Annotated in this window: 390 protein-coding genes, 2 tRNA genes, 1 other RNA gene, 2 pseudogenes and 3 riboswitches (2 of these 398 only partly in view); of the genes and pseudogenes, 231 read left to right on the top strand and 164 right to left on the bottom strand. The window is 39.5% G+C overall.

The window, feature by feature from the left end; all coding sequences use genetic code 11:
• The 9 genes from KZP23_RS12885 to KZP23_RS12845 form a co-directional block, all read right to left on the bottom strand.
• On the bottom strand, nucleotides 1-275 hold the 5' portion of the coding sequence (locus tag KZP23_RS12885) for an efflux RND transporter permease subunit (protein ID WP_226332128.1). Its footprint begins 2,821 nt before the window's first position; 275 of the gene's 3,096 nt are visible here — the first part of the coding sequence; it begins with the start codon at nucleotides 273-275; its stop codon lies beyond the left edge, outside the window.
• Between the two features lie 5 nt (nucleotides 276-280).
• Complete coding sequence (locus tag KZP23_RS12880; RefSeq protein WP_226332127.1) at nucleotides 281-1,399, bottom strand: efflux RND transporter periplasmic adaptor subunit; 1,119 nt, start codon at nucleotides 1,397-1,399, stop codon at nucleotides 281-283.
• Nucleotides 1,400-1,413: 14 nt separating this feature from the next.
• A complete protein-coding gene (locus KZP23_RS12875; RefSeq protein ID WP_226332126.1) occupies nucleotides 1,414-2,703 on the bottom strand; it encodes a TolC family protein in 1,290 nt (429 codons plus the stop codon).
• 108 nt (nucleotides 2,704-2,811) lie between these two features.
• On the bottom strand, nucleotides 2,812-4,176 hold the full coding sequence (locus KZP23_RS12870; protein WP_226332125.1) for a HAMP domain-containing sensor histidine kinase: 1,365 nt from the start codon (nucleotides 4,174-4,176) through the stop codon (nucleotides 2,812-2,814).
• 1 nt (nucleotide 4,177) lies between these two features.
• Nucleotides 4,178-4,870: a response regulator transcription factor gene (locus KZP23_RS12865; RefSeq protein WP_226332124.1), complete on the bottom strand. Its 693-nt coding sequence runs from the start codon at nucleotides 4,868-4,870 to the stop codon at nucleotides 4,178-4,180.
• Nucleotides 4,871-5,527: 657 nt separating this feature from the next.
• Nucleotides 5,528-5,791, bottom strand: coding sequence for a helix-turn-helix domain-containing protein (locus KZP23_RS12860; RefSeq protein WP_226332123.1), 264 nt, complete (start codon nucleotides 5,789-5,791; stop codon nucleotides 5,528-5,530).
• Between the two features lie 135 nt (nucleotides 5,792-5,926).
• Complete coding sequence (locus tag KZP23_RS12855) at nucleotides 5,927-7,195, bottom strand: site-specific integrase (protein ID WP_226332122.1); 1,269 nt, start codon at nucleotides 7,193-7,195, stop codon at nucleotides 5,927-5,929.
• A gap of 284 nt (nucleotides 7,196-7,479) precedes the next feature.
• Nucleotides 7,480-7,553: transfer RNA gene (locus KZP23_RS12850), tRNA-Pro, on the bottom strand.
• Nucleotides 7,554-7,780: 227 nt separating this feature from the next.
• On the bottom strand, nucleotides 7,781-8,737 hold the full coding sequence (locus KZP23_RS12845; protein ID WP_226332121.1) for an aldo/keto reductase: 957 nt from the start codon (nucleotides 8,735-8,737) through the stop codon (nucleotides 7,781-7,783).
• Nucleotides 8,738-9,024: 287 nt separating this feature from the next.
• Nucleotides 9,025-9,221: riboswitch (cobalamin riboswitch) on the top strand.
• Nucleotides 9,222-9,417: 196 nt separating this feature from the next.
• Here KZP23_RS12845 and metE point away from each other — a divergent pair.
• The 3 genes from metE (at nucleotide 9,418) to KZP23_RS12830 (ending at nucleotide 12,774) form a co-directional block, all read left to right on the top strand.
• Nucleotides 9,418-11,772 (top strand): 5-methyltetrahydropteroyltriglutamate--homocysteine S-methyltransferase, encoded by a 2,355-nt coding sequence (gene metE, locus KZP23_RS12840; RefSeq protein WP_226332120.1) that lies wholly within the window; start codon nucleotides 9,418-9,420, stop codon nucleotides 11,770-11,772.
• Nucleotides 11,773-11,890: 118 nt separating this feature from the next.
• Nucleotides 11,891-12,382, top strand: coding sequence for a PAS domain-containing protein (locus KZP23_RS12835; RefSeq protein ID WP_226332119.1), 492 nt, complete (start codon nucleotides 11,891-11,893; stop codon nucleotides 12,380-12,382).
• Nucleotides 12,379-12,774 carry an acyl-CoA thioesterase gene (locus KZP23_RS12830; RefSeq protein WP_226332118.1) on the top strand — a complete coding sequence of 132 codons (396 nt, stop codon included), beginning with the start codon at nucleotides 12,379-12,381 and terminating at the stop codon, nucleotides 12,772-12,774. Before KZP23_RS12835 ends, KZP23_RS12830 begins: the two co-directional genes overlap by 4 nt.
• A gap of 39 nt (nucleotides 12,775-12,813) precedes the next feature.
• Here KZP23_RS12830 and KZP23_RS12825 read toward each other — a convergent pair whose 3' ends face one another.
• Nucleotides 12,814-14,226: an alkaline phosphatase PhoX gene (locus KZP23_RS12825; protein ID WP_226332117.1), complete on the bottom strand. Its 1,413-nt coding sequence runs from the start codon at nucleotides 14,224-14,226 to the stop codon at nucleotides 12,814-12,816.
• A gap of 710 nt (nucleotides 14,227-14,936) precedes the next feature.
• On the opposite strand from KZP23_RS12825, the gene KZP23_RS12820 reads away from it, so the two are divergent.
• Complete coding sequence (locus KZP23_RS12820) at nucleotides 14,937-15,968, top strand: patatin-like phospholipase family protein (protein ID WP_226332116.1); 1,032 nt, start codon at nucleotides 14,937-14,939, stop codon at nucleotides 15,966-15,968.
• 104 nt (nucleotides 15,969-16,072) lie between these two features.
• On the opposite strand, the gene KZP23_RS12815 is transcribed toward KZP23_RS12820, so the two are convergent.
• A complete protein-coding gene (locus KZP23_RS12815; RefSeq protein WP_226332115.1) occupies nucleotides 16,073-16,870 on the bottom strand; it encodes a hypothetical protein in 798 nt (265 codons plus the stop codon).
• A gap of 279 nt (nucleotides 16,871-17,149) precedes the next feature.
• Entirely contained in the window at nucleotides 17,150-18,526 is a 1,377-nt protein-coding gene (locus tag KZP23_RS12810) for an exonuclease domain-containing protein (RefSeq protein ID WP_226332114.1), read from the bottom strand.
• Nucleotides 18,527-18,677: 151 nt separating this feature from the next.
• On the opposite strand from KZP23_RS12810, the gene KZP23_RS12805 reads away from it, so the two are divergent.
• Together KZP23_RS12805 and bioB are read left to right on the top strand one after the other, a co-directional pair.
• Nucleotides 18,678-19,232 (top strand): DinB family protein, encoded by a 555-nt coding sequence (locus KZP23_RS12805; protein ID WP_226332113.1) that lies wholly within the window; start codon nucleotides 18,678-18,680, stop codon nucleotides 19,230-19,232.
• A gap of 143 nt (nucleotides 19,233-19,375) precedes the next feature.
• Entirely contained in the window at nucleotides 19,376-20,353 is a 978-nt protein-coding gene (gene bioB / locus KZP23_RS12800) for a biotin synthase BioB (RefSeq protein WP_226332112.1), read from the top strand.
• A 38-nt stretch (nucleotides 20,354-20,391) separates the two neighbouring features.
• Here bioB and KZP23_RS12795 read toward each other — a convergent pair whose 3' ends face one another.
• Nucleotides 20,392-22,071, bottom strand: a complete 1,680-nt coding sequence (locus KZP23_RS12795; RefSeq protein ID WP_226332111.1) for an AMP-binding protein — start codon at nucleotides 22,069-22,071, stop codon at nucleotides 20,392-20,394.
• A gap of 206 nt (nucleotides 22,072-22,277) precedes the next feature.
• Nucleotides 22,278-22,412: an acyl-CoA dehydrogenase family protein gene (locus KZP23_RS12790; RefSeq protein ID WP_226332110.1), complete on the bottom strand. Its 135-nt coding sequence runs from the start codon at nucleotides 22,410-22,412 to the stop codon at nucleotides 22,278-22,280.
• Between the two features lie 172 nt (nucleotides 22,413-22,584).
• Here KZP23_RS12790 and KZP23_RS12785 point away from each other — a divergent pair, with 172 nt between their 5' ends.
• Nucleotides 22,585-23,793: a hypothetical protein gene (locus KZP23_RS12785; RefSeq protein ID WP_226332109.1), complete on the top strand. Its 1,209-nt coding sequence runs from the start codon at nucleotides 22,585-22,587 to the stop codon at nucleotides 23,791-23,793.
• Nucleotides 23,794-23,883: 90 nt separating this feature from the next.
• Here the strand turns inward: KZP23_RS12785 and KZP23_RS12780 are convergent, their stop codons facing one another.
• Together KZP23_RS12780 and KZP23_RS12775 are read right to left on the bottom strand one after the other, a co-directional pair.
• The gene (locus tag KZP23_RS12780; RefSeq protein ID WP_226332108.1) at nucleotides 23,884-24,399 is read right to left on the bottom strand and encodes an acyl-CoA thioesterase; all 516 of its coding nucleotides are present in this window, start codon (nucleotides 24,397-24,399) and stop codon (nucleotides 23,884-23,886) included.
• Nucleotides 24,400-24,423: 24 nt separating this feature from the next.
• Complete coding sequence (locus KZP23_RS12775) at nucleotides 24,424-24,942, bottom strand: DinB family protein (RefSeq protein ID WP_226332107.1); 519 nt, start codon at nucleotides 24,940-24,942, stop codon at nucleotides 24,424-24,426.
• A 69-nt stretch (nucleotides 24,943-25,011) separates the two neighbouring features.
• Here KZP23_RS12775 and KZP23_RS12770 point away from each other — a divergent pair, with 69 nt between their 5' ends.
• From KZP23_RS12770 to KZP23_RS12760, 3 genes are all read left to right on the top strand, one after another.
• Nucleotides 25,012-26,358 (top strand): M20/M25/M40 family metallo-hydrolase, encoded by a 1,347-nt coding sequence (locus tag KZP23_RS12770; RefSeq protein ID WP_226332106.1) that lies wholly within the window; start codon nucleotides 25,012-25,014, stop codon nucleotides 26,356-26,358.
• Between the two features lie 307 nt (nucleotides 26,359-26,665).
• Nucleotides 26,666-28,693, top strand: a complete 2,028-nt coding sequence (locus KZP23_RS12765; RefSeq protein ID WP_226332105.1) for a M3 family metallopeptidase — start codon at nucleotides 26,666-26,668, stop codon at nucleotides 28,691-28,693.
• 873 nt (nucleotides 28,694-29,566) lie between these two features.
• Nucleotides 29,567-32,359: a hypothetical protein gene (locus KZP23_RS12760; protein WP_226332104.1), complete on the top strand. Its 2,793-nt coding sequence runs from the start codon at nucleotides 29,567-29,569 to the stop codon at nucleotides 32,357-32,359.
• A gap of 384 nt (nucleotides 32,360-32,743) precedes the next feature.
• Here the strand turns inward: KZP23_RS12760 and KZP23_RS12755 are convergent, their stop codons facing one another.
• From KZP23_RS12755 to arsC, 4 genes are all read right to left on the bottom strand, one after another.
• Nucleotides 32,744-33,556 carry a DUF4249 domain-containing protein gene (locus tag KZP23_RS12755; protein WP_226332103.1) on the bottom strand — a complete coding sequence of 271 codons (813 nt, stop codon included), beginning with the start codon at nucleotides 33,554-33,556 and terminating at the stop codon, nucleotides 32,744-32,746.
• Nucleotide 33,557: 1 nt separating this feature from the next.
• Nucleotides 33,558-35,921 carry a TonB-dependent receptor gene (locus KZP23_RS12750; protein ID WP_317197991.1) on the bottom strand — a complete coding sequence of 788 codons (2,364 nt, stop codon included), beginning with the start codon at nucleotides 35,919-35,921 and terminating at the stop codon, nucleotides 33,558-33,560.
• A gap of 807 nt (nucleotides 35,922-36,728) precedes the next feature.
• On the bottom strand, nucleotides 36,729-37,727 hold the full coding sequence (locus KZP23_RS12745) for a cation diffusion facilitator family transporter (RefSeq protein WP_226332102.1): 999 nt from the start codon (nucleotides 37,725-37,727) through the stop codon (nucleotides 36,729-36,731).
• Between the two features lie 34 nt (nucleotides 37,728-37,761).
• The gene (gene arsC, locus KZP23_RS12740) at nucleotides 37,762-38,115 is read right to left on the bottom strand and encodes an arsenate reductase (glutaredoxin) (protein WP_226332101.1); all 354 of its coding nucleotides are present in this window, start codon (nucleotides 38,113-38,115) and stop codon (nucleotides 37,762-37,764) included.
• A gap of 374 nt (nucleotides 38,116-38,489) precedes the next feature.
• On the opposite strand from arsC, the gene KZP23_RS12735 reads away from it, so the two are divergent.
• Nucleotides 38,490-39,359 (top strand): tetratricopeptide repeat protein, encoded by an 870-nt coding sequence (locus KZP23_RS12735; protein ID WP_226332100.1) that lies wholly within the window; start codon nucleotides 38,490-38,492, stop codon nucleotides 39,357-39,359.
• Here KZP23_RS12735 and KZP23_RS12730 read toward each other — a convergent pair.
• The 4 genes from KZP23_RS12730 to KZP23_RS12715 form a co-directional block, all read right to left on the bottom strand.
• Complete coding sequence (locus tag KZP23_RS12730) at nucleotides 39,347-41,254, bottom strand: ATP-binding protein (protein ID WP_226332099.1); 1,908 nt, start codon at nucleotides 41,252-41,254, stop codon at nucleotides 39,347-39,349. The genes KZP23_RS12735 and KZP23_RS12730 overlap by 13 nt on opposite strands.
• A 350-nt stretch (nucleotides 41,255-41,604) precedes the next feature.
• Nucleotides 41,605-43,869 (bottom strand): aconitate hydratase, encoded by a 2,265-nt coding sequence (locus KZP23_RS12725; protein ID WP_226332098.1) that lies wholly within the window; start codon nucleotides 43,867-43,869, stop codon nucleotides 41,605-41,607.
• A 167-nt stretch (nucleotides 43,870-44,036) separates the two neighbouring features.
• The gene (locus tag KZP23_RS12720) at nucleotides 44,037-45,338 is read right to left on the bottom strand and encodes a TIGR00366 family protein (RefSeq protein ID WP_226332097.1); all 1,302 of its coding nucleotides are present in this window, start codon (nucleotides 45,336-45,338) and stop codon (nucleotides 44,037-44,039) included.
• A 104-nt stretch (nucleotides 45,339-45,442) separates the two neighbouring features.
• On the bottom strand, nucleotides 45,443-46,456 hold the full coding sequence (locus KZP23_RS12715) for an acyl-CoA reductase (RefSeq protein WP_226332096.1): 1,014 nt from the start codon (nucleotides 46,454-46,456) through the stop codon (nucleotides 45,443-45,445).
• 171 nt (nucleotides 46,457-46,627) lie between these two features.
• Between KZP23_RS12715 and KZP23_RS12710 the strand changes: the two genes are divergently transcribed.
• The 5 genes from KZP23_RS12710 to cas6 all read left to right on the top strand — a co-directional run bounded on the left by KZP23_RS12710 (nucleotide 46,628) and on the right by cas6 (nucleotide 50,810).
• Nucleotides 46,628-46,975 carry a 4Fe-4S binding protein gene (locus KZP23_RS12710; RefSeq protein WP_226332095.1) on the top strand — a complete coding sequence of 116 codons (348 nt, stop codon included), beginning with the start codon at nucleotides 46,628-46,630 and terminating at the stop codon, nucleotides 46,973-46,975.
• A 196-nt stretch (nucleotides 46,976-47,171) separates the two neighbouring features.
• Nucleotides 47,172-47,510 (top strand): DUF3276 family protein, encoded by a 339-nt coding sequence (locus KZP23_RS12705; RefSeq protein ID WP_226332094.1) that lies wholly within the window; start codon nucleotides 47,172-47,174, stop codon nucleotides 47,508-47,510.
• A 127-nt stretch (nucleotides 47,511-47,637) separates the two neighbouring features.
• Nucleotides 47,638-48,720 (top strand): AI-2E family transporter, encoded by a 1,083-nt coding sequence (locus tag KZP23_RS12700; protein WP_226332093.1) that lies wholly within the window; start codon nucleotides 47,638-47,640, stop codon nucleotides 48,718-48,720.
• Nucleotides 48,721-48,734: 14 nt separating this feature from the next.
• On the top strand, nucleotides 48,735-49,832 hold the full coding sequence (gene ychF / locus KZP23_RS12695; RefSeq protein ID WP_226332092.1) for a redox-regulated ATPase YchF: 1,098 nt from the start codon (nucleotides 48,735-48,737) through the stop codon (nucleotides 49,830-49,832).
• A gap of 111 nt (nucleotides 49,833-49,943) precedes the next feature.
• Nucleotides 49,944-50,810 carry a CRISPR-associated endoribonuclease Cas6 gene (cas6, locus tag KZP23_RS12690; protein WP_226332091.1) on the top strand — a complete coding sequence of 289 codons (867 nt, stop codon included), beginning with the start codon at nucleotides 49,944-49,946 and terminating at the stop codon, nucleotides 50,808-50,810.
• Nucleotides 50,811-50,905: 95 nt separating this feature from the next.
• Here cas6 and KZP23_RS12685 read toward each other — a convergent pair whose 3' ends face one another.
• Nucleotides 50,906-52,165 (bottom strand): type IX secretion system plug protein, encoded by a 1,260-nt coding sequence (locus KZP23_RS12685; protein WP_226332090.1) that lies wholly within the window; start codon nucleotides 52,163-52,165, stop codon nucleotides 50,906-50,908.
• 106 nt (nucleotides 52,166-52,271) lie between these two features.
• A complete protein-coding gene (locus KZP23_RS12680) occupies nucleotides 52,272-54,197 on the bottom strand; it encodes an ABC-F family ATP-binding cassette domain-containing protein (RefSeq protein ID WP_226332089.1) in 1,926 nt (641 codons plus the stop codon).
• A 100-nt stretch (nucleotides 54,198-54,297) separates the two neighbouring features.
• Between KZP23_RS12680 and KZP23_RS12675 the strand changes: the two genes are divergently transcribed.
• The gene (locus KZP23_RS12675; protein WP_226332088.1) at nucleotides 54,298-55,482 is read left to right on the top strand and encodes a PQQ-dependent sugar dehydrogenase; all 1,185 of its coding nucleotides are present in this window, start codon (nucleotides 54,298-54,300) and stop codon (nucleotides 55,480-55,482) included.
• Nucleotides 55,483-55,543: 61 nt separating this feature from the next.
• Here the strand turns inward: KZP23_RS12675 and KZP23_RS12670 are convergent, their stop codons facing one another.
• Together KZP23_RS12670 and KZP23_RS12665 are read right to left on the bottom strand one after the other, a co-directional pair.
• The gene (locus KZP23_RS12670) at nucleotides 55,544-56,863 is read right to left on the bottom strand and encodes an ABC1 kinase family protein (protein WP_226332087.1); all 1,320 of its coding nucleotides are present in this window, start codon (nucleotides 56,861-56,863) and stop codon (nucleotides 55,544-55,546) included.
• Nucleotides 56,864-56,866: 3 nt separating this feature from the next.
• Nucleotides 56,867-57,532 (bottom strand): TetR family transcriptional regulator C-terminal domain-containing protein, encoded by a 666-nt coding sequence (locus KZP23_RS12665; protein ID WP_226332086.1) that lies wholly within the window; start codon nucleotides 57,530-57,532, stop codon nucleotides 56,867-56,869.
• A 154-nt stretch (nucleotides 57,533-57,686) separates the two neighbouring features.
• On the opposite strand from KZP23_RS12665, the gene KZP23_RS12660 reads away from it, so the two are divergent.
• On the top strand, nucleotides 57,687-59,018 hold the full coding sequence (locus KZP23_RS12660; RefSeq protein ID WP_226332085.1) for a S41 family peptidase: 1,332 nt from the start codon (nucleotides 57,687-57,689) through the stop codon (nucleotides 59,016-59,018).
• Nucleotides 59,019-59,288: 270 nt separating this feature from the next.
• Here KZP23_RS12660 and hisIE read toward each other — a convergent pair whose 3' ends face one another.
• The 14 genes from hisIE to KZP23_RS12590 form a co-directional block, all read right to left on the bottom strand.
• A complete protein-coding gene (hisIE, locus tag KZP23_RS12655) occupies nucleotides 59,289-59,894 on the bottom strand; it encodes a bifunctional phosphoribosyl-AMP cyclohydrolase/phosphoribosyl-ATP diphosphatase HisIE (RefSeq protein ID WP_215222796.1) in 606 nt (201 codons plus the stop codon).
• Nucleotides 59,895-59,943: 49 nt separating this feature from the next.
• On the bottom strand, nucleotides 59,944-60,699 hold the full coding sequence (gene hisF, locus KZP23_RS12650) for an imidazole glycerol phosphate synthase subunit HisF (RefSeq protein ID WP_226332084.1): 756 nt from the start codon (nucleotides 60,697-60,699) through the stop codon (nucleotides 59,944-59,946).
• 7 nt (nucleotides 60,700-60,706) lie between these two features.
• A complete protein-coding gene (gene hisA, locus KZP23_RS12645) occupies nucleotides 60,707-61,426 on the bottom strand; it encodes a 1-(5-phosphoribosyl)-5-[(5-phosphoribosylamino)methylideneamino]imidazole-4-carboxamide isomerase (RefSeq protein WP_226332083.1) in 720 nt (239 codons plus the stop codon).
• 2 nt (nucleotides 61,427-61,428) lie between these two features.
• A complete protein-coding gene (gene hisH / locus KZP23_RS12640; protein WP_226332082.1) occupies nucleotides 61,429-62,013 on the bottom strand; it encodes an imidazole glycerol phosphate synthase subunit HisH in 585 nt (194 codons plus the stop codon).
• Nucleotides 62,014-62,255: 242 nt separating this feature from the next.
• A complete protein-coding gene (locus KZP23_RS12635) occupies nucleotides 62,256-63,038 on the bottom strand; it encodes a phenylalanine 4-monooxygenase (protein WP_226332081.1) in 783 nt (260 codons plus the stop codon).
• Between the two features lie 239 nt (nucleotides 63,039-63,277).
• Nucleotides 63,278-64,297 carry a bifunctional 3-deoxy-7-phosphoheptulonate synthase/chorismate mutase gene (locus KZP23_RS12630; RefSeq protein ID WP_226332080.1) on the bottom strand — a complete coding sequence of 340 codons (1,020 nt, stop codon included), beginning with the start codon at nucleotides 64,295-64,297 and terminating at the stop codon, nucleotides 63,278-63,280.
• A 3-nt stretch (nucleotides 64,298-64,300) separates the two neighbouring features.
• Entirely contained in the window at nucleotides 64,301-65,077 is a 777-nt protein-coding gene (gene trpA, locus KZP23_RS12625; RefSeq protein WP_226332079.1) for a tryptophan synthase subunit alpha, read from the bottom strand.
• A gap of 110 nt (nucleotides 65,078-65,187) precedes the next feature.
• On the bottom strand, nucleotides 65,188-66,366 hold the full coding sequence (trpB, locus tag KZP23_RS12620) for a tryptophan synthase subunit beta (RefSeq protein ID WP_226332078.1): 1,179 nt from the start codon (nucleotides 66,364-66,366) through the stop codon (nucleotides 65,188-65,190).
• Between the two features lie 43 nt (nucleotides 66,367-66,409).
• On the bottom strand, nucleotides 66,410-67,036 hold the full coding sequence (locus KZP23_RS12615) for a phosphoribosylanthranilate isomerase (protein WP_226332077.1): 627 nt from the start codon (nucleotides 67,034-67,036) through the stop codon (nucleotides 66,410-66,412).
• 4 nt (nucleotides 67,037-67,040) lie between these two features.
• Nucleotides 67,041-67,859, bottom strand: a complete 819-nt coding sequence (gene trpC, locus KZP23_RS12610; RefSeq protein WP_226332076.1) for an indole-3-glycerol phosphate synthase TrpC — start codon at nucleotides 67,857-67,859, stop codon at nucleotides 67,041-67,043.
• Nucleotides 67,860-67,868: 9 nt separating this feature from the next.
• On the bottom strand, nucleotides 67,869-68,879 hold the full coding sequence (trpD, locus tag KZP23_RS12605) for an anthranilate phosphoribosyltransferase (protein WP_226332075.1): 1,011 nt from the start codon (nucleotides 68,877-68,879) through the stop codon (nucleotides 67,869-67,871).
• 84 nt (nucleotides 68,880-68,963) lie between these two features.
• On the bottom strand, nucleotides 68,964-69,533 hold the full coding sequence (locus KZP23_RS12600; RefSeq protein WP_226332074.1) for an anthranilate synthase component II: 570 nt from the start codon (nucleotides 69,531-69,533) through the stop codon (nucleotides 68,964-68,966).
• Between the two features lie 54 nt (nucleotides 69,534-69,587).
• Nucleotides 69,588-69,983, bottom strand: coding sequence for a four helix bundle protein (locus tag KZP23_RS12595; RefSeq protein WP_226332073.1), 396 nt, complete (start codon nucleotides 69,981-69,983; stop codon nucleotides 69,588-69,590).
• 47 nt (nucleotides 69,984-70,030) lie between these two features.
• Nucleotides 70,031-71,443 (bottom strand): anthranilate synthase component I family protein, encoded by a 1,413-nt coding sequence (locus KZP23_RS12590; protein WP_226332072.1) that lies wholly within the window; start codon nucleotides 71,441-71,443, stop codon nucleotides 70,031-70,033.
• Nucleotides 71,444-71,798: 355 nt separating this feature from the next.
• On the opposite strand from KZP23_RS12590, the gene KZP23_RS12585 reads away from it, so the two are divergent.
• Complete coding sequence (locus KZP23_RS12585) at nucleotides 71,799-72,026, top strand: hypothetical protein (RefSeq protein ID WP_226332071.1); 228 nt, start codon at nucleotides 71,799-71,801, stop codon at nucleotides 72,024-72,026.
• Between the two features lie 11 nt (nucleotides 72,027-72,037).
• On the opposite strand, the gene KZP23_RS12580 is transcribed toward KZP23_RS12585, so the two are convergent.
• A complete protein-coding gene (locus tag KZP23_RS12580; protein ID WP_226332070.1) occupies nucleotides 72,038-72,331 on the bottom strand; it encodes a hypothetical protein in 294 nt (97 codons plus the stop codon).
• Between the two features lie 138 nt (nucleotides 72,332-72,469).
• Between KZP23_RS12580 and ffs the strand changes: the two genes are divergently transcribed.
• The 4 genes from ffs (at nucleotide 72,470) to KZP23_RS12560 (ending at nucleotide 74,544) form a co-directional block, all read left to right on the top strand.
• An RNA gene (gene ffs / locus KZP23_RS12575) (signal recognition particle sRNA small type) lies at nucleotides 72,470-72,560 on the top strand.
• 110 nt (nucleotides 72,561-72,670) lie between these two features.
• Nucleotides 72,671-73,330 carry a fructose-6-phosphate aldolase gene (gene fsa / locus KZP23_RS12570; RefSeq protein WP_215222811.1) on the top strand — a complete coding sequence of 220 codons (660 nt, stop codon included), beginning with the start codon at nucleotides 72,671-72,673 and terminating at the stop codon, nucleotides 73,328-73,330.
• Between the two features lie 290 nt (nucleotides 73,331-73,620).
• Complete coding sequence (locus KZP23_RS12565; protein ID WP_186756464.1) at nucleotides 73,621-73,824, top strand: fructose-6-phosphate aldolase; 204 nt, start codon at nucleotides 73,621-73,623, stop codon at nucleotides 73,822-73,824.
• A 9-nt stretch (nucleotides 73,825-73,833) separates the two neighbouring features.
• Complete coding sequence (locus tag KZP23_RS12560) at nucleotides 73,834-74,544, top strand: cell division ATP-binding protein FtsE (protein WP_226332069.1); 711 nt, start codon at nucleotides 73,834-73,836, stop codon at nucleotides 74,542-74,544.
• A gap of 1 nt (nucleotide 74,545) precedes the next feature.
• On the opposite strand, the gene KZP23_RS12555 is transcribed toward KZP23_RS12560, so the two are convergent.
• Nucleotides 74,546-75,439: a flavin reductase family protein gene (locus tag KZP23_RS12555; protein WP_226332068.1), complete on the bottom strand. Its 894-nt coding sequence runs from the start codon at nucleotides 75,437-75,439 to the stop codon at nucleotides 74,546-74,548.
• 158 nt (nucleotides 75,440-75,597) lie between these two features.
• Between KZP23_RS12555 and KZP23_RS12550 the strand changes: the two genes are divergently transcribed.
• From KZP23_RS12550 to KZP23_RS12505, 10 genes are all read left to right on the top strand, one after another.
• Nucleotides 75,598-77,481, top strand: a complete 1,884-nt coding sequence (locus KZP23_RS12550; RefSeq protein WP_226332067.1) for a 7TM diverse intracellular signaling domain-containing protein — start codon at nucleotides 75,598-75,600, stop codon at nucleotides 77,479-77,481.
• A 269-nt stretch (nucleotides 77,482-77,750) separates the two neighbouring features.
• Entirely contained in the window at nucleotides 77,751-80,834 is a 3,084-nt protein-coding gene (locus KZP23_RS12545) for a SusC/RagA family TonB-linked outer membrane protein (protein WP_226332066.1), read from the top strand.
• Nucleotides 80,835-80,856: 22 nt separating this feature from the next.
• Complete coding sequence (locus KZP23_RS12540) at nucleotides 80,857-82,398, top strand: RagB/SusD family nutrient uptake outer membrane protein (RefSeq protein WP_226332065.1); 1,542 nt, start codon at nucleotides 80,857-80,859, stop codon at nucleotides 82,396-82,398.
• A 28-nt stretch (nucleotides 82,399-82,426) separates the two neighbouring features.
• Nucleotides 82,427-83,518 carry a LamG domain-containing protein gene (locus KZP23_RS12535; protein WP_226332064.1) on the top strand — a complete coding sequence of 364 codons (1,092 nt, stop codon included), beginning with the start codon at nucleotides 82,427-82,429 and terminating at the stop codon, nucleotides 83,516-83,518.
• A gap of 145 nt (nucleotides 83,519-83,663) precedes the next feature.
• The gene (locus tag KZP23_RS12530; RefSeq protein ID WP_226332063.1) at nucleotides 83,664-85,616 is read left to right on the top strand and encodes a glucoamylase family protein; all 1,953 of its coding nucleotides are present in this window, start codon (nucleotides 83,664-83,666) and stop codon (nucleotides 85,614-85,616) included.
• Nucleotides 85,617-85,687: 71 nt separating this feature from the next.
• Complete coding sequence (gene bglX, locus KZP23_RS12525) at nucleotides 85,688-87,982, top strand: beta-glucosidase BglX (RefSeq protein WP_226332062.1); 2,295 nt, start codon at nucleotides 85,688-85,690, stop codon at nucleotides 87,980-87,982.
• 50 nt (nucleotides 87,983-88,032) lie between these two features.
• On the top strand, nucleotides 88,033-88,839 hold the full coding sequence (locus KZP23_RS12520; protein ID WP_226332061.1) for a carboxylesterase family protein: 807 nt from the start codon (nucleotides 88,033-88,035) through the stop codon (nucleotides 88,837-88,839).
• 12 nt (nucleotides 88,840-88,851) lie between these two features.
• The gene (locus KZP23_RS12515; protein WP_226332060.1) at nucleotides 88,852-90,441 is read left to right on the top strand and encodes a glucoamylase family protein; all 1,590 of its coding nucleotides are present in this window, start codon (nucleotides 88,852-88,854) and stop codon (nucleotides 90,439-90,441) included.
• A 157-nt stretch (nucleotides 90,442-90,598) separates the two neighbouring features.
• Complete coding sequence (locus KZP23_RS12510; protein ID WP_226332059.1) at nucleotides 90,599-92,404, top strand: family 43 glycosylhydrolase; 1,806 nt, start codon at nucleotides 90,599-90,601, stop codon at nucleotides 92,402-92,404.
• A gap of 46 nt (nucleotides 92,405-92,450) precedes the next feature.
• Nucleotides 92,451-94,088 carry a sulfatase family protein gene (locus KZP23_RS12505; RefSeq protein ID WP_226332058.1) on the top strand — a complete coding sequence of 546 codons (1,638 nt, stop codon included), beginning with the start codon at nucleotides 92,451-92,453 and terminating at the stop codon, nucleotides 94,086-94,088.
• 148 nt (nucleotides 94,089-94,236) lie between these two features.
• Here KZP23_RS12505 and fahA read toward each other — a convergent pair whose 3' ends face one another.
• Nucleotides 94,237-95,505: a fumarylacetoacetase gene (fahA, locus tag KZP23_RS12500; protein ID WP_226336524.1), complete on the bottom strand. Its 1,269-nt coding sequence runs from the start codon at nucleotides 95,503-95,505 to the stop codon at nucleotides 94,237-94,239.
• A 327-nt stretch (nucleotides 95,506-95,832) separates the two neighbouring features.
• On the opposite strand from fahA, the gene KZP23_RS12495 reads away from it, so the two are divergent.
• Entirely contained in the window at nucleotides 95,833-98,466 is a 2,634-nt protein-coding gene (locus tag KZP23_RS12495; protein WP_226332057.1) for a valine--tRNA ligase, read from the top strand.
• 67 nt (nucleotides 98,467-98,533) lie between these two features.
• Here KZP23_RS12495 and KZP23_RS12490 read toward each other — a convergent pair whose 3' ends face one another.
• Nucleotides 98,534-99,196: a hypothetical protein gene (locus KZP23_RS12490; protein ID WP_226332056.1), complete on the bottom strand. Its 663-nt coding sequence runs from the start codon at nucleotides 99,194-99,196 to the stop codon at nucleotides 98,534-98,536.
• 287 nt (nucleotides 99,197-99,483) lie between these two features.
• Here KZP23_RS12490 and proC point away from each other — a divergent pair, with 287 nt between their 5' ends.
• Nucleotides 99,484-100,281, top strand: a complete 798-nt coding sequence (gene proC / locus KZP23_RS12485; RefSeq protein ID WP_226332055.1) for a pyrroline-5-carboxylate reductase — start codon at nucleotides 99,484-99,486, stop codon at nucleotides 100,279-100,281.
• Nucleotides 100,282-100,383: 102 nt separating this feature from the next.
• Here the strand turns inward: proC and ilvD are convergent, their stop codons facing one another.
• Nucleotides 100,384-102,075 (bottom strand): dihydroxy-acid dehydratase, encoded by a 1,692-nt coding sequence (gene ilvD / locus KZP23_RS12480; protein WP_226332054.1) that lies wholly within the window; start codon nucleotides 102,073-102,075, stop codon nucleotides 100,384-100,386.
• A 317-nt stretch (nucleotides 102,076-102,392) separates the two neighbouring features.
• On the bottom strand, nucleotides 102,393-102,665 hold the full coding sequence (locus KZP23_RS12475) for a hypothetical protein (RefSeq protein ID WP_226332053.1): 273 nt from the start codon (nucleotides 102,663-102,665) through the stop codon (nucleotides 102,393-102,395).
• A gap of 150 nt (nucleotides 102,666-102,815) precedes the next feature.
• On the opposite strand from KZP23_RS12475, the gene KZP23_RS12470 reads away from it, so the two are divergent.
• Together KZP23_RS12470 and KZP23_RS12465 are read left to right on the top strand one after the other, a co-directional pair.
• On the top strand, nucleotides 102,816-103,850 hold the full coding sequence (locus KZP23_RS12470; RefSeq protein ID WP_226332052.1) for an alpha/beta hydrolase: 1,035 nt from the start codon (nucleotides 102,816-102,818) through the stop codon (nucleotides 103,848-103,850).
• 14 nt (nucleotides 103,851-103,864) lie between these two features.
• Nucleotides 103,865-104,977, top strand: a complete 1,113-nt coding sequence (locus tag KZP23_RS12465) for an alanine racemase (RefSeq protein ID WP_226332051.1) — start codon at nucleotides 103,865-103,867, stop codon at nucleotides 104,975-104,977.
• Nucleotides 104,978-105,045: 68 nt separating this feature from the next.
• Here the strand turns inward: KZP23_RS12465 and KZP23_RS12460 are convergent, their stop codons facing one another.
• The 5 genes from KZP23_RS12460 to KZP23_RS12440 form a co-directional block, all read right to left on the bottom strand.
• The gene (locus tag KZP23_RS12460) at nucleotides 105,046-106,599 is read right to left on the bottom strand and encodes a RagB/SusD family nutrient uptake outer membrane protein (RefSeq protein ID WP_394370928.1); all 1,554 of its coding nucleotides are present in this window, start codon (nucleotides 106,597-106,599) and stop codon (nucleotides 105,046-105,048) included.
• Nucleotides 106,600-106,642: 43 nt separating this feature from the next.
• On the bottom strand, nucleotides 106,643-110,092 hold the full coding sequence (locus tag KZP23_RS12455) for a SusC/RagA family TonB-linked outer membrane protein (RefSeq protein WP_226332049.1): 3,450 nt from the start codon (nucleotides 110,090-110,092) through the stop codon (nucleotides 106,643-106,645).
• Between the two features lie 161 nt (nucleotides 110,093-110,253).
• Nucleotides 110,254-111,291, bottom strand: coding sequence for a FecR family protein (locus KZP23_RS12450; protein WP_226332048.1), 1,038 nt, complete (start codon nucleotides 111,289-111,291; stop codon nucleotides 110,254-110,256).
• Nucleotides 111,292-111,435: 144 nt separating this feature from the next.
• Nucleotides 111,436-112,065: an RNA polymerase sigma factor gene (locus KZP23_RS12445; RefSeq protein ID WP_226332047.1), complete on the bottom strand. Its 630-nt coding sequence runs from the start codon at nucleotides 112,063-112,065 to the stop codon at nucleotides 111,436-111,438.
• A 701-nt stretch (nucleotides 112,066-112,766) separates the two neighbouring features.
• The gene (locus KZP23_RS12440; protein ID WP_226332046.1) at nucleotides 112,767-114,158 is read right to left on the bottom strand and encodes an arginine decarboxylase; all 1,392 of its coding nucleotides are present in this window, start codon (nucleotides 114,156-114,158) and stop codon (nucleotides 112,767-112,769) included.
• Nucleotides 114,159-114,803: 645 nt separating this feature from the next.
• Here KZP23_RS12440 and KZP23_RS12435 point away from each other — a divergent pair.
• Genes KZP23_RS12435 through KZP23_RS12425 form a run of 3 tightly spaced genes read left to right on the top strand, consistent with a single transcriptional unit; the run spans nucleotide 114,804 to nucleotide 120,664 of the window.
• Entirely contained in the window at nucleotides 114,804-115,958 is a 1,155-nt protein-coding gene (locus KZP23_RS12435; RefSeq protein WP_226332045.1) for an efflux RND transporter periplasmic adaptor subunit, read from the top strand.
• A 48-nt stretch (nucleotides 115,959-116,006) separates the two neighbouring features.
• Entirely contained in the window at nucleotides 116,007-119,165 is a 3,159-nt protein-coding gene (locus KZP23_RS12430; RefSeq protein ID WP_226332044.1) for an efflux RND transporter permease subunit, read from the top strand.
• A 2-nt stretch (nucleotides 119,166-119,167) separates the two neighbouring features.
• A complete protein-coding gene (locus KZP23_RS12425) occupies nucleotides 119,168-120,664 on the top strand; it encodes an efflux transporter outer membrane subunit (RefSeq protein ID WP_226332043.1) in 1,497 nt (498 codons plus the stop codon).
• Nucleotides 120,665-121,285: 621 nt separating this feature from the next.
• Here KZP23_RS12425 and KZP23_RS12420 read toward each other — a convergent pair.
• A complete protein-coding gene (locus KZP23_RS12420; protein ID WP_226332042.1) occupies nucleotides 121,286-121,777 on the bottom strand; it encodes a hypothetical protein in 492 nt (163 codons plus the stop codon).
• 126 nt (nucleotides 121,778-121,903) lie between these two features.
• A riboswitch (SAM riboswitch) is annotated at nucleotides 121,904-122,035 on the bottom strand.
• 450 nt (nucleotides 122,036-122,485) lie between these two features.
• On the opposite strand from KZP23_RS12420, the gene rocF reads away from it, so the two are divergent.
• The 11 genes from rocF to hisB all read left to right on the top strand — a co-directional run bounded on the left by rocF (nucleotide 122,486) and on the right by hisB (nucleotide 134,382).
• Nucleotides 122,486-123,436, top strand: coding sequence for an arginase (rocF, locus tag KZP23_RS12415; RefSeq protein WP_226332041.1), 951 nt, complete (start codon nucleotides 122,486-122,488; stop codon nucleotides 123,434-123,436).
• Between the two features lie 19 nt (nucleotides 123,437-123,455).
• On the top strand, nucleotides 123,456-125,246 hold the full coding sequence (gene argS / locus KZP23_RS12410) for an arginine--tRNA ligase (protein WP_226332040.1): 1,791 nt from the start codon (nucleotides 123,456-123,458) through the stop codon (nucleotides 125,244-125,246).
• A gap of 2 nt (nucleotides 125,247-125,248) precedes the next feature.
• Complete coding sequence (locus KZP23_RS12405; protein WP_226332039.1) at nucleotides 125,249-125,836, top strand: glutathione peroxidase; 588 nt, start codon at nucleotides 125,249-125,251, stop codon at nucleotides 125,834-125,836.
• A gap of 64 nt (nucleotides 125,837-125,900) precedes the next feature.
• Nucleotides 125,901-126,815 carry a 1,4-dihydroxy-2-naphthoate polyprenyltransferase gene (locus KZP23_RS12400; RefSeq protein WP_226332038.1) on the top strand — a complete coding sequence of 305 codons (915 nt, stop codon included), beginning with the start codon at nucleotides 125,901-125,903 and terminating at the stop codon, nucleotides 126,813-126,815.
• Between the two features lie 117 nt (nucleotides 126,816-126,932).
• Nucleotides 126,933-127,781 carry a universal stress protein gene (locus KZP23_RS12395; protein ID WP_226332037.1) on the top strand — a complete coding sequence of 283 codons (849 nt, stop codon included), beginning with the start codon at nucleotides 126,933-126,935 and terminating at the stop codon, nucleotides 127,779-127,781.
• Between the two features lie 6 nt (nucleotides 127,782-127,787).
• Nucleotides 127,788-128,144, top strand: coding sequence for a translation initiation factor (locus KZP23_RS12390; protein WP_226332036.1), 357 nt, complete (start codon nucleotides 127,788-127,790; stop codon nucleotides 128,142-128,144).
• A gap of 319 nt (nucleotides 128,145-128,463) precedes the next feature.
• Complete coding sequence (gene hemA / locus KZP23_RS12385) at nucleotides 128,464-129,705, top strand: glutamyl-tRNA reductase (RefSeq protein WP_226332035.1); 1,242 nt, start codon at nucleotides 128,464-128,466, stop codon at nucleotides 129,703-129,705.
• A 278-nt stretch (nucleotides 129,706-129,983) separates the two neighbouring features.
• The gene (hisG, locus tag KZP23_RS12380) at nucleotides 129,984-130,844 is read left to right on the top strand and encodes an ATP phosphoribosyltransferase (protein WP_226332034.1); all 861 of its coding nucleotides are present in this window, start codon (nucleotides 129,984-129,986) and stop codon (nucleotides 130,842-130,844) included.
• 27 nt (nucleotides 130,845-130,871) lie between these two features.
• On the top strand, nucleotides 130,872-132,164 hold the full coding sequence (gene hisD, locus KZP23_RS12375) for a histidinol dehydrogenase (protein WP_226332033.1): 1,293 nt from the start codon (nucleotides 130,872-130,874) through the stop codon (nucleotides 132,162-132,164).
• 2 nt (nucleotides 132,165-132,166) lie between these two features.
• Nucleotides 132,167-133,234 (top strand): histidinol-phosphate transaminase, encoded by a 1,068-nt coding sequence (hisC, locus tag KZP23_RS12370; protein ID WP_226332032.1) that lies wholly within the window; start codon nucleotides 132,167-132,169, stop codon nucleotides 133,232-133,234.
• A 50-nt stretch (nucleotides 133,235-133,284) separates the two neighbouring features.
• The gene (gene hisB, locus KZP23_RS12365) at nucleotides 133,285-134,382 is read left to right on the top strand and encodes a bifunctional histidinol-phosphatase/imidazoleglycerol-phosphate dehydratase HisB (protein WP_226332031.1); all 1,098 of its coding nucleotides are present in this window, start codon (nucleotides 133,285-133,287) and stop codon (nucleotides 134,380-134,382) included.
• A gap of 76 nt (nucleotides 134,383-134,458) precedes the next feature.
• On the opposite strand, the gene KZP23_RS12360 is transcribed toward hisB, so the two are convergent.
• Nucleotides 134,459-135,523: a globin family protein gene (locus KZP23_RS12360; protein WP_226332030.1), complete on the bottom strand. Its 1,065-nt coding sequence runs from the start codon at nucleotides 135,521-135,523 to the stop codon at nucleotides 134,459-134,461.
• A 27-nt stretch (nucleotides 135,524-135,550) separates the two neighbouring features.
• Complete coding sequence (locus tag KZP23_RS12355; RefSeq protein ID WP_226332029.1) at nucleotides 135,551-135,973, bottom strand: heavy-metal-associated domain-containing protein; 423 nt, start codon at nucleotides 135,971-135,973, stop codon at nucleotides 135,551-135,553.
• Between the two features lie 139 nt (nucleotides 135,974-136,112).
• On the opposite strand from KZP23_RS12355, the gene KZP23_RS12350 reads away from it, so the two are divergent.
• Nucleotides 136,113-136,898: a tetratricopeptide repeat protein gene (locus KZP23_RS12350; RefSeq protein ID WP_226332028.1), complete on the top strand. Its 786-nt coding sequence runs from the start codon at nucleotides 136,113-136,115 to the stop codon at nucleotides 136,896-136,898.
• Nucleotides 136,899-136,973: 75 nt separating this feature from the next.
• Entirely contained in the window at nucleotides 136,974-137,735 is a 762-nt protein-coding gene (locus tag KZP23_RS12345; RefSeq protein ID WP_226332027.1) for a polyprenol monophosphomannose synthase, read from the top strand.
• On the opposite strand, the gene KZP23_RS12340 is transcribed toward KZP23_RS12345, so the two are convergent.
• Nucleotides 137,713-138,933, bottom strand: a complete 1,221-nt coding sequence (locus KZP23_RS12340) for an ABC transporter permease (RefSeq protein ID WP_226332026.1) — start codon at nucleotides 138,931-138,933, stop codon at nucleotides 137,713-137,715. The two genes, KZP23_RS12345 and KZP23_RS12340, sit on opposite strands and share 23 nt — an antisense overlap.
• Before the next feature lie 40 nt (nucleotides 138,934-138,973).
• Between KZP23_RS12340 and KZP23_RS12335 the strand changes: the two genes are divergently transcribed.
• The 6 genes from KZP23_RS12335 to KZP23_RS12310 all read left to right on the top strand — a co-directional run bounded on the left by KZP23_RS12335 (nucleotide 138,974) and on the right by KZP23_RS12310 (nucleotide 145,518).
• Nucleotides 138,974-140,185, top strand: a complete 1,212-nt coding sequence (locus tag KZP23_RS12335) for an exo-beta-N-acetylmuramidase NamZ family protein (RefSeq protein ID WP_226332025.1) — start codon at nucleotides 138,974-138,976, stop codon at nucleotides 140,183-140,185.
• A gap of 19 nt (nucleotides 140,186-140,204) precedes the next feature.
• Entirely contained in the window at nucleotides 140,205-141,125 is a 921-nt protein-coding gene (gene fmt / locus KZP23_RS12330) for a methionyl-tRNA formyltransferase (RefSeq protein ID WP_226332024.1), read from the top strand.
• A 206-nt stretch (nucleotides 141,126-141,331) separates the two neighbouring features.
• Nucleotides 141,332-142,258: a hypothetical protein gene (locus tag KZP23_RS12325; RefSeq protein WP_226332023.1), complete on the top strand. Its 927-nt coding sequence runs from the start codon at nucleotides 141,332-141,334 to the stop codon at nucleotides 142,256-142,258.
• 86 nt (nucleotides 142,259-142,344) lie between these two features.
• Nucleotides 142,345-142,863 (top strand): dihydrofolate reductase, encoded by a 519-nt coding sequence (locus tag KZP23_RS12320; RefSeq protein ID WP_226332022.1) that lies wholly within the window; start codon nucleotides 142,345-142,347, stop codon nucleotides 142,861-142,863.
• Nucleotides 142,864-142,881: 18 nt separating this feature from the next.
• Entirely contained in the window at nucleotides 142,882-144,138 is a 1,257-nt protein-coding gene (locus KZP23_RS12315) for a competence/damage-inducible protein A (protein WP_226332021.1), read from the top strand.
• Between the two features lie 84 nt (nucleotides 144,139-144,222).
• Nucleotides 144,223-145,518: a dihydrolipoamide acetyltransferase family protein gene (locus KZP23_RS12310; protein ID WP_226332020.1), complete on the top strand. Its 1,296-nt coding sequence runs from the start codon at nucleotides 144,223-144,225 to the stop codon at nucleotides 145,516-145,518.
• A 52-nt stretch (nucleotides 145,519-145,570) separates the two neighbouring features.
• On the opposite strand, the gene KZP23_RS12305 is transcribed toward KZP23_RS12310, so the two are convergent.
• The 5 genes from KZP23_RS12305 to KZP23_RS12285 all read right to left on the bottom strand — a co-directional run bounded on the left by KZP23_RS12305 (nucleotide 145,571) and on the right by KZP23_RS12285 (nucleotide 153,584).
• Complete coding sequence (locus tag KZP23_RS12305) at nucleotides 145,571-148,387, bottom strand: PAS domain-containing hybrid sensor histidine kinase/response regulator (protein ID WP_226332019.1); 2,817 nt, start codon at nucleotides 148,385-148,387, stop codon at nucleotides 145,571-145,573.
• 61 nt (nucleotides 148,388-148,448) lie between these two features.
• Entirely contained in the window at nucleotides 148,449-149,459 is a 1,011-nt protein-coding gene (locus KZP23_RS12300; protein WP_226332018.1) for a cache domain-containing protein, read from the bottom strand.
• A gap of 26 nt (nucleotides 149,460-149,485) precedes the next feature.
• The gene (locus tag KZP23_RS12295) at nucleotides 149,486-149,725 is read right to left on the bottom strand and encodes a hypothetical protein (RefSeq protein ID WP_226332017.1); all 240 of its coding nucleotides are present in this window, start codon (nucleotides 149,723-149,725) and stop codon (nucleotides 149,486-149,488) included.
• Nucleotides 149,722-150,135, bottom strand: a complete 414-nt coding sequence (locus tag KZP23_RS12290; RefSeq protein WP_226332016.1) for an OsmC family protein — start codon at nucleotides 150,133-150,135, stop codon at nucleotides 149,722-149,724. The genes KZP23_RS12295 and KZP23_RS12290 overlap by 4 nt, the downstream gene beginning before the upstream one ends.
• 68 nt (nucleotides 150,136-150,203) lie before the next feature.
• The gene (locus KZP23_RS12285; protein WP_226332015.1) at nucleotides 150,204-153,584 is read right to left on the bottom strand and encodes a methylmalonyl-CoA mutase family protein; all 3,381 of its coding nucleotides are present in this window, start codon (nucleotides 153,582-153,584) and stop codon (nucleotides 150,204-150,206) included.
• Between the two features lie 341 nt (nucleotides 153,585-153,925).
• Between KZP23_RS12285 and KZP23_RS12280 the strand changes: the two genes are divergently transcribed.
• Entirely contained in the window at nucleotides 153,926-155,221 is a 1,296-nt protein-coding gene (locus tag KZP23_RS12280) for an acetyl-CoA hydrolase/transferase family protein (RefSeq protein ID WP_226332014.1), read from the top strand.
• A gap of 4 nt (nucleotides 155,222-155,225) precedes the next feature.
• On the opposite strand, the gene KZP23_RS12275 is transcribed toward KZP23_RS12280, so the two are convergent.
• The 6 genes and pseudogenes from KZP23_RS12275 to KZP23_RS12250 all read right to left on the bottom strand — a co-directional run bounded on the left by KZP23_RS12275 (nucleotide 155,226) and on the right by KZP23_RS12250 (nucleotide 165,317).
• The gene (locus KZP23_RS12275) at nucleotides 155,226-157,247 is read right to left on the bottom strand and encodes a heavy metal translocating P-type ATPase (RefSeq protein ID WP_226332013.1); all 2,022 of its coding nucleotides are present in this window, start codon (nucleotides 157,245-157,247) and stop codon (nucleotides 155,226-155,228) included.
• Nucleotides 157,248-157,284: 37 nt separating this feature from the next.
• The gene (locus KZP23_RS12270; protein WP_226332012.1) at nucleotides 157,285-157,830 is read right to left on the bottom strand and encodes a DUF3347 domain-containing protein; all 546 of its coding nucleotides are present in this window, start codon (nucleotides 157,828-157,830) and stop codon (nucleotides 157,285-157,287) included.
• A 42-nt stretch (nucleotides 157,831-157,872) separates the two neighbouring features.
• Nucleotides 157,873-159,582 (bottom strand): efflux RND transporter periplasmic adaptor subunit, encoded by a 1,710-nt coding sequence (locus KZP23_RS12265; protein WP_226332011.1) that lies wholly within the window; start codon nucleotides 159,580-159,582, stop codon nucleotides 157,873-157,875.
• 13 nt (nucleotides 159,583-159,595) lie between these two features.
• Nucleotides 159,596-160,897 carry a TolC family protein gene (locus tag KZP23_RS12260; protein ID WP_226332010.1) on the bottom strand — a complete coding sequence of 434 codons (1,302 nt, stop codon included), beginning with the start codon at nucleotides 160,895-160,897 and terminating at the stop codon, nucleotides 159,596-159,598.
• A 14-nt stretch (nucleotides 160,898-160,911) separates the two neighbouring features.
• Nucleotides 160,912-164,692 (bottom strand): annotated as a pseudogene (locus tag KZP23_RS12255) (efflux RND transporter permease subunit).
• Nucleotides 164,693-164,798: 106 nt separating this feature from the next.
• Nucleotides 164,799-165,317 (bottom strand): HYC_CC_PP family protein, encoded by a 519-nt coding sequence (locus KZP23_RS12250; protein ID WP_226336576.1) that lies wholly within the window; start codon nucleotides 165,315-165,317, stop codon nucleotides 164,799-164,801.
• On the opposite strand from KZP23_RS12250, the gene KZP23_RS23140 reads away from it, so the two are divergent.
• Entirely contained in the window at nucleotides 165,268-165,456 is a 189-nt protein-coding gene (locus KZP23_RS23140) for a CPXCG motif-containing cysteine-rich protein (RefSeq protein WP_226332009.1), read from the top strand. The two genes, KZP23_RS12250 and KZP23_RS23140, sit on opposite strands and share 50 nt — an antisense overlap.
• Before the next feature lie 89 nt (nucleotides 165,457-165,545).
• A complete protein-coding gene (locus KZP23_RS12240) occupies nucleotides 165,546-166,067 on the top strand; it encodes a hypothetical protein (RefSeq protein WP_226332008.1) in 522 nt (173 codons plus the stop codon).
• A gap of 1 nt (nucleotide 166,068) precedes the next feature.
• Here the strand turns inward: KZP23_RS12240 and KZP23_RS12235 are convergent, their stop codons facing one another.
• The 3 genes from KZP23_RS12235 to KZP23_RS12225 form a co-directional block, all read right to left on the bottom strand.
• Complete coding sequence (locus tag KZP23_RS12235; protein WP_226332007.1) at nucleotides 166,069-166,941, bottom strand: SDR family oxidoreductase; 873 nt, start codon at nucleotides 166,939-166,941, stop codon at nucleotides 166,069-166,071.
• A gap of 139 nt (nucleotides 166,942-167,080) precedes the next feature.
• A complete protein-coding gene (ahcY, locus tag KZP23_RS12230; RefSeq protein WP_226332006.1) occupies nucleotides 167,081-168,397 on the bottom strand; it encodes an adenosylhomocysteinase in 1,317 nt (438 codons plus the stop codon).
• A gap of 72 nt (nucleotides 168,398-168,469) precedes the next feature.
• Complete coding sequence (locus tag KZP23_RS12225; RefSeq protein ID WP_226332005.1) at nucleotides 168,470-169,228, bottom strand: biotin--[acetyl-CoA-carboxylase] ligase; 759 nt, start codon at nucleotides 169,226-169,228, stop codon at nucleotides 168,470-168,472.
• An 88-nt stretch (nucleotides 169,229-169,316) separates the two neighbouring features.
• Between KZP23_RS12225 and rsfS the strand changes: the two genes are divergently transcribed.
• From rsfS to KZP23_RS12200, 5 genes are all read left to right on the top strand, one after another.
• Nucleotides 169,317-169,664, top strand: coding sequence for a ribosome silencing factor (gene rsfS, locus KZP23_RS12220; RefSeq protein ID WP_226332004.1), 348 nt, complete (start codon nucleotides 169,317-169,319; stop codon nucleotides 169,662-169,664).
• Nucleotides 169,665-169,729: 65 nt separating this feature from the next.
• Nucleotides 169,730-171,775 (top strand): ATP-dependent zinc metalloprotease FtsH, encoded by a 2,046-nt coding sequence (gene ftsH / locus KZP23_RS12215; RefSeq protein ID WP_226332003.1) that lies wholly within the window; start codon nucleotides 169,730-169,732, stop codon nucleotides 171,773-171,775.
• Between the two features lie 225 nt (nucleotides 171,776-172,000).
• A complete protein-coding gene (locus KZP23_RS12210) occupies nucleotides 172,001-172,765 on the top strand; it encodes a UDP-2,3-diacylglucosamine diphosphatase (RefSeq protein ID WP_226332002.1) in 765 nt (254 codons plus the stop codon).
• Between the two features lie 62 nt (nucleotides 172,766-172,827).
• Nucleotides 172,828-173,577 (top strand): hypothetical protein, encoded by a 750-nt coding sequence (locus KZP23_RS12205; RefSeq protein ID WP_226332001.1) that lies wholly within the window; start codon nucleotides 172,828-172,830, stop codon nucleotides 173,575-173,577.
• A gap of 207 nt (nucleotides 173,578-173,784) precedes the next feature.
• Nucleotides 173,785-174,252, top strand: a complete 468-nt coding sequence (locus KZP23_RS12200) for a hypothetical protein (protein ID WP_226332000.1) — start codon at nucleotides 173,785-173,787, stop codon at nucleotides 174,250-174,252.
• A 52-nt stretch (nucleotides 174,253-174,304) separates the two neighbouring features.
• Here KZP23_RS12200 and KZP23_RS12195 read toward each other — a convergent pair whose 3' ends face one another.
• Entirely contained in the window at nucleotides 174,305-174,733 is a 429-nt protein-coding gene (locus KZP23_RS12195) for an FKBP-type peptidyl-prolyl cis-trans isomerase (protein WP_215222877.1), read from the bottom strand.
• Nucleotides 174,734-174,956: 223 nt separating this feature from the next.
• Here KZP23_RS12195 and KZP23_RS12190 point away from each other — a divergent pair, with 223 nt between their 5' ends.
• The 7 genes from KZP23_RS12190 to KZP23_RS12160 all read left to right on the top strand — a co-directional run bounded on the left by KZP23_RS12190 (nucleotide 174,957) and on the right by KZP23_RS12160 (nucleotide 184,032).
• A complete protein-coding gene (locus tag KZP23_RS12190) occupies nucleotides 174,957-176,339 on the top strand; it encodes a sigma-54-dependent transcriptional regulator (protein WP_226331999.1) in 1,383 nt (460 codons plus the stop codon).
• The gene (locus tag KZP23_RS12185) at nucleotides 176,329-177,672 is read left to right on the top strand and encodes a sensor histidine kinase (protein WP_226331998.1); all 1,344 of its coding nucleotides are present in this window, start codon (nucleotides 176,329-176,331) and stop codon (nucleotides 177,670-177,672) included. Before KZP23_RS12190 ends, KZP23_RS12185 begins: the two co-directional genes overlap by 11 nt.
• A 551-nt stretch (nucleotides 177,673-178,223) precedes the next feature.
• Nucleotides 178,224-178,403 (top strand): hypothetical protein, encoded by a 180-nt coding sequence (locus KZP23_RS12180; protein WP_226331997.1) that lies wholly within the window; start codon nucleotides 178,224-178,226, stop codon nucleotides 178,401-178,403.
• Nucleotides 178,404-178,604: 201 nt separating this feature from the next.
• The gene (locus tag KZP23_RS12175) at nucleotides 178,605-179,465 is read left to right on the top strand and encodes a UDP-2,3-diacylglucosamine diphosphatase (RefSeq protein WP_226331996.1); all 861 of its coding nucleotides are present in this window, start codon (nucleotides 178,605-178,607) and stop codon (nucleotides 179,463-179,465) included.
• The gene (locus KZP23_RS12170; protein WP_226331995.1) at nucleotides 179,462-180,559 is read left to right on the top strand and encodes a glycosyltransferase family protein; all 1,098 of its coding nucleotides are present in this window, start codon (nucleotides 179,462-179,464) and stop codon (nucleotides 180,557-180,559) included. The genes KZP23_RS12175 and KZP23_RS12170 overlap by 4 nt, the downstream gene beginning before the upstream one ends.
• Nucleotides 180,560-180,785: 226 nt before the next feature.
• Nucleotides 180,786-183,458, top strand: a complete 2,673-nt coding sequence (locus KZP23_RS12165) for an MGH1-like glycoside hydrolase domain-containing protein (protein ID WP_226331994.1) — start codon at nucleotides 180,786-180,788, stop codon at nucleotides 183,456-183,458.
• A complete protein-coding gene (locus KZP23_RS12160) occupies nucleotides 183,430-184,032 on the top strand; it encodes a ribonuclease HII (protein ID WP_226331993.1) in 603 nt (200 codons plus the stop codon). The genes KZP23_RS12165 and KZP23_RS12160 overlap by 29 nt, the downstream gene beginning before the upstream one ends.
• 52 nt (nucleotides 184,033-184,084) lie before the next feature.
• On the opposite strand, the gene KZP23_RS12155 is transcribed toward KZP23_RS12160, so the two are convergent.
• From KZP23_RS12155 to KZP23_RS12105, 11 genes are all read right to left on the bottom strand, one after another.
• The gene (locus KZP23_RS12155; protein WP_226331992.1) at nucleotides 184,085-186,346 is read right to left on the bottom strand and encodes a GH92 family glycosyl hydrolase; all 2,262 of its coding nucleotides are present in this window, start codon (nucleotides 186,344-186,346) and stop codon (nucleotides 184,085-184,087) included.
• A gap of 42 nt (nucleotides 186,347-186,388) precedes the next feature.
• The gene (locus tag KZP23_RS12150; protein WP_226331991.1) at nucleotides 186,389-188,254 is read right to left on the bottom strand and encodes a beta-galactosidase; all 1,866 of its coding nucleotides are present in this window, start codon (nucleotides 188,252-188,254) and stop codon (nucleotides 186,389-186,391) included.
• A gap of 8 nt (nucleotides 188,255-188,262) precedes the next feature.
• Complete coding sequence (locus KZP23_RS12145) at nucleotides 188,263-190,563, bottom strand: family 20 glycosylhydrolase (RefSeq protein ID WP_226331990.1); 2,301 nt, start codon at nucleotides 190,561-190,563, stop codon at nucleotides 188,263-188,265.
• A gap of 70 nt (nucleotides 190,564-190,633) precedes the next feature.
• Nucleotides 190,634-192,211 (bottom strand): RagB/SusD family nutrient uptake outer membrane protein, encoded by a 1,578-nt coding sequence (locus KZP23_RS12140; RefSeq protein WP_226331989.1) that lies wholly within the window; start codon nucleotides 192,209-192,211, stop codon nucleotides 190,634-190,636.
• 8 nt (nucleotides 192,212-192,219) lie between these two features.
• Nucleotides 192,220-195,549, bottom strand: a complete 3,330-nt coding sequence (locus tag KZP23_RS12135; protein ID WP_226331988.1) for a TonB-dependent receptor — start codon at nucleotides 195,547-195,549, stop codon at nucleotides 192,220-192,222.
• 156 nt (nucleotides 195,550-195,705) lie between these two features.
• Nucleotides 195,706-196,797: a FecR family protein gene (locus KZP23_RS12130; RefSeq protein WP_226331987.1), complete on the bottom strand. Its 1,092-nt coding sequence runs from the start codon at nucleotides 196,795-196,797 to the stop codon at nucleotides 195,706-195,708.
• A 127-nt stretch (nucleotides 196,798-196,924) separates the two neighbouring features.
• Nucleotides 196,925-197,548 carry an RNA polymerase sigma factor gene (locus tag KZP23_RS12125; protein WP_226331986.1) on the bottom strand — a complete coding sequence of 208 codons (624 nt, stop codon included), beginning with the start codon at nucleotides 197,546-197,548 and terminating at the stop codon, nucleotides 196,925-196,927.
• A gap of 21 nt (nucleotides 197,549-197,569) precedes the next feature.
• Nucleotides 197,570-199,966, bottom strand: a complete 2,397-nt coding sequence (locus KZP23_RS12120; protein ID WP_226331985.1) for a glycoside hydrolase family 3 N-terminal domain-containing protein — start codon at nucleotides 199,964-199,966, stop codon at nucleotides 197,570-197,572.
• Between the two features lie 1,139 nt (nucleotides 199,967-201,105).
• Nucleotides 201,106-201,188, bottom strand: a tRNA-Leu gene (locus tag KZP23_RS12115).
• Between the two features lie 116 nt (nucleotides 201,189-201,304).
• Entirely contained in the window at nucleotides 201,305-201,757 is a 453-nt protein-coding gene (locus KZP23_RS12110; RefSeq protein ID WP_226331984.1) for a GNAT family N-acetyltransferase, read from the bottom strand.
• Entirely contained in the window at nucleotides 201,757-202,218 is a 462-nt protein-coding gene (locus KZP23_RS12105; protein WP_226331983.1) for a GNAT family N-acetyltransferase, read from the bottom strand. Before KZP23_RS12105 ends, KZP23_RS12110 begins: the two co-directional genes overlap by 1 nt.
• Nucleotides 202,219-202,402: 184 nt before the next feature.
• Here KZP23_RS12105 and dinB point away from each other — a divergent pair, with 184 nt between their 5' ends.
• The 3 genes from dinB (at nucleotide 202,403) to KZP23_RS12090 (ending at nucleotide 205,313) form a co-directional block, all read left to right on the top strand.
• Nucleotides 202,403-203,599: a DNA polymerase IV gene (dinB, locus tag KZP23_RS12100; RefSeq protein WP_226331982.1), complete on the top strand. Its 1,197-nt coding sequence runs from the start codon at nucleotides 202,403-202,405 to the stop codon at nucleotides 203,597-203,599.
• 125 nt (nucleotides 203,600-203,724) lie between these two features.
• Nucleotides 203,725-204,510 (top strand): DUF3050 domain-containing protein, encoded by a 786-nt coding sequence (locus tag KZP23_RS12095; RefSeq protein ID WP_226331981.1) that lies wholly within the window; start codon nucleotides 203,725-203,727, stop codon nucleotides 204,508-204,510.
• A 104-nt stretch (nucleotides 204,511-204,614) separates the two neighbouring features.
• Nucleotides 204,615-205,313 carry a DUF2490 domain-containing protein gene (locus KZP23_RS12090; RefSeq protein ID WP_226331980.1) on the top strand — a complete coding sequence of 233 codons (699 nt, stop codon included), beginning with the start codon at nucleotides 204,615-204,617 and terminating at the stop codon, nucleotides 205,311-205,313.
• Nucleotides 205,314-205,396: 83 nt separating this feature from the next.
• Here KZP23_RS12090 and KZP23_RS12085 read toward each other — a convergent pair whose 3' ends face one another.
• Nucleotides 205,397-206,548 (bottom strand): MraY family glycosyltransferase, encoded by a 1,152-nt coding sequence (locus KZP23_RS12085; protein WP_226331979.1) that lies wholly within the window; start codon nucleotides 206,546-206,548, stop codon nucleotides 205,397-205,399.
• A 465-nt stretch (nucleotides 206,549-207,013) separates the two neighbouring features.
• On the opposite strand from KZP23_RS12085, the gene KZP23_RS12080 reads away from it, so the two are divergent.
• Nucleotides 207,014-208,429 carry a S41 family peptidase gene (locus tag KZP23_RS12080; RefSeq protein WP_226331978.1) on the top strand — a complete coding sequence of 472 codons (1,416 nt, stop codon included), beginning with the start codon at nucleotides 207,014-207,016 and terminating at the stop codon, nucleotides 208,427-208,429.
• Nucleotides 208,430-208,604: 175 nt separating this feature from the next.
• Here KZP23_RS12080 and KZP23_RS12075 read toward each other — a convergent pair whose 3' ends face one another.
• From KZP23_RS12075 to KZP23_RS12065, 3 genes are read right to left on the bottom strand one after another with little or no spacing between them, the layout of a single operon-like run.
• Complete coding sequence (locus KZP23_RS12075; RefSeq protein WP_226331977.1) at nucleotides 208,605-209,321, bottom strand: tetratricopeptide repeat protein; 717 nt, start codon at nucleotides 209,319-209,321, stop codon at nucleotides 208,605-208,607.
• A gap of 7 nt (nucleotides 209,322-209,328) precedes the next feature.
• Nucleotides 209,329-210,750: a CCA tRNA nucleotidyltransferase gene (locus KZP23_RS12070; RefSeq protein ID WP_226331976.1), complete on the bottom strand. Its 1,422-nt coding sequence runs from the start codon at nucleotides 210,748-210,750 to the stop codon at nucleotides 209,329-209,331.
• Nucleotides 210,750-211,217 carry a hypothetical protein gene (locus KZP23_RS12065; protein WP_226331975.1) on the bottom strand — a complete coding sequence of 156 codons (468 nt, stop codon included), beginning with the start codon at nucleotides 211,215-211,217 and terminating at the stop codon, nucleotides 210,750-210,752. The genes KZP23_RS12070 and KZP23_RS12065 overlap by 1 nt, the downstream gene beginning before the upstream one ends.
• 193 nt (nucleotides 211,218-211,410) lie before the next feature.
• Here KZP23_RS12065 and KZP23_RS12060 point away from each other — a divergent pair, with 193 nt between their 5' ends.
• From KZP23_RS12060 to lepB, 8 genes are all read left to right on the top strand, one after another.
• On the top strand, nucleotides 211,411-211,554 hold the full coding sequence (locus KZP23_RS12060) for a hypothetical protein (RefSeq protein WP_168196248.1): 144 nt from the start codon (nucleotides 211,411-211,413) through the stop codon (nucleotides 211,552-211,554).
• A 247-nt stretch (nucleotides 211,555-211,801) separates the two neighbouring features.
• Complete coding sequence (locus KZP23_RS12055; protein ID WP_226331974.1) at nucleotides 211,802-213,424, top strand: CTP synthase; 1,623 nt, start codon at nucleotides 211,802-211,804, stop codon at nucleotides 213,422-213,424.
• A gap of 57 nt (nucleotides 213,425-213,481) precedes the next feature.
• Entirely contained in the window at nucleotides 213,482-215,278 is a 1,797-nt protein-coding gene (yidC, locus tag KZP23_RS12050; RefSeq protein ID WP_226331973.1) for a membrane protein insertase YidC, read from the top strand.
• A gap of 483 nt (nucleotides 215,279-215,761) precedes the next feature.
• A complete protein-coding gene (locus tag KZP23_RS12045; RefSeq protein WP_226331972.1) occupies nucleotides 215,762-216,541 on the top strand; it encodes a ParA family protein in 780 nt (259 codons plus the stop codon).
• Nucleotides 216,542-216,555: 14 nt separating this feature from the next.
• Nucleotides 216,556-217,482 carry a ParB/RepB/Spo0J family partition protein gene (locus KZP23_RS12040; RefSeq protein WP_226331971.1) on the top strand — a complete coding sequence of 309 codons (927 nt, stop codon included), beginning with the start codon at nucleotides 216,556-216,558 and terminating at the stop codon, nucleotides 217,480-217,482.
• 113 nt (nucleotides 217,483-217,595) lie between these two features.
• Complete coding sequence (locus KZP23_RS12035) at nucleotides 217,596-218,111, top strand: DUF5683 domain-containing protein (protein WP_226331970.1); 516 nt, start codon at nucleotides 217,596-217,598, stop codon at nucleotides 218,109-218,111.
• A gap of 8 nt (nucleotides 218,112-218,119) precedes the next feature.
• Complete coding sequence (dapB, locus tag KZP23_RS12030; protein WP_226331969.1) at nucleotides 218,120-218,842, top strand: 4-hydroxy-tetrahydrodipicolinate reductase; 723 nt, start codon at nucleotides 218,120-218,122, stop codon at nucleotides 218,840-218,842.
• A gap of 16 nt (nucleotides 218,843-218,858) precedes the next feature.
• Nucleotides 218,859-219,929 carry a signal peptidase I gene (gene lepB, locus KZP23_RS12025; RefSeq protein WP_226331968.1) on the top strand — a complete coding sequence of 357 codons (1,071 nt, stop codon included), beginning with the start codon at nucleotides 218,859-218,861 and terminating at the stop codon, nucleotides 219,927-219,929.
• Nucleotides 219,930-219,995: 66 nt separating this feature from the next.
• Here lepB and ung read toward each other — a convergent pair whose 3' ends face one another.
• Nucleotides 219,996-220,658 (bottom strand): uracil-DNA glycosylase, encoded by a 663-nt coding sequence (gene ung, locus KZP23_RS12020; RefSeq protein WP_226331967.1) that lies wholly within the window; start codon nucleotides 220,656-220,658, stop codon nucleotides 219,996-219,998.
• Between the two features lie 73 nt (nucleotides 220,659-220,731).
• Here ung and apaG point away from each other — a divergent pair, with 73 nt between their 5' ends.
• Nucleotides 220,732-221,118, top strand: coding sequence for a Co2+/Mg2+ efflux protein ApaG (apaG, locus tag KZP23_RS12015; RefSeq protein ID WP_226331966.1), 387 nt, complete (start codon nucleotides 220,732-220,734; stop codon nucleotides 221,116-221,118).
• A 3-nt stretch (nucleotides 221,119-221,121) separates the two neighbouring features.
• Complete coding sequence (locus tag KZP23_RS12010) at nucleotides 221,122-221,901, top strand: O-methyltransferase (protein ID WP_226331965.1); 780 nt, start codon at nucleotides 221,122-221,124, stop codon at nucleotides 221,899-221,901.
• Here KZP23_RS12010 and KZP23_RS12005 read toward each other — a convergent pair.
• Nucleotides 221,898-222,491: a TPMT family class I SAM-dependent methyltransferase gene (locus KZP23_RS12005; protein ID WP_226331964.1), complete on the bottom strand. Its 594-nt coding sequence runs from the start codon at nucleotides 222,489-222,491 to the stop codon at nucleotides 221,898-221,900. The two genes, KZP23_RS12010 and KZP23_RS12005, sit on opposite strands and share 4 nt — an antisense overlap.
• A 32-nt stretch (nucleotides 222,492-222,523) precedes the next feature.
• Between KZP23_RS12005 and KZP23_RS12000 the strand changes: the two genes are divergently transcribed.
• The 4 genes from KZP23_RS12000 to rplI all read left to right on the top strand — a co-directional run bounded on the left by KZP23_RS12000 (nucleotide 222,524) and on the right by rplI (nucleotide 224,763).
• The gene (locus tag KZP23_RS12000; RefSeq protein WP_226331963.1) at nucleotides 222,524-223,444 is read left to right on the top strand and encodes a coiled-coil domain-containing protein; all 921 of its coding nucleotides are present in this window, start codon (nucleotides 222,524-222,526) and stop codon (nucleotides 223,442-223,444) included.
• Nucleotides 223,445-223,655: 211 nt separating this feature from the next.
• Nucleotides 223,656-224,027, top strand: a complete 372-nt coding sequence (gene rpsF, locus KZP23_RS11995; RefSeq protein ID WP_226331962.1) for a 30S ribosomal protein S6 — start codon at nucleotides 223,656-223,658, stop codon at nucleotides 224,025-224,027.
• Nucleotides 224,024-224,275, top strand: a complete 252-nt coding sequence (rpsR, locus tag KZP23_RS11990) for a 30S ribosomal protein S18 (protein WP_186756360.1) — start codon at nucleotides 224,024-224,026, stop codon at nucleotides 224,273-224,275. The genes rpsF and rpsR overlap by 4 nt, the downstream gene beginning before the upstream one ends.
• A 44-nt stretch (nucleotides 224,276-224,319) precedes the next feature.
• Complete coding sequence (gene rplI / locus KZP23_RS11985; RefSeq protein ID WP_200976221.1) at nucleotides 224,320-224,763, top strand: 50S ribosomal protein L9; 444 nt, start codon at nucleotides 224,320-224,322, stop codon at nucleotides 224,761-224,763.
• Between the two features lie 83 nt (nucleotides 224,764-224,846).
• On the opposite strand, the gene KZP23_RS11980 is transcribed toward rplI, so the two are convergent.
• Nucleotides 224,847-225,095, bottom strand: a complete 249-nt coding sequence (locus KZP23_RS11980; RefSeq protein ID WP_226331961.1) for a hypothetical protein — start codon at nucleotides 225,093-225,095, stop codon at nucleotides 224,847-224,849.
• A 195-nt stretch (nucleotides 225,096-225,290) separates the two neighbouring features.
• Between KZP23_RS11980 and KZP23_RS11975 the strand changes: the two genes are divergently transcribed.
• From KZP23_RS11975 to pfkA (KZP23_RS11955), 5 genes are all read left to right on the top strand, one after another.
• The gene (locus KZP23_RS11975; protein ID WP_226331960.1) at nucleotides 225,291-226,271 is read left to right on the top strand and encodes a GSCFA domain-containing protein; all 981 of its coding nucleotides are present in this window, start codon (nucleotides 225,291-225,293) and stop codon (nucleotides 226,269-226,271) included.
• Between the two features lie 15 nt (nucleotides 226,272-226,286).
• The gene (locus KZP23_RS11970; RefSeq protein ID WP_226331959.1) at nucleotides 226,287-228,323 is read left to right on the top strand and encodes a thioredoxin domain-containing protein; all 2,037 of its coding nucleotides are present in this window, start codon (nucleotides 226,287-226,289) and stop codon (nucleotides 228,321-228,323) included.
• A gap of 6 nt (nucleotides 228,324-228,329) precedes the next feature.
• The gene (gene priA / locus KZP23_RS11965) at nucleotides 228,330-230,855 is read left to right on the top strand and encodes a replication restart helicase PriA (protein WP_226331958.1); all 2,526 of its coding nucleotides are present in this window, start codon (nucleotides 228,330-228,332) and stop codon (nucleotides 230,853-230,855) included.
• Nucleotides 230,856-231,006: 151 nt separating this feature from the next.
• A complete protein-coding gene (locus KZP23_RS11960) occupies nucleotides 231,007-231,393 on the top strand; it encodes a methylglyoxal synthase (protein WP_186756354.1) in 387 nt (128 codons plus the stop codon).
• Complete coding sequence (gene pfkA, locus KZP23_RS11955) at nucleotides 231,383-232,369, top strand: 6-phosphofructokinase (RefSeq protein WP_226331957.1); 987 nt, start codon at nucleotides 231,383-231,385, stop codon at nucleotides 232,367-232,369. Before KZP23_RS11960 ends, pfkA (KZP23_RS11955) begins: the two co-directional genes overlap by 11 nt.
• A 69-nt stretch (nucleotides 232,370-232,438) precedes the next feature.
• On the opposite strand, the gene tamL is transcribed toward pfkA (KZP23_RS11955), so the two are convergent.
• From tamL to KZP23_RS11935, 3 genes are all read right to left on the bottom strand, one after another.
• Nucleotides 232,439-234,739, bottom strand: a complete 2,301-nt coding sequence (tamL, locus tag KZP23_RS11950) for a translocation and assembly module lipoprotein TamL (protein ID WP_226331956.1) — start codon at nucleotides 234,737-234,739, stop codon at nucleotides 232,439-232,441.
• An 8-nt stretch (nucleotides 234,740-234,747) separates the two neighbouring features.
• The gene (locus KZP23_RS11945) at nucleotides 234,748-239,763 is read right to left on the bottom strand and encodes a translocation/assembly module TamB domain-containing protein (RefSeq protein WP_226331955.1); all 5,016 of its coding nucleotides are present in this window, start codon (nucleotides 239,761-239,763) and stop codon (nucleotides 234,748-234,750) included.
• 259 nt (nucleotides 239,764-240,022) lie between these two features.
• Nucleotides 240,023-240,184, bottom strand: a complete 162-nt coding sequence (locus KZP23_RS11935; RefSeq protein ID WP_226336523.1) for a catalase — start codon at nucleotides 240,182-240,184, stop codon at nucleotides 240,023-240,025.
• A gap of 209 nt (nucleotides 240,185-240,393) precedes the next feature.
• On the opposite strand from KZP23_RS11935, the gene miaB reads away from it, so the two are divergent.
• The 6 genes from miaB (at nucleotide 240,394) to KZP23_RS11905 (ending at nucleotide 246,135) form a co-directional block, all read left to right on the top strand.
• Complete coding sequence (miaB, locus tag KZP23_RS11930; RefSeq protein WP_226331953.1) at nucleotides 240,394-241,854, top strand: tRNA (N6-isopentenyl adenosine(37)-C2)-methylthiotransferase MiaB; 1,461 nt, start codon at nucleotides 240,394-240,396, stop codon at nucleotides 241,852-241,854.
• Between the two features lie 22 nt (nucleotides 241,855-241,876).
• Nucleotides 241,877-243,166: a sigma-54 interaction domain-containing protein gene (locus tag KZP23_RS11925; RefSeq protein ID WP_226331952.1), complete on the top strand. Its 1,290-nt coding sequence runs from the start codon at nucleotides 241,877-241,879 to the stop codon at nucleotides 243,164-243,166.
• On the top strand, nucleotides 243,159-243,695 hold the full coding sequence (locus tag KZP23_RS11920) for an LptE family protein (protein ID WP_226336454.1): 537 nt from the start codon (nucleotides 243,159-243,161) through the stop codon (nucleotides 243,693-243,695). Before KZP23_RS11925 ends, KZP23_RS11920 begins: the two co-directional genes overlap by 8 nt.
• Nucleotides 243,696-243,734: 39 nt before the next feature.
• Nucleotides 243,735-244,616: a hypothetical protein gene (locus KZP23_RS11915; protein ID WP_226336453.1), complete on the top strand. Its 882-nt coding sequence runs from the start codon at nucleotides 243,735-243,737 to the stop codon at nucleotides 244,614-244,616.
• A 12-nt stretch (nucleotides 244,617-244,628) separates the two neighbouring features.
• On the top strand, nucleotides 244,629-244,988 hold the full coding sequence (secG, locus tag KZP23_RS11910) for a preprotein translocase subunit SecG (RefSeq protein ID WP_226336452.1): 360 nt from the start codon (nucleotides 244,629-244,631) through the stop codon (nucleotides 244,986-244,988).
• A 169-nt stretch (nucleotides 244,989-245,157) separates the two neighbouring features.
• Complete coding sequence (locus KZP23_RS11905; protein ID WP_226336451.1) at nucleotides 245,158-246,135, top strand: sterol desaturase family protein; 978 nt, start codon at nucleotides 245,158-245,160, stop codon at nucleotides 246,133-246,135.
• Nucleotides 246,136-246,170: 35 nt separating this feature from the next.
• Here KZP23_RS11905 and KZP23_RS11900 read toward each other — a convergent pair whose 3' ends face one another.
• Entirely contained in the window at nucleotides 246,171-246,878 is a 708-nt protein-coding gene (locus KZP23_RS11900) for a hypothetical protein (protein WP_226336450.1), read from the bottom strand.
• A gap of 220 nt (nucleotides 246,879-247,098) precedes the next feature.
• Here KZP23_RS11900 and KZP23_RS11895 point away from each other — a divergent pair, with 220 nt between their 5' ends.
• The 3 genes from KZP23_RS11895 (at nucleotide 247,099) to KZP23_RS11885 (ending at nucleotide 249,645) form a co-directional block, all read left to right on the top strand.
• The gene (locus KZP23_RS11895) at nucleotides 247,099-247,377 is read left to right on the top strand and encodes a co-chaperone GroES (protein WP_186756343.1); all 279 of its coding nucleotides are present in this window, start codon (nucleotides 247,099-247,101) and stop codon (nucleotides 247,375-247,377) included.
• Between the two features lie 49 nt (nucleotides 247,378-247,426).
• Nucleotides 247,427-249,055: a chaperonin GroEL gene (groL, locus tag KZP23_RS11890; protein ID WP_215222927.1), complete on the top strand. Its 1,629-nt coding sequence runs from the start codon at nucleotides 247,427-247,429 to the stop codon at nucleotides 249,053-249,055.
• 194 nt (nucleotides 249,056-249,249) lie between these two features.
• Nucleotides 249,250-249,645 carry a response regulator gene (locus KZP23_RS11885; RefSeq protein ID WP_226336449.1) on the top strand — a complete coding sequence of 132 codons (396 nt, stop codon included), beginning with the start codon at nucleotides 249,250-249,252 and terminating at the stop codon, nucleotides 249,643-249,645.
• Nucleotides 249,646-249,670: 25 nt separating this feature from the next.
• Here KZP23_RS11885 and gloA2 read toward each other — a convergent pair whose 3' ends face one another.
• Entirely contained in the window at nucleotides 249,671-250,054 is a 384-nt protein-coding gene (gloA2, locus tag KZP23_RS11880) for an SMU1112c/YaeR family gloxylase I-like metalloprotein (RefSeq protein WP_226336448.1), read from the bottom strand.
• Nucleotides 250,055-250,234: 180 nt separating this feature from the next.
• Between gloA2 and KZP23_RS11875 the strand changes: the two genes are divergently transcribed.
• Nucleotides 250,235-250,957, top strand: coding sequence for a DUF6089 family protein (locus tag KZP23_RS11875; RefSeq protein ID WP_226336447.1), 723 nt, complete (start codon nucleotides 250,235-250,237; stop codon nucleotides 250,955-250,957).
• 8 nt (nucleotides 250,958-250,965) lie between these two features.
• On the opposite strand, the gene rfbA is transcribed toward KZP23_RS11875, so the two are convergent.
• Together rfbA and KZP23_RS11865 are read right to left on the bottom strand one after the other, a co-directional pair.
• Nucleotides 250,966-251,823, bottom strand: a complete 858-nt coding sequence (rfbA, locus tag KZP23_RS11870) for a glucose-1-phosphate thymidylyltransferase RfbA (RefSeq protein ID WP_226336446.1) — start codon at nucleotides 251,821-251,823, stop codon at nucleotides 250,966-250,968.
• Nucleotides 251,824-251,981: 158 nt separating this feature from the next.
• Nucleotides 251,982-253,436, bottom strand: coding sequence for an alpha-L-fucosidase (locus KZP23_RS11865; RefSeq protein WP_317198064.1), 1,455 nt, complete (start codon nucleotides 253,434-253,436; stop codon nucleotides 251,982-251,984).
• A 286-nt stretch (nucleotides 253,437-253,722) separates the two neighbouring features.
• Between KZP23_RS11865 and KZP23_RS11860 the strand changes: the two genes are divergently transcribed.
• Nucleotides 253,723-254,484: a creatininase family protein gene (locus tag KZP23_RS11860; protein ID WP_226336445.1), complete on the top strand. Its 762-nt coding sequence runs from the start codon at nucleotides 253,723-253,725 to the stop codon at nucleotides 254,482-254,484.
• Nucleotides 254,485-254,533: 49 nt separating this feature from the next.
• Here the strand turns inward: KZP23_RS11860 and KZP23_RS11855 are convergent, their stop codons facing one another.
• Nucleotides 254,534-256,696 carry a glutamine synthetase III family protein gene (locus KZP23_RS11855; RefSeq protein ID WP_226336444.1) on the bottom strand — a complete coding sequence of 721 codons (2,163 nt, stop codon included), beginning with the start codon at nucleotides 256,694-256,696 and terminating at the stop codon, nucleotides 254,534-254,536.
• Between the two features lie 238 nt (nucleotides 256,697-256,934).
• Between KZP23_RS11855 and mtaB the strand changes: the two genes are divergently transcribed.
• Together mtaB and KZP23_RS11845 are read left to right on the top strand one after the other, a co-directional pair.
• Nucleotides 256,935-258,254, top strand: a complete 1,320-nt coding sequence (gene mtaB / locus KZP23_RS11850; RefSeq protein ID WP_226336443.1) for a tRNA (N(6)-L-threonylcarbamoyladenosine(37)-C(2))-methylthiotransferase MtaB — start codon at nucleotides 256,935-256,937, stop codon at nucleotides 258,252-258,254.
• Between the two features lie 116 nt (nucleotides 258,255-258,370).
• Nucleotides 258,371-258,724, top strand: coding sequence for a DUF805 domain-containing protein (locus KZP23_RS11845; protein WP_226336442.1), 354 nt, complete (start codon nucleotides 258,371-258,373; stop codon nucleotides 258,722-258,724).
• Nucleotides 258,725-258,727: 3 nt separating this feature from the next.
• On the opposite strand, the gene KZP23_RS11840 is transcribed toward KZP23_RS11845, so the two are convergent.
• From KZP23_RS11840 to lpxK, 4 genes are all read right to left on the bottom strand, one after another.
• The gene (locus KZP23_RS11840) at nucleotides 258,728-259,972 is read right to left on the bottom strand and encodes an ABC transporter permease (RefSeq protein WP_226336521.1); all 1,245 of its coding nucleotides are present in this window, start codon (nucleotides 259,970-259,972) and stop codon (nucleotides 258,728-258,730) included.
• 107 nt (nucleotides 259,973-260,079) lie between these two features.
• On the bottom strand, nucleotides 260,080-260,691 hold the full coding sequence (gene miaE / locus KZP23_RS11835; RefSeq protein ID WP_226336441.1) for a tRNA-(ms[2]io[6]A)-hydroxylase: 612 nt from the start codon (nucleotides 260,689-260,691) through the stop codon (nucleotides 260,080-260,082).
• Between the two features lie 5 nt (nucleotides 260,692-260,696).
• The gene (locus tag KZP23_RS11830) at nucleotides 260,697-262,580 is read right to left on the bottom strand and encodes a putative porin (RefSeq protein WP_226336440.1); all 1,884 of its coding nucleotides are present in this window, start codon (nucleotides 262,578-262,580) and stop codon (nucleotides 260,697-260,699) included.
• Nucleotides 262,581-262,605: 25 nt separating this feature from the next.
• Complete coding sequence (lpxK, locus tag KZP23_RS11825) at nucleotides 262,606-263,673, bottom strand: tetraacyldisaccharide 4'-kinase (RefSeq protein ID WP_226336439.1); 1,068 nt, start codon at nucleotides 263,671-263,673, stop codon at nucleotides 262,606-262,608.
• 45 nt (nucleotides 263,674-263,718) lie between these two features.
• Between lpxK and KZP23_RS11820 the strand changes: the two genes are divergently transcribed.
• The 3 genes from KZP23_RS11820 to KZP23_RS11810 all read left to right on the top strand — a co-directional run bounded on the left by KZP23_RS11820 (nucleotide 263,719) and on the right by KZP23_RS11810 (nucleotide 266,174).
• Nucleotides 263,719-264,819 (top strand): Nif3-like dinuclear metal center hexameric protein, encoded by a 1,101-nt coding sequence (locus tag KZP23_RS11820; protein ID WP_226336438.1) that lies wholly within the window; start codon nucleotides 263,719-263,721, stop codon nucleotides 264,817-264,819.
• A gap of 3 nt (nucleotides 264,820-264,822) precedes the next feature.
• Nucleotides 264,823-265,605: a zinc ribbon domain-containing protein gene (locus KZP23_RS11815; RefSeq protein ID WP_226336437.1), complete on the top strand. Its 783-nt coding sequence runs from the start codon at nucleotides 264,823-264,825 to the stop codon at nucleotides 265,603-265,605.
• A gap of 158 nt (nucleotides 265,606-265,763) precedes the next feature.
• The gene (locus KZP23_RS11810; RefSeq protein ID WP_226336436.1) at nucleotides 265,764-266,174 is read left to right on the top strand and encodes a hypothetical protein; all 411 of its coding nucleotides are present in this window, start codon (nucleotides 265,764-265,766) and stop codon (nucleotides 266,172-266,174) included.
• Here KZP23_RS11810 and KZP23_RS11805 read toward each other — a convergent pair.
• Nucleotides 266,158-266,787 carry a histidine phosphatase family protein gene (locus KZP23_RS11805; protein ID WP_226336435.1) on the bottom strand — a complete coding sequence of 210 codons (630 nt, stop codon included), beginning with the start codon at nucleotides 266,785-266,787 and terminating at the stop codon, nucleotides 266,158-266,160. The two genes, KZP23_RS11810 and KZP23_RS11805, sit on opposite strands and share 17 nt — an antisense overlap.
• Before the next feature lie 54 nt (nucleotides 266,788-266,841).
• Here KZP23_RS11805 and KZP23_RS11800 point away from each other — a divergent pair, with 54 nt between their 5' ends.
• Genes KZP23_RS11800 through menD form a run of 3 tightly spaced genes read left to right on the top strand, consistent with a single transcriptional unit; the run spans nucleotide 266,842 to nucleotide 270,149 of the window.
• Entirely contained in the window at nucleotides 266,842-267,264 is a 423-nt protein-coding gene (locus KZP23_RS11800; RefSeq protein WP_226336434.1) for a hotdog fold thioesterase, read from the top strand.
• A 2-nt stretch (nucleotides 267,265-267,266) separates the two neighbouring features.
• On the top strand, nucleotides 267,267-268,472 hold the full coding sequence (locus KZP23_RS11795) for a chorismate-binding protein (protein WP_226336433.1): 1,206 nt from the start codon (nucleotides 267,267-267,269) through the stop codon (nucleotides 268,470-268,472).
• Nucleotides 268,473-268,481: 9 nt separating this feature from the next.
• Nucleotides 268,482-270,149 (top strand): 2-succinyl-5-enolpyruvyl-6-hydroxy-3-cyclohexene-1-carboxylic-acid synthase, encoded by a 1,668-nt coding sequence (gene menD / locus KZP23_RS11790; protein ID WP_226336432.1) that lies wholly within the window; start codon nucleotides 268,482-268,484, stop codon nucleotides 270,147-270,149.
• 62 nt (nucleotides 270,150-270,211) lie between these two features.
• Here the strand turns inward: menD and KZP23_RS11785 are convergent, their stop codons facing one another.
• Entirely contained in the window at nucleotides 270,212-271,045 is an 834-nt protein-coding gene (locus KZP23_RS11785; RefSeq protein WP_226336431.1) for a 1,4-dihydroxy-2-naphthoyl-CoA synthase, read from the bottom strand.
• Nucleotides 271,046-271,217: 172 nt separating this feature from the next.
• On the opposite strand from KZP23_RS11785, the gene KZP23_RS11780 reads away from it, so the two are divergent.
• From KZP23_RS11780 to KZP23_RS11760, 5 genes are all read left to right on the top strand, one after another.
• Nucleotides 271,218-272,303, top strand: coding sequence for an AMP-binding protein (locus KZP23_RS11780; RefSeq protein WP_226336430.1), 1,086 nt, complete (start codon nucleotides 271,218-271,220; stop codon nucleotides 272,301-272,303).
• A 119-nt stretch (nucleotides 272,304-272,422) separates the two neighbouring features.
• A complete protein-coding gene (locus KZP23_RS11775) occupies nucleotides 272,423-273,748 on the top strand; it encodes a cytochrome ubiquinol oxidase subunit I (protein ID WP_226336429.1) in 1,326 nt (441 codons plus the stop codon).
• A 3-nt stretch (nucleotides 273,749-273,751) separates the two neighbouring features.
• Entirely contained in the window at nucleotides 273,752-274,771 is a 1,020-nt protein-coding gene (locus tag KZP23_RS11770) for a cytochrome d ubiquinol oxidase subunit II (protein WP_226336428.1), read from the top strand.
• 258 nt (nucleotides 274,772-275,029) lie between these two features.
• Nucleotides 275,030-276,466, top strand: coding sequence for a hypothetical protein (locus KZP23_RS11765; protein WP_226336427.1), 1,437 nt, complete (start codon nucleotides 275,030-275,032; stop codon nucleotides 276,464-276,466).
• 115 nt (nucleotides 276,467-276,581) lie between these two features.
• Nucleotides 276,582-277,727, top strand: a complete 1,146-nt coding sequence (locus KZP23_RS11760) for a hypothetical protein (RefSeq protein ID WP_226336426.1) — start codon at nucleotides 276,582-276,584, stop codon at nucleotides 277,725-277,727.
• 1 nt (nucleotide 277,728) lies between these two features.
• Here the strand turns inward: KZP23_RS11760 and KZP23_RS11755 are convergent, their stop codons facing one another.
• Nucleotides 277,729-278,244, bottom strand: a complete 516-nt coding sequence (locus KZP23_RS11755) for a gamma carbonic anhydrase family protein (protein WP_226336425.1) — start codon at nucleotides 278,242-278,244, stop codon at nucleotides 277,729-277,731.
• Nucleotides 278,245-278,388: 144 nt separating this feature from the next.
• Here KZP23_RS11755 and KZP23_RS11750 point away from each other — a divergent pair, with 144 nt between their 5' ends.
• Nucleotides 278,389-279,111 (top strand): YceI family protein, encoded by a 723-nt coding sequence (locus KZP23_RS11750; protein WP_226336424.1) that lies wholly within the window; start codon nucleotides 278,389-278,391, stop codon nucleotides 279,109-279,111.
• A gap of 80 nt (nucleotides 279,112-279,191) precedes the next feature.
• A complete protein-coding gene (locus KZP23_RS11745; protein ID WP_226336423.1) occupies nucleotides 279,192-280,445 on the top strand; it encodes an anthranilate synthase component I family protein in 1,254 nt (417 codons plus the stop codon).
• A gap of 19 nt (nucleotides 280,446-280,464) precedes the next feature.
• Here KZP23_RS11745 and KZP23_RS11740 read toward each other — a convergent pair whose 3' ends face one another.
• The 6 genes from KZP23_RS11740 to KZP23_RS11715 form a co-directional block, all read right to left on the bottom strand.
• Nucleotides 280,465-282,915 (bottom strand): GumC family protein, encoded by a 2,451-nt coding sequence (locus KZP23_RS11740; protein WP_226336422.1) that lies wholly within the window; start codon nucleotides 282,913-282,915, stop codon nucleotides 280,465-280,467.
• Nucleotides 282,916-282,917: 2 nt separating this feature from the next.
• The gene (locus KZP23_RS11735) at nucleotides 282,918-283,715 is read right to left on the bottom strand and encodes a polysaccharide biosynthesis/export family protein (protein WP_226336421.1); all 798 of its coding nucleotides are present in this window, start codon (nucleotides 283,713-283,715) and stop codon (nucleotides 282,918-282,920) included.
• Nucleotides 283,716-283,901: 186 nt separating this feature from the next.
• Nucleotides 283,902-284,951, bottom strand: coding sequence for a dTDP-glucose 4,6-dehydratase (gene rfbB, locus KZP23_RS11730; protein ID WP_226336420.1), 1,050 nt, complete (start codon nucleotides 284,949-284,951; stop codon nucleotides 283,902-283,904).
• A 103-nt stretch (nucleotides 284,952-285,054) separates the two neighbouring features.
• Nucleotides 285,055-286,095 carry an NAD-dependent epimerase gene (locus tag KZP23_RS11725; RefSeq protein ID WP_226336419.1) on the bottom strand — a complete coding sequence of 347 codons (1,041 nt, stop codon included), beginning with the start codon at nucleotides 286,093-286,095 and terminating at the stop codon, nucleotides 285,055-285,057.
• Nucleotides 286,096-286,316: 221 nt separating this feature from the next.
• Entirely contained in the window at nucleotides 286,317-287,264 is a 948-nt protein-coding gene (locus KZP23_RS11720) for a PorP/SprF family type IX secretion system membrane protein (protein WP_226336418.1), read from the bottom strand.
• Nucleotides 287,265-287,290: 26 nt separating this feature from the next.
• Entirely contained in the window at nucleotides 287,291-290,377 is a 3,087-nt protein-coding gene (locus KZP23_RS11715) for a T9SS type B sorting domain-containing protein (RefSeq protein WP_226336417.1), read from the bottom strand.
• Nucleotides 290,378-291,395: 1,018 nt separating this feature from the next.
• On the opposite strand from KZP23_RS11715, the gene pfkA (KZP23_RS11710) reads away from it, so the two are divergent.
• Together pfkA (KZP23_RS11710) and KZP23_RS11705 are read left to right on the top strand one after the other, a co-directional pair.
• Nucleotides 291,396-292,367 carry a 6-phosphofructokinase gene (gene pfkA, locus KZP23_RS11710; RefSeq protein WP_226336416.1) on the top strand — a complete coding sequence of 324 codons (972 nt, stop codon included), beginning with the start codon at nucleotides 291,396-291,398 and terminating at the stop codon, nucleotides 292,365-292,367.
• Between the two features lie 2 nt (nucleotides 292,368-292,369).
• Entirely contained in the window at nucleotides 292,370-292,702 is a 333-nt protein-coding gene (locus KZP23_RS11705; protein ID WP_226336415.1) for a hypothetical protein, read from the top strand.
• On the opposite strand, the gene miaA is transcribed toward KZP23_RS11705, so the two are convergent.
• Nucleotides 292,690-293,604, bottom strand: a complete 915-nt coding sequence (gene miaA / locus KZP23_RS11700) for a tRNA (adenosine(37)-N6)-dimethylallyltransferase MiaA (RefSeq protein ID WP_226336414.1) — start codon at nucleotides 293,602-293,604, stop codon at nucleotides 292,690-292,692. The two genes, KZP23_RS11705 and miaA, sit on opposite strands and share 13 nt — an antisense overlap.
• A gap of 53 nt (nucleotides 293,605-293,657) precedes the next feature.
• Between miaA and KZP23_RS11695 the strand changes: the two genes are divergently transcribed.
• From KZP23_RS11695 to KZP23_RS11675, 5 genes are read left to right on the top strand one after another with little or no spacing between them, the layout of a single operon-like run.
• On the top strand, nucleotides 293,658-294,407 hold the full coding sequence (locus KZP23_RS11695) for a response regulator (protein WP_226336413.1): 750 nt from the start codon (nucleotides 293,658-293,660) through the stop codon (nucleotides 294,405-294,407).
• A gap of 2 nt (nucleotides 294,408-294,409) precedes the next feature.
• Nucleotides 294,410-294,790 (top strand): response regulator, encoded by a 381-nt coding sequence (locus tag KZP23_RS11690; protein ID WP_226336412.1) that lies wholly within the window; start codon nucleotides 294,410-294,412, stop codon nucleotides 294,788-294,790.
• A gap of 20 nt (nucleotides 294,791-294,810) precedes the next feature.
• Nucleotides 294,811-295,089, top strand: coding sequence for a hypothetical protein (locus KZP23_RS11685; RefSeq protein ID WP_226336411.1), 279 nt, complete (start codon nucleotides 294,811-294,813; stop codon nucleotides 295,087-295,089).
• Nucleotides 295,086-295,850, top strand: coding sequence for an MBL fold metallo-hydrolase (locus KZP23_RS11680; RefSeq protein ID WP_226336410.1), 765 nt, complete (start codon nucleotides 295,086-295,088; stop codon nucleotides 295,848-295,850). The genes KZP23_RS11685 and KZP23_RS11680 overlap by 4 nt, the downstream gene beginning before the upstream one ends.
• Entirely contained in the window at nucleotides 295,850-297,406 is a 1,557-nt protein-coding gene (locus KZP23_RS11675; protein WP_226336409.1) for an NFACT RNA binding domain-containing protein, read from the top strand. Before KZP23_RS11680 ends, KZP23_RS11675 begins: the two co-directional genes overlap by 1 nt.
• 46 nt (nucleotides 297,407-297,452) lie before the next feature.
• Here KZP23_RS11675 and pyk read toward each other — a convergent pair whose 3' ends face one another.
• Both pyk and KZP23_RS11665 read right to left on the bottom strand, forming a co-directional pair.
• The gene (gene pyk, locus KZP23_RS11670; protein WP_226336408.1) at nucleotides 297,453-298,889 is read right to left on the bottom strand and encodes a pyruvate kinase; all 1,437 of its coding nucleotides are present in this window, start codon (nucleotides 298,887-298,889) and stop codon (nucleotides 297,453-297,455) included.
• A gap of 19 nt (nucleotides 298,890-298,908) precedes the next feature.
• Nucleotides 298,909-299,337, bottom strand: a complete 429-nt coding sequence (locus tag KZP23_RS11665; protein ID WP_226336407.1) for an IPExxxVDY family protein — start codon at nucleotides 299,335-299,337, stop codon at nucleotides 298,909-298,911.
• Between the two features lie 150 nt (nucleotides 299,338-299,487).
• On the opposite strand from KZP23_RS11665, the gene KZP23_RS11660 reads away from it, so the two are divergent.
• From KZP23_RS11660 to KZP23_RS11640, 5 genes are all read left to right on the top strand, one after another.
• Entirely contained in the window at nucleotides 299,488-299,724 is a 237-nt protein-coding gene (locus tag KZP23_RS11660; protein ID WP_010855324.1) for an acyl carrier protein, read from the top strand.
• 22 nt (nucleotides 299,725-299,746) lie between these two features.
• A complete protein-coding gene (gene fabF / locus KZP23_RS11655; protein ID WP_226336406.1) occupies nucleotides 299,747-301,000 on the top strand; it encodes a beta-ketoacyl-ACP synthase II in 1,254 nt (417 codons plus the stop codon).
• Nucleotides 301,001-301,006: 6 nt separating this feature from the next.
• Nucleotides 301,007-301,750, top strand: coding sequence for a ribonuclease III (rnc, locus tag KZP23_RS11650; protein WP_226336405.1), 744 nt, complete (start codon nucleotides 301,007-301,009; stop codon nucleotides 301,748-301,750).
• A gap of 111 nt (nucleotides 301,751-301,861) precedes the next feature.
• Nucleotides 301,862-303,718 (top strand): NAD(+) synthase, encoded by a 1,857-nt coding sequence (nadE, locus tag KZP23_RS11645; protein WP_226336404.1) that lies wholly within the window; start codon nucleotides 301,862-301,864, stop codon nucleotides 303,716-303,718.
• A gap of 32 nt (nucleotides 303,719-303,750) precedes the next feature.
• A complete protein-coding gene (locus KZP23_RS11640; protein WP_226336403.1) occupies nucleotides 303,751-304,854 on the top strand; it encodes a prolipoprotein diacylglyceryl transferase in 1,104 nt (367 codons plus the stop codon).
• Here KZP23_RS11640 and yidD read toward each other — a convergent pair.
• Nucleotides 304,851-305,072: a membrane protein insertion efficiency factor YidD gene (gene yidD, locus KZP23_RS11635; RefSeq protein ID WP_226336402.1), complete on the bottom strand. Its 222-nt coding sequence runs from the start codon at nucleotides 305,070-305,072 to the stop codon at nucleotides 304,851-304,853. The genes KZP23_RS11640 and yidD overlap by 4 nt on opposite strands.
• Before the next feature lie 109 nt (nucleotides 305,073-305,181).
• Between yidD and KZP23_RS11630 the strand changes: the two genes are divergently transcribed.
• The 3 genes from KZP23_RS11630 to KZP23_RS11620 all read left to right on the top strand — a co-directional run bounded on the left by KZP23_RS11630 (nucleotide 305,182) and on the right by KZP23_RS11620 (nucleotide 309,615).
• The gene (locus tag KZP23_RS11630; RefSeq protein WP_226336401.1) at nucleotides 305,182-306,612 is read left to right on the top strand and encodes a BamA/TamA family outer membrane protein; all 1,431 of its coding nucleotides are present in this window, start codon (nucleotides 305,182-305,184) and stop codon (nucleotides 306,610-306,612) included.
• Nucleotides 306,613-306,679: 67 nt separating this feature from the next.
• A complete protein-coding gene (locus KZP23_RS11625; protein ID WP_226336400.1) occupies nucleotides 306,680-307,507 on the top strand; it encodes a PorV/PorQ family protein in 828 nt (275 codons plus the stop codon).
• Nucleotides 307,504-309,615 (top strand): ComEA family DNA-binding protein, encoded by a 2,112-nt coding sequence (locus KZP23_RS11620; RefSeq protein WP_226336399.1) that lies wholly within the window; start codon nucleotides 307,504-307,506, stop codon nucleotides 309,613-309,615. The genes KZP23_RS11625 and KZP23_RS11620 overlap by 4 nt, the downstream gene beginning before the upstream one ends.
• A gap of 17 nt (nucleotides 309,616-309,632) precedes the next feature.
• Here KZP23_RS11620 and mscL read toward each other — a convergent pair whose 3' ends face one another.
• A complete protein-coding gene (mscL, locus tag KZP23_RS11615; protein ID WP_226336398.1) occupies nucleotides 309,633-310,049 on the bottom strand; it encodes a large-conductance mechanosensitive channel protein MscL in 417 nt (138 codons plus the stop codon).
• 195 nt (nucleotides 310,050-310,244) lie between these two features.
• Between mscL and KZP23_RS11610 the strand changes: the two genes are divergently transcribed.
• Nucleotides 310,245-312,296, top strand: a complete 2,052-nt coding sequence (locus KZP23_RS11610) for a S9 family peptidase (RefSeq protein ID WP_226336397.1) — start codon at nucleotides 310,245-310,247, stop codon at nucleotides 312,294-312,296.
• Between the two features lie 637 nt (nucleotides 312,297-312,933).
• A complete protein-coding gene (locus KZP23_RS11605; RefSeq protein WP_226336396.1) occupies nucleotides 312,934-313,680 on the top strand; it encodes a 4'-phosphopantetheinyl transferase family protein in 747 nt (248 codons plus the stop codon).
• 77 nt (nucleotides 313,681-313,757) lie between these two features.
• Here KZP23_RS11605 and KZP23_RS11600 read toward each other — a convergent pair whose 3' ends face one another.
• From KZP23_RS11600 to KZP23_RS11570, 7 genes are all read right to left on the bottom strand, one after another.
• On the bottom strand, nucleotides 313,758-313,982 hold the full coding sequence (locus KZP23_RS11600) for a hypothetical protein (RefSeq protein ID WP_226336395.1): 225 nt from the start codon (nucleotides 313,980-313,982) through the stop codon (nucleotides 313,758-313,760).
• A 190-nt stretch (nucleotides 313,983-314,172) separates the two neighbouring features.
• Nucleotides 314,173-316,233 carry a methionine--tRNA ligase gene (metG, locus tag KZP23_RS11595; protein ID WP_226336394.1) on the bottom strand — a complete coding sequence of 687 codons (2,061 nt, stop codon included), beginning with the start codon at nucleotides 316,231-316,233 and terminating at the stop codon, nucleotides 314,173-314,175.
• Between the two features lie 102 nt (nucleotides 316,234-316,335).
• Nucleotides 316,336-317,520, bottom strand: coding sequence for an MFS transporter (locus KZP23_RS11590; protein ID WP_226336393.1), 1,185 nt, complete (start codon nucleotides 317,518-317,520; stop codon nucleotides 316,336-316,338).
• Between the two features lie 321 nt (nucleotides 317,521-317,841).
• Complete coding sequence (locus tag KZP23_RS11585) at nucleotides 317,842-318,333, bottom strand: DUF6691 family protein (RefSeq protein WP_226336392.1); 492 nt, start codon at nucleotides 318,331-318,333, stop codon at nucleotides 317,842-317,844.
• 13 nt (nucleotides 318,334-318,346) lie between these two features.
• Entirely contained in the window at nucleotides 318,347-318,928 is a 582-nt protein-coding gene (locus tag KZP23_RS11580) for a YeeE/YedE family protein (RefSeq protein ID WP_226336391.1), read from the bottom strand.
• A gap of 70 nt (nucleotides 318,929-318,998) precedes the next feature.
• Nucleotides 318,999-320,420, bottom strand: coding sequence for an MBL fold metallo-hydrolase (locus KZP23_RS11575; RefSeq protein ID WP_226336390.1), 1,422 nt, complete (start codon nucleotides 320,418-320,420; stop codon nucleotides 318,999-319,001).
• A 162-nt stretch (nucleotides 320,421-320,582) separates the two neighbouring features.
• The gene (locus tag KZP23_RS11570) at nucleotides 320,583-321,386 is read right to left on the bottom strand and encodes a sulfite exporter TauE/SafE family protein (protein ID WP_226336389.1); all 804 of its coding nucleotides are present in this window, start codon (nucleotides 321,384-321,386) and stop codon (nucleotides 320,583-320,585) included.
• 211 nt (nucleotides 321,387-321,597) lie between these two features.
• Between KZP23_RS11570 and KZP23_RS11565 the strand changes: the two genes are divergently transcribed.
• On the top strand, nucleotides 321,598-322,416 hold the full coding sequence (locus KZP23_RS11565) for a universal stress protein (protein ID WP_226336388.1): 819 nt from the start codon (nucleotides 321,598-321,600) through the stop codon (nucleotides 322,414-322,416).
• A gap of 17 nt (nucleotides 322,417-322,433) precedes the next feature.
• On the opposite strand, the gene KZP23_RS11560 is transcribed toward KZP23_RS11565, so the two are convergent.
• Both KZP23_RS11560 and KZP23_RS11555 read right to left on the bottom strand, forming a co-directional pair.
• Nucleotides 322,434-323,099: a Crp/Fnr family transcriptional regulator gene (locus KZP23_RS11560; protein WP_226336387.1), complete on the bottom strand. Its 666-nt coding sequence runs from the start codon at nucleotides 323,097-323,099 to the stop codon at nucleotides 322,434-322,436.
• A 5-nt stretch (nucleotides 323,100-323,104) separates the two neighbouring features.
• Entirely contained in the window at nucleotides 323,105-323,689 is a 585-nt protein-coding gene (locus KZP23_RS11555; protein WP_226336386.1) for an acetyltransferase, read from the bottom strand.
• Between the two features lie 299 nt (nucleotides 323,690-323,988).
• On the opposite strand from KZP23_RS11555, the gene KZP23_RS11550 reads away from it, so the two are divergent.
• Both KZP23_RS11550 and KZP23_RS11545 read left to right on the top strand, forming a co-directional pair.
• Complete coding sequence (locus KZP23_RS11550; RefSeq protein ID WP_226336385.1) at nucleotides 323,989-325,200, top strand: Gfo/Idh/MocA family protein; 1,212 nt, start codon at nucleotides 323,989-323,991, stop codon at nucleotides 325,198-325,200.
• A gap of 701 nt (nucleotides 325,201-325,901) precedes the next feature.
• Complete coding sequence (locus tag KZP23_RS11545; protein ID WP_226336384.1) at nucleotides 325,902-326,693, top strand: DUF5995 family protein; 792 nt, start codon at nucleotides 325,902-325,904, stop codon at nucleotides 326,691-326,693.
• On the opposite strand, the gene KZP23_RS11540 is transcribed toward KZP23_RS11545, so the two are convergent.
• Nucleotides 326,694-327,854 carry a DUF4407 domain-containing protein gene (locus KZP23_RS11540; protein ID WP_226336383.1) on the bottom strand — a complete coding sequence of 387 codons (1,161 nt, stop codon included), beginning with the start codon at nucleotides 327,852-327,854 and terminating at the stop codon, nucleotides 326,694-326,696.
• A gap of 328 nt (nucleotides 327,855-328,182) precedes the next feature.
• Here KZP23_RS11540 and KZP23_RS11535 point away from each other — a divergent pair, with 328 nt between their 5' ends.
• The 3 genes from KZP23_RS11535 to KZP23_RS11525 all read left to right on the top strand — a co-directional run bounded on the left by KZP23_RS11535 (nucleotide 328,183) and on the right by KZP23_RS11525 (nucleotide 331,725).
• Nucleotides 328,183-328,860: an SGNH/GDSL hydrolase family protein gene (locus KZP23_RS11535; protein ID WP_226336382.1), complete on the top strand. Its 678-nt coding sequence runs from the start codon at nucleotides 328,183-328,185 to the stop codon at nucleotides 328,858-328,860.
• An 87-nt stretch (nucleotides 328,861-328,947) separates the two neighbouring features.
• Nucleotides 328,948-329,054: riboswitch (SAM riboswitch) on the top strand.
• A gap of 137 nt (nucleotides 329,055-329,191) precedes the next feature.
• Nucleotides 329,192-330,367: a trans-sulfuration enzyme family protein gene (locus KZP23_RS11530; RefSeq protein ID WP_226336381.1), complete on the top strand. Its 1,176-nt coding sequence runs from the start codon at nucleotides 329,192-329,194 to the stop codon at nucleotides 330,365-330,367.
• A 113-nt stretch (nucleotides 330,368-330,480) separates the two neighbouring features.
• Nucleotides 330,481-331,725, top strand: coding sequence for a serpin family protein (locus KZP23_RS11525; RefSeq protein WP_226336380.1), 1,245 nt, complete (start codon nucleotides 330,481-330,483; stop codon nucleotides 331,723-331,725).
• Nucleotides 331,726-331,772: 47 nt separating this feature from the next.
• On the opposite strand, the gene KZP23_RS11520 is transcribed toward KZP23_RS11525, so the two are convergent.
• On the bottom strand, nucleotides 331,773-333,311 hold the full coding sequence (locus KZP23_RS11520; protein WP_226336379.1) for a beta-N-acetylhexosaminidase: 1,539 nt from the start codon (nucleotides 333,309-333,311) through the stop codon (nucleotides 331,773-331,775).
• 306 nt (nucleotides 333,312-333,617) lie between these two features.
• Between KZP23_RS11520 and KZP23_RS11515 the strand changes: the two genes are divergently transcribed.
• Nucleotides 333,618-335,081 (top strand): Gfo/Idh/MocA family oxidoreductase, encoded by a 1,464-nt coding sequence (locus tag KZP23_RS11515; protein ID WP_226336378.1) that lies wholly within the window; start codon nucleotides 333,618-333,620, stop codon nucleotides 335,079-335,081.
• Nucleotides 335,082-335,200: 119 nt separating this feature from the next.
• Nucleotides 335,201-335,653 (top strand): DinB family protein, encoded by a 453-nt coding sequence (locus KZP23_RS11510; RefSeq protein WP_226336377.1) that lies wholly within the window; start codon nucleotides 335,201-335,203, stop codon nucleotides 335,651-335,653.
• 6 nt (nucleotides 335,654-335,659) lie between these two features.
• Here the strand turns inward: KZP23_RS11510 and KZP23_RS11505 are convergent, their stop codons facing one another.
• The 3 genes from KZP23_RS11505 to KZP23_RS11495 form a co-directional block, all read right to left on the bottom strand.
• Entirely contained in the window at nucleotides 335,660-336,535 is an 876-nt protein-coding gene (locus KZP23_RS11505) for a diacylglycerol/lipid kinase family protein (protein WP_226336376.1), read from the bottom strand.
• A gap of 5 nt (nucleotides 336,536-336,540) precedes the next feature.
• Nucleotides 336,541-337,587 carry an App1 family protein gene (locus KZP23_RS11500; RefSeq protein ID WP_226336375.1) on the bottom strand — a complete coding sequence of 349 codons (1,047 nt, stop codon included), beginning with the start codon at nucleotides 337,585-337,587 and terminating at the stop codon, nucleotides 336,541-336,543.
• Between the two features lie 476 nt (nucleotides 337,588-338,063).
• Complete coding sequence (locus KZP23_RS11495; protein ID WP_226336374.1) at nucleotides 338,064-338,438, bottom strand: DUF983 domain-containing protein; 375 nt, start codon at nucleotides 338,436-338,438, stop codon at nucleotides 338,064-338,066.
• A gap of 171 nt (nucleotides 338,439-338,609) precedes the next feature.
• On the opposite strand from KZP23_RS11495, the gene KZP23_RS11490 reads away from it, so the two are divergent.
• Entirely contained in the window at nucleotides 338,610-341,573 is a 2,964-nt protein-coding gene (locus KZP23_RS11490) for a DNA polymerase III subunit alpha (RefSeq protein WP_226336373.1), read from the top strand.
• A gap of 10 nt (nucleotides 341,574-341,583) precedes the next feature.
• Here the strand turns inward: KZP23_RS11490 and KZP23_RS11485 are convergent, their stop codons facing one another.
• Both KZP23_RS11485 and KZP23_RS11480 read right to left on the bottom strand, forming a co-directional pair.
• Complete coding sequence (locus KZP23_RS11485) at nucleotides 341,584-342,729, bottom strand: 1-acyl-sn-glycerol-3-phosphate acyltransferase (RefSeq protein ID WP_226336372.1); 1,146 nt, start codon at nucleotides 342,727-342,729, stop codon at nucleotides 341,584-341,586.
• 133 nt (nucleotides 342,730-342,862) lie between these two features.
• Nucleotides 342,863-343,402, bottom strand: a complete 540-nt coding sequence (locus KZP23_RS11480; protein ID WP_226336371.1) for an inorganic diphosphatase — start codon at nucleotides 343,400-343,402, stop codon at nucleotides 342,863-342,865.
• A 164-nt stretch (nucleotides 343,403-343,566) separates the two neighbouring features.
• Here KZP23_RS11480 and KZP23_RS11475 point away from each other — a divergent pair, with 164 nt between their 5' ends.
• Nucleotides 343,567-344,283 carry an SIMPL domain-containing protein gene (locus KZP23_RS11475; protein WP_226336370.1) on the top strand — a complete coding sequence of 239 codons (717 nt, stop codon included), beginning with the start codon at nucleotides 343,567-343,569 and terminating at the stop codon, nucleotides 344,281-344,283.
• Between the two features lie 62 nt (nucleotides 344,284-344,345).
• Here KZP23_RS11475 and KZP23_RS11470 read toward each other — a convergent pair whose 3' ends face one another.
• The 4 genes from KZP23_RS11470 to KZP23_RS11455 are packed head-to-tail and all read right to left on the bottom strand — an operon-like array spanning nucleotide 344,346 to nucleotide 350,511.
• Nucleotides 344,346-345,428: a hybrid sensor histidine kinase/response regulator gene (locus KZP23_RS11470; RefSeq protein WP_226336369.1), complete on the bottom strand. Its 1,083-nt coding sequence runs from the start codon at nucleotides 345,426-345,428 to the stop codon at nucleotides 344,346-344,348.
• Entirely contained in the window at nucleotides 345,418-347,544 is a 2,127-nt protein-coding gene (locus KZP23_RS11465) for a sensor histidine kinase (RefSeq protein WP_226336368.1), read from the bottom strand. The genes KZP23_RS11470 and KZP23_RS11465 overlap by 11 nt, the downstream gene beginning before the upstream one ends.
• Before the next feature lie 11 nt (nucleotides 347,545-347,555).
• Complete coding sequence (locus KZP23_RS11460; RefSeq protein ID WP_226336367.1) at nucleotides 347,556-348,239, bottom strand: hypothetical protein; 684 nt, start codon at nucleotides 348,237-348,239, stop codon at nucleotides 347,556-347,558.
• Between the two features lies 1 nt (nucleotide 348,240).
• Complete coding sequence (locus KZP23_RS11455; RefSeq protein ID WP_226336366.1) at nucleotides 348,241-350,511, bottom strand: Rv1355c family protein; 2,271 nt, start codon at nucleotides 350,509-350,511, stop codon at nucleotides 348,241-348,243.
• 245 nt (nucleotides 350,512-350,756) lie between these two features.
• Here KZP23_RS11455 and KZP23_RS11450 point away from each other — a divergent pair, with 245 nt between their 5' ends.
• Complete coding sequence (locus tag KZP23_RS11450; protein ID WP_226336365.1) at nucleotides 350,757-351,230, top strand: response regulator; 474 nt, start codon at nucleotides 350,757-350,759, stop codon at nucleotides 351,228-351,230.
• On the opposite strand, the gene KZP23_RS11445 is transcribed toward KZP23_RS11450, so the two are convergent.
• Genes KZP23_RS11445 through porX form a run of 3 tightly spaced genes read right to left on the bottom strand, consistent with a single transcriptional unit; the run spans nucleotide 351,227 to nucleotide 354,439 of the window.
• Nucleotides 351,227-352,444 carry an alanine dehydrogenase gene (locus KZP23_RS11445; RefSeq protein ID WP_226336364.1) on the bottom strand — a complete coding sequence of 406 codons (1,218 nt, stop codon included), beginning with the start codon at nucleotides 352,442-352,444 and terminating at the stop codon, nucleotides 351,227-351,229. The two genes, KZP23_RS11450 and KZP23_RS11445, sit on opposite strands and share 4 nt — an antisense overlap.
• On the bottom strand, nucleotides 352,434-352,868 hold the full coding sequence (gene tsaE / locus KZP23_RS11440) for a tRNA (adenosine(37)-N6)-threonylcarbamoyltransferase complex ATPase subunit type 1 TsaE (RefSeq protein WP_226336363.1): 435 nt from the start codon (nucleotides 352,866-352,868) through the stop codon (nucleotides 352,434-352,436). The genes KZP23_RS11445 and tsaE overlap by 11 nt, the downstream gene beginning before the upstream one ends.
• A gap of 8 nt (nucleotides 352,869-352,876) precedes the next feature.
• The gene (gene porX, locus KZP23_RS11435; protein ID WP_226336362.1) at nucleotides 352,877-354,439 is read right to left on the bottom strand and encodes a T9SS response regulator signal transducer PorX; all 1,563 of its coding nucleotides are present in this window, start codon (nucleotides 354,437-354,439) and stop codon (nucleotides 352,877-352,879) included.
• Nucleotides 354,440-354,505: 66 nt separating this feature from the next.
• Here porX and KZP23_RS11430 point away from each other — a divergent pair, with 66 nt between their 5' ends.
• The 7 genes from KZP23_RS11430 to KZP23_RS11400 are packed head-to-tail and all read left to right on the top strand — an operon-like array spanning nucleotide 354,506 to nucleotide 360,593.
• Nucleotides 354,506-355,735, top strand: coding sequence for an HD domain-containing protein (locus tag KZP23_RS11430; protein WP_226336361.1), 1,230 nt, complete (start codon nucleotides 354,506-354,508; stop codon nucleotides 355,733-355,735).
• A 15-nt stretch (nucleotides 355,736-355,750) separates the two neighbouring features.
• The gene (gene lpxD, locus KZP23_RS11425) at nucleotides 355,751-356,773 is read left to right on the top strand and encodes a UDP-3-O-(3-hydroxymyristoyl)glucosamine N-acyltransferase (protein ID WP_226336360.1); all 1,023 of its coding nucleotides are present in this window, start codon (nucleotides 355,751-355,753) and stop codon (nucleotides 356,771-356,773) included.
• A gap of 42 nt (nucleotides 356,774-356,815) precedes the next feature.
• Entirely contained in the window at nucleotides 356,816-358,210 is a 1,395-nt protein-coding gene (locus tag KZP23_RS11420) for a bifunctional UDP-3-O-[3-hydroxymyristoyl] N-acetylglucosamine deacetylase/3-hydroxyacyl-ACP dehydratase (RefSeq protein WP_226336359.1), read from the top strand.
• The gene (gene lpxA, locus KZP23_RS11415) at nucleotides 358,207-358,986 is read left to right on the top strand and encodes an acyl-ACP--UDP-N-acetylglucosamine O-acyltransferase (RefSeq protein WP_226336358.1); all 780 of its coding nucleotides are present in this window, start codon (nucleotides 358,207-358,209) and stop codon (nucleotides 358,984-358,986) included. The genes KZP23_RS11420 and lpxA overlap by 4 nt, the downstream gene beginning before the upstream one ends.
• A gap of 3 nt (nucleotides 358,987-358,989) precedes the next feature.
• On the top strand, nucleotides 358,990-359,625 hold the full coding sequence (locus KZP23_RS11410) for an ABC transporter ATP-binding protein (protein ID WP_226336357.1): 636 nt from the start codon (nucleotides 358,990-358,992) through the stop codon (nucleotides 359,623-359,625).
• A gap of 48 nt (nucleotides 359,626-359,673) precedes the next feature.
• On the top strand, nucleotides 359,674-360,147 hold the full coding sequence (locus KZP23_RS11405) for a hypothetical protein (protein WP_226336356.1): 474 nt from the start codon (nucleotides 359,674-359,676) through the stop codon (nucleotides 360,145-360,147).
• Between the two features lie 8 nt (nucleotides 360,148-360,155).
• Nucleotides 360,156-360,593, top strand: a complete 438-nt coding sequence (locus KZP23_RS11400) for a nuclear transport factor 2 family protein (protein ID WP_226336355.1) — start codon at nucleotides 360,156-360,158, stop codon at nucleotides 360,591-360,593.
• A 5-nt stretch (nucleotides 360,594-360,598) separates the two neighbouring features.
• Here KZP23_RS11400 and KZP23_RS11395 read toward each other — a convergent pair whose 3' ends face one another.
• The gene (locus KZP23_RS11395; RefSeq protein WP_226336354.1) at nucleotides 360,599-362,989 is read right to left on the bottom strand and encodes an endonuclease MutS2; all 2,391 of its coding nucleotides are present in this window, start codon (nucleotides 362,987-362,989) and stop codon (nucleotides 360,599-360,601) included.
• Nucleotides 362,990-362,992: 3 nt separating this feature from the next.
• Nucleotides 362,993-363,328, bottom strand: a complete 336-nt coding sequence (locus KZP23_RS11390; RefSeq protein ID WP_226336353.1) for a DUF4296 domain-containing protein — start codon at nucleotides 363,326-363,328, stop codon at nucleotides 362,993-362,995.
• 108 nt (nucleotides 363,329-363,436) lie between these two features.
• Between KZP23_RS11390 and KZP23_RS11385 the strand changes: the two genes are divergently transcribed.
• The 27 genes and pseudogenes from KZP23_RS11385 (at nucleotide 363,437) to KZP23_RS11255 (ending at nucleotide 388,603) form a co-directional block, all read left to right on the top strand.
• Nucleotides 363,437-364,315 (top strand): DUF58 domain-containing protein, encoded by an 879-nt coding sequence (locus KZP23_RS11385; protein ID WP_226336352.1) that lies wholly within the window; start codon nucleotides 363,437-363,439, stop codon nucleotides 364,313-364,315.
• A complete protein-coding gene (locus tag KZP23_RS11380; RefSeq protein ID WP_226336351.1) occupies nucleotides 364,308-365,207 on the top strand; it encodes a hypothetical protein in 900 nt (299 codons plus the stop codon). The genes KZP23_RS11385 and KZP23_RS11380 overlap by 8 nt, the downstream gene beginning before the upstream one ends.
• Entirely contained in the window at nucleotides 365,194-366,240 is a 1,047-nt protein-coding gene (locus KZP23_RS11375) for a vWA domain-containing protein (RefSeq protein ID WP_226336350.1), read from the top strand. Before KZP23_RS11380 ends, KZP23_RS11375 begins: the two co-directional genes overlap by 14 nt.
• A gap of 216 nt (nucleotides 366,241-366,456) precedes the next feature.
• Complete coding sequence (locus KZP23_RS11370) at nucleotides 366,457-367,131, top strand: YggS family pyridoxal phosphate-dependent enzyme (RefSeq protein WP_226336349.1); 675 nt, start codon at nucleotides 366,457-366,459, stop codon at nucleotides 367,129-367,131.
• Between the two features lies 1 nt (nucleotide 367,132).
• Nucleotides 367,133-367,519 carry a DUF423 domain-containing protein gene (locus KZP23_RS11365; RefSeq protein ID WP_226336348.1) on the top strand — a complete coding sequence of 129 codons (387 nt, stop codon included), beginning with the start codon at nucleotides 367,133-367,135 and terminating at the stop codon, nucleotides 367,517-367,519.
• Nucleotides 367,520-367,560: 41 nt separating this feature from the next.
• On the top strand, nucleotides 367,561-368,856 hold the full coding sequence (locus KZP23_RS11360; RefSeq protein ID WP_226336347.1) for a D-alanyl-D-alanine carboxypeptidase/D-alanyl-D-alanine-endopeptidase: 1,296 nt from the start codon (nucleotides 367,561-367,563) through the stop codon (nucleotides 368,854-368,856).
• 530 nt (nucleotides 368,857-369,386) lie between these two features.
• Complete coding sequence (locus KZP23_RS11355) at nucleotides 369,387-370,442, top strand: S66 peptidase family protein (protein ID WP_226336346.1); 1,056 nt, start codon at nucleotides 369,387-369,389, stop codon at nucleotides 370,440-370,442.
• 700 nt (nucleotides 370,443-371,142) lie between these two features.
• Complete coding sequence (locus KZP23_RS11350) at nucleotides 371,143-371,760, top strand: SGNH/GDSL hydrolase family protein (protein WP_226336345.1); 618 nt, start codon at nucleotides 371,143-371,145, stop codon at nucleotides 371,758-371,760.
• A gap of 244 nt (nucleotides 371,761-372,004) precedes the next feature.
• Nucleotides 372,005-372,367: a DUF4180 domain-containing protein gene (locus KZP23_RS11345; protein WP_226336344.1), complete on the top strand. Its 363-nt coding sequence runs from the start codon at nucleotides 372,005-372,007 to the stop codon at nucleotides 372,365-372,367.
• Nucleotides 372,364-372,561 carry a hypothetical protein gene (locus KZP23_RS11340; protein WP_226336343.1) on the top strand — a complete coding sequence of 66 codons (198 nt, stop codon included), beginning with the start codon at nucleotides 372,364-372,366 and terminating at the stop codon, nucleotides 372,559-372,561. The genes KZP23_RS11345 and KZP23_RS11340 overlap by 4 nt, the downstream gene beginning before the upstream one ends.
• A gap of 15 nt (nucleotides 372,562-372,576) precedes the next feature.
• Nucleotides 372,577-373,056, top strand: a pseudogene (locus tag KZP23_RS11335) (formylglycine-generating enzyme family protein); the annotation flags it as partial.
• Nucleotides 373,057-373,206: 150 nt separating this feature from the next.
• On the top strand, nucleotides 373,207-375,777 hold the full coding sequence (locus KZP23_RS11330) for an SIR2 family protein (RefSeq protein ID WP_226336342.1): 2,571 nt from the start codon (nucleotides 373,207-373,209) through the stop codon (nucleotides 375,775-375,777).
• A 74-nt stretch (nucleotides 375,778-375,851) separates the two neighbouring features.
• Nucleotides 375,852-376,208, top strand: coding sequence for a hypothetical protein (locus KZP23_RS11325; RefSeq protein ID WP_226336341.1), 357 nt, complete (start codon nucleotides 375,852-375,854; stop codon nucleotides 376,206-376,208).
• Between the two features lies 1 nt (nucleotide 376,209).
• Nucleotides 376,210-377,097, top strand: coding sequence for a hypothetical protein (locus tag KZP23_RS11320; RefSeq protein ID WP_226336340.1), 888 nt, complete (start codon nucleotides 376,210-376,212; stop codon nucleotides 377,095-377,097).
• A gap of 36 nt (nucleotides 377,098-377,133) precedes the next feature.
• Nucleotides 377,134-377,901 (top strand): PD-(D/E)XK nuclease domain-containing protein, encoded by a 768-nt coding sequence (locus KZP23_RS11315; RefSeq protein WP_226336339.1) that lies wholly within the window; start codon nucleotides 377,134-377,136, stop codon nucleotides 377,899-377,901.
• Between the two features lie 182 nt (nucleotides 377,902-378,083).
• Nucleotides 378,084-379,055, top strand: coding sequence for a COG2958 family protein (locus KZP23_RS11310; RefSeq protein ID WP_226336338.1), 972 nt, complete (start codon nucleotides 378,084-378,086; stop codon nucleotides 379,053-379,055).
• Between the two features lie 402 nt (nucleotides 379,056-379,457).
• Nucleotides 379,458-380,822 (top strand): IS110 family RNA-guided transposase, encoded by a 1,365-nt coding sequence (locus KZP23_RS11305; RefSeq protein ID WP_226333329.1) that lies wholly within the window; start codon nucleotides 379,458-379,460, stop codon nucleotides 380,820-380,822.
• A 94-nt stretch (nucleotides 380,823-380,916) separates the two neighbouring features.
• Entirely contained in the window at nucleotides 380,917-381,621 is a 705-nt protein-coding gene (locus KZP23_RS11300) for a helix-turn-helix domain-containing protein (protein WP_226336337.1), read from the top strand.
• Between the two features lie 71 nt (nucleotides 381,622-381,692).
• The gene (locus KZP23_RS11295) at nucleotides 381,693-382,085 is read left to right on the top strand and encodes a cupin domain-containing protein (RefSeq protein ID WP_226336336.1); all 393 of its coding nucleotides are present in this window, start codon (nucleotides 381,693-381,695) and stop codon (nucleotides 382,083-382,085) included.
• Nucleotides 382,086-382,117: 32 nt separating this feature from the next.
• Nucleotides 382,118-382,327, top strand: a complete 210-nt coding sequence (locus KZP23_RS11290) for a hypothetical protein (protein ID WP_226336335.1) — start codon at nucleotides 382,118-382,120, stop codon at nucleotides 382,325-382,327.
• Nucleotides 382,328-382,622: 295 nt separating this feature from the next.
• A complete protein-coding gene (locus tag KZP23_RS11285) occupies nucleotides 382,623-382,925 on the top strand; it encodes a hypothetical protein (protein WP_226336334.1) in 303 nt (100 codons plus the stop codon).
• Nucleotides 382,926-382,977: 52 nt separating this feature from the next.
• A complete protein-coding gene (locus tag KZP23_RS11280; RefSeq protein ID WP_226336333.1) occupies nucleotides 382,978-384,669 on the top strand; it encodes a DUF262 domain-containing protein in 1,692 nt (563 codons plus the stop codon).
• Nucleotides 384,670-384,855: 186 nt separating this feature from the next.
• A complete protein-coding gene (locus KZP23_RS11275) occupies nucleotides 384,856-385,869 on the top strand; it encodes a zinc-binding alcohol dehydrogenase family protein (RefSeq protein ID WP_226336332.1) in 1,014 nt (337 codons plus the stop codon).
• Nucleotides 385,870-386,054: 185 nt separating this feature from the next.
• Nucleotides 386,055-386,894, top strand: a complete 840-nt coding sequence (locus tag KZP23_RS11270; protein ID WP_226336331.1) for a helix-turn-helix domain-containing protein — start codon at nucleotides 386,055-386,057, stop codon at nucleotides 386,892-386,894.
• Between the two features lie 132 nt (nucleotides 386,895-387,026).
• Nucleotides 387,027-387,425, top strand: coding sequence for a GlcG/HbpS family heme-binding protein (locus tag KZP23_RS11265; protein WP_226336330.1), 399 nt, complete (start codon nucleotides 387,027-387,029; stop codon nucleotides 387,423-387,425).
• Nucleotides 387,426-388,133: 708 nt separating this feature from the next.
• A complete protein-coding gene (locus KZP23_RS11260; RefSeq protein ID WP_226336329.1) occupies nucleotides 388,134-388,376 on the top strand; it encodes a hypothetical protein in 243 nt (80 codons plus the stop codon).
• A complete protein-coding gene (locus KZP23_RS11255; RefSeq protein WP_226336328.1) occupies nucleotides 388,358-388,603 on the top strand; it encodes a hypothetical protein in 246 nt (81 codons plus the stop codon). Before KZP23_RS11260 ends, KZP23_RS11255 begins: the two co-directional genes overlap by 19 nt.
• 32 nt (nucleotides 388,604-388,635) lie before the next feature.
• Here KZP23_RS11255 and istB read toward each other — a convergent pair whose 3' ends face one another.
• Nucleotides 388,636-389,361, bottom strand: coding sequence for an IS21-like element helper ATPase IstB (gene istB / locus KZP23_RS11250; RefSeq protein WP_226332542.1), 726 nt, complete (start codon nucleotides 389,359-389,361; stop codon nucleotides 388,636-388,638).
• Nucleotides 389,362-389,390: 29 nt separating this feature from the next.
• Nucleotides 389,391-390,938 (bottom strand): IS21 family transposase, encoded by a 1,548-nt coding sequence (gene istA, locus KZP23_RS11245; protein ID WP_226332541.1) that lies wholly within the window; start codon nucleotides 390,936-390,938, stop codon nucleotides 389,391-389,393.
• A 307-nt stretch (nucleotides 390,939-391,245) separates the two neighbouring features.
• Here istA and KZP23_RS11240 point away from each other — a divergent pair, with 307 nt between their 5' ends.
• From KZP23_RS11240 to KZP23_RS11170, 15 genes are all read left to right on the top strand, one after another.
• Nucleotides 391,246-391,437: a hypothetical protein gene (locus tag KZP23_RS11240; RefSeq protein WP_226336327.1), complete on the top strand. Its 192-nt coding sequence runs from the start codon at nucleotides 391,246-391,248 to the stop codon at nucleotides 391,435-391,437.
• 152 nt (nucleotides 391,438-391,589) lie between these two features.
• Nucleotides 391,590-392,099, top strand: a complete 510-nt coding sequence (locus KZP23_RS11235) for a MepB family protein (RefSeq protein ID WP_226336326.1) — start codon at nucleotides 391,590-391,592, stop codon at nucleotides 392,097-392,099.
• Nucleotides 392,100-392,254: 155 nt separating this feature from the next.
• Entirely contained in the window at nucleotides 392,255-393,001 is a 747-nt protein-coding gene (locus KZP23_RS11230) for a hypothetical protein (protein ID WP_226336325.1), read from the top strand.
• On the top strand, nucleotides 392,994-393,632 hold the full coding sequence (locus tag KZP23_RS11225; RefSeq protein ID WP_226336324.1) for a ribonuclease H1 domain-containing protein: 639 nt from the start codon (nucleotides 392,994-392,996) through the stop codon (nucleotides 393,630-393,632). The genes KZP23_RS11230 and KZP23_RS11225 overlap by 8 nt, the downstream gene beginning before the upstream one ends.
• 3 nt (nucleotides 393,633-393,635) lie before the next feature.
• Nucleotides 393,636-395,789, top strand: coding sequence for a UvrD-helicase domain-containing protein (locus tag KZP23_RS11220; protein ID WP_226336323.1), 2,154 nt, complete (start codon nucleotides 393,636-393,638; stop codon nucleotides 395,787-395,789).
• A gap of 392 nt (nucleotides 395,790-396,181) precedes the next feature.
• Complete coding sequence (locus tag KZP23_RS11215) at nucleotides 396,182-397,210, top strand: serine hydrolase domain-containing protein (RefSeq protein ID WP_226336322.1); 1,029 nt, start codon at nucleotides 396,182-396,184, stop codon at nucleotides 397,208-397,210.
• Nucleotides 397,211-397,948, top strand: coding sequence for an NAD(P)-dependent oxidoreductase (locus KZP23_RS11210; RefSeq protein WP_226336321.1), 738 nt, complete (start codon nucleotides 397,211-397,213; stop codon nucleotides 397,946-397,948).
• Nucleotides 397,949-398,853: 905 nt separating this feature from the next.
• Nucleotides 398,854-400,671 carry a sensor histidine kinase gene (locus KZP23_RS11205; RefSeq protein ID WP_226336320.1) on the top strand — a complete coding sequence of 606 codons (1,818 nt, stop codon included), beginning with the start codon at nucleotides 398,854-398,856 and terminating at the stop codon, nucleotides 400,669-400,671.
• Nucleotides 400,668-401,438, top strand: a complete 771-nt coding sequence (locus tag KZP23_RS11200) for a LytR/AlgR family response regulator transcription factor (RefSeq protein WP_226336319.1) — start codon at nucleotides 400,668-400,670, stop codon at nucleotides 401,436-401,438. Before KZP23_RS11205 ends, KZP23_RS11200 begins: the two co-directional genes overlap by 4 nt.
• A gap of 383 nt (nucleotides 401,439-401,821) precedes the next feature.
• Nucleotides 401,822-402,160, top strand: coding sequence for a YciI family protein (locus KZP23_RS11195; protein WP_226336318.1), 339 nt, complete (start codon nucleotides 401,822-401,824; stop codon nucleotides 402,158-402,160).
• Between the two features lie 18 nt (nucleotides 402,161-402,178).
• Complete coding sequence (locus tag KZP23_RS11190) at nucleotides 402,179-402,487, top strand: hypothetical protein (RefSeq protein ID WP_226336317.1); 309 nt, start codon at nucleotides 402,179-402,181, stop codon at nucleotides 402,485-402,487.
• Between the two features lie 2 nt (nucleotides 402,488-402,489).
• Complete coding sequence (locus tag KZP23_RS11185) at nucleotides 402,490-403,728, top strand: RNA polymerase sigma factor (RefSeq protein WP_226336316.1); 1,239 nt, start codon at nucleotides 402,490-402,492, stop codon at nucleotides 403,726-403,728.
• 200 nt (nucleotides 403,729-403,928) lie between these two features.
• Nucleotides 403,929-404,558 (top strand): cation transporter, encoded by a 630-nt coding sequence (locus KZP23_RS11180; protein ID WP_226336315.1) that lies wholly within the window; start codon nucleotides 403,929-403,931, stop codon nucleotides 404,556-404,558.
• Nucleotides 404,559-404,720: 162 nt separating this feature from the next.
• The gene (locus KZP23_RS11175; RefSeq protein WP_226336314.1) at nucleotides 404,721-405,170 is read left to right on the top strand and encodes an SRPBCC family protein; all 450 of its coding nucleotides are present in this window, start codon (nucleotides 404,721-404,723) and stop codon (nucleotides 405,168-405,170) included.
• A 424-nt stretch (nucleotides 405,171-405,594) separates the two neighbouring features.
• Entirely contained in the window at nucleotides 405,595-406,557 is a 963-nt protein-coding gene (locus KZP23_RS11170) for an amidohydrolase family protein (protein ID WP_226336313.1), read from the top strand.
• A 272-nt stretch (nucleotides 406,558-406,829) separates the two neighbouring features.
• Here KZP23_RS11170 and KZP23_RS11165 read toward each other — a convergent pair whose 3' ends face one another.
• Nucleotides 406,830-407,492 (bottom strand): HAD family hydrolase, encoded by a 663-nt coding sequence (locus tag KZP23_RS11165; protein WP_226336312.1) that lies wholly within the window; start codon nucleotides 407,490-407,492, stop codon nucleotides 406,830-406,832.
• A 219-nt stretch (nucleotides 407,493-407,711) separates the two neighbouring features.
• Between KZP23_RS11165 and KZP23_RS11160 the strand changes: the two genes are divergently transcribed.
• The 3 genes from KZP23_RS11160 (at nucleotide 407,712) to KZP23_RS11150 (ending at nucleotide 411,072) form a co-directional block, all read left to right on the top strand.
• Nucleotides 407,712-409,601, top strand: coding sequence for a DUF294 nucleotidyltransferase-like domain-containing protein (locus KZP23_RS11160; RefSeq protein WP_226336311.1), 1,890 nt, complete (start codon nucleotides 407,712-407,714; stop codon nucleotides 409,599-409,601).
• Between the two features lie 269 nt (nucleotides 409,602-409,870).
• On the top strand, nucleotides 409,871-410,782 hold the full coding sequence (locus tag KZP23_RS11155; protein ID WP_226336310.1) for a DnaJ C-terminal domain-containing protein: 912 nt from the start codon (nucleotides 409,871-409,873) through the stop codon (nucleotides 410,780-410,782).
• The gene (locus tag KZP23_RS11150; RefSeq protein WP_226336309.1) at nucleotides 410,779-411,072 is read left to right on the top strand and encodes a chaperone modulator CbpM; all 294 of its coding nucleotides are present in this window, start codon (nucleotides 410,779-410,781) and stop codon (nucleotides 411,070-411,072) included. The genes KZP23_RS11155 and KZP23_RS11150 overlap by 4 nt, the downstream gene beginning before the upstream one ends.
• A gap of 91 nt (nucleotides 411,073-411,163) precedes the next feature.
• Here the strand turns inward: KZP23_RS11150 and KZP23_RS11145 are convergent, their stop codons facing one another.
• Both KZP23_RS11145 and KZP23_RS11140 read right to left on the bottom strand, forming a co-directional pair.
• A complete protein-coding gene (locus KZP23_RS11145) occupies nucleotides 411,164-411,580 on the bottom strand; it encodes a DUF1573 domain-containing protein (RefSeq protein WP_226336519.1) in 417 nt (138 codons plus the stop codon).
• A 169-nt stretch (nucleotides 411,581-411,749) separates the two neighbouring features.
• Nucleotides 411,750-413,177 (bottom strand): ATP-dependent DNA helicase, encoded by a 1,428-nt coding sequence (locus tag KZP23_RS11140; protein ID WP_226336308.1) that lies wholly within the window; start codon nucleotides 413,175-413,177, stop codon nucleotides 411,750-411,752.
• 22 nt (nucleotides 413,178-413,199) lie between these two features.
• On the opposite strand from KZP23_RS11140, the gene KZP23_RS11135 reads away from it, so the two are divergent.
• The 4 genes from KZP23_RS11135 to coaD are packed head-to-tail and all read left to right on the top strand — an operon-like array spanning nucleotide 413,200 to nucleotide 415,646.
• A complete protein-coding gene (locus KZP23_RS11135; RefSeq protein WP_226336307.1) occupies nucleotides 413,200-413,703 on the top strand; it encodes an NUDIX domain-containing protein in 504 nt (167 codons plus the stop codon).
• 53 nt (nucleotides 413,704-413,756) lie between these two features.
• Nucleotides 413,757-414,344, top strand: coding sequence for a hypothetical protein (locus KZP23_RS11130; protein ID WP_226336306.1), 588 nt, complete (start codon nucleotides 413,757-413,759; stop codon nucleotides 414,342-414,344).
• 2 nt (nucleotides 414,345-414,346) lie between these two features.
• Nucleotides 414,347-415,180, top strand: a complete 834-nt coding sequence (locus KZP23_RS11125; protein ID WP_226336305.1) for a DUF3822 family protein — start codon at nucleotides 414,347-414,349, stop codon at nucleotides 415,178-415,180.
• A gap of 10 nt (nucleotides 415,181-415,190) precedes the next feature.
• Nucleotides 415,191-415,646, top strand: a complete 456-nt coding sequence (gene coaD, locus KZP23_RS11120) for a pantetheine-phosphate adenylyltransferase (protein ID WP_226336304.1) — start codon at nucleotides 415,191-415,193, stop codon at nucleotides 415,644-415,646.
• On the opposite strand, the gene KZP23_RS11115 is transcribed toward coaD, so the two are convergent.
• Nucleotides 415,634-416,320, bottom strand: a complete 687-nt coding sequence (locus KZP23_RS11115; protein ID WP_226336303.1) for an NUDIX hydrolase — start codon at nucleotides 416,318-416,320, stop codon at nucleotides 415,634-415,636. The two genes, coaD and KZP23_RS11115, sit on opposite strands and share 13 nt — an antisense overlap.
• Before the next feature lie 83 nt (nucleotides 416,321-416,403).
• Here KZP23_RS11115 and pyrE point away from each other — a divergent pair, with 83 nt between their 5' ends.
• Together pyrE and KZP23_RS11105 are read left to right on the top strand one after the other, a co-directional pair.
• Nucleotides 416,404-417,048 (top strand): orotate phosphoribosyltransferase, encoded by a 645-nt coding sequence (gene pyrE, locus KZP23_RS11110; protein WP_317198063.1) that lies wholly within the window; start codon nucleotides 416,404-416,406, stop codon nucleotides 417,046-417,048.
• 350 nt (nucleotides 417,049-417,398) lie between these two features.
• Nucleotides 417,399-421,178 (top strand): TIM-barrel domain-containing protein, encoded by a 3,780-nt coding sequence (locus KZP23_RS11105; RefSeq protein ID WP_226336302.1) that lies wholly within the window; start codon nucleotides 417,399-417,401, stop codon nucleotides 421,176-421,178.
• A 35-nt stretch (nucleotides 421,179-421,213) separates the two neighbouring features.
• On the opposite strand, the gene KZP23_RS11100 is transcribed toward KZP23_RS11105, so the two are convergent.
• The 3 genes from KZP23_RS11100 to KZP23_RS11090 form a co-directional block, all read right to left on the bottom strand.
• Entirely contained in the window at nucleotides 421,214-421,978 is a 765-nt protein-coding gene (locus tag KZP23_RS11100; protein ID WP_226336301.1) for a TIGR02757 family protein, read from the bottom strand.
• A 7-nt stretch (nucleotides 421,979-421,985) separates the two neighbouring features.
• Nucleotides 421,986-422,540 carry a hypothetical protein gene (locus KZP23_RS11095; RefSeq protein WP_226336300.1) on the bottom strand — a complete coding sequence of 185 codons (555 nt, stop codon included), beginning with the start codon at nucleotides 422,538-422,540 and terminating at the stop codon, nucleotides 421,986-421,988.
• Between the two features lie 132 nt (nucleotides 422,541-422,672).
• Nucleotides 422,673-423,896 (bottom strand): LysM peptidoglycan-binding domain-containing protein, encoded by a 1,224-nt coding sequence (locus KZP23_RS11090; protein ID WP_226336299.1) that lies wholly within the window; start codon nucleotides 423,894-423,896, stop codon nucleotides 422,673-422,675.
• A 330-nt stretch (nucleotides 423,897-424,226) separates the two neighbouring features.
• Here KZP23_RS11090 and KZP23_RS11085 point away from each other — a divergent pair, with 330 nt between their 5' ends.
• The 11 genes from KZP23_RS11085 (at nucleotide 424,227) to KZP23_RS11035 (ending at nucleotide 435,571) form a co-directional block, all read left to right on the top strand.
• Complete coding sequence (locus tag KZP23_RS11085) at nucleotides 424,227-425,531, top strand: NfeD family protein (protein ID WP_226336517.1); 1,305 nt, start codon at nucleotides 424,227-424,229, stop codon at nucleotides 425,529-425,531.
• Nucleotides 425,532-425,605: 74 nt separating this feature from the next.
• The gene (locus KZP23_RS11080) at nucleotides 425,606-425,980 is read left to right on the top strand and encodes a globin domain-containing protein (protein WP_226336298.1); all 375 of its coding nucleotides are present in this window, start codon (nucleotides 425,606-425,608) and stop codon (nucleotides 425,978-425,980) included.
• A 3-nt stretch (nucleotides 425,981-425,983) separates the two neighbouring features.
• Nucleotides 425,984-426,772: a lysophospholipid acyltransferase family protein gene (locus tag KZP23_RS11075; RefSeq protein WP_226336297.1), complete on the top strand. Its 789-nt coding sequence runs from the start codon at nucleotides 425,984-425,986 to the stop codon at nucleotides 426,770-426,772.
• On the top strand, nucleotides 426,762-427,049 hold the full coding sequence (gene gatC / locus KZP23_RS11070; protein WP_226336296.1) for an Asp-tRNA(Asn)/Glu-tRNA(Gln) amidotransferase subunit GatC: 288 nt from the start codon (nucleotides 426,762-426,764) through the stop codon (nucleotides 427,047-427,049). The genes KZP23_RS11075 and gatC overlap by 11 nt, the downstream gene beginning before the upstream one ends.
• Entirely contained in the window at nucleotides 427,049-429,853 is a 2,805-nt protein-coding gene (locus KZP23_RS11065; RefSeq protein WP_226336295.1) for a tetratricopeptide repeat protein, read from the top strand. Before gatC ends, KZP23_RS11065 begins: the two co-directional genes overlap by 1 nt.
• Nucleotides 429,854-429,940: 87 nt before the next feature.
• Nucleotides 429,941-430,663: an ABC transporter ATP-binding protein gene (locus KZP23_RS11060; protein WP_317198062.1), complete on the top strand. Its 723-nt coding sequence runs from the start codon at nucleotides 429,941-429,943 to the stop codon at nucleotides 430,661-430,663.
• 138 nt (nucleotides 430,664-430,801) lie between these two features.
• Nucleotides 430,802-431,350 (top strand): cob(I)yrinic acid a,c-diamide adenosyltransferase, encoded by a 549-nt coding sequence (locus KZP23_RS11055; protein WP_226336294.1) that lies wholly within the window; start codon nucleotides 430,802-430,804, stop codon nucleotides 431,348-431,350.
• A 4-nt stretch (nucleotides 431,351-431,354) separates the two neighbouring features.
• Nucleotides 431,355-432,422, top strand: coding sequence for a branched-chain amino acid aminotransferase (locus KZP23_RS11050; RefSeq protein WP_226336293.1), 1,068 nt, complete (start codon nucleotides 431,355-431,357; stop codon nucleotides 432,420-432,422).
• Nucleotides 432,423-432,535: 113 nt separating this feature from the next.
• Nucleotides 432,536-433,078 (top strand): hypothetical protein, encoded by a 543-nt coding sequence (locus tag KZP23_RS11045; RefSeq protein WP_226336292.1) that lies wholly within the window; start codon nucleotides 432,536-432,538, stop codon nucleotides 433,076-433,078.
• A 122-nt stretch (nucleotides 433,079-433,200) separates the two neighbouring features.
• Nucleotides 433,201-434,302 (top strand): peptide chain release factor 2 gene (gene prfB / locus KZP23_RS11040; RefSeq protein WP_226336291.1). Its coding sequence is split into 2 segments (ribosomal slippage): nucleotides 433,201-433,260 and nucleotides 433,262-434,302, totalling 1,101 coding nucleotides; the frame shifts between segments, so codons are not numbered across the junction.
• 78 nt (nucleotides 434,303-434,380) lie between these two features.
• Nucleotides 434,381-435,571 carry an MFS transporter gene (locus tag KZP23_RS11035; protein ID WP_226336515.1) on the top strand — a complete coding sequence of 397 codons (1,191 nt, stop codon included), beginning with the start codon at nucleotides 434,381-434,383 and terminating at the stop codon, nucleotides 435,569-435,571.
• On the opposite strand, the gene KZP23_RS11030 is transcribed toward KZP23_RS11035, so the two are convergent.
• The 5 genes from KZP23_RS11030 to KZP23_RS11010 all read right to left on the bottom strand — a co-directional run bounded on the left by KZP23_RS11030 (nucleotide 435,546) and on the right by KZP23_RS11010 (nucleotide 440,161).
• Nucleotides 435,546-436,118, bottom strand: a complete 573-nt coding sequence (locus KZP23_RS11030) for an acyl-CoA thioesterase (protein WP_226336290.1) — start codon at nucleotides 436,116-436,118, stop codon at nucleotides 435,546-435,548. The two genes, KZP23_RS11035 and KZP23_RS11030, sit on opposite strands and share 26 nt — an antisense overlap.
• 117 nt (nucleotides 436,119-436,235) lie before the next feature.
• Nucleotides 436,236-437,606 carry an MATE family efflux transporter gene (locus KZP23_RS11025; protein ID WP_226336289.1) on the bottom strand — a complete coding sequence of 457 codons (1,371 nt, stop codon included), beginning with the start codon at nucleotides 437,604-437,606 and terminating at the stop codon, nucleotides 436,236-436,238.
• Between the two features lie 54 nt (nucleotides 437,607-437,660).
• Nucleotides 437,661-438,203, bottom strand: a complete 543-nt coding sequence (locus KZP23_RS11020; RefSeq protein WP_226336288.1) for an NUDIX domain-containing protein — start codon at nucleotides 438,201-438,203, stop codon at nucleotides 437,661-437,663.
• Between the two features lie 70 nt (nucleotides 438,204-438,273).
• Nucleotides 438,274-438,756 carry an Lrp/AsnC family transcriptional regulator gene (locus KZP23_RS11015; protein ID WP_226336287.1) on the bottom strand — a complete coding sequence of 161 codons (483 nt, stop codon included), beginning with the start codon at nucleotides 438,754-438,756 and terminating at the stop codon, nucleotides 438,274-438,276.
• Between the two features lie 211 nt (nucleotides 438,757-438,967).
• Complete coding sequence (locus tag KZP23_RS11010) at nucleotides 438,968-440,161, bottom strand: tetratricopeptide repeat protein (protein WP_226336286.1); 1,194 nt, start codon at nucleotides 440,159-440,161, stop codon at nucleotides 438,968-438,970.
• A gap of 501 nt (nucleotides 440,162-440,662) precedes the next feature.
• Here KZP23_RS11010 and KZP23_RS11005 point away from each other — a divergent pair.
• Nucleotides 440,663-441,280, top strand: a complete 618-nt coding sequence (locus KZP23_RS11005; RefSeq protein ID WP_226336285.1) for a hypothetical protein — start codon at nucleotides 440,663-440,665, stop codon at nucleotides 441,278-441,280.
• Nucleotides 441,281-441,410: 130 nt separating this feature from the next.
• Complete coding sequence (locus KZP23_RS11000; RefSeq protein ID WP_226336284.1) at nucleotides 441,411-444,392, top strand: glycosyltransferase family 117 protein; 2,982 nt, start codon at nucleotides 441,411-441,413, stop codon at nucleotides 444,390-444,392.
• Nucleotides 444,393-444,505: 113 nt separating this feature from the next.
• On the opposite strand, the gene KZP23_RS10995 is transcribed toward KZP23_RS11000, so the two are convergent.
• Nucleotides 444,506-444,961, bottom strand: coding sequence for a GNAT family N-acetyltransferase (locus tag KZP23_RS10995; RefSeq protein WP_226336283.1), 456 nt, complete (start codon nucleotides 444,959-444,961; stop codon nucleotides 444,506-444,508).
• A 12-nt stretch (nucleotides 444,962-444,973) separates the two neighbouring features.
• Nucleotides 444,974-445,753: a class I SAM-dependent methyltransferase gene (locus KZP23_RS10990; protein ID WP_226336282.1), complete on the bottom strand. Its 780-nt coding sequence runs from the start codon at nucleotides 445,751-445,753 to the stop codon at nucleotides 444,974-444,976.
• A 49-nt stretch (nucleotides 445,754-445,802) separates the two neighbouring features.
• Here KZP23_RS10990 and KZP23_RS10985 point away from each other — a divergent pair, with 49 nt between their 5' ends.
• Together KZP23_RS10985 and rlmB are read left to right on the top strand one after the other, a co-directional pair.
• Nucleotides 445,803-447,050 (top strand): GWxTD domain-containing protein, encoded by a 1,248-nt coding sequence (locus KZP23_RS10985; protein ID WP_317198061.1) that lies wholly within the window; start codon nucleotides 445,803-445,805, stop codon nucleotides 447,048-447,050.
• Nucleotides 447,023-447,805, top strand: coding sequence for a 23S rRNA (guanosine(2251)-2'-O)-methyltransferase RlmB (gene rlmB / locus KZP23_RS10980; protein ID WP_226336281.1), 783 nt, complete (start codon nucleotides 447,023-447,025; stop codon nucleotides 447,803-447,805). Before KZP23_RS10985 ends, rlmB begins: the two co-directional genes overlap by 28 nt.
• A 41-nt stretch (nucleotides 447,806-447,846) precedes the next feature.
• On the opposite strand, the gene KZP23_RS10975 is transcribed toward rlmB, so the two are convergent.
• Both KZP23_RS10975 and KZP23_RS10970 read right to left on the bottom strand, forming a co-directional pair.
• Nucleotides 447,847-448,263 carry a DUF2141 domain-containing protein gene (locus KZP23_RS10975; RefSeq protein ID WP_226336280.1) on the bottom strand — a complete coding sequence of 139 codons (417 nt, stop codon included), beginning with the start codon at nucleotides 448,261-448,263 and terminating at the stop codon, nucleotides 447,847-447,849.
• A gap of 33 nt (nucleotides 448,264-448,296) precedes the next feature.
• Nucleotides 448,297-449,535, bottom strand: a complete 1,239-nt coding sequence (locus tag KZP23_RS10970) for a hypothetical protein (protein ID WP_226336279.1) — start codon at nucleotides 449,533-449,535, stop codon at nucleotides 448,297-448,299.
• Nucleotides 449,536-449,991: 456 nt separating this feature from the next.
• Here KZP23_RS10970 and KZP23_RS10965 point away from each other — a divergent pair, with 456 nt between their 5' ends.
• Both KZP23_RS10965 and KZP23_RS10960 read left to right on the top strand, forming a co-directional pair.
• Nucleotides 449,992-451,266 carry a DUF4270 family protein gene (locus KZP23_RS10965; RefSeq protein ID WP_226336278.1) on the top strand — a complete coding sequence of 425 codons (1,275 nt, stop codon included), beginning with the start codon at nucleotides 449,992-449,994 and terminating at the stop codon, nucleotides 451,264-451,266.
• A 6-nt stretch (nucleotides 451,267-451,272) separates the two neighbouring features.
• Nucleotides 451,273-452,265 (top strand): Kelch repeat-containing protein, encoded by a 993-nt coding sequence (locus tag KZP23_RS10960; protein ID WP_226336277.1) that lies wholly within the window; start codon nucleotides 451,273-451,275, stop codon nucleotides 452,263-452,265.
• A 77-nt stretch (nucleotides 452,266-452,342) separates the two neighbouring features.
• Here the strand turns inward: KZP23_RS10960 and KZP23_RS10955 are convergent, their stop codons facing one another.
• Nucleotides 452,343-452,495 (bottom strand): hypothetical protein, encoded by a 153-nt coding sequence (locus KZP23_RS10955; protein WP_226336276.1) that lies wholly within the window; start codon nucleotides 452,493-452,495, stop codon nucleotides 452,343-452,345.
• Between the two features lie 24 nt (nucleotides 452,496-452,519).
• Here KZP23_RS10955 and KZP23_RS10950 point away from each other — a divergent pair, with 24 nt between their 5' ends.
• Together KZP23_RS10950 and KZP23_RS10945 are read left to right on the top strand one after the other, a co-directional pair.
• Nucleotides 452,520-453,326 carry a sensor histidine kinase gene (locus KZP23_RS10950; RefSeq protein WP_226336275.1) on the top strand — a complete coding sequence of 269 codons (807 nt, stop codon included), beginning with the start codon at nucleotides 452,520-452,522 and terminating at the stop codon, nucleotides 453,324-453,326.
• A complete protein-coding gene (locus KZP23_RS10945; RefSeq protein ID WP_226336274.1) occupies nucleotides 453,323-454,063 on the top strand; it encodes a LytR/AlgR family response regulator transcription factor in 741 nt (246 codons plus the stop codon). The genes KZP23_RS10950 and KZP23_RS10945 overlap by 4 nt, the downstream gene beginning before the upstream one ends.
• Nucleotides 454,064-454,139: 76 nt before the next feature.
• On the opposite strand, the gene KZP23_RS10940 is transcribed toward KZP23_RS10945, so the two are convergent.
• Nucleotides 454,140-454,451 (bottom strand): hypothetical protein, encoded by a 312-nt coding sequence (locus KZP23_RS10940; RefSeq protein ID WP_226336273.1) that lies wholly within the window; start codon nucleotides 454,449-454,451, stop codon nucleotides 454,140-454,142.
• Between the two features lie 22 nt (nucleotides 454,452-454,473).
• Entirely contained in the window at nucleotides 454,474-454,857 is a 384-nt protein-coding gene (locus tag KZP23_RS10935; protein ID WP_226336272.1) for a hypothetical protein, read from the bottom strand.
• 678 nt (nucleotides 454,858-455,535) lie between these two features.
• On the opposite strand from KZP23_RS10935, the gene KZP23_RS10930 reads away from it, so the two are divergent.
• The 3 genes from KZP23_RS10930 (at nucleotide 455,536) to KZP23_RS10920 (ending at nucleotide 457,420) form a co-directional block, all read left to right on the top strand.
• Nucleotides 455,536-456,015 carry a hypothetical protein gene (locus KZP23_RS10930; protein WP_226336271.1) on the top strand — a complete coding sequence of 160 codons (480 nt, stop codon included), beginning with the start codon at nucleotides 455,536-455,538 and terminating at the stop codon, nucleotides 456,013-456,015.
• A 181-nt stretch (nucleotides 456,016-456,196) separates the two neighbouring features.
• On the top strand, nucleotides 456,197-456,562 hold the full coding sequence (locus tag KZP23_RS10925; protein ID WP_226336270.1) for a glycoside hydrolase family protein: 366 nt from the start codon (nucleotides 456,197-456,199) through the stop codon (nucleotides 456,560-456,562).
• 24 nt (nucleotides 456,563-456,586) lie between these two features.
• Entirely contained in the window at nucleotides 456,587-457,420 is an 834-nt protein-coding gene (locus tag KZP23_RS10920) for a glycoside hydrolase family protein (RefSeq protein WP_226336269.1), read from the top strand.
• Nucleotides 457,421-458,069: 649 nt separating this feature from the next.
• Here the strand turns inward: KZP23_RS10920 and KZP23_RS10915 are convergent.
• Both KZP23_RS10915 and KZP23_RS10910 read right to left on the bottom strand, forming a co-directional pair.
• Nucleotides 458,070-459,704 (bottom strand): RagB/SusD family nutrient uptake outer membrane protein, encoded by a 1,635-nt coding sequence (locus tag KZP23_RS10915; protein WP_226336268.1) that lies wholly within the window; start codon nucleotides 459,702-459,704, stop codon nucleotides 458,070-458,072.
• A 24-nt stretch (nucleotides 459,705-459,728) separates the two neighbouring features.
• On the bottom strand, nucleotides 459,729-461,373 hold the final stretch of the coding sequence (locus KZP23_RS10910) for a TonB-dependent receptor (RefSeq protein ID WP_226336267.1). Its footprint extends 1,859 nt past the window's final position; only the last 1,645 of its 3,504 coding nucleotides appear in the window; its start codon lies beyond the right edge, outside the window; the stop codon is at nucleotides 459,729-459,731.

Raw genomic sequence — 461,373 nt, 5'->3', positions numbered from 1 at the left:
CCAAATAAAGAAATGGACCTTACCGAAGTCTTCTTTGGCACCGTATTCATCACCTTTGAAATGGGCAGGGTGATAAACTTCTCGACCTCTTCAGCACTCCTTCCTGGCCACTGGGTAATGATCCGTGCCCGCGTATTAGTCACATCTGGAAAAGCCTCTATCGGGGTTTTGGTATAGGAAACGATTCCTGCTACTACCAACAGTAGAATGGCAAAGAAGACCAGTACGGTATTTCTAAGGGAAAAAGCAACAATTTGCTGGACCAGTTTATGCATATCGATTAGTGGTTAGGCTGGTTTTTTAGCTGTTCATAGATCAAGAGCTGGTTAGCGGCCACTACTTGTTCGCCTTCCTCTAAGCCACTTTTAACGTACGCTATTCCCTCGTTCATCAATAGCAATTGGATGTTCTTGACGCGGAGGTCACAATCATCCTTATAGATGACTGCGTAGTAGGTGCTGTTATCGAAAACAAGGGCATTGGAAGGAATGCTGATGGCCGTCTCGTCCCGTTCATTGGCCACAGTAACATCCACTACCATTCCTGGTTTCAGCCGGTGGTTTTGATTGTCCAGCACTACCCTTCCTTTCAGCACCTTTTCTTGATTTTGGAATATTTCCGAGAGGTGATCAATCTGTCCTGAAAAAACATCATCCGGATAAGACAAGGACGAAACGGCTGCTGGCATCCCTTGGTGGATCTGGGAAAGGTTGCCTGCATAAATATTGACCATGGCCCATACCGCATCCAAGTCTGCCAAAGTGAATAATGGGGTATCATCGGCTACAATCTGCATTCCAGCGGTGATATTCTTAGCCGTAACCACACCAGCCGAAGGAGCGAAGACCTGAAAGACACTCCGTTCGGGACTGGCGCGGTATAGGGATAGATTAGCATTGACTTTCTCCAACTCAGCCTCCAGTGAAAGCTGGAGGCTCTCTGCCTCCATGAAGTCACTCTCTGAGGCAAGTCTGTCCTCATACATTGACTTTTTGGCTTCTAGTTGTCGTTTTGCTACCCTGATTTCACTTTCCAACCGCTTTTTGTCTGCTTGAAGGGCGCTAAGCTCTGGGCTGACAATGTCCATCAACAACTGGCCTGCTGCTACTTGTTCTCCCAAGGAAAAATAAGTTTTGGTCACTACCCCGCTTACAAGGCTTGTAAAGTGGATCACCCTATCGGGATCAGGCTCTATTTTCCCCGTCAGGGGCAGGGATTCTTTGATTTTCACCTTCTCCGCCCTGACCAGACGCGTTCCTTCCTTGAGCTTTCCTTCCAGGCATAGCCTTGGGCTTTGGACATCTGGTTTAGTCATTTCCCGAGGACCACAAGCAACTAGCGTGGACAACAACAAAACGGCCAAAAACCGATAATTTTTTATATTTCTGTACACTTCCATCTTATTTGAATCTTTTAAATATCCCCGTGAATGGTTGATTGCAATGTTTCGATTTTGTCTTTAATAGACCTTTTGGTATCCAGAAGGATTTCCTTGTTTTCGAGATAGGCCTCCAAAAAATCCAAATACTCCAGCAGGCTGATATTCCTTTCACTGAAATTTCTGGTGTAATTATCCAACAGCCCATCCAGCTCCTCGTCATATTGTCCGTCTATGTCTTGATAGAACTCAATCTCCTTCATCAGGGAAAGGTATGCCGTGCGCACTTCAGCCAAAACAGTGGCTTGCTTATGTTGGGACCGAAACACAGCCTGCTGTTGGTTGAGCTGTGCCCGCTTGATATTACCCTGGTTACGGTCAAAAAATGGCAGATCGATACTTGCCCCAAATCCAATAAAATCGAGCATAAAATTTCCTCCTCTATCGTACCCAACCTTGAGGTTCAGGTCTGGAACCCGCTGTGACTTTTCATAGGCCAACTGCTTTTCTTGCATCGTTTCCTCCAGCAAGGCTCCCCTAAGATCCGGTCTGTTTTGCAATGCTCTGTTCTCCAATTCGCCAAGCGTTACTAGGACTATTTTTTCAAGCTCTGGAAAGCCCTCTTCCAACTCCAATTCCAGTATGGTTCCTGAGGGAAGGTTCATGAGTAGGGTAAGTTCTTGCTGTAAGGAAATAAGGTCTTCCTCTGTTTCAAATAAGGCCTTCTTCAGTTCCAATTGGGCAGCCATCAACCGTACATACTCCGCTTTACCGGTATTTCCAAGGGTTACTTGCTTGCCCATGGCGGCTTTTAACTGGGAAAGGGATTCATATTGTCCAGACAAAAGGGCCTTGTTCCTTTCCAAGTACTCCCATTGGTTAAGCAGTTCCCTAAAGGACTGCTTGAGTTCTCTGAGAAAATCCTTGAAATAGGCCTCTGATTGCTCAACAGCAACCTCCTCCACCGCGATAAGTTTTCTGCGCTTCCCTGCCGTTTGAACGAGTTGCTCAAGCGCCATGGACATTTGAAGGTTTTTGCCAAATCCTCCAACCAGAGGGGGTAATTCCTCCCCAAAATACCCCAGCTGCGCAGGCGATGCCCAAAGGTTTACTTCATCGATTCCCAAACTAGGATTGGGCCACAATTGGGCCTGCCATTTTTGGGCGAGTGCTTTTTCAATCTCCAGCTTTTCGGCCAAAATCATGACGCTATTTTGGAGAAGATAAGCCTCACAGGAAACCCTGTCCATCCTGAGGGTATCAGCCTGGGCCTGATTTGACAGCGATTGGCCCCGAAGACTTGGGACACCAACCGCTATCATCATGACTAGGAATAATAGGTGATAAATGTGTTTGTTGCGCATCTTTGCCTGTTCTTATACAGGTCAAAGGACAACAAAACAACCTTAAAAAAGCCTTAATGGAAATAAAGATTACCTTAAAGGCAACCGCAAGGTGAATTTATTGGTGTTCTTTTCTGGGATGGAATAGGTTATATCTCCTTCATAAACCTCCATGATCTTTTTGACCAAGGCCAGTCCAAGACCATTGCCCAAAATGCCCTTACTGTTGACACCTCTAAAATAGGGCTTGAACAGGGACCTCACTTCTTTTTTGGAAAGGGTTTCTCCTTTGTTGGTGAATTCGATGGACAAGGTCTCTTGCCTTACCGCCACCAGAATATTGGCCATGCCGCTGTGCCCATATCTAATGCAGTTGGTAAGAAGGTTTGACAATGCCGCACGGATCAATGATTCACTTCCTGAAAACACCAATGTTTCAGGGTCTTCGATACTGCTTCCAAAATCTATTGAAAACATAAAGTCCGGATAAATGACCGACAATTCTTCGCACAGGTCAAAAAGCAACTCATCCACCCTTAACCTTTTTTCTTCCAGCCCAGTGCCAGTATCTTTTTTTGATATCTCCAGCAAGACATTGATCACCTCGGAGATTCCCATGGTCATGTATTTCTGCTTTGTCAGCAAGTCTTTCAGCTCACGATCATCCTCCATTTGTTCCATTTTCTCGAAATTGGACACCAGTACCGCCAGTGGTGTTTTGAGTTCATGGGAAATATGATGCGTGGCATTTTTCTGGAACATCAACGCCAGGTCTATGCGATCCAGCAGCTCATTGAACTTGTTAATGAGCACTTCTACCTCTCTGGAACCACCCTTCATGTCCAATCTAAAGCTTTTGGCTCCGATTTTATATTGTTGAATGGCCATGGCCACCTGGTGGATGGGAGCAGCTATATGCTTGGAAAGCAAGAATGTCATGACAAACAACAAGACGGAAATGGCAATAAAGGTACCTAAGAGGATATTTCTTAAAAAATACAATTTCGTATACCCAAATTCGTCATAGGCTTTGTAAATTCCATAATAGGATTTACCTACCGATTCAAAATACATCCCGAGCACTTCATAGTCCCCTTCCCTGAGGCTGATTTGGGTGGTATTTGGAGACAATCTACCCAATATCATGTCCACGGAACCAATTTGGGTATCATCCAATGACCTATAAACAAGCGACTTGCCCGCATCAAAAATGAGTAACTTTTCATTCAGCATGGAATCGATCACAGTCCTGTTAAAGCTCTTCAGCATTTCAGAATCCATCTCGGTGAAAGCTGACAAATATGCCAACGTGGAAGTGATTTTTTCTTGTTGTCTTTGGCGAAATTCCTCTTGCCGATACCCATCAAAGACCAGATAAACCATTAAAAGGCAAACGCCCAATAGAGGAATGATGCTGATGGAAAAGTAACGTAATATTTTGTTTCGAATGGTCATCTTAATCTTTGTAATAATAGCCAAAGCCTACCTTAGTTCTAATGGATTGCTTTCCAAAGGGCTTGTCCAGTTTATTCCTTAAAAAATTGATGTATACTTCAATGGTATTGGTAGAGGAAGAAATATCCATAGAAGTTCCCCAGATCTTTTTCACCAAGGTTGATTTGCTTACTGGGCTGCCATTTGCATCCAACAAGGCCTCCAGGATTTGGAACTCACGGGGCGTTAGGTCGACCCTGACGTCCTTGTGAAACACTTCCTTATTTTTGCGATCAAGCCTCAACGCTCCCGCTACAACGATCTCATCCAATGCCTTTCCCTCTTTGATAAACTGTCCTCTTTTCAGCAGCACCTGGACTTTCATCAACAACTCCTTCATGTAAAACGGCTTAGTCAGGTAATCATCCGCTCCGGCTTCGTATCCCATCACCTTATCTTCCAGTTCGTTGAAAGCGGTCAACACCAATATGGGAGTGTGCTGGTCAAATTTCCTAAAATACTTACAGAGTTCGAACCCGTTCCACCCTGGAAGGTTAATGTCCATCAGTACACAATTATACGATTCACGTCGCATCAACCTAGAGGCAAGCAGCCCATCGAACACCGGAACAACCTCAAACCCTTCAACAGTAAGGGCATCAGCAATATTTTTGCTCAGTTCAGCATCATCCTCAACAATTAGTATTTTTTTCATCAAATTAGTATATAATAATGCTATATAAGCATCCCTTTATGTAGGTCTCTCCCATGCAATTTGTAGATGGAAACGGATAATATAAATGGACGGTTGCCCTAAAAAAGAGACTTTTCTATTATAAGGATAATACCTAGCTTAAATTTGGATTTGAAAAATTAATCAAAAACAGGACGATTAGTCCTAGAAAATACGAATTTCAGTTAGTTACCTATAAATTAACTAAGGTCAGTAGTGATCTTCTACTTTTAAAATTTGGTTCAGAACAGTCCCTTAAAGCAGTTTACTACCCCCACCATTTACGAATAAATTCGAAAAACACTCGTTTTTATTTATATTGGTTTTGCTTTTCATGTCAAAATAAATTCAGGAGTGGCTAGAAACTAAAATCCAAAAAGAAAAAGTACAACCCATACCTAAATAGTAGTAAAGCTATCAATTAGAAAAACATATTCTTCTCAATGATTAATTACCCCAGGGCCCCTTCATTTTTTTACTTTCAGTAAAGCAGTCAAATATTTTTAATAATCCCTCCAAATCTTCCACAAACTGGTTCGAGAAAAGTACCGAGTGGTTGCCCACTCGGTACAAGAAAACCAATAATTTCCCAATTCCGCTTACTATATCCATAAACTTCTCCTATGTGGTCAAACCTCATCATTTCCCACTTTCCATCAATTTCCTCACATCCTCAAAGTCATAAAACATCAAGCCTCCTACTTTAGTAAATGGTAATGTTCCATTAATCCTTAGATTCTGTAAAGTACCAGGCGAGATTCCTAATAATTCGCGGACTTCATAAGATTTTAGCCATCTTTTTGTGGGAGTACCAGATTGATTCTTCATAAAAGATTCCAATTCTTTAAAAAATTCATCCTTGAAATCCATCAAATCCTGTTTTGTTATAAAATCAATATTCATATTTTCTAGCATTGTTCAATACCGCCAAACTAAAATCCACAAACATTATAAATTCACCAGTAGCACCCAACTCATGTGTTTTTCCTAGTTCACCCGTTACTAAAACCAGCAATCACCTTCTACTGAGAATAATCCTTAATGTGGAACATTTGAAATTCTTTCATCCTTCTGCTCTTGTTCTTTGCTTGACAAAATCGCACTTAATTTACCCATATCATCTCCGACCTTGGACTCTACTACTTTCGCATAAATTTGGGTTGTAGTAATTTTAGTGTGCCCCAAAACCTTACTCACCGTTTCTATTGGCACCCCATTGAGTAAAGTAATGGTTGTTGCAAATGTATGCCTGGCCAAGTGAAAGGTCAGGTACTTATTCAGTCCACATGCTGCTGCAATATCTTTCAAGTTTTTATTGAGCTTTTGATTGCTGGCATATGGAAAAACCGTTCCTCTATCCAATGCCCTACGATCCTGCTTATATTTTTCAACTATCCTTTCAGCAAATGGTAATATTGGAATTTTGACTTTTACGCCAGTTTTTTGCCTAGTGGTATAAATCCATTTCCCGCCATCTATTCCGCGGATAAAATGTATCTGCTTTAAATTCATAATATCCACATAAGATAATCCCGTATAGCAACTAAATACAAAAAGGTCTTTTGCCAGCTTGAGTCTTGGAAGTTCAAAATCAGTATTTTCAATAAGCGTTAGTTCATCCTGATCCAAAAAGCCTCTCTCAACTTTATCAAATTTAATCTGATACTTAGCGAAAGGATCTTTTTCCAACCACTCCAATCTTTCCCCAAATGAGGATAACTTTTTAAGCCTTACAAGATGCTTCATGATCCCATTATTGCTCAGCCCTTTATTTCCTTCCTTTGGAAAAGTCTTTCTGAGGAAAAACTCAAAATCGGATAAAAAGCGATAGTTTATTTCACTTAAAAAAACATCCGACACTCTTAGCCAATCTTTAAAATACTTCTTTAGGTATTTTTCCGTAGTCCTATAATTTTTCAAACTTCCTTTTGAAAGTGTATTGGCAAAAGTAAGATTATGATATTCCATCAACCGCAACAATGTATACTCTTCCTCCCCACCCCTTAAATAATAGTTCTTAAGATCATCAATATGAAATGACCGCCTCTTATTGGCCAATTCATGATAAGCATCATAAATCTGGCCCCTAACCTCCTCTAGAAAGAAATTGGTTTCAGAGGCATTTCGACGAGTCCCTCTTAACTTCCCCTTATTTCTGTCCCATTTGCTCTCTTTAACATACTTTTTAAGGGAAATTTCTCTTCTTGATCCATTGAGACTAATTCTTACATAAATTTGGCACATACCGGCCTTGCTTCTAGATTTCCTAACAATAAAGTGAATTCCAAATGTGTTACAAACTTTCATTTTATTTCATTCTGTACCTTTTTGACTAATAATTTCAATTTACGCGCCTCATAAGGCCACAAATGAAATCAAAAGGAATCAAAACAAATTAAGAAAACAACCATCAACCAACTGTTAAACAGCTACTTAACTCAATTATAACAAAATAAAATCAATAAAACGTGTTCACCTAATAGCTCTCATATATCTTGATATATTATGGTATATATTGATGTATATAAAAACAAAAAACCCTGTAAACCATATGATTTACAGGGTTTTATAATCGAAAGGTTTCGAAAGAGTCGGAGTGGCGGGATTCGAACCCACGACCCCTTGCACCCCATGCAAGTACGCTACCGGGCTGCGCTACACTCCGATTATTTTGTCTTTACTTAATGGAAAAAAGACACTCCTTGTTATTATATTTTTCGGACTCATGCCCTTCATCTTCACTATCCACATCCAAGCCTACACACATCCTATCGCTTTCAAAAAGAGAATTTACCTTCTTTCCTTGCCTTCCAGCATATACCTGCTGAATGCTAGCTTCTAAAGCTGCTGCAAATAAAATAGTTTTTTAATAATTATAAAACCAAATTATAATTAATTCCACTCAAGTTGACTTCTTTCCTCCCAATAATCCGAAACATCCACCGCCATGGATTGTAGTTGATGTAGATCATCACCTTTAAGTTCAAATGTATGGGCCTTCAAATTCTCTCTCAACTGTTCTATATTTCCAGCGCCACTAAGCACATAATCAGGTTCAACTAAATCCATACAAAAACGCAAAGCTAAGGCATCTATCCCTACTTGAAACTTCTTGGACATAGCTATTAATTCCTGATATCTATCCTGATAATGTTCAAAATGCTTATTCGGAAATACTCTTCCATTGGCCATCCCTTCTTTGATGATTAGCAACTTCCCCTTGTCTTTTGCCTTTTTGAGCACGGAAAGGGTGCTTTGCTCTAGCAGGTTGAAAGTAACCTGAAAACTATCAAAAAGTTCCTCCCCATCTACTTCAATCCTCATTGCTGCCTCCAAAATCTCAGTCTGTGCTTTTCCGCTACTGGTCAAGCCAATTATCAAACCATAATCCTTTTTTAGACTCATCAGTTCCCGCTGTACTTCCTTATTTTCAAGAACCCCAGAATCAAAAGTAGCCGAATGAATCTGGTATATTTTCAATGCCGACAATAGCTGCTTGGAATATTTCCATTGCTCTCTAAGCTTACTCAAAGAATGCTCTTTCACTTCGTGCGGACCATTATAGCCCAACTCCCAATTGGCCTTATAGGTATACCCCCATTTGGTACCTAAAACCACATCTTTATATCCCCTACTTCGATGCCAATCCAGCAAAAACTCCTCTCCCCTTCCATATGAAGGAGCTGTATCGAAATATCGAACCCCATTTTTATAGGCCTCATCCAGCACAGACTTGGTCTTTGACCTGAAGGCCTCAGCAGACTTGTCTATATTTTGATGGGGACGAATATTAATATATTCCGGTCTTCCCAATGATGCCAAACCTAATCCGATCTTTGTTTTTGTCATTTAAACTAATATTTGAACAAAACATGCCCTCTTTTTCATACTTTACAAATTTATAAGTTTAAATAGGGATACCATTTTATTTTTACAAACCTAAACCCTAGCCAACAACAAAAAACATAAACCATTTAAAATCAATCAATTGAAACCATAATCTTAACCTATTATTTTTTCTAACCCACCCCCTTTCCAATCAATATTTTTCCTTATTTAAAACTTCACAGATTAATTTATATACTCAATTCGGTTTGCATTCCCTATATTTGCCGATCAAAGTTCTTTACATAATTTCTTCATTTACCATTATAGGTCATCGGCTAAGGTCGATGATAATAGGGAACCGTGTGAAAATCACGGGCTGTCGCGCAACTGTAAGTAACGTGAAAGTTTTTGCCCATTGGATGTCCACTGTCCCGATAGCTATCGGGGTGGGAAGGACGGCAAAAATGTTACAAGCCAGGAGACCTGCCTATTTTGAACTGTCCATTATGGAGGACAGAAATGACAATGCTTTCGCGGTTTGAAGCACCTGTCAAGTACGACTCCTTTTCCTTTCTTCTCCTGGGATAAATGTGCCCAAGGGAAAGGTACGTCTTATTTTTCAGTTTCCCTTCCCATCGCAGCATTGCGAAGTTTAGCTAAAGGCTTTTGACAATTATTTATCACGTTAAAAGTTTATCATTATGCTAACGCACAATCTTGGCTATCCGCGAATAGGTAGCCGAAGACAACTCAAAAAGGCCTGTGAAGCCTATTGGAAAGAAAAAATTTCACTTCATGATCTTTTAAAGGCTGGAGCTGACATCCGTCTACAAAACTGGAAATTACAGCAGGAAGCTGGAATAGACATGATCCCTTCCAATGACTTCTCCTTTTACGACCAGGTACTGGACATGTCATTAACAGTAGGAGCCATTCCTGAACGATACCATGATATTGTTACAGACCAAAAAAGACCGGAACTGGACCTTTATTTTGCCATGGCCAGAGGCTATCAAAACAATGGTCTGGATATCATCGCCATGGAAATGACCAAATGGTTTGACACCAACTATCACTACATTGTCCCGGAATTTAAAAAAGATCAAAAATTCAAATTATTCTCTTCCAAAATACTGGATGAATTCAAAGAAGCCAAGAGACTGGGCATACAGACCAAACCAGTCATCATTGGTCCTATCTCCTATTTACTTTTAGGAAAGGAAAAGGAGACAGGCTTTCATAGAATTTCCTTGCTGCAAAATCTCCTACCTGTCTATCTGGAAATACTGAAAAAGCTAGAAAATTCAGGTGCTACGTGGGTACAAATAGACGAGCCCTATCTGGCCATGGATCTCTCCAAGGAAGAAAAAGAGGCATTTTTATCGACTTATAAGGAAATAAAAAGAGCCTGCCCAAATATCAAAATCTTGCTTGCCAGCTATTTTGGCAATCTGGGAGATAATCTTCCCATTGCAAGTGCCTTGCCGGTATGCGCATTACATATAGATCTTGTACGAGCTCCTGAGCAATTGGAGGAAGTGCTACAGTCTATCCCGAAAAACATGAGCTTGTCATTAGGCTTGGTAGATGGCAGGAATATTTGGAAAAATGATTTTGAAGGCTCCTTGGCATTGCTCGAAAAAGCCCAAAAGGCCAAAGAGACCGAAAGGCTTTTGATCGGTCCTAGCTGCTCCTTATTACACAGTCCCTGTGATTTGGAGGAAGAATCTAACGAGACCGCTTTGACTCCGGAGATCAAAAACTGGTTAGCTTTTGCAAAACAGAAAGTAGAGGAGATAAGCAACTTAAGAAAGCTTGCGATAGACCAAGAAAACAAAGCCAATTTGGACATCCTTTCGGAAAACAAAGCAGCCATCCAAAGTAAAGCAGAGGCCCAAATCATTCACAAAGCCAAAGTTAAGCTGGCTGTAGAGCTGCTTAGTCCAGAACATAGCCAAAGAAAAAACATATTTAGCGAGCGCCAAAAACTGCAAGAAGAAAACCTAAAGCTACCTTTATTTCCCACGACCACCATTGGTTCCTTTCCACAAACCAAAGAAGTTCGACAATGGCGTGCCAACCTAAAAAAAGGAGTATTGACTCAAAATCAATATAATGAACTTATTAAGAAGGAAACCAAAGCAGCCATCGAGTGGCAGGAAGCTATTGGCTTAGATGTACTGGTGCATGGTGAGTTTGAGAGGAATGATATGGTGGAATATTTCGGTGAAAAACTGGAGGGCTTTGTCTTCACCCAAAATGGATGGGTACAAAGCTATGGATCCAGGTGTGTCAAACCTCCTATCATCTATGGAGATGTTTCAAGACCTCGTGCCATGACCAAATATTGGACATCTTTTGCGCAATCCCTGACCAACAAAAACGTAAAAGGAATGCTAACAGGTCCAGTCACTATCCTTCAATGGTCATTTGTAAGAAACGACCAAGCACGTTCGGTTACATGTCAGCAAATAGCATTGGCTATTCGCGAAGAAGTCAATGACCTGGAAAGTGCAGGAATCAAAATCATTCAAATCGATGAACCTGCTCTTAGAGAAGGCCTTCCGCTTAGACTTTCACATTGGGACGCATACCTAAAGTGGGCTGTAGATTGCTTCCGCATTGCTTCATCCGGTGTAAAAGACGAAACACAGATCCACACCCATATGTGCTATTCTGAATTTAATGATATCATCCAACACATAGCTGCCATGGATGCGGATGTCATCACCATCGAATGCTCCCGTTCTCAAATGGAATTGTTGGATGCTTTTGCTGAATTCCAATATCCAAATGAAATTGGTCCCGGTGTCTACGATATTCACTCCCCAAGAATCCCCACAGAGGATGAAATGGTCCAACTTATGAATAAAGCCAAAGCAGTTATCAAGGACAGACAACTATGGGTAAACCCTGATTGCGGTCTAAAAACCAGAGGTTGGGAGGAAACAAAAGAAGCCCTCATAAGAATGGTAAAAGCAGCTCAATCCTTAAGGGATAATGCCACTTTGAATACCTCAAGTTTTAGTACCAAAGTCCTCAACAACCTGGGCTAGCACCTTAAAAAACAGTTATTTTACCGAAATCAATCAACTTGGTAAAATGATTAATATTAAACAATCACTATTCCGAACAAGTTAAATACCTGTTCGGAATAGTTTTATTTCTCTCGATATGATTTCAAAGAAGGATAGCAAAAATCCATTCATTAAGACACCTTTAAAATGTTGGGATATCTATATACAAAGTGTATTCTCCAATAAAATTCCAGGATCGATCGAACAAGACAAAGCCACGCTGGAATACTTTAAAGATCGCTTTAAATGGGACACCCAATGGGATATACTGGAAGAAAATTACGATGCCTTGGTCCTTACCGACCTCAACAAACACATCATTTGGGTAAACCAAGGTTTTAAAAAAATGACCGGATACAGTCCCCATTTTGCCATTGGCAAAAAACCTTCTTTTCTGCAAGGAGAATGCACCTCTACTTTGGCACTTAAAGAATTCAAAAGAAAATTATCCCTCGATCTCCCTTTCCAAAGTAAACTAATCAACTATAAACTTGACCACTCCACCTATCTTTGTCAAATTCACATTTTTCCATTAAAAAATATATCAGGAAACACTTCCCACTTTCTTGCACTAGAAACAGAAATATGACAGCACTAGAACTAAAGATCAAAAAAGCAGAGACCAGAATCTTCAAAGCAGTTTTCCCCAATACAATCAACCACTATGACACCTTATTCGGAGGTACTGCCATGCATTTAATGGACGAAGTAGCTTTTATCACTGCCACGAGGTTCAGTCGCCAAAAAATGGTTACTGTCAGCAGTGACAAAATAGATTTTACCGTGCCTATCCCTGCTGGTACCATAATTGAACTTGTAGGATCCATCATACATATTGGGAACACCAGTCTCAAAATTCAGGTTGATATTTTTATTGAGCAGATGTATGAAGAAGGAAGGGAAAAGGCGATTAGCGGCACCTTTACCTTAGTAGCCATTGATGAGGATAAAAAACCTACCCCTATCATAAAAGAACATTAAAAAAGGGCTTGCAAGCCCTTTTCAATATCTATTCTTGGTTTAAGTTTTTTGATCCCAAGGACCTTCTATGGCAATGGTCAAACCAGCCCCCTGTATATTAACAAAATAGGTTTTTCCATCTGGAGAAAACACCCCGCCTGCAAATTCACTTTCATAACCAATATTCTCAGCCAGCTTATAAAAGTTTCCTTCTGGGGTAATCCCTACTACAAAAGGATGTGACCTGTCTTCACATAATAATAAATCACCCCAAGGGGCAATTGCTACATTATCACAGCTTTTAAGAATCTCTGTGTCATTAGGCTCAGCGAACAGTTCCAATTTCCCTGGTGCTGATATCTCATTAGCTTTACCTTCATTTTTCCCAGGGGTGTATTTAAAGACTTGGCCGGCAGAAATCTCTCCTCCATTGGTACAGGCGAAATACAGCTCCCCCTGTCCAAACCAAATTCCTTCTCCCCTGGCAAAACATGCCGCTCCCTGTTCTGTCCCCCTATACCTCAAGTCATCATCAGGTGCCTCTACATCGTCTATATCGAGCCATTCCACATCAAAAGCCTTATTTTTGGGCATCCTTTCTGTCTCTAAGTCCTCCCAATTTCGGGTATCAAAAGAAGGCTTACCTACTATGGCCAAAGCTTGTAGTTTCCCTCCTGAGTGAAGCTCTCCGGGCACATCAGGTATAAATCGATAAAACAAGCCGTCTCCGCGATCCTCTGTCAAATAAACAATACTTGTTCTCGGATCCACCGCAACAGCCTCGTGATTAAACCTTCCCATTTCCTTAATTGGTTTAGCGGTATAGAGCATAGGATCCTCTGATGCAGGGACCTCGAAGACATAACCATGATCTTCCTCCAACTTACCATCATAGTCTCCTTTCCTGACGGTTGATTCCTCACAAGTCAACCAAGAACCCCATGGCGTCACCCCTCCAGCACAGTTCCTGACTGTACCTCCCAAACTAAGGAACTGCTTTTCAACTTTCTTGGTTGCTGGATTATAAACCAGTGTAGTAGTGCCTCCCAAACCAGGCAGGCTACCCATTCCATTTTCATACAATTCTCCTGCATACTTTGATGAGTAATTTTCATTATGCTCTCCAAAAGCCCCTTCCTCAAAATCATCCGGGCTGTTTTCATGATTTCTAACAATAATGATCTTCCCTTCTTTTCCAGGGAAAGTCCCCATTCCATCCGGCCTGCCCGGTACAATCAGGCCATCATCCATTAGCTCCCCAGAGCGAGAAATAATGGTATAACTGAACCCCTTAGGCAAATTCAGAATTTTATCAGGGTCCTCTTCTAGTAGCCCATAGCCAATCTTCTCACTCGAAGATCCGTTTTTTGAAGAAGGTTGTATGCATTGAAACAGGCCCATAAAGCCCATGGTCACCATACCTGATTGTTTGATGAATGCTCTTCTGTCGGTATTACTATTGCCAGTACTCATAGATATAACGGTTTTTTATTAATGTCAAAACAAACTTTCTTTTCGTTCAAATAATCGAGATTCCCCTAAGTATATTTAGCTGCTATGATATCTGTATCCTTAAATGCTTTGCGCTGGGGCCCAAAATCCTGAAGGCCAAAGCCCCTGACATTGTAATCAAAACGATCTTTTCGATTGCCTTATCATTTACTGCTGCAATTGGTGGTATACCTATTATTTAAAACACACCTATCAGAATACAAGGTAGGGAAGAGATGCTATTTCGAGATTGTCCTAATTTTATTAATACATTATTAAACAGCAGTCTTTAGCCACTCTAAAAAAGAACGAATTAACCCTTCTTCAGCACAAAACACAACATCAAACACTCATTTCACTCCCCACCAACCATCAAAACTCAGCAAATCAACAATTTACAGGTAAATATTCTACCAAATTTAGATTTTTAAATTATTTTTATATGTAACTTAAAAGGAATAACCTTTTAAAATAACCAAAATTAAACAACTGACTGCTAAACAATTACAACAAAAAACAGTACAATATCAATTTTAGTTAACAATAGATTAACAAAGGATAAAAACCCTTTATACGCTCTTGATTCCACCTAGTCCCGTAGCACAATATAACATGATCCAGACTAGTCGGAAAGTATCCCCCATACAGTGAATTTATTGATCAAGGTAGAGTTTCAATAAAATAAAAGACAAATGAAAAAAGTGAAAATTATTTCTATTGATGGCGGGGGTGTAAGGGGAGTTATACCCGCCTTGATCCTTCAAGCACTAGAGGAAAAAATCCAGCTAAGAACTAAAAACAAACATTCCAGGCTGGTAGATTTTGTTGACTTTTTTGCGGGAACAGGTTCAGGAGGGGTTATCACCTGTGCTTTGTTAAACCCCGATGACAAGCTCAAAGCCAAGGCTAAATTCAGCACAGAAGAAGTGAATAATTTTTTCCATGAGTTTTGTCTTAAGGCCTATTCAAAATCTCACCTCCATAAAATACAAACATTAGGTGGGTTACTTAACGACAAATACACTGATAAAGCACTAAATACTCTTTTTACGGAACAATTTGCTGACAATAAATTTAGCCAATTGATCAAGCCCTGTATTATCGCAGCTTATGATCTTGATCACAGGCGCGCCCATTTTTTCAATCAACATAATGCAATGATCACCAAGGCAAAAGATTTTCATATAAAAGATGTCGCAAGAGTTGCTACTGCTACCCCCACTTATTTCCAAGCAGTCAATATTAAATCCGAACTAGGTATCAGCTATCCCTTGATTGATGGAGCTGTTTTTGCCAATAACCCCGGCATGTGCGCTTATGCAGAAACCCGTAAAATGTACTTTGAAAACATCAAAAATCCCATCAGTAAAGACATGTATTTGTTGTCTTTAGGGACCGGCCTCCCAGAGAGACAATATACCTTTCATGAAGCAAAGAACTTTGCCCCTGGCCAATGGACAAAACCTTTACTTTCTATTGTGAGGTCTGGAAATGCTGAAACAGTCACCCATCAGCTAAAATGGCTCTTTGATGCAGAAAAAAACAAAAATGGATTTCTACGAATTAATCCAGATCTTAAAAATGCTTCCAACAAGTTTGATGCAGCATCCAAATCTAATCTAAAAGCATTAAAAGAGGCTGTCGACGATTATATTTCTAAAAATGAAAGCCTCCTAAATGAAATCGTTCAAAATTTAGTACCCATAGAAAAAGCCCTAGAATAATAGATTCCAGAGCTCTTTTTTGATTTTTTCGACATGATTAGCAATAGGCATACTTACAGAAAAACTTACCAAAAGAAAATCATCCTTTATTCATGCCTACCTGCTTACCTAATGGCTTTGAGCAATGTAGCCATATACACCCATTTTTGGTCTCTAGAACTTAAGCCCTCTTCCATGGCCGTTAATTGCTCTTCTGAAGCTTCCATATCTTCATATTCCATAGAATTAAAGAACTGCAAATAATCGTTGTAAAAATTCAACGTCATATGTGTATAATCGGCAGCACTTCCCATAGGTACCGCTGTTCTTAAAAACATCCATCGTTCCATCATACCCGCAGCAATCTTTTTTTGATGGAATGGCAGGTATAGATCAGTCTCCACATGTTCATATTCATTGAACCTTCCTTCTGCCGCTTTCATCAAATCAAAAGAGGCCAAGACACCTGGCTTCATTTCAAAATCATCTTTTGTATGGGCCACCATTACCATATAGGCTCTCATCGCCAGATCACGATTAGCCACGGCATTTTCCACATTCATTTCTATTTGCTGATCAGACATTTCAGAAGAAAATGCCCTTTTTGCATAATTCACAAAATTATTATCCGTCATTCCATTCATCATCTTTACAGGATCATCATAATAGGTGATAGTCACATACTGAAAATCCCCCTGATCGGGGCCTGACTGTAGTGACCATAGATCCCATCCCTCCACATCACCTTGCTTGATGGCTTCAGAATAAATCTTCTCCATAAAACTCTTATTCTCAGAATAATCTACCATTTGTGTAGACGCTACCTTGATAAATTCAATTACCATATATTTATGGTCTCCTTGCGCAAATGCACCTTGGCAGACAATGAACAAAACTGTGGCGAAATAAAACAACTTTTTCATATCGTAGAAATTATGGGTTTATAAATCACTCTAAAACACTACTCTAATCAATATAAACAATTATTTGGTATATTTAAAAAACAATAAAACTTAATAAACATTTTTAAACAAAAAACACAACTATAAGGAAATATATTCTGTTTCTTTAAAAACCATAGACATTCATTACATTTACTAAAAAATATCTTTCGATTGATTGAACAAAAATCATTCGTTAAAATCATTTTTATAACCACTCGCCTGCACCACAAAACACATAAAAAACTGACTACCTATCACTTACACCTCATCTAACATAATAACATTAGAAGAAAAGTTTTTAGCCAAATATTGCTCCAATATATAGGTTGTTTCCGAAACAGGCTTAACAGGATCTAAAAAGTCCAAAAAACCTGTGTCTGCCACCACATCATCTTCTCTGTTCACAAAACCATAAGCCTTTAACACCCCATCTTCAAACAAAATAGCGGCATCTTCCCCCGCTCCTCTTCCCTTTTCCTTTATCAATAGTCTAGCACGTTCCTTTTTCATCTGCTGTAGCCAATCCCCCACCCTTTGATTATAAGAGGCAGCATCCTCCTGCCCACAACAAGCCCCCTCACATTTCCCTAATTTATAATCATAGCACTCTGCAGCTGTCTTTTGGATACCGCACAACTTTGGACACAAGTTATAATGTGCCACTTTCTCTAACAAATAAGACCAAGCATCATGGTGACTTTTAAAACTCAACAGTGGCTTGGTAAATCGGCTGATCTTAGCGACTTGAAAACGCTCAAACCCCGCTCCATCCTGGTAACGATACAATCCCCATGATGTCCCCTTCACCTTTTGTGCCCTATTGAATTTCGGCCAATGCTTCTTGATTTCCAATGCCTCCACTAAAAGTGCCAGAAATTCGCTCCCCGTCAATTGGCAACTAACGCTATGAATCTCGGACTTCATAGCCTGTTTCCCTTTGACTGCCCCAGAAAAATGCCCCTTAAACCTACTTCTGATATTAAGCGCTTTCCCTACATAAATCACCTTACCATTAATATCATGAAAATAATAAACACCTACCTTTTCCGGCAATGCCATAAACTGCTCCTTGCTGATATTGGGAGGCAAAAAGGCTTCACCGGAATTTCTTTTTAAAAGTGACGCTATTACCCCCTGATCATCAGCATCCACGAGCATCCCGAACAGCTCCGCAGTGGCCTCTGCATCTCCATAAGCCCTATGACGGTCTGTGATGGAAATGGACTTGGACTCACATATACTTCCCAAACTATAAGACCTTAAGCCCGGAAATATCTTTCTACTCAGTCTTACCGTACATAATTTCGGCAGGTCAAATTCCCTACCAACACGATCAAACTCTGCTTTAATAAACTGATAATCAAAGTTCACATTATGGGCAACAAAGACTTTCCCCTGTAAAAAGTCGTATAGCTCATCAGCAATCTCTCTAAACACAGGGGCTCCCTCGACCATTTGCTGATCAATTCCTGTAAGTCCTGTAATATAATGCGGAATCTCACATTCAGGATTGAGCAAGGTCTGATAACTGTCCAGCACCTGCTCTCCATCATGTAAAAATGCGGCAATTTCAGTAATACGGTGCCTTTTACCATAGCCCCCGGTAGTTTCAATATCTACAATAGCATATATCATAACTGGATGCTACTTGATTGTTTTAATTATTTGCGGTTCAATTTGGCGAATTTGTCATTCATAATAACGATTTTTGACCCTAATTGTCCCAATAAATAGAATTGGGAGCCAATATAAACAGATATTTATCCATAAGCACCTCTCAATAACCATGGAAAGCAAGATCAAAGACTGGCAAAAACAAATCAAAGAAAACACTCAGGTGTTTTTATCTAGCTTTGGCGAGCTTAGCCCTGAGCAATTGACTTTCAAACCCCATCCTGACACCTGGAGCATCGAAGAGAATATTCAGCACTTGATGGTCATTAACCAAAGTTATTTTCCAATTTTCAAACAGTTGGAAGAGGGTACTTATGAAAAACCCTTTATAGGTAATTTTGGTTTCCTGACCAAAATTCTGGGTAATACCATCTTGAAATCAGTATCTCCAGAGCAGCCAAAAAAGCTAAAAACCATTCCTATATGGGCACCTGATAAATTCCAAGGAGAAGACACCTCGAACCTCTTAAAGGAATTTGAGGGCCATCAAAATGAATTATCCCAATGGGTTGGAAAATTAGCGCCCTTCTTGGAAAAAGGACAGATCATCCATTCCCCTGCCAATAAGTTGATCGCCTACCCACTTTCTACTGCTGTGGAAATCATCATCACCCATGAAAAAAGACATTTTAGCCAGTCAAAAAACATTTTGACCCAGCTTAAATAAATTACTCAAAAATAAGAACTTACCATACCTCCAAAGTATTTACGCTTTAAGGCTAACCACCAGAAAAACCAGCAAAAAGATTACATCCTGATGAAAATTCAATAATTTTAGGGCTTGTAAAAGAACATTCAAATCAAATTTTGATGACTGATATTAGAAACAATTGGACCAGAGAAGAAATCAAAGCAATTTTTGATTTACCCATTCTAGACCTTATTTATAAAGCAGGCACAGTTCACCGTGAATTTCATGACGCTCAGGAAGTACAAGTATGTACCTTACTCTCTGTAAAAACCGGAGGGTGCCCTGAAGACTGCGCTTATTGCCCCCAAGCCGCCCGATACCACACAGATGTTAAAGTCCATAAATTACTCGAAGTAGAAGAAGTATTGCAAAAGGCTGCTGATGCAAAATCAGCAGGCAGTACCCGCTTTTGTATGGGAGCAGCATGGAGAGAAGTTAGAGACAACAGAGACTTTGACAAAGTACTTGAAATGGTAAAAGGAGTAAACACCATGGGAATGGAAGTTTGCTGTACCTTGGGAATGTTATCTGAAGAACAAGCTGCCAAATTAAAGGATGCAGGGCTCTACGCCTACAACCACAATTTGGACACCAGCGAGGAGCATTATAATGAAATCATCACTACAAGAAACTATGATGATAGATTAGATACATTGGAAAATGTCAGAAAAGCGGACATTTCTGTCTGCTCCGGCGGAATCATTGGATTGGGAGAAAATCTGGAAGATAGAGTGGGCATGCTCCACACCCTGGCGACTTTGCCTTCACACCCAGAATCCGTTCCTGTAAATGCCTTGGTACCAGTGGAAGGCACTCCGCTAGAAGAGCAGGAAAAAGTTTCTGTATGGGAAATGGTAAGAATGATAGCCACGGCAAGGATCATCATGCCAAAAGCCATGGTAAGACTTTCTGCAGGAAGAGTAAGAATGAATACAGAGGAACAAGCATTGTGTTTTATGGCAGGAGCAAACTCTATCTTTGCCGGGGATAAATTACTAACCACCCCTAACCCTGAAGAAGATATGGACAAACAATTGTTCCAGACATTGAACCTGAAGCCTAGAAAGGCTTTCAAGGATCAAGAAGTAAGCATATAAAAAGACAAAAAGCTCTCCGTAACGGGAGAGCTTTTTTGCTATACTGATTGTTTCATGTGATTTTCTTTAATAATTCTCCGAAGGATTTTCCCCACATTGGATTTGGGAAGCTCTTTCACAAAATAAACTTCTTTCGGCACCTTATAGTTGGTAAGACTTTTCCTGCAAAAACTGATCAATTCATCGGAAGTCAAACTCTCATCATTGGCCACAACATAAGCCACCACCCTTTCTGTCGAATTCTCATCAGGCATACCTATCACCCCCACCTCATCTACTTTTTCATGTCCCGCTATAACATCTTCTACTTCATTGGGATAAACATTAAACCCTGAAACTAGGATCATTTCCTTCTTCCTATCCACTATTTTCAAGAAACCATCCTTATCCTGCACAGCGATATCCCCGGTTTTCAACCAGTCGCCAAGCATGGTATCAGCAGTTTCCTGAGGACGCTTCCAATAGCCTTTCATCACTTGTGGTCCCTTAATGCAAAGCTCGCCCTTTTCTCCCAGAGGAACTTCATTGCCCTCATCATCCACAATTTTCACTTCTGTATTGGGCAAAGGCAAACCTATAGTCCCAATGCGTTCCGTTCCATCAATAGGATTACAACAAGCCACAGGAGAGGTTTCCGTCAAGCCATAACCTTCAGCCAAAGGCACGCCTGTGACCTGGTGCCAACGATCAGCCACATATTTTTGCACAGCCATTCCTCCCCCAACGGCTACTTTCAAGCTGCTAAAATCCAAATTCCTGAAAGATTCTTGGTTTAACAGACCGTTAAACAAAGTATTCACCCCAGTAAGGACACTGAATTTATTCTTTCTAAGTTCCTTACAAAATGCCTTCATATCCCTTGGATTGGTAATGAGTAGATTATGGGCCCCGATTTTTAACATGGCCAAACAATTTACCGTAAGGGCAAAAATATGATAAAGCGGCAATGCAGTGATCACCGTCTCTTCATGCTCCTTTAATTTAGGTTTCATCCATGCAGAAATCTGCTGCATATTCGCAACGATATTTCCATGGGTCAATTCGGCCCCTTTGGACACCCCTGTAGTACCACCTGTGTATTGAAGATAAGCGATATCCCCTAAATCAATTTTAACTGGATCAAGGCCTCTTTGGGCACCATAGGCCATCGCTGTTTTGAAACTTATCGCATTAGGAACATGGTATTCAGGAACCATCTTCTTGACATATTTCACCACAAAATTCACTATACCACCTTTCAGACCACCCAAAAGGTCACCAATACCTGTGATGATGATATGCTTTACTTTTAACGTTGGCAAAATGGCTTCCAAATTATGGGCAAAATTGGAAACTATCACCAATGCAGAAATATCCGCATCCTCGAATTGATGTTTCATCTCATGGGCTGTATATAAAGGATTGGTATTGACCACTATCAATCCTGCCCTCAAAGCCCCAAACATGGCTACAGGATATTGCAGCAAATTGGGCATTTGAATGGCTATTCTTTCTCCTTTCTTGAGTTTCAAATCCTGCTGTAAGTATGCAGCAAAATCCCGGGACAATTTTTCTAACTCAATAAAACTGATTGTTTTGCCCATACATTCATAGGCTACTGCCTCGCCGTATTTTTGGACACTCTCTTTAAAAAGACCGATTATACTTTCATATGCCTCCGCATCTACTTCTTTTGGCACTGATTCGGGGTAGTATTCAAACCATGGAAAATCTTGCATCTATTTATTATTTTGGGTAATCAAACAATGGCCTCTTTCGTGAATTTAATTTAACAAATTAAATCAATTATGATGTTAATATAAGACAAAACCTACCACCTAATTATTAAGAACTGATTATTAATCCTTTATTTCAATGCTTTTCTGGCTATTAATTCTTTCATGATCCACTGGTACCGGCAGATATTTTACTCCCTGTCATCCACTTATGCCCGTACTACGAGGCACTGCCACATATAACCATAACCTCCATACAGCTGTGCACATTCATCTGCTACTTCACACTGTAGTTCGGTCATGCGATATTTGGCGGTCAAAGTCTTAATTAAATAATTCCCCATGGATGCTAGCATCATTTTAAATCAATGCCCCCGTTCATCCACATTTTACATGGCTTTAAGTAATACCTGAATCCGAAATTGAATTTTAGAAAAGAGTTTTATTTCATCAATAAAATATTGATTATACATTTATGGCACAAATTTCGTATAGCATTTGGAAATTTAATTTTCTATGAAAACTAAACTTTACTTACTCACAATCACCTTCTTATCCTTCAGTTACTTTGCTTCAGGGCAGACAGACACGACAACCACCTCATTGGAACAGTCACTCAAAAACAGTTTACTGAAAAATATTCAGGTAAAAACTGATTCCTTGGACAATGAATTGGGGACAAAACTTCACGACTTGGACAAAAAAATCCAAATGCTCGATGAATCACTGAACCAAACCAACAGTGAAGCTCAGAAAATTGAAAAGCTGATTGAAAGGGTCAAATTAATCGAAGATTTCCAACAAGCCGAAAAAGATGCTGAACTGAATATCTACCAAGGGAATTACCAGTCAGCTATCATTAACTTGGTTTCTATGGAAAGAGAACTTCGGCCTTTAATCCTTTTTGGTGCCACCAGGGATTTCTTCCAGACCTTGAATGCTGTGGGCAACCCCACCACTTACCCAGGTTTCAATGATTGGTACAAAGGATTCCAAAGTTTTATCGACAAAAACAAAAAAGAAAGTCCTACCCTATCTGTTGTCTCCAACCTGATCAGTCTTACAGGTGATCTTTCTGCAGGCACTCCTATTTTCGGGACCTTCAGCCAAGCCCTCTTCACAGGAATGTCCAGCTATGTAGAAAGTATTGGTACTGGGCGCAGAGACCAAAAGCTAAGAGAACAAAGTCAAGAAATGTTTGAGTTGGTAACGGAACTGGGGCAGTTCACCAATGACAAAAACTTGATTGAAACTGAATGGGAAGCCATTGATACGGAATTAGAGGAACTTAAAAAACTATACGAAGAAAACCTGATCAAAAACCTCCAAGTCTTGGGCATTGATAAAAAGGTGTTTGAAAGAAGTTATAGCATGGAAAATGATGCCAATCGTAGGTATGAATACCTCAATGAATTGACCAACATCATTGCAAACAGGGTAAGACATGAAAAGGAAACAAATCCTAAAAACTGGAAGAACACCTTTTACAACGAAATGGCGGAAATCCAGTCCCTTAAAATTCGTTTTGGAAGTATCACATTTAGAATTAGTGAAAACATCAATAAGTACAATTCTCTGATCGAGAAATATAAAACAGCCAAACATATCGGCCCAAAAATCAATGACCTAGAAGCGAAACTTAATAATTTAAAAAGTGCCTTTGACAAAGCCTTCAACCCATTGGAATATATCAATGCTGCCAATAAAATGTATAAGGTGGATTGATACTGAAGTAAAAATTGACCATGGGAATTTTTAAGTTTGTCATAAAAAAACACGCTAGCAACCTAGCGTGTTTTTTTATTCAATGAGATGTCACTCCTCTGCCAACTTTACTTTTAGCTGCTTGACCCTTTCGGCAATATTGCTTTTGCGGATATCAAATTCATCCGTTGTCGCTTTTAGAAAATCTACAATTTCTCCTCTATGCGGTTTGACCTTTCCGTCCTTTAACCCCACATATTTAAGCGTAGTCCAAAGCAGATTTTTCAATTCCTTTTTGGAATCATCCATCATGTAATACTCTATTAGCACAGTATTTTCATTATGCCAAAGTATACGGCTCCTGATCCGTATCCACTCACCCACCATAGCTGGCCTGACATAAGAGATATTATGATTATAAACTACCCAAGCAGCTTGGTATTTCTTGATAAGATCATACATTTCCACTCCATATAATTTAGGGACTTGGTCTTCCCGAGCATTGAAATAATAATCAAAATACTTCGCATTGTTAAGGTGCTGCAGGGGATCACAATCCTGAAAACGGATGACTGCCCTGCTTTCCGTTTCCTTGGGATAATGCTTATCTGGGTTATACTCAAACATAGAATTTAAATATTTGGGATGATTTTAGGTATACCGCTCATGTAGGATTTGCATATGATGCTTAAAATGCCCCGGTATGATATTGAGCAATGCCCTCACACTGAGTTCAGATCCATTGGCAATTCCCACTCTGGTAAACGCCTCTTCTGGAAGTCCATTCATAAATGAGCGAATAATATATCTTGTAAGCTCAAATTCTTCCAAAAGGTTCACCAAAGGCACTTCATTAAAATTGGCCGCCTTCACATAATCTTCCTGTTCCATCCCTGGCAATTCTTGATCATCATTTCTTGCAAAACACAAGGCCCTGAACAACATCACCTTTTCTGTGTCATTGATATGTCCTATTACCTCCTTAAGGCTCCACTTACCATCCTCATAACTGTAAGTCGCCTTATCCTCTGACATGCCCTGGAAATATGCTCTTAATTCCTCCACTTGAGAAATCAACAGTTCTGTAATGTCTTCACCTCTAACTTTAGAAATATAGGTCTCATAAAAAGCTCCATATTCACCTTCTTTGGGAACTAATAACTCACTCATGTAATTCTCTTTTTATTTACTTCAAGTATACTATAAATTTAAGGGAATGAAATCCTAAACCATGATCCAATGAAAAGAATTTTAACAATATTGATCCTCATCATCCCCTTACAAACTTTCTCACAAATAACCACTATAAATAGAAATGAGACCATTGAGGAAATGGTTCATGAAATATCTCCTGACCAACTCAAAATCTACATTGAAGGATTGGTCAGCTTTGGCACCCGACATTCACTGAGTGAGGACCAGAAAGAGCATGGCATTGAAGCTGCGAGACAATACGTACTTTCCAAATTCAAATCATTTGAGGCTAATTCTGGAGGACGACTGAGTTCAAAAATCGATTACTACACCATTGAAGCAGATGGAAGAAGAATCCCCGAAGATGTAAGGATGGGCAATGTTATGGCCACCTTAAAAGGGACTGACCCCGCGGATGACAGAATATTTGTGGTCAGTGGACACCTAGACAGCAGAGTTTCTGATATCATGAATGCCAAAGATGATGCTCCTGGCGCCAATGATGATGGATCAGGAGTGGCTGCACTTATTGAAATGGCAAGAATAATGAGCAAAAGGGCATTTCCTGCCACCATAATTTTCGTTGCGGTTTCGGGGGAGGAACAAGGACTAAAAGGAGCCGCACATATGGCTAAAATGGCCAAGGAAGAAAACTGGAACTTAGCAGCCATGATAAATAATGATATGATTGGCAACTCTGCCTCAAGCGGCACAATGCTAAGAGACAATACCAAAGTCAGAGTATTCAGCGAAGGCGTACCCCTATACGAGACTGAAGAAATGGAAAGGCTTAGAAAATATACCAATGGAGAAAATGACAGTAAATCACGTCAGCTAGCAAGATATATTAAAGAAACCGGAGAAAGATATATTGACCAGCTGGAAGTGAAACTGGTTTACAGAAATGACCGATTCTTAAGAGGCGGAGATCATACACCCTTTTCCCAACAAGGGTTTACGGCAGTAAGAATTTGTGAACACAATGAAAACTACGAACAGCAGCATCAAGATTTAAGAACTGAAAATGACATAAAATACGGAGATCTACCTGAACATATCGACTATGAATTCTTAAGAAAAAACACAGGTATAAACCTTGCGGTTTTGGCCAGTTTGGCTACTGCCCCTTCTGTCCCACAAGAAGTTGGTATTGACGTGAGCCAATTGAGTAATTCGACCACTTTAAAATGGAAAACTCCTGCTGTAGGAAAAACTAGTGGATATTATGTACTAATGCGAGAAACCAGCTCGCCAGTTTGGGAAAAGAAATTTTTCACTGAGGACACCTCCATTACCTTGTCCTATTCCAAAGACAATTACTTCTTTGCAGTACAAGCAGTCGGCCCTGAAGACACTGAAAGCATGGCCGTATTCCCAAAACCAGTAAGATAACAAGTAAATATTCAGCCAATTATGCCTCTTACCCTTCTAAATTTTAATTCAGTGGGGTAAGAGACACTTTACATTATCGATTGTAGTGAGATCTCGCCCCGTCTTGAAAATGCAAGAAAATCAGTCTTGATCAAAGCGAAAGAAAAGCTACTGATTTTAAAGTATTTTCAGGCTGTAATTGATATGCTAATGCATATTTCTGGTTGAATTATAAGCCAAGAGCTCAAAGTTACTCAATCAAAAATCATTAACTTTAAGTCGATAATATCGTAAACACCTTGAATCAAAATCAATAAGAAATCAATATATGAATCCATTATTGGAAAAATTCACCACGCCTTTCGAAACGGCACCGTTTGACAAAATCAAAAACGAACATTTTTTACCTGCAATCAAAGAAGCCATCAAGGAGGCCAAAGCTGAAATTGAGATCATCAAATCAACTGATCAGCCTAACTTCAATAGTATCATTGAAGCATTGGACAAGTCCGGAAAAAAGTTGAACATCATTTCAAGCATATTTTTCAACCTAAATGCTGCTGATACCAATGATGAGATCCAGAAGTTAGCAAGGGATATTTCTCCTTTATTGACCGCTCACAGCAATGACATCCTTCTGGACAATGCACTCTTCAAATTGGTCAATGGGGTTTACCAGTCCAAAGACCGCTTAAACTTGAACGAGGAACAAGTCACCCTCTTGGACAAGACCTATAAGTCATTCATCAGAAATGGCGCCAATCTATCAGATGAGGACAAGGAAAAGCTTCGTGAAATTGACAAAGAACTATCCCAAAAAGGACTCGCCTTTGGAGAAAATGTATTGGCTGAAACCAATAAATATGAATTGGTCATCGACAATAAGGAAGATTTAGCCGGACTCCCGGATGCAGTGGTGGAAGCAGCAGCCCAAACCGCCAGTGAAAAGGGCAAAGAAGGCAAATGGGTATTTACGCTCGCCTTCCCCAGCTATGTCCCTTTCATGACTTATGCCGCAAACAGGGACCTTAGAAAAGAAATCTTTACTGCTTACAATACAAAATCCTGTAAAGGTGACGAATTGGACAACCAACAAATCGTCAAAGAGATCCTTCAGCTGAAAAATCAAAGGGCCAACCTTCTTGGCTATCCAAGGTATGCAGACTTTGTACTTGAAGAAAGAATGGCCAAAAGCGCCTCAGAAGTGAGTGGTTTCCTAAAAGACCTATTGGAAAAAGCCAAACCCAAGGCGGAAGAAGAACTCAAGGAATTAACTGAATTTGCCCAAGGAATTGGCGGACCTGAAACCCTTCAAAAATGGGACTTTGGTTATTACTCAGAAAAGCTCAAAAAGGAAAAATTCGACATTGATGATGAATTGACCAAGCCATATTTTGAGTTAGAGAACACCATACAGGGTGTATTCCTCACTGCGGGAAAACTATATGATTTGGAATTTGTCAAAAACGAAAATATACCAGTTTATCATCCGGATGTGACTGCCTATGAAGTTAAAGACAAATCAGGCAAACACCTTTCAGTATTTTACGCCGACTTTTTCCCAAGAGCAGGAAAAAGAAACGGTGCCTGGATGACCATTTACAGAGGCCAGTCCAAGGAAGATGGAATCGATCACCGACCTCACGTCTCCATAGTCTGCAATTTCACTAAACCAACCAAGAGCACTCCTTCCCTACTGACCTTTAATGAAGTCACTACCTTATTCCATGAATTTGGGCATGCTTTGCACGGAATGCTTGCCAATGGCACTTATGAATCCCTTTCTGGAACCAGTGTTTACTGGGATTTTGTTGAATTACCTTCCCAGATTTTTGAAAACTGGTGTTATGAGAAAGAATGTCTTGATCTGTTTGCTAAGCACTACAAAACAGGTGAAAAAATCCCTGAAGAGTTAATCGAAAGAATCAAAAAGGCAGCAAATTTCCATCAAGGCTACCAAACCTTGAGACAAGTAAGCTTTGGTTTACTGGATATGGCCTATTATAGTACTGAGCCTGCTGAAGTGAATTCTTTATTTGAATTTGAGAAAAAAGCGATGGAGCCTACTGAACTTTTGCCCGCAGTGGAAGGCACATTGATGTCCACAAGTTTCTCTCATATTTTCCAAGGCGGATATGCTGCTGGTTATTACAGTTACAAATGGGCAGAAGTACTTGACGCTGATGCATTTGAACTGTTCTTGGAGAATGGGATTTTCGATCCTGTTACAGCCAATGCCTTTAAAGAACACGTGCTATCCTCGGGAGGAAAAGTACATCCTTCTATCCTCTACAAACGTTTCAGAGGTAGAGAACCAAAGCCTGAAGCCCTGCTCAAAAGAGCTGGCTTACTCTAAAAACATTAAGGACCACACCTGTTGGTCCTTTTTTATTACCTAAAAATCAAGTTCAAAAACCGCGTATAAACAAAACCGTTAATTACAGATACAACACCAAACAATGGTATAAATTAAAAAATCACTAATATTTCAATTTATTTATTGAATTATTTTGAATTTAAAAACCAGTATATTACCTTTGTATCATAAGGAAGAGATAAAAGGTCTTTTCATCTATACTGTAGGGTGTTGAAATTGGCAGACAAGCCCTCCTGTCTCGGGGGTGGAGAAGCTGGGATAAAGCAAATAGCGAGCTCGTATTTTGCCTAACTACTCCGTGGAGGTTCGAGTCCTTCTCCTACAGCAGGTTATTTTGGGTTTATTGTTAATTGACTAAAGCTATGAGATATTGTTTCATAGCTTTTTGTGTTTTATAAGACATAATACATGAGTACACCACTGCCATAATCCCAAGTCAATGGTTCATTAAATAAAATTGCAATCGTTTTCTATCTATATAAAACATATTTTCTATTTATTTTATATAGATAATTGATTTTTTTCAAAAAGTTTTATTAATTTTGTATCACACAAAAAGCAAAAAGCTTTTTATACTGTAAGAAGACAACGTTTAAAACTAAACTTATTCTACAGGAAGAGTTGAAAACTCAATACAGCAACTCTGGAGGTTCGAGTCCTTCTCTTACAGCAGGTTATTTTGGGTTTATTGTTAATTGACTAAAGCTATGAGATATTGTTTCATAGCTTTTTTTATCTCCTGTCTTAACCATCCATCTAAGGATATCCAAAGCTCAAAAACTAATTTTTTCATTATCAAATTAAATCATTTATTTTTAAGCTTTTCCAAAACTATACCTATCTCATTGTTTGATGAATAAGTTTAAATCTATTAAACGTTCCCTTTTTCAGGCCCTCCTATATTTTATCTTGGCATGTCTTTTTTCCACGGCACCTTTGAAGGCCCAGCATCTTAAAATCCAGTCACTTTCAGCCTTGTCAGAGAAAATATACCTACAACTGGACAGAAAAACCTACACCACAGACGAGACTATTTGGATCAAAGGTATCGTCACAGAAGGACTACATCATGCTCCGAGCCAACTAAGCAGTATATTATATGTTCAGCTGATAGGCCCAGATGAAAAAGTTAAAGACGAAAAAGTCATGAAACTTTCAAATGGTCTTGGGGATAATTTTTTCGATCTATCCCCAAAATACCCCGAAGGAAAATACCTGATCAGAGCGTACACCCAATGGAACAATAATTTTGGCGACCGTTTTGTTTTTGAAGAGTATATAGATATTTTCCCTGCACTGGACCAGAAACAAGACTCGCCTATCAACAATGTATTTCTATCAGAAAGATCTCCCGGAGAATTTTGGTTAAATGCCCGTTTTTTGCCAAAAATAATTGATAGCCTGCACCAGAAAAAACTAGATATTTACCTTGACATAAACCAAAAAAGAGATACTCTTAAGCTAAAAGCTGAGGCTAATGACCTTTATACCTTGGCATATCCGGTAGATGTAGAAAGTAACTTGGCCACCCTGAGCATATCTACAGAAAATGGCCAAAGATTTACCAAGACCTTTTCTTTAGGCCAAGACAATATCGACCTACAGTTTTTTCCTGAAGGAGGCGATATGATTCACGGTCAAATAAGCAAAATAGGATTCAAAGCCGTGGACCAAAAGGGAAAGGGCATCACAGTAAAAGGGAATATTGTAAATAACGAAGGAGAAATCATCACGGATTTTGAAGGCAACCATCTCGGCATGGGCACCCTATTTTTATTGCCAGATAGCACAAAACAATATTTTGCAAGTATCTCTTCCCTAAAGGACACTTCACTGAGTTTCCAATACCCATTGCCACAAGCAAAGCCACAAGGACAAAGCTTTTCTATCATTCGGGGAGAAAACAAAATCAGATTAGTCTCAGTCAATTCCAAGCCAATTAACGATAGTGTATTTATCCAAATCAAATGTAGGGGCATAGAATATTACATGATGAAAGGCCGCCTCAGAAAAGGAGAAATGATGGTGCCTCTGTCCAAAAGCAACCTACCTGAAGGAGTCCTTTCCTTTACACTACTGGACAAAAACCGCCAGCCTGTAGCCGAAAGACTTTATTTCAATGAAAGACCTGAAAACAGGCTTAAAGTCCAAGCAAAAACAGATACCTCTACCTACCTTCAAAGAAAAAAAACAGCCATTGACATAAGGGTATTGGATCCAGAAGACAAGCCAGAAAAAGTAAATTTATCAGTCTTGGTCATTAATAGTGACCTGATAGGAGAAAGCCAACAAAACCGACAAAATATCCTCTCCCAGCTCTTGCTTAATGCTGACTTAAAAGGGGAAATTGAAAACCCAGGCTATTATTTTGATACCCATAACGACCAACGGCATCAAGACATGGAAGCGCTAATGCTCACGCAGGGTTGGAGAAGGTACAACTATACCCAAGAACTTGATTCCATCATTTACCAACCTGAAACTTCTTTACATGTTTCTGGGACAGTAGGTGGAGTACTTTCACCCAAAAAGAAAAAGGAAGGTGCGGCATTAACCTTAATGACCTTTGGGGACAAACCATATTTTCAAGCCCAAAACACGGATAGTTTGGGTCGTTTTCACTTCCCCATACCGGATGCCTTTGGCCACAAACTCAATATTCTCATCCAAAGCGCCAACAAATCAGGAAAGAATAAAAACTATACCATCACCCTGGATAAGTCCCCCTTCCCTCCCTTCGATTTTGACCACAGAAAGTCCATCGAAGACCTGGACAGTACCCAATTTGCTTTGATCACCCAACAACAGGAGAAAAACAAGGTAGATCGCGCATTCAGGCTATCAAATGATGCATTTGAACTAGAAGAAGTCATCGTGGAAGATTATCTTATGACCTCAGAAAGGGAAAAGGTCACAAAGCGCTTTGGCAAGCCTGACAAGGTCATTGGGGGAGAGGAAATCCAAGAAAAAGAAGAAAAATGGTCTTATGGACTGTACAGCGTACTTTTGTTCAACTATCCTGAAATCAGAATTGAACGAATGGAAGCAACTTATGGAGAAGATAGCCTAGGAGGTCCAGAAGGAAGTTATCTAAAAGCAACTATTCCAGGTGGTGAAGAAACACTGGTGGTAATCGATGGCATCCCTGTGATCAACTATAATTATGACCTTATCCCCAACATTCCTCCTTCTGAAGTAAAAAGTGTAGAATTGATTCGCTTTGCTAACCGCTTCAGTGAATTATATATGGAGGTATATCCCCAAGCCAACCCTTTAGAAATTCCCATGACTGGAAATGTAATTGCTATCTATACCCTCGCTGGAAAAGGGATTTTCAGTGTCCAGCAGCCCCCAGGAATCCTCAAAGCAGCCATCCCGCTTTATTCACCCTCTAAGGAATTTTACACCCCAAAATATCAACATATCAGTTCAGAAGACTGGGTTAAACCAGATCTAAGGACACTGGTTCACTGGCAGCCACAGGTCATAACCGACGAAAATGGAAAAGCTACCGTCAGCTTTTATAACGGGGATATTACCGGAAATATCATGATTGTCATTGAGGCCATCTCAGAAAATGGCAATATAGGCTATCAGGAATTGGTCTATAAGGTGACCAAAAGTGAAATAACAATATCCAATTGATAGGATTAGTAACCATTAAACCCGAAATATGCATTAGCTTATCTATTACGGACTGAAAATTCTTTAAAATCAGTCGCTTTGCTGCTGTTTTCGACTTCACCATAGCGGTGCTATGCCTCAGTCTCCAAACAGCCTGATTTTCTTGCATTTTCAGCCCTCACTACGATTGCTAATGCATAATCCGGGTTAAAAAAGCTACTTATAAATTGAGGCTAAGCTTTCTGCAACCCTTTTTCTTGTCCTCTTACAAACAAAAAACTCCTCCCATGACTTTAAGTGGGAGGAGTTTTCATTACTAATTAATTTGTAAGGTTAGTTTCCAAACTACATTGTCAAGAAATCACCAACCGTAACCCCATTGAAAGCACATAAAAACTGGGCCTATCACTCTACCTCCCCCTCTATATCCGTAACCGAATAAGCTGCAAAATAGCCTAAAGCAGTATCACCAAAATTAGACAATGGATTAGATGGTGCCACTCCTCCTCCATCGATCACTTCCACCAAAGTCCTATAATAATCATAAGTGGACCAATTAAGATGCCTCAACATTACATACAACTCATCTCCTTCTTTTAAGGTATGCGGAAAATCATAATCCTGCACATTGCCATCAGTAAACTTATCATCCCAAAGCCAAAAATTATCGTCTTCTATCATTTCCCCATCATTATCGAACACATATACCTCACCATTGACATAAACATTAAAACTATAATAATTTCCCAGACCGGGAGGGTCTTCAAAATAAGCCTTTAAGTAATAACCTTCTTTATAAAACAAAGACTCCTCTTCATAACGAATAGCCAGAGAATCAATCATAACTTGTTTCTCCTGCATTTTACTCTCCGCCGTATAGGTATTTCCCTCCACCTCTACCTTAATGGAATAATTTACTCCTCTTTGTCCTTGCAGTTCGGTCGTCTGGTACTTGCCCTCTCCTAAATCCTCCAAGACATCTACATTTCCCAAATCATCGGAAATTTCCACATAAGCGCCTTCCACTCCTGGAAATTCATTGTCTTCATAAAACCCTACCGATTTGCTGATGCTAACGGTGTAGGGACCGGGCTGATCCGTCACAATCCCTTCTATCACAATCCTGGGCTCAACTTCTTCTAAACTGATATCAATAACCTCCTCACAGGAAAACAAGGAAATCACAGCAAAAAGGGCTAAATATAAATTCGACTTCATTTTATTTAAATCTAAAGTTATAAGTAATAGAAGGTAGAATACTGAAAAGGGAGAACTTCACCGCTTCTGTTTTGCTAGGATCCTCCCTACTTTCTCTAAAATTCACCAAAAAAGCATTCTTTCTTGCATAAGCATTATAAATCGAAAAGTTCAAATCAGACTCAAAACGCTCAGTATTTTTCAACTTCATCGTGGCTCCCAAATCCAATCGATGATAATCAGGCAAGCGACTATTATTCCTTTTGTCATATAGATTGATGACCTCGCCTTTGGATTCATATTTACCCACTGGATAGGTTACTGCATCACCAGATCTATAAACGAATGAAGCAGATAAATTCCACTTTTTATTCAACTGATACATACCCACTATGGAAAAATCATGTGGCCGGTCCCAACTTGCTGGGTAAACCTCGCCATAATCTACCCCTTCAAACTTTCTTTGGGTCTTAGACAATGTATAACTGATCCAACCCGTTAAGTCCCCCTTATTTTTTCTCAGGAAAAACTCCGCCCCATAAGACCAGCCCTTTCCAAACAATAACTGAGACTCTACATTTTCATTAAAGACTAATTCTGCACCTGTCTTATAATCCACTTGGTTTTGCATGTCTTTATAGTAAACCTCCACAGATCCTTCATAGGCATTACCTTCAAAATTTCTGAAATAGCCCAAAGCAATCTGATCAGCTATTTGAGGTTTTACATTGTTACTGGATGGAATCCATAAGTCTATAGGTGTGCCGGCATTGGAATTGGAAACCAAATGCAAGTATTGCCTGTTCCTGCCATAAGATGCTTTGATCGAAGTGGTTTCATTCAACAAATAGGTTATCCCCAAGCGAGGCTCTAGACCACCATAAGTCTTGATTATCTCACCACTCTTATAGTCTTTTGAATCTACAATATCTCCATCCTCATCATAGGTGTATATTTCACCTGGCCCTATCTGTGCAAACCATGAATACCTTAAACCAGCATTAACATTTAAACTTGGAGAAATATTTAAATCTTCAGAAACATAAGCAGCAGTTTCCCAAGCATACTTCTTTTGCAATTCTTGGGCATTGATATAAGAATCACCCTGAGGGACAATTTCCCCTGGAAGGAAATTATGACGTATCCCACTTACTCCAAACCTTAAAGTGTTTTCGGGACTAATATAATATTCAAAATCTTCCTTTAAACTAATATCCTGGATGGCCGACATCACCTTAAAACCATTCATTTCACCGTCTTCCTCTTCAGCCATAATTTCCACATCATAATTATAATCACTGAAAACAGCTGTGGTATTTAGAAAAAGCCGATCATTGAAAAGGTGATTCCATCTGGCAGTGGCAGTAGCATTCCCCCAATCAAAACCAAACTGATCATTAAAACCAAAATTATCCCTTCCAAAGTACCCGGATACGAATACCCTATCCTTTTCTCCTAACCGATAGTTTGCTTTGGCATTAAGGTCATAAAAGTAAAGAGTAGAATTGCTCAGATCTTCATTATTGGAAAGTTTAAGGAACATATCCACATAAGTCCTCCTTCCTGAAATCACAAATGAGCCCTTATCCTTAACAATTGGCGCTTCAATGGTTGCCCTGGAGGAAATCAAGCCTATACCGCCCTGAGCTGCAAACTGCTTATTATTGCCCTCCTTCATTTTGATATCCAACACGGAAGAGGCCCTGCCACCATACTCTGCAGGAATATGTCCTTTATAAATGGTCAAATCCTTAATGGCATCAGAATTAAAAACCGAAAAGAAACCCAATAAATGCGAGGCGTTATAAACGGGGGCTTCATCCAATAAAATAAGGTTTTGGTCTGCACTCCCTCCTCGAACAAAGAATCCACCTCCCCCTTCACTGGATTTAATCCCCGGAAGTAATTGAATAGTTTTCACAATATCCTTTTCTCCAAAAATCACTGGAATGGCTGACACCTCCCGCATATCCAATTTGTTCACGCTCATTTGTGTTGAGCGGACATTAGAATCTTCAGGATCAGCGATCACTACCACCTCCTCTAATTGGGCTGAAGCAGGCTCTAGCTCCACATTAATACTTTGATCTTTTTCCAAATCGATCGTTTTGTTAACGGCTTCATAGCCCACAAAACTATACACCAATGTATAGGCTCCTTTAGGGACTGTCAATGAATAAAAGCCATATACATTACTAGTTGCACCGGTAGCCAATTCCTTTACAAACACCGTAGCTCCAATCAAGCCTTCACCACTACTGGCATCTTCTATAGTCCCACTGATGGTAACTTTCTCTTGTGCCAAAAGTGGATAAGTAGAACAGGCAATCATAAAAAACAGCAACAATAATTTAAGCTGTAAACAGGACAAACTTTTCACCTTCATTTTATTATTATTTTCAAAAGCTCAAAACTAAAAGAAAATTAAATCTCCACATAATTAAATAGTGCTTTACAAGCTACTCAAAAGAAGCATTGAGATAGGCGCCTCCCTATTTAATTCGCCTAAATAATGTGTTTAGTGTTTTATTGGTCACTTCGGGGATATTCGGGACATGTAAAAGTCCCTGTAATTAGAAGACACCATAGAAAATAAAAACCCTTAGTGCATTTATTTTTTTTATCAACAACTCTCCAATGACAAACACTTCAATGATAATTCTCCCCGTTTCAAACATAACAAAGCAGGACTAAGTTAAGTCTATTATATATCAAGCAGTCATACAGAAGGTTTATTAATAATTAAAGGACAAAGTAAGTTACAACAGGTCGTTATAATAATACTTTAAAAAAATCAAGTTGTGATGTAAAATAAAAAACTCTGACAAACAGAAAACGGGATGATCAAAACCATCCCGTTTTCCTTAACTAAAAAAATCAAATCCATTTAAAAAGTATTCTTCTGCATGGTACACAGAAACGATATTTGCTAACTTTCTCTGCTGACTACATTACAATAATCAAAACAACTATTGCCAACCAAACAATGGCAGACGCAGCCAGAAACATCTTAAATTTGTCGTCGCTCATCATCCTTTTTGTTTTAATATACAAAAAGGAGAAGACAATAACAATAAAAAACACTTCGCAAAACACTGATTTACAACAAAATACACATGAACCCTTATATAAAACACAGATATTCCTTGACTAAAACATACCTTTTGATAGCAGAATTCTTACATTAAATAACTTATATGCTTTCAGTGAATTCATGATAATGTTTTTGATTCTTTGATACATTATCCACCGTCCAACTGATCTTCTTTGACTTGGGATATTTTCTAACTGGACAATTAGACACCTGGCAATAATTGCAACACTTTTCAGGAATACAAGGATCTGCATGTACAAATACCTCTACATGCCCCTTGAGGTTTTCTTCTAAAACAGCCTCTACCTTTTCCACCTCATCATGCACCTTTTTTAGTTCAAAATAATAAGGCAAGGTCAAATGTAGGTCAATATGCTTATCCGCTCCATACTGCTGAACCCGCATATTATGAATATCTATCCAGTTATTCTTCCTGTATTTGTTGAGCAACTTCACTACCGTAATTACCGAACTAGGATTTCTTTCATCCATTAAACCGGCTACAGACCTTCTCACAAGCCCATAGCCATTATAGACGATATACAAGGCAAACAGCAATGAAAACACACCATCAAGAACCCCATAACCTGTAAAATAAATAACTGCTACACCTAAAATCAGCACGAAACTACTTATGGCATCTGTAAAGATATGTCTACCATCAGCCTCAAGGGTAATACTGTCTAGCTCCTTTCCTTTGGAGAGCAACATATAGCCCATCAAGCCATTAGCGAAACCAGATATGCCTACCAAAGCCATCCCCAAGGGAAGCTCCCTTAGTTCGGCAGGAAAAAAGAAACTATAAATAGATTGATAGATAATAAATATCCCCGCAAGGATTATCAATACCCCCTCGATACCTGCACTGAAAAACTCAATTTTACCATGCCCATAAGGGTGGTTTTGGTCCCTCGGCATCGAACTCAAGTGAATGCTATAAAAGGCAAAACCGGAAGCCACCACATTCACTATACTCTCTAGTGCATCAGTTAATATTGCATTGGATTTAGTGATATAATATGAATAAAACTTCATTATGAGCAGCAACACGCTCACCACAAATGAAGCTATGATCCAATGCTTACGGGGATTTTTCACAGACAGTATTGGTTAGACATTGATCAGGAAGGCACTACAAAATTCCCAGTACATTTTCGGGAGGTCTTCCTATTACAGCTTTATTTCCTTTCACTACTATTGGTCGTTCTATCAATATGGGATTTTCCACCATTATTTCTACCAATTCATCCTCAGAAAATGACTTTCCCTTATAACTTTCCTTCCAGACCTGCTCATTTTCCCGAATTAACTCTTCTGCCTTGATCCCCAATTTGCCCAAAATTGACTTTAATTCAGCTCTACTTGGAGGTGTCTCCAGGTATTTAATAATTTCCACTTCGTCTTCTGGAATCTGCTCTTGAACCAGCTTCAAGCTATTTCGGCTTTTTCCGCACCTAGGATTATGATATACTTTAACCTTGCTCATCTTTCATTTATTTATATCAAAAGTAGCTATTCAACTTATAAAATAAAATCTTGCTTTCGCCCGTAACCTTAACAAGCTAATCTAAAAAACATAATTTTATTGTGATAATAAAATTTACAGAGAATACACTACTTATCGACTGGCAGCCAGTCCAAATCTCTCCTATGCCAATAATTGATTTTCAGAAGCTATTTTTAGGGTAATTTTGTTAAAACCTTTCACTAAATTTGTCCTGACATTCAAAGGATAGAAATTTCATCTCCTTCCATCATTCAACATCAGCAAGCTTAATTACTCGTATGCAGTTTACTACTCGAATTTCCTTAATTTGCCTTCTATCACTTTTTAGCATCTTAGCCATTTCCTGTGACTCCTTGGAAGATAAAAAAGGCAGGTTCCTCCTGAAAGGCAATAATAAATTAATGGAAAGTGATTACCAAAGTGCCATAGAATATTATAATGAGGCCCTGCAATTGGACCCAGACTTTGAAAACGCATACTATAATCGGGGATTGGCTTATAGTTCCATAGCTAAATATAATACAGCCATACAAGACTTTTCCAAAGCTATTGAATTAAATCCGTCATACCAGGATGCCTATTACCAAAGGAGTATTACCTATCTGGACAATGGCGAAAACTACAAAAGCCTTGCTGATGCAGAAAGCCTCATTAAACTAGCTCCTGATGACTATAGAGGCTATTTTGTAAAAGGACTGGTGATGGAACAATTAAACCGCTTCGAGGAATCCTTGGCGTCCTTTTCAAAAGCAATAGAAATGAACAGCAGCATAGCGGACCTATATGTCAACAGGGCTACTATCAATTATTACCTTGAAGATTTTGAAACTGCTCTAACTGACTTGGAAAAAGCCATACAAATCAATCCCAAAGAAGCCAATATTTACAATTTAAAATCCTTAATTGCTTTTGAAAAAGACGATTTATCAACAGCTATCAGCTGGGTTGAGAAAGCCATTGAACTCAACCCTTCTCAAGCTTATTATTATAACAACAGAGGCCTTTACCTTCTTTTTACAGGAAAGCTGGAAAAGGGACTTGAAGACATCAATTTAAGTCTTAAACAAAACAGCAAGAATCTATTCGCCTTAAGAAACAAAGGGATTTATTACTATTTCAAAGGGGACAAAGCTCTTTCTATTAAATACCTGAGTGATGTACACAAAAAAAATCCTGAAATGAAACTGACTAAAAAGTATTTGGATCTGGCTCAGGAAATGTAATGCTGAATCAAATTCTCTATACTCTTCTGTAAAACTATGGCGTTGATGGGTTTGGAAACAAAGTCATCGATATTACTTTGCTTCAATCCTTCTGCCACCTCCCGTCTAGATGCTGCCGTCAATGCAATAATAGGAATATCAAACCGCTCCTTGATAATTTTAGACGCCTCCAAACCGTCGATGACGGGCATTTGTATATCCATCAAGATGATATCGTATGTCTTATCAAAGACTGAGGCTATCGCTTCTTCACCATTGGAAACCCGATCACATGCATAGCCCCATCCTTTTAGTATCTTCATCACCACCATGGCATTCACCTGATTATCCTCTGCCAAAAGCACCTGAATATTTTGCCTGAAAGCCTTATTATTTAAAAATGTGTTACCACTTCTTGGCAATTCATCCAATTCAAATGAAAGGTGCTGTTTTGAAGTACCAAATTTCTCGAAGTTGATTTCAAAAGAAAAGGTACTGCCTATCCCTACTTCAGACGCCAAATTGATTTCACTCCCCATATTTTCAAGCAATCTCTTTGTAATAGGCATCCCTAGTCCAGTCCCCCCATATTTGGCATCAAATGACTCATTTACCTGGTCAAATTCGTTGAAAACCTTACCGAAGTCCTTTTTATCAATTCCCACCCCATTATCCTTCACTTCAAAATAAACCTTCGCCGAATTGTAACTGTGATCAATCATGGTCACAGTCACATCTACCCTACCCTCATGTGTGAATTTAAGCGCATTGGTGATCAGGTTATTCAATATTTGAGAGAGCCTGACCTTGTCCCCTAGCACAGTGAAATCTACTTTATCCGAAATGATTAGGTTCAGGTCGTTTTTGGATTCCAAAGCTTGAAATCTCAAACTATTGACCACCTGTTCCATCAACTGCTTTAGATTGAATGGCTTTGATTCCAAAACAATCTTTCCCGCTTCTATTTTCTGAAAATCCAAGAGATCATTGATCATGATGATCAAATTGTCCACTGCAAAACTGATAGTATTTAACAAGGGTTCCTGCGAACTATAATGATCCTCTCCCAACAAGCTGAATACCGATCCTGAAATAGTATTCAAAGGCGTCCTGATGTCATGGGTAATCATAGAGATAAAATCTGACTTAACCTTACTGGCATTCAGGGCCAAATTCTTATGGTTTTCAAGTTCTAATTCCCGTTCCTTAAAACCAGAAATATCCAATAAACAACCATACCAATTCATGTCACCAGTAGGCCCTTCCTCAGGTCTGGCCATACCTTGTACCCAAACCAACTCATCTTTCCCCTCCAATTTAAGTCGAAAAGTACAATTCCACATAGATAGTAACCGAGTTGAATGCACCAAAGACTGCAAGACTTTCCCTACATCCTGCGAAAAAACCATACCCAACAAATAATCAATACCTTTAACCTCCCCATTTGAGGATGGGGATTCGTTTAAAATATTCATTCCACCATCGCTGAAATATTTGAAATTCATCTTCCCCTCCTCGGTCATATTCATTTGAAAAAGCGTATTGGGAATTTTATCTATCAGATTTTTGTAAAAACTGGAACATTTTTCCTTTGTACTGGTCGAGGCATTTCCCTTGGAGCTTTCCATCGTATCCAATTCCACCAAACTGCCATTTTGAAAAATAAAATAATTGCTATCTTCCTCTCCAACTATAAAAGAATAATATGCATTGTGATACTTGATCGTAACCTGATCACCAGTAGATAGATTACTTCTATCCAAGCCAAAATCAGAAAGACTTTTTCTCCTCAAATCCATTCCCAGTGCCTCGCGAAAAGAACGATTCTCAAAAACCACACGGTAAGGTGGATTTTTCTCTACCAAAAATACCATTTCTGGAGATTGATCAAGTATCTTCCTAAAAACACTGGTCATTATAATATTCTTTCAGCTATAGAAATTTAAAATAGGCGAATCTTTCTGCTAAATCAAAAGGTTTTTTTTACTTATATAAATAATTTATAACTAAATACATGGTTAAGTTAACAAATCCCCTCGCTTAAAAAAACAAATCAACACAAAATTCTGATTTTAAATCCTATAAGTTCAAAAGTAGTTTTAACATAAACATCCAATCAATAACAATTAAGCTCTGTAACTTTGCTCTCGACACCTTCCACGTAATATACTATCTCGCTAAAGCATAAGCCCAAACAATCCAAAAACAAAGGGGCTATTGATTCTCATCAATAAGCCCCTTATATACTTTTCTATATTTAGATCAATTAAGCTTGCTGTGCCTTGATCAAGTTAAGTGCAGACCCCGCTTTAAACCATCCGATTTGAGCATCATTATAGCTATGATTAGCAACAATAATATCCTTAGATCCATCAGCATGAACGAACTCCAAGTTAAGTGGCTTATCAGGAGCAAATTGATCCAAATCAAGGAAGTTGATAGTATCATCTTCTTGGATTTTGTCATAATCAGCTTCATTGGCAAAAGTCAATGCCAACATACCTTGCTTTTTCAAGTTGGTTTCGTGAATTCTTGCGAAAGACTTCACCAAAACAGCTTTCACCCCAAGATGCCTAGGTTCCATGGCTGCATGTTCTCTAGAAGATCCTTCACCATAGTTATGGTCACCCACCACGATTGTAGGAATACCAGCTGCCTTATAGGCTCTTTGAGTAGCTGGAACAGCGCCATACTCACCTGTCAACTGGCTCTTCACAGAATTGGTTTCTTCATTGAAAGCATTAACCGCACCGATCAAACAGTTGTCAGAGATATTGTCCAAGTGGCCTCTGAATCTCAACCAAGGACCTGCCATTGAAATATGATCTGTAGTACACTTACCGAAAGCCTTAATCAAAAGCTTAGCTCCAGTGATGTTTTTACCGTCCCATGCTGCAAATGGCTCCAATAATTGAAGACGCTTAGAGTCTGGATTCACCACTACTTCTACGCCACTTCCATCTTCTGCAGGAGCTTGGTATCCGTTATCTTCTACAGCAAATCCTTTTTCTGGAAGTTCATCTCCTTTTGGCGGATCCAATTTCACCTCTTCGCCATCAGCATTCACCAACTTATCAGTAAGTGGGTTGAAACCTAGGTCACCAGAGATAGCGATAGCAGCTACCATTTCAGGAGAAGTTACAAATGCGTGGGTATTTGGGTTACCATCCGCACGCTTAGAGAAGTTTCTATTGAAAGAATGAACAATAGTATTTTTCTCTTGCTTATCAGCGCCAGTCCTAGCCCACTGCCCTATACAAGGTCCACAAGCATTGGTAAAGATCGTAGCATCCAAATCTTCAAAGATCTTCAACAAACCATCTCTATCTGCAGTAAATCTTACCTGTTCAGAACCTGGGTTGATACCAAATTCAGCTTTGGTTTTTAATTTCTTATCTACGGCCTGCTGTGCAATAGAAGAAGCCCTTGACAAATCTTCATAAGAAGAGTTGGTACAAGAACCGATCAATCCCCACTCCACTTTTGTAGGCCAACCATTTTTCTCAGCTTCTGCTCTGATCTGAGATACAGGAGTAGCTCTATCTGGCGTGAATGGACCATTAATATGTGGCTCAAGAGTAGAAAGATCTATTTCAATTACTTGATCAAAATATTGCTCAGGATTAACATAAACCTCATCATCACCTGTCAAATGCTCTTTAACGCCATTGGCCAATTCAGCTACATCCGCTCTATCAGTTGCTTTCAAATAACGCTCCATAGATTCGTCATAACCGAAAGTAGAAGTAGTCGCCCCGATTTCAGCCCCCATATTACAAATGGTACCTTTGCCAGTAGCAGAAAGTGATTGAGCACCTTCGCCGAAGTATTCAACGATGCAACCAGTACCACCTTTAACAGTAAGAATACCAGCAACTTTCAAGATTACATCTTTGGCAGAAGTCCAACCGTTCATTTTACCAGTCAACTTCACTCCTATCAATTTAGGAAACTTCAATTCCCAAGCCATACCTGCCATTACGTCCACAGCATCTGCACCACCTACACCGATGGCTACCATACCTAGACCACCAGCATTTACAGTATGCGAATCGGTACCGATCATCATCCCTCCTGGAAAAGCATAGTTTTCAAGAACTACTTGGTGAATAATACCTGCACCTGGCTTCCAGAAACCAATTCCGTATTTATTAGAAACTGACTCCAAAAAGTTAAACACTTCACCACTTGCGGTAAGGGAACTCTTCAAATCGTCTTTTGCACCATTTTGGGCCAAGATCAGGTGATCACAGTGGGCAGTAGAAGGAACTGCCACTTTATCTTTACCTGCCTGCATAAACTGCAAAAGCGCCATCTGCGCAGTTGCATCCTGCATGGCAACCCTATCTGGAGCAAAGTCCACATAAGATTTTCCTCTCTCAAAGCTCTCTGTAGCATCTCCTTCCCAAAGGTGAGCGTAAAGTATTTTCTCTGCTAAAGTAAGTGGTTTACCCACCACCTTCCTGGCAGCTGCGATACGCTCAGGATATTTCGCATACACTGCCTTGATCATTTCTATATCAAATGCCATTTGAAATGAATTATTTTAGTGATAACTTGATTTCATTTAAATCGTTGGCAAAGATACAGTTTTAGGCGAAAAAGAGAAGTAAAACCTAAGTATTGTTACTTATTTATAAGGGTTTAAAATAACCCCTTATTAGTTTCTAAACAGGTATTTATCCCATTAGCAGTAATTCAAAAGCCCCATTTTATCGCTAAAAGCAAAACACATAGACCAAGCAGAAAAAAACAAAGCGTATACCTCAACAAATCCTTGGGAGCCACCCCTGTTATCGCCAGTAATGGCAAAGCCCAAAAGGGCTGCAACATATTGGTCAACTGATCGCCATATGCCATGACCATGACCATTTTAGGAACCGAAAGTCCCATTTGTGAAGCAGCTTCTACAATGACCGGCCCCTGAACGGCCCACTGTCCTCCACCTGAAGGAACGAAAAAATTAATCAAGGTAGCACTGAAAAAAGTCAACACCGGAAAACTCTCCGGAGTAGATATCTCCACAAAAAAACCAGCTATCATAACAAGCAAACCTGATGATCTAAAAACACCTAATATGCCTGCATAAAAAGGAAACTGTAAAACAATCCCAGTAGCTCCCTTCATGGCCAGCTCAATGGCTCCAACATAATTTTTGATGCTTCGATGAAGCATTAAGCCCAAGCCCAAAAGGGAAAAATTGACATAATTGAGACTGATAAAATCAAAACTCAACTTGGCACTAAACCAAAACTCACCGATCGCTAAAACACATATGACAGCCCCTACGACCAAACCCAACATATCTTCCCCTCGAAATTCAGCTTTCTTTTCCTTCAACTCTCCCATTGGCTTATAAACATACTTTTTCTTTGACAAAAACCACAACCCAACCAGAAGCGCTAATATCAACCAAAAGTTAACCTGAAAATTAAAAGCACTTAGAATCGTCTCTGACACCGGTATCACCCCTATTTCTCCTTCCAAAAAATGTCCTTTTTCAGCTACCTTTAGGGGAGCAGAACCAGAAAACCCTCCATGCCAAACTAGCATACCCAAGTAACCTGATGCAGCTACTAGCGGATAATTGATTTTCAACTGCTTGAGAGCAGCCTGTTCACCAATTCTTCTGGCCAAAATCGCCCCCAATATCAACCCAAATCCCCAATTCAAATACCCTGCTAATAAAGTCGAAGTACCGGTAATCATCACCGCATGGGTATTGCTTTTTACACCAGTAGCAATTTGATCAAGCACACCTGAAACAGGTTTGGATATCGCCAGAGCATGACCGAAAACCAATATCAAAACCATCTGAAGCGTAAACTCCAAAAGCCCCCAAAAACCATCTTTCCAATAGACCAAAACCTGCCATAAATAACTCAAAAAACGATCATCACCGGGCTTGGTAAGGACCACCGCCCACACAATACTGATGATAGAAAGCACTAGTGCCAGGTCAAATGGTGTCGGAAACGAAAATCCCTTCTGATTTTTCAACAATGCATTCGGGTTTATTTTTATAAAAGTTTATGATACTTAATATAATGGCTTTGGCCAAGAATTGCATCATTCAACACTATAAAACCCAAAAGGGATTGAAATTATAACTCCATCAAAAAAGCAACCGTATCCACATGATCTGCATAATCTCCCACTGATGGTTTCTGAGCTTGGCCAAATTCAAAACTTGAAGGATACCAGCCCCCTTTGCTTACAATACACTGAATTTTTTCCTTTCGGGCTTCTATTTTTTGATCCAACTCTCCCTTATCCTTATAAACCTCATAATAAAGCACAGCAATTGGAGAAACCAACTCCTCACTTTGCTTACAAAGCAAAAAACCATTATCCAAATGAGGCTCACCGTTCACCAAATAAATGGACTTATTATAATCGTAATTGTTAAGATACTTATGATGGCTCAACATAAAGTGATAGCCCTCAATCGCCTCCAGAAATCCTTGTAGCTGCTGCTCCTCTGGCAGAAAAATCTTTGAGACATTCCTGCATCCCAATCCATAATACTGAAAAATATCCTTGGCCAGCTCCCTATAATCAAGGATGGACTCAGTACCGTCAAGGACAGCCACCGAGCTTCTGTTTTTCCTTATGACACTTGGATACTTACCAAAGTAGTATTCAAAATACCTGGCAGAGTTATCACTTCCAGTGGCAATATATGCCTCCATACCTTTGAGCATCTCCTCAAAAACCACTTTAGCGGCTAGTTCTGGCGCTAGTTCAGACAATTCCTTTACCAACCACTTCATCAGCACTTGATCAGAAGAGCTCAATTTGACATGAGCAACATGCCCTGTAAGCAGGACCACCATCAAATCATGAAAACCAACAGCAGGAATATTACCTGCCATCATCACACCTACTTTCTTGGACTGAACCTGGTCAGCTATCTCATATTTTCCCATCCACTCATTCAGCACCTTTTCATCCAACATCTCTACCAAAGCCTGCAATGCCAGCTTTACCTGATCAGGAGTAAACCAATTATTATTGTTTTCAGCTCTGAATGCCAATTCATCCAGCTCATATTTTGGCAATTCAGCTATTCTCTTTCCTAAAGCAACAAAGGCATTGATTCTCTCTTGGAGGGTCATTTCATTCTGATTTTTGTCTGAGGGCACAAAGATATTTATTTTGAAATTAAAAAGTGAATAATGCAATAATAAGCTAGATTCATTATAAATTATTTAGCAGTGTATTTTTTATATTGGTATATTGTCATATGCTTCTTAATTTTGAACTAGAATTTAAAAAAGGAGATTATAATGGCAATAATGATAACCGACGAATGCATCAACTGTGGTGCATGTGAACCTGAATGCCCTAACACTGCTATCTATGAAGGAGGCATTGAGTGGACTTGGGGCGGGGGTACCGAACTCAGCGAGGTAAAATTAGAAGACGGATCTGTAGTGGATGCAAACGAACCTCAAGAACCTGTATCTGATGAGTTCTACTATATCGTAACTGGAAAATGTACAGAATGTACCGGATTCCATGAAGAACCACAATGTGCAGCTGTATGCCCTGTGGACTGCTGCGTGGATGATCCTGATCATCCAGAATCCGAGGAGGAGCTGCTAGCCAAAAAGCAATACCTGCACGCAGAATAAAATTTAAGAGTGGTTTAGCCCACTCTTTTTTTTTACCTATTCTTCAAAAAAAAAGATTGATTATTAACCTTTTAGAGAAAAAACAACCCTTAATTCAAAAAAAAACCTCCCAAGCCCTTGAATTTAAATTGTTAATTGATTTAACTTGTCATCTGTATTATAAATCCTTGAAATAAGTAATTAAAAATTTTGGAAAGTGGAAGAGAATAAAGGACACGACAGAGAGGAGATTTTCTCAAGAAAAGTAAAAGCAGGTAAAAGAACTTACTTTTTCGACGTAAAGTCAACCAGGTCTAATGATTATTACCTTACTATTACAGAAAGCAAAAGAAAGGTAAGAGATGACAATTTCGTTTACGAAAAGCACAAAATCTTCTTGTATAAAGAAGACTTTACGAAATTTGTTGACGCGCTACAGGATACTGTTGACCACGTTAAAACTGAATTAATGCCAGATTTCGATTTCTCTCAATACGAAGTAGAAGCTGAAACAAGTACGGAAGATAATTTCGGTGATGATTTGAAATGGGATTAATCCCTTCAAAAAAACTAAAGAGACTGTAACAATTCATCGGCCTGCTCTGCACAGGCAAAACTTATATGAGTCAAAAATTATTTGATTCTTTGTGGAATTGGTACAGTCTCTTTCCTATTTTTACTATATGCAGAAATTAGTTATTTGGCTATTGGCGATCATATTGACCATCCTTACCCTAGGTTGGTATTTCTCCAATATAGCCTTTTACTTTATCATCTCCTTGGTTATAGCTGCGGCCCTACGCCCTTTAACTAACAGGATCAACAGCGTCCATCTTTTAGGCCAACACTTGCCGCGCTGGTTGGCGATCATTTGTTCCTTCGCTACGATCGGCTTGGTCTTATTCTTGATTTCACTACTTTTTGTTCCATTAGTCGCTGTGCAAATTGAAACCATTCAAAATATAGACGTACAGTTTCTCTACGAACAAATTCAAGAGCCAATTGACAAAGTGGAAGCTTTCTTAATCAAACTAAACCTAATGGCTGACAACCCTGGCTTTCTTTTTCAGCAGTTTAAAAACACCATGTTCTCCAGTTTGAGGGAAGTGAATTTCCAGGGTTTTCTAAATGGTATTATCAATACCACCAGCTCTTTATTGATCACATTGATGGCTGTCGTATTTATTTCTTTTTTTTTACTGTTAGAAAACGGCTTGCTTAGAAGAAACATTATTAACCAGGTTCCCAACAAATATTTTGAGCTATCAGTAGCGACATTCCATAAAGTAGAAAGACTGCTATCCAATTATCTTTTGGGCTTATTGATCCAGATGACCTCCATTTTCACGGTGGCCTCTGTCGGATTGTCCTTGGCCAATGTCAAATATGCACTGACCATTGGGATTTTTGCTGCTGTGGCTAACCTGATCCCATATGCTGGCCCACTTTTGGGCGCCACATTTGGTGTTTTGGTAGGCCTTTCCACAGGTGACTTTGTTGGCACATCAGAGATGACCTTCTTTATTATTAAGATCTTAAGTGTATTTTTGGTAGTTCAACTGACTGATAACATCATTTTGCAACCCTTAATTTTCTCTAAATCAGTAAAAGCACACCCACTTGAAATTTTTGTTATTATCTTTGCGGGAGCAAAAGTCGGCGGTATCATGGGAATGATATTTGCAATCCCCGTTTACACCATCTTTCGAGTTTCATTTCAGGAATTCTACAAGGGGTATAAACAATACCGCATATTTAGGAATTAACAGATAAAAAATAAATGGCATTACAGTGTGGTATCGTTGGTTTGCCCAACGTAGGAAAATCAACTTTATTCAATGCACTTTCCAGTGCAAAGGCAGAAGCAGCCAACTTTCCGTTTTGTACTATTGAGCCTAATGTCGGGGTAGTTACTGTCCCTGATGAAAGACTACAGATTTTGGAAGCTTTGGTAAATCCTCAAAGGGTACTACCAACGGTTATTGAATTTGTAGATATTGCGGGTTTGGTAAAGGGAGCAAGTAAAGGCGAAGGTCTTGGTAACAAATTCCTCGCAAATATCCGAGAGGTAGACGCTATCGTTCACGTGATCCGTTGCTTCAATGATGATAATGTAGTCCACGTAGCAGGTAATGTTGATCCAATATTTGACAAAGAAGTCATCGATACGGAATTGCAGCTTAAAGACCTCGAATCAGTAGAAAAGAAGATTCAAAGACTGGAAAAAATAGCCAAGTCAGGAGACGCAAAAGCGAAAAAACACCTTGAGATATTAAATATCTTCAAAATAGGACTGCAGGAAGGAAAAAACGCCCGTGCCATTGAGGTCGAAAAAGAAGACTTGGAGGCCATACAGGACATTCACTTACTGACCATTAAACCGGTACTTTATGTAGCCAATGTAGACGAGGCCAGTATCCTTACTGGCAATGAACATGTGGAAAATTTAAAGGAAAATGTAAAAGATGAAAATGCGGAAGTCATCACCCTTTGTGCAGCCATTGAATCCCAAATAGCTGAGTTTGATGATCCTGAAGAAAAGGAAATGTTCCTAGGTGAATATGGACTTGAGGAAAGCGGACTTAACAAACTTATTAGGGGCGCCTACTCCCTACTCAACCTGATCACCTACTTCACTGCTGGTGTTCAAGAAGTTAGGGCATGGACCATCCAAAAAGGATGGAAAGCACCAGCTGCCGCAGGTGTAATTCACACTGATTTTGAAAGAGGATTTATCAAATCCGAAGTTATCAAATTAGCCGATTACGAGAAATTCAAATCTGAAGCAGCTTGTCGTGAAAACGGAAAAATTGCCATAGAAGGTAAGGATTACGTGGTTCAAGACGGTGATATCATGCATTTTAGATTCAATGTTTAACATTATTCAGAATTTTATTGTAGTTTTGCCAACATATGGATTACTACCGCGTTGGTATATATATAGTAATCTTAAACATTAAATATTGTTTAACTTTTCATTTTTAATGCCGTGAGAATAAGATTAATATTTTCCTTAAAAAACAAAGGCGCTTATTTACCCTTTCACCATCAGTACATTTTGGCCCAATTCCTTAAAGGTCTAATTGTAAAAGGAGGACGTGAAGAGTTTTTCAACTACAATTACTTCAATTTCTCTGGTCTAAAAGGACAGACCAAAGTAAGTAGAAGTGGCTTACATTATTACTCAAGCTTAGTTACCCTAGTGCTTTCATCACCCAATGAAGACTTCCTTGACTATTTGCTAGAGCAAGTGTTTAAAACGCCAAAAATTGAGTTAGGAAATCTCATCATCTCGCCTGAGTACACCGAAAAGGAAGCGGAACCAGAATTGGAGCCTTCAAACAAGTTCGTTTGTATCTCTCCATTGGTACTGTTAACACCTACTTTCAATGACGATTCAGGTAAGCGATTCATCAATCCAGATACGGATGAATTCTCTGATTTGCTTTATGAATCTACCTTGACAAGAATGGAACGTTCAGGATGGTACACGCAAGAACAAATGGAATCTTTCTACAAGTTCCAAGTGGTTCCTGACATGAATTATGTAAATAAGCTGAAGGAACAGCAAAAGAAATTTGCTAGGATTTACTCAGTGTACGACATGGATGTCAAATATGAGGTAAGAGGTTACACCCTGCCATTTACTTTATATGCAGCCCATGAAGTTCAGGACTTCGTATTCAAGTGCGGACTGGGAGCATTTACCCATAAGGGCTTTGGCATGTTAGACCTTGCCAATAATTCCCCTAGTCAGCGTACTGAAGCCTACAAGTTCAAGAGAGAGGGATTTATCCCTTATAAATCTAAACAGCAGGATGCCTCATCACAGGATGAGGAAGAAAGCGAAGACTAAAAAATAAAAAAGCCCTGGTTTCATCAGGGCTTTTTTATTGATCAAGCCTTATTAGATGCACAATACAAGAAGGCTACATCCTAACCAATATATTTTTAAAATCTCTTTTTGTTGGCATTAACAGAGATATAGCCCAAAAGCTCATCATACCTTGAACCAAAATCCCTATAATAAACCAAGACATCATATTCGTTTTCGGTCTGAAAATGGCTTCCTTCTATGGACAAGGTATCCCATTGGTCTCCATTTTTTATTGCCAAAAGGAAATCATACCACCCCTGTTTAAGCAAAAAACTACTTTGGTACATCCCCTCTTGGATATCATAGCTCATTTTCGCGGCTTCTGCTCTACCCCAGTCGCTCATAGCTCCGAAAATATAAGGTTCCCCTTCTATATTTTCCATTTGTGCCTTAAAGTTTACCAAGACATATTCACTTTCCAGTTTCGGATTACCCCGTTCCATATTCTCAATGATATATTGACCGTTCAGGTCCAAATACTCTAAATAACTTGTTTGCTCCCTCGGGCTAACCACTGCAGTTTCTGCATAAACCACATCATCTTCCATCCTCACTGAGGCCACATTTCTCCCATTAGTCCGTACATACCTCAAGTCCACAAATCGAAATTCATTCCCTGCATCGAAAATATTCTCTCCATTGAAAAACTGGTATTCCAAAACACTTCGATCATCTCTAATAAATGTTGGCTTGGAACCTATCTTGACATTATCCCAGCGCCTGTTTTGACGCACTATCACCTTTACAGTCCTAGCAGGATCAACCAACTCCCTGCCAGCATAATTGACCTTAATATCTATCTGCTGGCCAGTCCTCCGCTCTGCAGTTTGATTGGGAGGCATGAGGACCGCACCGACTTTCACCTGATCATCATAAACCATAAAGCGCTTGGTCAATATCACTTCATCCTTGTTCCTATTTCGATAAACCTTCAATAAATAATTCCCTGATTTGGTCACCAATGGAACATCAAAAGTAAAATGAATATAAGGCACCCTGGTGTTTATGGAGTACTCGTAAATATTCACATTAAACTCATTATACTGCCTAATATAATCTGCAGACTTTAAACCAGAGGAAGTCCAATCCGAGTCACAATGAATCAAAGTAGCAGAATACCTGTCAGGCTCAAAAGCCAAATCATCGAATTCCAAAACAAGACCTGCACTTCCCAACGGTATCACCGGAGCATTCATTTGTGCTCCTATGCCAGCCCCCTTTTTATAAAGCTGAACTGACTTAATATTAGCCTCATAAACCTTGTCCTCTAAAACCTCCTGTGCTTTGATGCAAAATGGAAACAGAAAAAACAAGATGAACAATCTTTTATACATACCAAGCTTAAACTTATTTATATTCAAAAACCACATAGCAATATAAAAAATAATGCCAAGTCTTTTGGAGAGACTTGGCATATACTTAAATCCATTGGCATTTAACTTACGAAAGAACACCTTGGAGATTTTCTATTTCCGCCGCTAATCTTTCCCAGCTTTTATTCAATTTACTTTCCTTCTTTCTTAAAGCTTCATACGCAGCATTGATATCCTTTAATTTCCCCTCATCTTGAAAGACCTCTGGATCAGCCAGTTTCACCTCCAAATCTGCTTTCTTTTCCTCAAGTCTCATGATATCAGCCTCCACATCTTCCAGTTCGCGCTCTTTCTTTTTAATATCTTTCTTTACTTGGTTTAACTCATTGTCATTCCTAACCACCTTTGGCTTGGCTGTTTTTTCCTTTTTCGTATTTTGGACGGGAGCGGTATTGGCTTCCTGCTGTGAACGCCAATAAGTATACTCATCATAAGTCCCCAAATACTCCCTTATCTGATGGTCCTCGATATACCAAATTTTGTTGGCCACCCCCTTGATAAAATGTCTGTCGTGAGAAACCGTAATAAAGGTTCCTTCAAACTGCTGCAATGCCTGTATCAGAATGTTTACCGATTGCATATCCAGGTGGTTGGTAGGTTCATCCAATAGAAGAAAATTAGACTCGGAAATTAAGGTCTTCGCCAAAGCAACCCTTGACTTTTCACCTCCCGATAGTACTTTTATCTTTTTGAACACATCATCATTTGTAAACAAAAAGCAGCCCAATACATTCCTCAACTCAGTCTCTGACTTATCACTGCCAGCTTGCAGCATTTCCTGCAAAATCTCATTATTAACATTCAAAGCCTCCAACTGGTGTTGGGCAAAGAACGATTTGATCACATTATACCCCTCACTTCTCTTCCCTTCTATGGGTTCCGTTCCATCGATTATACGCAATAAAGTTGACTTTCCCTTACCATTGGCACCTATCAAGGCAATCTTATCTCCTCTTTCAATTCTCGCAGTAGAATTTTCAAGAATTCTTACATCTCCATAAGCCTTTGAGACATGTTCCAAGGTGATCACGTCTCTACCAGATTGCTTTGAAAATTTAAACTTGAAATTCACCGCAATCTCATCACTGATTACTTCATTGACCTTTTCCAATCTTTCCAAAGCCTTCACCCTAGACTGAACCTGATTGGATTTAGAAGCCTTTGCCCGGAAACGTTCGATAAACTTTTCCGTATCCTTTATCATTTTTTGCTGATTCTCATAGGCATTCTGCTGAATCTCTTCTCTTTCTACTTTTTCTTTTTTATAGAAAGAATAATTACCGGCATAAGGCGTCAAACTTTGACGTGAAACCTCCACTGTAGTCTCAATACAATTATCCAAAAATGTTTGATCGTGAGACACTACAATTACCGCTCCTTCATATGTTTTTAGATAATTTTCCACCCATTGTATGGATGGAAGATCCAAGTGGTTAGTAGGCTCATCCAACATCAGCAGCGAAGGCTTTTCCAAAAGTAATTTGGCCAACATCACACGCATCCTCCACCCTCCAGAAAAAGTCTTCAGAGGTCTTTGCAGGTCTTCAGTGGAAAAACCAATCCCCTCCAATACTTCTTCGGCTTTTGCTTTAATGCTATAACCTTCATTGGCCTCAAAACGCTCTTGCAAATGGGCCAATTTATTGATGATCTCTTCCGAGTAATCTGTCTCCATCTGCTTCAGTACAGCATCGATTTCATCCTGAAGCTTCAATGTCTCCTTAAAAGCCTCCAAGGCAACATCCAAGATACTGTCTTCAGACTGATAGGAAAGCAAATCCTGATTCAAAAAACCAATGGTACAATCCTTAGCTTTTTGAATTTCTCCTTTACTTGGCTGATAATCACCATTGATAATTTTCAGTAAGGTGGATTTACCTGTACCGTTTAGCCCCACGAGGCCCATTTTATCCTTTGGTTTAATATGCAGAGATGCATTTTCATACAAAGCCCTGCCGCCGATATAATACGATAAATTATTGATGGATAACATGCTGCAAAAATAAGCATTCTCCCGCTTATATATCAATCTCAGGAAAAATTTCAGCAATTTGTTAACTTGTAGTATTATTGGACAAATAGCATACTAACTTATGATCTATCAAAAATCCATTTTAGGGGCTTTGGCCCTTGGTTTATTGTTTTCCTGCTCTGCTGATGAAAACAAACTTCAACCTATTGAAGCCGTGGATAGTGCTAATAGGACTGACATTTCAAAAGACTCTGCTGAAGTAAAACTGGAAACTATACAGTTACCTGAAAACTTTTCCATTGAGGTTTGGGCGGAAAATGTCCCAAATGCCAGGTCTATGGCGATAAGTGAGGAAGGAATTGTCTTTGTAGGTAATCGTCAGGAAAAACAGGTATATGCCTTAATCGATGAGGATGGAGATGGCAAAGCCAATTACCGATATACACTTGCTGAAGACTTAAACTCTCCAAACGGAGTAGCTTATAAGGATGGAGACCTCTATGTAGCTGAGATCAGTAGGATCCTAAAATTTCCAGACGTCAAAAACAACCTTGCCAATCCAAGCTTTGAAGTGGTCTATGATGGCTATCCTACCGAAGGGCATCATGGGTGGAAATTTATTGACTTTGGCCCTGATGGAAAATTATATGTACCTGTAGGGGCTCCGTGTAATATATGCGACCCTGAGGAAGACATTTTTGCGACCATCACCAGAATCGATGTAAATGCTACTTCTATAGAACCGGAAATTGTAGCACACGGGGTGAGAAATTCAGTAGGTTTTGATTTCCATCCGGACACCAAAAACCTTTGGTTTACAGACAATGGCCGTGACCAAATGGGAGATAATATTCCTGAATGTGAATTAAATGAGATCACTGAAACTGGGCAGCATTTTGGTTATCCTTATTGGCATGCAGGAGATGTTAAAGACCCTGAATTTGGGGATGCAGGAGAAGCACAATCCGCTTATGAGGCTCCGAAAGCCAAACTAGGCCCTCATGTAGCACCACTGGGCATGCGTTTTTATAAAGGAGATTTATTTCCAGCATCATATAGCAAATCTATTTTCATAGCCAAACATGGTTCTTGGAACCGAAGCAAAAAATCAGGCTATGTGGTGAGCAATGTACAACTCGATGGAAATGAAGTAAGTGGAGAAACTGACTTTGCTTCAGGTTGGCTTGATGATGAAAGCCAAGAAGTTTGGGGCAGGCCTGTAGATGTTCAAGAACTACCTGATGGAAGCTTGCTAATCTCTGACGATATGGCTGGCTGTATCTATAGAGTAACCTATAAACAGTAGTTTCTTTTCAATAAATAAAGGCCAGCAAATAATAAATTTACTGGCCTTTTCATTTTTAACGCTATAATAACCAATCCGGCTTAGTTGTATTAACTTTTGCACCCAATTGGTTCAATAAGCTATACAAGCCAAAATAAGTTCTATTCACATATAAACCATGTCTGGAGCCCCTGGCTTGTCTGGATTTTTTAAACATTTTATCATTGGAAACTCTATCGCTCAATTCATAAATCTGATCAAAGTAATTATTGTCAGCAAAATCAAAGCGCTCTTCATGAAATGGCTTACCAATCAATGAAATCATCTCCTTGAAAATCGATTTAAAGAATCTTTTCTCTTCCTCCGTATCTTGGTCAGAAATAAATTCAAGGCTAAAAAAAATCTTATCCAATTCTTCTTGATTGGCGACCAATTCTTTCTTTATGAGACTAAAATAACCTTGATAAAAGTCCACTGGTATAACCTTTACGCATCCGAAGTCAATTATCCCAAGCTTTCCATTTTCCAGAATGATAAAATTACCTGGATGAGGATCTGCATGCACCTGCTTCAACTCATGTACTTGATGATGGTAGAAATCCCATAATGCCTGACCTATTGTATTTCTATCATCTTGACTAGGATTGTTTTGGAGCCATTCTTTGATATGATTTCCTGCCAACCAATCCATGGTAATCACTCTTTCACAACTTAACTCCTCATAGTATTGAGGAAAGGCCAAATTGGGAATATGGGCACATTCAGCAGAAATTTCTTTTGATCTTTTTACTTCCAACTCATAATCAGTCTCCTCCACTAACCTTTCCTCTACTTCCCCCAAATAATGGCTCAATTCCTTATCACTGATATTCAATAAACGTAAGGCAAAAGGCCTTACCAATTTCAAATCAGAACTTATACTGTCCGCAACACCAGGATACTGGATTTTCACTGCCAACTTCTTGTCTTTTAATACAGCCTGATGCACCTGACCTATAGAGGCCGCATTGACAGCTGACCTGGTAAATTGGTCAAATAAAACATCTGGAGTTTTACCAAAGTACCTTTGAAAGGTCTTCACCACCAAAGGATATGATAATGGAGGAGCGCTATATTGGGCCATAGAAAACCTTTCCTGATATGCCCTAGGAAGCATATTCCTATCCATGGACATCATTTGAGCCACCTTGAGTGCACTTCCCTTAAGTTGGCTCAAAGAATCATAAATATCGGTGGCGTTGTCATTGTCCAATTCCTCTCTGGAAAGTTTCGGATCTGCTATTTTTTTGGCATAGTGTTTAACATAGTTCCCACCAACCTTAGCGCCCGTGCTGATAAATTTTGCGGCACGTTGGACCTTTCCGACAGGTATCTGTCTTTGCTCTTTCCCTTTTTCTCTCATTATTTATCTGGACTGGTGAAGAAACTTGGCAAAATCAATAAAGGTATCCAAGGCACTTTTGCCCATCAAATCAAAAGCTAGGTTGACTGATTTCTCTATAGCCTCATCGGTTTTTTCAAAACCTTCAGAATGATCCTTGATCCAAAATCTAAATATAAAAAGCACCTGTAACCAAAGTGCCTCATCATACTTTTCACTGATATATGGTCTAGATGCTATTTCCTCCGTTTCTTCTCCAGCCTGAAGAATCTCATTTATATATTCTTTAAAATCCTGTCTAAAGCCTCCCAACTCTTGTGGCAAACTGCTTTTAGGAAACTTATCTGTACCATATAAGGTCAGCAAATAACTTCTATTGTTCTTCAGCTCCTCTATCCAAGTGTAAAAAAATGCCAAAAGCTTTTCTCGACCGCTATACTCTTGATAAACCTCCTGGTTATTTAGAATGGTGATCGTTTCTTTAAAAAAAGTCTGCCAAATCGCTCTTTTTATTCCTGTAAAGCTCGAGAAGAAAGCATAAAAATCCACCTCCTTCATTTTCAAGGACTGGGTAAATTTAAAAACAGAAACGGGCTCTTTTCCATTTTCCAGCACATGATTTTTAAACTGTTCAATGAGCTTGGCTCTTTTGTCCACCTTGGTCGTTTTCTTGGCTGCTGTTTTTTCCATAATCGTTTTTGCTTAGCTCTATTATTAACACCGAAAGGTCTAATGTGGTTTTAACTTTTGTATATTATTCTAAAATTTAACAATCCTTTATCTTAGGGGTTTAATTAAACCAAGCAATAAGAACATTACGTTTATACTAGCATAGTCCATAGTTATGAAAAGAGTTCTCTATAAGTCGATCAAGTTTTTTTCGCTAGCAATGGTGTTATTTTATGCACTGTCATCCTGTAATGAGATTGATGACCCAGTATATATTGAAGACACCGCAAAAACAGCCATTTTTGCCAGCATGCATGAATGGTATTTTTGGAACAAAGAACTTCCTGAGCAATTTTCCCTTGACCGTTCAGAGTCTTTACAAGGCTATTTGGAAAGGTTAAAATACAAGCCTCTCGACCGATGGTCCTATATTACAACTCCTGAAGATTTTGACAGAGCCTTTACTGGCCAAAATAGCGGTCATGGCTTTGGATGGGCACTTGACGCGGAAGAAAACCTATATTTGGCATTTGTGTATAATGAATCCCCAGCAGGAATGGATGGCTGGCAAAGAGGCTGGAAAGTATTAGAAATAAATGGAAAACCAGTTCCAAGTTACAAAGTCGGAAATGGTTATGACTTCCAACTTGGCCCAGGGGAAAGTGGCGTGAGCAATAGTTTCACCTTTGAGCTTCCAGATGGAAGTATCACGACACGGACCATCACCAAAGAAGCCTATCAAGCCAATTCTGTACTCTATCAAAACATCTATGAAAATGCTGGAAAAAGAATCGGCTATTGGGTGTACAACAGTTTTAAAGCCACAGCTGGCCAATCCCCCATCAAAAGTCTTGAGGTAGAAGAGACCCTGGCTTATTTTGAGGAACAAAACATCGATGAATTGATCATTGATCTTAGATATAATGGCGGTGGATCGGTCGATGTGGCTGAGCAAATAATGAATAGTCTTGTTCCCAATAGTGCTGATGGGATGACCATGTATACCAATCAGCATAATCACAATAAGACCAAATATGACAATGCCACGAATTTCAAAAAGTCAGGTGGCATTAGCTTGGACAGGATTTACTTCATCACCTCGGGAGGCTCAGCCTCTGCGAGTGAATTGACCATTAATTGCCTCACCCCTTATATGGATGTTTATTTGATAGGTAGCAATACTTATGGTAAACCAGTAGGTGCTTTCCCCGTTTCAGACTTCAACAAAATGCTCAAAAAACACAATATTGAACTTGTACCCATAACTTTCTCCACTGCCAATGCAGACGGCAAAGCGGAATATTTTGAGGGTTTTCCGGTAGATTTTCAGGCCACAGATGAAGTCAGCAAAAACTGGGGAGATCTTGAAGACCCTAGGCTAAATGCTGCCATTTACCATATCAGCAATGGTACTTTCCCTCCTGCTGACCGAAGATTGGTAAAACAACCTAGCTGGTTGATGATCGATGATTTTGAGGGACTTAAAAAGGAGTTTCCTGCTTATTGATTTTAATCTCAGATAAATAGGATAAACACAGATGGTATTTCATTCACCTGTACCAATGGGTATTAGTCTAAAAATAAGCTATTTAGATACTATTAGAGCATTCTATACCTACCTCATTAAAAGTCTCTAATACTGCAAAAAGTTTATAAAATAATCAAGTCAAAAAAACAAACCACAGATTTACTGGATAAACAAAAACTAATCATCTGTGTCCATACGTGTAAATCTGTGGTTTGACAGGTTCAATAATATATAATATAGATCAGTTCACTATTTCTGATGTCTTTTGATCAACACATCCATCACCTCATCCAGCTCATATCCTTTGGCCTCCAATAGCACCAAATAATGGAAGAGTAAATCAGCCGCTTCTCCCATAAAAAGATCCTTATTATCGTCCTTGGCTTCAATAACAATTTCCACCGCTTCCTCGCCTACTTTTTGGGCAACTTTATTGATTCCCTTGGCAAAAAGTGAAGCAGTATAGGATTGATCACTTGGATTGTTTTTCCTATCCTTGATGATGCCTCGTAGGTGGTCTATAAAAGCAGTTTTAGAGGAATTTTTCTCATCAAAGCAGGTATCTGCTCCAGTATGGCAAACTGGCCCAACAGGATCCACAAAAATCAATAAGGTATCATTGTCACAATCCACCTTGATATCTTTTACATTCAAGAAATTACCAGAGGTTTCACCCTTGGTCCAAAGTCTTTGTTTTGTACGGCTAAAAAAAGTCACCTTTCCACTTTCTTGGGTATGCTTTAAGGCCTCCTCATTCATATAGCCCAGCATCAACACCTTATTGGTGTTGGCATCTTGAATAACTGCTGGCACCAATCCGTTTACCTTTTCAAAATCGATTTTTAAATTCTCCATTATATATTGAGCTCTGATAAAAAGCCCCGCGTTTTATTTTCTGTTTTATTTAAAGTCTGGTACTTACCCCTTCTCCAGAGAGATAGGATTTCAGATCAGGAATAGCTATTTCTTTAAAGTGGAAAATACTGGCTGCTAAGGCTGCTTCAGCTTTCCCTGCAGTATATACATCTTTGAAATGCTCCATATTTCCTGCCCCACCCGAGGCAATCACCGGGATACTCAAAGCAGAAGAAATCTCACTAGTAAGATCAATGGCGAATCCAGCTTTGGTGCCATCATGATCCATACTGGTCAATAATATCTCCCCAGCCCCTCTATCGGCCACTTCTTTTGCCCATTCTTGGGTTTTCAAGATGGTTGGCTTCCTTCCTCCATGGGTATGGACAAAATCAATTCCATCAATATTTCGAGTATCTATGGCCACGACAATACATTGACTCCCAAATTCAGCCGCCATCTCATTGATAACCTCAGGCCTTTTAACCGCTGCCGAATTAATACTGATTTTATCCGCTCCTGCATTCAAAAGGACTTTCACATCCTCCACAGTAGAAATACCTCCTCCTACAGTAAAGGGAATATTGATTGCTTTGGCCACTCTTGTCACCAATTCCACCAAAGTCTTCCGCTTGTCCACCGTCGCCGTAATATCCAAAAAAACCAGCTCATCAGCTCCCTCATCAGAATAAACCTTGGCCAATTCCACAGGATCACCGGCATCCCTAAGATCAACAAAGTTAACCCCTTTTACAGTTCTACCCTCCTTAATATCCAAACAGGGAATGATTCTTTTTGTAAGCATATTTTTCTTATTTAACGAATGAGGCCAATTGTTCCAGTGAAATTCTACCTTCATAAAAAGCCTTCCCCACTATTGTCCCATAAACGCCTATTTTCTCCAATTCTTCCAAGTCTTTCATCTCTGCCACACCGCCGCTGGCAATCAACTGAATACCTGGAATCTCCTGAAGAATCTCCTTGTACAAATCCACAGAGGGTCCTTGAAGCAAACCATCTTTGGCGACATCGGTACAGATCACATACTTGACTCCTTTGGCATGATAGTCTTTGATAAAATCCACCAAATCAGCCTCAGTAGTTTCTTCCCAACCACTGATGGCTATTTTTCTATCCTTCGCATCTGCCCCCAAAATAATTTTCTCTGAACCATGGGTTTTAATCCAGCCTTCGAACAATTCAGGATTCTTAACAGCAATACTTCCACCAGTCACCTGGCTTGCTCCAGCATCAAATGCCATTTGAATGGTTTCATCAGACTGAACACCACCTCCAAAATCCACTTTCAATTGGGTATTGCTGGTAATATTTTCAAGTACAGCCCTATTGACGATGGTCTTGGCTTTGGCTCCGTCCAAATCCACCAAATGTAAGCGTCGGATTCCTGCTTGTTCAAACCTCTGCGCTACCTCTAATGGGTTGCTCGCATATTCTTTTTTCTGTCCATAATCTCCCTGGGTCAAACGGACACATTTGCCCCCGATAATATCTATAGCTGGAATGATTTCCATGATTACAAATTCAAGAAGTTAGTTAATATTTTCTCTCCGGAAAGACTACTCTTTTCGGGATGTGCCTGCATGGCATAAAAATTATCTTTATGTAAAAGAGCACTGAAATCATTAAGATAGTGCGTAGTAGCAATGGTATATTCAGGATGAACCTCTGCAAAATAACTATGCACATAATACACATAATCACTATCATCAAGTCCCTTTAACAAGGGGCTTTTGAGGTTTTCAAGATTGTTCCAGCCTACATGCGGCACCTTATCCAAAGGAGGAAACTTTTTTACCTTAATGGGAAAGACCCCCAAGCAGTTTGTATCATTTTCCTCTGAATATTCGCATAGTAACTGCTGCCCCAAGCAAATACCAAAAAAGGGCTGCTTCAAATCTTTGATCAACTGATCCAGGTTCCTTTCTTTTAGGTACTTCATGGCAGAACTGGCTTCTCCCTGACCGGGAAAAATCACCTTGTCTGCTTTCTTTATTTCTTCAGGATTATCAGTCAGTGAAGCCTTCACCCCTAATCTTTCCATGGCGTACAAAACAGACTGTATATTCCCGGAATTGTATTTAATAATGGCTACATCCATTTATTTCAATCTACTTTAAAGCTAAATAGACCTCAAACTCCCAAAGGGATCTGTTGAGGTCTATACTTTAGGTTTTTAATATTTCAAATTGCTTTTCACAGCTAATTCGCTCCATTTTTTTAGAACATCAAAATTAAACAATATTCCCTATAAATGAAGGTATTCTTGACTTGATTTGGCTGTTTTATCCTTTTCCGGAACATTTCTTGAAACTTATATCAAACCGCCATTTCTTACTCCTATTAATCAACAGATGAATTTTCCAATTCTTCCAATAACACCCGTTCAATCTCTGGCAGGGAATTGTACAGTTGCTCATAACTGTCAATCACAAAGTACTTATCTTGGAATTTATCTTTCCAGTAAGCCGTCTGCATAATTCTCCTTACATCATAATCGATATGTGCAGGCTCATCGGAAAGGCTAAACTTGGTTTCTCCTGCCGAGCTAAGGATACCCGCTCCATAAATTCTCAAAGCCCCATTTTCACGGATCAGACCAAACTCAATGGTAAACCAGTAAATTCTGGAAAGCAATTCCACTGCCCATTTATTTTCAATATGATTCAAGGCTATCCCCCCCAGATTCTCCAAAAAATCCACATAGGATTGGTTGGTCAGCATGGGCATATGAGCAAAGGCATCATGGAACATATCAGGTTCTTCCAAATAATCCAATTGTTCCATTTTTCTCAACCATGTTGAAGAAGGAAACCGCTTGTTTTTCAAGAGCCCAAAGAACAAATCATCATCAATCAAACCCGGAACAACCTGTACGCCCCAACCTGTTGAATCTCCAAGAATCTGATTGACCTCCTTAAAATTGGCTATGCGGTCAGGACCAAAATTAATTGCTTTCACCCCATCCAAATAGGCCTGAGAAGCGGCATTGGGAAGGTTGACAATTTGCCTTTCATAAAGGATTCTCCACACCTCAAAATCCTCAGGGGTGTATGCAGCATAATCTTGCTCCATTTTTTTTAATCGTGGATCTTGAAAGACCCAATCCACTGATTTTTCAGTCATATTATATTTGGGTTAGTTCCTACTAAATTTACGTTATTTCTCTAGTCGTGTTTAAAACAAAAAAGCCTAATCCAAATGGATTAGGCTTACAAATTTATTCCTCAAAGTAAAGCATACAGCCCTACACCTAATCCCAGCTGGAGAAGAAGTGATAATAATGGCTATAATATTTTACTGCTTGATTTTCGAACATGATGCTCAAAGGTAGCTTTTCATTTTAATAAAACAAAATCAAAGACTTACAACAAGTCAAATGTTTTTCTCATGGCAAATATTTTCCTGATTTGATCCGTCAACTGTGCACTTTGGGCAAAGTTCAAAGTCTGTTGCCCATCGGAATAGGCTTTTTCTGGCACCTCATGGGTCTCATAAATGATTCCGTCAGCGCCAGCCATTACACCTGCCAGCGCCATTTGATGTACAAACTTACGAATACCAATACCGTGTGATGGGTCAACTACTACAGGCAAGTGCGACTTATCCTTCAAAATCGGAACAGCATTCAGATCCAAGGTATTTCTACTTGCCTTTTCATAAGTCCTGATTCCACGTTCACACAATATCAATTTCTCGTTCCCTCCTGAAAACACATATTCAGCAGATTGCAAGAGTTCTTCTATGGTGCCAGAAATCCCTCGCTTGATCATCACAGGCTTATCCACTTTGCCCAATTCGTCCAACAAATTAAAGTTCTGGGTATTTCTTGCTCCTACTTGGAACACATCCACATAATCCAACATTTCTTCAATTTGGGAAACCTGCATCACCTCAGTAATGATTTTTATCCCTGCTTCGCTGGCTAATTTATGCCATAATTTGAGACCATCAATTCCCAAACCTCTAAAGGCATAAGGGCTGCTCCTTGGCTTGTAAACCCCACCACGCATGATCTTGATATCATTGGCTTTAAGGTGGTCAATTACTTTGACAATTTGGTCCTCGGTTTCTATGGAACAAGGTCCTGCCATGATGGCCATATCTCCTTCTTTGATAAATACGCCATCACCAAGATCAATGGAAGTTGGTTTTACCTTCCACTTTCTGGACACCAATTTATAGGCATCAGAAACGATATGAATATCCTGGATCCCCTCATGATGGCCAAACCTTCTAATATCAAAATCAGAACTACCTATCCCTACTAAATAGGTACCTTCCTGAGTTTTAACTTCAGTGATTTTATAACCTATCTGACCTATTTCATTGATAAGACTTTCGGTTTGACTTTCAGAAATATCAGGTTTTAATTGAATAATCATGGCTTATCCGTTTTTAACTGCTTGAATGTAATTTTTAATATCCTGCTGAAGGTTTTCCGCATTCTGAAGAACTTTAATAAATGCTGAACCAATTATTGCCCCATTGCTAAAGGAAGAAGCCGTGCTATAGGTTGCATGATCTGAAATACCAAATCCTATCAATCGTGGATTTTTTAATTCCATAGCTTTCACTCGGTCAAAGTATGCTACCTGCTCTTCGCTGATTCCTGATTTTGCTCCGGTAATACTATGTGAAGAAACCATATAGATAAAGCCGTCAGATTTTTGATCGATCTCTCTAATTCGCTCTTCACTGGTTTGTGGGGAAACCAAGAAAGTATTTCTCAAATCATACTGATCAAACAATTCCTTATACTCATCCAAATACTGCTGCATCGGTAGATCAGGAAGAATCAAACCATCAACGCCAACTTCTTGGCATTTCTTACAGAAAGCCTCCATTCCATATTGCATGATAGGATTCAGGTACCCCATTAAAACCACAGGAAGAGCAACAGTTTTACGCATATCTTTCAACTGCTCAAAAAGCTTCTTCATGCTCATGCCATTATCCAAGGCCACCTTATTGCTTTCTTGGATGGTAGGACCATCTGCTACAGGATCAGAGTAAGGCATTCCTATCTCAATGATATCCGCACCAGCAGCCTCTAGAGCCTCCATAATAGACAAAGTATCCTCCAATTGGGGAAAGCCTGCGGTAAAGTAAATGGAAAGGACTCCTTCCGTTTTTGTTTTAAATAATTGATCTATTCGGTTCATTTTGTTTAGTTATTGGTTAGTGGTGATTTTTGTTGAACTGTCACTATTAGCTAATTCTTACTCGCTTCAGTCATCAGACTTCCAACCTCGTACTTCTTACTTCTAACTTCCTAATAGCCTCCCCATTTGATATAGGTATCCAAATCTTTGTCTCCTCTACCAGATAAATTGACCACAATAATATCTGAAGCATCAAATTTGATTTGTTTCAATGCAGAAAGTGCGTGAGCTGATTCTATAGCTGGAATAATCCCTTCCAATCTGCTAAGCTCAATACCTGCTTTCATGGCATCTTCATCATCCACTGCATAAAACTCCCCTCTTCCAGAATCAAATAAATGGGCATGAACCGGCCCAATGCCAGGGTAATCCAAACCTGCTGAAATGGAATGTGGCTCTATCACTTGTCCATCCTCAGTCTGCATCAATAGCGTTTTACTGCCATGAAGTACCCCTGGGGTCCCCAATGCTGTAGTAGCTGCTGACTTCCCAGAATTAACACCAAGACCTCCAGCCTCAACGGCCGCCAGTCTCACCTCCGGAGTATTATAATAATGATAAAAAGCACCGGCAGCATTACTTCCCCCACCTACACAGGCAATTACCAAGTCAGGATTTTCCCTACCTTCTTTTTCCTTTAACTGGTATTTGATTTCTTCGCTGATCACTGACTGGAACCTGGCTACCATCTCTGGATAGGGATGTGGACCTACCACAGAACCAATAATATAATGAGTATCCACCGGATTGCTGATCCATTGCCTCAAAGCCTCATTGGTAGCATCTTTTAAGGTTTTACTCCCGGAAGTAGCGGGCACTACCTTTGCACCTAAAATCCTCATACGCTCCACATTAGGCTTTTGTCGCTCCATATCAATCTCACCCATATAGACCGTACAGTCCATCCCCATAAGAGCACAAACAGTCGCAGTAGCTACACCATGCTGACCAGCACCAGTCTCGGCTATAATTCTCTTTTTTCCCAGTTTTTTGGCAAGGATAATCTGTCCAATGGTATTATTCACCTTATGGGCCCCTGTATGGCACAGATCTTCTCTTTTCAGATAAATCTTTGCGCCATATTGATTGGAAAGTCGCTCCGCAAAGTACAGTGGAGTAGGTCTTCCAACATAATCCTTGAGCAGGCTGTGAAATTCCTTCTTGAAGTCATCCGACTCCATGATTCGCTCATAATTATTCTTGAGTTCCTCAACATTTGGGTAAAGCATTTCTGGAATATATGCCCCTCCAAATTTGCCATAGAACCCTTTTTCATCAACTTTTATCATAACGCTATTTCTAATGCCGTTTTGGCAAGCTTTATTTACTAAACTAATTACTTCTCAAAGCCTCGACAAATGCCTTGATCTTATCAACATCCTTAAGGGCTGCTTCGATTTCAAACTTTGAATTAATATCCACTCCGGCCAACTGAGGCACTTTCAATGCTAATTCCTTAATTTTCCTAACATTATTTCCATCAATGCCTCCACTCAGCAAAAATGTTTTTTCTAAAGGATAATCCTCCAATATGGACCAGTCAAACTTTTTACCTGAACCACCATACTGTTTTGTCTGAGTATCAAAAAGAAAATACTTCACAAAGGGTTCAAGTGCTTTCAGTTCCTCCCAATCAATACTTTCTTCTACCCTGAAAACCTTAATGATCTCTGCTGAGGTAAGCCCCTTCAATTCCTGCACGTAATCAAGCCCTTCATCTCCATGAAGCTGGACATAAGATAGATTAAACTGATCAACGATCTCCTTTACTTCTGCCAGTGGCCTGTTCACAAAAACCCCCACTTTGGCCACGTCGGCAACTTCCAGCTCAGGACTTGAAAGCCCCACATAACGGGAAGATTTTGGAAAAAAGATCATTCCCATTAAATCAGGAGAAACCTTATCCAACAATTCTGACACATTGCCAGGCTCGCGCATCCCGCAAACTTTCACCAACATAATATTATGCTTTCTGACTATGGAAATCAGGACTTAAGTCCTTGAATTTATTCATGAAATTTAATGCCGCCTGATGTGGTCTAATGGATTTCATAAAGTTCTCGCCAATCAAGAAACCATTAAATCCCGCGGCAGCCAAATCAACCAAAGTCTGAGGATCAGAAATACCACTTTCAGAAATTTTCACAAACTCATCAGGGATTTTATCCACCAGGCCATATGAGGTATCCAATGAAACATCAAAGGTCTTCAGACTTCTGTTATTAACACCTACCAAATCCAAATCAGGATTGACAGATCGCTCCAGTTCCTCACCATCATGCACTTCCATTAGCACTTCCAGTCCAAGGGATTTGGCAAACTTAGCCAACTCAGCCAATCTTTGTGGTTCCAAAGCCGCTGCAATCAATAGTATACAATCAGCTCCAATAGATTTGGCTTCTACCAATTGGTATTCATCGACAATAAAATCTTTTCTTAGAATCGGGCAGAAGTTAAACTTCCTTGCCGTAACAAGGTCTTCGTTTTTTCCGCCAAAAAACTCCTGATCAGTTAAAATAGACAAAGCGGAAGCCCCTGCCTGCATATATCCTATGCTGGTTTTTTCAACTGTGGCTGTCCCGTTGATCAAGCCTTTCGAAGGCGATTTACGCTTAAATTCAGCAATAATTCCTGTCTTATCCTCACGAAGAATATATTTCTTCATCGAAACAACCTGATTATCGAAAAATATACTTCTTTCCAACAATTTAGTAGGCACCAAGCTTTTCCTCTCGGCAACCTCTTCTTTTTTGTGGGCTATTATTTTATCTAAAATGTTCATGTTCTTTACTTAAGCTAATGAAATAGATGTTTTCGGATTCACTAGAGCATTGAATTTTTTCAAAGCAGCACCACCTTTTAAGGATGCTTCTGCTCTCTCAATTGCATCTTCAAAACTGAGTTTTTGGTCAGCAGTATAAAGTGCGGCCGCAGAATTGGCAATAACTACAGCATTTTGCTCCTTACTGCCTTTTCCTTTGAGAATATCTATAAAGATTTTAGCCGATTCTTCAATGGTCTCTCCTCCTTTTATACTTTCCGCCGAAATTTTAGGCAGTCCAATGTTTTCAGGGTCAAATAATTTTTCTCCCCTGTTTGAAATCATTTTAAAATCACCTGTCAATGAAATCTCATCATAACCATCCAAAGCATGGAGAATACTGAATTTTACATCGTTATTCTGATAGAGGTATCCATATAGCCTGGCTAGCTCCAAACTGAAAACCCCTACAAGCTGTTTTTTCGGAAAACTAGGGTTTACCATTGGACCAAGCATATTAAAAAAGGTTTTTACACCTAATTCTTTTCTGATAGGCCCTACATTTTTCATCGCTGGGTGAAATAATGGGGCATGTAAAAAGCAAATGCCTGCTTCATCCAAGTTTTTACGAATCACATCTATATCATTGGTAAACTGATAACCGAAGTTAGCCAATAAGTTGGAGGAACCACAGATAGAAGAAACACCATTATTACCATGCTTAGCTACATTTTGGCCTGCTCCTGCTACCACAAATGAAGATAGGGTAGAAATATTAAATGTATCTTTCCCATCTCCTCCTGTACCACATAAATCCATGGCATCATACTCCTCTATTTCGACCGGAACACACTGCTCTAGCATGGCCTCTCGAAAACCACCAAGTTCTTCAACGGTAATACTACGCATCATAAAAACTGTAAGGAAAGCGGCTATTTGACTTTGATTATATTGCCCAGAAGTGATATTTTTCAAGACCTCTTTAGCTTCTTCCTTTCCAAGGGTTTGGTGCTCAATTAGGTGATTTAATATTTCTTTCATGATAATATTTCTTTGGAACAGTGTTCCTTTATTTTAGGTGGTTGTTTTTCAATTTATTCTTAATAAACGATAACTGGCATAAAATCATCCCTCAATCCAATTCAGAATCATTTGCTTGCCATGTTCTGTAAGTATGCTTTCAGGGTGAAACTGTAAGCCCCGGACCTTATAATCTCTATGTCTCATGGCCATTATTTGGCCATCAGGCGTTTTAGCCGTTACTTCCAGTTCATCGGACAAAGTACTTTCATCGATCACCCAACTATGATACCGCCCAATTTTAAACTTCTCTGGAACTCCCTTAAAAATCATATCTTCTTTGATGACCTTCACTTCAGAAGCTACACCGTGAACTACCTCTGTAAGATTATTCAACCCTGACCCAAAAGCCTCACCAATGGCCTGATGTCCAAGGCAAACACCCAAAATATCCTTATTGTTGGCATATTTCTTTAATAATTCAGGCATAATCCCTGCATCAGCTGGAACTCCGGGCCCCGGAGAAAGCAGAATTTTATCATACTCATCCACAGCTTCCAAGGATATCTTATCGTTCCTGTATATATCCATTTGATTCCCAAAACCCAATTCACGTACTATGTACACAAGGTTGTAGGTAAAAGAATCGTAATTATCGAGTACTAATATTTTCATGTTAATTATTATTGTAAGATTGGAATATTGTAAAATTGAAAGATTAACCTTCATTCAATCCCCTACCTTCTTGTTTTTATTTTTTTCAAACTCCCTTAAGTAAATGACAAACCCTTTAATTTCCTTTGAAATCTGAACAAGGCTCTCTCTGAGAGAAATATAATCTTCATCCGAGATCCGAGCAGCCTTATTCAACACATAAGCCTGGCTTCGCACTTCTCCAGCTGAACCTTTGGCATAAATGAGAAACCTTACAAAATCCTTGTTGCTATTATACTCAAAGCCCTCGGCTATGTTATTTGAAATAGAAATTGCAGCTGAAATTAACTGATCTCTTGATTTATAATCTTTAGAAAGTGGGGTGTTATCAGCTATTCGATAGATATCAATCCCTATCTGAGCTGCGTGCTTCCAAACATCCAACTCTTCAAAACAGCTGATCTTTACCATAATCTTCCAATCTTGAAATTTTTCAATCTTTTGATTTTAGTCATACATCACACCTCCTCAGCTGCCTTTAGCGCAACCCTCAAGGCTTCCAGTTTATTAGCAACTTCCTGAAGCTCGCTCTCAATAGAAGACTTGGCGACCACACCAGCCCCAGCTTGGAAACGTAGTTTATTGTTTTCAGAAACAAAGGACCTAATCAAAATCGCGTGGTTAAAGTCCCCGTTAAATCCAAGGAAGCCAATCGCTCCACCATAAAACCTCCTACTTGTCCCTTCCAATTCATCGATTAATTCCATAGCCCTGTACTTTGGTGCTCCCGAAAGAGTCCCCGCAGGAAATGTATCTGCCACCAACTGTAAAGGGTTGGCTTCCTCCGGCAATACTCCAGTAACTTTAGATACCAAATGGATGACATGGGAATAATATTGGATTTCCTTAAAAACTTCCACATCTACTTTTTCTGATGATCTGCTAAGATCATTCCTGGCCAAATCCACCAACATGACATGCTCAGAGTTTTCCTTTGGATCATCATAAAGCTTGGTCGCCAGTTCAGCATCAGCCAAATCATTACCTGTCCTTTTAAATGTCCCGGCTATTGGATAAATAGTAGCCTTTCTGCCCTTTACTACAATTTGCGCTTCTGGTGAACTTCCAAAAACTTTGTAGGAGCCATAATCAAAATAAAACAAATAGGGTGATGGATTTACAGACCTCAATGCCCTGTAAACATTGAATTCATCCCCTTTGAAACCAGTGGTAAAAGACCTGGAAAGCACTATCTGAAATACATCGCCCCTAAAGCAATGCTCCCTGCCTTGACGCAAGATGTCCAAAAATTCATTGTCGGTATAATTGGACACCTCAGGTCCATCAAGCTGAAAAGAATAGCTAGGTATGTTTTTATTATTCAGCAGAGTTTCAATTTTTGAGATACTATCTTCACCTTCACCATTGATGTGATGGTCAAAGATGTGCAGTTCATTTTTGAAATGATCCACCACTATCACATTCTTATACACCGCATAATAAGCTTGTGGAATTTCTGACGCTTGGGTGTTATTTAAATGTATGTCCTCAAAACTGGAGACGGTATCATATTGCATGTAACCAAAAAGTCCATTTGAGATAAATTTGAAATTATTTTCTTCCTCCTTAAACTTACTGGAAAAGCTTCTCAAATTATCCACCAGCTTTTCTCCTTCTTCAAGCTTATAAAGCAACTTTTCACCTGAGGGTAAGGTTTCTTTGACTTTCAGACCATCGAAAGAAAAAGTAGCCATTGGATTAAAACATATATATGAATAACTATTATCCTGTCCATGATAATCAGAACTTTCAAGGAGAATGGGATTTTTGAATTTATCCCTTACCTGAAGATAAATACTCACTGGCGTGATAGTATCAGCCAGCAACTTCTTATAGCGAGTTTTGATCTTAAAATTTTGCGTTTTGCTCATGGTTAACATTGAAATAAAATAAAAAAGGCTTACTGGGAATTCCAGCAAGCCTCATTATATGTGGTTCTACTACGCTCTAATTTTAGGCAATAGCATGCTGTTCTTCCGCTTTCAGAAGTTGAGTATGCCACCACCAATATTGAGTATGTTTTTGTTTCATAATTTTTACGATAGGCAAATATATAAAGGCATTTTATATTAAAAAAAATATTTATCCCAAAAAATTCAGGCAAATACAATAATTAGTAGAAAACCGTGTCCATACTTTGAACAATCCCATAGAATTAAAGGAAATTCAGTTTAATCTTAATTACTAAAATTAGCTTAACTTTGTACTCTTATCAACTCGTTTTCCATGACTAATTTGGCAAGATACTTCAAAAGAACTTTTGATGATTATAAGGTATTAGTGCAAGTCAATCCTCAGGACTTTACAGGAATAGAACTGATTATCCACCCAGATGGGAAAATAGAAAAGACCACCATGGAATTCGACGAAGAAATCTATGATGATCTTGAGGTAGACGAATTCGAAACCTGCAGCCCTTTGGAGTTTAATTTGTACTTAAAAGGATTGGGCTGATCATTCCCATCTTACTGGGCCTCTATATTGTTTTGACCGGGAGGGACTTGCCAAGCTTTTGGTAATTCCTTCTCTTCTAGCTTGATCAGTTTCCCGTTTTCAAAAGTAAACAACACATAAAAATGTTCGTCCCTAACTAGCCTGTAGGTTCGTTGACCATCTTCTAATTTACTAAGGACGGCCTCATCATGTTTCTTCACAAAATCCCTCTCCTCCATTCCTAACTCATACTTTGGCTGTTTATTGAAGACTGTACATCCTCCTAAAATCAAGCCCATGCAAACTATAGTAATTACCTTTTTCATTGTTGTACTGTTTGATTCTGTTATTGTCAAATCAATAATATTGCCATTTTTTTCTTTTGATTCATAAGCCCTTAGCCGCTTGTTAGAGATATTTATTACCGAGATTTTGCAAAGGTAAGTTTTTGACGTACCTTTGTATTCAAGCGGCACGACCAGCTCCTGTCAACTCCCCCAGGTCCGGAAGGAAGCAAGGGTAGACGGTTGTAGCGGTGCGATGCCGCTTCTTTTTTGTTTTAACAATTAAGTGTCATAAAAACATTTAAATATTTTTTGCCCGACTTTCAAAATATTAGGCTAACTTTGCAAGCCAAATTCATACATAACCAAAACCGTTTACAAATGAAATTCTTTATTGACACTGCCAATCTTGCTGAAATCAAAGAAGCCTATGATTTAGGCGTATTGGATGGGGTGACTACCAATCCTTCATTGATGGCCAAAGAAGGCATCACAGGAGATGAAAACGTAAAGGCTCACTATAAAGCTATTTGCGATATTGTGGATGATAAAGTTAGTGCAGAAGTAATTTCTACCGACTTTGAGGGAATGATCAAAGAAGGAAAAGAACTAGCTAAAATTGATGACAAAATCGTAGTTAAAGTACCTATGATCAAAGATGGTGTAAAAGCCATCAAATATTTCAGCAACGAAGGCATTAGAACCAACTGTACCTTGGTATTTTCTCCAGGTCAGGCCATCCTCGCTGCCAAAGCTGGAGCTACCTATCTTTCTCCATTTATCGGAAGATTGGATGACATTGCTTTTGACGGTTTAGAGTTGATCGAACAAATCGTTCATATCTACCAAAATTATGGTTACGACACTCAGGTATTGGCCGCTTCAGTAAGACACACCATGCACTTGATCAAATGTGCTGAAATCGGTGCCGATGTGGTTACTTGTCCTTTGAATGTGATCACAGGCCTATTGAACCACCCACTTACTGATGCAGGATTGGCCAAATTCTTGGCTGACCATGCTAAAGCAGCAGGTAAATAATCATTATATTTTTCCACCAACCATGCGCCAGTGTCCATTGGACAAAAGTGGTGAGGGTTGGTGGTTTTTAGACGCAAAAAATAAGGTATGATTTTTATCATGCCTTATTTTTTTTTACCAGGGGCATTAGTAAATTAATAAACAAGTACTTAAACCCACCCAATCGATTATTGAGAAAGATTTTGTAAAATAGGGCCAAATCATTTTCATCTTTATTTTGACAGAATATTTTTATCTGAACTCCTTATCATTTAAATTTCGTTTTCTAAAAATTGATTCAATATCCATCTATGTATATCATCAAGGTAAAAGGCAAGGCAAAAATCCCTGACTATATTCAGATCAGAGATGAAAACTTTGTTCTGGTAGCCTACTTCAGGGCCGACCGTCCGCTCAAAAACCTAGAAAAGTTTGGCTTGGAAGGCAAAGAAGAAGAAATGGGGAAATTGATCAAAGAGCTTCCTTTTGGCAAATTGCAAAAGTTAGAATTGTAAATTTAAATTATGGTATTTTCCAGCGAGCCCGTAGTCCGATTAAACAAAGCCTGTATATTTCAGGGCATAACAGCCATTTTACAGGATGTTACTTTTGAAATTGATAAGGATGAATTTGTATTTCTAATAGGCCGGACAGGCAGCGGAAAAAGCTCCCTATTGAAAACCCTATATTCTGACCTGCCCCTAAAGATGGGAGAAGGCCACATTGCCGGTTATAACCTCAAGGAAATCAAATCCAAAGACATCCCTTACCTTCGTAGGAAACTAGGCATCGTATTCCAAGATTTCCAGCTGTTCAATGACCGGACCGTAGCGGAAAATCTTTATTTCGTTATGCGTGCCACTGGCTGGAAAGAAAAGTCCAAGATGAAAACCAGGATGGTGGAAGTACTGATGCGAGTTGGACTTGGTGGCTCCGCTACCAAAATGCCACATCAACTATCCGGAGGTGAACAGCAACGTGTGGTAATTGCAAGGGCACTGCTGAACGAACCTTCCATTTTATTGGCAGATGAACCCACTGGAAATTTGGATCCTGAAGTTGCTGATGGAATTTTCAAACTTTTTCAAGAAATCAACAAACAAGGCACTGCCGTACTGATGGCCACACATAATCATGAACTGCTAAAAAAATATCCATATAGAATCCTTAAATGCGAAAAAGGCTTCTTACTGGATTCCAAAACTTCTGACATATTCGAAAAGGATCAGATATAGATCAATAATATTGAAGCAGTACAAGCCAAGCTTCCATAATTTTTTTCTCTTGGATCAGCTCTTGTGCATATTGATGCAAATGAAATATCAGACTCTCCTCATCGTTTTGAAAACGAATTTTCATTTCTTCTATTTCAGGTTTATTACCATATAAAAATACTTCTTCTTCACTCGGCAACTCTTCAACATTACCTAAGCACCCAAGGTCATTACCCGTTAAGACCGAACTCATTCGTATCCTTTCGGGGATTTGGTCCACTCCTATCCCTAGTGTCTTGATCGGTTTTTCCACCTCAAAAAGCGCTGCTCCACTTGCCCTGCAATACCAATTACCGCCCATCCGCGCCACCGCATCCAATTTATGAGGATCTATCTTCCCATCCACTCCCAAAATATGCTCATCAATATGTGCCAACAAAATTTCACAAATCACCAAATTTGCCGCCCCCCCTTCTTGGCCAATTTCCTTTACTTCCAGCACCTTGCACTCAAAACTTACCGGAGATTCCTTCACCCTAGGTGGACCTACCAAATCAGAAGCGACTGGTGTAAGACCTGATTTTACAAATTCATTTACCCCCTTCCTATATTCGGTGCTACTTAGTGACATCTGCTGTACCATATTATAGTCTACTATACTGATAACCACTTCTTGGACTTCCATTACATTTTCCAAACTGTGTTTTGTGGTGTTGTCCCTCACTCTTCTCGCAGGAGAAAAAATCAAAATGGGCGGATTGGAACCAAAGGCATTAAAAAAACTAAAAGGGCTAAGATTTACCTGACCATTGGCATCAATAGTGCTTGCAAAGGCTATGGGCCTTGGAACTATTGCTCCCAACATATAACTATGAAAGTCTGCTACTGAAATATCTTTGGGATTTATTGTCTTCATTTTTTGACTCATCAAACATCGCTTTTGCAGGATAAAACAAGTAGATTCCAAAAGCAATTTATAAATATTTACCTTTGCTTTATAAAGCAATCGATAATTGATTGTATTTTATCCTAAAATCACTTTCTGTTCAACATCCATATAACCTGGGGTAAATTGTGAGAAAACTTATTTATATCATCTTCCTATCTGCCTTTATATCCACTCATCAGCTATCTGCCCAAAGGATCTCTGGAAGTTCTACACTTAAAATTGATGACAACCTTCAGGAAAGGATTTTTTCCATATCACAATTGGAGTTCTTCGAAGACAGCAGTAATCTCCTTACTTTCCATCAGATCATCCAACCGAGGTTTCAGGACAATTTCAAAATCAGACCTTCATTCAATAAGAACAAGTTCGATATCAACCATACCTATTGGGTAAAACTTTCTATTGACAAAACCCCTGAAAGCAGCAAAAAATGGTTGATGGAGTTTTATGATCAAACCATGGACCTGGTAGAAATATATGCTCCTCAAGATAATGGTAATTATAAAAAAATCGTCCTAGGTGATGCCGTTCCTTTTGGCATACGTAATTTCAGACATAAAAACTTTGAAATAATCATAGAAAATGCTTCTGAAGGGATTTCTAACTATTATGTTAAAATCCGCTCCAGTCAAAAAGCGGATATTCGCATTGCCATCCGCTCCTTAAACCGCTTCATTTTCTATGCATTGAATGAATACTTTGTCTACGGCATCTTTTATGGAATGATCGCCATCATAGGGCTTTACAACCTTTTAGTGTATGCGGCAGTTCGTGAAATCAAATACCTCTATTATTCCTTCTATTTGGTCAGCGTGGGTATTTATGCCATGTGCGTAGACGGAATAGCCTTTCAGTATCTTTGGCCCAACTACCCTGAATGGAACCAAATAGCCAATGGAGTTTTCAATTACTCCATTGTGCTGTGGGCGATTATGTTTTCCATCAAATTTCTCAACACCAAATACCGTACGCCCAAACTCCATTATTCCCTGTTGGCCATTTTGGGAATAAAGTCTTTGCTCTTTCTTATCGGACTGTTTTTTGACCAAAAACTGTTTGAGATCAAATATTACGACATTATTCCCTTCTTTTTCATTTTCACGGCTAGTATTTACATTTGGTACCAAGGCTATAAAGTTGCTCGCTTCTTTGTATTTGCATATGGTGTATTATTCGTTGGAGTGGTGATAAAAGTCTTGGTAAATGCCGCTATTATCCCTCATATGACCATGGTTTATTATAGCCTACACATCGCTTTCCTTTTAGAGATGCTACTTTTGACATTTGCTCTGGGGGACAGGATCAGAATATTAAAAGATAACAGGGACAGGGCCTTGAAAAGAACCATAAAACAAATAGAAGTAAATTATGCCCTAAAGGAAAAAGTAAACCGGGAGTTGGAACTCAAAGTCCAAGAAAGGACCCAAGAGCTGGAACAAAAAAACAGTTTGCTGGAAGAATATAACCATCAACTCATGGAAAAAGATGAAGAAATCAAACGGATAAATTCCCTTTTGGATAAAGATAACTGGAGGCTAAAAAGCAGTATCAAGGCTTCTTTTCAGGCCAGATTAACGAACCAGTTGCTCTCCTATGACGAATTTCAACGTATCTTCCCAGACCAATCCGCTTGTTTAAGGCACCTAGAAGAATTCAAATGGGGCAATGGCTTCATATGCAGAAACTGCAAATACACCAAAAGCTCCAAAGGGCCAAAACTCTTCACCCGCAGATGTAGCCGTTGCGGCCATATTGACTCGGTAACCGCAGGCACTATCTTTCATGGAGTAAAATTCCCCTTGGAAAAGGCCTTTTATATCGCTTACGATATTATTGCCAATACTGAAAAACAAACCTTAGAACAGCTATCAGAACTTTTGGATATTCGTAAAAATACAGTTTGGAACTTCAGAAAGAAAACCAAGCAAAACATTGAAGCCTTACAGTTGGAATCTCCTCACTGGTATGACATCTTGATGATGGAGGAAGAGAAAGAAAAGTCGAAGTAAGCCTTATAATCCTCCATTAAATCCCCTAATAGTATTATAGCGTGACGCTAAACTGTAAAAATGCTTAAAAAGCTAAAATAAGCCATTTTCACATGGTATTAAACCGCTAATTACAGTCTAATTTATCCGCCCTAACCCCTAGTCAAACAGCCAAGATTTTACATTTTTTAACGTAGTTTTTTCTTCTTTCCTCTACCTTTTCAGTCTCAAACGAGCAAAAATGCAAACGTTTGAAATATTATCCATTTTAAACCCAAAACCAAACACTTATGATTAAGTCTTTACGCATAAGTAAGGAATCATGGAAACCCAAAATCCCTCAACTAGGAAAACTATCCATGGTGTTGCTATTAGTCTTTGCGGTCACCCTCAGTACAGCTGCCGCTCAGGACACCAATGTTACAGGAACAGTACTTGATCAAGGAGGTGAACCCATACCTGGGGTAAACATTCTAGAACAGGGTACCACAAATGGAACCGTCACTGATTTAGACGGTAAGTATTCGATTACAGTCAGCTCTCCAGATGCGACATTAAACTTTTCTTTTATTGGTTTTGAATCAAGGCTCGTTGAGCTAAATGGAAGGACTCAGCTTGACATCACCCTTCAAGAAGAACTAACTGGACTCGATGAAGTAGTTGTCATCGGTTATGGTGCGCAAAAAGAAAAGGAAATGACCTCTGCGATTACCACCTTGAAAACAGAGGACCTGGTCAAAACGCCGAGCTCGAACGCCATGCAATCTCTCCAAGGGAAGGTAGCCGGGGTACAAATCGTCAGTAAAGGCGCACCAGGAGCCTCTCCCACAGTAAGAGTAAGGGGTATAGGTTCCTTTGAAGGAGGTGGAGCCCCTTTATACGTCGTGGACGGTATGTTCTTTGACAATATTGACTTCCTCAACTCCAATGATATCAAGACCCTTTCTGTACTAAAAGATGCTTCTGCATCTGCTATCTATGGTGCAAGGGCTTCCAATGGCGTCGTACTGATAGAGACCAACTCAGGTGAATATGAACAAGAAGCTGAAATTGTCTATGATGGATACTACGGGGTACAAAACCCACAAAACGTCCTCAAAATGGCCAATAGCCAGCAATTTGTGCAATACATCAATGAAACAGGGTCAGCACCAGACATGGAATTCATTGACAATGCCATGCAGGCCTATGGAAGGAGCCGTATAGATCCAAGTATTCCTGCCGTAAACACGGACTGGTACGATGAGATCATGAGCCCTGCTGCTATCCAAAACCATACCTTGACGTTCTCTGGTGGTAGTACCAAAACACGCTATTCCATTGGAGGCAGTTATTTCAAACAGGATGGACTGCTTAACGAGACCAGAAACGAATATGAAAGGGTAAACATCCGCGCCAATATCGACTCTAAAGTCAAAGAATGGATCACTGTGGGCGGTAATTTCACCTTCAGTACAGCCAAACAATATGTAGGATCAGATGCGGCTTGGTTTAACGCCTACTTTGCGGTACCTATTCTTCCTAAATACGATGAAGATTTTGGCACATCACCGGTAGCATTGTCCAATGCTCAAAGACTGGGCTATAGGGGAAGACAAAACCCTTTCTACCCACTTCTCTATAATGACAGCAGAAATAAAGTCAATAAAATCAACGGGAATCTCCATGCCGAGCTGACTTTTATCCCTGATAAATTGACCTTTAGGTCTGCTTATAACTATAAGTTAGATTTAATCAATGCCAGAAATGTCAATTTCGCCTATAATGACGGTGTCCTTAATCCTCTTTCTAGCCTTTCTAGATCTAGCAGCTTGTATTTTGACCAGATTGTGGACAATTATCTTACGTATAAGGAATTCTTTGGTGACCACGGTATAACTGCCACACTGGGACAATCCTTCAGAAGTGAGACCTTTGAACAGCTCAGTGGAAACAGAAATGATTTGGACCCTAATCCTACATTTGGTAATGAAGAGCTATGGTATCTGAACAATGGACAGGCCAATGATATCAATACGGTCTCAGATGCCGGTAGTCGCATATTTTACCTCTCTTTCTTTGGCAGGTTAGCCTATAACTACAAAGAAAAATACTTGCTTTATGCTACCTACCGTCAGGACAATTATAACAAGTTCCAAGTGGATAGTGAAGATTTCTTTACCCTTGGAGCAGGCTGGGTAGCGACCGAAGAGGATTTCTTTGATGTGAAAGGCATCGATTTTCTTAAGTTAAGAGCGTCATGGGGACAGCTTGGTAATGATGGTATCAGCCCATCTGTGGGTCAGCCCACCCTACAGGGAACCAACCACGCCATCAATGATGTGCGAATTCCAGGCTTTAGGCTGGACCCCACTTATGACCTAATCGATAAAATCGAGACTACGGAAGAAACCAACTTTGGTCTGACGGCCAAGTTCTTTCAAAACAGACTGTCCCTAGAAGCTGATTACTATATAAGGAACACACAAAGTCTGGCTGTAACCGTTCTGCAACCCCTGTTCAGAGGTGCGGTGAGAAGAAGCGTTGGTGAGATCAGAAACCAAGGCTTGGAGCTGTCCCTCAATTGGGAAAACCAAGTTACTGATGACTTTTCCTACTATATTGGCGGCAACTTCGCTACCCTAAAAAATACGGTCAGAGGACTTGGAGGGCCTGAATACCTCAATGCCGGTCAGGCAGAATTCCGTCAGCGTTCCATAGTGGGACAGCCCTACCAGGCTTTCTATGGTTACGAAGTTCAAGGCGTATTTCAAACCGAAGCCGATATCACCAATAGTGGTTATTCAGAGCAATTCTTAACTGAAAACGACCTTGCTCCAGGAGATTTGATGTTTAAAGACCAAAATGAAGATGGAGTCATCGATGATTTGGACAGGGTAGTATTGGGTTCTTATTTACCAGAACTCACCTATGGTGGCAATCTTGGTTTTAGGTACAAAAACCTTGACTTTTCGGTACTGATCCAAGGTCAATCAGGCCACAGCATCCTGAATAGAAAAAGAGGGGAAATGATTTTCACTAATGACACCAATATTGACGCAGACTTGGCCACTAATCTATGGAGAGGTGAAGGCACCTCTAACAAATATCCTTCTGCTGCCGGACTGCGTAAAGGATGGAACCAAAATTTCAGTGATTATTTCGTGGAAGACGGTTCTTTCTTTAGGGTTCAAAATGTGCGCATGTCTTATTCACTTCTTGACAAAGAAGTGATGGGAGTAATCATGCCAGAAACGCGTATCACTTTGACAGCAGAACGGCCATTGACCATTTTCAACTATAATGGTTTCAACCCAGAAGTGGATAATGGCATTGACCGACAGACTTATCCTATCCCTGCTGTATATACTGTGGGATTAAATGTCAAGTTCTAAAATCAATAACCCAAGAACAGTCATGAAAATATTTGAATATAAACTGATTAAATTGGTCACAGCATTAAGCTTAGTGACTACCTTTTCCTGTAGCGAATACCTGGATGCATCCTTAGAAGATCAAATCCTGGCCCAGGAAACTGATTATTCCCAATCCCAAAACATGATATTATTGCTTAATGGATCTTATGCAGAGCTTTATGGGTTTCAGTGGGAAACCTTTCCGTTAATTTCTGTCAGAGGCGATGATGCTAACCCTGCGGGGGACCAAGAACCCCTTTTCAAAACAGATACTTATGACTATGACAGGAGCTTCTGGATTTATAATTCCACATGGCTAAATATGTATTCCGATATCATTTATTGGAATGGAGCCATCGAAGAGATCCAAAAATACCAAGAAGCTGGTGCAAGTGCAGCAAATGCCAGTCAATACATCGCGGAAATCAATGTCATGAGAGGATACAACCTTCTTCAGCTGGCCAGATTGTGGAATAACATCCTAATTCCCGTGAGCTCTGATCCCAATGCACTATACGAAGTAGAGCTCACTCCATTTAATGAAACCATGCAGTATATCTCTGATTTGATGGATCAGGCCATGCCCAGTCTACCCAATGTCCACCCTAACCAACGCTCGGACATCAGAGGAGGCGTCACACGATACACTGCATTAGCCATTAAAGCATTGGCCAACCTGGAAATGGAAAACTACCAAGGTGTAGTTGATGCCACTGGAGAGATCATCAGCAGCGGAGAATTCATGCTAGAAACTGATTACTATCAGTTATTTAAAATCCCAGGAAAGCTAAACAATGAAAATATTCTTGAATTCCAATATTCAGATTACGGCGCTGAAAGTGGTACTTCAGACAGATTCCCTTGGCAAGTATATGGCCCTCAAGCCGTAGGCTGGCAACCCGCCGTGCCTGGATCAAGTGGCGGATGGGGCTTCTGGGAACCTACAGAAAAATACATCAAGTTTATGCTTGACCGGAATGATCGAAAGCGTCTCGAAACAACCGTACTATTTACGCCTGATGGAATCAGTGATATTGAATCAGATCCAAACTATGCCAATTTACCTAACTGGATTACCAATATCACCCCTGATGGGGACGGTTTTGGCAATGCCCCCAGGTATAGGTTCCTCAGTGGAAAACATTATCTGCCTACTACCCAGTTGACCCCTGGAAGGTTTAATTATGGCGAGAATAAAAACATGATCGCCATCCGGTACGCAGAAATCCTATTGATACATGCAGAGGCACTGGTAAGCGGCGCCTCCAGCAATGTCATGTCAGCAGATGAAGCAGTCAATGCTGTAAGATCCAGGGCTAATCTAGGCATGCTAAGTGGGGTGACTTTGGACGAAGTGTTGGATGAAAAATTTGCCGAATTCGGTATGGAATGGGGTGTTCGTTTCTTTGACTTGGTAAGGCATGACCGCACAAGTGAACTTAACTATGGAAGCAGAAATTTCAATGAAGGTGATAGGTTCCTGCCTTATCCACTTGACCAACAAGACATCCTTCCTCAACTAAAAGAGGCAAGTAATCAATAAGTTTCGGTAAAACACAAACCCAAAAGACATGAAATTAACTTCTAAAATATTTATTGCAGGTTTGATGGCAACAAGTTTTGCCTGTAAAGACGGTTATATAGACGACATCAGTCAAGTTCCACCAGCCTCAGATGAAACTGCTCCCATGGTCAACATCAACTTCCCTGAGGAAGGCCCACTTACCTGGGTTCCTCAAGATGTGATGTCTATCAATATTGATTTTGAAGTAGAAGATGATGTAGAAATTCAGGACATCACTGTGGCCTTGGATGGCAGTGAAATCGGCAGCTATTCGGATTTCAAAGATTACAGAAGAACAGCTGTCAAACTGCCCTATGACAATATCACGAATGGTGAACATACTTTAACTGTAACCGCCAATGACCTATCTGGAAAAACAACAACAAGCACAGTAGCCTTTTCCAAGCCAGAGTTCTATGTACCTCAATACGATGGAGAGATTTTCTATATGCCATTTGATAACGAGTATTTGGAACTGGTCAGTGTAAGTGAAGCCAGTGTGGTAGGGGATCCTGGTTTTGCAGGTGAAAGTGCTTCTGGTGCCAATGCCTACGCAGGTGCAACGGATTCCTATTTGACCTTCCCTACAGCTGATTTAATCAATGATGCATTCAGTGCTTCCCTATGGTACAAGGTCGATGCAGATCCTAACAGAGCGGGTATATTGGTCATGGGACCGCCTGATGAAGCCAATCCTGAGGCCCAAAACAAGCGTACTGCTGGCTTTAGACTCTTTAGAGAGGCTGCTGGAAGTAACCAACGTATAAAACTAAATGTGGGGAATGGCAGTGGTGAAAACTGGTTTGACGGTGGTAGTGCGGCTGATATCAACCCGAACAGCAATGAATGGGTACATATAGCTTTTACGATTTCCGGAACAGAATGTACCGTTTATATCAATGGAACAGTGGTGAGTCAAGGTACTTATCCGGGTATTTCCTGGGAGGGCTGTGACATCCTGTCTATTGGCTCCGGAGCGCCTAGATTCACTGGATGGGGACACCTTTCTGACAATAGCTATATTGATGAACTCCGCATCTTTAACAGAGCGCTTTCCTCATCTGAAGTGCAGACAATCATGGATAATGAACAGCCGTAATATTTTATAAATCCAAGGAGGGCTTCTTATATAAGCCCTCCTACTTAGATTTATCGAATTTCAAAACCTTGGCTTTTTATTAAACTGCAAACCATCAAATAAATCAAGCACAATCTATAAAAGCGGCTGCCCCGTTATGCCCAAAATGATGAAGCACTCAGTTTTTCTGGTATTTTTTATCCTTTTCCTCTCCTGCAAAGAAGAGGGTTCCATTACACCTTTGCAGCTGATTGACGCCAAAGTGGGTGATAAAACACTTAACTCACAAGGTCCCAGTAATAATATTCCTATAGATAGAACGATCAGCTTAACCTTTTCTCAGGCTATCCAAAGAGAAAGTATATCTGCTGCCATTTCTTTATCCTCCGAAGGCATTCCGGTCAAGTTTAACACCAACCTTATTAGCAACACAACTATCATTATCAGCCCTGTTGGCACCTTAGCAACCAGTAGTAACTATACTTTGTCTATATCTTCGGCCCTAACCGCCTCCAACGGAGCTCATTTTACAGAAACCACCATAGAGTTCACTACGATATTGGGCTCAGTTGAAATTACCAGTGTGCAATTATCAGGTGGTGATACCACTAGAACAGGCCGAATCCAAAATGTCCCTGTAAACTTTAGCACGGAATTGACCTTCAACAAACCACTGGATCCATCTTCTCTACAAGCCGCCTTTTCCATTACTGGTCCTGATAACCCCAACCTACAGTATGAGCTGATGGATAACAACCAAAAATTAACACTTTCAGTCTCAACTCCTTTACAGTACCTATCCAAATATTCCCTAAAAATCAATCAGCAACTTAAAGGCATCAACGGAGAAAACTATGCAGGCCTTAATAGTACTTTCTATACCCAAATAGATGAAACGCCTAAGTTCCCATTGCTTTCCGAAGATGCATTACTCACAAAAATACAGTCCCAAACATTCCGTTATTTTTGGGATTTTGCCCATCCGACGAGTGGATTGGCGAGAGAAAGAAACAGTTCAGGCAACACCGTCACCATAGGCGGTTCAGGATTTGGTGTAATGTCTCTCATAGTAGGAGTGGAAAGAGGTTTTATTACCAGGCAACAGGCTATTGAACGATGGACAAAAATACTGGATTTCCTGACTTCCGCTGATCGTTTTCATGGAGTATGGCCTCACTGGATGAATGGCGAAACAGGTAAAACCATCCCATTCAGTTCAAAAGATAACGGAGGGGATTTGGTAGAAACAGCCTTTATGATCCAAGGTATACTCACTGTGAGGGCCTATCTCGATGCCAACAAACCTGAAGAAAAAGAGCTCATAGATAAAATCACCCATCTTTGGGAAACGGTGGAATGGGACTGGTATACCCAAAACGACAGCAATGTACTTTACTGGCACTGGTCTCCCGATTATGAATGGGAAATAAACCTCCCTATTCGTGGCTATAATGAATCGTTGATTGTCTATGTGCTTGCCGCATCATCCCCTACACATCCTATTGACAAGGCTGTTTATGATGCAGGTTGGGCCAGAAATGGCAGTATAAAAAACGGCAACTCATTCTATGGACATGAGCTACCATTGGGCAATGATCTTGGAGGCCCTTTGTTCTTTGCACACTATTCCTTCTTAGGGCTTGATCCCAGAAACCTTTCCGATCAGTACGCCAACTATTGGGACCAGAATCAAGCCCACAGCCTGATCAACCAAGCATATTGCATCCAAAACCCAAAAGGTTTTGTTGGTTATACCGAAACTGCTTGGGGACTGACAGCCAGTGATAGCCCTAGTGGCTACAGCGCGCACTCCCCTTCCAATGATCTTGGTGTCATCACACCTACTGCTGCTATTTCATCTTTGCCTTATACCCCTGAGGCTTCTATGAAAGCCATGAAATATTTCTACTACCAGCTGGGAGATAAAATCTGGGGAGAGTATGGCTTTTATGATGCCTACAATATCACTGAAAACTGGTATGCAGACAGTTATTTGGCCATTGATCAAGGCCCTATAATTCTAATGATTGAAAATTATCGGACTGGATTGCTTTGGAACCTATTCATGACAAATGAAGAAGTCCAATCTGGTCTGGACAAACTGGAATTCACTTATTGAATAGATAAACTATAAATATGGCAAAATATTGCCTGTAAGATAAAGATATGGAAGTAAAGAAACCTATAACCATGAAAAACCTTATTCTCCTCGCATTGGTAGTTGGAGGCATGACAATGGCCTGTTCTCCATCCCAAGATTCTCACGGTCCGCAGAACATCCATCTTCACCGAGCAGATTCCGTTTTGGCATTAATGACCTTGGAAGAAAAAATCGGTCAGCTCAACCTCCCCGCTGCTGGTGACTTTACTACTGGCCAAGCTGCCAGTTCCAATATTGCCGAGAAAATTAAAGCAGGAAAAGTCGGCGGTCTTTTTAACATCAAAACAGTAGAAAAGATCAAAGATGTGCAGCAAGTGGCTGTTGAAGAAAGTCGACTGGGCATCCCCTTGTTATTTGGCATGGATGTAATCCATGGTTACGAAACTGTTTTTCCCATTCCACTTGGACTTTCCTGCAGCTGGGACATGGACTTGATCAAACGCTCGGCTCAAATTGCCGCCAAGGAAGCCAGTGCTGATGGCATCAATTGGACCTTTTCTCCCATGACAGACATCAGCCGGGATCCTCGCTGGGGTCGTGTATCTGAGGGAAGCGGAGAAGACCCCTATTTGGGTGCCCAGATTGCCAAAGCCATGGTTAAGGGTTACCAAGGGGATGATCTCAGTAAAAACAATACCATCATGGCTTGTGTAAAGCATTTTGCCCTTTATGGTGCTCCAGAGGCAGGAAGAGACTATAATACTGTGGACATGAGTCGCCAAAGGATGTACAATGAATATTTCCAACCCTACCAAGCAGCCATCGAAGCGGGTGTCGGCACCGTCATGACTTCTTTCAATGAAGTGGAAGGCATACCGGCCAGTGCTAACAAATGGCTGATGACGGATGTCTTGCGCAAGCAATGGGGTTTTGATGGCTTTGTGGTGACCGATTATACCGCCATCAATGAAATGATTGACCATGGCATGGGCGATCTGAAAGCCGTGTCAGCATTGGCTTTAAAAGCTGGTGTGGAAATGGATATGGTAGGCGAAGGTTTTCTCACCACCTTGGAAAGTTCCCTAGAAGATGGTAACATCACAGAAGATCAAATTGATAATGCTTGTCGTTTGATCCTTGCGAAAAAATTTGAGCTTGGTCTTTTCGATGATCCCTACAAATACTGTGACACCGAACGAGCTAAAAATGAAATCTTCAATACAGAAAACAGACAAATTGCCCGTGAGATTGCTGCACAGTCTTTTGTCTTGCTAAAAAATGACGATCAAACGCTTCCATTAAAGAAAACAGGCACCATTGCCCTGATAGGCCCTATGGCGGACAATGCTGAAAACATGACCGGCACTTGGAGTGTAGCTGGCAGGTTCAAAGAATCCGTTTCCCTCATGCAAGGCATCAAAAATGCCGTCGGTGAACAAGTCAATATTGTACACGCCAGAGGCGCGAATATTGTGACTGATTCTTTGCTCGAATCAAGGGTAAGTGTGTTTGGAAAACCTACTTACAGAGATAATAGATCAGAAGAAGCGTTGATCAAAGAAGCCCTAGAAACAGCTAAAAATTCAGATATCATCATCGCTGCTATGGGTGAATCAGCTGAAATGAGCGGAGAATCATCCAGTAGAAGTAATATAGAATTACCTGCCAACCAAAGAAGACTGCTCCAAGAACTGGTAAAAACTGGTAAACCCGTCATCATGGTAATGTTTACAGGAAGACCCTTGGCGATTAAGTGGGAAGCTGACAACCTCCACGCAATCTTAAATGTATGGTTTGGAGGAAGTGAGGCAGGAGACGCCATAGCGGACGTACTTTTTGGAGATGTCAATCCCTCCGGAAAGCTTACTGCCACATTCCCCCAAAACACCGGTCAAATCCCTATATACTACAACCATAAGAATACTGGACGACCACTTCCTGAGGGGCAGTGGTTCCAGAAATTCCGCTCCAATTACCTAGATGTATCCAATGAACCGCTCTACCCATTTGGCTACGGCTTAAGTTATACGACTTTCGAATATGGCGACCTTAATATCAGCAACAAGGAACTTTCGGGCAACGAATCCCTAACTGCCAGCATCCAACTTACCAATAGTGGTCAATATGATGGTGCGGAAGTCGTACAACTTTATGTACGCGATATGGTGGGCACCATAACTCGGCCAGTAAAAGAATTGAAAGGCTTTCAAAAAGTCTTTTTGAAAGCCGGGGAAAGCAAAGAAATCAAATTCGAGCTAAGGAAAGAAGATCTTAAATTTTATAACCATGACCTCGACTTTGTTTTTGAGCCTGGGGAATTTGAAATCATGGTGGGCTGCAATTCTGAAGAATTGAGTAAGGCAAAAATCAATTGGTCAGAGTAGTTGAAGAAATGTACCATAAGGATCAAACCACAAAAGAAAAATAATTGACCATGAATAAAACCAGCATATACCTTTTATTATTTGTACTTATCCTGAACGCTTTGGGAGCGGGATTGCTACAGGCCCAGGATAAGTCCCTTTTTAAAAACCAGGTATTTCTAAACAAAAAAGGTGATTCACTATTGTACCGCATACTTTATCCCCCAAATTATGATCGTGGAAAAGAGTATCCTCTAGTACTTTTTCTGCACGGAGCAGGAGAAAGAGGCCATGACAACGAAAAGCAACTCACCCATGGAGCTGATCTATTTCTCGATCAAGAAAACAGAGAGAAGTTTCCTTCCATCGTGGTCTTTCCTCAATGCCCAGAAGACAAATACTGGATTGATGTCAGCATTCGAAAAGAGTTGTTTGGCAAGGGAGATCCTAACTTTAGCCAATCCATTGAGCAGCCATCAGAACAGCTTGACCTGGTCAACGAACTGATGCAAAAACTATTCAAAGCTGAAAAAGTTGACAAAGACCGACTTTACATCATGGGACTTTCCATGGGTGGGTTTGGCACCTTTGAAACCCTCGGAAGGTGGCCAAAAAAATATGCGGCTGCTGTAGCCATCTGTGGAGGAGGCAACTTATCACTTGCAAAAAAATATGCTCCACACACAGCTATATGGATCACTCATGGAGGCAAAGATGATATTGTTCCTCCTATACTTTCCAAAAGAGTATATGAAGTATTAAAAGAAGAAGGAGCTGAGGTCAAGTACACACTCTATCCAGAAGCCAACCATAATTCCTGGGATCCCACATTTGCGGAGCCAGAACTATTGCCATGGCTTTTTTCAAAACATCATTAATTCCTCAATCTCATGAAGAAAAAAAGACTTTCATTTTACCTAATGCTAATGCTTGGATTTTCGCTATGGGGATGTTCTTCTGGGGACAAAACCATTGACAGTCCAGTTCAAGCAAATGGCTATGACCGACACGTTGAACTCCACTGGCCCAAACAAAGTGGAATATCCCAATATGAAATATGGGTCAGTACAGAAAACAATAGTTTCAGCAAAAGAGCGACGGTACAAGACACCATATACATGGATTTCGTCAATGACCTGGGCAATAATCTCACTTTAAAATATAAAGTCGTAGGCCTGCAGGATGCCGGTAAAAACACTGAAGTAGGTTTGGCAATGGCCACTACCAAAGACTTCACTGATGAAGAATTATTGGACATGGTCGAATTTTATACCTTCCGCTATTTTTGGGAAGGGGCAGAACCCATATCTGGAATGGGACCCGAAAGAATCCACATAGATGGCGACTATCCCCAAAATGATCAATCGGTAGTTACTACAGGAGGTACAGGATTTGGCATCTTTGGCATCATTGCGGCCATTGATCGTGGTTGGATAAATAGAGAAGAGGGGCTCAACAGATTCAATAAAATGGTCACCTTTTTGGAAAATGCTGATCGCTTCCATGGGGTTTGGCCTCATTGGATTTATGGAGAAACAGGTAAAGCGAGATCATTTAGCGACAAGGATAATGGAGGAGATTTAGTCGAATCCGCATTCCTAATGCAAGGGCTATTGGCGGTCAGAGAGTATTTCAAAAATGGCAATGATGCTGAAAAATCACTGGCCAACCGAATAGATACGCTTTGGAAAGAAATGGAATGGGACTGGTATACCCAAGGAGGTCATGACGTCCTCTATTGGCACTGGTCCCCTACGCACGAGTGGGAAATGAACTTCCCCCTAGAAGGTTATAATGAATGTTTGATCACCTATGTTTTGGCAGCCTCCTCTCCTACTCACGGAATACCTGCCTCGGCTTACCATAAGGGCTGGGCGCGCAGTGGTGGCATCAATACCAATGTGGAAGCCTATGACCATCCCTTACGGCTAAAACACAATGGCGCTGAAAAAATGGGCGGTCCTTTGTTCTGGGCTCACTACTCTTATTTGGGTCTCAATCCCAAAGGCTTATCAGACCAGTATGCCAATTATTGGGAAGAAAACAAAAACCATACGCTCATTAACCGTGCATGGTGTGTGGACAATCCCAATAAATTTAAAGGCTATGGAGAGGATCTTTGGGGGCTGACGGCCAGTTATTCTGTAAAGGGCTATTCAGCCCATCGTCCAGGAGCCGATCTCGGTGTGATTTCTCCAACAGCGGCTCTTTCTTCCATTCCCTATACTCCTGAGGAATCTCTAAAGGTCATCAAAAACCTTTATTATAACTATGGAGAAAAGGTCTTTGGCCGATATGGCTTTTATGATGCATTAAGTCCTGAAAACAACTATTATCCAAAACGTTACTTGGCTATTGACCAAGGACCGATAGTTGCCATGATTGAAAACTACCGCTCTGGACTAGGATGGAAGCTATTTATGGGAGCACCAGAAATCCAAGACGGACTGAAAAAACTGGGCTTTGAAAGCAACCCTTGATATCTAAAGCGCTAATTCCTCTTGCTATCCCCATATTTTGGGATAGTCGAAAAGGGAGAGACTTATTCAAATGACTTCCAACACTTTCTCCTAATAAAGTGGAGGAAATCATATCAAAAACCGCTCACTATTATGCCAAATGGATAAAACAAACGACATGAAAAAGTTATACTTTATCATTGCATTCGTACTATTTCTCCTGACGAACAACATCCGGGCCCAGGAAATAGTACCACAAACTTACTGTAACCCACTGGATATAGATTACACCTATATGGTCTATAATTCTGCCAGAAATATATCTTACCGCTCGGGAGCAGATCCGGCTGTGATTGAGTTTCGCGGTGAATATTACATGTTTGTTACCCGTTCCTTTGGCTATTGGCATTCCACTGATCTGGTCAATTGGAATTTCATCAAACCCCAGCAATGGTTTTTTGAAGGGAGCAATGCCCCTACTGCCTTTAATTATAAAGATTCCTTGGTGTACTTTGCCGGGGATCCTGCAGGTTATGGCAGTATTCTTTATACAGATGATCCCAAAAGCGGTAAATGGACGCCAACAGCTTCAATTTCCAATAATATCCAGGATTCAGAATTATTTATCGATGATGATGGTAAAACTTATTTGTACTGGGGTTCATCCAATGTACATCCCATACGAGTCAAAATGCTGAACAAAGATGACCGGTTCCTAGAAACCGGTATAAAAAAAGATTTGATTAACCTTGTCGAGGAAGAACATGGCTGGGAACGGTTTGGTGAGAACAACTTCCACCCTACTTTAAAAGAAGGTTATATGGAAGGGGCTTCCATGACCAAGCACAATGGCAAATACTATTTGCAATATGCCGCTCCTGGCACCCAATTCAATGTTTACGGAGATGGGGTTTATATGAGTGATTCTCCACTAGGCCCCTTCACTTATATGAAAAACAATCCTATGAGTTTTAAACCAGGAGGCTTCACCAATGGTGCAGGACACGGCATTACCGTAAAACAGACCAACGGGCAATATTGGCATTTTGGCACCATGGCCTTAGCCTCCAATTCCCATTGGGAACGCAGACTATGCATGTTTCCCACCTACTTTGATGATGAAGGCTTGATGCACTCTAACACCCATTATGGTGATTATCCGCGCTATGCTCCCAACCACCCCACAAAAGCCGGCGAGCACTGTGGATGGATGTTGCTTTCCTACAGGGGAAAAACCACTGTTTCCTCTTCAAAACAGCAAATTAGAAAAAGCACTTCTACAGATGATGAAGTGGAAATAACCGAAATGCCTTTGGAAAAAAGTGAAGACGGGAAAATCCTATCAAAAGTACTGACCGATGAAAGTCCAAAATCATTCTGGGTTGCTGAAGCCAATGATGATCAACAATGGGTGGAAATAGAAATGCTAAATCATGGAAAGATATATGCTTTTCAATTGAACTTTCATGACCATGAATCAGGGATCTATACTCGGACAGAGGGCTTGAGACACCGCTTTACAATAGAAGTTTCAACTGATGGGAAAAATTGGGAAACTGTAGTGGACAGAAGCAAAAGTTATCAGGACAGCCCTAATGCTTATATTGTTCTCAACCAACCAATTGAAGGTAAATATATTCGCTATAATAATATCGAAGTACCAGGAAACAATTTTGCCCTGTCAGAAATCAGGGTATTTGGATTAGGTTTTGGAAAAGTTCCCCATTCAGTAAAAGACTTCTCCTTGAAAAGGGAAGAAGACCGCAGAGATGTCTCTTTATCCTGGAAACCTGTAAAAAGTGCTCAAGGTTATAATATCAGATGGGGAATTGCTCCTGATAAACTTTATCAGTCTTGGCTGGTCTATGACACCACTGAGCATTTTATGCGGTGTCTGGATAAAGATACTGTATATTACTTCTCCATCGAATCCTTTAATGAGAACGGGATTTCCGAAAAAACAGCCATTACAAAACTCAATTAAAAATGAGTCCATTTCAGTTTGATAACATGTATAAACAGTTTGAAAAATGGATAAGTCTAGCTTTCACCAAGGAATTTTAATCCCTACTGCCTTAGCCTTATTGCTCATCACTTCCTGTCAGGAAAGGACAATTGAGCAAAAACGTCCCAATATTGTCTTTATCATGAGTGATGATCATGCATACCAAGCGATCAGTGCCTATGATAATACATTGATCAATACCCCCAACATAGACCGCATTGCCAAGGAAGGCATGTTGTTCACCAATGCATCAGTGACCAACTCCATTTGTGCTCCCTCCCGTGCAACGATATTGACAGGAAAACACACGCATATCCATGGAAAAGTCGACAATATTTTTCCGTTTGACACGACCAATGTGACCTTCCCACAGTTACTTCATGATGCTGGCTACCAAACTGCCATGTTCGGTAAACTACATTTTGGGAACAAGCCCAAAGGCTTTGATGAGTTCAAAATCCTTCCTGACCAAGGTGATTATTATAATCCAGAATTTATCACCAATAAAGGAGATACAACCGTCATGGGTTACGTAACGGATATTATTACTGATCTCACGCTTGACTGGTTTGATCATCGTAGAGAAGCGGACAAGCCTTTTATGTTGTTTTATCTTCATAAGGCTCCCCACCGGGAATGGTTGCCTGCCCCGCGTCATTATAAGGAATTTACCAAACGTACTTTCCCTGAACCAGCTACTCTCTTCGATGATTATGAAGGAAGGGGAACGGCTGCTCGTGAAGCAGAAATGAATATCAGAGAACATATGACTGTTTCGGCAGATAATAAAATCTATCCCGAAATTGCCAAGGAACTAGGCATTAAAGAGCCTTCCGAATGGGGGTATAATGTCTTCAAAAGCAAATATGGTAGATTTACCGCAGCACAAAAAGCTGAATGGGATGCGATATATGGACCAATAAACGAGGAGTTTAAAAGGCAATACCCTTCTATGAGTGAAGAAGATTTCATGAGATGGAAATACCAAAGGTACATGCAGGATTATCTAGGCACAATAGCCGCAGTAGATGAAAATGTGGGCCGTCTTATGGATTACCTCGATGAAAATGGGTTAAGCGAAAACACCATTGTGGTATATACTTCAGACCAAGGTTTTTATTTGGGTGAGCATGGCTGGTTTGATAAGCGTTTTATTTATGATGAATCCTTCAAAACACCCTTATTGATAAAGTGGCCAGAAAAAATTGAGGCTGGGAGCAAAAGTAATGTTATGGTACAAAACCTTGACTTTGCGCAAACATTTCTTGAAGCTGCCGATGTGAAAGCACCAGCCGATATGCAAGGAGAAAGCCTGATGCCGCTATTAAAAGGACAGCCCGAAAAATGGACCCGAGAGGGTGTTTATTATCATTATTATGAATATCCAGGTTTCCATATGGTCAAGCGGCACTACGGCATTGTAAATGAAGACTTTAAGTTGGCGCATTTTTACTATGATATTGATGAGTGGGAATTATATGACCGCAAAAAAGACCCCTTGGAAATGAACAATGTTTATGATGATCCTGCTTATGAAAATGTAGTTAAGGAGCTTAAAGAAAAGCTCAAAGAACTAAGAGTCAAGTACAAAGATTCTGAAGCATTGGATCAGCATTTTATCCAAAAATATATAGATAGAGGCATCATCAAAAACGAACGATAAAATGATGTACCACTTAGCTTCCTATTAAAAATCATTGTTTTTAAATACCTATTACACCTTTTAATAGAGGGACTTTTTAATAAGAAAGCCCCTCTATTTCTTTCTAAGCCGATCAAATTGCTCCATTAATTCTGGAACGGGAATTCAATTAATTAGCTGGATTTACTTGAGTACTCACTTCTCCAAAACCAATCCGTATCCCTTTTTTTTCTGCATATCCTCTCATTTTCACCGTATCACCATCCTCAATAAATTTTCGCTCAGTACCGTCCTTCAGCCGGATGGGTTTTGTTCCCTTCCAGGCCAACTCCAGCATGGACCCATAGCTGTTTTCATTAGGCCCTGAAATGGTTCCTGAAGCATATACATCCCCAATATTGATATTACAGCCATTGATTGTTTGGTGGGCCACTTGCTGCACTATATTCCAATAGAGATATTTAAAATTGGACTGACAGACTAGATTTTCGTCACCATTTTCTGGCTGTATATACACTTCCAGATTTAAGTCAAAAGCATGGTCTCCTTTATACTGCAGATAAGGTAATAATTCCTCCTCCGGTGCTGGAGATGCTGTCCTGAATGGTTCCAGTGCTTCTATGACCACCACCCATGGAGAAATACTAGAGGCAAAACTTTTTCCCAAGAACGGCCCTAAAGGCACATATTCCCAAGCTTGAACATCTCTTGCCGACCAGTCATTGAACAACACAAAACCAAAAATATAGTCCTCTGCCTCTTCTGTCGAAACTCTTTCACCCATTTTTGTTGGTTTCCCTGTAATAAAAGCCATTTCCAGTTCAAAATCCAATCGTCTTGTTGGTCCAAAAGCTGGCCGATCCATATCGGGATCTTTGTATTGACCTTTGGGCCGAATAATCGCTGTTCCTGACGGTATAATAGAAGAAGCCCGACCATGGTAGCCCACAGGCAAATGCTTCCAATTTGGTAATAAGGCATTTTCGGGATCTCTAAACATTGCTCCTACATTGCTCGCATGTTCCTTACTGCTATAAAAATCTGTGTAATCACCAACTTTCACTGGTAGTAACATCTGCGCTTCTTTCCTGTTGATCATCACCTTTCCTCTTATCCTATGGTCTTTTAGTTCTGGATTATCTTCTATTAATAATTCCTGCACCCTCTCCCGTACTTTGCGGGTAATCGACTTGCCCAAAGCAATGAAATCATTGAGTTTGTCGTTTAAAAAAATCCCATCAGGTAGATCAAATTCCATAAAAAATCCATTTTCATGTAAAACTGATAGATCAACTATTTTATCCCCTATAGCTATCCCTATCCGAGGAGATAATCGTTTATTTTTAAAAACTCCATAAGGTAAGTTATATATGGTAAAATCGGACTTTTTTGGAACCTGCACCCAACTTGTCAAAACGGTAAAATCCTCTTTTTTCATATTCATAAAAATAGCGCTATTATAAAATTAAAATTCTCGAAGTGGGATAAAATTGATTCCTCTTCTCGGATCTACCAAACTTTATCCCCAATCCAATTCTCCTTAATTTACAAACACTTCGACAAAAACCCTACCTCTTTCCCCCTCCCTACCAAATCAGTAACCATGAACCCAAAAGTCAATGTTATCCATTTTTAAAGAAAAGGGGGTAAAATAAACAAGATAAGTACCTTATTGGGGGATTTTTAATGCCTTCAAAGATATTTATATTATTTTTGCACACTGGGAAATATTTCCATTTCTACAATACAAATCCTAAAAGCAATTATGTCGCTATCTACAAAATATAATCCAGCCGAAGCCGAATCGAAATGGTACGAATTCTGGATGGAAAATAAATTGTTCAGTTCCAAAGTAGATTATAATAAAGAACCTTATTCTATTTCCATGCCCCCTCCTAATGTGACCGGGGTATTGCATATGGGCCATATGCTGAACAACACCATTCAGGATGTGCTGATCAGAAAAGCCAGAATGGAGGGCAAAAATGCTTGTTGGGTTCCTGGAACAGACCATGCTTCCATTGCGACAGAGGCCAAAGTAGTGGCTATGCTTAAGGAAAGAGGAATAGATAAAAAATCCATTGACAGGGAAGAGTTCCTGCAATATGCCTGGGAATGGAAAGAAAAATACGGTGGTATCATCCTGGACCAGCTAAAGAAATTGGGGGCTTCCTGTGACTGGGACAGAACCAAATTCACCATGGATGCGGACCTAAGTGATGCTGTTATCAGCGTGTTCGTTGACTTGCACAATAAGGGAAAAATCTATCGAGGCATCCGAATGGTCAACTGGGATCCACAAGGAAAAACGGCCCTTTCAGATGATGAGGTGATCTTCAAGGAGGTCAATTCCAAACTTTATTATATCAATTATAAAATTGAAGGCAGTGAGAATGAACACCTGACCATTGCCACTACACGGCCAGAAACCATCATGGCCGATGTGGCTATCTGTATCAATCCCAATGATACCCGCTTTGAGCATTTAAAAGGCAAAAAAGCCTTAATTCCTTTGATCAACCGTGCCATCCCTATTGTAGAGGACGACTATGTGGACATGGAATTTGGAACAGGCTGCTTGAAGGTAACCCCTGCCCATGACGTAAATGACTATGAAATCGGTCTAAGACATAAACTTGAGGTGATAGACATCATTAATGATGATGGAACCTTAAATGAAAAGGCACAAATCTTAGTTGGTGAGGATCGTTTTATAGCAAGAAAGAAAATTGCTAAAATGCTGAAAGAGGCTGATCAACTTTCTAAAGAGGAAGACTACACTTCCAATGTAGGCCATTCAGAAAGAACAGATGCTGTCATCGAACCCAAACTATCCCTGCAATGGTTCTTGACCATGGAAGACATCACCAAACCTGCACTAAAAGCAGTAATGGATGACATCATTAAACTTTATCCGCCCAAGTTCAAAAACATGTACCGCAGCTGGATGGAAAATGTCAGGGACTGGTGTATCTCCCGCCAGCTTTGGTGGGGCCATCAGATTCCAGCCTACTATCTTCCTAATGGGGAATATGTAGTCGCCAAAACCGCTGAGGAAGCCCTTAAAATTGCCAATGAAAAATATCAAGAGAATTACAGCCTTGAGGACCTGAAGCAGGATGAAGATGTGTTGGACACTTGGTTCTCTTCTTGGTTATGGCCGATCTCAGTATTCGACACCGATGTCTTCACTACTGGTGAGAAAAACGAAGATTTAAAATACTATTACCCTACTAATGACTTGGTAACTGCTCCGGAGATCCTATTCTTTTGGGTAGCCAGAATGATCATCGCCGGATATGAATATATGGGCGAAAAACCTTTCAAAAATGTTTATCTAACGGGTATAGTAAGAGATAAGCAAGGTAGAAAAATGTCCAAATCCCTGGGCAATTCACCTGATCCATTGCTGCTGATCAAAGATTTCGGTGCGGATGGTGTACGTACTGGAATGCTTTTCAGTTCGCCAGCTGGTAATGACCTTCCTTTTGATGAAAAACTGGTAGAACAAGGCAGAAACTTCTCCAATAAGATCTGGAATGCCTTCCGATTGATCCAAGGATGGGAAGTGGATTCCAATATTTTGGAGCACCAAAACCACACAGCTATCAACTGGTTTGAAAACCGTTTCAACCAGGCCTTGGCTGAAATCGAAGACCACTTCAGTAAGTTCAGGATTTCTGATGCTTTGATGAGTACTTATAAATTGGTTTGGGATGATTTCTGCTCTTGGTACCTTGAAATGATCAAGCCAGAATACCAAAAGCCAATTGACCTAGAAACCTATGAAAAGACCATTGGTTTCTTTGAGTCTATCTTGAAGGTATTACATCCTTTTATGCCTTTTATCACTGAAGAGCTTTGGCATCAGGTAAAAACCAGAGAGGTAAAAGAAGCCTTGATTGTTTCCTCTTGGCCAAAGCTGGGTGAGTACGATGAAAAACTGATCAATGACGCTGCCCAAGTATTCGAGGTGGTTTCACAAATCAGAAATATCAGGGCTTCCAAAGGGATCTCACCAAAAGAAGCTTTTGAGCTTAGTATCAATACACAAAACCAAGAACTTTACCTGTCTTTTGAGGCTATCTTGAAAAAATTGGCTAACCTAAGCCAACTTGGATTTGCTGAAAAAGTGGATGGAGCCTTGAGCTTTGTGGTGAAGTCTGATGAACTGTTTATTCCACTCAACGAGCAAATCGATGTGGAAGCAGAAAAAGAAAACCTGACCAAAGAATTGGAATACACCAAAGGCTTCTTGAATTCGGTAATGAAAAAGCTTAGCAATGAACGATTTGTCAGCGGTGCCCCTGCTCAGGTCGTGGAAAATGAAAAGAAAAAGCAGGCAGATGCAGAAGCAAAAATCAAAGCCTTGGAGGAAAGCTTAGCCAAATTGACTTAAACTCCCATTCACTTCAAAGCTATATAAAAGCCAGTCTCTTTAAAATAGACTGGCTTTTTTGTGATTTTCAAAAGCTATAGGTAAGTGGAACTGCTAAACCATAAAAGGTAAAACTCGCATTATCCCCACCCGAAAAAACAGCATTTAAATTCGGGTTAATCCCCAATCTCCCGAATTTGACATAAAACCCAATGGAGCTCAATCCCCCCAATCCAAAAGAAGTCCTCCTATCATTAACATCCATATAGGGTTCTTCTATACTATTAAAAATCGCAAAAACCTCTTTATAACTGAACACCCCTATCGCAAACTCAGATGTTAGACCAAAATGCTTCCCTTTTAACTTTGGACTAACACCTGCATACACGCCTCCACCATTTAGCTTATAATCGTAAGAATTAGTCCTCTGAGGACTCCAATTTGTACTTCCGTAACTTGATGAAGCTCCCTCTATTAATGAGCCAAAAATAATATCCAAATACGGCAACCTAGTTGGAAGTGTAAATTTTAAATTCACCCCTTGGAGAATTTCATTATCTGGACCTGTTGAGCTTCTTTTGAAATTATAATAGTTATCCTCATTCATACTGTTGGAATGCAGAAAGGGGCCAAATGAAACTTCTATTCCATCCTTGGATGCTTGGGCATATGCATTGTTATAGGATATCAAAGTGCCCACAGCCAATAAGACGAATAAATAAAATGAGGAATTCTTTATTGGATTAACCATAATAAACATTTAATATATCAAACAATCAGACCATAAGAGTAAAGCAGGTCTGTTTTCCTAGAAAGGCCAAAGCTAAAACAAATTCGCCAAAAAAAACCAAAATCAGCCATTCAAGTTTTCCTCCATAATCCTGAAATCTTCATTCTCCAATTGGTTTCTTTATTCTATAAATACTGGGAAAAACACATCATGGATAATTCTTTTTCCTAACAGGTTAATTAACATTCAAAGTATTGGATTATTTTTACAGCCACAAAAGCATCATTTACTATTCCAGCTTTAGCCAGATGAAAAATTTAAAAATAGCCATTATTGGATGTGGAAACCTAGGCCTTTCCATTGTGAATGGTTTATTAGAAACTGAAGGCTTCAATGCCAACAACCTGTATGTCACCAAACGGCATCCAGAAAGTCTCTTTTATTTAAAACCACAAGGCATTGAAGTTACTTCAGACAACAAATATGCAGCACAGGAGGCTGACATGGTGATATTAGGAGTCAAACCATATAATATCCCCCATATTCTCAAGGAGATCGCCCCTGTATTAAGCCCTGAAAAACAAACCATCATTTCTTTGGCTACCGGAGTTACCCTTGAAGACATGTACCAACATCTTCCTAATGAAATAGGTGTCTTTAGGGCCATGCCAAACATTGCTGCCGATATCAAAGAGTCCATTACCTGTATTTGTGGTAAAAACGGCTCGACTGAAACAGAAAACCACATTAAAGCACTCTTTAATAGTATCGGTATATCCATTGTAATCGAAGAACATTTGATGGAAGCAGCAACCGTTTTGGGCGCATGTGGTATAGCTTATGTACTCAGATTTATGCGGGCCATGACCCAAGGAGGCATACAGATTGGTTTTGATGCTCAAACGGCCAATGCCATCGTGAACCAAACGGTCAAAGGCGCTGCAGAGTTGATCATCAAAAAAGGCATCCATCCTGAAGCTGCGATTGATAAGGTTACTACTCCAAAAGGCTGCACCATAGTGGGACTAAATGAAATGGAACACCATGGTTTTAGTGCTGCAATGGTCAAAGGGGTTTTGGCCTCCTATGAAAAAATCGAAAAATAATCAGGTTCTCTACAAGTCTTGGCGAACTAATACCTAAAAAAGAGCCCATTCCTTTTATGAGGAATGGGCTCTTTCTATTGCTAATACAAAAGCTTATTTAACTTAAAACAAGTCAGTTTTTAGGATGGCACCATTGCTTGCATTAGTTACCAAAGCACGGTACTGACCCAACCATCTTGAAGTCAAAGGCTTTTTGACTGGCACAAATTCCGCTCTTCTTTTGGCAATTTCCTCATCGCTCAAATTCACCGATAAGATATAATTATCCACGTCGATATGAATTTCGTCTCCATCCTTGAGCAGTCCAATCATCCCACCTTCAGCAGCCTCTGGAGAAACGTGTCCAATAGAAGCTCCCCTGGTAGCCCCACTGAATCTCCCATCAGTGATCAAGGCTACCGAACTGCCAAGGCCCATCCCCATGATCAAACTGGTAGGACTTAACATTTCCTGCATACCTGGACCGCCTTTTGGCCCCTCATAACGGATCACCACTACATCGCCCGCCTTCACTTTTCCTCCTCTGATACCTTCGATGGCTTCTGGCTGTCCATTAAAGCAAACTGCTTTTCCTGTAAAGACCCTTTCTCCTGTAATTCCAGCCGTTTTGATTACAGCACCTTCTTCAGCTAAGTTACCGTAAAGAATGGCCAAGCCACCTACTTTACTGTAAGGATTGTCGATGGTATGGATAATTTTGGTATCCTTGATATAGGCATCTGCTATTTTTTCCAAGAGCATTTCACCACCGATGGTCAAATTATCAATAAGTACATCGTCGCCTCGCTTGGTCATCTCCTTCATCACAGCATTTACACCACCTGCCCTGTTGATGTCCTCCATATGGACTGTACCAAGGCTAGGAGATATTTTGGCGATATGGGAAACCCTTTGGGAGATCTTATTGATATCTTTCAACTGAAAATCCACACCGGCTTCTTGGGCAATCGCCAACATGTGCAAGACGGTATTGGTACTTCCACCCATGGCCATATCCACTGCAAAGGCATTCTTCACGGCATTTTCATTCAAGATATTTTTCAGCTTGAACTTCTCCCTTGCCGCTTCGTCTTTTGCAATTTCACAAATTCTTCTGGCCGCCTTTCTGTAAAGTTCTTCACGCTCTTTAGTCAATGCCAAAATGGTTCCATTTCCAGGCAATGCTATTCCCATAGCCTCCATCAAAGTATTCATGGAATTAGCTGTAAACATGCCCGAACAACTTCCCCCACTTGGGCAAGCATTACATTCAATATCCTTCAGTTCTTCATCACTCATCTTGCCTGCCTCATGCTTTCCTACAGCTTCAAAAGCAGTGGCCAAGTCAATAGGTGTTCCATCTTTGGTATGTCCTTTGGTCATAGGGCCTCCACTGACGAATATAGTTGGTACGTCTACCCTAAGTGCTCCCATGATCATTCCAGGAACGATCTTATCACAGTTAGGAATGGCTATCATGGCATCCAGCTTATGTGCATTCATCACCGTCTCCACTGAACTGGCAATAAGCTCCCTGCTTGGCAAAGAAAATAACATCCCGTCATGTCCCATTGCAATACCATCATCGACCCCTATGGTGTTGAATTCAAAAGGAACACAGCCATTGGCCTTAATTTCTTCTTTTATAATTTGACCAACCTTATTTAGGAAAAAGTGGCCGGGAATAATCTCTACAAATGAATTGGCCACCCCAATGAATGGCTTATCAAAATCATCATCTTTCAATCCCGTTGCTCTGAACAGGGATCTATGAGGCGTTCTTGAATGCCCTTTTTTTACTTCATCACTTCTCATGAAAAACTTTATTTCTAATTTGTGTGATACTACTTTTGCGGCCCAAAGATAGTTAATCTTCTGCTTCTAAACTGCTTTGCTCCCTGCTAGTTTTCTGTTTGACCCCAGCTCCCAAAATAAATATCCTCAAGTAATATCCCTGCAAAACGCATCCACAATCATTTTTAGGTCTTTATCCAAATTTTCGCAGGTATAAAAAGTAATTTTATGCAAAAAATTCTACTCCCCTGACTACGGGCTTTTTCTTAACACATGTCGTTTTTTTCCAAAGTTTACTCAACCATATCATTTTAAGATCACAAAAGACAAACGATCCATTATACTTCTGCGGTCCTGGCCAACATTTTCCAAACCGCCGTCCATCTCAGTAGCCTATTATCCACAAAGCGCTGAAGGCTAATATATAGATCACTGCATATTTTCATAATGGACAATCTCCCCATAAATTCATCTGAAGACAATGTCACAATATGTTCTTCAAATATACTGGCGCTAATAGCAGCCTTTGTACTATTGTTTTTAGAGTTCGGCCCGCAAGCCACCAAAACTACAAAGACCATCAAAGCACACAGGAGACTTAAGTTTTTCATATCCATGTATTTGGTAGATTTGTTTCAATCACAAAACAGTAAATAAAATGCAATTAATTTCCTTTCCAAAATTCAGGACCACCATTTGATTTTATAGGATAATCTTAAAAAACAGTTTAGTTTTAACTTTTAATTTTAGACTGACCAGTAATGATGAAAAAACTACTTCCCATATTATTATCCACCTGTGTTATCCTTGTGATTGTCTATATGTTGGGACCAAAGGAATCATACTCAAAACTAGAAGGTGAATACCCTACTGTGCCCAAGGACCTTCAGGAGCTGGAAGCATTTATCAGCAAAAAGGAAGATACGGTCAAGGGACTTAAAGCGAATAATCAGGCAAGGATAGTTTGGGCAGACAGCTTGAAGCATCAAAAGACTCCTTATTCCATTGTGTACATACACGGATTTGGTGCCAGTCAGATGGAAGGGGCTCCAGTGCACCTAAAAATCGCGGAGCATTTTGGGGCAAACCTCTATTTGGCCAGGCTGCCAGAGCATGGCATCAAAAGAGACAATGCCTTTGAATATTTAACTGCTGAAAAGCTTGCTGATGGTGCCCGAGAAGCCTTTATGATAGGCAAAAGCCTTGGAAACAAGGTGATTATTATTGGCACCTCCATGGGAGGAGCGCTGACTAGTCTTCTGGCTTCCGAAAGAGATGACATTCATTCCATTTTACTTTATTCTCCTTGTTTCCGGGATTACGGCAATCAATTGGAAGCCTTTTTCAGTCCCTGGCAGGGCTGGTTGTTCGAGCAATTCGGCACCAATGAAAACAAAGTAGTCTTGAACCCAAGAGAAGGTGAAAAGGCCAAATATTGGGCAGAGGAATATCATATCAATGCTTATAAAAGTTTGGCAAAGCTGATTTATAGTAAAATGGATTCCAAAACCTTTGATAAAATCGAAGAACCGTTATTTCTAGGTTATTACTATAAAGATGAAGAAAATCAGGACAGAGTAGTGTCGGTACCTGCGATGTTGGAGATGTTTAAGGAAGTAAAAACTACAGAAGACTTAAAAGTTAAACAGGCCTTTCCTGAAGCAGGAGATCACGTGATTGCTTCTTCTATCACCTCTAAACAGTGGGAAGATGTACTTAAATCAAGCATTGATTTTCTTGAAAACATCCTAGAAGTCCCTGTGTCCAAAACCAATGAAATGGAGGTTCAGCCCTAATCCAAATCCAAGCCATGACTTTTCTATCCATCAAACAGCCTATTCTTGTACTAAACGAAACCATCTGTAGGAAAAACCTTTCCAAAATGGCAGAAAAGGCCAAGAAACACCAGTTAAATCTCGTCCCTCATTTTAAAACCCACCAATCACTAAAAGTCGGGGAATGGTGCCGTGATTTTGGAGTAAAGGAGATCACTGTTTCTTCACTTAAAATGGCGCAGTATTTTTCGCAACAAGCTTGGGACAATATCCATATAGCTTTTCCCTTTAACCCTCTCCTGACTGCTGAGCTTAATCAATTGGCCCAATCTCAGTCAATTTCCATTCAGCTCGTCAATGAAGAAGTTTGCCTGATTTTAGCTGCGGCTATTGATCATCCAATAGGCTACTTTATAGAAATTGATGCTGGATATGGCCGTACAGGAGTAGAAGTAAGTGATTTTGGCTTAATAGAAAAAATCATGCGTGTAGCCAGTAAAAATAAGAATATGTTTTTTAAGGGCTTTTATATTCACGCAGGACATAGTTATCATGCTGATTTGGATGGTATAAAACATATCCACGAGCAAACTAGGGCTGCACTAAAAATGCTGAAGGACAAATATCATAGTGAATTCCCCCATCTGCTTACTCGATCCGGGGATACTCCCTGCTGTTCCATCATGGATAATTTTGAAGGAATAGACGAAATAGGACCGGGGAACTTTGTTTTTTACGATCTCACCCAAGCCAAAATAGGAAGTTGTTTGAAAGAGGATATTGCAGTGGCCCTAGCTGTCCCAGTGGTAGATATTCATTGGGACAAAAAAGAGGTTTTGGTGCATGGAGGAGGGGTACATTTGGCCAAAGATGAGCTTATAAATGCTGATGGATCAAAAAACTACGGAGAAGTTGTCCTTTTCAAGGACCGACACTGGCAGCTTCAGGGCCATCCTTCCTATATTAAGAGTATTTCCCAGGAACATGGGATTATCAAAGCTTCAGATCAACTGATCAGGAACATAAAAATCGGTGATGTCATCGGCATTTTACCTGTTCATAGTTGTATGACCGCAGATTGTATGGGCTCATATATAAGTACTGAAGGGGAAATCATCGATCACTTAGAAGGACATTCAAAAAAATAAGCCTCTCAAAAAGTCAAGAAAACTTTATAGAGAGGCCTAAAATCAACATTCAATCCAACTATTTTTTCTTAATTGCTTCCTGCAGGACCAGGATACCCTGGGTTTTGGGGTGTTAGATTGGGATTGTTTTGCATTTCAGGAATTGGAAGTGGAAACAAATAATGTTTTTCCTGTAGTGGCTGATCCGAACTCAGGTTAACATGCCCTACAAAATTATCAAAACCTTTGGTCGTTTCATTAAAGACTTTCCGTAGACGTACCATGTCAAACCAAGTGATTCCCTCATAACAGAACTCATACCAACGCTCTCTCCAAACAGCTTCCCGGAAGCTTGCTTGGTCAAATGTACCCATTGCCGGAGTGATCAGTTCTGCCCTATCCCTAATGCCTTTTAGAGCATTATAAGCATCCATATTAGGACCACTTCCCACTTCATTTTGGGCTTCTGCATAAATTAACAATACTTCTGCATAACGTAGCATAGGAACATTAAGATTATCCTTGGCAGTTCCAGCTACACCAGGACTACCATTCGCGGTGATATTGAAGTGCTTGAAGATATAAGGTGCCCCCAGATCAAAGGGCTCTCCATTGCCATTGGTATAGTAACTTGTGTAGAAATAGCCTTCCTGATCCACCGTTCTCTTGTCGCCATCTTCATAGGAATTATAGAATGAAAGTGTTGGTACGGTGGAACCTGTACCTGATGGTCCACGATATGAAACTGGCTTAAAGTTGGGAAACATATTTCCCATGGGATTTCCAGCAACTAGGTCATTGTACTGAATACTGAATAGATGTTCTTTCATATTCCCCAAGCTCTCATCATGTACCTCATAGTAAGTATCAAATAGCCCAATTTCCCCTGGATTATCGATAATTTCCTTTGCTTTACTGGCGGCCATTTGATAATATTCACTTCCTTTGTTTAGTGGATAACCTGCCATGGTAAGGTAAACTTTTGCCAATAAGCCTTTGGCAGCTGAAGTGGAAATTCGACCGCTCGTATTCAACCAACCCAAATCGGCGCTTTCCGCAAATTTCAAATCCTCAATAATTTGGGCATAAACATTCTCCTGAGTTTCTCTAATGGGAAAGAAGTTTTCTGAATTAGCTGTTTGTGGATTAAGCACTAAAGGCACATCCCCCCAAAGTCTTACTGCATAGAAATATGCCCAAGCCCTAAAAAACCTAGCTTCCCCCAAAATTTTGTTTTTTTGTGCTTCATCCATTGGAGAAATCCCTGGGACTTTATCCAATACTAAATTTGTCTGAGCGATCAACCTATAAATCCCTCTCCACCAGTTTTTGATATGCCCTGTATTACCATCCCAAGTCAGGGAGTACAGGTTATTCAAATCAGAATTTTGAGCAGTTTCTGTGGTAGAAGTTCCGGTGGGGGCTTCCAATAACTGCCAGTTGGAGGAGAAGATGCCTGCTCCATCTCCATAAAACCTGGAATTATCGTAAACAGCAGCTATAGCTGCTTCTGCATGATCAGGTATTGTATAGAAACTCTCAGGAGTCAAATTGGAAGGATCTTCTTCATCCAAAAAGCCCGAACAGCCACTCCCCATTACAAACAAACTGCCTAGAAGAACTGTATTTATATATTTTTTCATGGAAATTTTCATGGTGATTATTTTTATTATGTTATTAATAAAATTAAAGCTGAATTTGTAGCCCCATTAAAAACACAGTAGGCTTAGGATATTCATGCCATTTCATCCCTTGCGAGAAAACATTATTGCTGTCATTTCCTCTAATAGGGGTGATTTCAGGATCACCGATCACTTCATCATCAACTATCAAGAAAAAGTTTTGGGTTGAAGCATATAACCTTAGATTACTTAGACGCAATCTATTGACAAGTGATTTTTGGAAATTATATCCCACCACCAGGTTCCTTCCACGAATAAAAGACCCATCTTGGACCCAGTGAGTATCCACATTCGTCACATAACCTGCCCTGGTATCTCTCACTTGTGCAATCATCGTATTTTGATTCTCTGGTGTCCAGGCATTCAATACGGTCGTGTAGCTATTTGCCAAGGATTGACGGTCTTCGCTAGAGTGTAGGTTCATATCCATAATGTCATTACCATACATAAATTGAAGATCGACGGTCAAGTCAAAATTCCCAAACCTAAAATTATTGATAAATGAACCCCAACCATCAGGGCTACCATTACCAATGATTTTTCTATCAGCATCTGTAATGGCCTTGTCTCCATTTACATCTTCATATTTGATATCACCGGGAAGAATCGTCAAACCATTTCGGTAACTCGTATACTCTGCAGCCTCAGCAGCTTCATCTGTTCCCCAAACTCCTAATCTGGTCAAGCCCCAAAATGCACCTGCAGGTTCACCAACCCTGATAATGCTAGTTTCATTGGTAATTCCAGGTCCGCCTACTCCAAATATATCTGCAGGAGTGGCCAAAGAGAGCACTTTATTTCTATTAAATGAAATATTGAAACTGGTACTCCAGGTGAAATTTGGTTTGTCAATATTGATTGTATTAAGAGAAAGTTCCAGTCCTTTATTTTCCATTGATCCCACATTTCGCCTGATGGTTGCATAGCCGCTAGATTGTGGCACTGGAGCATCCAATAACATATCAGTGGTTTTTCTATAATAAATATCAGCTTCAAAAGAAACCCTTCCTTTATACAGTTCCAGTTCCAATCCGAAATCATATTGGCTGGTTTTTTCCCATTTCAAATCAGGATTTGCCAAACGGTTAATACCGGTTCCCCCTACTCTTGAATCATTGAGAATTGCAGCATAACCTGATCCCAGTAAAGAAAGTGAAGAATATGGTGGGATTTCAGAGTTACCTGTAAGGCCGTAACTGGTTCTAAGTTTAAGGTTGGAAATAACATCACTGTCCTTCAGGAAATCTTCATCGGACATTCGCCATGCCAAAGCAGCAGAGGGGAAAAATGCATATTTATTATTGTCTCCAAACTTGGAAGAGCCATCCATTCTACCTGTGAACGTGAAAAGATATTTGTTCATCAAGGTATAGTTGAACCTTCCAAAATAGGAGTTCAATGCTTCTCTTGTAGCATTTGAGCCTACTCCCAAGTTATTACTTCCCGCACCAATATTATTGTACTGAAAGTAATCGGTAGCAAAAGTACGCGCTTCCATACTCATGTTAAAATCATTGGACTCCTGCCATGAAATACCCAACATACCTGTGAAAGAGTGAATTTCTGAAAACGTCTTCTTGTAAGTCAGGTAGTTTTCGAAAGACCAAAAGGTTTCTCTTGAATTGTCAAGCCAAGCTCTTCCTTGAGAACCAATTTGAATGGTTCTACCCTCATATCTATCCGTTTCTCGGGTAATTACATTAGAACCCAGGACGGTCCTGAATTCCAAATCCTTAGCGAGATTGATATTAGCATAGACACTTCCCAATAGGGTTTGGGTATTCAAAATAAATTGTCTTTCCATTAAATTATGAACCGAACTCATTGTTCCCTCTGCATATGGATAGTCCCTGTTGTCTGCATAGGTTCCATCCTCATAATACACAGGTAAAAAAGGAAAATCCTCCACCATCCTTCTCGGCACCTGATCACTATAGTCTACAATATTTTCAGATTGATAGTTATAGCTAATTGAAGTTCCTAAAGTCAACCATTCTTTAACCTTTGAATCGACGGTCAATCTACCGGAATATCTGGTCAAGAAAGAGTTTTTGTACAATCCTTCATCATTTCGATAGCCTAGAGAGAGAGAATAAGTGGTACGGTCACTTCCTCCGCTAAAGTTCAATTGATGATTTTGGGATAGTTTGCTTTGGGTAGACTCTTTGATCCAGTCAGTATCATAATAAGGGTTACCATTACTATCAAACAACCTAGGATCTGTTCTTTTTAATGCAGGATTAAGGTAAGCCCATTTTCCAGCAGCCCATCCCTCTGGATCAAATTTCGCCATATTTTCCCATGCAAGTTGCTCAACTTCCATATACTGCTGGGTATTTAACACTTCTGGCTTATTTGGACCATATGTATTGGTGCTAAACTCAGCGTTATAAGTAATTTTCCCTTCTCCGGATTTACCTTTCTTGGTGGTGATCAAAATCACACCGTTTGCACCTCTGGCACCATATATAGCGGTAGATGATGCATCCTTAAGGACTTCCACCGACACGATATCACTCGGGTTAATGAAATCAATAGCATTACTTCTCTGTGCTTGATTGCCCACGGGCAGCTGCACCCCATCTACTACAAACAGTGGATTGTTTGAGGAGTTGATAGAACTAAACCCCCTCACCCTGATATTTGTTTTTCCACCTGGTCGGCCTGAATTCACATTTACCTGCACACCAGGTATCCTTCCGGCAATAGATTGATTGATAGAAGTGGCCGGCCTTTGCATCAGTTCATCACCTGACACAGAACCCACAGAACCTGTCAAATCAGATCTTTTTTGGGTACCATAGCCCACAACAACCACCTCATCAAGGTCTGAAAGGTTTTCTTTCAAAACCACATTGAGCGTCCTTTGATTTCCGACCTCCACGACTTGATCCTCATAGCCTATAAATGAAAACACCAATACACCACCATCTGGAACATCAAGTGAAAAATTACCGTCTAAATCCGTGACCGTTCCCACAGTGGTCCCTTGGATAACCACTGTCACACCTGGTAAAGGATCTCCCTTTTGATCCACCACTACTCCTGTAACCTCTGCAAGGACTTTTGTTTCACTCTCCAGAGGAAGCATATCTTCTAACTGAACATCAATGCTATTATTGACTTGTCTAAACCTCAGCTGCGATTGCTGGGACACCTGTACCAACAGGCTTTCCACAGAACCGGATTTTGGTTGGAGCACAAGCTTTGTCTTTGCATCTATTTCTCTCCTATCATATAAAAAATTATAGGCAGTCTGACTTTCGATAGCCTTAAAAAATTGGTCTAGCGTAACCGCTTCTTTATCAATTTTCACCCAAACCTCGTCTATAGGTTTATATTGGCCTTTCACGGTAGTTGCTGAGACCAGATTAATGACCAATAGTTGGATAATAAATATATACAAGAAGTACCTTGACAACATATATATTGTCTTTTGTAAGTTTAATTTCATATTTTTGAAGGGTTTATTGAAACTTTCATTAAACATTAGGTCTTTAAGGGGCATCCTATTCCCCAATAGATTTATCCCCCTTTCAGACCGCTAACAAGTGCCAACTGATTTAATCAGTTGGCTTTTTTTAAGAGTCATTGATGTAATTCATATTTTGATGGTTAAAATTTTAGGACTACGGTTTTATTCTTAAACTGATATGTAAAATCTTCTATATTGGACATACTTTTCAGAACACTTTCAAGGGTCTGGTTTTCAAATTCCCCTTTTAATTGCCAATCTTCCTTGGGTCCTCCGACAATTTCAAAATCCACCCCATACCATTTCTGAAGCTTTCTAGTCACTTGTTTAAATGAGGCATTATCAAAAATAAGTTTTCCAGACTTCCATCCCAGTTCTATATCATGATCAAATGTCCTGATTTTGGCTTGTTGAAACTCTTTTTCAAAGTCAAGGGCCAACCCTGGCTTCAAAAAATAAGTTAGGCTATCATTTCGGGCCTGAATAGAAACTTTCCCCGTAAGCAAGGCCACTTTCACTTTCCCTGGAATTATATTATTAACATTAAAGGATGTTCCTAAGGCGGTAGTCAAAAGTCCATCTGATGAAACCTGAAATGGTTTTTCTGGATTTTCTGCCACTTCAAAAAAAGCTTCTCCGTCCAGCTCCACCCATCTTACTGTCGAGTCAAAACGCTCTGGGTACCTTAAACTACTTCCAGAATTTAGCCACACGATTGTTTGATCAGGAAGCTTAAAACTTAGCTTTTCTCCAGCATTTACAGATTTCGTCAACCATTTTGTCTCGGAAATGGATTCATTGTCCAATTGACCAGAGTCTAACCCTGTATAAAGAACAGCGAGTACCATGCCCATCGTCACTATTACCGCTATTTTTAACCATTGTTGCTTATTGAACCATTCATATCTATATCCTTCCTTTTCACCTGATTTTTTTTTGTTCTCATACTCCCCTTTCTCCCTGAGCAGTCCAGCCAGCACTTCCTCTTCAAGCTCATGAGAAGGGAGTTTAGCCGGAAATTGAAGCCCCAATATTATCTCTCTGGCAAGCATTAACTCCTTAATTTTATCGGGATTAGCTTCCATCCATTTATTCCAAAAAGCATCCCGTTCTTTACTGGGATATTTTACCCATTTGATAAATTCCAAATCTTCTAAAAGCTCAGATGCTTTGCTCATTGGTATGATGGTTCTTTATTAAGTAATGGCGACAAAGAGCAAAACAACGCCAAAAAAAATTACTTATTTTACGAAACAATAAAATTATAAAACTAAATAAATCAAAAAACACAGAATAAAACTTAAACAAAAAGAAACAATTACTTAATAAAAAACTGACTGCACACCTACCGAATCCCTAAGACATCTTAAAGCTTTATATATTAAATCCCTTGCTGATTTGGCATCACAAAGCTCCATCAATTCGGATACCTGTTGATAGGACATTCCTTCGTAAAAAATATAATAAATGGCCTCCCTCTTCCTTGGACTAAGTTTCCCTATGGCCTTATTTATCCGCTTTGACTTTTCTAGGTCGATTTGTTTATTGATTAGCCTTTGCTCATGTGAGAAAGTAATCGAAAAACTATCAGGTATGACCAATTCCTCTCGCTGACCTTCCCATTCCTTAAACTCTTTGAATATCTTCCGTTTAAGACACTTAAACAAATAAAACTTTATACAGTCAGTATCACTTAGTGACTGACAATTCTTTTTTAATTCAAAAAAAACATCTTGGATGGCATCTTTTACTAAATCCTCATTGTCTTTTATCCTGATTCCATAACTGAACAAGCTTTTAAAATATTTTTTATAAATGCTTAAAAACGCCTCATTACTTCCATTTTTAAAAGCTTTCCATAAATCCAAGTCGTTTTGATGCGTCATTTGCATACTATTGGGGGAAACACTTCCCTCTTTAGCTGAAAGAATATTAGTTAGGTGACTTTTCATTTAGGGTTTGGGTCTATTGCTAATTAAATAAAAGAATATTTCCTTTTATTTAAAACTCCAAACCTTTAAATAAAGGCTATTTTTTAATAGTAAAATATTATTCCATCAGCTAAATCCATTTAGAACATGTTCACAGCTCAAAAAAATAGCATTATGAAAATTCAATTTAACCACAATAAAAACAAATATAACCACATTAAAAACACGAATAATCATAGTAAAACCTATCTTATTTAAAAACGTTTCCACTTAACTTCATCATAATATATATAGGATAATTCAGAAAAAAATAGGCAAAAAAAAACTATGAAATAGTATTCCATAGCTTTAGTCAATTAACAATAAACCCAAAATAACCTGCTGTAGGAGAAGGACTCGAACCTCCACGGAGTAGTTAGGCAAAACACGAGCTCGATATTTGCTTTATCCCTGATTCTCCACCCTCGAGACAGGAGGGCTTGTCTGCCAATTTCAACATCCTACAGTGTATAGAGACCTTTTATCTCTTCCTTATGATACAAAGGTAATTCAAGAAGGTATTAATTCAAAATATATCAACAAATAAATTAAAAATTTACGTAAGAAACATAAAAACAATCAATTCATTACCGAATTAACAATTCAGTAATTTATTCTAACAGCTATATTGATAAAACTTTAATTAGTTATCTAACTAAAAAAGGCCGCTTTCGCGGCCTTTTTTATTCATAACCTAAGGTTTTCATCATATTTTCACTTGTCTGCTCTTCTGCAAAAAGTCGATGACTTATGCTTCCATCTGTATTCCTATCAATCAGGACATGCTTCGGTGCAGGAATCAAGCAATGCTGTATTCCTCCATAACCACCGAGAGATTCCTGATAGGCTCCTGTATGGAAGAATCCAATATATTGAGGTTTTTTATCTGCTTTCTTAGGTAAATAAATATTGTATTGATGTGCCTCTGAATTATAATAATCCATGCTATCACAGGTCAATCCACCTAAATTGATGTTATGGTACTCTTCATTCCAATTGTTTACCGCAAGCATGATATACTTTTGGTTTAGCCCCCAACTATCCGGTAGCTGGGTGATAAAAGAGCCATCGATCATATACCATAGCTCTTTATCATTTTGAAGCTTTTCTTCCAAAATAGAATACAAAACGGCTCCACTCTCCCCTACTGTGTAGCTTCCAAATTCCGTAAAGATATTAGGCTCGACCGTATTGTTTTTGGCGCACATCCATTTGATGTTTTTGATGATCTGATCAGCCATATATTGGTAATCATAATCAAAAAACACATTGGTCTTGATTGGCCAGCCTCCCCCGATATCCATAGTATCCAATTCAGGACAAATTGCCTTCAAGTCGACATATTTCTGAATGAACCTTGTCAGCTCAGACCAATAATAAGCCGTATCCCTGATTCCTGAATTGATAAAGAAATGGAGCATTTTCAAACTCACATTGGGATTATCTTTAATCTTATTTTCATAAAGATCAATGATATCCTTATACCTAACTCCCAGCCTAGACGTATAAAATCCGAATTTAGGCTCCTCATCGGCAGCGATCCTTATACCAACTTTAAAAGGCACTTTCACATGTTCCAAGTAATAGTCTATCTCCGAAAGGTTATCCAGTACAGGAATGCAATTGACAAAACCATCATTGAGCAGTCCTGCAATGTACTCCTTGTAAAGCTCCCTTTTGAAACCATTGCAAACAATATGGGTTTCTTTGGTAATCTTTCCCCTTTCGTAAAGGTTCCTCACCAAAGGAATATCAAATGTCGACGAAGTTTCAATATGAATATCGTTTTTCAGTGCCTCATCCAAGACAAAACTAAAGTGGGAAGATTTGGTACAATAACAGTAAGTATACTTGCCATGATAATCATGGGCCTGCATGGCATTGCTAAAATATGTCTTAGCATTTTGAATGCTCTCACTAATCTTAGGAAGATAGGTCAATTTCAAGGGGGTTCCATAGGTCTCAATTATTTCCATAAGATCCACTCCATTGAATAAAAGTTGATTGTCCTCTACCTTAAATTCCTTAGTAGGGAAATCAAATGTCTGCTGAATTAAATCAATGTATTTGTTCATTGAGCATTAATATAGTTAATGACTTATAGACCCGAAAATTGCATTAATAAAAATTTAAATCAAATCGATTTTTTTTAATAGGCTGAAATACAGCCTGCTAAAACAACAACCTGTATCTGCACCTCCAAAAATCACCTAAACCACTGATCAACAAGCAATAAAAGTAAAAACTAAAAACATAGAAGAAAACACACTTAATAAACTGATCTTAAATTCCCCAAAATGTAGAGAGTAGGTACACAGTTTCAAACCTATAGCAGACGTGTATTTAAGTTCAGAATAATGCAATTATTTTACAAAATAGCACCATTGAGAACAATTATGATCAAAAAGTAAAAGAGTGGAACCATAATTGTAAAATTTTAAAATAAAACCCAACCCCGAGTAAAAGGATAACCTGACGAAACTTAATTATGGATCTTTTTTTCATATGGACATAACAATCCAATCCTAATCAGGGACAAAATAACCAAAATGTAACGTAAAAATGGGATAAAGTGTAGAGAGATTCCACACTTTTTGACCTGCAACATGCCGTTTTTCACCTAAACAAGTGAAAAGCAACAGTTGGAATCAATATTGTAAATAGAATCAACATCAGAATAAAAGAAATTTATCAAATATCGAAAATATCATTCATTTACTATGAATTGTAGCATACTTAAAACATTAAAGACCTGGGCAATCCTGCCTGTGATCGCCTTGACTTCGGGAATTTGCATCTCTTGCAATACAGAGGGAAAAGAGATAGAAGAAGAACTACTTTCGCTCTCTGTTCTACCATTAGAAAAAGACACGGCAGTGATCAACTTCGAATATTTGGGTTCAATTGAAGGCAAGGTAAATGTGGAAATCCGCCCACAAGTTGAAGGTCTACTGGATCAAATCCATGTGGATGAAGGTGACTATGTGGAAAAAGGCCAACTGCTTTTTACGGTAAATGCAAGCCCATACATGGAAAACCTTAAAAATGCCCATGCAGCAGTAGAGGTAGAAGAAGCCAAATTAGAGAATGCGAAAATCGAGCTGGAAAGATTAAAACCACTGGTAGACCATGATGTCATCTCTGAAGTCCAGTTGAGGACTGCCCAGTCGGACCTTGAAGTAGCCAAGGCTTCTTTGGCCCAATCAAAAGCGTTGGAAGCTACCTCCAGACTAAACGTAGGCTTCACTAAAATAAAGGCTCCTGTAAGCGGTTATATTGGCAGAATACCTAAAAGAGTGGGAAACTTGGTCACCAAAAATGACCCTCAACCCGTCACTAACCTTTCGGATATTAGCGAGGTATATGTATATTTCTCCATGAGTGAATCCAACTACCTGAAGTACAAAAGAATGCGTGCAGATAGCACTGCTGACTATTACATGAAACCAGAGGTTAAGTTGATTTTGGCAGATGGAAGCACCTATGAACACAAAGGCCAAATAGATGCTGACGGAGGAGAAATAGACCCTTCCACAGGTACCATCACCATGCGTGCCAGCTTCAAAAACCCAGAAAAACTGGTCAGAAGTGGTAATACAGGAAAGATTATCCTTGAGCAAATACATTCAGATGTGTTCTTGATCCCACAAAAAGCCACCTACCAGGTACAAAACAAAACATTTGTGTACCTACTTCAAGATGATAACACAGTAAAAATGAAGGAAATATCCCCAGAAGGAAAATCCGGAAAAAACTTTATTGTCAAAGGAAGTGGCCTTAATGAAGACCAAACCATTGTGCTATCAGGCATCAGCAAAATCAGTAACGGAATGAAGATCCTACCTGAACACGATAAGAGACTCGCCAAAAAATAATTTCCTCAGGCAGCAAACATCTCTTTTATTAACTAAGAAACTAGCTAAATGATAAAATTTATCATCGACAGGCCGATTTTTGCCTCAGTAATTTCAATATTGATCGTCTTAACGGGGATAATTGGCCTTTTAAGACTACCTGTAGCCCGATTCCCAGATATTGCCCCTCCCAGTGTAAGGGTGGGTGTATATTACCCAGGCAGTAATGCAGAGACCTTGGCGACTTCGGTCATGACACCATTGGAGGAAGCCATCAACGGCGTGGAAAACATGACCTATATCCGTTCCAAATCAACCAACTCTGGACGGGGAAGCATCAATATTTATTTCAAACCAGGAACTGATCCTGATATGGCCACTGTAAACGTCCAGAACAGGGTCTCTGCAGTTACCGGTGATCTACCTCCTGAAGTGGTCAAAGAAGGCTTGTCTGTATTGAAAAGACTTACAGGTAATATCATGACCATCAATATTTTTACAGAGGATGAAGACAGCCCCTATGACGAAACCTTTATCCAGGGATTCTCCAGAATTGATGTTAAGAGAGAACTTTTAAGGGTTGAAGGTGTGGCACAAGCCTCTTTTGTAGGGAGAAGAAACTATTCCATGAGGATTTGGCTAAACCCTGAAAAGCTCGCGCTTTACGGTTTGGTACCACAAGATGTAGTCAGTCAGATCAATGACCAGAACTTTGAAGCAGCTCCTGGAAAATTTGGAGAAACTTCAGAGGAAGTCTTTGAAACAGTCATCAAGCATAAAGGCAGGTTCAATACTCCAGAGCAGTATGAAAATATTGTCATCAAATCCAGAAAAGACGGTTCCATCCTTTACCTAAGGGATATTGCCAGAATCGAATTGGGTGCCACCAACCTGGCCAGTGACAACACCGTAGATGGCAGGCCTGCAGCCACCATCAATATCACGCAAACCAACGATTCGAATGCCAAAGAAATAGATGAAGAGATCAGGAAGGTCATGGAACGCATCTCCAAAAACTTTCCTGAAGGCATCACTTATAATATTTCTTATTCGGTAAGAAATCAGATTGACGAATCAATGGACCAGGTAATTCACACCATTGTGGAAGCCTTTATTCTGGTGTTTATTGTGGTGTTTATCTTCTTGCAGGACTTCAGATCTACAATCATTCCGGCCATAGCCATACCGGTTTCACTTATCGGTACCTTCTTCTTCTTACAGTTATTGGGATTCTCCATCAATGTATTGACCATGTTTGCCATGGTGTTGGCGATCGGTATAGTGGTGGATGATGCCATCGTGGTGGTAGAAGCTGTCCACCACAAATTGACGCACGATCGATTGCCTCCGAAAAAGGCTACTATTTCAGCCATGAAGGAAATTTCCTCTGCGATCATTTCCATCACCATCGTTATGGCAGCAGTATTTGTTCCTGTAGGCTTTTTGGAAGGTCCCGTTGGAATGTTCTATAGACAATTTGCCTTCACTTTAATATTTGCCATATTAATTTCAGCAGTCAATGCACTTACGCTAAGTCCTGTGCTTTGTGCGCTTATTCTAAAGCCTGAAAAAGAAGTCGAGGATAAGGATCTCCCAAAAGTAAAAAGAGTCCAAAAGAGGCTCTTCACTGCTTTTGAAACAGGTTTCGAATCTTTCACTCACCGGTATGTAAAAATCGTAAAGTGGTTTTTGGAAAAGAGGACCGTGGCTATTTCGGGGCTGGTTTTGATATTGGCCTTGACGGTTTTCTTATTCAAAAACACTCCAAGCGCCTTTATTCCTTCTGAAGACGACAGTTTCTTGACATATTCACTGGTAATGCCCCCAGGTTCTTCCCTGCACAGGACCAGGCAGCCACTACAGGAAGCCGATTCGATACTTAGAAATCATCCAGCGGTTTTGACCGTGAACAGTGTATCAGGCTTTAATGTCATTGAAAATGCGCGAAGCCCATCCTTTGCAATGGGGTATATTTCCTTAAAACCCAAATCTGAGCGTGGAGAGGTGAAGGATCTAGATGCCCTTAAGCTGGATTTAATGAACAGGATGAAAGACATCGATGAAGCAAAAATCAATGTCTTCTCCAGACCAACTGTTCAAGGTTTTGGTGAGTTCAATGGACTTGAGATGGTTATTCAAGACAGGGTTGGTGAAAGCTTCACTGAATTCAGTGCTACAGCTGACGCCTTTATCCAAAAGCTTATGGAAGCTCCTGAAATAGAAGACGCTTTTACCAGCTTCAATGCCAATTACCCACAATATGAGGTAGAAATCGATTATGTAAAGGCAAAGAGCATGGGCGTAGAAGTGCAGGACATGATGCGTTCCATCCAAAGTTATTTTGGGAGGGTGCAATCTGGAGACTTCAATAAGTTTGGAAGGCAATACAGGGTTTATATGCAAGCGGATGTAGCTTACCGTGAGGATCTTCAATCCATGGATGCCATTTTCGTCAGGAACAACAAAGGTGAAATGGTTCCGGTCAACACGCTTATCACACTAAAAAGGGTCTATGGTCCGGAAATCGTGAACCGATACAACCTGTTCAATTCCATTACGATCAATGCTACACCGGCTGAAGGCTATAGTTCCGGAGATGCCATGAACGCCATTGAAAAATTGGCAGAAACCGAACTCTCTAATAATTATAGCTATGAGTGGACAGGAATGAGTTTGGAAGAAAAAAGCTCTGGAGTACAAACCGCGGTAATTTTCATACTCAGCTTGGTATTTGTCTACTTCCTGCTCGCTGCACAGTATGAGAGTTATTTCCTCCCATTTGCGGTATTGTTTTCTTTACCATGTGGGCTTCTGGGTGTTTTTATCGCCATCAACCTGGCCGGTATCAACAATAATATATACGTACAGGTGAGTTTGATCATGCTCATCGGACTATTGGCAAAAAACGCCATATTGATTGTTGAGTTTGCCAATCAAAAGCGAAAAGAAGGTTTTTCCATATTTGATGCAGCCGTAGAAGCGGCAAGATTAAGGATCAGACCGATCATTATGACTTCTTTTGCTTTCATCGCTGGATTGATTCCTCTGATGTGGACAGAAGGTGCCTCAGCTGTTGGAAACGAGTCTGTCAGCGTAGGTGCAGCAGGAGGCATGTTCGCCGGAATGATTTTGGGGATTTTCATCATCCCAAGTTTATACATGATCTTCCAAATCATCCATGAAAAAGTAAGTGGAAAAGTAAAGCAGCTTGAACCAGCTACAGCTTAATTATGAGAAACAAATTAGATAGATATAAATCGAGTCCTGTTTCGTCTCTATTGATCATTATCCTGGGCATTGTGATTTTGACGGGATGTAAAGCAGGTAAAAACTATGTGAAACCCGACTTGAATTTACCTGCTACTTTTCGGCATGTAGACTCTGACTCTGTTCAGGTAGATTCCACAGCTAAAACAGCTGCTATAAGGAATATTGCTGAATTGACTTGGGAAGAGTTCTTTGAAGACAGTATCTTGGTCAAGCTGATCAATAAGGGAATGCAAAACAACCCTGGCTTACAGCAAGCAAATGGTCAAATGAAAATAGCTGAGGAATATCTTAAAAAATCCAAAGCCAATTTCTTTCCTGAAATTGCAGTGGGTCCGAGCTATGAGTCCCGAAGGTTTTCTGATCAATCCTATGCACGCCCCAATAACAAACATTATGAGGGTGTAGAAAATCCTCCATCGCAATGGTTTTTGGAGCGGTCAAGAAATATGTTTTCCATGCAGTCCAACTGGGAGATAGATCTATGGGGAAAATTCAGGAGAGAAAAGGAGTCTAGCCTCGCCAAATTGATGCAGCAGGAATCCTTCCAAAAAGCAGTAAAGACGGATCTTACCGCACAAATTGCCACTGCATATTATAAACTGATGATGCTCAAGGAACAGCTGGATGTAGCAGAATTTAACCTCAGGCTAAATGACTCCACGTTAAGTATAGTGGAACTCCAATATGCCTCAGGCATGGTTTCTTCATTGGCCATCACACAGACGGAATCTCAGAAACTGATTTCCGCTTCACTAGTTCCACAAATCGAGAAACAAATCGCCATTCAGGAAAACAACCTAAGTCAGCTTTTGGGAGAATATCCAGGCGAAAAATTCCTGGTAAAAAGGGATTTGGCAGACATCCAGCTGCTAAGTGAAATTGCAGTAGGCGTACCCATGGAATTAGTCAGAAATCGACCGGATGTGATTGCCTCAGAAATGAACCTTATCTCGGCCAATGCTGATGTGGGCATTGCCCAAGCCATGCGCTACCCGTCATTGAAAATCGGGGCTGATATAGGCTTTGACGCCTTGAACGCCGGTGACATTTTTAGCCCTACAGCCTTATTCGGCAGATTTGTTGGTTCATTGACCCAGCCTGTCTTCCAAAACAGAAAGTTAAAAACTAATTATAAAGTATCACTGATAGAAAGGGACAATGCTGAATTGGCCTTTCGAGAAAAAGTCATCGGAGCTGTCACAGAAATCTCCAACAAACTCATCAGTATTCAAAAGGCCGAAGAGGAATACAATATTGCCAAAGAAAGGCTAAAAAATTCCAGAAGAGCAGTAAGAGACTCCTATTTATTATTTAGTAGTGGTTATGCCAATTATCTAGAAGTGATCAATGCCCAAAGCAATGCCCTGGACACTGAACTCTATATGGTAGATGTAAAAATGCAATTACTTATCGCCAATATAGAGTTGTACAGAAGTTTGGGTGGCGGCTGGAAATGATAACACAGACTCATCTCCAACAAAAACATACCCTAAACCAACTAAACGCCCTAAGGTCAAATCTGGCCTTGGGGCTTTTTGCTTCAACTAAAAAATACAAACAGTCCGTATCCAGGACCAAGCTGAAAAGATGGGGGAAAACAATCTATTTTAGCTTTGATATGCGCTATTTATTAAATGCCGTTTATTTATGGGGCCAGATTGCAAATCTGGACCAGAAAGGAAGCTTTTGAACAAAAAAGAGGGCTAAACCCAGCTTTACCCCAGCTTTGATACAGCTTTGCCCCAGCTTTGGTATTACTTTGGGACAAGGTTGGACCAAGCCGAAAAGCCAGGGAAAAACAATCTATTTTAGCTATGCGCTATTTATTAACCACAGATGGATAAAGATGAACACGGATATTTATTTATAATTCATCTGAGTTCATACTTTTACTCAATTGACTAGCTAGACAGGTCTGTGACTTCAACTACGTCTAATCCAATAAGGATTGGACAAAATTTAAGCTTGAAATTATTCACCCCAGAAATATTGATTGACCCCGCAGCCAACAACAAAACGCCCCACTTAAATAAAGTGGGGCGTTCAGTATGGTTATTATTAATGGTCTATTATTTATTCTATAAGCTCAACTCATTGAGCAACAATTTTTCTTCAAGTCGGTGTTTTTCTTGATTTACAAGCACTTTTTTCAACACTTTCTTGAACCTGATTTCTTCATTCACAATTCTAAATACCTTTTCAAGATATTCTTTGGCTACTGACTCGTTGTTTTTGTAAAACTTCAAAGAAAAACTTCTTTTCTCATGAACATTCTCCAAAAACACTTCCTTAGGCTGACCAGCCAAAACAATTCCTCTGAACAATGCATAGTGATCAGCCAATTCAGCATCTAAGCTGAAATAGACTACCTGAAAGCTTTTATTGGAATTTTTAAAATTGGCGAAGTCAAAAGCCCCCTTTCCTTCTACTTTAACTGCATCATGCTGCTGTAACCAATCAAACACATTGATATTGGATTGATCCTGTACATTATTTCTGATTACAGATTTAAAGCTAAAGGTATTTTGATTAATTACTGAAGTATTATAGTTAGAAGCTGTAGCTGTCATGGTATGTCTTTTTTAAATTGTTATTAGTTGTTAGAATTTTGGCTGCGTTGAGATCTTTCAACAACAGCAGCGTTTTGAGCCATTCAATAAGTAGTCCTGCATTCGCTGTGTTCCCATCTTCCTTTTCATTTATAGATCCTTTAATTGTTTTAGGCAGGATTTAGCACCTTTTCTCCCCGCCATCCAATAAGAAGGTTCGAGAGGGATAGGTTGCTATAGGTTCACTGAGCCTGTTCTCTCCCCTATTCTTTATAAATTAGCTACTTACCTCAGCGGCTTTTCACTAATAACTTCTTCAAAGGTAAAACATTTTTTCTAATTTACTAATATCCCTATAGATTTTGTAGGGTTTTATTTTCATCATTGTGATTGCCCCATTAATATTCAGACAATCAAAACCTAATCCACATTCAATCAGACCACATTTTTCCAAGGCCAAATGAGTTAAAATTATTTTTCTTCCGTAAAAAATATTCTATCAATCCCTTCTTCATTACGCAAAAGCAGATCATATTTTAGAAAGCCTTTAGATCAAACCACCCTATATGACCTACACCATAGTCATCCAAGGCTTACATATGAATATTTGGAAGAGTCATTTTAAAGCCGCTTCCTATTTATGCACATTTTTAACTACTTTTGTGGGGATCATTTTACATCCATGGTTGATGTATACCACAACCCAAATAAACCGAAGAGAAAAAGGTCATGAGAAACATTGAACTGGTAGAAGTAAGGTCAGAATTGGCAGCAGGCACCAGAGGCGCAAGTTTAGGAATAGATGCGCTAAAAATCGCCAGCCTGGACAAAAAGTCAAACTTTTTCACCAAGTTTGACCCGATCAGTGTACCCGATGCCAATAATTATCTATGGAAAGACAATATCTATCCAAACGCAAAATACATTGACGGGGTATATGAAGTCATCAATAATGTCCATGATACCATCAAGGCCCTAAGATTGGAAAAAAAGTTTCCAATCATTCTAGCAGGAGATCATTCTACTGCTGCAGGAAGTATCATGGGGATAAAATCTGCAGCCCCTGACAAAAGGTTGGGCGTGATCTGGATCGACGCACATGCAGATATCCACAGTCCCTATACCAGTCCTTCAGGAAATATGCATGGAATGCCATTAGGCATGTGTCTCCAGGAAGACAATCTAGAAAACAGGGTCAAGTCGCCATCAGAAGAAGAAATTCAGTATTGGGAGAAACTCAAAAAAATAGGGGGTGATTTTCCAAAGATCAAAGCGGAGGATATCGTTTATATTTCTGTAAGGGACACTGAGGAACCTGAAAATGCATTGATTAAAAAGCATGGTATTAAAAACTTCACTACCAAAGAAGTGAGAACAAAAGGAATATCAGAAGTTGCCCAGGAGGCCTTGGCCCTATTAAAAGACTGCGATCAAATTTACATTTCCTTTGATGTGGATAGTATGGATAGCAATATTTCCAAAGGAACTGGTACTCCGGTACCGGATGGTTTAAGCGTAGATGAAGCCATCCATTTAAATGAAGAATTGATAAAAGATAAAAGAGTTTGCTGTTGGGAAATTGTAGAGGTTAACCCAACCTTGGACTCGGAAAATGTCATGGCTGAAAATGCCTTTGATGTTCTGGAATCCATGACCCATTCATTGGTAAGCAACTTTTAAGTATAAATTTAAAATAAGAATGACCATTCAGAAACAAATTCTCCAAGCCATCAGCCAAGCATTTGCGGCCACTTTCGATCATCAGGTGGATGCTGAATCAATTGCACTACAGCCAACCCGTAAAGAATTTGAAGGAAATTACACCTTTGTGATGTTTCCCTTCTTGAAATTCACCAAGATGAAACCTGAGGACAGTGGTGAAAAAATCGGGCAATATTTGGTGGAGAACTGTGAAGTAGTTAGTGCCTATAATGTGGTAAAAGGTTTTTTGAATATTTCTGTTGACGAGCAATCATGGCTTGAGGTATTTCAGAAATTATATAAAAATAAAAACCTCGGACAGCTTCCTGCAAAGGGCGAAAAGGTCATGGTGGAATTTAGCTCTCCCAATACCAATAAACCTCTCCACCTTGGTCATTTGAGGAACAATTTCTTAGGCTTTTCAATTTCTGAAATTCTTTCTGCAAACGGTTATGAAGTTATCAAAGCCAACTTGGTCAATGACCGGGGTATCCACATCTGTAAATCCATGGTGGCTTACCTACACTTTGGTGATGGCGAAACCCCTGAGACTGTAGGATTGAAAGGAGACCATCTTGCCGGAAAGTATTATGTACTTTTTGACAAAGCCTATAAGAAAGAAATTCAAGCGCTCATGGAAAAGGGCCAGACAGAAGAAGAAGCTAAAAAACAGGCTCCTTTAATGCTTGAAGCCCAAGAAATGCTCAGAAAATGGGAAGCAGGAGATGAAGCTACAGTTGAGCTATGGAAAACCATGAACAGTTGGGTTTATGAAGGCTTTGATGCTACCTACAAAAAAATGGGGGTTAGTTTTGATCAATATTATTATGAATCCGACACTTACCTCTTAGGAAAAAACATTGTGGAAGAAGGGCTTGAAAAAGGTGTTTTCTTCAAAAAAGAAAACGATTCTGTATGGGCAGACCTTACTGATGAGGGATTGGACGAAAAACTGGTCCTGAGAGGTGATGGCACTTCTGTTTACATCACCCAAGATATGGGAACCGCAGACCTGAAATACCAGGATCACAAAATCAATAAATCAGTTTATGTGGTAGGCAATGAGCAGGACTACCACTTTGACGTGCTCTTTAAGATCATGAAAAAACTGGGCAGACCTTATGGTGAGGGACTTTATCACCTTTCCTATGGAATGGTTGATCTCCCGACAGGTAAGATGAAATCCCGAGAGGGCACCGTTGTAGATGCTGATGATTTGATCCAAGAAATGATCGACACTGCAGCCAGTCACACCAAAGAATTGGGGAAAATAGAAGGCTTTACAGAAGAGCAGGCTACTGAGCTGTATGAAATGTTGGGGCTTGGGGCTTTGAAATACTTCCTGCTTAAAGTGGATCCTAAGAAGCGTATGCTTTTCAACCCTCAGGAATCCATTGAGTTCCAAGGTAACACTGGGCCATTTATCCAATATTCACATGCCCGGATTGCCGCCATCCTCAGAAAGGCAGACCAAATTGAACTTTCTTACCAATCTGAAGCTTTTGAAGGTTTAGGACAGGTGGAAAAAGCAGAAAAGGAATTGATTATCCTGCTCAATGATTTTGAGAAGAAAATCAGCCAGGCAGGTGAGGAATACTCTCCTTCCATTTTAGCTCAGTACTTATTTGATTTAGCCAAGGAATACAATCGCTTTTATGCAGAACTTCCTATCTTTAGTGAATCGGATCAAAAAGTACGCAGCTTTAGGGTAGCCCTAAGTGCCCAAGTTGCGAAAACTTTGAAGACCGGAATGAAGTTATTAGGTATAAAAGTCCCAGAAAGAATGTAATTATGAAGAACTTAATGTTGGTTATTGCTGTAGTAGCCTTATTTGCCTGCAGTGCCAAATCAGAAAACACCGAATCGGCTGAAGCTTTGACAGAAAACAAAGAACAGTCAACGGAAAAATCCTTTTATGATTTCTCCATGACCACCCTGGATGGCGAAAAAATAGACTTCAGCCAATACAAAGGCAAAAAGGTGCTGATCGTCAATGTAGCCTCCAAATGCGGTTATACACCTCAATACGAAGATCTTCAAAAGTTAAATGAAGCCTATGGAGATAAAGTGGTTATCCTTGGATTTCCCGCCAATAACTTTGGGGGACAGGAGCCAGGAACCAATGAAGACATTAAGAAATTCTGTACCTCCAATTATGGAGTAACCTTTCCTATGTTCGAGAAAATCTCAGTTAAGGGAGTGGACAAGCACCCTCTTTACAGATGGCTCACCGACAAGTCACTCAATGGCTGGAATGACCAAGAACCAACTTGGAATTTCTGCAAATATTTCATCAATGAAAAAGGAGAACTGAAACAATTCTTCCAATCCAAAGTCACTCCTATGGATGATGAAATCATTAAACTTATCGAAGCTTAATCAAATCCATTTTTCAGGTGCTTCATGTTTAATGAAGCACCTGCTTTAATTCCGCCCTTTCACCGTGGACAATAATCTATCCAGTAAAAAGCAAGCATGGCTCCATGCCATCAGATTAAGAACCTTACCGCTGGCCTTGGCCAGTATTTTAATGGCCAGCTTTATTGCTTGGTCCCATGAATTGTTCAAATGGGATGTTTTTCTCCTGGCAGCACTGACCACCACCCTGCTCCAAATCCTATCGAATCTGGCCAATGACTATGGGGATAGCATTCATGGTGCGGACAGTGATGATCGAGAAGGCCCTATTCGGGCAGTCCAGTCTGGCATTATCCAAGCCAAAGAAATGAAAAAAGCCATGATCCTTTTTGGAGTATTGAGCTTTATATGTGGCTTGGCTTTACTTTATGTTTCCCTTGACAGCTGGTTGATTTTCTTTACATTTATTGGCATAGGCTTACTTTCTATTTTTGCTGCAGTCAATTACACTTCTGGCGCCAACCCTTACGGGTATATGGGGCTTGGTGACATTTCTGTATTTTTATTTTTTGGCCTTGTAGGAGTCCTGGGAACCTATTTTCTCCACACCATGACCTTCTCAAAGGCACTATTACTCCCCGCTATTTCACTTGGTTTTTTTAGCACCTCAGTGTTAAACATCAATAATATCAGAGATATTACCTCGGATCAATTGGCAGGAAAAAAATCCATCCCAGTGAGAATCGGTCGAAAAGCAGCTGTAAGATATAATTGGACATTAATCATTTTAGGCAATCTTTCCCTGATACTATTTTCAATCTTAGAACAAAACTATGGAGGTTTATTAGCGCTTATAGTCAGTCCATTGATGATCAATATTGCCTATAATGTCGGAAAAAAGACCCAATCCAAAGACTTGGATCCTTATCTGAAAAAAATGGCCATTTCTACCTTATTTTGGGTCTTGGCATTTGGTATCGGCCTGGTGATCATCCAATAATCCAGCTCCTTATTCTGTATTAAAAATCATGGAACAATATTGGCTTACAAATACAATATTATCTACTAAATTTTTGTATTTTATTGTTTTAAAGCCAATAACCATAAAAAATTCACCATGAAAACCATTTTAGTTCCATTTGATTTTTCAGAAGAAGCAGAAAATGCCTTTGCCTTTGCCAAAGAATTAGCAACCATCACCCAAGCCCATTTGAAACTGCTTCATGTCATTGAAATCCCCACAGCCCAAAATTTCAATACCATGGGTGAGGTAGGACTTGGAGGCGATGATATCAATAATATCTTTGTCATCGAATTGGTAGAAAAAAGGAAAAAGCAAATCAAAGCGATTGAAGAAGAAAACAAGGACAAAGCCTATACCTTTTCTACAAAAATAATCTTTGGCAATCCATATGCCGGCATTTCGAATGAAGTAGCAGAAATAAAAGCCGAGCTGATCGTCATGGGGTCTAAGGGTTCCAGTGGATTAGAGGAATTGCTGATAGGATCGAATACAGAAAAAGTGGTACGCCATGCCAGCTGTCCGGTCATTACCATCAAAGGAGAAATTAGTCCTAATGATATCAAAAGTATTATTTTTGCCAGTGACTTTACTGAAGAAAACGAGGCCGTCATACCTCACCTAAAAAAAATCCAAGCCAATGTCAATGCACAATTGCATTTAGTAAAAATCAATACGCCCAATTCCTTTGAAAGCAGCAGGGAAAGTCTTAAAAAAATCAACAGTTTTATCAACAAACATCAATTGGATGATGTCAAGATCGAAATTTACAATAGTGATTCAGAGGAGGATGGCATCATCCAATATGCAGAGGACAATAATATAGATATGATAGCGATGGCTACGCACGGCAGAACAGGCTTTATGCACCTGCTCAGTGGCAGTATCGCAGAAGATGTCGTCAACCACTCCAAAAGACCGGTTTGGACGATGAAAATCAAATGACAAATTATGGGGAGAAAGAAAAACAACGATTGGAAAAAAAGAGATGGGGTAGTATACTCCACCAGTGATGATTTCGAATACAGTGATCTAGAGCAAGATGACGAAACTACCCTCCCACCGCAGCAACAAAACCTCAAGGTGATGCTGGACAAAAAGGCCCGAGGCGGTAAGCAAGTAACCCTTGTTGCTGGTTTTATAGGAACAGATGAGGACCTTAAAGACCTCGGCAAGCTGCTCAAAAACAAATGTGGTGTGGGCGGCAGTGCCAAAGATGGTGAAATACTTATTCAAGGAGATCACAGGGACAAGGTGGTGGAAATACTCAAACAGAACGATTATAAAGCCAAAAAATCAGGCGGCTAAAAAGAAAAAGGAGTGGTTCACCAAACCACTCCTTTACTTTAGATTAAAAAATGAACCACAAACTAAATTCAAAACACTTTTTAATATGCTGAATCAATTATCTTGATGCGTTTAACCCACTTACGAATAATCAACAGCTTTTGGATTTCAGCTAAAAACTTTTTCTCATTCCTTTTTTATTATTTATAAAGATTTTAAATAAAAAGATATTTAATCCCTCATAAATCCAAACCAAAAACACCCTGCGTACATAATGCCAGAACCAAAAAACATTTGAAAAGGAATCTATACTGGATTCTGATCAAAACAACCAGGCACTATGATTCAATTCAGACTTTTAAGCTTATCCCATCAAAAAACTGATATCACGATCAGGGAAAGGTTTGCCTTGAATACCACTGACATCAAGGAGCTATTGACGCTTTTCAAATCAAATTCAAAAACCACTGAGTGTTGTATTCTTTCCACCTGTAACAGAACAGAAATACTTTATGTGGCTAAAGAAGACTGTAATCATGAAATCTTGTCCAGTTTGTGCAAAATCAAAAACCAAGACTTGACCTTGGCTAAAGAGTTTTTTACCTCACTGTCAAATGAGGAAATGGTGCTTAGTTATCTTTTTAGGGTTTCAAGTGGTCTTGAATCTCAAATATTAGGGGATGCACAAATAATCTCCCAATTCAAATCAGCCTATGAATTGGCAAAGGAAGCCGAAACAGCAGGAACTTATATTCATAGATTAATGCATGTAATTTTTGCTGCCAATAAAAAAATCACCAGTCAGACAGGCTTTAGATCAGGCATCAGTTCTGCTCCCTACGCTGCGGTCGACATGATTTCAGAATACCAGAACATGCTTAAATCTCCAAAAATCGCGATAATAGGCTTTGGTGATATGGGGCAGAACGTTTGTCGTCATTTAATTTCTCAAGGCTGTACTGACCTGACGGTCATTAACCGTTCTCAAGAAAAACTGGAGCTTTTCAATCAAAAGAACAAAACCCATATTCAATATATCCCTATCGAAGAAATCAATAAATCCGTTGATAAATACGACATCATCATTTCTACCCCAAGCGTTCAAACCCCTATCTTGCATAGCTGTCACTTTAAAAATGGAACTAATTTATTCAAGGTAATGGTCGATATTTCCATACCTAGAAGTATAGCTCCGGAAGTTGGGAAAATCCCTGGAATAGTACTTTATGATATGAATGACATCAGCCAGGTAACCAAAAAGACCCTTGCACAAAAAAAAGAGTGTATTGGTGCAGTAGAAGAAATATTAAACGATCATCTCGCTGAATTTCTCCATTGGAAGCAAGACAATAAAAACCTGCAAGTCATCCGAAATATGAAAACAGCACTCCAAACAATGAAACTGGAGGAGTTGGATCGATTTCAGAAACAAGGCCAATTAGAAGACGCAGGAAATTATGAGCAAATCATGGATGCCATGATTCAAAAAATAATCAAGAAAACAGTAGTAACCATGAAATCCTTAAAAGATGACAAAGAAAAACATCTTTACAATTCTATGATAACACAGACATTTCTTTAAGGATTTGTTAATTTTCATCAAAAAACATTTCGTTTTTTTGGATAACAACGATAGCTGTTTAATTTTGTAACCAAATCATGAACAGCATCAACAAACATATCTCCATCCGCTCACTTTTTGCAGTACAACATACTGTTACTGTTCATCATTTCCATCATTCCTCCTAAGGAGGAATACTATATACATATCGCCCCAGTGGCTGTGCGATAACTGTTTGTGCGGCCCGATTGATTCAGAGAATTTCTAAAAAGAACTATTCATATTCGTATCTTTATTTCATGGAAAATATTATTCGCATAGCCGTACAAAAAAGCGGTCGATTAAGTGAAGACTCCCTACGCCTCATTAAAGAATGTGGCATCAAATTTTATAATGGCACTGGTAAGTTAAAATCCACTTCAACCAACTTCCCAATTGAATTCCTTTATTTAAGGGATGATGATATCCCAGGTTATGTCGCTGATGGCGTTGCTGATTTAGGTATCGTTGGAGAAAATGAGTTGGTGGAAAAGGACAAAAGTGTAGATGTGCTTAAAAAACTTGGTTTTTCTAAGTGCAGATTATCATTGGCCATCCCTAAAAGCCAAGAATATCCAGGGCTTTCCTATTTTGAGGGAAAAAACATCGCCACCTCTTATACTAAAATCCTTGGTGATTATTTAAAGAAAAATAATGTCAATGCTGAAATCCATGAAATCAGCGGTTCAGTAGAGATAGCTCCTAGCATCGGACTGGCTGAAGGCATCTGTGACATTGTCAGCTCAGGTTCTACCTTGATGATGAACGGCCTGAAAGAAGTGGAAGAAATCTTTAAATCCGAGGCCGTATTGATCAGCCACAAAGGACTGAATGAGGAAAAAATGGCCATTGTGGAAAAACTTCTTTTCCGAATCAATGCTGTTCAAACTGGAAAGAGCAATAAGTATGTGCTGCTGAATGCGCCGAACAAATCTTTGGACAAGATCATCTCACTGATCCCCGGCATGAGAAGCCCAACCATCTTGCCATTGGCTGAGGAAGGTTGGTCATCCGTACACTCTGTATTGAGCGAAGACCTTTTCTGGGAAAACATAGAAGAGTTGAGAGCAGCCGGTGCCGAAGGCATATTAGTTGTGCCTATCGAAAAGATGGTACTTTAATTCGAATCATTCTCAAAAAAAACACTGATGAGAGTTATAACTAACCCAAGCAAAAGCGAATGGAAAAAAGAACTGGCAAGACCAGTTCAAAAAATGAAGGAAATTCAAAAAATTGTCAAACCTATCATGCGAAAAGTGAAGCGACAGGGAGACAAGGCTTTGAAAAAATTCGCTTTGGAATACGATCATGTAGAAATCAAAAACCTTTTGGTAAGTCGTGAGGAAATCAAGGCGGCTTATGATTTGGTGGATCAAGATCTTAAAGATGCCATATTATTGGCCAAAGATAATATTGAGAAATTCCATAAAGCACAGGCCACTCCTGACCTTAGTATGGAAGTAATGGAAGGAGTAACCTGTATGCGCAGAAGTGTTCCAATCCAAAAAGTGGGCTTGTACATCCCTGGAGGAACCGCTCCATTATTCTCTACGGTATTGATGCTTGGGGTACCGGCAAATATTGCTGGATGTGAAGAAATTGTACTTTGTACCCCTCCTAATAAAGAAGGGAAAATCCATCCTGCCATATTATATACGGCTGACCTCATCGGTATAGACAAAATCGTCAAAGTAGGCGGTGCCCAAGCTATAGCAGCCATGACCTATGGAACTGAAAGCGTTCCACAAGTTGCCAAAATATTTGGTCCGGGCAATCAATATGTCACAGCTGCCAAACAGTTAGCTACCAAGAAAGGTATCGCTATAGATATGCCTGCAGGACCTTCGGAAGTTTTGGTATATGCTGATGAAACTGCCGTTCCTTCATTTGTAGCTTCAGACCTGTTGTCTCAAGCTGAACATGGGATTGACAGTCAGGTTGTGCTTGTAGCTAGCGCTACCAAGGTAGCAGAAAAGGCCCTAAAAGAGATTGAAAAGCAATTGGAGAAACTTCCTCGAAAGGCAATTGCAAAAAAATCCCTTGAAAACAGTGTAGCAGTGATCATGGGCAATCAGGACAAGGCCATTGCATTGATCAACGAATATGCGCCCGAACACCTGATCATCAATATTGAAAATGAAGATGAGGTAGTATCTCAAATCATCAATGCAGGATCTGTTTTCATAGGAAACTTCACTCCTGAATCTGCGGGGGATTATGCCTCAGGCACCAACCACACACTGCCTACCTATGGCTTTGCCAAAAATTACAGTGGTGTATCCCTTGACAGTTTTGTCAAAAAGATTACCTATCAAAAAATCACCGAAAAAGGTATTCAAAACCTAGGCCCAACCATTGAGGTATTGGCAGGCAACGAATTACTGGATGCTCACAAAAATGCGGTTTCAGTAAGATTAAAATACCTTAAAGAGAATAAATAATCATGGCTTTTGACCTGAATAAAATCTTAAGACCACATATCGCCCAGCTGAAACCTTATTCTTCAGCTAGGGATGAATACTCTGGTAAAGAAGGAGTCTTTCTAGATGCCAACGAAAATCCTTTTGGCTCTATCACCGCTGATGACTTCAATAGATACCCTGATCCTTATCAGTTTGCCCTAAAGACAAAGATCAGTGCCATCAAAGATGTTCCTGTAGATCAAATCTTTTTGGGAAATGGAAGTGATGAGGCGATTGATCTATTAATGCGGGCATTTTGTAGACCAGGATTGGATAATATCATTATCCTCCCTCCTACTTACGGCATGTACGAGGTAAGTGCTGAAGTGAATGATATTGCCATCAAAAAGGTAAATCTCACAAAGGACTTTCAGCTAAGGACTGATGCCATTTTGGAAGCAGTGGATGAAAACACCAAAATAATTTTCATTTGCTCTCCCAACAACCCAAGTGGAAACAAAGTAGATCGAGAAGATATACTAAAAGTAATCAAGGCTTTTGATGGATTGGTAGTGGTTGATGAAGCCTATATTGATTTCAGTGATGAGCCCAGCTTTACAACAGAGCTCAAAAATCATTCAAACCTCTTGGTCATGCAAACCTTCTCCAAAGCTTGGGGGCTGGCATCTTTGAGGCTGGGAATGGCTTTTGCCTCCTTGGAAATCACCAGGATCATCAATAAGATCAAACCTCCTTACAATATTAGTGGTCTGACCCAAGAGACTGTTTTAGCAGCTATTGATGACACTGATAAGATGAAGAAAATGGTCGCTGAGATCATGGAGGAAAGAGATTTCCTTCAGCAGGCTTTTGAAAAGATGGATTTGATCAAAAAAATCTATCCAAGTCATGCCAATTTCCTTTTGGTAGAAGTACCTGCTGCCAAAAAGACCTATGACTACTTAATTGAAAATCAAATCATCGTTAGAGACAGGTCAAAAGTGGTCCTTTGCAATGAATGCCTAAGGATTTCTGTTGGAACCAGAGCAGAAAATGAGCGACTGCTGGAGGCTTTGGAGCAATGCCCTGCAGAATTAGCCACTGCATAAACAAATAAGTATTCCAATTGGCCATGAGTCAATAATAACCATAAATGAAAATGAAAAAAGTATTATTTATAGATAGAGACGGCACCATCATCAAGGAACCGCCTGTAGATTTTCAAGTAGATAGCCTTGAAAAACTAGAATTCTATCCAAAAGCCATTTCCAACCTAAGAAAAATAGCCGAAGAAACCGATTATGAATTGGTCATGGTAACCAATCAGGATGGCTTGGGAACAGATTCCTTTCCTGAGGACACCTTTTGGCCAGCTCAGTTCAAGATGTTAAAAACCTTGGAAGAGGAAGGGGTAATTTTTTCCGATATCCATATTGACAAAACTTTTGAGCATGAGAATGCTCCTACCAGAAAGCCAAGAACTGGTTTATTGACCAAATACATGGAAGGTGAATATGACTTGGCCAATTCCTATGTGATCGGGGATAGAAAAACGGATATTCAATTAGCCCAGAATTTAGGTACGCAGGCGATCTTTATTGGAGAAGAAGCTGCTGAAGGTGCCGCTTTGTCCACTGGCTCTTGGGATGAAATCTATGAATTCTTGAGACTTCCTGCACGACAGGCCTCAGTTGAAAGAAGCACTTCTGAAACGCAAATCAGCATTAGTGTAAACCTGGATGGATCGGGAAAATGTGATATTGACACTGGCCTGCCATTCTTTGACCATATGCTGGAGCAACTGGGCAAGCATGGAGGAACAGACTTGACCATCAAAGTAAAGGGAGACCTTCATATCGATGAACACCACACCATTGAAGACACCGCTTTGGCATTAGGTGAAGCCTATCTTAAGGCCCTAGGGGACAAAAAGGGCATTTACCGATATGGTTTCCTTTTACCAATGGATGATGTGCTTGCACAGGTGGCCATTGACTTTGGAGGAAGGCCCTGGATGATGTGGGAGGCGGAATTTAGCCGTGAAAAAATCGGCGATATGCCTACTGAAATGTTCTATCACTTCTTCAAGTCGTTCAGCGACACTTCCAAGTGCAACTTGAATATCAAAGCAGAAGGAAATAACGAGCACCATAAAATCGAAGCTATTTTCAAAGGCTTGGCAAGGGCCATTAAGATGGCCGTTAAAAGAGATATTGCTGCCTTGAACCAACTGCCCAGTACCAAGGGAGTATTATAAAAAGCACTTATTAATTCACATAAAAAAGGCTTTCCAAATGGAAAGCCTTTTTTGGTATATCTCCTGGAAATAAAAATCAGGAACCTTGAACAATCGCCCCTTTCAATCCTTCATCAGTCAATAATGCACCAAACTCTCCTATCACTGATTCTGGAACACCTAGCTCTGTTGCTGCTTTCACCACCGCTCCAATGAATAAGTCATAATCGGCTGAAGTAATTTTACCAGTCATTCTAGGGTTAACATCAGGATTATGGGCATCAGCCATACTCATTCCTGAATAAGTATAATTGGTAGATCCAATAGACTGGGCAAGTAAATCACTAAAGTTTTCCACCAATGCGGTATATCCAGAAAAGTCATTTGCTCCAACTTCAGCCAATAAAACCGGGAAATATGGTTTTAATTCTGCAAATTCAGGATCACTAGCTATTATCATCACTGTCTTGTCTACCACAAGTTTCAATGGCGCATAGCCTGCTTCAACCATACTCTCTGAGTTTAACGGATCTGTCACCATCACAGTACCTCCAAGACGCGTATAAAGATCGATCATGGTTCCATCTTCACGCTGAACGATATCCGCTTTGGTGGAACCTAAAAGATCTCCTACTGGACCCAAAATTTCCGAACTACCAAATCCAGCTTCCGTAGCAGCCTGAACCACCGCCTCTACAAACAGATCAAAATCATCGCTATCGATCAAACCATTCATACGATCATTTTTCGTAGGATCATGGGCATCAGCCATGCTCATACCAGAATAGGTAAAATTCTCTGCACCGGTGGATTCCGCCAAAAGGTCTGTAAAATCTTTCACCAAAGCATTGAAACCAGAATAGTCACTTGCCCCTACTTCAGCTAAAAGCACATTAAAATAAGGGCGAATACTGGCATATTTATCATCAGAAGCAATCGTTAAAACAGTACCAGTTACTACCGTCCTCAAATTCAAATAACCTTTTTCTATCATCTGCCCTTCATTATCCGGGTCAGCAACCATTTCCTCACCGCCCAGTTTGGTAGCGTAGAAAGAATCGTCTACCTCTGGTGGCATCACATCGTCATCATCCTTACAGGATGAAAATACTACCAAGGTCATCAGTAGCATAAAAGCCATCAATTGATTTAGTTTTTTCATTTTTCTTAAGGTTTATGTAATAAAATATTAGTTAGTAAATAGGTTCTCGAAATAGCTCCCCACCATATAGGTCAGCGATTTCTTGTCAATTGCAGGACAACTTGCCGCCAACTGTTCTTCGCTAGGCTGAAAAAGTGTAGATTGAAGCTGATAGTTTTTGTTCACACCATCCACCAAATCATGAGGACTATGTTTCTTGCGATCATAAAGGACTATCAAATAATCCGAGGTCCTATTGACCCTAACATCCCTCATACCATCTATTTCCAAAAGATCAGTTTTGATCTCTTCCATTCTCATTGAGTCCAAATCCTCATTAAAGTCAATCTGACTCATCGTCCAGTTAGGGCCTTTTGGACGATCATTGGTCACCAAGTAAATATGTACGGCCAATGTGATTACCAAAATGGCCATCAATGCCGCTGCCCCGATTAAAATTCTCTTGATCATGGTTCTTTTGTTTAGCAGTTAATACAAAAATCATATACGACCTGTCTATTGCAGCTGGATTGCCGAGGTTCAAAAAAACTTTTAATTGCTATTGACTAAAAACACCTATTTTATTAGTTTTATAACTAAACTGTTAACTATGAAAAATTTAGCCACATTTTTACTGCTTCTACTTTTCACATCATGTCAGGGGAATTTTGAGAAAGCCAATCAGTATTATTCCAATCAACAATTCGAAGATGCCATATCAGAGTTGAACTGGTTATTGTTTATGAAGATGTCCGACACCCAAGCCATTCAGCTCAGGGCCATGAGTCACGAAGCCTTGGAAGAATATGAAAAGGCATTGACAGACTACAAACGAATCTTACAATTGTCACCACATGATCCGCAGGCATTGTCAGGAATGGGTAAAGTCTATTGGGAACTGGAAGAATATAAACAGGCCGAAAAACATTTCTTATTAGCAGCAAAGGAAGACCCTAAAAATGTAGAACTACTAATTATGCTCGGTAGGGCTATGATCAAGAACGAAAATTATAAGTCTGCCGAGGATTTTCTTTTTGAAGCGAAGGAATTGGACCCGAAAAATGCTTCCATTTATTTCTATAGAGGAATAGTTCAAGCCCACCTTGGGGATGCCTGGACAGCTGCTTCCCAGTTCAATATGTATATCATGTACTCGGGCGACAACATGACCGCCTATTATAATAGAGGGTTGGCCTATATGAGAATGGGGATGACAGACTGGGCAACAGAGGACTTTGACAGGGTATTAAAAAGCCAACCCAAACATTATAATGCCCTGGCCCGAAGGGCTATATGTCAAATGGAAATCAATCCCAGTCAGTCCTGCCACGACCTAAGGCTCGCCGCAAAACATGGGAGTGAATATGCCAAAGAAAATTTGAACAAATGTTTCTAATTTCTACTCATTGCGGATTTTTTACGTTTAACTATGTAATTAATCGCTTTAAGTCCTATTTTTGGGACTTGCAATATGAATCACAAGAAGTTAGTCATCATACCTACCTTTAACGAAAAGGAAAATATCCAGGACATCATCATGGCTGTCATGGACTTAGCTGGGCATTTTGAGGTTTTGATCATTGATGACAATTCCCCTGATGGTACTGCCGGTATTGTTAAAAACCTCCAGCAATCCTTTGAAAGTAGGATTCACCTTATAGAAAGAAAGGGGAAACTAGGCTTGGGAACAGCCTATATCACGGGTTTCAAATATGCCCTTGAGAAGGATTATGATTATATCTTTGAGATGGATGCTGATTTTTCCCATAATCCCAAAGACCTGATCAGGTTGTATGAGTCCTGCGCTATAGATGGCTTTGACCTGACCATTGGATCGAGATATATTAAGGGAGTGAATGTGGTCAACTGGCCTATGGGAAGGGTTTTGATGTCCTATTTCGCCAGTGTATATGTGCAGTTCATTACAGGTTTGCCCATTAAAGATACCACAGCTGGATTTAAATGCTATCACAGGAGTGTCTTGGAAGGGATCAAGCTGGATAAAATCAAATTTGTAGGCTATGCCTTCCAGATCGAAATGAAATTCACCGCTTGGAAGTTGGGCTACAAAATCACCGAAATTCCGATCATCTTCACTGATAGGACCAAGGGAACTTCCAAAATGTCCACTCATATTTTTAAGGAAGCCGTACTAGGGGTAATCTATATGAAATTCAAAAGCCTGTTCAGCCCTTATAAACGGGCAAAAGTTAGTCAAAGCGAATTGCTTTAATAGGCTGAACATTACTGATAACCATGGCCGGTATAAACAATACCAAGCTAGTGATTACCAACACCAAAATATTGATCCCCACAATTACCGGCCAATTCCATTGGATAGGCACAAAACTCATATAATAATTCTCAGGGTCAAGGCCAATAAACCTGGTCACATACTGTATCCAAGCAAAGCCCAATCCGATCAGATTACCTATTAGCATACCCCTACCAATTATCCTTATCCCATTCCAAACAAAAATCCTTCTTATATGTCTATTGGCACTTCCCAGAGCCTTTAACATCCCTATCATCTGAGTCCGCTCCATGATAAGGATAAAGAGAATAGCAATCATATTAAAGGAAGCCACAAAAAGGATTAGGCCTAAAAAGACATAAACATTATTGTTCAGCAATTTAAGCCAGTCAAAAATCTGTATAAACTTATCCGTTACCTTATCCACCTTCAGATCATAATCAATCATCTCATACAGGGCTTCGCTTTTCTCATCTATCTCTTTGGGATCATCCAAAAAGACCTCGAAGCCACCCACCATATCATCTTCCCATCCATTGAGGTTTCGAATATTCTGAATATCTCCTATGATCATTTTATCATCAAAGTCTTCCAGATAGGTCTCATATATCCCCACTACCTCTAATCTCCTATATCTCGGCGGATCCTGTACAAAATACATGGTCACCTTATCCCCTATTCCAAGCAATAACTTATCCGCGATTTTTTTACTGAGCAGCACTTCATAGGAAGTTTCACCGTCTTTCTTAAAATCAATAAACCTTCCTTCTATAATGGAAGGGGCAAAAGCGGCTTTATTGAAATTTTCACTTACCCCTTTTAGCAAAACACCCTGTACTTCCTCATCACCCTTAAGCAAACCGGGCTTAAAAGCATAGTCCTGCACATGTTTGATAAAGTCATAATCTTTATAATTACTATAAAACTGGCTGTTTTTACTGGAAGGATATTCTTCGAAAGCATTGTTCGAAGTAAACTTATGAACCTGATAATGACCTGTAAAGGAAAAAACCTTCTCAGAAACCACCTGTTGAAAACCGCCCAAGATCAAAAATGAAATTAAAAGTATAGAAAGGCCAATGGCAATACTCGCTACTGCAATGCGATGGATGGTTCCGGTAAATCCACCTGTTCTTTTAAAGCTAATTCTTTTAGCAATGAAGTAGGAAAGGTTCAATGAAGTGTTTTATTTTGTTTAGATACTAATGCAAATTAATATGAAGCAGTTAAAATTAATACTTCTATTGACTTTTTTAGTTGGTAGCCTCGCATATTGTAAAAACCAAACGAATGAGAAGGAGAAAATTCAGTCCGAACCTGCAAAGGAAAAAGCGGTCATTCTACCTGCTGCAGACCAACCTGAGGCCTACCTGCCCTTGCTAAAGGGGAAACGTGTTGGCTTAGTGGCCAACCAGACCAGTGTATTGACCCAAAAGGACAACCAACACTTGGTAGACTTTCTATTGTCCCAAGATATTAAGATTCAAAAGATATTTGCACCAGAACATGGCTTCCGCGGAAAAGCAGATGCTGGAGAACATATCAAAAATGACATTGATGAGGAAACGGGGATCCCTGTAATCTCACTTTATGGAAACAATAAAAAGCCATCCCCTGAGGTTTTGAATGATGTGGACATTCTTATATTTGACTTCCAAGATGTAGGTCTGAGATTCTACACCTATATCAGTACGATGCATTATGTCATGGAAGCATGCGCCGAACAGAACAAACCACTGATCATCATGGACCGCCCCAACCCTAACGGTGATTATATTGACGGCCCAGTTTTGGACCCAAAATTCAAAAGCTTTGTAGGCATGCACCCAATACCCGTTGTGCATGGCCTGAGCATGGGAGAGCTTGCGCAAATGATTAATGGGGAAGGCTGGTTAAAAGGGGGGCTAAAAGCGGACATTACAGTTGTTCCTGTGGCGAACTGGGAACACAGCATGCACTATTCATTGCCTATCAAGCCATCCCCAAATCTTCCAAATGATGTTTCTATCAGGCTTTATCCTTCCTTATGCTTTTTTGAGGGAACAGATATTAGTGTGGGAAGAGGAACGTATTTCCCCTTCCAAGTTTATGGTGCGCCCGATCCAAAATATGGAGATTTCACCTTTACTCCTGTTAGCATAGATGGTATGAGCAAGCATCCACCTCATGAGAATAAAAAATGCTATGGCACTGATTTGAGGGACACTCCTCTCTCCCATCAGTTTACTTTAAAGTACCTTTTGGAGATGTACCAAAAATCAGGCTTGAAAGTCAAATTCTTTAATAATTTTTTTGACAAACTGGCCGGAACGGACAAATTGAAAGCAGACATCCTTGCCGGCAAATCCGAAGACGAAATCAAGGCCAGCTGGCAGCCAAGCTTAGAAGCCTATAAAGCCAAAAGAGAAAAATATCTACTGTATAAATAAGCAGGAAAAGTAAAACATAATGAACAAAGATCTTCGCATCATCTATATGGGTACACCGGATTTCGCTGTACCATCCCTAGAAATTTTAGTAGAAAACGGTTGGAATGTAGTGGCAGTGATTACAGCACCTGACAAACCAAAAGGCCGGGGACAAAAGCTTATCCCTTCCCCTGTTAAGGAAGCTGCTTTAAAGCATAACCTCCCTGTTCTACAACCTACCAATTTAAAAAGCCCGGATTTTCTGGAAGAGCTAAAAAGCTACCAAGCCGATATACAAGTAGTCGTTGCCTTTAGAATGCTGCCTGAATCAGTTTGGAGCATGCCTCCTCGAGGAACCTTTAACCTCCATGCATCCTTGCTTCCCAATTACCGCGGGGCAGCTCCCATCAACTGGGCTATTATCAATGGAGAAAAGGAAACCGGTGTCACCACCTTCTTCTTAAAGCATGAGATAGACACTGGCAGTATCATTTATCAGGAAAAGGAAGCCATTCTTCCAGAAGATAATATCGGCACTCTTTATGAAAAACTCATGAAAAGAGGGAGCAAATTGGTACTAAAGACCATTGAAGAAGTCAGCAAGGGAGAAGTAGTGACTATGCCACAGGATGAAAGTAAGGCCCTACACCACGCCCCAAAAATCTTCAAGGAAACTTGTGAAATCAATTGGAATCAAAAAGCAGAAGATATCCATAATTTAATCCGTGGGCTCTCTCCCTATCCTGCTGCCTGGACTACAATTGAAGACAAAACCTGTAAAATATACTCTAGCGAAGTAGTGAAAGACTTAACAGGCAAATCCATAGGAGAAATGGAAACTGACAATAAAAAACACTTACGCTTTCAAACTGCCCAAGGTGCCCTTGAGATCAAAGAAATTCAGATGCAAGGTAAAAAAAGAATGCCCATTGAAGATTTCTTAAGAGGTCATAAATTCTAAAAGAAGAGCTTTTTGAAAGAAGCAAAAACATCATTAAAGGGCTAGAATTCAAATTAGGAAATCTAGCCCTTTTCTTTGATCCTAATCCAAAACCCTTCCTTACTCAACCAATTGTCCAACCCACTATTTGAAACAGACTACCGAGACTCATTCCTAGATACTTAAGAAAAAATTGGGTATTTTTAATATAGCCAAAATATAAAACCATGAAAGCTTATCTACGTTCACTTGTCCTAATCATCAGTCTTTTGGCCAGTCCTTCACTGGTACATGCCCAATTTATCAAAAAATTAAAAAAAGCTGTCCAAGAAGGCGCTGAAAATGCAGTGGAAAGACGTGTAAGCAAAGAAGTAGAAAATGCTTCAGAGCGAAAAATGGAGGAACTTATGGAAGGAGTATTCGGTGAAAGCTCTGACTATGAAGGGTCCGGTATAGATTATGGAGAAATGATGGGCAGCATGAACTTTGATGTGGATACGGAGGATCAATACCAATTCAAAGGGTACACAGACATGGAAGTCACAGGAACTGATGAAAAAGGCAAAGCGATAGATCCATCAACAATTAGATTCCTTCACAGTAATAATCAAGACCATTGGGCAATGAAGATGGACAACCCTGAAAAAAAAGAGGGGCAAGTCTCTATGGTTTTTGATCACAAAAACCATGCAACCATTCTATTTATGGAAAATGAAAAAAATGAGAAAAGTAGTATGGCCTATGGAATGGATTGGAATAAAATGATTGAAAACAGCTCAAAGAATAATATGGAAAAAATGGAAGAGGAGGAATTCAATTTTGACAAAACAGGTAATACAAAAAACATCCTAGGTCATGAATGCGAAGAATACCGGGGAGAAAATGAAGATGGTACTTTTACTTTTTGGGCAAGCAAAGAAGCTATTCCTGGATTCACCTCTTTTTTTTCCAATTCCAATTTCTTCAATAGTCAAGCTATGAGAAACAAATATCCAAAAGTATATAATAAACTCCCTGAAGGGAATATTTTAGAGACAAGCTACTCCTCAAAAATCGACAAAAGTACTTCAATCATGAAAACACTGGAAATCAACAACTCTGAAGACTTTGATTTTAAAATGGCGGAATACCCCAATGTCATGCAAGCTCAATAACCCAAAAATTGACAACAAATATCATCTATTTAATCGCAAATTTTTTGAGAGGCATTTTTTAAAGCTTCAAAAAACCTTGGTATCTTGTGCAATCCAAAAAATCAAAGGTTTTGACAGTTTCTATTATTGTAGCCAAAGCTAAAAACAATGTTATCGGAAAGGACAACCAATTAATCTGGAAGCTTTCCGCTGATCTTAAGCATTTTAAAAAACACACGACCGGTCATTTTATCATTATGGGCAGGAAAACCTACGAATCTATGGGTAAGCCCCTTCCCAATAGGACCTCCATCGTGATCACCAGAAATTCGGAATATTCTATTCCCGAGGGCCATTATATTGTACATGATCTTCAAGATGCCCTTGAGCTGACAAAAAAGAACCATCAAGAAAAAGTATTTATCATCGGTGGTGGAGAGATTTATAAGCAGGCCTTAGCCTTTACTGATGAACTGCTCATTACCGAGGTGGATTGTCATCCAGAGGGAGACACCTATTTCCCCAGTATCGATCCTGAGGACTGGAAGATCGTCCAAAAAGAAACTCATCAAAAAGATGAGAAAAATGAATATGACTTTAGTTTCATCACGTACAAACGTGCCTAAAGTGCTTGATAACATCCTATGAAAGAAATAACCGCAGAAATTATAGCTATTGGAGACGAGTTGCTTTATGGGCAGATCATGGACACCAATAGTCACTGGATCAGCAAGGAATTGGACAAAATTGGAGTAAGAGTTGTTCGCAAAACAACTGTTGGGGATAATGAAAAAGACATCCTACATGCCTTCTCCAGTGCTGAAGCCAGAGCTGATATCGTACTGATCACAGGAGGTTTGGGGCCTACCAAAGATGACCTTACCAAGCCCCTATTGGCCAAATATTTCCAATGCGACATTATTCCTGTGAAAAATGCCATTGAGGACGTCAGAGATTTTTTCACTAAAAGGGGGCGAGAACTTACTCGGTTAAATGAACTCCAGGGACATCTTCCAAGCAAATGTCAATATATCAAAAATGAGAGGGGAACGGCTCCAGGAATGTGGTTTGAAGAAAATGGCACTGTATGGATGTCCATGCCAGGCGTACCACATGAGATGAAGCATTTGATGGAAAGCTTTGTGCTACCAAAGGTCCAAGATATTTTTCCCTTGCCAGTCATTTACCACAAAGTCATCAAAACAGTTGGTATTGGAGAAAGTTGGTTAGCTGACTTAATCCATAAGTGGGAGGATGATTTACCCGAGCATATCAAATTGGCTTATCTGCCTTCTCTGGGTCAGGTCAAACTTAGACTCACAGCCTTTGGTACAGCCCTTGACCAACTGGAAAAGGACGTACAAATCCAAATAGATAAAGTCACTCCATTTATACAATCCTATATATACGGATATGATCAGGATGAACTGCAAAATGCCATAGGGAGACTTTTGAAGACCAAAGGCAAAACGGTAGCTTTGGCAGAGAGCTGTACAGGAGGTTATATTTCCCATTTGATTACAAGTGTGGCGGGCAGCAGTGAATACTTCAATGGCGCTATTATTCCTTACCATAACCAGTTCAAAGCTGATTTATTAGGCGTAAAAAACAGCACATTGGAAGCCCATGGAGCTGTCAGTGAAGAAACAGTAATAGAGATGTCAGAAATGGTCAGAAAAAAATTCAAATCGGACTATGGACTTGCCAGTAGCGGAATTGCAGGACCAGGAGGAGGCAGCCCAGAAAAACCCGTGGGCACAGTTTGGATAGCCTGCGCCAGTGAAAGTGGCACTGTCACCCAAAAATTACAATTGGCCCATAATAGAGCATTGAATATTCAATATTCTGCAATTGCAGTATTAAGTTTATTGAGAAAGGTAATTTCCAAAGAAAACAATTGAAAGTTTTGACACAACTATTTTGGAAACACATCATTAAAATATAATTTTAAATTTAGATAAATAGCCCAATTAAATAAATATAGCATGGCAACTGTAGAAATGGTAATGCCCAAAATGGGTGAAAGTATTATTGAAGGCACCATCCTTACTTGGCTAAAAAGCGAGGGAGATTCCATTGAACAGGATGAATCAGTTTTGGAAGTAGCTACAGACAAGGTGGATACCGAAGTTCCCTCATCACACGCAGGAGTATTGAAAAAAATCCTCGTTAATGAAGGTGATGTAGTTGCTGTGGGAGCTCCTATTGCTATCATTGAAGTGAAAGGAGAGGTAGAAGAAAATGAACAAATACCTGAAGTCAGCATTACAGAGCCCAAAGAAACAGAAGAAAAAGAGGAAATTTTGGCTGTTGCCCCTGCACAAACTTCTACCATCATGGGCAGTGCTGCCAAAGTAAGCAACACAAATGATGACAGGTTTTATTCTCCATTGGTGCAAAGTATTGCAAAGGAAGAAAACATAAGCAAGGAGGAGCTTTCTACTGTACCAGGCACCGGAAAAGACGGTAGAGTTACCAAAAACGATATACTGAGCTACCTGAAAAACCGAAAAGCCAGTGTTCAGCAAACAGACCAATTGATATCCGGAACTCCCGCTCCAAGTATCAGTGCCGGAGACGAAATCATTGAAATGGATAGAATGAGGAAAATGATTTCAGAAAGAATGCTGGAATCCAAAAGAATATCTCCTCATGTAACGTCATTTGTAGAAGCTGATGTTACCAATATTGTGCTATGGAGAAACAAGGTCAAAGATGAATACAAAAAGAAAGAGGGCGAACCAATTACTTTCACCCCATTCTTTGTCCATGCCTTAGCCAAGGCCATACAGGACTTCCCAATGATCAACATATCCGTTGATGGAACTAAAATCATAAAGAAAAAGGACATCAATATTGGTATTGCAGTGGCCTTGCCCAGTGGCAACTTGATTGTGCCTGTCATCAAAAAAGCCAATGAATTAAACTTGGTGGGACTTTCTAAAAAGATCAATGATCTGGCCAATCGCGCCAGAAACAACAAATTGGGAGCGGATGATTTATCTGGGGGAACTTATACCCTTTCCAACGTGGGGTCATTTGGAAATGTGATGGGCACGCCGATCATAGTGCAGCCACAAGTAGCCATCATGGCTGTAGGAGCCATCACTAAAAAACCAGCTGTGATAGAAACGCCCACTGGCGATGTGATTGCTATCAGGCACAAAATGTTCCTTTCTCATTCTTATGACCACAGGGTGGTGGATGGATCATTGGGAGGTATGTTTGTGAAGCGTGTAGCCGAATACTTAGAGTCATTCGATATAGAGACTAAACTATAATTGAAAATATAACAGCTAAAAAAACCGAAGCATGAGTACTTCGGTTTTTTTTTTATGAAATAATTTCAAAAGAAGTCTTTATCTTATTTACCAATTCTTGGATTTTTATGGGTTTGGTCAAGTAGTCGTCCATACCTGACATCAAAGCCTTCTCAATATCCTCTTTAAACACATTGGCAGAAAGCCCTATAATCCGAACATTCTTGCCTTTTTTCAGAGCCTTTATGGCTTTTGAAGCTTGCAACCCATTCATAAAAGGCATTTGGTAATCCATGAAGATCAAATCATAATCCCTTTTCTCTACTGCGGCAATGGCCTCCTCTCCGTTGCTCGCAGTATCCACTTCATACCCCAACTGCTTCATCAAAAGCACCATAAACTTGAGGTTGATTTCATTATCCTCCACTAATAATATAGACAATGGATACCTTTCTGAAATCTTATTGATAACACCCTCATTTTTAGCATCTTCAATACTCGAGAAAGTATCTCCAGCTTTCGGTATAGCTACCCTGCCAAATACTGAAAAAGAAAATTCGGAACCGTTGCCTGGCTCACTTTCAATATCCAAGCTTCCTCCCATCAACTCTATTAATTTATTGGCGATAGCCAACCCAAGTCCAGAGCCATTTTTTTCACCAGCGTTTCCATGTCCCACCTGAGTAAAAGGATGGATAAGCTTCTCGATTTTATCCTTGGGAATACCTATGCCTGAATCTTTGATCAAAAAAGAAATCATATAGTTTTTGTCCATGACTGACTCCCCCTTCACACTGAGATTGATCTCACCTCCTGCAGGCGTGAACTTAATGGCATTACCAAGGATATTGAACAGTATCTGTTTGAGTTTTTCCTTATCCAAAGTCATCCACCTTGGCAAATCATCGTCGATATGCAAACCAAATTTCAGCGCTTTTGCAGACATCAAACCAGAAAAGATATTGGTCACTTTATATATTTCCTCAACGATATTAAAGTCTACCAGGTCTAGCTCTAACCTACCCTCTTCAATTTTAGAATAATCCAGGATATCCTTGATGATCACCAAAAGTGATTCGCCCGAATCCTTGATCACCTTTACATACTGCTCCTGCTCTTCATTTAGCTTTGTCCCTTCTAAAAGTCCTATCATACCCAAAAGTCCATTCATAGGCGTCCTTATTTCATGACTCATGCTGGCCAAAAATTCCGATTTTGCTCTATTGGCACCCTCTGCCATCTCTTTGGCTTCCTTCAAACCATTTTCCCATAGTTTCTGCTCTGTGATATCACGCGCAACAGAAATCACCCTTTTATCATCTAGTTTGAAAAATCTGGCCTGAAAAAACTTCCTTCCACTCTTTAGATTTATATCCATTTCTTCTGTCTGGACCCGCCCTGTTTCCAAGACCCTGTTAAAAGCGGCTACCAATTTTTCATTCAAGGGATATGGCATCACATCTCCCAGATATTTCCCCATTGCTTCTTCTGGAGGAACGAACAGCAATTCCATTGATTGCACATAATAATCCGTAAATATGCCTTCATTATTATAAATAAAAATAATATCAGGTAAACTGTTCAATACGGCCCTAAGCCTATTTTCACTTTTGATCAGCTCTTGTTCTGCAAGATATTTCTCATGTATATCAGTGCTGATCCCTACACTATTTGTAAAATTGCCCTCATCATCATAAAACAACCTTTCGAAACATTTAACCCTAATCACGGAGCCATCCTTTTTGATATTGTTCAGCTCAAATTCCAAATATTCATCCTTATTCTCAATGGCCTTATCCACTTCGGACCTAAGTTTTGTGAATTCCTCAGGAATCAAATAATTCCTATTCTGATTATTAAGAAACTCCTCTTTTTCATAACCCAATACATCGATAAGATTATCACTGACATTGGTAATCTTCCCATTTGCATCATGAAAATAAACGAATCCTTTGGTCCCTTGCAACAATAGGGTCTGCTGATCAAAAAGTCTATTTATCTCCCCCGATTTTTTCTGAAGTTTATAATTATTGCTATTAATGCTGCGGAAGTGTTTGATCATAAAATAGATAATAAACAACAGCAAAATGAAAAGGCCCACCAGAAGCAACATGTAGGTATTGAAAATCCTGGCTACCACGACTTCCCTGTCACGTGCAAACACAAAGGCATAATTGGACCTAAGTGGGTGCAAGTTAAAAGGATATTGTGCAATGATGGCATTGATCCGTTTGGCACCTGATGTATTCCAAATCAACTCTCCATCATAGACTCCTTTAAGTCCACCTTTTATTTCATTGTCAATTTCTCGCTTTAGGCCCGGATAAAAGGAAATAACTTCTCCTTCTGATAAGTCCGGACTAATCACCCTGGCCTTATCTTCTTGAAAGTAAAATTTAAATCCTCCTTCCCCTAGGTAATGGTTGGACGCAAAATCCGCTAAAAATGCTCCAACATTTAAAGAAACAACCACTTTAAATATCCGGTCATGACTTTTTATGATCAGGTACCTGTCCCTGCCTGCAAATTCCTTAGTTGTAGAAACCTCAATTTCCTCAAAATAATTATTTCCTTTGACCAAGTAACCTTTGGTACTTCCTTGCTTAGCGATAAACAAAGTATCCACTAAAGTCCCATATGAACTTAAAAGTCTCCTAATTCTTCCCTCCAGCACCTGCTTCTTATTATCCGACTCCAAATCATCATAACTTTCCAAGTTTTTGGTAAAAAAACTAAGGTCCTCAAACAAATTATTGAATTTCCGTTGGGATTCGTTGGAAGCGATTTCCACTTGTTTACTTAAAAACTGTTGACTGTAGCCAATTAGGTTTTTCGAAAGGGCATTGTAAAAAAAATAAGCCAAAAAAAGGATAATAACAATGGACCCCATGGACATCCATGTAAATAATTGGAATTTATGTTGTTTTGTTTTCCCTAACATCTTCTGAGCACTACCCTTCTATATCGATCAAATACCATTCAATTAAATCCATTGGTCTGCATAAGGCCTTGTATTTTTTAGAATCATACTCCCCGTCCAATATAAATTTATTGTCCTTTTCAAGGATAAATTTGGAAACCATTTTCCTTACTTCCTTACTTTTTGACTTAAATAAATTATAGTCTTCCCTCCGAAAATTATTTGAATTGATGGTTTCCACATAGGTGTGGTTCCGCAATGGCGGCAATTTCAAAATTTCTATTGCATCAGAAGTGCCGGCTACCACATTCCCTGAATCATCCACCAAAACCAACTTCTTATCTTTATAACTTAAAAATTCGCTAATTAGATCATTTACCGTAATATCCAACCCCATCACTCCCTGCAGCTCTTGATTATGATAAACCGGATGAATTAATGACAATATCCATCCTCTCCCTGCAGGATCTATATATATATCCTTAAGCCATTTCCGCTTCTTTTCAGGGTTCCTGACCTCATCAGCCATAAAATAAAAATTGAATTTGGTAAGGTCCAGGTCATCTTCAAACACACTCAGCACGTCCAATTGAGGATATATCCGGCACATTTGAAATCTAGTATTAAAGTATACCTGACTAATTAATGGCTGATCCGCCAAAACATGGGTAAAAGCAGAATCCAAAGCTTCTGTATAATACACCTGATGAATTGCTTCGGTCCTGTCTGGGGTAATAACACTAACAAATACACTGCTGACATCTTCCTTAGCGCTTTCCCGATAAATCACACCCTGTTCCGTATTTTTATACTGCTCTTTCTTCGCTTTGAGTGCATACTGATCTTTATGCGCAAATAAATACGCTGCATAAGCAGACAGCTCATCTATATCCTTTTCCAAAGGATATAATTTAGATTCTATTCTATAAACAATGGAATCTAACAATTCAAATTCCTCAGGATGAAGCTCACTTTTTTCTTCAGAACATCCGCAAAAAAAAGCTAATATGCACCAGATCAATAAAAAAAATCTATATTTCATCTTTAAATATTTAAACTATTCCGAATTTAAATATTTTCAATTTGATTTCTAAGTGTTTGATGCATCTCGTCAAATCTTTTTTGGACATTTTCCAAAAATTCCGATGTAAAAAAGGCATCCAAATCACTCTCTTCCAGAATATCCATCTCATTAACCTTAAAGGTTTGTTCAATCATCCCCTGTTCATATTTAATGAGATACTTGTTATTCCAGGAAAAAATGGAGATCCGGATGTCTTTTTCAGTAAATTCTTTTATTACCCTCATGGTCGCTTCACCTCAGAGCTATAGCTAATTTCTGCACTCAAAGACGCGGAAACAGAGCAATATTTATCTACAGCTAATTTAACCACCTTGGCAAATTCTTCTTCCGTTGCATCTGGAGATGTAAGCACAAAATTCATATGGATGGTCTTATAGAATGCAGGTACACCATCATTTCTATCTCCTTCAGTCTCCACTTTAAAATTTTCTACTGTCTTCCTTTTTTTCTTCATCATCAACACGGCATCGACAGAGGCACAACTGGCCACAGCAGACAATACCAAGTCCATTGGAGATTGGTGTTGCTTCTTTTCTGGATCATACATATCGATGAGCACTTTATTTCCTTGGGGATTCACCGCTTCATACTCATAGTCAGCTTTCATCGTAACGGTTACATTTCTTTTCGCCATATTATTATTTATTTACTAAAACGCGTTATTGGTTATTACTTAAACTCTTCTTATCCAATCTGAGTTCATCACATGTTTCTTCGGTATTGACCGCCGACTTCATATAAAGCCTGTGTAATCTGTCCCAATGAACAATGCTTGCCTGCTTCCATCAGTTTTTCAAAGATATTTTCATTTCTCAAAGCAGCACTTTTAAGCTCTCTGATTAATTCAGTCGACAAAGATCGGTATTTTAAATGAAGATTTCGAAGTTCTTTTATCTGACTTTCTTTTTCTTCCTTATCAGCCCTGATCACCTCACCAGGTCTAACTGTCGGTGAACCTTGAGAAGACAAAAAAGTATTCACCCCGATGATTGGGTATTCACCTGTATGCTTAAGGGTTTCATAGTACATACTTTCCTCTTGGATTTTCCCTCTTTGGTACATGGTCTCCATGGCCCCCAAGACACCTCCACGCTCAGAAATCCTCTCAAACTCTACATAAACAGCTTCTTCTACAAGATCTGTCAGCTCTTCTATAATAAAAGCTCCTTGTATCGGGTTTTCATTTTTGGTCAAGCCCAACTCCTTATTAATGATCAATTGAATGGCCATGGCCCTTCTTACCGATGATTCTGTCGGAGTGGTAATCGCCTCATCATAAGCATTCGTATGTAAAGAATTACAATTATCATAAATAGCATACAGAGCCTGAAGTGTCGTCCTGATATCATTAAAATCAATTTCCTGCGCATGCAAAGACCGCCCTGAGGTCTGTATATGGTATTTTAACATCTGAGACCTTTGATTGGCACCATATTTCATTTTCATGGCCTTAGCCCAAATCCGCCTGGCCACCCTTCCAATCACCGCATACTCTGGATCGATCCCATTGGAAAAAAAGAAAGAAAGATTGGGAGCAAATTTATTGATATCCATCCCCCTCGAGACATAATATTCCACATAGGTAAACCCATTGGATAAGGTCAATGCCAATTGAGTAATAGGGTTAGCACCAGCCTCGGCAATATGATAGCCAGAGATAGATACTGAATAAAAATTCCTCACTCCTTGATCAATAAAATACTGCTGAACATCTCCCATCAGCCTTAAGGAAAATTCGGTCGAAAAAATACAGGTATTTTGTGCCTGATCCTCTTTGAGAATATCCGCCTGAACAGTCCCCCTTACTTTTGTCAATGTGCTGGATTTGATTTCCTCATATACCTCTATAGGCAGCACCTGATCTCCTGTCACTCCTAATAGCATTAATCCCAGCCCATCATGCCCTTCTGGTAGGTTTCCATTATAAATAGGTCGCTCTATACCTTTCTCTTGATATAGCTCATCAATCTTTTTATTGACCTCTTCTTCCAGTCCATTCTCCTTGATATAAAACTCACACTGTTGGTCAATGGCCGCGTTCATAAAAAATGCTGTCATTGTAGCAGCGGGGCCATTAATAGTCATCGATACTGAAGTCTGGGGACTAGCCAGATCAAAACCTGAATACAGCTTTTTCATATCATCAAGACAACAAATATTTACGCCAGAATTACCTATTTTCCCATAAATATCGGGACGGTAATCCGGGTCCTCCCCATACAAGGTCACCGAATCAAAAGCCGTGGACAGCCGCTTTGCGGGCATGTCCTTAGACACATAATGAAAGCGTTTATTGGTTCTTTCTGGTCCACCCACACCTGCAAACATTCTGGTTGGATCCTCTCCTTCTCTTTTAAAAGGAAAGACTCCTGCCGTAAACGGAAAAGCGCCGGGAACATTTTCTGTCAAGCCCCATTTCAATATATCTCCCCACGCTTCATATTTAGGTAAGGAGATCTTTGGTATTTTAGTCCCCGATAAAGAGCGGGAAGAAGTCTTGATATTTATCTCTTTATCTCTAACCTTAAAAGTAAAAAGGTCGGCTTCGTATTTCTTTTTTGTCTCTGGCCATAAGGACAACCATTGCTTATTTTTGGGATCCAATTCCAGTTCTACTTTCTCATAAGCCTGTTTCAATCCCGATTCCACCTGGTTTTTTTCTTCTATTCCTATATGCTCCAGTGCTTCTAGGGATTTTTTAATACCATATAATCGCTGGGCTATTTCTTGCTGCTGTTCCACCCATCGATCGTATGCCCTATTATTTTCAACGATCTCAGCCAAATACCTACTTCTTGAAGGAGGTATAATAAATTGCTTTTCAGTCCCTCCTTTGGCTACTTCACTTTCCACTGCAAATGGGGCTTTACACTTATTGCTAAGTTCGGCCATGAGCTCATAATACAATCGGTTCATTCCCGGATCATTAAACTGGGAAGCGATGGTACCATATACTGGAAGCGCTTCTTCCTTTGCCTCCCAAAGTTCATGATTCCTTTGATACTGCTTCTTCACATCCCTCAATGCATCCATTGCGCCTTTTTTATCGAATTTGTTCAAGGCAATCAAATCAGCAAAGTCAAGCATATCAATCTTTTCCAGCTGGGTAGCTGCCCCATATTCAGGTGTCATTACATACAAGGAAAGATCAGCATGTTCCGTGATTTCTGTATCCGACTGCCCAATCCCCGAAGTCTCTAAAATCACCAGATCAAAACCTGCAAGTTTGGCCATATCCACAGCGTCTTTCACATGCTTTGATAGGGCCAAGTTGGCTTGGCGCGTGGCCAATGAGCGCATATAAACTCTAGGATGATGGATCGCATTCATTCTGATCCTGTCTCCTAACAACGCTCCTCCTGTCTTTCTTTTAGATGGATCCACTGAAATGATCGCCAAATATTTATCATCAAAATCCCTTAAGAACCTTCTCGCCAATTCATCTACCAATGAAGATTTTCCAGCCCCTCCTGTACCTGTTATACCTAACACTGGCACTGACAGTCCCTTAACTGCTTTCCTCATGGCTGCCAAAACCCCAGCATTCTCTTCAGGAAAATTCTCAGCAGCAGAGATCACTTTGGCCAAGTTTAGCGGACACTTTTTGTCCAACTTTATATCCTTAATCATATCATGCCCTAAGGGAAAATCACATTGCTCGACCAAATCATTGATCATTCCCTGAAGGCCCATTTCCCTCCCATCATCTGGAGAATAAATTCTACAAATGCCATAATCATGAAGTTCTTTTATTTCCTCTGGAAGAATCGTCCCCCCTCCACCGCCAAAAACCTTAATATGTCCTGCTCCTTTTTCTTTGAGTAAATCAAACATGTACTTAAAGAATTCCAAATGTCCACCTTGGTAAGAAGTGATGGCTATCGCCTGAACATCTTCTTGAATAGCACAATCAACGATTTCCTGAACGGAACGGTTATGACCAAGATGGATCACCTCACAGCCAACGGACTGAATTATCCTTCTCATGATATTGATGGCCGCATCATGGCCATCAAACAAAGAAGCTGCTGTGACAATTCTAATATGGTTTTTGGGCTTATATTTTTTTATTTCAGAAAGCATGAATTTTGGGTTAATTATAAACTTATAAAGGCTCCTTAATTATAATTGCATTTCATTTATCGGCCTTGAACTTCTATGCGAATATAACAAAATCATATCAGTAAAATCCTGAGAAACCACTGCACTATTCCAAATAATATTTCAAACATTCTAAATCAAACTCCATAAATATTTGAAATCACTAATCCAATTCCCATATTAATTGACCTTTGTTAAACATCAGGCCATAAGCTGACAAAAGTCAAACTTTTTTCCCCATTAATCTCCTTCCTTTGCAAGGAGATCAAGATAAAAGCTTAAATTTAAAACCATTAGATCATTGATTCATAAACACTTACAATATGAATTATCCCTATACCACCCCAGAAGAAGCAGTCAAAGTTGTTAAAAGTCACGATCGCATTTTCGTTCATGGCAGCGCCGCTACTCCAGCTACCCTTTTAAAAGCCCTGGCTAAGAGGCATAAAGAATTATCAGATGTGGAAGTGGTTTCCATTACCACATTAGGGGAAATGCCATTAACTGAGGCGCCATACAATGAAAGCTTCTTCATCAATTCACTTTTTGTCTCTGCCAATGTCAGAACAGCTGTCAACTCTAGCCGCGGTGGATACGTCCCTATTTTCCTGAGTGAAATTGGTATTTTATTCAGAAGAAATATTCTCCCAATAGATGTGGCGATTGTGAATGTTTCTCCACCTGATGCACATGGATATTGTTCCTTGGGGGTTTCTGTGGATGTGGCCAAACCAGCATTGGAAGTAAGTAAGGTTGCCATAGCCCAAATCAATAAAAACATGCCCAGATCCCACGGAGATGGTCTGGTACACATTAGCAGTTTTGAACATATCATAGAGGCCAATGATCCACTTCCGGAAGTAGATTATGGAGCAAAAATCGGAGAAAAAGAAAAAAATATCGGCCATTTTTGCGCTGATTTGATTGAAGATGGTTCCACTTTGCAAATGGGCATTGGCGCTATCCCTGACGCCGTCCTGGATGCACTTCACCAACATAAGGACTTAGGCATACATACAGAAATGTTTTCCAATGGTGTATTGGGACTTATGAAAAGCGGGGCACTGACCAATAAATTCAAGGCAAAACACCCTGGCAAAATAGTCTCCTCATTTGCTGTTGGTAACAGGAAACTATATGACTTTATCGATGACAATCCTGTCGTTTCTTTCCATGAAGCTGCCTATGTCAACGACACGGCTGTTATACGTAGAAACCCCAAAGTAATTTCCATTAATTCATGCATTGAAATGGACCTTACTGGCCAAGTCTGTGCTGACTCGATTGGTAGCTATCATTTTTCAGGAGTGGGCGGACAAATGGACTTTATGAGAGGAGCAGCACTGGCTGAAGGTGGCAAACCCATTATGGCCATGACTTCCAAAACCAATAAAGGTGTTTCCAAAATAGTTCCTTTCCTCAAGGAAGGAGCTGGAGTAGTTACCACCAGGGCCCACATGCACTATGTGGTCACCGAATATGGAACTGCTTATCTTTATGGAAAGAACCTGCGCCAAAGGGCCTTGGAACTAATGAAAATAGCCGCTCCAGAACACCGGGATATGCTGGAAGAATCCATCATCAAACGGTTTGGTTCCAATAGTTACAGGACTTCTTAAGTATTCATTTTGCTCTTTTCAGGGTCTTTTTAAGCAACTGGGCATTCAATGCAACAACAACGGTACTTAGGCTCATCAAAACAGCTCCCAAGGCAGGACTGATCACCAAACTGGGCACGAAACCCGTAGCCAATGGAAGGGCAATGGCATTGTATGCTGTTGCCCAAAAAAGGTTTTGGACCATTTTATTATAGGTAGCCTTTCCAAAATCAATGATTGCAGCAATATCCCTGGGATTGCTATTTACCAAAACGATATCAGCAGTTTCTGCAGCCACATCAGTTCCTGATCCAATGGCTACCCCAATATCTGCTTGTGCCAATGCCGGGGCATCGTTCACGCCATCACCTGTCATCAAAACCACTTCTCCCTCTTTCTGGAATTTCTGGATGATATCCTTCTTATCCTCGGGTAATACTTCAGCATAATAGCCATCAAGACCAAGCTGATCACTGACAGACTTGGCTGCTGATTCATCATCACCAGTGGCCATTAAAACCTTTATATCTTGTTGCTTTAGGTAATTAACTGCCTGACTCGATGATTCCCTGACTTGATCGGAAAGGGTCAAATAACCTATCAAATTCGATTCTGTCACAACATATACCCTAGTTTCATCACCTCCACTATTATCAACTTGGGGAATATCAATATTAAGCTTCTTCAAAAGCCCAGGACCTCCAATCATCAGCTCTTCTCTGTTTACAACACCTTTAACTCCCTCCCCGGTTATATTTTCAAAAGAAGTTAATTCATGAATTTTCACTCCTTCTTCCTTCACCTTTTTCATGATTCCATTTGCAATGGGATGCTCTGATTCACTTTCAATGGCTCCTGCCAATTTTAAAATATCTTCTTCATTATAATCTTCACTTAAAGCTTTTACTTCCCTTACAGCAAAATCTCCTTCCGTCAAAGTCCCCGTCTTATCAAAGATCACAGTGCTCACTTTTCTGGATTTTTCAAAGGCAGTTCTATTCCTGATCAACAACCCCTGCTTGGCTGATGCAGAGGTAGAAATTGCCGATACCAAAGGAATGGCCAACCCTAAAGCATGAGGACAGGCTATAATCATCACTGTTACCATTCTTTCCAATGCAAAATCAAAGTCTTTCCCCATCAGTAGCCAAATGACAATGGTAATCAAACCAGCTCCCAAGGAAATATAAAACAACCAACCAGCGGCCTTGTCCGCCAAGTTCTGTGTTTTTGACTTGGTTTCCTGTGCTGACTTGACCATTCCTATCACCCTGGACAAATAAGCCTCTTCTCCTACACCTTTTACCTCCACCTTTAAAGAACCTTGTTCATTAATCCCCCCTCCGACAACCTCATCACCCTTTTCTTTCTTCACTGGTTTAGACTCCCCTGTAAGCATGGCTTCGTTTACATAACTGCTTCCATCCACCACCTTTCCATCAGCTGGAATCTTCTCCCCTGGCTTAATCAATACCAAATCCCCAACTTTCAAATCGGTAATTTTAACCTCCTTGGTTTCTCCATTATCATGGAGTAGATGAGCTTCGGAAGGCATTAACTTGGCCAACTCGTCCAAGGCTCCTGAGGCTCCCATCACAGACTTCATCTCTATCCAATGTCCCAGTAACATCAGGTCTATCAATGTAGCCAACTCCCAAAAGAACCCCTTACCCTCCAGTCCATAAACAGTAGCTGAACTATAGCCATAGGCAACAGTTATGGCTAAGGAAATCAAAGTCATCATAGCTGGTTTCCCTTTTCTAAGTTCACTTACCAAGCCTTTTAGAAAGGGCCAGCCGCCGTAGAAATACACTATTGAGGACAAAACAAACAACACATATTTATCCCCTTGATAACCAAAATCTATCCCCAACCACCCTTGTATCATCTTAGAATGAAAAAGTATGGGAATAGTGAGTACTATAGACACCCAAAATCTCTTCTTAAAATCCTCAAGCATATGCTCATGATGGTTATGATGACCACCTTCCTCATGCTGTTTGTCATGATTTGAATGATCATGACCTTTATGATGTTGATGTTCCATTACTTCTTCATTTTAGTATTTATAAAAAAAGGGAGGCTTATAGCGCTCCCATTTCTTTCTCTACTCTTCCACATTTTAGCATTTTATCACCAAAATAAGGATTTCGAATTTCCTTTACATCGGACAACCAATACCCTCCCTTATTATTAAAAGCCATTGGACAATACTGTTTATACACTTTTCCAGAACTAACATGCCCCACTATCACTCCTTCAACAGCAGCTGACAGCTTTTCAAAAGCCTCTCTCTGCTGCTCAAGATCAGCTGATCCACTAATTATTTTAGCTGATGCAACCAAATCTGAATGACCTTCACTGACTGCTGACAACTCCTGCGCATGTTTACTGGCTGCTTTGACATCTCCTTCCACCAAGGCCGTCTTTACTTTAATATAGGCATCAAAAGTCTCTGCCAAACCTTCTTTATCAAATGAGGCTTTTACCACAGCAGGCTGATGATGATCCATCTCCATACTTTCAGCATGTTCATGTCCGTGATCTTCCGTTTTTTTACCCTCACTACAGCTCACTGCCAATATCATGGATATGGCCAAACTTAATCCTAATACTGATTTCTTTTTCATGACTAATCGTTTATGATGATGTTATTATAATAAATGCTTCTGTTAATTATTTGATTTTCGATATTCTCCTTTTACTTCCCCACAGCTCAACATCGCTGAGCCAAAGTAAGGGTTTTTAATGGATGCTACTTCACTTAACCAAAATGCACCTTGATCATTTTTTGCCATAGGACAATAACTTTTATAGATTACATCTCGTGTAGTCCCAAAATCTTCCAAAACAGCAATAAAAGCTTCCGAGAGGTGAATAAACCCATCTCTTTCAGCTCCAATTTCATTGGCAGCAATGATTTGATCAAGGGCAACCTGTATTTCCTTCTTTTCACTTGTCCATCTATCAAGGACTTCAGGCGGAACATTACCTTCTCCAACTCTCTCAATCTCTTGCTTTAATCTCAGCGCTTCTTGTTTGGCAGACTTATCCAAAACCAACTTATTCTTCAATATAAAATATACATCAATGGCATCTTCAAGCTTCTCAGCAAATTCTGGTGAAACCTCCACTTTTCGGGATGCCTTTTGGTTCATCATGCTGTATTTCCCACTCAACTGGGCAGCTCCATCCACTGCAAAGACACCATTGGTTACAACTTTATCCCCAATATTTAGACCATCTTTCACCAATTGCATCTCTCCCGATGTAGCGCCAAGACTTACTTCTACCATCTCAAATGCAGGACTGTCCTCATTCCCAACCTCCCGATAAACCACAGATCTTTTACCCGTCCAAAGCACTGCGGTACTGGGGATCATAAGTCCTGCGGAAGACTGGGGAGCTGTGACCTTTATTTTTGAAGTCACAAACATCCCCGGCTTTAATTCCCCGTGGGTATTATTCACCTCTGCTCGCACCTTAATACTCCGAGTATTGGCATTTAGATTAGGATCGATAAAAGTAACCTTTGCATTATATTCTTTATCCGGTCTTGAATTAGCACTAAAACTCAATTGATCTCCGAGTTGGATATTATTGATATTGCGTTCATAAGCGTCTAAAATAACCCATACCTTGCTTAGGTTGGTGATTTCAAACAATACCGTCCCTTTTTCCACATAATCCCCAACAGATACATTTCTCTTATCTACCACCCCAGCGGTATTGGCATAAATATCAAAATGTACCTGATAATCCACCTGATGCTCCATCTTATTGATTTGTTCATCTGTCAACTCCCACTGTTTCAGTTTTTGCTTTGCAGCCTCATATAACGCTGGACTGATATCTTGAGATTTCTTGGCCTCTATCAACTCTCTGTGGGCAGCAATTAATTCTGGAGAATAAATTCTGGCGAGCTTTTGTCCTTTTTTTACTTCTTGTCCAGTAAAAGCCACATAAAGTTCATCCACACGCCCTGAAAAGTTGGCCGAAACTGAAGCTACCTTTCTTTCATCAGCATCAATTTTCCCGCTTAACTCTAGGGTATAACCATCGCTACCTGCCTTCACCCTACTTGTAGATATATTGGCCAGCGCTACCGCTTCTGGACTCATTTTAAGTACTGTTGGCTGTGATATCGATTCTCCGTTTCCCTCTAGAGCAGATAAAGGAATTAATTCCATACCGCAAATCGGACAATCCCCCGGTTCATCCTGTCTAATCTGCGGATGCATAGAGCAAGTATATATACTTCCTGTCTCATGAGCGTGTTCCTTCTCTTGGTTTTTCCCACCTCCTGAGTTGGCCCACCATCCCATCAAAGCACCAACGATAAGACTGATAACTACAATGATATATATGTTTTTGTTCTTCATGATTTCTTTGATTTTAAAGGGATTCTGCCATCAAACTTTCCAATTGAGCAATGGCTAGCTGCTTATTTACAGAGGCTTCAGATATTTTCATTTCGAAATCCAGAAGTTCCTGCTGCACAGTCAGTAGCTCTTCGAAACTCCCTTGCCCCGAACTGTACTCCGCCAACATCAAATCCAAGCTTCGCTTAAGTAAGCTCACCTGCTCATTATATAATTCTAGGTTTCTTTCTGCCTCCTTGATAGCTTTTAGGCCTTGTTCCATTTGTAATTCCAAGTAATTTTCCACTTCCTCTTTTTGATAATGAGCCAATTCTCTCAAGCTCTGCGCTTCTCTTGCAGCAGCTTTATATTTCTTTCTATAAATCGGTAGGGACAGCGAAACCATTGGCATCACCATATTATGTCCCATTCCTCCTGGGATATACCCCATATCACTCCCTATTTCTCCTTTGGGGGATCTGGGGCTGTTCACCATATAATCTACACCAATCCCTATACTGGGCAAACCAGACTTATTGGCCACCTCAGATCTCTTTTGATAAGCATCCCCCATTACTTCCAGTTTTTTGAGATCTGGATTTCTATTGCGCACACTATCCATGATAATTGCTCGCTGCCATATTAATTCTTGATCCAAATCACTATAATCAATATTCACCTCTTGATCTGTGGGCCTGTTAAGCAATTGGTTAAACGCCACACGCTCCAAATCCTGTTTATCTCTATAGTCCTCGATCAGGGCACTAATGGCCTTGGTCTTCGATTGAACTCTTAGGACATCCGTCATTTTTCCCTTCACCCCAGGGACTCCTCCCTTAAACCTATTCAACGCCAATCTTTCCATCCGCTGCAGTATTTCTAGATTTTTCTCTGCCACCATCTGGTGATGCTCCCATAAATACAGCTGATAGTACGATTGCTTTACTTGATTATACAGGTCATACTTGGCTCGTTCAAATTCAAGGAAATTGGCCTGCGCCAACAAACTGGCTTCATCCCTTCGACTCTGCAGTGTTCCAAACCATGGAAACCGTTGCTTTATAGAAACATTCATCTGTTGATCTCCCATCAAAGTGGCCATATCCTTAAGGAAAAAACCAAAACTTAATTCTGGATCAGGCAACTGCCCCAGTTGCGGCACTTTCTCCAAACTAGCCATGTATAATGCATACTTGGCCTGTAAGCCGGGATTGTTTTCCCCTGCTTCTACCAGATAATCTTCAAGGTGCTGGGCAAAACCAGTATTCACCAGCCAAACCATCATCAAGCAAAATCCCAGTTTTCTATATGCGTTCAAGTATTTCGTGATTTTCATTACAAGCCCTTTCATCATTGCTCTTTTTTAAAATTGAGTTTACTCCATTTTAATTCTTCCCACCAACTATAAAGCACAGGCACTATAAACAGGGATATCAAAGCCACCATCATCCCCCCGAATGATGGAATAGCCATAGGAATCATAATATCAGCACCTCTACCCGTTGAAGTGAGAACAGGCAATAAAGCCAACAGAGTGGTGGCTGAGGTCATCAAACAAGGTCTTACTCTTCTTATTCCTGCTGAGATGACTGCTGTCCGGATTTCTGCTATGGATTCGGTTTCCCTTTTTTCAAAACTTTGCTTTAAATAGGTGGCCATCACCACTCCGTCATCCGTAGCAATACCGAACAATGCTATAAAACCTACCCAGACAGCCACACTTAAATTGAACTCCCGAACCTGAAAGAGTTCCCGCATGGAAGTTCCCAACACATTAAAATCCAAGAACCAAGCTTGTCCGTAAAACCATAGCATAATAAAACCACCTGAAAATGCCATGGCAATGGCCGAAAAGATAAAGCTGGTCACTGCCACGGAACGAAACTGAAAATACAGGATCAGAAATATCACGATAAGACAAATAGGGATCACCAAGGACAACCTCTTTTCTGCCCTTACTTGGTTTTCGTATGAACCAGAGAATTTATAGCTCACACCTGTAGGAACCTTCAATTCTCCTCTTTCAATCTTATTTTTAAGATAATCCTGGGCATTTTCAACTACAGTCACCTCCGCCACTCCAGGTTCCTTATCCAGTAAGACGTATCCTACCAAAAATGAATCCTCACTTTTGATCATCTTTGGTCCAGGTCTGTATTGCAGTTTGGCCATCTCTCCAATAGGAATCTGCTGTCCATCAGAAGTGCTTACCAAGAGCTGCTCAATTGCATCAGGATTATTTCTAAACTCTCTAGCATATCTGGCCCGAATATCAAAACGTTCCCGCCCCTCTACGGTAGAACTTAATTTCACACCTCCCAATGCTGCTTTAATGGTTTCCTGAACATCCTCTACATTCAAACCATACCTAGCAATGGCCTGTCTGTCCAAATCCAGTTCCAAATAAGGCTTTCCTAATGTCCTGTCTGCAAAAACCGAAGCTGGTTTTACTCCAGGCACTTCTTTTAGGTATTGTTCTATCTCCAGACTAAATTCCTCAATAGTCTTTAAATCCGGCCCATAAACTTTTAAACCGATAGGCGCCCTCATTCCTGTTTGGAGCATTAAAAGCCTGGTTTCTATAGGCTGTAGCTTGGGAGCAGATGTTACCCCTGGGAGATTGGCCACAGATGAAATTTCTTTCCATATATCATCAGGAGATTGGATATGCTCCCTCCACTGACGGAAATACTCACCGTTTTTATCCTCAATAAGCCCACCTTGCTCATTTCTTCTAAATTCGCCCTTATCGTTAACTGCATATCTTATTTTCCGACCATTTTCATCTGATTTAAACTCAGGTTTGTATAAAATAATATTTTCGAACATGGACATAGGCGCCGGATCTAAAGGAGTATCTGCCCGGCCTGCTTTCCCTACTACTGAAGCTACTTCTGGAATACTATTGACCAGCAAATCAAGCTGCTGAACAATCTTCTGGTTCGCCTCTACACCAGAATGGGGCATGGAAGTAGGCATTAGCAAAAAAGCTCCCTCATCCAATGCCGGCATAAACTCCTCACCCATTCCAGGAAAGGCATGGACCATCTTGCTATAAAAAGAGGTGGTTCGAATATTCCATCCCAATCGATCAAAGCCCTCGGCAATTCCACCAAAAATGCTGGAAAAGCCCAACCAAATATTGAGTCCAAAGAACATCATCAAAAGTGGAAGAACTAGAAATTTCAGTTTATTGGCCAAGCACCAAGAAAGAAGGTTTTCATAATACCTTATAAACAGTGAAAACAAACCCAATACCAACCCTATGCTCAAGAGCACAAAAATAAAATTGGCAAAGGTACTCACCGAAGCACCCAGAGGCACCCAGGTACTTGCCAGTAACCATGAAACTGCCAATACTGCCATGACCACCAAAATAGGGGTGTGAAATTTAATGTATTGATCTTGCTTGGCGTATAAAAGGTAATTATTGACTCCTATACCAATCAGCACCAATGCAGGTAGAGTAAACCAGTACAAAGTGATAAGCCCTATCAGGATCATTCCTATATTTCCCCATTTTTTCCAAAATATCCCTCCATTTTTGATCCCAAACACCCAATGAGCAAATGCTGGCATGATCAAAAGGGTAAATAATAATGCCGACACCAACGCAAAAGTTTTGGTGTAGGCCAATGGTCCGAACAATTTCCCTTCTGCAGCCTGCAAAGTAAAAACAGGGAAGAAACTGACAATGGTGGTGGATACTGCCGTAATGATCGCTGTAGCCACTTCCGTGGTCCCTTCATAAACGGTCTTTAATAGGCTTTGTCCTTTGGGAGCTTCATCAATATGTTTAAGGATATTTTCATTTAAAATGATCCCTAAATCCACCATGGTCCCAATAGCAATGGCAATACCAGAAAGTGCTACTATATTCGCATCTATCCCTACATATTTCATGAATATAAAACAGGTCAATACCGCCAAAGGCAAAATGGCAGATATCAGCAAGGATGCCCGAAGATTATAAACCATTACCATAATCACCACGATGGTCATCAGTATCTGTAGTATAATGGCATCATTGAGCGTACCCAAAGTTTCCATAATAAGGTTGGAACGATCATAAAAGGGAACAATGGTGACTTTGGAAAGCCTGCCATCTTCCAGTTCCTTCTCAGGAAGCCCCGCACTAAGTTCTTCTATTTTTGATTTGACATTTTCTATCACTGCCATGGGATTGTCTCCGTACCTGGCCACGACAACTCCTCCTACAGCTTCTGCCCCTGCCTTGTCCAAAATACCTTTCATAGACCGATCCGCCGGACCAATATTGACCCGGGCGATGTCCTGGATTCTAAGCGGAACATTATCATTCACTTTCACAACTGTCTCTTCTATATCTGAAATATCCTTCACATACCCCAGTCCCCGAACATAATACTCCACTTGATTGATTTCAAGGGTATTTGCACCCATATCTTGGTTGGTCTTCTTAAGTGCCTCCCTAACTTCCATCATTGAAACACCATAAGCCTTCATGGCATTTGGATCGAGGTCCACTTGATATTCCTTTTCCATCCCTCCGACAGATGCTACTTCTGCCACCCCTTCCACACCTGCCAGCCCATAGCGCACGTAAAAATCCTGTATGGATCTTAATTCCTGTAAGTCCCATCCACCAGCTGGCCTACCTTGTTGATCTCTCCCCTCTAGGGTGTACCAGTACACCTGTCCCAAAGCGGTAGCATCAGGCCCTAACTTTGGTTGGACATTATCAGGGAGCAAATTGGAGGGTAAAGAATTTAATTTTTCCAATATCCTAGACCTACTCCAATAATAATCTACTTCATCTTGAAATATGATATAGATACTGGAAATCCCAAACATGGAAGAGGATCTAATCGACTTCACTCCTGGCAAGCCAAGCAATGAAGTGGTCAAAGGGTAGGTGATTTGATCTTCCACATCCTGCGGAGATTGTCCCATCCACTCTGTGAAAACTATCTGTTGATTTTCTCCTATGTCCGGGATAGCGTCAACAGGGACTGGATCACTGGGTAAAAAACCCGTATCCCATTTAAAAGGGATAACCACCAAGCCCCAAGCCCCAAGCCACTAATAACAGTAATAAAAGTACCGTTACCAGTTTGTTCTCTAGAAAGAATTTAATGATAGCATTAAGCATAGCCTTAATTTTAATGCTTGTAATATTTTTATAAATTATGTGGTAACAGCCACCGTAAGGATGACCTTGAGATTTCGGTAAGGAAAAAACACCCTCACCAATAAGGCTAAATCAAAAAAATCTCGTTTTCTATATATAAAGGTAAATCTCTAGGCGGTGCATTATCCATTGGAAAAGCTACCGCTTCTTCTTCTTGACTCCAAGAAATACACGCAATAATATCTGCCAATAAATGAGGATAAGGCAGGAATACCGAAGTAATAAATTGTAAATTGACGGTTTTTAGTGTGTTTTGCTCAGCATTCTGCAATGCTGTCTTGGGCACATCATCGCAACATCCAGGCATTTCCTCTCCATCTGCACAACAATTCTTCTCCTCTGCAAAAAAATTAATGGCTTCCAACTGCTCTCCACAATAGTGCATAGAATAACTCAAACCTGCATTGAAGCAGCAATAAATTATTAATAGCGATATTTGAAACAGCTTTCGCATGGTTGTAGATAACAAATATAGAAAAGCTTTATCAGTTAAAGTTATATAATTTTTGTAGATTTTAAACAAATCCCGCTCATCTATGCTAACTAAAGAACAATTTTTCATTTGCCCCCATTGCTTTTCCCGCATTTCAATATTGCTTGATTTGAGTATAAGTTCTCAAAAATACATTGAGGATTGTGAAGTATGCTGTCAGCCCATTGAAGTGAGTTTTACAATAGAAAAGGGAGAAATTACAAATTTCACAACAAACCCTATTGAACAATAAATATCATCAACTAAAAATTACTTATTATTACAGATATTGCATTTATAATCTTTGTGTTTTACTTTTACAAACCACAAGCTATCTAACTCATGATCAAAGCATTAACCACTACAATCATTATTTGCTTGTTTGTTAATATTTCAATAGCACAATCCCCTTCTGGGATTCAGCAAGCCGCAGAAAAATATGCTCAAGCAAATTTAGATGAAGACTTTGAAAGCTTGGCCGGCTATACCTACCCTGTAATTCTTAAAAAATCCGGAGGAAAAGAAGCCATAATCCACGCTTTGGAAGTTGCCTCTGATCTATTAAAAATTAGAAACATGAAGGTAGAAAGCTATGAGATAGGAAAAATCGAAAAGTTCACTCATTGTTCGGGAGAAACGCATGCACTGGTTCCTGTAACCACCAAAATCAAGGTCCCAGGCGGTGAAATCATTAATCACATTACGCTCATTGCTGTATCCAAGGTATCCAGTGACCAATGGTACTTTATAGAAACTTCCAGTCTTGAACCCAATACCATTCATAACTATCTGCCCACATGGAATTATACCTTAGGCTTAAAATTTGATGAGTCACACGAATTTATCGGGCTCAAATCAGAATAGCTCATCCTTTTTTCTTGCGCATATCTGACAGCTGTTCCCATAATTCATCAGGAACTTGCTCTAAATGGTTAAATTCCCCAGCTCCCTTTAACCATTCTCCTCCGTCAATGGTGATCACCTCGCCATTGACATATGCTGAAAAATCTGAAACGAGGTAAGCAGCTAAATTGGCCAGCTCTTGATGCTCTCCAACTCTTTTTAAGGGTATCTTTTTTGCAGGGTCAAACTTATTGGCCAAATCAGCTGGCAAAAGCCGACTCCAAGCCCCTTCAGTAGGAAATGGTCCCTGAGCAATTGCATTGGAGCGGATATTATATTTTGCCCATTCCACCGCTAGAGACCTGGTCATCGCCAATACCCCTGCTTTTGCTGTAGCACTGGGAACCACATAGGCAGAACCCGTCCATGCATAGGTGGTAACAATATTTAAAAATACGCCTGGCTGATTCGTTGTTATCCATTGTTTCCCTGCTGTCATGGTCATATTGACGCTACCCTTTAAAACAATATCAATTATCGTATGAAAAGCATTGGATGACAACTTTTCTGTTGGACTGATAAAATTTCCTGCTGCATTATTGACTACCGCATCCACTGCCCCAAACTCAGCTACTGCCTGTTCAAACATCATCTCTACCTGCTCCGCATCCCGCACATCACAGGCTAATGGCAATACTTTCCCTTCTTTATTTTGCTGAAGTTGCTGTGCAGTATCCTTTAGGACTTCCAATCTTCTACTACTGATCACCAGATTTGCCCCCAGCTCCAAAAAATATTCCGCCATGGATCTCCCAAGCCCCGTCCCTCCTCCAGTAATCAAAATGGTTTTACCTTTTAAAGCATCTTGCCTAAGCATTCCCTGCGTGTATTTCATGGTTATTTTGATTTTAAGGATTTATCCAATATACCTAAAAAAACCTTTGTTATCTGAAATTCAGAAATTCATCAAGAAAACATGGGTACAAAAAAAGCCGCTAATCAGCGGCTTTTTAATATTTGTCCCAATCCCAAGATTAGTATCTATAATAATCAGGCTTAAATGGACCAGCCACTTCTACACCGATATATTTAGCTTGCTCTTCAGTCAATGTTTCCAATTCCACACCTAATTTACTCAAGTGAAGCTCAGCAACTTTTTCATCCAAGTGCTTAGGCAATACATATACTTTATTTTCATAATGGTCTGTATTGGTCCATAACTCCAACTGAGCCAAGGTTTGGTTGGTAAAGGAATTTGACATCACAAATGAAGGGTGTCCAGTAGCGCAGCCTAGGTTCACCAATCTACCTTCTGCTAGAAGGATGATATCATTCCCATCAACATTATAAAGATCTACCTGAGGCTTGATTTCATCCTTGGTATGACCATAATTGGTATTTAACCATGCCACATCGATTTCATTGTCAAAGTGACCGATATTACAAACGATGGTTTTGTCCTTCATCACTTTAAAATGCTCACCGGTGATGATGTCTTTGTTACCTGTAGCAGTAACTACGATATCAGCTTCAGCAGCAGCATCGATCATTTTCTTCACTTCAAAGCCATCCATTGAAGCCTGAAGCGCACAGATAGGATCAATTTCAGTAACGATCACTCTGGCTCCAGCACCTCGAAGAGAAGCCGCAGATCCTTTTCCAACATCACCATATCCACCTACTACAGCTACTTTACCAGCCAACATCACATCGGTAGCTCTTCTGATGGCATCTACCAAAGATTCTTTACAACCATATTTATTGTCAAACTTAGACTTGGTTACAGAGTCATTTACGTTGATAGCAGGCATCGGAAGCGTTCCATTCTTCATTCTTTCATAAAGCCTGTGAACACCTGTGGTAGTTTCTTCTGATAATCCCTTGATGTCAGCCACCAATTCAGGGTATTTATCCAATACCATATTGGTCAAGTCACCACCATCATCAAGAATCATATTCAATGGCTTTTGCTCTTCACCAAAGAACAATGTTTGCGCTATACACCAGTCAAATTCTTCTTCAGAAAGGCCTTTCCATGCATAAACAGATATTCCTGCAGCGGCAATAGCGGCAGCGGCATGGTCTTGGGTGGAGAATATATTACAAGAAGACCAAGTCACCTCAGCACCTAATTCAACCAAGGTTTCAATCAAAACGGCTGTTTGAATGGTCATGTGAAGACAACCTGCAATTCTAGCTCCTTTTAGGGGCTTTGATGCGCCATACTCAGCTCTTAAAGCCATCAATCCTGGCATTTCGGCCTCAGCCAATTTAATTTCTTTTCGGCCCCATTCAGCCAAAGAGATGTCTTTTACTTTATACTTGACGTATTTTGATTTAGTTTCTGACATGAATTTATCGTTTTGATATTAATTTCGGATCACAAATTTACTCAATCCCCTAGACATTACATAATAAGCTACTTAGATGAATTTAACTTCTTTGAAGACATAATGGTTTAAATCCCTATTGTTTTTCTCTATGAGCAATTTTCCTTCATCGCTCACCCCTACTATTCTGCCAGTGAATCGCCCATCTATATCCTCATATCTCGACCAAACATCTTTCAAATAAAGGTTGTTCAAATAATCTGAATGTAATTGCTTCAAATCATTCTTTTTCAACTGAAGGTATCTTTTCTCTATTGCTGACAAAATACGCCCCATTATTTCCCACTTATCATAAATCTGGCCACTTAACTTTGCCAATGATGTAGGACCGGGGAACGGAAAATCCAGTTGGTTAATATTCAAGCCTATACCCACAATGGAGGACTCTATATTGTTTCTGCTGATACTATTTTCTATTAAAATCCCGCCTAACTTCCCTTCTTTTTCGTGTACTATATCATTGGGCCATTTCACTTTGATCCCATCAGCCAACGCACTAAAAACTTCCAAAACCGCTAAAGAAACCACCCTGTTCAGCTCAAAATGAGACCTGGCATTCAGAAAAAGGGGGGATAAAACCAGGGAAAAAGTCAGGTTTACTTCTGGCTCACTAAACCACCTATTGCCCCGCTGCCCCCTTCCCTTGGTTTGCTTGTCAGTAATAATAATACTACCTTCTTTGGCGGCACCATCTTTGATTTTCTGTGCGGCTATGTCATTGGTAGAGTGACACTCTGTCAGATAAATAATATCTTTCCCCAGAAAAACAGTATTGGCAAGGATTTTATGCATCAATTTATTAGTTATTTTGTCGCACAATAAAGATATTTATCCTTTTATTGTGGCGTTAATTATGATATTGTAAAATTACAACAAAAGTATGACAGCAGAAGAGCTGAGTAAATTAATCGTGAAAGGGATGGAAGAAAAAAAAGCTTCCGATATCGTGGTGATGGATTTGAGGGATATCAATAATTCTGTTTCCGATTTTTTTGTGATTTGTTCCGGCCAATCAGACACTCAAGTAGAAGCCATTTCTGATTCAATCGAAGAAGAAGTTTTCAAATCCAACGAAGAAAAGCCGTGGAGAAGTGAAGGAAAAAATAATCTACAATGGATTTTGGTAGATTATGTTGATGTGGTAGCCCATGTTTTCCTGAAAGATAAAAGAGAGTTTTATGGACTTGAAGATTTGTGGGGCGATGCAAAAGTCACCCATATAAATTAAGTCTTTGTAAACTTTCATTTTTTAAATCCGTTTTACCTAAAGTTTATTGAATTAATATTTAAACGATGAGTGATAAAAACAAAAATAAAAAATTCATTCCCAAACCGCCCCAAAAGCCCAATTTCCAGCTTTGGCTAATCGTCACTGCGGTCATTGTGCTGATCGGCATCACTTGGTTCAACCAAAGGAGCGCGGTCATTGACATTACGATGAAGCGGTTTGAGGACATGGTCCTGAGCAATGATGTGAAGAAGGTAGTGGTGGTCTACAACCAAAATTATGTGGAAGTCACCCTGAAAGAGGAAGCTCTGGAAAACCAGCGCTATAAAGACGAACTAGAATCCCAAAATCCTTTCTTTAATCCAACTGGTCCTCACTACAAGATTACTGTAGCCTCTGTTGATAAATTTGAAGAAGATTTTGACAAACTGGAAGCTAAACTCCCTGAAGATCAAAGAATAGGTACTTCAGCCAAAAAAGAAGAAAGTTGGGGCAACTGGTTTGGTAGCTTTGGCTTCTTGATCTTGGTATTCTTCCTTTTCTGGATCATGATGAGAAGAATGGCTGGACCAAGCGGACCAGGTGGACAGATCTTTAACGTAGGCAAATCCAAAGCTCAGCTGTTTGATGCAGAGAACAAGGTCAAAATCACTTTTGATAATGTAGCCGGACTGGATGAGGCAAAAGAGGAAGTACAAGAAATTGTTGAATTCCTTAAGAACCCTTCCAAATTCACCAAACTTGGTGGTAAAATCCCTAAGGGAGCATTATTGGTAGGACCTCCAGGTACTGGTAAGACCTTGTTGGCCAAAGCAGTGGCTGGTGAAGCGGGTGTTCCATTCTTTACACTTTCAGGTTCTGACTTTGTCGAAATGTTTGTGGGTGTAGGGGCCGCCAGGGTACGTGACCTCTTCAAGCAAGCCAAAGAAAAAGCACCTTGTATCATCTTTATTGATGAGATAGATGCCATTGGACGTTCAAGGGGTAAAGGCCAAATGCCCGGATCAAATGACGAGCGTGAAAACACACTGAACTCCCTATTGGTAGAAATGGATGGTTTCGGTACGGACACTGGTGTCATTGTATTGGCTGCCACTAACCGACCTGATGTATTGGATAGCGCCCTATTGAGAGCAGGTAGATTTGACCGTCAGATCAGTATTGACAAGCCTGACATTTTGGGTAGAGAAGCCATTTTCAAGGTTCACCTAAAACCTATTAAGACCAGCTCTGATATTGATCCTAAAAAACTGGCTGCGCAAACTCCAGGCTTTGCTGGTGCTGAAATTGCCAATGTTTGTAATGAAGCGGCCCTTATTGCCGCAAGAAGAAATAAAGCAGCTGTTGATATGCAGGATTTCCAAGATGCCGTTGATAGGGTGATTGGTGGTCTTGAGAAGAAAAACAAAATCATCTCCCCGGAAGAGAAAAAGATTGTTGCCTATCATGAGGCTGGCCATGCCGTGGCAGGCTGGTTCCTGGAGCATGCTGATCCTTTGGTAAAGGTAAGTATTGTACCAAGGGGAATTGCTGCATTAGGTTACGCGCAATATTTGCCGAAAGAACAATTCCTTTATCAAACAGAGCAATTGATTGACGAAATGTGCATGACACTTGGTGGCCGTGCTGCTGAAGAAATTGTCTTTGGCAAGATTTCAACAGGCGCACTTAGTGATCTGGAAAGAGTGACCAAAATGGCTTATTCTATCGTTTCGGTCTATGGTATGAATGATAAAATTGGCAATGTTTCTTTCTATGATAGCAAAGGAAATGATTACAAATTCAGCAAGCCCTACTCTGAGTCCACTGCGGAAACAATTGATGAGGAAGTTAGAAAGCTAATCAATTTTGCCTACGAAAGAACCAAAGACCTTTTGAGTCATCGAAAACCAGAATTGGAGACCTTGGCCCAAGAACTATTGGAAAAAGAGATAATCTTCCAATCTGACCTAGAAAAACTTATTGGTAAACGACCTTTTGACAGTGAAACCACCTATGAAGCATTTACCAGAAAAGTTGACGAAAAAGAACTGGAAGAAAAAAAGGCTGCCGCTAAAAAAGGAGATAGCTCTTCAGACATAGAAGAAAGCCTAAGCGAGAAAAAGGACTGAATAGTCTAATCAGAATATTTTCAAAAAAGCTTTCCTAACAGTTAGGAAAGCTTTTTTATTTAACAGCCCCTTCATTATAGTCCTTATCTTTCCAATAATCAAAAGATTGCTAACTTTGAGCACCAAATGGATCAAAAAAGATTGATCAACTATAGTACCCTTACTATGATCCACTGTTAGTCAGGCTCTTTTGCTAAAAATTCAACTTACTCTTTTACATCATACATGAACATCAACCTTAAGGAAAACCAAAAAATATTTTTCGCTTCTGATTTTCACTTGGGTTCACCCGACCATAAAACCAGTAGAAAAAGGGAAGATAAAATCATCAAATGGCTGAAGAGCATAGAAGACGAAGCAGCTGCAATTTTTTTGGTTGGTGACCTCTTTGATTTTTGGTTTGAGTTTGACACCGTAATTCCCAAGGGCTTTATCAGGTTTATGGGAAAGATAGCCCAACTGAGAGACAAGGGAATCCCCATATTCTTTTTCACGGGGAATCATGATCTATGGATGAAAGACTACTTCACCAAAGAACTCAACATCCCCGTATATCATAATCCCATAAACCTTGAAATCAACCATAAGAGATTTCTGATCGGGCATGGAGATGGCTTGGGGCCCGGTGATAACCAATACAAAATCCTGAAAAAGTTCTTCACTAGTAAAACCTGTCAGTTTATTTTCAAATGGCTTCATCCTGATATTGGCCTGGCTATTGCTCACAAATGGTCCAGTCACAGCAGGAGCAGCAATATGGCAAAAAACGAGGATAAGTTTCTGGGCAATGATGAATGGCTATGGGAGTATTGCAAAAATGTAGAAAACAAAATGCACTTTGATTACTATATCTTTGGCCATAGGCATTTGCCACTGGAACTTCCTGTGGGCAAAAACTCCAAATACATTAATCTTGGCGAATGGATAAGTCAAAATACTTATGCAGAGTTTGACGGAGAAGAATTAAAATTAAAGACCTTTGAAAAATGAAATATTGGCTGATCATTTTCCTTTTTTTTAGCTTGAATTGCTTCTCGGCTTTCGGGCAAGAAATGAAATGGAAGCCAATTTTTAACCTAAAAGAAAAAGAGATCAGCCTGGTTGACTGTGACAATAATGGCAAAATCCTAATCGCAGATTCTAGGGGAAACCTGGACCAATACAATCTCTTGGGAGACTCAGTCAATCATTATTCACCAGCCTTACAAGGCACCCTAGTTCAACTTGAGTCAGAAAGAACCCTAAATATATTTACCTTTTCATACGATCTCCAGCGTTTTGAGATACTGGACCGATTTATGAGTCCCCTTTTCTCCGGTAGAGTGAACAATTTGGAATTGGGAAATATTCGGGCAGCATCCCTGGGCAACAATCAAAAAATATGGCTCTATGACGAAACCAATTTTTCATTAATACAATATGACTATCGAAGAAATATAATTCTGCAGGAACAGTCACTTAACCTTATTTTCGAAGACGCTTTTTTTACAATACTTGAAATCACTGAATACCAAAACACCCTTTTCATGAATGTAAAAGACAAAGGTATTTACCTCTTTGACAATCAAGCGAACTATATCGGCAAGCTTGATTTGATCACGGAACAAAAATTATCTTTTTCAGGGAACAATATTTTCACTAACCTTGGAGCCCATTTAATTAAAACAGACTATTTATCAGGTAAAACAACGAGCTTTACCTCCCCTGCTCCCCACATGAAAGTGGCCACTCACCATGACCTCTTTATTTTCTATAATTCCCGGTCACTACAAGTTTTTGAAGGAAAACTCTTCCAAAAGTAATGTTTACTTAAAAAACATTAGAGAATAAAAAAAGTAATATTTTACGACAAGCTACATTATTTGTGAGCTTAGTATCAATTTTAATTATTTAAATATTAGTTATCAATCTTCAATGGTATGAGTGTAAAAATTAATTATTGGAATATTTCTTACAATTATTTAAAAAACATTCGATTTATGGTTTGATTTTTGCAATTTTGCGATCAAATGACAAAACGATTACCACGAAAAATTCAGTACTTCATTTTTATATTTGCTTTCCTGTTTATTGGATCAGGAATAGTGACTAAAAACCGTGCCCAGAATTTCCTGAAAAAATCAGAAACCAATCTTACTTTCCCCAAAAACCTTAACCAGCCTGACGTTGATTTTGACCTAAAATCAACAGGACAAAAAAAGTTCAAAATAGTTTTGGAGGAAAAAATCCCAACAAAAACCACTGTAAAGGTATTTGACATTATTGGTAATTTAATATTAGAAGACGCCTTGATGCCCGAAGATGGCCTGCAAAAAAGCTACGATTTCTCATATGTAAGCAGTCAACTCTTTGTGGTGGAAGTGGGCAACTCAAAATATAATAAGACCAAGAGCATTTACGCGAATCCCCAAGGAAAAAAAAAAGTGGATGAGCAACAAGCAAGCATTGAAGAAGACCAAGAAGCAAAAAATGAATAAAAAAACCGGCTAAAGCCGGTTTTTTTATTCATGATATGAAACGCTTAAGCAATTAAGCTATCTCAACCAATTTTATATCGAATATCAAATCTTCACCAGCAAGCGGGTGATTTGCATCCAAAACGATTTTTTCCGCGTCTACCTGAACCACTTTAACAGGAACTGGTTGACCTTGTTGATTTTGTATAGACAGATCCATACCCACTTCAGGCTTGATATCTGCAGGAACTTGTTCGATTGGCACATCAATCATCATATCATCTCTCTTGGCACCATAAGCCTCATCAGAAGGGATAGTTACGCTTTTATCCTGTCCTACCTCCATACCATCTACAGCTTGATCGAAACCTTTAATCATATTTCCATCACCAACTGTAAATTGAAGAGGCTCTCTGTTTTCTGAAGAATCGAAAACAGTACCGTCCTTTAACTTCCCTGTGTAGTGTACTTTTACTGTACTTCCTTTAGTTGCTACAGACATTTAATTAATTATTTTTGTGAATAATGATAAAGGTAATACTTTTTAAAAGGGATAAAAAAGAATCCCCTATTTGATTTAAAAAGCGTTCAAATTCGTTCTTTTTTTGTTCAATTACGAACATATCTATATAAAAAACCCTGTTTTTATGGCTAATTTGCCTATATTCATTTATGGCATTATTTAAGCAATTGTTCGCTTACAACATTCGTAAATCAAAATAAAGATGGAAGAAAATAGTCTCGGAAAAATACTTATTGTAGATGATAATGAAGACCTGCTTTTTGCTGCCAAAATGCTGCTGAAAAAGCACGCCAAAGAAGTAACCATAGAAAAAGACCCCAGACGAATTCCATTTTTGGTCAATAATAACAGTTATGATGTTATTTTATTGGATATGAACTTCACCGAAGACACCACTTCGGGCAAGGAAGGCTTTCACTGGCTAAAACAAATCAAAGAAATTGACCCTAAAGCTGTTGTTATCCTTATCACTGCATTTGGAGATGTCGAAATGGCGGTACAAGCACTGAAAGAAGGAGCTACAGACTTTATCCTAAAGCCTTGGCAAAATGAAAAACTTTTGGCCACTTTGACCTCTGCCAGCCGACTAAAGGAAAGCTACAATCAGGTAGATTCCATTTCCAAAAAGTCCAAGCAGCTCCAAGCTGATCTCAAAAAACCTTTTTCAGAAATCATTGGGCAAAGTGCTGCCATGAAAAACATTTTTTCGATCATTGACAAGGTAGCCCAAACCGATGCCAATGTACTCATACTAGGGGAAAACGGCACAGGAAAAGAACTTATTGCCAGAGCCATCCATGATCGGTCCTTGAGGTATGATGAGATATTTGTAGGTGTAGATATGGGGGCCATCACTGAGACTTTATTTGAAAGTGAACTTTTTGGACATAAAAGAGGCGCTTTCACAGATGCAAAAGAGGACAGAGCAGGAAGGTTTGAAGTAGCAGACAAAGGTACTCTCTTCTTGGACGAAATAGGTAATCTGAGCATGCCATTGCAGTCAAAACTGTTGACAGCCTTGCAGAAAAGGGAAGTAACAAGGATCGGCACCAACAAGTCCATTCCCGTAGATATCCGACTGATCAGTGCTACCAATATGAAAGTACATGATATGGTCATGGACAATACCTTCAGACAGGATCTATTGTACAGGATCAATACCGTGGAGATATTCCTACCGCCCTTGCGTGATAGGCAAGATGATATTCCTTTATTGGCCAATCACTTCCTAAAAGCATATGCCAAAAAATACAGAAAAGAATTCAATGGCTTTAAACCAGCCGCCATCCAGCTCTTGCAGCATTACAGCTGGCCTGGAAATATCAGAGAGCTTCAACATGCCATAGAAAGGGCTATCATTATGGCTGAAGGTGATGAATTGGACAGCAGGGATTTCTTCTTCCTCTCTTCAAAACCGGTAGCTGAAAAAGTCAGCAATAATACCAGTCTCAATCTTGATGAAGTAGAAAAAAATGTGATCCAAAAAGCCATCGACAAGAATGGCGGGAACATCTCAAAAGCGGCAAAAGAGTTGGGCTTAACCCGCGCCTCTTTGTACAGAAGATTAGAAAAATATGGACTATAAAGTCGGGCTACTAGGAAGAGTGGTCCTGCTTTCCATGACCCTCTTTATACTTTCCTATGCAATACTCAACGAAGCGGGTGTTTTCATCACTTCCTTGTTTATTATTTTGGTCATTGCCCAATTGATTTTTCTGGTCAACTATGCGGAAAGCAGTTTCAAAAAGGTCCGTCAGTTTTTGGACAATATCAAGCAAAACAATTATGCCACCGTTTACCCTGTAAAATTTGATGGGACAGAAACAGATGACCTGCACATTGAATTTAATGCCATTTTGGCAAAGCTAAAGGAAGACCAAGCCGAAAAAGAGGCCAACTTCCAATACTTCAGGTCAGTATTCCAACACCTGAGCATTGGTCTGATTACCTTCGAAGAAGATGGTCAGGTTCAGATCCTTAATACGGCAGCCAAAAGAATGTTAAATATAGAACAACTTGGACACATTGAAGAAATTGAAGATGTCAATAAGGAACTCCACTTTGCGATCAAAAACCTAAGAACAGGAGGAAGCGAACTGATCAAAATAGCCCACCCAGATGGCATTATGCAGCTCTCCGTTTATGTGATTGAATTGGTCCTCAGAAATGTAAAGTTCAAGCTTGTTTCCCTGCAGAATATCCAAAGTGAGCTAGAAGAAAAAGAAATGGAAGCTTGGCAAAATCTGGTAAGGGTTTTGACCCATGAAATCATGAACAGCATTGCCCCTATTTCCTCATTGGCCTCCACCATTAAGGGGGATATTCAATCACAACTGGACAAAGGAGGAGACATACCTGTCCATGATGTTGAAGATTATTTGATGGGGATAGCCACCATAGAAAAGCGCAGTGAGGGATTGATCGATTTTGTCAGTGACTTCAGGAGTTTGGCCCATATCCCTGTACCTAAATTTTCGGCCATTAAGATTCATGAACTTTTCGGGCAGCTAGCGACACTTTTCAGTCATCAAATAGATGAACTGAGCATCAAATGCGAGAAAAAAATTGAGCCTGAAAACCTACTATTATTCGCTGATAGTTCTTTGATCGAGCAAGTCTTAATAAACATTATCCAAAATGCCATTCATGCCGTGGAGGATTCTGATGAGAAAAAGATCTCTCTAAGGGCCTTTATTGATGAAGCGGGAAAAATCATCATTGAAATCAGTGATACAGGTAGAGGGATCGAGGAAGAGGCCCTCAACAAGATTTTTATCCCTTTCTTTACTACCAAACAAAAAGGGTCCGGAATTGGTCTAAGCCTTTCCAAACAAATCATGAGAAGACATAAAGGCAATATTCAAGTAAAATCAAGCATCGGAATGGGCACTACCTTCAAACTGATCTTCAACGCTTAGTCAAAATGGACACAATATTTCTCAGGAAATAGCTAAAACCATCTCTCTTTAGGTCCTGAGCATTTGGAACCTGCGCTTTCATTTGTTAACAAGTATACGGCCCCTTTCTTGATGATTCACTGAAAATCGTTTTCTGTACATCCGCTGTGCCACCTGTGTATTTTAGGCTTCAAAACATGCTGACAAATACAACACTGATCTCACAAAAATGATTCCTGGGATCTGTCTACCACTAGCCAGATCCCAGGAATCCCCGACGCGGACAGGACAGGCTGTGAACAATCAGATGACTGGTGTGAAAACGGCCCAATTTTATTGAATTTAACATTTTTAACGTTTCTGCTTTAACCCGTGTTTAATCCCTAGTTAAGCCGTGTTTATCCCGTGTTTTAGCCGTGTTTATCTCATCAGAAACTTAAGCTTGCCTTAGGGTTATCCCCACCTTAAGTCCTAGAAAAGCTAGGGAACATACGTTTCAATATTTTGACTATAAGAAGCCCAAGCACTCCTCTTTACCTCGCTATAAACCAACCATAAAGGAGCACAAAGAAATGAGATTTTATTCCGTGCAAACCTGTCTTCCACCAGGTAGATCTGTGGAATCTCCCGATAAAACGGGACAGGCTGTGAGAAACATGTTTACTGGTGTGATAACGGATAACCATAAAGAATATAAGGATTCGTTCCACTTCCATCACAGTACCTTCCAATATTCCCAAAAAGCATTGTAATACCAGGCTATAAAAAATCGAATAGAATAATTTCAAAATATTTTCAAGTATTTCAAACCATAATTAACGCACTTTATGTTTGTCTTTAATATTTAGGAAATTTTAAAGCCAAAAGCCCAAGAATCCATCTCAATATCATAATATCCACTTCACAATCAGTTAATTATTGCTTTTTATATTGGAATAAAAATAGGAAAAGCTTTGAAAACACATTTTAAGACCATCGTCGTTTCTGACCTACACTTGGGCACAAAGGGATCCAAAGCAAAAGAAGTAGTTAGATTTCTAAAAAACTACCACTGCGAAAACCTCATCCTCAACGGTGACATTATTGATGGATGGCAATTAAAAAAATCTGGATCATGGAAAAAGAAGCACACCCGTTTTTTTAACAGAATCCTAAAAATGATTGATAATGATAATACTAAAGTATATTATCTGAGAGGAAACCATGACGATTTTTTAGACCAAATCCTCCCTTTGGAAATCGGGAACCTGTCGATTCAAAAGGACATGATCTACCAATCACACGGCAAGAAATACTTGGTCCTTCATGGTGATATTTTTGATAGTATCACTACTAATCTCAGATGGATTGCCTATTTAGGAGATATCGGATATACATTTCTTTTATGGTTAAATCGCCTGGTAAACCATTATAGAAGAAAAAGAGGCTTAAGGTATTTTTCCCTCTCCCAATACATAAAAAACAAGGTGAAATCGGCTGTATCCTATATTGACAAATACGAGGAAGAACTTGCCAAAATGGCCAAAGCCAAAGGATGTGACGGGATTATCTGCGGCCATATTCATAAAGCTGAATCCAGGATGATAGACGGGATTGCTTATCACAATTCCGGTGATTGGGTGGAAACCATGAGTGCCTTGGCGGAGGATTATGATGGCAACTGGCAATTGATCTATTATAACGAGCTGGATTTTGCGAGGTCAGTGAATGATGATAAAGTAATCCCCCTAAACACTCCCCAAAGATATACTGAAGTTTCCTTTTTTGGCTCAAACGAAAACATCATTATTCCTCCTTCTTCGTTTGAATCATGAAATTCATCTTTATCGTCCAAGGCGAAGGACGTGGCCATATGACCCAAGCCATAGCCTTGTCTACCATATTAGCAGAGCAAGGGCACGAAGTGAGCCATGTCCTTATAGGGAAAAGCAAGAGAAGACAATTGCCCGAATTTGTTCGCAAAAACCTAAAGGCACCCATCACCCAATTTGAAAGCCCCAATTTTCATACTGACAACAAGGGAAAATCAATCAACCTGTTCAAAACAATCACCAAAAATATCTTAAGATCACAAAAATTCATCCATAGTTTTCAGATCATCGATAGGGTCATTAAAGCTGATCAACCCAATATTATCATCAACTTTTATGATATGCTGGCTGGACTTTACAATTTCACATTTAGGCCAAAAGCTGCTTTCTGGACCATCGGCCACCAATATCTCATATACCATTCATCCTTTCCCTTTGCTCCCAATAGTTTGATTCAAAAAAAAATGTTTCAGTTCAACACGGCGATCACGGCACTTGGTGCAGACAAACTATTGGCCCTTTCCTTCAGAGACTATCCCAAAAGTGCTCAAAAAAAATTGATTGTGATACCTCCTGTATTAAGATCAGAAATTCATAACCTAACCACCACTGAAGGAGACTATATCCTTAGCTATATCGTTAACCCAGGCTATGCAGAGGAAATTATTTCTTTTGGGAAAGAAAATCCAGAAATCAAAATAGAGGCATTTTGGGATCAAAAAGATAGTGAAAAAGTCTATCACCCCCATTCCAACATTACCTTTCACCAAATTGATGACCACAAATTCCTTGAAAAAATGGCCAATTGCAAAGGATTAATATGCACAGCAGGCTTTGAATCTGTCTGCGAGGCCATGTATCTGGGCAAACAGGTAATGATGGTTCCTGTCAGTGGGCAGTATGAACAAGCCTGCAATGCCATTGATGCTCAAAATGCCCAAGCCGGCCTTGCACATCATAGCTTTGATTTTAAGCTGTTTTCAGATTATCTGAACAGCTGCACAAAAAACGACCAATCCTTCATAAAGTGGCAACAGCAATTGCCCAAAATGATCGAAAAAATCATTGAATATCCCAATTCATCATCCTTCCAATAAGGGCCAAAACACTACCCACCTACACAATTTACTGAATGAACCGGTGATCAAAACCATTAGTTTAAAGTGTTTTAGAAAAAAACTGAATTGAAAAAAGAGCGTTTCCAATGAGTGCAATCGTTTTCGGTAAAAAAATCAGGTAATTTTTTAAAAATGCTCCCCGCCAAGCAAATTAGTTTTCTAAAAATACTTGTAAATTCAAGATTTAAGACCTGAAAATATTTCCATGAATATAGAGAGACTAAGACTTAAAGAAGATCAGGATAGGGTCAAACATTGGAAAAAATGGGGACCTTATTTAACTGAGCGACAATGGGGTACAGTAAGAGAGGATTATAGTGCGGATGGTTCGGCCTGGGAGAATGTTACTCATGAGGATGCAAGAAGCAAAGCTTATAGATGGGGAGAGGAAGGCTTAGGTGGCTTTAGTGATCATAAGCAAAAACTTTGCTTAGCTTGGGCTTTCTGGAATGGCAAAGACCCTATGATCAAAGAAAGATTATTTGGTCTGACAGGCAATCAAGGAAATCATGGGGAAGATGTAAAGGAACTGTACTATTACTTGGACAGTACGCCTACCCATAGTTATATGAAAATGCTCTATAAATATCCGCAGCATGAATTCCCTTATAAAGACCTGGAAGATGAAAATTCAAGAAGAGGAAAACTGGATCCTGAATACGAGCTCATCGATACGGGAATTTTTGATAAAGACGAATACTTTGACATTTTCATTGAATATGCCAAAGAGGACTTTGAGGATATCGTTTCAAGAGCTACGATTCATAATAGGAGCAATCAAGATGCAACTATTTGGGTAATGCCCACCATTTGGTTCAGGAAAACCTGGTTTACAGGGCATGAGCCATTTCTGCCCAAGCTTTCCAAGAAATCGGACAATCAAATCCAAGCCTTTTCGCCCAAATCAGGAAATTTTCATTTTTACTTTGATGGTAATCCTGAGCTCTTATTCTGCGATAACGAAACCAATAGGGAGAAGCTTTATGATATAGGGAATCAAAAAAAGTTTCTAAAAGATGCCATCAATGACTATGTCGTAGAAGGCAAGACAAAACACCTCAATCCCGACAATTTTGGCACCAAAGCTGCCGGTCTGTATAAAATCGTTATTCCAGCAGGTAAATCAGAAGTGGTTACTTTCCGTATGAAGCGAAAAGATAGCCTTGTTAACATGGAAGAATGTGATGAAATCATCAAAAACAGGATCCATGATGCAGATGAATTTTACCTGGATCTTCAGGGTCATGTTACCGATGAAGAACTTCGAAACATTCAAAGGCAGGCCTATGCCGGCATGATGTGGGGAAAGCAGTTTTACTATTATAATGTGGAACGTTGGCTAGAAGGTGATCCGGGGCGTTATGTACCACCAGTGGAGAGAAAAAAAGGCAGAAATCATAATTGGCGACATCTACAGAACTATGATATTATCTCCATGCCTGACAAATGGGAATATCCTTGGTATGCTGCTTGGGACTTGGCTTTCCACTGTATTCCCATTGCCCGAATGGACCCTAAATTCGCCAAAGACCAGTTATTGGTCCTACTGAGCGAATGGTATATGCACCCTAATGGCCAAATACCGGCCTATGAGTGGAATTTTAACGATGTGAACCCGCCTATTCATGCATATGCGATCCAAAGGGTCTTCCAAATAGACAGAAAAATGAATGGTGGTATGGGAGATTTTGAATTCCTTGAGCGGGCCTTACATAAACTTATGCTCAACTTTACCTGGTGGGTAAACCAAAAGGACAGCGATGGACAAAATATCTTTGAAGGAGGTTTCTTGGGGTTGGATAATGTCAGCCTTTTTGACCGTTCGCATGTAGACCAGTTTGGTGCCAAACTGGAGCAAGCAGACGCCACATCCTGGATGGCCATGTTTAGTCTAAACATGCTGAGGATTTCCTTGGATCTCTGTGAAAAGAACAAGGTGTACCAGTATACCGCTACCAAGTTCCTGGAGCATTTTCTCTATATCGCCGGTGCCATGAACAACATCTCCGGACAAAATATCAGTTTGTGGGATGATGAGGACAATTTCTTCTATGACGTCCTCCATATCGATGACAAGGCACCTAAAAGAATGAAAGTAAGGTCCATCGTTGGGCTAATCCCCTTATTTGCGGTAGAGCCCATCAAAGAAGAAATGTATGAAAACCTTACTGAATTCAAACAGCGATTGGATTTCTTCCTTAAAGAAAAGCCCAAACTGGCCTCTCTGGTTTCTAACTGGATAGAACCTGGAAAGGATAAAAGGCACTTGTTTTCACTCTTGCGAGGTCACAGAATGAAAAGCCTATTGAACAAACTTTTGGATCCTGAGGAATTTCTTTCTGACTATGGCATCCGGTCTGTCTCCAAATACCATAAAGACCATCCATACTCCATGAAGCTAAACGGAGAGAAACATACTGTCAAATATACTCCAGGAGAATCAGATACTCGGATGTTTGGTGGTAACTCCAACTGGCGCGGCCCGATCTGGTTCCCCATTAACTGGTTGATCATGGAATCCCTGAAGAAGTTCAACTATTATTACGGAGGAGATTTTCCTATTGAATACCCAACAGGTTCTGGCAAATTCATCACCTTGGACATCATTGCCAAAGAATTGTCCCTGAGAAATATCGATATATTCAAACGAAACCAAGAGGGGAAAAGACCGGTATTTGGAGATAATGAAAAAATGCAGAATGACCCACATTTCAGGGACTATATTCTCTTTTTTGAGTATTTTCATGGTGATAATGGTAAGGGATTGGGATCTTCCCACCAGACAGGCTGGACAGGGCTGGTTGCCGAAATGATCCATAAATATTTCCCCAGAGAAGAAAAAGTAGAAGATGAAGTTGTTACCTTATTTAGAAGCTAACAGGTTAGAAGCAGGATGTGATGAAGTGGGCAGAGGCTGTCTATGCGGGCCTGTGGTAGCTGCTGCAGTGATCCTTCCAGAGAACTTTGCCAATGAAATCATCAATGACTCCAAAAAACTGAGCAAGGGATACAGGGAAAGCCTGATCACAGAAATAAAGGGAAAAGCCATCGCTTGGGCTGTCGCAGAAGCTTCAGTAGAAGAAATTGATCAAATCAATATACTGAATGCCTCATTTCTCGCCATGAGCAGAGCGGTAGAATCCTTGGACACAGCCCCAGACCATCTTTTAATCGACGGAAACCGGTTTAAGAGTAAGCTTGAGATACCTTATGACTGTATAATAAAAGGTGACGGAAAATATGCCAGTATCGCAGCAGCCTCTATTTTGGCAAAAGTTTATAGGGATAATCTAATGGCCGAATACGCCAAAGAATACCCTGGATATGGCTGGGAGAAAAATGCTGGCTATCCTACTAAACAACACAGACAAGGCATACTGGAATTGGGTTCTACTCCAATTCACCGTAGATCCTTTAAGCTATTACCAGACCAGTTAGCTTTAGATCTTTAGACTAAAAGAAATCCCAAGGCGCTCACCTTGGGATTTCTTATCAATTTCTAAATCACTCACATTCTTTTGGGCTAGCCCCCATCTCAATGACCAAATGCCCTCCTTTTACCAAATCCTCATGCATCAGAAACTGACTGCTGTAAGGCTCACCATTGTATGTCACACTTTGAATATAAATATTTTCCGAAGAATTATTATTCACGCTAAGCTCCAAGGTCTTGCCATTATCCATCCTAATGACTGCATTATCCACTGTTGGACTTCCCCAAACATATTGACCACCTGCCGGATTAACCGGATAAAAGCCTAGGGAAGAAAGTACCAACCAAGCGGACATTTGCCCCACATCCTCATTGCCACTTAAGCCATCAGGCTTATTGGCATAAAGCTCTTTTAAAATGTACCTTACTTTTTCCGCAGTCTTATATTGCTGATCCACATATCCATACATATAAGTAACATGATGACTCGGTTCATTTCCATGGGCATATTGGCCGATCAAACCGGTAATATCATTGGAGGCTTCCTCTCCCATATCGCCTTCTACAAGGAACAAGGAATCCAACTTGGAGATAAATGCCTCTTTTCCACCCAACAATTTAACCAAACCTTCCACGTCCTGGGGCACCAAGAAAGTATATTGCCATGAATTACCTTCTGTAAAATCACCCTTCATATGGACTGAAGTAAATGGACTAAATGGCTCCCTCCATTCTGTATCGGAAACTTTGCCTCTCATAAAACCTACCTCAGGGTCGAAGTAATTTTTATAGTATTGTCCCCTTTTGGAGAAGTATTCGTAATCCTCTTCCTTGCCCATAGCCTTGGCCATTTGAGCAATACTCCAGTCAGAAAGCGCATATTCCAAACCCTTGGAAACATTCTCCACTTCATCATTTGCAGGTATATATCCAAGCTCTTTTACCTTATCCAGGCCAAACTCATCCCTCATTGCGGTGGTTTTCACTGCCTCAAATGCCAATTCAGCATCCATTGGAATCCCTTTCAAATAGGCATCAACAATGATAGGAACAGCACTATAACCAGGCATGGTATTGGTCTCATTGCCCATCAGGTGCCATACAGGTAATTTTCCTTGTTGCTCATAAATCTTCAACATGGACGCAACCATATCCACCATTCTGTCCTGTTGGGTAATGGTATAAAGTGGACTGCATCCTCTGTAGATATCCCATAAGGAGAAGGTAGTCAAATTGGTAAATGCTTGATCATTTCTAACCTCACCATCGGCACCTCTATAGTCTCCATTTACATCATTAAATACTGAAGGAGCAATCATAGTATGATATAATGCTGTATAAAACTTCACCAACTCATCCTTCTCCTTCATTTCCACTTGAAGCTTATTAAGCTCCTGATTCCAAGCCTCATCTGCATCTGCTACCACCTTATCAAAATCCCAGTGGGGCAATTCCTCCTGAAGGTTCAATAAGGCATTTTCTTCACTGACAGGAGAAATCGCCACTTTCATCTCCACTACCTCATCCTTCTCCGTCTCAAATCCCAACAGGGCCTTTACAGCCTTGGCTGTATGTTCCTTACCGGCAACTGGCTCATTTATGTCAAACAGCTCAATGGATTGAATAGGCTTGGACAAAACTGCTGTAAAAAACAATTTTTGATCTGCCGCCCATCCTTTTGAATGACGATAACCTGAAATGGTTGTATCATTTACTATTCGAATATGGGTATTCGTGGGGCTGTCCCAACCAATTCCTTGTTTCAAATTGATAAGGATCTTGGCCTCCTTGCTTTCGGGAAATGTATAACGATGAAAACCAACCCTTTCTGTAGCCGTCATTTCTGCCAAAACATCATACCTGTCTACCTTAACGGAATAATATCCCGGCTTCACCACCTCTTCATCATGGGAGAAATAAGAAAAATACCCTGAATCAGGCTGCTCTGGATCGCCTTTATAAACTTTTGTTTCCCCCACTATTGGCATGACCAAAACATCCCCCAAATCACCTATACCCGTTCCACTCAAATGCGTATGGGCAAATCCGATCAAGGTCGAATCCGATATGTGGTAACCAGAGCACCAATCCCAACCTTCAGTTAAATTCACAGGACCTAGCTGCACCCCGCCAAATGGCAGATTTGCTCCTACGAAAACATGTCCATGGCCTCCAGAACCAATGTACTGATTGACATATTGAGTTAAATTAACTTCTTTGGACAGTTCAGTCTGTTTAGTCCCCTCCCTCTGTCCACAACTTAACAGTAGCACCAATAAAAGAGGTGCTGTCCAAATCCAATTCTTTCTCCTATGCCAATTATATGTTTTCATATATACCTAAATTATTTTATATGATATTTACCTTACTACCAATCAGTCCAAACTTAATTTTTCCAACACAGGCTGTTCTATAGTTTCCAGCACTTCTGGTACACCTTGGTTGAGTTGTTCAAAAACACAAATTTGGTTTTCACCTTCTATTAACCACGCTCCTGGAACATAAAGGGTCTGCTGTGGCCCTATAGACCAGTACCTGCCTAAATTATGACCATTGACGAAGACAATTCCCTTGCCCCATTTTTCCATGTTGAGAAAGATATCCCCCACATTTTCCAAATCGAATTTACCAAAATAAAGTGTAGGTTTTGTATCAGAAGAGCCACTATTGTCCACTTTAGGCATCTTATCCATAGGAAAACCATAGTGTTTCCAGTTTCCAGTAATCTCATACTCATTGATTTTTATTCCTGAAATGATCCCTTTCGTATTTTGAACAATTTGAGCCCCATAATTTATTCTCCCCATATTTTCGACCAACAACTCCAATCTACCATTAAAAGGAATATTAATATCCAGCTCATATTCATTATTGACACGATTTAAACTTCCCACATAGTTTCCATTCACGTATACTGTGGCAAAGTCCCTGAGTCCTGTTACTTTTAATTTCCCATTGATTGGCTGATTAAATAGCTTGCTGTACAAAACATAACCATGCCCCTGTCCCAGTTCTTCGAAGGTCATTGGTTCATCATTGACCACTGGTTTGATTCCTTCTTTCAAATCAAACAAGGATACAGCCTTATCCATTTTCACACCTTCTTCTAAAGTAATAACAGGAATTTGCTCTGGGATCGCAGGAATCTCATAGGGTGCAAACGCTTTCATCAGTTCACGAATTCCCATAAATTTATCCGTTGCCCATCCTGCTTCACTTATTGGAGCATCATAGTCATAACTGGTAATGTCCGGCTGTATATCGTGTTCATCATTATAATTGGCACCAGAAGTAAACCCAAAATTTGTTCCTCCAATAACCATATAAAAATTGAAGTTAACACCATTTTCAAGGTACTTTCTCGTTTGCTCGACGATTTGGCCTTTTCCTATGCGCACAAACTCTTCCCCCCAGTGGTCCAACCAACCTGGATAAAACTCTGCCACCATATAGGGGCCTTTTCCTCCATGATATTTGTCTACTGCCTTCTTCAGATTCCCCACATTCCCCTCACCATTTGCTGTCGGCAATACCCCGGGCAAGGCACCTCCCTCAAACAACCAGGTGCCATCGGAAGTAAAAAAAGGCACCTCAAAACCTACATCTTTTAAAGATTGATGAATCGCTTCGTAATACGCTTGATGCTCTTCTTGAGGAATATCAGACCTTTGTGCCACATAGGAGCCAAATTCGTTCTCCACCTGCACCATGATAATAGGACCTCCTTTGGTCACCTGCAAATCTTTTACTTCATCGGCCAAGTGTTTTATATAAACATTGGCTGAATCTAAAAATGCTTGATTATTTGATCTCACCTCGAGGGTAGGTTCATTTTGCAACCACCATGGATAGCCGCCAAATTCCCACTCTGCACAGGCATAGGGACCGGGACGAAGAATTACAAACATCCCTTCCTCCTCTGCAGCCTTAATAAATGCCCTTAAATCCTTATTGCCGGATTTGAAGTCCCAAACTCCAGGTGCTGTATTATGGTAATTCCAAAAAACATATGTTGCCACCGTGTTGAGTCCCATTGCCTTCATCATCTTTAGCCGGTGAGTCCAATATGCTTTGGGGATTCTTGCATAATGCATCTCCCCAGAATATATCGGCACTGCTTCTCCATTGTACAGAAATTCACCGTCACTAATCTCAAATGATGACTTTTGCCCATAGGCATTTACCCCCAGTAAAAAGAGCATCGCTCCACTAAGGAAAACTTTTAATATATTATTTTGCATTAGTTCTTTTACTTTTCTCTAACTAGCCAGTCAGCAGGAACTGGTTTCCTTTCACCAGTCTCGTCGATATATTCTAAAATAAGCGTGTGTCCTCCCCCCGCTTCAATAAAATCCAGCTCAAAGGGATGTAGGCCAGCATTCAAGGCTACCTGTCCACTGACCTCTTTGGCAGGGTGAAAACCATCATTATCAATAACTTCCCGGCCTCCTATATACAGTTTACTACCATCATCACTGGTCAATATAAAGTCATATATTCTCTTTGCCGGCACATGGATATACCCTCTAAATTCAGCTCCAAAAGCACCTTTGGCCAAATCTGCAGGAATACTTAATTCCTCCATTAACCTTACTTCATCAGCCTGATGGCCATCCATAAGCGCTGTTTGCTTGAATGTTCCCTTATGGAAATGCATATTGAGTCCTTTTTGTCCTGAAACCTCTTTGGGATTTATTGCCTTTAAATAGGTTGTTTTTCTGTAAGGCACCTCATACACATCCCCCCTATTCCCTGAAGGACCAAAAGCAGCTATTTTAAAATCTGTATCTGACTTTACCTTTAAAGGCTTTTCCAAAACGCTATCATCCATTTCTGGATCAGAACCATCCTTTGTGTACCTTATCGTTAAAAAATCAACTGGGGTACTTACTTCCAACTTACCTTTTCCCACAAACATGTTCATATCCGCAATGCCATTCAAATCAGGAAGACGATAGTTGATTCCTTCATGCTGCATCCAAGCAAAATGATTGTCCAATCTTTCTTGGAAACCTTCAAAATCCTTAGGATCTGACCATAACCTTTCTGCCAAAGCGGTCATCCTAGGCATATACATATAGTCTGCTCTCGCTTCCGAAGGGATATATTCAGTCCAGATATTGGCTTGACCACCAATTACTTTATTAGCTTGCTCAGCAGTAAAACCTTCTGGAACTATGCTCACCGTGTATACTTTTCTCAAAGAGCTCTTATCTGGTGCGTAATCAAAATAAAGTCCTCCTCCTACAGGTGACATGATCACCTCATTGCCATTTTCTATTGCCTTCAATGGCGCATCCTTCACCCAGCTTCTCCAGTACATCACATGCGCAGTCGGGCTGATTCCCCCGGCCAACGCATCATCCCATACAATAAGTTGCTTCCCTTTCGATTGCACATAAGCCTCCATATGATTCACAAAGAAACTTTGCAGTTTATCCACATCCTCGATCCCATTTGTCTTCATCCATTCCTCACACATGGATGTTTCCCAAAACTTCCTTTCCACTTCATCGGCCCCTATATGAACATATTTACTGGGAAACAAAGCCATGATCTCATCCAACACTTTTTCAGTGAAGGTATAAGTACTTTCCTGACAAGGACTCAATGGACTTGAAAAAACCTCTCCCCATTCCGTTTCCTGATCACCGGTCAAATAAGGATAAGCCCTGATCGCTGCGGTCATGTGTCCGGGCATATCTATCTCGGGAACCACCTCTATATGATGTTTGACTGCATAGGCAATTATCTCCTTGATATCCTCTTGAGTATAAAAACCACCATAAACTTCCTTCCCGTTTACTTCTTTGATATTCCACGGGTCGATAATATAATCTGGGTTGGTTGCTGCCCGCTCCATACATACACTATCTTGCTTATTATAAGTCCTCCAAGCTCCTACTTCAGTGAGCTTAGGAAATTGTTTGATTTCAATCCGCCAACCTTGGTCATCTGTCAAATGCAAATGGAGTTTGTTAAACTGGTATCTGGCAAGTCTATCTATAAATTTTTTAATGTATTCTTTGGTAAAAAAATGCCTTGCAACATCGATGTGCATACCTCTCCAGTCATATTTGGGGGCATCATTGATTTTTACAGCAGGAAGTTCTACTTCACTCCACTTCTCTCCAGAAAGATTCACCGGCAATAATTGTCCAAAAGCTTGGATACCTCTAAAAAAACCAGTTTGGGTACTGGCCTTAATCACCACTTCTTCGCTTGAAATAGCTAAAATATATCCCTCTTCTGCTTGAACCTCATTGGAAAATGTCAATTGTATCCTGCCGTCTGTGGACCTACCGGCCTGATCAAAATTATATGAAGACAGCATTTCTCTCAAAAAAGTAACCTCATTGCTCAAATCCAGTTCTCCGGCTTCCAATTCAATATTTGTTGCAGCAGATAGCTTAAAAGTCCCATCTTGGGCGATCAACTCAGCAGGATAGGGAATTAAAGGATATCTCTCAGAAAGATGCTCCTTATTCTGAGCCAACACCGCCACACACAGCAGCATTGCACTTAAACAAAGGGTGATTTTCCTCATCATGATTTTATTAAATTACTAAATAAAAAAAGGGTTTGATGGCTAACATGCCCATCAAACCCTTTTCAGTTAATTACCAATTAGGATTTTGCTCCAAATTTGGATTAATGGAAACTTCATTAACAGGAATGGCCCATAGGTAATCCCGGTTAGGATTAAACTGGCGCTCTTCTACTCTTACAAAATCACCATAATCTCCTCTACTTTCATCAAAATTATTATAAATCCCCATGGCTACTCCCGACATCACGTCTTCTGCAATCTCCCATCTTCTAATATCAAACAAGCGATGCTCTTCCAATGCAAACTCTACTCTTCTTTCCCTCATGATCACTTCCATTAAAGCGTCTTGAGAAGCAGCCTCTGCAGAAGTGATTGCCGGCATTTCCACACCTGCTCTGCTCCGCACTTCATTAATCGCATCATATACACTTTGGTCGATTTCACCGGCCTGAATCTTTGCTTCAGCATAAATCAGCAACACCTCTGCATACCGGATCAATACCTCATCATTATAGGAATTGCTGTCCCAACTTCCTTCAATGTCAGCTGGCACTCCCTTCTTATAATAATAACCAGAATAGGACGCATTGTTTTGCCCCAAACGATCAATTGAGTTAGGATTGGTAATATCTATGGTAATCCCATTCACCTCAGTCCCAGGAACGATCACCGTCAACTCCAATCTAGGATCCCTGTTTTCAAAAGGGTTCTCAGGATCATATAATGGAGATTCCTCAATGGTCAATCCATCAGTACACTCATAAGTATCCACCAGACTTTTTAGTGGAATTACCTGTCCCCACCCACCTAGCGAAGGTGCTCCTAACCAAGTAGCGCTTGCCGTAGGATATGTATTTTTAATGTACTGGGCTGCCAAAATGATCTCTGAACTATTTTTATTGGTGCCATCAAACAAGCTTAAATAATCGCTGTCGATACTATAATTTAGATTCATTACTTCACTGGCCACATCTGCTGCTGCTGACCACCTTTCATCATACAAAAGAATTCTAGCTTCCAAAGCCAATGCTGCCCCTCTGGTCACCCTGCCTTGGTCTGCGGCCCCATAGCTTTCCGGCAAAATATCAGCAGCTTCTTCTAAATCCTGAACGATAAAATCAACGACTTCCGCCTTTGGGCTTCTAGACACATTGAATTCATCTGTGCTTTGGATGGCAGTAATCAAAGGTACATCCCCATACATCCCTACAAGCTGTTGGTAAGCATAAGCCCTGATTACCTTGGCTTCAGCTTTCAATCTATTTCTCAGTTCCTCATCCATAGACGGAACCTGATCGATATTGTCCAATACATTATTGGCCGCTGCAATGGTATTATAGTGCTGAGACCAGAAATGGCTGAAATAACCTAAACTACTGGTCGCACTGCCGTTTCCGGCAAACTGCACATCTGCCGGCCAGTTACTCCAAGAATAACTATCATCTGTAGCGGCAGAAAGGAAAATCCTGTACCAACTATCCCCAAGATATCTATAGCAGTTATTGACTGCATTGACCGCATCAGAAGAAGTCGCCCAATAATTCCCACTGGAAACTTCATCCAAAGGTTGTCTATCCAAGAAGTCTTCACTACAAGATACGGTCAGTAGCAAAGCTGCGAGTATTGTTAAAATATTTATTTTCATCATTTTTCTGCTTAAAATTCAACACTTAACCCTACTGTATATGTCTTCACCTGAGGATAATATCTATTATCGTTCGGTGCTTCTGGATCAATATCATTTTCCAGACCTGACAGCGTAAACAGGTTTTGACCTGTTACAAATACCCTAGCTCTCGTGATTTTGGCAGGTTCCAAAAGGCTTTTTGGAAGATTATAATTCAATTGTAAAGTCTTCAATCTCACATATGCTCCACTTTCCACCCAGTAGCTTGATGACTGATAGTTCCTTTCGGCAGTTGTCAACCTAGGGAAAGAAGCTGCTGTATTTTCAGGTGTCCAACTATCCAAATGAATCGACCTAAAGTTACCATCTGTACTTGTAGGAGCCCGCTTCAACACCAATGTGTTGATATCTGCCTTGGCTACCCCCTGGAAGAATGCAGTCAAACTAAAACCCTTATAAGCGGCATTCAAGTTAAGACCATAGGTATAGCGAGGAATATTACTTCCCAAATAAACCCTGTCTTCTGTATTAACCTGGCCATCACCATTCACATCTCGATAAATCAAGTCTCCTGCGGAAGGAGAACCTGGCTGGGTAGGATGCTGGGCCACTTCATCAGCTGATTGGAAAATCCCATCAGAAATGTACCCAAAGAAAGCCCCAATCGGATAACCTACTTGATAGGCAGTGGTAATATCGTTATTGTCCGTGCTAAGGTAATCAGCCCCTCCAAAATCTGTGATCTGATTTTTTACATCCGAGAAGTTAGCTCCTATGTCATAGGTAAAATCACTTCCTGCCCTACCGTGGTAATTGGCAGAAAATTCCCATCCCTTATTCTCTACACTACCTACATTTTGGTAAGGAGCAGAAAGTCCCACGGTAGATGGAATAGGAAGCTGTAAGAGAATATCATCCGTATTTTTTACATAATAGTCAAAGGTAAAATCCATCTTTCCTTCAAGGATCACCAAGTCAAAACCAACATCGGTCATTTTAGTAGTTTCCCAACTAAGTTGGCTGTTAGGATAGGCACTTAGACCTGCAGCAGGATTAAGCGTTCCTCCGAATGGGTAATCATTAAAGCCATAACTTGTCTGGTAGGGATAGTTACCTATGGCGTCATTACCTAACATCCCCCAAGAACCTCTCAATTTCAAATCATCGATGAAACTTAAATCTTGCATAAAGGACTCATCCGAAATCCTCCATCCCAGAGAGAAAGAAGGAAACACGCCCCATTTCTGACCATCGGCAAATCTGCTGGAACCATCTCTACGGATATTGGCTTCTACCAAATACCGGTCCTTAAAAGCATAATTCACTCGACCAAAGAAAGACAATAACGCATATTCATTTGCTGTACCATTTGCCTCTTGTCCGTCAGAAGCCCCCGCATCGATTTCAGAAAGATTCCCATTTGGAAGATTGGTCCTATATCCTGTCAATGACTCATTTGTTTGTAGCAAGCTGGAAATACCTGCCAAAACATGTAGGCTGTGATCTTCTCCAAAGCTCTTATTATAATTGGCCAATCCCTGGAAATTCTTGAACCAATAATCCAAAGATTGCTTGGTTACTTCATTTCTTCCAAGCACCACTGAAGATGATTCTGGTACATTATAGATCAATTGCTTTTCATGAAGACTGGTATAATCAGATTGATAATTGATGGAGGCTTTACCTGTCAATGTCAAGTCTTTGATGACTTCGTAATCTGCTTGAAAATTACCTGTAAATAAATTTTGCTTATAACTATAAATTCCTCCTTCATCTTGTAATCTCAAAGGGTTCTGTCCTCCTCTTACTACGGCATACGCTCCATTGGAATAATACGCTGGGGTCAAAGGATTGATAATGGCAGCCTGACCAAATTGGTACCATGCCGAACCAGAAACCCCTTGGGGCTCTTGGCGGTTAGAGATATTCGCGGCGATATCCGCATTGAACTTCACCTTCTCAGAAACTTTGATATCAGTATTTACCCGAAGGGTAAAACGGTCAAAATCCATGTTTTTGATCAGTCCTTTCTGATCAAAATAGTTTGTAGAAACACGGTAAGTAACATTTTCCTGACCACCAGAAATAGCAAGACTGTGGCTTTGTTGAAAGCCTGAACCTGTTAGTACTTTGTCTAACCAATAGTTATCAGGATAAGCCACTGGATCACGGTTAGGATCATCATAGGCTGCAATTTGATCATCTGCATAAATGGCACCCGCTCCAGAATTGGTGTACATAGTATTCACCAATTGCATAAAATCCTTGGCACCGACAAATTCTGTCATCCTGGTAGGTTCCTGCACCCCAAAGTAGTTGTTATAGCTTACTTTTGGCTTACCGCCTTTACCTCTTTTGGTTGTAATCAACACCACGCCATTGGCCGCTCTAACGCCATAAATTGATGCGGCAGCAGCATCCTTTAACACAGAAATGGATTCTATATCATTGGCATCAATATCATTGATATCATATTGAACCCCATCGACCAACACAAGCGGCTCATTACTGTTTAATGTACCAATACCTCTAATTCTCAATGTCCCCTGATCAGCTCCAGGTTGGCCACTCCTTTGGGTTACTGTAAGTCCAGAAGCGACCCCTTGCAAGGCGGAAGAGACCTGGCCTACAGGTTTTCTGGACACCTCTTCATTGCCTACAGCAGATACTGCACCGGTGAGGTTGATCTTCTTCTGGGTTCCATAACCGACAACGACTACCTCATCCAAAGCAGTCTCGTCAGCAGACATAGTCACATCGATGATGCTTTGACCTGTATAGCTAACCTCTTGGGAAGAAAAGCCCACAAATGAAAAAACAATGACATCTCCTTGATTGACATTGATCTCATATTGCCCCTCAAGATTGGTCACTGTGCCATTGGTGGTCCCTTTCACCAATACTGTAGCCCCCGGAAGTGGATAACCTGTATCATCAAGAACAGTACCCGTCACCTTTTCTTCACGAATGACTTCTACCGGCTCTGCCTGATTTGGAATGGATTTCTTTACGCTTATCCTATTGTTTACTTGCTTGAAAGAAAGCCCATTTTGAGCAGCCAATTGGTACAAAGCTGATTCCAATGTTTGATTCTTTACAGACAGGGAAACTTTGCCAGCCTGCTTTTCTGTCTGATCATCAAAAACAAACACAAAGTCAGACTGACGCTCGATTTCATGCAAAACATCAGACAAATCCCCCTCTGCCAAATCAAGGTTGATATAGACCTTTTGCATGTCCAAAGAGCCTTGAGCTTTTGTAGGCATCGCATGCAGCAAATTCAAAAACAGCAGCTGCAGGACAAATCCATACAAATAGTATTTTCCGATCATAATAAGACCATGTAATATATTTTTCATAAATTGAATTGTTTTAGGTAGGTGAATAGTTTGCTTAAAACGTTCAGGAACGATAGTTGTCGGCCAAAACACTGTCATTCCCTTATAAGCCAATGAAGCCCACCTTCATTGGCTTTTTTCTTAAGAAAAAGATTTTGTCATAGATTATCTTTATGGTTAGTCAAAACTGATAGTAACATTTTTTTGCGCAATCTCGTGAGAGAACCTTAAGCTATATCCAATGCTTTTCAGCACATTATCCAAATGATCGTTATCAAACCTCCCTGACACCAATGGGAGTTTTCCGACAGGCTTGTTCTTCAGTATGATCTCCACGCCATACCAACGTTCTAGGATTTCGACCACATCTGAAAAAGGCTTTTCATCAAAAAACAACACGCCATCCTTCCACAGAAACGCACTTTCTAGATCAAACTTGCGCTTTCCTATTTTAGTACCAGCTGTCAAAAAAGCTTCCTCTCCAGGAATCAATCGCATCAAGGTTTCTTCTTTCTCCTCTCCATCCTGCTCAATCTCTACTATTCCAGTTGCCAATTTCACCGAAGTGTTTTCGTTTTCGTATGCACTAATATTAAATGAGGTTCCCAATGCTTTGGTTGTAATTTCCCCACTCCTGACAATAAACGACATACTCGTATCCCTGGCCACCTGAAAAAAAGCCTCTCCTTTTAAGCTCAGATTTCTATGATGCTTCCCAAAATCGGATAAATAACGGATTTCACTCGAAGAATTGAGTGTTACCTGACTTCCATCAGGCAGATGAACGATGGATTTCTGTCCTTTTTGGTTGGACTTAATGACCATGGCTACTTCAGGTGCCGGTAATGCTGCCTCTCTCCTATTTACTTCATGCCAGCCCACTATTCCAGCCCCCACTAACACCAACGAAACCACTGCTGCTATCACCCAAGAAAACCGATGGCTTGAATACTGATTCCTGTGATAGGTATAATAATCTCTCTTTACTGTTCGATCTACAGTCCTAAAACCAAGTCGCTTCTCTATTCCTTCTTTTACTTTATCTTTGCCTTGCTTATCCCATGCCTTCTTTTCTTCGTGCAGCTCCCACAAAATCTCTCCGGCCACTTTTATCTCCTCAGTCAACTCTGGATGATTTTCTGCATAGTCCTCCCAAGCCCTTCTATAAGAGCTCTCCTTATTTAGAACCCAATCGCAGAAGGTCTTATCCTCTAAAAAATCCTCAATTGTGCTATAATTCTTCCCCAAAACTTTTAACGCTTTATTCATATAGAGGGAAGAAAAATCATCATCTCACCATTTTTTAAGAAAAAAAATAATATTTATTTAACATGATGAGAGATGATAGATCCTGATTATGCTACTGACATCACCTTACCCTAGACGATGGAGTCAATTAAAACGACTTTATGATCAGGACTATAAAAATTGTACGAATGGTATTTAGAATACCGGTAGAAACAAAATGTGACTTTAGCGATTTCAGCCCTTTCAAAACAAGATTATATAAATAAGGCACCTTCACATCCATCATTTCTGAAATCTCTTCATAACTCAAGCCTTCCAAGTACTTAAGGTAAATAACCTCCCTTTGCCTATTGGTAAGGATTTTCATGGCTTCCCGCACATGCTTTCCCGAATCCATGGTCATCTGCCTTTGGATCAACACCTCTTGGATAGAGGCTTCCCAATAGGATTCTTCATGAAATTTTCCGAGCTCTTCACGATGCCCCCTATCACCTTGGAGCCTCGTCAACATTTCCCTTCTGAAAGTCGTAAAAAGGTAGAATTTGATAGAATGACTAATATCCAAGCGATCTCGCTTTTCCCATATAATGACAAACACATCCTGAATCACATCCTCTATGAGCGATTTTTCACTGGAAAACTTATAACCATAACTAAATAAAGCATCGGAAGTTGTTTCGTATAGAAAAGAAAAAGCATACTGATTCCCACCAGCAATTTCTTTCCAAAGCTGACGATCCGAGAGCCCTCCAAAATCTATCCGTCCTTCCATCAAATCATTTTATCGTTATGATTAGTCAATTTCAAAATCCCCTTCTAAACGGATATCACTGGAAGACCTGCCAACCAGAATTTTAAACATCCCAGGCTCTACAAGTTGATTCATTTGACTATCTAAAACCTGTAAATCTTCTGAGGTCAACTCAAATTGGATAGCTTCCCGCTTACCTGCTGGAATATTAACCTTATCAAAGCGTTTCAACTCCATCAATGGCCTGACAGTGCTGCTGACCAAATCTTTTATATATAGCTGCACAACTTCTTCTCCATCAACTTCACTTGTATTTGATACGCTGAAACTCACGATTACCTTGGCATCTTGCGCATTTCCCTCTGTTGCTATATTGAGGTCAGCATACTCAAACTCTGAATAACTTAAGCCATGTCCAAAAGCATAAAGAGGTGCTGCACTACCCTCTACATAATCATGCCTTTTAGGGTTTTTATAATTATAATAAACAGGTAGTTGCCCAACTGAACGCGGAACAGAGATCGAAAGTCTACCCGCAGGATTATAATCGCCAAATAATACATCAGCAATGGCATTACCTCCTTCTTGGCCTGGGTACCAAGCATCCAAAATCGCTGGAATATTTTCATCCGCCCAATTCAAATTCAATGGACGTCCCTTGATCGTCACCAAAACCACTGGTGTACCCGTTGCATGAATGGCTTTCAATAGTTTCATCTGATCCCCTAACATCTCCAAGGTCATCCGATCAAAACCTTCACCACTTTCCATATCACTGACCAACTCCCCTTCTGCGGTCTCACTGACTTTAGCTGCAGCAGTTTCTTCATACTCGGTATCAAAATCCCTGGCACTACTACCCCCCAATACCACCACCGCAACATCTGCCTTGGCTGCTAAGGCTGCAGCTTCCTCAATTTGGCTTTGCGTGGTATCCCGTATTGCACAACCTTTGATATAATCGACCTGAACATGCTCTCCTACTTTATTTTGTATTCCTTCTAGAACAGTCACCACATTACTATTGGCTTGAGGAGCCGTATAATCCCCCAATTGATTGTATATATTATCGGCATTGGGGCCGATGACAGCTATTTTATCCAACTTCTTGCTTAGTGGTAAAGTGGCATTTTCATTTTTCAACAATACTACGGACTCTTTTGCCACCCTTCTTGCCAAAGCAATATGCGTTGCTGACCTCACTTTTTGGGCTGCCAATTCAGGGTCAACATAAGGGTTCTCAAACAATCCCATTTCAAATTTCAATCTTAAAACCCTAGCTACGGCCTGGTCCAAAATATCCAAGTCCACTTTTCCACTTTGTATAGCAGCAAAAAGGTTTTTATCAAATCCATAACCTCCCAAATCTGAATCCACACCAGCATTGATGGCCAGTTGGGCCGCATCTTCCAAAGTCGCTGCCACATGGTGACTTCCCTTCAAGCCACTGATACTTCCTAGGTCAGAAACCACAAATCCATCAAATCCCCAGTCATCCCTCAAAACATTATTGAGTAAATATCCATTGGAAGTACACGGAATTCCATCGATGGAATTATAGGCGGTCATTACCGATAGCGCACCCGCCTGAACAGCGTCTTTAAATGGAGGCAAATAGCTTTGGTGGAGTTCACGGTCTCCCACACTCACACTGGTTCCATTATGCCCTCCTTCTGGAACACCATAAGCGGTAAAATGCTTTAAGGTAGAAATCACATTAACACCTGAAGCGATAGACTCACCTTGAAATCCTTTTACCATGGCTATCCCCATCTGTCCGTTCAAATAAGGATCTTCGCCATAGGTTTCCTCTACCCTTGACCATCTTGGTTCCCTAGCCAAATCCAGCACTGGACCATAACCGATATGTCCTCCCTGCAATCTCGCTTCCAGTGCAATGACAGAAGCCATCTTCTGGATCAACTCTGGATTCCAAGTACTTGCCTGACCGATAGAGGTAGGAAAGACGGTCGTTCCAATGGCCATATGTCCATGCGGACATTCCTCTGCCAAAAGCAAGGGAATACCCAAACGGGTATTTTCCATCACATATCGCTGCATGGCATTGGTAGCTATGGCTGCTTGCTTGGGCTGCAATCCGGTTTCCAATGTCTTTTGAGTCCAAGGATCGGCCCTCAATGTTGCCCATAGCATCCCTATATTTCTTTCCTGTATGGCTTCCTTAAAAGCTTCACTGGCTTCAGCCCCATCACCGGTTTTCTCATACATTTCCCAACCCAACAGTGTGGAAAGCTGACCAACTTTTTCTTCCAAAGTCATCCTGTTCAGGAGATCAGTCACCCTGGCTGTCACTGGCAAATCTTGTTGCTTATAAGCTACCTGATTTTTTTGTCCAAACGCACTAATACTGAAGACCATAAGAAAGCCTCCCACTATTGCATTTTTAAACATACCTAGGGGGGAAATATTTTTGAACATGCGAACTAGAGATTTTTGATTTTTAAGGGCGATAGGTGCCACAAACGGAAAGCTATTTAATTATTTTTTTAGTAAAGTAAAAAGAGAATATTAAAAATATCCCATCAACAATTCTACTTTACATAAAAAGAAATAAAATGAAAGAAAACCAAAACCATTCAACAAGTGCCCATTTCAGCACTCCCGTCAAAATTCCATTTTCAATCATACTAAACCGATTATGCTTTTCAGTAATATTCAGTAATATCCACAACCAAAGTTCATAAAAAATAATTCGCCCCAAGGAATAAAAACTTGCTGTTCCGCATTTGCAATGCGGAACAAAGAATAAAAGGAATTTGTAATTCCCTTATTGAGGTAAGATTAAGTATTCCCAAATCCCTTTCAAAAATCATTCTTAAGTTCCTGCTTGATGCCAATTATAAAAAAGTTGAGAACCACAGATGGAGGGGATGAACACAGATGAATTTTAGAAAACCCTGAATCTAATCTAAATCAGCCACATATTTTTACTTTACTATACAAACCTAAAGGCCTTGGCGGATTGCGATAATGCAGCCTTCTCTTTATTCTTTCTTCGTTATTCTTTTCTCCCCTTTGCTACTTGATACTCCGTTTTGACACCAGTAACCTTATTTCTCACGGATTCCACAGATTTACACTGATTTAATTCTTCCGTTGGCTGAGCAGCTGACCGACCTAAAGGAGCACCTTAGTCCCAAAAAAATCATCCGTGTTTATCTGTATCCATCTGTGGACCATCCCATACCATTGATACGAACAATGGTAAAGAGTAACGATGACTTACACCTCTTTCTTCTTTTCTCTCCGTTGTTCCGCGGCTGTGCCGCGGAACGCCCTAACCCTGAGTCTCCGACTCAATCCTTTCTCATCCCCCAAAAAACAACTGTCCTAACCAACCCCATTCATCCCCCCAGTTTAGCTCATGACTAATTCGTCACGAGAGCTTGCGAAGCGATCTCACACCCTATTACGTCATCGCCACGCCCTCCCTCAGTCGGTCTCGCGATGACGCAGCCTGCTCTTTATTATTTCTTCTTTTCTCCCTTTACTACTTGCTATCAACTACCACTTCTAAAACACAAAAAGCCTTCCGGAAATACCGAAAGGCCTTTTTGTGCGCACGAGAGGATTCGAACCTCCACGCCCATAGAGCACCACCCCCTCAAGATGGCGTGTCTACCAGTTTCACCACGTGCGCAGGATTAGGTCTGCAAAAGTAGAAAGATATCCTTTTTGCTCCAAACGTTCACCAAATATTTATGGGCAAAACAACCTACTTATTTCATTTATAATCTGATTTCAAGCATATTAAAATTAGATTTTTTTCTCTAAAATAACCCTATGCTCTTCCACCGTAGCTCTTTTGATCAGATCTGTAATCATAAAACCCCGCTTCAAGGCAAAGCGGATCATATCTTTATGCATATTTCTTGTTTTAAAAACCAATTTCACATAGCCTGATTGCTTGGCCCAATCAGCCTGCACATCTGCCAAAATCCCAGCAACACCACTCCGTCGAAATGCGGGAAGCACTCCTCCCATCCATGAATAAAATTGTTCATCATCCATAGCATAGCCCACCTTAAAACCAACCAACTTGCCACCATATTCCGCCACCAAAATCAAATGAGGTCTGCCTTTGAGCCTATCAACATAGACATCGTCTCCATAAGGATCACTAAACTCCGGTATAGCCACACTTAAGGAGAGCACCTCTGCGATACTCCCTTCACGAATGATGATTTCTGGTTTTCCTGATTCAATCATTAAAGCTCCACTTCCATTTTAATATCACACCTGCTGTATTTCCCTGCTTCGGGAACCACTTCCTTAAATCCCAGCTTTCGATACATATTGATCGCTGGCACTAATTTCCGGCTACTATACAATACCACCTTCTCTGCATCCATTGTTTTGGCCTTTTCCAAAATAGCCTTGGCCAAGCTCCAGCCCACTTTCTTCCCCTGTGCAGCTGGAACGACGCCCATCTTGGTCATTTCATATACCCCCTCCTCATGATACTTCAGGGCCACCGTCCCCACTATTTCCCCTTCTAATTCTGCAAAAATTATCACTCCCCCCTGATCAATGATATTTTTCTGAGGCTTTTCCAAAACAGCCACATCTATGGGTTCCAAGGTAAAATGCTCCATGATCCAAGCCTTATTGATAGACTCAAAATAAGGCTGTAAATCTGCGCTGTAATCTATAATCCTGATGCTTTCCATGTTTTATGCTGCACTATATTATAAATAAATACTCGTTTTCCCCAAACATTTAAAAAGACCAAGAAGTTGCCCTCCTCTCCTATTTTTTATCGAGACACATACTGTCCAACTTTCCACCAACCTAGCCTAACAATATTACGTTAGTTTATATTATAAACATTTTAATGTTTACTAAATTTACATCATGAACACAGATAACACTAGAACCATCGTCCATATGGACCTGGATTCTTTCTTTGTTTCGGTCGAGCGGCTATTTGATCGACGTCTTAAAGGAATGCCCATACTTATAGGTGGTACTGGGGATCGTGGTGTAGTGGCATCTTGCAGTTATGAAGCCCGTATATTTGGCATACACTCCGCCATGCCCATGCGTACCGCCCGTCAGCTTTGCCCGGAAGCTTTGATCATACGGGGAGACAGCGAAAGATACAGTCAAAAATCCCATGAAATCACTGAAATCATTAGAGAATCGGTACCTCTTTTTGAAAAATCATCCATTGACGAATTCTATATCGACTATTCTGGAATGGACAAGTTTTTTGGCTGTTTCAAAATGGCCCATGAACTTCGTCAAAAAATCATCAAAGAAAGCGGACTACCGATTTCTCTCGGACTTTCGGAAAACAAAACCGTCTCCAAGATAGCCACAGGTGAGGCCAAACCCAATAATGAAAAAGAAATTCCATTGGGAACGGAAAGACCTTTTTTGGCCCCCTTATCTGTCAGGAAGATCCCGATGATTGGAGAAAAAACCGCCCAAAGCCTCTATGGCATGGGGGTAAAGAAAATCCAAACCCTACAAACCATGCCTGCCGAATTACTGGAAAGTGCATTTGGTAAAAATGGTCGCATACTCTGGAACAAAGCCAACGGGATAGACAAAAGCCCTGTCGTACCTTACACAGAAGCCAAATCCATTTCTACCGAAAACACCTTCAGCCAAGACACCATCGATGTCAGAATGCTGGAAGCCACTTTGGTAGCCATGACAGAACAACTGGCCACCAAGCTCAGGAAAAACCAACAACTTACCTGCTGTGTAAGTATCAAAATACGTTATTCTGATTTTGACACCCACACCATGCAACAACGCATCCCCTACTCCTCGGCAGACCATAGCCTGATTCCTGTGGTCAAAGAACTGTTTAGAAAACTGTATAACCGTCGCCTACTTATACGTTTAATAGGGGTTCGCTTCAGCGCCTTGGTTCATGGGCAATACCAAATCAACCTCTTTGAAGACACTGAGGAAAACATCCGTTTATATCAGGCCTTGGACAAAATCAACATAAAGTATGGAGACAAGACCGTCTGCCGTGCAATCGGAATGAATGTGGGAAGGCGTAATTTCAACCCTTTCAACGGTTTGGCCACTTGACCAAACTAACTCGATTCAAAACTATTATTCAACGGGCATTTTATGTAATTTCGCATTTGGTTTTATACAAACATTATCCTGGCTAAATCGTTACACTTAGTCATCCTATCAAAAAAGCCAATAACATGCAGGAAATTCAGCGTATTGAAGCAAAAATAAAACCTTTAAAAAACCAACTTTCCCAACATCCTCTTTATGAAAATCTTTCTAGCATAGAGGACATCAAAGTATTCATGGAACTGCACGTTTATGCAGTCTGGGATTTTATGTCCTTACTTAAAGCACTGCAGAGAGACCTTACGGGAATTGCTTTGCCCTGGACACCTGCGAGTAACCCAAGCCTAAGCCGGTTTATCAATGAAATCGTTCACGGCGAAGAAAGCGATATCAATGAACTAGGCGAAGCAAAAAGCCACTATGAGATGTACATAGATGCCATGGAACAAGCAGGGGCAGACACCAAAGAAATATCCCAATTTATCGGACTGATCAACGAAAAACATACTGTCAAAGATGCCCTCGGCATGGTCAATGCCGACCCCGCCATCAAAGACTTTGTCAACTTCACCTTTGAGGTGATTGCAACAGGCAAGTCTCACCTTATCGCATCAGCTTTTACCTTTGGTCGCGAAGACCTGATCCCTGACATGTTCATGGAAATCATCCAAAAAGCAGAACAAGAAAAGCAGCATTCCTACAGCAAATTAAGATATTACCTACAAAGACACATAGAACTCGATGGGGATGAACATGGACCTTTGTCCATACAAATGATCACTAAACTCTGTGGCAATGATCGCAACAAATGGGATGAAACGGAAAAGATCGCGGAACAGTCCCTATATCAGAGAATAGAACTGTGGAATCATATCAACAACAAAATCGCATCAAAAACACTATTTAAGGCCTAAATTAACACTAAACCCTTTTTTCATAAATGATAATTACTTCATCCATAAGAATTATCCTTCTACGCCCTTTCGACTCTTCCCTCTTGAAAATAGGCTTTGTTTTAATGCTGTTCATACTCCTATCTCCTAAGAAAGGCCATGCCCAGGAAAAAGAGATCATTCGCAGCAACCAACAATGGTTTCGATACTGGAATAAAACCCAATTCGATAAAAACTGGAGCCTAAAATCCGATTTTGGCATCAGGTACCAAGAACGGTTCAGTAAAAAAAACAAATATATCGCCAGAACCAGGTTGATATACAGTTGGAAAGAAAACCTAGAGCTATCTGCGGGCTTTGCTCATCTTGGCTCCTATCAAGGAAAGGAAATAGCCATTATAGAATCAAGACCTTTTCAAGAAATCTCCCACTCTCATCAAACCGGAATTGCCAAACTAAAACAAAGGTTATCAATAGAAGAACGATCCTTTAAAATCAAGAATACCGACAATAGTTATAGGACTCCATTAAGCTTTCGATTCCGATACCGTTTTATGGTAAACATCCCATTACTCAGCTTTCCTTCAAACAACCAAGCACTTTCTCTTCAAGCAGGCGACGAGATTTTCATCAAAAGCACTCCTGAAACTTCCTCCACTCCATTTGATCAAAACAGGTTGATACTTGGCCCCTCCCTTCAGGTAAACGATAATGTAAAACTGGACTTTATTTATATGTACCAGTATGCCTCTACTCCCATTGAAAACATCTATAAACAATCCAATATTTTCAGAATGAGCATCAAACATTATATTAACCTATGATCAATTGATCTCCTATGGGTTTAAATCAACAAGGCCACAATATACAAAACTTACGGCCTTCTTGGTTATACCCTTCCCTATCATCAGACAGGCTCTTTCTCCATGTTTTTTTCTCTACGTGCTCTCTCTTCCATACCTAGGTCCCGAGAGGTACCAAGGTCCAAAATCCTCGGTGAAGACTTGGCTATTTTCTTCACTTTTTTCAATGTCACCGCATCCAAAAACAAACATAGCCCCACTACACTCCCAATAACCAATGGAAGTAACAAATTGTCCGAATAAGAGGCAAAGCTGATCACCAGGCACAAAAAGCCAAGTTTAATTAAACCTAAAACAATTGCTACCTGATCATGCCTCATGTTCATTCTCATCAGAAAATGATGGACATGCGATTTATCAGCGGCCATGGGAGGTTTTCCATTTCTTATTCTTTTAATAAAAACCCGCAGTGTATCTATACAAGAAACCAACACCAAGGCTAAACCGGCAGTTATTGGTGCTTGGAATTTAAAATAGTGGCCTTCATTCAACATTGCCCCATTGGCTTCCACAAAAAATATGGCTAAAATAGCCATCAAAAATCCGATGGTCAATGAACCTGTGTCTCCCATAAATATTTTTGCAGGATGCCAGTTATACACCATAAAAGCCAAAATCCCTCCAGATACGGACATCGCCAAAACAGCATACACATTAAATCCAGTCAACAGAAACCAGCCTCCTAAAAACAAAAACGTGATCAAACTCAAGGTCCCAGCCAGTCCATCCAAGCCATCCACCAGATTAAATGCATTGGTCAAGCCTACTACAGTAAAAATGGTCAATGAGTAGCTCAACCACAACGGAAGCACGCCCACACCCAAAAAACCATAAAAACTGCTCACCCTGATATCTCCCAAAACCACTACAATAGATATGGCAAACAATTGCCCAAGCAGTTTTTGTAAAGGTGTCAATTCCACTAAATCATCCTGAAATCCCAATAAGAACATCACCCCACTTCCTAACAACAAAAACCGGATCTGGCTTAATTCTTCAAAATTTAAAGCCACAGCCAATCCTGCGAGCATTGCCAAAAATATACCTATTCCACCCATGGAAGGAATCGCCTCTTTATGAATTTTCCTGCCCCCAGGCTTATCCAAAAGATTCTTTTTCTTGATAATCCTAATAATGATTGGGATAACCAATATTCCAACAAAAAATGAAAATAGGCATATAAATAATTGAATCATAACAAAAAACTTAAGCAGTTAAATAAGACAAATTATACTTTTTTATATTCAAACAATTTGAATGCCACCGAAGTATGTTTGGTGGCTTTCCATCTTTAGGGCGATTCAGAACATAATCACAAGACTTCACCTGTAGAAACACCTACCCAACTTTACACAAAGGGTAGAAAACCACACTGTTTTGAGCACATTATCCATCAAGTCTCAATATATCTTCAAAACTAATGAGTCTAGGACTTTATTCATATACCCCAAAAAAGGTATTTTTGCTCCGACTTTGTCTCATGGAAAATTCTACCCTCACTTTCATTTCACCCAAACCATTGCATATAATCCTACATTTTTTCATCTATCCGGTACATTTATTTCGTTAATAACCTTAAATTGACATTTAACTATTGTAATCCCTAGTAAGTCGATTCAGGTAAATTCTTGAATATTATTTTCATTTAAGATCCCATGCTTATGATCCCCGTAAGAAATTTTCGTGTTTTAACATTCCTTATTTTATTCATATCCTTTTTTATAACTTCTTGCAAGGATACGGAAGACCCTTCTGATCCTAATGATGATGATAATGTAGAAAACCCTAATGTCAGTATCAACAATTGGATTCAGGCAAATATGGATTATTGGTATTACTGGCATGCCAGCATGAACACCCCTACCTCGGAAGAGGCTGATCCTGAAGTTTATTTCGATCATCTTTTGGTCTCCCAAGACCGGTTTTCTATCATCTACCCTAACTATCAAGAATTATTAAGTGCTTTGGAAGGAACCAGTAAAGAAGCGGGCTATGAATTCACGCTTTTTAGAGAAAGTGAGTCCAATAACAACGTTTTGGCTGTAGTGCTGTATGTAAAAAAAGGTAGTCCAGCAGAAGCCGCAGGAATTCAAAGAGATGATGTAATCGTTGGCATAAATAATACCCAAATCACCTTAAATAATTACCAAGAATTATTGGGAGCCGTTGAAGAAGCTCATTCACTCAATATTTACAGATATGACAATGATGCTGAAACCTACTTGCCAATGGAAACCCCATTGGAAGTAAGCACTACCATGTTTTCAGAAAACCCACTCTTCATGGACTCTGTTTACACCATTGCAGATAAAAAAATAGGCTATCTAGTATATAACTTCTTTGCTCCAGGAGACAATACCGAGTACAATCAGGAACTGGATGAAGTATTTGCAGATTTTAAAGCCAAAGGCATCAATGAGTTCATCTTAGATTTGAGATATAATGGTGGCGGTTATGTTAGCAGTGCTGTAAATCTAGCCAGTCTAATTGCTCCGAACACCACAGAAAACGATGTCTTTTCCAAGACCGAATACAACAGCAATGTTCAGCCAGACTATATAGAGCTTTATGGAGAAGCCTCACTTTCTAACCGCTTCAAAAATAAAAGCCAAAATATCGGAAGTATACTAAGCGCTAATACGATATATGTGATTGCCACTGGAAGCACCGCTTCCTCAAGCGAACTGATCATCAACGGCCTAAAACCATTCATGAATGTGGTTATTGTCGGTGAAACTACTTATGGCAAAAATGTAGGTTCTATCCCGATTGAAGACGAAGAAAATGAAGACAATGACTATGGCATGCTTCCCATTGTATCTAAAAGCTTTAACAGTCAGGGGCAGTCTGATTACGGTGAAGGCTTTACCCCTAATATTCCCATAAATGAATTTGCCTTTAGGCTTTTGCCCTTTGGCGACACCAATGAAGTCTTACTTAAAGGCGCCATAGAACAAATCACAGGCATTAGCAGTGGCGACAGGTTAAAAACTTTTGATAGAAAAGTACTGGACAATAGCCTGGTAAGAAAGCCCAGATTTGGTAAAATGATCGAAAGACCAATAAGGCCTCAATAATTCTAAAATAAATCAGCCATCAAACCATTTCCACCTAGCTCCGGAGTTCTTTTCTTCTGGAGCTTTTTTCTTTTTGATCTATTTCCCGAAAAAAATACACTTACAAAATCTAGACAATAAAAAACCACTCCCAAAAGGAGTGGCTCTATCATCGCATATCTTAATCAATCCTGAATCAATTCAACTCTTTCAAATTATCCTGTACAATTTCAAACTCTGGAGCATTTGCCAATGCCGCTTCAAAAGCAGCTTTAGCCTCTGAAGTACTCCCCTGTTCTTTATAGATCAGACCTTTCAAGTTCAGTGCTGCAGCTTTCATGCTTACATCTTGAGTACTGTTGTCCTTTTTAGGAAAAGTCAACTTTTCCTCTTCGGATTTACTGTTTTTGATCAACATATCTACTGAATTCAATGCCTCATCGTACTTCTTCAATGAATATTGTAGATAGGAAGTTTTGTACAAGCTAAACAGGTCTCCTGACAAAAGATGTAAAGACTCAAAATGCGGCAAAGCCCTATCCAAAGCCCCCAACTGCTCCAAGGAATAAGCAGCAATTTCCAATGCAGGTATATTTTCATCATCAGCCTTCAAAACATCCATTGCTACCAATGCCGCAGAACTATATTGTTCAAGCTCAAAATACAATTTTGATAATCTCTCAGCATAAAACAGGTTACCGGGATATTTCTCAATCAACTCGTACAATTTACTTTTGGCCACTGCCGGATCATTATACCTCAGCGCCATTTGATAAATCTTTATTGCCGCTTGGTCGGCAGCCTTTTGACTGCTATCCACTTTTGCAGGTTGGCTACTTGAATTCTCTTCCTGAGCCATCACCCCACAGCTGATCATAAATAACGCTAACGCGGTAATTTTAAACTTATTCATACAATAATTAATTTTCCTTTTTGCTAATCCCCTTTGCTTCGGCCAACTTAAACATTAACTGGATAGCCTGTTCTTTATTGTTCTCAATTTGGCCTTCTAATATAGCTTCTTTTATTTCTTCTTTTATTTCCCCCACTGTTTTTGATGGTGGAAGACCAAATATTTTCATTATTTCCTCTCCAGACACTGGCGGCTGGAAGTTTCTTACCTGGTCTTTCTCTTCTACCTCCTGGATTTTTTGTTCGACTTTATCAAAATTGGCCAAAAAACGCTTCACCCTGTTTGGATTCTTGGAAGTCACGTCCGCACGGCACAAATTCATCAAGTCCTCCACATCGTCTCCAGCCTCATAAACCAACCTCCTTACCGCAGAGTCTGTGACCTTATCGTTGACTAGTGCGATTGGCCGTAAATGCAATCTTACTAATTTCTGCACATATTTCATGCGCTCATCCATCGGTAATTTGAGTTTTCTGAAAATTTTGGGAGTCATTCTAGCCCCCTTATCCTCATGTCCATGAAAAGTCCACCCTGCTTTTTTATTAAATCGCTTGGTGACAGGCTTCGCTATATCATGCATGATAGCAGCCCATCGAAGCCATAAATCATCAGTAAACTCGCAAATATTGTCCAACACTTGCAAAGTATGGTAAAAATTGTCCTTATGGGATTTATCACCCACTGAATCCACTCCTTGTAAATCCACCATTTCAGGAAAGAACTGATGCAACAATTTACTCACAAAAAGCAACTTAAAGCCATAACTAGGAGTATCAGAAAGGATTATCTTGTTCAACTCATCGACAATACGCTCTCCTGATATAATTTCAAGCCTAGAAGCATTACGCAATAAACCATCAAAAGTATCAGGCTCTATATCGAACTTTAACTGAGTGGCAAAACGGACAGCACGCATCATCCGCAGTGGATCATCCGAAAATGTCGTATCAGGATCCAAAGGTGTTTTGATAATCTTCCGCTTAAGGTCTCGCACTCCATCAAATGGATCTACCAGCTCCCCAAAAGTGGCCTGATTGATAGATATAGCCAAAGCATTGATGGTAAAATCCCTGCGTTCCTGATCCTCCTTAAGTGTTCCGTCTTCAACTATGGGCTTTCGGGAATCCTGTCTGTAGGACTCTTTTCTCGCCCCAACAAATTCCAATTCCCAATCTTCCAACTTAATCATGGCCGTACCAAAGTTCTTGAAAACAGACAATGGCACATGATGATCAAACGAATCAGCTACTTTTTTTGCCAGTGCTATACCACTTCCCACACAGACAAAATCTATATCCTTGCTTGGTCTTTTTAGCAATAAGTCCCTTACAAATCCACCTACCACATAAGCCTCAAGTCCCAATTTATCAGCACAAGCCCCTACCCTCTTGATTACTTCAATATCTGCTATTTCCTTCGATAAATTCATTAGTTGCCTATTTTGACATCACCTTCTGGACTTAAAAACAGTCGCTTTACATCCGGTCTGAATAACGGGAATTTCTCTTTAATTGTCCCTGCTTCCTCTTGCTCAAAAACCTCTTTGTACAATAATGGCCTGCTGAAACTAAAAACCACCTTATTCCAGAAGCCCTGTTTCAAAATACCAAATTTAACCTTCCCATCCTTCACCGGTCCCTTTGACAATAAAGGACTAGCAAATGAAGTGTAAATAGTTGGCTTGGTAGCATATTCCACAATATCCAAGGCAATTTCAGAAAACTGCCCTGCCAAAGCACGGATTTGGAACAAATCAGTCAGTAGATATATAGCCGATTGGTCATTCCCTTCATCATATTGATCAGGATCGATCAATTCAATTTTTCTCCCGGCACCTTCCTGAAGACAAACCCGGCCATTTTCTCGTAGTAAACGGACAATGTTATTTATTTCCATTTGCTAATTTTATTTATTTTAAACGGCAAAATTAAAATAGTTTGTGAAGTAGCCGCTATTTTTTTGAGATTAACTACAATTCACATTATCACAGCCTTACTCAAACTTATTTTTCAAACACATCTTGATGAATATACAAATATTTTACCTACCTTTGCCCTTCGTTTGGAATAGAACTAAAACTCGAATAGATATGGCAGTTACTACATTAAAGAGAAAAGCTAGAAGAAACAGGCAAAGACAAGTTACGCGTGTAATCAAGATCAAGCAATTGAATGCTAAGCCTGTAATCAAAAACGTGGACGTAGAGGAACTTAAAAAAGAGTTCTCTAAATAATATTAGCCACTTGTGCATATCAAAAGAGGCCATCCGCCACCGCGGATGGCCTCTTTTGATTTTTTTTCATTAATCCCTTAACTATCAAGCACAAAACTGATTCAAGTTCCAATCTAGCAACAAAACATTCCTATGGGCCCTTTTGAAAGGAGAAACAAAATTTTAATTGATTCCTCCTCCCTCAAGTCAATAATTTTATTTAATTTTGAACCCCATAGGAATTCAAACAAAACATTATAATATTCTTATGGCATCACCCACCAAATATATCTTTATTACAGGGGGAGTAACTTCTTCATTAGGTAAAGGAATCATTGCAGCCTCCTTGGCAAAACTGCTACAATCCCGAGGTTTCAAAGTTACCATCCAAAAATTCGACCCTTATCTTAACATCGATCCAGGAACACTTAATCCTTATGAGCATGGCGAATGCTATGTCACTGAGGATGGTGCGGAAACTGATCTTGACCTCGGTCACTACGAAAGATTCCTGAACACCAATACTTCCCAAGACAACAATGTAACTACTGGAAGAATATACAATAATGTCATTACCAAAGAACGTAAAGGGGAGTTCTTGGGAAAAACCGTACAGGTCATCCCACATATTACAGATGAAATCAAAAACAGTTTCTATAGATTAGGAGAAGAAGGCAATTTCGATGTGGTCATCACCGAAATCGGTGGATGCGTGGGTGACATCGAATCCCTTCCATTTATAGAAGCCGTAAGACAGGCTCGTTGGGATCTTGGACCAAACAACTTCTTAGTCGTTCACCTTACTTTGATCCCTTATCTTTCTGCTGCGAAAGAACTAAAAACCAAGCCTACTCAGCACTCTGTGAAGCAATTGCTGGAAGCTGGTATTCAGCCAGACATTTTAGTTTGCCGTACAGAACATCACCTGCCTGCTGATGTTAAGAAAAAATTAGCCCTCTTCTGCAATGTTCAATTAAACTGTGTGATCGAAGCCATGGACGCCGAAACCATCTATGATGTTCCTTTGCACATGAAAAAAGAGAAATTGGACGAAAGGGTCATGTCTAAGCTAAAACTACCTTCCAAATCAGATACAAAGCTGGAACATTGGAAAGAATTCTTGGGCAAACTAAAAAACCCTACTTCAGAAGTAAACATCGGACTGGTAGGAAAATACGTCTCCCTGCCAGATGCCTATAAATCCATCATTGAAGCCTTTACCCATGCTGGTGCGGCTTGTGAAACAAAAGTCAACCTAAGCCTTATCTCCTCCGAAGAGATCAATGCAGATAATGTCACCAAAAAACTCAGTGAACTGGACGGGATATTGGTGGCTCCCGGATTTGGAGAGAGAGGTCTTGAAGGAAAGCTGGAAACGGTTAAATTTGCACGTACCCAAAACATTCCATTCTTTGGTATTTGCTTGGGCATGCAAGTAGCCGTAATTGAATTTGCCAGAAATGTCATCGGATTAAAGGATGCCAATTCTATAGAAATGAATCCTGAAACCGACAACCCTGTGATTTCCTTGATGGAAGAACAGAAAAACATCGAACAAATGGGAGGCACCATGCGTTTGGGATCTTACCCTTGTGACCTGAAGAAAGGCACCAAGGTAAGCGCCGCCTATGGCAAAGCCAAAATTCAGGAAAGACACCGTCACCGTTATGAATTTAACAATAGCTACCTGAAACAATACAAGGAAAATGGCATGATAGCTACAGGGATCAATCCCGAAAGTGGATTGGTGGAAATTGTCGAACTGGAAAACCACCCTTGGTTTGTTGGCACCCAATTCCACCCAGAATATAAAAGTACCGTATTGGAGCCGCATCCTTTATTTGTAAGGTTCATTAAGGCGACTCTGGATAATAAAAAGAACAATAACTAAAATAATTTCTGAAGGGGCTATGATGGCCCCTTTACGAATTTTCAGAAATCTAATATTATGGACAGAAATCAAGCGACAGGACTTATCCTTTTCGCAGCTGTGCTCCTGGTTTACACCTTCTTTTTTAGTGAACCGCAGCCAGTAACAGATGAGCAAAGTACCACTACTACAGAAGCCCTAGACGAGGAAGCTACCCCAAAAACAACAGAAACAACTCCAGTCTCCTTACCTGATAGCCTTCAAAATCTCCAAAACCAACAGCAGTATGGAGAATTTGCAGCCTTGGTGACAGGTAATGAAGAACAAGTTGTTTTGGAAAACGATTTGGTAAAGATCATTTTCTCTTCCAAAGGTGGAGAAATCAAAAGCGTAGAACTTAAGGATTTCAAAACTTGGTCAAAAGAGCCCCTTATCCTTATCGATGAGGAAAGTGCTGCCATTGATTACCAACTCCAAACCAGCAAAGGTCCTATCAGCCTTAATGAATTTTATTTCAACTCAAGCATTGAAAGTACCACAGTTGAAGAAAATCCCGCACAGAAGCTGATATTTACCGCTAATACTGGTTCTGGCAGCATCAAAAGGACCTACACCTTACCAGAGAACAAGTACACCCTGGCCCAGAGCATTTCAGCCAATGGCATCAACAGCTTGACCGATCAACGCATTGCCATCAGTTGGGACAATAAACTGAAAAAACAAGAAGCCGATATCAGCGAATCCAGAAGAAAGACCCATATCAACTATTTCACCCTAGAAGGTGATTTTGATAATTTGAGCGCTTCTTCAGACGAGGACAGTGAACAGCTAGCGACACCTGTAAAATGGGTAGCATTCAAACAGCGTTTCTTTAGTGCCGGTTTGATCGCTGACGATCAGTTCTCCGATGTCAACCTTGTCCAAGCCACTCCTGCTGACACCATGTCTGTTAAGGACATGACAGCTCACCTTTCCTTGAACATGGTGAATGGCCAAGCCAATAACAGTTACTTCTTTGGCCCTAACAACTACAAACTCTTGAAAAAGGTAAGTCCTGAATTTGAGAGAAACGTAGACATGGGTTACTTCTTTGTGAGCTGGGTCAATAAATATATCATCGTTAACCTCTTCCATGTATTGGAAAAAGTCTTTTCCAACTATGGTATTATCATCATTTTGATTGTATTTATCATCAAGGCGGCCCTGTTTCCACTGACCTACAAGTCATATATAGGAATGGCCAAAATGAGGGTAATCAAGCCAGAGATTGATGAACTAAAGGAGAAATACGGTGACGACCCCACAAAAATGCAACAGGAGCAAATGAAGCTCTTCGGACAACTTGGTGTAAGCCCTATCAGTGGTTGCTTACCAATGTTGTTACAGATGCCGTTCCTATTTGCCATGTTCTTCTTCTTCCCTAATTCAATTGAATTAAGACAAGAACCTTTCTTGTGGGCGCATGATCTATCAACTTACGATTCCATCATTAACCTGCCATTTACTATCCCTTTTTATGGAAATCACGTGAGTCTTTTCACTTTGTTGATGACAGTATCACAAATCGTATATACACGCTTCAATAACCAGTTGACGGCTGCGCAAGGACCGATGAAAAACCTGGGATATATCATGCCAGTAACCTTCATGTTTGTCCTTAATTCTTATCCTGCAGCATTGAGTTTCTACTATTTTGTTTCCAATATGGTGACATTTGGCCAACAAGCCTTGATCAAGCGTTTTGTAGATGACAAAAAAATCCGCCAAAAAATAGAAGACAACAAAAAGAAAAATGCCAACAAGAAAAAGTCTAAGTTCCAATCCAGATTGGAAGAAGCCATGAAAGCTGCTGAAGCTGGAAAAAAGAAAAAATAATCCAATGACTAAATCCTGGATAGGTTAAAAAGGAGGGGCGGTAAAACCGCCCCTCCTTTTTAATTTCACCAATGAGCCCACTTTTTGTCCTGCTATCTGATCTTTCCATTATTTCTTGCTCCAAATTATTTTCAAGGTCCAACAATGTTTTTTCGATAGATTTTGAACTAAAATAAGCTACACAGAAAATTAAGAATCAACCAGTTATTAAGTATCCACAAGGCTATGTGGAAAACAAACTGTTTCATGTAAAAATTAAACTTATATCTTTGTGTAGCGTGAAATTGGCATTTTGGCAGAATTGTATTGATTGGAACCCAATTGATTCAATTATTATTAAATTCTAGTGAATTTTAAGTAATTTGCGGGATGATTTTACCCGGAAGCTTAGAATGCTAAAGGATTAATAAAACATGAACAACGCTGCTTTAGAAATGTCAAAGCTTTGTACCAAAACTAACATGACCATTTGACACCAATACAATGGGAAAAATAGTAGCTATTGCCAACCAAAAAGGCGGTGTGGGTAAAACAACCACAGCCATGAATTTAGCAGCCAGTTTGGCTGTACTGGAGTTTAAAACTCTAGTGATTGATGCTGACCCACAGGCCAACACTACTTCAGGGCTGGGACAAGATCCCAAAGAAATAGACAACAGCATCTATGAATGCATGGTAGATGGTGTGGATATCAGCTCCATCATCTACCATACAGATATTGAACACTTGGACTTGGTACCTTCGCATATTGACCTTGTAGGTGCTGAAGTAGAGATGATCAATTTGGACAACAGAGAGGAAAAAATGCGTGAGGTGATCGGTAAGATCCAGGATCAATATGATTTCATCATCATTGATTGCTCTCCTTCATTGGGTCTAATCACCATCAATGCGCTCACCGCTGCTAATTCTGTCATCATCCCTGTACAGTGTGAATACTTTGCTTTGGAAGGGCTTGGAAAACTATTGAACACCATTAAAATCATCCAGACCAGACTTAACCCTGACCTGGAGATTGAAGGCATATTATTGACCATGTATGATGTAAGACTGAGACTTTCCAACCAAGTGGTGGAAGAAGTTAGGCTACACTTTAAAAACATGGTTTTTGACACCATCATTCCGCGTAATGTAAAACTAGGAGAATCTCCTAGTTTTGGACTGCCTGCCATCGCCTTCGACGCTGAAGGTAAAGGGGCATTATCCTACTTGAATTTGGCCAATGAAATCGCGGAACGCAATGGCTTAGTAAAAATGAATTAATCTAATTACACATCATGGCTGATAATCAAAAACCCATAAAAAGGAAAAAGGCACTGGGAAGAGGATTGGGTGCTTTATTAGAAGATTCTTCTAAAAATGAGCATAAAAAGGAAGAAAGGGAAGTAGAAATTCCAGCTGCGGGAATCCACGAAGTTCCATTAGCGGAAATTCAGGTAAATCCTTATCAGCCAAGAACCCATTTCGACAAAGATGCCCTGCAAGAACTTGCAGACTCCATCATTGTCCAAGGCATCATTCAGCCTATCACCGTTCGTAAACTCGCGGACAATGAATACCAATTGATTTCTGGAGAAAGAAGATTCCAGGCATCCAAAATCGCCGGATTGGAATCCGTACCTGCCTATGTCAGAACAGCCAATGACCAACAAATGTTGGAAATGGCCCTGATAGAAAATATCCAAAGGGAAAACCTCAATGCCCTGGAAATAGCGCATTCCTATCAAAGGTTATTGGCAGAATGTGACCTGAAGCAAGAACAGTTGGGTGACCGCGTTGGAAAAAACAGGACTACGGTCAACAACTACCTTAGATTACTCAAACTCCCGCCAGATATTCAGGCCGGCATTAGGGACAAAAAAATTTCCATGGGCCATGCCCGGGCATTGATCAATATTGAAGAAGTTGACAAACAACTTGCTATTTACCGAAAAACCATAGAGGAAGAACTAAGTGTCCGAAAAGTGGAAGCTTTGGTAAAAGCACTGCACAATGGTCCTGAAGAAGAAACCGTCACTACTGAAAAGCCCGACTTGGATCCTGTTAAAAAATATGAATTGAGTAAACTCCAACAGAGATTGGCTTCTCACTTGGGCAGCAGGGTAAGCCTAAAAATGGATCATAGGGACAAAGGAGAAATCAAAATCCCATTTGGTTCTGCTGACGACCTGAACAGAATACTGGAAATACTAGAAATCATTTAAAAGTGCGTCGTTCTTATCTCAAATGTTTTATTGAGGAAATAAAAAAAGCAATAGTTAACTATCCAAAAACTGTTGCTGTTTTTGTTTTATTACCTCTATTCCAAATCCAATGTTTGGGACAAGAAATCCGGCAAATAGAGGCTGATACTACCAATCAACAGGAGATCATCCTAAAAAAGGAATCAAAAAATCCCAAAAAAGCAGCATGGTTATCTGCTATTTTGCCGGGAGCGGGACAAGTTTACAATGAAAAACCATGGAAAGTACCGATTATTTATGGTGGAATCATAACTAATCTTTACTTTGTAGACTTCAATAACAGAAGGTACCAACTCTTTAAGGAAGCTTTGATCATTTACCGCGATGACGATGCCGAAACGGAAAACCTTTTCCCTAACCTTAATGAAGACGGACTGATCAGAAATGTAGATTATTGGAGAAGAAACAGAGATGCCACTTATTTGATTTTTGGGGCTATTTACGCACTGAATATCGTGGACGCCATTGTGGACGCCCACCTTTCTGGTTTTGATGTTTCTGACGACCTGACTTTAAAAGTTCAACCCTCTGTAGAATCCCTTTATGCCAGTGGAAATTCAGTGGGAATATCAATAAAATTAAAATTTTAAAATACTAGATGAATATTTTAATACTTGGGTATGGTAAAATGGGAAAAATCATTTCCCAAATTGCAGAAGAAAGAGGCCATACCATTGCGGGAAAGATTGACGAGTCCAATGTACATACATTGGATCAGCTTGACACCCAATCAATAGACGTAGCCATAGAATTCAGTCAGCCAGATGCAGCCTACAAAAACCTGACTTGGGCCATCAATAACCAAATCCCTATAGTCAGTGGAACGACAGGTTGGCTGGACAAAAAAGGAGAAATCGAACAACTAACTTTAGATAAAGACGGCGCATTTTTCTATGCTTCCAACTATAGTATTGGGGTAAATATATTCTTCAAAGTCAACAGCTTTTTGGCCAAAATCATGAATGATCAATCTGATTATTCAGTAAAAATGGAAGAAATCCACCACACCGAAAAGAAAGATGCTCCAAGTGGCACTGCCATTACATTAGCAGAAGGAATCATCAACAATTTGGACAGAGTGAACCGTTGGAATTTGGACACAGATATGAACGGTTGCGAACAATCTATTCCCATTACCGCTAAGAGAATTGACCCTGCCCCAGGGACCCATATCATCAATTATTCGTCTGAAATAGACGATATTGAAATCAAGCACACAGCCCATAGCAGAAAAGGCTTTGCCCTTGGCGCAGTTTTGGTAGCTGAGTGGATCAAAGACAAAAAGGGAGTATTGTCAATGGACGATTTCCTTACTTTCTAATTAATCATTGTATAAAATGAGTTCAGAAAAAAAGAAAAAAGGCCCAGTTAGAGAATGGCTGGATGCCTTGGTTTTTGCGGTTATTGCCGCCAGTTTGATCAGGTGGTTATTTTTGGAACCCTTTACTATCCCCACTGCTTCAATGGAAAAGTCCCTGTTAGTGGGTGACTTCTTATTTGTCAGTAAAATGCATTACGGGACACGTACCCCGCAAACTTTGCTACAGGTCCCCTTGACCCATCAAAAAATATGGGGAACAGATATCCCCTCTTATTCTGATGCCATTCAGCTGCCTTATTATCGCCTTCCTGGCTTTAGTTCTGTGAAGAGAAATGATGTAGTGGTATTTAACTATCCTGATGAATTTGAATATCCGGTAGATCTAAAAACCAACTATATCAAAAGAGCAGTGGCCATTCCTGGTGATGTAGTCAAAATCGACCAGGCCCAACTCATCATCAACGACCAAGTTGCAGAAAACCCAGAGGAGATGCAATTTTCATATGATGTAGTTCCCAACAGAATGCTCAATGCGGAATTCTTTGACGAATATGATATCAATAAGGATTCTTACCATCCCTTTAATGGCATGTATGTGGTCTTCACCACCCCTGCCATAGCAAAGCGATTGGAAAAATCTCCTGTAATCAAAGAAGTTAAAATCCGAATTTACGAAAAGGACAATGGTGATCCTGACATCCATCCTGACGGTTCCTATTATGGTTGGAACAGAGACAACTTCGGGCCACTTAAAGTCCCTGCAAAAGGCTGGACCATAGATTTAACAGAAGACAATGTCCGTAAATATGCCTTCACCATCAAAAATTACGAAGGAATTGAGGATTTAAGGATTGAAGCCAATCAAGTTTTTATCAATGGAGAAAAACAAGACAGTTATACCTTTACCCAAGACTATTATTTTATGATGGGTGATAACAGGCACGATTCCTTGGACTCTAGATTTTGGGGTTTTGTTCCTGAAGATCACATTGTAGGAAAAGCATGGTTCCTGTGGTTATCATTGGACAAACATAAGAGTATGTTCAGTAAAATAAGGTGGAACAGATTCTTTAAAAGCATCCATTAACCTGAAAAAAACAATTCCCCTATTGAATAAAAAAGGCGGCAAGAAAGATTCTTGCCGCCTTTTTTATCACCATACAATTTCATTTTCTCCCTTTGATTTTAAATAGTCATTGGCCTTACTGAAATGTTTGCAGCCTAAAAAACCTCTATGAGCAGACAAAGGACTTGGATGCGGGGCATTTAATTTCAAATGTTTCTCATCTGATATAAAAGCAGCCTTTTTTTGTGCATAAGCACCCCATAGCATAAAAACCAACCCTTCTTTTTCTTCAGCCAACTTTCTGATCACTGCATCAGTAAATTCTTCCCAGCCCTTTTTCTGATGAGATCCTGCCTTATGAGCCTCTACAGTCAATGTTGCATTCAGCAACAAAACACCTTGTTCTGCCCATCTTTCTAAATTTCCATGCGATGGAACAGAAACATCTAAATCATCCTTGAGCTCCTTAAATATATTCATCAAAGAAGGCGGAAAAGGAATTCCCTCCCTAACAGAAAAAGACAAGCCATGGGCTTGCCCAGGACCATGATAGGGGTCTTGCCCCAGAATCACCACTTTCACTTTTTCGAACGGGCATTTTTCAAAAGCATTAAAAATTTCACTGCCCTGAGGGAATATCTTCTTTTCTCCATATTCCCTTTTCACAAAAGAAACCAACGTTTCAAAATAGGGTTTTTCAAATTCTTCACCCAACTTTTCCTTCCAAGTCGCGTTTATCTTAACATTCATTTATTTTAATTCTCTTGAGATTTATGAATAAACCCTTAATTTCGAACAAAAATCCTGATAGACAAAGTTTTTAATGGTTACGGCAATTACCCAAGGCATCAAGGTCAGCGTGGAAGCGACCTATCAAGCGGAATACTCCAGCCCGCACCAGCATCACTATGTCTTTACCTATAAAGTCTCCATTGAAAACAACAGTGCCCATACCTTACAACTGCTAAGAAGAAAATGGGAAGTTTTTGACGCAGGCCTATCCACGAAAATAATCGAAGGTGACGGTGTAGTGGGGCAACAACCAGTTCTCGAACCAGGGAAATCCCACCATTATGTATCCGGCTGTAATCTCCGCTCAGGCTTAGGAAAAATGAAGGGAGAATATTACATGGAACGCCTCCAGGATGGTAAAGTGCTAGCAATTGAAATCCCAGAATTCCAACTAATTGCTGACATCTTCGACAATTAAACTGTGCTAAAAAAGTTATTTCCATTTTTCTCTTACATCAATTATTTCCTTCTTAAGGAGGACCGCCATTCTCTTCAGGCTCCTTTTGCCTATGAGGTATATGAAGGCTTACGCTCCTTTTCCAAGGGACAGAAAGATATTGAATTGATACAGCTCAAAAACAAATTACTCACCAATCACCAAGAAATTTTCATAGAAGACTTTGGGGCTGGATCAATTCATCTAAAAAAGAAGAAATTGAGAAAAGTGGCTGATATCACCAGACACAGTAGTTCTTCTGACAAATATTCCCGACTTTACCAATATTTTTGCGCTTTGACACCTGCCAAAACCGTTATCGAACTGGGCACCTGTGTAGGAATTAATACATGTTATTTATCCAAAGCCACCCTAGGTCAACTTTATACCTTTGAAGGATCAGCATCATTATCTTATGTGGCTCAAAACACATTTTCTTCCTTTGACAACATCAAGTTAATAGAAGGAAAGATACAAGAAAGCCTTCCTCCTTTTTTAGAAGATATTGCTGAGTTGGACTTTGTGTTAATTGATGCCCATCATACCTATCAAGCGACTTTACACTTCTTTGAACTGATCAAGACTAAATTACACACCAATAGCATTGTCGCCATCGGGGATATCCATTGGTCTCCTGAAATGCAAAAAGCCTGGGAACAAATCAAAACACAGGAAGAAGTCTCCATGAGCATGGATTTTTATGAATGTGGCATCCTGTTTTTTAAGAAAGGGATCAATAAAAAACATTATACCCTTAATTATTAAGCCTTTACAGCCTTAAAAAACAGCTCTATCCCTGCCCTTTCTCTGATACTATTATAACATCTTTCCATCTTAACCACCTTCAGTTCAGGCTCAAAACATTTTAGATATTCCACTTTATTCCCTCCAAAAGGCGGTCCAGGTTTTCCAAAATCCACATCAAACAATACTCCTCCCAATTCCCCAGTAGGCTTTAACAACTGTGTCATTTTTTTCACATAATCCTTTCTGAGTGAAGGATTCAAGGCACAAAAGAAAGTTTGTTCAATAATAAGGTCATACTCCCCCTTATGTTCAAAGAAATTTTCATGAAGTAGTTGTCCTGAAGGAAAGTCCGGGTGGTTGGCGGCAAATTTATCCAAAGGCAATAATGAAATATCCAAAATATTTACATTTTTAAAACCTATATTATAGGCATATGCTGCTTCATAAGCATTTCCTGCACCTGGAATTAGAATCTTTATCTCTTTATTGGCAATTTGGTCTAAATATTGCTTTAAGGGATTTGTAGCTTCACCTACATCCCAACCAGTTTGGTTTAGGTGATACCTGGAAGTCCAGTAGTTTTCATCAAAAAGTTCTGAAATAGTCATTATAGTGCAAATAAGGCCTAACATTCTACATTATGAGTACTAATTTACCCGAAGAAAAATCATCCCGAAACGAAAAGGGAAAAAACATTTTAATCATCATTTTACTTATACTGGTAGTAATCAGTGGAGTAAAACTCTATTTGGACAGTGTAGACAAATCCCAAAAGACTGAAGAAATTCTCATATTATCGGAAGACAATAATAATTTGAACTTGCGCATAGACTCCATGGCATATCAATTAGACCTGAGAATCAACGAAATACAAAAATTAGGAGGAAATGTAGACTCTTTGGTGATGCTAAAAGAACAGTTAATTCAGGAACGCAATACCGAACGAAATAGGTCTGCATCTGAAATCGCAGCTTTGAACAAAAAAATTGACAGTTTCTCTACCGTCCTTACAGACAAAGACCAAGAAATCACCAGACTTAAACAGGTCAACGAAGAACTTTTTACAGAGAATCAAGACCTTAAGACTTCTAAAGCAGAAATAGAAGATAGCATTGTACAGCTCAACTTAAAACAAGAAGTACTTGAAGAAAAAGTAAATATAGCCCAAAAGCTGTATGCTGAGAACATTGTTATTGCCGCTGTCAATTCAAGGGGAAGGGAAAGGGAAGGTTCTTTCAGAAACAGACACCTAGAAAAACTCAAAATATCATTCGATATTGCGGAAAACAAAGTGGCTGAACCAGGCACAAAGGACATTTTTGTACAAGTAGTTGCTCCTAACAATCAAGTAATTTTCGACATTGCCAAGGGCTCCGGCACCTTTACAATCGATGGCAGAGAAGAATTCTATACAGCTAAACAGGATATTTTATTTGACAATACCCAAAAGAAGTTGATTTATCTCTATCAGAAAGAAACTGATTACCCAGAAGGTATTTATGAAGTAAAAATCTATTCTGAGGGATTCAATATTGGAAACAAGAAGTTTGAAATCAAGTAATTGACTTCTCAGATTTGGCATATTTACTTTTAGTATAATAAAGCACCTGTAGGTAAATTCCGCAGGTGCTTTATTATTACTCTCCACTTTAGTCTGTGCAGGGGAATCACTATCAATTGGCCTTTCAAAAACCCATACACTTCTTTGATAAATTAAAATAAAGCACTAATTTTGCGATCTGTTTAAATATTTATAGCTAAACAATTATCAAATGTTCCAAAGAAATTATGAAACGGTATTCATTTTAACTCCCGTTTTGTCTGATGTTCAGATGAAGGATACCGTAGACAAGTTCATCAACTTGTTAAAAGAAGAGGGAGCAGACATTATCAATGTTGAAAATTGGGGTCTTAAGAAACTTGCTTACCCAATCGAGAAAAAAAGCACTGGTTTCTATGTACTTGTAGAATTCAAAAGCGTTCCTACTTTGATCAAGAAGTTTGAACTTGAAATGAGAAGAGACGAGAAAGTAATGCGTTTCTTGACTACAGCTCTAGACAAGCACGCTATTGCTTACGGAGAAAGAAGAAGAAAAGGTGAATTCAACAAAAAATCTGAAGTAAAAGAGGAGGCTGCAAAATGACACTTAAGAACGAACCAATCAACAGAGAGCAGAATAAAAAGAAGTACTGCCGATTCAGAAAATTAGGCATCAAGTACATCGATTATAAAGATCCTAACTTCTTATTGAAGTTTGTCAATGAGCAAGGTAAAATCCTTCCTAGAAGACTTACTGGAAACTCTGCTAAATACCAGAGAAAAGTGGCCAACGCCATCAAAAAAGCTAGACATTTGGCCTTGTTACCTTATGTAACTGACGGACTGAAATAATCCGGCCCTGTTCTATTCAATACTTATTAAATTAGACAACTACAATGGACGTTATCTTAAAAACAGACATAAAAGGACTTGGCTATAAAAACGACTTAGTTGCTGTAAAACCTGGATATGGAAGAAATTACCTTATCCCTCAAGGTTTTGCTGTATTGGCCACTGCTTCCAACAAGAGAATTCTTGAAGAAAATATCAAACAAGCAGCTCACAAAGCTGAGAAAATCAAAACCGAAGCTGAAGAACTAGCTGCTAAAATCGAAGGTATTTCCCTTGAGATCAAAGCTAAAATCGGTGATTCAGGTAAAATCTTTGGTAAAGTAACTACCCTTCAGATTTCTGATGCACTTGCAGCCAAAGGTGTTGAGGTTGATAGAAAGAAAATCGCTATCAGCACTCCTGTTACTGGTGCAGGTGAATACCAAGCAGAAGTTGATCTTCACAGAGAAGTGAAAACTGAGGTTAAATTTGTAGTGGTAGCTGAATAATCTCAGCACTTGCAAATCAAACATAATTTTAAAGGCTATCCGCTACAGCAGATAGCCTTTTCTCTTTTTGTCCCTGAAAAGAATTAAGCTATCGCTACTTTTTCCAGATCATCCAATAATTTCTTGGACACTGCCCTGCTGTTTTTCTCCTTAACTGCCTTTAAGGTAGTAAGTGCCACTCCGCTCTTTTCGATCAAGCCTGACGGATTACTATCATACCTGTAACTACCCAGACACCATTCCAGCTCTGCTATCAATTGATCTTCGACCTTTAACTTTTGTAATTTCTCGACTGTTGCCTCTACTGTTTTCTCTAAAGCGACTGTTTTCATAATGCTAATGGTTTGTTTATGTTTTGTATTACATGAATGGCACTAAAAATAGATCATACCAACCAAACATTCAACAAGTTACGACAACTTTTAACACAAAAACATCAAAAAGACCATATTATTAACGAATCTTTAATTCTACATCAATTTATGACTTAAAACTGAACATTGCCCCAATTTATTTAATTTAGCCTTATGCTACTTCAAACTAAAATTCAAATTCCCCACTTTGAAAACCAACTCAACTATGACCAGGAAATCCTGACTATCGGCTCTTGTTTTTCAGCGGTGATTGGACGAAAACTATTGGAAAGAAAATTCAACACTTTAAACAATCCATTTGGAACAATTTTCAACCCACTTTCAATCATAAAACTTCTGCAACACGCATTGAATGGAGATGCTTTTCCTGAAGACCATATCATCCACCATCAAGGAAGATATCTCCATTATGATTTCCATTCTGATATTTCCGGAAATTCACCTTTGGAATTAGAGAATAACATAAAGCTAAGTGCCAAAACAGCAGGTCAAAGCTTAAAAAAGGTCTCTACCCTAATCATCACCTTTGGCACCGCTCATATCTACGAACTCCTACATACAAAGACTATAGTAGCTAACTGCCATAAACAAGATAGTCAGTTATTCCAAAAAAGATTGCTAAACATTGACGAAATACTCGATGCCTTTGAGCCATTTCACAATAAGCTCATTCAAATCAATCCTCGAGTCCAAATCCTGCTTACTGTAAGCCCTGTACGTCACATCAAAGATGGAATAGCTGAAAACCAGCTTAGTAAATCCTTGTTAAGGGTAGTCTGTCAAGAACTGTGCACAAGAAATAAGCAGATTAACTATTTCCCAAGCTATGAAATCATGATGGACGAGCTCCGGGATTATAGGTTTTACAAAGAGGACATGATTCATCCCACAGCTCAAGCAGAGGATTATATCTGGGAAAAGTTTTCTCAATCTTTTTTCACTGAAGACACCAAAAAAAAGATCCTCCAAATTGAAACCATACTAAAAGCCCTCTCCCACAAGGCTTTCAATCCCAATGGAGAGGCCCATCAAAAGTTTTTGTCAAATCTCTTATTGAAAATGGAACAATTGACACCTGAATTTGATTTTTCAAATGAAATCAATCAAGTCGTAGACCTAATTCAAACCAAATAATCAAGTCCCAATCCCATGAGCAAAAAGGCCAATCAACTCATAAAAAGCCAAAGTCCTTATCTTTTACAACATGCCTACAATCCAGTAAACTGGCACCCTTGGGGCCCCGAGGCATTGGAAAAAGCCAAAAGGGAAAACAAACCTATCTTAGTATCCATTGGTTACTCTGCCTGCCACTGGTGCCATGTGATGGAGCATGAAAGTTTTGAAGATGAAGCCACAGCGGCCATCATGAACGAGCATTTTGTCTCCATAAAGATTGACAGGGAGGAACGCCCTGATCTGGACAATATTTACATGGATGCCATTCAAGCCATGGGATTACAGGGAGGTTGGCCACTCAATGTGTTCTTGATGCCCAATCAAAAGCCCTTTTATGGAGGGACTTATTTCCCCAATGCCAACTGGAAAGGGCTGCTTCAAAATATTGCCGATGCTTATGAAAAACATTATGATGACCTGGCCAAAAGTGCTGAGGGCTTCGGAAACAGCATTAAGTTAAAAGAAAGAGAAAAATACGGGTTATCCGCCAATGAAAATGAGCTTTCAGCGGGTGAGCTTCAGCATATTTCCCAAAAACTCACTGGACAAATGGATGACAAATGGGGTGGGATGAACAGGTCTCCAAAATTCCCCATGCCTTCTATCTGGAATTTTTTAATGGATTATGCCAATCTCAAACAGGATCAGGAAGTCAAAAATAAAGTCCTTTTTACCCTTAAGAAAATGGGGATGGGAGGCATCTATGACCACTTAGGAGGTGGATTTGCCAGATATTCTGTGGACAGCGAGTGGTTTGCTCCCCATTTTGAAAAAATGCTCTATGACAATGGTCAGCTCTTATCATTATTTGCAAAGGCCTACCAAGTCAGTGGTGAGGACTTCTTCAAGGAAAAAGTAAATGAAACCATTGCCTGGATCAACAAAGAAATGCTACAGGAAGAAGGCGGTTTTTATGCAGCTTTGGATGCAGATAGTGAAGGAGAAGAGGGGAAATTCTATACTTGGACCTTCGAAGAACTTAAAAGCCTACTTGGAGAAGAGGACGCATGGTTTTATGAGCTTTATAATATCTCAGAAAAAGGCAACTGGGAAAATGGTGTCAATATTCTTTTCCAAACCTCATCTTATAAGGATTTAGCTACTAAACTTGGCATTTCTGATCAGGAATTAAAAGATAATATAAAAAGCACAAAGGAAAAGCTCTATCAAATCAGAACTAAAAGAATCAAGCCAGGTCTGGATGATAAAATCCTCTCAGGCTGGAATGGACTCTGCATCTCGGGCTTGGTACAAGCCTATTGGGCAACAGAAAACCCGCTTGCTAAGGAAATGGCCGTACAAAACGGCGAGTTTCTATTAAAAAAGATGATTGAAGGAGATAAGCTGTTTAGGTCTTACAAAAATGGCCAGGCCTATACCCCTGCATTTCTGGAAGATTATGCTGGCATCATACAAGCTTTTATCAAATTGTACCAACTGACCTTTGACGAAAAATGGCTAAACAAAGCCAGAGAACTTACAGATTTTTGCTTGCGCCATTTCTATGACCAAGATGACCATCTGTTTTATTTTAACAACCCAGATGCCGAGGAATTGATCGCCAATAAGAAAGAAATCTTTGACAATGTCATTCCCTCTTCCAATGCCCTCATGGCGGAAAACCTCCATCACTTAGGCCTTTACTTCTATGAAGACTATTATAGTCATCTTTCCGATAAGCTTTTAGGTCTTATGAGGTCCATACTGGTAAAGGAACCTGGCTATTTGACCCAATGGGCAAGTGTTTACTTATCCAAAAAGGTCTCTACTCCGGAAATTGCTATCATTGGCAAAGGAGCAAAGGAATTAGCCCTTTCTATTCATCAAAACTACACAGGACCTAAGGTACTGGCTGCTAGTGAAACTATCGATGCTACGCTGCCCCTTTTACAACATAAGGTGGCAGATTCGAGTGGAAATGCTTTAATTTACGTTTGTTTTGACAAGGCATGCCAACAACCCCTTGCTGATGTCAAAGCCGCCATAAAACAATTTCCGGACCTAGCTTAAGCATACTTGGAAAACCTATTTGGAGAAACTTTTGAAACTGACCGTGACAAGCAGGCAGCCGCAATATTTGCGGACATAATACTTCCTGTGCCTATCCCAAAAATGTTCACTTATCGAATCCCTCGAAACCTGGAAAACAATATTGGGATTGGTTATCGGGTGATTGTACAGTTTGGCAAAAAAAAGGTATTAACGGGAATTATAGGAAAGGTGCATCAAAAACCACCAGAGGCCTATGATGCCAAACCTATCTTGGAATTATTGGATGAAAATCCTGTAGTAAATCCACTACAAATCAAATTCTGGTTTTGGATGGCCGAATACTATTGCTGCCATATAGGGGAAGTCATGAATGCGGCCCTTCCCACTGGACTAAAACTCAGCAGTGAGAGCAAAATCCAACTCAACCCATCCTTTGATATTGAGAACTGTAACTTCCCAATTGATGATAGGGAAAAGGTCATCCTGGATGTTCTCACAGAAAAGGATGAACTGTCTTATGAAGATTGTGGAAAGCTACTAGGCATCAAATCCTCCTATGCCATCATCAAAAGTCTGGTGGCCAAAGAGGCGGTATTGGTATTTGAACAGGTTAGAGAAAAATACAGTCCGAAGGTAGAAACAAGAATAAGGTTAAAAGAGACCTATACACAATCCAAAGAGGCACTTGAAAGCTTATTCAAACAAATAAGCAACAAATCCAAACAGGAAGAGGTACTTTTAAAATACCTTCAGGAAGTACCTGTGCATCAAAACCCTGAGCTAAACGAACAAGGTTTAGATAAAAAGGTAATCATAGATGCCGGTTTATCGGCAAGTTCTTTAAAAACATTGGTAAAAAATGACATCCTTGAAGAGTTTAAGGTTATCGTCAGTAGGTTTGACCAATTAAAAGGCTCAGAAGAAGAAATTAAGCTTGCCGACTTCCAAGAAGCCGCCCTATCCAGTATAAAGGAGCAATTCACCCAGAAGAACGCAATTCTCTTACACGGAATTACAGGAAGTGGAAAGACTGAGATATATATCCACCTGATACAAGAAGCTTTGGACAGCGGATCTCAGGTTTTACTATTATTACCTGAAATCGCCTTGACTACCCAAATTGTAGGCCGACTCCAGAAAGTTTTCGGCAGCAAAATGGGCATTTACCACTCCAAATTCTCAGACAATGAACGGGTAGAAGTTTGGCAAGGAGTACTTAGCGGTAAGTTCTCCTTTGTGGTTGGTGTGAGATCATCCATCTTTCTGCCTTTCGACAGCCTAGGCTTGGTAATTGTGGATGAGGAACATGAGCCGTCATTTAAGCAGTATGATCCCGCTCCCCGCTTTCAGGCCAGAGACGCCTCCATTATGCTTTCTTGGCTGCACCAGGCAAAAACCCTTTTGGGAAGTGCCACACCATCTTTTGAATCATTCTTTAATGCCAGAATGGAAAAATATGGCTATGTAGAACTTAACAAACGTTTTGGCGAAGCCCAACTTCCTGACTACCATATTGCAGATATACTTTCTGATAAAAAGAAAAACCTCCTCAAATTGGATTTCACCAGGATCATGAGAGAAAAGATCCAAGAAGCACTCAATAACCAAGAGCAAGTGTTGATATTTCAAAACAGAAGAGGCTATGCTCCTTATATGTCCTGTGAAGAATGTGGTTGGATCCCTGAATGTGAACATTGCGATGTCAGTTTAACTTACCATCAATACAGTGAAGAGATGCGCTGTCACTATTGTGGCTTTAAGGAAAAAGTCCCCAGGTCATGTCCTGCTTGCGGAAGCCATGAACTGACCACAGTAGGCATAGGTACAGAACGGATTGCAGAAAGTTTGTCATTACTGTTCCCTGAAGCCAGGATTGGTAGAATGGACCTGGATACCACCAGAAGTAAATTTGCCTATCAAAAAATATTGGAAGAATTTGGCATGGGCAATTTAGACATTTTAGTGGGCACTCAAATGATCACCAAAGGTCTGGACTTTGATAATGTCACAGTAGTGGGCATAGTCGATGCCGACCGTATCCTATATTTTCCCGATTTTAGGGCTGGAGAAAGGGCCTTTCAGCAAATCACCCAAGTAGCAGGAAGAGCAGGAAGAAGAAATAAAAAAGGAAACGTGATCATACAGACCAGAAAGCCTGACCATGAAATTTTCAAGCAAGTAATAAAGGGGGAATATCAACAATTTTATGTCAACGAAATGGGAGAAAGACAACAATTTTTCTACCCTCCACTGGTCAAGAACATCAAAATCACTACCAAGCATAAAGAGTTCAAAATTGCTGAGCGGGCGGCCAACCATTTAAGCAACTTACTTAAAGATATAAAGGTCAAAAAAATAGTTTTGGGACCAGAAAAAGCCCTCATAGGTAAGATCAAAAATCAATATCTATTTGACTTGCTGATCAAGTTGGACAAATCAGGTCAATCCCCGGCTGTGTTTAAACACGAATTGAACGCGGTAATTGAAGAACTAAAAAGTAAAAAAGAATTTAAATCGGTGCGGTTTGTAATTGATGTAGATCCATATTAAGCGGTTAAAGCAGGTATTTTAACACATAAAATGTATTTTACCACGATTAACACAATAGTATTATATATTTCGGGATTATAGCCTGACAAAGCTTGAACATAATATCTAAATTTTCATAACTTTAGGCCTTCAACCTATTAAACCAAAAAGAATGGAAATTGCTTTAATCGCTCACGATGGAAAAAAGGCTGACATGGTTCATTTCCTAAGTGGTTTTAAGGACAAGCTGTTGGGTAAAAACATCCAACTTTTTGCCACAGGCACTACTGGATCACATATAGAAAGATCAGGCTTTCAGGTAAAAAAATTAATGTCAGGCCCTTACGGTGGGGATGCTCAGATAGCGGCCATGGCAGCTCAGAAAGAACTTGATTTGGTAGTGTTTTTTAGAGACCCTTTGGACAAACACCCCCATGAACCAGATGTACAGATGTTGATGAGAATTTGTGATGTTCATAATATTCCTTTGGCTACCAATCTGGCCTCAGCTGAATTAATGTTCAAACAACTAACGAGCGAAATTGAAGATGGAAAATAATGCAATCACAAAGATAGGTGTGTTGACTTCAGGGGGAGATGCCCCCGGAATGAATGCCGCTATCAGGGCCGTCGTAAGGAGTGCTTTTTATTATAATTTAGAAGTTTACGGCATTTATAGAGGTTATGAAGGGATGATCCAAAACGATATCAAGCAGCTGGACAGCTCAGATATTGCCTATATCCTGGAGAGGGGAGGAACTTTCCTGAAATCAGCCCGAAGCATGGAGTTCCGCACTCCTGAAGGCAGAAAAAAAGCCTATGAAAACCTTCAAAAACATGGTATCAATGCCTTGGTAGTAATTGGAGGAGACGGTTCTCTTACAGGAGCACATCTTTTTTATAAAGAATATGGCATTCCTGCTATTGGCTTACCTGGTACCATTGACAATGACCTTTCGGGCACGGATAATACCATTGGTTTTGACACAGCTTGTAACACGGCTATTGAAGCAATTGATAAAATCAGAGACACAGCGACTTCCCATGACAGATTGTTCTTTGTAGAAGTAATGGGGAGGGATTCGGGATTTATTGCCATCAATGCGGGAATTGGCAGTGCCGCCGCCGCAACCTTAATTCCCGAGAAGAAAATGCCTGTGGAAGCACTTATTGACAGATTGGAAACCCGTGCCAAGGCAAAAAAACAAGCCAATGTGGTCATTGTGGCTGAAGGTGGAAAAAGTGGTGGAGCATTAGAAATCTCCAAAAAAGTCAAGAAACACCTTCCAAATTATGACATCAAAGTCACCATTCTAGGTCACCTGCAAAGGGGCGGTTCTCCTACTTCTTATGACCGAGTATTGGCCAGTAAGCTAGGTGTGGCCGCTGTGGAAGGACTGATTCAAGGAAAATGTGATGTCATGGCCGGAGTGATTAACAACAAAGTGGTATTCACTCCTATCAAAAGGGCCATTGTAGATGATAAAGAAGTGGATGAAGAGGATTTCAGAGTAGCAAAGATCCTTTCTACCTGATTCAATATTTATTTTATTACAGAAAAATCCGGACAGTTTTTGCCCGGATTTTTTTGTTTACAAAACCTGTCAGAATGGATAGCCAATAGCAAAATTCAGAATCAGATTTTCCCTTCTCCAATCCCTTTCAAAAGGCTTAAATTCAAATTGCCACCTATCTCCTTCCTTCTCATAAGGCTTTCTGATAGGACTTGCCAAATCAAAACGAATGACAAAAAAGTCAATATCTATCCTCAAGCCTAAACCTGCCCCAATGCCCAATTCCCTTAACCATGAATCGCTAAATTTCCCACCAGGTAAAGCTTCATTTTCATTCATCAGCCAAACATTCCCCGCATCCATAAAAAGCGCTCCTTTCAAGAAAGAAACTATAGGAAACCTATATTCAATATTCCCCTCAATTCTGATATCCCCTGTCTGCTCAAAATAGGATTGATTGTTTACCGAATCGGGCTTATATGTCCCCGGCCCCAGCGACCTAATTCTAAAAGCCCTTACACTATTTGGTCCACCTGCAAAATACTGCTTAACATAGGGCAAGGACACCGAATTACCGTAAGGAAGTCCCACCCCTCCAAACAACCTTGCGGCCAGCACTTGGTCTTTTCCTATCTCTAGATGATACCTTAAGTCAACATCTCCTCTCACATACTGGGCATACTCCATTCCGAAAACCTTGCCGGGATCCTCCTGAGAGTTTTTACCATCAATTAGGCCAATCAGATTACCCGCCATGTCCAACTGTGTACCTACATAAAATTGACTTTGTCTAAATTCATCGCCCAGCTGACTATAATTGAAATTATAAATCAATCCTGGAATAAACTGCTGCTCAAAACTTCTTCTTAAAAAGGGATTAGCATTCAAAATCTCTTCAAATTCAGGTGAAGTATCTGATAGGTTTACAATACTCAAACTAACAGGAGTAATCTCATGGTACACGTACCGGCTGGAGTTCCAATAAAGCCCATAACTAGTAGAAGCAGAATTTAATCTATAAAGTCCTATGCGATTGAGAGATTCCCCTCCCAGACTCACTTTAGTTTTGGGCACAGAATAGACAAATCTATCTTCTATTAATTTAGGAAAAAGAACCCTTGGAAAAATCATTTCTGTATTCAAGCCAATATCATAGGTGCTCAATCCTGTCCGGTCGCCTCCGGCTATTTGCACTTCATACCCAAAATTCCCTGAGATATTAAAGGTCTCTCCACCGAAAAATAAATTTCGATTTCTAAAGGTTATTTCTACCGCAGGCCCAATGAAGTTATTACTTTTTGATAAGCCTTGCAGCTCTGCCCTGATCGACCGTTTCTTCAACGGTGACAAATAAATATCCGCATCCAGCCTTCTTTCTTCCACTTTTGCCGAAGCAGAGTCCTTCTCTGTATATCGTAAGTTGACATACCTATAGTTGCCTATAGAAGACAACCTATTGGTCGTAAGCCTGGAAAGATTAGCGTTATATTTCTGGGACTCTTTGATCAATATATATTTTTCTAATAATTCCGGTTTGAACGTCAATTCATCTTGAATATAATCTATACCTTCGAGATTGGTCGTGTCTTGATTTTTAGTTTCTTCTTCTATGGAATAATTGGGATAGACCTTAATCTGATCCACTTTATAAGGAACAATGGACCTTTCTGGAACATCCATTTTCAACCGCATAAAAAGATCATATTTTCTCTCTTCGTAATTATTGGTATCCGCTTCAAAAATTAAAAAATCGGCATTAAAATTATAATATCCTCTGAGTCTTAATGCTTCATTTATTCTATTGCGTTCCTTTTTGAAGGCTTCAAGCTCAAATCTTGACCCCTTGGTCAATGTCGTTTCCTTTAAAATCTCCGATATTTCATTATGGATTCCGAGTGAATCTCCCAAAAGCTCCAGTTTTTCCATCACGTAGGGCTTGGTTACCGCTACTTCGTAATGCATGCCTAAATATTTCCCTTTCCCAGTCCTTTGAGAACTGGCTTGGGCATAAAAAAAACCATTGTTCTCCAGCCTGTTGAGCAATAGGTTCTCCGTCTTATTAGGGTTAACTGAACTGAAATAGACAGGCTCCTCACCAATTTTCTTTTTCAAAAACCTATTAATAAAACCAGGTTTCTCCTTGCTTCCTTTATAATATGCCCACAAGCCCATTCGCATTCCTAAAAATTGACCATTTTCTTCAGGTTGTAACAGCTCCTCCATTCTAGTTTGAATCTTCTTCAATGCCTTTTTAGAAACCGTTTTATCATCTGATCTTACTTCTAGTGTTGCTCCTGTATACAATTGCTCACCTTCAGGAATAAACTTTCCTACCCCACATGAAGACAGGAAAAATAAGAAGATCAGAATTACAAAAATATTTTTCATCATTTGAATCACTATTCACTTTTTCCAGATGGGGTAGACGTATTTTCTTCTGAACTTTTCTGATCAGGTTTTTCTATTTGAGAACTTTCTTTTTCTCCTTTCCAAAATTCATAAAACTTATTGAACTCTCTGTTAAGAATAAATGCTATCCCAGTCACAATCAATTGACCGTCTATTACACTTTCATATTCATTTTTTCTGAATCCTCTCACCCTATACCTGCCATTTTCAGTAAGTAGGTATTCAAGGTTTACATTGCCAAACATGGCCGAATTTCCATTTTGTGAACTTTGGCTAGTACCCTCCAAGTCCATCTGACTACCTACCTGCACAATCAACCTATCATCGAAAAGCCGTTTTCTCGCACTGACACTTAATTGAGTCCTATCACCTTCATATCCTGAGTAACTGTCCAAATCAAAATCAAGCTCGAACCCAGAGTTTCCTAAAACATTACTTGAGAGCGAATTTAATTGACTGGACAGCATCTGACTAACACTTGACCTGGCCAAACCGGCTGTCATACCCCCAGAGCCATCTCCTCCAGTATTGGGCATAAACTTCTTAAATACCAACAAAGAAAATACCTGCCTGTTTAATTCTCCTTCATCTTCATTCACTTGCTGCAGTGCCTCAAAGACATTGCCCCCCATGGCTCCTTGCTCATCCTCCGGCATATCCAAACCAAAGAAAATTTCTGGCCTCAGCAATTCCCCCTCAACATTTAAATAAACCAAGAAGTCCAACCTTTCCCGGTATTGATTTGCTACATCTGTACTTACCCCAGAAATCTGTGAAGCCATCAACTCACTGGAAGATGTCCGTACTTCATAAGAGGCCATAATGTCCAAATCAGCATCCATAGGATCTCCCTTCCAGGTAATAGTACTCCCTTTGACAATATTGAATTTCCTGCTGACCAAACTATATAGACTCATCTCATAATGGCCCTTTTCCAACTCATAAACTCCGCTCATATTCATACGACCGTTTTGGTCTATGGCGAAATTTATGTCCGCACGACCTGCTATCAACAGATTATCTCCTGAACGCTCATCAACCACCACTTTAAACTCAGCCGCTGGATCTACCTTAAAAATCGCATCTAGCTCCATACCGGTATAAGAGGAACCCATCCGTTCTCCTTCTGTTTTGGTCAATATATCATTGGGGTCATCTCTATCCACTATCAATACCACCCCTTCCCTTTCCACCACTTCTAATTCTGTTTCGGGAATAACAAAAGTCAAACTTGTACCTTCATTAACTTTCAAATCTGCCTTGATAATAGGCAAATTCATATCGCCGCTTATCTGAACATCTGCATCTACATTGGCTTTACCATAAAAGAGTTCATTGTTTTCTCGGTCTGAATCCAAAAGCTGAAAATTATCGGCCTTTAAATTCAAATCAAAAACCACATTGGTCATATCCGAGGTATTGACCTTGCCATTCAAGCTAAAGTCATTCCCCTCTGCGTCTTTAAAAGTGTAACTATCAAAATAGAGTCCATCCTGATCCATCCTTAAAACCTGCTCTGGCAAGGAAAACTTAGAATTGAGGCTTTTGACATTTAGACCAGCATTATTAAAGGAAAAATTACCTTTATATTGTGGAGACTTCGTATTTCCATTTACGACCAACTCCCCCCTCAAGCTACCCGTTGCTTCGCTAATCTGCTCATCCAAAAGACCTTGAAGCACTTCTAATTTTAGCTCATTTAAACTCAGGTCTAAATCTAAATCTGCCCCCGCCTCGTTTGCTATATAATCTCCTATTAAATCCAAATCAATTCCTTGATCCTTCAATGCAAGATTGAAATCATAATTCCCCCTATTTTTTGAGCTTGCCGCAAGTTTTAAATTACCCAAATTTGTTCCCACAGCCATTAAATCATCGATTGTCAAATCTGCTAATAATCCAATGGCCCCAAAAGGATTTTCAACTATAAAATCTCCATTGACCTTACCGCCAACTAACAGTTCATCAGGATTCAACAAACTCACTAGAGTTGCCAAGCGAAAATTGGAAAAAGACACGCCAATTTGTGGCTCCTCACTATTATTTAATTCATTACTGAAGCCAATCTGTTGTTGATTATTGGAGAAAGAAAAACTCTTAAAGCCGATTGATTTCCCAGACATCAAAACCTGGTTGTTCGAGGGCACATCCCATTGGTTTCGGTTCAGTACCAATTTCTCTGGAATTACATGAAAGGTCAAGGAATCTCCTATCGATTTCAATTCCGAATCCATGTAATACAACTGCTCCTCCCCATCATAAGAAACAAAATTTAATCGTAACAATTTATTGTCCAATTCTCCTGTCAAATTGGTTTTACCAATAGACAATGGTGAAGCTTCTATCGACCTAATTCCAAGCCCAAAATCCAAGTTATTACCATCTCCATTTGCTTCAACCGACAAACTATCGATGACAATATCGTTATAGTTCATGCGAGGCAGACTTATTTGGGCAAGCAGCTTTTTTTCCAGTTCATTAAAGTCAAGATGAATTTTCAATGAATCCATTTGATCCAAACCTCCCAAAACAACTTGATCTAAAACCGGAGCGGAGTTAAAAGCCAAATCTGCATCCAAAACCACCCCATTATCATTAATTCGAAGCGAATCAAACTGCCTACTATCTCTGGCAATGCTATCCATCAAATACCCTTGAAAATGATACTGGAGGCTTCTTGCAATCTGTTCTGGAGAGGAATTTGATCGAGCATGTCCATTTAACATCAAACTCTTTATATCCATACTAGTACTATCCGGCCGGACAAAGGTATCTAATTCAAAATCCCCCATGGGATAGCTCCTTTCATCATAAACCACTATACCTTCCCCCACTGTAGTTTTAAGCTCAAAAGTATCTAGGCTTCCTCTAAAATCTGCCTTCAGTTTCATTTTAGCCCTTATATCCTTCTGGCTCAAGCCTAATGCCATTAGATTTACACCCCGTAAATCCAAAACAGCACCATACTGAGCATTGGTAGAATCCAATTTAAGAGCTAAATCAAGGTCCAAATCAACATATTCATCTATTATCGACATTTTAAGTCCCCCCTCACCATCTTTCAATTTCCCACGGAGCGATAGCCCAGAATAAGTGTATCCATTGAAGCCTAATTGATCAAACTCTGACTCAAAATTGGCCGTTAAGTTTTCCAAACTATTCCCTTGGCCAGAACTGGACATGGAAAAGCTTAAGGTATCCAGCTTCCCCCCTGGTAACAACCGCCCCAGAAGCAAGTGCTGTACGTTAAGATCAAGATCATATTTAACCAATTCTTTATCCCTGAAACTTCCAGCCAATTCAATATCCCCCTCTGGCATCATCACACTTACCTTGGCCATAACTTCTTTCATTCCCCCTTTCACTTCACTATTCAGGTCTATTTTCTCTGGGAATTTCACTCCATAATCCCCTTCATCAATAAACTTGCTAATATCATTTCTATTGGTAGAAAAATTTAGTTTGTTCAAATCCAACATAACTTTATCTACATCCATGGGATCCAAGATGTTCCCATTTGCCACGAGCTTGGTATGCTCCCCCCAATTAAAATCAAATGAGGAAAGAGTTATCTTGTTTAAGCTTCCATTGGACTTAATCTCACCCTCCACCCCCTGCTCAGCAAGTGCCTTTATGTAAGGGTCCTCTTTAAGCTCAGGAGCAAAGGGAAAAATTTCTTTAATAGACAAATTTATCTGCGGAATATCCAAATTGAACCCTGTTCTTTCTGGTTGAGAGATCAACTCGCTTATAGAAGAATAATCAAGATGCATTGCCCCACTTATATTGCTGTTTAGGGTCGCCAATTGAAGTCCCTGAAGCTTCAACTCATTTTGGTCCATATCAAGCTGAAAAGCAAATTCCTTCAGAGTAAAGCCACTGTTTTCATTGAAATCAAAGCGATCAAGAGAAAGTCCCAACCCAGATCGATTGAAATACAATTGGGAGGCCATGAAATTAACATCCCTAATATCCATCGCTTCGGAGTTAAACACTCCCTTTTTGGGTGCTTGTGCTCCCAAAGCATATGCAATTTCATTATTTGACAAATCAATTGATCCGATATCTATGGTCCAGTCTGGCCATTCAAATTCTTCCTCTACCAACTCTTCCTCATCAGGTAGTTTACTTGTGGATGTAGCTGGCAAGTTCACTTTCACTTTAGACTGGGACAGGGATAATTTTCTCAAGTCAATTTTTTGTCCCACCAAATCTGCTTCGGGTAATTGGACCAATAATTCCCCCAAATCAAGCTGCGCACTAATTTGATCAGGAATAGATTCATAAAAGGCCTTCACCTTTGCTACTTGAAAATTATCTATAATGACAAGCGGTAGGACAGCTGATGCAGTATCATCCTCTGATGGTGGAAATGGCTTACTTTGTTCATAAAAAACTTCGGAATCCCTAAATTGAAAATCACTAATATAAAAACCCATATTTTTCAGGTCAAGCTGCTCAATTTTGACATCCAAGCTACCCAAAGCTAACCTACTTTTTATCCCCAATACTTCATCTTCATACTTCAGTTTAAAATCGCTAAGATCAATCGGGCCAATGCCTATTTCAGGAAATATCCCCTCTCCTTGTTTATCCGTGCTGGCTGCAATGCTGTCATTTCCTGCCTGTCCAACAAACGCTTCTATTAAAAAATCGAAATTAAAAACACCTTCATCTCCTCTAAAAACATTAGCCCTCAAACCTGACCATTCAACCTTACTGATATGAATGCCATCATTCTTGATCAGTGGCATCAACTTGACTCCTGTCTCCAATTTTTTGGAGTATATCAAGGTATCTCCTTTCGCGTCCTCTAAGTACAGTCCTTCCAAATAAAGGTTTCCCGAAAACGTAAAATAGAGCCTATCGATATCAATTTTAGTGCTCGTTTTTTCAGCCGCATAATTGACCACCTTTTGCACTATAAAGTCCTGTCCCCAAGGGCTTCGCACAAAAAGAAACAACAAAAAAACAAACAATAAAAGCCCCAGAAGTATTTTTAACAATACCTTAAAAATTTTAAATAATATCTGTTTTACTTTATTCAAATCAATTTTTTCAACATTTAATCAAAGATAAATAAGTAAAAGTCATACAAAAAGAAATTGTTTCAAAGTCCTCCAAAAACCTTTATTCATATATCAATATTCGGATATTTAATGCATGCCGTTCATAGAGGTCATTACAGTTTCCACATCTACCCCCAGTCCCTCGGCTACTTTTGCCCCGAACTCCTCGTCCATTCGGAACCAGTGACAAAACTGTCTATAAATGATCTCCTGTTTTTTCGGTCCAGAGCCGCCGCTCATCGCGGATACTATATTTTATGGTATTTTCCTGCTCATCTTGGCTCATCAAATCTCTTTGGGCAAAGTCCATGTCTTTGGTCTTCATCTCCGAAGCTTCTTCATCATTGAAGTTTTTGATGCCTTGGAATGTCTTAAAATGGAACTTTACCCATACCTTTTATTGCTTACTGTTAATCATAGAGTAAGCTCCATCTTTCGGCCATTTGACTTGCTGGAAATGACAATGATAACCCATCCTAAAATTCGGCGTAAACTTAAACAGATAAAAATCTGTCATTTTGTCGGTATTTTATTAATTTCGCAACTCAATTAGATAGAATGAGCGATATGGAAAACATTATCAAAGACATTGATATAATTCCTGCAGAAGAGGCGCAGGCATGTGATTACAAAATCACGGAAGAGGAGAATACAGGAAAACAGAAAAAACTGTATATAGAGAGCTATGGATGTCAGATGAATTTCTCTGACAGTGAGATCGTTGCTTCCATAATGAAAGAGAATGGATTTGACACCACTGCCAATTTCGAGCAAGCTGATGTGATTTTCTTAAACACCTGTTCTATCCGGGAAAAAGCCGAACTTACCGTAAGAAAAAGGCTGACCCAATTTAAAAGTATCAAAAAGGAAAAACCCGAACTCACCATAGGTGTTCTGGGCTGCATGGCAGAAAGACTAAAGGACAAATTGCTGGAGGAAGAGAAGTTGGTAGATGTGGTAGTGGGACCAGATGCCTACAGAGACCTCCCTAACTTGGTCAAAGTAGCTGAAGAGGGAGATAAAGGTGTCAACACCTTCCTTTCAAGAGAAGAAACCTATGCAGACATTTCCCCAGTAAGACTAAACTCAGACGGAGTTAGTGCTTTTATTTCCATTATGAGAGGTTGTGACAACATGTGTTCTTTCTGTGTTGTGCCCTTTACCCGTGGGAGAGAAAGAAGTAGAGATCCACACTCTATAGTAAAAGAGGCCCAAGAACTTTTTGCCCAAGGATACAGGGAAGTCACCTTATTGGGCCAAAATGTAGACAGCTTTAAATGGTCTCCTGAAGAAAACAACAAAGCTAGATTGAACAAGCAGGAAGATGCTGTAAGTAAAGTAATCAACTTTGCCAATTTATTGGAAATGGTCGCAAAGGTTGATCCTCTGCTGAGGGTAAGATTCTCCACTTCCCATCCTAAGGACATTACAGACGAAGTACTTTACACCATGAAAAAGTATGATAATATCTGTAAGTATATCCACTTACCTGTTCAAAGTGGCAATAGCAGGGTACTCGACTTAATGAACCGTACCTATGACAGAGAATGGTACCTAGAAAGAGTAGCTAAAATAAGGGAAATCCTTGGTCAAGAATGTGGAATTTCATCGGATATGATTGCAGGTTTCTGTTCAGAAACAGAGGAAGAACATCAAGAAACGCTTAGTTTGATGGACATCGTCAAATATGACTTCTCCTATATGTTCTATTATTCAGAAAGACCTGGCACCCTTGCTGCCAAAAAATACAAAGACGACATTGCTTTGGACGTCAAAAAAAGGCGTCTGCAGGAAATCATCAACAAACAATCCCAACACTCATTAGAAAGAAACCAGCTAGATGTCGGACAAGAACAATTGGTATTGGTGGAAGGCACTTCAAAAAGGTCTGAGGAGCAGCTAAAAGGAAGAAATTCCGCCAACAAAGTGGTGATTTTCAATAAAGGAGACTATAAGAAAGGAGATTATGTCCGTGTTAAAATAACTGATTGCACTGCTGCAACCTTATTCGGAGAAGTAGTTTCATAAATTAAAAAAGGATATAGAATTTATGATCTCAGACGCAGAAGTATTATCCATTAAGCAACGCTTTGGCATAATCGGTAACAGCCCATTATTAAACCATGCCATCAGAGTGGCTATGCAGGCCGCTCCTACTGATATGACTGTCTTGATCACTGGGGAAAGTGGAAGTGGTAAAGAATCTTTTTCCAAAATCATCCATTCTATCAGCAAGCGCAAACATGGCAAATTCATTGCCATCAACTGTGGAGCTATTCCAGAAGGGACCATTGATTCCGAATTGTTCGGGCATGAAAAAGGCTCCTTTACAGGTGCTCATGAAGCTAGAAAGGGCTATTTTGAAGTTACTGATGGTGGTTCTATTTTCTTGGATGAAATTGGAGAAATGCCCTTGGGAACCCAAGCCAGGCTCCTTAGAATTCTTGAAAATGGAGAATTCATCAAAGTAGGTTCATCTAAGGTCCTGAAAACCGATGTCAGAGTAATAGCGGCTACCAATGTCAACCTGATCAAGGCTGTAGAAAAAGGCAAATTCAGAGAAGACCTTTATTATAGGCTGAACACAGTCCCCATATACGTCCCACCGTTACGGGAAAGAGGGACAGATATTATCTTACTTTTCAGAAAATTCACCACTGATTTTTCTGAAAAATACAATGTAACCCCTATCTCCCTGGACAGTGAAGCCAAAGAATTATTGCTTAAGTTCCCTTTCAAAGGAAATATCCGGCAATTAAAAAATTTGGCAGAACAAATATCCTTACTGGAAGAAGACAGGGAAGTAAATGCTATCACCATGGCCAAATACCTCCCTACCACTGAATCCAACTTGCCTGCTCCATATGCCCACGGAAGCGGAAAAGAAGGTGACAAATCAAATGATTTTTCAGAAAGGGAAATCCTTTATAAGGTCTTATTCGACATGAAAAAGGATATGACCGACCTGAAAAAACTGGTTCTAGAAACCTACCAATCTGGGGAGATCAATTCCAATATCATCAAAAAGCACCACTCGCTGTTTGAAGACATGGAGACCTCAGTTCCATTTGAAGAAAGTAATGAAAAACCCCAATCTTCATTGCCGATTATTTTAGAATCCGGCTCTTCTTCAAAAAATGAAGACTATGATGATGAAGGCATTGAAGATATTATGCACGAGGAAGATGACAATTCACTTTCTATAGAAAAAAAAGAAAAAGAATTGATCATTAAAGCACTGCGAAAACACAATAATAAACGAAAATACGCTGCGCAGGACTTGGGAATATCAGAAAGAACCTTATATCGTAAAATCAAACAATATGATATCAATGAGTAGGTTTAAACTCATCATTGGCTACTTGCTTTGCCCTTTCTTACTGCTAACAGCCTGCAAGGTAGAGTACAGTTTTACGGGAACTACCTTGGATTATAATGTCACCAAGTCATTTTCTGTAGCCAACTTCTTTAATGATTCTGGGGGAGGCCCTGCCAATATGGGACAGAACTTTACCGAGTCCCTGAAGGATTATTTCCAAAGAAATACCCAATTAGAACTGGTCCAAAACAATGGAGATCTCCAGTTTGAAGGAGCGATCACAAGGTACAGTATCACTCCACAGGCCACTGTTTCCAGCACTGATCCTAACCAGCCAGATAGGGCTGGACAGATGAGGCTAACCATAGCGGTGGAAGTAAACTATATGAACCTATCCAATGAGGAGGAAGACACGAAGAAGACCTTTTCCTTTTATCAGGATTATGACCCAAGAAGCACATCTTTGCTAACTGTAGAAACGGAGTTGATCGACACTATCTTCGAAAACATCATTCAGGATATTTTCACTTCAACTGTGGCTAATTGGTAATTTTCTTTAAATTAGATAATTAAACAAACGGACAAACCTGTGAATGCAGCTGAACTTTTAAGTATCATAAAAAAAGGCAATAATCTTGAAAAGGAAGACTTCAAAGCTTTGATTAAGCTTCATGAAACCTTCCCCTATTTCTTGGTACCAAAGGTTCTTGCAGCCAAATACGAGCTAAATGTATCTGAAGGAGAGTCCAAAGAATTATTGCACTGGGCGGCTGTACAAAGCCCGGACAGATCCTGGCTCAAAACCTTAATCGAACAGGATTTACCTTTTTTGGCGGAGCAGCAAACGATAGATGAGCCCCAAATTGTCAAAGATGAAGAGCCTGTCATATCAGACGACAGGTCTGATCCTACAGAAAGGGAGAAAGAAGGTGAAATTGAAGAAAATCCTAAGCCAAGCCCTGTTAGCAGTAGTCGTGCTGAGGTCTTGAAAAAACTGGAAGAAAATCTCTCCAAGCTTAGAAACCAAGAAGCGGAAAAAACTACAATTCCTAAGGAAAGCAAAAAAGAACCACCAAAGTCCAGTACTGCTGAAAAGCCAAAAGAAAAATCATCAAAAACAGCAAAGAGAAGGCAAAAAACCGGAGATGACCTAATAGAGACTATCAAAAAAAAGGAGAAAAAGGTCATCAAGGACGTACGCAAAAAAGAACAAATAGACATCATTAAAGCCTTTAGTAAAAAGGAAATCAAGATGGCTACGATCAAGGAAAATGAAGACAGCAATAAGCTTCAGGACCTATCGGTAAAAAGCACCCAACTTAGTGACAAGCTACTATCTGAGTCTTATGCCAAGTTATTGACCAAACAAGGCAAAAAAGATAAGGCAAAAGAAATTTATGAGAAATTAATTTTGAAATTTCCGAAGAAAAAGGCTTATTTTGCGGACTTAATAAAAGAGTTAAAAGATTAAATTCAATATTATATGTTTACTTTAATAATCAGTGTCATCATCGTTTTGGCCGTATTATTGGTACTAGTGATTTTGGGCCAAAACTCAAAAGGCGGTGTTGGTGCTGCATTTGGAGGAAGTGCTTCACAAATCATGGGGGTTACCAAAACTGGAAATATTCTTGAAAAATCCACTTGGGTTTTGGCTATCGCCATCCTAGTGCTTTCCCTAATTTCCTCCGCGTTTATTAACGAAACTGCTTCTGTGGGAGACGAGTATAATTCTCCCAATATAGAAAACGCTAAAGAGCAAGGGATAACACCAGCTTTTGGCGAAAGCGAAAGCATACTTCCTAGTGAACAAGAAGCCACTTCTACTGATAGTGCAGAATAAGCATATAAATTAAGAGATTTCAAATAGCCCGTTTATCAAACGGGCTATTTTTGTTTTAGGATTATTATTTTTCTAAATATTTGTTAATAAACCCGTTTAATTTTGGCACTATCTCGATTTAGTAGTACCTTTTAATTTATGCTAAACCAAAACAGTTAAATTATATTTTATGTTTGAAAACTATCAAAGCCTTGAAGATATAGGAGCAAATGACTGGCCTAATATCATCTTATGGGCTGCACCTGTAATGTTCGCATTGGTATTTGCAGAATGGGGATTAAGTATTTACAAAAACAGAGATTCATACGATGGCAAAGATTTCTTAGCGGCATCGTCAATTGGCCTGATCAACGTGGGCATAAGCGCGTTAATCAAGGTAGCGCTATTCTCCGCTGTTTTGTTCTTTTGGAATATCGTTCCATGGAAAATTCCACCAACTTGGTGGTCCTTTATTCCATGTTTTATAGCCATTGATTTTGCGAGATACTGGGCACACAGAGTCGCTCATGAACAGCGGTTTTGGTGGGCTACCCATGTCACTCATCACAATTCCAGCAAATATAATTTCTCTGTCTCATTTAGACTGAGCTGGACCCAGCATATCAAATTCATATTTTTTATCCCGGTGGTGATGATAGGTTTTGATCCTTTTGTATTCTTTATCTGCCATCAAATTGCAGTATTGTACCAGTTTTGGATTCATACCGAATATATCCAAAAACTGCCAGCGCCTATTGAATATATTTTCACCACTCCTTCCCACCATAGGGTACATCATGCCAGTGACGAGCATTATCTGGATAAAAACTATGGTTCCACCTTTATCATATGGGACAGGATGTTCGGAACCTTCATGGCGGAAGGAGAAAGACCTAATTATGGCATCACTAAACCAGTAACCTCTTATAACCCTGTTTATCTAGTTTTTCACGAGTGGTATGATATTGTAAAAGATTTAAAACAAGCCGAAAATTCAAAAGAAGCTTATAAAATCCTATTTGGAAAACCAGGTGACGAGGTAATAAAAAACAGAGAAACCCGAAGACAGAAATTAAAAGAGGCACAAGCAGAACTAACAGAAACAAAATCTGGACCTGCCCCCATTCTGAATGAAAAAGAACCTTCTTTACTCCAAAAGAAAGAATAAATAAAATTAAAAGCGCCTATAAATGGGCGCTTTTTTTATGCAATCTTTTTCATCAAAGCCTTCTTGCTAATAGGAACGACCGTTTCTAACAAGGGCACCTGCTTTTTGCTATGGACTCTCCAAGTCGCTGGATTGGGCAAATCTCTATTAGTCTTGACCAATTCTAGCTTGATCTGTTCAAAGCTGTGAGCCAGTGAATTTTTCTGTTTATCCAAATAACTAAAAGCGATCCCCCTTAATTTTTCAAAGCTATTTTCAAAAAGCTTAACTTTATATCGGTAGATGAATATCTCAGATGAGTGATCAAATGAAAAAAACACATAACCTTCCTTTTGATAGATAGGACTCAAACCAATCGGTTCTATCTCAAGATTACTTTCAATCAATTCATAGATGGTTTTACCTTGCTCTATCTGTTCTTTGATCTTTGGTATAGAATAAGCCATTATCTCTTCCAGTTCTCTCATCATTTCATCATCGGGCATATCCATGGTCTTTTTCAGCTCCGCCTTTTTATAGTCTACACCTGTCAATCTCTTGGGGAAGGCTTGTTTGAGCATCTCTTTCTTATTAGAAAAGCCCATCAGGGTCTCATAATGCCTTACCAAATCAGCAAGAGGAGGATATAACTTGGCCTTACTGAAATGCCTGTCCACTTGCTTCAAATAAGCCAGAAGCAAATATTTCTTATACTCAAAATCAATCCAGCCTTCTACAATCCAGTTATCTGACAATGTTTTCATAGAGGATATAGTTTTATAAAATTTAATAAAAAACTGACATAGAAGCGAATTTCAAAAAAGCAAAATTGACAGAAAGATCAACTTCAAAGCGTCAAACCTGACACCCCTCTCCATTATTTTCCGACTTTCTGTCATGTAATTGATGGATTTTTCACTTGGCACAAGAAATGTAATAGAGGCATTCAGAACATAGAACTAACCTAAAAAAAACAATAAGATTATGTCAAAAGTGAACATCCAACCGCTTGCAGATAGAGTTCTAGTTGAGCCTGCTGCAGCTGAAGAGAAAACAGCATCTGGACTTTATATTCCTGACACTGCCAAAGAAAAACCACAGAAAGGCACTGTAGTAGCTGTTGGAAACGGTAAAAAGGACGAACCACTTACCGTAAAAGTAGGTGACACTGTACTTTATGGCAAATATGCCGGTACTGAGTTATCCGTTGAAGGTGCTGACTATTTGATCATGAGAGAATCAGACATTTTTGCTATTCTCTAACCCCCCACTTTAAAAGTTTAATCAAACAAAACATTAAAAGTAAATTAAAATGGCAAAGGAATTATTTTTCGATACAGATGCAAGAGACAAACTAAAAAAAGGAGTTGACGCTCTTGCTGAGGCAGTTAAAGTAACATTAGGCCCAAAAGGCAGAAATGTAATTATTGACAAAAAATTTGGTGCACCTACGATCACTAAAGATGGTGTTTCTGTAGCCAAAGAAATTGAATTGGAAGAACCTATCGAAAACATGGGTGCTCAACTAGTGAAAGAAGTAGCTTCCAAAACTGCTGACAATGCAGGTGACGGTACTACTACAGCTACTGTATTGACACAAGCCATCTTCAACGTAGGTATCAAAAACGTAGCAGCCGGTGCTAACCCAATGGACCTTAAAAGAGGTATTGACAAGGCTGTAGCAGCGGTTGTAGCTGAACTGAAAGCTACTTCTAAAGAAATCTCTACGTCTAAAGAAATCGCTCAGGTAGGTACTATCTCTGCTAACAATGACGAGGAAATCGGCAATATGATAGCTGATGCCATGGACAAAGTGGGTAAAGATGGCGTTATCACTGTAGAAGAAGCTAAAGGTACTGAAACTGAAGTTAGAACTGTAGAAGGTATGCAGTTTGACAGAGGTTACCTTTCTCCATACTTCACTACCAACACTGAAAAAATGGAAGCTGAACTGGAGAATCCTTATATCTTGATCTATGACAAGAAGATTTCTTCCATGAAAGAATTACTTCCTGTTTTGGAGCCAGTTGCTCAGTCAGGCAAGCCACTTTTGATCATTGCTGAAGATGTAGACGGTGAAGCTCTAGCTACCTTGGTAGTTAACAAAATCAGAGGAGCCCTGAAAGTAGCAGCTGTCAAAGCCCCTGGTTTTGGCGACAGAAGAAAAGCTATGTTGGAAGACATCGCTATCCTTACTGGTGGAACTGTTATCTCTGAAGAAAGAGGTTATAAACTAGAAAATGCTACTGTTGAGTACTTGGGTACTGCTGAAAAAGTAAATATCGATAAAGATAACACTACTATCGTTAACGGTGCTGGTGAAAAGTCTGCTATCGAAGCTAGAATTGCTGAAATCAAATCTCAAATTGAAAAAACCACTTCAGACTACGACAGAGAAAAGCTTCAAGAAAGATTGGCCAAACTTTCCGGTGGTGTAGCCATTCTTTATATTGGTGCCGCTACTGAAGTAGAAATGAAAGAAAAGAAAGACCGTGTTGATGATGCACTTCACGCAACAAGAGCTGCCGTTCAAGAAGGTGTTGTTGTCGGTGGTGGTGTAGCTTTGATCAGAGCTTCCTCTGCCCTTGACGGATTGAAAGGCGACAATGATGATCAGGACACTGGTATTAACATTATCAAGCAAGCTATTGAATCTCCTCTAAGATCAATCGTAGCTAACGCAGGTGCTGAAGGATCTGTAGTAATCAATAAGATCAAAGAAGGAACTGGTAACTTTGGTTATAATGCCCGTACTGACAAGTTTGAAGACTTGTTTGAATCAGGTGTAATTGACCCAACTAAAGTAACTAGATTGGCCCTTGAGAACGCTGCTTCTATCGCTGCATTACTATTGACTACCGAATGTGTAGTAGCAGATGTTAAAGAAGAAGCTCCAGCAGCTCCTCCAATGGGTGGTGGAGGAATGGGTGGCATGATGTAATCATCCTCCATACACTGGAAAACATATATTTTAAGGGGACTGATAATCAGTTCCCTTATTTTTTTGTCTGGATATCTAAGGAACAACATTAAAAAAGTACAAATCAGCGATCCAATAATTTTTCAAAACTTAAAATATAATTGTATCTTACCTTGAATTGGCATAGTAAACCATGAAATTATAAGGCACGATTGATGTATTCATTTGATTCAATTGTTTTAATAGATGACGACCCTATCAATAATCTCATCAACAAAAGATTAATCGGTAAAACGAATCTAAGCGCTAATGTCGATGAGTTTCTTGAAGCAGAAGTTGCGCTGGAAAAAATCATCAAGCTTGGAACAGAAAAAAAGTTACTCATACTCTTGGACATCAACATGCCCGTAATGAACGGTTGGGATTTTTTGGACCAATATGAAATAAAATGCCGGGAAAGAAATGATATTATTTTAATGCTCTCCAGTTCTATTGATTTTCAGGACAGAAAAAAATCCCAAGAATATACATGTGTAAAAGGCTTCATTGAAAAACCTTTAACCAACGAAAAGCTTTTCGAAATCATACCTGAGCACGTCAAAGACAGGTGAACTTTCTGCCCCTCTACAATATTTCCTACATTTCATAAAATTCGATAGGCAAACCGTCTGGATCAGAAAAAAAGACAAATCTTTTCCCTGTCCATTCATCAATCCTGATTTCTTCTGTATCCACTCCCTTTTTGTCCAATAAATCAACTGTCTTATCCAAATCCTTCACAGAAAAAGCCAAATGACGTAATCCACAAGCCTCGGGTCTTGATAACCTTTTAGGCGGGTCAGGAAAGGAGAACAACTCTATCACATATTTACCATTCAAAGATAAATCGAGCTTGTAGGATTGTCTCTCTCTCCTAAACACCTCCCGTTCTACCTTCAAGCCTAAAACCTCAGTATAAAACCATTTTGACTGTGGATAATCTGAACAAATTATGGCAATATGATGAATTCCATTAAGCATATTCTCGGCATTAAAATGAAATAGAAAAGGTATTAAACAAAAACTATACTTAACACTAAAATTAGCACATAAAACAAAGTTATTTATTCCAACACCAAAAAATGGTACAATGCTTGCTAATGTTTTTATTATCCTAACATTACACCTAATCTATTGTAAACCAAGCCATAAAATCCAGAAATGATCAGCAAGAAATTATTGTCCCTCAGTTTTATTTTTTTTCTGATATCAAGCCAATTTTCTGGTGCCCAAAACTTCTATATCGAAAAAACACCCCGAAAGTATTCTGCCCACTTAGGAATAGGGCCCGCATCAATATATGCAGATAATGGAGGTCCATACAGAAATTTTGAATTCCCAATTTTCCCAGCCTTCAGCCTTGGTCTAGCATCCAAAATATCAAGAAGAACCAACTTAAGAGGCACGTTTGGTTTTCAGCCTGTTTCCAGTAACCTGGATTATATCCCTGATCTGGCCATACAATGGGGTGAAGAAAACAAAGCCTATGCTTTTTCGGGAAACGCTTACACCCTTGATTTAATGCCCGAATTTTACCTCTCTGTTTATGATTCACACATCGAAAGACCAAAATACAACTTCTATGGAGGACTTGGATTGGGAATAATTATGGTCTTTAGAGAACAAGCAATTGCCAAAACAAACGAAGTACAGATTCAAGACGCTACCTCTACCTCAATCTATATCCCGATTAGAATTGGGGCCAGCATGGGTATCAGCCCCCATTGGGACCTGGGATTTGAAGGTACACTTTTAAGCACTTTTTCTGATTATCTCGATGGGAATGAAGGCTCAAACACTACGAACGACATGCTTATTCAAGGTCAGTTCTTCGTAAAAAGGTATCTTTCTCCTTTCCCCTTCTGGAAAAAAAGACCTAATTAAATCATTATTTAAACCAACCTTTTCAAATAAACACCATAACCACTTTTACCCAACTCACTGGCCAATTTTAACAACTGCTCCTTATTGATAAAACCTTTCCTATAAGCCACCTCTTCCACACAGCCAATTTTAAGTCCTTGCCGCTCTTCAATTACTTCCACAAATTGAGCCGCTTGCAATAAGGACTGATGGGTACCCGTATCCAACCAAGCAGTCCCACGGCTCAATATCCCAACACTTAACTTCTCCTCTTTAAGATAAACATTATTGACATCCGTAATCTCCAACTCACCACGAGAACTGGGCTTAATATTTTTTGCGATCTCTACCACCCTATTATCATAAAAATAAAGACCAGGAACAGCATAATTAGACTTTGGCTTTTCCGGTTTTTCCTCAATACTAATCGCCTTTTGCTCCTCATCAAATTGCACGACACCATAACGTTGTGGGTCGTTAACATGATAAGCAAAAACTACCCCTCCTTCCGGATTTGTATGCTTCATTAAGGTCTCCTGTAATCCTGAGCCATAGAATATATTATCACCCAATATGAGAGCCACCTTGTCATCACCAATGAATTCCTCACCAATCACAAAAGCCTGAGCAAGCCCTTCTGGTTTGGGCTGTATAGCAAATGAAAATTTACATCCCAGATGAGATCCATCCCCCAACAGTTTTTGAAAGGCTTCAGAATCCTCTGGAGTCGTGATAATCAATATCTCGTTTATTCCGGCCATCATCAAGACAGACAAAGGATAATAAATCATCGGCTTATCATACACTGGCATTAATTGCTTACTTACAGCAATAGTTAATGGATAAAGACGTGTTCCGGATCCCCCGGCAAGAATAATCCCCTTCATATTAAAAATCTTTCTTCTAATCGCTAAGATAAGGCTTGTTTACCAAATATTAAATTTGGACTTCAATAATCAAACAATAAGCCAACTCACCATAGTAGTCAAAAAAAAGCCCGAAGGGAATCCTTCCCCCCAGGCTTTGACCCTAATAAATATTTTTATTAATTCTCAAATTCAAAAACCAAGGCTTCTTGTTGCTTTATTCTATGTTTTACTGAATTTGATATTTTCACTTGTAATTCATCTTGATCTTTTTTGACACTTAATCTCTTACCACCATCCAATAAGGTAACCTTATTTCCTTTAACAGGCTGCTCGGAAGACCAAGTAATCAAATCAGGAATTTCTTCTCCTTCTCCGATCAACTTAATAGCATATCTTTTCCCGGTATCTACATTTTGAGTAAAATAAACATCCACATCCTGATAGAAGTCTACCGTTCTAGTTCCATAAATCGCTTTACCATTTACATCAAGCCAGTCGCCTATTCCCTTCAATCGCTTCACATCCTCATCCGGTATCAACCCCTCTGGAGTTGGGCCCACTCCTAATAATAAACTTCCACCCTTCGCAACCACTTCAACTAATGTATGTACAACCTTCGTTACCGATTTATACTTTTGGTTGGGTACATAACCCCAAGCATGGCCTAAGGTCATACAGGACTCCCAAGGATTATCAATTTTACTTTCTGGAACACTTTGTTCAGGCGTCTGATAGTTCTCATAAGCTCCATGGACAGTCCTATCTACCATGATTAAACCCGGTTGAGCCTCCCTTGCCATCTCAGCAATTTTTGGCATATTAATATCCTGGCTCCACTCTGGTATCCTTGCTCCCCAAGCCCTCACTTCATCATTCACCGTTTCCAAAGGCCTTACCCATCCACCATCTAACCAAAGAATATCTATATCGCCATATCCATGCATCAACTCACTGATCTGATTGAAGGTGAATTCCTTAAACTTATTCCACCTCCAAGGATGCTTCCTAATATCGTAATTATTATTGCGGTCTGGTGTTGCATATCGTGACCACCAGTAATACTGGGAATGCCAGTCAGGCTTAGAAAAATAAGCCCCGATCATAAAGTCTTTTTTCCTGAAAGCCTCAAACACATATTTGGCTACGTCAGATTTTGGATTGTTTTTGAAAGGCCCATCTGAGATCTTATAGTCAGTTTGTTGGGTATCAAACATATTAAAACCGTCATGATGCTTGGTTGTAAAAACCAAATATTTCATTCCGGCAGCTTCGGCTGCATCTGCCCATTGGTCAGGGTCAAAATCAACTGGATTAAATTGATCCTTCAAGCCCCAGTACCAATCCTTAAATCCATTATAAGTAAAAGTACTATCTCTATTGATCCAGTCTTCAGAACAAAGTGCCCATGATTCTATCATACCAGGAACCGCATACAATCCCCAATGAATGATCATCCCAAACTTCAAATCTTGCCATTCTTCTAGCTTCTCTACCACCAAAGGATCTTTTGGAGCCTCATACACAGAAGATTGGCGATGCAAGTTATCTTGTTGAGCCAATACTGTTTGTCCCAACAGGCAAATACCTGCAAATAGTGATGATAAAGTAATTATTCTTTTTCTGATACTCATTGGTCTCGCTAATTCAGGGCAATTATTCAAGAAAATAAATCTACAACTTTTATTTGATAATTAAAATTTTTATAAAAGATTTATTAAATACGTAAACATTTACCATAAAAAGAAAAATAGGGCTAAGAATCCAAAATCCCCTCTTGGCATTAAAAATTTGAACAATAAATTATTATATTATGAAAATGGATTGGTGATCGATCCATATTTCTCCTTTTTAAATATAAACAGAACCAAAAATACATTCTTTAAAATAAATCCATCTCAAAAACCATCAAAATTGCCTATGAGACCATACATGCTTGCTGAAGCAAACTGGAAAGATTTAAAAGATGCCATGATAGATTTGGCCATACTACCATGGGGCGCGACAGAAGCTCACAACTACCACCTACCTTACGGAACAGATATCTATGAGGCCGATGCCATTGCTGAAGAAGCAGGGAGAATCGCCTACGAAAGAGGAGCCAAAATAATGATTCTCCCCACGATTCCATATGGGGTAAATACAGGACAGGCAGACATATTCCTTGACATGAACTTCAATCCAAGTACCCAACTGGCCATTATCAATGATTTGGCAGAAGTTCTCCATAGACAAAAAGTCAGAAAACTACTCATCTTAAACAGTCATGGTGGAAATGATTTTAAAACTATCTTAAGGGAATTGGGACTCAAATATCCAGACATGTTTTTCTCAAGCTGCAATTGGTTTAAAGCCCTGGATAAATCAGAATACTTTGAGCATGAAGGAGACCATGCAGACGAAATGGAAACAAGCTTAATCATGCACTTACATCCCAATTTGGTCCGTCCACTGGATGAGGCCGGGCTAGGTGAAGAAAGAAAATCATTGGTAAAAGGAATCCGTGAAGGATGGGCTTGGTCAGAAAGAAAATGGAGCCGAGTAACCAAGGACACTGGAATCGGTAACCCAAAACTTTCCTCAAAAGAAAAAGGTGAAAAATACTTCAAAGATGTAACCGAAAAAGTATCCGAACTATTTATAGAATTGGCTGAGCTCAACCAATACGATCCATACGAATGAAAAAAGCCGGGCAAAACCCGGCTTTCTTATTATCTATTCTGACATCACCTTATTTCAAGAATAACATCTCTCTGTATTTAGCCAATGGCCAGTACTCATCATCAACAAACAATTCAAGCTTATCAGCAGAATATCTGATTTTGTCGAAGTAAGCATCTTTCACTTCTGTGCTATAACCTTTAGCTCTCTTAGCAATATCCTCCTCTTTGTTTAATGTTCTTCTAGCATCGATCATCGCTAGAACATTATCTTTCAATGAAGAAATATGCTTACTGATTTCACTGATGGTCTCCACAACAGCTTTGGCATCTAAACCAAGACCTTTAAGACCGTTAGCGTTTTCGATCAACTTGTTTTGGTACTGAATAGCAGTTGGAATGATATGGTTCAATGCCAAGTCCCCCATAACACGAGATTCAATCTGAACCTTCATGATATAGTTCTCCAATCTGATCTCATGCCTTGCATGAAGTTCAGTTTCATTCAATACACTATGTCTTTCGTAAAGATCAGCAGTTTCTTTTCTCAAAAGAACGTCCAAAGCGAATGGAGTGCTCTTCAAGTTAGAAAGACCTCTTTTCTCAGCTTCTTTCTCCCACTCTTCAGAGTAACCGTCTCCTTCGAAACGTACTTTCTTACTGTCTTTGATGTATTGCCTCAATACATTAACGATAGCGATTTTCTTCTCGTTACCTTTATCGATTTCTGCCTGAATGTCTTTGGCCATCTGACGAAGAGTATCCGCCACGATCACGTTAAGAGCAGTCATTGGACCAGCAACGTTTGAAGAAGAACCTACAGCTCTGAATTCAAACTTGTTACCAGTGAAGGCAAATGGAGATGTTCTGTTTCTATCGGTGTTGTCCAATATGATTTCAGGAATCTTGTTGATACCTAATTTCATATACATGTTATCACCTTTCTCAATCTTGATGTTACCGTTTTTCTCAAGTTCGTCCAATACTTCTGTCAAGGTAGAACCCAAGAATACAGAAATAATCGCTGGAGGAGCTTCGTTAGCACCAAGTCTAAAGTCGTTACCTGCAGAAGCAATACTTGCTCTTAACAAATCAGCGTGGTCATAAACAGACTTGATAGTAGCTATCAAGAAAGTCAAGAACTGAAGATTCTCTCTAGCAGAATTGCTTGGCTGGAACAAGTTCACACCTGAATCAGTGATCAAAGACCAGTTGTTGTGCTTACCACTACCGTTAAGTCCGGCAAACGGCTTCTCATGGAACAAGACTTTCAAGTCATGCTGATCAGCAACCTTGTCCATCATGTCCATCAATAATTGGTTATGATCAGTAGCCTTATTCATTTCTTCAAATACTGGAGCTACCTCAAACTGACCTGGAGCTACTTCATTGTGACGAGTAGAAACAGGGATACCCAATTTCCAAGCCTCAATCTCAAAGTGCTTCATGAATGCTTTCACCCTACTTGGGATAGAACCAAAGTAGTGATCATCCAATTGTTGACCCCTAGCAGGGTTGTGGCCAAATACAGTTCTACCAGACATCACCAAATCAGGTCTTGCAGCGTAAAGTGCTTTGTCAATAACAAAGTACTCTTGCTCAACACCCAAAGAAGGCGTTACCTTCTTCACATTTCTATCAAACAATTGACAAATCTGAGCAGCTGCAGAGCTCACTGCATCTACTGACTTCAATAAAGGAGTCTTATAATCAAGCGCTTCACCTGTATAAGAAACAAAAATCGTTGGGATGCAAAGGGTGTTCTCAAAGATGAACATTGGAGAACTAGGATCCCATGCAGTATAACCTCTGGCTTCAAATGTAGTTCTGATACCACCATTTGGGAAAGAAGAGGCATCTGGCTCCTGCTGAACTAAAGCTGAACCTTTAAATTTCTCAATCCCACCGTGTGCATCAAAGAAAGTATCATGCTTCTCTGCAGTAGAACCAGTCAATGGCTGGAACCAGTGAGTGTAATGAGTTACCCCTTTTGATAAAGCCCAAGCTTTAACAGCGGTAGCTACTTCTTCTGCACTTGAGGAATCTATTTTAGATCCTTTTTCAATCGCCTCGCTAACCTTTTTGTATACGGTTGGAGCTAATGATTCTTTCATTTCGGTCAAACCGAAAACCTCAGAACCATAATAATCAGAAATTTTGTGAGACGGAGCTTCAAAAGACACTTGCTCTCTTGACTGCACCATCATTAATGATTTTTGTCGTAAAGTCGCCATGTTTTAATAATGTGGTTTAAAAACAGTAGCGAAGATACGCAAAAATCTGAAATAAAAAGAAAAATCGTATTTTTTTGAGCCAATCCTTGTAAAAAACACATTATTTCACAAAAAAAAGCTTCAAATCAACACGAAACCCACTGTTTTAGCGCAAATTCCTCAGAATGAACCAGAAATTGCAATCTGAAATAATATACTTAAATTTGCATCTCATTGAAAAACACACATTAGGTTAGGTTTGAAAAAGGTAGCATTTTATACGTTGGGTTGTAAGCTGAATTATTCAGAAACCTCCACTATTAGCCGTCAATTTGAGGAAAAGGGCTATAAAAAAGTGGGATTCGAGGATAATCCTGACATATTTATCATTAATACATGCTCGGTAACAGAAAATGCCGACAAAAAATGTAAAAAGATCGTCAAGGAAGCTAAAAAAATATCTCCTAACTCCTATGTGACCATTATTGGCTGCTATGCCCAATTAAAACCTAAAGAGATTTCCGAAATCAAAGGTGTAGATGCTGTCTTAGGGGCAGCCGAGAAATTCAGGCTTATTGAGTTACTTGATGGTTTTGCCAAGGAACAAGAAACCAAGGTACTCGCTTCAGAAATCCAAGAAGCTACTGCCTTTAATAACGCTTATTCCATGCATGATCGTACAAGAACCTTCCTTAAGGTTCAAGACGGCTGCAATTATGGATGTGCCTTTTGTACAATCCCACTAGCTAGAGGAAAAAGCCGTAGTGATGCAATTGATAATATTTTAACATCTGCCAGTGAGATCGCTGAAACAGATGTTAAAGAAGTGGTATTGACTGGAGTAAACATTGGCGACTTTGGTATCCAAAATGGAAAAAGAAAAGAAAAATTCTCTGATCTGGTCATTGCTTTAGATGACATCGAAGGAATAGATCGATTCAGGATTTCATCTATTGAGCCTAACTTGCTTACCAATGAAATAATTGAATTCGTCTCTAGATCTAAGCGATTTGTACCGCATTTTCACATCCCATTACAATCAGGCAGTAATACCATATTGAGAAAAATGGGCAGGAGATATTTAAGAGAGCTTTATGTGGACAGGGTTACCAAAATCAAATCCCTTATGCCTCATTGCTGTATAGGAGTAGATGTCATCGTCGGATTCCCGGGGGAAACAGATGAATTATTCTTGGAAACCTATAATTTCCTAAATGAATTACCAGTAAGTTACCTACATGTTTTCACTTATTCAGAAAGAGCCAATACAAGAGCCACTGAAATGGAGGAAGTCGTCCCTATGAAAACAAGACATGAGCGCAGTAAAATGCTCAGAATTCTCTCTGAAAAGAAAAAGCGTAAGTTCTATGAAGAAAACCTCGGACAAACATCTGATGTCTTGTTTGAAGAGGACATAGAAGACGGCAAAATGCATGGGTTTACTGAAAATTACATTCGAGTTTCCGCCAAATACGATCCTTTGCTAATCAATGAAATTAAAAGAGTCACCCTAAACGAGATCAATGAAAAGGGCACTGTTGAGGTTTTAGAACCTGAAACAATATACGAAAAACACTAATATTAAGGAGGCACGTTGTAATAAGCGTGCTTTTTTATTGGACCATCATAGCTTAAGCAAACAAATATTTGTATTTTATTGTTAACTAAAAATAGAATTGCTTAAAATTTCTAGCTATGAAAACTATCCTCGAACCAACTGGAAGGATCACCAGAAGAAAGTATCTATTGCTTTTTATAATATTCTATTTTATAAATTTGCTTTGCTTGATGCTCATATATGAATCCATCAAACAACACAATTGGCTGACTTTTGTGATTTTTGGTATTCTCTTAATCACCACCATTGTATTATTATTGGTACAAGCAATCAAAAGATTCCATGATATTGGAATGGACTGGAAGTATGCCCTCTATCTGCTGATTCCACCACCTGTAAACCTTATAGGCTTCATCTTCCTGGCAATCAAAGAAGGTCAAAGTGGAAAAAACCAATATGGTCCCGATCCACGAAAAACGGATATTGTTTAAAACTTATTCGTAGCGCAATGCTTCAATAGGGTCTAATCTACTCGCTTTAATGGCTGGGATAACCCCAGAGATCAATCCTACCAAAACACATACAATAAAAGCCAGGATCATCCAAAGCCACGGAACTAAAAAACCTCCTGGACCAACTAAACTTGCCACTATATTCCCTATCCCCATCCCTAATAGCACTCCAAAAATCCCTCCAATAACACAAATCACCACCGCCTCTATTAAAAACTGAATCCTGATTCTTCTTGGGGTAGCCCCCAAAGCCTTTCTGATGCCAATTTCCCTAGTCCTTTCGGTAACTGAAACCAACATGATATTCATCAATCCCACAGAAGCGCCTAACAAAGTAATAAAACCTATACTAAAACCTCCTATCCTTAAATACCCAGCCACTTCCTCCAGACTTTCCCCCACATTATTGGACTTGACCACTTCAAAAGAATCTTCCTGACCTACCCTATCCTCTCTTACTTTTCTCATGATCCCTATCGCCTGCCCCATTTCAAAATCCATTTTTGCAGGATCCGCTGAAGCCGCTGTAATTGTATACCTAAAAGTACCGCTTTGATCCAATCTAGAGGCATTCTCCACAGGAATAAAAATATTTCTATCTGCACCTGAATCACCTCCCACAGCCCCCTGCTCCTCCAATAAACCTACTACCGTGTACCTATTACCAAAAAATGACACATATGCCCCTATTACCTCTTCTCCATCATCAAACAACGTTTCTGCTATTTCACTTCCAATAATACAAACATTATTACCATAGCGAATTTCTACATTACTGAAATTTCTACCTTGCGCTAAATCATTCCCTTTGATCAATAAATAATTCTCATCTATCCCTGTGATGCGTGTATTGGGATTGGTGGTAACAGAACCTCTTTTCACCTCCGAAGAACCTGAAACCATTATATAAACAGTCGACAATCCATTGCGTCCGTATTCTTCTTTAAAGTCCAAAGCTTCCCTATAACTTACTGGAGGATAACTTTTCTCTGTAATCCCATCCTTGGTAACCCGCTGACCAGATTCCCTCTTGGTCCTAACATCAAAGTTATTTGCTCCTAATCCAGAAAAGCTCTCTTCAATCTGCGCTTTCATCCCGTCTATCGCCGTAAGCATCCCTACAAGAGAAGTAATCCCAATAGCAATGATCAAACCAGTCAGAATGGTCCTTAGCCAATTTGATTTAATTGACCGCATCGCTTCTCTAATGTTTTCAAGCAATTCCATATTCAATCTTTCCTTGTTCTGGATAAAAATCAGGCTCATAATAGGAATAAAAACCTCCTAAAACCAATAAATTCCCCTAAAAATAGCCAAATGAAGCCGTCAATTAATTAATGCATCCTATCTGAGCGAACATCAATATTCCTAAGCACCTCCGCCTCATAAGCCAACCATTCCTTCCACCGCTTATTAACCAATTCGGGCTGCTGGTATTTTCGCGCCAATTCCAAAAAATTCACATAATGTCCCGCCTCTGAAATCATTAATTCATAATAAAAATGTTGAAGCTCTTCATCTGCTATATTTTTCCAAAGCAATTTAAAGCGTTCACAGCTTCTGGCCTCTATCAAGGCATTCATCAATAAATGCTCTGTCAATTGAGCAATCCTTGAACCTCCTTTGCGGACAAATTGATTCAATTTGGTTACATATTCATCTTTTCTGGGAAACCCAAATTTAAATCCTCTCTTCCTGATCTGCTCCATCACCCTTTCAAAATGGGCCCATTCCTCAGCTACTACGGGTGTCAACACCTCCACCAATTCTTCCAAATCCGGAAACCGAAGAATTAAAGAAATACATGATGAAGCCGCTTTTTGTTCACAATATGCATGATCTACCAATATATCCTCCAAATTCATCGAGGCAATATCTACCCACCTCGGATCGGTAGGCAATTGTAGATTCAACATTTTGTTTTTAGTACTTTCCTCCCAACTCATATCATCTAATCAAAGAAATACCAACTTATTCCCAAATCCAAAGAACCTTTCAAACCTGTAAAATCCGGAGTCACAAAATAGCCTGGTACATTTAATAAGTTACTATTAACATGATTATACCTGAAAAGAACTCTGGTACGGTTTATTCTTAAATTCACAAAAGCATCTACCACTGGATAAGCCTCAATAAGAAAATCATCTTGTAGATAAAACTGCTGGGTGGCTGGCATATATGCCTCCGCATAATAATCGCTTTTATAACGGCCTTCAAGTCCAAACTGGATAAACAAGTTTTCGTCAAACATTGGTCCGTCAAAGAAAAGTCTTGTTCTGATATACCATTCAGGAATCCTAAACTTATCAGCAGCATCTCCAGAAATAGAAGTATAAATCACCTCACTTTGCCATACTAATTTTTTCCAAAACCTAAAACTCGTTTCTATACCAGGCACCACCATATACGCCTCACCGTCTATCTGTTCAGCCTCTTGACTCTGGTTAAAATAAACATACTTATTCACTCTATTCAAGGTCAGGCTAGGCCGCACTGAGAGCTTGGCAAAATCTGCTTTTATTTCTCCTTTTATCTGATCTACTCCTGTATTGGAAAAATCATTGGTCCACCGATAGTGATTCCCCCGGTACATCTGCTGCATGGCAGTGGGCTTATAGGAGGCTTTGGTGTATGTGACATCCAAATAGGGGGAAATAAAATAGCCCCTTAAACGATACCCTTCAGGCACCAAATATTCTCCCTCCGCTTCAAAAGACCATTTCTCATTAATATCTCCCCTTAAAGCTCCTCCCACATAAAACTCATTGAAATTATTATCTCTTTCAAAATATGGGCTGCCCAATGAGCCACTGCGGTATTTCACATAAGCATTATAATATACGGGACCAAAATCTCCCTTGAAACCAGCCTCATTGTTAAACTCCACAAATCGATGATAATTTTGGGTAGTATCTTGATTAATAAATCTGTTTTGATTGAACTGATTAAAAAATACTGAATCACTGGTAGTTAGATCAGACACAAAGGAGACCCCTTGTTTCCTCCAATCCGTAACATGATAAATTTGCCAGCCTTTAAGGATTTCAAACTGCTGATAAAGATGATAATCTTGCCTCAAGTCCACCGCCTCACTGTTACTCAACCAAACCTTTGAATCTTCATAGGTAAAATACAGAGAGGTACTGTCTACTTCAGGAGATATAATCCCTCCTTGCTCAAAAACCTTATGGTGCATTCGGGAAAAATTAGCCAGAAGTCTGTACTTACCATTATCAGATTGATAATTGGTATGAATAGAATAACTGGTTTGTTCGGCCATATTATCATCCCTGGCATTAGGGTTCAGTGTCTTTCTCGCCCTAATAGTGTTAAAGTTGAATCCTACATTCCAAGTAGGTGTGATATTCCTGGCAAATTCCACATTCAACATATTCCGGTTTCCTCCACCATAAAAAGCTTCCAGCTTAGTGTAGGGAGATTTAGTATCGAAATATTTCAAACTATCTGGCGACTTGTAGTAAAGGTCATAAACACCAAAACCCGAAGTAGTCCCAATCTTCCCAGGAAGGTCATAATATACAGGCTTTGCTGCACTTCCCAAATTTCCCAAATCCTGATACCTGTTTCCACTTTTAAAAACAGGTTCAAAATTATGGAAATTAGTCAGCCCAGTATCCAAAGGTGTCTTCTCCATTTTATTGAAGCGAACATTCTTTTCCAGAAAATAAAGTGAAGTTTTTGGTCCATAGACCATCTTTGTAGAATCATCTATAAGCCCCCCTCTCCTTTGCTGCTGATCTTCCTGCTTTCCTTCACCAGTAGCCTCTTGCCCTCTACTGGTTTGCCCGAAGGTGGTCATGCTGCTCACAAGCATGAATAAAAATAAGACAATTAGCTGTTTACACTTCACTTTGATAGGCTTTGTTTCTAATGACTTTTGATGCCATGTCCAGCAGGGTATCCCTGTCCTTTTCTTCAAATTTCACCTGGACGGGCACCGCAAAAATCGGAATTTCTTGCAAATAAGGAAGAAATTTATTGGCATTAAGTTTTACAGCATCTTTTTCAGTGGTAAGAAGGGTCGGATTTTCATCCCTATAAGCCTCCATACGCTCTAGCATAAACCTGAGGTCTTTTTCATTATAATGGTGGTGATCACTGTATTCCAACACTTCTAGGAGCTCATATTTAGCTTCCACCCATTCCTTCAGTAATTTATTATTGGCAATACCACTGACCAAAACAACCTTCTGAACATCTGCTTTCTCATGACTACGAACATTATAAGGTTCACCATAATTAAGCCCTGCAAAAAGCACAGGGCAATGTTTTTTCACATAAGGACGGATTTTCGCTATGTATTCCTGCTTGGTCCTTTCCTCTAATTCTTTCGGAGATTTCGTCACTACCACAACATCCGCTCTTTTCGCCCCTTCACGGCTTTCCCGCAAAGTCCCCATGGGCAAAACATGATCCTCAAAAAATGGCTTTTGAAAAGTGGTCAACAGCACATTCATGTCCCCCTTTACATACCTGTGCTGAAAAGCATCATCCAAAACCACCAATTCAGTAGCTGGATTTTCTGCTATTATTTGCGGAATAGCCAAAATCCTTTGTTCTCCAACTGCTACAGTAATTTCATGACCGTACTTGGAAAAAATCTGAAAGGGCTCGTCTCCGAGCTCATCAGCAGTTGCTCCAGATCCTGCCAAAATAAAACCTTGAGTCTTTCGACCATAACCTCGGCTCAAACAAGCCAGCTCATGAGATCCTTTAAAATTCTCAACAAAAAATTCAACCATAGGCGTCTTCCCTGTTCCTCCAATAGCCAGATTTCCAACTACAATAGTAGGGATTTCAAACACTATACTCTTTTTCACCCCCGTATCAAACATCCTATTTCTCAAACGGGTAATCCCATCATATAAAAGAGAAAAAGGATACATAAAGTACTGATAGGGCTGCATTACTTAATTTTTTATAATTTTGGATCAAAAGGTAAATACAAATATATGGTTAATTTGATTAGAGATGTAGTTTCCTACCTGGAAACCATAGCCCCTCCTTCATTTCAAGAGTCATACGACAATGCGCAACTAATCACTGGCAATCCTCATGAAGAAGTAAAAGGTATACTATGTACTCTAGATGTCACTGAGGACGTAGTAGAAGAAGCTATCTCTCTAGGCTGCAATATGATTGTCGCTCATCACCCTATTATATTTAAGGGGCTAAAAAGCCTTACAGGAAAAAATTACGTAGAGAGAACTGTGCTTAAGGCCATCAAAAACGAAATTGCCATATATGCCATACACACCAACTTGGACCATATCCATACTGGAGTGAACAAAAAAATCTGTGATAAAATTGGCCTCATAAACACCCAGATCTTAGCCCCAAAAAAGGGCTTATTAATGAAGCTGACGACATTTGTTCCTATCGAAAACACCGATAGTGTATTAGAGGCGCTTTATGCAACGGGGGCAGGCGCTATAGGAGAATACAGTAAATGTAGCTTCACTACTCAAGGCAAAGGAAGTTTCCTTCCTTCAGATCAAGCCAACCCAAGCATAGGAGAAAAAGGCAAGGCGGAAAATGTAAGGGAAAATAGAATTGAACTAATTTTCCCTGGACACCTACAAAGAAAAGTGATCGCTGCCCTAAAATCATCCCACCCTTATGAAGAGGTAGCCTATTATCTTCAGGAAACAGTCAATGAATTTCAAGAAGTAGGCGCGGGCATGCTAGGGGAACTGGAAAAACCAATGAATGAAAAAGAATTTCTACTCCATCTAAAAGCATCAATGGGACTAAATGTCATCAAACATACTCACCTGAGAGACAAGCCCATAAATACGGTAGCAGTTTGTGGCGGGGCTGGAATATTTTTACTTGGTGCAGCCAAAGCTGCAAAAGCCGATATTTTCATTACATCTGACATAAAATACCATGAATTCTTTGACGCTGAAAATCAAATAGTTATATCAGACATTGGACATTACGAAAGTGAAATTCACACAAAAGAGTTATTATTGGATATATTGTCACAAAATTTTAGTAATATTGCACTCTATTTGACAAAAGTCATTACGAATCCCATAACTTACATATAGTACATGGAAAGTACAGTTGCACAGAAGCTTGAAGCCATTTATAATCTTCAAAAAATAGATTCCCGTTTAGACGCGATTTTTAAAATTCGGGGAGCCCTTCCTGAGGAAGTTCAAGATTTAGAGGACGAAATAGCTGGTTACGAGACAAGGTTAGAAAAATTCAACAATGACATCGTAGCGCTTGAGGACGAAATCAAAGGTCACAAAGAAGCTATTAAAGAGTCCGAAAAGCTGATCAAAAAGTACCAGGAACAGCAGATGAACGTCAGAAACAATCGTGAGTATGACGCCATCACCAAAGAATTGGAACTCCAAGATTTGGAAATCCAGGTTTCCAAAAAGAAGATTGGCGAAGCTGAGGCGAGAATTGATGGAAAAAATTCAGACTTACAGGATCTACAAGAAACACTTAAGGATAGGAAGAAAGACCTTGACACCAAAAAAGAGGAGCTTGACACTATAGTTGCCGAGAGTGAAGCTGAAGAATCAAAGCTAAAGGCCGAAAGAGAAAAAGCTACGAAAAAGATCGAAGAAAGAATTATCAAGTCCTATAAAAAAATCCGTGCCAATGCCAAGAACGGTTTGGCTGTAGTGGAAGTTAAAAGAGGTGCATGCGGTGGCTGCTTTAATATCGTCCCCCCTCAAAGACAGGCAGATATTAGAGAAAAGAAAAAGATTATCGTATGTGAGCATTGTGGAAGAATCCTAGCAGATGTTGCTGACGAGATCGAAGACGAAACACTTCCAAAGAAAAAAAGAGCTACAAAGGCAAAAAGCAAGAAATGATAAAAAAAGGCTGTCAAAATTGACAGCCTTTTTTTTATCTCCATTTTTTATCTTAATCCAAAACCTCACATTAACGATATTTTGAAGATTTAGATTTTTTAACATACAATTGAAGCTCAAGCACTTGATTACTCGTAATTAATTTTATATATTTCTTCATGAAGCATTTATTATTAATTACCCTATTCACCCTCATTACTTCTTCCGTGTTCTGCAAAGCATCAGAAGAAAAAACATTCGTCGTTATATTTAGCAAAAAAGAATTAAAAGAGCTTAAATCAAGCCCCGAATTCATAGAACTAAATTTCTTCGAAAAATTTGACACAAAAACTTACAATGGCAATTCTGATGCTGTATTATTTATCAAAGTCCCTGATTGTGATTTTGACAAGTGTCAATTTGGACAGACAATGGTTCAAATCAATAAATCCATGGAAAAGCCTTTACAGGAAATAGCCTTCCGAATTATCGATTTGAGCGAATCCAAGGAAAGTTATCAAGACCTATTATCTAGCTTTTATGCTTCATTAGATAAAAAACAGGTAAAAGCGATCAAATCAGTCCTTTAAGCTTTAAGTGCTTGACATTATTATATCTGTCCATCATAAAACGGCCATTTTCAAAATATGTCAATTCATAGCATCCTAAATTATGATGTTCAAAAACATCCATAAACCTCAGATCATAATCCAGCATCAAGCTCAGCATTACCCTCATGGCACGCCCGTGCATACAAATTAGTATCGTATTCCCTCCCTGCTCCAACACATAATTTAGTCCCTTTTCTAGGCGCTTATACACTTGATTTGGAGATTCACCTCCTTCAATACTATAATCCAAGTTCCCCTCAGACCATTTCTGAAGCATGCTTTGGTAGTAACTATGCTCCTCCTTACTCATCGGAACACCCTCATATTTCCCCCAACTGATTTCATTAAAATCCACTACTGATTCATAGGGTGTCCCATTATCTAAAAATCCGGCGATTGACTGACGTGTCCTTTGAAGACCTGTAAAATAAATCTTATCAAATTTAATATGCTTGTGGGCATCATAAAAAGCTTCTGCTTGCTGCCGCCCCATTTCATTGATGGGAGCATCTATCCCGCTGCCTTGTACCACACCTTTTAAATTATAATCCGTCTGTCCATGACGAACGAGGTAGATTTTTTTAGTACTCAAGATTCCGTATTTTTGTTTACAATTTTCAAAGAAAACGTTTTTATTCCAAAATACATGATATTTAATCAAAACCTCGATGTCGATTTTTTGAATAAACTAGGTCAGGACAGCATGTCCGGCTATCTGGGTATTCAATTTACAAAAATCGGAGATGATTTTATCGAGGCGAGCATGCCAGTAGACCACAGAACAAAACAACCCTTTGGATTGTTACATGGAGGAGCTAGTGTGGTCCTGGCAGAAACACTTGGAAGTGTGGCTGCCACCTGTTGCATTGACACGGATAAAAAATATTGTGTTGGATTGGAAATAAACGCTAATCACCTCAAATCTGTTAAAGATGGAAAAGTAATAGGAATTGCCCGACCAATTCATATTGGTCAAAAAACGCATGTTTGGGAAATTAAAATCTACGCTGAATCCAATACTTTAATTTGTATAAGCAGGATCACCATAGCTGTCCTGGATAAAAAATAATAATGGATATATCAACCGCCCAACCAAAGACCATTTGTCTAGAGGAATTTATCTCTTGGAAGCTCTATGACGCACTAAAAGGTGGTCATCAAATTGCTATTTGGAAATCTCCAAAGAGTACGACGGTACAAGTCATTGTTGACAAAACCGAGAAAATAAAAAAAGTCGACTTGGACTTGGACCAACTCCCTGCAGGTTTTATAGCCCATACTTTTTCTCAGGATGCAGACCATAAAGCTTATTTTCTTAAAGCCACAGACTATATCAAACTTGATTTAGATATGCCTATATCTCCTGAGGAGCTTGATGAGGACTTCCTTTCCAAACAAACAAAACATACAGAAATAAAAGATTTCATCAAAAACTTCTGGCAACAAAACCATGTACCAAAAACACTATCTGACACGGCTTCTTCAACCAAAGAAGACTTCATCAATTTTGTTTCAGCAGGGATATCTGCCATAAATTCCGGGGAAATGGCTAAAGTAGTCCCCTCAAGGGTCAAAAAAATCAAACCTAAGTCTAACTTTGATTTGATAAAAACCTTTTTAGGCTTATGCAAGGCTTACCCCAATACCTTTGTCAACTTTTTCCATATTCCTAACATAGGTACCTGGCTAGGAGCAACTCCGGAAATTTTGATCAAAACTGAGGGAAAATATTTCTACACCATGGCATTGGCAGGCACGCAAAGAGCCCAAGGCGACAACCCTATAAAAAATGCCGCTTGGACACAAAAGGAAATCGAGGAACAAGCCCTGGTCAGCAGGTATATTGTCAGTAACTTCAAAAAAATCAGACTGAGAGAATATGAAGAAAACGGACCAAAAACAGTTTTGGCAGGCAATTTACTTCACCTAAGATCTGATTTCAGAGTAGATATGGAAGCCACCAACTTCCCCCAACTCGGGGCAGTCATGCTCAAACTTCTTCATCCTACCTCTGCTGTATGTGGTACCCCCAAGGACAAAGCCATGGAATTCATTCTAAAACATGAAAAATTTGACAGATCTTTCTTTTCTGGATTCATCGGGCCAGTAAATATTGAAAACCAAACCTCCATTTATGTCAATCTACGGACGGCACAAATTTTAAATGGGGAAGTCATTCTATATGCCGGCGCAGGAGTAACCGAAGACTCTAACCCGGAAAAAGAATGGGAGGAAACCTCTCTTAAATGTGAAATCATTGGTAAATTCATTCAATAAGCGCCTATTTTGATCATTCAACCACTCATCGATCTAGCGAATATTTGCGCCAAAAAAGGCGTAAATAACATTATTCTTTCTCCAGGTTCTCGCTGTGCACCAATCACCTTGGCTTTTGCCAGACATCCTGATCTTCACTGTAGAACCATTTCAGATGAGCGCTCTGCGGCATTTATTGCCTTGGGTATGGCTCAGCAACTCAAAAAACCAGTTGTACTGGTTTGTACCAGTGGAACAGCTGCATTGAACTACGCCCCGGCAGTTGCAGAAGCATTTTTTCAACAAATCCCACTAATAGTGATCACTGCTGATAGACCCAATGAGTGGATTGACCAATGGGACGGCCAAACGATTCGACAGGAAAAAATTTATGGAAGACATATCAAAAAGGATTATTGCTTTCCTGATGATTTTTCCCATAAGGATAAAATATGGCATGCTAATCGAATCAGTAACGAGGCCTGCAATCTTGCCCAAAGCTTCCCTGCTGGCCCCGTGCATATAAATATCCCGTTAAGAGAGCCCTTTTATCCTACTGAAAATGAAAAATTCGATTATGGCATTCCTGTTCGTGTCGTTGAACAGATTAGTGCTGAAATGATCTTATCTGATGAAGCCCTCATCAAACTTAAAACTCAACTTCACTCATATGATAAAATCATTATTGTTCCGGGGCAACAACTCCCTAATAAAGCGCTACAGGAACTTCTAGATAATATTTCAAAAGCAAAACAAGCTATCATCGTTACGGATACAATCAGCAACCTACAATCCGAACATACTATCAACTACCATGATCAGTTAATTCCCCTGATAGACAAAAACGCCCTAAAACCCGACTTGATCATCAGCTTTGGTAAATCAATTATTTCAAAAGCCTTAAAACTATTTCTGCGGGAATCAAATGCAGACCATTGGCATATTCAAGCGGGAGGAGAAGTTCCCGACACCTATCAGGGCCTATCGAAACAAATTTATTGTGGTACTCCCCAGTTTTTAAAATTCATCCATTCCTATCTTGGAGAGACCAATACATCATTTTACCAGACTTGGTATGACGCCAATAAAGTACTTGAAACAAAAATAACCAATGCCTTGGAAGGTATTGATTTCGGAGAATTCAAAGCCATTTACGAGGTACTGAAACACATTCCTCACAACTCCAAGTTACACCTGGCCAATAGCATGTCTGTTCGCTATGTAAATTTCTTAGGGCCAAGAAAACAAGAAATCATCTGCAATAGAGGTACCAGTGGAATCGATGGTTCCAACAGTACAGCGGTAGGATGCACCTTTACCACCAAAGATTTTGTCACCTTGATCACTGGAGACTTGGCCTTCTTTTATGACCGAAACGCCTTCTGGCACAATTATCCTTTTAATAACCTTCGAATTATTCTCTTAAACAATCAAGCCGGAGGCATTTTCCGATTGATAGATGGACCTAGCAAACAAGCAGAGCTTGAAGAATTCTTTGAAACCAAACAGTCCCTTCAAGCAGAAAACTTAGCCAAGGATTTTAATTTTAAATACTATACGGCCAAAGATGAGATAGAATTAGAAAATGCACTGGAGGACTTTTATCACCCCTCTATCAGGCCTAAAATCCTAGAAGTAAAATCAGAAAGCGTTAAAAATGCCGAAATACTAAAAACCTTCAAAAAGATGTTAAAATAAAGAACGGAAACAAGCCAACACATTTTATTTAAGATAAAGTGTTGGCTTGTTCGGTGCATGGATTAAGGTATCCATTTAATATCTTTAAAGTTGGGCTTTCTTTTTTCAAGAAAAGCATTTCTCCCTTCTTTGGCTTCCTCTGTCATATAGGTCAGCCTTGTAGCTTCACCGGCAAAAACCTGCTGTCCTACCATTCCATCATCAGTAAGATTAAAAGCAAACTTCAGCATTTTTATAGAAGTTGGAGATTTTTCCAAAATTTCCTGAGCCCACTGAAATGCCGTATCTTCCAATTCATCATGAGGGATTACAGCATTGACCATCCCCATTTCATAAGCCTCTTGGGCAGAATAATTCCTCCCCAAAAAGAATATTTCCCGGGCACGCTTCTGTCCAACCATTTTGGCTAAATAAGCTGATCCATAACCTCCATCAAAGCTGGTCACATCTGCATCAGTTTGCTTAAAAATAGCATGCTCTTTACTAGCCAAGGTCAGGTCACAGACCACATGTAAACTATGACCACCTCCAACAGCCCAACCAGGCACAACGGCAATCACCACTTTAGGCATAAATCTGATCAATCGTTGTACCTCCAAAATATTCAATCGGTGCATCCCATCATCTCCCACATACCCCTGCTCACCTCTTGCCTTTTGATCACCTCCACTGCAAAAAGAATAAATGCCATCTTTTGGAGAAGGACCTTCAGCAGAAAGCAACACTACCCCAATAGAAGTATCTTCTCTGGCATCTAAAAACGCCTCAAAAAGCTCACTAGTGGTTTTGGGCCTAAAGGCATTCCTTACTTCTGGACGGTTAAAGGCGATCCTTGCAACCCCACCGCATTTTTTATAGGTTATATCTTCAAATTCTTTAACTACTTTCCATTCCATTTTGCTTATTGATTAGATTAAAAGGTAATTTTAGCGCAAGATAACAGGCTCAAAATTATTATTTGTGCTTAAATATCAATTAATGGCTGATACCTACAAAGATTTTTTTACTTACTCTTCCGTTCCAAAGCCTCTCAAAAAAATGTAATTTGCTCCATAATCACTTAATTAAATGACTGACATTTTTATCCAAAACCATAAAATTTCATTTGAGCAAATTCAACTTGGTCAATGGCCCGAGCTAAGCAATTATTATCAAGAATCCTTAACCTTCTGCCGGCAATGGCTCAATGGGCGAGAAAAGTTTGAGCTACAAACCTCTGGTTCAACGGGAAAACCAAAAAAAATCATGGTAAGCAGACAGCAAATGGAATCCAGCGCTAAGGCCACCGGGGACTTTTTCAAAATAAGTAAAAACAAACATTTGCTCTGCTGTCTGAATACCGGCATGATTGCAGGGAAAATGATGTTAGTAAGAGCTATGCAATGGAACTGTAACCTCACCCTAATTGAACCGAAAAGCAATCCACTTGAAGATTTCGTTGATCAAAACGACCTTGATTTTGTGGCCATGGTTCCTTCACAGGTAGAAACATCGCTCATTTCCCCCAAAACCACCAAAGCGCTCCAAAACATTAAACACTTGATTATTGGAGGGGCGCCCATATCTGAAGAATTAAAAACTAGAATTGCCAAGCTAGAGATTCAAGCCTATCAAACTTATGGAATGACAGAAACTGTTTCTCATATTGCCCTGGCCCCAATACTTCCAGCTTCTAAATTAACCTACCATACCCTTCCTGGTGTTCAAATTAGTCAAGACAAGGAAGGCAAACTCATCATCAAGGCTCCCATGGCCTTGACAGAACTACACACCAATGATTTGGTGGAAATTTTAAATGAGCAACAATTTATCTGGAAAGGAAGGGCTGATTTCACCATCAACTCTGGAGGCATTAAACTCCAACCTGAAGAAATTGAAAAAAAACTTTCTCTTATTATTGGCAAAAAACTTCCAGCTACCCGCTATTTTATCGCGGGAGCCCCACATCCAAAATGGGGTGAGCAAGTCATTCTTGTGGTTGAATCACAAAGGCCAAATACGGATTTTCTGAAAGAATTTTCTCAGTCCATAAAAAGCACTTTAGGGAGCTATGAAAATCCCAAAACAATCTATTTTGTAGATAATTTTATAGAAACCGCATCTGGCAAAATCAATCGAATCAAATCTTTAGAACAAGTTCTAAAAAATCCATAAAACCACCAACAACCTTATTTTATTCTAAACAATCCTTAAATAATACTAAAAATAAAACCAACCCAATGGGCAAAAAACCGTAAATTCAAGCAGGATTCATTCTTTATCAATTTCTTCACATGGATGATTTATTAGCTGCAAGATCACAAATGGCCCTCTCCCTGGGCTTCCACATTATTTTTGCCTGTATCGGAATGATCATGCCATTTTTAATGGCCATTTCCCATTACAAATACCTAAGAACTAAACAAGAAAAGTACAAAATCCTCGCAAAGGCATGGAGCAAAGGTGTGGCCATTTTCTTTGTGACTGGAGCAGTATCCGGGACCATGCTTTCCTTTGAATTAGGATTATTATGGCCTGAATTTATGAAGCACGCTGGTCCTATATTCGGTATGCCATTTTCTTTGGAAGGAACAGCTTTCTTCATTGAAGCCATTGCCTTGGGATTCTTTCTATATGGATGGAAAAAGTTCAACCCTTGGTTCCATTGGTTTACAGGAGTGGTAGTTGGAATCAGCGGCCTGGCCTCTGGAATTTTGGTTGTAGCCGCCAATGCTTGGATGAATTCCCCCGCAGGTTTTGATTTTGTAAACGGTGAATACATTAATATCGATCCCATTGCCGCCATGTTCAATGATGCATGGTTCACACAAGCCTTGCATATGGTCTTGGCAGCTTTTGTGGCCACTTGTTTTGCTGTTGGAGGAATCCACGCGTTCATGTTGATCAAAGGAAAAAATGAAGCAATCCATAAAAGCGCCCTTAAAATCGCCTTGACGCTTGGAGCCATAGCCGCCATCTTACAACCGCTAAGCGGTGATCTTTCTGCCAAAGATGTGGCGCAAAGACAACCTGCCAAACTCGCCGCGATGGAGGCCCATTTTCATACTGAAAAAAAAGCTCCTTTAATCATAGGGGGAATTCCTGATGAAGAAAACAAAACGGTAAATTATGCTATTAAAATACCAGGTGCTTTAAGTTTTTTGGCACATGGAGACTTCAATGCAGAAGTTACTGGACTGGACCAAATCCCTCAAGATGAACATCCCCCAGTACTGATCACCCATTTTGCATTTCAAATCATGGTGGCTTGTGGCACCTTGCTGATGATTGTGGGGATAAGCTGGCTTTTCGGAATATGGAGAAAGAAAAACTACATCTATTCCCAAAAGTTTCTTGGGCTTTTAGCCTTGATGACCCCATTAGGCTTTATTGCTGTAGAAGCTGGTTGGTTCGTCACAGAGCTTGGTCGACAACCTTGGATACTTTACGGTATTATGAGGACCAGCGAGGCGGTAACACCCATGCCAGGAATTGTTTACTCCTTTATGTTGTATGCTACGATTTATTTATCATTAGCGGTCATTGTCTCTATATTGCTCATCAGGCAAATCAATCACCTTGATAAAATCCAAGACCTTTCACTTCCTCTAAATCAGTAAAACATGCTCTACGTCGTAATTGCATTTTTGTATATCTCTATTCTATTTTACCTTCTTTTTGGTGGGGCTGACTTTGGAGCGGGAATTATTGAATTATTCACTAAAGCTTCCAAAAAAGAACAAACTAGGTTACTTACATACCAGGCCATTGGACCGATTTGGGAAGCCAATCATATGTGGCTAATTATTACCATTGTCATCCTTTTTGTAGGATTTCCCGAAATATACAGCACTGTTTCTGTATATCTACATATCCCATTGTCTCTATTGTTAATTGGCATCATTGCTCGAGGGACAGCCTTCATATTCAGGCATTATGATGCTGTCAAGGATCATTTTCAAAAAATATACAACATCATTTTTGTGTATTCCTCCTTTATTACCCCGCTGTTTTTAGGGATTTTGGCGGGTTCAGTAATATCTGGAAGAATCGACCCCAATGCAACTGACTTCGTAACTGCATATATTGATCCTTGGCTGGGTATTTTCCCCTTTTCAGTGGGTATATTCACGGTAGTAATCTGCGGCTTCCTTGCTGCCATTTATCTAATTGGTGAAGCCAACACAGTTGAAGATCAGGAAATATTTAGGAAAAAGGCCCTGAGAATGAACGTTCTTACTGTAATCATGGGGGGCTTGGTTTTTCTGGCAGCAGAATATGAAGGCTTATCCTTGGCCCAGCAGTTATTACAACATCCGCTGGGTTTGGTAGCTTTGATCGCAGCCTCTCTTTCAGTGCCTTATTCTTGGCTGCAATTAAAAAAAGGGAAAGTAAACAGTCTTAGGCTAACCACTGGTTTTCAGGTTACCTTGATATTGTTCACCCTATTCAGCAGCCAATATCCTGATTTCATCCGGATAAAAGGCAGTGCGATTACGCTAGAAAATGCTGCCGCCGGTCCTGCTACTATAAACAGTTTGGGAATTGCTTTACTCGCTGGCAGCCTTTTTATTTTACCCGCATTATTTTATTTGATTTATAGTTTCCAAAAAGCCCCATACAAAATCGAGGAGCATAACTGATTTGACCAAACAACTACAAACCAATACTTTTTACAATTATCCACACATGAACAACGAAAAACACCTTTATACAGGTATTTATACCTGAAAATGTATATTGGTATTTTTGCGCTATCTATATAGTAAGTAATTAATGACATTTGATCTTCAAGACTGAGTAAAAAGGACCAATTGGTACGCGCAGTTTTCCGGGAAATATTTTTGCCCATGACGTTAGGGCACCTAAACTAAATTTTTACCAATAAAACAATACAAGTCATGCCAGATCAAAATTCAAGAATGATGCAAGCGATCTATGATACGCTTTTTAGTGCTTACACTAATCCGCCTGAAGGAACCCAAGGTCCCGCAACAAGCCAGGCAGACCAGACGTATTTAAGCCTCAACTGGCCAGGTCAGCAGATTGATATCAGCCAATTTGCCAATCCATTTAGCCCAAACAATCCTGACGGAAGTATGGAGGCTGTTGAAAATTTCTCCACTTTGGTGGACAATTTATTCTCAATTAACCCTATTACAAGTCAAAATGGCAATAGGTTAAGTTTGGTTTATAAATCCACTGTCAATGCACAAGTCGTCCCACCCCCTGAGGACCCTAAGGCCAAAGAGGCTTACGAAAAAGCATTTGATTTCCTCCATACCAATGGAGTAACTTATAATGACGAAGGCAAACCAGTAACGGTAAAAGTAGACTCTCCAATTTACAGTAATTACAAAAGGAAGTTAAAAGCATATAATGACGCAGTGGTTTCATTGATGTCTAACTATTTCCAATATGACATGTCAAAACCTGCAGACCAAAGAAAATGGTCCTTGCTTGGTCCTACTTTCCAATCTGCCGTAAAAATGGCTTATGAGGACCTTATCAATGCTCAAAAAACAAAAGTCGAGGACATGTTGGCAGTACTATCTCAATCTTCCAATAACCAAGTAGGAGTGGCTTTTAAGCAAGCAAGGGAAACTTTTGACTCCTATCAAAGGGCAGGGCTATCTGATCCGAATAAGGTCTGGTATCCAACCTATGCCTTGCCTGCCAACTGGTTTGCTCCTGGTGCTGCAGAAGAATGGACTGAAGTAACCATAAATTCAAAAGAGATACATACTTCAGAACATTCCGACTTCTCTAAAATCAGTGCAGGAGGAAAAGCAAGTTGGGGATTATGGAATGTGGGCGGAAGCTTTGATAAAGAAGACAGTCACCAGTCCATGTCAAGTGACACCAAAAACCTTAAGGTTTCATTCAAATTCTGTAGAATTATGATTGACCGACCATGGTACAATAATCTGCTTTATTCCATGAAGGGTTGGAATCTTGGAGAACAATATGGACCTGGAGAACTATCTAATGGCACCAGGGTACAGGAATTAAATATGCCATTTCCATTGTTACCCACTTCCTTTATTGCTGTACGGGACTTGAAAATCTCCGCCGATTTCTCTCACGAGGACTCTTCTTTGATAGAAAGTAAGCTTAGTACCTCTGCTAGTTTTGGCTGGGGACCATTTTCTATCAGTGGATCTTATGCCACAGGAAGCACGGACAAAAAGTTCAATTCCAAATTTGACGGAAGTACCATTTCCAATGACGGTCTTCAGATTATTGGATGGGTAAATAATATTGTTCCTTTTGCACCGCCAAAACCAAGCTCGGTCAATAAAGAAGAAAAAGCCAGCTCCAGTATTCTGGAAAAATAAGCGATGACTTCAAAACTAAGTGTTAACTGAATCTACAATCATTTTTCATATTTTGACTAAAATACGGTTCAGGTGAGCCGTATTTTTCTTTTATCTCACCATAACCCATATCTCCATGTCTATTTTTAATGATACCTTTTTCCAAAAACAATTGGAAAACCTCCTAATATCAGGCTTTTCACAGGGAACATTTAATGGTACTAGCGGGAATGAAATCCAGTTTTTATTTTCTTGGCCTCCTGAGGTTTTAGATGACAAGCAATATATTAATCCTTGGACGGCCAATAACCCTTCCGGACTAATGTCCTCTACTGAAAATATTTCAAGATTGGTCAATCCCATCCCATTTATAAATACCCACTTCACACCCAGCGCCAACACCGTCGAGGATGTCTATGGCAATTTGATCCTTTCAGCCAGCATTACTGATCAAAGTAGTTCTGATCAATCAACGAATCAATCCTTCAGTACATCTGAGGCTAACTTATTCTCATCGAGAACCATTTCCCAAGCCAAAACTTCCTCGATTAAAGACAAACTAAGTTTAAACCAAGAGCGGGAATCCATAATTGAATTGGAAAGAAAAATATCCCTGGAAATTGCCGATAATATCATTTCAGGAAATACTTCTCCAAAAAGAATTCAGTCTAACCAAAATACCCTTCGGTCTTTGGTCAAAAAACTCTCTCCACTTCAAGAAGAAGCTTCTTCCAGGTTCTTATCAGGTAGCATCAAACAAATCAATCCAACAAAAAAATCCTCATTGTTCAGAACGCCTTCCTTTAATAAGGACCTTTCTATAGTAGGTAAAAGCTTTTATGATGCTAGAATCCAATTTGACACCACCTCCCTAAGTAGCACACTCAATCCAAAAACAAGTTACCACCCTTCTTATATGATACCTAATAATTTTTCAGATGAAGCTGCTTCCAAAGCCTGGCCTTCGCTCAGTACTACCTTAAAGGATAGTAAACAACAAGATGTAAAGGTAAGTTTTTCCTATACCAGAGCTGATATCACTCGTCCTTGGTTCATGGGATATTTGATGTCTATGGGAGGCTGGACTTTAAAAGGACAAGCACCAGGATGGCTTTCAAACGGATCAAAAATCAATAACCCTGGCATCTTCCCTCTGCTTACCTTATCTCTTTTATTATGTAGAAACATGAAAATCACTGGACCTAACAGTAATTACGAGTCCATAGGTTTACAGATCATCGCCAGGTGTTGTCAAGTCACCCCCAAAATGGCACCAGACTAATTTACTCTTCTTGGTACCATTTGGAATACACTGGGTAATTTCTCGCAGTTCTATCAATTACCTCCATCATTTCAGCACCAGTATCCTTTACTTTTTTGGCAGGCATACCAGCATATATACTATTAGCTTCCACTACCGTCCCAGCCAAAACTACTGCTCCCGCAGCAATAATGGCACCACTATTGATAACTGCATTGTCCATTACTATTGCCCCCATTCCTATTAAAACATTATCATGAACAGTACATCCATGAACGATCGCATTATGGGCTATGGAAACATTATTCCCTATATATGTTCCTGCCTTTTGGTAGGTACAGTGAATGATCGCTCCATCTTGAATATTGGTATTGTGGCCAATCCTAATTTCATGTACATCTCCCCGTACAACGGCATTGAACCAAACCGTACAATTATCTCCCATTATTACATCTCCCACCACCGTTGCATTATCTGCAAGCCAGCAATCTGAACCCATTTCAGGTGCTTTCCCGTTTATCTTTTTTAACAAAGCCATAATTTTATGCTAAACAATCCAATTCAATTCATCGTTATATTTAAATCAAATCTAGTTTTTTTCATTAGACATTGAACCTTTTTTATTAATTTTAAATTTACATGTATATACATCAAATTTGACACATAATTAATTCAAACAACTATGCATTTAATCAAAACAACCGGATTATTCTTAACAGGAGCCTTATTAGTGGCATCTTGCGGACAAAAAGGCGAAACAGTAGAGACCTCTGGAGCCAAAGAGGTAGCTGAAGCCACAGGAAAAACGATCAGTGTCAATGAAGCTGAAAGTAAGGTTTCGTGGACTGGTTATAAGCCAGCTGGCAAGCATTATGGTATCATCCCTGTAAGCAGTGGAGAAATCAGCATAGAAGGTACTGATATCACTGGCGGTGAGTTCACTTTTGACATCACAGCACTTGAAATCCATGACTTGGAAAAATCCGAAGAAAGCTATGGTAAACTACATGGACACCTACAGTCTGCTGATTTCTTTGATGCAGCAAACCATCCAAAAGCCACTTTTGAAGTGACTTCTGTAGAACCATTCACTGCCAATGCCGAGATTGTGGACAAAGAAGAGTTCGAAACCGAGTACACCCCTAAATCGCTAAGCGAGCAAATGGTGGAAACACCTACGCACTGGATAAGCGGTAACCTGACCATGAGAGGTACAACTAAAAACATCAAATTTCCAGCAGCTGTAAAAATTGAGGATGGTACAGTTTCTGCCAAGGCCGGATTTAATATTGATAGAACTGATTGGGGATTGTCTTATAGTGACGAAAGCTCTGCTGTTGACAAGGCCAAAGACAAATTCATTTACAACACTGTAAATGTTGGTTTTGAAATTAAAGCGAACTAATACCAGTAAACCGCAAATAATTAAAAGAGGAATTCCACGGAGTTCCTCTTTTTTTATACCCTTTCCCTTATTTTTGATGCATGAAAGAAAAAAAGAGAAAGGAATACCCCCTCCATTCAGGAATATTAGAAAAATCTATCTCGTGGGCTTGCGAAAACCACCTTTTTCTTTCCTACCATAATCCCAATAATATTCCCTATCCCAAAAACGGCTTTGATCATATTTTATATGCTGGAAATACCGCAATAGATTGGAATGACCTTGAGAACTACCCAGGAGCAAAAGCTGGGATTTTCAGTTATGATCTGAAAAATAAATTCGAACGACTTAAAAGCCTAAACCCTCCATTGGTAAGTTGTCCAGAATCATCCGTTTTTCTAGCTGACTTAGTCATTTCCTTTAAAAGGAACAAAATTATTGTTTTACACGAGGAGCCAGATACCATTATGGGGCAGATCAATGAATTCAGTACTTCATACCAAGTCCCCTTGATCAAAAAAATCACTTCAAACACCACGAGAGAAGATTATATTAAAAATGTAAAAAGCATTCAAAATCACATTCGTGAAGGAGATATTTATGAACTCAATTACTGCATTGCATTTAACGCTCAATTTGAACACCTAGATCCTCTTTCCGTTTTCCTGAAGCTTCAGTACTTATCTCCTATGCCTTTCAGTAGTTTCTTCAAGTCAAAGGAACAATACCTAATCGGAGCTTCTCCTGAAAGATTTATAAAAAAAGAAGGTCGCCAACTTACTGCACAACCTATCAAAGGAACCATAAAAAGAGGCCAAACCAGAGAAGAAGACCTACAACTTCAAGAAACCCTCCGACATAGTGAAAAGGAAAGGGCAGAGAACCTTATGATTGTAGATTTGATGAGAAACGACCTTGCGAGAATATCAGACCCCGGATCTGTTAGGGTGGAAGAACTTTTTGGTATTTACCCTTTTAAGCAAATATCCCAAATGATCTCTACCATATCCTCCACGATCAAAGACAATATCAGCTTCGATCAAATCATTTCCCATACTTTCCCAATGGGAAGTATGACAGGTGCACCTAAAATCAAATGCATGGAATTGATAGATCAATACGAAAATTTCAAAAGAGGTTGGTTTAGCGGGGCTTTAGGCTATATCAAAGAAAATGGTGATTTTGATTTAAGTGTCATCATCAGGAGTATTATTATCGACACGAACACGAAGGAATTGTTTTTTGCTGCCGGAAGTGCAATTACCTATGATGCAGACCCCGCATATGAATATGATGAATGTCTCCTGAAAGCAAGCTCCATGTTTAAGGTTTTGAATGCCGAAAACATCTCTTAAATGATAATACTCGATCTACCTAAACCCTAAATATGGAAAGCAACTTCGCCACCCAGCTGGATTTAGCAGGTTTACCCTCTTCCTCGTAGTAATTGCCAGTGTATTTGTTTTTCCTGATATAAGAATAATTATATCCATAACCATAGTTATATCCTCCAAAATCATATACATCGCCTCCAGCTTTCAAACCGTTGAATACACAGTAAAAATTTCTGATTTGATCATTGGCATATAAGTCATTGATCATCAAAAGGTATTTTTTATGGGTATAATCCTGTCGTACAATATACAGGTTCACATCAGAAAATCTCAATAAATCCATGGTTTCGGATACCAATGCCAAAGGTGGGGTATCCATGATGATCACATCAAAGTCCTTTTCCAGTTCATTGACCAAGTCTTCCAATTTACTTTTTAAGAGTAGCTCTGATGGATTCGGAGGAACCGGGCCTGAAGGGACAAAATACAAATTATCATATTTGGTTGGCTGCACGATATCCTCCATACTCGCTTTATCCACCAAATAGGAAGACAATCCTTTCCGGTTACTCACCCCGACGTATTGAGAAATCCTTGGTTTCCTAAGGTCCATACCAAGAATACAGGTCTTCTTGCCGCTCAAAGCCATTGCAGAGGCTAAGTTCAGACTCACAAATGTTTTCCCTTCTCCAGAAATACTAGAAGTAACTAAAATGCGCTTACATTTCTTTTCACTGGCAATATAGAACAATGCTGACCGCAAAGAGCGGAATGACTCAGAAACAATTGCCTTTGGAAATTCGGCCACCAACATATTAGTATCCTTATCACTAAAGCCAATTGTTCCCAAGAGGGGAATTCTAATAGAATTTTTCAACTGAATTTGATCCATTATCTTGTTGTTCAGATAATGGTAAAGCAATAACAAACCAAGTGGAATAAAAAAACCCAGACCAAAAGCCAGCCCATAATTTTGTGATTTTTGAGGAAAGATCAGACTACCTCTTCTGGCATAATCCACAATGGAATTATCCGACACATTGGAAGCTTTGGCAATACCGGCTTCAGCACGCTTTTCCAATAAATAATTATAAAGATTTTCTCTCAGCTTATACTCTCTATAGATATTGGTATAATTGGACTCCGCCTGGGGCAGCTTGGAAAACTCCCTGTCCAGTTCCGCAAGTTTGGCTTTTGCAGTCGCTCTTTTTTCCTCGGTATTGGCTACCAGATTGCGAATGTTTTCATAGATATTTTCCCGTAATCTTTCTATTTGCTTATCCAGTTTCAGCACATCTGGATGGTTTTCATTGACCGCAGACAATAACTTCCTCCTCTCCATTGAAATATCCATCAACGTCTGTGTCATCCCGCTCAATAGGCCATCATTTATCCCCATCATAGAGGGTGCCAACACCTCGCTATAATCACTAGACCTGTCATCAAGGTATTTTTTTAGGGATTTGAAATACCCCAACTCAAACTCCAACTCTTGAATATGCTCCTCTAAAAGATGGATTTTGCCCAAAACACCACCAAATTCTGAATTCACATCCAGTAGCTGATTGTCCACTTTAAAATCCAACATCCTTTTCTCCACCGACTTAAGAGAATCCTCCACTATGTACATCTGCTCATCAATGAACTTAAGTGTATTTTCGGACATGAGATTCTTTTCCTTGAGATCATGTTCTATATAAGAATCCATCAAAGCATTGACATAATCCCTTCCTTTTTCGACTATCGTCGAAACCAATGTCACCCTCAATACTGATCCATAATTATTCTGGGGCCTAACAGACACCGCATTCGCATAATGGTCTATTAAAGAGGTAGGATTATGAATAACAAAGGATAGCTTTTCCCCAACCTTTAAAGGACGTAATTCTTCTATCCAGAATTTAGAACGGTTGGAAGCAATGACTTCTTCAAACTTATACGATTTATCTAAAATTTCTTCATCAAAAGGTCCTCTGGCCTTTGCAGAAAAATAATTGACCCAACTTCTTTCCTCTTTATTTAAAACAAATTCATTTTCGGCAACCTTAGTAAGCTGTATCAAGCTATTTTCTTGCTGAATATGGTCCCAGTCCACATGAACCTTTATGGGCGATTTATCATAAAGTTCTACTTCCTTGATATTGGTTGACGCAAAATAACTCACATCAAAGTGAAGCTTTTTCAAAGCTTCGGCAGCCAGGTTTTTAGAAGTAAAAACCAATATATCATTTTCCAGATTGTTCATCCCAGAAAATATATTGGACCTATCCAAGATCCTCACTTCCGGTGAAGAATTCCGCTTGATCAAAATACTCCCTTGTACTTCATAGCGCTCCACTGTATACCTGTGGTATAAAAATACCACAGTCATCGCAATGGCAATACTCATCAAATACAAAGGCCAATACCTGGAATACTTGATCAGGTAATACTTTATATCAATTGGTTTGACCTCTTCCTCAAACTTCGATATGTCTTGTTGGTCTATCATAGTTATTTAGTCAAGGCTACAAAAAACAGCACTGAAGTGATTAATCCAATTGTTAATTGTATGGCTGTAGTCAGGTTATTGGCATCCCCTACCTGCCTAATGCTCATTGGCTGTAGATATAGGATATCATTGGGCTGAATAAAGTAATAAGGTGATGCCAGCAAAGCCCGATCATTCAGGTTAATTTGATGGATTTTTGTACCTCCATCATATTGCCTGATTAAATACAACTCATTCTTTTTGGCCAAAATATTACTTTCTCCAGCCATTGCCAACGCATCAAATATGGTGGCCCTGTTCTTCATGATTACCTTTGTACCAGAACTGGAAAATTCCCCCAAAGTGGTAAATCGAATACCACCGGTTCTTAAGCGGACATATACCTCTTCTTTGAAATATTGATTGATTTCATCTTCCACTTTTTTCCTCGCTTCTTCCTCTGTTAACCCGCCAATTTTAATTTGCCCTAACTTTGGGATACGCACCAAACCATCCTTATCCAAGCTATAGCCTGTAAAGTAAAAAATATCTCCACCGCCCCCAGCACCTCCTCCTCTAGCACTACGGGATCCCTGGTACTCAAACACTTTGGTAAGTTCTTCATCTGATGACGCAAAATCGATATCTACCACATCAAATGGCTGCAAAATATATTCATAATCTACTTCCGCATATGGAATAAATTCTTCCAATTCAATGGGATCATTTCCTGGTAAATTTTGCAAATAATTCAACCGCTTATTACTGATACACGAAGACAGAGAAACCAATACGGTTAAAACAAGTAGAAAATATTTCATTCAATCCAATTTGAGATTAAGCATTATCCAAATATACTATAATATCTAAGTTTTGGAAATCTAAAAAATCCCTTAAAAACAAACTCTCTGCACTATTTCAATAATGAACGAATAAAATACAAAAAAGAAATGCCAAAGTCCATTATGATTGAAATAGACTTCGGCATTTCTCCATGGCTGCTCTCATTACGCTTGGTAATGCTCAATATAATATTTCTGGTAATCTCCAGAGGTAACATGTTCCAACCATGCTTCATTCTCTAGGTACCAATCAACAGTTTTTTCTATTCCCTCCTCAAACTGCAAGGAAGGTTTCCAGCCTAGTTCCTTTTCTAGTTTACTGGCATCGATGGCATACCTCATATCATGTCCTGCCCTATCCTTCACAAAAGTGATCAGCTTTGAAGATGTTCCTTTTTCCCTGCCCAATTTCCTATCCATTATTTCGCAAAGCAGTTTTACGATATTTATATTCTGCCATTCGTTCCACCCTCCTATATTGTAAGTTTCTCCAGCTTTTCCCTCATGAAATATTTTATCTATGGCATGGGCGTGGTCTATCACATACAACCAATCACGGACATTTTCTCCTTTTCCGTAAATTGGCAAAGGTTTATTGTTTTTGATATTGTGGACGCATAAAGGTATCAACTTTTCAGGAAATTGATTTGGTCCATAATTATTTGAACAATTACTGATCACTGTTCTTAATCCATAAGTATTGGCGTATGCTCTTACAAAATGGTCTGATGAAGCCTTAGAGGCAGAATAGGGTGATTGTGGATCATAAGCGGTAGTTTCCTCAAAGTACCCTCCATTATCCAAAGACCCATAGACCTCATCTGTAGACACATGATAGAAAAGGTGTGCATCGTAATCCTTCCAATAACCTCTAGCCACATTAAGTAGGTTTACTGTCCCGATAACATTGGTCTTTACAAAAGCCAACGGATCACTAATGGATCTATCCACATGTGACTCAGCAGCTAAATGAATAACATCGGTAATTTCATGCTTTTCGAAAACGGCCTTTAATCCAGACTCTTCCAAAAGATCTACTTTTTCGAAAACATAATTATCTGCCTTCTCTACTTCTTTAAGATTCTCCAAATTGCCTGCATAAGTAAGGCTATCCAGATTGACCACTTTATATTTAGGATACTTTGAAACGAATAATTTCACTACATGACTCCCTATAAAGCCAGCTCCTCCGGTAATTAAAATTGATTTTTGCATTTGTATATTTTGTACTGAAGTCCCAAAAACTTCCTGGAAACTTGATTGTCCCAACGGGCTTGCAAAGCTAACACCGTGAAGGACAATCACACATTTTACTTAACTAAAGCCCATAATAGTCCTTGTACCAAGACACAAAAGAAGACACCCCTTTCTCAATAGCCGTATTGGGCTGATAGCCAGTATCATTCGCTAGCTCTGAAACATCTGCATAGGTAACAGGAACATCTCCCGCTTGCATTGGTTGCATATCCAAAATGGCTTTCTTTCCCAGTTCCTTTTCAATGGCCTTTATAAAATCCATCAAATTAACGGATTTGGAATTTCCAATATTATAAATTTTATACGGTACCTGTGAATCTACAGTATCCTTCCCTGTTCCTTTTACTTCTGGTATCTTTAATGACACCCTATAAACTCCTTCTACTATATCATCTATATAGGTAAAATCTCTTTGCATCTCACCTTGGTTAAAAACCTTCAGGGGCCTTCCTTTCACTATGGCATCTGTAAACAAAAACATCGCCATATCCGGCCTTCCCCAAGGTCCATATACCGTAAAAAATCTTAATCCCGTGGTAGGAATTCCATAAAGGTGGCTGTAGGTATGCGCCATAAGTTCATTGGACTTCTTAGTGGCTGCATAAAGACTTACAGGATGATCTACATTATCAGAAGAAGAAAAAGGAATCTTTTTATTAGCCCCATAAACTGAACTGGAGGAGGCATATACCAAATGCTTAACTGGAAAGTGTCTGCAAGCCTCTAACACGTTAATAAAACCTACGATATTCGCATCAATATAGGCCATTGGGTTTTCCAAGGAATAACGCACTCCAGCCTGTGCGGCTAAATTAACCACTATATCAAATTTCTCCTTGGCGAAAATCTCCATTAACCCATTGCTATCCTCAAGCTTCATTTTATAAAAAGAAAAACCCGCTGAAGATTTCACCTCCTCCCCCTTGGCACTTTTCACTTTTGTTATATCCAGGCCTAAATCCGCTAGCCTTCCATACTTAAGGTTTACATCATAATAATCATTGATACTGTCTAGACCTACTACCTCATGCCCCTCTTCCAAAAGTCTTTTTGCCAATGCAAAGCCAATAAATCCCGCTGCACCTGTTACCAAAAATTTCATAGGCGATTCATGTTTTTCATTCTTTTTCTAAGTTCAAATTTAGAACATTTATTGCTACCAAGATATTCTATACACATAAATGGGAGTGAAAAGCTCACCATGAAAAAATCCTTTCAAATCCCCCTCTTCTACAATATACAAGAAATTCAGCAAGTTAAATCAAAAAAATCGTACTGAGACAGCACGATTTTTTCATTTATTAATTGAGGAAAATCAAATATTTACCAAATGCCCATAACTCCTTGCTTCCCTTTTTCAAACAAACTAAAAGACACCATAAACTCATGTGTACTTCCGTACATTTTGGAATTTCTTTTGGTGGACATTTCATACACATACCCTACCCTAAAACGATCAAACATAAATCCTGCCTGAAGATTGGTCGCATAGTCCACCCTGTGTCCAACTCCCAACCATACTTTCTCCATCATCACTGCTTTCACATTAAATTCTTGATGAAAAGGCAAATCTTTCTGCATCCTGTATAGCATATTCCCTACTAAACCTACATTAGGACTGAGCATCCCCCTGAATCCAGCCTGCAAATTTGAGATGGGAGCCCTTCCTTCATAAAAATCATCTCCACTGGAAATCTCTGCTCCACTGACGTTTTGAAGCGAATAAGAAAGATAATATTGCTTGTTGATCAAGCTTATCCCTAAGTTAAAATCAAACACCTTACTTTCAGCAAAACCGCCCATATACCTGGATAAGCCGGGGTCATTCTCTTGCTCTGGAGAAAGCTTGGTCCCATCCAGTTCAGTATTCAGGTATTTCATCCCAATCCCCAAGCCTAACATATGGTTTTCGGTAATTCTGATCCGATTGGTATAGTTCAATAATATTTCAGTCTCGGAAAATGGACCATGTTGATCAAACAACACGACCAATCCAGCTGCATTTCTGCCAACTATCCCAATACTATCTAGCTTTCTTAATTGGGAAAAATCCCCCTCGACACTACCCAAAATAGTTTTTGGTGCCCCGGGCAACCCTCCCCATTGATTCCTGACTATACTTTGGGCAACACTTCCCCCATGTGCTACCAAACTGGGATTATAATAACTTTTAAAGTTACTGAAATGACTGATATATTTTCGGCTTTGCGCATGTGCCATCCCCAGCACTAGCGGAAACAAAACGATCAATATAATTAATATCCTCTTCATCTTTTTTCTGTTTTCTTTAGTGCTGCCTAATCCCTGATCAAGGTTACTACTCCCCTTCTCTTTTGTCCTTCACTTCCTATTTCAATGATGAAATAGTAACTACCTACTGGCAAATCAACACCTTCATATTTCCCATCCCATCTTTCTGTAGGATCGAAGGTCACAAAGACCATTTTACCACTCCTTTCGAACACCATCACCTTCACCGCTTCATAAAACTGGAGAGCCGAGACACCCCATCTATCATTAATTCCATCTCCGTTTGGAGTAAACACATTAGGAATGTTCAAATCATCTAATGCTGGCTTGGTTCTGGTGATTACAAAAGTTTTAGAAATGGTATTGCCCAACCTATCTGTGCTGGTGACCGAAATGGTAAATTCACTTTGACCCTCAGGCATATTTTCAGGGGTATAAAAAATCCTATCCCCTAAAATATAGAAATATTGTTCATCAGAATTTTCACCCGATAAGTCATAAGTATGAATATCATCATCTGGATCAATGGTCGTAAGTGTGCCCAATGGCGCTTCAGGATTATCCTCTACAGAAAATTCATCATCACTCAATTCGATATCTATTGGCAACTCTTTTTCCAATACCATGATGACCATACTAGGCTGTAATTGATTCACATTTGCCAAGTCACCAGCCAGCACCAATTCTCCAACACTGCTATACATTCCAGGAACCATTGCATCATAACCTGACATATCCCAATTCACTTCTAACATTACTGTTTCCCCAGAAAGCAGTACCACCTCAATTTGTTCCGGAAGAGGCAATTCTTCTATGCCAGTCCCCCAACTCACCGTGATGATTTCTGGCTCTACGAGACTTGCTATGATCTGACTTTTAAGGGTAATGGTAAACACCGCTTCCTGAACATTCCCACTGGCATCTTCAGCTTGGACTTTTATTTCAATAGGTTCATTATAACCGCTTAACACGGTTCCAGAAGCAGGAATTTGAGATGTATTAAAGACAGTACAGTTGTCAGAAATTTCAAATTCAGGAATAACATCCGTCAATACATACTCTCCTGAGGCTCCTACATATACATCTATATTCCCTTCTATACCAGAAATCACTGGTGCCAGGGCATCCACCACACTTACGTCAACCTCATACTCGGTCACTTCACCATTCGGAGCGGTACTGGTCAAGGTAACAAGCTGATTTCCAATATCTGAACAGGTAAAAAGACTTTTACTTAGAGTAAAGTTATAATCATCCATTTCATAACAACCACCTGCAAAACCCTTTACCACATCTGTGTAAGCAATTTCTATTTGGCCTTCCACATCTAGTTCCAATGCTAAATCTTCAATGATCAATTCAGGCATTTCATTGCTTACCACGGTTATCATAAGCTCAATGGTAGTGGCATTGCCTGCCAAATCGGTTGCAGTTAAAGCCACTTTATTTTCCCCAACATCTTCGCAGGCAAAATCACTTTTGGAGAGTTGAAAAGCTATTTCATTTGTGGACGTAAAATTATCCGTTACAGTTTCTATTAACATTTCCGGTGTCACCACCACAGTGCCGTCTTCTCCTAATGCCACTTCAACAATTTTTGCTGTTAAAACTGGCCCCGTTTGATCTATTTGAAATTTAAACTCACTGCTTGGTGCGCTTTCATTGCATGACTCATCCACCGCCGAAACTGTCACTGTAAAATTCCCTTCTGCCAGGTCTAAGTCGCTTATATCTAATTGCCAATTCCCTTCTGCATCCGCAGTTGTTTCTCCTAACGCCTCATTATTAATCATAACTTTAATAGTCACCCCTCCAATAGCTGTCCCAATGATGCTCAATCCATTGGTATTGGTAATTCCATCAGTTGAATTAGCTCCTGAATCTGGCGTAATAGCAGTTATAGTAGGAGCTGCTGGAGCGGTACCATCGATAGTGATATTATTTTCTCCTTTCACTTCGGTTCTGACCAAGCCCAAATCAGTCAATGCATTATTGGCCTGGTCAAGAATATTTAAATCTCCAAGTGTTAATCCAACAATCTCTACCCCATCAGCTTCAGCATCTCCTGCAGCTATAGTATAAGTAAATACTAATAATTCAGCATTGCTTTCCTCAGCAATAAAAGTGGCCTGACGAGGTCCTGAATCCATCATAAAATTCAGAACCAATCCAGTTCCTTCTAGCTGAACAGCTTCACTTATTGTCATGCTAAACTTTAAAGTATTTTCATCACAAACAGAGTAAGCACCATCTGCGGGCAAAGTCAATTCAAGTCCATATGGGCGAACGCCATCGACCTTAATACCAGAAGGATCTGGAAAATTCCCTATACTCAAATCGGCCAATTCACCCACACTGTCTTTTATAACTGCACCATCTAGCAATACCTCAGGATTGACTTCAATTCCATCCTCATCCATTTTATTCTCCTCCACAGCATAAGTAAACTTCAACTCTGTAGTACCTGAGCCCGCATTATAGAGAAACTTCACTTCTTCTCCTCCTATACTTACCAAAAAATACGGGCTGCCCTCGGCAACAAAAACAGGCCTATTAAAAATCAAGCTAATTTCAAGCCCCTCTCCAATGCCATACCATCCTTCATCTGATATTTCCACATTGGTAATGACCGCTTGTACATTCTTAATCTGAATAACTCTGGTCTTACTCTCACTGACATTACCTTCTTCATCATAGACCGTAAACTGCACAAGTCTGTCAGCAATATCCGGAATCATGGACACATTATTATAATTGAGCTGTTGAAGGATTTGCTGATAAAGAGCAAAACTTGCCAAGCCTTCGATGGTCAATTCTCCTTTGGTAAAATCATAATTAATGACAAGGCCATTATCTTCGGCCAAATCAACTACCTCTGGACCAATAGTAATGAACTCATTACCTCCATCAGGTCGGTTTGATAGCTTAACAATAGCCTTGGAAGCCCTTTCTGAATCCTCGTCCGAGACAGTCACTCCAGCATCAATAACTACAGCCCCCTTACCTGGTTCAAACTCCGTATATCCGGGTGTGGTGGAAATGATGGGTAATTTACCGGCCTCGGCATATACGAACGGGGATGCCGAAAGCAGAAAGACAATTCCCAAAATAATTGAAAGTAGATTTCTCTTCATTGTATAAAATTCAGTGTCCATTTAACGTCAAAATACGATGCAAAACAGCCCGCCATAATAATCCTACTGCCCGCTTCATTTCTAAAGACAAATCATACAGCAACCTCCTCAGGCATTGCAAAATCAAGTGGTGTGGGCATTTGACTTTAGCATTACCAACTGGTAGTTAGACGGAAATCACTTCCCTATGAAGTATCTCAACATTTAAGCAGATAGCAAATACTCCTATTGTAATTAAATTACAATAAGGTAAGGCTGCATGTGGTAGGTAGTTGATCTATTTTCCAATGGTGTGTGGTCTAGAAAATTGATCCAAAATAACGCTGTTCTCTTGGTGATAAAATTCAAGTATAGTTGATAATCCATTCATGCCTGACCAAACTGATATTATGATTAGTCAAGAAAGCAATTATCAAGGCCTAAAATAATTTTTTAGAGCTGCTTAGACTTTTAAACACTCTTAAGCACTATACTAAATAACTTCTTCAATATGGGGTGATCATAAACTAAATATCAGGATCAATTAAGTCTTCCTTGATTATTCCAAACCTTATGACTTAGGACAAGTCGGATCAATTGCCCCTTATCTATGAAAACCATCTACCAATAGTCTACCTCCAAAAGAAGAAATCATTCAATGTAAAGGTTTTATTTCATATATAATTATTTTTAACTATCGAGCTATATAAATCCTAACAAAATATGAAAAACAAATATCTAGATCTGAACAACACAAAACTTGTTTGATCACCATGTGTTATTCATGAAATTTTATTTTGCATATTTAAGTAATAACAAATATAACAAGGCAAGTGATAATTCAAAAAAAATCACCAAAATATCGTATTTAACACCTCAAACAATACCTAGGCATGGAATAAAAATTATTTATTTACCATTTACGACAATTTCAAAGGCAGCTCAACAAGGCCCTTTAACAGAAAAGAATTCACCAAATTAATTAAAATTCCATTCATTAATCCTTAATTTTAGCCCACTAAAAAACCTAATTAAACCAATGAAGAAAATAGCTGTTTTAACATCAGGTGGAGATGCTCCTGGAATGAATGCCTGTATCAGGGCAGTCGTACGAACAGGGATTTATCACGGACTTGAAGTTTATGGCATCATGTATGGATATGACGGGATGATCAAAGGAGAAATCAATCTAATGGAATCCCATGCCGTAAGTAATATTGTTCAAAGAGGCGGAACCATCCTCAAATCAGCCAGAAGTGTTGATTTCAGAACAAAAGAAGGTAGACAAAAAGCTTATGAACAATTAAAAAAACATGGGATCGAAGGACTAGTGGCCATTGGTGGAGATGGCACTTTTACAGGAGCCAAAGTATTTTATGAAGAATTTGGTATCCCAACAATAGGCTGTCCTGGCACCATCGATAATGATATTTATGGTACCGATTTCACTATAGGTTTTGACACGGCCATCAACACAGCCCTAGAAGCTATAGATAAAATCAGAGATACTGCTGCAGCCCATGACCGCATTTTCTTCATTGAAGTAATGGGAAGGGACAGCGGTTATATAGCAGTAGAATGCGGCCTTGGAGGAGGTGCCGAAATGGTAATGGTCCCTGAAACCAAAACCACATTGAACGAAGTGGTGGAAAAGCTCACCAGTTCCAAAAGCAAAACATCCAGTGTAATCGTGGTGGCAGAGGGTGACGAAGAAGGCAATGCCGCAGAAATCATGGAAAAAGTAAAAAACACCATCAATGATGATTCCAAGGACTTTAAAGTAACCACGCTTGGACACATCCAAAGAGGTGGTAACCCAACAGGAAAAGACAGAATGCTGGCCAGTAGATGTGGCATGGCAGCTGTTGAAGGACTTATAAACGGAAAGGCTAACTGCATGGCGGGCATCATTCATGACGAAGTGGTATACACCAGTTTTGAAGATTGCATCACCAAAAACAAGCCCCTGAACAGAGACACCCTAAAACTTATAGAAATCCTAAGTATCTAGACATGGGGTTCATTCCAATATTATTGACATTTGGTGGTTTTGTATTTCTCTTTGCCTTGGTGGTCAACCAAAGCATCAAAGCAAAAAAAGAGCAATACAAAACCGCTCTCTCTCAGTTGGCCGAAACTTTGCATCTTGAAAAAAAAGATCAAAACTTCAACATGGATGAAATTGAAGTGGAAATCAAAAAGGCTAAGGGTCTAGATCCGCAAAAAATCAAAACAGCAAAGATCCTCTTGGGAAAGGCTAAACTACTCAGGCACCAACATAATGAACTGATCATCACCAAACCATACAGTTTTGTAGCCAAGTCATTCGGTTATCATGCTATTTGACTCCGAATATAGGCAAGAATTCCCTCTTCATCCTCAGGAGAAAACCAACGGATTTCATCGTCTCTTCTGAACCATGTAAACTGTCTTTTAGCATAACGCCTCGAATTCCTTTTTAGGAGCCGAATGGCTTCTTCCTTGTCATAATCGCCTTCCAAAAAACCAAAAATTTCTGAATAGCCCACCGTTTGCAAGGCGTTCAATTCCCTGTAGGGAAACAGCTTCTCTGCCTCATCAAACAGTCCAGCTCCAACCATCAAATCCATTCTATAATTTATCCGATCATACAGTTCTTCCCGTGTCCTTTCCAGGCCTACTTTGATAATTTCAAAAGGCCTATTAACTTTTTTCTTAATCCTATAACTACTAAATGGCTTACCCGTGCCCAAACTCACCTCACATCCTCTGATCAATCGTTGGGGGTTATTGATATCCACAGCAGTATAATATTCAGGATCAAGTTCTTTGAGCTTTTGCTGGATAGCGGTAATCCCTTCTTTATTATATAATTCATTAAGATTTTCCCTAATCGATGGATCTATATCTGGAATATCATCAAACCCTTCACAAATGGCATTGACGAACAGTCCTGATCCCCCAGTCATGATCAACACATCATGGGATTTAAACAGTTTTTCCATCAGTGCCAATGCCTCCTTTTCAAACTTTCTAACATCATAATCCTCAAAAATCGAAAGATTATTAACAAAATGATGCCTTACCTCACTAAGCTCATCTTCACTAGGCTTGGCTGTACCCAACTGCATCTCCCTGTAAAACTGCCGACTATCGGAAGAAACAATTTCTGTATCAAAATTTTTAGCTAAATTTATACACAAATTTGTTTTTCCTACTGCCGTAGGTCCAACAACAACTACAAGATATTTATCGCTTTCCAAGGCCATCAAAGGTATTCATTGTATGAATTAATTGGTCCAAAATTAATAATTATAAGGTCATGGAAAATAAAAAGGTACTAATAGTAGATGACAATAATCTCAACCGTAAAGTTTTTGAGAATATTATCTCCCATGATTATCAGTTTGAAACCGCCGAAAATGGTCAAGAAGCAATTGGCAAAATAAAATACCAATGCTATGACCTCATCCTTATGGACATCCAAATGCCTGTAATGGATGGAATTACCGCACTCAAAATCATCAAGGAAGAAAACCTAACCCTCGCCCCTGTAATTGCCATTTCTGCATTTTCCAATCAAAATGACAGGGAATATTTTCTTTCTGCTGGATTCGATGAATTTATTGCAAAACCAGTTAAGCCAAAACACTTACTCGAAAGCATCTATTATCAGCTATACAACTCTGAAAAGCAAAAAAGAAACATAGAAATCCCCACAGAAATCCCCGAAATCCTTGATGCAAAAGTGTTTGACCAGCTCAAGAAATATAATTCAGATGAAAACATCAAAATGGTCTATGAAGATTTCATGGAAGAGGCACAGGAAATAATTAATGAAATCGGGAATTTGGTGAAACAAAACAGTTTTGCTGACATTGGTGAAAAACTTCATATATTAAAGGGGAATTCTGGAACACTTGGAGCGAAAAAGCTTTTTATTGAAGCGGGGAAATTTGAACAAAAAATTAAGGATGTAAACTTTGAAGATATCGAAGAAGATTATTTAACATTGCAAAACCATTTTACAAATTTCAAGAACCACCTTCACCAACGAAACAATCATAGATAAGCATGAGCGACAATAAAAAAATATTGGTAGCAGAAGACAGTTCGGTTATCATCAATCTCACCAAAAACGTTCTGATGTTTGAAAACTATGAAATCAAAGCAGTCAAGAACGGTAAACAGGTTTTAAGCCAATTGGAAAAATCAAATTATGACTTAATCCTAATGGATATCAACATGCCTGTTATGGACGGAATAGAATGCACCAAATCCATCCGGGAATTACCAGACCCTATAAAATCCCAAATCCCCATCATTGCGATCACCGGGAATTATAAAAACTACACCTTAGAAGACTTTAAACAAGCGGGATTAAATGACTTTCTTCAAAAACCACTTGATTACGACCTACTGCTTGCCACAGTGAAGAAACATCTCAATAAATAATCCTTAAATATTGACCGACTATGGCCATTAAGTATACCAAAAACAACCTAGATAAAATCGAAAGCTTATTTGCCGAATCTGACTATATGTTAAGATATGAAAAGGGCAATTTCAAATCAGGTTATTGTATACTAAAAGATACCAAGGTGGTTATCATCAATAAATATTATACCCTTGAAGGAAAAGTAAACACCTTGATCGACATTCTAAAAGAATTAAATTTTAATCCAAAGGAGTTTAAGAACAAAAAGAATCAAGATTTCTATACCGAACTCCAACAAACAGAACTTAAGCTTTGAATATCACTTTTTTAGGAACAGGCACTTCTCAAGGGATCCCTGTCATTGGTTGTCAGTGTAACGTATGCGCTTCCCTCGATTTCAGGAATAAAAGATTAAGAAGCTCAATCCATATTGAAATGGACCAAAAAAGCTTTGTGATCGATACAGGCCCAGATTTCCGTGCCCAAATGCTCCGAGAAGGCATCTCACAACTTGATGCAGTAATTTATACCCATGAACACAAAGACCATACAGCCGGCTTAGATGACATCCGTCCTTTTAATTTCATGCAAAAAAAGGACATGCCTATTTATGGCACTAGACCCGTCTTAGAACAAATAAAGAGAGAATTCTCTTATGTATTTTCGTCAAAAAAATACCCCGGAGTACCACAAGTAATCACCCATGAAATTCAAAACAAACCCTTTGATGTTCATGAGGTTACTTTTACGCCGATAGAGGTATTACATTATAAATTACCTGTCTTTGGTTATAGAATCAAGGACTTCACCTATATTACAGATGCGAAATACATCTCTAAAAAAGAAATGGACAAAATAAGGGGTAGCAAGACCCTTGTTCTAAACGCCCTGCAAATTTCAGAACACATTTCCCACCTCACTTTAGCTGAAGCCCTAGAGATAATAGAAGAAATCAAACCTGAAAAAGCCTATCTAACCCATATAAGCCACAAACTGGGCTGCCATCAGGAAATAGAAAAGGAATTGCCTAACAATGTATTCCTCGCCCATGACGGTTTGAAAATATCGCTTGAATAATGCATCTCAATTATCATTTCCTAAAATTCCTCTGCCCTACTCTTGAGCAAAAACTGAAAGGACTAGACTTATTAGAATGTTTCTCACAAAACAAAGACGAAATGGTCTTGGGCTTTGCTGAAAATGATCATTCTCTTTATATAAGAGCCAACCTATCCCCAAGTGTAACCTGTCTTAGTTTTCCAGAAGACTATAAAAGAAGCCGAAAAAACAGTGTCGACCTTTTCCCCGATATCATTGGAGAAAAAGTAACAAAGGTACAACCTTTGCCCCATGAAAGAGCCATGCTCATACATTTTGATTCTGACAAAGTCCTATTATTTAAGCTACATGGTAGCAGGAGTAATATATTATTTTACCAAGACCCGAAACAATCTCCCTCCAGTATTTTTAGAAATGAATTGAAAGAAGACCAAAATTTGCTCATCAAGAATCTTGAAGTGCAACTTGACCTTAGTCATGAACAGTTCATAGCGCTAGAAGGCAAAGCAGCCGCCTACCTTCCAACATTGGGAAAAATACCAAGAGCTTGGCTAAAATCCAATGGCTATATCGGCGCAGACATGGATAAAAAATGGTCCCTAATGCAGGAAGTCATGGACATGCTAGACACACCACTTTTCAGTATCATCAAGGAAAACGAACAATATTCCCTCAGCTTATTACCAGAAGAAAACAGCATATTTTCTTCTGCTGATCCCATAGAAGCCGCTAATGAATATTTTCGATACGCTGTAGTTTACCAAGCTTTTGAAAGAGAGAAAACCCAGATTACCAGAACCATAGACGATCTAAAAAAGAAAACGGCTTCTTATATAAAAAAGACACGCTCAAAACTTCAGGAACTTGAAGAGAGCACTGCTCCTAGTCAACTTGCTGATATCATCATGGCAAACCTTCACCAAATCCCAGCAGGAAGTACCGAAATTGAGCTATTTGATTTTTATCAAAACCAAAATATTACCATAAAACTAAAAAAAGGAAGTAGCCCCCAAAAACAAGCTGAAAATCTTTACAGAAAATCAAAAAACAGAAAAATAGAACTGGAGCAGCTCCATAAGAATCTTTCCGAAAAGGAATTACTCTTCTTGGAATTAGAGGAATTATTAGCAGAATTAAATGAAATCCAAGATTTCAAAACCCTTAGAGATTTTGCAAAGCACAACCAGATCAATCAAAAAAAACAAGAGCAAAGTACAAACCTTCCATTTAAACGTTTGGAAATAGATGATTTTGAGATACTAATAGGCAAATCTGCCAAAGCCAATGACCAATTGCTCAGGTATTACAGTTGGAAAGATGATTTATGGCTACATGCCAAAGACGTTTCTGGATCACACGTAATCATCAAATACAAGTCAGGTCAAACCATTCCTAAATCAACTATTGAAAGGGCTGCGGAACTGGCTGCATTTTATTCCAAAAACAAAAATGAATCCCTTGCTCCAGTGATGTATACTCCGTGCAAATACGTAAGAAAAGTTAAGGGAAGTCCTGCAGGAGCAGTAATGGTAGACAAGGAAAAAGTAATTATGGTAAGCCCCAAAGGGCCATAAAAAAAGGGATCCATCATGATGGATCCCTTTTTTCCAATAATATTTCCTATTCCACTACATGGACTTTAAGCATATTGGTTCTTCCTTTATCCTTTAGCGGCATACTAGCTGTATTGACGATCAAGTCTCCTTCTACCACATGGCCATCAGCTTTCAGTCTATCTTGAATTTCTTTAAAAGTACCATCCGTAGAAGTCTGGTCATCACCGAAATAATACGCATTTACTCCCCAAACCAAACTCAACTGCGTGATCAATGTCTTATTCATGGTAAAGACAAAGTTCTCCGCAAATGGTCTGTGAGAAGCTATCCTAAAAGCAGTAAAGCCAGAAGCAGTAATTCCTACTATCGCTTTTGCCTTAACATTTCTTGATAACCTTGAAGCCATCAAGATCAAGTTATTGCTCAAGAAGGTCTCATCATTTTCCGGAATTTTATAAAGGTTGTGATAAACATCAGAATTATCCTCTACATGTTTGATCACACTGGTCATTGCCTTTACAGCATGTACAGGATAAGCTCCCGAAGCTGTTTCAGCAGAAAGCATTACCGCATCGGCTCCATCAAGTACCGCATTGGCCACATCATTGGTTTCTGCCCTAGTTGGACGAGGGTTCTGTATCATACTTTCCAACATCTGGGTTGCAATGATCACTGGCTTACAAGCCAACTTACATTTTTCCACCAAACGCTTTTGCCATAACGGTACCATTTCCATTGGTACCTCCACACCCAAGTCACCACGAGCGACCATCAAACCATCTGTCAGCTCAATAATCTCGTCTATATTATCCAAAGCCTCAGGCTTTTCGATCTTTGCTACTATCTTACAAGACTTTCCAGCATCTTCAATTCTTTTCTTCAAATCCGCTATATCCTCAGCAGACCTTACAAAAGAAAGTGCGATCCAGTCTACTTCATTTTCAAGTCCAAAGACCAAATCCTCTTTATCCTTTTCTGTCAGCGATGGAGCACTCACCTTAGTATTTGGCAGGTTGATTCCTTTTCTTGACTTTAGAATACCACCGTGAACCACAGTACAATCTACCTCAATTCCTTCTGTTTTATTGACCAATAGCTCCAAATTACCATCATCGATCAAGATTCTATCTCCAGGATTAACATCCTGAGGCAAATTTTTATAAACCGTACTAACCAATGAAGAAGTACCTATTACAGTTTCACTTGTAATGGTAATTTTCTCACCTTCTCTAATCTCAACACCATTATTCTCAACTTCACCTACCCTAATTTTAGGTCCTTGCAAATCCTGCAGGATACCAATATTAAGGTTGTTTTCCTTATTGATCTTTCTGATCAGCTTAATCACCTCAGCATGGCCTTCATGATTACCATGAGAGAAATTCAATCTGAAAACATTAACACCAGCATCAACTAATTCTTTTAGGGTTTGTTCATTGTTGGAAGCTGGACCAACAGTAGCCAGGATCTTAGTTTTCTTATTCACGTTGGGTACCTTCATTTCTTGTTATAATTGTTATTTAATAGGTTAATAGGTTCTCTTTCGATTTTATTTTGGAGACATCAAGCTTAACCACGTTTTGGATAAACTTACTGCCTGACAATTTTTCAATACACCAATTTAAATTGGTCTCATGGGTAAAATCCTGTAAGAGCAGGAAGTAGTCCATTATTTTCAATTCGGGCACAAGATACAGCGTTTGTCCCGAATCTGAAAAAGAACGGTTCTTTAATAACTGAATAAAACCATGTTCTTTTTCTAAAATAAATTGAGATATCACCAAATTGGGTTGATTTATAAACTCCAACTGGTAATCATTTGATTTTATCAACTTAATATCCAATGAACTATTGACAGCCCAGGCCATCTTATAGTCTTTTAGAGGTGCCACCAGCCCTAAAAGTTCAAAATCAAAATCATGTTCTACTTGGAGTTTTGTTTTCCTCATGAAGGAAGAATTTTAAAAAAACAAAATTAAAAATATTCTCTTAACTTCAATGTTTCCGAGGAATATCTTAAATTTAGTTATCGGTTTTTTTTGACATTAATGTTTTAAATATATTTCTTTGCGGAGTGTTTTAACTAAACTAATCACAAAATGTCTGAAATTGCACAAAAAGTAAAAGCCATTATCGTGGATAAGTTAGGCGTAGAAGAATCTGAAGTAACTCCTGAAGCTAGCTTCACTAACGATCTTGGCGCTGACTCTCTTGATACGGTAGAACTTATCATGGAATTCGAAAAAGAATTCAACATTTCTATTCCAGACGACCAAGCTGAGCAAATCGGTACAGTAGGTCAGGCTGTAAGCTATCTGGAAGCCAACGTAAAATAATCTAACCCTTCAAAATTCATTTATGAATTTAAAAAGAGTTGTAGTAACAGGTTTAGGTGCCCTTACACCACTAGGTAATACCGTTCCAGAATACTGGAAGGGCTTATCTAATGGTGTAAGCGGTGCTGCACCTATTACTAAATTCGATGCATCCTTATTTAAGACGCAATTTGCTTGCGAGGTTAAAAACCTTGACATTGAGCAATTTATAGATAGAAAAGAAGCTCGTAAAATGGATCCTTTTACTCAGTATGCAGTTATTTCTGCAGAAGAGGCCATGAAGGATTCAGGGCTTGACCTCGAAAAGATCGACCTTTCTAAGGCCGGTGTAATCTGGGGTTCTGGTATTGGCGGGCTAAAAACCTTTCAGGATGAAGTGGCCACTTTTGCTACTGGTGATGGAACGCCACGTTTCAATCCTTTCTTTATCCCCAAAATGATCGCTGACATCAGCGCAGGCTTTATCTCTATGAAATACGGTCTCCAAGGCCCTAATTTCGTTACAGTTTCTGCTTGTGCTTCAGGGACCAACGCCCTGATAGATGCATTCAACTATATCCGTTTGGGTAAAGCAAATGTTTTTGTAACCGGAGGCTCAGAAGCTGCAGTTACCGAAGCAGGTGTGGGTGGGTTCAATGCTCTTAAAGCCTTGTCCCAAAGAAATGATTCTCCTGAAACTGCTTCTAGACCTTTTGACAAAGACAGAGATGGATTTGTCTTAGGAGAAGGAGCTGGTGCTATTATCCTTGAAGAATATGAGCATGCTAAAGCTAGAGGTGCCAAAATCTACGCCGAAATGGTCGGTGGAGGCATGACTGCTGATGCCCATCACATTACGGCTCCACACCCTGAAGGTGTCGGTGCGGGCAATGTGATGAAATTCGCTCTGGAAGATGCAGGGATGAAGCCTGAAGACATTGATTATATCAATGTTCACGGTACTTCAACTCCCCTAGGAGATGTAAGTGAAACCAAAGCCATTCAAAGGATCTTTGGTGATCATGCTTACAAGCTTAACATAAGCAGTACTAAGTCAATGACCGGCCACCTTTTGGGAGCAGCTGGCGCGATTGAAGCCATCGCCTCCATTATGGCCATTAACCACGACTTGGTTCCTCCTACCATCAACCACTTCACTGATGATGACGCTTTTGACGCCAAGTTGAACTTGACTTTTAACAAAGCTCAAAAAAGAGAAGTAAATGTAGCCTTGAGTAATACTTTTGGATTTGGTGGACACAATGCTTCCATCATTTTCAAAAAAATAACTGAGTAATCTACCTTGAAGATATTTCGTAAACTCAGATTTCAGGAACTACTTTACAATAATAAAGATAAAAGGCTTGCTGCTGCTATTAAACTCATAGTGGGCAGCAAGCCTTTAAATTTATCACTGTATAAACTGGCCCTAAAACATTCTTCTGCAGCATCAGAAATAAAGCAGGGAATCAAGGCCTCCAATGAACGCCTTGAATTTTTGGGAGATGCTATTTTGGGCGCCATAGTAGCCGAACACCTATTTATCAAATTCCCATTCAGGGATGAAGGTTTTTTGACAGAAACCCGTTCGAGGATAGTCAATAGAGAATCTCTTAATCAAGTCGGCAAAAAGATTGGCCTCCCCAATATTGTAGACACTGACCTTTCTGGAAAAGGAATTTATACCCACAAATCCATATATGGAGATACATTGGAAGCTTTGGTCGGAGCTGTTTACCTTGACAGAGGATACGGCTTTTGTAAGCGCTTCATCCTTACCAGAATAATCACACCTCATTTCGATATTGACAATATCATTTCCACCACTACCAATTTTAAAAGCAAGATCATCGAGTGGTCACAAAAAGAAAACAAGGAAATTGAATTTTCGCTGATATCCGTAACAGGAAGCCAGCGCTTTAAGGAATTTTTGGTAGAATTAAAGATTGAACAGGAAACCTTCGCAGAAGGAAAAGGGGCTACAAAAAAGAAAGCAGAGCAAGAAGCCGCAAAAAATGCCTGCGAAAAACTAAATCTGGCTATTTAGAATCCTATATTTGCCCTTTGTGTATCTTGTTCTCCAATCAGAATCCTTGATTTTTGTTTGGATAGAACAGCTCTGTAAAAAGGATACTTATTGGCCCGAACAAATTTACTTATGTCTGTATTGAAAATCGGAGGTGCCACTGTTAACCAGACTCCTTTGGACTGGAAAGGCAACTTATCAAACATTCTAAATGCCATAGAAGAAGCAAAAAGCCAGGGAATCGAATTACTTTGTTTTCCTGAACTGGCCATTTCAGGCTATGGAAGTGAAGATCTTTTCTTAAGTAAATGGTATCCTGAAAAAGCCCTCAATCAGTTAAGATTACTTTTGGACCATTGTGATGAAATTACTGTTTGCGTAGGACTTCCCGTCCTGGCGGGAACAACTCTTTATAATTGTACTGCTGTCATTGAGGACAAAAAAGTAAAAGGATTTATGGCCAAGCAATTCTTAGCCATCGACGGTGTTCATTACGAGTATAGGTGGTTCAGCCCATGGACAGCAGGAAAAATCATCAATTTTGATTTCTTTGGTACAGCTGTTCCTTTTGGTGACATCACTTTCGAAAAAAAAGGATATCACTATGGCTTTGAAATATGTGAAGATGCATGGCGCGGTTCAGAAAGGCCTGGCCATCGCCTAAAAGACCGTCAAGTGGATCTTATTTTTAACCCAAGTGCCAGTCACTTTGCTATGGGCAAGAGTGAACACAGGGAAACATTGGTCAAGGAAAGTTCAATAGAATTAAATGCCACCTACCTTTATGTCAACCTATTAGGCAATGAAGCCGGGAGAATGATTTTTGATGGAGAGATCCTACTTTCCCAAAATGGCAATCTATTAATCAAAAACGAACTACTTTCCTTTAAACCTTTCCAAGTCAAAGCGTTTGATTTAGACAACAAGGCCAAGCCTAAAGCAGCTATAATAGCCTCCAAATTCGATAAAAATATTGAATTCACCCAAGCCGTGACCTTGGCTCTCTTCGACTATATGCGAAAGAGTTATAGCAAAGGCTTTGTGCTTTCACTTAGCGGTGGGGCAGACTCTTCTTCCATAGCCATATTAGTAGCAGAAATGGTAAGCCGTGGTGTAATTGAACTTGGAATAGAAGGCTTTTTACAAAGGGCCCATTTGGACTATACTATAAGTACCGATGATCCAGTAAGGGAAATCACAGGTAAATTGCTAACAACAGCCTATCAAGGATCTGAGAACTCCTCAAATGACACCTTACAAAGTGCCCAATACCTAGCAGAAAGTATCGGTGCCACCTTTTACAGCTGGAAAATATCCTCTGAAGTAAGCTCCTACACAGGAAAAATAGAAAAAGCGATCGGCAGAAAACTTACATGGGAAAAAGATGATATCACCCTGCAAAATATCCAAGCCAGGGTCCGCGCCCCGATCATCTGGATGTTGGCCAATTTAAACAACGCCCTGCTACTAGCCACATCCAATAGAAGTGAAGGTGATGTAGGCTATGCCACCATGGACGGTGATACCAGTGGCAGTATTTCCCCCATTGCAGCAGTGGACAAATACTTCATACTTCAATGGCTAAGGTGGGCAGAAAAGTCTCTTGGTTATAAAGGGCTGGAAAAGGTCAATTCACTTCAGCCAACTGCAGAACTCAGGCCACAAGAAAGGCATCAAACTGATGAAAACGACCTTATGCCTTATTCCGTAATCGTCCAAATTGAAAGATTGGGCATTCTGGAAAGAAGGTCACCAGTGGACATTTATCATATTTTGAAACATGAGTTGGACATTGATTCTGCTCAATTAAAAACTTATATCCAAAAGTTTTTCAGACTTTGGTCTAGAAACCAATGGAAAAGAGAAAGATTAGCCCCCTCCTTTCACTTGGATGATTTCAATGTGGACCCAAAAACATGGTGCAGATTCCCTATCTTATCTGGGGGATATAAGGAAGAATTGATGGAATTGGAACAAATCGATGAATAATAAAATTATCTTAGCAAAAACTAACTAAACCAATGATCAACTTAATTTTAGACTATATAGTCTGGAGCCCAAATCCAGCAGTTTTTCCAGGTTTTGAAAGGATCCGTTGGTATAGCCTTCTATTTGCCTTAGGCTTTATCATTTCCCAACAAATCATGATCTATATCTTCAAAAAAGAAGGTCAAGATGAAAGATTAGTTGACAAATTAACCATTTATATGGTTTTGGCCACCATTATAGGAGCAAGGCTCGGGCATGTCCTATTTTATGAACCAGAAAAATACCTGAGCAACCCTATTGAAATCCTCAAGGTTTGGGAAGGTGGATTGGCCAGCCATGGTGCTGCTTTTGCTATTTTATTTTCTCTTTGGTTGTATGTGAAAAAGACGCCCTCTCAAAGTTATTTATGGGTAGTGGACAGAATTGTGATAGTAGTTGCAATGACAGGTGCCATGATCCGGTTTGGCAACCTTATGAACTCTGAAATTGGCGGAAAACCAACCGGTACAGATACTGGCATCGTATACGCAAGACAAGTAGAAGAAATTTTGGAGACCTTGAATGTCCCTATAGAAAGTGTAGATGCGTACAAACCAGATGACAGAAGTGATGAATTAAAAGGAAATGGAATAGTACCACTGAATATTGACATTGCCATCCAGAAAGGAAACTTCAATGAAGAAGAACTAAAGAAAACCTTGGAAAATGATATCAAATATGTCCTAACCAAGTTCAATAGTTCAAAAAAATATTTGGCTGAACCAGAAAACACTCCCTTAAACTATGATTTGGTAGATCAAGGGCAAAGCTATTTGGCCACTATAAGAACTTTTGGTCTGGCTAAACACCCCACACAGATTTATGAATCCATCTCGTACCTGATCATCTTCCTTCTTTTATTTGCACTTTGGAACAAATACAAAGAACGTCTACCTGATGGCCTATTGCTGGGATTATTCCTGATTTCAGTATTTGGAATGCGCTTTATCTGGGAGTTTTTCAAGGAAAACCAAGTCGACTTCGAAGATAACTTAAGCCTTAATATGGGGCAATCACTTAGTATTCCATTGGTCATAGCTGGGGTGATACTTGTGGTAAGGGCCCTAAAGGTAGGCAATAATAGAATACAAAATTAAGGTACGGGGTCATGACCGTGACCTCCCCAAGGGTGGCAACGTGCGATTCTTTTGATTCCCATCCAGCCACCTTTAAATATTCCATGCTTCATAATGGCCTCTTTCATATATTGACTACACGAGGGGTTATACCTACAAGCACTTGGAAATAATGGCGAAATAAGATATTGATAAAACAGTACTGGAAAAACTGCTATCTTTCTTAAGAGCTTTTTCAATGTATTATTTATTTTACTTCTAAATATAATTACTTACAACAAAGTTCCCTCAGTGAAACATTTAAAGGATTTAATATTGAACATACTAATCGATCATTGCAAAGCTCTGATGCTTTCAATCTTTATTATATTGTTCATTGGGGCCGAAACTTTCGCACAAGACGCTATTCCAGCAGTTCAAGATAGCCTCCCCACACAAGAAATCCCTGAAAAAGTCACCGTAAACAATATTTTCATAATTGGGAATGAAAAAACCAGAAAGAACATCATCTTACGAGAAATGCATGTTAGTCAAGGGGAGACTTATGGCTGGGAAGACTTTGTCAGCATCATTACTTCTGACCAAAAAAAAATCTATAACCTACAATTATTCACTTCCGTAGAAATCACCCCACTATTTGTGGGGGATGAAGAAGTGGAATTATTGATTTCAGTAAAGGAAAGATGGTATATCATCCCAAGTATTATCTTTGAACTGGCTGACAGAAACTTTTCAGAATGGTGGATTAACCAAAACAGAGATTTCTCAAGGGTAATCTATGGGCTAAAATTAAACCATAATAATGTAGGTGGAAGAAATGAAAAGCTCAAAGTAATGGGTAGGCTTGGCTTCACCCAAGCATTTGACCTTACCTATAGCATCCCCTATATCGACAGGGAACAACTGCACGGTCTAGCTGCAAGGTTCAGTTATAACACAAATAAGACCATAGCCATCAGGTCTTCTCAAAACAAACAGGTATTTTATTCCAATGAAAATGAAGAAGTCTTGAGAAAGAAAATAAATGCCATTTTACAATACACTTACCGTGGCAGTTTCTATAATTTTCATTATTTCACGTTGGGATTTAGCAACACCAAGGTTCATGAAGATGTTTTAGAAGAAAACCCCAATTATTTTTTGAATGAAGGCACACGACAAAAATACTTCTATGCCTCCTATTCCTTTCTCCATGACAAAAGAGACAATGTCGCCTATGCCACGGATGGAGAACTATTAAGCATTGGACTAAGTAGATATGGCCTTTTTAGCAGTGATGATGTAAACGAAACAGAGATTTCTCTAACTGCAAACAGGTACTTTAGATTCAATGATAAAATGCACTTTGTCACTGGAATCTCTGCTTCCAGCTTTATAGGTACAAGTCAGCCTTATACACTTGTGAGAGGGATCGGATATGACCCGAACTTTATCCGAGGATATGAAATCAATGTAATAGAAGGACAACAACTGTTGATCCATAAAAACAGCTTAAGACATAAGCTGTTTGATATTATATTCGATACGTCAAAATTAATTCCCATTGAAGAATTTTCAACTTTTCCCGTCAAGGCATATTTAAGTACAAATTTTGACCACGGTTATGTAAATGACAGAAACAAGCTACCTGAGAATAGTGCCTTAACCAATAAATACTTATTTGGCTATGGTCTTGGAGTTGACTTGATCACCTTCTACGACCAGGTATTCCGCTTTGAATACTCTATCAACAATCAAGGAGTAGGCAGCTTTTTTATCAACTTCAAAGCTCCGTTATAAACCATTGATTTTCAGGTAGATTTATCTTACATTTATTTTTTATATTTTTCATCTGATTTTTCGCTGTATGATAAAACTACACTGTCCACTTTTTTGGGCAATGTTTCTGGCAGCTACTGTTACTTTTGCACAAAACGGCTCAGAAACATACCCTAAAGGCGCTAGAAGTGTTGGCATGGCCAATGCTAACACTGGTTTAATTGCCCCTTGGAGTATCTTCAACAATGTAGGTGCGATGGGCCAAATAAATCAAAATGCCGTATTTTGTGCCTATGACCATCGATTAGGATTGAATGAGCTTACCACTTTAGCCGCAGGAGCAACACTCGCTAGTCAATTTGGTGTTTTTGGACTTAGTCTCTCTAGCTATGGGGCTGAGTTATTTAACCAACAATCATTGGGCCTTGGTTTTTCCCATCAAATCGACAAAAACAGTTTCGGACTGAAAATCAACTACCTTCAAACCAATATAGAAGGCTATGGAAAAAGAGGAGTGCCAATTCTAGAATTTGGGGGACTAAGCCAAATTTTACCCCAATTAAGTTTCGGCTTACATGTTTATAATATCAGTAGAGCTAAACTAAGCCCTGATACAGACGATTACCTGCCCACTATTATCAAATCAGGTATATCTTTCCAAGCCAGTGAAAACCTAAGGATCAACGTAGAAGCTGAAAAGGATATATTATTAAAACCAATTGCAAAATTTGGTGTGGAATATGGCTTCTCAAAATATTTTTGGGCAAGATGTGGCTATCAGTCAAATCCTTCTAATCTTCATTTTGGGATCGGCTTTAAACCAAAAAACTTCAGCATTGATTACGCCATGGCCCAAAACAACCTATTGGGATTCACCCATCATTTTTCCTTCAGTTATATTTTCCCAAAGCCATGAGCTTTCTTAAGAAGATATTGATCAATATTCTTTTGGCCACACTGCTAACACTGCTAAGCAATTTTTCTAAGGCACAATCCAATGAGGACTTTGATGTGGAAGCATTTGCTGAAGAACTCTTTGCCACTCAGGACGAAGATTTAAACTATGAAATGCTCTACGAAAACTTGTTGCAGATTTATCTAAACCCTTTGGATCTAAACCAATGTAACGCAGATGAATTACAGTCACTCTATATCTTAAGCCCATTGCAAGTGCATAACTTTATGAGACATAGGGATACATTTGGTAAAATCCTCTCCATATATGAACTACAGTCCATTCCAGATTTTAATGTTTCAATTATAAAAAAACTAATGCCCTTTATAAGCATAAACCCTAATACTGGGCAAAAGGTCACCAATCTACCTCAGCGAATGTTTACTGAAAAAACCGCATATTTCATCTATAGGGTTAAAACCAATTTGGAAACCAGAAAAGGCTTTACTCCTCCGGATACGCTGGGAAACGGACGCTTAACAAGTCGCTATTTAGGAAGTCCAGAAAGTCAATACCTAAGGTTTAGGACGCAACATAGCAAGGACTTCAGTTTCGGATTTACCTTGGATAAAGATGCCGGGGAATCTTTCCAATGGAAACCTCGCACCCAGCAGTATGGATTTAATTTCTTTAGTTACCACCTCAGTTTGTATAATAAAGGTAACTGGAAAACCATTACCATTGGAGATTATCAGGCCCAATTTGGGCAGGGTCTGATCTTTGGTGCAGGATTTTCAGTAGGTAAGGGCGCAGAAACCATCACTACTACCAGAAGAAGCTCCACAGGCATTAAACCATATACCTCGGCAATGGAAAGTGGCTATTTTAGGGGACTAAGTGCTACATATGCAAAAGGGAACCTAGAAGGATCAATCATTCTATCTCACGTACACAGAGACGCTTCCCTAGAATGGCCTGACAGTACCAATGAACGAAGTAAATATATCAAATCTCTTCCCGAAAGTGGTTATCACAGAACGCCCACTGAAATTGCCCAAAAGGCAAATTCTTGGGAACAAAATTTGGGAGGCAACCTCTCCTACATCTCTACAAACAAAAATCTACAAATTGGAATAAATTCCTTAGCCACCAAGTTTAAATATCCTTACTTAAGGCAAAGTCAAATTTATAATGCTTTTGAATTTAGGGGACAATTCAATCACATCCACAGCGCCTATTTTTCTTTCAACCATCAAAATCACTTTTTATTTGGTGAAGGTGCCATCTCAAAGAGCTCAGGAAAGGCTTTTGTTCTAGGAATAATGAGTAGCTTAAACGAACATCTTGACTTGGTATTTCATATCAGGGATTTTGGCAGAAAGTTCCATAGCTTTTATGGCAATGCTTTCAGTGAAGGATCTAGACCCATCAATGAAAAAGGAATTTATCTGGGACTCCACTATCAACCCAAAAGAAACTGGAAATGGAGTGGCTATATTGATCAGTTCAGATTTCCTTGGCTCAAATACAGGAGTTATTCCGCCTCTTCTGGTTATGAATGGCTACAGCGTATTACCTACTCCAATAGGAAAAAACTGTCCATATATTTTCAAATAAGGGAAGAGCAAAAAGATCGAAATATTACTGCTAATATGAACGAAATGCCTGCATACCAAATCGCCACGGGAAAAAAGAGAAATTTCACTTTAAACCTAGATCAAAACATTGGCAAAAACTATTCAACGCGTACCAGAATCCAATGGAGTTCGTTCGATTTTGATGAGAAAAAAACCACCGGTTTTGCCATTGCACAAGACTTTAATGCCGCTTTTGGAAAGTGGAAATACAGTGGGCGAATTGCATTATTTGACACCGAGGATTACGATAACCGACAGTATATTTATGAGAAAAATGTTCTATGGGCATTTTCAATTCCCAGTTACTATGGACAGGGAATGAGGTATTATTTACTCAGTCAATTTAAAGCAAGCAGGAAACTGAATATCTGGTTAAGATGGAGCAGGTCGATTTATACAGACAGAGAAACAATCGGTTCTGGCCTTCAAGAAGTGAAAGGTAATACCTTAAGCGATATTACCTTTCAGGTAAGGTACCAGTTTAATAAATGATCTAAGTATTAAACAGCCTATTTCTCTTTCAAAATATCTCTTATCTCTGTCAGCAACACTTCTTCTTTGCTAGGTGCTGGTGGAGGTGTGGGCTTTGCCTCTTCTTTCTTCTTCAGATTATTCATTGTTCTGATCGCCATAAAAATTACGAAGGCGATGATCACAAAATCGATAACCATTTGTATAAAATTCCCATATTTGATGGCTACAGCCGCTGTTTCAACCCCATCAGGAGAAACAACAGCCTCTTTCAAAACATACATCAAATCTTTGAAGTTAACTCCTCCAATAGCCAACCCTATAGGCGGCATAATGACATCATTGACCAGTGAAGAAACAATTTTACCAAAAGCCCCTCCAATAATTACAGCCACCGCCAGGTCAATAACATTCCCTTTTAGGGCAAACTTTTTAAACTCCTGTAATAGTCCCATAACAAATTACACATTAATTATTTAAACAAAATTTTCAATTAAAAACTAATGAAAATACAAATAAATATTAATGTAGCAACATTCCTATCAATAATAATTAGCACAAAAGATGTAGAAAGTTATTTGTAGGCTTACAGCTATGTACTTATTAAATTTGTCACCATATAAAATATGGGAAATACTTAGATCAAAAACATGAATATATTAACCCCTCCAAAAGCCGAAAAAAAAACTCATAAAATCAACTTTCACGATCATACCAGAATCGATCCCTACTATTGGATGAATGACAGGGATAATCCAGAGGTAATCAATTATCTAAATCAAGAAAACAATTTCCTAAAAGCATCACTAGCACATACAGAAGATCTTCAAAAAGAATTGTTTGAAGAAATGAGAGGTCGTATCAAAGAGGATGATGAGAGCGTCCCCTATTTTAAGGACGGTTTTTTCTATTACACCAAATATATAGCTGGGGGTGAATACCCCATCTTTTGTAGAAAACCAGAAAGCCTTAAAGCAGAAGAAGAAATTATCTTGGACGTAAACCTCTTGGCTGAAGGTCATGAATATTTCAATGTCAGCAGCTTGGGGATTTCCACCAATCAACAACTTTTGGCTTTTGCCCAAGACAATATTGGAAGAAGAATTTATACCATAAAATTCAAGGACCTTAACTCAGGCAAGATCCTTTCAGATGAAATAAGCAATATAACAGGAAACCTAGCTTGGGCCAATGACAATCAAACCATTTTTTACTCGAAACAAGACCCCAACACCCTTAGATCATTTCAGATTTTCAAACATACGATCGGCACAACTCAGGATAAAGACGAATTGATATTTGAAGAAAAAGACGAAACCTTCACTTGTCATATCAGCAAGTCTAAATCAAAACAATATTTATTCATTTGCAGTGAAAGTACCGTTTCCTCTGAAATCCGGTTTTTAAATGCAGACGAACCCAATAGCAAAATCCAATTGATCCAAAAGCGGGAAAGAGACCTCGAATACCATGCAGATCACTTTGGGGAAGACTTTTTGATCATGACCAACCATGCCAAAGCGACCAACTTTAAGCTGGTAAAAGCCCCAGTAATAAGCCCTAAAATGGAAAACTGGAAGGATGTCATTGTTCACAGGGAAGATATATTACTTGAGGGATTCGAGGTTTTTGAAGACTTTCTCGTATTAGAAGAAAGATATAATGGACTAACAAGAATCCAGATAAATCCTTGGAATGGTAAAGTGCCACATTATATTGACTTTGATGAGCCTACCTATTCTGTCTGGACTAGTTATAACCCTGAGTTTTCGACCAAAGTCCTCAGGTTCGGCTATAACTCCCTCACCACTCCTTCTTCCACTTATGATTATAATATGGAGACAGGAGAAAAAAAATTAATAAAAAGGCAAGAAATAATAGGAGGTTATAAGCCTGAAAAATACCAATCGGAAAGATTATGGGCCTATGCTGAAGATGGCACAATGATCCCTATTTCTTTGGTATATAAAAAATCAAGCTTCAAAAAAGACGGTAACAGTCCATTGCTTCAATACGCCTATGGCTCCTATGGTTTCAGCACAGATGCACTGTTCAGCTCCAATAGACTTTCTTTATTGGACCGAGGATTTGTATTTGCCATTGCACATATCAGAGGTGGCCAGGAGATGGGCAGACATTGGTATGAAGATGGAAAAATGTTAAAGAAGAAAAATACATTTACAGACTTCATCTCCTGTTCTGAATACCTGATCAAGCAAAAATACACACAAGCAGACCGGCTATTCGCAATGGGAGGGAGTGCTGGTGGCTTATTAATGGGAGCTGTGATAAATATCAAACCTGCATTGTACAAAGGAGTAATCGCGGCTGTACCTTTTGTAGATGTAATTACCACCATGTTGGATGAGAGCATCCCACTTACCACAGGTGAATTTGATGAATGGGGAAATCCAAAAGAAAAGGTCTATTACGACTATATGCTATCCTACTCTCCTTATGATAACGTAGAGAAAAAAGATTATCCTAATCTATTGGTCACCTCAGGGCTTCATGACAGCCAAGTCCAATACTGGGAGCCTACCAAATGGGTAGCTAAATTGAGAACGGAAAAAACTGACAACAACCTCCTACTGCTTTATACCAATATGGAAGCGGGCCACGGTGGTGCCTCAGGTCGTTTTCAATCCTTAAAAGAAACGGCTATGGAATATGCCTTTATACTTGACTTGGCTAAAAATTAAATAGGGTAAAAAAGTAGGAAAGATCCCTACCATCTTTCCTACTTTTACAAACAGCTTCGTTCAATCTATTTCAAATTCTTTACAGTAATTATTGGACTATAATCAAATAATATGGAAAAATTCACATCTTATTCGAAAGCCTATTGATTATTTTTATCTTATTGATTTCCATTTTTTCAACAAACAATTACTTTTTTATCTAATTCATTTTTTATATTTCAAAATACATTTTTTATAATATAAAAATTATTTATTTTTACTATAACGACAAATTGCTTTGTTAACTTAATACCACCTCAATAAATAAATCTAAGGAATCCAAGAATCAATACATATATATCCACAATAAAGATTGTCGATTTTAGTACTTTAAAAAAACTGGCAAGGGCAATATAAATACATAAATATCTTAAACAGGCAGTTGGTTATAAGAAACAAATTGGCATAGTGGACCATATTTATTCAACAGGCAAAGCAACCATGCAAATGTAACCCAATCATTCACACCTTGCTTTACTTATTGGTAATAACTGGCTTAAAAGAAACACCCTAATCCCAATTAAATGAAGTGGAACATCAAGTAATTTCTGCATATCACAATGCTGAATTAGCACAACTTGGAAGAAAACTAAAAACTATGATGAATAGTCAATTATTTATCAGTAAGATCCGTTGTAGTACAGTTTTACTTCCCAATTGGACTGATAAATCAGATTTCATCATCGATGATCATGTCGATGTTTGGAGACTTCCTATAGACAAAATAAAGTCGAAGATTAAGAATTTCCTTAAATTCCTTAGTCCACAGGAGACCCAAATGATGAATAAGTTCAAAAAGGAAAGTGAAAAGGTGCATTACATATTGGGAAAAGGCTTTCTCAAATTCCTTACATCCAAATACTTGGACTGCGCTCCTATGGATATTGAAATTGAGCTGGGGATGAATGATAAACCTTATATAAAAGACGTCAATGAATTCAATTTCAATATTTCTTATGCCCAAAACTGGGTCATTTTTGGATTCTGCAATGAAGAGGTAGGTGTGGACATTGAATACGTGGACAAAAAATTTGATTTCTTTCCTTTAATACATGAATGGTTCACTCAACCTGAAGCTAATTTTATCGAAAGAGCTTATTCTCCCCGACATGAATTTTTTAAATTATGGACCCGCAAAGAATCCCTTCTAAAGGCAACTTCATTGGGTAAGGTAAAAGATCTTCAAATGATCAACTGCCTGGACGGAATCCAATTTATTCCTTATGAAGTAGGTAGAGGCTTTACAGACTGGAAAATCAAAAGTCTCTTGATGGATGAACTCTACCTACTGAGTATTTCCTTTCCTGTCCACCTTAGAAAAATGAGGTTCTTTGAAATTCATTAAACCAGTTTCAGAAGCCAACTTGAATTCAAAACAAAGGTAAACTAAGATAATTGTAGAAGCTCAGATCAAGTAACGCATCAATCGTCCGAGGAAAAGATGGTCTTACTTTGTAAACTACAGCAATGCGGACAAACACTCACCTCGCTGAACTTTCTTTCGGCACTTCTTAAGGCCTCATGACAATTATTAAATGGACCTAGATAGGTCAAACTATCCATACTGGGCATTTCAGGGCAACCTTGAACATGTACTTCATGTCCTTCGTCACCGGGCAAAAAATTCGTTAGATAAAAGAATACCATTATTGTTAACGTTTAGAAGATATATAAAGTAAAATTAAGCTATCAGACATTATGAAAAAATACCCCATCTAGGGTATTTTTTCATAAAAATGCCATTTTTTTTGTACTTCAAACACTTCTAATTGACATCTAAAATAAAAAAACCGCAAAAATCATTTTGCGGTTTCTCTAACAATTCCATTAATCTTCATCAACTGATCGGAGATCCTGGAGCAGTTGAATCGTGTGGAACCATTAATTTCAAAGCACCATCTTTATCTTCAGCCATTAAAATCATTCCTTCTGAATCAACTCCCATCATTTTACGAGGCGCTAGATTGATCAACATGGTCACCTGCTTGCCTATCAATTCTTCAGGAGTAAAATGCTCTGCAATGCCACTCAACACGGTCCGCTTCCCTATTCCAGCATCTACAGTTAATTTAAGTAACTTTTTGGATTTTTTAATTTTTTCAGCTTCCAGGATAGTGACGACTCTCAGGTCTTGTTTTAAGAAATCATCAAAAACAATCGTATCCTTCACAGAAGGTACAGTGGCATTCGCCGCCTCATTTTGCTTTTTTGCTTCCATTAACTTTTGAACTTGTGCCTCAACGATTTCATCCTCTATTTTCTCAAAAAGCAATTCTGCTTTACCTATTTCCTCTCCACCTTTCAGAAGATTCCCTGAACCTGCATCCAACCAATTCAAATCTTTTATCCCTAATATACTGTTTAATTTTTCAGCTGTAAATGGCAAAAATGGTTGAGAAACTATGGCCAAGTTACTAGCGATATTCAATGCTATATTTAGAATAGTACCAGTTCTCTCCTTGTCCTGTTTAATGGTTTTCCAAGGCTCTGTATCTGCCAAATATTTATTCCCTAATCGGGCAAAATCCATCACCAGACTCAAAGCCTCCCTAAAGCGGTATTTTTCAATAGATGCCGCAATTCTTTCTGGAAACCCCTCCAAACCAGCCAGCACTTCTTGGTCATATTCGGAAAGTTCGGTCCTTTGAGGCACTGCTCCATCAAAGTATTTATGTGTAAGTACCACAGCCCTATTCACAAAATTCCCGAATATGGCCACTAACTCCGAGTTATTTCTACTTTGGAAATCTTTCCAAGTAAAGTCATTATCCTTTGTTTCTGGCGCGTTGGCTGTCAAGACATAGCGCAAAACATCTTGCTTTCCAGGAAACTCTTTCAAATACTCATGTAACCAAACTGCCCAGTTTCTAGAAGTGGATATCTTGTCTCCCTCCAAGTTCAAGAACTCATTGGCCGGCACATTATCTGGCAAGACATATTCACCATGGGTTTTGAGAATAGCAGGAAATATGATACAGTGAAACACAATATTGTCCTTACCTATAAAATGCACCAATTTGGTATCTCTATCCTTCCAATAAGGTTCCCAATCAATACCTTTCTCAGCTGCCCACTCCTTAGTGGAAGAAATATAACCAATGGGAGCGTCAAACCATACATACAACACCTTCCCCTCTGCACCTTCTATTGGCACCGGAATCCCCCAATCCATATCTCTGGTCATTGACCTGGCTTGCAAACCGTCACCGGTTTCCAGCCAAGAGCGGCATTGGCCCAATACATTATTTTTCCAATCCTCCTTATGATCAACCAAGATCCAGTTTTTCAAAAAATCGGTATACTTGGCCAGATCCAAAAACCAATGTTTCGTTTCTTTCAGTACAGGACTGTTTCCACTTAATTTTGATTTCGGATTGATCAGGTCTGTCGGGTTCAATGAAGTGCCACATTTTTCACACTGGTCACCATAGGCATTTTCATAACCACACTTGGGACAGGTCCCTTCTATATAACGGTCAGCCAAAAATTGTCCGGCTTCTTCATCATAATACTGTTCAGTGGACTGCTCCAAGAATTCGCCCTTTTCATATAAATCCGTAAAAAACTCAGAAGCTGTTTCATGGTGAATAGGTGCGCTGGTCCTGGAATAATGATCAAAACTGATCCCAAACTCCTCAAAACTAGCCTTCATGATCCCATGGTACCTATCCACAATATCCTGAGGAGAAACTCCCTCTTTTTTTGCTTTAATCGTAATGGCTACCCCATGTTCATCCGAACCACATATATAAGCCACATCTTTGCCCATAGAACGGAGATAACGAACATAAATATCTGATGGAATATAACATCCTGCCAAATGTCCAATATGTAATGGACCATTAGCATAAGGCAATGCGGATGTTATGGTATATCTTTTATAATCTTTTTTGCTCATAGGCTGCAAAGATAGGGAAATTTGAATTTTTAAGCGGATAATATCAGTCCGATTTCAGATACTTTGGTTCATACGAACCTAGGACAATCGACACTGATACACTCAGGTCAATGAACCCGATGTTTTGATTTTTCTTGGTGATTTATGCGAATCAAAAATTTGGGTTTTAATACTCACCAATAAGGTGATGCAAGTTCCCATCAAAGCAATTAAAGCGAAAGACACCTTCAAGTCGAACAGCTCCGCAACAAAACCGATTAGCGGCGGGCCTAATAAAAACCCAAAAAAGGAAATCGTAGATACCAAAGCCAAAGCTATACTTGGAGAATACATCTTAGACCTTCCTGCAATACTGTAGGATAGTGGAATGACTGATGCAGTCCCAAACCCCACCAACAGAAATCCTACAATTGCGGTACTGACTTGTGGGAACACCACTGCTAAAACCAAGCCCATCCCTATCAGCACCCCACTTATCCTCAACATGACGATTTTCCCCCATTTATTGGCCAACGCATCAGAAAAAAATCTTCCAGAAGCCATCGCCCCCATAAAAGCCACATATCCCAAAGGAACAATACTAGGAGATGCCATTACTACTTTTTTCAAATAAACACCGCTCCAGTCAAACATACAGCCCTCACACATCATCCCAAAAAAACCTACAAGACCTACGCGGAGCAAAATCGAGTCTGGCTTTTTGAGCACTAATCCTCCTGCTCCTGTATTTTTTTCTTCTTTATACAATAAATTATAACTGGAAATTAAGATGGCCATCATAATTCCAGCCACAATCCAGTAATGTTCCTGAGGAGGCATATCCAGTTTTATCATCAAGGCTCCTATTCCTGCACCCGCAAAGCCGGCAAGACTCCATAATCCATGAAAGGAAGCCAAAATACTTCTGGCATAATTATCCTCCACTATCAAAGCCTGGGTATTCAATGAGATATTCATAATATTTCCCAACATACCAAAAACAATCACGGCCGCTCCTAGCTGAAAAACGGAATTCATGAATCCTAAACTCAACAAGGACATAGCATAAACAATACTTCCCCATATGATCACAGTTCTACTTCCGTATTTATCCACCGCCCATCCAGCCAAAGGCAAAGCCAGCAATGAACCCAAAGGCATACCAAGCAGTAATGTCCCCAACTGTCCCTCACTCAAATCAAAAATCTGCTGAAAATCAGGAATCCTAGAAGCCCAAGAAGCAAAACTTAAGCCCGCAAGAAAAAAAAGACTACTCAAGGCTATCCGCCTCTTCCTTAATAAATTCATAGGTATTACTATCGTATTATTACACAAAGTAATGGACTTTTTAGTATAACTAAAGCCTCTTGATTCTTAAAAATCATATCAACCGTTTGCATAGATAGAGATTTTTGAAATAAATCAATTTCCGAGGATAAATCCTTAAATTACCAATCAAATAATGAGCAAAATATGGAATTTGTAATCGCTGGAACCACCGTAATATTAGCCATCCTTTTAATCAGGATTATTTACAAAAAAGTCTTCAAATAAAACTGATAAGGTTTAAACGAAAAAAAAATGGATACAACTAGTATATCCATTTTTCCTTGCTTCATTTTTCATCAATTAATTGGGGAGCTTATCTGCAAACTTCCCATACACCCAGGTTCCTGCCAAGGCACTGACCAAGGTAATTACAATCACAGTAAAGCCTGTACCTATCTGGGCAAACAAAGGTCCTGGACATGCTCCGGTCAAAGCCCAGCCCAACCCGAATATAAATCCTCCTATGATCTGCCCTTTTCGAAATTCCTTATCTTTAATTTCAACCTTATCTCCTGAAATGGTCTTTATATTAAACTTCTTGATCAGCAGGATAGAAATCATTCCTACCACAACTGCCGAACCGATCACGCCATACATAAAGAAGGATTGCAACCTGAACATTTCTTGAATTCTAAACCAAGAAACCACCTCCGATTTCACTAAAATTATCCCAAACAAGACACCTACCACCATGTATTTCAGCAGGGCTATCCCCGTTTCTTGGGACTTCTGTAAGTTAGGTGCTTCACACTCTATTGGTGAATCGATTTCTCTTTCTATTGTTGTTTTCATAAATCTCTATTCTTTAAAATCCAGCCAACTTCATCAAACTCGGCAAAAACAAATGGGTCATGGCAAATCCTCCCAACATAAAGAAGATAGTAGCTACCACTGATGGCCATTGTAAATTACTAATTCCCATAATAGCATGTCCTGAGGTACATCCACCAGCATACCTGGTTCCAAACCCTACCAAAAAACCACCAAACACAAAAAACACAAGACCTTTCATACTAAAGACATTCTCCCAAGAAAATATTTCTGATGGCAGTAAGCTGGAATATTGGGTAATGCCCAAAGCAGCTAAATCAGCCTGTGTACTCTCTGCGACCACCACTGAATCTGGGTTTGAAAAAAACAGTCCAGCAATCACACCTCCCAAAAACACCCCTGCAACGAAATATAAATTCCAAGCCTCTTTTTTCCAGTTATAAGAGAAAAAAGGAATTTTAGCAGGAACACAAGCTGCACAAACGTGCCTTAATGAAGATGATATCCCAAAAGATTTATTTCCCAGCAAGAGTAACGCAGGAACAGTAAGTCCCAATAAAGGCCCAGCAATGTACCAAGGCCATGGCTGGCTTATCCAATCGATTATATTTCCCATAATTATTTAAATTAATCAAAAGAGGGTTGCCCCCTCTTTTGTACTTTTCAACCTATTTAAATATATCCAATTACAATTTTGTACTTGGACAAACATATGCAGTCAATTCAAACTCTCCTGATTCCTTAATGGCCTTAAAACCTCCATCAATATCTACCAACTGATCATAACCTCGCGCTTTCAAAATAGAAGCAAAGATCATTGAACGGTAACCACCTGCACAATGCACATAGTACTTCTGGTCTTTATCTATGGTATCCATATGCTCATTGATATAGTCCAATGGATTGTTTTCTGCCCCAATAACATGCTCACTTTCATATTCACTGGTCTTCCTTACATCCAAGATTTTTACTTCCTGGCCAGACTCCTTGATTTTCACCAATTCCGACACAGGGATTGATGTAATATGGTCTACTTCTTTTCCGGATTTTTTCCAATTTTCAAAACCACCTTTCAAGAAACCAATAGCATGATCATAGCCAACCCTTGCCAAACGGGTAATGACCTCTTCTTCACGGCCTTCATCGGCGATCACCAGTATCTCCTGCTTCACATCTGGGATCATGGTCCCTACCCACACAGCAAAACTCCCATCTATACCAATATTAATTGAATTGGGAATAAAACCTTCAGCAAACACCTGTGGAGCACGGGTATCTAATAATATAGCACCTGTTTCATTTGCTACCTGTTCAAACTCTTCAGGATTTAAGGCCCTTTCTCCTCTTTCCAATACTTCATCAATACTGTCATATCCCTCGATATTCATCATTACATTTTGAGGGAAATAAGCAGGCGGAGGAGTGAGTCCTGTGATCAACTTATCGATAAACTCCTCTTTGCTCATCTCTTGCAAAGCATAATTGGTTTTCTTTTGATTGCCTAATGTATCTGATGTCTCCTTACTCATGTTTTTCCCACAGGCACTTCCTGCTCCATGCGCAGGATATACAATAATATCATCTGGCAAGACCATAATTTTATTTCTCAACGAATCATATAGATGACCCGCTTGCTTTTCTTGGGTCAAATCTTCTGAAACCTTCTGTGCCAAATCTGGCCTTCCCACATCACCTATAAATAAGGTATCTCCTGTGAAAATCGCTTCTTCTTTGCCTTCCTCATTGATCAGCAAATAACAAGTACTTTCCATTGTATGCCCAGGGGTATGTATTGCCCTAATGGTAACATCTCCCACCTTGAACTCTTCTCCATCCCGAGCAATCTTGGCATCAAACCCCAGATGCGCTTCCGTTGGTCCGAAGACAATCTGAGCGCCTGTCTTTTTGGCCAAATCCTTATGGCCTGAAACAAAGTCTGCATGGAAATGCGTTTCAAAAACATATTTGATGTCAGCATTATTTCTCTTGGCCTTTTCAATATAAGGGTCCACCTCTCTCAGTGGGTCAATAATGACTGCTTCGCCATTTGATTCCACATAATAGGCACCTTGGGCCAGACATCCTGTATAAATTTGTTCTATTTTCATTTTTGTTCTTTTTCTAATTTTAAAAGATGCGGTCATTTAAATTTCTGTTTTAATATCCAGCATTTATTAAGGTTCTAATTGCTGAATAACTTAATACAAAACTAAGCTTTTGAATCATCAGAATAAGTGACTTCTATCACATTCGATGGGAGATTTATAGGATCAAATTCCAAATATCTCCTTGATCAAAATGTAGATCCCCATTATCAGGACAAACCATCCAAAGCCCTTCTTCAGTGAGCTATCATTGATTTTTTTGGAAAGCATACTTCCCACAAATATCCCTATTATCGAAAGTCCAGTAAATATTAACAAAAACTTCCAATCAATGGTTTGTGTGCTCAAATCTCCTGTAAAGCCTAATAGAGATTTCGCAGATATGATCAATAATGATGTCCCAACCGCCTTTTTCATCGGTAGTTTTGCCAATAAGACCAATGCCGGGATGATCAAAAATCCACCTCCTGCACCCACTATACCCGTAACAGTCCCTTCAAAGAGTCCCTGTAATGCTATCAGTGGATAATTGAGAGTTTTATCATCGATCTCTGGAACCAGCTTTTTCCCATTTTTAATCATAGAATAGGCTGCTGCCACCATGATCACCGCAAAGAACACCATAATAGCGACATCGCGGGACAATGAGATCCCCTGAAAGGTAAACAACACCTCTGGAAGGGAATGCACAATATACCTTCTTGTCAGAAACACCGCTGCAAAAGAAGGCAACGCAAAAACCCAAGCTGTCTTATAAGAGATGCTGCCCCTTTTCATATAAGAGAAAGACCCCACCAATGAAGTACTGCCTACTACAAAAAGCGAATAAGCAGTCGCCAAAACCGGTGACATTCCCATTAGGTAAACCAAAATCGGAACAGTTAAAATTGAGCCTCCCCCACCTATTAGTCCTAAACTAATACCAATTAGGGTTGCTGCTAAAAATCCTAGTAGTGTATATAAATCCATTTATTAATCTTCTTTATTTAAATTTTATACAAAACTAAAGCATCAACCAACCACTTGCGGTGACATTTGTTACACTTAGGATAGCCTTACCTCTATTTACCTGATTTATATCATCTTATATTTCATCAAATACCATGTACCAATAACCAAATTCTATTGGGAAAATGCCCCAAAGTAATTATATTAATAAAATAAATTGGCATTGACAATCATGAAAATACTATTAGCTACTGATTTCTCTGAAAATGCCCAAAATGCTTTTCAGTTCGCAAAAGAACTCGCCAAAGCTCATCATGGGAAGCTTGGTTTATTATTTGCGTACACTCCTGTATTTGACTTTGCCGCTCAACTGGCCGAATATATTGTGGCCATAGAAAATCAGGCTAAAAAGGAAATGGAAAAGCTGAAAAAAGAAGCCAAAAAAGAAGGTCTGAAAATCTCCTACCTGATCACTCAGGAAACTGCTTCCAGTGCCATTTGTTCAGAAGCAAAAAAACAACAATATGACTTGGTCATCGTAGGTACAAGTGGAGAAAGCAAAATCTCCCAAGCTTTTCTGGGCACCACAACTACCGAAGTAATCAAACACTGCCCCAAACCTGTACTCTGCATCCCCCCAGAAGCGCAATTCAAAAACATGAACACCATCTCTATGGCCATGGAGCTAAACAGGGAAGACATCTCCTTCTTGGGGCAACTTATCACCCTTACCAAAGGATATAAACTTCCCTACAAAATTATTCATATTAAGGATAAAGCGGAAATACCACAGGAAATCACCTTTTTCGAATTGTCTGCTTATCTAAAGGACCGTTTTCCAGAGCTTACCATCAGCTACGAGGAAATCGCTGCCAAGGAAGTCAATGAAGGCTTACAAAAGTATGCAGAAAAACACCCTCAAACCTTATTATCCATGTTTACCCAGCACCGAACCTTTTTTGATTATTTATTTAACAAGAGTCACTCGGCCGAATTGGCCCTGCACACAACAGTCCCTTTATTGGTCCTTAAATCTCAATCAAGAAAATAACATATTAGTAGAGCTACCTAAACTTCACTTTTCTTAATCAATTCATCAAAATCATCACGAATATATATGATATTCCTACCCAATTCTATCCACTTCTTTTTTTCCAATTGCTTCAGCAATCTAGAGATAACCTCCCGCGAAGTCCCTAACTCATTGGCTATTTCCTGATGAGTAATCTGCAGTTCATTACTACCTGTTTTTTCCCTTTTGGCCTGAATATACAATGCCAGCCGCTGATCCATTTTCAAAAAAGCCACCGCATCCAAAGCCTTCAACATCTCCTGAAATCTATTTTGATAGGTTTGTGTAACAAAATCCTTCCATTGCCTGAATTCCTCGCTCCACTTTTCATGCAATCTAACAGGAATATTAATGATCGTAGTATCTTCTTCTGCCACCGCCCTAATTTCACTGGGCTTAGCCACATCACAGCAAGTCAATGACAATGCACATGTCTGGCCTGGATATAAATAATATAAGAAGAGCTCTTTGCCTTCCGTATCCACTCTCAACACCTTAATGGCTCCATCTATGACTATAGGAACTGACTTGATAAATTGTCCTGGTTCCATGATAGTCTCCCCAGCATGAATTCTCATCAAACTCCCCTCAGAAGCAATTTTTTCCAATAATGCCCGATCGGAAATGCCTGTCAGCTTATCTTTAATCTCTAAAACATCCATTTTTATTACTTTACTACTCCATAAACAGTTTCCCCATCATTTACATTCCTTAGCACCGTTGCTCCTGCACCTATTGTACAATTTTCCCCAATTTGAATTCCCGGTAACACCGTACTTCCTGCCCCCACCAAACTCCCTTTGCCCACTTGTACACCTCCACACAAGGTTGCCCTAGGCGCAATATGAACAAAATCACCAATCAGACAATCATGATCGACCACAGCGGATGTATTAATGATCACATGCTTGCCTAGCTGTGTACCTGGCTGTACGGTAGCTGATGCCATGACCACCGTCCCTTCCTCATATCGTATATAATCATTGACCACTGCCTTTTCGTGAATTACCACACCATACCAAGCTCCTCTTCCCAAGCGTTCATACACTTTTTCTCTAACTACATTATCACCGATAGCAATGATAAAACTATTGTCATGATGATCTTCTATTTCATTATAAACTTTTACGGGATAATGGAGACAGGTCTTCAATGCTTCATTATCATCAAAAACACCGCTGATATGAATCCCTCTACTTTCCAATGCAGATATCACCACCTTCCCATGTCCCGAAGCTCCAAAAATATACATGCTGTTAAATCATTTTCATTGATATAAATAAAACTAACTAATCCAGAATTCATTTTAAGAATAAAGTCCAAAATAAATTAAGAAAATTCCGACCAAACAATCATTATCTCATTCCAAACCACCCTTTAGACACCGCGAATATTAATAAAACTTTTAAACTTCCAATAGCTATCTTCTGAGATTAAGTAAAAGCAAAAAATTTCCATTCAAATATTACCGCTTTTTTTTAAAATCATATTCTTATATATTTAAAGAATTTGAAAACAGAAAAAAATTCCAACAACTTAACATATCATCAAATGAACAGAAGGGATTTCGTGAAAACTGGGGGCATTATTTTAGGAGGAGCAGTACTTCCTCAACAATTAGTAGCTGCTTACCAGTCTTCCGGATTAAATACCGGTCCAATAAAAATAGGAATTATAGGTTGTGGCGACAGAGGCAAAGGTATTATGCACGTAATGAAGAGAATGCCTGATCAATTTGAGATGGTCGCTATTTGTGATAATTTGGACTTCAGATTAAAACAGGCAAGAGAAAGTTTCCCCGACATCAAATTCCAAGCCTTTAAAGATTACGAAAAACTTCTTGAACTAAAGGAAATAGAAGCCGTCATTATTGCCACTCCATTAAACATGCATTATGCTCCCGCAAAAGCTGCTTTAGAGGCGGGAAAAAATGTTTATTTGGAAAAAACCATGACCTACAACATCCCTGAAGCACAAAAGTTAGTCAAGTTAGTAGCTAACAATCCAAAACTAACGCTTCAAGTCGGCCACCAATACCGGTACACTCCTCTCTACTATAAGGTAAAAGATATGATCCAGTCCGGTTATCTTGGGAAAATCACCCAAATCGACTCTAGATGGGACAGAAACTGGAACTGGAAAAGACCAGTACCAGATCCTTCTTTAGAAAGAGCCATAAACTGGAGAATGTACAAAGAATATTCCGGAGGATTACCTGCAGAATTGCTTTCCCATCAAATAGACTTTATCAACTGGGCTTTTGAGACCCATCCAGACACCATAATGGGCGCAGGTGGAATTGATAATTATGACGATGGAAGGGAAACCTTTGATAATGTCCAACTGATCCTTCGTTATGAAAAAGCTGGAATGATTGGGAATTTTGGTGCCACCTGCAGCAATGCTCGTGAAGGATATTCATTCAGCATCAAAGGGACCAAAGGCACTGTGGACCTTTTAATGAATGAAGGGTATTTTTACCCAGAAAAAGAACGTATGGAGGAATTGCAAATAGTTGACGGGGTATCTGGAGCTACCAAACTCACCTGGAAAGAAGGAAAAGGTATCCCTATTTTGGACGAAAAAACCAAAGATGGGACTATTTATGCTTTGAAAGATTTTCATAATTCCATCATGAACAAAGAAACACCTGCTTCTAATGTGATCAGCGGAGCAACCACTGCAACATGTATCCACTTGGCCAACCACTCAACATATAACAATACTATCGAAAGCTGGAAACCAGAATACAATTATGGATAAGCCGTAAAAGATTCGCATAAAATTTTAAGCTGCACCTCAATGTGCAGCTTTTTTTCTATCCAAACTTAACCATTTGAAAACACTGGCGTAATATTGAACCGAAATTCGCATTTATCTTCACTTCCCTGCTAAATCTAGCCTAAAAAACAGCCCATCCTGACCACAAAGACATATTTTCACTAAAAACAGGCTCAAGCCAAGCTGTAAAAAGACATGGATTTGACAAAAACCCAAAAACAAGTTCAAAAAACAACCTGTTTTCCATTATTTTACACAAAACACACAAAAACAAGTGTAAAATTTAGGCAAAAAAAAGAGGAATCGCCTCATGGATTCCTCGAATGGGTTTATTTTAACTGACTAACAGCCGCATATATTTTGGAAAAAAGGACTTTATTCCTCGTTTTTAACACCAAAACTTCTTTAAACATAATGAAAATATCTCTAACCGCAATAAAACCGCAAAAATATTTTCCACTCCAATTTTCATCTCCTTCACATCAAAACACAATTAACACCTTGTATTTAACCATAAAGAAATACTAAAACGGTTTATGCAAATATCCCTACCATTAATTAAAACCATATTATCACCCAAACACCTTTTCTTGATATTTTTCCAGATTCTTTAAATCTTCAAAGGACAATAGAATTATATTGGTATTATAAACATTCACAATTCTCTCAATTAACTTTTTACTATGGAAACAATAGATGAAGTGATCAGCAAAATGGACAAGATCGTCTTTGATTGCCAGCAGACTGCCAGCAGAATTGGCTTTTTTGCTATTCTTTACAGAAGAGTAACCATCCGAATCAAGGAAGGAATCATCAACAAGGAATTCGAAGACAACGCAAGAATGGAAAAGCTGGATATAATATTCGCCCAACGTTTCTTTGATGCTTATAACCTGTATTTAGAAGCAAAACAACCTAGCAAAAGCTGGTTTTGTGCCTTTGAAACAGCCGAAAAATCCGGCACCACCATCCTTCAACATTTATTATTGGGAATTAACGCCCACATCAATCTTGATTTGGGAATAGCAGCCGTCGAAACAATGAAAAATGGAAACCTTCTGGATATCAAAAATGACTTTGATAAAATCAACATCATATTATCCGAACTGGTAGACGGAGTAAAATCCAACTTATCCAAAGTATCACCCATTTTTGGTTTCTTGATCAAATTCGCCAATGGAAAAGATGAGGTATTACTCAATTTCAGCATTCAGATCGCCAGAGATGGGGCATGGAAGTTTGCCAATGAATACGCTATTGCAGCAAACCTTGACCAAGCCTTAAACAATAGGGACTTGTCCATACTGAAAATCGGAAACAAAATCGCCAAGCCTGGCAGAAGATTAAGTGTGATCACAAAATTCATCAGCTGGACCGAATGGAAATCAGTCCCCAGGGTAATGGACCAACTAGAAGTAATTTCAAAGGAAAACATGCCTCTCCAACTTTCTTTTAACAAACTGGAAACAGCCTGATCATACTAGCCCCTCACCGACTTCCACACCATCTTCCTTTGAAGGTTTTTTTCCCAATTTTTCTTCCAGCCAATCCCGTTCTGTTTTTGAAATCAAAACAGAACGGTGATTCTTGTCCTGGATTTTTAGTTTATTCTCTAACGCACTGGTTTCAGAAAAATACTTCAAGCGCATATCACTTGCCTCCTGCAGCTTAAATTTCTGCTCATGAACATAAACAGCCACAGCACTTTCCGATTTATCCAACAATAAATCATAAGGCCCCTTATTCGAGATCAACTTAACAACAACCGGTGCAGTTTCAATGGCCACAAACAAAAGAACTATAAATAAATTAGCTGCAGCTATCGCCTTACTCTCTGCGGTAAGTGTTGCAAGTGCATCCATTCTCGCCGCCATGCCGTCATATTGATCGATCATTGACTTTTGCTGCAAAAAAACCTGTTCTTTATCTTCCAGTATTTGATTGATTTGGACTTCATTTTTATCAATTTTCGCCCAATTTCTTTCACGAACCTGAATCAAAGCATCTTCAGCAGCATCCAGCTGTCGCTCTTTCTTCTCAGCATTTACCCCCAAGCCAACAATCCCCGTTGTACCTGTCGTCTTTTCCCCAAAACGCTCCGAATCATATTCCTTTTGTTTCTGATCACGAAAAGCCGCTTTTTCCTGTATTTCCTGCTTCAGCAAATCATTTTCTTTTTCCAGCCTTTCCACTTCTGGAAAAACAACCATCAAATTTTCCCTAGAACTGGCCAGATCCTTAAGCTTATTAGCCTCCAGCTTTTTATTGATTTCCTTTTCAAAAATCTTCAATTCTAACGGCTTAGAAATAACTATAGCCAATAACACCGCCAAAATCAATCTTGGAAACGCCACTCTCAATTCTGACCAGAAGCTTTCCCGCTTCCTCATACCAGAAACAATGAACCTGTCTAAATTGAAAATCATCAAGCCCCAAACCAAACCAAAAAGAACTGTCCAATACCACACTTCAAACACAGTAAACAAAGCATAACCGCCGGAAAGAGCCGCAAGCAAACCTGTAAAAAACACAGCCCCTCCAATTCCAATATATTTATTGGATTCAGTTGGACATTTCCTTAATAAGGCCATATTGCCTCCGCTACAAAACCACAGAAAATCCTTAAGTTTCTCCATTATCTTTATTAAACTTTACTACCATACCTGACTTCTCTTCTAATCATCAAAAAGTGGGCAATTCTGCGTTCAAGATACTTTTGATTTCTAGGGATATATAATTAATGTGACCAATCCTACCCTAAATGCCACCAATCCCCCTTTTCTTGTTTCAAAACTTATAAAATCAATCTTGAAATCACCCAAAGACAAAAAACACAACAGCGTACAACCTCCGCTACTGTACGGAAAAATGTTCGAATTTGGGATTTATTCATATTTTCCGATCACAGGACAGCTAATTTTCATCCATTATTGATAACTTTCTAAAAAAACCAAACGCTTTATCATGACAAATCCATTCTATTCAAGCCCAAAAACTCTCCTTTTCCTGTTGACCATATTGCTTAGCCTACAACTTCAAGCCCAAAATTCCCCCGAAAAATTCAAAGAAGAAGTTGAGTCAATCGTTCAAAATACCCCTATTCCAAATTCAGCAGAACCAATATACCTTTTTACCGGAAGCTCCAGTATTAGAAAATGGACAGATATTCAAGAGTATTTCCCTGATCAGACTATAGTCAATACCGGATTTGGCGGCTCCCAAGCCCATGAGCTATTATTCTATGCCAACCAACTTATCATCAGGTATCAACCACAGAATATATTTATCTATGAAGGTGATAACGATATTGCCAGCGGCAAAAACCCCGTCACCATCCTTAACACCATGAAAAAACTGGTCACAAAGATCCATAAAAGTTTACCAGAGGCAGAAATACATTTCATCAGCCCAAAACCCAGTCCGTCCAGATGGGAATTAAAAGAGCAATATGAAGCCCTCAACAGGTTAATGGAAATCTATTGTAAAAAGACGGACAAAGTGTCTTTTATCAATATATGGGACATTACACTTAATGAAAACGGAAAACCAATGCCCGAAATCTTCATCGAAGACATGCTGCATTATAACGATAAAGGCTATGACCTATGGTACTCGGTCCTAAAAAACTATATACCTCAATAGTACCCAACAAGAAATTTTAGATCGCAAAATATAAATTGTTTGGAATTTCAACGAGGCTAATGTTACTTTGTATCACTTCAGGCAACTGATTTATAAAGAAGAGGCGAGAGATCAGGCTCATTGACCCTCTGGCAACCATTCGCCACAACGAAAAGGTGCCAAAACCTGCCCAAAATTAAAGGGAACTATAAATTAGACATTATGATCCATTTACGTACACAATTCTTTTTCTCTATTCCCCATCGTATTTACATAAAATATGCCATGTCCGGTATAAGGAAAAGTACGAATTGTGACATTAATTAATTTTACTAACCTGAAAAATCCCATCATGTCCAATAAGCATTTTGAAACCGAAGCTATAAGAATCGCTTCTTCTAAATCCAACCAAAGAGAACACTCTGCCCCTATTTACCTGACTTCTAGCTTTACTTTTGATAGTGCTGAAGAAGCCCGTCAGATGTTTGCAGATGAGATACCTGGAAACATCTATTCTCGATATGCCAACCCTAACAGCTCTGACCTCATAGAAAAAGTTTGTGCAGCAGAAGGTACAGAAGATGGCATAGCTACAGCATCAGGTATGGCTGCTATGTTTGGCAGTATGGCCTCTATCTTACAACAAGGAGACCATATACTTGCTTCCCGCTCACTATTCGGATCCACCCATCAGTTGCTCACAAGGGTTTTTCCAAAATGGGGCATTACATCTACCTATGGTGACATTTCCGACATTCAAAACTGGGAAAAACTGGTTCAGCCCAATACTAAAATGTTATTCATAGAAACCCCTTCCAATCCCGGCTTGGAAATCATCGATCTGGAATGGGTAAGTGCTTTCGCAAAGGCGCATAATCTGATCCTGGTTGTGGACAATTGCTTTGCTACTCCATACCTACAACAACCAGCCAAATGGGGGGCTGACATTGTTGCCCATAGCGCCACCAAATACATAGATGGACAAGGAAGAGTATTGGGAGGATTGATCTTAGGCAAAAAGGAATTGATCCAAGAGGTACAGTTTTTCACCAGACATACCGGCCCCAGTCTTTCACCATTTAATGCTTGGATACTTTCCAGAAGCATGGAGACTTTGGCGGTAAGAATGGATAGACACTGCTCCAATGCCCTTACCGTAGCCGAATATTTCCAGGACAACAAAGACTTGGAATTTGTAAAATACCCATTCCTTAAGAGCCACCCTCAGTATGACTTAGCCAAAAAACAAATGAAGCAAGGAGGTGGCATCATCACCTTGACATTAAAGGGGGGAATCGAGAGGGCACAAAGGTTTATAGACGAATTGCAGATGATCACTGTCACTGCTAACTTGGGCGATAGCAGAAGTATCATCACGCACCCTGCCTCCACCACACACAGTAAATTAACAGAAGAAGAAAGAGAAAGAGTAGGCATCTTGCCTGGCTTGATCAGACTTTCCACGGGACTGGAACATCATGATGACATCATCGCTGACGTAGAAAGAGCCCTGGAAAAATCCAGATAAATAAAATTTCGATTTTTGAACAAAATCCTTCATATTTTAAATGTGAAGGATTTTTTTTTGTAGCATTTTTTCATCGTGTCTCGTCTAGACACTATCTAAATAGCGCTAAAACCATGAAAAAATATTACTTCTCTATTTTTGTCATTTTTCTGGCACTTACTTCCTGTATGAACGGAGATCCAGAAAACGCTCCCTTGGCCCCTAAACTCAGAGTACTCAAAGACTATGAAAAAGACCTTGCCAACAGCAGCAGCAATTTCGCTATTGACCTTTATTTACAACTCAAAAAATCCGGAAACCCTAATTTGTTTTTCAGCCCATTCAGTATACAGCAAGCCCTATCCATGACCATGAATGGTAATAAAGGAGAAGTACTGGAAGAATACAAGGAACTACTTGGCTTTGAAAACACTAGCCTAGAGGAAGCAAATAATGCCAATCATGAACTCACTCAATTTCTAAAAGAGGTAGATTCTAAAGTCACCTTGAATATCGCCAATGGAATTTGGTACAGGGAAGGACTGAGCGTAAAAGCTGCCTTTCAGCAAACCATGCAAAAGCAATACCTCGCCGCCTTAAGTACCTTGGATATGAAAGATCCAAATTCTGCTGAGATCATCAATCAATGGATAGAAAAAAACACCAATAACCTCATCAAGGATATGATTGACCAAGTCCGTCCTGACGCAGTTATGTACCTCGTCAATGCCATTTATTTTTATGGAGACTGGAAATATCAATTCGACCAAAACCTAACTTCCAAAGCACCTTTCCATACCAGCCCTAGCGAAAGCCATCAGGTAGATATGATGAGTCTTTCCGACCCTGCTGACATCAATTACTTCAAATCAGATAACCTTACCTATTTGGAGATACCCTATAGTACTGGTCAATATTCCATGGGCATTATTTTACCAGACGGACCCAACTTAGCTGCTATAGAAAATGAACTTTCCCTTTCGCAAATCGACCATTGGAAAGAAAACCTTCATCCAAGTGCCGCTATCATAAAAATGCCCAAATTCAAAATGAGGCAAAAAATCAACAACTTGAGAGATGATCTAGAGGCAATGGGACTGGTCACTCCATTTTATTTTGACAACAGAAACTTCACCGAATTATTCGACAGTCATACTGACCCATTAAAAATTAGCAGGGTTATACATGATGCTTTGATTGATGTAGATGAAAAAGGTACTGAAGCTGCTGCTGCTACAGTTGTAGAAATTGAACTCACTGCTGCTAATCCTACTCCCCTTATCATCTCCATGGACAGACCTTTTATCTTTTTCATTCAGGAAAAACACAGTGGAGCCATTTTATTTATGGGAAAACTCTCCGACCCAAGTATTTTATAAAAAGCAAGGGCCGATCCAAATGGTTCGACCCTTGCTTTTTATCATTTCTACTCTTCTTGTTTTAATAAGGGTGAAGAATAATAATTCACCTCTAATGCTTTCATTCTTTCCTCATGCTTAATAAGCCTGGATTTATAATCATCCCAGTCCCTTAAAGCTGGCTTGGTCCAAGCAATCTCTGCTATACCTATCAACCTTGGAAAAACCATATACTCCAATTCTTCCATTGTTGAGATGGTTTCAGTCCACAAAGGAGCCTCCACGCCCAAAATATCGCCTTTATCAATTCCCTCTTCCAAGGTAGCTGGATCCCACAGATACGCACTATCCAATTCTATATAAGCCGCCCAATGCAATCCCAGTTGGGTCGTAGAATCATATTGCATATCCAAATAGGCCCTTGTAGCTGGAGATATCAAAACTTTCGCACCTTGATCTACAGCCATTTTCGCATTTTCTGCTTTTGCCCAATACTGCGCCGTGGCACTAGGCCTCAAAGCGGCATGAGCAATTTCATCCCAGCCTATCACCTTTTTATCATAAGAATTTACAATATCCTGCACCTGCTCTATAAATGGAATATAATCTTCCAAAGGTGTCACGTGAGATTCATCTCCCCCAATATGGATATATGGACCGGGAGTAAGCCCCACTAATTCCTTAACCACATCATCAATAAATTGATAAGTAATCTCCTTATCAGTACAAAGCGTACTAAAACCAACCTCAGTGCCTGTATACAATTCTGGTGCTTCTCCATTACAATTAAGCTCAGGATAAGAGGCCAGTGCTGCATTCGTATGTCCAGGCATATCTATCTCAGGTACGATCGTAATAAATCGCTCTTGAGCATATTCTACGATTTCCATATAGTCTTCTTGGGTATAAAAACCTCCTTCGCCACCGCCTACTGCAGTACTACCACCGATTTCTGTAAGCATTGGCCAAGACTTGATCTCAATCCTCCACCCTTGGTCATCTGCGAGATGTAGGTGCAAATAATTCATTTTATACAATGACATCAAATCAATATACCTTTTGACATCCTCCACCCCAAAAAAGTGACGCGCTACATCCAACATACTACCTCTATAACCATATTCTGGAGCATCTTCTATCTTAACCCCAGGCACCTTCCAGGCCCCTCCTTCAAATCCCCCTACCTTTTCTATGGCCGAAGGCATCAATTGCCTCAAAGTCTGAAAGCCCCTGAAAATTCCCTCTGGCGTGGCACCTTTTATACTGATCCCATCAGGCCTCACATCGAGTTCATACCCCTCTTTTGGCACATCCAATCCCAAACCCAAAGCAATATAATCCCCCTCCGGTTTTTCGGTCACTACTTGTATATTAAAACCTGTCGAATGGTTAATAAACTTGGAAAAGAATTGAGCAACATCTTCCAGCTCCGACCGGTCGATATATATCTTAGTATTTTCATCAATAGTAAAAACACCGTCTTGTGCTTGTACTTTTTCAGGTAAAGGAATAAGTGCTTTATCCGAAAGTTTCGGATCAGGATCACAAGCCAATAGCCCTCCTATCAAAAGAAGAATGGACAGCTTTAAGAATTCACTTTTTATCATATTGAAATATTTTAAATTTTATCTCGTTAATGATTTAAACTTAATCAATTTTTAATCAAAACTTAATACAGGTTACATTAAATTATAAATTAACAATTTAATAAACTAAAGGACATTTTAACGATTTAGCAATCAATTAGTATTGCAATTCATTTAAAATGACTAAAAAACCACCTTAACCGCTTATCCCCAATTAAAGCCATTAAGGCTTAAAATCTTTTTTTCACATGGAAGAAAAAAAAGATTTCCCTAAATTATGCTTCATTTTGAAAAATACTCAATATTCCCAATACAAGTTTAATACTCATGAAAAAACAAGAACCTTCTAATCCCAACAATTCCCGAAGGGATTTTTTAAAAGGGGCTGCCACAGCTGCCGCAGGATTTTACCTCGTGCCAAGACATGTACTTGGTGGCCCTGGCTTCACCGCACCTAGTGATAAAATTGTCATAGCAGGCATAGGCGCTGGAGGAAAGGGACAAAGCGACATCAATGAAATGCACAAAAGTGGTCAAGCAGAAATCGGTTACTTATGTGATGTAGACGACAGAAGGGCAGCTACTTCCAGAAAAAGATTCCCTAAAGCCAAATACTATAAGGACTTTAGAGAGATGTTGGAAAAAGAACACAAACATATCGATGCTGTAACAGTTTCTACCCCCGACCATAACCACGCCGTTCAGGCTATGGCCGCCATGCAGTTAGGCAAGCACGTGTATGTTCAAAAGCCTTTGACACATGATATTTATGAAGCACGAATGCTTACCCAAGCAGCCGAAAAGTACAAGGTAGTCACCCAAATGGGCAACCAGGGCTCTTCAGGAGATGGTGTGCGTAGAATGATGGAATGGTACAATGCGGGTATGATCGGTGAGGCTACCAAAGTTTGGTGCTGGACAGACAGACCAGTTTGGCCACAAGGTATCAAATGGCCAGAAAAAGGAATCACTCCTCCCTCTGAACTGGACTGGGACCTTTGGTTAGGTACAGCCCCTTACAAAGAATATGTGGATAATTTGGTACCATTCAACTGGAGAGGTTGGTGGGACTATGGCACAGGAGCACTCGGTGACATGGCCTGCCACATTATGGAACCTCCCTTCAGAGTTTTGGGGCTTGGTTATCCTTCTGAAGCAGAATGCAGTGTAGGCTCCGTATATGTAGGAGAGTTCAATAGGGGCTATTTCCCTGATGGCTGCCCTCCTTCTTCTCATGTTACACTGAAATTTAAATCCGCAGGAAAAGAAGACCTTGAATTCCATTGGATGGATGGTGGTATCCAACCGGCCAGACCAGAAGAACTTGGTCCAAATGAGCAAATGGGCGACGGTGGTAACGGCGTAATCATAGAAGGCACCAAAGGAAAAATGATGTGCTCTACCTATGGTATTAACCCTAAACTACTTCCTACCTCTAGAGAAGACGGAGACAAAGTTCCTGTAACCATTCCTAGAGTGGAAAACGGAGACAACGGCCACTATGCACAATGGGTAAGAGCATGTGTGGCTGGGCATGGAAGCAAGGAATTCAATGAGCTCAGCTCTCCATTCTCCATTGCTGGTCCATTGACCGAATCAGTATTGATGGGTAATTTGGCGATTAGAAGTTATGACATCAGAAAGCCTCGAAAAGATGACGATGGATTTGATTACCCAGGAAGAGGCATCAAATTGGTGTGGGACGGACCAAATATGAAGGTAACCAACTTCGACGAAGCCAATCAATTTGTAAAAAGACAATACAGAGGTGATTGGAGCCTTGGCGTATAAAAACAACACTAACAAACCGGTCTAAATGGCCGGTTTTTTTTATCCCTCTTTATAATGTACATTTACACACTAATCCCCCCTATAAGAAGCCAGACCAACCAAAAACTCCTCTAAACGCTATGAATATTAGACACATTCTCAAAACCCGCGAAAACTTCATCACCCTACTAAATGGCTTGAGCCTTGAACAGATCAACACCATTCCTGAAGGATTCAATAACAATATTGCCTGGAATTTCGGGCACAGTATTGTCACCCAGCAAATCCTATGTTATAAGCTTTCTGGACTGCCACTATTGATCGACGAAGAACTAGTAGAAAAATTCCGAAAAGGCACTAAGCCTGAATCTCCGCTTACAGAAAAAGAATTGGAGCATTTGAAAATAATAGCATTATCTTCTTTGGAAACGCTAAAAAACGACCTGATAATTGGCTCTTTCAAAACCTTCCAAGAATACCCCACCAGCTTTGGCATAACACTTAAAAACATTACTGAAGCAATCAATTTTGATGGTATCCATGAAGGTATGCACCTCGGTATAGCCATGGCAATGAGGAAAAATTTGAAATAGGGTTATTTACTCTAAGCAATAAAAGTTTATCTTTTCTTCTACTGGATAAACTTTTATTGCCGCTGTTTTGGGCATCACCTCTCCATCAATCTGAAAATCCGCCCCATCTGGATTACTGATCTCCACTTTATCCGCAGACCATATTTTAACCACCTCTGAATCTGCCAGTGTGCCCTTAAACATATCTATGGACAGGCGTAAAATTTCCTCAAACCCCTCTGGATTAAGGACCACAATTTCAAATAAGCCATCATCCACTTTGCCTTGAGGATTGATCAAGGCCCCGGTTCCATATTTACCCCCATTAGCAATTACCAACATTTTGGCTTCAACCTCCACTATCTCATCTTCAAATTTCAATGTAAAATGATAAGGTTTCAATTCAGCAAACTGTGCAAATGAGCTTTTAAAATAAGTCATCATCCCCCTTGAACTTTCATCCCTTGATCGCTTCACCAATCCCGCGTTGAAACCAAAATCACTAAGGTGAACAAACACCTCATCATTGATCTTCCACAGATCAACAGCTCTAGTTCTTCCCTTAAGTATGGCATGACAGGCATCTGAAATACTGTGAATCCCAAAACAAGTGGCCAAGCCATTTGCTGACCCCAAAGGAATAATACCAAAAGGCAGATCATTCCCTATAGCTGCTTCAACCACCATTTTGACGGTACCATCGCCTCCCCCTACCAGCAGTCCATCCCAATTCCCCTCAGACAACATCCCCTTGATCTTCTGGGCATCGCCCCGATTACCGGTGGTTTCCCAAACTTCCAAATCAATACCATGCAACTGTTGAGACAATAGTGCTATTACTTCTTTCCTATCATCCCCCTCACCCGAAATAGGATTAAGGACAAATAAATAACGTCTGTTCATATACCTTATGGAGCTATATATAGTTTTTCCCTTGCATGCCTCATGGCTTCTTGGGTTGATTTCACAAATACCAATTCAGGAGCATGGTCATATCGACCAATATCATGGATCAAATCTTCACGACGAAGATGCTCTTCATCACTGACCTCCCTAATATAAACGGACTTGATCCTACCCGGATAAGCCTTAATAATTTCTGCATACAATTCTGGATCATGCTGACCACTATCTCCAATCAAAAAAAACTTCATCCCTGAATATAAATCAAGCAGCATCTCTATCTTCTCCAATTTATGGGCATGGTCTCCCCCTCCTGAACGCCATATATTCCTTAAATTAAGATGCAAATCCTGAAGTAACATGGGGCCTGAAGGGATATTTCTATAGCGCAAAAAATCTTTTATCAAATCATATAAATTCCAATCACTGCTGGAAACATAAAATACCGGATTCTTGCCGTGCTGGGTGAGAGCCCTATAGAACTCACTGACCCCAGGAAAAGGCCTTCGGGTATAAGCATTCTTGGATACAGAAAGCCAAAGTTTTTTCCCTATATCTGTGGCATGGGAAATCAATATAGTATCATCAATATCAGAAATTACCCCAAGCGGATGATCTTTTAAATATTGACAAACCGCTATATAAGAATGTTTCTTTTCTGGCACCAAACCTTCTTCCTCCATCAAGCGGAATCCCACCTTATGTTTTTCTATGGAAAAATGATCTGAACACTCAAACTCACATGCTACAATTCCCTCTTCATCACTGACCACTTCCTTATGCGCTTCCATAAAACTCACCACTACCTTAGCATCAGGCACACTACTGCCTGCATACCTCCTCAAGGCCCCCAAAATATTTTGCAAGCTATTCTTTCTTGCCGATGGCTTACTTTGCTTATATGCTTCCAAAACCCGCGCTTTAACAAAAATCCGATCCTCATTCCCAAAAGCATAAAGTGGTTCTATCCTTATTTCTTCCAGCTTACCAAAGGCCTTTTTCACCTTTGAAATAGCATACCGTAGAGGAAATGTTAGAATTCTTAAAACCATTCATTTTTCGTTTTAACCAAAAGATAAAAAACAATACAATTTGGATTAAGCAAAAATCCTCCCAAAAAGGCTTATTCTTATAAATTTACCCTTTAATTTTCAATCTTGAAACATACTCAACCTGGCCAGCTAGATACCAATACGCCTATTTCGACTTCATCCCTTAACAAGATAGCCTTAGGAAGCTCTTAAGAGATTCTTCTTTTTTTTACTGAACCCTGCCCATTCTATTTGGTTTGGTTGTGTAATTTGGATGAAAGCACAAATATAGAGTTCCTTAATATTCAGAAAATCAAAAAAAATAACGCTGAATTCATCATCAATAAAATATTTGGCATTTTGAAGTGATTCCCCCGATTACACTGATCATGTTCGTCAGCTATCTGACCCAAGCCAACGTCAATATTTAACCGGATGCATTAGCACATCTTTACTAAGATAAAACCTGAGCTGACACCTTAGAAACAAAAAAGTACTCACTTGGAATTAGGATCATATTTCAATTTTCCAGCGGCATATAAATACAATACCTTTGAATAGCGCAACATAATCGGCAACAGTAATAAATTAGCACCAGCCACTGAAACGATATAAACCCAAACATCTGGATCTCCAAAAACAAAATTCAAAATGATCATCACATTGATCACCAAAGCCACCGAAAGGGCATAACTCACATACATGGCTCCATAATAAAAATCAGGCTCAGGTTCCAGTACAGCACCACAATTCGGACAATTATGATTTACTGCTGACAACTTCTTAAAACTTACAATAGAAACTGGGAATATATTGCCTTTTCGACACTTAGGGCACTTCCCCTCTAGAATAGCTGCGCCTGCACTTTTCATGAATAATTATTTTTTTCCTGCACAAAGATAACATAAAAAGCCACCAAATGGTACAAGACCTACTTAAAACAGAAAGATTCCAAGTAAACTAATGTTCCTAAAACAAACATCAATAAGTTTACAAAATAAACAACTATATTTACAAATAACTACAGGCAATCTCTTTCAGCCATGTTCATTAATTGCCATTCCTATTTTAGTTTCAAATACGGCACCATGTCCGTAAAAGAGTTAGTTGACCAAGCCAAGACTAAGGGGGCCAAGACCATGGCACTGACAGACATCAATTGTACCGCTGGGGTTTATGACTTTCTCAAGACAGCCTCCCAAGCAGGCATAAAACCTGTAATAGGGATTGATTTCAGAAACGGCATCGAGCAAAAATATATTGGCTTAGCCAAAAATCACCATGGATTTTATGAGATGAACCATCACCTTTCTTTGTACAAAAGAAAAAAGACTCCCTTCCCAGACAGGGCTCCCCAATGGCAAAATGCGGCCATCATTTACCCATTCCCTTGTACAATACAAAACCTTGATAAAAATGAATACCTAGGAATCCACCCTAATCAAATCAAAAAAGCACTCCGATCCCCTTGGGCCAAACATAAAGATCAATGGGTACTCCTCCAGCCCGTAACTTTTTATTCCCAACGTTCTTTTAATATCCACCGACTATTACGCTGCATAGACCTCAACATATTGCTCAGCAAACTTCCCGAGAAAGAACAAGGGGATATTTCAGATCAGTTTTACAGCATTGGAGAGCTTGCAGAACGATGCGACGCACAATACTGGCTACTCCAAAACACCCAAAAACTCCTGAATTCCTGCGACTTCTTCCATGATTACCAAGCCGTAAAAAACAAACAAAGAATTTTCGGAAATGAGGAAAAGGACTTTCAAACCCTGAGGGAAGAAAGCTATAAAGGCGCTAGACTCCGCTATGGACTTAACCTGTCCCAAGACCAAACAGAACGGATTGAGAAAGAATTGAACATCATTAAAAAAAAGGAATTTGTCTCCTATTTCCTGATCAACTACGACATCGTTTCCTATGCTCGAAAGAGGGGATTTTACTATGTTGGCAGAGGAAGTGGCGCAAATAGTATAGTGGCCTATTGCCTTTTTATCACTGATGTGGACCCTATTGAGTTAGACCTCTATTTTGAAAGGTTCATCAACCTGCACAGATCTTCACCCCCAGATTTTGACATTGACTTTTCTTGGAAGGACAGGGACCAAATCATTCAATACATTTTCGAAAAGTACAACACTAAAAGACGTGAACATGTAAGCCTATTGGCCACACACAATACCTTTCAGGTCAATTCTGCCATTCGAGAATTGGGTAAAGTTTTCGGACTACCCAAAACAGATATAGAGGCTCTCATCAATTATATGGCCAAACCTGTAAATTACTTTCCAGACAGCATTGGCAAGCTGGTATTAAAATACAGCCAATTGATCCACGGCATGCCCAACCATTTGAGCATTCATGCGGGTGGCATACTCATCTCCGAACATCCCATACATTACTATACGGCGACTGATCTCCCTCCAAAAGGTTTTCCCATCACCCATTTTGACATGCATATTGCAGAGGAAATAGGATTTGCCAAATTCGACATATTAAGTCAAAGGGGACTGGGACATATCCGGGACAGCCTGGATATCATTCAGGAAAATCAAGGCATCGTGGTGGATATTCACCAAATGACCACTTTCAAACAGGATAAAAAAATCAAAGACCTACTGAGAAAGGGACATACAATAGGTGCCTTTTATGTAGAATCCCCCGCCATGCGCATGCTACTGGCCAAACTAGAAGTGGATGAATACCTTGGATTGGTCGCTGCCAGCTCCATTATCAGACCCGGTGTGGCCCGGTCAGGCATGATGAGAGAATATATACTTAGACACAGAAACCCCAGCCTGAGAAAGTCCCGGTCCCATCCCATACTTTATGAACTTATGCCAGAAACCTATGGCATTATGGTTTACCAAGAAGACGTCATCAAAGTTGCCCACCATTTTGCGGGGCTCTCCTTTGATGAAGCCGATGTCCTCCGTAGGGGAATGAGTGGAAAATTCAGGTCAAAAGAAGAATTTCAACGCGTAAAAGACAGCTTTTTCAAAAAATCACTTGAAAAGGGACGTGAGCGCATTGTCACCAGCGAGATTTGGCACCAAGTAGAAAGCTTTGCCGGATATTCTTTTGCCAAGGGACATTCCGCCTCCTTTGCCGTAGAAAGCTACCAAAGCCTTTACCTAAAAGCTCATTTTCCCAAGGAATTTATGGTGGGCGTTATCAATAATTTTGGAGGATTCTATAAAACTGAATTTTATATCCGCGAATTAATGTCCACAGGAGCAAATGTGCAACTCCCCCATATCAATGAAAGCGATCAACTTACCCGTATTAAGGGGAACACTGTCTATTTGGGCTTCATCCACCTGAAATACCTTCAAAAAGAAGTCTGCCATAATATCCTGAAAAACCGAAAGCTGGAAGGTGATTTCATTGACCTAAAAGACTTTATTTCAAGGATTCCCATCAATCTGGAACAACTGCTTATTTTGATCAGAATAGATGCTTTCCGGTTTGTGGACAAAAGCAAGCAAGCACTGCTTTGGGAAGCTCATTTTTTACTGAATAAGCAAAAAAACGGTAGTGTCCATCAGCACTTATTCAAACAGCTGGTTTTTAAAGAAATCAAAATCCCAAAACTAGAAGCCAATGACACCAGACAAGACATTCTGGATCAATTGGAAATTCTTGAATTCCCTCTGGAGGACCCTTTCTTTCTACTCAAAGAAAATCACCCACCCAGCATCAAAGCCAAGAATATAGCATCCTATGCAGGTAAACATATACAAGTACTGGGCTATTTGGTAGCCATAAAATACACACGTACGATCAAAGGAGAAACCATGAACTTCGGAACATTTCTAGACAGAGAAGGTTACTGGATAGACACTGTACATTTTCCACCAATTGTAAAAAAATCTCCTTTGACAGGCAGGGGGATTTATCTGCTCGAAGGTAAAGTCACCGAAGAATTCAATTTCCATACCCTTGAAGTCAGTTCATGTAGCCGACTGCCCTACTGGAATGCCTCTGAGGAAAAATAAGGGAGATTTTTCAAACCTCCCTATCACTTACTTTTAACACTTCTTGATTAGTCACTGGATTGGCATACATGGCCAAGAAGTTCTTCATCGCCACCTCGTCACTTTGGTCTACCCCTTTCTTAAATCGCTCTTCAAAGGCTTCCTTTTCTTCTATAGAATATTCATCTCTATATTGCTCGCTATTATGCAAGATATCATGGGCTATAAAATTGGTAGGCCATAATTTAAAGTTAGAGATGATTTTTTGATCTATCACATTACACAAGGCCTGAAACTGCTTATTGGCTGATTCAACCTCTGTCATTATTTGGTCGATTTCCTCATCCAATGGATCACCAACATGAATATGAATACGCTTCTTTTGGCCTATAATACCATTCAGCACAGTGACAAAGTCTTCATTTTTTCCTTTCACATATACTTCTGCCCTAGACTTTGCCATCAACTCCGGCATTTTCAACAGGTCAGTAGGATCATATTCATAAGAAATTGATACCGGCACAATATGTAGCTTTTTAAAATAATTCATTTCTGACTCCTCTCCACGGGCCATGGAAATCATCTTCAGCACTCCTTTATGGGTAGCATCATTACCGTCTTTGGTCCTCCCTTCCCGCTGGGCAATCCATACAGAACGGTTCTCATGCATCAACAATTCCTGAATATATTGTGACATCAATTTAGAACTTTCCAGCAACTCCCGGGCAGGCAATCCCCTTTGAACCATAAAGTTTCTGGTAAGCCTAGAAAGGGCCATTAAAAAAGGTTTCTTCACCAGGTTATCACCGATAGCCGATGAAGTCATCATTAAGCCATTATTATAAAGGGTATAATTCAACAATGAAGTATCCAGAATAATATCCCTGTGATTTGATATAAATAGATAGGCAGTATGCTGATCCAACCCCTCAAACCCACTATAGCTAAGTCCTTCCGAACTTTTCTTCAACACCATTTTAATGGCAGGATATATAAAGTTTATCTGAAAATCCCTAATCGAATGGGTCTTTCTCAGCTGACTCTTCCACTCTGCCTCTTCCATATCCGGAAAGGTAAACTCCATGATAGCCTTCATCATGGGATCATCCACCACGCTTAAAATAGCCTGGTTGACTTCAGTATCATAATAAGGTCTTATATGATCAAATTTCGACATAAACGCTCTCTTTGCAAACCGCAAATTACAAAAAAATTAGCGTTGATGTGCCATTTACTACGCTAAGTTTGGTTTATCAGTACTCTCCTATGGATGTAAATAAAAAGAGGCTGTCTTCCAACAGCCTCTTTTTCTATTTTTTATTTCTGAAGTTCTTATCATAAAGATCTATACTCTCTTGGATAATCCTCATCGCATCTTCCTTACCAAGGAAATCCTCTACTTTCACCTCCTTGTTTTCCAACTTCTTATAATCTTCAAAGAAACGGTGGGTTTCTTTCATCAAGTACGGCGGTAACTCATCGATATCATTGATATAATTCACTGATTGGTCATCTGCAGCTACGGCAATGATCTTGTCATCAGCCTCACCACCATCTACCATTCTCATTACACCGATCACTTTGGCCTTCACCAAAGTCATGGATGGAATATCAATCTGAGAAATGATCAAGATATCCAATGGATCATGATCCTCACAAAAAGTCTGTGGAATAAAACCATAATTAGCAGGATAATGAACAGCTGAAAACAACACCCTATCCAGCATCAACATCCCGGTCTTTTTTTCCAATTCGTACTTTCCTTTACTTCCTTTTGGGATTTCAATGACGCCCATTACGTATTCTGGAGCTTCTTCTCCTATTTGAACATCATGCCATGGATTAATCATATTAAAAACATTTTTTACATTCATAATGACTGAAACGGCCGGCAAATTACTGCCATTTGGCTTGTTAACAAAGTAAAAAAAAGAATTTGATACTTTTTTTTCACCCTCCCTGTTATTATGGCCTATGTTTTGCCGTATAGTTAACATAACCATTTTTAAATATCATGAAAAAAGTACTTCTAATATTTACCGTTTTACTGACTGGATTTTATGCTAGCCAAGCACAAAACATCAGTAATTCCAACACCATTCAGGTAAGCGGAAAAAGTGAAATCAGCATCAAACCCGATCAGGCAATCATTTCCATCAATATTGAAAAAATAGCCATGGATGCCTCCGAAGCAGCTGCTGCCTTGAATAAAAAAACAAACGAAATAGAAAAACTGGTCAATTCAGGTCAACTTTCTGACTTCAATTTCACAACCAGCCAATATAGAATAAATCAAAATAGGATTTATCGCCAAGGGACTTCAAAAGACAGTGGATATGTTGCTTCCCAGAACATAAAAATTGAGCTTGATGACCCAGAGAAAGACCTGGTATCTTTGGTGGATAGGCTGAACAAAAGTGAAGAAATAATGTTTCAGGTTTCTTTTTCGGTTTCAGAGGAAATGCAAAAAAAATATGAAAATGAACTTTTGACGAATGCCTTAAAAGACGCAAAGCAAAAAGCTGAATTAATTGCAGCCACCATGGACCTGAAAAACATAAAAGTTTTCAAAATAGACTACAGCGGACAACAAAGCTTTCCGCCTAGGCCTGTACAAATGGAATATATGAAAGTACAGATGAGGGGAGCTGATTCGGCACCGCCGACATTCTCTCCAGAAGAACAGAAGCTCACTGACGAAGTGCTGGTCATGTTCTATTTCTCTGAATAATGTAAAAAAGGAGTTCACCATATGGTGAGCTCCTTTTTTACTATCCTTCTTTTTTCCTTTTGCTATAAAGAAGGAATGGTGATTTTGAAGGAAGTCCCTCCTCCTACCGCAGAATTCAATTCTATATCCCCCTTCAGCTGTTCTACAGACTCCTTTACCATATATAAACCTATCCCTGCTCCCACATTTTTCTGTGTAGCCCTGTGAAATAATTCAAATACTTCACTTTGGTACTTCTCATCTATACCGATGCCATTATCAGCCACCTCTATGATAGCCTTTCCATCTTGAACCTGCACGTCCACCTTAATAAATTTATCAGGATTACCCTCCTGCTGGAATTTAAAGGCATTGCTAAAAAGATTATTGAAGATCACCCGAAGTTTTGCCTCATCTGATTCAAACTCCTCCTCTTGTTGTATATTTATTTCCAGTTGGATATCACTGAGATCCCATTTATTGTTATAAGCTTCGCACTGCTGTTCCAACAATTCATTGAAATCTATAGATGTTATTACATTGTCGATTTTAGTGGAACGGTAAAAGTCGAGCATTTTGTAAATAAAATCGTCCAACTTAAAAGTAGCCGAATCGATCATTTCAAAATACTCTAATATACGTTGATCAGCGCATTCCATTTTAGCCAATTTGGAAACACCCGAAATGCTCATCAGAGGCCCTCTAAGTTCGTGGGACAAACTATACACAAACTGGTTCATCTCTGAATGCATTTTCTTCAATCGCTGATTCTTCTCCTTGAGTTCCTTCCTGGTGAAGTAGATATCTGCGGCAGTTTTGATGGCATTTTTAATTTGTTCAATATTCCACGGTTTGTCGATAAACCTATATACCTCTCCTTTATTAATGGCATCTATTACGCTGGCTATATCTGAGTAGCCTGTCAGTAAAATCCGTATTGGGTCTGGCTTAATTTTTACCAATTTCTCAAAAAATTCCACCCCAGTCATCCCTGGCATTCTCTGGTCAGCAATAACAACATGAACTTCATTATTCTGCGCCAGTTCTAAACCTTCTTCTGCATTCAGCGCTGTAAAAATTTTAAAATCTCTTCTTAAGCTGGCTTTAAAAGAGTGTAAATTATTATCCTCATCATCCAAATATAAAACATGAATTTTACTGCTCATTGTTAGGTTGTTTTTGATATACAGGTAACTTGATCACAAACTTAGTTCCTTCCCCAGGAGACGTATGCACATCTAATCTACCTTGGTGGTTTTCGATTATCTTATAAACAATAGACAAGCCCAAACCGGTACCTTTCCCTACTGCCTTAGTTGTAAAAAAGGGTTCAAAAATTCTCTCTCGAACATGTTCCGGCATACCAGGACCATTGTCTCCTATTTCCAAAATCACCTCCCCATTTTGGGACATTGTTTTTATTAAAATCTCAGGAGAGGGGTTTTCACTCCCTTGCTCTCCCAAAGCCTGAATCGCATTGCTTATTATATTCATGAATACCTGGTTGATCTTACCAGCCAAACATTCTACCATGGGTATATTGCCATATTCTTTTTTCACTTCGATTTTCCCCATGGTACTGTTCAATAACACCAAAGTACTGTTGATACCATCATGCAAATCCACCTTCTTCACATCTTGTTCATCTACCCTAGAGAACAACCTTAAGCCTTTGACAATTTCAACGGTTCTCTTTGCTCCATCTTCCATCCCCTTTAACAATAAACCTATTTCCTCTATTAAATAATCATATTCAAGATCTTCCTCAAGTTCTTGCAATTCCTCAAGGGTTTTCTTGGAAAACTCTGAACTACCTTTTTCCCTGTAAGCATCCACAATCTCAAGGATGTCCTTGATATCCCTTTTCAATGGAGATACATTAGAACTGACAAAATTGATCGGATTATTGATCTCATGTGCAATTCCTGCAGTCAACTGTCCCAATGAAGCCATTTTTTCCTGATTGACCAATTGGGTTTGTGTATTTTGAAGATTATTCAGCGTTTTTTCTAACTCCTCAGTCCTCAATTTAACCTTTTCCTCCAAAATAACATTCTGTTCTCTGATTAACCTTTCATTTTCTTTTATAGCATTAAGGGTTTTCTGCTGTTCCTCTTCTTTTTCAACTTTAAGCACGTTGATTTTATCTGCCAATGCCAAAGAAAGTAAAATCACTTCCAATACTGAACCTACAGGCATAACATAAGCAGAAAACATATTGTATGGGATCAGCCCCATATCTCGGATTACAAAAAGAAAAATCCCCAACATAAAGAATGACCATGCCAACAAATAATACCTTGCGGGTCTGTAACCTTCTCTATTGACCTGAATACCTATCAGCATAATATACCAAACAATTATAGACTGGGTAAAAATCAGCACATTATAACTCAATGTTTGATGCCCTAGGATAGCCAAAAGCACTATAAGAGGATATATCAGGAAAAACACCCTCAAACCACGGTCTAGCCTGGGTACAAACTTTTTTGTATTAAGAAACTCTTTGAGAAAAAGTATCCCTACAATACTTACAGCTGATGAAAAAAACATATTTGCCCTGGAATGAATCCAATCCCATTCAGGCCATAGTATCTCTTGGGTATATCCCATTATGGATGATTGAGCCAACCACACAAATACAGTATGAAACACATACAAAAGATAAGCCCTATCCCTTAATGAAAAATAAAGGAATAAATTATAAAATAGCAGGCCAATAAAAATCCCAGAAAAAACGCCAAAATACACATCCTCCCTCTTTACTTCTTTTAAAACTTCAATTTCCGGCATTATTTTCATCGGCAGCACTTTCTTCTCAAAACTCTTTACTTTGAGGTAGATCGTATATTCTAAATCCCTTTCCAACTGTAAAGGAAGAATATAACCTGATGAAGATTGGTCATTATTCTTCTCTCTAAATCCCCTTCCCTTTATACCCTTATCGACCAAATCCCCTGATTCAAACAAATAATACTCTATTTCGTCCAAAGAAGGATTATCTATAACTAAAAATTGGTCCATTCCAGCGCCCTGATTCTTAACATAGAATTTAATCCACACCACATCATTGTTTACACCAAAATTAGGGGCAAAGCCCTCCCTTCGGTTAAACTGCGTGTTCCCAACCAGTTGATCAATTCCAGGGTTATCTTGCTCAGAAAACTCTTGATAATAAATTTTATTTATTTTGGCATTCTCTGAATTGATCAAGTTTATATCTTGATCAAGGTTCATTATACTGAGCAAAAGGGTCATTACAAACCCAAAAACACCTGCCATAATTGATATATTTATAATTCCAGTTCGTACTTAATGTGCATTTCCCCACGGGAAGTGGAATACACAGACTCGCAATTCAAGGACTTTCGCAGTTTAAAAATCTCTTCCCTTTCCTCCGCTAATGCCAATGGCAAATTGACCAAATCTTTAATAACAGCAGCAGTAGCCACCAAATCAATTTTCGGATAGTTAAACTTGCCAGAATTCCCTACGCCCATTTCAATTTCAAATCCCTTATCCAAGCAGGACCCTAAGGTATGCTCTGCACATAAAGCCAACAATGTCCCCATTTTAAGCTGTTCTGCCAACACTATTCCACAACGGATCAAAAACTTAATACCAATACCATAGCCAGCAATCGACCTTGAATTCCACAAACCACCAATTTCACCGGTAATATTCTCCCTATAATTCGCAACCACACAATGTATACTTTTATCCACCTCTGCAATGGCCGTTTCCATAGGCAGCGGATAATCTTCATGGGCAAGGTGAAGCCTCATTCCACTCACTACTCTTTTCTCTTCAGCATCTATAACCACGATGACATAAACATGAGGGTTACTGATCCAATCTCTCCTAGCAGAAGTGACTTTCGTCACCCCATATTCTTTGAGTACATTCCAGTGTCCTTCCAAAAATTCAAGGCATAACTCCTCATTATCAATTGCTCTGAACGCTTTAAATATAAACATCTTATAGAAACGCTATTGTATCCAACACATCTCTCCTTAAAGACCTTATCGAAACATCAGAAGCTGTAGTGAGCCTAAACAAAAACACTTCATTTGTATCAGGGGATAAATTAAATAAAGTCCTCAACCTTCTTTGTGCATCTTTGATGATTTCTCCTTCCTCTGTAGAAAAGTACTTTAACCCTTCCCTTTGTAATCTGTGAAAGAAAAATAATGAAGCAGAAATAGGTTGAAACGCCACATCTTCTTTATTTATATGTGTCCACACTCTTTGTAAGGCCTTTCCTCCCCTAAGATATGAATAAGGAGAAAAATCCTTTGCAGTCAACAAGCAGATAGCGGAGGAAGCATTAATGGTGTCCTTGGACATTTCCTTCAGACCGTCACCAAGTTGATTTTTCTTCAAAAATGAGATAGCCTCATGATCCCTTAATAGGGTAAGAGCCGCAACTCCCGTATTTTTAAGCTCAAGTGTTTCTATATCAATCCCGTCCCTGGTTTCAATAGTTTCTTTCTCTGTCCACCTTATTTCCCTTACAAAATCGGCATAGCCCCTCGGATTCATCACCCTAATCTTATCCATCACTCCCAAAACTTCAATCAGTTCACCAAACTGACCACGATCTGTCAGCATCTCCATGCCATTGCCCGAGTCAATAGCTATATTCCTAAGTTCTTCTAATATGGAAGATGCTATTTCTTTTCCTTGCTCGAGTTTACGGTTAGTCACCCTCTTTTCTATATATGGATATAAATAATCATATTGCGTATCTTCTCCATCTGCTATATTTTCACTAAAAGTAACTTTTGCGATATAGTCATCTTCAAATTCTAACTCATTAAAATTAATCTTGACACCTAGCCCCATATTATGTCCTGTCCAAACCAAGTTTTCTAAGGCCGCCCCCAATGCCATCAAGGTCCCCGTCCCATGATAATCCAACAGAGACTCACTTAATCCCTTGTCGTAAAAAAGGTGAAGCACACCTTCTTTATCAAACACCCACTTCCATGGCTGGCAATTCCCACCAGAAGGCGCCAGGTTCGCTTTCTTGACCAATTCCAAAACAGTCGATTTGCTCAGGACTTTTGGAGATTTCAGTTCACCTTGAGGGATAAACTGTTTTTTCTCACTTTTTGGGGCATGCACCTCGCTAGTTTTGCTTTGCTGATCTTGCCCATGATACAATACCTCATCAAAATCAAAATAATACCTACCGGAATCCCTGAATTGATCCAAAAATATCTTTCGTACTATATCTGCACAGACTGCCCCTCCGTGTATCACAGAACTGGCCAACTGGGGCCAAGTACCGATAGAAGTTCCCACCTCCATAAATGAAGCTTTCATTCTTGTAGACAGCGTTTCCATTCCGATCATTTTCCCTATAAAAGGCACTTTCTCCTCATTCGACAAGCTATTCAACTCTTCAGACTTCAAGTTTCCTGCTAAACCATGTAACAAAGGACGCTTGGGCTCCAAATCAAACCGTTCTACATCTACCATTCCCCTATCCGAGGTATCCATTACTACAGGCACTCCTTTTTCTCTGGCCTTTTCCCTGGCCAATATTTTTACATCAAGGCTATCGCATTCCTCAACTAACAAATCTAAGGCACCATCTTTTTCAAAAAATTCATCTATATTCCTATCATTAATTCCTTCCTCAAAAATTGTCACTTTCAGAAATGGATCAATCTCTGCTATTTCCCGGGAAACCATCCAGGCCTTTTTCAATCCTAAATTGTATATCCCCGTCCGGATCCTGTTCATATTACTCAACTCCAAGGTGTCAAAATCCGCGATTCTCAACTCCCCAAAGCTCCTCTCCATTGCCAAACTTAACGCAACACTTTGCCCAACAGACAATCCTATCACCCCAATTTTTTTGGTGGACAGTAAATCCTGTTCCTCTTTAGTGATTTTATATTGGTTCCTAGATGTTCTTACTTGTATAAAATCTGCTTCATCCAAGGTCCTTATCAACTGCCTTCTCCAATGATAATACACCCAACAACCATACTCTTCTCTAGGCTGATGTTTAAAAAAGTCCTTTACCATCACCGCCAGCTCTCCGTCTTTTAAGTTATCCTTAGGATGCTTAATTTTAATCAATTCAGCCATTTGCCCATCCAATTGATCAAATTTCTCTACCGTAGAATCTTTTTTCAGTTCATCTAAAAGTTGGATTTCCTCTTTTTTTATTGGCGCCGCAGGTAATATAATCGCCTCCCAACTGGGATTCGTCCCTTTTATATAATTCAAATCCATTTATGCCTTGGTGATATTTTTGATGACAAACGTAAGTAAAGTTATATGATTGACCTTGTAATTAAATGAAAAAACTAAAAAAATCATGCGAAATTGGACTAAAAATTCTAAATAGATTTACTTAAATTGAGTACAGATGACAGTTTTAGATATATATTTGTAATATAGTACGAGAAAGAGATTTTAGTTATATTTAAACATCCGCATATCTCACCAAGGTAAGCATTGAATTCAACGATTAGCACATGACTGATTCGACAAAAGAAAAAATAAGAATTCTTTATGTAGATGATGAAGAAAACAATCTTCAAGCATTTAAAGCTACTTTTAGACGTGAATACAAAGTTTATCTGGCCATTTCTGCTGATGAAGGAAGAGATATTTTAAAATCCAAGGAAATCGATCTTATCATCACAGATCAAAGAATGCCGGAAGAAACTGGTGTGGAATTCCTGGAGTCCATTATCCCAGATTATCCCGAGCCCATCAGAATACTACTAACAGGTTACACTGATATTCAAGCCGTAATTGATGCGATCAATAAGGGACAAGTTTATCATTACCTTACCAAGCCCTGGGAAGAGGACTATATGAAAACGGTCATCAAAAACGCCTACGAAGTTTTCTCTTTGCGAAAGGAAAACAAGAAACTTACCGATGACCTTATCAAAGCCAATGAACAATTGGAATTCCTATTGCGCCAAAAATTACTTTCCTAATACCTGGCCGCCAGTAACAGTTGGAGTTCCTTATGGTTCATTTGGAACTTTCTAGCCAAGTGAGCATTTGTAAGACTTCCCCTGTAGGTATAAACCCCTTTCATAAACCATTTATAATTAAAAATCATTTCTTCGGCGCCTCCCAAATCGGCCATTTGCAAAAGAATGGGAGTGAAAATATTACTGAGTGAAACCGAAGCTGTCCTGGAAACCCGTGATGCAATATTGGGTACACAGTAATGAATAATATCGTATAAGTTATATGCAGGCTTTTCATGGGTGGTCATCCTAGAAGTCTCTATACAGCCCCCCTGATCTATACTAACATCTATCAATACACTTCCGGGCATCATTGCTGCGACCATCTCCTCTGAAACCACCACCTTGGCTCTACCTTTTTCAGCTCTTAAGGCTCCTATCACCACATCAGCTTCCTTTAGCGCTTCGCCCAAAGTAAAGTTATCTATCGTGGAAGTATATACCTGCTGGCCCAAAAGCTGCTTTATCCGCCTCAGCTTATACAAATGATTGTCAAAAATTTTGATACTGGCACCTAATCCAAGCCCGGTCCTTGCAGCATACTCTGCGACAGTACCCGCTCCTACGATAACCACCTGGGTAGGAGGCACGCCTGTGATACCTCCTAATATCAATCCTTTTCCTCCTTTTTTTACACTGCTCAAATATTCCGAAGCAATTAGCATTACCGTACTACCTGCTATCTCACTCATCGCCCGTACCACGGGCATTCCTCCGACTTTGTCTTCCAAATTTTCAAATGAAACTGCAGTGATCTTTTTCTTGTTTAGCGAATGAATATACTCGGCCTTTTGCTTCCCCAACTGTAATGCAGAAATCAAACAACTGCCCGGTTTCATATAAGAAATCTCTTCCAATGTGGGTGGCTCAACTTTCAGCACCACCTCTGCTTCAAAAGCCTCTTTGGATGAATAAACTACCTTTGCACCTGCATCGGCATATTCCTTATCAGAAAACTTGGAAGGGGTTCCTGCCCCTGATTCCACCATGACCCTTTGGTTATTATTCACCAACAACGCCACAGCCTCAGGCGTAAGGACCATTCTTTTTTCATCCACCTCGTTCTCCTTTGGCAATCCTATCAAAATCGAATGATCAGAGCTTTTGACCCTGGCCAAGGCTTCTTTGGGATAAATTCCTGCCTCTTTGCTTATCTCTGCCATTTTAGCTCCCATCGTGTATCTTTTTAATGCTCATCTCCCTTGTTTCATTGCCGGTGACTTCAATAGAAATCAAATAAAATTCCTCCGGGAGATAATCTGGAATTTTTTCGGCCCACTCCAGCCAACAATGCCTACCACTATAGAAATACTCATCGATTCCTATCTCCAACACTTCTTCCTGCTCCTCCACCCTATAAAAATCAAAATGATAAAATATTTCATCCTGCTGGTTTTCATACTCATTGACTATGGAAAAAGAGGGGCTGCTCACTAAATCACCTACACCAAACGCTCTTGCGATGGCCTTTATCAAAGTGGTCTTTCCAGCTCCCATATCCCCCATAAATACCCAAACAGGTAGATCTTTGCAGGTTTCAATGATATTTTCAGCTACTTGTGGCAGCTGGCTTTTATCTTCACATATAATCTTTTTCAATGCTTTCTTTAATACTGCTTTGGTGAAAGGTGCATGATTGGTACAATTACCTCCTCCAAAGAAACCCCTCCATGTTGGAATGTATCTTTGTAGTAATTTACATAATAATTGTAATTGTTCGGATATGCAAAGAAATAATCTTCTACTGCAAAAACATAGCTCGTGGAAACATTAAATCTCGGCAATTTGGCTTCCTCAGGCCTGCTGATCTCAAAAACCTTCCCGGATTCGAAATTAAGATTCTTCCCCTGCTTATACCTTAAATTAGTGGTCACCTTTCTGTCTCCAATAATTTTATATGGTCTGTTTACTCGCTTAGTACCATGATCAGTGGTCACAATCACGTCGCAGCCTGCCTCACTTACCCTCTTAAATAACTCAAACAAGGTACTGTGCAGAAACCAGCTTTCTGTGATGGACCTATAGGCGGACTCATCGGGAGCTAGTTCTCGAATCATTTTCATATCAGTTCTGGCATGTGACATCATATCCACAAAATTATAGACCAAAACATTCAAATCATTGTTCATCAGATTCTGAAACTGCTCCAAAACGGATTTACCTTGATTAGCCTGCAAAATCTTATGGTAGCTGAATTTCGATTGCAACCTATTTTTCTTCAAATTAACTTCCAAAAATTCCTTTTCATGGTTATTCTTTCCTTCATCAGTATCTTCTCCTTCCCAAAGGTCTGGATGGAACCGGGCCATATCCAAAGGCATCATGCCGCTGAACAAGGCATTTCTGGCATAAGCAGTAGTGGTAGGTAAAATACTATAATAGGTATCCTCTGACTTTACATTAAAATAATCACTTAACAATGGCTCGATAATCTCCCACTGATCTAATCTCAAATTATCAATCACAACAAAAAACAATGGTTTCTGGCCATCCTGAAGATGTGGAAAGACTTTTTCTTTCATTACCCGATGGGACAAGATCGGCTTATCGGCATCGGCATCATTGAGCCAATCCAAATAATTATCCTTGATAAACCTGGCAAAATTCGCATTGGCTTCGGATTTTTGTGTATCCAAAACTTCCTGCATGCTTTTATTCTCTGTCTTATCGATTTCCAGCTCCCAATAGGTCAGTTTTTTGTAAATCTCCGCCCATTCTTCATGATCAATGGCGTCATTATAAGCCATACTGATCCGCGAAAAATCCTGCTGATAGGACATATTCGTCTTCTCACTGATCAACTGCTTGTTTTGAAGAATCTTTTTTACCGACAATAAAATCTGGCTTGGGTTAATGGGCTTGATCAGGTAATCCGCAATCTTGCCCCCAATCGCATCGTCCATGATATGCTCCTCTTCACTTTTGGTGATCATCACTACTGGGGTCTGAGGCTTCAATATTTTCACCTGCTGCAAAGTCTCCAAACCAGTCATCCCAGGCATCATTTCATCTAAAAATATCACATCATAATTGGAGTTTTCCACCATTTCAACGGCATCATTGCCACTGTTAACGGTAGTGATTTCGTATCCTTTTTGCTCCAAAAACATGATATGAGGTTTAAGCAAGTCAATCTCATCATCTGCCCAGAGAATTTTAAATTTTTGCATCTTTTCCGGTTTATTTCTTATAAATTTATAACTACTTTTGATTTCTATCAACTAATTCTTAGGCAATTGAAAAGCCATAAAATTCTTAACGATCCTGTTTACGGTTTTATCACCATTCCCAGCGAGTTGATTTTCACTATTATTGACCATCCTTATTTCCAAAGACTAAGGAGAATCAAACAACTGGGGCTCACAGACTTTGTATATCCTGGAGCACTGCATACCAGATTTCACCATGCCTTGGGAGCCATGCACCTGATGAGTATCACCTTGGACAACCTTCGCAATAAAGGACATGAAATCAGTGACCAAGAATATGAAGCATCATTAATTGCTATCTTATTGCATGACATCGGACATGGACCTTTTTCACATGCCCTCGAATACACTTTACTAAAGGGCATTCCCCATGAGTCATTGTCGCTACTGCTCATGGAATCCCTAAACAAACAATTAAACGGCCAGCTTGACCTTGCGTTAAGAATATTTAAGAATAATTATGAAAGAAAGTTCTTTCATCAATTAGTTTCCAGCCAACTTGACATTGACCGACTGGATTATTTACAGCGGGACTGTTTTTTTACGGGGGTCTCTGAAGGTACCATAGGTGCGGACAGGATCATCAAAATGATGAACATCAAGGATGATCAGATTGTAGTGGAAGAAAAAGGGCTTTACAGCATAGAGAACTTCCTGAGTGCCAGAAGGCTGATGTATTGGCAGGTTTATCTGCATAAAACCACAGTTAGTGCTGAAAAAATGCTGATTAACCTGATAAAAAGAGCAAAAGACCTTCAGCAATCCGGCACAATACTTCCAGGCACTGAAGCACTTAGCTACTTCCTGCAAAACAATTTTACCCTCAAGGATTTCCAGAAATCCACAGATATTCAAGAAATATTTGCCAGCATGGATGATTTTGATATTTGGGGAGCCGTTAAACTATGGCAGAAAAACAAGGACCGTGTGTTGAGCAATATTGCGGACATGTTTTTGACCAGAAATCTTTTTAAGATCAAGCTCAGCAATACCCCCCTGGAAAAGGACGAGCTCGTGGAGATGGAGAAAAAAATGATTCAGAACCTCAACATCTCAGAAGAGGAACTACCCTATTTTTTTTCCTATGGATCCATATCCAACAATGCCTATGTGGCCAAAGAAAGCATTCTAATTTTGACAAAAAAAGGAGAAGTCATAGATGTCGCTCAGGCAGCTGACCTACCCAATATTAAAGCCATGAGCAAAATTGTCAAAAAGTATTATGCTTGTCGGGCTAAAGATTTAACTTTGCGATAACATAATTTTAAACTCATGGAATTTACCGTTAGTCAGATTGCAGAGCTTTTAAACGGAGAAATCGAAGGTGATGGCACCAAGAAAGTAAGTAGACTGGACAAAATTCAAGATGGAGCTGAAGGGGGAATAAGCTTTTTGTCCAATATGAAATACGAACCGTACATTTATAGCACCCATTCTACAGCTGTAATTGTCTCCAAAGATTTTTCCCCTGCAAAGCCCATTAACACCACACTTATAAAAGTAAAGGATCCTTATTCAGGTTTTACCCAATTGCTAGAGGCTTATGCTCAGTTTACCAAGCGTGCCAAAACAGGCGTGGAAGAACCTTCTTATATGGATAGCTCTAGCAAAATTGGCGAGGGCGGCTATAGAGGGGCTTTCAGTTATATTGGTAAAGACTGTAAAATCGGCAACAATGTCACCATTCATCCACAAACCTATATTGGAGATAAAGTGAGCATTGGTGATAATTGTATCATTCATGCAGGAGTCAAGATCTATAATGACACTATTATCGGTAACAATTGTGAATTCCACCCTAATGTGGTCATTGGTGCCGATGGTTTTGGTTTTGCTCCACAGGAAGACAAAACCTACAAAAACATCCCTCAATTGGGCAATGTGCTCATTGAAGACAATGTCAGCATTGGGGCCAATAGTACCATTGACTGTGCCACGATGGGATCTACGATCATCAAGAAGGGAGTTAAAATTGACAATCTAGTGCAAATAGCTCATAATGTAATCATTGGTGAAAACACTGTAATTGCAGCCCAAGCAGGTATTTCCGGATCAACTGAAATCGGAAAAAGCTGTATCATAGCAGGCCAAGTGGGCATAATTGGCCACTTGAAAATCGCTGACAACACCACCATCGGCGCCAAAACGGGGATCTCGAAATCTATCAATAAACCCGGACAGACATTTTTCGGTTATATAGGATTTGAGATGAAGGAATTCCTGAAATCATATTCTATTTTTAAAAATTTACCAAGTCTACAGAATAAAATTAAAGATCTGGAAAAAAAACAATAAATTTGTGGGCGAATACAAAAGGATGCCCCAAAAACATCATTAATGAAAGTTAAACAGCATACCATAGGAAAACAGGTTACAGTTTCTGGAGTTGGCCTACACACTGGTGTAATGGCCAATATGACATTTGTACCTGCTCCTCCCAACCACGGATACAAGTTCCAGCGAATTGACCTTGAAGGCTCTCCCATCATCGATGCGGATGTAGACAATGTAGTAGACGTATCCAGAGGAACTACCATAGAACAGAGTGGCGCCAGGGTCTTTACTGTAGAACACGTACTCGCTGCTTTGGTAGGCCTCGAAATTGACAATGTACTCATCCAACTGGACGGACCTGAGCCTCCAATTATGGATGGAAGTTCCATTCAGTTTATTAGCATTTTGGAAGATGCCGGTCTACAAGAACAAAATGCCCTGAGACGCTTCTTTGAAGTCCCTGAAAGTATCCATTACAGGGATTCTGCCCGTGAAGTAGAGATGGCCGCATTGCCATTGGATGATTACCGTGTCACTGTCATGGTGGACTATAATTCACCTGTATTGGGCAGTCAGCACGCTTCCATTACCGACATTAGCCAATTTAAATCCGAAATAGCTTCTTGTAGGACCTTCTGTTTCCTTCACGAACTGGAGATGCTATACAAGCAAAACCTTATCCAAGGGGGAGACCTGAACAATGCCATAGTAGTCGTAGACCGTATTGTCACCGACGAGGAATTGGATGGCTTGGCTAAAATGTTCAACAAGCCTAAGGTAGAAGTAAGGCAAGAAGGAATTCTCAATAATGTAGAGCTGCGTTATAAAAACGAACCTGCCAGACATAAATTACTTGATGTGGTAGGTGACCTTGCCTTGGTAGGAAGGCCATTAAAGGCCCAAATACTTGCAGCAAGGCCTGGACATGCAGCCAATGTTGCTTTTGCCAAAAAGCTAAAAAGGGCCATGGAAAAAGCAGGACCAAGTCATATTCCTCATTATGACCCAAAACTGCCACCTGTGATGGATATTAACCAGATTGGGAATATCCTTCCACATAGATACCCTTTTCAACTTTTGGATAAAATCATTTATCTTGATGACACGGTAGTTGCTGGTGTTAAGAACGTTACCATCAACGAACCGTTTTTTATGGGGCATTTCCCAAACAATCCTGTCATGCCAGGAGTATTACAAGTAGAAGCCATGGCACAGACTGGCGGCATTCTTGTGTTAAGCACAGTGGATGACCCTGAAAATTATTGGACTTATTTCTTGGGAATAGAAAGCTGCAAGTTCCGTAAAATGGTCTTACCAGGAGATACTTTGGTATTCAAGTGTGAACTATTGTCCCCTATCAGAAGAGGGATTGCAAAAATGAAAGGTGAAGCCTATGTGGGAAACACATTGGTCTGTGAAGCCGTAATGACTGCTAGTATTGTAAGAAAAGACGCATGATAAGTAAGCTATCACAAGTACATGAAAATGCCAAAGTCGGTGAAAATGTAAGCATTGACCCTTTTTCGGTTATTCATGAAAATGTAGAAATCGGAGATGGTACTTGGATCGGTTCCAATGTCACCATATATCCGGGAGCAAAAATCGGTAAAAACTGCAAAATATTCCCTGGAGCGGTCATTGCAGGTGTGCCGCAAGACCTTAAATTCCAAGGAGAGGAGTCTACTGTCGAGATAGGAAATAACACGACCATAAGAGAATGTGTTACCATAAGCCGTGGGACCATTGATAAGCGGGTAACCAAAATAGGCAGCAACTGTCTATTGATGGCCTACGTTCACATTGCGCATGATTGCAGCGTTGGTGACAATGTGATCATTGCCAATACCGTTCAGGTAGCCGGCCATGTTTCCATAGATGACTGGGCCATTATTGGGGGCAGCAGTGCCATTCACCAATTTGTCAAAATCGGAATGCACTCCATGATATCTGGTGGTTCATTGGTAAGAAAGGATGTACCGCCGTTCACCAAGGCAGCAAGAGAACCTTTGAGTTATGCCGGAGTAAACTCTCTTGGACTTAGGAGAAGAGGATTCACCAATGAATCCATTAGCCATATTCAGGAAGTATACAGGTACCTGTTCCTTAATAGCCTCAATAATAGTCGGGCATTGGAAGAAATAGAAATCAACCTTCCTGCTACCAAAGAACGAGATGAGATTGTAAACTTTATCAGATCCTCTGAAAGAGGAGTGATGAAAGGATATATCAACTAACAAATGCTAGAAGTCAGGCTAAAGAATGCTGCAAAGCGATTCCAATACGACTGGATATTTAGAAACCTGGATCTACATGTAAATCCCAACACAAAAATCGCCATAACTGGCAGCAATGGTTCCGGTAAGTCCACTTTATTGAAGTGCCTTGCCGGAACCACTCCTTTTACCGAAGGAAGTGCAGAATACTTTTTCCAAAATGCACCTATCCAAGATACGGATCTGTATCAACAATTGGCCATTAGTGCTCCTTATATGGAACTTCCCGAAGAATTTACGCTTTTTGAACTGCTTCAATTCCATTTTGAATTTAAAAATACGCTTGAAGGAATGGATATCTTGAACATGATGGAAGCCATGTACCTGACCGAAGCAAAGAACAAGCAAATATCCTATTTTTCTTCCGGCATGAAACAGCGGCTTAAATTGGGACTTTGTTTCTTTTCTAAGGTTCCCTTGCTGATCCTGGACGAACCAACCTCCAACCTCGATAAAAAAGGAGTAGAATGGTACCTCAGTCTCGTGGAAAAATACGGAAAAGACAGAACTATTTTTATAGGTTCTAATGAGCCAAAGGAATATTCCTTTTGCAATCAAACCTTACACATTGAAGATTACAAGCTTCAAAAGTCCCTTTGATTTCAATTGAATATCCTTATATTTACCTGAAAATCCATTTGATAAACTATGAAAAAACTATTCGCATCTTACTTGTTAATTTTTTCTTTGGTCACTCTTTTTTCTTGCGGTAGTAAAGACGATCCAACTCCATCCAAAACTCCTGAACAAATAGCCACCGAAAAGCTGACTGGTGAAGGTAGCCAAACATGGGTAGTAACTGGTGGAGCTGTCACCCATAACGGAACAAATGAAACTGCTGACTGGGCAGATTTTGAAATCACTTTTTCATCAAATGGGAGTACAAAAGCCTATACCACCAGCAATGCCAACAATCTTTATGATGGAAGTGGAAACTGGTCCTTTTCTGGAAGTAATTTCGATAAAATCACCCTCACAGGCTCCCAACCTGCAGCTGGGGAAGAAATTTCCTTCTCAGGAGCAGGGAGCAATTTAGTTTTGGAATTCACCGTACCTACCCCAGCCAATGGACGGGTAAATGCACTAGCAGGATCTTATAAGTTTGAATTGAAGGCTAAATAATCCTGATCATGAAAAGCATAGCTCTAATTTTCTCTTTCTTATGGGCTATCTGCCATTTTAGTCAAGCACAATCAGAAAACTCCATTGACCTGGTCAATGCTGTTCAAAAGTTAACTGAGGCCATGATCCACCCGGATAAGACTGCACTTAAAAAACTGACGGACAAGAAACTGTCCTATGGCCACTCCAGTGGAAAAATCGAAAACCAAGATAAATTTATCGAAAGCTTATTAAGCGGTGCTTCTGATTTTGTGAGTATTGACCTACAAAATCAAAATTATGAAGTGGTGGATAATATTGGCGTTGCAAGGCATATCTTGGTGGCTGAAACCAATGATGGCGGAGTCCCAGGAAAGGTCAAAATCGGCGTCATGATGGTTTGGAGATATGATAATGACCAGTGGAAGCTATTGGTAAGGCAAGCCTACAAACTTCCACCGGCCTAAGCATTTTATCTTAAAGTCACCAAGGTAACCCCAGCACCTCCGCGATCAGCATGTTCATCTTCAAACTTCCCTACAGCAGGCATTGATCGAAGTAGGTTACGTGTTATATCCCTAAGGATACCGTCTCCCTTGCCGTGCACAATGCGCAGATCCTTGACACCTAACATATGGCCTTCATCCACAAAATTCTGGACAATGGACAAAACCTCCTCTCCTCGCTTACCTCTTAAATCCAAATTTGGAGAGAAATCCCTCATTTTGGAGGTAGTATCATAGCTCATTCTTGAAACGATAGCCTTTTTCTCCTTCTTAAGGGTAGTATTGGAAATCTTCTCTAACCTGTTCAGCTTCACATTGGATTTCAAATCACCGATGCTGATTTCAACATCCTTATTCCGCACGGAAATCACCTCGGCAATAGCTCCATTGTCTTTCAAGCGGACATGGTCACCAGCTTTGATTTCCCCAGCAATAACTTTGATTTCCTGTGGAAGCTTAGGCTTGATGGATTTATCCGGCTTAATCTCAGTTTTTAAACTTTCCAGCTCCTTTCTCGCCTTTTGGGTGGCCGCTTTCTCAGCCTTATTTTCTTTAATGGATCGAATAGTTTCCTCTATCTTACTGTTCGCACCATCCAATATGGCTTTGGCTTCCAGCTTGGCCTGTTGGATCAATTGCTTTTGGTTACCTTCAATGGTTTCCTTAAGCTCATTATATTCTTTTAGCCTTTTGGTAAGCAACCTCTCCTTTCGTTGCACTTCATCCAAAACCCTTTCATACTTGGATTTTTCTGACTCCAACTTATTCAAGAGCTTATCATACCTTACCCTTTCATCACCAATCTGCTCTTTGGCATAACCGATAATTTCCTTTGAAATCCCAATTTTGGTGGCTATCTCCAACGCAAAGGAACTACCTGGCTTGCCTATTTCTAGCTGGTAAAGTGGCTCCAGTTTGTCCACGTCAAAGCGCATAGCTCCATTGGTCATTCCTTGATTTTTGGCAGCTATCTGCTTCAGGTTTCCATAGTGCGTGGTCACTACCCCATAGGCTCCTGATTTATTCAAGGCCAATAAAATCGATTCGGCAATGGCCCCGCCAAACTGGGGCTCCGTACCTGTACCAAATTCATCAATAAAAAAGATGGACTTCTTATCGGCAAACTGGGTAAAGTACTTCATGCTCATCAAATGTGAGCTATAGGTACTCAGGTCATTTTCTATATTTTGTTCATCCCCAATATCAATGAAGAAATTTTGGAACACTGTACACTTGGAATGAGGATCCATGGGCACCAACAGCCCACATTGCAACATATACTGCACCAAAGCCACGGTTTTGAGGGTAACAGACTTTCCTCCAGCATTGGGGCCAGAAATCACCAAAAGACGGCTATTATGATCCAAATGAATGTTCAGGGGAACAATCTTTCGATCTTGCTGCTTAAGGGCATGTTCCAAAACAGGGTGACGGGCATTGTACCATTCTATGACTTTTTCCTTTTGAAGACTGGGTTTACTGGCATTCATCTTCAGGGCAAGCTTGGCCTTGGCTCGGATAAAATCTACCATTCCCAAAAAGCGGAAAGCACTCTTAAGCTCAGGAATATACGGCCTTAAAGTATTGGTAAGCTCTGTGAGGATTTTCTGCACCTCTCTGCGCTCCATATATTCCAGCTCCTTGAGCTCATTATTGATATCCAAAACCTCGGCAGGCTCTAAGAATACGGTCTGTCCAGTTGCAGATTCATCATGTACAAATCCCTTGATCTTTCTTTTATTTTCTGCCAGAACAGGCATCACCATTCTGCCGCCTCGTATGGTTATCGATGCATCATCAGGTGTCAATCCCTTGGCCTTTGCTTCACGAAAGATCCTATCCAAAACCTTTCTGAGTCGGTTTTCCTCATAAAGGATTTGCGCCCTGATCAAACTCAGTTCGCGTGTTGCATTGTTTTTGATTTTACCTTTATCATCCAACACCTTCTCTATAGACCTCAGCAAGGTATTATCAAGATTCACCAATCCCAATAGCTGAAAAAGCTGGGGATACTCTTCTTGAAATTTCGTAAAGAAATCTACACAGCCCTTGAGCGTAAGCAAGGAAAGACGGATTTCATGAAAATCATCCTCATACAAAAAAGTCCCTTCGATCTTGGCCTTATCCAAATAAGGATAGATATTCAGAAAGTTGGATGAAGGGAACATTTCACCGGACAATAAAATCTGGCGAAACTCTTCTGTTTGGTCCAACAGTTTGTTCAGCAAATTGATATCTTTTGAAAAAGACACTTTCTGAACAATATCAGTACCCAATTTACTGGTACATTCTTCCTTGATCCACTCTTTTATTTTATCAAAATTAATCTTGGACTCAAGATTATCCGGATATAGCATACTTTATTTTCCTTCTTTTTCTTTCACATTAAGTGAATCAATCACCCGACCATAAAGCTCCTCCATCTTTTCGGTATCTCTCAGATAATATTCCAAACTTTCCATGTATACTGTGTCTGCTACTTGATGATTTTCAAAAACACGGCTTTCAAATAATGGATATAGTTTTTTGGAAGAATCATAGGAGACAGGCAAAGAGCTGGCCATTCCTTCAGCCAAGTGGATATCTACCATGATTTCCACCATTTTATCTTCGGACAACAACTCATCAGGCTGCCCCTCTTTAGCGCAAGACAGCAGTCCCGAAAGGGCAATAATGAAGATTATTATTTTTTTCACAATGCAAAATTAGCCAATTCCGTTGAAATTTAGATAATATGTTATCCATTACTCGTTTTATTATTCAATCTAGTCCATTAAATTTAGGCCCTCGGAAAGAATTAGCCCATGAAGCAACTGCTGAAAAAACTTAGGAAATACGAAATCATGATCAGAAAGGTGGCAAATAACCACCTGCAAGGTGATTATCAGTCCATTTTCAAAGGTGCGGGCCTTGAATTCGATGACTTGAGGCCTTACCAATACGGTGATGATGTCCGTACCATTGAATGGAAAGTATCCGCAAAAGGACACGGCACCTTTGTCAAAACTTTTAAGGAAGACAAGGATCAATCTGTCTATTTTCTTTTGGACATCAGCGGATCTCAGGATATTGGTGATGAGAGAAGGAAAAAAATCGACTTGGGAAAAGAAATCGCTGGAGTACTGACCCTAGCAGCCATTCATGAGGGCAGCCAAGTAGCCTTGGTGTCTTTTTCAGATCAAAAGGAAAAAGTTATTCTTCCTGGAAAAGGTCCAAAGCAGGGAGTAAAAGTGATTAGAGGTATTTTCAAGCATGAAAACAAATCCATCAAAACCAATCTCAATGAGATGTTCACTTTTTCCCTTAACCTGATCAAGAAAAGAAGCATCATCATCGTGATCTCAGATTTCATCGATGAGAATTATGAAAGATCATTCAAAGCCCTCGGGGAAAAACATGATGTGGTGGCCATTCAGGTAACTGATCCCCGTGAATCAGCTTTACCTTCCTTGGGAATCATCCCGGTTTTTGATAAGGAAGAAGGCAAAACCACTTGGGTCAACACGGCTTTTGGTAGTTTTTCCAAAAAGATTTCCGATACATTTACCACAGATAGAAACTCTCTAAAAGAATTATGCAAAAAAAATCAGATTAACTATCTCCCCATTGATACCCAGGAAGACATTGTCCTTCCATTGATCGAATTGTTTAGGTACAGGAATAAAACCATGAAGCGTGGGTAAGTTCAAAGGATTCTTCATTAGCATTTTATTAGTAATATTCTCTTCTAATCTTCAGGCCCAAAAGCTGAAGCTGGATGGCTATTTCCTCCAAGATTCTGCCAAATTAGGGGAAAGAGTAGGCTATGTTCTTAAGGCGGAATACCCTTCGGAAATGAATATTGTTTTTCCAGATTCTACTTTTAACTACCAGGATTTTGCTTTCTTGGAGAAACAAACATTTACCTCCTATACCCCTGATAGTGTTACACAGGACAGTGCTATATACTATCTTTCCTATTTCTCTTTGGATCCAGTAAAGTCCTATTCACTTCCTGTATTTGAAATATTAAAATACGACAGCATTCAGCATTCTCCTATTGAAGACAACCTGACCTTGGAATTGACCATCAATCCCATGCCAGAAGAGCTTACCTTCAAGGACAATGATAAATACCAAGCCATTCCCAAGGAATTCAACTACCCTTACTTGTTGATATTTTTGGGCATACTCCTTATTGTCATTATAGGTTCCATCCTTTTATTCGGCAATAAATTCCAAAAAGCATGGGCCATTAGAAAAATAAAGAAGAAGCATAAGAAATTTCTTGGTAAATGGACTTCAGCAGTACAAACCTTACAATCCAATCCAAGCTTACAGGTTGCAGATGAAACCCTTTGGCTTTGGAAAGATTATATGGAAGAATTGACCGGTAAACCTTATAGGGAATGGACAGCCACTGAAATAGGTGAGTTCATGAACCTACCTGATTTGGTCAATGACTTCAGAAAAATTGAAATCATCATTTATGCCAACAGGACATCTGAAGACCTATTGGCGACTTGTGATAAATTAAAATCAGTGTGCGAAGATATGTATCACCAAAAAATCAAAGAAATCCATGAGAGCAAGTGATATAGCAGAATGGTTTTCGCTGAACTGGTTTTTCCCTGAGACCTTTCGCTCTTACGAATGGGAAAACCCTTGGGCCTTGCACCTTCTTTGGATAGTGCCTCTGATATTATTGATCAGAAAGTTCACTAAAATCCTTAAAAATCCATCGCTGGAACTTTCTCTACCAGAAAGTGTATCCAGCAGTAATCCTTGGACTTATTTGAGGTTAGTCCCCACACTCTTCTTTTCTCTGGCCATGCTGATGATTATTATTGCCTTGGCCAGGCCACAGCGGTCCAATGAAAAGGTGGAGCAAAGCACCGAAGGTATTGACATCATGCTGGTATTGGATATTTCAGAATCCATGGACTTGCAGGACTTCGAGCCCAACAGGTTGGAAGCCGCCAAAGCTACTGCCATAGACTTTATCAATGGCCGGTTTGGAGACCGAATAGGCATGGTCATTTTTGCCGGTGAAGCATTTTCCCTTGCTCCATTGACCACAGACTATGAATTACTGACTGACTTGATAGAAGACATATCATTTGATATGATGGATGTAAAAGGTACTGCCATCGGCAGTGCTGTGGCTACTGCAACGAACAGAATGCGTGAATCTGATTCCAAATCCAAAGTGATGGTATTGCTCAGTGACGGGGACAATAATGCCGGTAATGTAGATCCTACCTTCGCTGCTGAACTAGCAGAGGCCATGGACATTAAAATCTATACCATTGCGGTAGGGAAAGACGGAATGGTCCCATATGGAACGGACTTTTTTGGCAGACCTCAAATGGTAGAAACCTATTTGAATGAAACGACACTAAGGGACTTGGCCAGAATTGGAAAAGGGCAGTTTTTCAGAGCCTCTGATGGCAATGCCCTGGAAAACATATTTGAGCAGATCAACCAAATGGAGAAAGCAGAGATCCTAGAATCAAGGTACAAGGAAACCCAGGATTTCTATAGGCCCTATTTGTTTTTTGCCATTATCTTCTTCTTTATCTGGCTCACCCTGAAAAGCACCTTTGTCAATAACTTCCTTTTGGATTAAAAAAGATTTTAAGGACAGCAATTACAAATGGCTGTCCTTTTTTATTTGCCAAAAGTTGAATCCCTGAATAAATGAACAGAAAACAATAAAATCCCTAATGGAAAAAATACTTCTAAGTTCAAAACAACAGCGCATAAGTAAAACCAAACAGTAGTCCCATATAAATTTGCCCAAAGTAATTCCCCCACTTATCTTTGAATAAGAAAAAACCAAGGAATGAGCATAAAAGAAAACCTATCTGATTTAAAAAGTCAATTCAAAAAAAGAGATTGCCTGCTGGTAGCCGTAAGTAAGACCAAGCCTGTCTCAGACATACAGGAAGCCTATGATGCCGGCATCAGGGATTTTGGCGAAAATAAAGTGCAGGAACTGGTGGACAAGCATCCCCAATTGCCCGATGATATCCAATGGCATATGATCGGCCACCTGCAAAGGAACAAGGTCAAGTATATTGCCCCATTTATCCACCTGATCCATGGAGTGGATACTTTTAAATTGCTCAAGGAAATCAACAAACAGGCAAAAAAAGCAGAAAGAACCATTCCTTGTTTATTACAAGTCCACATTGCCAAAGAGGAGACCAAATTTGGATTCAACGAAGAAGAGATTTTGGAATTACTAGAAGAAGGAGCTTTTGTGGAGCTGGAAAATGTGAGAATTATCGGCCTGATGGGCATGGCTACCAATACCAATGATGAAAACCAGGTCAGGAGTGAATTTGCTTGGTTAAAAGGATTTTTAGATCAACTTAACACCAAAAACCTCCCCAACAATTTTGCCTTAAAAGAACTTTCCATGGGCATGAGCGGAGACTTCCTGATTGCCCAAGAAGAAGGCAGCACCATGGTAAGGGTGGGCAGTGCCATATTTGGAAAGAGAAACTATCTATAACATGAACTATACCAATACGATTAAACTTGCCGCTGCATTGGGAGCCTTAACAGTGGCCATTGGTGCATTCGGGGCCCATGGACTGGAACCCATCCTGGAAAAATATGGCCGGGAGGACACCTTTGAAACTGCCGTAAAATATCAGTTCTACCATACCTTGGCCATCTTTTTGGTAGGCATATTGCAGGTTCAGTTCCCTCATAGCAAAGCCCTGAAAAATGCGGTCTATTCCTTTTTGGCAGGTATACTTATTTTCTCAGGATCACTTTATATCCTTTCCACCACGGGCACCAACTGGCTGGGCGCCATCACCCCATTGGGAGGATTGGCCTTTATTCTTGGCTGGATTTTTGTTTTTCTGGGGCTTAAGCCAAAACCAAATAATTAAGCAATCCGATTAATGATTTTCATATCCTATTATCAGATAATATGCTAAAAAAACATCTCCTTCTATTTTTCAGTCTTCTCATTGGCTCTCCATTTATTTTTGCCCAACATGTTATCATAGAACACCCAGGTCTTGAACAAAGACTTGGAAATGATTCCTTCTTTGACAAGCACCAAACGGGCTTTATGCTTTATGACCTGGAAGAGCAAGAGGTGGTGTTTGAAAAAAACAGCCATCTCAGTTTCATCCCTGCCTCCACCACAAAGTTATTTACCTTTTATGCGGCTTTGATGACCTTGGAAGATAGCACCAAAAGACTTCGCTACCAAACCAAGGGTAATGACATTATTATCTGGGGCACAGGAGATCCTTCCTGGGAATACCCGCATTTGCCCGATGTGCAAATGAAAGCATTCTTTGCCCCTTATGACAAAATCTATTTCTCTGACCAAAATTGGGAGGATACTGCTTTTGGCTATGGCTGGCAATGGGATGATTATTATTATTCCTACTCTGCTGAGAGGTCTCCATTACCTATTTACGGTAATCTGATCACCGTTAAGAACCAAAACCGTCAGCCACAGATCCAACCTCGGTTTTTTGCCCGCAATATCAATATCACACAAAAGGAAATCAAAGATGTAGAAAGGGACTTCCACAGCAATAACTTCTACTATAATCCCAATACCTATTCCAAACTGGAATCCAAAGTTCCCTTTATGACCTCCACGGAAACTTTTGCTTTATTGGCAAGCCAATTCCTTAACAAAGAGGTCATCCCAAGCAAAGAACCACTTCCTGAGGAACATTATATATTAAAGGGAATTCCCTTGGACAGCATTTATAGGGAAATGCTTTGGGAAAGTGACAACTTCTTGGCTGAGCAGTTATTATTAATGGTTTCTGATGAAATCTTGGATGAACTTAACGGGAGTGCAGCAATTGACAGCATTAAAAACACCTTTCTTTTTGACCTCCCTGATGAGCCACAGTGGGTAGATGGTTCCGGTTTATCCAGGCACAACCTCTTCAGCCCCAGAACCATGGTCGCCTTGGTAGAAAAAATCTATCAAATCGTTCCGGACAGCACCTTATTCCGTTTATTACCCCAAGGAGGAAAGACGGGCACCTTGAAAAATTACTATCGAGCACCAAGTCCCTATATCTTTGCGAAAACGGGTACAATGAGCAATAACCATAGTTTGGCCGGGTATATCAAAACCAGTAGCAATAAGCTTTATGCCTTTGCCTTTATGAACAATAATTACCCCTATAAAGCCAAAGAAGTGATCAGGGAAATGGAAAAGGTCATGTTATATATCCGGGACAATTTTTAATTCCAAAACGGCTAATCATTGCCCGCTATGTAATGATATTACCATAAAGACATAAAGGTATGAAGATCATGAAGAATCCTTACCCAAAATCAAACACAAAACCTTAATGCTCCTTAATTCCTTAATGGTTAAAAAAACTAAACCATGAAGGCATGAAGATCATGAAGACTCCCTGCCAAAAAATCAAACACAAAACCTTAATGCTCCTTAACTCCTTAATGGTTAAAACACAGGAACCATGCAGACATGAAGGCATGAAGACCATGAAAAATCCCTACCCAAAATCCAATCCCAACCCTTAATGCTCCTTAATTCCTTAATGGTTAAAAAAACTAAACCATGAAGGCATGAAGACCCCCTGCCCAAAACCAACCCTTAATTCCCTAATGGTTAATTTTTACTTTTTTTTCAGCACAGCACTTAATAAGTCATCATGAAGTGATAAATGGACATTAATTGTTCCGCTTCATTTTCTTAACTCCCTAATGATTGTATATTTAACCTTTTGGATCCTTTCAAAAACCACCTAGATGAATAAAAGAACATTTATCAAAGCCCTGGGATTGGGCGCAGGCCTCTCCCCCATGATGGCTTTTAGAAGTGATATCATTGCAGCCAATAGTGATGAGGATAAAAAAACCTTACTTCCTGAGCCCCTAAAAAAGGGTGACCTGGTCGGATTGGTCAGTCCTTCCTCTGCCAGCAATGATGAGATATTATTCCAATTTGCCCAAGAGACCCTAGAAGCATTGGGCTTTAAAGTGCTAAGGGGAGAACATTTAAGCAGCCGAAGAGGGCATTTGGCCGGAACGGATGAGGAAAGAGCAGGCGATATAAACGCCATGTTCAAAAACAAAGATGTCAAGGGCACCATTTGTATCAGAGGAGGTTCCGGAGCAGCACGCATCCTACCGCTTTTGGATTATAAAACCATCAGAAAAAACCCAAAACCCATCCTGGGCTACAGTGATATCACCGCCCTTCATAATGCCATCTATGCCCAAACTGGCTTGATTACCTTCCATGGGCCCAATGCTACAGGCAGCTGGAACAGCTTCAATGTAAAGCAATTTGAGCAAATGTTCTTTGAGCAAAAGCTGGTAAAGTTTGAAAATGAACAGGAAAAGGGAGACGACCTGATCGTCAAAAAGAACCGGATACAGACCATACATTCAGGTACCGCAGAAGGAATTATTGTGGGGGGTAACCTTACGGTATTAACGGCCTTGGCTGGCTCTCCTTACCTTCCCGATTTCAAGGACAAAATCCTCTTTTTGGAGGATGTGGGAGAAGATCCTTACCGGATTGACAGGATGATGAGCACCCTGATGCTGATGGGGGCTTTGGATGAAATCAAAGGATTTATCTTCGGCCAATGTTCGGAATGCGAGCCTTCCGGAGGCTTTGGGTCGCTGACCATCTGGCAAATCCTACAGGACTATATCCAACCGCTTAAGATCCCTGCCTATAGAGGAGCAATGATCGGCCACATAAGCAAACAGTTTATAGTGCCTATTGGCGCAAAGGTCAGCATGGATGCCGATGCAGGCACCTTTGAACTAAAGGAAAAAGTCTTCGCTTCTTAAGCTCTTTTTCAAAGCTGCCCATAAACAAATTTAAAGTATGTCACCCTGAGTGACTAACAATTAGAAATCCTCAAACTTTGGTGACAATGGTAAAAAGAGTTCCCCGACGGGGAACAATATAGAGAGCCCCGGACAAGCTTGCGCCGACCGGGGTAAAGGAGACAAAAAAGCTCACTGCATTAGCAGCTAGAAAAGGTTGCGGTGAATTCCACCTACCGCTAATGCAGAAGGCCGTTTATCGTGGGTTTCTAAACTACCATCTGTAGTCCGTTGAGCGTTTAAACCCGGATTATGCATTAGTAATCGTAGTGAGGGCTGAAAATGCAAGAAAATCAGGCTGTTTGGAGACTGAGGCATAGCACCGCTATGGTGAAGTCGAAAACAGCAGCAAAGCGTCTGATTTTAAAGCATTTTCAGTCCGTAATAGATAAGCTAATGCATATTGCGGGTTAAATAGTCCTCGACTCTGCCAGTCTGCCGACTAGGCAAACAGGTAAGTTTCCTTTTTTGACCTACAGCAAAAAGTAATAACGTATAAATTGATTTTAATATTAATAATGTGCTAACACCGACAAATCCAGTATTCACCAGTAAACCTAAAAGAAGTCGATTTCTCTGGTCATTCCTATTGGCCTCCCTTCTATTTTCCTGTACCACAAACCAACACATGCAAGCCTATTCAAACAAGACTAATCCAGATATGAATAATAAAAAACTCAACTTCCTGGCCCTGGGAGACTCCTATACCATTGGTGAGGGCGTCAAGCCCAATGAGAATTATCCACACCAACTCGTCTCCATTTTGGAGGAATATAATTTTTCCGATCCCAAAATCATCGCCACCACTGGCTGGACCACAGATGAACTGCAACAAGGCATCAGTGCTGCCAATATCAAAGAAAGTACCTATGATTTGGTTACTCTGCTGATCGGAGTAAACAACCAGTACAGGGGACGAAGTGTAGACAATTTTAAAGAGGAATTCACGGAATTACTGGACCAGGCCATAGCCTTTGCCGGAGAGGATCAAACAAGGGTCATTATTATCTCTATTCCTGATTGGGGAGTGACATCATTTGCCAGCCAGCAAAATGTCGACAAACAAAAGGTGGCCAAGGAAATCACTGCCTATAATACCGCCAAGCAGGAAATCAGCATTTCCAAGGGAGTACATTACCTGGACATTACCCAAGAATACCGACAGATCGGTTCCTACCCCGAAAACCAAGCAGAGGATGGCCTCCACCCCAGTGGCAGAATATACAATTCCTGGGCAAAGAGACTCGCCGACCTGATCAAGGAGGAAGTTAGATTTTAGCATCTAAACATTAATATACCCCAGATGGGGTATTTTTTGTTTTAAGAGAAATCCGTAGGTTTAGGATGGCATTTTTTATCCTTTGGATTAAAAAACACGCATACTTTATAAATAAATATTAGCTGAGTGTCAATAAAACAAACCTAAGGTATAACAATCCAACAAATAACGGGGGCTTGTTAAACCTTTGGTTTACAGATATACAAGTTAGCGGGCATTAAAAAAACATACATCAGAGATTGAAATGGAAACCAAGACACACGAGATAAATAACATAAAAATTGCTGAACTATCATCAGACCAAATCCTTATAAACAACATAGATGATGGAGTGAATTTACTAGGGAACGTTTACTATCAAGGATTTGATAAAGTTGTCATTCATCAAAAAAATATTACTCCAGACTTTTTTGAACTCAAAAATCGAATGGCGGGAGAAATCCTTCAAAAATTTTCCACTTATCGAGTTCAATTAGCTATTGTGGGAGATTTTTCGACATTCAATAGCAAGAGCCTGAAAGACTTCATATATGAAAGTAATAAGGGAAACTTAATTAGCTTTGTTTCATCAACAACTGAAGCATTGACAAAATTAACAGGAAAGTGAATGTTACAAAAATAGACATAGAAACATTTATTACTGAGCAAATGATTCAAATTCCAAAAGGAAAAATAGAATTACGTGATGACAGAATAAATGAAAAATGGACAACAGAGATAAAATCGTTTTTCATTTTAAGATATCCTGTAACACAAGATTTGTATTTAGCAGTAACCAATCAAACCCCAAGTACATTTTAAGGTGACAAGCTCCCAGTTGAAACAGTTTCTTGGATTGATGCAGTAAGTTTTTGTAATGCTCTTTCTGAATCTTTAGGAATAGATAAATGCTATGAAATTGATATGGTTAATGAAAGTGTAACACTGAATTCAGACGCAAATGGATTTCGGTTGCCAACAGAAGCAGAATGGCAATTTGCTTGCCAAGCAGGAACCAAAGACATTAGATATGGAGAATTGAGTGAAGTTGCTTGGTTTAAAGAAAACTCCAATAATCACACGCAAGAAGTCGGACAAAAAATGCCAAACGATTGGGGACTTTACGATATGCTGGGAAATGTTTGGGAATGGTGTACAGATATTTATGATGAAACTGTTTATGGTTCTTATCGTGTATTCCGTGGTGGTGGATGGTGCGACCAAGAAAGAAGTGTTATGGCGACAACTCGAAGAAGAAGTCATCCTTTCTCATTCAAAATAGACGATTTAGGATTCAGAATTGTGAAGAATAAATAAAAAACGACCCGCTAACAATGTGTATAATCAATAGCAGGTTTAGTGCTGTTTTAAACGTAAAAATATAAACCAAAGGTTGATGCTATCTGACAGTTTCGTGGGTTAAAATCCGCTACTGCTCATACACGAAACCGTTGTGCCTAATGTAAAATGATACGAAAAGACAAAATCAAACAAATCGACTTTCTCCTAAATAAATTTAGAGAGACAAATCACGATTTTAAAGAATTGCCTAAGTGTTCATTCTTACTTGGTGCAGGATGTTCTAGAAGTTCTGAAATACCGACAGGTTATGAGATAATAGAACTTCTAAGAAAGCATTGGTACCTAAAGAACTTTGCGAATAGTTCCGAATTCTTGGAATCTACATACGACATAGACAATGAAGCTTTTCAAGTCATACAGGCTAATTTTCAAAGTAAATATCTTGAAGAAGAAACTACCTTAAAGGAAAAGGTTGAAAAAGTACTTGAAGACCTAAAGAAAAACACACCACCCTATCTTTCAAATCTTTTCAAAACGAGTGATGCGAAAACCTTAAAGCAGTTCGTTTTTGATGATTTGCTTTATGGTTTTTGGTTTGAGCGTTTTTCTGAAAGTCCAAAAGAAAGGCAAAAACTGATAGAACACCTGATTGACTTTAAAGAACCTTCAGGTGCATATTTGTTGTTTTCTCATTTAATATCAAATGGAAAAATTACCAATGTATTCACCACAAATTTTGATGACCTCATTTATGATTCGCTAATTAGATATACTGAAACTAAGCCAAAAATATATTCACATAATGAAGTTGCTCAGTACATTAATACCCTGAGCAAACGACCAAACATTATCAAATTACACGGAGATTTTTTATTCGAGAATATCAAGAATACTAAACCCGAAACAGGGTTGCTTTGGAGTAATATGGAGAATAAATTGGAAGAATGCTTAAAATCATTTGACCTTATTGTAGTTGGCTATAATGGAGCAGATGACTCTGTTATGAATGCTCTTGCTAAGTTGAAGTCTAAGGATTATGGTTTGCTTTGGTGTGGTCGCAACCCAGAAAACCTAAATTGGAGAGTAAAGGAACTGATAAACCAGACGAACAATTCATACTTTATTCAAATAGAGTCATTTGAACTTTTATCAATGAAGCTTTTTGAAGTCTACAAAGATGAAATTGATTATCCGGATTTTAGAAGCAACGCTGAAAGAAAAGAAAAAGAGTTTCACCAATATATTACAGAGTTCAAAACTGAATTAACAGAAAATGTAAAGCTTGAAGAAAAAGAAATTGAGAGTATAAACTCAACTTTAGATATTGTTCTAGACAGAAACAGTTTTTTTAGAGTTGCTGAATTAAACCATTCAGAACAGTTGGAATTTCTCAGAAAGTTAAGAATTGATGGTATAAGTCGTACACTAAAAAACATACACACGAATATTAATTGGGAGCACTCAAAAACCCTGTATGCGGATTTAGACAAAGATGATTTCTTCCAAAACAAGCTTTATGAAGTATCTATTCAGCATATTTCCAATGCCCTCTCAAATTTGAGAAAAATTGACGCTGAAAGAACCAAGAGTATTTTAGATTCATTAAATGATGAAAATCTCCTAGATAAAATTAATAGTGCTTCTTCCTCTGACTTGTATTCAGGTATTTCAGAACTAAAATCTATTAGTCCTAAAAAAATTGAATCAATTCTAAATAAAAGAAAGGTGTCTCCTGAATTGTTGGTTATAGAAAACCAAGACCTTAGAAAAGTTGCTTTCAAGCTTAAAACATTATCACCAAAAGATGGATTAGAGCTATTGATTTCGAATAATGAAGCTCTTCAAACTAAAATTAAAGAAGAGCCAATAAAAGAAGTTGTCATTTTTTTAGAGAATGTTTCTAGTATTTACTTTAAAGAATGTCAAGCACTATTTGAGCAACTAGAAAACTCCTTTTTAGCTGATAGAATATTAGAACAAAATCTGACACTACTTAGTATTTCGTTGAGAGTATTTAATCACCTCAATAGAAATAAAACTAAACAACTTATAAAGCTACTTGATAAGGATAAATTACAATCCAAACTGACTACAACAAGTTTGCAAGCAATCAAGTCGTTACTATTTGCATTAAAAGATGTGGACTTTCAATTATCTAAGTACTTACTAGGCTTGATTACTGATGAGCAATTTCAGGAAAAAATTGAAAAGTCAGATTTACTTAGTATTGCGGAGTCACTCGAATATTTATCCAAAATTGACAATCCAAGAATTTCAAAAATTGCAAAGGAGATAAACAGCGAATTAATTACTCATAAGATAGACAATGAAGATTTTACATTCCAACAATTTGGCAATGCAATGTCCAAGTTAATCGTTTTCGATTTTGACAAATTTTGTCTTGCTGCCAGAGAAATTGATGTTCCAAGATTGACTGACAAAATATCAAAGACTATAAATAAAACGGGAGAGCAAGTATTTCTGCATTTTGTTCCAATCTACTTCAAGGTAAATCGTGTGTTATTCTCTAAAATCATAAAAGAATCTCCACAAGACTATATTGACTCGATTTTAAAGTGGCCAAAAATTGACTTATACACCGTAAACCTACCTTATCTAAACAGAGTCTTTATTGAAAACAAAATGGATAAAGAGAAGGAATATGTTGATTACATAATTAGTAACAATCAAGATAAGTTTAGGAAAAAGAAAAGGAGAAAAAAGAAAAAACACTAGGCACAACACGGTGTATAGTGCATACCCTTCGGGATACGCACCATACACTAAACGTTGGGGTTAATTAGAAAAACATGTTCGGATTATTTAAAAAGAAAACATACAACATAGATTTCAAGGAGGAAAATAAAGAACGATTTACTATTCTTTTGACAGAAATCTATAAAATTCTTCGTGATTCGGCATATACTGCCCAGGCTAATTGGATCATGCAAATTTTGTCTACTGTTCAAAAAGAGGACAAAGACTTATTTAAAGAAAAAGTGATTTCTGCTGAACTTCTTGGTGGTGCAGGCTCTGTAGCTGATGTTTGGATAGAAGATGAAACAAAAATGAATAAACTTGATAATTTGATGAACTCCTTTTTGGAACTGACAATTAAATCAGGACTGAATCATAGAGCTGTTAAATCAAGAATAATTAAAAAGTAACATGTCGAAGGCATCTGAAAGAAATAAGAAAAGAAAAAAAGCAAAGGAGGTGCTTAAACATATAAGTGACAACCCTTCTGAATACTTGGTTATTCACTATTCATGTGAAAGCTTTTTCAACTTACCTCAAGGAAATACTCCAAGAATTACATCTATTGCTGTAAGATATGTTCGGAATGCACAAACACATTCTTTCTCTATTCATAAAATGGCAGAATTGAAAGGAATTCTTCCTGCTCAGATTAATCAGCACTACAATCAATTAGAAAAAGACATGCTGGACGAGTATTTCTCATTTGTTAGTAACCATCTTGATTACAAATGGATTCACATAAACATGCGGAATATAAACTTTGGTTTCGAAGCAATTAACCATCGATACAGAGTTTTAGGAGGTACACCAGTTCAGATTAACGACAATTTAAAGATTGACTTAGCTAGACTTTTTGTTGACACTTATGGGAAGCAATATTCGCCACACCCAAGAATGGAATCGCTTTATAAATTGAATAAAGTCACCATGGCAAGTTTTCTAAATGGAGAAGAGGAAGCCAACGCCTTCAATTCAGGTGACTACGTTGCTTTGCATCAATCTACTCTTCGAAAAGTGGATAATATGCATAATGTAATTTCCCTTTCTGTTGAAGGAGACTTAAAAACTAAAAGTAATATTTTCCAAGTTTATGGAATCAGTCCTGCTGGTATATTTTATGCGGGCAAGGATAATTGGATAGTTGCTATCATCTTATTCCTTTTCGCAAGTGCCGTTGCTGCATTTATTGGTATTGGTGTTACAAAATACGTTAATACAACAATTGATAAAGAAAAACTAACCCCAACAAAACCTATAAACAATAGTGCCTTTCAGGACACTACTGTTCATAGCTAAACCGTTGTGCACAACCAAAACAAGACAACATAATAGATGAAAGAAAAAATTGACGACCTAATAACTCAAGGACAAAAATTCACTTTTGAAAATAATAGTTACAGAAGTCAATACGGAGTATATAGTAAACCCTCTGACGAATTTTTAGCTTGGATAGCAACGGTCGAAGACTTTATTATTCAAAATTTTGGCGAAAACAGTTCAGTATTTCGGCTTTACAAGAAATTCGATGACAGATTTATTTCAGGTTACGAAAAAGATGACTTTGAAAGGCATCATACTAAATTGATCGCAGCTCTCAAAGCTTGCCATAATGCGACACCAATTAAAACAGTGAAGCCCTTGACCCAAGCTGACTTACTAAATGTCATTTTTGATAGATTTCACTCTGTAGTAATTCAACTTAGAAAACGTTACAATTCTAAACCAACATTAGATGTTCAAGATGAGTATGACGTGCAAGACCTCTTGCATTGTTTGCTTAAACTTCACTTTGCTGATATAAGAAAAGAAGAATGGACACCGAGTTACGCAGGTGGTTCGTCAAGAATGGATTTCCTATTAAAAGATGAACAGCTTGTTATTGAAGTTAAAATGACAAGAAAGGGTTTGGCTGACAAAGAACTAGGTAAACAGCTAATTGAAGACAAGGCGAAATATAAAGCACATCCAGATTGTAAAAGACTTGTATGTTTCACATATGACCCCGAAGGACGCATCACAAATCCAAAAGGAATTCAAAATGACTTAAATCAAGAAGATGAAGACTTTATTGTTGAAATAATCATTAAACCTGAAAACTAAAAGGCAGTGCACAACAATGGGTATAAAACATAGGGCGGACAGTGGTTTCCGAAAGTTTTCAGCACTTAGCAAGCTTACTTTCGGGCGGACAGTTAAAAGCTTCGAAATGCCCTACGTTTCATACCCGAGACCGTTATAGCCTATTGTAGGACGACAGCACCGTAAAACATAAAAGAACAGAAATGACATTAAAAGAAGCAGTTTTAAAGAGCCTTGAAGAAATTAACGGACTGACAAACTATTTGGAAGTTTGCAATCATATTATTGACAAAAAATATTATGACTTTGGGGCTGCCAAAACACCCGCTTCGACAGTTTCGGCTTTACTTGGTGACTTTATTCGCAACGGTGACACGAGAGTAAAAAGAATAAAACAACAAGGCGGAACCTATTCTTACTACTTGACAAAGAACGAGCAAAATATTGCAATTGATGTTCTTAGCGGTGAGACAGAAACTCAAAAAACCTTACCGAAAAAGCTGACCAAGTCAAAGACATACGAAGAAAGAGATTTACATAAACTTTTGAGCAGTTATCTTAAAAACACAGACACCTACTCAAAGACAATTTTTCACGAACAATCAAACGGAAAGGACAATAACCAAATTTGGACACACCCAGATATGGTTGGCATTAAGTTTTTAAACTTGCAGACAAAAGCCAGCCAGAATTTTTTAAAATCAATAAATCGGGTTGACACTTTCAAAATGAGTTCCTACGAATTAAAAAAGGAAATCAACAGCGACAGTGAACTTAAAAAAGCATTTTTCCAAGCAGTTTCAAATTCAAGTTGGGCTAACTATGGCTATTTAGTGGCTTTTGAGTTTAGCGACAGTTTGAACGAAGAAATGGCAAGATTAAATCAGTCATTTGGAATTGGAATAATTGAACTTAACGCCAACCCATACCAAAGCAAAATACTTTTTCCAGCGACATATCGGGACTTAGACTTCAAGACCATTGACAAACTCTGCAAAATGAACAATGAGTTTAACAGGTTCATTGAACAGACAGAAAAACTAATGACAGCAAGTGAAAAATATGTTTCCGGTGCTGAAAAGGAACTTGACGAATTTTGTGACAGCTACTTTGCAAACGACACAGAAATAGAAGAATACTGCAAAGAAAAACACATACCGACCAATGACGAATAGAATAACAACAGGCTATAACAGCACCTACCCAAAAGTGGCGGCTCAGTGGTTAAATCAAGTTTTGTGCTTCTATCAAAGTTTCTGCTTGGTTGACAGTGAATCGCTTCGAAATCGCCACCTTCGGGTAGCTGCAAAACGTTGGCGGTAATTCCCCCTACTTTAAAAAGTTGACTTCGTATGCTAACGGGCGAGATGGATAATCAGCTTTTTTTGCTAAATTCAATCACTCTCTGCAAGGCCGATTTTAGAACTGTCGCTCCCGTCCCTCGGGAAGCACGGGCGTCATTCTGGTTGGGATGCTTGCGATGACCTCAGTGGCGGTGCCGAGGCTTCGGCAACCCCGTTCAGAATATTTTCTTGCCAAAAGCACATCCTCAGAGAGTACTAAACCCTTCAGGTCTTATGGAACAAGAAATCATCTCCATGGAAGTCGTCAACCCTCAGGCTGCGGGTATTGACGTCGGCAGTCGCTCCCACTGGGTTGCAGTGGGCCAGTCCGAACAGGACGTTCGGGAGTACGGGGTGTTCAATCAGGATTTATTTGCCATGGCAGAATGGTTGGGGGAAAAGGGAACGAAAACCATTGCCATGGAAAGCACGGGCAGCTATTGGCAAAATCTGTATGCGATGTTGACTGCCAAAGGTTTTGAAGTGATCCTGTGCAACGGAAAGTTCACCAAAAACATCAAGGGCAAGAAAACCGACGTGAAGGACTGTCAATGGATCCAGAAACTCCATACCCTTGGCCTGTTGACCGGAAGTTTCCTTCCCGAAGGCAAAACCGAAGAGCTTCGGACCTATTGTCGCCATCGGGCAAACCTTCTTCACTCTGCCGCCTCAGCATCAAAGAAAATGCAGAAATACCTCCGGCTGCTCAACTTTCGGTTGGATGTAGTAGTCAGGGATATCTGCGGACTTACCGGACTGCTGATCATCCGGGCCATCTGCGAAGGGGAAACCAACCCGCAGAAACTTGCTTCCCTGCGTCATGGAAACTGCCGGAAAAGCGAAGAAGATATAGCCAAGGCCTTGCAGAGCAATGGAAGAAAAGATTACCTGTTTGCACTGAAACAGGAGCTGGAGACTTATGATCAGACCCAGGAAAAAATCGCCCGATGCGATAAAGAGATCGAGAAGATGCTGGATGATATCATCAATTCGGATGACAATAAGCGGCAGCACTATATAGAGGCAAAGCCCTACAAAAGGGTCAACAAAAACACCCCCAAGGACATCGACCTCAACCTGAAGGCTTACCGGATCTTTGAAGGAACTGACCTGTTGGCCATCGAAGGAATGAGTTTTTCGACGGTACTGGCCTTGATGAGCGAAGTAGGCATAGAGGGCATCAGAAAGTTTAAAACGGCCAAGCACTTCGCTTCCTGGCTGCGACTGGCACCGAACAACAAGGTGAGCGGAGGGAAGGTGCTCTCAAGTAAAGTTCCAAAAGGAAGTAACAGACTGAAAATCGCATTACGGAATGCGGCCAATGCCATTGGAAACCTGAAGGATTCTACACCACTAAGAGACTTCTTTCATAGAATAAGTTTTAGAAAAGGAAGGGTTTCGGCCATCAGTGCCACGGCCAGAAAGCTGGCCGTCATCATCTGGAACATGGTGGTGAAGGGAGTACCCTATATCAATCCGGAAGGTTATCTCTTCCTGGACCAGAAAAGAAAACTGGGTTTAGTTAAAAGGATTAGGAAGCAAATCGATAAATTCGGTCTGACAAATGAGGATTTGGGACTGGAAACAGTCCATGTTTAACCTATTTTTATTACGTTAGTCAGAATATTAAAAACACCCACACTGAATTAAACAACTTAACCGAAAAAGAACAAATCAAAACGACAAGAAAACATTGGCGATAGAATTATTTGATATTGATAAAGGGTATGCCCTCTTTTCCAAAAGTAACTACCAAACTAAAAAACATACGCACTACGCCATCGAAGTGGTTAGATGTACTAAAGGCTTTTTTAACATAGCAACAACTTCTGAACACACAAATATTAAGAGTGTTATCATTCCTCCAAATCTGCCCCATAGTTTTAACTGCCTGAAAGCCGAATGCGATTTGTTGTTTGTTGACCCACTTTCCGATATGGGCAAATATGTTATGGAATCATTCAATTTGGCATCCCATAAAGATGTAATCATAAACCCAACGGAATTAAACCAATTTCTGAATAATGGTACATTTAACATCGCATCTATTTTAAACAGCTCCGAGACATATCCTCGGAAGAGCTTGGATGATAGAATCCTTAAATGCATTGATGCGATTAATTCTCTCATCACAGAAAGCAAAATAACCATTACACAATTGTCTGAAGTATCCCTATTGTCTGAAAGCAGGCTTGCACACCTCTTTAAAGAACAGTTAGGGATTTCAGTACACCAATGTATTCTTTGGAAAAAATTATGCTTGGCAATGCTGAAATCCAGGGAAGGGTACACTCTAACCGAAAGTGCCCATTACGTTGGTTTCTCCGACTCCTCTCATTTCAACAAAGTATTTTACAAAATGTTCGGAATCAATCCTTTTTTCGTGCTTAAAAGTTAGCAGTTTTATACAAGTTTTGTTCGTCTTGGTTTAGGAACTTTGTTCCATTATTAACAACAAAATATACTTTTATGGAAACCTTAAATATGAATGAAACATTTATCCACATCCTTAAAGGAAATAAAATCTCCAACGGCGATGAACGTGATATACAAAATGTATGCTCCCTTTCTTTTTTTAAGATAGATAATCCTACCGATACCCATCCGAACCAGTGGGAAATTCATCCTGATGGTGATGAGCTGCTACTTGTAACCAATGGAAAGTTAGAAGTTGAAATTGTAACCGGAACGAACTATCTAAAAGTGGTTCCCCACAATCCCGAAATCAAAAAGGTGATTGTAAATAGTGGAGAATCAATAATCGTAAAAAAAGGACATTGGCATAGGCTGTTATTACAAAAGCCAACAAGCCTGATTGTCGCAGGCTTTAGAGAAAATTCAAAATTATCGCCAGTAATTTAAGAGAACAACATTTGCAACTTGATTATTAAAATATGGTTTTTGTTTTTAAAACGGGAGTCAAAACCAAACAACAAGTAAAATCAGTAACACAAAAAATAGGCTACCTATCGGAAATTGAATACTGGAACTTTGATTTGGAAGATATTGACAACATATTAAGAGTTGAATCCAACCAGCACATTGCCAGGGATATTATAAAAATGATGGACGAATTGAATATTTATTGTTTTGAGTTGGTTTGATTCTATTTGCAGATACTGCTAAAAAATACTACCGCCAACAGCGGCTATAAAAAATAGCTACAAAAGGCTTAACCCAAAGTTTTTTGTATTTTTAAAACCAATAAGGTTACTCGAAAAGGTTTGCGTGCACTTGCACGCTACTTTTCATAGCCGCAAACCGTTACCTGCTATGTGAAAAAGACGACCGTGCAAAACAACAACGTCACATTTTGACGGACTGACTTTCGACATTTGCAGAAAAAACGGGGAAAGCTGAAAACCGAAAAGAGTAAGCAACAAACTAAAATTTTAAAATATGGCAATATCAGACGTACAGACAAAAGGAAGTTGGTACTACATTATCGACAGTAGTGGAAAGAAATCAGCAACATTAGCCGCATCAACAGGCGACTTAATGGGAATTGGAATGGACTTCATTGTTCTTCAAAAAGGTAGTTGGTATTACACCTATGACGAAAAAGGTAAAAAGATTGCAACTCTTGCAAGTTCGACAGGGGATTTCAGAAATGCAGCAGGAAATTCATTCAACTTAAAAAAAGGTAGTTGGATTTACACCTTCGATAAGAATTGTAAAAAGACAGGAACAAGAGCAGCGTAAAAATCTCATAAGAAGGGTGGCTTCGCCACCTTTCTTATTTTTAATCAATTGAATGGAAGCATCAACCACTATAAAACAGATGTTGGCGGGAAATCGAATATTTGTGCCAACCTACCAAAGAGCATATTCTTGGGATACAGAACTTGAAAAATCAAATCTGCCAAAACAAATAAACGTTTTCCTCTCTGACTTAGAAGACTATAATCGAAGTACAACCAAATCAAAATATTACTTCGGACACTTTCTTTTTGAAGAACAAACAGAGAATAAATTTGGCGTTATTGACGGCCAGCAGAGAATGACGACTATCGTTATATTTCTTTCAGCTTTATTCACAAGACTAAAGCAAATCAGACCTCTAACTGAAAAGGAAGAAGAATCTTTTGAAGACATCATCAAGAGAAAATCAACTTATCGTTTTGAGACCGTAGATTATGACAAACAGCTTTTTAAGGACTATGTAATTGACCAAATCAAGAAAGATAAAAACGGACTTGAAACGGAATCAGCTATACGCATTGTAACCGCATTTGACTTCTTTACTTCACATTTAGCGGACAAAGATGAATCGTATTTGCTAAAAATGTTGGACACAATTCAAAATGCTTCGTGTACTACACATCCAGTCAAAGACGAATCGGAAGCAATCCAAATGTTCATTTTTCAGAACAATAGGGGAAAAAAGCCTTCCAACTTAGAAATAATCAAAGCTCAATTTATGTTCAACGTCCATTTATACGGTGGCGAAGAAAAAGAAGCTTTGATTGAAGAAATTAAAACACGTTTCGAGAAAATTTATAAATCCATTTCTTCAATTGAGTATAGAATTAACGAAGATGATGTTTTAGTCTATACGCTTCGAGTTCATTTCAATTCCCTTTGGGAAACAAATGCAGTTGACAAAATCAACAAACTGCTATCTGAAGAAAATCCAATCCCATTCATCAAGTCATTTACTCAATCACTTGCTACAAGTTTTGAGCATTTAACAACATTCTTTGGGAAAGATGAACGTGAGAATTTAGAAATTCATTCACTGATTACTCTTGGTGGAATCGGTATTGCAATGCCATTTATCATTAAAGCATACAAATTTGGATTGTCTATTAATCAAATCAATCAGCTATGTAATAAATTGGAATCAATGGTATTACGTCATAGACTGATTGGAACGAGAGCAGACATTACATCTCGACTAAATGGCGTTTACAAAGACTTCACAAACGAAAATCCAGATATTCAACCAATCGTTGACAGAATTGAATGGATGAAAAATGTGTCGTCAGACTCTTGGTGGTGGGCATATTGGAATAACAATGAATTGGAACGTTCAATTCAAGGTGGTTTAAATCACAGCATTGCAAAGTATCTGTTATGGAAATATGAAAATCATTTAGAAAGTCAAGGAAAAAGCGGTTACACACCAACTCGTTTTGACAAAATTGTAAGTCCTGAATTAGAACATATTGCCCCACAGACTGAAAATCCTGAAACAGGCTATGACAGCTATGACGAAGAATTTAGAAATCAATTCATAAACTGTTTAGGCAACTACCTTTTGCTATCCAAATCACATAATTGTTCAGTTGGGAATAAACCATTCAAAGAAAAGCGAGACAGTTACACTCATTTGGAACAGCAAAGAGAAATTCAAAGAATGACGACTGATAATCAAACTTGGACAAGAGGCCTAATCCAAGAGAGAAAAAACAAGATTATTGTGTTCATAATGAAAGAAATATAAAAAACACAGCAGGTAACAATGTATATAAAAAATAGGCGAAACAGTAGTAAAATCAAGGCTTTTAGCTCGTATCAAACTTTGTGCTTAACCGAAAATTTAGTGCTTCGAAATCGCCTACTTTTCATATACTAACCGTTAGCCGTCACCTTAGCAAAACAATCAACACAATAATTTAATAGAAAAAATATGAAAGCAATAGGATTTAAAACAAGTTTACCAATTTCACAAGCAGACAGTTTCATACAATTTGAAAAAGAAACACCAGTGCCAAAAGGGTATGAATTGTTGGTGAAAATACAAGCTGTATCAATAAACCCTGTGGACTATAAGATACGCCAGAATAGTCTGAAAGATAAAATCTCAGACAATCCCAAAATTATAGGTTGGGACGCTGTTGGTGTTGTTGAAGCGGTTGGAGAAAACGCCACTTTGTTTAAAAAGGGTGACAACGTTTTTTATGCAGGAGATATAACAAAGGACGGTAGTTATCAAGAATTTCAATTAGTTGATGAAAGAATTGTAGGGTTCTCTCCTAATAATATCCCAATTGAGGCATCTGCTGCTATACCGCTTACTTCATTGACAGCTTTTGAAATATTATTTGACAGAATGCAATTAAGTGCAGAAAATGACAATGGGAAATCAATTTTAATTATCGGCGGTGCTGGCGGCGTTGGCTCGGTAGCTATACAGATTGCTAAAAATATTTTAGGTTTAAAAGTAATTGCCACTGCATCAAGAGAAAAATCAATAGAATGGTGTAAAAAAATGGGGGCTGATTTTGTAGTAAATCATAAAAACTTAGTACAAGAGATGAAAAGCATCGGCTATGAAACTGTGGATTTTATTGTGGACTTTGTGGACCTAAATCAATATTGGAATACAATGGTGCAATTAATAAAACCACAAGGGAAAGTTGGTTCGATTAGCGACCCGACTGAGCCTGTAAATTTACGTCAATTAAAAAGTAAAAGTGTAAGTTTTCATTGGGAGTTAATGTTTACCCGCTCTATGTTTCAAACTAATGATATGGTACAGCAACATCGCATCCTTAATCAAATTTCAAAGTGGTTAGATGATGGGATATTACAATCTACCTTAACGACCACATTGCAAGGTTTTTCGGTTGAAAACTTCAAAAATGCACATACTCAATTAGAGAGTGGCACCACAATTGGAAAATTAGTAATTAAGTATTAAAAGTATAGATGACTAATAAAGAAAGGCGAACGGCTAACATCGTATTGCAATAGTGGGGCTGACAGTTGTAAATTCAACATTTGGTATTCTATCGGGCACTTGTGCAAATGTTGTGCTGACGTTTTTCAAATGCCCCACCATCGCCAATACGTAAACCGTTACCTGCAAGCTGAAAAAACATTTCAATGCCAATAGAAAACATACCTGAAATTTACATTAAGGACGATCAAAAAAAATCTGATTTGTTCATGTATGACTTTAAAATGACCAATGATGTTGTTAAAAGTAAGGTCAATTTAGGAATGAATATGTTTAGCTTTTTACAAGTTGGGAAAAAGCAAGTACACTTTGCAGGAACAACAGTTGCAGTTAACAAAGACCAATCTTTATTATTAAAAAAAGGAAATTGGCTTTGGACAGAATTACTAGATACAGAGGCTATTTATTATTGTAAACTCTTCTTCTTTTCAGAAAAAAAATTGAAAGAGTTTATAGAAAAGCACAAAAAAAATAGCAAAATAGTAAAAGAAGAAACACCTTATTTCATAATTAGAAATGACTCATACATTAGTTCATATCTAAATTCACTAACTACAATTAGTGAAGCACCAACAGTTTTTGCTGATAATTTACTTTCAGTCAAATTTGAAGAATTAATGCTTTATCTTTTACAAAAATATGGAAGAAAATTTGAACTATTCCTACATTCTTTAATAATTAAAGAAACTTCACCTTTTAAAAAAATTGTAGAAAGCAAAATATATTCAAATCTAAAGCTAGAAGAAATTGCTTTTTTATGTAATATGAGTTTATCTACTTTTAAACGCCATTTTATTAAAGAATATAAAACATCACCCGGAAAATGGCTTCAGGACAAACGACTTCAAAAAGCAAAAGAAACTTTAGAGCTCGATAATTTAAAACCTTCCGACATCTATTTGGATTTTGGCTATAACAATCTTTCAAACTTTAGTATTGCCTTTAAAAACAAATTCGGAATTAATCCAAGTGAAATAACTTCATAAGTTTCTTATTTTCAACTTTGTTTTCGAAATTGACCTTTTTTCATAAGTTATTGAACTGTTTTAGTAATTCATAAATACAACTCTCATTGTAGATTTGTATCAGAAATAATAACAAAACTAAAACATAAAATTATGAACATTACATTAGAACAAGCAGAAAAAGCAATTGTAGCAGCAAAACAAAAAGCTACGGCAATTGACACAAAAATGAATATTGCAGTTGTAGATGCTGGAGCAAATTTAGTAGCATTTGGAAGAATGGATGGTGCTTGGTTAGGCTCACTTGACATATCTATCAAAAAAGCAAAAACAGCTCGTTACTTTGATATGAATACTGGAAGTATTGGAGAGTTATCTCAACCAGGACAGCCATTATTTAACATTGAGCATTCAAATAATGGATTGATTACTTTTCCAGGTGGTGTGCCAATTAAAAACGCAAATGGCGAAATTATTGGAGCAATTGGAGTAAGCGGAAGTACGGTTGAAAACGACCATACTGTTGCAGAAGCTGGAGCATCAGCAATTTAATCACAGTTTAATTAATATAAAAGAGGATAATTAAAACAAATTATCCTCTTTTTTTTATTAAATAATTATGAAAAAATTTTTAGCTGAATTCATTGGAACGTTTGCTCTATACGTAATGCGGGGCAATTTCGTAAATTTGAACTTTATAGCAATTAATAAACAAAGTAGCGGTTTGATAGTGAAGTGCCTTAAAATCCCGCACTACGCATATTCGAGCCATTGAACAAAACCTCCTACGTCGGTAGTCAACCATTCCTTTATTTCTTCAATCAGGTCTTTTTCAGCGATTTACACTAAATTCATTCCATGTTTTACCATTAAATAAATAGCATCATGGAAAAAAAGCCTTCGTCAACGGATGTATGAGGAAATGCGGGTCAGGAACTATTCTCCCAGGAGCATCAAGACCTACATCAGCCTGGTATCGACAGTCTCCAAACATTTTGGAAAGAGTAACGACTCCCGCACATCGGGGACTTCCACCCGTTGGAACGATCAACTTTTTGACCTATATTCACCATTCAAGGCACACACATTTTGTATAAGTAATGGCAGGCAAAGCCGCATATTTCAAGGTTTGTAGCCGCTCAAACAGCGTAGCGGTTTGAGCGGGAAGTGCCACGCAATCTGCCACTACTCATACAATTTACCGTTGTGGGTAATATGTAGGACGCCCCAAATCCATAGTTAATCGTATATTTGTTTTAGATGAAAAAACTATACGTAATAGCAGGATGTAATGGAGCTGGAAAAACAACAGCCTCCTATACAATTTTACCGGAAATTCTGGACTGCAAAGAGTTTGTAAATGCAGATGAAATTGCAAGAGGATTGTCCCCCTTTCAGCCAGAAGCTACGTTAAATTTATTGAAAAAGCCAAGCAGTTGGGATATCAAGTCACTTGTTTGTTTTTTTGGCTTGATCCTGAAGAATTGGCAATTTCCAGAGTAGAAACAAGGGTGAAAGAAGGTGGCCATTTTATTCCAGAGGAGGTTATCAGGAGAAGATATACCGGTGGATTAAGCAATTTTTTCAACCTTTTTCTCCCAAAAGTCGATAACTGGCTTTTTGTAAATAATTCGGGGGATAATTACGAAATTATTGCGGAAGGTGCTTTAGGTGTATATTCCGATGATCTTGACCACCAATCCGGTCATCCTGACCACCCTTTCAATTAGGGTTTTCAGTTACCGTTTGGAGGCTGTTAAAGTTATTGTTTTTTTCTCATTGATTCTCCTTTTAGCTCGATTCTGTGTGCGGTGTGCACCAGTCTGTCGAGAACAGCGTCGGCTATGGTACTGTCACCTATGGTTTCGAACCATTTTGTAACCGGAAGTTGTGATACCACTATTGTTGAAGCCCTTCCATGGCGGTCTTCTATGATTTCAAGCAGGGCCATTCTTGCCATTTCATCCAGTTGCTGAATGCCGAAGTCATCCAGGATCAATAAATCCTGTTTTTCTATTCTCGCTATCTCTTTGATATATGAGCCGTCAGCTTTCAGCATTTTGAGTTTCGGGAACAGCTTGGTGGTATTATAATATTGGGTTCTGACCCCTTGCATACAGGCTTGGTTTCCCAGGGCCGAAGCAATGTAGCTTTTGCCGGCCCCTGTTGCTCCTGTGATCAGTATGTTTTCTTTTCGTTTAATAAAGGACATATCAGCAAGTCTGAGGACCTGCATTTTATCCAGCCCCCGGTTTGGAGAGAACTCAAGCTCTTCAACAGTGGCACTGTACCTGAACTTTGCCGTTTTGTACAGTCTGTTGATTTTCCTGTTCTCTCTTTCTTCCCATTCTGCCTGCAAGAGATGGTTTATAAGCTCTTCGGGATTGAGATCATGATGTTTGTTGCTGTCCAGAATGGTTTTGTATGCTTCCATCATTCCGTGAAACTTCATTTTGGACATCTGGTTCAATGCGATGCTCTGTGTCATAATTGTGTGATCGGTTATATGTTTGATAATTACCTGAAGCTTTCCGCTCCCCTTATGTTTTCGTGGTCAACTGATTTATCGGACTTGTTTTCAGTATCTAAAGGGATTGAATCCATCCCGCTGTTGAGTATTCTGGTGATGACCGAATAATTATAAGTGTTGTAGTGTTTGGCACGTATTACTGCGTTTATGAGCCTTTCCCTGCCTGCCTTTTTATCATATCCCAAAATCCCCAGACAGCTTTTATAGGCCTGTTCCGGATACGGGTAACTGTCGAGGATAACCTGTAAATAATGCCGGACTTCAGGATGTATCCCTTTTGCCCAGTTCAGGAAGAATTCAGGGTTCCAGTCACTTACAAACCTGTGGGCTGAAGGCATATGGTCCTGGACCGTAGTGTATCCGCGCTCCTTAAGGCTTCTTTTATGAAAAGCGATCCTTTCCCCATCGTAGAAAACAGAAACGTAACTGGCTGAGTACACAACCTTGACTTTTTTGCCGATATACCTGTAGGGAATAGAATAATAATGGTTTTCAGGGTTCAGGGATATGTGGGAGGTTTTAGTGACGGTGGCATACTTGAACTGTTTGAGTTCATATCTTTCGGCAGGCAGGGGGGCCAGGGTTCCCTTTTCTTCCCTGTCGAAAAGCTCCTTCCTTGTTTCCGGTCTTTTCTGGAAAGGGGTATTGTTATGGATATTGAGGTAGTGCCGTATATCCGCATTCAGTGTATTGATGTCATGGTAAACTTTGTTTCTGAGCGGGGCGTATATCCTGCTGTAGACAATGCTGACGGTCTTTTCCACCAAGGCCTTGTCCTGCGGCTTCCTGCTCCTTGCCGGAAAGACCACACAGCCGTAATGGTTGGCAAAGTCCAGGAAATCGGGGTTGATGGCCGGTTCATACTTGTCGGCTTTGGTGACCGCGCTTTTGAGGTTGTCGGGCACCAGGGCCCTGGGAACACCGCCCAGGTAATGTAAAGCATTTTCAGTGGCTGCTATGAAGTCTTCTTTTCTTTGGGAGGGAATGGCTTCTACATAGCTGTATTGACTGGCTCCGAGTGTGGCAACATACACTTCCAGATCAGTGAGTTCACCTGTTACAGGATCTACTATGGACAGCCTATCACCCGTAAAGTCTATATAGAATTTATCTCCCGGAACATGTTCAATTCTCATACTGGCAGATAGACCGGTACGCCACTGCCTGAAGCTTTCACAGAACTGTGAGTAACTGTATCCGTCAGGATGTTTTTGTCTGTATTCTCCCCACAGGACCCAACGGTTCACACCGGTCCGTTTAAGCTCCGGTTCCATATAGGGAAAAAAAGATATAAGCTCCTGGTACCGCTCCCCTGAAACATGGTCCGGATCAGAAAGTAGGGCATCAAGCTCTTCGTCATTCATGGACAAAAGCTCTCCGTAAGAAAAACCTTTGGAATCAATCAGCTGAAGGTACTTCTTGACCGTGTTCCGGGCAATTCCCAAGGTTTTGGAGATGGTCTGCAGTGCCATTCCGTTGTCACGGTGGCGAATTATCTGTTTGAGATTACTCATGGTTATCGTTTTTCCTGCCATGCTTTACGGTTGGTTTTAAATCAACCGTAAAGGAAACGATAACTGAAAAATTAAAGGTGGTCAATAATGTCATTCTGGCCATTCTGACCACTTAAAGTGGTGGTCAACATGGCCGGATTGACAGTGGTCAATATCACCGGAATTTTACCCTTCGACAAAAGTTGATACCCAGAAGGGGGGTGGTCAACATCATCGGAAAAAAGTGGTCAGCATCACTGGAACAGGTGGTCAACATGAATCGGAATATACATAGGGGAGGAAACTATCAATAATTTAGAAAAATGGAATGAACTAAAAGGAAAATATCATGGACAATAAAGAACAGTTAAAAGAGGAAAGGGACAGAATTGTGAAAGGGTTGGAAGAGACTTACAAAAGGCTTGTGGAATTCAAGAAACAAAAGCAAAGTCCTATGATTGTAACCAGAAATGGCAAAATTGAAGCGGTAGATCCAAATGAAATACTACCCACAACATTGTATAAGCGTAATGCGGGTTAAATAATTAAAATTCAATTTTTTTCTATAAATAAACTTCATGGTAAGTAGAGAGTGAATTGCTCCGAACTTCCCGCACTCCGCTTATACTTAACCGTCATGTGTAATGTAAAAAGCAACCGTAAAAACTTGAACATAAGAGATAATAATTACAAATGATTGAACTTGAAACTCTGAATAAAAATCTAATTGAGGTTAAAACAAAAATTTATAACAAATTATCTCTCAATATCTCCAACGTGAATAATGAACTTGAAGGAACCAAATATGACGCTTGCCAATTTGAACTGAATGGAATGAAAATAATTTCAAGAAGTTCAAAAATAACACCTAAAAAAATTGGACAATTTGTGACTTTCTGGAAGCGAAATCAAAACGGAGAAACAGAACCTTACTCTCAAAATGACCAATTTGATTATTATTTAATCAATGTAAAATCCGGAGACCGTTTTGGACAATTTGTGTTTCCGAAGTCTGAATTAATCAACAAAGGTTTCATAACCACCGAGAAAAAGGATGGAAAAAGAGGCTTCAGAGTTTATCCAATTTGGGATAAAACGCTGAATAAACAAGCGGAAAAAACTCAGAAATGGCAGTTGAACTATTTTTATGAGATTGATAAAACGACTGATTTGAAGAAAGTAAACGAATTATATAAAAAATAAAACACTACACACAAAGTGTATAAATCATTGGGCAGTAAGCGGTTAAAATGAAAGTAACTACATTTAATAAACATATTAGCGATTTGACAGTGAATCGCTTCGAAATGCCCTACGTTTCTTAGCCGAGACCATTAGCTGCAAGTTGAAAAAACCGTATGGACAGGAATAAAACAATAGAAATATTAGAAGCTCTTGCTTCAGGTTGTTCTCCTACGACAGGAGAAATGATAGAAAACGAAAGCGTTCTAAATGAGCGTGATGTTATACGAGCATTGCAAATTGCCATAGACAACTTAAAGACCAACGAACCTCAAACTGTTTCTGATGTCGAAATAGAGGAAACTGACATTAAATCGGTGATTGACCTATTCAAAGTAGAAGAACAAAATCCGACTTCAAATAAGTTAGTTGGATTCTTTCTTGGAACTAGAAAGTTTAAAAACGAAACTCTTGTATCAAACCAACTTTATGGTAAGTATCGAAATCTTTATCAAAAAGGACAACTCTTAGACTTTTTCACTCAATACCTTGCGGATAACAACCTAACCAACAGAAACAATCGAAAAAACAACCACTACAAGGAAATTGACTTCTTTCAAAAAGAAACATTCAATCGACTTTCAGAAAAAGCTATCAATCAATTAAAAGAAAAGATTGACGAATTAGGAATTTTAAAAACCGAGAACCTTTCAGAATACGTTCAGAATGCAAGAATCAACCACCCTAGAGCATACGAATCTTGGACTGACACCGAAAAAGAACTTCTTAGCAAAGCTATAGAGTACACAAATGACCTTGACTTACTTTCTGATTGCTTCCAAAGAGGAAAAGGTTCGATAGAATCTTGCGGACAGCGTATGATTTATGAATCTCAAAACTTATTAATTAAAAAGGATGAGTAAAAAGAAGAAGAAATATTACGTTGTTTGGAAAGGTTCAAAAACTGGGATTTTAAACTCTTGGGAAGAATGTAAAAATTCTATTCATGGGTTTAAAGGAGCAGAATATAAATCCTTCAAGACACTTGAACTAGCTCAAAAAGCCTATTCAGAAAGTTATTCAGAATACAAAGGAAAAGAGATTTTTGAAAGTACACTTACAAAAGAACAACTTGAACTAATTGGTAAACCCATCTTAAATTCAGTTTCTGTTGATGCTGCATGCAGTGGAAACCCGGGAGTAGTTGAATATCAATGTGTAGACACAAAAACCAAAGAGCAAATATTTCACTTTGGCCCACTTTACGAGTCTACCAATAACGTAGGAGAATTTTTAGGACTAGTTCATACTCTGGCACATATGAAGAAAACAAATGATACAAGACCAATATATACAGATAGTAAAACAGCTATTAGTTGGGTAAAAGGTAAGACGTATAGAACAAACCTTGATAAAAACGAAATAAATGTTAAATCATTTGAATTAATGGATAGGGCTGTGAAATGGCTTGAGAATAATGAAATTAGAAATGAGATTAAAAAATGGGAAACTCAAGCTTGGGGAGAGATACCTGCTGATTTCGGAAGAAAATAAAATATGCTAGAAACCAAAACTGATTTAAGCGGACTGAATGAGAAACAGAGACAAGCTGTAATTTCTGAGTGTAAAAGACTTCTTGTACTTGCAGGAGCAGGTTCGGGAAAAACGAAAACCTTGCTTCAAAAGCTAATTTACCTCATTGAAGAAAAGGGAGTAAATCCAAGCAACATTTTGGCAATCACATTTACTAAAAATGCCGCTAATGAAATGCTTGACAGGCTTATTATTTCCGCAGACGATACAGAAGAATATGCCGAAATATTAGCGGACAAGAACCGAACGGTTAAAGAAAAAGATACAGAACGATACTTTTTCACAAAAAAACATAAATGGATTGACAATCTAACACTAAAGACCTTTCATAGCCTTTGTTATGGAATTATTCGAAATTTTGGAGTAAACGAATTTGATAACAAATTCAAAATTATTGGAGATACGAAAGCCACAGATGATGAATTTGCAAAGTATTCAGCTACCGAAACAGCTTTTGAGGTCATTCATAAAATCCTAATTGAAAACTGCGAATCCAATGAGTATCTGCTCAATCTGAAAAGATACATTTTGGATTATATGATTGACAAAATCCACATTGAAAAAGACAAACGCCTTTCCTTGCCTAAGGATGGTAAATTTTACACAACATTAAACGGCACTAAGGTTCGTTCAAAATCGGAACAATATATTGCCGATTGGCTTTATCGCCACAGTATCAAGTTTGAGTATGAACCAAATGTGAATTTCAGAGATTTTGATTTTAGACCAGATTTTTTTATTCCTGAAGCCAATCTCTACTTAGAACACGTAAGCCAGAAAAGCTATCCAACGAAAGGTAAAGAACAACAGTTTAATAAAGCCAATAAACTACTTGTAAAAACATTTGAACACCAAACAAAAGATACTGCTTTGTTCAATTTGGTTTTAGAGCGAATTGTAAAAAATCGCCTTCCTTCAAATTACCACTTCTCTACTGCCCTATCTTTTGAAGAAGAGTTTAACTCTTACCATAAAGAAGTAAAAGATTTTTTACGCCAAACTATGCGTGTAATTGATATGGTAAAAGTAGAGAATATTCCAACACAAACAGTTTTAGAGCAATCACAGAAAGACCAACACGAAAGAGTTCGTGATTTTTACAAGCTTTCTATTCCAATAATTGAACAATATCAATCCTATTGCACCAACAAGTCATATCTTGACTTTAATGATATGATTACAAAAACTATTTCTCTGTTTAAAAATCACAGCGAGATAGCGGACAAGTTCAGAGGTAAGTTTGAGTATATACTTGTGGATGAGTTTCAAGACGTAAACAACTTACAAGTAGAACTGATTAAGCTTCTGTTAACAGAAAGCAATCAACTCTTCTGTGTTGGTGACGATTGGCAAAGTATTTATGGATTTAGAGGTTCAAATGTGGACTACATTGTCAACTTCAAAGAGCATTTCAAAGAATCGGAAACCATAAAACTGAGTATGAATTACAGAAGCACCGAACACATAGTCGGTGCAAGTAATGAGGTTATCAAACACAATAAGTTTAAGGTTGACAAAAATGTTCAATCCAATAAAAAGTCAAGTAGTAAAATTCACATTTACGCAGGTAAAAATGAAGCAGAAAACATTGAATATGTACTTGACCAAGTAAATAAACTCAAAGACAAAGGCTATACAAAGGAGGATATTCTATTCTTATACCGCAGAAGTAAAATGTACAGTCCATATTTTGAGCGTTTCAAACAAGCACGAGTGTTTGTATCAGGCAAGACAATTCACGCCTCAAAAGGGCTTGAAGCAAAAGCAGTTTTCATAATTGGCTTGACCGAAGGAAGTGGTGGTTTCCCTGACATTTGGATGGAAGACCGAATTTATCAAGTGATTAAAGAATCCAATCACGATTTGTTATTAGAAGAAGAGAGACGACTATTTTATGTAGCTATCACAAGAGCAAAAGACGACTTATTTTTAATCACAGAAAAAGGAAATGAATCAAGTTTCATTAAAGAAATACCAGACGACTTTACCTTTAAAACGAGTATTCCGTTCAAATCTGTAATTGAAGAAATAACACTTTGCTCTAATTGTAGCAACCGCTTGGACGAAGGCTTCGCTTTCTGTCCATATTGCGGAGAAGAACAAAAACTAGATGAATAAAAAATAAAAACCAGCAGCTAATAACACTGCATTCTGACGGCTGGAACAGCCTAGTCTGAATGCAGTGTTGAATGAGTGGTGATGGGAAAGGGATAATTATGGGGAAAGCTTTTTCCCCTTTTTATTTTATGTCGTTTTTGGGACGGAATAAAATTTCATGATTTTACAGATTACATCTATAAATAGTAAATTAAGGGCTTCCCCGAAAAAGTCAGAACAGGCTGCCCAGCTATGTTTTAATCGCAAGCTTGATTGTCTTAAGAAAATAGTTTATTTTTTGCCTAGATTACGTCTAAAACACTTGACGTTATGGCTAGATGCTGAATTTCAAATACGTATATGATGTAGTTCTTTCTGAATCCTAGTTCATAAGCAAAGACTGAAACGGAAAAATGATAAAAAATAAAAAAGCCAAATGGACGGTTAGGTTGCTTTTGCTGGTTGGCACAGCGGTATCTATGTTTTTTGTGCCCTGGATTTTGGTAAAGGCCTGGATTTTACCATTACCTGATACCGTGCAAGGGCAAGTAGAGGAAGCCATCGGACATGGATTTGATGGCATGATCGTATATGTGGACGAGGCGGGAAAACCTCCTGCATTTTATACTGGTGGCTGGAAAGATAGAGAAAACAAAATACCGGCCGACCCAAAATCATTGTTTAAAATTGCCAGTATTAGCAAGTTATATACCGCTGTAGCAGCTACAAAATTGGTCAAAGAAAAGCTTTTGTCTTTTGACAATAAACTTACCGATTACCTTCCAGAGCTTAAAGGTAGAATTGAAAATGCTGAAGAAATTACCTTGAAGATGATGATTCAACATCGTTCTGGTATTCCAAACTTCACAGATAACCCTGCTTATTGGGAAAACGAACAAGAAAAAGGCAAAAACCCCTTGGATTTTGCCCTAGACCTACCTGCCAGTTTTGAACCTAATGAAGGATATGAATATTCAAACACGAATTATTTATTGCTTCGAAGGATTATGGATAATGTTTTAGGGTATAGCCACCATCAATATATCAAAGAAAAAATATTGGCACCGCTTGATTTGAATAACACTTTTTTTTCGATAACTGAAGTCGATTTAAATGATGTCATGAGTGGGTATTATGTGGGGCATGAGGAAGATTTTAAAGCTCGTGAATATGGAATGTTGGCCACAGCAGAAGATGTAGGTATATTCTTGCGAGCCTTAAACGATGGTTCGGTATTTGACGAGGGAGAACAGGAAATCTATCCTTATGAATATAACCATGGAGGCTTGGTCATTGGCTATCAGAGCCTTGCAGAATACCACAAAGATATGGATGCGGTAGTAGTTCAATTTATTAATACAACTGATTTTAATGGATATGAATGGAATTTATCAGAAATTACGATGAACCGCATTGTAAAAATCTTAAGAAAAAAAGGATAAATGACTGTATTAGTAGTAGGAGCAAGCGGTGCAACAGGACGTCATTTGGTCAATCAACTTTTGTTAAAAGGAAATAAGGTCAAAATAATTGTTCGCTCAAAAGGGAACCAATCATGGGATGAAATGAATAATTTAGACATCTACACTGCCAGTATTCTAGAGTTAAGCGATAGCGAACTGATGACATATACAGCTGATTGTGATGCCATAGCCTCATGTTTGGGACATAATATTACTTTTAAAGGAATTTATGGGCAACCCAGAAAACTTGTAACAGATGCCACTAAGCGACTTTGTCAAGCAATTACAAAACATCAACCTAAAAGCCCCATTAAGTATGTTTTGATGAACACTTCTGGAAACAGTAACCGGGACTTAAACGAACCCATTTCCTTTGCTCAAAAGTGCATTATAGGACTGCTAAGATTGTTAATGCCACCCCATGTAGACAATGAACAAGCAGCGGATTATTTAAGAACTGAAATTGGCCAAAATGATAAATATATCCAATGGGTTGCTGTCAGGCCAGATGGCTTGATTGATGAAAATAAAGTCACCGAATACGAGACATACCCTTCACCAACAAGAAGTGCAATTTTTAATGCTGGCAAGGTAAGTAGAGTAAATGTTGGTCATTTTATGGCAGAATTAATTAACGATAATAATCTATGGAATAAATGGAAGGGTCAAATGCCTGTTATTTATTCTAAAACAGCTGTATCTAATTCTGAAAAATAAAAAACACTGCACCTAAAAACTACCTATCCTCACAAGCTATCCACCATATTTCAACTTTAGAACGCTCGATTCCGCTTCAGTGTCTAACCAGAAATATGCATTAGCTTATCTATCACGACCTAAAACCACCTTACAATCAACCGCTTTGCTTCTCGATTGATCGGAACTCATTTCCTTGTAGTTTCAGCTCTTCACTACAGTTGTCGGGACAGACTATAAGTATTCCTCCATGCTTAATTCCAGGTTTAACATCCGTTCACCTCTATTTGGATAAAAACAGAATAATCTTTGGATCATACAGGGATCTCCCTCGGATCACCTTCGGATTAAACTCGGAAATAACCGAGTGAAATCCGAAGATAATTTGGAATTGTTCCTTGAATAATCCCTATACAGGAAAAGGTAAATACCTGACTGATATAGGCTAATCACATAGTTGCATGGGAACTATGGCAATCCAAATGTTACAAAACCTCCACTAACAGGGCAGGGTGAAGGCTGATAAAACCGCTAAACTTACACTTTATGGAAAAGCAGTCAAGGCAGGTCCCTAGACTTCCTATTAGGTAGACTAACTGAAAATTCATTGGTATGCATGCCCGAAAGATACGCGCCCACCCCACTGCCGCTTGTCTACATCAATTCCAATGAATATCTTAGTTGAAGTTTTTCCTTTCCTTGATCTGGTTCTGACTATAGATTTAAGCTCTTAAATTCACGGGAGTTCAGCTCATTTTCTAAAGGACAGGTGCCATAAACAAATCCTTACCTCCTATTTTCAACAGACCTTAGTGAAAAATATAAAATACCTAAACAGAATATTCCCCAAATTCCACACTTCATCGGAAAAGACTGTATTACCAGATGACAACACTGTTTCTTTAAGCTCAAATAAAAACCAAGTCATGATGAAACAGTTATTGCTTTTTTTAGTAGTCATTTTAGCCAGTCTAAACTTAAGTCAGGCGCATCCAGCCCAAAGCCCCTTTGAAGAGACCACTTGGAATGTAATTCGGGAAAGGCTGTTTAACGGGGATAACTCCAAGGCCTATCGCTTTGAGGATGATATCCGTTTTCAGTTAACCGGGGCCAAGAACCATCAGGATTCTGCGGTCTTTGTCAAAATGATTGCCGAATTAAACGACCTGCTTGAAACCGTTCAAATTAAAATGGTAGAAACAGACCCCAACTTCAAACTAACTCTTTCACATGAAGCAGGAGGGCTATCCACCTCATCAGGACGACGAACCTCTGGTTCCAATATTATTTATGTCAATTTAAAACTTGGAATCCCAGGATCAATCGACGAAAAAGCAGCCATAAATCACATTTATTATCATACCATTCGCCAATTAACCAAGCTTTACTCGTCTCAAAATGGGAGTACTGGTTACGGAGGGATTTTTGATTCACCCAAAGCCGCTGATGCTGAATTTAAGGAAATAGACAAAAACTTGCTTAGAAAGCTATATTCACCTGATTTCTATGAAAATCTCAAAGAAAATACGGTAAGAAAGTTCGGCTATTCTTATTATCTTAATCTAAGATTTCAAAAGTTATTGAAAATCCTCCCGAGTGTATTCAAAGCCATTTTAATCATATTTGGCTTTATGTTTTTCCTCTCCAGAGCTTCTAAAAGAAAACAAAACCCCGGACTATTTTTATATATAAAGCAGAGGACCATCATCCTTTTTATACTTCCTTTTATCTTTTCCTTTTACCATACTTCCTACACGGCTACTGATTATAATCCCCTTTTAATATTCAGTCCTGCTGACTTTGGCATCAGTTATCTCATCACTTTTTCTTATGCAGTATTTATCCTTATTATTTTCTATTTTACCGAGCCCATTTTTCTCAAGAAGATAGATAATTTCGTAGGGAAACAGGCATTTATCTTTTTAAGCACTATCATCCTACCCTTCTTGGTCTCAGTCATCGCAATTTTCATCTTTATTTTATTTTGGAATAAAGCACTGCTTTCAGGATTTAGCCCTCTTACCTTCTTTACCCAAGATCCATCTTTTCTGTTGAAAATTATATTTGTGGCTACTTTGAGGGTTTTCTATAATATCGTTCACTACCGTATCCAAAGCATGGTCAATCAGAAGGATGTTGAAATTGCCAGAATGAAGGCACTAAAAAATCAAGCCGAGTTAAACGCCCTGCATTCGCGCATCAACCCTCATTTTTTATATAACTCACTCAATTCTATCGCCAGCTTGGCCCATATCAATGCGGATAAAACCGAAAACATGGCTACTGGTCTTTCCGAACTTTTCAGGTACTCCATCAATCAAGAGGACAAAACCTTCGTCACGGTGGCTGAAGAGCTAGAAATGGTAAAAAAATACCTTGAAATAGAAAAAACCCGTTTCGGTGACCGGCTGAGCTATGAAATAAACACTGATAAAGACACCCTGGACAAGCAGATCCCCAAATTCCTGATCCAACCATTGGTAGAAAATGCCATTAAGCACGGACTTTCGAAAATAAAAGGCCCAGGTAAAGTCCGCGTTGAAATAATAAAAGAGGGAAAGAACCTAATCCTATCTGTATATGATAATGGCCCTGGATTTCCTGAAGAACCGGTCAGCGGCTATGGATTACAAAACCTGTACGATAAACTGGACATTATCTATGGGAATAAGGCCAGTGTGAATTGGGAAAACGGAGAGCAAAAACATTTTAAGGTAATCTTAAAGAATCAATTTGAAAAATGACCACAAAGCAAGCATACAGCACTATTATCGTGGACGATGAACCCTTGGCCAGAATGAGGCTAAGATCAATGATAGAAGAATATCCTGAAAAATTTGAAGTCATTGCTGAAGCGGAAAATGGAGAACAAGCCATTGAAAAAATCAACCAACTGAAGCCAGAGCTTATTTGTCTGGATATACAGATGCCGGAAATCAACGGTTTTGATGTACTGAAAAACCTTCATTATTTGCCCAAAGTGATTTTTTGTACAGCCTACGATGAATTTGCCTTAAAAGCCTTTGACACCAACTGTATCGACTACCTGGTCAAGCCACTCACAAAAGAAAGATTTGCCAGGACCATAGAAAAAATGGAACAGTTGAGTGATAACAGATCGAATATCAACATGGATCAGCTCATTGAACAGTTTAATCGGCAGTTACAGAAAACTGAAACATCATCTATCCCAGTAAAGGTGGGCGATCGGGTTATCTTTATCCGCCTCGATGAAGTCTCCTACTTTCAAGCAGATGAGAAGTATGTGAATATTGTCACCAAACATGCTAAATCCTATATTTTGGATTCAAGCCTAAAAAAGTTAGAAGAAAAGTTACCTGATTATTTTATCAGGGTGCACAAATCATATCTGATTAACAAAAAACTACTGAAAGAAATCAATAAGTATTATAACAACCGTTTTGTATTGGTGCTAGACGATTACAGCCAAAGTAAAATCACTAGTGGAAGGAGTTATTACCAAGAAATAAAATCTTTACTTGAATATTAATGCTGAAGTTCCCTTTTATCCATTTATCTACATAATTGAAATAATGGAATTTGAACATATATGACGCAGCACACACGCTTATGGGATGAAAGAACATTTCCTGTAATATCATTTCGGCCGATTAACTACTTTATTTTGAAATAATTGACTAGTAAATTAACTTGATTACTGCAAAACCAGATGTCATATTGTTCACTTATCAGTATCAACCAATCTTAAAAAATAGAATAAAGAGTGAAAATTATTTTCTCCTTGTCCAAAGCACATTGACCGCATTCAAGTTATAAAAAACATTTGAAAGAAATATCAGAAAAAAACGAAGCAGATTGTCCCCTTCTTGTGATCCCAATCGTCATTAGGATGAACTTTAAAAAATTATAGAAATGAAAGAATTCGCATTAATTTTCAGACTGAAAGACATATCAGATTTCAAGCCTTCTCCCGAACAGATGCAGGAGCGAATGAACTGGTTGAGCAGCATTGCCGCTCAAAACAAATTGGTTGACAAGGGCAACACCCTGCTTCCTATTCCTGGAAGTGCAAAAACAGTCAAAGCAAACAATGAAGTAACTGATGGACCCTACACCGAAATCAAAGAATTTATCAGTGGCTATATCGTGGTAAAAACCGAAGACATTGACGAAGCGGTCGAAATAGCCAAGGGAAATCCTATATTCAAAATTGGAGGGACTATTGAGGTACGTGAAGTATTGAAGAAATAACCGTCAAACTCCGAAAACATGATAAATGTATTGGTAAGCTACACCGTAAAGCCAGAGTTTTCTAAGCAAAACGAGCTCAATATCAGAAAGTTCATACGGGATTTTAAAGAGTTGGACAGTTCACGTTTTACTTACAATGTTTTCGTGAAAGATGACAAAGTCACTTTTGTGCACATTTCAAGCTATCAAGATGAAAAAATGCAACAAAAGGTACTGAGCGTACCCTCGTTTTTGGAATTTCAGGAAAAGCGAGACCAAAGCGGACTAAATGGTACCCATACCGTTTCCATCATGGATTTTGTAGCATCGGCAAAACCTACGATTTAAAAATGGGTAATGCTCCTCATGAATTGATCCCTCATCTATTCCGACAGGAATACGCTAAAATGACGGCTGTACTATGCCGTCATTTTGGTTTGAAGCATATTGAAATTGCCGAAGACATTGCCAGCGATACTTTTTTGAAAGCATCAGAGCATTGGGCGATCCATGGTGTTCCGGAAAATCCTGCTGCATGGCTCTATACAGTAGCCAAAAACAAAACCAAGGACTATTTCAAACACCTCTCTGTATTTGAAACCCAAATCAAAGAAGAGCTGACTCCTAATGTTTCTGAAAAAGAAATCGAGTATGAAGGGCAAATTATTGCAGACAGCCAATTGGCGATGATTTTTGCCGTTTGCAATCCCCTCAATTCCAACGAAAGCCAGATTTGCCTAGCCCTTCAAATACTGTGTGGCTTTAGTGTGGAAGAAATAGCCAGTGCCTTCATAATAAAACCTGAAACCATTAAAAAGCGTTTGTATCGGGCAAGAAACAATCTCCGTAAAGACAATTTTCAAATCAAAACATTGTCCGGTGCTGAAATTAAATCTCGACTGAGCGCTGTTTTAAAAACACTTTACCTACTATTTAACGAAGGTTACTTTTCCCAATCCAATGATAATTTAGTACGAAAGGATCTTTGCGCTGAGGCGACAAGATTAACACTGCAATTGACCGAAAACCCATTAACGGACACCTCTCAGACCAATGCCTTATTGGCATTAATGTGCTTTCAAAGCTCCAGATTAGAGGCAAGGACAAACCATAAAGGAGACATTGTTTTATTTGACGAACAGGATCAAAACTTATGGGACCAATCACTCATAGAAAGAGGAAACTACTATTTAGTAAAAGCTACAAATAAGAAAGAAATTTCAAAGTACCACCTGGAAGCTGGAATTGCCTATTGGCACGCTACACCAAAAAATGAACACAAGTGGCAACATATATTGCTGTTGTACAACCAACTTGTCCTAATCGACTATTCTCCCGTAACAGCATTGAACCGCACATTTGCCTTTTCAAAAGTTTACGGAAAGGCTAAAGCAATTCCCGAAGCTGAAAAATTAAAGCTTGGGGAAAACAATCAATACTATCAACTATTGGGATATTTATACACAGAATCAGTACCATTAAAGGCAATTGAATATTACGAACAAGCCCTCAAAAACACCCGATCGGAAAAGAAAATCCTATCTTTAAAAAAGAAAATAGAACAACTTAAACTAAACAACAGCCAATAAACTTTAAGAGCAAAATTCTTACTTTGCCCCTAAATATGCATTAGCCTATCTATTACGATTCTCAATGCATAACCAAGATTCAATAGCACTAAAGCAATTTACTAAAACGATCATTTTTAAAGCCAAAAGATGAAAACCTGATTTTGAAAGCTATAATTTGTATTTTCAACCATTAGGTGTAATCCAAAAAAACAATTCTAATGGCAGAAAATAAAGAACTATACAAAATTGCTTTTGGACTGGCCGTATTTACGATAATCTACAACATAGCGGAGGGACTCATTTCAACCTATCTGGGGTTTGAAGATGAAAGCCTGGCCCTTTTTGGCTTTGGCTCGGATAGTTTTATTGAAGTCATTTCTGGGTTTGGCATAGCCCATATGATTTTAAGGATTCGGAAAAACCCCAGTAGTAAACGTGATGATTTTGAAAGAACAGCATTAAGAATCACAGGTACAGCATTTTACACCCTGGTTTTTGGGCTTATTGTTACAAGCATTTATAATATTTGGATTGGTCACAAACCACTGACAACCTTTTGGGGTGTCATCATCTCGACAATTTCTATCATTGTAATGTGGCTACTGGTCATTTGGAAAAGAAAAGTTGGGAGTAAACTGGACTCTGCCCCCATCTTAGCAGATGCCAATTGCACATTGGTATGTGTATATATGTCCATCATTCTGCTGGTAAGTAGCGGTATTTATGAATTGTTTGGGATTCCTTATATAGATAGCATTGGTACGCTTGGACTAGCTTATTTTGCTTACTCGGAAGGTATAGAGTGTTTTGAAAAAGCAAAAAGCGATATAAACGGCTGTTGTGACTGACTTCATTCCTTACACAGCTAGTATGAATAAAGCATCGACTACTTACTTCTTCCATAGTCCCCATCACTCCTTACTTCTTTATTTCTAGCAATCTGCATGTCATCGAGTTCCCTCCATTTTCTGAAAATTATTTTTTAAATTAGATAATAAAACGAACTGATTATGGCCTACAACACCGTAAAATTACATCGTGTTTTTGCAGCACCAGTGGAAAAAGTATTCAAGGCATTTGCTGATGCCGATGCCATCGCTTCTTGGTTGCCTCCTTATGGGTTTATATGTAAAGTGCATAATATGGACTTCAAAACCGGCGGAAGCTACAAAATGTCCTTTACAAATTTCACCACAGGTAATGGACATTCTTTTGGCGGAGAGTATTTAGAAATCAAAGCCAATGAACTTTTAAAATACACTGACCAATTTGACGACCCCAACCTACCGGGACAAATGATTACCACCATAGAATTCAAAGAGGTTTCCTGCGGAACAGAACTTTTCGCGACCCAAGAAGGAATTCCTGATGTCATTCCTACAGAAATGTGCTATTTAGGCTGGCAGGAATCCTTGGATAAGTTAAAGCGATTGGTAGAACCTGATATTCCGGACGCTTAAGCAACAATCCTAATACAGCAATAAATCTTTAAACCCGAAATATGCATTAGCTTATCTATTACGGACTGAAAATGCTTTAAAATCAGTCGCTTTGCTGCTGTTTTCGACTTCACCATAGCGGTGCTATGCCTCAGTCTCCAAACAGCCTGATTTTCTTGCATTTTCAGCCCTCACTACGATTGCTAATGCATAATCCGGGTTAAATAATGCTTGGTCTTCCCAAAAAACATCGAGGGCACCGATAGAAGATTTTCCATTAACCAAATTATTTGGTAACTTATAGTTATAACTTTCCTTCTAGCACTTGCAAAAATTTCATGCAGGTAGGTAATGTATTTTCACCTAAATACATTTCAACAAAAAATCACCCAACCTTCCATCAAGCCTTAGTGGCTATTTCGAGCTAACTAAAGATTTTACAATCATGAGGTACAGCACTTTATTGCTGGGTTTCCTTATTGGTTTCCTACTAAGCTGCAACCAAAACCCAGTTCAAAAAACAATTCATAATCTAGACAAGGAAAAATACACGGGTAAGATCATTGATATGCACATGCATACTGGGCTCCCCCACGAAATTCCAGCCGGTACACCATCTATCTGCCGCCCTTCTCCATGCGAAGGTGATGGACATGCAACAGTCGATCCCAAAGAGCTGCTGGAGAAAACACTGGCTGCAATGGAGGAATACAATATCAGCAAAGCTTTTCTGAGTGGCGTAGACTGGTCAGCTGTCCAAACATGGACCGAAAAAGCTCCCACTCGTTTTATTGCCTCCCCTTTTATTCTAAAAGCTGATAACAACCAATTGGACCAACTAAGAGAGAAATATTCTTCGGGTGATTTTAAAGGAATGGGAGAAATAGGCACCCAACTTAACGGAATTCCTCCCAATGACCCTAGCCTTGTCCCCTATTTCGACCTGGCCGAAGAGCTAGAACTTCCAGTACTTATACATACATTAGGAATTGGTCCCTATATGCCACACTTTCGCCCCTCAGCCGGCAACCCCTTATTATTGGAAGAAGTACTCATCAACCATCCTAAACTACGCCTTTTTGTAGAAAATGCGGGCTTTCCTTATCTGGAAGAAATGGTCGCCATGATGTACCAGTACCCACAGCTCTATGCTGACCTATCTACTATTACTTGGGTCATTCCACGACAAACTTTTTATGACTACTTAGAAGGGCTGATCCGTGCCGGTCTTGGAAAACGACTGATGTTTGGTTCTGACCAAATGGTCTGGCCAGAAAAGATTGGGGCTGCTGTTGAGGCTATTGATCAGGCCCCCTTTTTATCTACCGAACAAAAAGAAGATATCTTTTATAATAACGCAGCCACATTTCTAAGGCTTAAAAATACGGTTGAGGGCCAAATTAATTGAAAAACCAAGCCCCTCTGCATGAACACAATACCCATAAAATTCAATGCCCTATCCTAGTAAATAAACTTACCACTGGAATTCACCTGGTGTTAGAAAAAGACCAACAATATTATTCAAAAGGACCAAGCCTTCAAGAATGAAAAACATCATTTCACCTGAAGGCTTGGTATGATTTAACTTATAATGTCCAAGAACCTTGAATCACCAATAGCTCTTTTTCTATAGAAGAAAGTATTAGCCAAAAGCAGGCGCTTTTACTACCATTGTATCAGTTAAATCAACTCTTTGATAAAAGGATCTTCATAGTTTTCAATAAAGGCTAGTACATTGTCATATTGTGCAAAATCCTCTTTAGGATGTGCGGTGGTCAAAACGACCGCTTTCATCCCTGCATTTCGGGCTGCCTCCACCCCTTTTGGGGCATCTTCGAAAACAATACAATCTTCCGATTCAACCCCAAGCGCTTCCGCTCCCAATAAAAAGGTCTCTGGATGAGGCTTGCTCACAGCCACATTATCCGCAGTAATAATCGCTGAGAAATAATCCCTTAGTCCAAGATTATCCAAGACAAAATCCACATTGAAAGGAATGGCTGCTGAACCAATGGCCATTTTTACATTTTTGCTTTTGGCCTTTTCAAAAAAAACATCCAAGCCGTTGATCAATTTCATATGCGGCAAATATTCCTCTTGGTACCTTCTTTCTTTCTCCATGGACCAGTCCTCAGCTTCCTGCATGGTGAATTTATTTTTCCCAAAAACCCTTTCCAACACCTCCGGGTTTTTTCCGTACATCTCCTTTTTCACCTCTTCCCAGGAAAGGCTAGCCCCCAAATCCTCATTGAAAAGCTTATGCCAAGCCTTGGTATGAAAGTGCATATCATCGATTATAGTACCATTCAGATCAAAAATAAAGGTCATTTCTTTGTTACGCATGATGTTATTGGTTTAATAGTAGGTTGAATTAAGTTGTGTAAACACCTTTTAAAAATAAATGGTTTCTAATTTAGCCTTATTCCAGAAATTTACTCAATTACCTTAATTCTCAAAACACATTTAATTTCTAAAAAAATTGGACATTAAACTGTCTTAGCCTACTTTTAAATATACTGGTGGGAAGAATCAAATCCCTTTTCAATTTTATTAGAATTATCCATGATGGCCTTTACAAAACCTTTTTCAGAATTACCCGATGCTGTCCAGAAGGAACTGCCTTCACAGTTCAAAGAAGTCAATTTCCCCAAACAAAAGAGACTTTACCTTCAAAACCATTCTGGAATTGAGGGTTTCGATTTTATCCTAAAGGGTGGTTATGAGGGATATTTCTATGATAGGAACCAAAAGAAAAGGAGAATAGAAAAGTACGGCCCGGGCACATGGTTTGGGGGTATTTCCTATTTGTACAACAAAGGTATTAGCCTCCAGACAGTGGACACCCTTCCCGACACCAAAATCCTCCGGTTAAACCATGATCTATTTCTTCAGATATGTGAAGAGAACCCCGCTTTCAGGAACCACTTTGTCAGGGAATTTGGAGAAAGGATGTTGGACATGGAATTTGTTCATTTTATCAAAGGAGCCACTTATTACCCGCAACAAAACAATATCACCTCAGACAGTTTTTATTCCCATAAAGTAGATTCCCTTAACCCAAGGGAATTGGTTTCCTGTCATGAAAACACACCGATATCCGAGGCGGCACAAATAATGGGGGCTGAAAAAACCAGCTGCATATTCATCAGGGATATGGAAGGAAAAATCGTTGGGTATGTTACGGACATCACGCTTAGGGATCAGGTGATTGCCCAGGGCTTATCCATTAAGAACCCTATCAAATCCATCATGAAAAGGGACATGGTCTCTATCAACACCGATGCATATATTTATGAATCCCTGCTATTGATGTTTCAGACCAAGACCAGGTATTTATTGGTGGAAAAAGAAGGTAAGTACATAGGTTTTATTTCTAGGAACAAGTTACTGAGTGAGCAATCCCAATCTCCCTTTTTATTTATACAATCTGTAAAGCAGGCTACCTCTATCAAAGAATTAAAGGAAAAATGGTCTCAAGTCCCTGGCATCGTAGAACAACTGCTGCAAAGAGGCGTAAGATCTGAAACAGTTAATGAGGTCATCACAACAGTTTCGGACACTATCGCCCTCAGGGTTATAGACGAGGTACTCCATGAAGTGGGACCTGCTCCTTCTAAATTTGTTTTTATGATCCTTGGCAGTGAGGGACGTAAAGAACAAACGCTCAAAACTGACCAGGACAATGCCATTATCTATGAGGACAAAGCCAACGAACAGCGTGAACTGGTTCGTGAATATTTCCTGGATTTTGCTGACAAAGTATCCGAAAGACTTGACGCCATAGGCTTCAGTTTTTGCAAAGGTGGCTTTATGGCCAAAAATCCCAAATGGACCCATTCGCTTTCTCATTGGAAAAGAAATTATGACTCTTGGATGAAGGAATCCACCCAAGAAACCGTCATGAAATATTCTACTTTTTTTGACAAAAGACCCATCTATGGGGATTTCACCATCCTTGATGAGCTCCATGAATATATGGATAAGCAATTGGACGTCCCCTTGGAAAGGTTCTTCTTTAACATGGCCACTAATGCCTTGCAATATGAACCTCCACTGACTTTTTTCAGAGGAATCAGGACTTTTACCGTGGGTGAACAAAAGGTGTTTGATATCAAAAAAGCCATGACCCCCATAGTAGATATCACCCGGGTTTTCGCCCTAAAGCACAAAATATTCCTCACCAATACCGGAGAGCGGCTTGATGCACTGGCAAGGGCTGGCCATATTACCGAAGAAGAACTTCTGGAACTAAAACAGGCCTATTATTATTTAATGAGCCTCAGGTTAGACCGACAGGCCAAACAAATAATGTTAGACAAAGTACAACCAGAAAATTTCGTCGATATCGATGGCCTCACCAAAATAGAAAGGGTGACCATCATTGAAATTTTTAAGGTGATCAAGAACTTTCAGATGAAGGTTAAAATTGCCTTTACCAACACGATTTTCTAGCTTTTTCACCTTTTCCATTTTGGGGGCATTTGTCATTACTTTTTTGATCCTGCCCCTCTACCAATTTCTCTCTGATTTTTTAACTGATATTCCTCATACAACGCACTAAAACATGTGCTTGAAGCTTCTGATAATGTGTACTTTTTAGTAAATTATCATTCTGGACTTTGCATTGGACATCTTCTAAATGAATTAATGGTTTTAGCGATTCTGGGCATAAAGATGACCTGGTGCATTCTTCAGGTTTTTAATTAAATCCGGATTATCCAATGGACTTTATAGACTACTATCAAATCCTGGGCATCGACAAGAATGCCTCTCAAGACGAAATCAAAAAAGCCTATCGGAAGTTGGCAAGAAAATACCATCCTGACCTTAATCCTAATGATCAGGCAGCCGAAAAAAAATTCAAGGAGATCAATGAGGCCAATGAAGTCTTGGGCAATCCTGAAAACCGAAAAAAATACGACCAATACGGTAAAGACTGGAAGCATGCCGAGCAATTTGAAAAAGCCCATCAGGGATATAGCAGAACTCAAGAGAAAGCTCAATCATTTGGCGGTGACTTTGGAGGATTTTCTGGGGGAGACTATTCCGATTTCTTCGAGTCCTTGTTTGGACAGGGCCGAGGAGCTGGATTTGGCTCTCGAAGTCAGCATGTGAAATTCAAAGGGGCAGACCTTCGAGCTGAGCTTCAACTCAATCTGGAGGAAATATACCAAACCCATAAGCGCACGCTGACCATCAATGGCAAAAAAATCAGGCTGACCATACCTGCAGGAGTAGAAAACGGGCAGGTCATCAAAATCAAAGGACATGGTGCAGAAGGCGTCAATGGTGGCCCCAAGGGAGATTTATATATCACATTTAACATCATCAATAATTCCTCTTTCAAACGTCACCAAAGCAACCTTTATAGTACGGTTGACCTGGATCTTTATACGGCCTTATTAGGTGGAGATATTACTGTGGACACCTTTAATGGAAAAGTAAAATTGAAGGTAAAACCAGAAACCGCAAATGGCACAAAAATAAGGCTCAAAGGCAAAGGCTTTCCCATATACAAAACTGAGGGACAGTTTGGCGATTTGTATATCACTTATAATATTAAAATGCCACAAAACCTCAGTGATAAAGAAAAGGAATTAATCAAGGAACTGGCTAAAATCCGAAACAAATGATACCCGAAGGATATATCAGTATAGAACGGTTGAGCAGCCTTTATAAGGTGAGATTGACATTCTTTGAAGAATTGGATGATTATGGTTTGATAAGGTTTCAAACCCTGGAGCATTTAAGGTGTGTTCATGAAGACGAAATAAAAAAAATTGAAATTATCATTAGACTCCATCATGAATTAGAGATTAATACGCCGGGTATAGAGACTATTTTACATTTGCTGAAAAAAGTGGAAAACTTGCAGGAAGAGTTACAAAGGATCCAAAACAGGCTTGACCTTTATGAGGATTAGATATTATAACAGAAAAAAGCACCAAAGCTAAGATTTATAAAACTTTGCCTTGGTGCTTTATAATATTAAAGGCTAATAAAAGCCGCTATTTTCACTTACTTTCTTTGATCACATTTGAAATCAAAGCTACTTTTTCGATGGGTTCGGAAGCGTTGGAATAGATCCTAACAATGCTTCTCTGCTTTCCCATTTTACCTGTTGAATTAAAAGTTACTTTAATTTCAGCAGACTTCCCTGGAGCTACAGGCTCTTTTGGCCATTTTGGCACCGTACATCCGCAGGTAGCTGCCACATTAGAAATTTTCAGTACCTCTGTACCTGTATTAGTGAACTTGAAAGTATGTTCTACTTTGGTACCTTGTGAAATATCCCCGAAGTCTTTTTCCGTTTCTTCAAAGGTAATCACTGGTCCTTTCACTTCTTCTACTTTGGCTTCTGCAGTTTCGGTTTGGGCCTGAACAGCCATAGCAGCGAAGGCTACAAAAAACATTAAAACTAATTTTTTCATCATAGTCTGTATTTGGTAATCACTTGTTTCTTTCAATATTCATTCCAAAGTTAAAACTTCCCTTAACTTCTGTGTTAATCTAACGTCACTCTACTGGGTAAAAGTTTCGATTTTTTAACTAATAACCAAGTTACCACTTAAAAAAACACGCAGAAATTCCTCTCCTATATTATTGTACGAAAAAACGCGGGTTAAAATTCACTAAAAACAGCTCATCTGTCGCCCTGGTCAGGGCAGTGTACAACCACCTAATATATTCCGTATCCAATTGTTCTTCTGTCACATAACCTTGATCCACAAAAACGGCATTCCATTGACCACCTTGGCTCTTGTGGCAGGTAAGTGCATAAGCAAATTTCACCTGCAATGCATTTAAATAAGGATCCTTCTTAATGTACTCACTTCGCTCCTTTCTGTTTTCCACCCCAGCATAATCTTCCACTACCTGTCGATACAGCTCCTTGTACGCTTCTTCTCCCAATGAAGTCGTCGAGGTATAAAGTGTATCCAGAATCACCTTTGCTTCAAAATAGGGTTCTTCTGGATAGTCTATCAACCTTAATTCTAAGGTAGCAAAACGCAAACCGTAAACTTCCTCGAAGGACCTAATCTTTACGACTTCTACAAAGTCCCCGTTGGCCAAAAAGCTGACCTTATCAGATTCTGCCATGTACGTATAATTGTTCCGGACGATCATCAACATATCACCAGTGGAAATCTCTTCTTCATAAAAATGAATGGCCTGGCGGATATATTGATTGAACTGAACAGCTGTTTTGTTAGAGCGGGTTACCACAATGGTGTTTTCCACTCCATATTTATCATAAGCATATCTCAGCCCCTCCTCAAGACGTTCACTGGTCATCCGATAAAAATCAGAAAATCCCTTTACCTTAAAGGAAATAACAGGTGCTTTTCTCAGCACCTCCGAACGGAGCTGGGTAGCATTATACAAAATCCCAGAATCCAGTTGTTGGCGCATCACTTCAGTAAGCTCTGCCTCCAGCACATCCAGACCAAAATGATGGGCCATATAATCTCCATTCAAAGCCGGACTGTTTTTAGATCCAACGGGAGGAAGCTGGGCGGTATCACCAATTAAAATCAAACGATTAGAAGGATGTTGAAAGACAAATTGGATCAAATCCCTCAGTAAATTCCCTCCTCCCAGCTCGTCATCTGCCAACATAGATGCCTCATCGACTATAAACACCGTCTTTTTATAATAGTTTTTTTGGAGATCGAAACCTGTGCCTACCATCCCCTCTTTGGATTTGGGCCTATAAATAATTTTGTGGATGGTAAACCCCATTCTCCCTGAATAGGAAGACATGACCTTGGCTGCCCTTCCCGTAGGGGCCAGTAAAAGCGAACGTAGGTCCATCTTTGAAAGCGACTTCACTACTGCAGCGATCACCGAGGTTTTACCGGTTCCTGCATAGCCTCTCAGAATAAAAGTAGCCTTCCTGTCAAATTCCGGGTCAAAAAATCTATCCATCAATCCAAAAAATTGGGACTGTCCATTTGTCGGCTGATGGGGAAAATTTTGACGCATCAATACCGAAGGCTTTGGGATATGTTCCTTATCTTTATTCATCAAAAGCGAATCTACGGCTTATATGCAGAATATTGAAAAAGATATCCATGAGAAATTTGGAGGCCGACTACGTACTAGGGTCAATGGTGTCTTGATAGAAGGGGATAAAATTCTGATGATCAAACACCGAATGGGAACAAACAAAAGCTTTTGGAATGTGCCCGGAGGAGGGATGGATTATAACTCAAGTGCGGTAGAAAACCTCCAAAGGGAATACCTAGAGGAAACCGGGCTGGAAATAGAAGTACTGGACTTCCTGACAGTATCGGAATTTCTTCAACCACCTCTTCATGCTATTGAGCTTTTTTTTGAGGTCAAGCGAAAATCCGGGGAACTCATCAAGGGAATCGACCCAGAAATGGACACAGAAAGACAAGTCATTGAATCCGTTGAATTTATGGACATAAATGATATCAATGCGATAAAAAACTCAGAAAAGCACCAACTTTTTTGGAATTTAAATTCGCTGAAAGACATAAGAATATGGAAAGGTTATTTTAATTTTGAAAATAAATGCATAAAATAGCATCCTATTATATACCATCAACCTTTATATAAGAAGAATAAATCGACTGAAAAATGAATCTGACTAAAATCTTATCAATTGTTTTTCTATTAGCTGCATTGGCAGTGGGATATAGACTCTACAAAGGCGTAGACGATGTCATGCAAGAAGAAAAACGTATAGCACGTATCGAAGCAAGAGTAATTGAGAAATTACAAATGTTGAGAGAAGCGCAAATCGCATATTTAGCTTCGAATGGGGAATATGCCGGAAATTGGTCGGACCTGAAGAAATTCATTGAAGAAGGCCAAATTTTCATCGTTCAAAAAACTGAAGAGACCAAATTATTAGATTACGGTGAGGAAGAAATCACCATCACCTATGATACTTTAGGTGCAGTTAATGTAATGGATTCTCTTTTCAATGAGAGAAAATATCCTGAATTTAACCTTAGTGCACTAAACGTTGTACCTGGATCAGGAGGAAAAACCTTCACCTTCTTTGCGGATAAAGTCGAAAGAGGAGCAAACAAAATCTTGATTGATGTATTTGAAATTAAAGATCCTGCTCCCGTTAATCCTGATAGAAGAGCCAACAACAACGAAAAAGCTTTGAGAGTTGGATCGAGAAATGATGCATCTACTTCCGGTAACTGGGAATAATTTTGACTAAGTCAATAAAAAATACATTAGTAGAATTTTATAGCGATAAGCTTGATGTAGCACTTACATCAAGCTTATCGCTTTTATTATGCGCAGAAAACTTTACCATCATGGCCAAAAACCAAAATGGTTCTATTCTGGGCGTAAACTCCTATACACTTGATTCTGAGGAAAGCATCGATCAAATCATCAATTCTGATAATTTCATCCAAGCCCTTCCAAAGGATGCCGAAAGCAGGCTTTTTGTTTATAATGAAAAATTCTGCTTGGTACCTGGCATGCTTTTTTCTCCCAAGGAACAACACACCTATCTTTCTTTTAGCGCAGAATTACTGGATCAGGAAGTTTATTATGATGGTTTGGAAAACAATAAGACCATTTTGGTTGGTAGTATTGATTTAGCAATCGCCAAAAAACTTAAGCAAAAGCTTCCCAATCTTAAAATCAGCCATGGTAGCGCATTGATTTTGGATTATCTCTTATTGGAAAAATCAGAGATGCTCAATCAGGAAATCTCCATAGTCATTGAAAAAGATCAGGTATACATTGCAGGCTTTGCCAATAAGGAACTTAAGTTGTTTAATCGATTTGAAGTAATCGACAACCAGGACTTCCTCAAATATACCTTCAGCGTGCTACACCAATTGGCTTTTGACCGTATGCACTGTAAAACCACCATTATAGGCAATTTAGAGGATGTGCATGTTCAGGAAGAAGTACTAAAGCAATACTTTAAAAACTTGGTGATTACAGCGCCAAGGACCAACCTAAATTACCTTGCAGGAGCAGAGTCTTATAAAGACACCAAAAGGCTGGCAGCCTTCTGGGCCAATTGACAATAAAACCATGAAAAAGATTGCTATTTTTCCGGGATCATTCGATCCATATACCAATGGACATCATGATATAGTCATGAGAGGATTGGAAATTTTTGATGAAATCATCATTAGTATTGGATATAATTCGTCTAAAGCAACCCGGTATTTTGACATTGATCTCATGGTCGAAAAAATCGAAAGTGTATATAAAGACATCCCCAATGTTAAGGTTGTGGTCTATAACGAACTCACCTCTAATTTGGCCAAAAACCACGATGCCAATTTTCTGATCAGAGGATTACGAAACACCACTGATTTTGAATATGAAAACACCATTTCCCAAATGAACCGCTACCTTAACGAAAACTTGGAAACGGTCTTCTTGATCACCTCGCCCCAATACGCCGCGGTGAGCTCCACCGTAATCAGAGAAGTGCACAAATATGGCGGAAATGTTAGCGAGTTCCTGCCTTACGAAGTGTGAACCTTAGGCACGCGCTTCAAAAAACGTTTGTAAAGATACCTCATAGAAGGATAAGAATTCACCAAGGCCACCTTGGCTTCCTGATGACTTAGCCATTTAATATCATCAATACCTTCTTCTTTCTGAGGTTTCATCTGGCTATCATCCTTACATTCCATGGCATACCAATAGGTTTTTTTCAGGATACTTTTTCTATTTTGAGTATAAGTATGCCAAGTTTTACAAATCAGTTCTCCCCTTTTCACAGTTATGGCGCATTCCTCCTCCACTTCCCTCACGGCACATTCCTCTGGGGTCTCTCCCTTTTCAAACTTACCCTTGGGCAAATCCCACTTTCCAAGCCTATGGATAAACAATATATGCTCACCCTTGGTCACCACCCCTCCCGCAGCTTTGACGATGCTAAACCGGCTCTTTATAAATTTCTTCATTGCCACCACATCTTCTGAAACGATGGTAATGGAATCAAGGTCTTTGAGTTTTCTGGTTCTAAGCAAGTACAATAGCTTGATAATAATATCCTTGGAGGGATGGGTGATCAACACATCGTCATGAAAATCCACATAGGCAGGCAAATCCTTCGGGTTATCATATACACATTCAAATGTTTTATCTTTCTGCACCCCACCTATTGAAAGGATATCCAAAGGCTTATCGTTGATGAAAATTCTCATAAGGCTAATGTTTCGAGTCAAAATTGCACAATTTTCTTAGCCATCACAATAGTCCTTACATTTTTATGAATTAATTTTGGGCCATGGAATTATTCAGCAAAGACATAGCGGGTCAGGTAGCCCGCAAACTACTCGATATCAAAGCCATTAGATTACAACCCCAAGAACCATTTACCTGGGCTTCGGGATGGAAATCTCCTATCTATTGTGACAACCGCCTCTCGCTTTCTTTTCCGGAAGTGAGGACCTTTATCAAAAACCAATTGGTGGAGGCCATCAAAGCCAACTTCCCTGGAGTAGAAGGTATTGCCGGCGTCGCCACAGCAGGAATTCCTCAAGGCGCCCTAATTGCAGAAGAAATGGGACTACCTTTCATTTATGTTCGCTCCAAGCCAAAAGGTCATGGAATGGAAAATATGATTGAAGGAAAAGTCGCCAAGGGAATGAAAGTAGTGGTCATCGAAGACCTAGTATCTACTGGAGGAAGTTCTCTCAAAGCTGTTGAGGCCTTAAAAGCTGCAGGATTTGAAGTCTTGGGAATGGCAGCCATTTTTACCTACGGCTTTGACCTTGCTGCAAAAAACTTTGAAGACGCAGGTGTTAAACTGATTTGCCTAAGTGACTACGAAGCCATGCTTCCGCAAGCTGTTGCCGACAACTATGCTTCTGATGAAGACTTACAGTCCTTGGCAGAATGGAGACAAGCTCCTGACACATGGGGCAAATAAAATAGAAGCTACATCTATAAATCATTCAAAGCTCATCACTTATATGATAAAGTGGTGGGCTTTTTTTTATAATGATTTATTCTAAGAAAGCTTCGGCTACTAATTATTCTTTTTTGTAAGACAGTACTAGCCTCCTATCCTAAACCAATTCATCCTAATTACCATAAGTCTACAATCATGACCTTACATGGAGATTCCCATATCTTTTAACAAAAAAAATATACTAGTCCCGAAATATTGAATATTATTGTAATAGGTAATATTAAAAGAAAATGAAAACAAAACAAGCTATTAAAACTTACGCAATAGTTTTATTTACTTTTGTATTCAGCTTTTATAATTCTCCCATTATGGCTCAGGAAAATACAGAGCGCCCAAATTACGAGGAGGATCAGTCCTTAAGGATAGCTGATGCAAAAAAACGCAACAATACGACTATTGAAGTCAGTCTAAACAATCATCAAAAAATACTTATTGATTTTTATGGTGATCATATTTTTAGGCTATTTCAAGACAATTCTGGAAAGGGATTGAGAGCTCCAGAAGCCAAACCGGAAGCCCAAATTTTGGTTAATAATCCAAGAAAAGAGGTAAAATCTCTCCAACTATCGCAAGACAGTGATCAGGTAACCATCTCCACAGATAAGATCCAACTGTCTATTGACAAAAACACCTTGCTTTTTGACATCACCAATTTGGAATCCAAAAAGCTCATCCTAGAAAGCTTAGAACCTATCACTTTTGCAAAGGACCAAGTTAGCATTACTCTTAAAGAAAGTACAAACGAATACTTTTATGGTGGTGGAGTTCAAAACGGTCGTTTCTCCCATAAGGGCAAAAAAATCTCCATTGAAAACCAAAACAGCTGGACAGATGGAGGAGTGGCATCCCCCACCCCTTTCTATTGGTCTTCAAAAGGCTATGGCATGATGTGGTACACCTTTAAAAAAGGTGAATATGACTTTGGAGCAAAAGAGGAAGGAAAAGTAATATTATCACATGAAACCGATTATCTTGATGTATTTTTCATGATCAATGACGGGGCAGGTAAGCTTTTAAATGACTTTTATCAATTGACCGGTAACCCAGTCCTCATTCCAAAATTCGGTTTTTATCAAGGTCACCTTAACGCCTATAACAGAGATTATTGGAAGGAAGATGAAAAAGGGATTCTTTTTGAAGACGGCAAAAGATACAAGGAAAGCCAAAAAGACAATGGAGGAATCAAAGAATCCTTGAACGGGGAGAAAGACAATTACCAGTTCTCTGCAAGGGCAGTCATTGACCGCTACAGTGATCATGATATGCCTTTAGGCTGGATATTGCCTAACGATGGATACGGTGCAGGATATGGACAAACTGAAAGCTTGGATGGAAATATTCAAAACCTTAAGAAACTGGGTGATTATGCCAGAAGCCATGGAGTGGAAATAGGCTTATGGACCCAGTCTGACCTCCACCCCAAGGAAGGCATCAGTGCTTTACTTCAAAGAGACATTATCAAAGAGGTTAGAGATGCCGGGGTAAGAGTCCTTAAGACTGATGTTGCCTGGGTGGGTGCCGGATATTCCTTTGGCCTAAATGGAGTTGCCGATGTAGGACAAATCATGCCTGAATATGGAAATAATGCCAGACCGTTCATCATATCCCTTGATGGTTGGGCAGGCACGCAACGATACGCAGGCATTTGGTCTGGTGATCAAACTGGGGGCTTATGGGAATACATCAGGTTCCATATCCCTACTTATATTGGATCTGGACTTTCTGGACAACCAAATATCTCCTCTGATATGGATGGCATTTTTGGAGGCAAAAATCCATTTGTCAACGCAAGGGATTTCCAATGGAAGACCTTCACGCCAATGGAGCTTAATATGGACGGTTGGGGAGCCAACCCAAAATATCCACAGGCCTTGGGAGAACCCACTACTTCCATCAACAGAAATTACCTGAAACTCAAATCAGAGCTGATGCCATATACTTACAGCATCGCTAAAGAGGCTGTAAATGGTTTGCCAATGGTCAGGGCCATGTTCTTGGAAGAGCAAAACAGCTTTACACAGGGTAAAGCCACCCAATATCAATTCATGTTTGGTCCTAGCTTCTTGATTGCTCCTATCTACCAAGAAACAAAAATAGATGAGCAAGGAAATGATATTAGGAATGGGATCTATTTACCGGAAGGACTTTGGGTCGATTATTTCTCTGGCGAGCAATATGAGGGCAACCAAATCATCAACAGCTTTGAGAGTCCTATCTGGAAATTACCTGTATTTGTTAAAAGAGGAGCCATCATTCCGATGACCAATCCTAACAATAATGTTTCAGAGATTAACAAAGAACATCGCATCTTTGAAATCTATCCATTTGAGTATTCTTCTTTCACTGAATATGATGACGATGGGATCACTGAAGCCTACAAAAACGGTGAAGGCACTCACACCCTGATTGAATCAGATGTGGACGCTAAAAACAGGTTAAAAATCACCGTACACCCAACCGAAGGGTATTTCGATGGATTCATAAAAGACAAATCCACCGAGTTCAGGATCAACCTTACACAAGCTCCTAAAAAAGTCACCCTAAACATTGCTAACAAAAAAGTAAAATTGAAAAAGGCTAAAAGCCTGGATGAATTTAAAAGCCTAAGCAATACATACTTCTATCAGGAGCGCCCTGACCTCAACCAGTTCTCAACACCGGGGACTGAACTGGCCAAGCTGTCCATCATCAAAAATCCACAACTTTTGGTAAAAACAGAAAAAACGGACATCAGTAATCACGGCATTGAACTCCAGCTAAAAGGCTTCAAGTTCACCCCAGAAAACACCCAAAAAGTACATACAGGACCACTATCAACACCAGAAAACCCAGGTGTAAGAGAGGAAAATAGGGAAGCCTATACACTAATACCAAGTTGGAATAAGGTCCCAAATAGCGACTATTATGAGATCGACTTTGAAGGCATGAGATATTCAACCATCAGGGACACTGAATACTTTTTTGAGGGACTGGAGGCTGAAACAGATTATACATTCAAACTACGTGCGGTAAATAAAGAAGGCTTTTCAGATTGGGGGGAATTTAGTGCTACCACCAAATCAAACCCACTGGAATTTGCTATCCAGGGTATAAAAGGAGAAACTAGTGCTGATAACCAAGGAGGTTATCAAATAGACAAACTATTTGATTTCGATGAGGGAAACACTTGGCATACCAAATGGGGTGAAAATTCCATTCCTTTTGATATGATCATAGACCTCAAATCCTTCAATCAACTGGATAAACTGCATTATTTGCCAAGAAGAACTGGCGGCAACGGCATCCTACTTAAAGGAAAGATTTACTTCAGTAATGACAAATCCAATTGGACGCTAGCGGGCAATATAGATTGGGAAAAAGACCATGAAACCAAGGTGTTCAATTTTGACAAACAACCTACTGCAAGATACATCAAACTAGAAATCACTGAAGGTGTTGGTGATTATGGATCCGGTCGGGAAATGTATATCTTCAAAGTTCCAGGTTCAGAAAGTTATATCCCGGGAGACATCAATAACGACGGTTTGATTGATGAAAATGACCTCACCTCTTATATCAATTATACTGGACTTAGACAGGGTGATTCCGACTTTGAAGGTTATGTAAGCATCGGGGATGTCAATAAAAATGAGCTCATTGATGCATATGACATTTCCCTTGTAACCACTCAACTCGAAGGAGGAGCTGACCCATCAGCTAATGATGCACTAAGCGGTAAAATAGAGATAAACGCAGATAAGGCTAATTACAAGCTTAACGAAATTGTCGAAATTACTGTAAAAGGAACTGATTTGAATGCGGTCAATGCCCTTAGCTTTGCATTAGCATATGATTCGGAGAGCTATGAGTTTATTAGTACTACTCCCCTTAATATGGGAGGAATGGAAAACATAACCAATAACAGACTCCATAGCAATGGAGAACAGGTGCTGTACCCCACCTTTGTAAATTTGGGGACAAAAGCCACTTTAAACGGTAATTCGGAACTATTCCTAATTAAGTTTAGAGCCAAAAAGCCATTAAAATTCAACTTAGAGGCTGAAAAAGGCCTGTTAGTTGATCCCTCATTAAATACCATCCAATTTTAAAAGTAAAAGCCCCGGGATTTCCGGGGCTTTTACTTTTAAAACTTTTCTTCTACACCCAAGCCAAAAAGGGCAAAATCATATTTTACCGGATCATCAGGATCAAATCCCCGAAGTCTTTCCGTCAGTTCCAAAGCGGTCAACCAATCTGTTTGTTTCCGTTCTATCAAACCTAATTTTCTAGCTACCCTATCCACATGTAAGTCGCAAGGACAAATTAACTGAAAAGGTTTGATTTTATCCCAAATCCCAAAATCCACTCCCTTATCATCACGGCGAACCATCCACCTCAAAAACATATTGATCCGCTTACATGCTGCTTTTCTCTTGGGAGTAGCCACATGCTTTCTGCTGCGCTGAGGGGCATTGGGATCTTTAAAAAAGAATTCATGAAAATTACTCAGCAATTCGCCCATAATATCCGCTTCATTCCTCCATCCCAATACAAAGGCCTCCTCCAAACTCTCATGATGGGAAAAGAAATCTTTAAAGAAACTAATAAACCAAAGGGTATCTATATCATTAAAGGTCCTATGCTTAAAATCCAAGAAAGGCTTTAAGTCTGACTCCTTATGGTTTAGCATAAAATCATAAGGAGCATTGTCCATCATTTCCATCAACTCCAAGCACTTATTGATAATGGTTTTTCGCTGCCCCCACGCCAATGTCGCTGCAAAGAAACCTGCAATTTCAATATCTTGTTTCCTGCTAAACCTATGGGGAATAGAAATGGGGTCGAGTGTAATAAAATCAGGCTGGTTATAGAAGGCTGTTTTTTCCTCCAAAAAATCTTTTAAATCCATAAACTTATTAAAGTGCTACTTTCACTTCTCCTCCCTGAGTTCCGTCAAACCATTTGAAGGACAATTGGTTCTCTTCCTTTTCTGCCAAATGCCAATCAAAGCATTTGATATTGGTCAAAGGAGTTAAGCGGTCCTCCTCAGGCTCATAAAGGCAAACCTCAAAATCAGGAAGTTTCTTGGGATCAACGGTATTCCATCTTTCCATCAAATAACCTTCTTCTATGACTTTGATCTTTCGCCCAAAATAATGGTCCTCTAATACAGAAGGCACCCCGTCCTTTCTCCTCAACTGATAACAGGACGGTCCGAACATAATCTGCTTATGGAGCTTACCTTCTATCAAATCCACCTCCTTGCTCAGCTGCTGCCAATCAGGGATATTGATTTCCTTAATGGATTCTTTTCTTTTTATCTTGGTTAGCAATGTGGAAATACCTGAAAAAAAATAAGTGATTCCAATAAATACTATCCCAAAAGTGGCCAGTATAGGGTAGGAAATAACAAATATCAAATTCCAGATAAACCTGAAAATATGATGGAATATGAGTTGTACTTTATTCATTCGACAGTTCAAACTTATGGCAAAAATAGGCTTTTTATCGGCAATAATCAAAATGCTCATTATCAGGACCAAAAACAAAAAAAAGACCTCATTGATTATGAGATCTTTTTTTGTTTTTGATTTACGGTCTCCTTAGTAGGATACCTCTACCCTAAATCTATTATTGACTGCCCTGAGCTGATCAAATGCAGCTTGGGATAATTTGATCAAAAGCTTATCATTATCTCCTGTATCAGGCAACTTGCCCACTACCCTTGCAAAAATCATCACATCATTTTCTTCATTTCTAATTCGCATGATCGTTCCTACAGGAGCTTTTCTGTGCAACACCAAATATTTTTTGTGATTGCCTGTCCCCTGAATGACTTCCGCCTGCCCTGATTCTTTAATATTCTTATATTCGGTACTTTCCTCTGTAGCCTTCTCTACTTTATTACTTGAAGCAGCCGTAGCAGCAGTTTCTTCCACTTGACTTACCACTTCAACCGGTGTAGCATTATTCACTTTTCCTTCTTTTCTGCCTACTTTAAGCTGCTGACCTTCTTTCAGGTTATTGGAAGAAAGCGCATTCCAATTGATAAGATCCCCCATATTGGCATTATATCTCTTGGATATGGAATATAAGGTTTCCCCATCCTGAACAGTATGCGTGATCCATCCTACCTCCGCGCCGGCAGGAATATTTTCAATTCTTTCCGTAACTACAGGAGTGCTTTTTTCAGCATCTTTCTGCTGGGCCTTTTCTTTTGCTTCATCTGCTCTTTTCTCCTCCTGCTTCTTCTCTTTGGCTTTTTTCTTGCCTTCTTCCATCATTTTCTTGCGCTCCTCAGGCAACTCGTTCACTTTGGTAGGAACTGCCTTCACTTCTGGGGCTTCTCTTTCTACCACTGCCTGAGACGGCTTAACTCCCTCAATGATCAAGCCTTGCCCCACGCTCAAATCATTTCCCTTGAGTTCATTCCATTTTTTTACATCATCCACACCTACCTCATATTTACTGGCAATTGCAAAAAGGGTTTCTCCTGGGCCTACCTTATGGAGCACCGCTCCTTCTGGCAAAGCTGCTTTGGGAATGAAAGGCACCTTAATTCGCTGACCTATCTTCAGGCCTTGCTTCAACTCACTATTATTTTCTATGATTTCACCTACAGGAGTCTCGTACCGTCTTGAAATAGAAAACAAAGTTTCCTTTGGCTTTACCTCATGAATAATAAAAGTCTTGTCACCTATTTTCTCTACTCCCACCGAATCAACAGCTGCATTCCCAGCAAAAGCGGCACTGACAAACACCAGAAAGAAAACAATCACAAAACTTGACTTAATAATTAATCGCTCCATACTCACTTTAAAACTCATATATTTTTCAATTATCGATTCAAACCTTCCGCGCATAGGACTACCTTAGGCAATACGCAAATTACTACAAAAATATTGCTAAATTTTTCATTAAAAAGAAAAAAGCTGGAGATGTACCACAATTGTTTGCTCCTGTATTAAGTTCAAAACTGCTATATTTAGTGATATGTACATTTTAAGAAATCCATATACAAATCACAATATTACATTTAGTATATAAAGCAAGAGCTTAACATTCTGACGATGAACAAGCTATACACTAGACAAACAGCTCCAAGCCAAACCATGAAAAACCATCTTATATTCTTCTGCATTATTTTTTCTTCCTTGATGATGAAAGGGTATTCTTTTCAAGAAGATGATCAAAAAAAGACAGTCTATGTACTGGAAATAATGGACAATATTGATCCCCGAATGAACCGAAAGGTGAGACTGGCCTTGGAAGATGCTGAAGCAAAAGAAGCTGATTTTTTCCTCGTTCACATGGACACCTATGGAGGGGCTGTCAATGATGCAGATGATATCAGGACTTTACTGTTGGAATCAAAAATTCCCACCTTGGTTTTTATAGACAAAGATGCAGCCTCTGCTGGAGCCTTGATCTCCATTGCTTGCGACAGCATTTATATGGCTCCCGGGGCAAGTATCGGAGCGGCCACAGTAGTCATGGGAGGCGGTGGAGATGCTGCTCCGGACAAATACCAATCTTATATGCGTTCCATGATGAGGAGCACAGCCGAAGCCAATGGTAGAAACCCTAAAATCGCAGAGGCAATGGTAGATGAAAAACTAGTGGTTGAAGGAATTTCCGAAGCTGGGTCAGTCATCACCTTTTCGGTCTCTGAAGCAATTGAAAACGGTTTTTGTGAAGGACAGGTCAATTCTATTGAAGAAATCATCGAAAAACAGCAAGTCGATAATTACGAGATCATCGAATATAAACTGAACACCAGCGAGACTATCATATCTTTCTTCTTAAATCCAGCCGTGAGTGGCTTTCTGATTTTAGTCATTTTTGCTGGTATTTATTTTGAAATTCAAACACCAGGCGTAGGCTTCCCATTAGCTGCATCAATTATAGCTGTAACCCTCTATTTTATTCCTTATTATCTAACTGGCTTGGCAGAAAATTGGGAAATCGTCGTATTTATTTTAGGTATCATATTACTCGCATTGGAATTATTTGTAATACCGGGATTTGGTGTAGCCGGCATACTGGGAATCATGGGCATTCTTACAGGTCTCACCCTCGGCATGATCCCTAATGACATATTCGACTTTACCTTTGTTCCTTCAGGAGACCTTTTCATGGCATTGGTCACAGTGGTTTTATCCGCAGTCATTGCAGTGGGACTGATTTTCATCATGGCCCCTAAGGTCAATCAATGGAAAGCCTTTAGTCATATTGCCTTAGCAGATACGCAAGACAAGAAGGCTGGGTACACCTCATCTTGGTATGGAGAAGAATTACTGGGCAAAGAAGGAATTGCACATACCAGACTAATGCCTAGTGGCAAAATCCTCATTGAAGCTGAAATCTATGATGCGCATTCAAGGGGTGAATTTATTGACAAGGGAGAGAAAATTAAAGTCATCAGTACAGAGGGCACATCCCTTACGGTCAAAAAACAATAAGGCTTAAATTGATCTCCATTTCAAATTTATCTTTTGCTAAAATTCTTTAAGTTTGTTTTTCGAATCATAGTATCATGAACGAATTCCAAACGGTTTACCAAGCTATTGGTGAAGAAAAAATCAAAGAATTGACCAGGTATTTTTATGAAGGAGTTGAATCCAATGAAGCCCTTCGGTCCATTTACCCAGAAGACCTGGCTCCTGCTGAAGAACGCTTATACCTATTCCTTCTTCAGGTATTTGGTGGGCCCACTACCTATTCTGAGGAAAGAGGCCATCCAAGATTACGCATGAGGCACCTGCAATGGGCCATCGATGATAAAATGCGAAACCACTGGCTCAACAATATGCTCAATGCCCTCGACAGAATTGAGGTGGATCAAAACGTAAAAGAATTGATGATGGGCTACTTTGTAAAAGTGGCCAACCATATGATCAACAGACAATAAAACATGGTATTTTTTAGAAGGATATATTCTATTTACGGCACCATCATTTTCATTCTTTCTTTTGTGTTGCTATTACCCCTATTTCTGATCACCATAGAAATTCCTGGGCTTAAAAAGTACGGAAGAAGGCTGAATGGTATTTGGTCAAGAATATTCTTTACCGGGCTCTTCATCAGGGTCAAGGTAGAAAACCGGCACTTGCTCAGATCCCACAAACAATACATTATCATTGCCAACCATTTTTCCTACCTGGACATTCCCGTAATTGGTTTGATGTCCAAAGACGCCATGTTTATAGGCAAAAGCTCATTGGGTAAGGTTCCTTTATTTGGTTATATGTTTAGAAGGCTACATATAGCAGTGAACCGTTCTAGTTTCAGGAGCCGTGGAGAAACCCTTAAGCGAACCATGGAGGCCATAGACCAGGGATCTAGCATCATTATTTTTCCGGAAGGGGGCATTAGAACTACCCAAGCTCCCCAAATGGCTGACTTTAAGGATGGGGCTTTTAATATCGCTTTTGAAAAACAAATCCCTGTAATTCCTGTAACTTTATCCTATAATCATTTAATTTTGCCCGACGATAACAAATTCTTGTTGAACTATAAACCGGTGAAGGTGGTCATCCACCCTCCTGTTTTTCCAAAGGGCGAAACTAAACAGGCCATTGCTGAAATGAAGGCAAGTTGTTTTAACTTGATACAGGAACAGCTTTGGAAGGACAATGGGGGAAAAGCAGATCAGCATTCTGACTTAACTACCACACAAAAAAACATAAATCATGAAGATTGACAACAATACATTAAAGAAAATTGCCCATCTGGCGAGATTAGAATTTGACGAAAACAGTGCTAAAAAAATGACCCGGGACATGAGTCAAATTTTAGACTGGGTGGAGCATTTAGAACAAGTAGATACAGAAGGTGTTGAACCTATCACGACCATGAGTTCCGAAGTCAATGTATTGAGAGAGGATGTGGAAGGCAAGCACCTTGAGCATGAAAAAGGACTGAAAAATGCCCCCCAAAGAGATTCTGATTATTTCCGTGTTCCTAAGGTCCTTGAATAATGCCCAAGCAATCATTGGAAAAAAAACATCATATCATCTATTTAGGACTGCCAATCGCCCTTAGTGTTATTGGCAGTTTTCTTTTATTGTATCAATACTTTTTTGCTTGGAATGAAGCACTGCCCATCCAAGCAGAAATTTTCTCAGAAATGATAGAAATTCCCTTGGATATCTACAACTGGGGCATAGAAAGGTATTCGCTCGATGTGGAAAATTACCTGGTCTTCCAAAATTTCGAAACACTACTTCCTACAACACAAATTCCAAAAACCTTAGCTTTTGGAATAATCACCTGGCTATTGATCAGTTTGGGACTTAGCCTTATCTCCACATTCAAGCGGTATCACTTTATAGCCGCCATGGCATTTTTGATTTTTCTATTGACCATTTCTGGCGTCAATGCCTTAAATATTGGCGGTATCAGTAGCAATCTTGCCTTGATCATATTACTCGCTGGGATGGCCGTCCCTGCCATGTTGATCAACGTGTTCTATGACCATATCTCATTGATCAAAAGAACCTTGATTATCAGTCCAATTGCCATTATCACCCTTCTGGGACTTATCCTCAGCAGCTCCGCCACAGCCCCCTTGCTATTGATGTCCGAAAATATCAGCTTGGCTGGAATGGCAATTACTGCAATTTTCTTATTATACATAGGCCATAGCTTGATCAATGGCTTTTTTCTTTTGTTGACTAAACTCAACCAAGGTATAGGGCTAAAAATCTCATGGCATTTGACTGTTTTCACCGTTCTCTATATCGGATGCTTAGTTTTCATTTTATTAGATTTGACAGGAAACCTTGAGCTTCCATTTCATGCCCCTCTTTTCCCTCTTTTCCTTTTGGCAGGCAGTCTTGGTTCGCTTGAAACACAGTCCAAGGTCAAGCAGATTAACCAGCCTTATTCACTCCCTATAATTGGAAAATCTTTGTATTGGATAGGCTTTGGAATCAGCACAATGGTCTTCTGGAAAGCCCAGTTTTCAGCTAACCGTCCCTTGATCGATTTCTTGGAACACTGGACCGTTTATACCCAAATGGCCTTTTCTTTACTGTTTTTCATGTACCTTTTGGCCAATTTCACCGGCTTTATGAATTCGGGCAAGCCAGTGGCTGATGTTATTTACAGGCCAAAGTTTTTTGCCTATCACCATATGAGGATCGGTTCCATCATGGCCTTATTTTCACTTATTGTATTTTCCGATGCCATAATAGGTCCACAAATAAGTACCAGCTCAACTAATTTTTCAGCAGATTACTACTATGCGACAGACAGGCCCACAGAAGCCCGCATACTTTTTGAAAACAGCTGGATCAGGTACAGAAAAAATGAAAAAGCCAAAGTGGCCACTATTCTTCTTTACCTAAAAGAAAACCAATCCACCATAGCAAAAAAACACATGGAGGAAAGCCTGGAATGGAGCCCTTCTGTACATGAAATTATCCTTGCCGCCAATTACGCGCATCATAAAAACAGGTATTTTGACGCTGTATTCTATTTGCAAAAAGGTTTGGAAATTTTCCCGGATAACAGCTATTTGGAAAACAACCTGGCCCTATTACTCAGCAAAGGAAACAAGGCACAAGATACCTATGAACTCATCTCCAAGGCTGCGACTAAAAACCAATCCGCCAGAGCCAATATGATAGGTTTACAGGCAAAGCACCTGATCAATTATGATGATAAAACACCCCATAACAATGACCTCATAGCCCAAATTAACCTTATGGCTATGAATAACCTAAGAGGGGATTTAGCTGCTTTTCACCTTCAAGCAGATCAATCTAAAGACATCACCGTAAAGCAGGCAATTTTACGAAACCAATGGAGCAACAATCCTAAAAAAAGCCTTACCGAAGACTTGAAGCTATTGGAAGAACTAGAAGAAGGGGCCAAAACCACCATGGACCTAAAACAGTTAAAAATTTCAAGGGTAATCAGGTTTTATCAAAGCGGACAAATTGGAGAAGCATTAAAACACCTGAATGGACTAATGTTGGATGACAAAAGTTCGGCAGGATATTACCACGCTTTAGCTGCCAAAATCCTAATCGGCCAAGGAGATTTAGAAAAGTCGGCCAAGGAACTCGTACTTGCTGAAGAATTTGGCTTCAGGAATTTCAACAGTAGCCTAATCCCTGTTTTATACTATGGAAAACAAAGACCAAAAGCCCTGGAAATCGCTAAAAAGTATGACATAAACGCCCCGGACTGGCTGGACTTACCAACAGCAGAAGCAACCCCGGCCAATGTGGACATGCAATATTTCCAATTTCTTTCAGAACTTTTAAAAGCAACCAAACAGGACTTTCTTCAAAAGATTGAAACATTGCCCAACAACCCTATGAAGCCTATTCTGGCCCATGAAATCCTCCTAAAAAAGGGTCATTGGTTAAATAAACAGGAAGTCAATACTTTAAAAGACTATTTACTTCAGCAAAACGGGATTGATGAAGCTTATATTCAAGAACTTTCCCAAACACTTCTTTCCGACAAGTACCCCGCATCGGTCTCCAGTCCTATTTTGGCTCATTCTATGGCTTTCCAAGAAGACCTAACGCCCAATCCGTACAACGCACCTTTTGTCCTCATGAAAGCTGCACAGACCAATGATCCTGAAGTGCAGTATGAATTATTAAGAAATGCCGCAGACTTTAACCCAGACCCCATCCTTTGGATTGAAATGATCAAAACAAGTGAAAAGATAGGACTTGGCAATTATGGCCAAGCTGCTCTGGAGGAACTTTCGGGCTGGGTAGATCAACAAACTGTACAAAACTTACGGGTTCAAAGCCAATAATCTCCATTTAGATAAATTAACAGCATTAATAAAAAGATTTTGCCTTAAAACTGTATCTTTAGGGAAAGAACAAACATTATTTTTATCATGGGGAAAATTATTGAAACAAACGAGATCAAGAAGACCTATATCATGGGAGCTGAGCAGGTTAAGGCATTAAAATCTGTTTCCATCAACATAGAAAAGGGAGAATACGTGGCTTTTATGGGGCCTTCCGGATCTGGGAAATCTACTTTGATGAACATTATTGGATGTTTAGACACCCCTACTGCCGGTACCTATATCTTGAACAATAAGGATGTCAGTGACATGTCTGAAAATGAACTGGCAGAAATCCGAAACAAGGAAATCGGTTTTGTTTTCCAAACTTTTAACCTTTTGCCAAGGGCCACCTGTCTTGAAAATGTAGCCCTCCCCCTTATCTATGCTGGCTTCAATAAATCAGACCGAGAAGATAAAGCTTATATGGCTTTAAAAAGTGTGGGACTGGAAGACCGTGTCAATCACAAACCAAACGAGCTTTCAGGTGGACAAAGACAAAGGGTAGCCATCGCTCGCGCCCTGGTCAATGACCCCAGTATCATTCTTGCGGATGAACCTACTGGAAACCTAGATACCAAAACGTCTTATGACATCATGAACCTCTTTCATGAACTGCACCAAAAGGGAAACACCATTATCATGGTTACGCACGAAGACGATATCGCACACTATGCCCACCGCATAGTCAGGTTAAGGGATGGACTGGTCGAAACAGATGAAATCAACCCCAAACCCACAACAATTAATTTTCAAGTTGTCACCGAATAAGACTATAAAAATCAAAAGTTAATGCTTAATTTTGCATTTCGATTTAGAGGTTAAAACCAAAAATCGCAGTGTTTTGTTTTCCCTAGATAAAACAGCTTGATCTGTTAAGTAAAACTATCAAAAGCAAAAGCACATTAAATGAAAGTTTATACTAAAGGCGGAGACAAAGGACTTACCTCCCTATTAGGAGGCAAACGAGTATCAAAAGCCCATATTAGGATTGAATCATACGGCACTGTTGATGAACTCAATGCCTATATAGGCTTATTAAGAGATCAACAGATCAATAAATCCCGAGCTGGGTTTTTAAAGGAAATACAAGACAGGTTATTTACCATAGGAGCAGCCTTGGCTACAGACCCCGATAAAAAGGGAATTAAAAAGCCTGACATACTGGAAGAAGACATCCTTAGCATGGAAAATGAGATTGACAAAATGGAGGAAATCCTTCCACCATTGAAGCATTTCATTTTGCCAGGAGGACACACAATAGTTTCATTTTGCCATATTGCCCGTACAGTATGCAGAAGGGCAGAGAGAAATGTGATTGCTCTGAATGAATTGGAACCAGTTGAAGCAGTAATAATTAAATATTTAAATAGACTATCCGATTATCTATTCGTTATAGGAAGAGTTATTTCTCGGGAATTAGAAGTAGGAGAAGTTACGTGGGAACCTAGAGTTTAAAACCATGAACAAGACAATTGACATCCAAATTACTAAAACAAGCAATTCAAAATTAGCAGGTACTAACTTTGAAAATCTTTCATTTGGTCAAATAATGAGTGACCATATGTTTGTGGCTGATTATATAGATGGTGAATGGAAAAACTTCAGCATCGAACCTTATGCCCCACTTCAACTCAATCCAGCGAATGCAACTTTACATTACGGCCAATCTGTCTTTGAAGGCTTAAAAGCCTACAAAAATGAGAATGATGAAATCTTGCTTTTCAGAGCTGATGCCAACCAAAGAAGACTGAACGAATCAGCTAAAAGAATGTGTATCCCTGAACTTCCTGAGGAAATTTTCATGGAAGGACTTAGGGAACTTCTAGAAGTTGACAGGGACTGGGTACCCCATCAAGCAGGCTGCTCCCTGTATATCAGACCTTTTATCTTTGCTACAGATGATTACCTTGGCATTAGGCCATCCAAATCATATAAATTCATGATTTTCACCTGTCCGGTAGGGCATTATTATGCCAAACCTGTATCAGTAAAAGTGGAAACAAAATACACCAGAGCAGCTGAGGGCGGCACTGGTCAGGCAAAAGCAGCAGGCAATTACGCCGGCTCCCTTTATCCTGCGCTATTGGCCCAAGAACAAGGCTACGATCAATTACTGTGGACAGATGGAAAAAACCACGAAAACATAGAAGAAAGCGGCACAATGAATGTAATGTTCATCATTAATGATGTCCTAATTACAGCTCCTACTACTAAAGGCACCATTTTGAAAGGTATCACAAGAGATTCTGTGCTCACTTTGGCACATGAAATGGAACTTACCGTTGAAGAAAGATTTCTTTCTACCTCTGAGCTGAAAGAAGCTCTGGACAACAACACCCTTCAAGAGGCATTTGGAACAGGCACTGCAGCCACTATCGCGCACATTGACAGGATAAATGTAAATGATCAGGACTATATTTTACCTGAAAAGCCATCCACTGCTTTCTCTCACAGGGTACTAGAAACACTGGATGCTTTAAAATATGGAAGAATAACAGACACACACGGTTGGATCATTAAAATTTAAGCATACCAAAACTTTCAAAAAGGCTTTCTCCAAAATAGGGAAAGCCTTTTATTATCAATTCCTTCAATAATTCGAGCTCATATACCTTGTCAAGAGGAGTTACTATTTTTAGTATGATGAAAAAGCCTCATTACCTCTCCATTTGTTTATTTATCCTTTTTTATTTGTATCTAGGTCTTGCCCAAAGTGAAGCCCAACGATATTTGATCCTACAAAAAGGGGGGAAGCAAAAATCAAGAATCATCTATAATGAAGGCGATGTAATCACCTATAAACCTAAAAACGTAGGATACTTTATGGATGACCAGATTACGGAAATCACACGGGAATTCATCGTAATGAGTGAAAACATCATCAGGCCAGACAGCATTGAAGCAGTAGATATTCGCTACACCGATGAAAGAAACATGACCATCAAAACCCTGAGCACCCTCACAGCAGCTGCCGCAGGACTCTTACTGACTGCCGAAACCATCAACAGTATCTATCAAGAAGGAAAACTGAGCTACTCAAAAGGCGGCTTAATCGTCTCCGGATCTTTACTGGCAGGAAGCTATATTCTCTCAAAACTCAAAAAAAAGGTCTTTAAAAACGAGGGTAGAAACAAAATCCAAATTATCTATTTGGACATAGAGAACCCAGATCCAATTGATTAACACAGTTTTATTCATACGATAAGAGAGACGAAACACCCAATTTATTACATCAGGGTGGAATTAGGTAAACCCATAAAATTTACCGAAATTCGCATTTCAAAATAAATTTAAACCAATATTTTATGACATCAGACCAGTTGAAAGACTTGAAGGCGCGTATCACGGCCTTAAGGAGGTATCTTTGACTACGATCGTAAGAAAGCAGAAATAGAAGATTTTGAGGCAGTATCTGCCCAACCTGATTTTTGGAACGACCCAGCTGAGGCTGAGAAGACCATGAAGCAAATCCAATCCAGAAAAGCCTGGACGACTGCTTACGAAAAAGCAGAGACCCTTGTGCAGGATTTGGAAGTTTTACATGAGTTTTACACAGCAGGAGATGTGGAAGATGAAGAAATCAAAAGGGACTACCAAAAATCCCTTGACGAAATAGAAGACCTCGAGCTCAAAAAAATGCTGAGTGGTGAAGAAGACCAACTAAGCGCCCTCATGGAAATCAATCCTGGAGCAGGTGGCACAGAAAGTAATGACTGGGCTTCCATACTCATGAGGATGTACATCATGTGGGGAGAAAAAAACGGTTACAAAGTCAAAGAAGTCGATCTCCAAGAAGGTGAAGTCGCCGGTATAAAATCCGTCACCCTTGAATTTGAAGGTCCACTTGCCTATGGATTTTTGAAATCGGAAATCGGAGTACACCGACTTGTCAGGATTTCTCCATTTGATAGTGGTGGCAGACGTCATACTTCATTTGCTTCCGTCTATGTTTACCCTGTGGTAGACGATTCCATTGAAATTGACATCAATCCTTCGGATATTGAGTTACACACTTCCCGATCTGGAGGTGCAGGAGGACAGAATGTCAACAAAGTGGAAACCAAAGTGCAACTGACACACAAACCCACAGGTATAGTGGTAGTTTGTCAGATAGAACGCTCGCAGCTTGCCAATAGGGAAAAGGCCATGCAAATGCTCAAGTCCCGTCTTTATCAATTGGAGATGGAAAAACGCAATGCCGAAAGGGCAAAAATAGAAGCAGGCAAGATGAAAATTGACTTTGGATCCCAAATCCGAAACTATGTACTACACCCTTATAAATTGATCAAGGATGCACGTACCGGTCATGAAACCTCAGATGTCCAATCCGTACTGGATGGAGGGCTCAACGAATTCATCAAAGCTTATCTTTTGGCACAAAGTGAAGAAGAGGCCAGTGACAATTAATATCATACGCCCTTTAAAATGAATAAAAGCGCACCGGTGTTCCACTGGTGTGCTTTTCTATTTACTGACCTTGCACTGATGATCCTAAGAAAATATATACCGCCATTTTTTAACCTACAGTTCCTACAGCTCTGCCTAAGCTCATTTCTTTTCTTTGCGAGCTTCAATATGATCATTCCTGAACTACCAGATTACCTTAGCAACTTAGGAGGTGAAGAATATAAAGGATTGATTATTTCCTTATTCACCTTAACTGCAGGATTATCCAGACCATTTAGCGGTAAATTAGCAGACAAAATCGGAAGGGTTCCCGTCATGATCTTTGGAGCCTCTGTTTGCTTCTTTGTAAGCCTGTTATACCCCTTGATCAGCAGTGTGGCAGGCTTTCTGCTACTAAGATTCTTCCATGGTTTCAGCACAGGTTTCACCCCTACCGGCATTGCCGCCTATGTTGCTGACATCGTCCCTTTTAACAGACGTGGCGAAGCCATGGGGCTCCAATCCCTCTTTAGCTCCCTAGGAATGGCCGCAGGCCCAGCACTTGGAGGTTTTATAGGAGATCTTTATGGCATTACGCCTCTTTTCTACTGCTCATCAGCAGTTGCTACGATATCCATTTTATTACTGGTCAAACTAAAGGAAACCGTCCCTCACAAAGAACCATTACAATTGGCACATGTCTACTTGAAAAAAAATGAGATCTTGGAAAAGAGGGTCTTCCCCCCTACTTTTGTACTTTTCTTCTCATACCTTTCTTTTGGCATTGTACTGACCATCATCCCCGACTTCTCTGCTTTTCTTGAAATTCAGAACAAAGGGATTTTCTTTGCTGTATTCACCCTTAGCTCACTCATCATTAGACTTTTGGCAGGAAGGGCCTCAGACAAATATGGAAGAATACCTGTATTGAAACTAGCTACGCTCTGCCTCGCTTCAGCCATGACGGCCATTGCTTTTAGCCAATCCAGCGAAATGCTTCTATTTTCAGGCATATTATTCGGCTTTGCCATAGGCATGACCTCCCCCACTATTGCCGCCTGGACCATAGATCTTTCGCTTCATGACTACAGAGGCAGGGCCTTGGCAACCATGTATATCGCATTGGAAGCAGGCATTGGGATAGGCGCACTGGCTTCCGGATGGATATATGCCAATAAAAGCGAGAATTTCCCTTGGGTATTTCTAATAGGAACCGCCGGTGCGCTCATTGCCCTGATCTTCCTATTAAGCTACAAACCATCCATCAAACCTGGTCAGCAACCTGATTAACACACCTTTGATCTTTCAAAAGGGCATTGATATCCTGCTTATCCCAATTGGCCTTGATTTCTTTAAGATTGGTTTCGTAATTTTGCTTGAATTTACGCCGATATATCGCCTCCACAAATCGCCTGACATCAGTAGGTGTTTCCAATATCAACTTGGGAACTTTACAAGGCTTATCATCATCACCTTTTGCCACCATCGTGAAATAACAGGTATTGGTATGCTTAATTTTTCCCGTCTTAACATCCTCTGAAACCACCTTGATCCCAACAATCATAGAACTGTTTCCCACATAATTCACGGAAGCTTTCAGGGAGACCAATTCTCCAACTTCAACGGGCTGTAAAAAATCAACAGTATCAACCGAAACGGTAACACAATAGCCCCCACTGTGCTTACTGGCTGTCACATAAGCCACTTTATCCATTAATGACAATAATATTCCTCCATGTATTTTGCCACCAAAATTGGCATAAGAAGGGATCATCAATTCTGTTATTGTAGTTCTGGAAAAGGCTGAAGTCCTGGCCATTTCTTGCATTGTACTCATGGTTGGTCGGGTTATTAATAAACTATAAAGTCGTGAATATAAAACAAAACAGCATCACTCTCCATTCTATCCTAATTTTATATTCAAAAAACCAATTCAAACCAAGCAATTTTTAACCTAGACCTTTTTAGCTATTCGCTTTTGTTGATGCAATAAACTTAAGCTTAACTTATTAAATCTCATCAGCAATAAAGCACCTGTGATGGTCAAGCCTATCAAAAGCCCATACCAAACACCTCTTTCCGCTAAACCCCAGTGAAAAGCCAATAGATAACCTAAAGGCAGTGCAATCACCCAATAAGCTATCAAGGTAAAAACAGTAGGAACCTTTACATCCGCCATTCCTCTAAGTGCCCCCAAACCCACAACCTGAACACCATCAGAAAGCTGAAATAAACCTGCTATCACCAACAAACTGGCTGTTACCTCCACCACTTGGACATCATCGATATAGAGTAATGGGAGGTAATTACGCAATGAAATAAAAAGGATAGCAAAAACACTCATAAATATGGCCACCATGCCAAAAATGGTGAATCCTGCCTCCCTGAGGGTTTTAATATCCTTTCTCCCCAACTGATTCCCTACCCTCACCGTAGCCGCTGCAGAAAGCCCTGAAGCCATCATATAACTAATGGATGCCAAATTAATAGCTATTTGATGGGAAGCCAATGCATTTACCCCTATCCAGCCCATCATGATTGCCGCAGTACTAAAAGCCCCTACTTCAAAAACAAACTGAAACCCTGTGGGCAGGCCCAGTTTCAACATCTTGGAAAACATAGGAAAATACAATTTCCTAAAATCAAATTTAATATGGTAGGCCTTAAATCGTTTTGAATTCCAGACAAAGTACCACATGATCAATAACATCAGCACCCTGGAAATCAAAGTTGCCCATCCGGCACCATTTAAGCCCATCTCAGGAAAACCCCAATTTCCATATATCAAAAGCCAATTTAAGCCTACATTGATCAGGTTACAAAAAACTGTAATCACCATGGCCTGTTTGGTCTGACTAAGCCCTTCAGCAAACTGGCGGAAAGTTTGGAAAATCATGAGCGGAATCAAAGACATACTGATAATCCCCAAAAAAGGAATCCCAAGCTCAACCACCTCTTCTGGCTGTTCCATATGGTACAATAGAGGAGCTGCCATTACAATTACCAAAAAAAGAAATACTCCTGTAAAACCATTAATGGCAAATCCATGGTTAAATATCCGGCTAATCATCCTGGGCTTACCTTCCCCATCCGCCGCTGCCACCAAGGGAGTGATGGCCATGGAAACACCTGTACCAAACATCATGATTACAAAAAATATACTATTGGCCAACGACGCAGCAGCCAATGGTACGGCCCCCAACCTTCCCACCATTACACTATCTGCCACACCAACCATCACCTGACCTAACTGGCTCAACATTACCGGATACGCCAAATAATAGGTTCTCGAAAAATGTTCTTTAAAATTTAACCTCCACAACATAAATGGCTCTTTATTACAATCCTAAACTCGCTTCACCGGAACTATACCAAAGGACTAAACCCCCAATATTCTAGCGACCTTCAACAAAACTGCCGCGCTGATGACATCCGTTATTTTTCCTTGCACCACCATTTCCAACGCTTCCTTGAGAGGCAATTTCCTGACAATAATATCTTCTGTGTCCTCATGAGCTGTCTCTCCCAAGCTTAATTCCTCTGCCATAAAGGCAAAACCCTCTTCATCCGTAACCGAATTTGAAGTATGAAACCGCATGACCTCAGTCCACTTTTCAGCCCTCAGTCCCGTCTCTTCCCGAAGTTCACGCTTGGCACTCTCCAGCAATCCCTCTCCAATAAGCCCGCCACCTTCAGGGATTTCCCAGCTATACTCATCTATGGTATACCTGTATTGACCAACCAGCCAAGTATTTAAATCCTTGTCTACCGGAACAATAGCCATACATTTGTTCTTGAATTTCACCTTTCCATAAAGCCCATCACTACCACCAGGCGTGACCACCTCATGCTCTTCCAGCTCTATCCAAGGGTTGGAATATATGGTTTTCTTACTTTTCGTTTTCCAGGGATTTTCTTCCATAACAGTAAAGATCAATCAAAAAAAAAGGGTGACCAAAAAGCCACCCTTCTATAATTATAAAACTTTTATCTTACATCGGGATTGGCAAAACCTTACTATCCTTGAAAGTAGAAAGGATAACCATAGATTGCATAGAATCTACCTCTTTGATTTCACTTACTTTCTCTAGCATCAGTTTCTGATATGAGTTAATATCCTTAGAGATAATTTTAAGTATAAAATCACCCGTACCTGTAATATGATGACATTCAATTACTTCCGGAACTGCATTGATTTCCTTCATAAAGGCATCAATATTGGCTTTGTTATGACCGATCAAGCTCACCAACACAAAAGTACTCACACCCAAACCGATCCTTTCTGGATCAAGCTTTGCATGGTAACTCTTGATAATTCCAGACTGCTCTAGTTTCTTAACACGCTCCAAAGTAGGTGCTGGAGAAAGACCAATATCCTTGGAAAGTTGGGCATTGGTGATTTTCGCATTTGCCTGAAGTATTTCTAGGATTTTGCGGTCAATTTTGTCGAATTTTACTTTTATGCTATTATCCATATTCTATAGTATTTGCAAAATTTTATGTCGTGCAAAGGTAATATAATTTCAGATTATTTTAAAACAATTCCCTACAAAAAACGGAGGCAAATGCAAAATATTGTTAATTCTTCCTCTAAATATTTAAAACTTTTCCACTGATTAACATTATTAAATAATGAATTTTCAAATTATCTCCTGATTAACACATTAGACAACGACCAATTTTAAATTAAAGTTTATTCTTTTTCAAAAAATCCCGTGCTTCCTTATGTACAGGATGTTTTCTTTTGGCATATTTTTTCACTTTTTTGAGGTACTCCTTGGCCTCCTCATCCTTATTTTGTTTGGCTGAAATCTTACCTAAATTCAACAATGCATAGAGATAATAACCACTTTCATGATTTTCGGACTCCTCCCCAAACGCCGCCGTTTTGCTATAATACTTTTTCGCCTCATCTAACCTATTATTCTTATGATAGAACTGGGCCACAAAAAACGCCGCATACCTTCCGCTGTTTGACTCATAACCAGTTTCACCGTTTTCAATCGCTGTCAAAATCTCTTCCGAAACTTCTTTGGCTTCAAGTTCCTTCCCTAGAGCATACAACTGCCGCGCATAAAACCGATGGAAATAGGGATTGTGGGGATACTTATTATGCAAATATTCAGTTATCTGAAGGGCATCAAAAGGGCGCTTCTCCTCTGAAGCATACAGCCTGAACAAAAAATACTGGGCCTCCACCCTAGCATAAAAGGAGTTTGATGCCACTTCTTCCAATTGACGAAGTCCTAAGCCCTTATCTCCCTTAGGAAAAAGGGACATCACTGGTCTCAATAAGGGATAATTTTCAGGTATCCATACAGAAAAATAATTATACAAAGCATCTCCTAACAACAACTCTGGACTCAGCTCTTCCTCTCCTTTACTCATCTCCATATATTTCAATGCGTTTTTTCCTGCAAAAGCCGTAGCCGTCCAACTCTCACGCTCACTCAACAATCGTCCCTTAAAACCATAAGCAGCGGCCAAAAAGAAGGTCGCTTCTTTATTCTCAGGCTCCTCCTCCAGCATTGCCTCCGCCTTTTCGATGGTCTCGTCCATAAACCTGAAAAACAGGCCATCATACTGTTCATTTTCTGTATCAGGGATAATCTTCCACCACTGGCTTAAGCCCATCAAAAAATAAGGTAAGGGATGATTCGGGTAATTATACCGCATTACAGCAAACCCTCTCTCGGCTGTTTCAAAGTCGAAATCATACATACTGTTTATCGCCTCTGTGATACGGAATTGTAGGCCCTTATTGAGCAGCAGATATTCCTGTTTCCCTTTCAGACCAGTCGAATCAACTGGAACCTGCCCACCATAAGTTACAGTAGTTAGAAAGACCAAAACAATTAAAAGGTATTTACTGAATTGCATAATTATTTTTTTCCAAAATTACGATGAATTCCCTTCATTCAAGAATTAATTCTGCTGAATCCACCTAACTTCATTCATGTATAACGGAAGCGTCTTCCCCAGATTATTTCCTTTTGAAACTATTTGTTTTTAAGATTCAGGAGAAAACGCAAAAACCCCTTACTTAGTTTCCCTTCCTTGAAACTTTTCAAAAAAAAACCTGGACTCGCCCTAAAGACTTAGTCCCCAAAATATCAATCATTTAGAAAAGCTCTTTGCCTGTAAATCCATATCTCCATGCTTCACCAAGAAGCTAGTCATTGATCAAAAACAAACATCTAGCACTAAATTTGTTTAACTAAGCGCCACGTTTTTTGATTACACCATTAGTTAAAGGCCAAAATCAGTTTTTTTCGGTCAAAATCCCCTTTTAATGGGATGTAAATTTTTAAAAATGCGATAAATCCTGTAATCTCGTGGTATAAAAGAAACCAACTAGAATAATACTAACCACATATTAAAATGAAGAGAATCAGCATCATAGCACTTTTCACTTGTATCACCCTCTCCACCACCACTTATGCTCAAAATACACCTGAGCAGGAAGAGGATAGCAAATCCTTAAATGGCGGCACAATTGAAAGCCAGTTTGACTACCTTAACTCCATCTCGAACAATTATCAAGAGTACAAAGTAGTCAAAAAGACCAACCTGGAAAAAATCAAATCCAACATCCTGGATTCGCTGAATTTGTTCAAGGATCAGATCATTGAAAAAAACGGAAAAATCAATGATCAAAAGGCCAAGATAGATGAATTGAACAGTGGCATTGAAAATGCACAAATGGAGCTTACTGAAGCCCTTGAAAGCAAAGACAGTTTTTCCATTCTAGGACTGCAGGTATATAAAACTACCTATAGCACCATCATGTGGGGAACCATCATCATATTAGCCTTGGCCTTGGCATTCTTTGTTTTTAAATTTTCAAGAAGTCATAAAGTCATCTCTAACACCCAAAAAGACTTACTGGAAATCAAGGATGAGTTTGAAAACCACAGGAAAAATACCCTCGATAGAGAACGAAAACTAAAAAGACAATTGGTGGATGAAATGAACAAAAAGCAAGGCATTTCATCATAAAATATATTTAGGGGGGCTTTTCCCCCTTTCTTTTTCTACATGGGTCACTCATTTTTTTAAAAATGGTTAATTTCCCCTTATTTCCTGAATTATTTTTTATTTTCGCCATTCACATCAGTGTAAATTTAACATGATCAATTACAAAAAAGTCAATGACCTTACGGGGTGGATTGTATTTTTATTAGCCACGCTAGTTTATTTACTTACCATAGAGGAAACAGCCAGTTTTTGGGATCCGGGAGAATTTATAGCGGTATCCTATAAACTGCAAGTTCCCCACCCTCCAGGAGCGCCATTTTTCCTATTGATCTACCGCATGTTCGGGTTCTTGGCCTTTGGAGATGGACTTAGTGTCGCCTATTGGATGAATGTGGGGAGTGCCCTATTTTCCGGCTTCACCATACTTTTCCTTTTCTGGTCCATTACTTTACTTGGACGCAAATTATTCAAACTTGAAAAAGGAAAAGAAAGTAAAGGGCACACCATTGCCATTATGGGAGCGGGAATCATTGGTTCATTGGTCTATACCTTTTCTGACAGTTTCTGGTTTTCGGCCGTGGAGGCAGAAGTTTATGCCATGTCCTCCTTTTTCACCGCCATTGTCATCTGGGCTTTCCTAAAATGGGATGTGATTGAAAACCCTAAAGACGAAAATCGTTACATGATTTTCATCGCATATTTAGTAGGACTTTCTATAGGGGTTCACTTGTTGAACTTAGTTACCTTGCCTGCACTGGCCTTGGTAGTTTATTTCAAAAAATTCAAATCTCCGAATCTAAAGGGAGCCATTATAGCATTTTTACTTGGAGGAGTGGCCTTGGTCATCATCAACAATATCATCATTCCTGGTTTACCAAGCATCGCAGGTTCACTGGAAATCTTTTTTGTGAACAGCATAGGACTACCATTTGGCTCAGGAATTATTTTCTTCGTCTTCGTTTTCCTTGGGGCACTTATAGCAGCCTTAATTTATTCTATCAAATCAAAGCATGCCATTTTAAACACGGTATTGCTTTCATTGACCTTTATTTTGATTGGTTACGGCTCCTATGCCTTGATCGTCGTTCGTTCAAATGCCGACCCTGTCATCAATGAAAACGCGCCCAAAGATGTATTGAGCTTTGTAAGCTACCTAAAGAGGGAGCAATACGGCTACAGACCATTAATGCACGGACAGTACTTTACAGCAGAAGTGATTGATCAGAAAGAAGGAGACCCCGTTTATGTAAAAGGAGACAATAAATACGAGATCGTTGATTACGGAATTGTCAATGAATACGATCCTGAAAAAACAACCATCCTTCCTAGGATCTACTCCACCCAACCCAACCACAAACGTATTTATCGCGCCAAGCTAGGCTTAAGAGAAGGAGAAGAACCCACCTTTGCAGACAATATCTACTTTATGTTTTCCCATCAGCTGGGACATATGTACTGGAGATATTTCATGTGGAATTTCTCAGGGAGGGAAAGCGACTATACAGACGCTCCTGCAATGACCTTCTTATCTGCCTTTGAGGATTTCCCAAAATATATTTCTGAAAACAAAGCCCATAATAATTACCTCATGTTGCCCTTAATATTGGGAATTATTGGTCTGTTCTTCCAAGCTAAATATGATCAAAAATCCTTCTGGGTTACCATGATGTTGTTCCTGATGATGGGAGCTGTTTTGGTGCTATACCTAAATTCTCCTCCAGTGGAACCTAGGGAAAGAGATTATATCTATGTAGGGTCATTTTATGCCTTTGCCATTTGGGTGGGACTTGGCGTATTGGCCATTGCCCATGCCATTGCAAAAGTCAATAAAAACTTTGCCGTAGCCTCGATCATGGCCACCTTGATTGCCTTCCCTGTCCCCATGCTTATGGCCAACCAAAACTGGGATGACCATAATCGTTCTGACAGGTATTTTTCCGTAGATTCCGCTAGAAATTTCCTGGCCTCCTGCGAAGAAAATGCCATCCTATTTACCGGTGGTGATAATGACACTTTCCCTCTTTGGTATGTACAGGAAGTAGAAGGTTTCAGAACTGATGTAAGGGTAATCGTATTGAGCTATTTTGACACAGACTGGTATGTGGAGCAAATGACAAAACCTGTCAACCAATCCGCTGCCCTACCTTTCTCATTGGAGAAAAAGAATTTCAAAAAGGGCACAAATGATGTCTTGTACGTCAATGAAAGACAAGGGCTCAACGCTATTTCTGCCAAAGAATATTTGAGGCTTTTGAAAAACGAAAGTGACCTGCTGAAGATCAACTCTAATTTCTCAACGCCTGTTTACCAAGTCCCTTCTAAAAACTTGATCCTCGAAGTTGATTCCGCTAAAGTAATCAAACAAGGAATCATTCCTGAAGGAATGGAAGACCTGGTACTTAGCCAAATGAACCTAAAGGTTAAAGGCAGGTACATGACCAAAGGAAACCTTATGCTACTGGACATGATCGTTACCAATAACTGGGAAAGACCTATTTATTTCAATAATACCTCTCTGTCTTCTATTGGCTTTGAACTTAGAGACCATGTGGTAATGGAAGGACTTACCTATAGGTTATTACCTGTTCAAAAACCTGAGTCAGCAGATGAGTTCCTAGTCAATACGGACCTGGCTTATGAAAATGTCATGGAGAATTTTGCCTACCGCGGCATGAACAATCCCGACAACTATTTTGATGAAGAATACAGAAGGTTTACCTCCAACCATCGAAGTGCCCTTAACACCATCACCGGTGCACTATTGAGTGAGGGAGACTTGGAAAGAGCTGCAGATATTCAAAAGTTGAGTTTGGAGAAATTCCCTAATGAAGCCATCCCATATGACTTGGCAAATGGCCAATCGGTAATTTATCTCTTTGAAATGGGTGAAGACGATCTGGCCTTGGACATTATTGAAAAGCTCTCGGAAAGATCCTTTGAAACCCTTCAGTTCTATAGAGACAAGGGTAGAGAAATGGACCGTGATGCCATGATCTCTTTGGAAATGATGCGTTATTTCGTACCACTATTGCAAGAACGTGGTTATGATGAGCTAGCTACTAAAATCCAAAACAATTTAGACATTGTCCTTGGGCCATCTGGAAGCCCTGGAATGTTAAATAACACAAAATAAGAAAAGCGGCCTGGGCCGCTTTTCTTATTTTTACACGATCTAATTGCTTCGGTTTTTAAACTTGCGCTCTAGGTGAAATCCCTCATAAGCTTAAGTGTTTGGAAACAAATTTGCTATCGGTCCATTTCATTGTTCAACTCCATATGCAATATAGGATAAGGTTTCCCCATAGCGTCCAGTGCTGAACGACTGACTATACGAAACCCTAAATGAAGATAAAAACCCACTGCCTGCGCATTATCTTCATTAACATCTACTTTATTGGAATTAAGATTTCCTATGGCATGATTCATCAACAACTTGCCTATCCCCCTGCCCATGGCCTCAGGATGGACAAAAAGCATTTCCACTTTATTTTCTGCCACACCAATAAAGCCCAAGGGCATCCCATTTTCATTCCTAACACAAGTCAAATCCACCAGTCCCAAATACTGGTTTAAAATCAAAGGCTTGAAATATTCGATATCCCCTTCCTCCAGAAAATTATGTGTAGCCCGAACAGAAGCCTCCCATATTTCCACCAATACCGGAAACTCGGCAGCATCAACCTTATCAATTGAATAGCCCATTCTCAAGCAGAGTTAACCTTTCTTCTCCAAAACATAAAACAAATCCAGACCTTTGTCAGGATGGTCCACCACCAGAAAATCATCATGACTAATACCGGTTACAGCTTCCCCTCCTTGTTTATGCAGCTTATTACGGTTCATCCTATTCAGGATTTCATAAGGCATACGCAGTAGGGAAGCAGGCAATTTATGCTGCAAATCAAAAATATCGAAACGCATGATTTTCTGTACTGACTTCCTATTGGCTTCATGATATTCCCAGACTTTTTCATTCCCTCCAATGCCCTTTGCATCCACCTTATCAAAAATACCTTCACAAAGGTCTTTCAACTGCTTGCCAGTATATTCTCTGATATGCCAGGGGTTTCTGCTCAGGGTGTGACGGATATTGGGAGTAGAAATAATGGCTTTCCCACCAGGCTTTAGCACCCTGTATATTTCTTCCAAAAAAAGTCGGTCATCCTCAATATGTTCGATCACCTGAAAACTCACCACTGTATCATAAGTACCTGAAGCCACAGTGCTCAATGGGGGAATTACTGCCTGCTCAAAAACTACATCAGGATATTTTTGTTGAAGTTTTTCGATCACCCCACCGATTTTGTCCACCCCGTGATAAGCAAGCACATTTTCCCTGAGCACCTCCACTCCTCTGCCCTCACCACAGCCTATTTCCAATAATTCCCCATTTACCAAGGGCTTAGCTGCAATGTATGCTTTCAATAAACGTTGATGAATAGGGTTGTCACTGACCAACTTATCAGAGGCAATTTCCGTTGTATAGGTAGCCATTTAAAATTTTATTATTTTCAACAAAAATAAGGTTAATTTTTAAAACCGAATGATGATAAAGATAAAGACACTAAATTTTAAACTTCTAGGTGCTCTTGCCCTGATCTTCTTAGGCTCTTGGACTGCTGAGGCCCAGAGCAGCCTAAAAGACATTAATCAAAACTTGCGATATTCTCGGTATTCCCGAATTTCCCCAAAGATAATCCCTATAAAAGTCTCTGAGCGGGAATTCAAATTACAAATGCCTATTGAAAAGATTGAGGAAGCACCCAATTTCGAAGATTATGTATTTTCATATGCGATCGTTGAAGACTTTGATCAAGAAATCAACGAAAAAAATATCGTCCCCCTAACCGCTTCTGACCTTAAACTCGACACTGAACGGCATTTTTATTTTGAGGAAACAGTGCGTATCCCAGAAAAACAAGAAGAAGCCTATGCGGTGATCATCTGCAAGGATATGAGGCAGGGTGACCAATATGTTTACCATACAGACCTTATCAGCCCTTTTGTAGCTGAAATCCCCAACTTTGGTGCCTATTACGATAATAACATACCTTTTGACCAAAACTTCATCAACAAAGAAGAAGCTCTAATCTTCAAGAGCAGTGAAGCCATGAGCCTCTTCAGCTTTTACTACCCTCGTGATTTTGACATCCCCTTACCTCCAATGGAAACCCGGCCTGCACCAGTGCCGAAAGACATCAGGGTGGTCAATAATGGTGATTTTCTCATCAATGTACCCAAGCCATTTAATGAAGATGGTTATTACTTCATCCAATCTGACACCTCAGGTCAAACAGGCTTTATGGTTAAAACCACTTCTGAATCATTCCCAAGGGTATCCAGTTATCATGAAATGGTAGATATGCTCGTTTACATTTCTACCAGAAGCGAACATGAAGCATTACGAGAAGCCTCTGACAAGAAAAAAGCATTGGATGAATATTGGCTCAACCTCACCAAAGACACTGAAAAAGCACAGGGAATTATTCGGGAATACTTCAGACAGATTGAATTTGCCAATATTCTTTTTACCGACTTTAAGGATGGCTGGAAAACAGACAGGGGTATGATCTACACCATCATGGGGCCTCCCACAGATGTTTTCTTCGACAAAGATCAGGAAATTTGGATTTACGACAAATTGGGAAGTAATTCAAAAATTAGGTTTACCTTTGCACGCGTAAAAAATATTTTCACACCGAATTATTACAAGCTGAACCGTTCCAGGTCTTATCAGCCTGAATGGTTCCAAAGTATTACATTATGGAGAAGCGGAAAGATGGCTTTTTGATAGAAAAAGGAGCTCACGAGAAAGATTTTATTTTTGGCACCAGGGCAGTGATGGAAGCACTTCACGCCCAAAAGGACATCGACAAGATCTTGGTCAATAAGGAACTGAACAATGACCTTATCAAAGAACTCTTGGCCCTTGCCAAACAAGAAAGAGTTCCTGTCGTAAGAGTACCCGAAGCCAAGCTTAACAGGATCACCAGGAAAAACCACCAAGGTGTAGTGGCCCACATGTCTGCCATACAATATGCCTCCATGGACAATGTAATCGAAGAATGCTTCTCCAAAGGTATTGATCCAATGATCTTGGTCTTGGATAGGATTACAGATGTAAGAAACTTTGGCGCTATCGCCAGAACCGCTGAATGCGCGGGTGTACACGCCATCCTTATCCCAGAAAAAGGGGCTGCCCAAATCAATTCTGATGCTGTCAAAACTTCTGCAGGAGCACTTAACTTCCTTCCTGTCTGCAGGGCCAAAAACCTGTTTTTTGCTGTCAAGGAACTGAAAAGAATGGGACTTAATATCGTTAGCTGTACAGAAAAAACCGAAAGAGACATGTACCAAGCTGACTTTACAGTGCCCACAGCCTTGATCATGGGCTCTGAAGAGGACGGTATTTCAGATGAACTGATGCAGCTCAGTGATGAGTTTGTAAGGATTCCTATGGGAGGGAATATAGAAAGCCTTAATGTCTCAGTGGCTTGTGGAGTAATGATTTACGAAGCGATCAGACAAAGAAAAACATCTAAATAAACAGCCAAAAGGCCTCTTGAATTTGCCTCAAGAGGCCTTTTTTAATAGCATAAATGAAGGTTCACATGCTGAAACCCTTCCTTTAAATTGATATAATGGAGTTTGGGACCAGCTGATTTGGCATCACAATTAAATCTCCCGGAAAAACTATAACCTTCCTTGGGCCTTCCAAAAAACGTATAATCCATTTTACCATTGGCATTGCTATCATGAAATACCGCTATCATATATGATCCCGCAGGCAATTTTTCTAATGTTATCGGTAAGCAACTTTCTGAAACCTTTACCGTTGTTTCCCACACCGATTTCCTCTCTATATCATTGACAAACCCTTGCTCATAAACTTGTATTTTCACCTGTCCGCCCAAAGAAAACTCGAGGTTATCAATTGAGAGGACGGTGGTGTTGAATCGCTCTGCCGGGTAAAGCAAAGCCAATATTAAAACGAGTAACTTCATTTTTTATCAGATGACGATTTAAATTATTAGACCTTATTGAATGCGGCTTTTTTGGAACCAGATATCCCCAAAATTGAAATTTAGATTGATCCCATGGCTAATTTCCTTTGACAGCTGTCCCAAAGTCCCCTGTTGGGCGTACTCATAGGACAGATTTATCCTGGTAAAGCCCTGTATGGGAAAGCCAAAACCTATACTTCCCCCTTTTCTTTCCACTGGACTTCCCTCTGACCGGATATAGCCAGTATCATAAAATATCCCCGCTGAATAGTTCACCCTTTTTAAGAACTCTATTCCATAAAAATCAGGCATATACTCTCCTCCCAAACTAAAACGGTGACTATTGATATACCCACTATCTTCCCCTGAAAACATTTTATAACTATAATCCGCAGCGATTAAGAGTTGACTGTTTTGATAAGAAACTCCCCCTTTCACAGATGAGCCTAACTGCAAGTTTTCTTTTTGTTCTACCAATTCATACATGGCAGAATCCAAGCTATTAAGGTATGCCAAAGAGGTTGTCCTTGCGTTTAGCTGACTAGGCATTTGATAGCTCAGCCCCAAACTCAACTGCTTATCAGCCTGCTTATACGCTACAAACTGAGCGCCTATATCAATTCCTAAGCCATTATAATTATCCCTATTGTTTAATTTAAGGCTTTCTATATTGCCATCAGTCACCTCCTCTGTATAATAAAAACTTTCGTGATTAATATGCCCAAAAGCAAAATAAGGCCTAAGTCCTAAAGAAAGTCTGGGCATTACATCCACTGCAAAATTCATATAGAGCTTATTGATATCGCCATAACCCGTCACATATTTATCAAAGGGAGTGGTGGAACCAGAAAAATATGCCTTCTGTAAAAAACTATAGTCCACACTGCTCACAGGCATCATCCCTAAAGTAAAAGCCGTTTTCTTTGATGTCCTAAACCAAAATGAAATCAAACTCAAATTGGTCCGGTTGATATTGATTTCCTCAGAGCCTGTATTAATATTCATCAGTTTATAGTTGATCTCAGCGTCCACCATAAAATTAAAAGCGTTTATACTGGTCCCGGAAGCAGGATTGAGCTGATTGAGAAAATAGGCTGATCTCACCCCTGAACCAGTACCGCTCAGTCGGGCCGCATGGCCAAACTGGTCCTGAGCCAACAAGCCCACCCCGAAGGAAGAATAGAGTGAGCCATCACCCCTTTGGGCAAAAAGCTCACTACTGGAAACCAGAAAACAAATAGCACTACAAATGATATATATGAAAGCACGCATCTTGATTACTTTTTGACGCAAGCTAAATAGGGAATCCCCCAATCATGACTTTTATAGACCAAGTCCCAAAATTTAACGACAAACCGGGCACTCATAAAAACAACCTGCAATTGACTAATTTCCTCCCTACTTCCCAGTCAAAGAGCCCTTCCTGCTATTCGTCGACAAAATCCTTCCTTAAATCTATAATACATCACAGTAACAGGCTTTTTAACTTGATTTGCAGGTATAAAAAGTATATCCGAAAAGATACCAGTAGCTTTTGAATAGTATGATCATCTTTCAAAAGCACACAAAAGTCCAGAGAAATAAGATTTTGTTCTCTGCAAAGCTGTCTACAATCAGGTAGCTCTGTGGAAGACCCCGATAAATCGGACAGGTTATGAGAAACAAATTCACACTGGTGTGACAACGGATAACCAGAAAAAAACAGTGCATCCATCAGTGCTATAAAATATGCAGAAAAAACACAACATAAAGCTCCTAATTCCCTTCTTTTTCCTAACGGCCTGTTTCGAAAACGAAAAGCTCACCAAACCACAGGTGGTAACTGATGGAGAAGACCTTGCCCTTCAAATCATAGAATATACAGACATCGATTTATTCACCTATTTCAATGACTCCTTGGCAACCAACAACCTCAGTTCGTTTACCCTAGGACATCATGAAGACAATTATAGAGGAAGTATACATGCCATGCCCTACCTACAGTTTGGCATCACTAATCAGACAGCTGTAAATGAAGACGCCCAATTGGATTCTGTCGTTTTGGTATTGTTCTACGAAAAGTACCATTATGACACCTTGCCAGGTTTTGATATTGAAGTTCACGAACTATTGGAAAACCTGGAAACCGATGATGATGGCAATATTTACAGTTACCAGAATTTTGAATTTGATCAAAGTCCACTTATTACACAGCCCTCAAGAATAGTCCCTTCAAAAGACTCCCTTACCGTTACATTGCCCTATGATTTTGGCCATAGACTATTTGAAATGGGCAAAGGCAATAACTCCATCTTTGAATCCAATGATGAACTGGAAGAAATATTCAAAGGCCTGGTTTTAAGTACAAATGAGAATAGCGCCCTGATGGGGTTTAACAACTCTTCTTATATTGGTTTCCATTATAGGGTTCCAAGCGATCTGGATGAGGGAAAAGGCTTACTCAAACTAAGCGTAGCAAATGGTTCTGGCAAATTCACCCATTTTGATATTGACAGGACCTCCCAATATTTCACCTCCCCACAAGCCTATGAAAACATCCCTATAGCAACATCCAACGGTGTCATCATGACCGACCAGATCATGGGAGCCGCCATTCGATTGGAACTCCCTGAAATTCTTGAGTTAAAAGAAAAAGCAGAAGCCTTTATCATTGCCTCGGCCAATTTAATTCTCCCATTGCAGCCAAATACCTATGACCGGTACTTCAATATCCCCGTCACCACCGTAAATCTCGGCATAGTGAACAAAAAGAATCTCTTGATTCAAAGCTTGGGCACCACCACACTCAGTTCCTGGGATGAACAGTTCCAAGAAAAAACCTTTTACGAAATCCCCATCAAAAGTTTTATAGACTATAAACTCTCTAAAGGACAACACAATGAAGATGCGCTATGGATCAATGTACCTAACAGTACAGACCTTGAAACAAGTGGCTTGATCCTTTCAGAAAGCACCAATGAACAAAAGATAAAAATAGACATCACATTTATTCCATTAAATTAACGAACAATGCTTAAAGTAAGATTTATCAACATTTTATTTTCCCTTATGGGAATCATAATATTCGGCACTTCTTGTGTAAGTGATGAAGAGGAAACCAGTGAAGGTAACTGGGTAAGAAGGTCCTATTTTGATGGAGACAGCCGGTCCAATGCCGCCAGTTTCACTATTGGAGAGCGCGCTTTTATTATGGGTGGGTATACAGGAGACGAATACCTCAATGATTTTTGGGAATATAACCCTACTGGCGATTACTGGGAGAGAAAAGCAGATTTCCCCGGAAAAGCCAGAAGTAATGCAGTAGCCTTTTCCATTGATGGAAAAGGGTATTTGGGCACTGGTTATGACGGAACAGATAAACTGAAGGATTTCTGGGAATATGACCCGGAAACGGATACCTGGAGAGAGCTCGCAGAATTTGGTGGTACTGCTAGGTACGATGCAGTGGGGTTTTCACTTGTGGGTAAAGGCTATATCGGTACCGGCTATGATGGTAGTGAACAAAAGGATTTCTGGCAATACGACCCAACAAGCGGGGCATGGAAGCAAATCATTAGTATGGGTGGCGCAAAACGTCAGGGAGCGGTCGCCTTTGTCATTGATGATATTGCGTATATTGGCACCGGAATCAACAACGGATCCTATGAATTTGATCTCTGGGCACTGAATGGGAATACCTTGGAATGGACTGAAAAAAGACCTATTGACTATGATGATGATTACCTTATCTACAGGTCCAATGCCAATGCATTTACCATTGGGAATTATGGTTACATCACGGTGGGCAATAGAGGTTCTATTCTGGGAAGTACCTGGGAATACAGACCTTCTAGCGATGAATGGTTTGAAAAAACAGATTATGAAGGTACTTTCCGGACAGGAGCTTCCGTTTTCTCCATCAATGATCAGCGTGCCTATGTTCTCTTGGGTAAAAGCTCAAGCCTGAGGTTTGATGATATTTGGGAATTCGAGCCATTCGTTGATTATGATGAGGAGGATTAATCAATTTAAACATGCAAATACACCAACAAAAAAGTTTTCTTAAAACGACGATACACCTATTAATTCTGGGGATAATTTTATCCCCAGCTTATTCTTTTTTGATTGGTGAGCATGATGGCCCCTTCTCCCTTTTCTATTTCAGCATTACCAATATCAGCATCATACTTTTTTATCTGGTCAATATTATCTGGCTCATTCCCCATTTCCTTCTCAAAAGAAAATACCTGCATTATAGCCTGATTTTCATATCGTTCATGGTTCTATTTCTTGCTATTCACCATTATTTCAGGGAAATCCCCCCTCAGCTTGATAGGCCTGTCCCTGGTGATATGGACAGGAAACCCTATCATTTTATACTATTTTCTCCTTCCCTATTGAGGTTGCTGATGATCCTGGGACTGGGGACTTCCATAGAACTGATATTACAGTTTGAGCAGGAAAAAAAGAAATACGAGGAACTGGAGAAACAAAGAATGATCAAAGAGTTAAACTTTCTTAAAAACCAGCTCAATCCCCACTTCCTATTTAATGCTTTGAATAATATTTATTCTCTTGCAAGAAAGAAATCAGCGGATACCACCCCTGCCATACTATTGCTTTCAGACATGCTCAGATATGTACTTTATGAATCCGGCAAAGACAAGGTAAGCTTAGGGCAGGAGGTTGCCTTTATCAAAAATTATGTGAATTTGGAAAAACTGAAGTTCAGCGCAGAAAATGCCCCCAAGATAAGCCACTCCTTTCAATTACTTCACGAGGACTATCCCATTGAACCATTGCTTTTCGTGACCTTGATAGAAAATGCTTTCAAACACGGGATAAGCTACCTATCCCCCTCATTTGTCATGATCTCATTGGTAGAAAACGAAAAAGAAATCCTCCTTTCTGTACTCAACAGTGTATCCCGGCAAAAGGATGGTCAATCTATCAACAATAATCCGGAAGGAGTGGGTATCAACAACCTAAGAAAAAGAATGGAATTACTTTATCCTGGCCGCCATAGCTTTAAACAGATTTACGAAAACAGCACTTTTAAAAGCTTCCTTACCATTAAAAAATGACAATCAATTGTATCATAATCGATGATGAATCCCTGGCCTTGGATATTCTGGAAGATTATATTTCCAAAATCCCCATGTTAAGCCTTAGAGGGAAGTTTGACTCAGCTATCAAGGCCATGGATACCATTATGCGTGAAAAAATTGACCTGATATTCCTGGATATCAACATGCCAGACATCAATGGCATCAAGTTTTATGAAAGCCTTCCCATAAAACCCAAGGTGATTTTCACTACAGCCTATAGCGAATATGCCGTTAAGGGATTTGAGATAAATGCCGTGGATTATTTACTCAAGCCCATCAGTTTTGACCGCTTTTTTCGGGCTGTCAGCAAAATCTTAAATATATCAAACAGCCCAACTTCAATCTCTTCTTCAGCGGAGCAGGAAATCCCAGTGAAGGAAAACCATGGTTTTATCTTTGCTAAAGTCGAACATAGCACCGTCAAGATAAATTTAAGGGACATCTCCTATTTTGAAGGGTATAAAGATTATGTAAAGATTCATCTCATCCATGAATCTCAGCCCATTTTAACCTTAAACTCCATCAAACATTATGAGATGAGCTTATTTTCCAAGGGCTTCATCCGCATCCATAAATCCTATGTAGTATCCATAGATCAGATCGCCAATATCAGCCGGAACAAAGTCAAGCTATACCATAAAGAGGTATATATATCCATAGGAGAAAGCTATAAGGATTTCTTTTATGAACTGGTGGTTAAAAAGAACCTTTGACATTCCGCTACTGGTCTAAAAACAAAAAAGCACCAGCTAAAAAAACCGGTGCCTTTCACATGAATAAAAGAAACTACTAATCCTCTTTAATTTCTTTACCTTCTGCATCATACTTTTTAGTGATACTTTCTTCACCTTCTCCAAAAATGACTTTGTAGATCACACTTCCTTCATCATCGGTCATCTGATAGACCTTGGATATTGTCCAATCCTTCGTTTCATCACTGTCCGCAATGGCGTCTTTAACTGGCTGAGGTAGATCTTCTGGAGCTATCTCCACTTTATCCTGAGCACTCAGCTCCATGGCTGAAGTAGGGAAGAGCTCCATCGCTTGAAGCCCAGTGGACATCAGCATCCCGATGGCAAGAATAAATACGTACTTTTTCATGGTTAATTTTTCTTTGGGTTATTTATAATTCCAACAAATTACCTTTATGGTCGAAAGACACTATGATATCCTCCTGATCTTCTGTGACAAAAGTCAAATCATAATATTTCTTTTCCCCATCAGTAACCGAATAAGCTGTTTCCAGTTCCAAGGTTGACAGTAAAGAGTCATTGGCTATCAAAGAAGTGATTTCCTTTGGTAAATCCTCTTCCTTTACCTCTACTCTCACTGGCTCTTCATTGGGTGTCTGGAGTTCGCTTATACCTTCAATATCAGGCATGGATTCCCTCATATGAATACTTTCTCCTTTAGTATTCAGTTCTTCGGAAGAGACTTGATCTTTTCCATCCCCACATGAAACCAACACAAATGCCGGTATGAATATTTTTATCAAAAGTTGTCTCATGGTCTTCTTGTTTACCTATAAAATAAACCAGTAGGTGCCGTCCCTAGCTTAGTATGGTAGGCTGACACATTTGATTCAGTTTTGAGCCTGTATCCTGTCAATCCCAACAAGGCCAAAATCGCGATCAAAATGCCTGCTAATAACATGAAAATTAATTTTCGAAAATTGCTCATATTAATCATTTACATATCAATATTCATAAGTTATGCCATTTCAAAAAGGGCCTTCAGTAGGCTATTTGAACATAATACGAGTAAAAAATGTAGAACTATTACACAGACTGTAGAAAAGAACAAGAGCAAAACAGGAGAAACTTACCTGCCAAAATCAAATAATTACCACCAAAAAAAAGCACAGCCCACTTAGGCTATGCTTAATTTCAATATGAATAAACCCATTCAATTTTATTAACGGAGCATTTGCCAAATTCTTTTAAGTCTACTGAAAAAAAAGATTTATTTTATCATGCCATCTTTCAATTTCCTCCATTCCACCTTGAAACATTGGTTTCCCCTTAAAAACAAACCACCCAAAAAAGCTTATAAACACGCACAACCAAAAAATCACCTAACAACCAACAACGCATTTTGCCAATTTTCGGCCATTATGCGCAAAGCATATTCGATCAATATAAAGCTTAATTTATTCCTGAAGTAATTTGTATAAACACTAAGCATTATGACCATGAAAAAGCTGCACACATTATTGATCGCTTTATTCCTCTTATCCCCCACCATCACGATGGCCCAGACCACTTTGGATGAGGAAATCCAATTAATTCAAGCTGAATTTGGACTTGACAAGCAAAAATTAATAGAAATATATATGGACTTACCAGAAAATCAGCAAAACAGTTTTTGGATGATCTATAAGCAATATGAAGAAGAAAGAAAATCAATAGCCAGAGATCGCATGATCATCATTAATGATTACTTGAAAAATTTCGAAGACCTAGATGAAACAAAAATGGACGACCTGGCCAAAAAGACCATAAAAAACGATATTGATATCAGTAAGCTGCACTCCAAATACTATAAAAGATTCAAAAAGGCCACTTCTGCTTTGATCGCAGCCAAGTTTCTACAGGTGGATAATTATATCCATAGCACCATTAAACTTTCTGCTCAGGAAACCTTACCGTTTATTGATGAGCGGTGAATAATTCAATCTACTCACCGCTCCCCTCTATTTAAACACATTAAACATAATGCCGAGAGGAAGAACAAGCATCCAACAAGCTAGTGAATAAGCTCTTCCACTAGGTTATAGTTAAAGTCTTACCAACACTCACTTTAGTCCTAACGACCTATTTTTAGTACCTTTATAAAAAGCACTAAAAATGAAGTTCAAAATCCTCTTAGTCATCCTATTATTGGCTTTCAGTTTTTCGTCTATAATGGCCCAAATACAAATCCAACCAGGCGAAGTAGATGCTGCATTAACAGATAATGGGGCAAGCCCTATTTTGGTTGGTTCATCGGCATTGAATCAAGATGGCTATTTTGTTTGGGGAGGAAATGTGGTCAAAGGAGAGGACGGTAAATATCATATGTTCTACGCTAGATGGGTATCCGGAGAAGAACATGAAAAATTCTCTGACGCCTGGTTGATCAATTCCGAAATCGCCTATGCGGTATCTGATTTTCCTGATCATGGTTTTGAGTTCGTAAAAGTAGTACTCAGAGGGCGTGCCAAGGATGGATAGCCCGGGGCTTGGGATGCACAGTCGGTGCACAATCCACACATCCAACTTTTCGAAGGAAAATATCACCTCTATCATACTGGATCAAAGTATCCGAGCAAGCAATCCCCAGGTTCCCCAGGAGGCAACCTGAGCAAAAGGGACCTTATCCAACAAAGCCAACAGCTTGGCGTAGTTACCTTTGATAGCATTGAAGAGCTCTTGAAGGGAAATATTACCCGATATGACAAACCTTTATTAAGCCCAAGGACAAGGGTAAAACCAGACAACGTCTTTAATCCATCCCCTAAAGGGACCACAGCTTTACCCGACAACCTAATTGTGGTGAATCCTGCAGTAGTTTTCCGGCCAAGCGATGGAAAGTACTTGCTGTATTTTAAAGGAAATATTTATGCCCCATCTTGGAGAGGTGTACATGGTGTCGCCATTGGAGACACCCCCATTGGCCCTTTTTATCCAAAAGACAAATATGTTTTTGATGTAAAAGATGAAAACGGTCAATTGGCCTCTGCGGAAGACCCCTACGTATGGTACCACAGTAAAAGCCAAAAATTCTATGCCATATTCAAAGACTTCACCGGAAAGATCACAAAAGGGGATCCAGGTCTTGCCATCATGAGCTCCAATGATGGAGAAAAATGGGAACAAATGGAACAAAGTATGTTTATGCCGCTAGAACTACAGCTCAAAAACGGTAGCAAGGTACAAGTGAAGAGGCTCGAGCGACCGCAGTTATTAATTGATGAAAATGGTTTGCCCAAAGTCCTCTACGCTGCATGTGCTGTTGAAGGGCCCAATGCAAAAAAAGATGGCAGCAGTTTTAATATCCAAGTCCCTTTGATAAGCGATTATGGAAAATAAGCAGTTGTAAATTATTATATCACAAAAAATCGTTTTGAAGCAGGTATATCCATAAAGAATAATATATCAGGCCAAAAATCTGCCTTCCATGAAGATCACCTAGGCTGACATAACTTTAATGATAGTATATAAAAGCGATTCCTCCGCTATATTATACCTTTATAATAAAACTGAAAGAGCTAGATGATGGACCTGATCAAGCTCTTTTCTTTCACCCTCCTCATCATTACATCAGCTTTATACTGACCGGCCTCACCCTCAAAACTTATAAAAATAGCGATTCCTACTTGCCCCACTGTCCTTCATACCGAAGTTCCCTTAGCGGATCATTCAAAGTCAACCTGAACTTGCAGATCCCCTTAGAATACTCCATAGTTACTTTAGGCTAGTGCTTCCGCTCCCTTTCCATCACTAAGGATTAGTCCAGGAACAATTCCAAATTATCTTCGGATTATACAGGGAAATATCCATGCTTGATCCGAAGGTGATCCGAAGATGATCCCTGCTTGATCCAAAGATAATTCTGATTTGGCCTAAACATGGCTTAAGGCATGATAAAAATAGTATGGAAGGAAGAAGGGATAATGAATAAAAAAAAACAGGCAATCCACCGGATTGCCTGTAATCATTTAATACAAAAATAAGACATTTAATCCCATCCTGTAGTTTGTTCCAAATTAGGATTCAGTGAAAGTTCATTTACCGGAAGCGGAAAATAATAGTTCTTGCTTTCATCAAACTGATAGGTTTGATTGGACATAATATAACCTTCTTCATTGAGCACGATATCCGTTCCAATCTCATAATCATCATAATGCGCAATGTCAGTTTCATTAAATCTTAATCCTAAAACAGGCGCTGTCAATTGTGCACCTTCTTTCCAACGGATCAAATCATCATATCGGAAACCTTCAAACGCCAATTCCACTCTTCTTTCTCTCCTCACATCAGCGACAATACTTCCTTGATCCAATATCAGATCGGCTACTTCCGCTTTCGCTCTCAGCTGATTGATGGTCATATTCACGTCAGCTTGAGTAATGTTACCCAACTCAGCTTTGGCCTCTGCATAGATCAGTAATATCTCCGCATATCGAATAATCGGAGCATCAATAAATGATCTGTCCCAAGCTTGCATTTCCTGGCTTTCTGCAAAGAATTTCACCACCTGATAACCTGAGGGAGAGTGTGTATATACGAATCCTTCTGGATCAGAACTCAAATAAAGTTGCTCCCCTACAAAATAGGTGCCTGGCTGAGCAAAAGTTCCCGCCAAGCGTTTATCCCTATTGGTAAATTCATCCTCAATGGTCGCATCACCTTGGTACAAGGGACTCTCTTCAATAGACAAACCATCAATACACAAATAATCATTTACCAAATCCTTGGTTCCTCCAAATGAAGGGCCGATAAGAAGATTGGTTACGTTATTGTATAATTGCAAAGCCTCATCATAATCCCTGAAAAACACCACCTCATTGTTTCCACTAAGGTCAACATTGGCAAACAAGGCATTGTATTCACCATTTACATTAATAGAATAGTCACCACTATTCATGATCTCCTGTGCGGATTCTACTGCTGCTTGCAAGTAAGCACTTTCACCTCCCAAAGCATGGTATTTTCTAAAAGTCCCCTCATGTAACATGATTCTTGCCCTGAAAGCATGGGCAATATTCCTATCAAAACGGTTAGTGGCAGCGCTACTGGCCATCCACTCTATGGCATAATCAAGATCACTCTTGATAAATGCCATTACTTCGTTCCTACTGGATTGGGAAGCATATAACAATTCATCATCCTCGGTCAGCACCCGGTCAATGATCGGTAGCTGACCATATAGTTTTAATTTGTCGTAATAATTCAATGCTCTTAGCAATCTTGCCTCAGCGATATATTGGTTTTTTAGGCTCTCTTCAATATCGGCTCCTGCTACATTTTCCAACATTTGGTTTACATCCCTGACCAATGACCAGTCCCAATCACTTCTTCCGGGACTATTGGTCGAATTTATACCCAATCTTACATCATCAGGACTTTGGGCAAATGAATTGTCACTAAGATTATCCGCAGTAAGCATGCCTGCGCTAAAACCACCTCTGCCAAATCCCTCGTTATTAAACTGCATTGCATATAGCTGATTGTTATAAGTAGCTAAATCCGATGGATTATTCCAGAAGTTTTCATCGTTTATCTGAGTTTTTGGAAAAGTATCCAAGAACTCATCGTTACATCCAGTCAACACCCAAAGACTGGCCAGAAGGTATATTCCTATTTTTTTCATGATCATTCTTTTTTAGTTGATGAATTAAAACCCTACTGTTACACCAAAAGAAAGCTTTTTGGACAATGGGTACAATTTACCGGACTGATTACCACCATTGCTAAAAGAAGTATTTCCCAAAGCTCCCTGACTTGGAGACAAAGCCTCTGGATCAAAGTTTTCGTTAAGTTTGGTAAAAGTCAGTAAGTTTTCTCCTGACACAAATACGCGCATGTTATTGATATTCACTTTATCAAGCACTGTTTTTGGCAAAGAATAACCTATGGTTAGGTTTTTCAACCTTAAATAGCTAGCGTCCTGAAGATACCTTGTCTGAACCTGCTTATTTCTATTGATTACACCACCTTGGCTTGGTCTGAAATAATAAGCACCTGTATTGACAGGTAATCCATCAGATCCATCACTCCAAACATTAGCATAAAGGTCATCTGTCACCACCACATTGCCATAACCACCATCACCGCCAAACATCAATGGGCCGTCTATCCAATAATCGCGCTTGCCCACGCCTTGGAAAAATATACTGAAATCAAAACCCTTCCAGCTCGCTCCACCACGGATACCGTAGAAATAGCGGGGAGAAGCGTTACCGATGATCCTTCTATCACCAGAATTCTCAACAGTATTTTGTCCCACTGAGATTTCCCCGTCTTCATTTAGGTCCGCATAATGCACATCACCAAGCCCCACAAGATTCCCTGCCCCCAGGGGAGTATGGTCTGCAGCATTGTTAATTTCCTCTTGAGTTTGGAATAGTCCTACAGTCTCATATCCCCAAATCTCACCAATGGTCATTCCCTCATAATAGCTCGCTGCAAGAGACTTGGAAGGGTTATCAAACTTAGTAATTTCACCTTTTGAGTCAGAAATCACAAAGTTTAGATTATAGGAAAAATCGCTCCCCACTTTATCATTCCATCCAATAGCAGCTTCCCAACCCTTTACCTGAAGATCTGCTGCATTTTGTTCTGGAGCCTGAGCTCCAAAAACGCTTGGCAAACCATCACTTTCCACTAGCATGTCCTTTGTATTCCTTGTGAAAATATCAAAACTTGCGTCTAACCTTCCACCGATAAAAACAAAGTCCGCCCCAATATTAGTCGTTTCAACAGTTTCCCAAGAATATAAAGTACCAATTGGATCTTGAGGCGTTAGCCCCAAAGGTCTTTGACCACCAATAATCCAACTTGTTTGAGGTACTGTTAAATACCCCACAAAAGGATAATCTACTTCAGTAACCTGATTACCAAGCTTTCCGTAGGAAGCCCTAAGTTTGAATAAATTTAACCAAGAAATGTCTTTCATAAACTCTTCATCGCTAACCCTCCAACCTGCAGATACCGAAGGAAAAAATCCAAACCTATCATCCTTCCTAAACCTGGAAGAGCCATCATATCTACTATTTATTTCCAGAAGATATTTGCCCATAAAGCTATAATTAATCCTTGTGAACCCACTTCTTAGGGCCCAATCCGAATATCCATCTGTGACTACAGGTGTACCTAATGTTGTGGATGTAGAAATCACATCATAACTGATCATGTCCGTATTGTAGACATTATCATTACTAAATGTGGCCATTTCCTGATTAAAACCTACTGTAGCCTCTAAGCTGTGTCCACTCTCCCAGTCTTTCCCATACTTTCCATAGATATCGAAAGCATAATAA

Source organism: Echinicola marina (assembly GCF_020463795.1).
In the GTDB taxonomy this organism is placed as follows: domain Bacteria; phylum Bacteroidota; class Bacteroidia; order Cytophagales; family Cyclobacteriaceae; genus Echinicola; species Echinicola marina.
Note: the sequence above shows the minus strand (reverse complement) of the source record. Positions and strands in the feature narration are given on the sequence as shown.

Excerpts from the sequence above, each read along its gene's own strand:
- KZP23_RS12880 (WP_226332127.1), bottom strand. The coding sequence starts at position 1,399 with ATGGAAGTGTACAGAAATATAAAAAATTATCGGTTTTTGGCCGTTTTG.
- KZP23_RS12875 (WP_226332126.1), bottom strand. The coding sequence starts at position 2,703 with ATGATGATAGCGGTTGGTGTCCCAAGTCTTCGGGGCCAATCGCTGTCA.
- KZP23_RS12870 (WP_226332125.1), bottom strand. The coding sequence starts at position 4,176 with ATGACCATTCGAAACAAAATATTACGTTACTTTTCCATCAGCATCATT.
- KZP23_RS12865 (WP_226332124.1), bottom strand. The coding sequence starts at position 4,870 with ATGAAAAAAATACTAATTGTTGAGGATGATGCTGAACTGAGCAAAAAT.
- KZP23_RS12860 (WP_226332123.1), bottom strand. The coding sequence starts at position 5,791 with ATGAATATTGATTTTATAACAAAACAGGATTTGATGGATTTCAAGGAT.
- KZP23_RS12855 (WP_226332122.1), bottom strand. The coding sequence starts at position 7,195 with ATGAAAGTTTGTAACACATTTGGAATTCACTTTATTGTTAGGAAATCT.
- KZP23_RS12845 (WP_226332121.1), bottom strand. The coding sequence starts at position 8,737 with ATGACAAAAACAAAGATCGGATTAGGTTTGGCATCATTGGGAAGACCG.
- metE (WP_226332120.1), top strand. The coding sequence starts at position 9,418 with ATGCTAACGCACAATCTTGGCTATCCGCGAATAGGTAGCCGAAGACAA.
- KZP23_RS12835 (WP_226332119.1), top strand. The coding sequence starts at position 11,891 with ATGATTTCAAAGAAGGATAGCAAAAATCCATTCATTAAGACACCTTTA.
- KZP23_RS12830 (WP_226332118.1), top strand. The coding sequence starts at position 12,379 with ATGACAGCACTAGAACTAAAGATCAAAAAAGCAGAGACCAGAATCTTC.
- KZP23_RS12825 (WP_226332117.1), bottom strand. The coding sequence starts at position 14,226 with ATGAGTACTGGCAATAGTAATACCGACAGAAGAGCATTCATCAAACAA.
- KZP23_RS12820 (WP_226332116.1), top strand. The coding sequence starts at position 14,937 with ATGAAAAAAGTGAAAATTATTTCTATTGATGGCGGGGGTGTAAGGGGA.
- KZP23_RS12815 (WP_226332115.1), bottom strand. The coding sequence starts at position 16,870 with ATGAAAAAGTTGTTTTATTTCGCCACAGTTTTGTTCATTGTCTGCCAA.
- KZP23_RS12810 (WP_226332114.1), bottom strand. The coding sequence starts at position 18,526 with ATGATATATGCTATTGTAGATATTGAAACTACCGGGGGCTATGGTAAA.
- KZP23_RS12805 (WP_226332113.1), top strand. The coding sequence starts at position 18,678 with ATGGAAAGCAAGATCAAAGACTGGCAAAAACAAATCAAAGAAAACACT.
- bioB (WP_226332112.1), top strand. The coding sequence starts at position 19,376 with ATGACTGATATTAGAAACAATTGGACCAGAGAAGAAATCAAAGCAATT.
- KZP23_RS12795 (WP_226332111.1), bottom strand. The coding sequence starts at position 22,071 with ATGCAAGATTTTCCATGGTTTGAATACTACCCCGAATCAGTGCCAAAA.
- KZP23_RS12790 (WP_226332110.1), bottom strand. The coding sequence starts at position 22,412 with ATGGGGAATTATTTAATTAAGACTTTGACCGCCAAATATCGCATGACC.
- KZP23_RS12785 (WP_226332109.1), top strand. The coding sequence starts at position 22,585 with ATGAAAACTAAACTTTACTTACTCACAATCACCTTCTTATCCTTCAGT.
- KZP23_RS12780 (WP_226332108.1), bottom strand. The coding sequence starts at position 24,399 with ATGTTTGAGTATAACCCAGATAAGCATTATCCCAAGGAAACGGAAAGC.
- KZP23_RS12775 (WP_226332107.1), bottom strand. The coding sequence starts at position 24,942 with ATGAGTGAGTTATTAGTTCCCAAAGAAGGTGAATATGGAGCTTTTTAT.
- KZP23_RS12770 (WP_226332106.1), top strand. The coding sequence starts at position 25,012 with ATGAAAAGAATTTTAACAATATTGATCCTCATCATCCCCTTACAAACT.
- KZP23_RS12765 (WP_226332105.1), top strand. The coding sequence starts at position 26,666 with ATGAATCCATTATTGGAAAAATTCACCACGCCTTTCGAAACGGCACCG.
- KZP23_RS12760 (WP_226332104.1), top strand. The coding sequence starts at position 29,567 with ATGAATAAGTTTAAATCTATTAAACGTTCCCTTTTTCAGGCCCTCCTA.
- KZP23_RS12755 (WP_226332103.1), bottom strand. The coding sequence starts at position 33,556 with ATGAAGTCGAATTTATATTTAGCCCTTTTTGCTGTGATTTCCTTGTTT.
- KZP23_RS12750 (WP_317197991.1), bottom strand. The coding sequence starts at position 35,921 with ATGAAGGTGAAAAGTTTGTCCTGTTTACAGCTTAAATTATTGTTGCTG.
- arsC (WP_226332101.1), bottom strand. The coding sequence starts at position 38,115 with ATGAGCAAGGTTAAAGTATATCATAATCCTAGGTGCGGAAAAAGCCGA.
- KZP23_RS12730 (WP_226332099.1), bottom strand. The coding sequence starts at position 41,254 with ATGACCAGTGTTTTTAGGAAGATACTTGATCAATCTCCAGAAATGGTA.
- KZP23_RS12725 (WP_226332098.1), bottom strand. The coding sequence starts at position 43,869 with ATGGCATTTGATATAGAAATGATCAAGGCAGTGTATGCGAAATATCCT.
- KZP23_RS12715 (WP_226332096.1), bottom strand. The coding sequence starts at position 46,456 with ATGACCCTCCAAGAGAGAATCAATGCCTTTGTTGCTTTAGGAAAGAGA.
- KZP23_RS12710 (WP_226332095.1), top strand. The coding sequence starts at position 46,628 with ATGGCAATAATGATAACCGACGAATGCATCAACTGTGGTGCATGTGAA.
- KZP23_RS12700 (WP_226332093.1), top strand. The coding sequence starts at position 47,638 with ATGCAGAAATTAGTTATTTGGCTATTGGCGATCATATTGACCATCCTT.
- ychF (WP_226332092.1), top strand. The coding sequence starts at position 48,735 with ATGGCATTACAGTGTGGTATCGTTGGTTTGCCCAACGTAGGAAAATCA.
- KZP23_RS12685 (WP_226332090.1), bottom strand. The coding sequence starts at position 52,165 with ATGTATAAAAGATTGTTCATCTTGTTTTTTCTGTTTCCATTTTGCATC.
- KZP23_RS12680 (WP_226332089.1), bottom strand. The coding sequence starts at position 54,197 with ATGTTATCCATCAATAATTTATCGTATTATATCGGCGGCAGGGCTTTG.
- KZP23_RS12675 (WP_226332088.1), top strand. The coding sequence starts at position 54,298 with ATGATCTATCAAAAATCCATTTTAGGGGCTTTGGCCCTTGGTTTATTG.
- KZP23_RS12670 (WP_226332087.1), bottom strand. The coding sequence starts at position 56,863 with ATGAGAGAAAAAGGGAAAGAGCAAAGACAGATACCTGTCGGAAAGGTC.
- KZP23_RS12665 (WP_226332086.1), bottom strand. The coding sequence starts at position 57,532 with ATGGAAAAAACAGCAGCCAAGAAAACGACCAAGGTGGACAAAAGAGCC.
- KZP23_RS12660 (WP_226332085.1), top strand. The coding sequence starts at position 57,687 with ATGAAAAGAGTTCTCTATAAGTCGATCAAGTTTTTTTCGCTAGCAATG.
- hisIE (WP_215222796.1), bottom strand. The coding sequence starts at position 59,894 with ATGGAGAATTTAAAAATCGATTTTGAAAAGGTAAACGGATTGGTGCCA.
- hisF (WP_226332084.1), bottom strand. The coding sequence starts at position 60,699 with ATGCTTACAAAAAGAATCATTCCCTGTTTGGATATTAAGGAGGGTAGA.
- hisA (WP_226332083.1), bottom strand. The coding sequence starts at position 61,426 with ATGGAAATCATTCCAGCTATAGATATTATCGGGGGCAAATGTGTCCGT.
- hisH (WP_226332082.1), bottom strand. The coding sequence starts at position 62,013 with ATGGATGTAGCCATTATTAAATACAATTCCGGGAATATACAGTCTGTT.
- KZP23_RS12635 (WP_226332081.1), bottom strand. The coding sequence starts at position 63,038 with ATGACTGAAAAATCAGTGGATTGGGTCTTTCAAGATCCACGATTAAAA.
- KZP23_RS12630 (WP_226332080.1), bottom strand. The coding sequence starts at position 64,297 with ATGATTATTCAATTAAAACCTGATATTTCTGAAAGTCAAACCGAAAGT.
- trpA (WP_226332079.1), bottom strand. The coding sequence starts at position 65,077 with ATGAACCGAATAGATCAATTATTTAAAACAAAAACGGAAGGAGTCCTT.
- trpB (WP_226332078.1), bottom strand. The coding sequence starts at position 66,366 with ATGATAAAAGTTGATGAAAAAGGGTTCTATGGCAAATTTGGAGGGGCA.
- KZP23_RS12615 (WP_226332077.1), bottom strand. The coding sequence starts at position 67,036 with ATGTTGGTGAAAGTTTGCGGGATGCGCGAGCCTGGCAATGTGTCAGAA.
- trpC (WP_226332076.1), bottom strand. The coding sequence starts at position 67,859 with ATGAACATTTTAGATAAAATAATAGCCCACAAAAAAGAAGAGGTTGCC.
- trpD (WP_226332075.1), bottom strand. The coding sequence starts at position 68,879 with ATGAAAGAAATATTAAATCACCTAATTGAGCACCAAACCCTTGGAAAG.
- KZP23_RS12600 (WP_226332074.1), bottom strand. The coding sequence starts at position 69,533 with ATGAAAATATTAGTACTCGATAATTACGATTCTTTTACCTACAACCTT.
- KZP23_RS12595 (WP_226332073.1), bottom strand. The coding sequence starts at position 69,983 with ATGGTAAAGATCAGCTGTTTTGAAGAGTTGGATGTTTGGAAGCACGCA.
- KZP23_RS12590 (WP_226332072.1), bottom strand. The coding sequence starts at position 71,443 with ATGAGCAAAACGCAAAATTTTAAGATCAAAACTCGCTATAAGAAGTTG.
- KZP23_RS12585 (WP_226332071.1), top strand. The coding sequence starts at position 71,799 with ATGACTAATTTGGCAAGATACTTCAAAAGAACTTTTGATGATTATAAG.
- KZP23_RS12580 (WP_226332070.1), bottom strand. The coding sequence starts at position 72,331 with ATGAAAAAGGTAATTACTATAGTTTGCATGGGCTTGATTTTAGGAGGA.
- fsa (WP_215222811.1), top strand. The coding sequence starts at position 72,671 with ATGAAATTCTTTATTGACACTGCCAATCTTGCTGAAATCAAAGAAGCC.
- KZP23_RS12565 (WP_186756464.1), top strand. The coding sequence starts at position 73,621 with ATGTATATCATCAAGGTAAAAGGCAAGGCAAAAATCCCTGACTATATT.
- KZP23_RS12560 (WP_226332069.1), top strand. The coding sequence starts at position 73,834 with ATGGTATTTTCCAGCGAGCCCGTAGTCCGATTAAACAAAGCCTGTATA.
- KZP23_RS12555 (WP_226332068.1), bottom strand. The coding sequence starts at position 75,439 with ATGAAGACAATAAATCCCAAAGATATTTCAGTAGCAGACTTTCATAGT.
- KZP23_RS12545 (WP_226332066.1), top strand. The coding sequence starts at position 77,751 with ATGATTAAGTCTTTACGCATAAGTAAGGAATCATGGAAACCCAAAATC.
- KZP23_RS12540 (WP_226332065.1), top strand. The coding sequence starts at position 80,857 with ATGAAAATATTTGAATATAAACTGATTAAATTGGTCACAGCATTAAGC.
- KZP23_RS12535 (WP_226332064.1), top strand. The coding sequence starts at position 82,427 with ATGAAATTAACTTCTAAAATATTTATTGCAGGTTTGATGGCAACAAGT.
- KZP23_RS12530 (WP_226332063.1), top strand. The coding sequence starts at position 83,664 with ATGATGAAGCACTCAGTTTTTCTGGTATTTTTTATCCTTTTCCTCTCC.
- bglX (WP_226332062.1), top strand. The coding sequence starts at position 85,688 with ATGAAAAACCTTATTCTCCTCGCATTGGTAGTTGGAGGCATGACAATG.
- KZP23_RS12520 (WP_226332061.1), top strand. The coding sequence starts at position 88,033 with ATGAATAAAACCAGCATATACCTTTTATTATTTGTACTTATCCTGAAC.
- KZP23_RS12515 (WP_226332060.1), top strand. The coding sequence starts at position 88,852 with ATGAAGAAAAAAAGACTTTCATTTTACCTAATGCTAATGCTTGGATTT.
- KZP23_RS12510 (WP_226332059.1), top strand. The coding sequence starts at position 90,599 with ATGAAAAAGTTATACTTTATCATTGCATTCGTACTATTTCTCCTGACG.
- KZP23_RS12505 (WP_226332058.1), top strand. The coding sequence starts at position 92,451 with ATGGATAAGTCTAGCTTTCACCAAGGAATTTTAATCCCTACTGCCTTA.
- fahA (WP_226336524.1), bottom strand. The coding sequence starts at position 95,505 with ATGAAAAAAGAGGATTTTACCGTTTTGACAAGTTGGGTGCAGGTTCCA.
- KZP23_RS12495 (WP_226332057.1), top strand. The coding sequence starts at position 95,833 with ATGTCGCTATCTACAAAATATAATCCAGCCGAAGCCGAATCGAAATGG.
- KZP23_RS12490 (WP_226332056.1), bottom strand. The coding sequence starts at position 99,196 with ATGGTTAATCCAATAAAGAATTCCTCATTTTATTTATTCGTCTTATTG.
- proC (WP_226332055.1), top strand. The coding sequence starts at position 99,484 with ATGAAAAATTTAAAAATAGCCATTATTGGATGTGGAAACCTAGGCCTT.
- ilvD (WP_226332054.1), bottom strand. The coding sequence starts at position 102,075 with ATGAGAAGTGATGAAGTAAAAAAAGGGCATTCAAGAACGCCTCATAGA.
- KZP23_RS12475 (WP_226332053.1), bottom strand. The coding sequence starts at position 102,665 with ATGAAAAACTTAAGTCTCCTGTGTGCTTTGATGGTCTTTGTAGTTTTG.
- KZP23_RS12470 (WP_226332052.1), top strand. The coding sequence starts at position 102,816 with ATGATGAAAAAACTACTTCCCATATTATTATCCACCTGTGTTATCCTT.
- KZP23_RS12465 (WP_226332051.1), top strand. The coding sequence starts at position 103,865 with ATGACTTTTCTATCCATCAAACAGCCTATTCTTGTACTAAACGAAACC.
- KZP23_RS12460 (WP_394370928.1), bottom strand. The coding sequence starts at position 106,599 with ATGAAAAAATATATAAATACAGTTCTTCTAGGCAGTTTGTTTGTAATG.
- KZP23_RS12455 (WP_226332049.1), bottom strand. The coding sequence starts at position 110,092 with ATGAAATTAAACTTACAAAAGACAATATATATGTTGTCAAGGTACTTC.
- KZP23_RS12450 (WP_226332048.1), bottom strand. The coding sequence starts at position 111,291 with ATGAGCAAAGCATCTGAGCTTTTAGAAGATTTGGAATTTATCAAATGG.
- KZP23_RS12445 (WP_226332047.1), bottom strand. The coding sequence starts at position 112,065 with ATGAAAAGTCACCTAACTAATATTCTTTCAGCTAAAGAGGGAAGTGTT.
- KZP23_RS12440 (WP_226332046.1), bottom strand. The coding sequence starts at position 114,158 with ATGAACAAATACATTGATTTAATTCAGCAGACATTTGATTTCCCTACT.
- KZP23_RS12435 (WP_226332045.1), top strand. The coding sequence starts at position 114,804 with ATGAATTGTAGCATACTTAAAACATTAAAGACCTGGGCAATCCTGCCT.
- KZP23_RS12430 (WP_226332044.1), top strand. The coding sequence starts at position 116,007 with ATGATAAAATTTATCATCGACAGGCCGATTTTTGCCTCAGTAATTTCA.
- KZP23_RS12425 (WP_226332043.1), top strand. The coding sequence starts at position 119,168 with ATGAGAAACAAATTAGATAGATATAAATCGAGTCCTGTTTCGTCTCTA.
- KZP23_RS12420 (WP_226332042.1), bottom strand. The coding sequence starts at position 121,777 with ATGACAGCTACAGCTTCTAACTATAATACTTCAGTAATTAATCAAAAT.
- rocF (WP_226332041.1), top strand. The coding sequence starts at position 122,486 with ATGAGAAACATTGAACTGGTAGAAGTAAGGTCAGAATTGGCAGCAGGC.
- argS (WP_226332040.1), top strand. The coding sequence starts at position 123,456 with ATGACCATTCAGAAACAAATTCTCCAAGCCATCAGCCAAGCATTTGCG.
- KZP23_RS12405 (WP_226332039.1), top strand. The coding sequence starts at position 125,249 with ATGAAGAACTTAATGTTGGTTATTGCTGTAGTAGCCTTATTTGCCTGC.
- KZP23_RS12395 (WP_226332037.1), top strand. The coding sequence starts at position 126,933 with ATGAAAACCATTTTAGTTCCATTTGATTTTTCAGAAGAAGCAGAAAAT.
- KZP23_RS12390 (WP_226332036.1), top strand. The coding sequence starts at position 127,788 with ATGGGGAGAAAGAAAAACAACGATTGGAAAAAAAGAGATGGGGTAGTA.
- hemA (WP_226332035.1), top strand. The coding sequence starts at position 128,464 with ATGATTCAATTCAGACTTTTAAGCTTATCCCATCAAAAAACTGATATC.
- hisG (WP_226332034.1), top strand. The coding sequence starts at position 129,984 with ATGGAAAATATTATTCGCATAGCCGTACAAAAAAGCGGTCGATTAAGT.
- hisD (WP_226332033.1), top strand. The coding sequence starts at position 130,872 with ATGAGAGTTATAACTAACCCAAGCAAAAGCGAATGGAAAAAAGAACTG.
- hisC (WP_226332032.1), top strand. The coding sequence starts at position 132,167 with ATGGCTTTTGACCTGAATAAAATCTTAAGACCACATATCGCCCAGCTG.
- hisB (WP_226332031.1), top strand. The coding sequence starts at position 133,285 with ATGAAAAAAGTATTATTTATAGATAGAGACGGCACCATCATCAAGGAA.
- KZP23_RS12360 (WP_226332030.1), bottom strand. The coding sequence starts at position 135,523 with ATGAAAAAACTAAATCAATTGATGGCTTTTATGCTACTGATGACCTTG.
- KZP23_RS12355 (WP_226332029.1), bottom strand. The coding sequence starts at position 135,973 with ATGATCAAGAGAATTTTAATCGGGGCAGCGGCATTGATGGCCATTTTG.
- KZP23_RS12350 (WP_226332028.1), top strand. The coding sequence starts at position 136,113 with ATGAAAAATTTAGCCACATTTTTACTGCTTCTACTTTTCACATCATGT.
- KZP23_RS12345 (WP_226332027.1), top strand. The coding sequence starts at position 136,974 with ATGAATCACAAGAAGTTAGTCATCATACCTACCTTTAACGAAAAGGAA.
- KZP23_RS12335 (WP_226332025.1), top strand. The coding sequence starts at position 138,974 with ATGAAGCAGTTAAAATTAATACTTCTATTGACTTTTTTAGTTGGTAGC.
- fmt (WP_226332024.1), top strand. The coding sequence starts at position 140,205 with ATGAACAAAGATCTTCGCATCATCTATATGGGTACACCGGATTTCGCT.
- KZP23_RS12325 (WP_226332023.1), top strand. The coding sequence starts at position 141,332 with ATGAAAGCTTATCTACGTTCACTTGTCCTAATCATCAGTCTTTTGGCC.
- KZP23_RS12315 (WP_226332021.1), top strand. The coding sequence starts at position 142,882 with ATGAAAGAAATAACCGCAGAAATTATAGCTATTGGAGACGAGTTGCTT.
- KZP23_RS12310 (WP_226332020.1), top strand. The coding sequence starts at position 144,223 with ATGGCAACTGTAGAAATGGTAATGCCCAAAATGGGTGAAAGTATTATT.
- KZP23_RS12305 (WP_226332019.1), bottom strand. The coding sequence starts at position 148,387 with ATGGGGTCCATTGTTATTATCCTTTTTTTGGCTTATTTTTTTTACAAT.
- KZP23_RS12300 (WP_226332018.1), bottom strand. The coding sequence starts at position 149,459 with ATGAAATATAGATTTTTTTTATTGATCTGGTGCATATTAGCTTTTTTT.
- KZP23_RS12295 (WP_226332017.1), bottom strand. The coding sequence starts at position 149,725 with ATGAGGGTAATAAAAGAATTTACTGAAAAAGACATCCGGATCTCCATT.
- KZP23_RS12290 (WP_226332016.1), bottom strand. The coding sequence starts at position 150,135 with ATGGCGAAAAGAAATGTAACCGTTACGATGAAAGCTGACTATGAGTAT.
- KZP23_RS12285 (WP_226332015.1), bottom strand. The coding sequence starts at position 153,584 with ATGCTTTCTGAAATAAAAAAATATAAGCCCAAAAACCATATTAGAATT.
- KZP23_RS12280 (WP_226332014.1), top strand. The coding sequence starts at position 153,926 with ATGAATTATCCCTATACCACCCCAGAAGAAGCAGTCAAAGTTGTTAAA.
- KZP23_RS12275 (WP_226332013.1), bottom strand. The coding sequence starts at position 157,247 with ATGGAACATCAACATCATAAAGGTCATGATCATTCAAATCATGACAAA.
- KZP23_RS12270 (WP_226332012.1), bottom strand. The coding sequence starts at position 157,830 with ATGAAAAAGAAATCAGTATTAGGATTAAGTTTGGCCATATCCATGATA.
- KZP23_RS12265 (WP_226332011.1), bottom strand. The coding sequence starts at position 159,582 with ATGAAGAACAAAAACATATATATCATTGTAGTTATCAGTCTTATCGTT.
- KZP23_RS12260 (WP_226332010.1), bottom strand. The coding sequence starts at position 160,897 with ATGAAAATCACGAAATACTTGAACGCATATAGAAAACTGGGATTTTGC.
- KZP23_RS23140 (WP_226332009.1), top strand. The coding sequence starts at position 165,268 with ATGCTAACTAAAGAACAATTTTTCATTTGCCCCCATTGCTTTTCCCGC.
- KZP23_RS12250 (WP_226336576.1), bottom strand. The coding sequence starts at position 165,317 with ATGCGGGAAAAGCAATGGGGGCAAATGAAAAATTGTTCTTTAGTTAGC.
- KZP23_RS12240 (WP_226332008.1), top strand. The coding sequence starts at position 165,546 with ATGATCAAAGCATTAACCACTACAATCATTATTTGCTTGTTTGTTAAT.
- KZP23_RS12235 (WP_226332007.1), bottom strand. The coding sequence starts at position 166,941 with ATGAAATACACGCAGGGAATGCTTAGGCAAGATGCTTTAAAAGGTAAA.
- ahcY (WP_226332006.1), bottom strand. The coding sequence starts at position 168,397 with ATGTCAGAAACTAAATCAAAATACGTCAAGTATAAAGTAAAAGACATC.
- KZP23_RS12225 (WP_226332005.1), bottom strand. The coding sequence starts at position 169,228 with ATGCATAAAATCCTTGCCAATACTGTTTTTCTGGGGAAAGATATTATT.
- rsfS (WP_226332004.1), top strand. The coding sequence starts at position 169,317 with ATGACAGCAGAAGAGCTGAGTAAATTAATCGTGAAAGGGATGGAAGAA.
- ftsH (WP_226332003.1), top strand. The coding sequence starts at position 169,730 with ATGAGTGATAAAAACAAAAATAAAAAATTCATTCCCAAACCGCCCCAA.
- KZP23_RS12210 (WP_226332002.1), top strand. The coding sequence starts at position 172,001 with ATGAACATCAACCTTAAGGAAAACCAAAAAATATTTTTCGCTTCTGAT.
- KZP23_RS12205 (WP_226332001.1), top strand. The coding sequence starts at position 172,828 with ATGAAATGGAAGCCAATTTTTAACCTAAAAGAAAAAGAGATCAGCCTG.
- KZP23_RS12200 (WP_226332000.1), top strand. The coding sequence starts at position 173,785 with ATGACAAAACGATTACCACGAAAAATTCAGTACTTCATTTTTATATTT.
- KZP23_RS12195 (WP_215222877.1), bottom strand. The coding sequence starts at position 174,733 with ATGTCTGTAGCAACTAAAGGAAGTACAGTAAAAGTACACTACACAGGG.
- KZP23_RS12190 (WP_226331999.1), top strand. The coding sequence starts at position 174,957 with ATGGAAGAAAATAGTCTCGGAAAAATACTTATTGTAGATGATAATGAA.
- KZP23_RS12185 (WP_226331998.1), top strand. The coding sequence starts at position 176,329 with ATGGACTATAAAGTCGGGCTACTAGGAAGAGTGGTCCTGCTTTCCATG.
- KZP23_RS12180 (WP_226331997.1), top strand. The coding sequence starts at position 178,224 with ATGAGATTTTATTCCGTGCAAACCTGTCTTCCACCAGGTAGATCTGTG.
- KZP23_RS12170 (WP_226331995.1), top strand. The coding sequence starts at position 179,462 with ATGAAATTCATCTTTATCGTCCAAGGCGAAGGACGTGGCCATATGACC.
- KZP23_RS12165 (WP_226331994.1), top strand. The coding sequence starts at position 180,786 with ATGAATATAGAGAGACTAAGACTTAAAGAAGATCAGGATAGGGTCAAA.
- KZP23_RS12160 (WP_226331993.1), top strand. The coding sequence starts at position 183,430 with ATGAAGTTGTTACCTTATTTAGAAGCTAACAGGTTAGAAGCAGGATGT.
- KZP23_RS12155 (WP_226331992.1), bottom strand. The coding sequence starts at position 186,346 with ATGAAAACATATAATTGGCATAGGAGAAAGAATTGGATTTGGACAGCA.
- KZP23_RS12150 (WP_226331991.1), bottom strand. The coding sequence starts at position 188,254 with ATGCAAAATAATATATTAAAAGTTTTCCTTAGTGGAGCGATGCTCTTT.
- KZP23_RS12145 (WP_226331990.1), bottom strand. The coding sequence starts at position 190,563 with ATGATGAGGAAAATCACCCTTTGTTTAAGTGCAATGCTGCTGTGTGTG.
- KZP23_RS12140 (WP_226331989.1), bottom strand. The coding sequence starts at position 192,211 with ATGATGAAAATAAATATTTTAACAATACTCGCAGCTTTGCTACTGACC.
- KZP23_RS12135 (WP_226331988.1), bottom strand. The coding sequence starts at position 195,549 with ATGAAAAATATATTACATGGTCTTATTATGATCGGAAAATACTATTTG.
- KZP23_RS12130 (WP_226331987.1), bottom strand. The coding sequence starts at position 196,797 with ATGAATAAAGCGTTAAAAGTTTTGGGGAAGAATTATAGCACAATTGAG.
- KZP23_RS12125 (WP_226331986.1), bottom strand. The coding sequence starts at position 197,548 with ATGGAAGGACGGATAGATTTTGGAGGGCTCTCGGATCGTCAGCTTTGG.
- KZP23_RS12120 (WP_226331985.1), bottom strand. The coding sequence starts at position 199,966 with ATGTTCAAAAATATTTCCCCCCTAGGTATGTTTAAAAATGCAATAGTG.
- KZP23_RS12110 (WP_226331984.1), bottom strand. The coding sequence starts at position 201,757 with ATGATTGAATCAGGAAAACCAGAAATCATCATTCGTGAAGGGAGTATC.
- KZP23_RS12105 (WP_226331983.1), bottom strand. The coding sequence starts at position 202,218 with ATGGAAAGCATCAGGATTATAGATTACAGCGCAGATTTACAGCCTTAT.
- dinB (WP_226331982.1), top strand. The coding sequence starts at position 202,403 with ATGAACACAGATAACACTAGAACCATCGTCCATATGGACCTGGATTCT.
- KZP23_RS12095 (WP_226331981.1), top strand. The coding sequence starts at position 203,725 with ATGCAGGAAATTCAGCGTATTGAAGCAAAAATAAAACCTTTAAAAAAC.
- KZP23_RS12090 (WP_226331980.1), top strand. The coding sequence starts at position 204,615 with ATGCTGTTCATACTCCTATCTCCTAAGAAAGGCCATGCCCAGGAAAAA.
- KZP23_RS12085 (WP_226331979.1), bottom strand. The coding sequence starts at position 206,548 with ATGATTCAATTATTTATATGCCTATTTTCATTTTTTGTTGGAATATTG.
- KZP23_RS12080 (WP_226331978.1), top strand. The coding sequence starts at position 207,014 with ATGATCCCCGTAAGAAATTTTCGTGTTTTAACATTCCTTATTTTATTC.
- KZP23_RS12075 (WP_226331977.1), bottom strand. The coding sequence starts at position 209,321 with ATGAATAAGTTTAAAATTACCGCGTTAGCGTTATTTATGATCAGCTGT.
- KZP23_RS12070 (WP_226331976.1), bottom strand. The coding sequence starts at position 210,750 with ATGAATTTATCGAAGGAAATAGCAGATATTGAAGTAATCAAGAGGGTA.
- KZP23_RS12065 (WP_226331975.1), bottom strand. The coding sequence starts at position 211,217 with ATGGAAATAAATAACATTGTCCGTTTACTACGAGAAAATGGCCGGGTT.
- KZP23_RS12060 (WP_168196248.1), top strand. The coding sequence starts at position 211,411 with ATGGCAGTTACTACATTAAAGAGAAAAGCTAGAAGAAACAGGCAAAGA.
- KZP23_RS12055 (WP_226331974.1), top strand. The coding sequence starts at position 211,802 with ATGGCATCACCCACCAAATATATCTTTATTACAGGGGGAGTAACTTCT.
- yidC (WP_226331973.1), top strand. The coding sequence starts at position 213,482 with ATGGACAGAAATCAAGCGACAGGACTTATCCTTTTCGCAGCTGTGCTC.
- KZP23_RS12045 (WP_226331972.1), top strand. The coding sequence starts at position 215,762 with ATGGGAAAAATAGTAGCTATTGCCAACCAAAAAGGCGGTGTGGGTAAA.
- KZP23_RS12040 (WP_226331971.1), top strand. The coding sequence starts at position 216,556 with ATGGCTGATAATCAAAAACCCATAAAAAGGAAAAAGGCACTGGGAAGA.
- dapB (WP_226331969.1), top strand. The coding sequence starts at position 218,120 with ATGAATATTTTAATACTTGGGTATGGTAAAATGGGAAAAATCATTTCC.
- lepB (WP_226331968.1), top strand. The coding sequence starts at position 218,859 with ATGAGTTCAGAAAAAAAGAAAAAAGGCCCAGTTAGAGAATGGCTGGAT.
- ung (WP_226331967.1), bottom strand. The coding sequence starts at position 220,658 with ATGAATGTTAAGATAAACGCGACTTGGAAGGAAAAGTTGGGTGAAGAA.
- apaG (WP_226331966.1), top strand. The coding sequence starts at position 220,732 with ATGGTTACGGCAATTACCCAAGGCATCAAGGTCAGCGTGGAAGCGACC.
- KZP23_RS12005 (WP_226331964.1), bottom strand. The coding sequence starts at position 222,491 with ATGACTATTTCAGAACTTTTTGATGAAAACTACTGGACTTCCAGGTAT.
- KZP23_RS12000 (WP_226331963.1), top strand. The coding sequence starts at position 222,524 with ATGAGTACTAATTTACCCGAAGAAAAATCATCCCGAAACGAAAAGGGA.
- rpsF (WP_226331962.1), top strand. The coding sequence starts at position 223,656 with ATGTTCCAAAGAAATTATGAAACGGTATTCATTTTAACTCCCGTTTTG.
- rpsR (WP_186756360.1), top strand. The coding sequence starts at position 224,024 with ATGACACTTAAGAACGAACCAATCAACAGAGAGCAGAATAAAAAGAAG.
- rplI (WP_200976221.1), top strand. The coding sequence starts at position 224,320 with ATGGACGTTATCTTAAAAACAGACATAAAAGGACTTGGCTATAAAAAC.
- KZP23_RS11980 (WP_226331961.1), bottom strand. The coding sequence starts at position 225,095 with ATGAAAACAGTCGCTTTAGAGAAAACAGTAGAGGCAACAGTCGAGAAA.
- KZP23_RS11975 (WP_226331960.1), top strand. The coding sequence starts at position 225,291 with ATGCTACTTCAAACTAAAATTCAAATTCCCCACTTTGAAAACCAACTC.
- KZP23_RS11970 (WP_226331959.1), top strand. The coding sequence starts at position 226,287 with ATGAGCAAAAAGGCCAATCAACTCATAAAAAGCCAAAGTCCTTATCTT.
- KZP23_RS11960 (WP_186756354.1), top strand. The coding sequence starts at position 231,007 with ATGGAAATTGCTTTAATCGCTCACGATGGAAAAAAGGCTGACATGGTT.
- pfkA (WP_226331957.1), top strand. The coding sequence starts at position 231,383 with ATGGAAAATAATGCAATCACAAAGATAGGTGTGTTGACTTCAGGGGGA.
- tamL (WP_226331956.1), bottom strand. The coding sequence starts at position 234,739 with ATGATGAAAAATATTTTTGTAATTCTGATCTTCTTATTTTTCCTGTCT.
- miaB (WP_226331953.1), top strand. The coding sequence starts at position 240,394 with ATGGAAAACATTATCAAAGACATTGATATAATTCCTGCAGAAGAGGCG.
- KZP23_RS11925 (WP_226331952.1), top strand. The coding sequence starts at position 241,877 with ATGATCTCAGACGCAGAAGTATTATCCATTAAGCAACGCTTTGGCATA.
- KZP23_RS11920 (WP_226336454.1), top strand. The coding sequence starts at position 243,159 with ATGAGTAGGTTTAAACTCATCATTGGCTACTTGCTTTGCCCTTTCTTA.
- secG (WP_226336452.1), top strand. The coding sequence starts at position 244,629 with ATGTTTACTTTAATAATCAGTGTCATCATCGTTTTGGCCGTATTATTG.
- KZP23_RS11905 (WP_226336451.1), top strand. The coding sequence starts at position 245,158 with ATGTTTGAAAACTATCAAAGCCTTGAAGATATAGGAGCAAATGACTGG.
- KZP23_RS11900 (WP_226336450.1), bottom strand. The coding sequence starts at position 246,878 with ATGAAAACATTGTCAGATAACTGGATTGTAGAAGGCTGGATTGATTTT.
- KZP23_RS11895 (WP_186756343.1), top strand. The coding sequence starts at position 247,099 with ATGTCAAAAGTGAACATCCAACCGCTTGCAGATAGAGTTCTAGTTGAG.
- groL (WP_215222927.1), top strand. The coding sequence starts at position 247,427 with ATGGCAAAGGAATTATTTTTCGATACAGATGCAAGAGACAAACTAAAA.
- KZP23_RS11885 (WP_226336449.1), top strand. The coding sequence starts at position 249,250 with ATGTATTCATTTGATTCAATTGTTTTAATAGATGACGACCCTATCAAT.
- gloA2 (WP_226336448.1), bottom strand. The coding sequence starts at position 250,054 with ATGCTTAATGGAATTCATCATATTGCCATAATTTGTTCAGATTATCCA.
- KZP23_RS11875 (WP_226336447.1), top strand. The coding sequence starts at position 250,235 with ATGATCAGCAAGAAATTATTGTCCCTCAGTTTTATTTTTTTTCTGATA.
- rfbA (WP_226336446.1), bottom strand. The coding sequence starts at position 251,823 with ATGAAGGGGATTATTCTTGCCGGGGGATCCGGAACACGTCTTTATCCA.
- KZP23_RS11865 (WP_317198064.1), bottom strand. The coding sequence starts at position 253,436 with ATGAGTATCAGAAAAAGAATAATTACTTTATCATCACTATTTGCAGGT.
- KZP23_RS11860 (WP_226336445.1), top strand. The coding sequence starts at position 253,723 with ATGAGACCATACATGCTTGCTGAAGCAAACTGGAAAGATTTAAAAGAT.
- KZP23_RS11855 (WP_226336444.1), bottom strand. The coding sequence starts at position 256,696 with ATGGCGACTTTACGACAAAAATCATTAATGATGGTGCAGTCAAGAGAG.
- KZP23_RS11845 (WP_226336442.1), top strand. The coding sequence starts at position 258,371 with ATGAAAACTATCCTCGAACCAACTGGAAGGATCACCAGAAGAAAGTAT.
- KZP23_RS11840 (WP_226336521.1), bottom strand. The coding sequence starts at position 259,972 with ATGGAATTGCTTGAAAACATTAGAGAAGCGATGCGGTCAATTAAATCA.
- miaE (WP_226336441.1), bottom strand. The coding sequence starts at position 260,691 with ATGAGTTGGGAGGAAAGTACTAAAAACAAAATGTTGAATCTACAATTG.
- KZP23_RS11830 (WP_226336440.1), bottom strand. The coding sequence starts at position 262,580 with ATGCTTGTGAGCAGCATGACCACCTTCGGGCAAACCAGTAGAGGGCAA.
- lpxK (WP_226336439.1), bottom strand. The coding sequence starts at position 263,673 with ATGCAGCCCTATCAGTACTTTATGTATCCTTTTTCTCTTTTATATGAT.
- KZP23_RS11820 (WP_226336438.1), top strand. The coding sequence starts at position 263,719 with ATGGTTAATTTGATTAGAGATGTAGTTTCCTACCTGGAAACCATAGCC.
- KZP23_RS11815 (WP_226336437.1), top strand. The coding sequence starts at position 264,823 with ATGGAAAGTACAGTTGCACAGAAGCTTGAAGCCATTTATAATCTTCAA.
- KZP23_RS11810 (WP_226336436.1), top strand. The coding sequence starts at position 265,764 with ATGAAGCATTTATTATTAATTACCCTATTCACCCTCATTACTTCTTCC.
- KZP23_RS11800 (WP_226336434.1), top strand. The coding sequence starts at position 266,842 with ATGATATTTAATCAAAACCTCGATGTCGATTTTTTGAATAAACTAGGT.
- KZP23_RS11795 (WP_226336433.1), top strand. The coding sequence starts at position 267,267 with ATGGATATATCAACCGCCCAACCAAAGACCATTTGTCTAGAGGAATTT.
- KZP23_RS11785 (WP_226336431.1), bottom strand. The coding sequence starts at position 271,045 with ATGGAATGGAAAGTAGTTAAAGAATTTGAAGATATAACCTATAAAAAA.
- KZP23_RS11780 (WP_226336430.1), top strand. The coding sequence starts at position 271,218 with ATGACTGACATTTTTATCCAAAACCATAAAATTTCATTTGAGCAAATT.
- KZP23_RS11775 (WP_226336429.1), top strand. The coding sequence starts at position 272,423 with ATGGATGATTTATTAGCTGCAAGATCACAAATGGCCCTCTCCCTGGGC.
- KZP23_RS11770 (WP_226336428.1), top strand. The coding sequence starts at position 273,752 with ATGCTCTACGTCGTAATTGCATTTTTGTATATCTCTATTCTATTTTAC.
- KZP23_RS11765 (WP_226336427.1), top strand. The coding sequence starts at position 275,030 with ATGCCAGATCAAAATTCAAGAATGATGCAAGCGATCTATGATACGCTT.
- KZP23_RS11760 (WP_226336426.1), top strand. The coding sequence starts at position 276,582 with ATGTCTATTTTTAATGATACCTTTTTCCAAAAACAATTGGAAAACCTC.
- KZP23_RS11755 (WP_226336425.1), bottom strand. The coding sequence starts at position 278,244 with ATGGCTTTGTTAAAAAAGATAAACGGGAAAGCACCTGAAATGGGTTCA.
- KZP23_RS11750 (WP_226336424.1), top strand. The coding sequence starts at position 278,389 with ATGCATTTAATCAAAACAACCGGATTATTCTTAACAGGAGCCTTATTA.
- KZP23_RS11745 (WP_226336423.1), top strand. The coding sequence starts at position 279,192 with ATGAAAGAAAAAAAGAGAAAGGAATACCCCCTCCATTCAGGAATATTA.
- KZP23_RS11740 (WP_226336422.1), bottom strand. The coding sequence starts at position 282,915 with ATGATAGACCAACAAGACATATCGAAGTTTGAGGAAGAGGTCAAACCA.
- KZP23_RS11735 (WP_226336421.1), bottom strand. The coding sequence starts at position 283,715 with ATGAAATATTTTCTACTTGTTTTAACCGTATTGGTTTCTCTGTCTTCG.
- rfbB (WP_226336420.1), bottom strand. The coding sequence starts at position 284,951 with ATGCAAAAATCAATTTTAATTACCGGAGGAGCTGGCTTTATAGGGAGT.
- KZP23_RS11725 (WP_226336419.1), bottom strand. The coding sequence starts at position 286,095 with ATGAAATTTTTGGTAACAGGTGCAGCGGGATTTATTGGCTTTGCATTG.
- KZP23_RS11720 (WP_226336418.1), bottom strand. The coding sequence starts at position 287,264 with ATGAAGAGGATATTAATTATATTGATCGTTTTGTTTCCGCTAGTGCTG.
- KZP23_RS11715 (WP_226336417.1), bottom strand. The coding sequence starts at position 290,377 with ATGAAGAGAAATCTACTTTCAATTATTTTGGGAATTGTCTTTCTGCTT.
- pfkA (WP_226336416.1), top strand. The coding sequence starts at position 291,396 with ATGAAGAAAATAGCTGTTTTAACATCAGGTGGAGATGCTCCTGGAATG.
- KZP23_RS11705 (WP_226336415.1), top strand. The coding sequence starts at position 292,370 with ATGGGGTTCATTCCAATATTATTGACATTTGGTGGTTTTGTATTTCTC.
- miaA (WP_226336414.1), bottom strand. The coding sequence starts at position 293,604 with ATGGCCTTGGAAAGCGATAAATATCTTGTAGTTGTTGTTGGACCTACG.
- KZP23_RS11695 (WP_226336413.1), top strand. The coding sequence starts at position 293,658 with ATGGAAAATAAAAAGGTACTAATAGTAGATGACAATAATCTCAACCGT.
- KZP23_RS11690 (WP_226336412.1), top strand. The coding sequence starts at position 294,410 with ATGAGCGACAATAAAAAAATATTGGTAGCAGAAGACAGTTCGGTTATC.
- KZP23_RS11685 (WP_226336411.1), top strand. The coding sequence starts at position 294,811 with ATGGCCATTAAGTATACCAAAAACAACCTAGATAAAATCGAAAGCTTA.
- KZP23_RS11675 (WP_226336409.1), top strand. The coding sequence starts at position 295,850 with ATGCATCTCAATTATCATTTCCTAAAATTCCTCTGCCCTACTCTTGAG.
- pyk (WP_226336408.1), bottom strand. The coding sequence starts at position 298,889 with ATGAAGGTACCCAACGTGAATAAGAAAACTAAGATCCTGGCTACTGTT.
- KZP23_RS11665 (WP_226336407.1), bottom strand. The coding sequence starts at position 299,337 with ATGAGGAAAACAAAACTCCAAGTAGAACATGATTTTGATTTTGAACTT.
- KZP23_RS11660 (WP_010855324.1), top strand. The coding sequence starts at position 299,488 with ATGTCTGAAATTGCACAAAAAGTAAAAGCCATTATCGTGGATAAGTTA.
- fabF (WP_226336406.1), top strand. The coding sequence starts at position 299,747 with ATGAATTTAAAAAGAGTTGTAGTAACAGGTTTAGGTGCCCTTACACCA.
- nadE (WP_226336404.1), top strand. The coding sequence starts at position 301,862 with ATGTCTGTATTGAAAATCGGAGGTGCCACTGTTAACCAGACTCCTTTG.
- KZP23_RS11640 (WP_226336403.1), top strand. The coding sequence starts at position 303,751 with ATGATCAACTTAATTTTAGACTATATAGTCTGGAGCCCAAATCCAGCA.
- KZP23_RS11630 (WP_226336401.1), top strand. The coding sequence starts at position 305,182 with ATGCTTTCAATCTTTATTATATTGTTCATTGGGGCCGAAACTTTCGCA.
- KZP23_RS11625 (WP_226336400.1), top strand. The coding sequence starts at position 306,680 with ATGATAAAACTACACTGTCCACTTTTTTGGGCAATGTTTCTGGCAGCT.
- KZP23_RS11620 (WP_226336399.1), top strand. The coding sequence starts at position 307,504 with ATGAGCTTTCTTAAGAAGATATTGATCAATATTCTTTTGGCCACACTG.
- mscL (WP_226336398.1), bottom strand. The coding sequence starts at position 310,049 with ATGGGACTATTACAGGAGTTTAAAAAGTTTGCCCTAAAAGGGAATGTT.
- KZP23_RS11610 (WP_226336397.1), top strand. The coding sequence starts at position 310,245 with ATGAATATATTAACCCCTCCAAAAGCCGAAAAAAAAACTCATAAAATC.
- KZP23_RS11605 (WP_226336396.1), top strand. The coding sequence starts at position 312,934 with ATGATGAATAGTCAATTATTTATCAGTAAGATCCGTTGTAGTACAGTT.
- KZP23_RS11600 (WP_226336395.1), bottom strand. The coding sequence starts at position 313,982 with ATGGTATTCTTTTATCTAACGAATTTTTTGCCCGGTGACGAAGGACAT.
- metG (WP_226336394.1), bottom strand. The coding sequence starts at position 316,233 with ATGAGCAAAAAAGATTATAAAAGATATACCATAACATCCGCATTGCCT.
- KZP23_RS11590 (WP_226336393.1), bottom strand. The coding sequence starts at position 317,520 with ATGAATTTATTAAGGAAGAGGCGGATAGCCTTGAGTAGTCTTTTTTTT.
- KZP23_RS11585 (WP_226336392.1), bottom strand. The coding sequence starts at position 318,333 with ATGAAAACAACAATAGAAAGAGAAATCGATTCACCAATAGAGTGTGAA.
- KZP23_RS11580 (WP_226336391.1), bottom strand. The coding sequence starts at position 318,928 with ATGGGAAATATAATCGATTGGATAAGCCAGCCATGGCCTTGGTACATT.
- KZP23_RS11575 (WP_226336390.1), bottom strand. The coding sequence starts at position 320,420 with ATGAAAATAGAACAAATTTATACAGGATGTCTGGCCCAAGGTGCCTAT.
- KZP23_RS11570 (WP_226336389.1), bottom strand. The coding sequence starts at position 321,386 with ATGGATTTATATACACTACTAGGATTTTTAGCAGCAACCCTAATTGGT.
- KZP23_RS11565 (WP_226336388.1), top strand. The coding sequence starts at position 321,598 with ATGAAAATACTATTAGCTACTGATTTCTCTGAAAATGCCCAAAATGCT.
- KZP23_RS11560 (WP_226336387.1), bottom strand. The coding sequence starts at position 323,099 with ATGGATGTTTTAGAGATTAAAGATAAGCTGACAGGCATTTCCGATCGG.
- KZP23_RS11555 (WP_226336386.1), bottom strand. The coding sequence starts at position 323,689 with ATGTATATTTTTGGAGCTTCGGGACATGGGAAGGTGGTGATATCTGCA.
- KZP23_RS11550 (WP_226336385.1), top strand. The coding sequence starts at position 323,989 with ATGAACAGAAGGGATTTCGTGAAAACTGGGGGCATTATTTTAGGAGGA.
- KZP23_RS11545 (WP_226336384.1), top strand. The coding sequence starts at position 325,902 with ATGGAAACAATAGATGAAGTGATCAGCAAAATGGACAAGATCGTCTTT.
- KZP23_RS11540 (WP_226336383.1), bottom strand. The coding sequence starts at position 327,854 with ATGGAGAAACTTAAGGATTTTCTGTGGTTTTGTAGCGGAGGCAATATG.
- KZP23_RS11535 (WP_226336382.1), top strand. The coding sequence starts at position 328,183 with ATGACAAATCCATTCTATTCAAGCCCAAAAACTCTCCTTTTCCTGTTG.
- KZP23_RS11530 (WP_226336381.1), top strand. The coding sequence starts at position 329,192 with ATGTCCAATAAGCATTTTGAAACCGAAGCTATAAGAATCGCTTCTTCT.
- KZP23_RS11525 (WP_226336380.1), top strand. The coding sequence starts at position 330,481 with ATGAAAAAATATTACTTCTCTATTTTTGTCATTTTTCTGGCACTTACT.
- KZP23_RS11520 (WP_226336379.1), bottom strand. The coding sequence starts at position 333,311 with ATGATAAAAAGTGAATTCTTAAAGCTGTCCATTCTTCTTTTGATAGGA.
- KZP23_RS11515 (WP_226336378.1), top strand. The coding sequence starts at position 333,618 with ATGAAAAAACAAGAACCTTCTAATCCCAACAATTCCCGAAGGGATTTT.
- KZP23_RS11510 (WP_226336377.1), top strand. The coding sequence starts at position 335,201 with ATGAATATTAGACACATTCTCAAAACCCGCGAAAACTTCATCACCCTA.
- KZP23_RS11505 (WP_226336376.1), bottom strand. The coding sequence starts at position 336,535 with ATGAACAGACGTTATTTATTTGTCCTTAATCCTATTTCGGGTGAGGGG.
- KZP23_RS11500 (WP_226336375.1), bottom strand. The coding sequence starts at position 337,587 with ATGGTTTTAAGAATTCTAACATTTCCTCTACGGTATGCTATTTCAAAG.
- KZP23_RS11495 (WP_226336374.1), bottom strand. The coding sequence starts at position 338,438 with ATGAAAAGTGCAGGCGCAGCTATTCTAGAGGGGAAGTGCCCTAAGTGT.
- KZP23_RS11490 (WP_226336373.1), top strand. The coding sequence starts at position 338,610 with ATGTTCATTAATTGCCATTCCTATTTTAGTTTCAAATACGGCACCATG.
- KZP23_RS11485 (WP_226336372.1), bottom strand. The coding sequence starts at position 342,729 with ATGTCGAAATTTGATCATATAAGACCTTATTATGATACTGAAGTCAAC.
- KZP23_RS11480 (WP_226336371.1), bottom strand. The coding sequence starts at position 343,402 with ATGATTAATCCATGGCATGATGTTCAAATAGGAGAAGAAGCTCCAGAA.
- KZP23_RS11475 (WP_226336370.1), top strand. The coding sequence starts at position 343,567 with ATGAAAAAAGTACTTCTAATATTTACCGTTTTACTGACTGGATTTTAT.
- KZP23_RS11470 (WP_226336369.1), bottom strand. The coding sequence starts at position 345,428 with ATGAGCAGTAAAATTCATGTTTTATATTTGGATGATGAGGATAATAAT.
- KZP23_RS11465 (WP_226336368.1), bottom strand. The coding sequence starts at position 347,544 with ATGGCAGGTGTTTTTGGGTTTGTAATGACCCTTTTGCTCAGTATAATG.
- KZP23_RS11460 (WP_226336367.1), bottom strand. The coding sequence starts at position 348,239 with ATGTTTATATTTAAAGCGTTCAGAGCAATTGATAATGAGGAGTTATGC.
- KZP23_RS11455 (WP_226336366.1), bottom strand. The coding sequence starts at position 350,511 with ATGGATTTGAATTATATAAAAGGGACGAATCCCAGTTGGGAGGCGATT.
- KZP23_RS11450 (WP_226336365.1), top strand. The coding sequence starts at position 350,757 with ATGACTGATTCGACAAAAGAAAAAATAAGAATTCTTTATGTAGATGAT.
- KZP23_RS11445 (WP_226336364.1), bottom strand. The coding sequence starts at position 352,444 with ATGGGAGCTAAAATGGCAGAGATAAGCAAAGAGGCAGGAATTTATCCC.
- porX (WP_226336362.1), bottom strand. The coding sequence starts at position 354,439 with ATGCAAAAATTTAAAATTCTCTGGGCAGATGATGAGATTGACTTGCTT.
- lpxD (WP_226336360.1), top strand. The coding sequence starts at position 355,751 with ATGGAATTTACCGTTAGTCAGATTGCAGAGCTTTTAAACGGAGAAATC.
- KZP23_RS11420 (WP_226336359.1), top strand. The coding sequence starts at position 356,816 with ATGAAAGTTAAACAGCATACCATAGGAAAACAGGTTACAGTTTCTGGA.
- lpxA (WP_226336358.1), top strand. The coding sequence starts at position 358,207 with ATGATAAGTAAGCTATCACAAGTACATGAAAATGCCAAAGTCGGTGAA.
- KZP23_RS11410 (WP_226336357.1), top strand. The coding sequence starts at position 358,990 with ATGCTAGAAGTCAGGCTAAAGAATGCTGCAAAGCGATTCCAATACGAC.
- KZP23_RS11405 (WP_226336356.1), top strand. The coding sequence starts at position 359,674 with ATGAAAAAACTATTCGCATCTTACTTGTTAATTTTTTCTTTGGTCACT.
- KZP23_RS11400 (WP_226336355.1), top strand. The coding sequence starts at position 360,156 with ATGAAAAGCATAGCTCTAATTTTCTCTTTCTTATGGGCTATCTGCCAT.
- KZP23_RS11395 (WP_226336354.1), bottom strand. The coding sequence starts at position 362,989 with ATGCTATATCCGGATAATCTTGAGTCCAAGATTAATTTTGATAAAATA.
- KZP23_RS11385 (WP_226336352.1), top strand. The coding sequence starts at position 363,437 with ATGAAGCAACTGCTGAAAAAACTTAGGAAATACGAAATCATGATCAGA.
- KZP23_RS11375 (WP_226336350.1), top strand. The coding sequence starts at position 365,194 with ATGAGAGCAAGTGATATAGCAGAATGGTTTTCGCTGAACTGGTTTTTC.
- KZP23_RS11370 (WP_226336349.1), top strand. The coding sequence starts at position 366,457 with ATGAGCATAAAAGAAAACCTATCTGATTTAAAAAGTCAATTCAAAAAA.
- KZP23_RS11365 (WP_226336348.1), top strand. The coding sequence starts at position 367,133 with ATGAACTATACCAATACGATTAAACTTGCCGCTGCATTGGGAGCCTTA.
- KZP23_RS11360 (WP_226336347.1), top strand. The coding sequence starts at position 367,561 with ATGCTAAAAAAACATCTCCTTCTATTTTTCAGTCTTCTCATTGGCTCT.
- KZP23_RS11355 (WP_226336346.1), top strand. The coding sequence starts at position 369,387 with ATGAATAAAAGAACATTTATCAAAGCCCTGGGATTGGGCGCAGGCCTC.
- KZP23_RS11350 (WP_226336345.1), top strand. The coding sequence starts at position 371,143 with ATGAATAATAAAAAACTCAACTTCCTGGCCCTGGGAGACTCCTATACC.
- KZP23_RS11345 (WP_226336344.1), top strand. The coding sequence starts at position 372,005 with ATGGAAACCAAGACACACGAGATAAATAACATAAAAATTGCTGAACTA.
- KZP23_RS11330 (WP_226336342.1), top strand. The coding sequence starts at position 373,207 with ATGATACGAAAAGACAAAATCAAACAAATCGACTTTCTCCTAAATAAA.
- KZP23_RS11325 (WP_226336341.1), top strand. The coding sequence starts at position 375,852 with ATGTTCGGATTATTTAAAAAGAAAACATACAACATAGATTTCAAGGAG.
- KZP23_RS11320 (WP_226336340.1), top strand. The coding sequence starts at position 376,210 with ATGTCGAAGGCATCTGAAAGAAATAAGAAAAGAAAAAAAGCAAAGGAG.
- KZP23_RS11315 (WP_226336339.1), top strand. The coding sequence starts at position 377,134 with ATGAAAGAAAAAATTGACGACCTAATAACTCAAGGACAAAAATTCACT.
- KZP23_RS11310 (WP_226336338.1), top strand. The coding sequence starts at position 378,084 with ATGACATTAAAAGAAGCAGTTTTAAAGAGCCTTGAAGAAATTAACGGA.
- KZP23_RS11305 (WP_226333329.1), top strand. The coding sequence starts at position 379,458 with ATGGAACAAGAAATCATCTCCATGGAAGTCGTCAACCCTCAGGCTGCG.
- KZP23_RS11295 (WP_226336336.1), top strand. The coding sequence starts at position 381,693 with ATGGAAACCTTAAATATGAATGAAACATTTATCCACATCCTTAAAGGA.
- KZP23_RS11290 (WP_226336335.1), top strand. The coding sequence starts at position 382,118 with ATGGTTTTTGTTTTTAAAACGGGAGTCAAAACCAAACAACAAGTAAAA.
- KZP23_RS11285 (WP_226336334.1), top strand. The coding sequence starts at position 382,623 with ATGGCAATATCAGACGTACAGACAAAAGGAAGTTGGTACTACATTATC.
- KZP23_RS11280 (WP_226336333.1), top strand. The coding sequence starts at position 382,978 with ATGGAAGCATCAACCACTATAAAACAGATGTTGGCGGGAAATCGAATA.
- KZP23_RS11275 (WP_226336332.1), top strand. The coding sequence starts at position 384,856 with ATGAAAGCAATAGGATTTAAAACAAGTTTACCAATTTCACAAGCAGAC.
- KZP23_RS11270 (WP_226336331.1), top strand. The coding sequence starts at position 386,055 with ATGCCAATAGAAAACATACCTGAAATTTACATTAAGGACGATCAAAAA.
- KZP23_RS11265 (WP_226336330.1), top strand. The coding sequence starts at position 387,027 with ATGAACATTACATTAGAACAAGCAGAAAAAGCAATTGTAGCAGCAAAA.
- KZP23_RS11260 (WP_226336329.1), top strand. The coding sequence starts at position 388,134 with ATGAAAAAACTATACGTAATAGCAGGATGTAATGGAGCTGGAAAAACA.
- istB (WP_226332542.1), bottom strand. The coding sequence starts at position 389,361 with ATGACACAGAGCATCGCATTGAACCAGATGTCCAAAATGAAGTTTCAC.
- istA (WP_226332541.1), bottom strand. The coding sequence starts at position 390,938 with ATGGCAGGAAAAACGATAACCATGAGTAATCTCAAACAGATAATTCGC.
- KZP23_RS11240 (WP_226336327.1), top strand. The coding sequence starts at position 391,246 with ATGGACAATAAAGAACAGTTAAAAGAGGAAAGGGACAGAATTGTGAAA.
- KZP23_RS11235 (WP_226336326.1), top strand. The coding sequence starts at position 391,590 with ATGATTGAACTTGAAACTCTGAATAAAAATCTAATTGAGGTTAAAACA.
- KZP23_RS11230 (WP_226336325.1), top strand. The coding sequence starts at position 392,255 with ATGGACAGGAATAAAACAATAGAAATATTAGAAGCTCTTGCTTCAGGT.
- KZP23_RS11225 (WP_226336324.1), top strand. The coding sequence starts at position 392,994 with ATGAGTAAAAAGAAGAAGAAATATTACGTTGTTTGGAAAGGTTCAAAA.
- KZP23_RS11220 (WP_226336323.1), top strand. The coding sequence starts at position 393,636 with ATGCTAGAAACCAAAACTGATTTAAGCGGACTGAATGAGAAACAGAGA.
- KZP23_RS11215 (WP_226336322.1), top strand. The coding sequence starts at position 396,182 with ATGATAAAAAATAAAAAAGCCAAATGGACGGTTAGGTTGCTTTTGCTG.
- KZP23_RS11210 (WP_226336321.1), top strand. The coding sequence starts at position 397,211 with ATGACTGTATTAGTAGTAGGAGCAAGCGGTGCAACAGGACGTCATTTG.
- KZP23_RS11205 (WP_226336320.1), top strand. The coding sequence starts at position 398,854 with ATGATGAAACAGTTATTGCTTTTTTTAGTAGTCATTTTAGCCAGTCTA.
- KZP23_RS11200 (WP_226336319.1), top strand. The coding sequence starts at position 400,668 with ATGACCACAAAGCAAGCATACAGCACTATTATCGTGGACGATGAACCC.
- KZP23_RS11195 (WP_226336318.1), top strand. The coding sequence starts at position 401,822 with ATGAAAGAATTCGCATTAATTTTCAGACTGAAAGACATATCAGATTTC.
- KZP23_RS11190 (WP_226336317.1), top strand. The coding sequence starts at position 402,179 with ATGATAAATGTATTGGTAAGCTACACCGTAAAGCCAGAGTTTTCTAAG.
- KZP23_RS11185 (WP_226336316.1), top strand. The coding sequence starts at position 402,490 with ATGGGTAATGCTCCTCATGAATTGATCCCTCATCTATTCCGACAGGAA.
- KZP23_RS11180 (WP_226336315.1), top strand. The coding sequence starts at position 403,929 with ATGGCAGAAAATAAAGAACTATACAAAATTGCTTTTGGACTGGCCGTA.
- KZP23_RS11175 (WP_226336314.1), top strand. The coding sequence starts at position 404,721 with ATGGCCTACAACACCGTAAAATTACATCGTGTTTTTGCAGCACCAGTG.
- KZP23_RS11170 (WP_226336313.1), top strand. The coding sequence starts at position 405,595 with ATGAGGTACAGCACTTTATTGCTGGGTTTCCTTATTGGTTTCCTACTA.
- KZP23_RS11165 (WP_226336312.1), bottom strand. The coding sequence starts at position 407,492 with ATGCGTAACAAAGAAATGACCTTTATTTTTGATCTGAATGGTACTATA.
- KZP23_RS11160 (WP_226336311.1), top strand. The coding sequence starts at position 407,712 with ATGATGGCCTTTACAAAACCTTTTTCAGAATTACCCGATGCTGTCCAG.
- KZP23_RS11155 (WP_226336310.1), top strand. The coding sequence starts at position 409,871 with ATGGACTTTATAGACTACTATCAAATCCTGGGCATCGACAAGAATGCC.
- KZP23_RS11150 (WP_226336309.1), top strand. The coding sequence starts at position 410,779 with ATGATACCCGAAGGATATATCAGTATAGAACGGTTGAGCAGCCTTTAT.
- KZP23_RS11145 (WP_226336519.1), bottom strand. The coding sequence starts at position 411,580 with ATGAAAAAATTAGTTTTAATGTTTTTTGTAGCCTTCGCTGCTATGGCT.
- KZP23_RS11140 (WP_226336308.1), bottom strand. The coding sequence starts at position 413,177 with ATGAATAAAGATAAGGAACATATCCCAAAGCCTTCGGTATTGATGCGT.
- KZP23_RS11135 (WP_226336307.1), top strand. The coding sequence starts at position 413,200 with ATGCAGAATATTGAAAAAGATATCCATGAGAAATTTGGAGGCCGACTA.
- KZP23_RS11130 (WP_226336306.1), top strand. The coding sequence starts at position 413,757 with ATGAATCTGACTAAAATCTTATCAATTGTTTTTCTATTAGCTGCATTG.
- coaD (WP_226336304.1), top strand. The coding sequence starts at position 415,191 with ATGAAAAAGATTGCTATTTTTCCGGGATCATTCGATCCATATACCAAT.
- KZP23_RS11115 (WP_226336303.1), bottom strand. The coding sequence starts at position 416,320 with ATGAGAATTTTCATCAACGATAAGCCTTTGGATATCCTTTCAATAGGT.
- pyrE (WP_317198063.1), top strand. The coding sequence starts at position 416,404 with ATGGAATTATTCAGCAAAGACATAGCGGGTCAGGTAGCCCGCAAACTA.
- KZP23_RS11105 (WP_226336302.1), top strand. The coding sequence starts at position 417,399 with ATGGCTCAGGAAAATACAGAGCGCCCAAATTACGAGGAGGATCAGTCC.
- KZP23_RS11100 (WP_226336301.1), bottom strand. The coding sequence starts at position 421,978 with ATGGATTTAAAAGATTTTTTGGAGGAAAAAACAGCCTTCTATAACCAG.
- KZP23_RS11095 (WP_226336300.1), bottom strand. The coding sequence starts at position 422,540 with ATGAATAAAGTACAACTCATATTCCATCATATTTTCAGGTTTATCTGG.
- KZP23_RS11090 (WP_226336299.1), bottom strand. The coding sequence starts at position 423,896 with ATGAGTTTTAAAGTGAGTATGGAGCGATTAATTATTAAGTCAAGTTTT.
- KZP23_RS11085 (WP_226336517.1), top strand. The coding sequence starts at position 424,227 with ATGATGAAAGGGTATTCTTTTCAAGAAGATGATCAAAAAAAGACAGTC.
- KZP23_RS11080 (WP_226336298.1), top strand. The coding sequence starts at position 425,606 with ATGAACGAATTCCAAACGGTTTACCAAGCTATTGGTGAAGAAAAAATC.
- KZP23_RS11075 (WP_226336297.1), top strand. The coding sequence starts at position 425,984 with ATGGTATTTTTTAGAAGGATATATTCTATTTACGGCACCATCATTTTC.
- gatC (WP_226336296.1), top strand. The coding sequence starts at position 426,762 with ATGAAGATTGACAACAATACATTAAAGAAAATTGCCCATCTGGCGAGA.
- KZP23_RS11065 (WP_226336295.1), top strand. The coding sequence starts at position 427,049 with ATGCCCAAGCAATCATTGGAAAAAAAACATCATATCATCTATTTAGGA.
- KZP23_RS11060 (WP_317198062.1), top strand. The coding sequence starts at position 429,941 with ATGGGGAAAATTATTGAAACAAACGAGATCAAGAAGACCTATATCATG.
- KZP23_RS11055 (WP_226336294.1), top strand. The coding sequence starts at position 430,802 with ATGAAAGTTTATACTAAAGGCGGAGACAAAGGACTTACCTCCCTATTA.
- KZP23_RS11050 (WP_226336293.1), top strand. The coding sequence starts at position 431,355 with ATGAACAAGACAATTGACATCCAAATTACTAAAACAAGCAATTCAAAA.
- KZP23_RS11045 (WP_226336292.1), top strand. The coding sequence starts at position 432,536 with ATGATGAAAAAGCCTCATTACCTCTCCATTTGTTTATTTATCCTTTTT.
- KZP23_RS11035 (WP_226336515.1), top strand. The coding sequence starts at position 434,381 with ATGATCCTAAGAAAATATATACCGCCATTTTTTAACCTACAGTTCCTA.
- KZP23_RS11030 (WP_226336290.1), bottom strand. The coding sequence starts at position 436,118 with ATGAGTACAATGCAAGAAATGGCCAGGACTTCAGCCTTTTCCAGAACT.
- KZP23_RS11025 (WP_226336289.1), bottom strand. The coding sequence starts at position 437,606 with ATGTTGTGGAGGTTAAATTTTAAAGAACATTTTTCGAGAACCTATTAT.
- KZP23_RS11020 (WP_226336288.1), bottom strand. The coding sequence starts at position 438,203 with ATGGAAGAAAATCCCTGGAAAACGAAAAGTAAGAAAACCATATATTCC.
- KZP23_RS11015 (WP_226336287.1), bottom strand. The coding sequence starts at position 438,756 with ATGGATAATAGCATAAAAGTAAAATTCGACAAAATTGACCGCAAAATC.
- KZP23_RS11010 (WP_226336286.1), bottom strand. The coding sequence starts at position 440,161 with ATGCAATTCAGTAAATACCTTTTAATTGTTTTGGTCTTTCTAACTACT.
- KZP23_RS11005 (WP_226336285.1), top strand. The coding sequence starts at position 440,663 with ATGAAGAGAATCAGCATCATAGCACTTTTCACTTGTATCACCCTCTCC.
- KZP23_RS11000 (WP_226336284.1), top strand. The coding sequence starts at position 441,411 with ATGATCAATTACAAAAAAGTCAATGACCTTACGGGGTGGATTGTATTT.
- KZP23_RS10995 (WP_226336283.1), bottom strand. The coding sequence starts at position 444,961 with ATGGGCTATTCAATTGATAAGGTTGATGCTGCCGAGTTTCCGGTATTG.
- KZP23_RS10990 (WP_226336282.1), bottom strand. The coding sequence starts at position 445,753 with ATGGCTACCTATACAACGGAAATTGCCTCTGATAAGTTGGTCAGTGAC.
- KZP23_RS10985 (WP_317198061.1), top strand. The coding sequence starts at position 445,803 with ATGATGATAAAGATAAAGACACTAAATTTTAAACTTCTAGGTGCTCTT.
- rlmB (WP_226336281.1), top strand. The coding sequence starts at position 447,023 with ATGGAGAAGCGGAAAGATGGCTTTTTGATAGAAAAAGGAGCTCACGAG.
- KZP23_RS10975 (WP_226336280.1), bottom strand. The coding sequence starts at position 448,263 with ATGAAGTTACTCGTTTTAATATTGGCTTTGCTTTACCCGGCAGAGCGA.
- KZP23_RS10970 (WP_226336279.1), bottom strand. The coding sequence starts at position 449,535 with ATGCGTGCTTTCATATATATCATTTGTAGTGCTATTTGTTTTCTGGTT.
- KZP23_RS10965 (WP_226336278.1), top strand. The coding sequence starts at position 449,992 with ATGCAGAAAAAACACAACATAAAGCTCCTAATTCCCTTCTTTTTCCTA.
- KZP23_RS10960 (WP_226336277.1), top strand. The coding sequence starts at position 451,273 with ATGCTTAAAGTAAGATTTATCAACATTTTATTTTCCCTTATGGGAATC.
- KZP23_RS10955 (WP_226336276.1), bottom strand. The coding sequence starts at position 452,495 with ATGCAGGTATTTTCTTTTGAGAAGGAAATGGGGAATGAGCCAGATAAT.
- KZP23_RS10950 (WP_226336275.1), top strand. The coding sequence starts at position 452,520 with ATGGTTCTATTTCTTGCTATTCACCATTATTTCAGGGAAATCCCCCCT.
- KZP23_RS10945 (WP_226336274.1), top strand. The coding sequence starts at position 453,323 with ATGACAATCAATTGTATCATAATCGATGATGAATCCCTGGCCTTGGAT.
- KZP23_RS10940 (WP_226336273.1), bottom strand. The coding sequence starts at position 454,451 with ATGAAAAAGTACGTATTTATTCTTGCCATCGGGATGCTGATGTCCACT.
- KZP23_RS10935 (WP_226336272.1), bottom strand. The coding sequence starts at position 454,857 with ATGAGACAACTTTTGATAAAAATATTCATACCGGCATTTGTGTTGGTT.
- KZP23_RS10930 (WP_226336271.1), top strand. The coding sequence starts at position 455,536 with ATGACCATGAAAAAGCTGCACACATTATTGATCGCTTTATTCCTCTTA.
- KZP23_RS10925 (WP_226336270.1), top strand. The coding sequence starts at position 456,197 with ATGAAGTTCAAAATCCTCTTAGTCATCCTATTATTGGCTTTCAGTTTT.
- KZP23_RS10915 (WP_226336268.1), bottom strand. The coding sequence starts at position 459,704 with ATGAAAAAAATAGGAATATACCTTCTGGCCAGTCTTTGGGTGTTGACT.